General features: G+C 69.2%; 456 protein-coding genes, 3 tRNA genes, 2 rRNA genes, 1 pseudogene and 1 riboswitch (2 of these 463 cut by a window edge). Of the genes and pseudogenes, 208 read left to right on the forward strand and 254 right to left on the reverse strand.

The genetic code is table 11. The features are described from left to right. Positions 1–667: the final stretch of a CLIPPER-2 domain-containing protein gene (locus ACN6M5_RS12450; protein WP_434950259.1), read on the forward strand. The gene continues 2,912 nt to the left of window position 1, outside the view; 667 of the gene's 3,579 nt are visible here — the last part of the coding sequence; its start codon lies off the left edge, out of view; the stop codon is at positions 665–667. 71 nt (positions 668–738) lie between these two features. On the opposite strand, the gene ACN6M5_RS12455 is transcribed toward ACN6M5_RS12450, so the two are convergent. Both ACN6M5_RS12455 and ACN6M5_RS12460 read right to left on the reverse strand, forming a co-directional pair. Then, positions 739–1,878 carry a glycerate kinase gene (locus ACN6M5_RS12455; RefSeq protein WP_434950261.1) on the reverse strand — a complete coding sequence of 380 codons (1,140 nt, stop codon included), beginning with the start codon at positions 1,876–1,878 and terminating at the stop codon, positions 739–741. A gap of 35 nt (positions 1,879–1,913) precedes the next feature. After that, positions 1,914–2,816: an SDR family oxidoreductase gene (locus ACN6M5_RS12460; RefSeq protein WP_434950262.1), complete on the reverse strand. Its 903-nt coding sequence runs from the start codon at positions 2,814–2,816 to the stop codon at positions 1,914–1,916. 82 nt (positions 2,817–2,898) lie between these two features. On the opposite strand from ACN6M5_RS12460, the gene ACN6M5_RS12465 reads away from it, so the two are divergent. Continuing rightward, positions 2,899–3,504: a TetR/AcrR family transcriptional regulator gene (locus ACN6M5_RS12465; protein WP_434950264.1), complete on the forward strand. Its 606-nt coding sequence runs from the start codon at positions 2,899–2,901 to the stop codon at positions 3,502–3,504. Here ACN6M5_RS12465 and ACN6M5_RS12470 read toward each other — a convergent pair. The 3 genes from ACN6M5_RS12470 to ACN6M5_RS12480 all read right to left on the reverse strand — a co-directional run bounded on the left by ACN6M5_RS12470 (position 3,473) and on the right by ACN6M5_RS12480 (position 5,452). Continuing rightward, positions 3,473–4,249: an SDR family NAD(P)-dependent oxidoreductase gene (locus ACN6M5_RS12470; protein WP_434950266.1), complete on the reverse strand. Its 777-nt coding sequence runs from the start codon at positions 4,247–4,249 to the stop codon at positions 3,473–3,475. The genes ACN6M5_RS12465 and ACN6M5_RS12470 overlap by 32 nt on opposite strands. A gap of 48 nt (positions 4,250–4,297) precedes the next feature. Then, complete coding sequence (locus ACN6M5_RS12475; protein ID WP_434950269.1) at positions 4,298–5,152, reverse strand: alpha/beta hydrolase; 855 nt, start codon at positions 5,150–5,152, stop codon at positions 4,298–4,300. Between the two features lie 87 nt (positions 5,153–5,239). Next, positions 5,240–5,452 (reverse strand): three-helix bundle dimerization domain-containing protein, encoded by a 213-nt coding sequence (locus ACN6M5_RS12480; RefSeq protein WP_168690554.1) that lies wholly within the window; start codon positions 5,450–5,452, stop codon positions 5,240–5,242. Positions 5,453–5,512: 60 nt separating this feature from the next. Between ACN6M5_RS12480 and ACN6M5_RS12485 the strand changes: the two genes are divergently transcribed. Then, positions 5,513–6,016 (forward strand): 4'-phosphopantetheinyl transferase family protein, encoded by a 504-nt coding sequence (locus ACN6M5_RS12485; RefSeq protein ID WP_434950272.1) that lies wholly within the window; start codon positions 5,513–5,515, stop codon positions 6,014–6,016. Here ACN6M5_RS12485 and ACN6M5_RS12490 read toward each other — a convergent pair. The 3 genes from ACN6M5_RS12490 to ACN6M5_RS12500 all read right to left on the reverse strand — a co-directional run bounded on the left by ACN6M5_RS12490 (position 5,994) and on the right by ACN6M5_RS12500 (position 12,177). Beyond that, a complete protein-coding gene (locus ACN6M5_RS12490; protein ID WP_434950274.1) occupies positions 5,994–7,343 on the reverse strand; it encodes a M1 family metallopeptidase in 1,350 nt (449 codons plus the stop codon). The genes ACN6M5_RS12485 and ACN6M5_RS12490 overlap by 23 nt on opposite strands. Next, complete coding sequence (locus ACN6M5_RS12495) at positions 7,340–11,350, reverse strand: Pls/PosA family non-ribosomal peptide synthetase (RefSeq protein WP_434950276.1); 4,011 nt, start codon at positions 11,348–11,350, stop codon at positions 7,340–7,342. The genes ACN6M5_RS12490 and ACN6M5_RS12495 overlap by 4 nt, the downstream gene beginning before the upstream one ends. A gap of 113 nt (positions 11,351–11,463) precedes the next feature. Next, positions 11,464–12,177: a hypothetical protein gene (locus ACN6M5_RS12500; RefSeq protein WP_434950278.1), complete on the reverse strand. Its 714-nt coding sequence runs from the start codon at positions 12,175–12,177 to the stop codon at positions 11,464–11,466. Positions 12,178–12,318: 141 nt separating this feature from the next. Between ACN6M5_RS12500 and ACN6M5_RS12505 the strand changes: the two genes are divergently transcribed. Beyond that, positions 12,319–12,534 carry a hypothetical protein gene (locus ACN6M5_RS12505; protein ID WP_085368317.1) on the forward strand — a complete coding sequence of 72 codons (216 nt, stop codon included), beginning with the start codon at positions 12,319–12,321 and terminating at the stop codon, positions 12,532–12,534. 49 nt (positions 12,535–12,583) lie between these two features. Here the strand turns inward: ACN6M5_RS12505 and ACN6M5_RS12510 are convergent, their stop codons facing one another. From ACN6M5_RS12510 to ACN6M5_RS12530, 5 genes are all read right to left on the reverse strand, one after another. After that, positions 12,584–13,657, reverse strand: a complete 1,074-nt coding sequence (locus ACN6M5_RS12510; RefSeq protein ID WP_434950281.1) for an NAD(P)H-dependent flavin oxidoreductase — start codon at positions 13,655–13,657, stop codon at positions 12,584–12,586. A gap of 53 nt (positions 13,658–13,710) precedes the next feature. Next, positions 13,711–14,472, reverse strand: coding sequence for an SDR family NAD(P)-dependent oxidoreductase (locus ACN6M5_RS12515; RefSeq protein WP_434950283.1), 762 nt, complete (start codon positions 14,470–14,472; stop codon positions 13,711–13,713). A gap of 52 nt (positions 14,473–14,524) precedes the next feature. Continuing rightward, positions 14,525–16,717: an RNA polymerase recycling motor ATPase HelR gene (gene helR / locus ACN6M5_RS12520; RefSeq protein ID WP_434952387.1), complete on the reverse strand. Its 2,193-nt coding sequence runs from the start codon at positions 16,715–16,717 to the stop codon at positions 14,525–14,527. 107 nt (positions 16,718–16,824) lie between these two features. Beyond that, positions 16,825–17,346 carry an MBL fold metallo-hydrolase gene (locus ACN6M5_RS12525; RefSeq protein WP_434950286.1) on the reverse strand — a complete coding sequence of 174 codons (522 nt, stop codon included), beginning with the start codon at positions 17,344–17,346 and terminating at the stop codon, positions 16,825–16,827. A 192-nt stretch (positions 17,347–17,538) separates the two neighbouring features. Next, positions 17,539–18,480 (reverse strand): SDR family NAD(P)-dependent oxidoreductase, encoded by a 942-nt coding sequence (locus ACN6M5_RS12530; RefSeq protein ID WP_434950289.1) that lies wholly within the window; start codon positions 18,478–18,480, stop codon positions 17,539–17,541. A 94-nt stretch (positions 18,481–18,574) separates the two neighbouring features. Here ACN6M5_RS12530 and ACN6M5_RS12535 point away from each other — a divergent pair, with 94 nt between their 5' ends. After that, positions 18,575–19,132 carry a TetR/AcrR family transcriptional regulator gene (locus tag ACN6M5_RS12535; protein WP_434950291.1) on the forward strand — a complete coding sequence of 186 codons (558 nt, stop codon included), beginning with the start codon at positions 18,575–18,577 and terminating at the stop codon, positions 19,130–19,132. An 84-nt stretch (positions 19,133–19,216) separates the two neighbouring features. Here ACN6M5_RS12535 and ACN6M5_RS12540 read toward each other — a convergent pair whose 3' ends face one another. Together ACN6M5_RS12540 and ACN6M5_RS12545 are read right to left on the reverse strand one after the other, a co-directional pair. Continuing rightward, positions 19,217–19,561, reverse strand: a complete 345-nt coding sequence (locus ACN6M5_RS12540; RefSeq protein ID WP_434950295.1) for an ArsR/SmtB family transcription factor — start codon at positions 19,559–19,561, stop codon at positions 19,217–19,219. Positions 19,562–19,666: 105 nt separating this feature from the next. Continuing rightward, complete coding sequence (locus tag ACN6M5_RS12545) at positions 19,667–20,257, reverse strand: GNAT family N-acetyltransferase (protein ID WP_434950298.1); 591 nt, start codon at positions 20,255–20,257, stop codon at positions 19,667–19,669. Positions 20,258–20,290: 33 nt separating this feature from the next. On the opposite strand from ACN6M5_RS12545, the gene ACN6M5_RS12550 reads away from it, so the two are divergent. Continuing rightward, positions 20,291–20,800, forward strand: a complete 510-nt coding sequence (locus ACN6M5_RS12550) for a DUF1801 domain-containing protein (RefSeq protein ID WP_434950300.1) — start codon at positions 20,291–20,293, stop codon at positions 20,798–20,800. 64 nt (positions 20,801–20,864) lie between these two features. Here ACN6M5_RS12550 and ACN6M5_RS12555 read toward each other — a convergent pair whose 3' ends face one another. Then, positions 20,865–21,320: a MarR family transcriptional regulator gene (locus ACN6M5_RS12555; RefSeq protein WP_218775134.1), complete on the reverse strand. Its 456-nt coding sequence runs from the start codon at positions 21,318–21,320 to the stop codon at positions 20,865–20,867. Positions 21,321–21,446: 126 nt separating this feature from the next. Here ACN6M5_RS12555 and ACN6M5_RS12560 point away from each other — a divergent pair, with 126 nt between their 5' ends. Next, complete coding sequence (locus ACN6M5_RS12560; protein WP_434950303.1) at positions 21,447–22,142, forward strand: NAD(P)-dependent oxidoreductase; 696 nt, start codon at positions 21,447–21,449, stop codon at positions 22,140–22,142. A 13-nt stretch (positions 22,143–22,155) separates the two neighbouring features. Here the strand turns inward: ACN6M5_RS12560 and ACN6M5_RS12565 are convergent, their stop codons facing one another. Continuing rightward, positions 22,156–22,761, reverse strand: a complete 606-nt coding sequence (locus ACN6M5_RS12565) for a hypothetical protein (RefSeq protein ID WP_434950305.1) — start codon at positions 22,759–22,761, stop codon at positions 22,156–22,158. A gap of 137 nt (positions 22,762–22,898) precedes the next feature. Between ACN6M5_RS12565 and ACN6M5_RS12570 the strand changes: the two genes are divergently transcribed. The 3 genes from ACN6M5_RS12570 (at position 22,899) to ACN6M5_RS12580 (ending at position 26,789) form a co-directional block, all read left to right on the forward strand. Continuing rightward, complete coding sequence (locus ACN6M5_RS12570; RefSeq protein WP_085368326.1) at positions 22,899–23,507, forward strand: RNA polymerase sigma factor; 609 nt, start codon at positions 22,899–22,901, stop codon at positions 23,505–23,507. Further along, complete coding sequence (locus ACN6M5_RS12575; protein ID WP_434950308.1) at positions 23,504–24,010, forward strand: hypothetical protein; 507 nt, start codon at positions 23,504–23,506, stop codon at positions 24,008–24,010. The genes ACN6M5_RS12570 and ACN6M5_RS12575 overlap by 4 nt, the downstream gene beginning before the upstream one ends. 361 nt (positions 24,011–24,371) lie before the next feature. Continuing rightward, on the forward strand, positions 24,372–26,789 hold the full coding sequence (locus ACN6M5_RS12580) for a hypothetical protein (protein WP_434950311.1): 2,418 nt from the start codon (positions 24,372–24,374) through the stop codon (positions 26,787–26,789). Positions 26,790–26,842: 53 nt separating this feature from the next. Here the strand turns inward: ACN6M5_RS12580 and ACN6M5_RS12585 are convergent, their stop codons facing one another. Next, on the reverse strand, positions 26,843–27,463 hold the full coding sequence (locus tag ACN6M5_RS12585; RefSeq protein WP_434950313.1) for a response regulator: 621 nt from the start codon (positions 27,461–27,463) through the stop codon (positions 26,843–26,845). Beyond that, positions 27,460–28,647 (reverse strand): sensor histidine kinase, encoded by a 1,188-nt coding sequence (locus ACN6M5_RS12590; RefSeq protein ID WP_434950316.1) that lies wholly within the window; start codon positions 28,645–28,647, stop codon positions 27,460–27,462. Before ACN6M5_RS12590 ends, ACN6M5_RS12585 begins: the two co-directional genes overlap by 4 nt. Before the next feature lie 149 nt (positions 28,648–28,796). On the opposite strand from ACN6M5_RS12590, the gene ACN6M5_RS12595 reads away from it, so the two are divergent. Then, on the forward strand, positions 28,797–29,906 hold the full coding sequence (locus tag ACN6M5_RS12595; protein WP_434950319.1) for an ABC transporter permease: 1,110 nt from the start codon (positions 28,797–28,799) through the stop codon (positions 29,904–29,906). Continuing rightward, complete coding sequence (locus ACN6M5_RS12600) at positions 29,903–30,601, forward strand: ABC transporter ATP-binding protein (RefSeq protein ID WP_434950322.1); 699 nt, start codon at positions 29,903–29,905, stop codon at positions 30,599–30,601. Before ACN6M5_RS12595 ends, ACN6M5_RS12600 begins: the two co-directional genes overlap by 4 nt. Before the next feature lie 60 nt (positions 30,602–30,661). Here ACN6M5_RS12600 and ACN6M5_RS12605 read toward each other — a convergent pair whose 3' ends face one another. Beyond that, positions 30,662–31,231, reverse strand: a complete 570-nt coding sequence (locus tag ACN6M5_RS12605) for an NADPH-dependent F420 reductase (RefSeq protein ID WP_168690574.1) — start codon at positions 31,229–31,231, stop codon at positions 30,662–30,664. A 92-nt stretch (positions 31,232–31,323) separates the two neighbouring features. Between ACN6M5_RS12605 and ACN6M5_RS12610 the strand changes: the two genes are divergently transcribed. Continuing rightward, entirely contained in the window at positions 31,324–31,833 is a 510-nt protein-coding gene (locus tag ACN6M5_RS12610; RefSeq protein WP_168690575.1) for a MarR family winged helix-turn-helix transcriptional regulator, read from the forward strand. Positions 31,834–31,893: 60 nt separating this feature from the next. On the opposite strand, the gene ACN6M5_RS12615 is transcribed toward ACN6M5_RS12610, so the two are convergent. Both ACN6M5_RS12615 and ACN6M5_RS12620 read right to left on the reverse strand, forming a co-directional pair. Then, positions 31,894–34,149 carry a fibronectin type III domain-containing protein gene (locus ACN6M5_RS12615; RefSeq protein WP_434950327.1) on the reverse strand — a complete coding sequence of 752 codons (2,256 nt, stop codon included), beginning with the start codon at positions 34,147–34,149 and terminating at the stop codon, positions 31,894–31,896. Positions 34,150–34,275: 126 nt separating this feature from the next. Then, a complete protein-coding gene (locus ACN6M5_RS12620; protein WP_434950330.1) occupies positions 34,276–34,743 on the reverse strand; it encodes a PTH2-like family protein in 468 nt (155 codons plus the stop codon). Between the two features lie 96 nt (positions 34,744–34,839). On the opposite strand from ACN6M5_RS12620, the gene ACN6M5_RS12625 reads away from it, so the two are divergent. Beyond that, entirely contained in the window at positions 34,840–35,304 is a 465-nt protein-coding gene (locus ACN6M5_RS12625; protein ID WP_434950333.1) for an Lrp/AsnC family transcriptional regulator, read from the forward strand. Here the strand turns inward: ACN6M5_RS12625 and ACN6M5_RS12630 are convergent. The 12 genes from ACN6M5_RS12630 to ACN6M5_RS12685 form a co-directional block, all read right to left on the reverse strand. Further along, positions 35,288–37,621: a glycoside hydrolase family 31 protein gene (locus ACN6M5_RS12630; protein WP_434950336.1), complete on the reverse strand. Its 2,334-nt coding sequence runs from the start codon at positions 37,619–37,621 to the stop codon at positions 35,288–35,290. The genes ACN6M5_RS12625 and ACN6M5_RS12630 overlap by 17 nt on opposite strands. Next, on the reverse strand, positions 37,618–38,778 hold the full coding sequence (locus ACN6M5_RS12635) for a glycoside hydrolase family 15 protein (protein ID WP_434950339.1): 1,161 nt from the start codon (positions 38,776–38,778) through the stop codon (positions 37,618–37,620). The genes ACN6M5_RS12630 and ACN6M5_RS12635 overlap by 4 nt, the downstream gene beginning before the upstream one ends. Before the next feature lie 123 nt (positions 38,779–38,901). Then, a complete protein-coding gene (locus tag ACN6M5_RS12640; RefSeq protein ID WP_434950342.1) occupies positions 38,902–40,146 on the reverse strand; it encodes an ABC transporter substrate-binding protein in 1,245 nt (414 codons plus the stop codon). 69 nt (positions 40,147–40,215) lie between these two features. Continuing rightward, complete coding sequence (locus ACN6M5_RS12645; RefSeq protein ID WP_168690579.1) at positions 40,216–41,031, reverse strand: carbohydrate ABC transporter permease; 816 nt, start codon at positions 41,029–41,031, stop codon at positions 40,216–40,218. Further along, positions 41,024–42,034 carry a carbohydrate ABC transporter permease gene (locus ACN6M5_RS12650; RefSeq protein ID WP_434950346.1) on the reverse strand — a complete coding sequence of 337 codons (1,011 nt, stop codon included), beginning with the start codon at positions 42,032–42,034 and terminating at the stop codon, positions 41,024–41,026. Before ACN6M5_RS12650 ends, ACN6M5_RS12645 begins: the two co-directional genes overlap by 8 nt. Further along, positions 42,031–43,245, reverse strand: a complete 1,215-nt coding sequence (locus tag ACN6M5_RS12655) for an ROK family protein (protein WP_434950349.1) — start codon at positions 43,243–43,245, stop codon at positions 42,031–42,033. Before ACN6M5_RS12655 ends, ACN6M5_RS12650 begins: the two co-directional genes overlap by 4 nt. Positions 43,246–43,433: 188 nt before the next feature. Continuing rightward, on the reverse strand, positions 43,434–44,483 hold the full coding sequence (locus tag ACN6M5_RS12660) for a P1 family peptidase (protein ID WP_434950352.1): 1,050 nt from the start codon (positions 44,481–44,483) through the stop codon (positions 43,434–43,436). Further along, complete coding sequence (locus ACN6M5_RS12665; protein ID WP_434950354.1) at positions 44,480–46,024, reverse strand: serine hydrolase domain-containing protein; 1,545 nt, start codon at positions 46,022–46,024, stop codon at positions 44,480–44,482. The genes ACN6M5_RS12660 and ACN6M5_RS12665 overlap by 4 nt, the downstream gene beginning before the upstream one ends. Beyond that, positions 46,021–47,919: a membrane dipeptidase gene (locus tag ACN6M5_RS12670; RefSeq protein WP_434950356.1), complete on the reverse strand. Its 1,899-nt coding sequence runs from the start codon at positions 47,917–47,919 to the stop codon at positions 46,021–46,023. Before ACN6M5_RS12670 ends, ACN6M5_RS12665 begins: the two co-directional genes overlap by 4 nt. Next, the gene (locus ACN6M5_RS12675) at positions 47,916–48,806 is read right to left on the reverse strand and encodes an aminodeoxychorismate lyase (protein ID WP_434950358.1); all 891 of its coding nucleotides are present in this window, start codon (positions 48,804–48,806) and stop codon (positions 47,916–47,918) included. The genes ACN6M5_RS12670 and ACN6M5_RS12675 overlap by 4 nt, the downstream gene beginning before the upstream one ends. Positions 48,807–48,819: 13 nt before the next feature. Next, complete coding sequence (gene menC, locus ACN6M5_RS12680) at positions 48,820–49,944, reverse strand: o-succinylbenzoate synthase (protein WP_434950360.1); 1,125 nt, start codon at positions 49,942–49,944, stop codon at positions 48,820–48,822. Beyond that, positions 49,941–50,777, reverse strand: coding sequence for a GNAT family N-acetyltransferase (locus tag ACN6M5_RS12685; RefSeq protein ID WP_434950362.1), 837 nt, complete (start codon positions 50,775–50,777; stop codon positions 49,941–49,943). Before ACN6M5_RS12685 ends, menC begins: the two co-directional genes overlap by 4 nt. Before the next feature lie 110 nt (positions 50,778–50,887). On the opposite strand from ACN6M5_RS12685, the gene ACN6M5_RS12690 reads away from it, so the two are divergent. Further along, a complete protein-coding gene (locus ACN6M5_RS12690) occupies positions 50,888–52,048 on the forward strand; it encodes a M20/M25/M40 family metallo-hydrolase (protein ID WP_434950364.1) in 1,161 nt (386 codons plus the stop codon). Positions 52,049–52,062: 14 nt separating this feature from the next. On the opposite strand, the gene ACN6M5_RS12695 is transcribed toward ACN6M5_RS12690, so the two are convergent. Next, a complete protein-coding gene (locus tag ACN6M5_RS12695) occupies positions 52,063–53,214 on the reverse strand; it encodes a C39 family peptidase (protein WP_434950366.1) in 1,152 nt (383 codons plus the stop codon). Between the two features lie 320 nt (positions 53,215–53,534). Between ACN6M5_RS12695 and ACN6M5_RS12700 the strand changes: the two genes are divergently transcribed. The 8 genes from ACN6M5_RS12700 (at position 53,535) to ACN6M5_RS12735 (ending at position 62,408) form a co-directional block, all read left to right on the forward strand. Further along, positions 53,535–55,391 carry an ABC transporter substrate-binding protein gene (locus tag ACN6M5_RS12700; RefSeq protein WP_085368351.1) on the forward strand — a complete coding sequence of 619 codons (1,857 nt, stop codon included), beginning with the start codon at positions 53,535–53,537 and terminating at the stop codon, positions 55,389–55,391. Between the two features lie 70 nt (positions 55,392–55,461). Further along, complete coding sequence (locus ACN6M5_RS12705; RefSeq protein ID WP_085368352.1) at positions 55,462–56,502, forward strand: ABC transporter permease; 1,041 nt, start codon at positions 55,462–55,464, stop codon at positions 56,500–56,502. After that, positions 56,499–57,419, forward strand: a complete 921-nt coding sequence (locus tag ACN6M5_RS12710; protein ID WP_085368353.1) for an ABC transporter permease — start codon at positions 56,499–56,501, stop codon at positions 57,417–57,419. The genes ACN6M5_RS12705 and ACN6M5_RS12710 overlap by 4 nt, the downstream gene beginning before the upstream one ends. Continuing rightward, positions 57,419–59,071: an ATP-binding cassette domain-containing protein gene (locus ACN6M5_RS12715; protein ID WP_434950369.1), complete on the forward strand. Its 1,653-nt coding sequence runs from the start codon at positions 57,419–57,421 to the stop codon at positions 59,069–59,071. The genes ACN6M5_RS12710 and ACN6M5_RS12715 overlap by 1 nt, the downstream gene beginning before the upstream one ends. Then, complete coding sequence (locus ACN6M5_RS12720) at positions 59,068–60,036, forward strand: S66 peptidase family protein (protein WP_434950371.1); 969 nt, start codon at positions 59,068–59,070, stop codon at positions 60,034–60,036. Before ACN6M5_RS12715 ends, ACN6M5_RS12720 begins: the two co-directional genes overlap by 4 nt. Further along, positions 60,033–60,932, forward strand: coding sequence for a serine hydrolase (locus ACN6M5_RS12725; protein ID WP_434950373.1), 900 nt, complete (start codon positions 60,033–60,035; stop codon positions 60,930–60,932). Before ACN6M5_RS12720 ends, ACN6M5_RS12725 begins: the two co-directional genes overlap by 4 nt. Further along, positions 60,929–61,741 carry a serine hydrolase gene (locus ACN6M5_RS12730; RefSeq protein WP_085368356.1) on the forward strand — a complete coding sequence of 271 codons (813 nt, stop codon included), beginning with the start codon at positions 60,929–60,931 and terminating at the stop codon, positions 61,739–61,741. Before ACN6M5_RS12725 ends, ACN6M5_RS12730 begins: the two co-directional genes overlap by 4 nt. Positions 61,742–61,772: 31 nt before the next feature. Then, a complete protein-coding gene (locus tag ACN6M5_RS12735; RefSeq protein ID WP_247597198.1) occupies positions 61,773–62,408 on the forward strand; it encodes a MurR/RpiR family transcriptional regulator in 636 nt (211 codons plus the stop codon). Between the two features lie 86 nt (positions 62,409–62,494). Here ACN6M5_RS12735 and ACN6M5_RS12740 read toward each other — a convergent pair whose 3' ends face one another. Continuing rightward, complete coding sequence (locus ACN6M5_RS12740) at positions 62,495–62,899, reverse strand: hypothetical protein (protein WP_434950375.1); 405 nt, start codon at positions 62,897–62,899, stop codon at positions 62,495–62,497. An 87-nt stretch (positions 62,900–62,986) separates the two neighbouring features. Between ACN6M5_RS12740 and ACN6M5_RS12745 the strand changes: the two genes are divergently transcribed. After that, the gene (locus tag ACN6M5_RS12745) at positions 62,987–63,520 is read left to right on the forward strand and encodes an SRPBCC family protein (protein ID WP_434950377.1); all 534 of its coding nucleotides are present in this window, start codon (positions 62,987–62,989) and stop codon (positions 63,518–63,520) included. A 115-nt stretch (positions 63,521–63,635) separates the two neighbouring features. Next, the gene (locus tag ACN6M5_RS12750; RefSeq protein ID WP_434952389.1) at positions 63,636–64,550 is read left to right on the forward strand and encodes a 5'-3' exonuclease; all 915 of its coding nucleotides are present in this window, start codon (positions 63,636–63,638) and stop codon (positions 64,548–64,550) included. 6 nt (positions 64,551–64,556) lie between these two features. On the opposite strand, the gene ACN6M5_RS12755 is transcribed toward ACN6M5_RS12750, so the two are convergent. Beyond that, on the reverse strand, positions 64,557–64,790 hold the full coding sequence (locus ACN6M5_RS12755; RefSeq protein ID WP_434950379.1) for a hypothetical protein: 234 nt from the start codon (positions 64,788–64,790) through the stop codon (positions 64,557–64,559). 15 nt (positions 64,791–64,805) lie between these two features. Next, entirely contained in the window at positions 64,806–65,663 is an 858-nt protein-coding gene (locus tag ACN6M5_RS12760; protein ID WP_434950381.1) for a hypothetical protein, read from the reverse strand. A 461-nt stretch (positions 65,664–66,124) separates the two neighbouring features. Between ACN6M5_RS12760 and ACN6M5_RS12765 the strand changes: the two genes are divergently transcribed. Then, positions 66,125–66,334: a cold-shock protein gene (locus ACN6M5_RS12765; RefSeq protein WP_085368377.1), complete on the forward strand. Its 210-nt coding sequence runs from the start codon at positions 66,125–66,127 to the stop codon at positions 66,332–66,334. A 51-nt stretch (positions 66,335–66,385) separates the two neighbouring features. Here ACN6M5_RS12765 and ACN6M5_RS12770 read toward each other — a convergent pair whose 3' ends face one another. Together ACN6M5_RS12770 and ACN6M5_RS12775 are read right to left on the reverse strand one after the other, a co-directional pair. Further along, entirely contained in the window at positions 66,386–67,591 is a 1,206-nt protein-coding gene (locus ACN6M5_RS12770) for a hypothetical protein (RefSeq protein ID WP_434950383.1), read from the reverse strand. Positions 67,592–67,749: 158 nt separating this feature from the next. Continuing rightward, entirely contained in the window at positions 67,750–68,679 is a 930-nt protein-coding gene (locus tag ACN6M5_RS12775; RefSeq protein ID WP_434950385.1) for an aldo/keto reductase, read from the reverse strand. A gap of 130 nt (positions 68,680–68,809) precedes the next feature. Between ACN6M5_RS12775 and ACN6M5_RS12780 the strand changes: the two genes are divergently transcribed. After that, a complete protein-coding gene (locus ACN6M5_RS12780; protein WP_085368379.1) occupies positions 68,810–69,121 on the forward strand; it encodes a TetR family transcriptional regulator in 312 nt (103 codons plus the stop codon). Positions 69,122–69,131: 10 nt separating this feature from the next. On the opposite strand, the gene ACN6M5_RS12785 is transcribed toward ACN6M5_RS12780, so the two are convergent. Both ACN6M5_RS12785 and ACN6M5_RS12790 read right to left on the reverse strand, forming a co-directional pair. After that, on the reverse strand, positions 69,132–69,701 hold the full coding sequence (locus tag ACN6M5_RS12785; protein WP_434950388.1) for an RBBP9/YdeN family alpha/beta hydrolase: 570 nt from the start codon (positions 69,699–69,701) through the stop codon (positions 69,132–69,134). 106 nt (positions 69,702–69,807) lie between these two features. Continuing rightward, a complete protein-coding gene (locus tag ACN6M5_RS12790) occupies positions 69,808–70,461 on the reverse strand; it encodes a TOPRIM nucleotidyl transferase/hydrolase domain-containing protein (protein ID WP_434950390.1) in 654 nt (217 codons plus the stop codon). A gap of 84 nt (positions 70,462–70,545) precedes the next feature. Between ACN6M5_RS12790 and ACN6M5_RS12795 the strand changes: the two genes are divergently transcribed. Continuing rightward, complete coding sequence (locus tag ACN6M5_RS12795; RefSeq protein ID WP_434950392.1) at positions 70,546–70,845, forward strand: hypothetical protein; 300 nt, start codon at positions 70,546–70,548, stop codon at positions 70,843–70,845. A gap of 27 nt (positions 70,846–70,872) precedes the next feature. Here the strand turns inward: ACN6M5_RS12795 and ACN6M5_RS12800 are convergent, their stop codons facing one another. Both ACN6M5_RS12800 and ACN6M5_RS12805 read right to left on the reverse strand, forming a co-directional pair. Beyond that, positions 70,873–71,409 carry a hypothetical protein gene (locus ACN6M5_RS12800; RefSeq protein ID WP_434950394.1) on the reverse strand — a complete coding sequence of 179 codons (537 nt, stop codon included), beginning with the start codon at positions 71,407–71,409 and terminating at the stop codon, positions 70,873–70,875. Between the two features lie 45 nt (positions 71,410–71,454). Beyond that, positions 71,455–71,787 carry a YciI family protein gene (locus ACN6M5_RS12805; RefSeq protein WP_434950396.1) on the reverse strand — a complete coding sequence of 111 codons (333 nt, stop codon included), beginning with the start codon at positions 71,785–71,787 and terminating at the stop codon, positions 71,455–71,457. 97 nt (positions 71,788–71,884) lie between these two features. Between ACN6M5_RS12805 and ACN6M5_RS12810 the strand changes: the two genes are divergently transcribed. Then, positions 71,885–72,397: a tetratricopeptide repeat protein gene (locus ACN6M5_RS12810; protein WP_434950398.1), complete on the forward strand. Its 513-nt coding sequence runs from the start codon at positions 71,885–71,887 to the stop codon at positions 72,395–72,397. A 27-nt stretch (positions 72,398–72,424) separates the two neighbouring features. Here ACN6M5_RS12810 and ACN6M5_RS12815 read toward each other — a convergent pair whose 3' ends face one another. Further along, on the reverse strand, positions 72,425–73,345 hold the full coding sequence (locus ACN6M5_RS12815) for an AEC family transporter (protein ID WP_434950400.1): 921 nt from the start codon (positions 73,343–73,345) through the stop codon (positions 72,425–72,427). A gap of 98 nt (positions 73,346–73,443) precedes the next feature. Here ACN6M5_RS12815 and ACN6M5_RS12820 point away from each other — a divergent pair, with 98 nt between their 5' ends. Next, positions 73,444–74,865 (forward strand): basic amino acid/polyamine antiporter, encoded by a 1,422-nt coding sequence (locus ACN6M5_RS12820; RefSeq protein ID WP_434950402.1) that lies wholly within the window; start codon positions 73,444–73,446, stop codon positions 74,863–74,865. A gap of 6 nt (positions 74,866–74,871) precedes the next feature. On the opposite strand, the gene ACN6M5_RS12825 is transcribed toward ACN6M5_RS12820, so the two are convergent. Beyond that, positions 74,872–75,711, reverse strand: a complete 840-nt coding sequence (locus tag ACN6M5_RS12825; RefSeq protein ID WP_434950404.1) for a TspO/MBR family protein — start codon at positions 75,709–75,711, stop codon at positions 74,872–74,874. Between the two features lie 32 nt (positions 75,712–75,743). Further along, the gene (locus tag ACN6M5_RS12830; RefSeq protein WP_434950406.1) at positions 75,744–76,535 is read right to left on the reverse strand and encodes a putative protein N(5)-glutamine methyltransferase; all 792 of its coding nucleotides are present in this window, start codon (positions 76,533–76,535) and stop codon (positions 75,744–75,746) included. Between the two features lie 80 nt (positions 76,536–76,615). On the opposite strand from ACN6M5_RS12830, the gene ACN6M5_RS12835 reads away from it, so the two are divergent. From ACN6M5_RS12835 to ACN6M5_RS12850, 4 genes are all read left to right on the forward strand, one after another. After that, a complete protein-coding gene (locus ACN6M5_RS12835; RefSeq protein ID WP_434950408.1) occupies positions 76,616–76,948 on the forward strand; it encodes a hypothetical protein in 333 nt (110 codons plus the stop codon). Between the two features lie 103 nt (positions 76,949–77,051). Then, on the forward strand, positions 77,052–77,321 hold the full coding sequence (locus ACN6M5_RS12840) for a hypothetical protein (protein WP_085367301.1): 270 nt from the start codon (positions 77,052–77,054) through the stop codon (positions 77,319–77,321). 17 nt (positions 77,322–77,338) lie between these two features. After that, positions 77,339–78,850 (forward strand): FAD-dependent oxidoreductase, encoded by a 1,512-nt coding sequence (locus ACN6M5_RS12845; RefSeq protein ID WP_434950410.1) that lies wholly within the window; start codon positions 77,339–77,341, stop codon positions 78,848–78,850. Between the two features lie 33 nt (positions 78,851–78,883). Then, entirely contained in the window at positions 78,884–79,594 is a 711-nt protein-coding gene (locus tag ACN6M5_RS12850) for a hypothetical protein (protein WP_434950412.1), read from the forward strand. A 37-nt stretch (positions 79,595–79,631) separates the two neighbouring features. Here ACN6M5_RS12850 and ACN6M5_RS12855 read toward each other — a convergent pair whose 3' ends face one another. Then, positions 79,632–81,107, reverse strand: a complete 1,476-nt coding sequence (locus tag ACN6M5_RS12855) for an MFS transporter (protein ID WP_434950414.1) — start codon at positions 81,105–81,107, stop codon at positions 79,632–79,634. Positions 81,108–81,214: 107 nt separating this feature from the next. Between ACN6M5_RS12855 and ACN6M5_RS12860 the strand changes: the two genes are divergently transcribed. From ACN6M5_RS12860 to ACN6M5_RS12875, 4 genes are all read left to right on the forward strand, one after another. Next, positions 81,215–81,955, forward strand: a complete 741-nt coding sequence (locus ACN6M5_RS12860; protein ID WP_434950416.1) for a TetR/AcrR family transcriptional regulator — start codon at positions 81,215–81,217, stop codon at positions 81,953–81,955. Positions 81,956–82,054: 99 nt separating this feature from the next. Then, the gene (locus ACN6M5_RS12865) at positions 82,055–82,219 is read left to right on the forward strand and encodes a cytochrome c-type biogenesis protein (RefSeq protein ID WP_143465476.1); all 165 of its coding nucleotides are present in this window, start codon (positions 82,055–82,057) and stop codon (positions 82,217–82,219) included. Between the two features lie 130 nt (positions 82,220–82,349). Beyond that, positions 82,350–82,616, forward strand: coding sequence for a DUF7218 family protein (locus ACN6M5_RS12870; protein ID WP_168690627.1), 267 nt, complete (start codon positions 82,350–82,352; stop codon positions 82,614–82,616). A 32-nt stretch (positions 82,617–82,648) separates the two neighbouring features. After that, positions 82,649–83,488 carry a hypothetical protein gene (locus tag ACN6M5_RS12875; RefSeq protein WP_434950419.1) on the forward strand — a complete coding sequence of 280 codons (840 nt, stop codon included), beginning with the start codon at positions 82,649–82,651 and terminating at the stop codon, positions 83,486–83,488. 31 nt (positions 83,489–83,519) lie between these two features. Here ACN6M5_RS12875 and ACN6M5_RS12880 read toward each other — a convergent pair whose 3' ends face one another. After that, positions 83,520–83,837, reverse strand: a complete 318-nt coding sequence (locus ACN6M5_RS12880) for a DUF7882 family protein (RefSeq protein WP_085367319.1) — start codon at positions 83,835–83,837, stop codon at positions 83,520–83,522. Positions 83,838–83,979: 142 nt separating this feature from the next. On the opposite strand from ACN6M5_RS12880, the gene ACN6M5_RS12885 reads away from it, so the two are divergent. Next, positions 83,980–85,557: a stealth family protein gene (locus tag ACN6M5_RS12885; protein ID WP_085367320.1), complete on the forward strand. Its 1,578-nt coding sequence runs from the start codon at positions 83,980–83,982 to the stop codon at positions 85,555–85,557. 61 nt (positions 85,558–85,618) lie between these two features. Here the strand turns inward: ACN6M5_RS12885 and ACN6M5_RS12890 are convergent, their stop codons facing one another. Genes ACN6M5_RS12890 through ACN6M5_RS12905 form a run of 4 tightly spaced genes read right to left on the reverse strand, consistent with a single transcriptional unit; the run spans position 85,619 to position 90,906 of the window. Further along, the gene (locus ACN6M5_RS12890; RefSeq protein WP_434950421.1) at positions 85,619–87,649 is read right to left on the reverse strand and encodes a glycoside hydrolase family 2 protein; all 2,031 of its coding nucleotides are present in this window, start codon (positions 87,647–87,649) and stop codon (positions 85,619–85,621) included. A gap of 37 nt (positions 87,650–87,686) precedes the next feature. Then, entirely contained in the window at positions 87,687–88,556 is an 870-nt protein-coding gene (locus ACN6M5_RS12895; protein WP_434950423.1) for a carbohydrate ABC transporter permease, read from the reverse strand. A gap of 3 nt (positions 88,557–88,559) precedes the next feature. Beyond that, positions 88,560–89,489: a carbohydrate ABC transporter permease gene (locus ACN6M5_RS12900; protein ID WP_085367322.1), complete on the reverse strand. Its 930-nt coding sequence runs from the start codon at positions 89,487–89,489 to the stop codon at positions 88,560–88,562. A gap of 40 nt (positions 89,490–89,529) precedes the next feature. Further along, positions 89,530–90,906, reverse strand: coding sequence for an ABC transporter substrate-binding protein (locus tag ACN6M5_RS12905; protein WP_434950426.1), 1,377 nt, complete (start codon positions 90,904–90,906; stop codon positions 89,530–89,532). A gap of 93 nt (positions 90,907–90,999) precedes the next feature. Between ACN6M5_RS12905 and ACN6M5_RS12910 the strand changes: the two genes are divergently transcribed. Beyond that, positions 91,000–92,025, forward strand: a complete 1,026-nt coding sequence (locus tag ACN6M5_RS12910) for a LacI family DNA-binding transcriptional regulator (protein WP_434950428.1) — start codon at positions 91,000–91,002, stop codon at positions 92,023–92,025. 23 nt (positions 92,026–92,048) lie between these two features. Here the strand turns inward: ACN6M5_RS12910 and ACN6M5_RS12915 are convergent, their stop codons facing one another. After that, positions 92,049–92,990 carry a phosphodiesterase gene (locus ACN6M5_RS12915; RefSeq protein WP_434950430.1) on the reverse strand — a complete coding sequence of 314 codons (942 nt, stop codon included), beginning with the start codon at positions 92,988–92,990 and terminating at the stop codon, positions 92,049–92,051. 168 nt (positions 92,991–93,158) lie between these two features. Here ACN6M5_RS12915 and ACN6M5_RS12920 point away from each other — a divergent pair, with 168 nt between their 5' ends. From ACN6M5_RS12920 to ACN6M5_RS12945, 6 genes are all read left to right on the forward strand, one after another. Then, positions 93,159–94,166 (forward strand): Gfo/Idh/MocA family protein, encoded by a 1,008-nt coding sequence (locus ACN6M5_RS12920; protein ID WP_434950432.1) that lies wholly within the window; start codon positions 93,159–93,161, stop codon positions 94,164–94,166. 156 nt (positions 94,167–94,322) lie between these two features. Next, entirely contained in the window at positions 94,323–95,345 is a 1,023-nt protein-coding gene (locus ACN6M5_RS12925) for a Gfo/Idh/MocA family protein (RefSeq protein WP_434950434.1), read from the forward strand. 92 nt (positions 95,346–95,437) lie between these two features. Continuing rightward, positions 95,438–95,956 carry a GNAT family N-acetyltransferase gene (locus ACN6M5_RS12930; RefSeq protein WP_434950436.1) on the forward strand — a complete coding sequence of 173 codons (519 nt, stop codon included), beginning with the start codon at positions 95,438–95,440 and terminating at the stop codon, positions 95,954–95,956. 255 nt (positions 95,957–96,211) lie between these two features. Then, positions 96,212–96,757, forward strand: a complete 546-nt coding sequence (locus ACN6M5_RS12935) for an NUDIX hydrolase (protein WP_434950438.1) — start codon at positions 96,212–96,214, stop codon at positions 96,755–96,757. 111 nt (positions 96,758–96,868) lie between these two features. Continuing rightward, positions 96,869–97,519: an HAD family hydrolase gene (locus tag ACN6M5_RS12940; RefSeq protein WP_085367329.1), complete on the forward strand. Its 651-nt coding sequence runs from the start codon at positions 96,869–96,871 to the stop codon at positions 97,517–97,519. A gap of 4 nt (positions 97,520–97,523) precedes the next feature. After that, positions 97,524–98,252, forward strand: a complete 729-nt coding sequence (locus tag ACN6M5_RS12945; protein ID WP_434950441.1) for an SDR family NAD(P)-dependent oxidoreductase — start codon at positions 97,524–97,526, stop codon at positions 98,250–98,252. Between the two features lie 91 nt (positions 98,253–98,343). Here ACN6M5_RS12945 and ACN6M5_RS12950 read toward each other — a convergent pair whose 3' ends face one another. Next, positions 98,344–98,715 (reverse strand): cupin domain-containing protein, encoded by a 372-nt coding sequence (locus tag ACN6M5_RS12950; RefSeq protein WP_434950443.1) that lies wholly within the window; start codon positions 98,713–98,715, stop codon positions 98,344–98,346. Between the two features lie 96 nt (positions 98,716–98,811). On the opposite strand from ACN6M5_RS12950, the gene ACN6M5_RS12955 reads away from it, so the two are divergent. The 3 genes from ACN6M5_RS12955 (at position 98,812) to ACN6M5_RS12965 (ending at position 99,819) form a co-directional block, all read left to right on the forward strand. Further along, positions 98,812–99,111: a hypothetical protein gene (locus ACN6M5_RS12955; protein WP_085367332.1), complete on the forward strand. Its 300-nt coding sequence runs from the start codon at positions 98,812–98,814 to the stop codon at positions 99,109–99,111. Between the two features lie 82 nt (positions 99,112–99,193). Continuing rightward, on the forward strand, positions 99,194–99,394 hold the full coding sequence (locus tag ACN6M5_RS12960; RefSeq protein ID WP_085367333.1) for a hypothetical protein: 201 nt from the start codon (positions 99,194–99,196) through the stop codon (positions 99,392–99,394). A 182-nt stretch (positions 99,395–99,576) separates the two neighbouring features. Continuing rightward, a complete protein-coding gene (locus tag ACN6M5_RS12965) occupies positions 99,577–99,819 on the forward strand; it encodes a hypothetical protein (protein ID WP_434950445.1) in 243 nt (80 codons plus the stop codon). A 42-nt stretch (positions 99,820–99,861) separates the two neighbouring features. Here ACN6M5_RS12965 and ACN6M5_RS12970 read toward each other — a convergent pair whose 3' ends face one another. The 7 genes from ACN6M5_RS12970 to ACN6M5_RS13000 form a co-directional block, all read right to left on the reverse strand. Further along, positions 99,862–100,200 carry a hypothetical protein gene (locus ACN6M5_RS12970; protein WP_434950447.1) on the reverse strand — a complete coding sequence of 113 codons (339 nt, stop codon included), beginning with the start codon at positions 100,198–100,200 and terminating at the stop codon, positions 99,862–99,864. Between the two features lie 92 nt (positions 100,201–100,292). Then, on the reverse strand, positions 100,293–102,584 hold the full coding sequence (locus tag ACN6M5_RS12975) for a glycoside hydrolase family 3 C-terminal domain-containing protein (protein ID WP_434950449.1): 2,292 nt from the start codon (positions 102,582–102,584) through the stop codon (positions 100,293–100,295). A gap of 123 nt (positions 102,585–102,707) precedes the next feature. After that, a complete protein-coding gene (locus ACN6M5_RS12980) occupies positions 102,708–105,542 on the reverse strand; it encodes a hypothetical protein (RefSeq protein ID WP_434950451.1) in 2,835 nt (944 codons plus the stop codon). A gap of 68 nt (positions 105,543–105,610) precedes the next feature. Next, the gene (locus ACN6M5_RS12985; RefSeq protein ID WP_434950453.1) at positions 105,611–106,435 is read right to left on the reverse strand and encodes a carbohydrate ABC transporter permease; all 825 of its coding nucleotides are present in this window, start codon (positions 106,433–106,435) and stop codon (positions 105,611–105,613) included. Continuing rightward, complete coding sequence (locus ACN6M5_RS12990; protein ID WP_434950455.1) at positions 106,432–107,400, reverse strand: carbohydrate ABC transporter permease; 969 nt, start codon at positions 107,398–107,400, stop codon at positions 106,432–106,434. Before ACN6M5_RS12990 ends, ACN6M5_RS12985 begins: the two co-directional genes overlap by 4 nt. Beyond that, the gene (locus tag ACN6M5_RS12995) at positions 107,397–108,761 is read right to left on the reverse strand and encodes an extracellular solute-binding protein (protein ID WP_434950457.1); all 1,365 of its coding nucleotides are present in this window, start codon (positions 108,759–108,761) and stop codon (positions 107,397–107,399) included. The genes ACN6M5_RS12990 and ACN6M5_RS12995 overlap by 4 nt, the downstream gene beginning before the upstream one ends. Before the next feature lie 39 nt (positions 108,762–108,800). Continuing rightward, positions 108,801–109,772 (reverse strand): carbohydrate kinase family protein, encoded by a 972-nt coding sequence (locus ACN6M5_RS13000; protein WP_434950459.1) that lies wholly within the window; start codon positions 109,770–109,772, stop codon positions 108,801–108,803. Between the two features lie 213 nt (positions 109,773–109,985). Between ACN6M5_RS13000 and ACN6M5_RS13005 the strand changes: the two genes are divergently transcribed. Next, positions 109,986–110,762, forward strand: a complete 777-nt coding sequence (locus ACN6M5_RS13005) for a DeoR/GlpR family DNA-binding transcription regulator (protein ID WP_085367342.1) — start codon at positions 109,986–109,988, stop codon at positions 110,760–110,762. Continuing rightward, entirely contained in the window at positions 110,759–112,117 is a 1,359-nt protein-coding gene (locus tag ACN6M5_RS13010) for a 6-phospho-beta-glucosidase (RefSeq protein WP_434950462.1), read from the forward strand. The genes ACN6M5_RS13005 and ACN6M5_RS13010 overlap by 4 nt, the downstream gene beginning before the upstream one ends. On the opposite strand, the gene ACN6M5_RS13015 is transcribed toward ACN6M5_RS13010, so the two are convergent. The 10 genes from ACN6M5_RS13015 to ACN6M5_RS13060 form a co-directional block, all read right to left on the reverse strand. After that, the gene (locus ACN6M5_RS13015; protein ID WP_085367344.1) at positions 112,107–112,850 is read right to left on the reverse strand and encodes an HAD-IIB family hydrolase; all 744 of its coding nucleotides are present in this window, start codon (positions 112,848–112,850) and stop codon (positions 112,107–112,109) included. The two genes, ACN6M5_RS13010 and ACN6M5_RS13015, sit on opposite strands and share 11 nt — an antisense overlap. Further along, positions 112,850–113,953 (reverse strand): LacI family DNA-binding transcriptional regulator, encoded by a 1,104-nt coding sequence (locus tag ACN6M5_RS13020; protein WP_434950464.1) that lies wholly within the window; start codon positions 113,951–113,953, stop codon positions 112,850–112,852. The genes ACN6M5_RS13015 and ACN6M5_RS13020 overlap by 1 nt, the downstream gene beginning before the upstream one ends. Beyond that, a complete protein-coding gene (locus ACN6M5_RS13025) occupies positions 113,935–118,521 on the reverse strand; it encodes a polysaccharide lyase family 8 super-sandwich domain-containing protein (protein ID WP_434950466.1) in 4,587 nt (1,528 codons plus the stop codon). The genes ACN6M5_RS13020 and ACN6M5_RS13025 overlap by 19 nt, the downstream gene beginning before the upstream one ends. Before the next feature lie 39 nt (positions 118,522–118,560). Then, the gene (locus ACN6M5_RS13030) at positions 118,561–119,655 is read right to left on the reverse strand and encodes a glycoside hydrolase family 130 protein (RefSeq protein WP_085367347.1); all 1,095 of its coding nucleotides are present in this window, start codon (positions 119,653–119,655) and stop codon (positions 118,561–118,563) included. Between the two features lie 40 nt (positions 119,656–119,695). Then, positions 119,696–120,568 carry a carbohydrate ABC transporter permease gene (locus ACN6M5_RS13035; RefSeq protein ID WP_085367348.1) on the reverse strand — a complete coding sequence of 291 codons (873 nt, stop codon included), beginning with the start codon at positions 120,566–120,568 and terminating at the stop codon, positions 119,696–119,698. Further along, positions 120,568–121,479 (reverse strand): carbohydrate ABC transporter permease, encoded by a 912-nt coding sequence (locus ACN6M5_RS13040; RefSeq protein ID WP_434950469.1) that lies wholly within the window; start codon positions 121,477–121,479, stop codon positions 120,568–120,570. Before ACN6M5_RS13040 ends, ACN6M5_RS13035 begins: the two co-directional genes overlap by 1 nt. A gap of 61 nt (positions 121,480–121,540) precedes the next feature. Then, complete coding sequence (locus ACN6M5_RS13045; protein WP_085367350.1) at positions 121,541–122,872, reverse strand: ABC transporter substrate-binding protein; 1,332 nt, start codon at positions 122,870–122,872, stop codon at positions 121,541–121,543. Between the two features lie 191 nt (positions 122,873–123,063). Continuing rightward, the gene (locus tag ACN6M5_RS13050) at positions 123,064–124,089 is read right to left on the reverse strand and encodes a LacI family DNA-binding transcriptional regulator (protein WP_168690649.1); all 1,026 of its coding nucleotides are present in this window, start codon (positions 124,087–124,089) and stop codon (positions 123,064–123,066) included. 72 nt (positions 124,090–124,161) lie between these two features. Next, positions 124,162–125,055, reverse strand: coding sequence for an oxidoreductase (locus tag ACN6M5_RS13055; RefSeq protein ID WP_434952391.1), 894 nt, complete (start codon positions 125,053–125,055; stop codon positions 124,162–124,164). Continuing rightward, the gene (locus ACN6M5_RS13060; RefSeq protein ID WP_434950472.1) at positions 125,055–125,858 is read right to left on the reverse strand and encodes an AraC family transcriptional regulator; all 804 of its coding nucleotides are present in this window, start codon (positions 125,856–125,858) and stop codon (positions 125,055–125,057) included. The genes ACN6M5_RS13055 and ACN6M5_RS13060 overlap by 1 nt, the downstream gene beginning before the upstream one ends. 75 nt (positions 125,859–125,933) lie before the next feature. On the opposite strand from ACN6M5_RS13060, the gene ACN6M5_RS13065 reads away from it, so the two are divergent. Together ACN6M5_RS13065 and ACN6M5_RS13070 are read left to right on the forward strand one after the other, a co-directional pair. Next, positions 125,934–127,217, forward strand: coding sequence for a CynX/NimT family MFS transporter (locus ACN6M5_RS13065; RefSeq protein ID WP_434950474.1), 1,284 nt, complete (start codon positions 125,934–125,936; stop codon positions 127,215–127,217). Positions 127,218–127,355: 138 nt separating this feature from the next. Continuing rightward, positions 127,356–127,586, forward strand: a complete 231-nt coding sequence (locus ACN6M5_RS13070; protein WP_085367355.1) for a hypothetical protein — start codon at positions 127,356–127,358, stop codon at positions 127,584–127,586. 26 nt (positions 127,587–127,612) lie between these two features. On the opposite strand, the gene ACN6M5_RS13075 is transcribed toward ACN6M5_RS13070, so the two are convergent. Both ACN6M5_RS13075 and ACN6M5_RS13080 read right to left on the reverse strand, forming a co-directional pair. Next, positions 127,613–128,782: a sensor histidine kinase gene (locus ACN6M5_RS13075; protein ID WP_434950477.1), complete on the reverse strand. Its 1,170-nt coding sequence runs from the start codon at positions 128,780–128,782 to the stop codon at positions 127,613–127,615. A 13-nt stretch (positions 128,783–128,795) separates the two neighbouring features. Beyond that, on the reverse strand, positions 128,796–129,512 hold the full coding sequence (locus ACN6M5_RS13080) for a response regulator transcription factor (protein ID WP_085367356.1): 717 nt from the start codon (positions 129,510–129,512) through the stop codon (positions 128,796–128,798). 114 nt (positions 129,513–129,626) lie between these two features. Between ACN6M5_RS13080 and ACN6M5_RS13085 the strand changes: the two genes are divergently transcribed. Genes ACN6M5_RS13085 through ACN6M5_RS13095 form a run of 3 tightly spaced genes read left to right on the forward strand, consistent with a single transcriptional unit; the run spans position 129,627 to position 131,592 of the window. Beyond that, positions 129,627–130,289 (forward strand): glycosyltransferase family 2 protein, encoded by a 663-nt coding sequence (locus ACN6M5_RS13085; protein ID WP_434952393.1) that lies wholly within the window; start codon positions 129,627–129,629, stop codon positions 130,287–130,289. Then, entirely contained in the window at positions 130,286–130,921 is a 636-nt protein-coding gene (locus ACN6M5_RS13090; RefSeq protein ID WP_434950479.1) for a TIGR04282 family arsenosugar biosynthesis glycosyltransferase, read from the forward strand. Before ACN6M5_RS13085 ends, ACN6M5_RS13090 begins: the two co-directional genes overlap by 4 nt. Further along, on the forward strand, positions 130,918–131,592 hold the full coding sequence (locus ACN6M5_RS13095; RefSeq protein ID WP_434950481.1) for a class I SAM-dependent methyltransferase: 675 nt from the start codon (positions 130,918–130,920) through the stop codon (positions 131,590–131,592). Before ACN6M5_RS13090 ends, ACN6M5_RS13095 begins: the two co-directional genes overlap by 4 nt. Here ACN6M5_RS13095 and ACN6M5_RS13100 read toward each other — a convergent pair. The 3 genes from ACN6M5_RS13100 to ACN6M5_RS13110 are packed head-to-tail and all read right to left on the reverse strand — an operon-like array spanning position 131,543 to position 133,162. Continuing rightward, positions 131,543–131,986: a hypothetical protein gene (locus ACN6M5_RS13100; protein WP_434950483.1), complete on the reverse strand. Its 444-nt coding sequence runs from the start codon at positions 131,984–131,986 to the stop codon at positions 131,543–131,545. The genes ACN6M5_RS13095 and ACN6M5_RS13100 overlap by 50 nt on opposite strands. Continuing rightward, positions 131,983–132,594, reverse strand: a complete 612-nt coding sequence (locus ACN6M5_RS13105) for a molybdopterin-dependent oxidoreductase (protein ID WP_434950485.1) — start codon at positions 132,592–132,594, stop codon at positions 131,983–131,985. Before ACN6M5_RS13105 ends, ACN6M5_RS13100 begins: the two co-directional genes overlap by 4 nt. Continuing rightward, positions 132,584–133,162 (reverse strand): hypothetical protein, encoded by a 579-nt coding sequence (locus tag ACN6M5_RS13110; protein WP_434950487.1) that lies wholly within the window; start codon positions 133,160–133,162, stop codon positions 132,584–132,586. The genes ACN6M5_RS13105 and ACN6M5_RS13110 overlap by 11 nt, the downstream gene beginning before the upstream one ends. Positions 133,163–133,274: 112 nt before the next feature. On the opposite strand from ACN6M5_RS13110, the gene ACN6M5_RS13115 reads away from it, so the two are divergent. Genes ACN6M5_RS13115 through ACN6M5_RS13125 form a run of 3 tightly spaced genes read left to right on the forward strand, consistent with a single transcriptional unit; the run spans position 133,275 to position 136,638 of the window. After that, positions 133,275–134,720 (forward strand): glycosyltransferase 87 family protein, encoded by a 1,446-nt coding sequence (locus tag ACN6M5_RS13115; RefSeq protein WP_434950489.1) that lies wholly within the window; start codon positions 133,275–133,277, stop codon positions 134,718–134,720. After that, the gene (locus ACN6M5_RS13120; RefSeq protein ID WP_434950491.1) at positions 134,717–135,565 is read left to right on the forward strand and encodes an MTAP family purine nucleoside phosphorylase; all 849 of its coding nucleotides are present in this window, start codon (positions 134,717–134,719) and stop codon (positions 135,563–135,565) included. The genes ACN6M5_RS13115 and ACN6M5_RS13120 overlap by 4 nt, the downstream gene beginning before the upstream one ends. After that, a complete protein-coding gene (locus tag ACN6M5_RS13125; protein WP_434950493.1) occupies positions 135,562–136,638 on the forward strand; it encodes an NAD-dependent epimerase/dehydratase family protein in 1,077 nt (358 codons plus the stop codon). Before ACN6M5_RS13120 ends, ACN6M5_RS13125 begins: the two co-directional genes overlap by 4 nt. Before the next feature lie 4 nt (positions 136,639–136,642). Here ACN6M5_RS13125 and ACN6M5_RS13130 read toward each other — a convergent pair whose 3' ends face one another. Beyond that, on the reverse strand, positions 136,643–136,843 hold the full coding sequence (locus ACN6M5_RS13130) for a hypothetical protein (RefSeq protein WP_085367363.1): 201 nt from the start codon (positions 136,841–136,843) through the stop codon (positions 136,643–136,645). A gap of 35 nt (positions 136,844–136,878) precedes the next feature. Next, positions 136,879–137,511, reverse strand: coding sequence for a TMEM175 family protein (locus tag ACN6M5_RS13135; RefSeq protein WP_434950496.1), 633 nt, complete (start codon positions 137,509–137,511; stop codon positions 136,879–136,881). 38 nt (positions 137,512–137,549) lie between these two features. Here ACN6M5_RS13135 and mraY point away from each other — a divergent pair, with 38 nt between their 5' ends. Continuing rightward, positions 137,550–138,656 carry a phospho-N-acetylmuramoyl-pentapeptide-transferase gene (gene mraY, locus ACN6M5_RS13140; protein WP_434950498.1) on the forward strand — a complete coding sequence of 369 codons (1,107 nt, stop codon included), beginning with the start codon at positions 137,550–137,552 and terminating at the stop codon, positions 138,654–138,656. A gap of 24 nt (positions 138,657–138,680) precedes the next feature. On the opposite strand, the gene csrA is transcribed toward mraY, so the two are convergent. The 10 genes from csrA to ACN6M5_RS13190 form a co-directional block, all read right to left on the reverse strand. Next, the gene (csrA, locus tag ACN6M5_RS13145) at positions 138,681–138,920 is read right to left on the reverse strand and encodes a carbon storage regulator CsrA (RefSeq protein WP_085367366.1); all 240 of its coding nucleotides are present in this window, start codon (positions 138,918–138,920) and stop codon (positions 138,681–138,683) included. Positions 138,921–138,929: 9 nt separating this feature from the next. Further along, positions 138,930–139,697, reverse strand: a complete 768-nt coding sequence (locus ACN6M5_RS13150; protein ID WP_434950501.1) for a hypothetical protein — start codon at positions 139,695–139,697, stop codon at positions 138,930–138,932. A gap of 4 nt (positions 139,698–139,701) precedes the next feature. Continuing rightward, a complete protein-coding gene (locus ACN6M5_RS13155) occupies positions 139,702–141,750 on the reverse strand; it encodes a flagellar biosynthesis protein FlhA (protein ID WP_085367368.1) in 2,049 nt (682 codons plus the stop codon). After that, positions 141,750–142,838, reverse strand: coding sequence for an EscU/YscU/HrcU family type III secretion system export apparatus switch protein (locus tag ACN6M5_RS13160; protein ID WP_434950503.1), 1,089 nt, complete (start codon positions 142,836–142,838; stop codon positions 141,750–141,752). Before ACN6M5_RS13160 ends, ACN6M5_RS13155 begins: the two co-directional genes overlap by 1 nt. Next, positions 142,835–143,596: a flagellar biosynthetic protein FliR gene (locus ACN6M5_RS13165; protein WP_085367370.1), complete on the reverse strand. Its 762-nt coding sequence runs from the start codon at positions 143,594–143,596 to the stop codon at positions 142,835–142,837. The genes ACN6M5_RS13160 and ACN6M5_RS13165 overlap by 4 nt, the downstream gene beginning before the upstream one ends. Then, on the reverse strand, positions 143,596–143,871 hold the full coding sequence (locus ACN6M5_RS13170) for a flagellar biosynthetic protein FliQ (RefSeq protein ID WP_085367371.1): 276 nt from the start codon (positions 143,869–143,871) through the stop codon (positions 143,596–143,598). Before ACN6M5_RS13170 ends, ACN6M5_RS13165 begins: the two co-directional genes overlap by 1 nt. After that, complete coding sequence (gene fliP, locus ACN6M5_RS13175) at positions 143,868–144,641, reverse strand: flagellar type III secretion system pore protein FliP (RefSeq protein WP_168690999.1); 774 nt, start codon at positions 144,639–144,641, stop codon at positions 143,868–143,870. The genes ACN6M5_RS13170 and fliP overlap by 4 nt, the downstream gene beginning before the upstream one ends. Before the next feature lie 77 nt (positions 144,642–144,718). Beyond that, positions 144,719–145,291, reverse strand: coding sequence for a FliO/MopB family protein (locus ACN6M5_RS13180; RefSeq protein WP_434950506.1), 573 nt, complete (start codon positions 145,289–145,291; stop codon positions 144,719–144,721). A gap of 6 nt (positions 145,292–145,297) precedes the next feature. Then, entirely contained in the window at positions 145,298–146,020 is a 723-nt protein-coding gene (gene fliN / locus ACN6M5_RS13185; protein WP_143465480.1) for a flagellar motor switch protein FliN, read from the reverse strand. 6 nt (positions 146,021–146,026) lie between these two features. Then, entirely contained in the window at positions 146,027–146,908 is an 882-nt protein-coding gene (locus tag ACN6M5_RS13190; RefSeq protein ID WP_085367373.1) for a flagellar motor switch protein FliM, read from the reverse strand. Between the two features lie 167 nt (positions 146,909–147,075). On the opposite strand from ACN6M5_RS13190, the gene ACN6M5_RS13195 reads away from it, so the two are divergent. The 3 genes from ACN6M5_RS13195 to ACN6M5_RS13205 are packed head-to-tail and all read left to right on the forward strand — an operon-like array spanning position 147,076 to position 149,032. Further along, positions 147,076–147,414, forward strand: a complete 339-nt coding sequence (locus tag ACN6M5_RS13195) for a flagellar FlbD family protein (RefSeq protein WP_085367376.1) — start codon at positions 147,076–147,078, stop codon at positions 147,412–147,414. After that, positions 147,414–148,217, forward strand: a complete 804-nt coding sequence (locus ACN6M5_RS13200) for a motility protein A (RefSeq protein WP_434950509.1) — start codon at positions 147,414–147,416, stop codon at positions 148,215–148,217. The genes ACN6M5_RS13195 and ACN6M5_RS13200 overlap by 1 nt, the downstream gene beginning before the upstream one ends. Positions 148,218–148,219: 2 nt before the next feature. Further along, entirely contained in the window at positions 148,220–149,032 is an 813-nt protein-coding gene (locus tag ACN6M5_RS13205) for a flagellar motor protein MotB (protein WP_434950511.1), read from the forward strand. 9 nt (positions 149,033–149,041) lie between these two features. Here the strand turns inward: ACN6M5_RS13205 and ACN6M5_RS13210 are convergent, their stop codons facing one another. Next, complete coding sequence (locus ACN6M5_RS13210) at positions 149,042–149,791, reverse strand: ABC transporter permease (protein WP_434950513.1); 750 nt, start codon at positions 149,789–149,791, stop codon at positions 149,042–149,044. Positions 149,792–149,872: 81 nt separating this feature from the next. Here ACN6M5_RS13210 and ACN6M5_RS13215 point away from each other — a divergent pair, with 81 nt between their 5' ends. Together ACN6M5_RS13215 and ACN6M5_RS13220 are read left to right on the forward strand one after the other, a co-directional pair. Beyond that, complete coding sequence (locus ACN6M5_RS13215; RefSeq protein ID WP_434950515.1) at positions 149,873–150,304, forward strand: VOC family protein; 432 nt, start codon at positions 149,873–149,875, stop codon at positions 150,302–150,304. Positions 150,305–150,325: 21 nt separating this feature from the next. After that, positions 150,326–151,399, forward strand: coding sequence for a DNA glycosylase AlkZ-like family protein (locus ACN6M5_RS13220; protein ID WP_434950517.1), 1,074 nt, complete (start codon positions 150,326–150,328; stop codon positions 151,397–151,399). 82 nt (positions 151,400–151,481) lie between these two features. On the opposite strand, the gene ACN6M5_RS13225 is transcribed toward ACN6M5_RS13220, so the two are convergent. From ACN6M5_RS13225 to ACN6M5_RS13280, 12 genes are read right to left on the reverse strand one after another with little or no spacing between them, the layout of a single operon-like run. After that, positions 151,482–152,651: a flagellar hook protein FlgE gene (locus ACN6M5_RS13225; protein WP_085367382.1), complete on the reverse strand. Its 1,170-nt coding sequence runs from the start codon at positions 152,649–152,651 to the stop codon at positions 151,482–151,484. Between the two features lie 30 nt (positions 152,652–152,681). Next, positions 152,682–153,134, reverse strand: coding sequence for a flagellar hook assembly protein FlgD (locus ACN6M5_RS13230; protein ID WP_085367383.1), 453 nt, complete (start codon positions 153,132–153,134; stop codon positions 152,682–152,684). 50 nt (positions 153,135–153,184) lie between these two features. Further along, a complete protein-coding gene (locus ACN6M5_RS13235; RefSeq protein WP_434950520.1) occupies positions 153,185–154,759 on the reverse strand; it encodes a flagellar hook-length control protein FliK in 1,575 nt (524 codons plus the stop codon). Continuing rightward, the gene (locus ACN6M5_RS13240) at positions 154,756–155,574 is read right to left on the reverse strand and encodes a C40 family peptidase (protein WP_434950522.1); all 819 of its coding nucleotides are present in this window, start codon (positions 155,572–155,574) and stop codon (positions 154,756–154,758) included. The genes ACN6M5_RS13235 and ACN6M5_RS13240 overlap by 4 nt, the downstream gene beginning before the upstream one ends. Further along, the gene (locus tag ACN6M5_RS13245; protein WP_168690672.1) at positions 155,571–156,005 is read right to left on the reverse strand and encodes a flagellar FliJ family protein; all 435 of its coding nucleotides are present in this window, start codon (positions 156,003–156,005) and stop codon (positions 155,571–155,573) included. Before ACN6M5_RS13245 ends, ACN6M5_RS13240 begins: the two co-directional genes overlap by 4 nt. After that, positions 156,005–157,333, reverse strand: coding sequence for a FliI/YscN family ATPase (locus ACN6M5_RS13250; protein ID WP_434950524.1), 1,329 nt, complete (start codon positions 157,331–157,333; stop codon positions 156,005–156,007). The genes ACN6M5_RS13245 and ACN6M5_RS13250 overlap by 1 nt, the downstream gene beginning before the upstream one ends. Then, the gene (locus ACN6M5_RS13255; RefSeq protein WP_434950526.1) at positions 157,330–157,926 is read right to left on the reverse strand and encodes a FliH/SctL family protein; all 597 of its coding nucleotides are present in this window, start codon (positions 157,924–157,926) and stop codon (positions 157,330–157,332) included. Before ACN6M5_RS13255 ends, ACN6M5_RS13250 begins: the two co-directional genes overlap by 4 nt. Then, positions 157,916–158,935, reverse strand: coding sequence for a flagellar motor switch protein FliG (gene fliG, locus ACN6M5_RS13260; protein WP_434950528.1), 1,020 nt, complete (start codon positions 158,933–158,935; stop codon positions 157,916–157,918). The genes ACN6M5_RS13255 and fliG overlap by 11 nt, the downstream gene beginning before the upstream one ends. Continuing rightward, complete coding sequence (gene fliF, locus ACN6M5_RS13265; protein WP_434950530.1) at positions 158,932–160,527, reverse strand: flagellar basal-body MS-ring/collar protein FliF; 1,596 nt, start codon at positions 160,525–160,527, stop codon at positions 158,932–158,934. The genes fliG and fliF overlap by 4 nt, the downstream gene beginning before the upstream one ends. Further along, positions 160,527–160,841, reverse strand: coding sequence for a flagellar hook-basal body complex protein FliE (gene fliE / locus ACN6M5_RS13270; protein WP_085367390.1), 315 nt, complete (start codon positions 160,839–160,841; stop codon positions 160,527–160,529). Before fliE ends, fliF begins: the two co-directional genes overlap by 1 nt. Further along, entirely contained in the window at positions 160,841–161,233 is a 393-nt protein-coding gene (locus tag ACN6M5_RS13275; protein WP_055897381.1) for a flagellar basal body rod protein FlgC, read from the reverse strand. The genes fliE and ACN6M5_RS13275 overlap by 1 nt, the downstream gene beginning before the upstream one ends. Further along, positions 161,233–161,574, reverse strand: coding sequence for a flagellar basal body rod protein FlgB (locus ACN6M5_RS13280; RefSeq protein ID WP_085367391.1), 342 nt, complete (start codon positions 161,572–161,574; stop codon positions 161,233–161,235). The genes ACN6M5_RS13275 and ACN6M5_RS13280 overlap by 1 nt, the downstream gene beginning before the upstream one ends. Positions 161,575–162,069: 495 nt before the next feature. On the opposite strand from ACN6M5_RS13280, the gene ACN6M5_RS13285 reads away from it, so the two are divergent. The 3 genes from ACN6M5_RS13285 to ACN6M5_RS13295 are packed head-to-tail and all read left to right on the forward strand — an operon-like array spanning position 162,070 to position 163,813. Continuing rightward, positions 162,070–162,384 (forward strand): hypothetical protein, encoded by a 315-nt coding sequence (locus ACN6M5_RS13285; RefSeq protein WP_434950533.1) that lies wholly within the window; start codon positions 162,070–162,072, stop codon positions 162,382–162,384. A gap of 27 nt (positions 162,385–162,411) precedes the next feature. Further along, the gene (locus tag ACN6M5_RS13290; protein WP_434952396.1) at positions 162,412–163,011 is read left to right on the forward strand and encodes a vitamin K epoxide reductase family protein; all 600 of its coding nucleotides are present in this window, start codon (positions 162,412–162,414) and stop codon (positions 163,009–163,011) included. A 22-nt stretch (positions 163,012–163,033) separates the two neighbouring features. Continuing rightward, positions 163,034–163,813 (forward strand): DsbA family protein, encoded by a 780-nt coding sequence (locus ACN6M5_RS13295; RefSeq protein WP_434950535.1) that lies wholly within the window; start codon positions 163,034–163,036, stop codon positions 163,811–163,813. Here ACN6M5_RS13295 and ACN6M5_RS13300 read toward each other — a convergent pair. The 5 genes from ACN6M5_RS13300 to ACN6M5_RS13320 all read right to left on the reverse strand — a co-directional run bounded on the left by ACN6M5_RS13300 (position 163,810) and on the right by ACN6M5_RS13320 (position 167,792). Further along, complete coding sequence (locus ACN6M5_RS13300) at positions 163,810–164,136, reverse strand: hypothetical protein (protein ID WP_085367397.1); 327 nt, start codon at positions 164,134–164,136, stop codon at positions 163,810–163,812. The two genes, ACN6M5_RS13295 and ACN6M5_RS13300, sit on opposite strands and share 4 nt — an antisense overlap. Next, positions 164,123–164,539: a flagellar export chaperone FliS gene (locus ACN6M5_RS13305; RefSeq protein WP_085367398.1), complete on the reverse strand. Its 417-nt coding sequence runs from the start codon at positions 164,537–164,539 to the stop codon at positions 164,123–164,125. Before ACN6M5_RS13305 ends, ACN6M5_RS13300 begins: the two co-directional genes overlap by 14 nt. Continuing rightward, on the reverse strand, positions 164,536–165,921 hold the full coding sequence (gene fliD / locus ACN6M5_RS13310; RefSeq protein ID WP_434950538.1) for a flagellar filament capping protein FliD: 1,386 nt from the start codon (positions 165,919–165,921) through the stop codon (positions 164,536–164,538). Before fliD ends, ACN6M5_RS13305 begins: the two co-directional genes overlap by 4 nt. Positions 165,922–166,029: 108 nt before the next feature. Next, positions 166,030–166,863, reverse strand: coding sequence for a flagellin N-terminal helical domain-containing protein (locus tag ACN6M5_RS13315; protein WP_434950540.1), 834 nt, complete (start codon positions 166,861–166,863; stop codon positions 166,030–166,032). Positions 166,864–166,976: 113 nt separating this feature from the next. Continuing rightward, complete coding sequence (locus ACN6M5_RS13320) at positions 166,977–167,792, reverse strand: sigma-70 family RNA polymerase sigma factor (protein ID WP_085367401.1); 816 nt, start codon at positions 167,790–167,792, stop codon at positions 166,977–166,979. Positions 167,793–168,186: 394 nt separating this feature from the next. On the opposite strand from ACN6M5_RS13320, the gene flgN reads away from it, so the two are divergent. Genes flgN through ACN6M5_RS13340 form a run of 4 tightly spaced genes read left to right on the forward strand, consistent with a single transcriptional unit; the run spans position 168,187 to position 171,385 of the window. Continuing rightward, positions 168,187–168,681: a flagellar export chaperone FlgN gene (gene flgN, locus ACN6M5_RS13325; RefSeq protein WP_085367402.1), complete on the forward strand. Its 495-nt coding sequence runs from the start codon at positions 168,187–168,189 to the stop codon at positions 168,679–168,681. Between the two features lie 12 nt (positions 168,682–168,693). Beyond that, a complete protein-coding gene (flgK, locus tag ACN6M5_RS13330; RefSeq protein ID WP_434950543.1) occupies positions 168,694–170,118 on the forward strand; it encodes a flagellar hook-associated protein FlgK in 1,425 nt (474 codons plus the stop codon). A gap of 2 nt (positions 170,119–170,120) precedes the next feature. Then, a complete protein-coding gene (gene flgL / locus ACN6M5_RS13335; RefSeq protein WP_168690682.1) occupies positions 170,121–171,005 on the forward strand; it encodes a flagellar hook-associated protein FlgL in 885 nt (294 codons plus the stop codon). Next, positions 171,002–171,385 (forward strand): flagellar assembly protein FliW, encoded by a 384-nt coding sequence (locus tag ACN6M5_RS13340; protein ID WP_434950545.1) that lies wholly within the window; start codon positions 171,002–171,004, stop codon positions 171,383–171,385. The genes flgL and ACN6M5_RS13340 overlap by 4 nt, the downstream gene beginning before the upstream one ends. Positions 171,386–171,401: 16 nt before the next feature. On the opposite strand, the gene ACN6M5_RS13345 is transcribed toward ACN6M5_RS13340, so the two are convergent. Next, complete coding sequence (locus ACN6M5_RS13345; RefSeq protein WP_434950547.1) at positions 171,402–172,664, reverse strand: serine hydrolase domain-containing protein; 1,263 nt, start codon at positions 172,662–172,664, stop codon at positions 171,402–171,404. Between the two features lie 102 nt (positions 172,665–172,766). Next, complete coding sequence (locus ACN6M5_RS13350; RefSeq protein WP_434950549.1) at positions 172,767–175,526, reverse strand: helix-turn-helix transcriptional regulator; 2,760 nt, start codon at positions 175,524–175,526, stop codon at positions 172,767–172,769. A 122-nt stretch (positions 175,527–175,648) separates the two neighbouring features. On the opposite strand from ACN6M5_RS13350, the gene ACN6M5_RS13355 reads away from it, so the two are divergent. The 7 genes from ACN6M5_RS13355 (at position 175,649) to ACN6M5_RS13385 (ending at position 180,782) form a co-directional block, all read left to right on the forward strand. After that, positions 175,649–177,166 (forward strand): hypothetical protein, encoded by a 1,518-nt coding sequence (locus ACN6M5_RS13355; RefSeq protein WP_434950551.1) that lies wholly within the window; start codon positions 175,649–175,651, stop codon positions 177,164–177,166. Between the two features lie 10 nt (positions 177,167–177,176). Next, positions 177,177–177,791: a dihydrofolate reductase family protein gene (locus ACN6M5_RS13360; protein WP_434950553.1), complete on the forward strand. Its 615-nt coding sequence runs from the start codon at positions 177,177–177,179 to the stop codon at positions 177,789–177,791. Then, positions 177,788–178,618 (forward strand): DMT family transporter, encoded by an 831-nt coding sequence (locus tag ACN6M5_RS13365; RefSeq protein WP_434950555.1) that lies wholly within the window; start codon positions 177,788–177,790, stop codon positions 178,616–178,618. The genes ACN6M5_RS13360 and ACN6M5_RS13365 overlap by 4 nt, the downstream gene beginning before the upstream one ends. Before the next feature lie 35 nt (positions 178,619–178,653). Then, positions 178,654–178,953, forward strand: coding sequence for a DUF2470 domain-containing protein (locus ACN6M5_RS13370; RefSeq protein WP_434950557.1), 300 nt, complete (start codon positions 178,654–178,656; stop codon positions 178,951–178,953). Between the two features lie 82 nt (positions 178,954–179,035). Next, a complete protein-coding gene (locus ACN6M5_RS13375; RefSeq protein ID WP_085367407.1) occupies positions 179,036–179,449 on the forward strand; it encodes a DUF4383 domain-containing protein in 414 nt (137 codons plus the stop codon). Positions 179,450–179,480: 31 nt separating this feature from the next. Further along, positions 179,481–180,023: a hypothetical protein gene (locus ACN6M5_RS13380; protein WP_085367408.1), complete on the forward strand. Its 543-nt coding sequence runs from the start codon at positions 179,481–179,483 to the stop codon at positions 180,021–180,023. A gap of 114 nt (positions 180,024–180,137) precedes the next feature. After that, positions 180,138–180,782 carry a biliverdin-producing heme oxygenase gene (locus tag ACN6M5_RS13385; protein WP_434950559.1) on the forward strand — a complete coding sequence of 215 codons (645 nt, stop codon included), beginning with the start codon at positions 180,138–180,140 and terminating at the stop codon, positions 180,780–180,782. Here the strand turns inward: ACN6M5_RS13385 and ACN6M5_RS13390 are convergent. Then, on the reverse strand, positions 180,779–181,138 hold the full coding sequence (locus ACN6M5_RS13390) for an FHA domain-containing protein (RefSeq protein ID WP_085367410.1): 360 nt from the start codon (positions 181,136–181,138) through the stop codon (positions 180,779–180,781). The two genes, ACN6M5_RS13385 and ACN6M5_RS13390, sit on opposite strands and share 4 nt — an antisense overlap. Before the next feature lie 38 nt (positions 181,139–181,176). Then, on the reverse strand, positions 181,177–182,466 hold the full coding sequence (locus ACN6M5_RS13395; RefSeq protein ID WP_085367411.1) for an ATP-dependent DNA helicase: 1,290 nt from the start codon (positions 182,464–182,466) through the stop codon (positions 181,177–181,179). A gap of 91 nt (positions 182,467–182,557) precedes the next feature. On the opposite strand from ACN6M5_RS13395, the gene ACN6M5_RS13400 reads away from it, so the two are divergent. Then, on the forward strand, positions 182,558–183,628 hold the full coding sequence (locus tag ACN6M5_RS13400; protein ID WP_434950562.1) for a hypothetical protein: 1,071 nt from the start codon (positions 182,558–182,560) through the stop codon (positions 183,626–183,628). Positions 183,629–183,654: 26 nt separating this feature from the next. Here the strand turns inward: ACN6M5_RS13400 and ACN6M5_RS13405 are convergent, their stop codons facing one another. From ACN6M5_RS13405 to ACN6M5_RS13465, 13 genes are all read right to left on the reverse strand, one after another. Next, positions 183,655–185,565 (reverse strand): bifunctional copper resistance protein CopD/cytochrome c oxidase assembly protein, encoded by a 1,911-nt coding sequence (locus tag ACN6M5_RS13405; RefSeq protein WP_434952397.1) that lies wholly within the window; start codon positions 185,563–185,565, stop codon positions 183,655–183,657. 163 nt (positions 185,566–185,728) lie between these two features. Beyond that, positions 185,729–186,016: an HU family DNA-binding protein gene (locus ACN6M5_RS13410; RefSeq protein ID WP_085367412.1), complete on the reverse strand. Its 288-nt coding sequence runs from the start codon at positions 186,014–186,016 to the stop codon at positions 185,729–185,731. A 255-nt stretch (positions 186,017–186,271) separates the two neighbouring features. After that, positions 186,272–186,577 carry a 30S ribosomal protein S14 gene (rpsN, locus tag ACN6M5_RS13415; RefSeq protein ID WP_085367413.1) on the reverse strand — a complete coding sequence of 102 codons (306 nt, stop codon included), beginning with the start codon at positions 186,575–186,577 and terminating at the stop codon, positions 186,272–186,274. A 4-nt stretch (positions 186,578–186,581) separates the two neighbouring features. Further along, positions 186,582–186,749 (reverse strand): 50S ribosomal protein L33, encoded by a 168-nt coding sequence (gene rpmG / locus ACN6M5_RS13420; protein WP_085367414.1) that lies wholly within the window; start codon positions 186,747–186,749, stop codon positions 186,582–186,584. Further along, complete coding sequence (rpmB, locus tag ACN6M5_RS13425; protein WP_018188988.1) at positions 186,749–186,985, reverse strand: 50S ribosomal protein L28; 237 nt, start codon at positions 186,983–186,985, stop codon at positions 186,749–186,751. The genes rpmG and rpmB overlap by 1 nt, the downstream gene beginning before the upstream one ends. Positions 186,986–187,166: 181 nt before the next feature. Then, complete coding sequence (locus tag ACN6M5_RS13430; RefSeq protein WP_434950566.1) at positions 187,167–187,556, reverse strand: Fur family transcriptional regulator; 390 nt, start codon at positions 187,554–187,556, stop codon at positions 187,167–187,169. A gap of 6 nt (positions 187,557–187,562) precedes the next feature. Beyond that, the gene (locus ACN6M5_RS13435) at positions 187,563–188,444 is read right to left on the reverse strand and encodes a metal ABC transporter permease (protein ID WP_434950568.1); all 882 of its coding nucleotides are present in this window, start codon (positions 188,442–188,444) and stop codon (positions 187,563–187,565) included. After that, a complete protein-coding gene (locus ACN6M5_RS13440) occupies positions 188,441–189,313 on the reverse strand; it encodes a metal ABC transporter ATP-binding protein (RefSeq protein ID WP_434950570.1) in 873 nt (290 codons plus the stop codon). Before ACN6M5_RS13440 ends, ACN6M5_RS13435 begins: the two co-directional genes overlap by 4 nt. Beyond that, a complete protein-coding gene (locus ACN6M5_RS13445; protein WP_434950572.1) occupies positions 189,310–190,221 on the reverse strand; it encodes a metal ABC transporter solute-binding protein, Zn/Mn family in 912 nt (303 codons plus the stop codon). The genes ACN6M5_RS13440 and ACN6M5_RS13445 overlap by 4 nt, the downstream gene beginning before the upstream one ends. A 98-nt stretch (positions 190,222–190,319) precedes the next feature. After that, complete coding sequence (locus tag ACN6M5_RS13450) at positions 190,320–191,798, reverse strand: dihydrolipoamide acetyltransferase family protein (RefSeq protein WP_434950574.1); 1,479 nt, start codon at positions 191,796–191,798, stop codon at positions 190,320–190,322. Between the two features lie 62 nt (positions 191,799–191,860). Beyond that, positions 191,861–192,820 (reverse strand): alpha-ketoacid dehydrogenase subunit beta, encoded by a 960-nt coding sequence (locus ACN6M5_RS13455; protein ID WP_434952399.1) that lies wholly within the window; start codon positions 192,818–192,820, stop codon positions 191,861–191,863. A gap of 383 nt (positions 192,821–193,203) precedes the next feature. Beyond that, the gene (gene pdhA, locus ACN6M5_RS13460; RefSeq protein WP_085367420.1) at positions 193,204–194,343 is read right to left on the reverse strand and encodes a pyruvate dehydrogenase (acetyl-transferring) E1 component subunit alpha; all 1,140 of its coding nucleotides are present in this window, start codon (positions 194,341–194,343) and stop codon (positions 193,204–193,206) included. Positions 194,344–194,347: 4 nt separating this feature from the next. After that, positions 194,348–195,457, reverse strand: coding sequence for a pyridoxal phosphate-dependent aminotransferase (locus ACN6M5_RS13465; RefSeq protein ID WP_434950577.1), 1,110 nt, complete (start codon positions 195,455–195,457; stop codon positions 194,348–194,350). Positions 195,458–195,546: 89 nt separating this feature from the next. Between ACN6M5_RS13465 and ACN6M5_RS13470 the strand changes: the two genes are divergently transcribed. Then, the gene (locus tag ACN6M5_RS13470) at positions 195,547–195,933 is read left to right on the forward strand and encodes a phage holin family protein (protein ID WP_434950579.1); all 387 of its coding nucleotides are present in this window, start codon (positions 195,547–195,549) and stop codon (positions 195,931–195,933) included. 49 nt (positions 195,934–195,982) lie between these two features. Continuing rightward, positions 195,983–197,362, forward strand: a complete 1,380-nt coding sequence (gene purB, locus ACN6M5_RS13475; protein ID WP_085367423.1) for an adenylosuccinate lyase — start codon at positions 195,983–195,985, stop codon at positions 197,360–197,362. An 83-nt stretch (positions 197,363–197,445) separates the two neighbouring features. On the opposite strand, the gene ACN6M5_RS13480 is transcribed toward purB, so the two are convergent. Both ACN6M5_RS13480 and ACN6M5_RS13485 read right to left on the reverse strand, forming a co-directional pair. Continuing rightward, positions 197,446–197,757, reverse strand: a complete 312-nt coding sequence (locus ACN6M5_RS13480) for a hypothetical protein (RefSeq protein WP_434950581.1) — start codon at positions 197,755–197,757, stop codon at positions 197,446–197,448. Next, on the reverse strand, positions 197,754–198,341 hold the full coding sequence (locus tag ACN6M5_RS13485; RefSeq protein WP_434950583.1) for an HdeD family acid-resistance protein: 588 nt from the start codon (positions 198,339–198,341) through the stop codon (positions 197,754–197,756). Before ACN6M5_RS13485 ends, ACN6M5_RS13480 begins: the two co-directional genes overlap by 4 nt. Before the next feature lie 137 nt (positions 198,342–198,478). On the opposite strand from ACN6M5_RS13485, the gene ACN6M5_RS13490 reads away from it, so the two are divergent. After that, positions 198,479–199,180 carry a Pr6Pr family membrane protein gene (locus ACN6M5_RS13490; RefSeq protein ID WP_434950585.1) on the forward strand — a complete coding sequence of 234 codons (702 nt, stop codon included), beginning with the start codon at positions 198,479–198,481 and terminating at the stop codon, positions 199,178–199,180. Here ACN6M5_RS13490 and ACN6M5_RS13495 read toward each other — a convergent pair. The 10 genes from ACN6M5_RS13495 to ACN6M5_RS13540 all read right to left on the reverse strand — a co-directional run bounded on the left by ACN6M5_RS13495 (position 199,177) and on the right by ACN6M5_RS13540 (position 208,836). After that, complete coding sequence (locus ACN6M5_RS13495) at positions 199,177–199,677, reverse strand: hypothetical protein (RefSeq protein WP_434950587.1); 501 nt, start codon at positions 199,675–199,677, stop codon at positions 199,177–199,179. The genes ACN6M5_RS13490 and ACN6M5_RS13495 overlap by 4 nt on opposite strands. Before the next feature lie 77 nt (positions 199,678–199,754). Next, positions 199,755–201,341, reverse strand: a complete 1,587-nt coding sequence (locus ACN6M5_RS13500; protein ID WP_434950589.1) for an MFS transporter — start codon at positions 201,339–201,341, stop codon at positions 199,755–199,757. Positions 201,342–201,403: 62 nt separating this feature from the next. After that, entirely contained in the window at positions 201,404–202,444 is a 1,041-nt protein-coding gene (locus ACN6M5_RS13505; RefSeq protein ID WP_434950591.1) for a cupin domain-containing protein, read from the reverse strand. Between the two features lie 299 nt (positions 202,445–202,743). Then, positions 202,744–203,481, reverse strand: a complete 738-nt coding sequence (locus ACN6M5_RS13510) for a hypothetical protein (RefSeq protein ID WP_434950593.1) — start codon at positions 203,479–203,481, stop codon at positions 202,744–202,746. A 69-nt stretch (positions 203,482–203,550) separates the two neighbouring features. Then, complete coding sequence (gene dnaB, locus ACN6M5_RS13515) at positions 203,551–204,924, reverse strand: replicative DNA helicase (protein ID WP_085367431.1); 1,374 nt, start codon at positions 204,922–204,924, stop codon at positions 203,551–203,553. 511 nt (positions 204,925–205,435) lie between these two features. Further along, a complete protein-coding gene (gene rplI / locus ACN6M5_RS13520; protein ID WP_085367432.1) occupies positions 205,436–205,888 on the reverse strand; it encodes a 50S ribosomal protein L9 in 453 nt (150 codons plus the stop codon). A gap of 11 nt (positions 205,889–205,899) precedes the next feature. Beyond that, positions 205,900–206,163: a 30S ribosomal protein S18 gene (gene rpsR / locus ACN6M5_RS13525; RefSeq protein WP_055897232.1), complete on the reverse strand. Its 264-nt coding sequence runs from the start codon at positions 206,161–206,163 to the stop codon at positions 205,900–205,902. A gap of 60 nt (positions 206,164–206,223) precedes the next feature. Continuing rightward, positions 206,224–206,736: a single-stranded DNA-binding protein gene (locus ACN6M5_RS13530; RefSeq protein ID WP_085367433.1), complete on the reverse strand. Its 513-nt coding sequence runs from the start codon at positions 206,734–206,736 to the stop codon at positions 206,224–206,226. A gap of 4 nt (positions 206,737–206,740) precedes the next feature. Further along, positions 206,741–207,130, reverse strand: coding sequence for a 30S ribosomal protein S6 (gene rpsF / locus ACN6M5_RS13535; RefSeq protein ID WP_085367434.1), 390 nt, complete (start codon positions 207,128–207,130; stop codon positions 206,741–206,743). A 278-nt stretch (positions 207,131–207,408) separates the two neighbouring features. Beyond that, positions 207,409–208,836, reverse strand: coding sequence for a CCA tRNA nucleotidyltransferase (locus ACN6M5_RS13540; RefSeq protein ID WP_434950597.1), 1,428 nt, complete (start codon positions 208,834–208,836; stop codon positions 207,409–207,411). A gap of 111 nt (positions 208,837–208,947) precedes the next feature. Between ACN6M5_RS13540 and ACN6M5_RS13545 the strand changes: the two genes are divergently transcribed. The 6 genes from ACN6M5_RS13545 to ACN6M5_RS13570 all read left to right on the forward strand — a co-directional run bounded on the left by ACN6M5_RS13545 (position 208,948) and on the right by ACN6M5_RS13570 (position 216,742). Then, entirely contained in the window at positions 208,948–211,227 is a 2,280-nt protein-coding gene (locus tag ACN6M5_RS13545) for a DUF6049 family protein (protein ID WP_434950599.1), read from the forward strand. Beyond that, positions 211,220–212,836 (forward strand): murein biosynthesis integral membrane protein MurJ, encoded by a 1,617-nt coding sequence (gene murJ, locus ACN6M5_RS13550; RefSeq protein ID WP_434950601.1) that lies wholly within the window; start codon positions 211,220–211,222, stop codon positions 212,834–212,836. Before ACN6M5_RS13545 ends, murJ begins: the two co-directional genes overlap by 8 nt. Before the next feature lie 75 nt (positions 212,837–212,911). Then, positions 212,912–213,898, forward strand: coding sequence for a thioredoxin-disulfide reductase (gene trxB / locus ACN6M5_RS13555; protein ID WP_085367437.1), 987 nt, complete (start codon positions 212,912–212,914; stop codon positions 213,896–213,898). A gap of 12 nt (positions 213,899–213,910) precedes the next feature. Beyond that, the gene (trxA, locus tag ACN6M5_RS13560) at positions 213,911–214,237 is read left to right on the forward strand and encodes a thioredoxin (RefSeq protein WP_055897216.1); all 327 of its coding nucleotides are present in this window, start codon (positions 213,911–213,913) and stop codon (positions 214,235–214,237) included. Positions 214,238–214,372: 135 nt separating this feature from the next. After that, positions 214,373–215,695, forward strand: coding sequence for an aminotransferase-like domain-containing protein (locus tag ACN6M5_RS13565; protein WP_085367438.1), 1,323 nt, complete (start codon positions 214,373–214,375; stop codon positions 215,693–215,695). A gap of 90 nt (positions 215,696–215,785) precedes the next feature. Continuing rightward, positions 215,786–216,742, forward strand: coding sequence for a D-alanine--D-alanine ligase family protein (locus tag ACN6M5_RS13570; RefSeq protein ID WP_085367439.1), 957 nt, complete (start codon positions 215,786–215,788; stop codon positions 216,740–216,742). Between the two features lie 257 nt (positions 216,743–216,999). Here the strand turns inward: ACN6M5_RS13570 and ACN6M5_RS13575 are convergent, their stop codons facing one another. From ACN6M5_RS13575 to rpmH, 8 genes are all read right to left on the reverse strand, one after another. Continuing rightward, the gene (locus ACN6M5_RS13575; protein WP_085367440.1) at positions 217,000–217,953 is read right to left on the reverse strand and encodes a ParB/RepB/Spo0J family partition protein; all 954 of its coding nucleotides are present in this window, start codon (positions 217,951–217,953) and stop codon (positions 217,000–217,002) included. After that, the gene (locus ACN6M5_RS13580) at positions 217,953–218,870 is read right to left on the reverse strand and encodes a ParA family protein (protein ID WP_434950605.1); all 918 of its coding nucleotides are present in this window, start codon (positions 218,868–218,870) and stop codon (positions 217,953–217,955) included. The genes ACN6M5_RS13575 and ACN6M5_RS13580 overlap by 1 nt, the downstream gene beginning before the upstream one ends. A 1,859-nt stretch (positions 218,871–220,729) precedes the next feature. After that, positions 220,730–221,359 carry a 16S rRNA (guanine(527)-N(7))-methyltransferase RsmG gene (rsmG, locus tag ACN6M5_RS13585; protein WP_434950607.1) on the reverse strand — a complete coding sequence of 210 codons (630 nt, stop codon included), beginning with the start codon at positions 221,357–221,359 and terminating at the stop codon, positions 220,730–220,732. A gap of 30 nt (positions 221,360–221,389) precedes the next feature. Then, a complete protein-coding gene (locus tag ACN6M5_RS13590; protein ID WP_434950609.1) occupies positions 221,390–222,007 on the reverse strand; it encodes a Jag family protein in 618 nt (205 codons plus the stop codon). 12 nt (positions 222,008–222,019) lie between these two features. Beyond that, positions 222,020–222,982, reverse strand: coding sequence for a membrane protein insertase YidC (gene yidC, locus ACN6M5_RS13595; protein WP_085367444.1), 963 nt, complete (start codon positions 222,980–222,982; stop codon positions 222,020–222,022). Between the two features lie 7 nt (positions 222,983–222,989). Continuing rightward, the gene (yidD, locus tag ACN6M5_RS13600; protein WP_085367445.1) at positions 222,990–223,301 is read right to left on the reverse strand and encodes a membrane protein insertion efficiency factor YidD; all 312 of its coding nucleotides are present in this window, start codon (positions 223,299–223,301) and stop codon (positions 222,990–222,992) included. Further along, positions 223,298–223,651, reverse strand: a complete 354-nt coding sequence (rnpA, locus tag ACN6M5_RS13605) for a ribonuclease P protein component (RefSeq protein WP_085367446.1) — start codon at positions 223,649–223,651, stop codon at positions 223,298–223,300. The genes yidD and rnpA overlap by 4 nt, the downstream gene beginning before the upstream one ends. 9 nt (positions 223,652–223,660) lie before the next feature. Beyond that, positions 223,661–223,798, reverse strand: a complete 138-nt coding sequence (gene rpmH / locus ACN6M5_RS13610; protein WP_055897189.1) for a 50S ribosomal protein L34 — start codon at positions 223,796–223,798, stop codon at positions 223,661–223,663. A 445-nt stretch (positions 223,799–224,243) separates the two neighbouring features. On the opposite strand from rpmH, the gene dnaA reads away from it, so the two are divergent. From dnaA to ACN6M5_RS13660, 10 genes are all read left to right on the forward strand, one after another. Beyond that, positions 224,244–225,668, forward strand: a complete 1,425-nt coding sequence (gene dnaA, locus ACN6M5_RS13615; RefSeq protein ID WP_085367447.1) for a chromosomal replication initiator protein DnaA — start codon at positions 224,244–224,246, stop codon at positions 225,666–225,668. 432 nt (positions 225,669–226,100) lie between these two features. After that, complete coding sequence (dnaN, locus tag ACN6M5_RS13620) at positions 226,101–227,246, forward strand: DNA polymerase III subunit beta (protein WP_085367448.1); 1,146 nt, start codon at positions 226,101–226,103, stop codon at positions 227,244–227,246. A 35-nt stretch (positions 227,247–227,281) separates the two neighbouring features. Further along, entirely contained in the window at positions 227,282–228,169 is an 888-nt protein-coding gene (gene gnd / locus ACN6M5_RS13625; protein ID WP_168688232.1) for a phosphogluconate dehydrogenase (NAD(+)-dependent, decarboxylating), read from the forward strand. Between the two features lie 6 nt (positions 228,170–228,175). Then, entirely contained in the window at positions 228,176–229,378 is a 1,203-nt protein-coding gene (recF, locus tag ACN6M5_RS13630; RefSeq protein WP_434950614.1) for a DNA replication/repair protein RecF, read from the forward strand. After that, positions 229,371–229,886 (forward strand): DciA family protein, encoded by a 516-nt coding sequence (locus ACN6M5_RS13635; RefSeq protein ID WP_085367451.1) that lies wholly within the window; start codon positions 229,371–229,373, stop codon positions 229,884–229,886. The genes recF and ACN6M5_RS13635 overlap by 8 nt, the downstream gene beginning before the upstream one ends. 124 nt (positions 229,887–230,010) lie before the next feature. Next, positions 230,011–231,984 (forward strand): DNA topoisomerase (ATP-hydrolyzing) subunit B, encoded by a 1,974-nt coding sequence (gene gyrB / locus ACN6M5_RS13640; RefSeq protein ID WP_085367452.1) that lies wholly within the window; start codon positions 230,011–230,013, stop codon positions 231,982–231,984. 31 nt (positions 231,985–232,015) lie between these two features. After that, positions 232,016–234,553, forward strand: a complete 2,538-nt coding sequence (gene gyrA, locus ACN6M5_RS13645) for a DNA gyrase subunit A (protein ID WP_434952401.1) — start codon at positions 232,016–232,018, stop codon at positions 234,551–234,553. Beyond that, entirely contained in the window at positions 234,543–234,956 is a 414-nt protein-coding gene (locus ACN6M5_RS13650; RefSeq protein ID WP_085367453.1) for a DUF3566 domain-containing protein, read from the forward strand. Before gyrA ends, ACN6M5_RS13650 begins: the two co-directional genes overlap by 11 nt. Positions 234,957–235,015: 59 nt before the next feature. Next, positions 235,016–235,092, forward strand: a tRNA-Ile gene (locus ACN6M5_RS13655). A gap of 43 nt (positions 235,093–235,135) precedes the next feature. Further along, positions 235,136–235,208, forward strand: a tRNA-Ala gene (locus ACN6M5_RS13660). A 29-nt stretch (positions 235,209–235,237) separates the two neighbouring features. Here the strand turns inward: ACN6M5_RS13660 and ACN6M5_RS13665 are convergent. After that, positions 235,238–235,702, reverse strand: coding sequence for an Lrp/AsnC family transcriptional regulator (locus tag ACN6M5_RS13665; protein ID WP_085367455.1), 465 nt, complete (start codon positions 235,700–235,702; stop codon positions 235,238–235,240). 93 nt (positions 235,703–235,795) lie between these two features. On the opposite strand from ACN6M5_RS13665, the gene ACN6M5_RS13670 reads away from it, so the two are divergent. Continuing rightward, on the forward strand, positions 235,796–236,236 hold the full coding sequence (locus ACN6M5_RS13670; RefSeq protein ID WP_434950617.1) for a rhodanese-like domain-containing protein: 441 nt from the start codon (positions 235,796–235,798) through the stop codon (positions 236,234–236,236). 3 nt (positions 236,237–236,239) lie between these two features. On the opposite strand, the gene ACN6M5_RS13675 is transcribed toward ACN6M5_RS13670, so the two are convergent. Beyond that, positions 236,240–237,103 (reverse strand): Fpg/Nei family DNA glycosylase, encoded by an 864-nt coding sequence (locus ACN6M5_RS13675; protein WP_085367457.1) that lies wholly within the window; start codon positions 237,101–237,103, stop codon positions 236,240–236,242. Between the two features lie 47 nt (positions 237,104–237,150). On the opposite strand from ACN6M5_RS13675, the gene ACN6M5_RS13680 reads away from it, so the two are divergent. Continuing rightward, entirely contained in the window at positions 237,151–237,567 is a 417-nt protein-coding gene (locus tag ACN6M5_RS13680; protein WP_434950620.1) for an NUDIX hydrolase, read from the forward strand. On the opposite strand, the gene ACN6M5_RS13685 is transcribed toward ACN6M5_RS13680, so the two are convergent. Continuing rightward, positions 237,564–237,761 carry a PspC domain-containing protein gene (locus ACN6M5_RS13685; protein WP_434950622.1) on the reverse strand — a complete coding sequence of 66 codons (198 nt, stop codon included), beginning with the start codon at positions 237,759–237,761 and terminating at the stop codon, positions 237,564–237,566. The genes ACN6M5_RS13680 and ACN6M5_RS13685 overlap by 4 nt on opposite strands. A gap of 141 nt (positions 237,762–237,902) precedes the next feature. Continuing rightward, positions 237,903–238,448 carry a hypothetical protein gene (locus ACN6M5_RS13690; RefSeq protein WP_168688238.1) on the reverse strand — a complete coding sequence of 182 codons (546 nt, stop codon included), beginning with the start codon at positions 238,446–238,448 and terminating at the stop codon, positions 237,903–237,905. A 101-nt stretch (positions 238,449–238,549) separates the two neighbouring features. Here ACN6M5_RS13690 and ACN6M5_RS13695 point away from each other — a divergent pair, with 101 nt between their 5' ends. Together ACN6M5_RS13695 and ACN6M5_RS13700 are read left to right on the forward strand one after the other, a co-directional pair. After that, a complete protein-coding gene (locus ACN6M5_RS13695; RefSeq protein ID WP_085367460.1) occupies positions 238,550–239,089 on the forward strand; it encodes a peptidylprolyl isomerase in 540 nt (179 codons plus the stop codon). Between the two features lie 23 nt (positions 239,090–239,112). After that, on the forward strand, positions 239,113–239,949 hold the full coding sequence (locus ACN6M5_RS13700; RefSeq protein WP_434950625.1) for a rhomboid family intramembrane serine protease: 837 nt from the start codon (positions 239,113–239,115) through the stop codon (positions 239,947–239,949). A 225-nt stretch (positions 239,950–240,174) separates the two neighbouring features. Here ACN6M5_RS13700 and ACN6M5_RS13705 read toward each other — a convergent pair whose 3' ends face one another. Beyond that, on the reverse strand, positions 240,175–240,417 hold the full coding sequence (locus tag ACN6M5_RS13705) for a cell division protein CrgA (protein WP_055897136.1): 243 nt from the start codon (positions 240,415–240,417) through the stop codon (positions 240,175–240,177). 121 nt (positions 240,418–240,538) lie between these two features. Between ACN6M5_RS13705 and ACN6M5_RS13710 the strand changes: the two genes are divergently transcribed. From ACN6M5_RS13710 to ACN6M5_RS13720, 3 genes are read left to right on the forward strand one after another with little or no spacing between them, the layout of a single operon-like run. Then, positions 240,539–241,345, forward strand: a complete 807-nt coding sequence (locus ACN6M5_RS13710; RefSeq protein ID WP_434950627.1) for a class E sortase — start codon at positions 240,539–240,541, stop codon at positions 241,343–241,345. A gap of 5 nt (positions 241,346–241,350) precedes the next feature. Continuing rightward, positions 241,351–241,509, forward strand: a complete 159-nt coding sequence (locus tag ACN6M5_RS13715) for a DUF4175 domain-containing protein (RefSeq protein ID WP_143465528.1) — start codon at positions 241,351–241,353, stop codon at positions 241,507–241,509. Continuing rightward, positions 241,506–242,144, forward strand: coding sequence for an anthranilate synthase component II (locus ACN6M5_RS13720; RefSeq protein ID WP_434950629.1), 639 nt, complete (start codon positions 241,506–241,508; stop codon positions 242,142–242,144). Before ACN6M5_RS13715 ends, ACN6M5_RS13720 begins: the two co-directional genes overlap by 4 nt. Positions 242,145–242,167: 23 nt before the next feature. Here the strand turns inward: ACN6M5_RS13720 and pknB are convergent, their stop codons facing one another. The 7 genes from pknB to ACN6M5_RS13755 all read right to left on the reverse strand — a co-directional run bounded on the left by pknB (position 242,168) and on the right by ACN6M5_RS13755 (position 251,100). Continuing rightward, positions 242,168–243,859: a Stk1 family PASTA domain-containing Ser/Thr kinase gene (pknB, locus tag ACN6M5_RS13725; RefSeq protein ID WP_281727826.1), complete on the reverse strand. Its 1,692-nt coding sequence runs from the start codon at positions 243,857–243,859 to the stop codon at positions 242,168–242,170. 79 nt (positions 243,860–243,938) lie between these two features. Beyond that, complete coding sequence (locus ACN6M5_RS13730) at positions 243,939–245,684, reverse strand: serine/threonine-protein kinase (protein ID WP_085367465.1); 1,746 nt, start codon at positions 245,682–245,684, stop codon at positions 243,939–243,941. Further along, positions 245,681–247,135 carry a peptidoglycan D,D-transpeptidase FtsI family protein gene (locus ACN6M5_RS13735; RefSeq protein ID WP_434950632.1) on the reverse strand — a complete coding sequence of 485 codons (1,455 nt, stop codon included), beginning with the start codon at positions 247,133–247,135 and terminating at the stop codon, positions 245,681–245,683. The genes ACN6M5_RS13730 and ACN6M5_RS13735 overlap by 4 nt, the downstream gene beginning before the upstream one ends. Beyond that, entirely contained in the window at positions 247,136–248,533 is a 1,398-nt protein-coding gene (locus tag ACN6M5_RS13740; protein WP_085367467.1) for an FtsW/RodA/SpoVE family cell cycle protein, read from the reverse strand. Beyond that, positions 248,517–249,767 carry a PP2C family protein-serine/threonine phosphatase gene (locus ACN6M5_RS13745; RefSeq protein WP_085367468.1) on the reverse strand — a complete coding sequence of 417 codons (1,251 nt, stop codon included), beginning with the start codon at positions 249,765–249,767 and terminating at the stop codon, positions 248,517–248,519. Before ACN6M5_RS13745 ends, ACN6M5_RS13740 begins: the two co-directional genes overlap by 17 nt. 2 nt (positions 249,768–249,769) lie before the next feature. Next, positions 249,770–250,357 carry an FHA domain-containing protein FhaB/FipA gene (locus ACN6M5_RS13750; RefSeq protein ID WP_085367469.1) on the reverse strand — a complete coding sequence of 196 codons (588 nt, stop codon included), beginning with the start codon at positions 250,355–250,357 and terminating at the stop codon, positions 249,770–249,772. Continuing rightward, the gene (locus tag ACN6M5_RS13755; protein ID WP_168688246.1) at positions 250,354–251,100 is read right to left on the reverse strand and encodes an FHA domain-containing protein; all 747 of its coding nucleotides are present in this window, start codon (positions 251,098–251,100) and stop codon (positions 250,354–250,356) included. The genes ACN6M5_RS13750 and ACN6M5_RS13755 overlap by 4 nt, the downstream gene beginning before the upstream one ends. A gap of 116 nt (positions 251,101–251,216) precedes the next feature. On the opposite strand from ACN6M5_RS13755, the gene ACN6M5_RS13760 reads away from it, so the two are divergent. Next, positions 251,217–251,300 (forward strand) — tRNA-Leu (locus ACN6M5_RS13760). On the opposite strand, the gene ACN6M5_RS13765 is transcribed toward ACN6M5_RS13760, so the two are convergent. Both ACN6M5_RS13765 and ACN6M5_RS13770 read right to left on the reverse strand, forming a co-directional pair. Continuing rightward, entirely contained in the window at positions 251,282–253,738 is a 2,457-nt protein-coding gene (locus ACN6M5_RS13765) for an FUSC family protein (protein WP_434950635.1), read from the reverse strand. The genes ACN6M5_RS13760 and ACN6M5_RS13765 overlap by 19 nt on opposite strands. Positions 253,739–253,787: 49 nt before the next feature. Next, positions 253,788–254,816: a diacylglycerol/lipid kinase family protein gene (locus tag ACN6M5_RS13770; RefSeq protein ID WP_434950637.1), complete on the reverse strand. Its 1,029-nt coding sequence runs from the start codon at positions 254,814–254,816 to the stop codon at positions 253,788–253,790. Between the two features lie 121 nt (positions 254,817–254,937). On the opposite strand from ACN6M5_RS13770, the gene ACN6M5_RS13775 reads away from it, so the two are divergent. Then, complete coding sequence (locus ACN6M5_RS13775) at positions 254,938–255,945, forward strand: hypothetical protein (protein WP_434950639.1); 1,008 nt, start codon at positions 254,938–254,940, stop codon at positions 255,943–255,945. On the opposite strand, the gene ACN6M5_RS13780 is transcribed toward ACN6M5_RS13775, so the two are convergent. Genes ACN6M5_RS13780 through ACN6M5_RS13790 form a run of 3 tightly spaced genes read right to left on the reverse strand, consistent with a single transcriptional unit; the run spans position 255,920 to position 257,426 of the window. Continuing rightward, positions 255,920–256,276, reverse strand: a complete 357-nt coding sequence (locus ACN6M5_RS13780) for a hypothetical protein (protein ID WP_434950641.1) — start codon at positions 256,274–256,276, stop codon at positions 255,920–255,922. The genes ACN6M5_RS13775 and ACN6M5_RS13780 overlap by 26 nt on opposite strands. After that, positions 256,273–256,866, reverse strand: a complete 594-nt coding sequence (locus ACN6M5_RS13785; RefSeq protein ID WP_434950643.1) for a hypothetical protein — start codon at positions 256,864–256,866, stop codon at positions 256,273–256,275. Before ACN6M5_RS13785 ends, ACN6M5_RS13780 begins: the two co-directional genes overlap by 4 nt. After that, complete coding sequence (locus ACN6M5_RS13790; protein WP_085367477.1) at positions 256,863–257,426, reverse strand: RNA polymerase sigma factor; 564 nt, start codon at positions 257,424–257,426, stop codon at positions 256,863–256,865. The genes ACN6M5_RS13785 and ACN6M5_RS13790 overlap by 4 nt, the downstream gene beginning before the upstream one ends. 195 nt (positions 257,427–257,621) lie before the next feature. Between ACN6M5_RS13790 and ACN6M5_RS13795 the strand changes: the two genes are divergently transcribed. Genes ACN6M5_RS13795 through ACN6M5_RS13820 form a run of 6 tightly spaced genes read left to right on the forward strand, consistent with a single transcriptional unit; the run spans position 257,622 to position 259,970 of the window. Beyond that, positions 257,622–258,059 (forward strand): Asp23/Gls24 family envelope stress response protein, encoded by a 438-nt coding sequence (locus tag ACN6M5_RS13795; RefSeq protein WP_434950646.1) that lies wholly within the window; start codon positions 257,622–257,624, stop codon positions 258,057–258,059. Then, positions 258,056–258,247, forward strand: coding sequence for a hypothetical protein (locus tag ACN6M5_RS13800; protein ID WP_434950648.1), 192 nt, complete (start codon positions 258,056–258,058; stop codon positions 258,245–258,247). The genes ACN6M5_RS13795 and ACN6M5_RS13800 overlap by 4 nt, the downstream gene beginning before the upstream one ends. Next, positions 258,244–258,573 carry a hypothetical protein gene (locus tag ACN6M5_RS13805; protein WP_434950650.1) on the forward strand — a complete coding sequence of 110 codons (330 nt, stop codon included), beginning with the start codon at positions 258,244–258,246 and terminating at the stop codon, positions 258,571–258,573. The genes ACN6M5_RS13800 and ACN6M5_RS13805 overlap by 4 nt, the downstream gene beginning before the upstream one ends. Next, positions 258,570–259,142 (forward strand): DUF6286 domain-containing protein, encoded by a 573-nt coding sequence (locus tag ACN6M5_RS13810; RefSeq protein ID WP_434950652.1) that lies wholly within the window; start codon positions 258,570–258,572, stop codon positions 259,140–259,142. Before ACN6M5_RS13805 ends, ACN6M5_RS13810 begins: the two co-directional genes overlap by 4 nt. Next, a complete protein-coding gene (locus ACN6M5_RS13815; protein ID WP_434950654.1) occupies positions 259,139–259,768 on the forward strand; it encodes a hypothetical protein in 630 nt (209 codons plus the stop codon). The genes ACN6M5_RS13810 and ACN6M5_RS13815 overlap by 4 nt, the downstream gene beginning before the upstream one ends. A gap of 28 nt (positions 259,769–259,796) precedes the next feature. Further along, positions 259,797–259,970: a CsbD family protein gene (locus ACN6M5_RS13820; protein ID WP_434950656.1), complete on the forward strand. Its 174-nt coding sequence runs from the start codon at positions 259,797–259,799 to the stop codon at positions 259,968–259,970. A gap of 73 nt (positions 259,971–260,043) precedes the next feature. On the opposite strand, the gene ACN6M5_RS13825 is transcribed toward ACN6M5_RS13820, so the two are convergent. Beyond that, positions 260,044–261,048: a LacI family DNA-binding transcriptional regulator gene (locus tag ACN6M5_RS13825; protein ID WP_434950658.1), complete on the reverse strand. Its 1,005-nt coding sequence runs from the start codon at positions 261,046–261,048 to the stop codon at positions 260,044–260,046. Between the two features lie 173 nt (positions 261,049–261,221). Between ACN6M5_RS13825 and ACN6M5_RS13830 the strand changes: the two genes are divergently transcribed. From ACN6M5_RS13830 to ACN6M5_RS13850, 5 genes are read left to right on the forward strand one after another with little or no spacing between them, the layout of a single operon-like run. Further along, positions 261,222–262,574 (forward strand): ABC transporter substrate-binding protein, encoded by a 1,353-nt coding sequence (locus ACN6M5_RS13830; protein ID WP_085367485.1) that lies wholly within the window; start codon positions 261,222–261,224, stop codon positions 262,572–262,574. Positions 262,575–262,576: 2 nt separating this feature from the next. Next, the gene (locus ACN6M5_RS13835) at positions 262,577–263,569 is read left to right on the forward strand and encodes a carbohydrate ABC transporter permease (protein WP_247597220.1); all 993 of its coding nucleotides are present in this window, start codon (positions 262,577–262,579) and stop codon (positions 263,567–263,569) included. After that, positions 263,566–264,390, forward strand: coding sequence for a carbohydrate ABC transporter permease (locus ACN6M5_RS13840; protein WP_085367486.1), 825 nt, complete (start codon positions 263,566–263,568; stop codon positions 264,388–264,390). Before ACN6M5_RS13835 ends, ACN6M5_RS13840 begins: the two co-directional genes overlap by 4 nt. A 5-nt stretch (positions 264,391–264,395) precedes the next feature. Continuing rightward, positions 264,396–265,373 carry a glycoside hydrolase family protein gene (locus ACN6M5_RS13845; protein ID WP_434950661.1) on the forward strand — a complete coding sequence of 326 codons (978 nt, stop codon included), beginning with the start codon at positions 264,396–264,398 and terminating at the stop codon, positions 265,371–265,373. Next, a complete protein-coding gene (locus ACN6M5_RS13850) occupies positions 265,370–266,548 on the forward strand; it encodes a serine hydrolase domain-containing protein (protein ID WP_434950663.1) in 1,179 nt (392 codons plus the stop codon). The genes ACN6M5_RS13845 and ACN6M5_RS13850 overlap by 4 nt, the downstream gene beginning before the upstream one ends. Position 266,549: 1 nt before the next feature. Here ACN6M5_RS13850 and ACN6M5_RS13855 read toward each other — a convergent pair whose 3' ends face one another. Further along, complete coding sequence (locus ACN6M5_RS13855; RefSeq protein WP_434950665.1) at positions 266,550–268,484, reverse strand: PKD domain-containing protein; 1,935 nt, start codon at positions 268,482–268,484, stop codon at positions 266,550–266,552. A 191-nt stretch (positions 268,485–268,675) separates the two neighbouring features. Between ACN6M5_RS13855 and ACN6M5_RS13860 the strand changes: the two genes are divergently transcribed. After that, complete coding sequence (locus ACN6M5_RS13860; protein WP_168688262.1) at positions 268,676–269,239, forward strand: hypothetical protein; 564 nt, start codon at positions 268,676–268,678, stop codon at positions 269,237–269,239. Here the strand turns inward: ACN6M5_RS13860 and ACN6M5_RS13865 are convergent. Then, positions 269,226–269,789 carry a dihydrofolate reductase family protein gene (locus tag ACN6M5_RS13865; RefSeq protein ID WP_434950668.1) on the reverse strand — a complete coding sequence of 188 codons (564 nt, stop codon included), beginning with the start codon at positions 269,787–269,789 and terminating at the stop codon, positions 269,226–269,228. The two genes, ACN6M5_RS13860 and ACN6M5_RS13865, sit on opposite strands and share 14 nt — an antisense overlap. A 61-nt stretch (positions 269,790–269,850) precedes the next feature. Then, complete coding sequence (locus ACN6M5_RS13870) at positions 269,851–270,093, reverse strand: hypothetical protein (RefSeq protein WP_085367493.1); 243 nt, start codon at positions 270,091–270,093, stop codon at positions 269,851–269,853. A gap of 149 nt (positions 270,094–270,242) precedes the next feature. Here ACN6M5_RS13870 and ACN6M5_RS13875 point away from each other — a divergent pair, with 149 nt between their 5' ends. After that, positions 270,243–271,328 (forward strand): hypothetical protein, encoded by a 1,086-nt coding sequence (locus ACN6M5_RS13875; RefSeq protein WP_434950670.1) that lies wholly within the window; start codon positions 270,243–270,245, stop codon positions 271,326–271,328. 15 nt (positions 271,329–271,343) lie between these two features. On the opposite strand, the gene ACN6M5_RS13880 is transcribed toward ACN6M5_RS13875, so the two are convergent. From ACN6M5_RS13880 to ACN6M5_RS13895, 4 genes are read right to left on the reverse strand one after another with little or no spacing between them, the layout of a single operon-like run. Continuing rightward, positions 271,344–272,339 carry a glycoside hydrolase family 43 protein gene (locus tag ACN6M5_RS13880; protein ID WP_434950672.1) on the reverse strand — a complete coding sequence of 332 codons (996 nt, stop codon included), beginning with the start codon at positions 272,337–272,339 and terminating at the stop codon, positions 271,344–271,346. A gap of 4 nt (positions 272,340–272,343) precedes the next feature. After that, a complete protein-coding gene (locus ACN6M5_RS13885; RefSeq protein WP_434950674.1) occupies positions 272,344–273,258 on the reverse strand; it encodes a carbohydrate ABC transporter permease in 915 nt (304 codons plus the stop codon). Next, entirely contained in the window at positions 273,255–274,235 is a 981-nt protein-coding gene (locus tag ACN6M5_RS13890; protein WP_168688266.1) for a carbohydrate ABC transporter permease, read from the reverse strand. Before ACN6M5_RS13890 ends, ACN6M5_RS13885 begins: the two co-directional genes overlap by 4 nt. After that, positions 274,225–275,535, reverse strand: a complete 1,311-nt coding sequence (locus ACN6M5_RS13895; RefSeq protein WP_434950677.1) for an ABC transporter substrate-binding protein — start codon at positions 275,533–275,535, stop codon at positions 274,225–274,227. Before ACN6M5_RS13895 ends, ACN6M5_RS13890 begins: the two co-directional genes overlap by 11 nt. 155 nt (positions 275,536–275,690) lie before the next feature. Here ACN6M5_RS13895 and ACN6M5_RS13900 point away from each other — a divergent pair, with 155 nt between their 5' ends. After that, complete coding sequence (locus ACN6M5_RS13900; RefSeq protein ID WP_434950679.1) at positions 275,691–276,701, forward strand: LacI family DNA-binding transcriptional regulator; 1,011 nt, start codon at positions 275,691–275,693, stop codon at positions 276,699–276,701. A gap of 80 nt (positions 276,702–276,781) precedes the next feature. Then, positions 276,782–278,605: a glycoside hydrolase family 2 protein gene (locus ACN6M5_RS13905; protein WP_434950681.1), complete on the forward strand. Its 1,824-nt coding sequence runs from the start codon at positions 276,782–276,784 to the stop codon at positions 278,603–278,605. Positions 278,606–278,628: 23 nt separating this feature from the next. On the opposite strand, the gene ACN6M5_RS13910 is transcribed toward ACN6M5_RS13905, so the two are convergent. Further along, on the reverse strand, positions 278,629–278,997 hold the full coding sequence (locus ACN6M5_RS13910; RefSeq protein ID WP_085367498.1) for a MerR family transcriptional regulator: 369 nt from the start codon (positions 278,995–278,997) through the stop codon (positions 278,629–278,631). Between the two features lie 101 nt (positions 278,998–279,098). Here ACN6M5_RS13910 and ACN6M5_RS13915 point away from each other — a divergent pair, with 101 nt between their 5' ends. Further along, positions 279,099–279,308, forward strand: coding sequence for a hypothetical protein (locus ACN6M5_RS13915; RefSeq protein ID WP_055897053.1), 210 nt, complete (start codon positions 279,099–279,101; stop codon positions 279,306–279,308). 41 nt (positions 279,309–279,349) lie between these two features. Here ACN6M5_RS13915 and ACN6M5_RS13920 read toward each other — a convergent pair whose 3' ends face one another. The 6 genes from ACN6M5_RS13920 to ACN6M5_RS13945 form a co-directional block, all read right to left on the reverse strand. After that, on the reverse strand, positions 279,350–279,787 hold the full coding sequence (locus ACN6M5_RS13920) for a MarR family winged helix-turn-helix transcriptional regulator (protein ID WP_168688270.1): 438 nt from the start codon (positions 279,785–279,787) through the stop codon (positions 279,350–279,352). Between the two features lie 9 nt (positions 279,788–279,796). After that, positions 279,797–281,782 carry an MSCRAMM family protein gene (locus ACN6M5_RS13925; RefSeq protein ID WP_434950684.1) on the reverse strand — a complete coding sequence of 662 codons (1,986 nt, stop codon included), beginning with the start codon at positions 281,780–281,782 and terminating at the stop codon, positions 279,797–279,799. Between the two features lie 42 nt (positions 281,783–281,824). Next, entirely contained in the window at positions 281,825–282,076 is a 252-nt protein-coding gene (locus ACN6M5_RS13930; RefSeq protein WP_085367500.1) for a DUF6458 family protein, read from the reverse strand. Between the two features lie 65 nt (positions 282,077–282,141). Next, complete coding sequence (locus ACN6M5_RS13935; protein WP_434950687.1) at positions 282,142–282,957, reverse strand: shikimate 5-dehydrogenase; 816 nt, start codon at positions 282,955–282,957, stop codon at positions 282,142–282,144. A gap of 35 nt (positions 282,958–282,992) precedes the next feature. Then, on the reverse strand, positions 282,993–283,820 hold the full coding sequence (locus ACN6M5_RS13940) for an amidohydrolase family protein (RefSeq protein ID WP_434950689.1): 828 nt from the start codon (positions 283,818–283,820) through the stop codon (positions 282,993–282,995). A 2-nt stretch (positions 283,821–283,822) separates the two neighbouring features. Then, positions 283,823–285,166, reverse strand: a complete 1,344-nt coding sequence (locus tag ACN6M5_RS13945) for an alpha-L-fucosidase (protein ID WP_434952403.1) — start codon at positions 285,164–285,166, stop codon at positions 283,823–283,825. 103 nt (positions 285,167–285,269) lie between these two features. On the opposite strand from ACN6M5_RS13945, the gene ACN6M5_RS13950 reads away from it, so the two are divergent. The 8 genes from ACN6M5_RS13950 to ACN6M5_RS13985 all read left to right on the forward strand — a co-directional run bounded on the left by ACN6M5_RS13950 (position 285,270) and on the right by ACN6M5_RS13985 (position 294,417). After that, positions 285,270–286,634: an alpha-L-fucosidase gene (locus ACN6M5_RS13950; protein WP_434950691.1), complete on the forward strand. Its 1,365-nt coding sequence runs from the start codon at positions 285,270–285,272 to the stop codon at positions 286,632–286,634. 224 nt (positions 286,635–286,858) lie between these two features. Beyond that, complete coding sequence (locus tag ACN6M5_RS13955; protein ID WP_434950693.1) at positions 286,859–288,055, forward strand: ABC transporter substrate-binding protein; 1,197 nt, start codon at positions 286,859–286,861, stop codon at positions 288,053–288,055. A gap of 4 nt (positions 288,056–288,059) precedes the next feature. After that, positions 288,060–289,052: a carbohydrate ABC transporter permease gene (locus tag ACN6M5_RS13960; RefSeq protein ID WP_434950695.1), complete on the forward strand. Its 993-nt coding sequence runs from the start codon at positions 288,060–288,062 to the stop codon at positions 289,050–289,052. Beyond that, on the forward strand, positions 289,042–289,929 hold the full coding sequence (locus tag ACN6M5_RS13965; protein WP_434950697.1) for a carbohydrate ABC transporter permease: 888 nt from the start codon (positions 289,042–289,044) through the stop codon (positions 289,927–289,929). The genes ACN6M5_RS13960 and ACN6M5_RS13965 overlap by 11 nt, the downstream gene beginning before the upstream one ends. Continuing rightward, a complete protein-coding gene (locus tag ACN6M5_RS13970) occupies positions 289,929–291,128 on the forward strand; it encodes a mandelate racemase/muconate lactonizing enzyme family protein (RefSeq protein ID WP_434950699.1) in 1,200 nt (399 codons plus the stop codon). Before ACN6M5_RS13965 ends, ACN6M5_RS13970 begins: the two co-directional genes overlap by 1 nt. A gap of 5 nt (positions 291,129–291,133) precedes the next feature. Continuing rightward, positions 291,134–292,129 (forward strand): aldo/keto reductase, encoded by a 996-nt coding sequence (locus ACN6M5_RS13975; RefSeq protein ID WP_434950701.1) that lies wholly within the window; start codon positions 291,134–291,136, stop codon positions 292,127–292,129. A 55-nt stretch (positions 292,130–292,184) separates the two neighbouring features. Beyond that, positions 292,185–292,898, forward strand: coding sequence for a GntR family transcriptional regulator (locus ACN6M5_RS13980; protein ID WP_434950703.1), 714 nt, complete (start codon positions 292,185–292,187; stop codon positions 292,896–292,898). Between the two features lie 226 nt (positions 292,899–293,124). Continuing rightward, entirely contained in the window at positions 293,125–294,417 is a 1,293-nt protein-coding gene (locus ACN6M5_RS13985; protein ID WP_434950705.1) for an enolase C-terminal domain-like protein, read from the forward strand. 43 nt (positions 294,418–294,460) lie between these two features. Here the strand turns inward: ACN6M5_RS13985 and ACN6M5_RS13990 are convergent, their stop codons facing one another. Next, complete coding sequence (locus ACN6M5_RS13990) at positions 294,461–295,210, reverse strand: SDR family NAD(P)-dependent oxidoreductase (protein WP_434950707.1); 750 nt, start codon at positions 295,208–295,210, stop codon at positions 294,461–294,463. 17 nt (positions 295,211–295,227) lie between these two features. After that, positions 295,228–296,079: a fumarylacetoacetate hydrolase family protein gene (locus ACN6M5_RS13995; RefSeq protein ID WP_434952405.1), complete on the reverse strand. Its 852-nt coding sequence runs from the start codon at positions 296,077–296,079 to the stop codon at positions 295,228–295,230. Positions 296,080–296,184: 105 nt separating this feature from the next. On the opposite strand from ACN6M5_RS13995, the gene ACN6M5_RS14000 reads away from it, so the two are divergent. The 6 genes from ACN6M5_RS14000 (at position 296,185) to ACN6M5_RS14025 (ending at position 302,742) form a co-directional block, all read left to right on the forward strand. After that, positions 296,185–296,532: an L-rhamnose mutarotase gene (locus ACN6M5_RS14000; RefSeq protein WP_434950709.1), complete on the forward strand. Its 348-nt coding sequence runs from the start codon at positions 296,185–296,187 to the stop codon at positions 296,530–296,532. 83 nt (positions 296,533–296,615) lie between these two features. Next, positions 296,616–297,806: an ROK family transcriptional regulator gene (locus ACN6M5_RS14005; protein WP_434950711.1), complete on the forward strand. Its 1,191-nt coding sequence runs from the start codon at positions 296,616–296,618 to the stop codon at positions 297,804–297,806. Positions 297,807–297,946: 140 nt separating this feature from the next. Next, positions 297,947–299,494: a multiple monosaccharide ABC transporter ATP-binding protein gene (gene mmsA / locus ACN6M5_RS14010; protein ID WP_085367513.1), complete on the forward strand. Its 1,548-nt coding sequence runs from the start codon at positions 297,947–297,949 to the stop codon at positions 299,492–299,494. Continuing rightward, positions 299,494–300,834 (forward strand): multiple monosaccharide ABC transporter permease, encoded by a 1,341-nt coding sequence (gene mmsB / locus ACN6M5_RS14015; protein ID WP_168688279.1) that lies wholly within the window; start codon positions 299,494–299,496, stop codon positions 300,832–300,834. The genes mmsA and mmsB overlap by 1 nt, the downstream gene beginning before the upstream one ends. Before the next feature lie 71 nt (positions 300,835–300,905). After that, positions 300,906–301,997, forward strand: coding sequence for a substrate-binding domain-containing protein (locus tag ACN6M5_RS14020; RefSeq protein WP_085367515.1), 1,092 nt, complete (start codon positions 300,906–300,908; stop codon positions 301,995–301,997). A 109-nt stretch (positions 301,998–302,106) separates the two neighbouring features. Then, positions 302,107–302,742 (forward strand): hypothetical protein, encoded by a 636-nt coding sequence (locus ACN6M5_RS14025; RefSeq protein ID WP_434950714.1) that lies wholly within the window; start codon positions 302,107–302,109, stop codon positions 302,740–302,742. Between the two features lie 169 nt (positions 302,743–302,911). On the opposite strand, the gene ACN6M5_RS14030 is transcribed toward ACN6M5_RS14025, so the two are convergent. Beyond that, on the reverse strand, positions 302,912–303,568 hold the full coding sequence (locus ACN6M5_RS14030; RefSeq protein ID WP_434950716.1) for a GntR family transcriptional regulator: 657 nt from the start codon (positions 303,566–303,568) through the stop codon (positions 302,912–302,914). A 259-nt stretch (positions 303,569–303,827) separates the two neighbouring features. Here ACN6M5_RS14030 and ACN6M5_RS14035 point away from each other — a divergent pair, with 259 nt between their 5' ends. Next, positions 303,828–304,589: a GntR family transcriptional regulator gene (locus ACN6M5_RS14035; protein ID WP_434950718.1), complete on the forward strand. Its 762-nt coding sequence runs from the start codon at positions 303,828–303,830 to the stop codon at positions 304,587–304,589. On the opposite strand, the gene ACN6M5_RS14040 is transcribed toward ACN6M5_RS14035, so the two are convergent. The 5 genes from ACN6M5_RS14040 to ACN6M5_RS14060 all read right to left on the reverse strand — a co-directional run bounded on the left by ACN6M5_RS14040 (position 304,564) and on the right by ACN6M5_RS14060 (position 307,210). Then, positions 304,564–305,070 carry a DUF6328 family protein gene (locus tag ACN6M5_RS14040; RefSeq protein ID WP_434950720.1) on the reverse strand — a complete coding sequence of 169 codons (507 nt, stop codon included), beginning with the start codon at positions 305,068–305,070 and terminating at the stop codon, positions 304,564–304,566. The two genes, ACN6M5_RS14035 and ACN6M5_RS14040, sit on opposite strands and share 26 nt — an antisense overlap. Then, entirely contained in the window at positions 305,067–305,465 is a 399-nt protein-coding gene (locus ACN6M5_RS14045) for a hypothetical protein (RefSeq protein WP_168688282.1), read from the reverse strand. The genes ACN6M5_RS14040 and ACN6M5_RS14045 overlap by 4 nt, the downstream gene beginning before the upstream one ends. Positions 305,466–305,546: 81 nt before the next feature. Beyond that, positions 305,547–305,852: an AzlD domain-containing protein gene (locus ACN6M5_RS14050; protein WP_085367521.1), complete on the reverse strand. Its 306-nt coding sequence runs from the start codon at positions 305,850–305,852 to the stop codon at positions 305,547–305,549. Further along, positions 305,849–306,589: an AzlC family ABC transporter permease gene (locus tag ACN6M5_RS14055; protein ID WP_434950723.1), complete on the reverse strand. Its 741-nt coding sequence runs from the start codon at positions 306,587–306,589 to the stop codon at positions 305,849–305,851. The genes ACN6M5_RS14050 and ACN6M5_RS14055 overlap by 4 nt, the downstream gene beginning before the upstream one ends. Positions 306,590–306,655: 66 nt before the next feature. Beyond that, entirely contained in the window at positions 306,656–307,210 is a 555-nt protein-coding gene (locus ACN6M5_RS14060; protein ID WP_434950725.1) for a TetR/AcrR family transcriptional regulator, read from the reverse strand. Between the two features lie 89 nt (positions 307,211–307,299). Here ACN6M5_RS14060 and ACN6M5_RS14065 point away from each other — a divergent pair, with 89 nt between their 5' ends. After that, positions 307,300–308,556, forward strand: a complete 1,257-nt coding sequence (locus ACN6M5_RS14065) for an MFS transporter (RefSeq protein ID WP_085367663.1) — start codon at positions 307,300–307,302, stop codon at positions 308,554–308,556. Here ACN6M5_RS14065 and ACN6M5_RS14070 read toward each other — a convergent pair. Next, on the reverse strand, positions 308,540–309,559 hold the full coding sequence (locus ACN6M5_RS14070; RefSeq protein WP_434950727.1) for an NADPH:quinone reductase: 1,020 nt from the start codon (positions 309,557–309,559) through the stop codon (positions 308,540–308,542). The genes ACN6M5_RS14065 and ACN6M5_RS14070 overlap by 17 nt on opposite strands. Positions 309,560–309,630: 71 nt before the next feature. Beyond that, on the reverse strand, positions 309,631–310,818 hold the full coding sequence (locus tag ACN6M5_RS14075) for a MarP family serine protease (RefSeq protein WP_434950729.1): 1,188 nt from the start codon (positions 310,816–310,818) through the stop codon (positions 309,631–309,633). Positions 310,819–310,972: 154 nt separating this feature from the next. Here ACN6M5_RS14075 and ACN6M5_RS14080 point away from each other — a divergent pair, with 154 nt between their 5' ends. Further along, positions 310,973–311,143, forward strand: a complete 171-nt coding sequence (locus ACN6M5_RS14080; protein ID WP_168688287.1) for a hypothetical protein — start codon at positions 310,973–310,975, stop codon at positions 311,141–311,143. Positions 311,144–311,163: 20 nt separating this feature from the next. On the opposite strand, the gene ACN6M5_RS14085 is transcribed toward ACN6M5_RS14080, so the two are convergent. Further along, on the reverse strand, positions 311,164–311,292 hold the full coding sequence (locus ACN6M5_RS14085) for a hypothetical protein (RefSeq protein ID WP_256921822.1): 129 nt from the start codon (positions 311,290–311,292) through the stop codon (positions 311,164–311,166). Between the two features lie 77 nt (positions 311,293–311,369). On the opposite strand from ACN6M5_RS14085, the gene ACN6M5_RS14090 reads away from it, so the two are divergent. After that, entirely contained in the window at positions 311,370–312,263 is an 894-nt protein-coding gene (locus ACN6M5_RS14090; RefSeq protein ID WP_085367526.1) for an SDR family oxidoreductase, read from the forward strand. A gap of 87 nt (positions 312,264–312,350) precedes the next feature. On the opposite strand, the gene ACN6M5_RS14095 is transcribed toward ACN6M5_RS14090, so the two are convergent. From ACN6M5_RS14095 to ACN6M5_RS14105, 3 genes are all read right to left on the reverse strand, one after another. Beyond that, complete coding sequence (locus ACN6M5_RS14095) at positions 312,351–313,046, reverse strand: copper resistance protein CopC (RefSeq protein WP_434950732.1); 696 nt, start codon at positions 313,044–313,046, stop codon at positions 312,351–312,353. After that, entirely contained in the window at positions 313,043–313,768 is a 726-nt protein-coding gene (locus ACN6M5_RS14100; protein ID WP_434950734.1) for a YcnI family copper-binding membrane protein, read from the reverse strand. The genes ACN6M5_RS14095 and ACN6M5_RS14100 overlap by 4 nt, the downstream gene beginning before the upstream one ends. Before the next feature lie 87 nt (positions 313,769–313,855). Next, positions 313,856–314,509 carry a hypothetical protein gene (locus ACN6M5_RS14105; RefSeq protein ID WP_434950736.1) on the reverse strand — a complete coding sequence of 218 codons (654 nt, stop codon included), beginning with the start codon at positions 314,507–314,509 and terminating at the stop codon, positions 313,856–313,858. A gap of 188 nt (positions 314,510–314,697) precedes the next feature. Here ACN6M5_RS14105 and ACN6M5_RS14110 point away from each other — a divergent pair, with 188 nt between their 5' ends. The 10 genes from ACN6M5_RS14110 to gad all read left to right on the forward strand — a co-directional run bounded on the left by ACN6M5_RS14110 (position 314,698) and on the right by gad (position 328,240). Beyond that, complete coding sequence (locus tag ACN6M5_RS14110) at positions 314,698–315,939, forward strand: ROK family transcriptional regulator (protein ID WP_434950738.1); 1,242 nt, start codon at positions 314,698–314,700, stop codon at positions 315,937–315,939. A gap of 178 nt (positions 315,940–316,117) precedes the next feature. Further along, positions 316,118–317,467: an extracellular solute-binding protein gene (locus ACN6M5_RS14115; RefSeq protein ID WP_085367531.1), complete on the forward strand. Its 1,350-nt coding sequence runs from the start codon at positions 316,118–316,120 to the stop codon at positions 317,465–317,467. Positions 317,468–317,474: 7 nt separating this feature from the next. Next, on the forward strand, positions 317,475–318,434 hold the full coding sequence (locus ACN6M5_RS14120) for a carbohydrate ABC transporter permease (RefSeq protein ID WP_085367532.1): 960 nt from the start codon (positions 317,475–317,477) through the stop codon (positions 318,432–318,434). Beyond that, positions 318,434–319,270, forward strand: coding sequence for a carbohydrate ABC transporter permease (locus ACN6M5_RS14125; RefSeq protein ID WP_085367533.1), 837 nt, complete (start codon positions 318,434–318,436; stop codon positions 319,268–319,270). The genes ACN6M5_RS14120 and ACN6M5_RS14125 overlap by 1 nt, the downstream gene beginning before the upstream one ends. 27 nt (positions 319,271–319,297) lie before the next feature. Further along, positions 319,298–322,384, forward strand: a complete 3,087-nt coding sequence (locus tag ACN6M5_RS14130; RefSeq protein ID WP_434950741.1) for an alpha-mannosidase — start codon at positions 319,298–319,300, stop codon at positions 322,382–322,384. Between the two features lie 115 nt (positions 322,385–322,499). Continuing rightward, complete coding sequence (locus ACN6M5_RS14135) at positions 322,500–323,162, forward strand: response regulator transcription factor (RefSeq protein WP_168688306.1); 663 nt, start codon at positions 322,500–322,502, stop codon at positions 323,160–323,162. Positions 323,163–323,179: 17 nt separating this feature from the next. Further along, a complete protein-coding gene (locus tag ACN6M5_RS14140; RefSeq protein WP_434950743.1) occupies positions 323,180–324,913 on the forward strand; it encodes a sensor histidine kinase in 1,734 nt (577 codons plus the stop codon). Between the two features lie 286 nt (positions 324,914–325,199). Further along, positions 325,200–326,216 (forward strand): hypothetical protein, encoded by a 1,017-nt coding sequence (locus ACN6M5_RS14145; RefSeq protein ID WP_434950745.1) that lies wholly within the window; start codon positions 325,200–325,202, stop codon positions 326,214–326,216. A 102-nt stretch (positions 326,217–326,318) separates the two neighbouring features. Beyond that, entirely contained in the window at positions 326,319–326,762 is a 444-nt protein-coding gene (locus ACN6M5_RS14150) for a YdeI/OmpD-associated family protein (RefSeq protein ID WP_434950747.1), read from the forward strand. A 56-nt stretch (positions 326,763–326,818) separates the two neighbouring features. Next, the gene (gene gad, locus ACN6M5_RS14155) at positions 326,819–328,240 is read left to right on the forward strand and encodes a glutamate decarboxylase (protein ID WP_434950749.1); all 1,422 of its coding nucleotides are present in this window, start codon (positions 326,819–326,821) and stop codon (positions 328,238–328,240) included. Positions 328,241–328,246: 6 nt separating this feature from the next. Here the strand turns inward: gad and ACN6M5_RS14160 are convergent, their stop codons facing one another. The 4 genes from ACN6M5_RS14160 to ACN6M5_RS14175 are packed head-to-tail and all read right to left on the reverse strand — an operon-like array spanning position 328,247 to position 330,631. Beyond that, positions 328,247–328,906, reverse strand: a complete 660-nt coding sequence (locus ACN6M5_RS14160) for an NUDIX domain-containing protein (RefSeq protein ID WP_434950751.1) — start codon at positions 328,904–328,906, stop codon at positions 328,247–328,249. A gap of 9 nt (positions 328,907–328,915) precedes the next feature. Continuing rightward, entirely contained in the window at positions 328,916–329,968 is a 1,053-nt protein-coding gene (locus tag ACN6M5_RS14165; protein ID WP_434950753.1) for a YihY/virulence factor BrkB family protein, read from the reverse strand. Continuing rightward, positions 329,958–330,203 (reverse strand): DUF3618 domain-containing protein, encoded by a 246-nt coding sequence (locus ACN6M5_RS14170; protein ID WP_085367543.1) that lies wholly within the window; start codon positions 330,201–330,203, stop codon positions 329,958–329,960. The genes ACN6M5_RS14165 and ACN6M5_RS14170 overlap by 11 nt, the downstream gene beginning before the upstream one ends. Beyond that, positions 330,200–330,631, reverse strand: coding sequence for a phage holin family protein (locus tag ACN6M5_RS14175; protein ID WP_085367544.1), 432 nt, complete (start codon positions 330,629–330,631; stop codon positions 330,200–330,202). The genes ACN6M5_RS14170 and ACN6M5_RS14175 overlap by 4 nt, the downstream gene beginning before the upstream one ends. 104 nt (positions 330,632–330,735) lie before the next feature. Here ACN6M5_RS14175 and ACN6M5_RS14180 point away from each other — a divergent pair, with 104 nt between their 5' ends. From ACN6M5_RS14180 to crcB, 3 genes are all read left to right on the forward strand, one after another. Continuing rightward, entirely contained in the window at positions 330,736–331,260 is a 525-nt protein-coding gene (locus ACN6M5_RS14180) for a universal stress protein (RefSeq protein WP_434950756.1), read from the forward strand. A 31-nt stretch (positions 331,261–331,291) separates the two neighbouring features. Next, a riboswitch (Fluoride riboswitch) is annotated at positions 331,292–331,374 on the forward strand. Between the two features lie 21 nt (positions 331,375–331,395). Next, complete coding sequence (locus ACN6M5_RS14185; RefSeq protein WP_434950758.1) at positions 331,396–331,821, forward strand: fluoride efflux transporter FluC; 426 nt, start codon at positions 331,396–331,398, stop codon at positions 331,819–331,821. Further along, positions 331,818–332,192, forward strand: coding sequence for a fluoride efflux transporter CrcB (crcB, locus tag ACN6M5_RS14190; RefSeq protein ID WP_085367547.1), 375 nt, complete (start codon positions 331,818–331,820; stop codon positions 332,190–332,192). Before ACN6M5_RS14185 ends, crcB begins: the two co-directional genes overlap by 4 nt. 16 nt (positions 332,193–332,208) lie before the next feature. On the opposite strand, the gene ACN6M5_RS14195 is transcribed toward crcB, so the two are convergent. Further along, complete coding sequence (locus ACN6M5_RS14195; protein WP_434950760.1) at positions 332,209–332,571, reverse strand: nuclear transport factor 2 family protein; 363 nt, start codon at positions 332,569–332,571, stop codon at positions 332,209–332,211. 46 nt (positions 332,572–332,617) lie between these two features. Here ACN6M5_RS14195 and ACN6M5_RS14200 point away from each other — a divergent pair, with 46 nt between their 5' ends. Beyond that, entirely contained in the window at positions 332,618–333,115 is a 498-nt protein-coding gene (locus ACN6M5_RS14200) for a hypothetical protein (protein ID WP_085367549.1), read from the forward strand. 46 nt (positions 333,116–333,161) lie between these two features. On the opposite strand, the gene panD is transcribed toward ACN6M5_RS14200, so the two are convergent. Next, positions 333,162–333,575 (reverse strand): aspartate 1-decarboxylase, encoded by a 414-nt coding sequence (gene panD / locus ACN6M5_RS14205; protein ID WP_434950762.1) that lies wholly within the window; start codon positions 333,573–333,575, stop codon positions 333,162–333,164. An 80-nt stretch (positions 333,576–333,655) separates the two neighbouring features. Continuing rightward, on the reverse strand, positions 333,656–334,105 hold the full coding sequence (locus tag ACN6M5_RS14210) for a MarR family winged helix-turn-helix transcriptional regulator (protein ID WP_085367551.1): 450 nt from the start codon (positions 334,103–334,105) through the stop codon (positions 333,656–333,658). 118 nt (positions 334,106–334,223) lie between these two features. On the opposite strand from ACN6M5_RS14210, the gene ACN6M5_RS14215 reads away from it, so the two are divergent. The 3 genes from ACN6M5_RS14215 (at position 334,224) to ACN6M5_RS14225 (ending at position 338,363) form a co-directional block, all read left to right on the forward strand. After that, positions 334,224–335,456, forward strand: a complete 1,233-nt coding sequence (locus tag ACN6M5_RS14215) for an MFS transporter (protein WP_434950765.1) — start codon at positions 334,224–334,226, stop codon at positions 335,454–335,456. 40 nt (positions 335,457–335,496) lie between these two features. Then, the gene (locus ACN6M5_RS14220) at positions 335,497–336,543 is read left to right on the forward strand and encodes a hypothetical protein (protein WP_434950767.1); all 1,047 of its coding nucleotides are present in this window, start codon (positions 335,497–335,499) and stop codon (positions 336,541–336,543) included. An 83-nt stretch (positions 336,544–336,626) separates the two neighbouring features. After that, the gene (locus ACN6M5_RS14225) at positions 336,627–338,363 is read left to right on the forward strand and encodes a chaplin family protein (protein ID WP_434950769.1); all 1,737 of its coding nucleotides are present in this window, start codon (positions 336,627–336,629) and stop codon (positions 338,361–338,363) included. A 54-nt stretch (positions 338,364–338,417) separates the two neighbouring features. On the opposite strand, the gene ACN6M5_RS14230 is transcribed toward ACN6M5_RS14225, so the two are convergent. The 7 genes from ACN6M5_RS14230 to ACN6M5_RS14260 form a co-directional block, all read right to left on the reverse strand. Continuing rightward, positions 338,418–339,410, reverse strand: coding sequence for an ROK family protein (locus ACN6M5_RS14230; RefSeq protein WP_434950771.1), 993 nt, complete (start codon positions 339,408–339,410; stop codon positions 338,418–338,420). Then, positions 339,407–340,159 carry a copper homeostasis protein CutC gene (locus ACN6M5_RS14235; RefSeq protein ID WP_434950773.1) on the reverse strand — a complete coding sequence of 251 codons (753 nt, stop codon included), beginning with the start codon at positions 340,157–340,159 and terminating at the stop codon, positions 339,407–339,409. The genes ACN6M5_RS14230 and ACN6M5_RS14235 overlap by 4 nt, the downstream gene beginning before the upstream one ends. Next, positions 340,156–341,169 carry an asparaginase gene (locus tag ACN6M5_RS14240; RefSeq protein ID WP_434950775.1) on the reverse strand — a complete coding sequence of 338 codons (1,014 nt, stop codon included), beginning with the start codon at positions 341,167–341,169 and terminating at the stop codon, positions 340,156–340,158. The genes ACN6M5_RS14235 and ACN6M5_RS14240 overlap by 4 nt, the downstream gene beginning before the upstream one ends. Further along, a complete protein-coding gene (locus tag ACN6M5_RS14245) occupies positions 341,162–342,091 on the reverse strand; it encodes an amino acid ABC transporter permease (RefSeq protein ID WP_085367556.1) in 930 nt (309 codons plus the stop codon). The genes ACN6M5_RS14240 and ACN6M5_RS14245 overlap by 8 nt, the downstream gene beginning before the upstream one ends. Next, entirely contained in the window at positions 342,088–342,732 is a 645-nt protein-coding gene (locus ACN6M5_RS14250) for an amino acid ABC transporter permease (protein ID WP_168688318.1), read from the reverse strand. Before ACN6M5_RS14250 ends, ACN6M5_RS14245 begins: the two co-directional genes overlap by 4 nt. Before the next feature lie 120 nt (positions 342,733–342,852). Beyond that, positions 342,853–343,800, reverse strand: coding sequence for a glutamate ABC transporter substrate-binding protein (locus ACN6M5_RS14255; RefSeq protein ID WP_434950777.1), 948 nt, complete (start codon positions 343,798–343,800; stop codon positions 342,853–342,855). A gap of 69 nt (positions 343,801–343,869) precedes the next feature. Then, complete coding sequence (locus tag ACN6M5_RS14260; protein ID WP_179150697.1) at positions 343,870–344,598, reverse strand: amino acid ABC transporter ATP-binding protein; 729 nt, start codon at positions 344,596–344,598, stop codon at positions 343,870–343,872. Positions 344,599–344,802: 204 nt separating this feature from the next. On the opposite strand from ACN6M5_RS14260, the gene ACN6M5_RS14265 reads away from it, so the two are divergent. Both ACN6M5_RS14265 and ACN6M5_RS14270 read left to right on the forward strand, forming a co-directional pair. Beyond that, the gene (locus tag ACN6M5_RS14265) at positions 344,803–346,002 is read left to right on the forward strand and encodes an ROK family transcriptional regulator (RefSeq protein WP_085367560.1); all 1,200 of its coding nucleotides are present in this window, start codon (positions 344,803–344,805) and stop codon (positions 346,000–346,002) included. Beyond that, complete coding sequence (locus tag ACN6M5_RS14270) at positions 345,999–346,940, forward strand: Gfo/Idh/MocA family protein (RefSeq protein WP_434950779.1); 942 nt, start codon at positions 345,999–346,001, stop codon at positions 346,938–346,940. The genes ACN6M5_RS14265 and ACN6M5_RS14270 overlap by 4 nt, the downstream gene beginning before the upstream one ends. Before the next feature lie 28 nt (positions 346,941–346,968). Here ACN6M5_RS14270 and ACN6M5_RS14275 read toward each other — a convergent pair whose 3' ends face one another. From ACN6M5_RS14275 to ACN6M5_RS14300, 6 genes are all read right to left on the reverse strand, one after another. Next, complete coding sequence (locus ACN6M5_RS14275) at positions 346,969–348,078, reverse strand: hypothetical protein (protein WP_434950781.1); 1,110 nt, start codon at positions 348,076–348,078, stop codon at positions 346,969–346,971. Continuing rightward, positions 348,039–348,644 carry an ATP-binding cassette domain-containing protein gene (locus ACN6M5_RS14280; protein ID WP_434950783.1) on the reverse strand — a complete coding sequence of 202 codons (606 nt, stop codon included), beginning with the start codon at positions 348,642–348,644 and terminating at the stop codon, positions 348,039–348,041. Before ACN6M5_RS14280 ends, ACN6M5_RS14275 begins: the two co-directional genes overlap by 40 nt. Next, positions 348,635–349,630: a hypothetical protein gene (locus ACN6M5_RS14285; protein WP_434950785.1), complete on the reverse strand. Its 996-nt coding sequence runs from the start codon at positions 349,628–349,630 to the stop codon at positions 348,635–348,637. The genes ACN6M5_RS14280 and ACN6M5_RS14285 overlap by 10 nt, the downstream gene beginning before the upstream one ends. Positions 349,631–349,674: 44 nt before the next feature. Beyond that, positions 349,675–350,274, reverse strand: a complete 600-nt coding sequence (locus ACN6M5_RS14290; protein ID WP_434950787.1) for a hypothetical protein — start codon at positions 350,272–350,274, stop codon at positions 349,675–349,677. 67 nt (positions 350,275–350,341) lie between these two features. Continuing rightward, the gene (locus tag ACN6M5_RS14295) at positions 350,342–350,644 is read right to left on the reverse strand and encodes a hypothetical protein (protein WP_434950789.1); all 303 of its coding nucleotides are present in this window, start codon (positions 350,642–350,644) and stop codon (positions 350,342–350,344) included. 202 nt (positions 350,645–350,846) lie between these two features. Beyond that, positions 350,847–351,344, reverse strand: coding sequence for a pyridoxamine 5'-phosphate oxidase family protein (locus ACN6M5_RS14300; RefSeq protein ID WP_085367565.1), 498 nt, complete (start codon positions 351,342–351,344; stop codon positions 350,847–350,849). Positions 351,345–351,442: 98 nt separating this feature from the next. On the opposite strand from ACN6M5_RS14300, the gene ACN6M5_RS14305 reads away from it, so the two are divergent. Continuing rightward, positions 351,443–351,811 carry an META domain-containing protein gene (locus ACN6M5_RS14305; protein ID WP_434950791.1) on the forward strand — a complete coding sequence of 123 codons (369 nt, stop codon included), beginning with the start codon at positions 351,443–351,445 and terminating at the stop codon, positions 351,809–351,811. Here the strand turns inward: ACN6M5_RS14305 and ACN6M5_RS14310 are convergent. From ACN6M5_RS14310 to ACN6M5_RS14350, 9 genes are all read right to left on the reverse strand, one after another. After that, positions 351,808–352,140, reverse strand: a complete 333-nt coding sequence (locus ACN6M5_RS14310) for a ParB family protein (protein ID WP_434950793.1) — start codon at positions 352,138–352,140, stop codon at positions 351,808–351,810. The genes ACN6M5_RS14305 and ACN6M5_RS14310 overlap by 4 nt on opposite strands. Positions 352,141–352,205: 65 nt before the next feature. Further along, the gene (locus tag ACN6M5_RS14315; RefSeq protein WP_434950795.1) at positions 352,206–353,270 is read right to left on the reverse strand and encodes an NAD(P)/FAD-dependent oxidoreductase; all 1,065 of its coding nucleotides are present in this window, start codon (positions 353,268–353,270) and stop codon (positions 352,206–352,208) included. Next, positions 353,267–353,791 (reverse strand): isoprenylcysteine carboxyl methyltransferase family protein, encoded by a 525-nt coding sequence (locus ACN6M5_RS14320; RefSeq protein WP_168688323.1) that lies wholly within the window; start codon positions 353,789–353,791, stop codon positions 353,267–353,269. Before ACN6M5_RS14320 ends, ACN6M5_RS14315 begins: the two co-directional genes overlap by 4 nt. Further along, positions 353,788–354,894 carry a type III polyketide synthase gene (locus ACN6M5_RS14325; RefSeq protein WP_434950797.1) on the reverse strand — a complete coding sequence of 369 codons (1,107 nt, stop codon included), beginning with the start codon at positions 354,892–354,894 and terminating at the stop codon, positions 353,788–353,790. The genes ACN6M5_RS14320 and ACN6M5_RS14325 overlap by 4 nt, the downstream gene beginning before the upstream one ends. 67 nt (positions 354,895–354,961) lie before the next feature. Then, positions 354,962–355,771 (reverse strand): ABC transporter ATP-binding protein, encoded by an 810-nt coding sequence (locus tag ACN6M5_RS14330; RefSeq protein WP_434950799.1) that lies wholly within the window; start codon positions 355,769–355,771, stop codon positions 354,962–354,964. Positions 355,772–355,797: 26 nt separating this feature from the next. After that, positions 355,798–357,603: an SLC13 family permease gene (locus tag ACN6M5_RS14335; protein WP_434950801.1), complete on the reverse strand. Its 1,806-nt coding sequence runs from the start codon at positions 357,601–357,603 to the stop codon at positions 355,798–355,800. A gap of 94 nt (positions 357,604–357,697) precedes the next feature. Further along, the gene (locus tag ACN6M5_RS14340; protein WP_085367571.1) at positions 357,698–358,102 is read right to left on the reverse strand and encodes a RidA family protein; all 405 of its coding nucleotides are present in this window, start codon (positions 358,100–358,102) and stop codon (positions 357,698–357,700) included. After that, positions 358,095–358,898, reverse strand: coding sequence for an IclR family transcriptional regulator (locus ACN6M5_RS14345; RefSeq protein ID WP_434950804.1), 804 nt, complete (start codon positions 358,896–358,898; stop codon positions 358,095–358,097). The genes ACN6M5_RS14340 and ACN6M5_RS14345 overlap by 8 nt, the downstream gene beginning before the upstream one ends. Continuing rightward, entirely contained in the window at positions 358,895–359,923 is a 1,029-nt protein-coding gene (locus tag ACN6M5_RS14350; protein WP_434950806.1) for a sugar kinase, read from the reverse strand. The genes ACN6M5_RS14345 and ACN6M5_RS14350 overlap by 4 nt, the downstream gene beginning before the upstream one ends. Before the next feature lie 121 nt (positions 359,924–360,044). On the opposite strand from ACN6M5_RS14350, the gene ACN6M5_RS14355 reads away from it, so the two are divergent. From ACN6M5_RS14355 to ACN6M5_RS14390, 8 genes are all read left to right on the forward strand, one after another. Then, entirely contained in the window at positions 360,045–361,304 is a 1,260-nt protein-coding gene (locus ACN6M5_RS14355; protein WP_434950808.1) for an alanine racemase, read from the forward strand. A 47-nt stretch (positions 361,305–361,351) separates the two neighbouring features. Beyond that, positions 361,352–361,999 carry a bifunctional 4-hydroxy-2-oxoglutarate aldolase/2-dehydro-3-deoxy-phosphogluconate aldolase gene (locus ACN6M5_RS14360; protein WP_434950810.1) on the forward strand — a complete coding sequence of 216 codons (648 nt, stop codon included), beginning with the start codon at positions 361,352–361,354 and terminating at the stop codon, positions 361,997–361,999. Then, positions 361,996–363,639: an N-acyl-D-amino-acid deacylase family protein gene (locus ACN6M5_RS14365; protein WP_434950812.1), complete on the forward strand. Its 1,644-nt coding sequence runs from the start codon at positions 361,996–361,998 to the stop codon at positions 363,637–363,639. Before ACN6M5_RS14360 ends, ACN6M5_RS14365 begins: the two co-directional genes overlap by 4 nt. Positions 363,640–363,704: 65 nt before the next feature. Beyond that, positions 363,705–363,983, forward strand: coding sequence for a hypothetical protein (locus ACN6M5_RS14370; RefSeq protein ID WP_434950814.1), 279 nt, complete (start codon positions 363,705–363,707; stop codon positions 363,981–363,983). A 9-nt stretch (positions 363,984–363,992) separates the two neighbouring features. Beyond that, positions 363,993–364,613 (forward strand): hypothetical protein, encoded by a 621-nt coding sequence (locus tag ACN6M5_RS14375; protein WP_434950816.1) that lies wholly within the window; start codon positions 363,993–363,995, stop codon positions 364,611–364,613. A 2-nt stretch (positions 364,614–364,615) separates the two neighbouring features. Next, positions 364,616–365,734, forward strand: a complete 1,119-nt coding sequence (locus tag ACN6M5_RS14380; RefSeq protein WP_434950818.1) for a peptidoglycan-binding domain-containing protein — start codon at positions 364,616–364,618, stop codon at positions 365,732–365,734. Then, positions 365,725–366,324: an ATP-binding cassette domain-containing protein gene (locus ACN6M5_RS14385; RefSeq protein WP_434950820.1), complete on the forward strand. Its 600-nt coding sequence runs from the start codon at positions 365,725–365,727 to the stop codon at positions 366,322–366,324. The genes ACN6M5_RS14380 and ACN6M5_RS14385 overlap by 10 nt, the downstream gene beginning before the upstream one ends. Beyond that, entirely contained in the window at positions 366,324–367,394 is a 1,071-nt protein-coding gene (locus ACN6M5_RS14390; RefSeq protein ID WP_434950822.1) for a hypothetical protein, read from the forward strand. Before ACN6M5_RS14385 ends, ACN6M5_RS14390 begins: the two co-directional genes overlap by 1 nt. Before the next feature lie 46 nt (positions 367,395–367,440). On the opposite strand, the gene ACN6M5_RS14395 is transcribed toward ACN6M5_RS14390, so the two are convergent. The 6 genes from ACN6M5_RS14395 to ACN6M5_RS14420 all read right to left on the reverse strand — a co-directional run bounded on the left by ACN6M5_RS14395 (position 367,441) and on the right by ACN6M5_RS14420 (position 373,020). Next, positions 367,441–368,601, reverse strand: coding sequence for a mannitol-1-phosphate 5-dehydrogenase (locus ACN6M5_RS14395; RefSeq protein WP_434950824.1), 1,161 nt, complete (start codon positions 368,599–368,601; stop codon positions 367,441–367,443). 16 nt (positions 368,602–368,617) lie between these two features. Then, on the reverse strand, positions 368,618–369,055 hold the full coding sequence (locus ACN6M5_RS14400) for a PTS mannitol transporter subunit IIA (protein ID WP_085367580.1): 438 nt from the start codon (positions 369,053–369,055) through the stop codon (positions 368,618–368,620). Continuing rightward, positions 369,052–370,665 (reverse strand): PTS mannitol transporter subunit IIBC, encoded by a 1,614-nt coding sequence (locus ACN6M5_RS14405; protein ID WP_434950826.1) that lies wholly within the window; start codon positions 370,663–370,665, stop codon positions 369,052–369,054. The genes ACN6M5_RS14400 and ACN6M5_RS14405 overlap by 4 nt, the downstream gene beginning before the upstream one ends. A 25-nt stretch (positions 370,666–370,690) precedes the next feature. Continuing rightward, positions 370,691–372,376 carry a phosphoenolpyruvate--protein phosphotransferase gene (gene ptsP, locus ACN6M5_RS14410; protein WP_434950828.1) on the reverse strand — a complete coding sequence of 562 codons (1,686 nt, stop codon included), beginning with the start codon at positions 372,374–372,376 and terminating at the stop codon, positions 370,691–370,693. A gap of 2 nt (positions 372,377–372,378) precedes the next feature. Then, on the reverse strand, positions 372,379–372,645 hold the full coding sequence (locus tag ACN6M5_RS14415; protein WP_085367583.1) for an HPr family phosphocarrier protein: 267 nt from the start codon (positions 372,643–372,645) through the stop codon (positions 372,379–372,381). Positions 372,646–372,711: 66 nt separating this feature from the next. Continuing rightward, positions 372,712–373,020 carry a PTS sugar transporter subunit IIB gene (locus ACN6M5_RS14420; RefSeq protein ID WP_434950831.1) on the reverse strand — a complete coding sequence of 103 codons (309 nt, stop codon included), beginning with the start codon at positions 373,018–373,020 and terminating at the stop codon, positions 372,712–372,714. Between the two features lie 164 nt (positions 373,021–373,184). Here ACN6M5_RS14420 and ACN6M5_RS14425 point away from each other — a divergent pair, with 164 nt between their 5' ends. Then, positions 373,185–375,095 (forward strand): BglG family transcription antiterminator, encoded by a 1,911-nt coding sequence (locus tag ACN6M5_RS14425; protein WP_434950833.1) that lies wholly within the window; start codon positions 373,185–373,187, stop codon positions 375,093–375,095. Positions 375,096–375,187: 92 nt separating this feature from the next. Here ACN6M5_RS14425 and ACN6M5_RS14430 read toward each other — a convergent pair whose 3' ends face one another. The 4 genes from ACN6M5_RS14430 to nucS form a co-directional block, all read right to left on the reverse strand. Further along, positions 375,188–375,598, reverse strand: coding sequence for a hypothetical protein (locus tag ACN6M5_RS14430; RefSeq protein ID WP_085367585.1), 411 nt, complete (start codon positions 375,596–375,598; stop codon positions 375,188–375,190). Positions 375,599–375,696: 98 nt separating this feature from the next. Beyond that, complete coding sequence (locus ACN6M5_RS14435; protein ID WP_085367586.1) at positions 375,697–376,377, reverse strand: HAD hydrolase-like protein; 681 nt, start codon at positions 376,375–376,377, stop codon at positions 375,697–375,699. 37 nt (positions 376,378–376,414) lie between these two features. Further along, on the reverse strand, positions 376,415–376,834 hold the full coding sequence (locus ACN6M5_RS14440; protein WP_085367587.1) for an SseB family protein: 420 nt from the start codon (positions 376,832–376,834) through the stop codon (positions 376,415–376,417). Continuing rightward, on the reverse strand, positions 376,834–377,529 hold the full coding sequence (nucS, locus tag ACN6M5_RS14445; protein WP_168688336.1) for an endonuclease NucS: 696 nt from the start codon (positions 377,527–377,529) through the stop codon (positions 376,834–376,836). Before nucS ends, ACN6M5_RS14440 begins: the two co-directional genes overlap by 1 nt. A gap of 33 nt (positions 377,530–377,562) precedes the next feature. Here nucS and ACN6M5_RS14450 point away from each other — a divergent pair, with 33 nt between their 5' ends. Next, positions 377,563–378,612 (forward strand): lactonase family protein, encoded by a 1,050-nt coding sequence (locus tag ACN6M5_RS14450; RefSeq protein WP_434950836.1) that lies wholly within the window; start codon positions 377,563–377,565, stop codon positions 378,610–378,612. Positions 378,613–378,688: 76 nt separating this feature from the next. On the opposite strand, the gene ACN6M5_RS14455 is transcribed toward ACN6M5_RS14450, so the two are convergent. After that, complete coding sequence (locus ACN6M5_RS14455) at positions 378,689–379,948, reverse strand: MFS transporter (protein WP_434950838.1); 1,260 nt, start codon at positions 379,946–379,948, stop codon at positions 378,689–378,691. Between the two features lie 78 nt (positions 379,949–380,026). On the opposite strand from ACN6M5_RS14455, the gene ACN6M5_RS14460 reads away from it, so the two are divergent. Then, positions 380,027–381,112, forward strand: a complete 1,086-nt coding sequence (locus ACN6M5_RS14460) for a LacI family DNA-binding transcriptional regulator (RefSeq protein WP_434950841.1) — start codon at positions 380,027–380,029, stop codon at positions 381,110–381,112. A gap of 81 nt (positions 381,113–381,193) precedes the next feature. Then, positions 381,194–382,402 (forward strand): amidohydrolase, encoded by a 1,209-nt coding sequence (locus ACN6M5_RS14465; protein ID WP_434950843.1) that lies wholly within the window; start codon positions 381,194–381,196, stop codon positions 382,400–382,402. Between the two features lie 21 nt (positions 382,403–382,423). On the opposite strand, the gene ACN6M5_RS14470 is transcribed toward ACN6M5_RS14465, so the two are convergent. Beyond that, positions 382,424–383,716, reverse strand: coding sequence for an MATE family efflux transporter (locus ACN6M5_RS14470; protein WP_434950845.1), 1,293 nt, complete (start codon positions 383,714–383,716; stop codon positions 382,424–382,426). Between the two features lie 59 nt (positions 383,717–383,775). Further along, the gene (locus ACN6M5_RS14475) at positions 383,776–384,441 is read right to left on the reverse strand and encodes an SDR family oxidoreductase (protein ID WP_434950847.1); all 666 of its coding nucleotides are present in this window, start codon (positions 384,439–384,441) and stop codon (positions 383,776–383,778) included. An 88-nt stretch (positions 384,442–384,529) separates the two neighbouring features. Here ACN6M5_RS14475 and ACN6M5_RS14480 point away from each other — a divergent pair, with 88 nt between their 5' ends. The 7 genes from ACN6M5_RS14480 to ACN6M5_RS14510 all read left to right on the forward strand — a co-directional run bounded on the left by ACN6M5_RS14480 (position 384,530) and on the right by ACN6M5_RS14510 (position 391,734). Next, positions 384,530–385,453, forward strand: coding sequence for an ABC transporter ATP-binding protein (locus ACN6M5_RS14480; RefSeq protein WP_434950849.1), 924 nt, complete (start codon positions 384,530–384,532; stop codon positions 385,451–385,453). After that, positions 385,450–387,162, forward strand: coding sequence for an ABC transporter permease (locus ACN6M5_RS14485; protein WP_434950851.1), 1,713 nt, complete (start codon positions 385,450–385,452; stop codon positions 387,160–387,162). Before ACN6M5_RS14480 ends, ACN6M5_RS14485 begins: the two co-directional genes overlap by 4 nt. A gap of 44 nt (positions 387,163–387,206) precedes the next feature. Beyond that, positions 387,207–387,677 carry a GbsR/MarR family transcriptional regulator gene (locus tag ACN6M5_RS14490; protein ID WP_085367596.1) on the forward strand — a complete coding sequence of 157 codons (471 nt, stop codon included), beginning with the start codon at positions 387,207–387,209 and terminating at the stop codon, positions 387,675–387,677. A 234-nt stretch (positions 387,678–387,911) separates the two neighbouring features. After that, entirely contained in the window at positions 387,912–388,151 is a 240-nt protein-coding gene (locus tag ACN6M5_RS14495; protein ID WP_434950853.1) for a hypothetical protein, read from the forward strand. Between the two features lie 129 nt (positions 388,152–388,280). Then, positions 388,281–388,688 carry a hypothetical protein gene (locus ACN6M5_RS14500; protein ID WP_434950855.1) on the forward strand — a complete coding sequence of 136 codons (408 nt, stop codon included), beginning with the start codon at positions 388,281–388,283 and terminating at the stop codon, positions 388,686–388,688. Between the two features lie 9 nt (positions 388,689–388,697). Then, positions 388,698–390,668, forward strand: a complete 1,971-nt coding sequence (locus ACN6M5_RS14505) for a M13 family metallopeptidase (protein WP_434950857.1) — start codon at positions 388,698–388,700, stop codon at positions 390,666–390,668. A 157-nt stretch (positions 390,669–390,825) separates the two neighbouring features. After that, positions 390,826–391,734 (forward strand): serine hydrolase, encoded by a 909-nt coding sequence (locus tag ACN6M5_RS14510; protein ID WP_434950859.1) that lies wholly within the window; start codon positions 390,826–390,828, stop codon positions 391,732–391,734. On the opposite strand, the gene ACN6M5_RS14515 is transcribed toward ACN6M5_RS14510, so the two are convergent. The 6 genes from ACN6M5_RS14515 to ACN6M5_RS14540 all read right to left on the reverse strand — a co-directional run bounded on the left by ACN6M5_RS14515 (position 391,731) and on the right by ACN6M5_RS14540 (position 400,191). Continuing rightward, entirely contained in the window at positions 391,731–392,792 is a 1,062-nt protein-coding gene (locus ACN6M5_RS14515) for an NAD-dependent epimerase/dehydratase family protein (protein ID WP_434950861.1), read from the reverse strand. The genes ACN6M5_RS14510 and ACN6M5_RS14515 overlap by 4 nt on opposite strands. A gap of 14 nt (positions 392,793–392,806) precedes the next feature. After that, on the reverse strand, positions 392,807–395,377 hold the full coding sequence (locus tag ACN6M5_RS14520) for an MprF family protein (protein ID WP_434950863.1): 2,571 nt from the start codon (positions 395,375–395,377) through the stop codon (positions 392,807–392,809). 19 nt (positions 395,378–395,396) lie between these two features. Continuing rightward, positions 395,397–396,683 (reverse strand): alpha/beta hydrolase, encoded by a 1,287-nt coding sequence (locus ACN6M5_RS14525; protein WP_434950865.1) that lies wholly within the window; start codon positions 396,681–396,683, stop codon positions 395,397–395,399. 91 nt (positions 396,684–396,774) lie between these two features. Then, positions 396,775–398,163 carry a glycine--tRNA ligase gene (locus ACN6M5_RS14530; RefSeq protein ID WP_085367604.1) on the reverse strand — a complete coding sequence of 463 codons (1,389 nt, stop codon included), beginning with the start codon at positions 398,161–398,163 and terminating at the stop codon, positions 396,775–396,777. Between the two features lie 96 nt (positions 398,164–398,259). Further along, the gene (locus tag ACN6M5_RS14535; protein WP_434950867.1) at positions 398,260–398,868 is read right to left on the reverse strand and encodes a GNAT family N-acetyltransferase; all 609 of its coding nucleotides are present in this window, start codon (positions 398,866–398,868) and stop codon (positions 398,260–398,262) included. Between the two features lie 21 nt (positions 398,869–398,889). Continuing rightward, positions 398,890–400,191 (reverse strand): glutamyl-tRNA reductase, encoded by a 1,302-nt coding sequence (locus ACN6M5_RS14540; RefSeq protein WP_434950869.1) that lies wholly within the window; start codon positions 400,189–400,191, stop codon positions 398,890–398,892. A 50-nt stretch (positions 400,192–400,241) separates the two neighbouring features. Between ACN6M5_RS14540 and hemE the strand changes: the two genes are divergently transcribed. The 11 genes from hemE to hemL all read left to right on the forward strand — a co-directional run bounded on the left by hemE (position 400,242) and on the right by hemL (position 410,162). Continuing rightward, positions 400,242–401,411, forward strand: coding sequence for a uroporphyrinogen decarboxylase (gene hemE, locus ACN6M5_RS14545; RefSeq protein WP_434950871.1), 1,170 nt, complete (start codon positions 400,242–400,244; stop codon positions 401,409–401,411). Continuing rightward, on the forward strand, positions 401,408–402,988 hold the full coding sequence (locus ACN6M5_RS14550; RefSeq protein WP_434950873.1) for a protoporphyrinogen/coproporphyrinogen oxidase: 1,581 nt from the start codon (positions 401,408–401,410) through the stop codon (positions 402,986–402,988). The genes hemE and ACN6M5_RS14550 overlap by 4 nt, the downstream gene beginning before the upstream one ends. Before the next feature lie 15 nt (positions 402,989–403,003). Beyond that, a complete protein-coding gene (locus tag ACN6M5_RS14555; protein WP_434950875.1) occupies positions 403,004–403,330 on the forward strand; it encodes a hypothetical protein in 327 nt (108 codons plus the stop codon). A gap of 25 nt (positions 403,331–403,355) precedes the next feature. Then, entirely contained in the window at positions 403,356–403,766 is a 411-nt protein-coding gene (locus ACN6M5_RS14560) for a phage holin family protein (protein ID WP_168688349.1), read from the forward strand. Then, positions 403,756–403,971, forward strand: coding sequence for a DUF3618 domain-containing protein (locus ACN6M5_RS14565; RefSeq protein WP_085367610.1), 216 nt, complete (start codon positions 403,756–403,758; stop codon positions 403,969–403,971). Before ACN6M5_RS14560 ends, ACN6M5_RS14565 begins: the two co-directional genes overlap by 11 nt. A 91-nt stretch (positions 403,972–404,062) precedes the next feature. Continuing rightward, the gene (hemQ, locus tag ACN6M5_RS14570; protein ID WP_085367611.1) at positions 404,063–404,818 is read left to right on the forward strand and encodes a hydrogen peroxide-dependent heme synthase; all 756 of its coding nucleotides are present in this window, start codon (positions 404,063–404,065) and stop codon (positions 404,816–404,818) included. After that, complete coding sequence (locus ACN6M5_RS14575; RefSeq protein ID WP_434950878.1) at positions 404,815–405,996, forward strand: ferrochelatase; 1,182 nt, start codon at positions 404,815–404,817, stop codon at positions 405,994–405,996. The genes hemQ and ACN6M5_RS14575 overlap by 4 nt, the downstream gene beginning before the upstream one ends. Then, entirely contained in the window at positions 405,993–406,994 is a 1,002-nt protein-coding gene (gene hemC, locus ACN6M5_RS14580; protein WP_085367673.1) for a hydroxymethylbilane synthase, read from the forward strand. The genes ACN6M5_RS14575 and hemC overlap by 4 nt, the downstream gene beginning before the upstream one ends. Further along, positions 406,991–407,773, forward strand: coding sequence for a uroporphyrinogen-III synthase (locus ACN6M5_RS14585; protein WP_085367613.1), 783 nt, complete (start codon positions 406,991–406,993; stop codon positions 407,771–407,773). The genes hemC and ACN6M5_RS14585 overlap by 4 nt, the downstream gene beginning before the upstream one ends. A 77-nt stretch (positions 407,774–407,850) precedes the next feature. Continuing rightward, positions 407,851–408,825: a porphobilinogen synthase gene (gene hemB / locus ACN6M5_RS14590; RefSeq protein WP_434952407.1), complete on the forward strand. Its 975-nt coding sequence runs from the start codon at positions 407,851–407,853 to the stop codon at positions 408,823–408,825. Further along, the gene (hemL, locus tag ACN6M5_RS14595; RefSeq protein WP_434950881.1) at positions 408,822–410,162 is read left to right on the forward strand and encodes a glutamate-1-semialdehyde 2,1-aminomutase; all 1,341 of its coding nucleotides are present in this window, start codon (positions 408,822–408,824) and stop codon (positions 410,160–410,162) included. Before hemB ends, hemL begins: the two co-directional genes overlap by 4 nt. Positions 410,163–410,224: 62 nt before the next feature. Here the strand turns inward: hemL and ACN6M5_RS14600 are convergent, their stop codons facing one another. The 6 genes from ACN6M5_RS14600 to ACN6M5_RS14625 all read right to left on the reverse strand — a co-directional run bounded on the left by ACN6M5_RS14600 (position 410,225) and on the right by ACN6M5_RS14625 (position 416,002). Continuing rightward, positions 410,225–411,016 carry an alpha/beta fold hydrolase gene (locus ACN6M5_RS14600; RefSeq protein ID WP_434950883.1) on the reverse strand — a complete coding sequence of 264 codons (792 nt, stop codon included), beginning with the start codon at positions 411,014–411,016 and terminating at the stop codon, positions 410,225–410,227. A 37-nt stretch (positions 411,017–411,053) separates the two neighbouring features. Beyond that, positions 411,054–411,290 (reverse strand): hypothetical protein, encoded by a 237-nt coding sequence (locus tag ACN6M5_RS14605; RefSeq protein ID WP_085367616.1) that lies wholly within the window; start codon positions 411,288–411,290, stop codon positions 411,054–411,056. A gap of 43 nt (positions 411,291–411,333) precedes the next feature. After that, positions 411,334–412,584, reverse strand: coding sequence for a sugar ABC transporter permease (locus ACN6M5_RS14610; RefSeq protein WP_085367617.1), 1,251 nt, complete (start codon positions 412,582–412,584; stop codon positions 411,334–411,336). After that, a complete protein-coding gene (locus ACN6M5_RS14615; protein WP_085367618.1) occupies positions 412,581–413,414 on the reverse strand; it encodes an ATP-binding cassette domain-containing protein in 834 nt (277 codons plus the stop codon). Before ACN6M5_RS14615 ends, ACN6M5_RS14610 begins: the two co-directional genes overlap by 4 nt. 143 nt (positions 413,415–413,557) lie before the next feature. Beyond that, the gene (locus ACN6M5_RS14620) at positions 413,558–414,670 is read right to left on the reverse strand and encodes an ABC transporter substrate-binding protein (protein WP_434950886.1); all 1,113 of its coding nucleotides are present in this window, start codon (positions 414,668–414,670) and stop codon (positions 413,558–413,560) included. Positions 414,671–414,820: 150 nt separating this feature from the next. After that, positions 414,821–416,002, reverse strand: coding sequence for an ROK family transcriptional regulator (locus ACN6M5_RS14625; protein WP_434950888.1), 1,182 nt, complete (start codon positions 416,000–416,002; stop codon positions 414,821–414,823). A gap of 123 nt (positions 416,003–416,125) precedes the next feature. On the opposite strand from ACN6M5_RS14625, the gene ACN6M5_RS14630 reads away from it, so the two are divergent. Further along, positions 416,126–416,512 (forward strand): hypothetical protein, encoded by a 387-nt coding sequence (locus ACN6M5_RS14630; RefSeq protein ID WP_085367621.1) that lies wholly within the window; start codon positions 416,126–416,128, stop codon positions 416,510–416,512. A 31-nt stretch (positions 416,513–416,543) separates the two neighbouring features. Here ACN6M5_RS14630 and ACN6M5_RS14635 read toward each other — a convergent pair whose 3' ends face one another. Beyond that, entirely contained in the window at positions 416,544–416,924 is a 381-nt protein-coding gene (locus tag ACN6M5_RS14635) for a DUF1304 domain-containing protein (protein ID WP_434950891.1), read from the reverse strand. 24 nt (positions 416,925–416,948) lie between these two features. On the opposite strand from ACN6M5_RS14635, the gene ACN6M5_RS14640 reads away from it, so the two are divergent. Further along, positions 416,949–418,169, forward strand: coding sequence for an FAD-dependent oxidoreductase (locus ACN6M5_RS14640; RefSeq protein ID WP_434950893.1), 1,221 nt, complete (start codon positions 416,949–416,951; stop codon positions 418,167–418,169). A gap of 26 nt (positions 418,170–418,195) precedes the next feature. Here ACN6M5_RS14640 and ACN6M5_RS14645 read toward each other — a convergent pair whose 3' ends face one another. From ACN6M5_RS14645 to ACN6M5_RS14655, 3 genes are all read right to left on the reverse strand, one after another. Next, the gene (locus ACN6M5_RS14645) at positions 418,196–418,576 is read right to left on the reverse strand and encodes a DUF1304 domain-containing protein (protein WP_085367623.1); all 381 of its coding nucleotides are present in this window, start codon (positions 418,574–418,576) and stop codon (positions 418,196–418,198) included. 49 nt (positions 418,577–418,625) lie between these two features. Beyond that, on the reverse strand, positions 418,626–419,648 hold the full coding sequence (locus ACN6M5_RS14650) for an MDR family oxidoreductase (RefSeq protein WP_434950895.1): 1,023 nt from the start codon (positions 419,646–419,648) through the stop codon (positions 418,626–418,628). A gap of 118 nt (positions 419,649–419,766) precedes the next feature. Beyond that, entirely contained in the window at positions 419,767–420,543 is a 777-nt protein-coding gene (locus ACN6M5_RS14655) for an isocitrate lyase/PEP mutase family protein (RefSeq protein WP_434950897.1), read from the reverse strand. A gap of 45 nt (positions 420,544–420,588) precedes the next feature. Here ACN6M5_RS14655 and ACN6M5_RS14660 point away from each other — a divergent pair, with 45 nt between their 5' ends. Continuing rightward, positions 420,589–421,965: an LssY C-terminal domain-containing protein gene (locus ACN6M5_RS14660; protein ID WP_434950899.1), complete on the forward strand. Its 1,377-nt coding sequence runs from the start codon at positions 420,589–420,591 to the stop codon at positions 421,963–421,965. A 25-nt stretch (positions 421,966–421,990) separates the two neighbouring features. Here ACN6M5_RS14660 and ACN6M5_RS14665 read toward each other — a convergent pair whose 3' ends face one another. The 3 genes from ACN6M5_RS14665 to trhO all read right to left on the reverse strand — a co-directional run bounded on the left by ACN6M5_RS14665 (position 421,991) and on the right by trhO (position 424,836). Further along, positions 421,991–422,200: a hypothetical protein gene (locus tag ACN6M5_RS14665; RefSeq protein ID WP_434950901.1), complete on the reverse strand. Its 210-nt coding sequence runs from the start codon at positions 422,198–422,200 to the stop codon at positions 421,991–421,993. A 77-nt stretch (positions 422,201–422,277) separates the two neighbouring features. Next, positions 422,278–423,858 (reverse strand): Na+/H+ antiporter, encoded by a 1,581-nt coding sequence (locus tag ACN6M5_RS14670; protein ID WP_247597241.1) that lies wholly within the window; start codon positions 423,856–423,858, stop codon positions 422,278–422,280. 69 nt (positions 423,859–423,927) lie between these two features. After that, entirely contained in the window at positions 423,928–424,836 is a 909-nt protein-coding gene (trhO, locus tag ACN6M5_RS14675) for an oxygen-dependent tRNA uridine(34) hydroxylase TrhO (protein ID WP_085367628.1), read from the reverse strand. Between the two features lie 106 nt (positions 424,837–424,942). Between trhO and ACN6M5_RS14680 the strand changes: the two genes are divergently transcribed. Together ACN6M5_RS14680 and ACN6M5_RS14685 are read left to right on the forward strand one after the other, a co-directional pair. Beyond that, a complete protein-coding gene (locus ACN6M5_RS14680; RefSeq protein ID WP_434950903.1) occupies positions 424,943–425,773 on the forward strand; it encodes a polyprenol monophosphomannose synthase in 831 nt (276 codons plus the stop codon). Between the two features lie 19 nt (positions 425,774–425,792). After that, positions 425,793–426,326 (forward strand): YbhB/YbcL family Raf kinase inhibitor-like protein, encoded by a 534-nt coding sequence (locus tag ACN6M5_RS14685; RefSeq protein ID WP_434950905.1) that lies wholly within the window; start codon positions 425,793–425,795, stop codon positions 426,324–426,326. Positions 426,327–426,360: 34 nt separating this feature from the next. Here the strand turns inward: ACN6M5_RS14685 and ACN6M5_RS14690 are convergent, their stop codons facing one another. Continuing rightward, complete coding sequence (locus ACN6M5_RS14690) at positions 426,361–426,999, reverse strand: LysE family translocator (RefSeq protein ID WP_434950907.1); 639 nt, start codon at positions 426,997–426,999, stop codon at positions 426,361–426,363. 36 nt (positions 427,000–427,035) lie between these two features. Between ACN6M5_RS14690 and ACN6M5_RS14695 the strand changes: the two genes are divergently transcribed. Genes ACN6M5_RS14695 through ACN6M5_RS14705 form a run of 3 tightly spaced genes read left to right on the forward strand, consistent with a single transcriptional unit; the run spans position 427,036 to position 430,664 of the window. After that, positions 427,036–428,601: an MmgE/PrpD family protein gene (locus ACN6M5_RS14695; protein WP_434950909.1), complete on the forward strand. Its 1,566-nt coding sequence runs from the start codon at positions 427,036–427,038 to the stop codon at positions 428,599–428,601. Beyond that, complete coding sequence (prpB, locus tag ACN6M5_RS14700; RefSeq protein ID WP_085367633.1) at positions 428,601–429,500, forward strand: methylisocitrate lyase; 900 nt, start codon at positions 428,601–428,603, stop codon at positions 429,498–429,500. Before ACN6M5_RS14695 ends, prpB begins: the two co-directional genes overlap by 1 nt. Before the next feature lie 33 nt (positions 429,501–429,533). Continuing rightward, positions 429,534–430,664 carry a bifunctional 2-methylcitrate synthase/citrate synthase gene (locus ACN6M5_RS14705; protein ID WP_168688362.1) on the forward strand — a complete coding sequence of 377 codons (1,131 nt, stop codon included), beginning with the start codon at positions 429,534–429,536 and terminating at the stop codon, positions 430,662–430,664. Positions 430,665–430,768: 104 nt separating this feature from the next. On the opposite strand, the gene ACN6M5_RS14710 is transcribed toward ACN6M5_RS14705, so the two are convergent. Continuing rightward, positions 430,769–431,956, reverse strand: a complete 1,188-nt coding sequence (locus tag ACN6M5_RS14710; RefSeq protein ID WP_434950912.1) for an acetyl-CoA C-acetyltransferase — start codon at positions 431,954–431,956, stop codon at positions 430,769–430,771. 188 nt (positions 431,957–432,144) lie between these two features. Here ACN6M5_RS14710 and ACN6M5_RS14715 point away from each other — a divergent pair, with 188 nt between their 5' ends. Further along, positions 432,145–432,897 (forward strand): JAB domain-containing protein, encoded by a 753-nt coding sequence (locus tag ACN6M5_RS14715; protein ID WP_434950914.1) that lies wholly within the window; start codon positions 432,145–432,147, stop codon positions 432,895–432,897. On the opposite strand, the gene aspS is transcribed toward ACN6M5_RS14715, so the two are convergent. Next, on the reverse strand, positions 432,827–434,140 hold the full coding sequence (gene aspS, locus ACN6M5_RS14720; protein ID WP_434952410.1) for an aspartate--tRNA(Asn) ligase: 1,314 nt from the start codon (positions 434,138–434,140) through the stop codon (positions 432,827–432,829). The genes ACN6M5_RS14715 and aspS overlap by 71 nt on opposite strands. A 121-nt stretch (positions 434,141–434,261) precedes the next feature. On the opposite strand from aspS, the pseudogene ACN6M5_RS14725 reads away from it, so the two are divergent. The 7 genes and pseudogenes from ACN6M5_RS14725 to ACN6M5_RS14755 form a co-directional block, all read left to right on the forward strand. Continuing rightward, positions 434,262–434,825 (forward strand): annotated as a pseudogene (locus ACN6M5_RS14725) (histidine phosphatase family protein); the annotation flags it as partial. Positions 434,826–435,040: 215 nt separating this feature from the next. Beyond that, a complete protein-coding gene (locus ACN6M5_RS14730; protein ID WP_434950916.1) occupies positions 435,041–435,649 on the forward strand; it encodes a TlpA family protein disulfide reductase in 609 nt (202 codons plus the stop codon). A gap of 1 nt (position 435,650) precedes the next feature. Next, positions 435,651–436,391: a cytochrome c biogenesis CcdA family protein gene (locus tag ACN6M5_RS14735; RefSeq protein WP_085367639.1), complete on the forward strand. Its 741-nt coding sequence runs from the start codon at positions 435,651–435,653 to the stop codon at positions 436,389–436,391. Then, entirely contained in the window at positions 436,375–438,000 is a 1,626-nt protein-coding gene (gene resB, locus ACN6M5_RS14740; protein ID WP_434950918.1) for a cytochrome c biogenesis protein ResB, read from the forward strand. The genes ACN6M5_RS14735 and resB overlap by 17 nt, the downstream gene beginning before the upstream one ends. Before the next feature lie 6 nt (positions 438,001–438,006). After that, positions 438,007–439,080 (forward strand): c-type cytochrome biogenesis protein CcsB, encoded by a 1,074-nt coding sequence (ccsB, locus tag ACN6M5_RS14745; protein ID WP_434952412.1) that lies wholly within the window; start codon positions 438,007–438,009, stop codon positions 439,078–439,080. A gap of 668 nt (positions 439,081–439,748) precedes the next feature. Next, positions 439,749–441,272: ribosomal RNA gene (locus ACN6M5_RS14750) — 16S ribosomal RNA — on the forward strand. Between the two features lie 452 nt (positions 441,273–441,724). Beyond that, positions 441,725–443,240, forward strand: a 23S ribosomal RNA gene (locus tag ACN6M5_RS14755); it runs 1,601 nt beyond the window's last position. Together the 16S and 23S rRNA genes form the textbook arrangement of a ribosomal RNA operon.

Genomic DNA, 443,240 nt, shown 5'->3' on the forward strand with positions numbered 1-443,240 from the left:
GTACACGCTCACCCAGGCAGACATCGACGCCGGTGAGGTGACCAACACGGCGACGGCCTCGGGATCCGCGCCTGACGCGAGCACGGTGACCTCCAACGAGTCCGGCACGATCATCCCGGCCGACCCGGCGCCCGCCCTCACGCTCGTGAAGGCAGCGGACCTGACGGAGGTGACGGACGCCGGCCAGACCGTGAACTACACGTACACACTGACCAACGCCGGCAACGTCACCCTCACCGCCTTCACGGTGACCGAGACGATCTTCACCGGGGTCGGGACACCTCCCGCGCCGACCTGCCCGGCCGACCCTGCCAGCCTGGCACCGGGGCAGAGCGTCGTCTGCACGGCGACGTACGAGGTGGATGCGGCAGACCTCACCGGGCAGCCGATCGTCAACACCGCGACGGCCACCGCCGACCCGCCCGGCGGACAGAGCGTGACCACGCCGCCGTCGAGTGCGTCGGTGGACACGGTGGTTCCCACGACGCCGACGCCGACTCCGACGCCGCCTGGCCCGGGGCCGGGGCCGTCGGGTGGAGGGTCGGGCCCGCTGGCCGGGACAGGGTCCGTGCTGCCGATCGCGGGGATCGTGATCGGGGCGCTGCTGGTGGCGGCCGGAGCGGTGCTGCTGGTGGTGCGGTGGCGGCGGAGGGCCGCGCGGCGGTAGCAGTGGTTGGCTTCGGCGGTGCGCGGCGTCGCTGGGGTGAGGCGGGGTGAGGTGAGGTGAGGTGAGCCGTGCTACCCGATCCGCCGGGCCAGCACGGCACCCGCTTCTCGCGCCCAGCGTTGCGGGTCGGCGATGGCGGCGTCTGCGCTTCCCGCGAGTTCGGTGAGGGACACGGCGGCCGCGAACGCGTCGGTGGGCGCCTGGATCGCGCCCGCGGCGAGCAGGGCCGGGGCACCCGCATCCCGTGCCAGGTGCGACACGTAGGCGGGAACCTTGCCCGCGGCCGACTGGCTGTCGAAGCGGCCCTCGCCGGTGATCACGACGTCGGCGGTCGCCACCAGGGCGGGGAGCCCGAGGGCGTCGCCCACCGCCGCGGATCCGGGAGCGAGTGAGGCGCCCCAGGCCAGTAGGCCGTAGCCGGTGCCGCCCGCCGCGCCCGCGCCCGGGGTGGTGGCCCGGAGCTGCCTGCCGCCACGCTCAGCACCCGGCGCCGCCGCCCGCACCCGGCCGCCGCCGAGCACGCGCGCCAGCCGCGCGAGCCCCGACTCCATCCCGGCCGCCTGCTCCGGGGTCGCGCCCTTCTGCGGGCCGAACACCGCCGCGGCGCCCGTCGGGCCGAGCAGCGGGTTGGTGACGTCGCTCAGGATGCGCACCCCGCCGGGCGGCAGCGGCGGCAGTCCACTGAGGTCGGCCTTGGCGAGCGAGCCGAGGCCGCGGTTGCCCAGGCGGATGGGGCGGCCCGTCGGGTCGGTGAAGTGTGCGCCGAGGGCGGCGAGGGCTCCGACGCCGCCGTCCGTGGAGGAGCTGCCGCCGATCGCCAGGAGGAGTCCGGTCGCGCCGGAGGCCAGGGCTGCCGCGATCGCCTGTCCGAAACCGTAGGTGTGCGCGTCGAGCGGGGCGAGCGTCGGCATCAGGGCGAGGCCGCTCGTCTCGGCGAGTTCGACGACCGCCGTGCCGTCCGGCAGGGACAGCCAGGACGCATCCACGTCGGCGCCCGCCGGACCGAGCACCGTGATGGGGTGCCTGACCGAGCCGGGGACGGCGACCTCGAACGCGTCGAGGGTGCCCTCGCCGCCGTCGGCCATCGGGGCGAGGACGAGCCTGTCGTCGGTGCGCACCGAGGACCAGCCGGATGCGAGGGCCTCGGCGACGGCGTTGGCGGTCGCCGAGCCCTTGAACGAGTCCGGCGCGACGACGACGGTGTACGGCATCCCCCTACAGTGGCACGCCGACGCCCTCGATCAGCTCAGGCGGCCGAACGGAAGTAGTACCCGGCGGCGAGATCGTCCAGCAGTCCAGGATGCGTCGGCGTCCAGCCGAGGAGTTCCTGCGTCAGCGCACTCGACGCGGGGACGTCGGCGCCGAAGAACTGTCCGAGCCAGCCGAAGTGCTCCGGCGCGTCCTCCGCCGGGATGGAGACGACGGGCAGGCCGAGTCCCTGCCCGATGGCCGTCGCGATGTCACGGGTCGGCACGCCCTCCTGGGCGACCGCGTGCACGACGCTGCCCGCCGGGGCGCCGTCGAGCGCGAGGCGCACCAGGTGGGCGGCGTCGAGCCGGTGGACGGCGGGCCAGCGGTTGGCGCCGTCGCCGATGTAGGCGGCGACGCCGGTGCGGCGGGCGATGTCGACGAGCGCCGCCGTGAAGCCGTGGTCGCCGTCGCCGTGGACGGTCGGCGCGAAGCGCAGGCTGACCGGGCGCACGCCGCGCTCCGCGTAACCGAAGGCGAGCGGCTCTGCTCCGCCGCGCGGGGCGTCCGGCCCGCTGTACGGCGACACGTCGCGCTCGGTCGCCAGGCGGCCGGGTGCGAGCAGGGCGACGCCGGAGGCGAACAGGAACGGACGGTCGGAACCTTCGAGTTCGCCGGCGAGGGTCTCGATGGCGGCGCGCTCCGTGCGCCCAGCGCCCTGGTAGTCGGAGAAGTCGTGCTTGAACGCCAGGTGGATGACCCCATCCGACTCCGCTGCGCCCGCCTTCAGCGACGCCAGGTCGTCGAGGCTGCCGCGGTGGGCCTGGGCGCCGACCGCTTCGAGCGCGGCGGCCGATGCGTCGGACCGGGCGAGGCCGACGACCGTGTGGCCGGCGGAGAGGAGTTCTGGGACGACGGCGGAGCCGATCCAGCCGGATGCTCCCGTGACGAATACGCGCATGTGACGCCTACTTCCTTTGATGTCAGTAACTGTCATCAGGCTAGCACTACATGACAGTGACTGTCATCAGTAGAATCATCTCGTGGCACGATGGGAACCGGATGCGCGCGGCCGCCTCGCCGTCGCCGCGCTCGAGCTGTACGCGGAGCGCGGCTACGACCGAACGACGGTCGCGGACATCGCCGAGCGCGCCGGTGTGACGGAGCGCACCTTCTTCCGCCACTTCGCCGACAAGCGCGAGGTGCTGTTCGACGGCTCCAACGCGCTCCAGAACGCCACGGTCGCTGGGATCGCGGACGCACCCGCCGACGCCGCCCCGCTCGAGATCGCGGGCGAAGCGCTCGCACTGGCCTCGCGCATCCTGGAGGATCGCCGGCCGTTCGCGCTGTTGCGCGCGCAGGTCATCGCCGCGAACACGAGCCTGCTGGAGCGCGAGCTGCTCAAGATGTGGGCGCTCGGGGCCGCCGCGGCGGACGCGCTCCGCGCCCGCGGGGTGCCGGCCGCGGAGGCGAACCTGGCCGCCGAGTCTGCGGTGACGGTGTTCCGCGCCGCGTTCGCGCGCTGGATCGCGGCAGAGCCCGGCACCACCATTGACGAATACGTACGCGCCGCCCTCGCCGACCTCAAGGCCCTCACCGCCACCGCAGACACCGCCGCTACATCGTCGGACGCATCCCGCCGTCGATGACCACATCGGCCCCGGTCAGGTTGCCGAGCCGCGGGCTGGACAGCATGATGGCCAGGTCGGCCACCTCCTCCGGCCGGGTGAACCTGCCGGTCGCCATCTGGCTCTCCGCCCCCGCCCGCACCGCGGCCGGGTCGATGTTCTGCGCCTTCGAGACTGTCGCTGCCACGCCGCTGTCGCCGAGCCAGAGCGCCGTCTCGACCGGTCCCGGACTGATCGAGTTCACCCGGAACCCTCGCGGCCCGAGCTCCTTCGACAGCGACTTCGTCACGCTCAGCAGGGCGGCCTTCGCCGCGCTGTAGTCGAGCACCTGCGGGTCGGCGAGGATCGCGTTCTCCGACACGATGTTCAGGATGCTCCCCCGCTCGGCCAGCCGCGGGAGCGCCGACCGGCAGGCGCGCACCGCCGCGAGCAGGTTGAGCCCGATGGTCTGCGCCCACGTCTCGTCGTCGATCGACGAGAAGCCGCCCGGCCGCACGGGAGCCGACCCGACGTTGTTCACGAGCACGTCGATCTGGCCGGGGAACGCATCCACCATCGCCGCCGGCCCTGCCGGGTCGGAGAGGTCGACGCCGAAGAACGAGAACCGGTCGTCGGCATCCACCAGCGCCGTCGTCTCGTCCGTCGCGCGGCGGGAGGCGCCGACCACCGTCGCGCCCTCCGCGAGGAACGCGCGCACGATCGCCAGCCCGATCCCCCGCCCTGCGCCGGTGACGAGCACCCGCTTTCCGTCGAGTCCGAGGTCCATGTCAGCCCTTCCTGCTCCGGATGCGCGGCCCGGCCACGTCGGCGCCGGTCATGACTCGACCGGCGCGAACTCCTGGACGAACTCGAGCGCGATGTCCGCGACCTCGCGCCAGCCGCTGTCGATCGTGAGCGAGTGGCCGCGGTTGGGCACCGTGGCGAGCCTGGTCACTCCCTCGTTGCGGGACTGGATCTTGTAGCTGGCCTCGACGATCGACGCTGGCACCGTGTTGTCGCCCTCGCCCGAGATGAGCAGCAGCGGCCCGCGCTCCGGGTTCTTCGTGTCGACCTTGGTCTCGGCGAACGGGTTGAAGTTGGCCGTCGCCGCCTGGAACAGCGGCACCCCGGAGGTGGGCACGTGGTACGTCTCGTACAGTTCGCGCGCTTCCGCCTCGTCGACGTGGTTGGCCCAGCCGTAGCGGAACTGCTCGAACGTGAGCGACACCGCCTTGCCGATGTTGGTCGGGTTGGTGAGCACCGGCGCCGCCGACTTGAGCGACGACGCGGGAAGCTGGAGCACGCCCTGGAACGGCGCGTTGTCGATCGACACCGTGGCCGCCGCGACGCCCTCCCCCGCGATCTTCTGTGCGATCAGCCCGCCGAACGAGTGACCGATCACTGCCGGCTCGTGCTCGAGGGCGTCGATCGCTTCGAGGTAGTGCTCTGTGACCTGCTTGACCATCTTCTTGGCGAAGACCTCCGGATCACGCCGCGCCTCTTCGACGCTGCCCGGGTCGTCCGGCCAGCCCGGCGCGATGGTGGCATAGCCCTGGTCTTCGAAGAGCGCCCGCCATTTGTCCCAGCTGCTCGACAGCAGCCACAGCCCGTGGACGAACACCACCGGCCGCCTGCCGCTCTCATTCGCTTTCGCGACTTCGTCCTGTTCCCATTGCGTCAAAGTGCCCATCGCCACACCCCTGCTCTCGGGTCAGCGCCCGACGGCGCGGACTGGTCTGAGCGTAGCGAGCGGGGACGCCGCCGGATAGGGCCGGAACTACTTCTTCTTGCGCTTCTCGTCCTGGAGCGCCGACTTCGCCCCGTGCTCCACGAGCACGGCGATGTAGTCGCGCAGCCTGGCGTTCTTGAAGGAGTCGTAGTTCTCCTCGACGAGCTTCTCGATGTGCTTGCCGGAGGCTTCCGGATACTTCTTCTTCAGACGCGTGATCACGTCGTCGATCGCTGCCCGCTCGCTCTTCTTCTCCGCCATGCTCGAAGCGTGCCGTGGTCAGGTGACGAAAACCTGTGAATCCCGTGGCACACTGAGCGCGTGCGCACCGGCGACCTCCTCCTCCGACGCGGCACAGCGGTCGACGGCCGCGCCATGCTGCGCGAGCTCGTGGCCGAGCTGGCCGCCGTGCCGGCCGATGACGTGCGCATCGCGGCGCGCTGCCCGGACTGCGGCGGCGAGCACGGGCGTCCCGTGGTGATGGCACCGGATGCGGCGACAGGGGTTCGCGTGTCCCTCGCGCACGCGGGCGATGTCACGGTGGCGGCGGCGCTGGCGGGCGGCTCGGTCGGAGTGGATGCGGAGCCCAGCACCGCGCCCGAGACCCCGACCACGGCCGCGGCCACCGACCTGCGCCAGTGGACGAGGATCGAGGCCGTCCTCAAGGCCGACGGCCGCGGCCTGCGGGTCGACCCGGCGGCCGTGGCCTTCGAGCGCACCGGAGACCTGCTCATCGCGTCGGTCCCCGGCGATCCGCGCCGCTACGAGGTGCGGGATGCGCGCCTCGGCGACGACCTGTACGTCACCGTCGCGATCGAACGGTGACGCCCGTCGCGGGCAGCGCGGGCAGCGGCAGGTCGTCCAGCCAGGAATCGAAGAGCGCATCCAGGTCGGCGCCCGTCGTCTCGGCGGCGAACGAGCGGAAGTCGTCGGTGGTGACGGTCGCGAAGCGGTACGACGCGGTCCACGCGCGCAGCAGCGCGAAGAACCGCTCGTCGCCGACTGTGAGTCGTAGCGCGTGCAGGGCGAGCGCTCCCCGCTTGTACACGCGGTCGTCGAACATGCTCGCCGCGCCCGGGTCGCTGAGCAGGATGTCCTGGGGCAGCCTCGCGAGTGCGGCGTGATACCTCCTGGCGAGGGTGTCCGCGTGCTCCTTGCCCGCCGCCTCCGACCACAGCCACTCCGCGTAGCAGGCGAAGCCCTCGTTGAGCCAGATGTGCTTCCAGGCCGCCAGGCCGACGCTGTTGCCGAACCACTGGTGGGCGAGCTCGTGCGCGATCAGTCGCTCGGAGCCGCCCTCCCCGTCGACGTGGTTCGCGCCGAAAATCGCGGACGCCTGCGCTTCGAGCGGGATCTCGAGGTCGTCGGCGGTGACGACCACCGTGTACCGGTCGAACGGGTACGGCCCGTACGCCTCGGAGAAGTATCCGACCATGTCGGGCAGCCGCGCGAAGTCGGCGGAGAGCCGCTGCTCCAGCTCGGCCGGGTACGCGAAGCCGATCGCGGCGTCTGCGGCCTGCTGATCGGCCACCGCGTACCGGCCGATCTGCACGGTCGCCAGATAAGTGGCAGTGGGAACATCGCACTCGTACGTCCACGTCGCGCGCCCGGACGACACGGTCCGGTCGACCAGCTCACCCGTCGCCACCACCGTGTACGGCTGCTCGGCCGAGACCCGGATGCGGTACCTCGCCCGGTCGGACGGGTGGTCGTTGCAGGGGAACCAGGTGGGCGCCCCGGACGGCTGCGCCGCCACGATGACGCCGTCGGTCAGCTCCTCCCAGCCGACCAGCCCCCAGGCACTGCGTCGCGGAGCGGGCGAGCCCGCATAGTCCACGGCGACCGTGAACGTCGCTCCGGCCGGGATCGGCTGCTCCGGCGTGACGACGAGCTTCGACGCCGCCTGCCGGAAACGGGTGCGGCGGCCGCCGTCCACGGACACCGTGCTCACCTTCAACCGCACCAGGTCGAGACTGAACGACGAGAGCTCCTGGGTGGCTGTCGCGGTGATGACGGCCCGCGCATCCAGGCGGTTGGTGGCCACGCGGTAGCGCAGGTCGAGATCGTACGCGTCGACGCCGTATCCACCGTTGCCGGAGTGCGGGAGGTAGTCGTCGCCGACGCCGCGGGAACCCGCGGACGCCGAGGTCATGAGACCGTCGCGTGGTAGTCGGCGACCTTGACCTCGCGCCACGGCCCGATCGGGTTGCCGCTCCACCTGCTGCGGTCGGGGACGAGCTCCCCGCGCATCACGAGCGACGCCGGTCCGACCGTCGCGTGCGCCCCGATCCTGGCGGCGGGGAGGATGACGCTGTGCGGCCCGAGGGTGCCGCCGGTCTCCAAAGTCACCGTGTCCATGCTCATGATTCGATCATGGAACAGGTGCGTTTGCACGACGCAGCCGCGATTCACAGTGGATGCGTCGCCCAGCCTCACCAGGTCGGCCTCCGGCAGCCAGTAGCTCTCGCACCACACGCCGCGCCCGATCCGCGCGCCGAGGCTGCGCAGCCACCACACCAGGGCAGGCGTGCCGGAGGCGGCCTGCGCGAACCACGGCGCCGCCACCATCTCGACGAACGCGTCGGACACCTCGCTGCGCCACACGAACGACGACCACAGTGGATGCTCCGCCACCCGGATGCGCTGCACCAGCGCCCACTTCGCCACCGTGCTCACGGCCGCGGCGACCGCTCCGAACGCGAGCATCACCACGCCGCTGAGCAGCACGGCCGCCCACGGCCCCCAGGCTTCGGCGAGCGCCGTCAGCGTGAACAGCACCCCGAGCCCGATGGCGCAGGTGACGAACACGGGCACGATCCGGCACAGCTCCCAGAGCGCGCGGGCCACGCGGAGTACCGCCGATGGGCTGTACGTGCGGCTGAGGTCGCCGCTCGCCGCGGTGCGCCGGAGTCGCACAGGGGGCGAGCCGAGCCACGACGATCCCGGCTTGGACTTGCGCGGTGCGGCGGACAGCACGGCGACGAGCCCGTCCTTCGGCACGCGGTGCCCGGGCGCCGCCATGCCGGAGTTGCCGAGGAACGCGCGCGCTCCGATGTCGGAGCGGGCCACCCTGACCCGCCCGCCGCCCAGTTCGTACGACGCGACCAGGGTGTCGTCCGCGAGGAAGGCGCCATCCCTCACCCGTGTCATCGCCGGGATGAGGAGCACCGTGGACGCCTCGACGTCCCTGCCGATGTCCGCCCCGAGCATCCGGAGCCAGACGGGGGTGAACAGGGAGGCGTAGAGCGGGAACAGCAGGGTGCGGGCGAGGTCGAGCACGCGCTCGGTCGCCCAGACCCCCCAGCCGACCGCGCTGCGAACCGGGTAGATGCCCTCGCGGAGCCCGAGGCCGAGCAGCCGCACGATCACGACCACGAGCCCGGCGAGCACGAACCCGGAGACCAGGGTGGCGGGGATCAGGGCCGCTGCGGCGCGCAGTGCAGCCTCGCCGATGGACGCCGACCCCGCCATCCCGAACGCGACGATCACGCCGCCGGCGGCGAACGCGACGATCGGCAGCAACGCCACCACCACGCCACCGACGGCGTATGCGGCCAGCCAGCGTTTGCGCAGCGGGGGCCGCTCCGCGTCCCACCACGGCTCGCTCGGGCCCACCCGCACGGCGGGGGATCCGGCCCAGCGCTCGCCCGAACGCACGCGGCCGAAGACGGACGACCCTGGATCGATCTGCGCGTTCTTGCCGATGCGCGTTCCCGGCAGCAGGGTGCTCCGCGCGCCGACGGTGCTGTTCGCGCCGATCCGCACGGCGCCGATGCGCAGCAGGTCGCCATCGATCCAGTATCCGGAGAGGTCCACCTCCGGTTCGATGGCCGCGCCGTCGCCGATCCGGAGCATCCCGGTGACGGGCGGCAACGCGTGCAGGTCGACGTTCGGGCCGATGCGGGCGCCGAGCGCCCGGGCGTAATAGGAGATCCAGGGCGCCCCGGCGAGGCTGACCGCGCCCACCTGGTGGGCAACCTGCTCGGCGAGCCACAACCGCAAGTGCACGCCGCCGCCGCGCGGGTAGTCTCCTGCGCGCACCCCGGAGAGCAGCAGCCTGGCGCAGACGACCGAGATGGCCATCCGGCCGAACGGCGTCGCGAACACGAGCAGGCCGACGATCAGCAGCCAGGCCGGCGTCGCCGGCAGGAAGCCGAAGCCGTCGAAGAGCCGCAGGATCGCGGACGCCGTGAGGGCGTAGAGCAGCCAGCGCACACCGCTGAGGACGAACAGCGGCACACCGAGCACGGTCTGCAACCACTGCATCCTGGCCGGGGTGGGCGGCACGGCGTGGGTGGATGCCGTCGCCTCGCGTGCACCGGATGCGCGGGAGGCGAGCTCGGCCGCCATCGCCCCGAGCCGGGGATGCGCGTAGATGTCGGCCACCGTGAATTCCGGATCGCGCTGCCGGATGCGCGTGACCAGCTGCGCGGCAGAGAGCGAGCCGCCGCCGAGGTCGAAGAAATTGTCTCCGTCGCCGGAGACAGGGAGGCCGAGCACCGCCTGCCAGTCTGCGGCGAGGGCGCTGAGCACCGGGTCGGCGTCGAGACCGGTGTCGGCGTCCGGGCCGTCGCCTGCGCCGCTGCCGGAAGCGCTGCGTGCCTGACCGGCCGGAAGCGGCCACGGCAACGCGGCCTTGTCCACCTTGCCGGAGGTGCGGGTCGGCAGTTCGCCGAGCACCGCGAGCAGGGGGACGAGCGCGGCGGGAAGCTCCTCGCGCAGCCGGGCGAGGGCGGCCGCCCTGTCGAACGCGCCGGGATCCACGGCGGACAGGTAGCCGACGAGCACCTGGTTGCCCGACTCCGTCGTCCGCACGGCGACCGCGGCGGCGGAGACGCCGGGCAGCTGTTGCAGTGCGGACTCGATCTCCCCCAGCTCGATGCGCCTGCCGCCGACCTTCACCTGGTCGTCCGCCCTGCCCTGGAACAGCAGGCCGGCCGGGTCGAAGCGCACGAGGTCGCCGCTGCGGTACGCCCGCTCCCAGCCGAGCGTCGGCAACGGAGCGTACTTCTCCGCATCCTTCGCCGGGTCGAGATAGCGGGCCAGCCCGACGCCGCCGATGATCAGCTCGCCCACCTCGCCGTCGCCCACCGGCATCCCGTCGGCGTCGACCACCGCCAGGTCCCAGCCGTCGAGCGGCAGACCGATCCGCACCGGCTCACCCGGCCGGAGGAGGGAACCGCAGGCCACCACCGTCGCCTCGGTCGGGCCGTAGGTGTTCCAGACCTCCCTCCCGTCGACGGCGAGCCTGTCCACCAGCTCTGGCGGGCACGCCTCCCCGCCGAAGATCAGCAGCCGCACGTTCTCCAGCGACTCGGCGGGCCACAGCGCGGCGAGCGTCGGGACCGTCGAGACGATGGTGATGCCACGCGTGGTCAACCACGGACCGAGATCCATCCCGCTGCGCACCAGCGACCGCGGAGCGGGCACGAGGCACGCACCGTGCCGCCAGGCCAGCCACATCTCCTCGCACGACGCGTCGAACGCGACGGACAGCCCGGCGAGCACCCGGTCGCTCTGACCGATCGGCTCGTCCTGCAGGAACAGCCTGGCCTCCGCATCCACGAACGCCGCGGCGGATCGGTGACTGACGGCGACGCCCTTCGGCGTGCCGGTGGAGCCGGAGGTGAAGATGATCCACGCGTCGTCGTCGGGGGTCGGCGCGGAGATTATCGGCGTGGTGGCGGTGCTGGGATGCGCCGGGGCGCCCTCGAAGAGCTGCGACGACGCATCCACCGGCGCGGCATCGAGCGCGTCGGCGGGGTCGGTGGGCACGTACTCGGCGTCACCGGTGATGATGCCGCGCACGGCCGCCTCGCCGAAGACGAGCTCCGCCCGCTCCTCCGGGTCGTCCGCATCCACAGGAACGTACGCGGCCCCCGCCGCGATCACGGCGAGGATCGAGATGTACAACTCGCGCGTTCCCGACGCCAGGCGGATGCCCACCCTGTCCCCGCGCCGCACCCCCGCCAGCGTCAGCCGAGCGGCCACCCGCACGACCGCCGCCATCAACTCGCGGTAGCTGAGCGCGCCGCGCCCGTCCTCCAGGGCGGACGCATCCGGATGTGCGGCCGCTGTGGCGCGCAGCACATCCAGCAGCGTGCGTGGCTCAGCGGCGAACGCGCCGCGGTCCAGGATGCCCGTGCGAGCTTCGGTCACGTGTCACTCCATCCGAACGGCGAGGAAACGAACCTATGGGGCCACAGTAGCCAGCAGGTGAACGACCGGCTACTGCGACCCGCCCGACGCGTGGGTGCGGTGGCGCGCTGCGGTCAACTTGTGGCGGACAGAGCCTCCACGAGACGCGCTTTGGTCATCGACGAATAGCCGACGACACTGCGGCTGCGCGCCCTGCGCCGCAGCTCCACGACAGTGAGTTCGGCCAGTACCTCGCTGGCGGGGACTGGGGTGACGACCGGGGTGGAGGTGGTGGTGGAGCGCTTGGCGGGGGTGGGGCGTTTGGCGGGGGACTTCGGAGCGGTGGCTTTGGTGGGGGTGGCTTTCGCGGCGGTAGCTGCGGGCGCGCTAGCTTTTGGCGCACTGGCTTTCGCGACGGTGGATTTGGGTGCGCTGGCCTTCGCGGTCGTGGCTTTGGGCGCGCTGGCTTTCGGCGCAGTGACCTTCGGGGCGGCGACCGTCCGCGCGGTGGCTTTGGGCGCGGCGGCCTTTGCTGCGGTGGCTTTGGCTGCCGCCTTGGTCGCCGGTGGCTTCGCCGCCTTCCCCGCGTCCTTCTTCCCGCTCGTCTTCGCCACGCTCGTCTTCGTCACGGGCGTCTTCGTCACGGGCGTCTTCGTCACGGGCGTCTTCGCGGCGGGCTTCCCCGCCGACTTCTTCCGCAGTCGGTCGAACTCGCTTGCGAGCTCCTCGACCTTCTTCCTGGCCTTCTTGTCGACCTTCTTCGCCGCGCGTTTCGCGTCGGCGAGCGCCTCTTCCGCCTTCGCGAGGGCGTCGGCGGCGGACTTCTGGAGCTTGGACTGTTTCGGCATTGCGGGCCTCCTCGGCGGATTTCCTGCGCGGCACGGCCAGTTTTGCACCATCCGCTCGCGCCGTCGACGAAATGTCGCCGGTTCTTTGCCTGTTGGTCACACTCCGCGCGTAGCGTGCGGTCCACCGACCAGGAGGTGGACATGACATATACCGAAGCTTTCGACGTGGTGGATGCCGGCGAAGGGCGCTGGGACATCCAACTCCGCGAGACCCTGCTCGTCGCAGGGCAGGTGTGGCGCACGGCCGCCGGTTTCCTGCTCTGGGACTGGGCGGACCGCCAGCTCGGCACCTTCCCCAGCCTCGCCGAAGCGCTCCGCACGCTCTGGGCGACGCAGTCCCGCGAGCGCCTCGTCTAGCGGCGCATCCGCCGCGCCAGCGCAGCCACCGCACCGCCGCGCGCGTCTCCTACGCCGACGCGGCCAGCCCCGCTGCCAGCTCGGCGAACACGTCAGCGGCATCGGCGGACCGCACCAACGGTGCCGCCTGCCCGAGCCACAGCGACTGCAGGTCGCCGATGCCGCGGCGCGAGGCCTCGGCACGGAAGCGGCCGGTGAGCCAGTTCTGCACCGGGAACGGGGCCACCGCTCCCGCCGCTTCGATGGTGCGCACCGCCCTGTTCGCCGCGCCGCGCGCCAGCCGTCCGCTCATCGAGCGGGTCAGCACCGTGCGGTCGGCCGGCGTCTCCCTGATGGCCCTGCGGTGCGCTTCCGTCGCCGCCGACTGGTTCGTGGCCAGGAACGCCGTGCCCACCTGCACTCCGGATGCGCCGAGCGCGAGCGCAGCACGCACGCCCCGCCGGTCCGCGATGCCGCCGGCCGCGATGACGGGCACGTCCACCGCATCCACCACCTGCGGGATGAGCGCGAACGTGCCGATCAGTGACTCCTCGGCCGGCCGGAGGAACGAGACGCGATGCCCGGCCGCTTCCATCCCGGTGGCGACGATGGCGTCGACGCCGACGTCCCGCAGCGCGACCGCCTCCGCGACCGTCGTGGCGGTGCCGACCACCGCGATCTCGCGGGCGTGGGCGGCCTCGACCGCCTCGGGCGACGGCACGCCGAACACGAAACTGATGGCGGCAGGGGATGCGGCGAGCGTCGCCTCGTACTGCTCCTCGAACGTCGGGAGGTAGCGGTCGGGGCGGGTGGGGAGTTCGAGGCCGAGCTCGTCGAAGATCGGGCGGAGCGCGTCCACAGCCGCGGCGAACTCGGCGTCGGTCACGTCAGCCTCGCCCTGCTCAACGTGCGGAAGCCACAGGTTGAACGCGAACGGGCGCTCGGTACCGGCGCGGAGTTCGGCGGCGGTCTGCTCGATGCGCGCCGCGTCATAGCCGTAGAGGCCGTAGCCGCCGAGCCCGCCGAGGTCGCTGACGGTGGCGGTCAGCTCCACCGAGGAGAGTCCGCCGAACGGCCCGAGCAGGATCGGGGTGTCGATCCCGAGCAGCGTGGTGAGTTCGGCGCTGCGCCTGTCTGTGCTCATCGGCATCCCTTCCTCGATCGTTCCGTGCCCATGATCCTCCGTCTCCGCGATCCTCAGCGCGCGGTCCAGCCGCCGTCCACGTGCAGGGTCTCCCCGCTGATCAGCGATGCGCCGTCCGAGGCCAGGAACACCACGGCGTCCGCGACCTCGCGCGGCTCTCCGATGCGGTGCAGTGCCGCGATCCGGTCGATCACGTCGGCCTCGAACGCGGGATCGGCCAGCATCTCCTCCGTGCCGTCCGTGCGCACGAAGGTGGGCGCGACGCAGTTCACCCGCACCCCGTGCACGCCCCACTCCACGGCGAAGCTCTTCGTCAGGTGCGCGACGGCCGCCTTGCTCAGGCAGTAGACCGCTTCGCCCGGCAGGGCGACCGAGCCGGCCTGCGAGCCGATGTTCACGATCGAGCCGCCGCCGTTGGCGATGAAGTGGGCGCCGACGTACTGACTGAGGAAGAAGGTCGACTTCACGTTGAGGTCGATGAGAGAGTCGAAGACGTCGACCGTGTACTCCTCGATCGGACGGTCCGGCACGCCGCCTCCCGCGTTGTTGACGAGCACATCCAGCCCGCCGAACTCCTCGATCGCGCGGTCGACGGCCGCGTAACTCTGCGGCAGGTCGGTCACATCCATCCGCACGGGAAGCGCGCGCCTGCCCAGCGCCGCGATCTCGGCGACCAGTCCGGAGACCGCCGTCTCGTCGCGCACACCGAGCGCCACATCCGCTCCAGCAGCAGCGCTCGCCACGGCGATCGCCCTGCCCAGTCCGCGCGCCGCACCCGTCACCAGGACGCGACGGCCCTCCAGTTGATCGCTCATGCTCTTGCTTCCTCCGACACGTTGACCCCGAGGTTGACCCCCGACGAGTCAATCATCTCCCGGCGCCGCTCCCCTCGGGCGTGGTGAGCACGACCAGCTGCTGCGTCGCGCGCGTCATCGCCACATAGTGGTCGACCGCGCCCTCGATCCCCGTCCCGAACGTCTCCGGATCGAGCAGCACGACGAGGTCGAACTCGAGGCCCTTCGACAATTCGGGCGTCAGATACCGGATGCGCGGGGACGCCGCGAACAGGCCGGCGCCGTCGCGGCCCGCCCCGATCACGCAGGCGATGCCCTCGCCCTCCTCGTGGTCGGCGAGCCACGCATCCAGGATCGGCTGCAGCTCTGTCGCCGGCGCGTGGGTCACCGGCAGGCCGCTGCTCCGGATGGAGGTGGGCACGTTCGCGTCGGGCAGCACCGCCCGGATGACCGGCTCGGCCTCCGCCATGACCTCCTCCGGGGTGCGGTAGTTGATGGTCAGCGAGGCCAGCTCGGCGTGCGGCAGGCCGATCCTGTCGAGGCGTTCCTGCCAGGTCTCCGTGAAGCCGTGCCTGGCCTGGGCGCGGTCGCCGACGATCGTGAAGCTGCGGGACGGGCAGCGGAGGAGCAGCATCCCCCATTCGGCGTCGGACAGCTCCTGCGCCTCGTCGACGATGATGTGCGCGAACGGCCCCGCCAGCAGGTCGGGGTCGACGCTCGGCAGCGCCGCCTCGTCGATGAGACTGTTCTGCGCATCCGGTCTGCGCAGCATCGACATCACCAGCATCTCGGAGTCGTCTGCGGCGATCAGGTCGTCGATGACTTTCGCCATCTGCTCCCGCTCCGCCGCGAGGGTGGCGGCGCGGCGGCGGGCGCGCTTGGACGCCTCCGGGTCGCCGATGCGCCGCCGGGCCGCATCCAGGTAGGGGAGGTCGGAGACGGTCCAGGCCCGCGCATCCTGCCGGTGCAGCAGCTCCGCCTGCTCCGGCGTCAGCCAGGGCGCGCACACCCGCAGGTATGCGGGCACCGACCAGAGGTCGCCGACGACGCCGACCGGGTCGAGCACGGGCCACGCGTGCGCGAACGTGCGGGTCAGCTCCTCGTTCTGCAACAGCGCCCTGCGCACCTGATGCGGGGGGACCTCCTCGTCGTCGAACCCGTCGGTGAGGATGTCGAGCAGTGCCTCCCAGACCTGGTCGCGCGCCTCGTTGTGCGGCGTGCCGGGGTCGGGCGCGTCGAACGCCTCCGCCCACTCCGCTGGGCTCAGCCGAAGGTCCGTCCATGGCGTCTCGACCGTCAGGGCTGTGGATGGGGGGACCTCGTAGTACCGGACGGCCGCCTCCACTGCATCCAGCAGGGCTCCGGACGACTTCAGCGCAGCCACCCGCCGGTCGGCCTCCTCCTGCGCGTCTGCGCCTTCGGCGACGAGGTCGCGGAGGGTGCAGATCTGCACGCTCTCCTCGCCGAGACCGGGCAGCACGTCGTCGACGTATGCGAGGTAGCCCTGGCTCGGCCCGACGAACAGCACGCCGTCGTCGCCGCGCGAGATGCGCGGGTCGGAGTAGAGCAGGTAGGCGGCACGGTGCAGCGCGACGACGGTCTTGCCCGTTCCCGGCCCGCCGTCGACCACCAGCGGGCCCCGCGAACCCGCCCGGATGATCGCATCCTGGTCGGACTGGATGGTGCTCAGCACGTCGCGCATCCTGGGCGAGCGGCTGCTGCCGAGGCTGGCGATGAACGCGGACTGGTCGTCGAGCGCCGCCGCGTCCTGCAGGCCGTCCTCGGTGAAGACCTCGTCCCAGTAGTCACTGACCCTGCCGCGTGTCCACCGGTAGCGCCGACGGCTGACGAGCCCCTGGGGATGCGCGTGCGTCGCCGCGAAGAACGGCTCGGCCGCCGGCGCCCTCCAGTCGATCAGCAGCCGCTTGCCGTCGCGATCGGACAGGCTGAGGCGCCCGATGTAGACGGGTTCCGAGCCGTCGTCGGCGACGATCCTGCCGAGGCACAGGTCCAGGGTGAAGCGGCGCAGCACACGCAGCCGAGCGGTCAGCCGGTGCACCTCGATGTCGCGGTCGAGGGCGGCCTGCCCTTCGCCGACGGGCGCCAGCCGCTCCTCGGCGAGCCGCCGTTCCAGCTCGGCGATCTGCTCGTCGAGGCTCGTGGCGATGGCGGCGAACTGTTCCTCGTCGCGGGCGATGAGGTGGGCGTCCCGCTTGGCAGCGAGTCGCTCGGGCAGGGCGAAGGCAGAGGGGAAGAGAGTCACGATGGACGATTCTCCGCCCGACAGGGGGTCTTGCGGCAAGCCCCCTGGTGTGCTATATATTAGAAGTGGCGGAGGGAGTTTTCCCTCCGTTTTCGTTTGTTAAGGGGCGACTAGTCGGCCGGTCGCCACGGCTCGTCCGCGTGAGCCAGCCACACCTCCCGCGGGTGCAGGGACAGGATGAGCCGCTGCCCCTCGGTGCTGGGTTCGTCGAGTTCCCCGAACCACACGGCGGTGTCGCCGGCGATCACGATCGGCCTCTCGCCCGTATCGATCACGACGATCTGGGATCCGCGGGTGTGGCCGGGAGCGGGCAGCAGCCGGACTCCCGCCACCAGCTCGTGCTCGCCGTCCACGGCCGTGTACTGCACGCCGGGGGCGTCCACCCAGTCCGGGATCGTGTAATCGTCCAGCGTGCGGGCATCCTCGAGCTCCTGCCGCTGCACGTAGATCGGCCGACCGGCGAACAGGTGGTTGCCTCCGCAGTGGTCGAAATGCAGGTGAGTGTTGACCACCGCGGTGATGCTCTCGAGGTCCAGCTCGTCGTGCCGGTCGAGAGCATCGAGGCGCGGGTCCATGTCGGCCACCGCGGGGTGCAGCTGCGTCAGCCCCGGTGTCGACCAGGATCCGCCCATCCGGATGGTCGATGAGGTGCACGTAGACCGGCAGCCGCTCGTCCTCCCCGACGAGGAGACTAGCGACGCGGATGGGCGTGACGGCGACCGAATCGTGAGACATGCGGACACTGTACACAGCGGTGGCGGGCGGCAGGGACGCGGGCGACGCGTGCGCGGCATCGGCCATCGCTCGCGCCGCGCCTTCGGCGGTCAGCCGTGGATGCCGGAGAGTTCGAGGGAGAGGTCCCAGAGCCGGCGGGCGTTGCCCGCGTCGAGTGCGTAGTCGGCGACGCCGCGCCGGACACCGGGCGCAAAGGGCTCGGCTTCCTGACAGTCCTCGAAATAGACACCGGTGACTCCTGCCACAAGGGGGGATCCGGCGAGCAGGGCAGAGGTGGCCGCGCCTTGGGCGATGCTCTTCTCTGAGACACCTGTCGCACCCGCGGGATCGAAGCTCGGCGGGGGTGCGTCGATGTGGCGGCCGAGGTTCGTCTCCCAGATGCGTCCGGGGTTGAGTGCGTTGACGATGATGCCATCGCTTGCCCAGCGGCTGGCGGCCTCGACGGCGAAGAGGATGTTCGCAGTCTTGGACTGCGCGTAGGCGAGCCACGGGTCGTAGGGTTCGGCGCGGAAGTCGAGATCGTCAAAGCGGACCGGGCCGTTCACGTGACCGACCGAGCTGACCACGACCACGCGCGCGTCCGGAGCGGCGGCGAGCGCGTCGTGCAGGCCGAGAGCGAGGGCGAAATGGCCGAGGTGGTTGGTGGCGAACTGAAGCTCACGACCCTCCGGAGTGCGCTGCTCGGGGGTTGCCATGATGCCGGCGTTGTTCACCAGGATGTGCAGCGGGCCGCTCCAATCCGCGACGAACCGGGAGATTGAGCCGAGGTCCGCGAGGTCGAGCGGGGCCGCATGGACATGGTGATTCGAGGTGACATCGGCGATCTCCCTGGCCGCGTCGGCGGCCGGATCCATCCGGCGCGCCGCGATCGTGACTTCCGCTCCTGCTGCTGCGAGAGCGCGGGCGGTCTCGCGCCCCAATCCGCTGGCGGCGCCTGTGACGATCGCACGGCGTCCGGTGAGGTCGATGCCCGCGAGCACCTCGTCAGCGGTGGACTGAGCACCGAATGGTGTTGTGAAGCGTTCAGACATGGCAGCCTCCTCGGGTCTCCCGGTATAGTAAGCGGAGTGGCATCCGCTTACAGCTCGATCATAAGTGGATGCGGCTCCGTTTGCAAGGAGGACCATGCCCCGCTCGCTGCGCGCAGACGCACAGGCCAACCAGGAGCGCCTGCTGGATGTCGCCGCGCGGGTCTTCGCCCGCGAGGGGGCGGACACCTCGCTCAAGGCGATCGCCGCCGAGGCCGAGGTCGGCATCGGCACCCTGTATCGCCGCTTTCCTACACGGGAGGATCTGATCGAGGCGACGTACCGCAGCCAGACGGATCAGCTCTGCGCCGCCGCCTCGGCGCTGCTCGACGAGTCCGATCCGGTCGACGCGCTCCGCGAGTGGCTGGAGCGATTCGTCGACTACATGCTGACCAAGCAGGGCATGGCCGATGCACTGCCGGCGATCCTGGCGGCCCGCGACGGACTTCGCCTTCACAGCCGGGAAGCGCTCCTAGACGCGGTGACCACGCTCGTCGCAGCGGGAGTCGCGGCAGGACGGCTGCGCCCTGACGCGTCGCCCTCCGACGCCCTGATGGCGATCGGCGGTGTCACCATGATCAGCGGGTACGAGCATCAGCGCGACCTCGCTTCGCGGCTCATCCGCCTCCTGCTCGACGGACTGGTCGTCAGCTGATCCCTACGTCCGTCAGGCCTCGGCAGCCGTCAGGCCCGCCGCGGGGCGAAGTCCAAAGCCAGATGCCCCCGCCCTGGATGGCGCTCACGCGCAACTGCACTCCTCCCCCTCGCAGCAACCGGGTTCGACGAACAACGTCACCCTCAGCAGCTCGTCGAGCGCGGGGGCGATGTGGCCGTCGGCGAGTCGATACCAGGTGCGCCGACCTTCGGGGATCGCTTCGACCAGTCCGCAGCCGCGCAAGCAAGCGAGTTGATTCGACATCACCTGGCGCGAGACGCCAAGAGCATCGGCGAGGTCCGCGGGGAACGCGGGCGCTTCACGCAACGACAGAAGAATGCCGACGCGCGTCGGATCGGACAGAGCATGGCCGAACCGCGCAAGGGCTGCGATGTGAGTGACGGTGGCGGCGGGAGCGATGCTCGTCATGCCGTCGATAGTACAGCGATCGCTGTACTCAAAACCAGCACCTGCGAACAGTAGCTTCGCGCGGTCTCACGATCCACGGAAACCAGCCCACCCATCGGAACCGCCCTAGGCGTAGGCAAGGAAAGCGCCGGACTGCCCGGGTAGCTGCACCCGGAACACGGGGCGGAGACCGACCCGCTCGAGCAGGGCGACCTGCTGGGTAACCTCCTCGTTCGTCATGGTGACCAGGTCGTGGAGACCCCAGTCGTCCGCGATCCAGCGGAGCACAGCGGCGAGCAGGCGCCGGTCGAGCCCGTCGTCCAGCCGCGAGCTGCGCACCCAGAAGCTCACCGTGCCCCGGACCCGGTCCCATTGGTTGCCGGCCAGAGGCGTGATCTCCGCAGTCGTGTACGAGCGCGCATCACCAGGCATGAAATAGACACACCCGAGACACTCGGACTCGTCCGGCGTCAGCACCGTGAAGGTGAAACGCCGCCCGTCGCGGTGCCCGCGCTCCAGCCCTTCGACATCGGCGAGGTCATCCTGAAGCGTGAAGTCGTCGGCCGGCCAGCCCGTCTGCTCCCACGGCCTCAACTGTTCCCGGCTCGCCATCACGGCCTCGTAGTCCAGCTCGACATCGGCGGCGACGAGCGGACGGAGCACGAACTCCGGCGTCGTCAACCGCTCCGGCACGGAGACCAGATCGGCAAAGTCCATGCGGTGATGCTAACCCCAACTCCGAGCGGCAACATGGCGATCGACGCGCTGCTGCGTGGTGACTCTAGAATCACGCTCATGACAACCGGCGCGAGTGACGAACCCGGCGACCAGCGCGCATGGACTCCGCCGGACGACATGACCACGGGCACGGCGAGCCCTGCGAAGGCGGCCGTTGGTGACCGGCCCGTCTTCGCGTACATCGCCAGTCTTCCGCAACCGCAACGCCGCATCGCCGAACGAGTGGATGAGCTGGCGGCCGAAACCCTTCCCGGGCTACGCCGTTCAGTGAAGTGGGGCATGTCCTACTACGGAGTCGGGGACGGATGGTGCTTCAGCTGCGGAGCCTTCGCCGGCCACGTCAAACTCATGTTCATCAACGGCGCGACGCTCGACCCGGTTCCGCCCGTCACACCACTCGGGATGGGCAAGGCAACACGAGGCGTGGAGATCGAGTCCGTCGACGACATCGACGATCATCAGCTTGCCGATTGGATGAGACAGGTCACCTCCCGGCCCGGACTCGGCGGCCCGAAGCGCTAGCAACGCAACAGAACTCTCGCGACCAGCATTCTGGACGCCGAGTAGCGGCGCCGGGCGCCGCGCGTCAGTCGCTCTCGCCGAACTTCTCCGTCGCTTCGCGCCCGGCAGACGTCGCCCGCTGCAGGAAACCGGCGATGGTCTCCAGCTGCTCCGTGTCGTAGCCGGCGCAGAGGTCGTCCATCCGGGTGTTCATGTCGGCGTAGAGGCGGAACATGTCCCTGCTGCGTTCGGGCAGTGCCCGGAGGAGGACCGAGCGACGGTCGGCAGGGTCGCGGTCGCGGGCGATCCAGCCGCCCTTCTCGAGCCGGTCCAGGATGCCCGTGAGCGTCGCCGGGTGGAGGCCGGTCAGCCGCGCGAGGGTGCTCGGACTGATGGGGCCGTTGGCGGAGACGATGTCGAGGCAGTCGAGGTCGATGTCGCGGAGTTCGGCGGCCATCCCGACCTGGTGGTTGAGCACGGACAGTTGCACCCGGAGGTCGCGGAGGGACTGCTTGACGGATGCGGCGGCGCGGCGCTGCATCCGCTGATTCGGGCGCTGATTCGGGCGCTGATTCGGGCGCTGATTCGGGCGCTCAGATGATCCTGAAGTCATATGGTATCGTTTCCGTATTATATGGTTTCCTAACCCAAGAGTAGCGGAGACAGCATGGACATCGTCGTATTCGGGGCCAACGGCCCGACCGGCCGACTCCTGGTCGGGCAGGCACTCGCGGCGGGCCACAGCGTGACCGCCGTCACCCGCGATCCGGACGGCTTCCCCCTGAGTGATGCATCCCTCCGGGTGGTCGAAGCCGACGTGCACGACGCGGCGGCGGTCGCCTCCGTGGTCCGCGGGGCGGACGCGGTGCTCTCCGCCCTCGGCGTTCCGTACGGACGGCAGCCGATCACGGTCTACTCCGACGGTGCGACCAACATCCTGAACGGGATGCGCGCGGCCGGCGTGCGCCGCTTCGCCTGCGTGAGCTCCAGCGCCATCGACCCAGCCGCAGGACCGCACGGCGGCTTCTTCTTCGAGCGGGTGCTGCAACCCGTGATCGTCAACCTGTTCGGCAAGCAGCTCTACGCCGACATGCGCAGGATGGAGACGATCGTCACCGCGAGCGACCTCGACTGGACCATCGTGCGGCCCTCCGGCCTGTTCGACGCATCCGGAGTGAGCCAATACGACTACGCGGAGCGCTACACGCCGGGCGCGTTCACCTCCCGCGCCGACCTCGCCGATGCGCTCCTCCGGCAGGCGACGGAACCCGAATACGTGCGCAAGATCGTCGCGGTGTCGACCTCGGCGGGCGCCCCCACCGTGCGCGAGCTGATCGCGCGGGAGGCGCTGGGCAAGAAGTGACGCCGCCGCCCGGCTACCTCACGGTGACGGAGTTGGCCTTGTCGTTCATCGAGCCGAGGTTCGCCGCGTTGCCGCTGTATCCGTATGAGGCGCCGGTGTAGTTCGTGCCCTGCCACAGCTTGGTGGTGCAGTTCGAGAAGCTCTTGAACGAGCTGACCCTGCCGGACCAGCCGACGTTGCCGAGCGGTCCGAAGTACCAGACAGTACTGCCGTTGCAGGCGCTCGAGTTGGTGATCTGGAAGAACGATCCGCCGTATCCCGCGTCGTCGAACAGCTGCGCTTGGACGAACGTGGCCTTCGCGCTCGCCAGGGCGGCGAGGGCTGCCGGGGCGGCGAGCGCATCCACGGTGGCCCCACGCGCTCCGCTCGGGGCGACGACGAGGAGGTGCTGCTGCTCCAGGACCGCCTCGTTCAGGTCGTCTCCGTCGTCCACGCACACCAGGGATCCGGTGCCGAGGTCGTATGAGCAGGACTGCACCGGAGACGAGGGAGCGCCGGGCGCCTCCGCGATGGCCGCGTTCGCCGCGCCGCCGACGGACAGGAACCCGGCCGACAGGGCGGCGACGCTGAGTGCCGAAGCGAGAAAACGGCGCGATCGAGCCGTGGTTGTGATTGCCATTGCGACTTCTCCCCCGAAGTGAAAACACGCCCGACCGATACCGGGCAGCCTCATTCTGTCTCTGGCTCGCCGGTGGCACAAGAAATCAGTTCCGAGTCCGGTTGAGAGGATTCGGCGTGGAGGCACATTTCTTAGGTATGAGCGATTTGGCCGAGGTGAGGCCGGCGGGGGACGCGACGGGACGGTCCGAGTCCACGGACCGGGCCCTCCTGCGCGCGCTCTCCGGCGGTAGCACGACCGCGCTCAGCGCTCTCTACGATCGGCACAGCCGTGTGGTCTACGCGTACACCGCCGCGCGACTGGATGCCCGCGAAGACGTCGAAGAGGTCAGCCAGGACGTCTTCGTGACGCTCTGGCGCAAACGCGCCACCATCGAACTCGCCGGGGAGTCTGCACTGCCCTGGCTCCTCGTGACCAGCCGCAACCTGATCGCCAACCGTCGACGCTCCCTCCACGTCCACCAGAAACGACGAACAGACGACCCTGTCGACGGGTCGGTGCCGGACCCGCGCCCTGGGCCGGATGTGCTCGCCGAGCAGCAGCAACTGCTCGCATACGTCGAAAGCGTCGTCGCCGCGCTTCCCGAGCCGGACCGCACGGTGTTCGAGCTGTGCATCCGCGGCAGCCACAGCTACGACGAGGCCGCCGCGCAGGTCGGCATCACCCCCGGCGCGGTCCGCAACAGGCTGTCCCGACTGCGCGGACGCCTCAGAAGCGAACTCGAAACCCTCAGGGGGATGCCATGACCAACCCCACTTTCCTGCCCACCGACGATCGCTTCGACGAGCTCAAGCAGTCGATGTTCGCCGAGATCACCCGCGCCGAACGGCGTCGCACCCGCAAGCACCGGATCGTCGCCCTCGGCATCGCAGGAACGATCGCCCTCGGCACCACGGCAGGAGCGATCGCCATCGCGGAAGCATCCCAGGGCCAGATCAACTACACCGCAGACTGCTACGCCGCCGCCGATCTGGGCGCCCGCCACGGAACCTCCCTCTACGGGCCGGGCGACCAGGATGCGACGACGCCGACACCGCTCAGCGAGCGCATCTCCCTGGCCGAGGAGATGTGCGCAGCGACCTGGCGGATCGGCACCTTCTCCCCCGGCGGCTCCACGAACACGAAAGAGTTCCCCGTCCCCGACCTGGAAACCTGCCAGCTGCCCGACGGGCGACTGGCGGTCTTCCCCTCCGACCTGGCCGCGAGCGAGCTCTGCCCGCAACTCGGCCTCGCAAGCCCGCACGAATGAACACGGGGAACCAGTTCGTGCGGAAAGGGACGGTGCCCGCCGCATCACATGCCTGGGGGTGGGCAGCGGCGGGCACCATCCGACCAGACGTCAACACGGAACGGACCGGATGCCCACAGCGCGGCACCGGAGACAGATAGAGGAGAACACATGTCCACTCACTACATCGACCCGGCCGCCATCGAGCTGCCACCGACCGAACCGATCGACATGACGGCGCTGCTGGAGCGGGTGTTGGCGGAGAGGGGGTAGGGCGGTCTCTGTGCTCTAGGCCGTAGGGCAGCCTTTCAGCCTTTTCGGAGAACATGTAAGCATACTGGCTCTACACATTACATTTCACGAAGAGGGTCAATTCGCCGCCATGCACATCCCGTCCCGCCTGTACGCGCTTCCCGCTGTTCTCGCCGCCGCGGCGCTCCTTCTTGCGGGGGCGAGTCCCGTCACGGCGGCCGAAGCGGCCCCGGCACCCGTGAGCACCCTCTCGGCGACCGATTCCGCGACGTCGGGCCGGGTTCCGTTCTACGGGGTGAACGCGAATGAGCGTCTGCACCGGCTCGCCGGAACGCCCGACCCTCGCTATGTGAAGGCTCTGCGGGTGATCACGGATCTCGGGGTGTCCGTGGTGCGCTCCTCGATCGTGTGCCCGACCGTGGAAGGTTCCGGCATCCGTCGCGATCTTCTGCCTGTGAGCAGCCAGAACGACTGTCAGGCATACAGCGACAGGAACGCGGTCGACGATGCGGTCGCGGCGGCCAAGTTCGCTGCCGACCTGTCGCCGGTGCAGGTGGCTCCGCTGGTGCAGATCAGCTACCCGGTCAACGACGGGTTGAGCGCGGCCGCCGATCTGGAATGGCGCGCGGAGTACTACGAACTCCTCGGCGAGCACCTCGGGCGCACCCTCGGAGACACGGCTCCGTATTTCGAACTCGGGAACGAACCCGACGACAAGTGCCTTCTGGAGGAAGACCGCCCCGCCGGCCTCGCCACCGGCGACTACGACGCGGCGTGCGTGTCGCGGGTGCGAGTGAGCGTTCTGGCGCTGCAGAAGGGAATCCGGTCCGTGGCCCCTGCCGCGAAGTTCGCGGTCGGCACCACGGGGATGCGCTGGGGCATCACCGATGCGCTCTGGCAGGGCATCGACCCTGCCACCGGGCAGGCGAGCGAACCGGCGGTGCGCTGGGACTACACGGTCGTGCACTGGTACTACCGCGACGGGTTCCACACCACACTCGCCGACGCCGACCCTGACGCCAACGCCGGCACGTTCGGGTTCCACAACCCCCGCGACATCAGTCAGAAGCAGTCGGCGGGCCCCTTGTCGAAGAATCCAGCGGCCGCGTTCCGGGACAAGTACCGCGTGCCGTTGCTGATCACCGAGTTCGGCGTGAACACCCACTACACCGACCTGTCGACGAAGACGATATATGAGTTTGCCAGCGCGCAGAACAGGGTCGGCTCCTTCCACCGAATCCTGAACGACCTGTACACGAACGCCGAGCAGTACGACATCGCCGGGCTGACCGCGTTCGCGCTCGCCGACGAACCGGCCTCCGCCACGGCCTCCGGTGAGTACGGGCTCACACGGTGGGACGCGGGAACGGCCGGCTACGCCACGGACGACACTCGCCCATATGCCGACTACCAGAAGTTCATCGCTGCACACCCGGCCCTCGATCACGCCAAGCTTCAGATCGCCTCGCCCGTGAACGGTCAGGTGCTGCCCGCGGAGTCAGGACCTGTGGTGCTCACGGGAACGGGCAACCCCGGCTGGAAGGTGACGGTGGCCGTGGCCGGGATCGATGACGCGGGATGCACCGTCGCCGTCTCGCCCGACGGCGCCTGGACCTGCCGGCTGGCCGCCGGACTCGGCACGGGAACCTTCCTTCTCACCACCACCCAGTCCAACCCAGACAGCACCTTCACCTCTGTGGGCATCGACGTCAACATCCACGTCGGCTCATACACGCCAGCGACCGTGACCAGCCCGACCACGACCAGCTTCGGCGTGGCGCCCCGACCGGTCTTCAGTGGCGCAGGACAGCCGGGGCTCACGGTGACCGTCACCGGCAACAGCGGCAGGCAGATCTGCGGCGGCATCGTCAGGACCGACGGAACCTGGACGTGCTCCCCAGACTTCGACATGGCCGCCAGCGACTACGTCTCGTACCTGAAACAGGCGGCCGACCCGTCGACGCGCATCGACTACCGCCTCGTCAGCGCCCGGCCGACGGTCCTGTCCTCCCCGGCGAACGATGGGCACGTCCCCACCGACGGACCGGGAACCACCTCCACCACCGCTCCGACCTTCAGCGGCACGGCCACTCCCGGCACCGCTGTGTCGGTCGCGGGCAACTCCGGCCGCGTGCTCTGCGCGACCACGAGCGCTCCCGCCGGGGACTGGTCATGCGTGTCCACCGTCCCACTCGCCCGCGGTCGCTACCTCGGCACCGTGACCCAGAACGCTCCTGGCGAGGCCCCTGCCGGCTTCGCGTTCACCGTCGTCACCCGGGCGGCTGTCACCGACCCGGCCGAGGGCGGACGGCTCGAGCGCGACCGCCTCACGTTCCGAGGAACCGCCGACCCGGCGACGACGGTCGAGATCCTCGGCAACAGCGGAAAACTCATCTGCGGCCCAACCGCCCCCGACGCCACGGGTTCGTGGGCGTGCACCTCCGAGCTCGACCTCGGCGTCGGCGACTACATCTCGTTCCTGCAGCAGAGCGTCGGTGGCGTCCCCGTCTCCGATGCAGTCCGGTTCACGTACACCGTCGGGAAGTAGCACGCCGCGTGAACTGGCGCGGTTGTGCCGTGCCTAGCCCGCCACCGCCCCGCTCAGCGCAGCACCCCGAGCGAGCGCGCCGTCGACACGGCGGCCGTGCGCGACGCGACGCCGAGTTTCGAGAACACGTGCACCAGGTGCGATTTCACCGTGGCGTCGGTGACGTAGAGACGGCGGGCGATCTCAGCGTTGGATGCGCCGTCGGCGACGAGTTGCAGCACCTCAATCTCGCGGGCGGAGAGGCTCACGCTGGGTGAGCGGAGTCGTTCCATCAGGCGGCCGGCGATGGCGGGGGCGAGCGCGCTCTCGCCGGCCGCCGCGCTGCGGATCGCCGCGATCAGGTCGCCGGGGGGCGCGTCTTTCAACAGGTAGCCGCTTGCGCCGGCCTCCACGGCGCCCAGGATGTCGCCGTCGGTGTCGTAGTTCGTGAGCACCAGCACGTACGGCGGCGCATCCAGGGCCCGGATACGCCTGGTCGCGTCCGCTCCGCTCTGGCCGTCGGCGAACTGCAGGTCCATGAGCACCAGCTCGGGGGCCGTCGACTCTGCGAGGGCGACGGCCTCGTCGGGGGTGGCGGCCTCGCCGATCACCTGCAGGTCGTCCTCGCCTTCCAGCAGCGCCCGGATCCCGGCGCGCACGACGGGATGGTCGTCGGCGATCACGATGCGGATCATCGCGCATCCACCGGGAACGTCACGGTCAGCGTGGTGCCTCGGCCGGGCGCGCTGTCGACGAGGAGGTCGCCGCCCAGCTGCTCGACCCGTTCGGCGATGGCGCGCAGCCCGAACGAGTCGGAACCGGCCGCGCGGGCGCCCACCAGTTCCGGGGCGAAGCTGAAACCGTCGCCGTCGTCCGAGACCGTGAGGGTCACCTCGGTTTCCGTCGCGTCGAGCACGACCCTGGCGACCGTGGCGTGCGCGTGCTGGCGCACGTTCGCGAGTGCACCTTGAGCGATGCGCAGCAGGGCGGTCTGCACGGTCATCGGGAGGTGTCCCGTCTGCGACGTCTCGACCTCGATGCGCAGGTCGCCGTCGGTGCCCGGCTGCTGTTCGCCGAGGCGGGCGAGTGCTTGCGCGAGCCCGTCGTCGAGCAGCGGCGACGCCAGTTCCCTGATGAACCTGCGCGTGTCCGCGAGCCCTTCCGCCGCCGTCTCCCGCGCGAGCCGGACGTGCTCGGCGCCGGGCCGGTCCCCGTCTGCGCGCTCGGCGGCGTGCAGCAGCAACTGGATGCTCGACAAGCCCTGCGCGACCGTGTCGTGGATCTCGCGGGCGAGGCGGGAACGCTCGGCGAGCATCCCCTGCTCTCGTTCACTCTCGGCCAGGCGGTCCCTGGTCGCGACGAGTTCGGCGAGCAGCGCCTCGCGCTCGGCGGCCTCGCGGGCGAGTGCGCGGTAGCCCAGGCCGATCAGCAGGGCGACGGCGGCACCGACCACCGGGCCGATCACGCCTCCGACGGTGAAGCCGCCGTGCATCCCGAGCGCGACGATGGCGACGCCGGTCGCGGCGACCACGGCTGCCGGGCCGAGAAGGCCGGGGAGCACGTGAAGGTAGAGGAAGAACATCGGGAACACGAGGTACGCCGCCTCCGGCACCAGCACGATCAGGCCGATCCAGATGACAGACAGCCCCACGATCCAGAGAGCGGCAGCCGCCTTCCTGCGTCGCTCCGGCACGAACCGCATGAACGCGACCAGTGCGTAGACGACGGCGAACGCCGCCGTGAGCGCCAGCGACGGACCGAGCGACGGGCCGCCCACCAGGAACACCCGCACCAGCACGAGCACGAGCAGGCCGACGACGAGCAGGTGGAGGCCCGTGCGCAGCCCGACGAAGACGGGGGTGAGGGTGTTGTGCGGCATGACGCTTCCAGCGTAAGGACTCGGCGCCGCCGGGGCATCCATCGAAAGTTCGAGCACAGCATCCACAGGCTTGGCGATGACCGGGATGCGCGCGGAAACGAGGCTGGAAGACGTGCCGGGACGACGCTCCCGGCCGGAAAGGAGTCCCCGTGTTCGTCGCATGGCGCGACCTGCGGTTCGCCAGAGGCCGCTTCATCCTGATCGGCGCCGTCGTCGCGCTCATCACCGTCCTCGTCGGGTTCCTGGCCGGACTGACCGGCGGGCTGGCGTTCCAGAACGTGTCCGCGGTGCTCGACCTGCCGGGAAACAGGCTGGTGCTGCAGCAGACGGACGGGAAGACGGCGGGCTTCTCCGAATCCGAACTGTCAGAGCGGACGGTGGAGGCGTGGCGGAGCGCGCCGGGGGTGCGGGAGGCGCTGCCGGTGAGCATCGTGCAGGGACGGGCGACGGCGGGCGGGACCGGCGGGACGACCGGCGTCGGCGGGACCACCGCCGGGGTGGCGCTGTTCGGGATGCCCGCCGACTCAGCGCAGCCGAAATCGGCACTGCGCAGCCTGGTCCCCGCGAACGACGACGAGGTCGGCCTGTCGACCGGCGCCGCCGCCGACCTGTCCGCCCGCGTGGGCGATCGGGTGAGCATCGCGGGGGCCGCATACCGGGTCGCGTCGATCGGCGGCGACCTCTGGTACAGCCACACCCCGGTGGTCGCACTGACGAGCAGCGCGGCGGCCGAGGCGGAGAAGCGGATGGGCGGGAGCGGCGCATCCACGGTCCTGGCGGTGACCGGCGACCCCGACTGGGATGCGGTGGGCCGCTCGACGGGGACGGTCGCGCTCGCGCCGCTCGCCAGCCTGACCGCGCTGGAGACCTTCAGGTCGGAGATCGGCTCGCTGGCGCTCATGGTGGTGATGCTGTTCGGCATCTCGGCCCTGGTGGTCGGCGCGTTCTTCACCGTGTGGACGATGCAGCGCTCCGGCGACATCGCCGTGCTCAAGGCCCTCGGCGCGACGACCGGCTCCCTGGTGCGCGACGCGCTCGGGCAGGCGCTGGTCGTGCTCGTGGCGGGGATCGGCATCGGACTCGCCGCCGTCGTCGGGCTCGGCGCCATCGCCGGCGGGGCGCTGCCGTTCCTGATCAGCCCGCTCACCACCCTCGTGCCCGCCGGGGCGATGGCCGTTCTCGGTCTCGCCGGCGCGGCCGTCGCCCTCCGGACCGTCACCTCGGCGGATCCCCTCACCGCACTCGGGAGCAACAGATGATCACCCTCGACAACGTCACCCTCACCTTCCCGGACGGCGCATCCCGCGTGACGGCAGTTGATGCGGTCACCCTGCACGGCCGCGCCGGCCGCGTCACCGGGATCACCGGCCCGTCGGGCTCCGGCAAGTCGAGCATCCTGGCCATCGCCGGCACGCTCATCCGGCCGGACTCCGGTCGCGTGCTGATCGACGGGGTGGATGCGGCCGGGCTGTCGCGCACGGAGGCGACGGCGCTGCGTCGCTCACGCATCGGCATCGTGTTCCAGCAGTCGAACCTGCTGCCGTCGCTCACCGCCCGCGAACAGCTGCAGGTGATGGGCGAGCTCGGCGACCGGCCGTCGCGCGGGCTGCAGCGTGCGGTGCGGGCGCGGGTGGACGACCTGCTCGACGCGGTGGGGCTGTCCGGCCAGGCCGACCGGCGCCCCGCTCAGCTGTCCGGCGGCCAGCGGCAGCGGGTCGCGATCGCGCGGGCGCTCGTGCGGGAGCCGCGGGTGCTGCTCGTGGACGAGCCGACCAGCGCGCTCGACCAGGAGCGCGGCGCGGCGATCATGGACCTCATCGGGCGCCTCAGCCGCGAACGGGACACGGCGACCCTGCTGGTCACGCACGACCTGGGGCACAGCGGGGAGCTGGACGAGCTGGTCACCGTGGTCGACGGCCGCGTGGTCGACGCGGCGGCCGCGAAACACCAGTAACTGTCGCGAAACGCCCGGGATGCGGCGCAGTTGCTGGTGTCTCGCGGCGCGGAGCGGCGGTTACGCCTGCAGGGCGAAGCCGCCCGTCCAGGCGATCTGCTCGCCGACGGCGAGCGTCAGCTGCAGGAAGCCGAGGGCTTCGAGCTCGCGGGCGCGCTTGAGCGAGCCGGCGTCGACGGCCTTCACGCCTCCGGCGGTGATGGCGGCGGCGAGCTCGGCCTTGGCCGCGTCGTCGTCTCCCGCGATGAGGACGGTGGTCTGCACGTCGCCGACCTTCTTGCTCGCGAGGGTGGCGGCGAACGTCGTGTTGAACGCCTTGACGACCTTCGAGCCGGGCAGCTTGGCGGCGATGACCGCGGCGGCCGAGCCGTCGGCGGGGACCACGAGGCCGTCGAAGGTGGCGAAGTCGAGCGGGTTGGTGATGTCGACGACCGTCTTGCCTGCGAGGGCGTCGCCGTACTGGGCGATCACGTTGTCGACCTCCGGATACGGCACGGCGAGGACGACGATGTCGCCGTTCACTGCACTGCCGGTGCGGCCGAGGTACTCGACCGTGCTTCCGCCGTCGGCGACGACGCCGCCGATCGCCTTGGCCATGTTGCCGTTTCCGATGATGCTCACCGAGGTCATGATGCTCCTTCCGGCCGAAGCCGATTTAGTTGATGCTTCAACTATTACTCGGATTTAGTTGAAGTGTCAACTAATTTGCTAGAGTGGTGGTCATGACAGACGCCGAGGCACTCGAGGGACGCGAGAAAGACGCGTGGCTCGGCCTCCTCGCGCTCGTCCAGCTCCTCCCCGGTGCGCTCGACACCCAGCTCAGCCGGGACTCCGCCGCGACGCACTACGAGTTCTTCGTGCTCTCCCGGCTGGCCGAGGCACCCAACCACCGGATGCGGTTGAGCGCGCTCGCGACGGCGACCAACGCATCCATGTCGCGGTTGAGCCACGTCGCCAGCCGCCTCGAAGCGCGCGGGCTGATCCGGCGCCAGCCGTGCGAGGAGGACGGTCGCGCGACGAACGCGGTCCTCACGCCCGCCGGCGAGGACTTCGTGCGGGATGCGTCCCCCGGCCACCTCGACACCGTCCGCTCGACGCTGCTCGGCGCACTGACGGCCGACCAGGTCGAGCAGCTGGCCGCGATCTCGACCACCTTGGTGACCGCGATCGACCCCTCCCGCCGCCCGAGCGACTCCTGCGCGAGCATCGTCGAGGCCGCGAAACACCAGTAACTGTCGCGAAACGCCCGGGATGCGCCACAGTTACTGGCATCTCGCGAGCGGCCGCGCGGGTCAGGTCAGCGAGCAGTCGTCGTAGACGATGCTGCCGGTGGCCGTGGTCTCGTTCGTCGAGTAGATCTGCGGGATCATCCGCTCGCCCGACTTCGCCGCGGCGAACGACACGGACACCTTCGTCCAGGCGGACGGCGACAGCGAAGCCACCGTGGTCAGCGTCGAGTGGATGTCGCTGGAGAAGTTCTGCGTGTACTCCAGGATCTCCATGCGCACCGACAGGCCGGGCGCGGTCGGCCGCACCCAACAGGATGCGGTGTACACCTTCCCAGCGACGCTCTGGCTGACCGCCGTGTTCTGGGTGAGCCCCACGAGGGTCGGCTTCGCACCCGTCGCCGCCACCTGGAGGGCGTGGCCTCCGCCGTGCGTCGGCGTCGTCACGCGCGTCAGCGCACCGACGACGAACGGCGCCCAGCCGCCGTTGCCCGACTCGAAGCCGGGGTCGGGCAGCAGCTCGCGCACCGTCGCGGCGTGCGGGGTGACCGCGTTCGACGGCGCGGACGGCGCGCTTCCTCCGATCCGGTTCACCGCCTGCACGGTGAAGGTGGCCGCGGCGCCGTTGGGAAGCGAGCGCACCACGATCGGGCTCGACGCGCCTGTCGCCTGCTGCCCTCCCGGGGAGGCGATGATGGCGTAGCCCGTGATCGGCGACCCTCCGTCGTTCGCCGGAGGGGTGAACGACACGGTCGCCGAGCCGTCTCCCGCGACCGCCGTGACGCCCGTCGGGGCCCCCGGCGCGGTGGGCGACGCGGTGCCAGGGATGGCGACGGCGGCCGGTGCACCGACGTTGCCCGTCGCATCCACCGGGAACACCACGGCCGTGTACCGCACGCCGGAGGCGAGCGGTGGAAGGGTCGCGGACGTCGCCGTCCCCGCCGCGAGCGGCATCCCGCTGGTGGCAAGCGCCGCCGTGCCGTCGCCTTCGACCAGCCGGGCGATCGTGGTGGTGACGTCGGTCGACGCCGACGCCGTCCAACGCACGACGCCCCCGGATGCACTCAGTCCCGTCACCGGGGACGGCGCGCTGCTGTCGCTGCGCACCTGCCACTGGAAGTGCCCGGTCATCGGGTGGCCGAGGTCGTCCGTGCACGCCTGGGTAAAGTCGACGTCCGCCTGCCCGACGGAGCCGTCGGCGCCGACCGAGAAGGTGTGGACGTTCTCCGAGCCGCGGTAGTCGCCGCAGCCGCGCCCGAACGCGTACACGGTCTCGCCGTAGTTCGTCTGCGTCGGGGAGGCGGTGGGGTGCGTTCCCGTCGGGATCACGTTGCCCGGCCCGGTGAACCAGGCCGTCGCTCCCTGCGGGTCGAGCGGGGCGTACGGCGTGTGCGTGAAGAACCGGTACGGGTCGCCGTGCACCTGGACGATGTCGGTGGGGCCGTTCGCGAAGACGTGCGACGTGCCCCCGTCGACGAAGTCGGACCCGGAGATGGTGAGCGCCGTGGTGCCGACGGGAGCCTCGCCGGACAGCGACACCGTCTGCGTCACACCGCCGACGCCGATCGTCAGGGCCGCGACGCGCGGCCCCGGCCCCTTCGGCGAGAAGCCGATCGTGAGCGAGCAGCTCGCGCCGGGCTGCAGGGTGTGACCGCTGCAGCCGTCCGCCGACACCCTGTAGTCGCCCGCGGCGGCCCCGGCGACCGCTGCCGTCCCGACGGCCTGCGCACTGCCGGAGACGTTGTGGATGTTCTCGGCGGCCACGATCGGCACCGAACCGACCGGGGTGCGCGGCCACGCGATGGTGCGCGCGGGGAGGATGGTCGACGCATCCTGGGGCTCGCCGTAGCGGATCTCGCCGAACAGTCCAGGATCGCCGGCATCGAGGGTGCCCCTGAGCACGATGTCGAACCGCGAGAAGGTGCCATCCGGGTTGCTGCCGAGGTCGAGCACATCCAGATCACCCGCGTATCCGGCGGACCCGAGGAACACCTGCGGCTCGTTCGCGTGCGTCTCGGCGGACGAGATCCACGGGTAGCGGCCCACCCGGATCCCGCTGCCGTCGAGTGGCGGCTGGATGGTGACGGACGCGCCCGTCGTGCTCGTGATGGTGATGCCGGTGGTCGGCGACGCGCCGGCCGCGAGCGTCGTGGTCGTGGTGTCCCCCGTGCGCGATCCGCTCAGCGGCGAGGTCGGCCAGTACGTCGAGTTGAGCTCGACGACGGGACTGACGGATGCGGCGACCGCACCGGAAGGAGGAGCGGCGACGCCGATCACGGTCGCAGCGACGACAAGGCACAGTGCTCCGGATGCGATTCTCATCTCAGCCTCTCCCGCAGGCCGGAGCGCATCCACGCGCCCAGCAGGCCCGGCGCTCCCGAAGCTAGACCGCCTGGTTCACCCGCACAAGTGGTTAATGAGAATTAATCAGTATCGGCACCGACCCGTTCACAGCAGCGGGATGCGCCCCACGATCTTGTCCACCCTGTTGCGCGGTCCGACGATACTGAGCGCGTAGTACTCCACGTCCTCCGAGCGGGTCTCCGCCAGTGTCTGGCGGTACTCGTCGTAGACGCGCGTCAGCTGGGCGGCGGCCGGCATGTCGGCGAGGTAGACGGTGTCGCTCGCCGCGGCGGCGCGTCCGCGGATCGCGGACAGCTCCGCAGCGGACGCCTGCAGGACGCTGCAGCCCGCCCACGGGAGACCGGGATGGACGGCGCCTGACGCATCGACCGCGTCCTCGCCGAGGAGCCCGGCGATCTGCGGAGCGGTCGCGGCGGCGGTGCAGACCGCTGCGTTCGCGGCCAGCCCGGTCGGCAGCGAGTCGTTCACCACGATCACCCACTTCAGCCGCGCAGCCCGAGTGGGCGCTGCGGTGTCGATCTCCTCATCGGTGAAACCTACGGTCGTTGGCATTGATCCCTCGCAGAAAGTCGGTGTCTTGCGCTCGAAGCTACATAAGACGCAGCTCTCGCGCTGAGAATCCGAACATCGTTCGGCGTCGCTACTACGATGGCGATCGTGGACGAACTTGATAAGGCGATCCTCCGCGAACTCCAAACGGATGCGCGGCGCACCAACCGCGACATCGCCGCCGCAGTGGGCGTCTCGCCGAGCACCGCCCTCGAGCGCACCAGGGCGCTGCGGGAGCGCGGGATCATCAAGCGGGCGGTGCTCGACGTCGAACTCAGCCGGATCGGGCGGCCGGTCCAGGCGCTCATCGCCGTGCGGATCCGGCCGCCCTCCCGTGCAGTGATCGAAGGCTTCCGCGACTGGGTGAGCTCACTGCCGGAGACGATCGGGCTCTTCGTCACGACCGGCAATGAAGACTTCATCATCCACGTGGCCGTGCGCGACAACGACTCCCTCTATGGCTTCGTCATCGACCGCCTCACCCAGCGGCGTGAGGTCGCCGACGTGCGCACCTCCGTCGTCTACGAGCACATCCAGAACCACCGCATCACGCCGGCGGACTGACGGCTAAGCTCGCAGCGCCGGCGGCGGCGAACACCGGCAGCATGCGCTCGGCGGCCTCCGAGCGCACGAACACCGGGATCGCGTCGAGCGGGGTGTCCACCGTGACAGTCGTGCCTCCCGCGAACCGCTCGCCCGTCCAGGCGTCCACCCACGAACCGTCAGGGAGGTAGACCGGCCAGCTGGTCGCGCCCTCGGACAGCACGGGGGCGACGAGGAGGTCGTCTCCGAGCATCCACTGCGGCTCCGTCGACCAGACGGCTGGGTCGGCCGGGTGGTCGAAGTAGAGCGGGCGCATCAGCGGGCGGGCGGTCGCGACCGTGATCGCCGCCTGCTCCGCCAGGTATGGCACGAGACGTTCGCGCAGCTTCGCGTACCGGCGGAACACCGGGATGACCCGGTCGTCGCCCGAACGCTCCTGGATGTTCCACGGCGTGCGGTCGCGCGACGGCGTGCGGTGGTGGTTGAACTCGGAGTGGTACTGCATGATCGGCACGAACGTCGCCGCGGCGACCGAGCGGAGGAACAGCTCGGAGGAGGGCACGTCGCCGGAGAAGCCGGCCAGGTCCCAGCCCCAGTAGACGATGCCGCTCGCGGCGGCGGAGAGTCCGGCGAGCATCGACCAGCGGAACGCCTCCCACGTCGAGTTCTCGTCGCCCGCCCAGAACGCGCCGTGCGCCTGCGAGCCGGTGAAGCCCGCGCGGCTGAACGTCACGGGCGCCTTGCCCGCCGAGCGGAGCAGGTCGCCGTACGCCGCGGCGTACGCGACGGGGAAGGTGTTGTTCTTCTCGTCGCCGCGCCTGCCGTCGAGGTAGACGAGGTCGCTGCCCCAGGCGTGCTCTCCGCCGTCCGTCTTGAAGCCGTCGATGCCGACCTCCTCCACGAGGTAGCGGCGCTTCTCCGTCCACCAGCGCGCTGCGCGCTCGTCGGTGAGGTCGGGCATCAGGCCGAGCGGGAACCACCAGCCGCGGTTGCGGTACGGACGCAGGCTGCCGTCCGGCGCCTCCTCCCGGATGAGCACGTTCTCCCTGATCGCCGCTGCGGCGTCCGCGGCGACCTGGTCGCGGGGGTGCGGGCGCATCTTGATGAGCGGGATCTGCCACAGGTGCAGCCGGATGTCCCTGGCGTGCAGTTCGTCCGTCATGCCCTTCGGGTCCGGCCACGCGCCGTCCTCGGGGAACTCGAAGTCGGCGAGGCGGTGCGGCGCGCCGTCCTCGGTGACGGCGGCGCGCGCATCCCGGAACGCCGTGAACGTGCTCTCGTCGCTCCACGCCTCGACCACCACGGAGCCGACGGGGATGTCGTGCTCCCGGTGCAGGTCGGCCTGGCGCATGACCTCGGCCTGCGTGTTCCACTCGTTGCCGCTCGCCCACAGCCGGAACACCCAGTCGGGCAGTTCGGCCGGGGTGCCGGCCTCGGCGAGGAAGCCGCGCAACACGTCGGTCGGCGATCCGTCGAAGAAGGCGACGGTGAGCAGGTCGCCGGAGGGACCGGATGCGTCGACCGGGGCGTCGAGCTCGGCCTCCACCCGCAGCTCGGAGGGGGTGGATGCGCCGACGTCGAACCAGACGCGACGGGACGTGCGGACGTGGAAACCCCATCCATCGCCGCCGACGATGTGCGCGAACGGCATGGGCAGGTAGGTCTTCCGCTCCGCGCCCTGGTTCTTGTACTGCTCGAACACCACGGAGTCAAGCTCTGCGCCGCGGTGGTCGAGCGCGTCGTAGCGCTCGCCGAAACCGGTGACGTGCTCGCCGTCGGCCAGCGGGAGCGCGAACCGGATGCGCGTCGCCCGCTCGCCGTCGTGCAGCACGGAGACCGAGCCGGGGACGATGCGGGATGCGCCGGGTGCACCGGATGCGCCGGTCGCGGCGGCCACCGCCCCCGCATCCACCGGCTGCCACTGCGCCGCGCGGAACGAGAACCAGCGCGTGCGCTCGGTGCGGCCGTCGGTGTGCGTGGCCGTGAAGCGGTAGCGGTATGCGCCGCCGAACCGGAGCTGCGGGGTCTCGACCTGCCAGCCGCCGACCGCGCGGGCGAGCCGGGCCTGGGCCGAGGCGAGGTGGCCGCCGTCCTCGGTGCGTCCGCGGGAGGAGCTGGCGACGCGGGCGAGCGGGAATACGAGCGAGTCGGGCGAGCCAGCATCCGCATCCACGCCCGCATCCGGCCGCCAGACGAATTCGACCGAGACCGCATCCACTGTCCCGCTGGCGCGCACGCCGAGCACGGCGGTCGAGCCGGCCTCGGGGATGACCGGCGAGCGCTGCTCGGTGTCGATCGAGTACGGGTGGCCGGAGCCGGACGGGCGGTGGCGGATCATCGGGTGGGTCCTTCCGGGAGCGATGTGAGCGAGGTGAGAGTCGGGTCGAGTTCGACGGCGAGACGGATGAGCATGGCGTGGCTCCACAGCAGCGGGGTGGCGACGGCGCCCCAGCGGTCGAGCCACTCCTGGCGCATGCCGGGGGCGATCAGGTGGCCGTCGACCTGCTCGGGGAGGTCGAGGTCGGCGGTGGCCGTGGATGCCGCCCAGGCGAGCAGTTCCGTCGCGCGCTCCCGCTCGCCCGCCGCGGCGTGCGCCAGGCCGAGGAAGCAGCTGAGGATGGGCCAGCGGCCTCCGCCGTAGAAGGTGTCCCCGAGGTAGCGGTGCACGCCGCCGTCGACCGTGAGCTGCCGCTCCAGGGCGTCGATGGTTCCCGCGGCGAGCGCCGAGCGCGCATCCAGCATCCCGAGCGGGGCGATGGCTGCTGCAAGGCTGCCGTCGACGGTGGCGACGCCGAGCCATTTGGTCAGGTGGCCGTCGCGCACGCCCCGCTCAGCGACGACCTCGACGATGGCCCCGGATGCGGCCGTCGCCTCCTCGGCGCGCGTGCCGCTCACCAGGCCGGCGCGCACCGCGGCGTCCAGCCCGGCCGAGACGCAGGCCAGCGTGGAGACGTGCACGGACTCGCTGTGCTCCTCCCACCAGTCGTAGCACGGGCGGTCCCAGGAGCTGGTGAGGTAGTCGACCGTCAGCTCGGCCGCTTCGCGCCAGCCGGACAGGTCGACGCCGTGCCGCTCGGCGTGGGCGACGAGCGCCCACAGCCAAGTGCCGTAGCCGTCGAGCTGGAAGTCCCACCACTCGTCCGTACCGTCCTGGCCGTCGTACGTGAACCGCGCGGGAAGCATGTGCTCCCCGGCCGGCGGTCGTCCCGCCCTGGTCTCGTCGACGATCCAGTGGATGTGGTCCGCCCGCGCCGTGAGCACCCGCGCGCACCAGTCGAAGAAGGCCGTCGCCGATACTTCGTCGCCGTAGGAGGAGACGCCGTCCGCGATGAACGACCCGTCGCGGAACCAGCAGTATCCGGCGTATGCGGAGAACGTGGGACTCGCCGGGTATGCGCCTTCCGGCGTCTGCAGCGCCGCGATCAGGCGGTGGCCGGAGCCGGCGAGGTCCGTGATCCCGGCGAGCGCGGTCTGCGGGGTGAAGGTGGTGGGCACGACGGCCTTTCTGGTGTGTCCGTGACTCGGTGTTCGTGGTCGGAGCTCGTGGTCGGTGGTTCCGCGATGGGCGGCCCGGCCGGGATGGGGGGTGCCCGGCCGGGCCGCTCTGGCGGTGCGCTGCTACTTGAGCAGCGCGTCGACCTGCTTCGCCGTCACCGGGATGGTGTCGGCGGTCTTCGACCTGCCCGCCGCGATCTCGCCGAGCGCGTTGGTCACGTCGTCCTGGATCTTCTGCGAGTTGGAGCCCAGGTTCGGTGCGGTGGCGATGTGCTCGAGCGAGTCGAACACGGCCTTGCGGTTCTCCGGGGTCCCGGCGGTGAGGTACGGCTTCAGCAGGGACTCGTCCGAGATGGCCGGGAGCTCCCAGCCCGCCTTGAGTCGCACATCCACCATCGTCTTCGAGCTGGACAGGTACGTCGCGAACTTCTGCGCTGCGTCCTTGTGCTTGGAGTCGTTGGAGACGGCGACAGCGTTGGAGAACGTGGCGCTGGCCTTCTGGGTGTCACCGGGCTCGACCGCGACGTCCCAGCCGAACGGCAGCTTCCCGAGGGTGCTGAACATCCAGATGCCGGTGTGCCACATCGCGAGCTTGCCGTCCTTGAACAGGTTGGAGTCGAAGTCCGGGGTGCCTGCTCCGTCGGCGGCGGACGGCATGGTCACGCCGCTCTTGCCGGCCAGCCAGTCCGCGGCCTTCGTGCCGGCGTCGGAGTCGAATGCCGACTTCTTGCCGTCCTTGGTCAGGAACGAGCCGCCCGCCTGCTGCACGGTCTTGTAGTACTCGTTGTACGTGATCGGCTGGTAGTCGCCCCAGACGCCCGCCGCCTTGTCGGTCAGCTTCTTGGCCGCCGCCTCCTCGTCCGCCCAGGTCCACGAGTCCGTCGGGTACTTCACGCCCGCCTTGTCGAAGAGGTCCTTGTTGTAGAAGAGCACCACGTTGGAGAACGAGGTGGGCAGGCCGTACTGCTTGCCGTCGGTCTTGTACGTGTCGAGCACGGAGGTGCGGTACGCCTTCGCATCCACACCGTCGAGCGGGGCGAGCACGCCGTCCGCCTGCAGGTTGCCATAGCTGCCGAGGTCAACGTCGAACACGTCGGACTGCGTGCCGGCCGAGAGGTCGGTCTGCAGCTTGGTGAAGTAGTTGGCGTAGTCGGTGGTCGACACCTTGACGGTGATGTCCGGGTTGGCCTTCTCGAACGCGCTCACGATGGTGGCGAGGTTCTTCTCGTTGCCGCCGTTGGAGATGAAGTTCGAGTATGTGATGGTCGTCTTCCCTCCGTCGGAGCCGGATGCGCTGCATCCACTCATCCCGACGGTGGCGAGGGCGGCGACCGCGAGTGCTGCGGTCGCGGCGAGTTTCTTGTTCATGTGTTTGCTATCTCCTTTGATACGGATGGTGCGGATGCTGCTGCTGTGGTGATGGAGGTGATGGCGCGGCTATTTCAGGCCGGTGCCGGCGACGCCCTGGACGATGTACTTCTGGGCGAAGAGGTAGAGCGCGAACATCGGGATGATGCTGACGACCGAGCCGGCCATGAGCACGTCCCACTGGGTGGAGTACTGCCCCTGCAGGCTCGACAGCGCCACGGGCAGCGTCTGCATCAGCGGGTCGCGCAGGATGATGAGCGGCCAGAGGAAGCTGTTCCAGGTGTTCAGGAAGCCGAACACCGCGAGCGTGGCGAGCGCCGGGCGCACCAGGGGGAGCACGATCTGGAAGAACACCCGGAAATGGCCGGCCCCATCCAGGGTCGCCGCCTGGTCGAGCTCGTACGGGACGGTGCTGATCGCCTGCCGCAGCAGGAACACCCCGAAGGCCGACGCGACGGTGGGCAGGATGGCGCCCGCATACGTGTTGATGAGGCCGAGCGACTTCATCTCCACGAACAGCGGCACGATGAGCACCTGGAACGGGATCATCATGGTCGCCAGGTAGAGCACGAAGATCGCGCCACGGCCGCGGAACGGCATCCGGGCGAACACGTACGCCGCCATCGAGCTGGTGACCAGCTGGAACAGCGTGCTCACCACGGCGATCACCAGGCTGTTGACGATGACCTGCCCGAACGGCACCCGCTGGAACAGCTCGGCGTACGGCGCGAACGACGGGTTGTCCGGGATGAGCTTGGGCGTGCTGGTGAGGCTCGCACCCGGGCTGATCGACGTGACGATCGTCCAGACGAACGGGAACACCATGATCAGCGCGCCCAGGATGACGGCCGTGTACAGCGACACTTTCGCGACGGGACTACGCATAGTTCACCCACTTCTTCTGGCCGAGGAACTGGATGAGCGTGACGATCAGGATCACGATGAACAGCAGCCAGGAGAGCGCGGACGCCATGCCGGCCTGCCCGTAGCGGAAGGTGAGGTCGTAGACCTCCTGCACCACGACGCGGCTCGAGTTGTTCGGTCCGCCGCCCGTCATCACGAACACCTGGTCGAAGACCTGGAAGCCGTTGATGAGGGAGAGCACGATGACGAAGAAGGTGGAGGGGGAGAGCATCGGGAGGGTGATGCTGAACAGCCGCCGCCACCATCCGGCACCGTCGATCTCCGCTGCTTCGTAGAGGTCGGGGTTGATGGTCTGCAGCCCGGCCAGCAGGATGACCATGACGAAGCCGAGGTCCTTCCAGGCCGAGGCCAGGATGATCGACGGCATCGACCAGGCGGGGTCCGCCCACCAGCCGGGCCCGTCGATCCCGATCAGCGACAGCGCCCAGTTCACGATGCCGACGCTGGGGTTGAGCAGCCAGCGCCAGACCAGCGCGACGACCACCCAGCTGGTGACCACCGGCAGGAAGTAGACGCCGCGGAGGAACGCGCGCCCCTTGATCCTGCTGTTGAGCGCGAGGGCCAGCCCGAGCCCTCCGACGTAGACCAGCGGCAGGTAGCCGACGATGTAGTAGAGCGTGTGCAGGAAGGCCTGCTGCGTGCCAGGGTCGCTGACGAGGGTGGCGTAGTTGTCGAAGCCGACCCACTTCATCGGGCCGATCAGGTTCCACTCGTGGAAGCTCGTCCACGCGGCGGCGATCATCGGGCCGATGGTGAAGGCCAGCAGCGGGATGAGGCTCGGCAGCAGGAAGATCGCGACGATGAGGAAGTAGGAGAGGCGCTTCCTGCCTGGCCTGCGACCGGGGCGGCTGCTGCTTCCGCGCCCGCCGGACGGGGTGCGCGCTGCCCGGCGGCCGTCTGCTCCGCTTCCAGCACCGGATGCGCTCGGCGGCGCCCCGACCGGGCTGATGCCCGAGACGGTCATGGCCGCACCCCCGCGCTCGACACCAGACGCTCGCGCATCAGGCGCCCCTGCTCTCCCGCCACCCCGTGCGTATCGAACGGGGTCGCGAGCACGAGCGCCGCCGCACCCTGCGCCCAGCGGTCGTCCTGCCAGGTCTCGACCGCCACCTCGACCCCGCGCTTGCCGGGGACGAGGGATGCGCGCAGCGCAGGCTCGAACGACGGCGACCAGTGGTCCCACGCCTCGACACCCTCGCCGAGGATCACGACGAGCTCGGGGTCGAGCATGTTCACCACACCGGCGAGCGTTCGCCCGAGCAACCGGCCGGCGTCGTCGAACACGCGCACGGCCGCGGCGTTCCCGGCGTCTGCTGCTTCGCGCACATTCCGGATGTCCGCGCCGTCGTTCACGGCGCCGTCCCGCACGGCGGTGGCGACCAGCGCACTCTCCCCCACGAACGCTTCGAGGCAGCCGTGGTTGCCGCACTGGCAGAGCGGGCCCCCCTCCGCGACGGGGATGTGGCCGATATCGCCTGCTCCGCCCGCCCTGCCGCGCAGGATCGAACCGCCGGACACGATGCCGGCCCCGACGCCGGTGCCGATGGTGACCACCAGGAAGTCGGCGCAGTCGCGCCCCTGCCCGAACAGCCGCTCCGCGACGCTGAGCGCGTTGACGTTGTTCTCGACGACGACGGGCAGGTCGAGCGCCCGGCGGAGGGAGGCGCCGAGCGGCACCTGGTTCCAGCGCAGCTGGGTGGAGTCCACGACGCCGATCCCCTGCTCATCCACGGTGCCGGGGATGCCGACGCCGATGCCGAGCAGCCGGTTGTCCCCTCCCGCCTCGATGAAGGCGCGGGCGAGTTCGATGAGCGCGGAGGTCGCGAGCGGCGACATCGCGTCGAACGGCTCGGTGGCCGAGCGGAGCACGGAGCCGTCGATGCCTACCTCCACGAACGCGACGTGATCGGCGACCACCTTGACCCCGATGGCGCAGGCGGTGCGGGCGACGACGCCGAGCATCCTGGCCGGGCGTCCCCCGCCCTGCGACGTGGAGGTGTCGAGCTCCTCGATGAGTCCCTCCGCGAGCAGGTCGCGGGTGAGCTGGGTGACGAGAGCAGGCGAGACGCCGAGCATCCGCGCCAGATCGGCGCGAGAGGCGGGCCCCTGGCCGCCGAGGTGGGCCAGGATCGCCGTGCGGTTCACGTCGGTGCGTGAGGGAGATGTGAGCGCCATTGCATCCTTTTCTTCAGAACTAAATAAACCATAAAAGATAGTTGTGAAGACGTCAAGAACGGGATGCGCGGAGCGCCGAGAAGAGAGGCCCGACGAGGGAGAAGAGGGAGGGGAGCCAGAGAGGCGGAGAGAAGAGCGGCGGGCTGCCGGCCGTTGTCGCCAGTCGCAGCCCGCCGATTATGAAGACTCTATACGTTCGAATCCATGACGCGGACAACGCCGGCCGCGGCGAGCCGCTCGCGCACCGCCGGCAGCGGGATGGCGTGAGCGATGTGGCCGTCGGCGTGGGACTGCGTGGTCGCGACGAGGAGGGAGTTCACCAGGGCCTCCTCGACCGCATCCATCGTCGCCTGGAACAGCGGAGAGAGCAGGGCGTCGTCGGGTGGCGCGGCCTGGCCGACGGAGAACGCGATGGCGTAGTCGCCGCTGCCCTGGGCGAAATCAGCTCCCACGCCCCGCATCGCGAAGACGGCACGCCGGGCGCAGCGAGCGAGCTGACGTGCGTCGAGCGGCGCGTCGGTCGCGACGACGATCATGCACGAGTTGCCGACGGTCTCCGCGGTCGGGCCGGGGACGAGTTCGGCGGACGGCATCGGGACGCCCGCGATCGAGAGTGTTCCGCTGAAGTTCGATTGCACGAGCGCGCCGACGGTGTGCCGGGCGTCTCCCACAGTCACCGTCCTGGACGAGGTGCCGATACCGCCCTTGAAACCGAGGGCGACGGTGCCCGACCCGGCGCCGACGCTGCCCTCGGCGACGGGACCGGAGGTGGCCGACGCGAGCGCCTCCTCGACGTGCTGCGTTCCGAGGGGACGGGAGCGGATGTCGGAGAGGAAGCCGTCGTTCGTCTCGCCGACGACGGGGTTGAGGGTCGTGGTCGTCTCGTAGCCGGGTCGCGACAGCATGTGCCCGAGGAGGGCGTCGGCGACCCGGTACGCCGAGAGCGTGCTGGTGAGCAGGATGGGCGTCTCGATGGCGCCGAGCTCCTGGAGCTGTGTCGCGCCGACGAGTTTGCCGTAGCCGTTCCCGACGGCCAGACCGGCGGGAATCCACCGCCGGTCAGCGCCGATGACCTCGGGGACGATCGCGGTCACACCGGTGTTCAGCCGGTCGGTGTGGATGGTGGAGTGGCCGACGAGGACGCCGGGCACATCGGTGATCGCGTTGTGCCGACCGCGGGGATGGGTGCCGAGGGTGACGCCGAGATCTGCGAGGCGGAGGCGGGGCTGCGCCGTCATCGCGCACCCTCCCGTTCGACCCGGTGGTGGTCGGTCACGCGCGGGGCCTCATCGCGCGGCTTGCGTCCGCCCTCCCCGGCCACCTGGATCGTGAACTCCTGCACGACGGGCTCACGCAGGCCGACGAGGTGTACGTCGCACACGAGGGCGCCGCGCTCGCACGGGACGACCCAGCGAAGCGCCGAACGATCGGCGGCTGCGACGATGCGGTCGGCGAACGGCGCCGCGTCCGCCCGGATGGGCCCGACCTCGGCGAGCGCGGCAGCGAGGCGTTCTGCGCGCACGCTCTCCGGCACATCCAGCAACACGTTGGAGGCGAGGATGCTCGCCGCGTCGGAGAGGGGACGGTCGGCGGCGACGAGCTCGTCGATCCGGCGGGCCGCATCCAGTGTCTCCGGCCAGGGGCGCACGACGGCGGCAGGCGCATCCACGCGGGTGAGCACGTCGGTGAGGACGTCGGTGGCGATGCGGCCGGCACCGAAGGCGTCCGAGTTGCCGAAGACGACCACGCCGATGCCGGTGGCCGGCTGCCAGCGCATGTGCGACGAGAATCCGGGGAGGCCCCCGGCGTGCTGCACGATGCGGCCGAAGCGCTTGTCGTGCTCGACCACCAAGCCGTAGCCGTATCCGAGGCCGTCGAGCTCGCGCCCGACCGACGGCGCTCCGATGGGGATCAGGGTGCGAGCCGTCTGCAGCTCCCGCCGGGAGGACGCACTCAGCACGGTGGTGCCGTCGGCGTCCGCGGTCTTGGCATCGAACGCCGAGCCGAGGAAGTCTGCCCACACCGCGATGTCCCGCACGGTGCTGAACAGGCTGCCGATGCAGGCGAGGGCGCCGGAGCCGACGTATGGTTCCGGCGCGAACGTCGCTCCGTCGTCGAAGGTGCGGAACCCGGCGGCGAGGTCGCTGCCGGCCGGATAGAGGTCGGCAGCGGCGCGGGTGTCGGTGAGTCCGAGCGGGTCGAGCATCCGGTCGCGCACCACCGCCTCGACCTCGCGCCCGGTGACGGCCTCGATGGCCCGGCCGATGAGCGAGATCCCGATGTTGGAGTACTGGTACTCGGTGCCCGGCTGGGTGGACGGCGTCAGCCCGGCGGCGACGACGGCCGCCAGTTCCGCTCGGGATGCGCCGAGCCGGCGGTCCCCCCACGCGTTGTCCTCGGCGAGGCCGGCCCGGTTCGACAGGAGCGCGTCGAGCGTGACCGGCGCATCCCCCGCGTGCGCAGCGGCGAGTTCGGGGATGTACTCGGTCGCCGGCGCGTGCAGGTCGAGCAGGCCGTCGTCGCGCAGCGCGAGGGCGGTGGCCCCGAGGAAGCTCTTCGACATCGACGCGATCCGGAAGACGGTGCTCTCCGCGGTCGCGGCACCGTCGCGGCGCGGCTGGCCGTGCGTGCTCACGGCGACGACGCGGCCCCGGTGCACGACAGCGGCAATAGATGCGGGTGCCCGCCGCAGCGTCGGCGCGTCGAGTCGCGCGGCGAGCGCGTCCCTGGCGTGAGAGGCGAGGTCGGCGAGCGCTGAGCCCGCAGCGTCGCCGGTCATCGGGCCGTCCGCTCCCGCGCGAAGCTGTGCACGTGGTCGGCGAAGCCGCTGACGAGTGCGTGACTGGCCTGCGTGTTCTCCTCGTCCACGCCACGCGCCTCCTCGATCAGCTCCGCCACGGGGCGGTCGCCCGGCGCCGGGGTGGTCGGCTCCTTCCAGCGCAGCAGGTCGTGAGCGCCGACCTCCGGGTGGAACTGCAGCCCGTAGACGCGCTCGCCCAGCCGGAACGCCTGAATGTCCACGGCGTCGCTCGACCCGAGCAGCACAGCGGCGGGCGGCAGCTCCGTGATCATGTCCTGGTGGTTCTCGATCATCGGCGCCGACGAGCCGAGTCCGCCGATGACGCGATCCGCGCGACCGGCGTCCGAGGTCGAAATGACCGTCGCCCCTCGCTCCTTCGGCCCGAATGCCGCGCGCACCTCCCCGCCGGCGACATGGGCGAGGATCTGACCGCCGAGACAGATGCCCAGTGTCGGCAGGTCGGCGTCGATAGCCTCGAGCGCGAGAGCGCGCTCCTGCGCAAGCCACGGAGCGCGCGCATCGTCGTCGGGCATCAGGCCACCACCGAGCATCACGAGCCCGGCGTACCCGTCGAGGCTCTCCGGCAGACCGTCGGTTCCGAGCACCGGCTCGACGACGATGCCCTGCTCCTCGAGCCACCGGCCGAGGCGGCGAGGAGCCGACTCCTTCGCGTTGACGACCACGAGCACCCGCGGGGCAGCATCCGGTTCGCCCGGTTGCTGCGCATCCCGAGCTGCCGCATCCCGCGCAGCCGCATCCCGCGCCGCTGCATCCACCGCCGTCGCTTCCCGCGCTGCCGCATCCACTGCCGGGGTCAGCGCGGCGGCCCGCGGGGGCGGCGCCGAACCGTCCAGGAAAGCGAGGTGGTCCGGATCGGACGCTCCGAGCACGCGCAGCACGTTCTCGTGCGCGAGCGCCGCGAGCTCTTGCTCCGACCAGCCGCGCGTGCGCAACTCGTCGAGAAGGTCCTGGTAGTGCGAGACGTCCCCGAGTCCGGCCGGCATGGAATCGGTGCCGTCGTAGTCCGCGCCGAGGCCGACCGCGTGGCCGCCCGCGATGTCGCGCACATGCTCGATGTGGTTGGCAACCTCCGCGATGCCCACCGGCGGCGCCTCCCCCTGCTCGCCGCCGCGCACCCACTCGGCGCGTGCCGGGGACAGGAACGACGGGACGAACGCCACCATCACCACACCGCCACCCGCGCCGATCGCAGCCAGCACGTCGTCCGGAACGTTGCGCGGATGGTCGCACAGCGCGAGCGCACAGGAATGGCTCACCATGACCGGGCGCGTGGAGATCGCCAGGACATCGCGCATGGTGGCTGGCGCGACGTGCGCGAGATCGACCACCACACCGATGCGGTTCATCTCGCGCACCACCTCGCGGCCGAAATTAGTCAGGCCGCCGTGGCGCGCCTCGTCGGTGGCGGAGTCCGCCCAGTCCGTCGTGCGCGACCACGTCAGCGTGACGTACCGTGCCCCGAGGCGGGCGAACTGCCGGAGAACCGCCAGCGAACCGTTGAACTGGTCGCCGCCCTCCACGCCGATCAGCGACGCGATGCGGCCATCGGCCATCGCCGCGCGCACGTCGTCCGCCGTGCGCGCGAACCGCAGCTGCTCCGGATAGGCCTGCACCAGCCGGTGGACGAAGTCGATCTGCTCCAATGTCGCGGTCACCTGCTCCGCCCCCTGCAGCACAGGGTCGACCCAGACCGACCAGAACTGGCCGCCGACCCCGCCGGCCGCGAGGCGTGGGAGGTCGGTGTGGAGGTCGGGGCAGGACGCATCCAGCCCGGCGACTGTGTATCCGTGGTGCTCGCGACGAGCCCAGGCAAGGTCGTTGTGGCCGTCGACGACGGGGATCTTCGCTGTCATGCCGTCCGCTCGTTCAGTGCGTCGTTCATCCGGTCGGTGGCGTTCGCGTCGACGGGCACCGGAGTGCCGTCGAGGGAGCGCACGGGGGCGGCGCCGCGCGTGCTGGAGCACAGCCAGACGGCGTCGGCCGCGCGGAGCTCTGCGACGTCGATGACGCGCGTCTCGACCGGATCGCCCCCGGACGACAGTGCAGAGAAGACGTCGGCCTGCGTGGTGCCCGGCAGCACCCCCAGCTCGGCGGGCGGCGTCACGTAGACACCTCCGATCCTGGCGATGACCGTGGAGTTCGGGCCTTCGAGAACGTAGCCGTCGCTGCTGACGAAGATCACATCCTGGGCTCCGCGGCGTCTGGCCTCGCGCAGGGCAGCCATGTTGACCGCATACGAGAGGGTCTTCGCGCCCTGCAGCAGCCACGGGGACGTCTGCGCGACGTCGTGTCGGTAGCCGCGGTCGAGCAGCACAACATCCACCTCCGGAGTCGTTCCTCCCGGGCGGCTGTCCGGGGCGAAACCGATGGCCCATCCGGTCGGCACCGGCACGGCGGCCTCCCCGGCCTCGTCGCCTCGCGACATCACGAACTTCACGGCCCCGCGCGCGGTGTGCTCGCGGAGCTCGTCGGCCGCCGCCAGGACGGCGAGTCTCCACAGGTCCCGACGCGGCGCAGGAAGGTCGAGCATGGCGGCCGACCGCTCGAAGCGGTCGAGGTGCGCGTCGAGCGCCTGCGGGACACCGTCGACCACGACCACCGTCTCGAAGACGCCGTCACCGCGGGTCGCCGAGAGGTCTGTGGCCGTCAGGAGGGCGGAGCGCGGGTCGATGCTGGTCAGGCAGTCCGCCGCCTGGGCCTCGGAACCGAGGTCCAGGCGGTGCAGAGTGAGCGTCTTCATCGTGTCCTCCTGATCAGCCGGCCGCGGCCGAGACGTCGAGCGTGCGGGACGCGTTCTGCATCACCCAGTCCACGTCCACCTCGTGGCCGATGCCCGACTCGGTCGGCACCTGCACGATTCCGGCCGTGGCGACGACGGGCGGCACGATCACGTCGCGCGCGTAGTACTTGTCGGATCCCGACACGTCCGAGGGCAGCGTGAAGTTCGGCAGCGAGGAGATGGCGACGTTCGCCGCCCGCCCCACCCCGAACTCGTGCATCCCGCCGCACCAGACGGGGATGCCCGCATCCCGGGCGACGTCGTGGGCGGTCCTGGCCGCCGCGAGCCCGCCCATCCTGGACACCTTGATGTTGAGCACCCGTCCCGCGTCGAGCGCGAGCATGGTGTGCAGATCGTCGATGGCGACGACCGACTCGTCGAGGCAGACCGGGGTGTCGATGACAGCCTGCAGGCGCGCGTGCGCGACGAAGTCCCGCGGGGCGAAAGGCTGCTCGATCATGGTCAGGCCGTAGCCGTCGAGAGCCAGCATCACCGCAGTGGACTCCTCCGACTCCCGGTACGCGCCGTTGGCGTCGACATGCAGATCGAGCCCGGGATGCGCGGCGCGGACCGCGCTGACGGGCTCGACGTCCCAGCCTGGCGCGATCTTGAGCTTCACGCGCTTGTACCCCGCATCCACCTGGCGGGCGACCTGCGCGAGGAGTTCGTCCACCGTCGGCTCGATGCCGAGCGAGACGCCGGCCTCCACCGCAGTGCGCGTCCCGCCGAGTTGCGACGAGAGCGAGCGGCCGGTCGAGCGCGCGTACAGGTCCCAGCCCGCGATGGAGAAGCCGGCCTTGGCGAACTCGTGACCCCGGATGCGCCCCCACGACGCCTCCAGTTCGTCGGGCGTCTCCCAGCTGGTCCCGAGCACGGCGGGCACGAGGTAGCGCTCCGCGATGCTCCACGCGGTGTGCGTGGTCTCCGACCCGTAGTACGGGTCGGAGGGGGTGGCGATCTCGCCCCAGCCGACCCGGCCATCCGCGTCCGTCGCCTCGACGAGAAGGTGGTTGAGCCCCGTCTTGCGGTGCGAGCTCGTCTCGAAGCTGTGGACGAGGGGAAGGGTCACATCGAACAGGCGCAATCGGTCGATTCTCATACGGAGGGCTCCTTGCCGGAATCGGGGTGGGACGGACGTTCGACGGCGAGATAGACGGCTGTGGACGGATCGACGCGCACGCAGGAGACGAGGACGGCTCCGCTGCCGATCAGAGTAGCGAGCGACTGACGCACGTTCGCGCGCAGCAGGTCATGTGATGCACGCTCCTCTCCGTCGTCGGAGACGGCGGGCGCCTGCGCGGGCACGGCGAGCCAGGCGGCCTCCTGGACGGAGCCGTCCCGGCGGGAGAGCGGCCCGTGGACGACGCGGCCCCAGTCGGCGCGGCCGAGAGCGGGCGGCTCGACACGGCGCAGGTCGTCGAACGGGTCGTCGTCACGCGTCAGCCGCCACTCGACCACCACGCGATCCGTGCCCGCCCTGCCGTAGTAGTCGGGCACGAACCCGACACCCTCCGCACCGAGCGAGGTGAAGTTGAAGTGGGCGTTCCTCGAGAGCACGGGATCGAACGTCCAGCGCATCGTGCGGTGCCCCCACCCGAGCGCCACATCGCGCTGACGCTCTTTGAGCATCCGGCCGACGCCTTCGCCCTGGTGCGCCGCATCCACCACGGCCGCCTGCGAATAGTGGAAGTCACGGCCCAGAGCGTCGCGCCCGGCGAAACCGTACGCGAATCCGATCAGCTCGTCGTCGGCCGTGCGCACGCCGACCGCGGACCCTCCGTTGCGCGCGAGGGCGCTGAGAAGATTGGGGTTGAGCGAGAACTCGGGACGCTCGTAGCCGAAAACGCGGGTGTACAGAGCCGCGGCCGCGCGGAACTCCTCGCCGGAACTCAGCGTCTCCGCGCGAAGCGAGGAAAGGGAAGCCTGGGGCACGATACGTTTCCTATGTTTGGTCGCACGAGGCGTGGACCGCCAGGTTATCGCTCCCATAGCGCCCGATCAAGCAAACGATATGATTCGTAAAACAAGCGACAGGAGTCGGCGTGACGCACGAGGTGAACGACGAAGCAGGTGAGACCCTCGCCCGGTTGGAGCGCCTCGCGCGGATCGAATCGCCCTCCTTCGACGCGGGCGCGAGCGAGCGCATGACGAGTCTCCTCGCCGAATGGTGGGATGCAGCGGGCGCCGACGTGCGCATCGAGACGTCGGAGGCCGGCGCCAACCTCGTCGCCGACCTCGAGGGCGTCGGCGAGCCCCTTCTGCTCGTCGGCCACTCGGACACGGTCTGGCCGCACGGCGCGATCGAGGATCAGGTGCCGTGGTCCGTGGACGGCGACACCGTGCGCGGCCCAGGCGTCTACGACATGAAGAGCGGGCTGCTCGTGATGCTCGCGGCCGCCGAGCGCCTGCGCGGACGCCCCCACCGGAGCGTGCGCGTCGTGATCGTGTGCGACGAGGAGGTCGGCTCGCCGACCACGCAGGCGCTGCTCCTGTCGTGCGCCGATGGCGTTTCCGGCGCCATCGGCTTCGAGTCCCCGCATCCGGACGGAGCGCTGAAGGTGGGGCGGCGCGGCAGCACCCGGGTGGGCCTGACGGTTCGCGGGCGTGCTTCCCATGCCGCGCTCGACCCGGACGGGGGCATCTCGGCCATCGACGAACTCGTCGACCAGCTGGTGGCGGTCAGGGGCATCGTGGCCGACGCGTCTCAGCACTCGGAGGTGCTCTGCAACGTCGGGACGATCGCGGGCGGCGGGCGGGCGAACGTCGTCCCCGCGGAGGCCGAGGCGGAGATCGGCCTGCGGTTCCTGGACGGCCAGACGGAACACGCCGTCCTCGAGGCACTGCGCACTCTCTCCCCGGTGCGGAGCGGCGCCGTGGTCGAGACGACGCCGCGCAGCCACCGTCCTGCGTGGAGCCCGTCTGCCGCAGACGGCGACCTGCTGTCGGCGATCGCGGCCGCGGGGGCGCGTGTCGGGCAGACGGTCACCGGCAGGCCGGCGAGCGGGGCAGGGGACACGAATCTGCTCGGGAGCCTGGGCATCCCGACGGTCGACGGCTTCGGCCCCCGGGGCGGCGGCGCTCACGCGGTCGACGAGCGGGTGTCGCTCCGTTCGCTCGGCGAACGGATCGACCTCCTCACGGCGGTGCTCGGCGGTCCGGAGCTCGCGGCCATCGCGCCCCGCGCGCCTCGCGCCGCGAACTGACCGCCGCGCTCCAATCACCACTCCCCCTCCGCACTCGGAGGGAGGTTGTGACCACGCGGCACGATCAGGTAGACGGTGCGGCGACTGTGCGACCAGGCATCGTCGAACGCACGGCGGGGATAGGTGCGCAGCCCGGCATCTCCGCCGGGGTTCGACGGGTCGGCCACCAGCACATCCCCGTCGGCGTCGAAGCCGCGGATCACGAGCAGGTGACCCGGGGTGTCGTAATCGGCCCCCGGCAGCTCGCCGGGCGCGAACGAAATCGACGCCACGAGCGGAATCCCCGCATCCGTCAGCATGCGGGCCGAGCGCAGGGACGACAGCCTCGTCACCAGGGCATCGAAGCCGAGCGCTCCGGCGAGAGCGACGTTGAACGACCAGTTGCCCGTCCCGTCGTATGCCGCGTCGTACACGGCCCGCGCCACCCACGGGACGCGCGGGTCGGCTCCGGCCGGAACGTCAGCCGATCCAGCGGCCGGGATCCGGGCACCCCAGGCGCCCGCGATCATGGTGAGCGAGGTCGGAGAACACCACGCGGGACCTCCACCGCCGAGGTCGGCGCGGGCGGGGTACGCCCGCTGGGACAGCGGCTGCACGGCCGAAGCGGCGCCGACCATTCCTGCCTCGGCCGGGCCGGGAGTCGCGTCCCGTGCCGTCGCGGACGCCGACGCCGAGGCTGGCGCGCCACGACCCGGCGCACTGAAGCTCACCGCGGCCAGGCGCAACGCATCCCTGGATGCGTCGCGCTCGCCCTCCCGGCCTTCGCCCTGGCCTTCGTGGCCGAGCGTGATGCGCAGCTGCACCGCGTCGAACGAGCCGGCGCTCCCTGCCGTCAGAACGTCGGTCTCCATCGTCGGCGCCCCGGACGCAGCGCCGGCTGCGCCTCCCGGAGCCGCACTACTGCGCCGGCCGATGTCGCCCCACAGTGCGACGGTCTGCCAGGGATGCCAGCGTTCGCCGGCCGTGCGCGCACGGATCTCGACGACAGCGGTCGCGTCCGGGTCGAGGTTCCACGAGGCGACGGCCTGGTCGGCGCCCGCATCGCCCGCCCAAGCCGGCACGAGCACGTTCGACGTCCATTGCCGGCCCGTCCATCCCTCGTCCGTTTCGGCGCGCACCAGGCTGGTGCGCCACTCCGATGGGTCGGCCTCCGGTGTTCCTGGCATCGCTCCTCCTCGCCCGAATGGATTATCCGGTACGCATCATCCTCCACCAGCAACCGATATGGACGAATATCGGTTTCAGCGTGAACGGGCAATTTGCACACGATTTGCGCGCCGAGAGGCACCTCGATGGGCACTTTGCGGTGCTCGGGAATGCGATTGTGCACATTATCGGCAAACCCACCCTTAACCGCGCCACCCGCATGGCGTTACGAATTCATTAACATCTGTCACGAATACGTTGACCAGGACGTGCTCCATGCTGTTCCATTACTGCAACCCTCGTGGTCCTGCTCTGGACCTCGGCCGATGGAAGGACTCCCATGCGCACCAGGCACCGCAAACATCTGATCCGAGCGCTGTCATTCGTTGCAGCAGCAGCGATCATCGCCGCGCCCGCCGGCGCAGCGAACGCGGCGGAGCCGCACAGCGTCCAGGCCGCCGACCCCACCTCGTCCCCGACGTCCGGCAAAGATGCCAAGACGATGAGGATCGCGACCTCCGGGTTCGTCGACAGCTTCAACCCCTGGACCTCGATCTATCTGCTCCCGACCAACCTCTTCCGCTACATGTACGAGAACCTGGTGCAGAACAGCGACGTCGACGGCTCGCCGACGAAGGGCCTCGCCGACCACTGGAAGGTCGAAGAGGGCGGCAAGAAGTGGGTGTACACCCTGCAGGACGGTCTCACCTGGTCCGACGGGAAGGCCATCACCTCGGCCGACGTGAAGTACACCTTCGATCAGATGATGACCAACCCCGACCTCGCCGTCGCCAACGGCAACTTCCTCGCCAACTTCTCCGACGTGAAGGCGCCGGACGCCAAGACCGTCGTCATCGATCTCAAGGCGCCGCAGGCTCCGAACCCCGGCATCGAGGTCCCGATCCTCCCCAAGCACGTCTGGGAGAAGATCTCCGACCCCGCCACGTACGCGAACGACAAGGACGTCGTCGGCTCCGGACCGTTCCTGCTGGAGAGCTACAAGGCCAACCAGTTCATCACCATGAAGGCCAACCCGAAGTTCTGGAAGGGCGCCCCGAAGATCGACACCATCCAGTACGTGTACTACACGAACTCGGATGCGCAGGTTCAGGCCCTCCGCTCCGGCGACGTCGACTTCGTGACCGGCCTCACCCCCACCCAGTACCAGGCGCTGAAGGGCGCGGAGGGGATCACCGAGCACTCGGGGATCGGCCGCCGGTTCTCGTCGTTCAGCTTCAACTCCGGCGTCAAGACCGTCGACGGCCAGCCGTTCGGAAACGGGAACCCGGCCCTGCAGGACGTGAACGTGCGTCAGGCCATCCGGATGGGCACCGACACCAAGACCCTGCTGTCGAAGGTGCTCAACGGCCTCGGCAACCCCGGCACGAGCTTCATCCCGTCGTCGTACCCGCAGTGGACGCTGCCCACGGACGACTCGGCCGTGAAGGCACTCGCATACAGCCCGGACAAGGCCAAGGCCAAGCTCGACGCCGCCGGCTGGAAGGTCGGAGCGGACGGCATCCGCGTCAAGGACGGCCAGCGCCTCTCGCTCCGCCTCTTCGTGGACTCGACGGACCCGCAGGAGCAGACGGTCGCGCAGTACTTCCAGCCGTGGATGAAGACGATCGGCATCGACATCCAGCCGATCTCGACGGACTCCGACACGATCAACGCCGACACGCTGAAGGGCAACTACGACATCTACTTCAGCGGCTGGAGCGTCGGACCCGACCCGGACTACCAGCTCAGCATCAACACCTGCTCGAGCCTGCCGACCAAGACGGACGGCACCGGCGCGACCTCGCAGGACGGCTGGTGCAACCCGGAGTACGACAAGCTCTACAAGGAGCAGCAGACCGAGACGGACGCCAAGAAGCGTGAAGCCATCGTCCAGAAGATGCTGCAGCTCAACTTCACGGACACCGCGCAGATCGTGTACTGGTATGCCAACGGGCTCGAGGCCTACCGCTCCGACCGGTTCACCGACTTCCGGATGATGCCGGCGAAGGGCGGGATCATCGCCAACCAGTCCGGCTACTGGGGCTTCATGGACGTCGCACCCGTCGGAGACGGCGCGAGCAGCGACTCCGGCCCCAATGTCGGCCTCCTCGTCACGGGTGGGGTGATCGTCCTCATCGTGATCGGTGCGATCATCTTCTTCGTGGTGCGCCGACGCTCGAGCGCCGACGTCGAATAGTCGACCGGGTGGCCGCGGCGGACTCCCGTCGCGGCCACCGCTCTCCCCGTCGCGTCAGAAGAGAAGGCATATGAGCAACGCAACCCCCGTCACAGAGGCGGTGATCCTCGAGGAAAAAGGCGAGGCGACCGTCCGCAGCGCCCCAGCGCTGAAATACGCGCTGAACAAGATCGGCGGAGCGGCGATCAGCCTCGTGATGGTGATCATCCTCGGGTTCTTCGCCTTCAAGATCCTGCCGGGCGACCCGGTCGCCGCGATGGCGCGCGAGCACCCGATGACGTCCGAGCAGATGGCGCAGCTGCGCGAGCAGCTCGGCCTCGACAAGCCGCTCTGGCAGCAGTTCGGCGAGTACATCGGCAACGTCGTCACGCTCAACTTCGGCCAGAGCTACGTCTACAAGCAGAGCGTCGCATCGCTCATCGGCGAATACTTCTGGAACACCATCCTGCTCACCGGAACCTCGGCGATCCTGGCCATCGCCCTCGGGCTCTGGCTCGGCCAGAAGGCGGGCTGGCGACCTGGTTCGATGTTCGACAAGGTCACCACCGGCACCTCACTGGTGCTGTGGTCCGTGCCGACGTTCTGGCTCGCGCTGATCCTGCTCATGGTGTTCGGCGGAACCCTGCACTGGTTCCCGACCGGCGGCATGACGTCGCCGAACCCTCCGGACGATCCGCTCGGCATGGTTCTCGACGTGGCGTCGCACATGGTGCTGCCGGTGATCACGATGGTCGCCGTCGTCTACGCCCAGTACGTGATGGTGATGCGCGCGTCCGTGATGGAGGAGAAGAGCGCGGACTACCTGGTCACCGCTCGCGCCAAAGGGCTGAAGGATGACGACCTCCGCCGTCGCCACGCCGTCCCGAACGCGCTGCTGCCGACCGTGACGCTGGTCTTCATGCACATCGGCGGCCTGATCGCCGGCGCCGTCACCGTCGAGACCGTCTTCTCCTGGCCCGGACTCGGCAAGCTCACCTACCAGGCGATCCAGGGACCGGATCTTCCGCTCCTGCAGGGAACGTTCGTGGTCTTCTCGGCCATCATCATCGTCATGAACCTCGTCGCGGACTTCGTGTACCGTCGGCTCGACCCGAGAGTGAGGCGCGGATGAGCGGCACCACCACCGCAACCGCACGGCGTTCGCCCCGCAGCATGGCGTGGGCCAGGCGAAGGGACGCGTTCGGCAGCTTCTGCCGGGAGTTCTCGCACAGCCGCGCCGGAATGGCCGGGCTGATCTTCCTCGTCGTCGTGATCCTGCTCGCGCTCCTCGCCCCGGTGCTCGCGCCGTCGTGGATGCTCGACGTCACCAAGCTCCTCGACCAGCCGCGGTTCGCGCCGCCGTCGATCGCGCATCCACTGGGCACCGACGACCAGGGGCGCGAACTGTGGGTGCGGATGATCTGGGGCGCGCGGGTCTCGCTGCTCGTCGGCTTCGCCGCCACCGCCGTGTCGATGATCATCGGCACCATCGTCGGCATCGCGGCCGGCCACTTCACCGGCTGGACCGGCGGCCTGCTGATGCGCATCATCGACTTCTTCCTCGTGCTGCCGTCGCTCATCCTCGCGATCGTCCTCTCGTCCGTGCTCTCGCGCGGCGTCTGGACGATCGTGATCGCCATCGGGCTCACCTCGTGGGCGGGGACCGCGCGCGTGGTGAGGGCGCAGACCCTCTCCGTGGAGTCGCGCGACTACATCGAGCGGGCCAGGGTGCTCGGCGCCGGGCACTGGCACATCATCGTGAAGCATCTGCTCCCCGCCGTGCTGCCGCTCGTGCTGGCGAACACGACCCTCACCGTCGGGTCGGCGATCATCGCGGAGTCCACCCTGTCGTTCCTCGGGCTCGGCGACACCACTCTCCAGTCGTGGGGTTCGGTCCTGAAGAACTCGATGGATGTGTCGGCCGCGACGGCGGGCTACTGGTGGTACATCCTCGTGCCCGGCATCGCGATCGTCCTGGTCGTCCTCGCCTTCACCCTCATCGGCCGCGCCGTCGAGACCATCGTGAACCCGACGCTGAGGAGCCGCTGATGCCCGACCTGACCTTCGACGACGTCAGCATCACCTACCGCACGGCGGGACGCAACGACGAGGGCGAGATCGCCGCGGTCAAGAGCGTGTCCCTGCAGTTGCCCGCCGGCGGCACCCTCGGGATCGCCGGCGAGTCTGGATCGGGCAAGTCGACCCTCGCCATGAGCGTGCTGCGACTCCTGCCCGCGAACGCCAGGATGGACGGCCGCGTGCTGATCGGCGACACCGACATCGCCGACCTGCGGTTCGGCGAGCTGAGGGCCCTGCGCTGGGCGGAAGCATCCATCGTCTTCCAGGGCGCGATGCACTCCCTCAACCCCGTGCGCACGGTCGGGCAGCAGATCGTCGAGGCGCTCGAACTGCACGTCTCCGAGGCCTGGCGCACCGACAAGGCGCGCAAGGCACGCGCGCTCGAACTGCTGTACGCGGTCGACCTGGCACCCGCGAAAGCGGAGGCCTACCCGCACGAATTGTCCGGCGGCCAGAAGCAGCGCGTCATGATCGCGATGGCGCTCGCCTGCGAGCCGGACATCATCATCGCCGACGAACCGACGACGGCCCTCGATGTGATCGTGCAGAAGCAGATCCTGGACATGATCAGCGCCCTGGTCTCCGAGCGCGGCATCTCGATGCTGATGATCAGCCACGACCTCTCCGTGCTCGCCACCGCCTGCGAGCGGATCGCGATCATGCGCGACGGCGAGCTCGTCGAAATGGGCGACGGATACGAGGTGTGCACGAATCCGCAGCACCCGTACACGCGTCAGCTGGCCGAGGCGTTCCCGACCATCGGCGACCCCGCGTCCAGGCTCAATCCGGTGACCCGCCGCGCGGACGCGGTCACGGTCACCGACAGATCGCGCGTCCTCTCGGACGAGGTGGTGCTGGAAGCGCGCGGGGTCACCGTCACGTATCACGGGCGCGGCAAGCCGCTCGCGGCCGTCAAAGACGTGAGCCTGAGCCTCCGGCGCGGCGAGATCCTCGCGCTGGTCGGGCAGTCGGGGTCGGGCAAGACCACCCTGGCCCGCACGATCGTCGGGTTGCAGCGCGCGGACGACGGCTCCACCATCCGGTTCCGTGGCAAAGACATCCCGCACCGGGGACGCGCGCTGCGCGAGTTCCGCAGCGAGGTGCAGATGGTCCTGCAAGACCCGTCGGCAGCACTGAACCCCAAGATCAGCGTCTACGAGTCCGTCGCCGAGGGCCTGCGCGTGCAGCGCTTCCAGGGCGACGAGCAGGAGCGCGTCGCGCAGAGCCTCGCCGATGCCGAACTGCTCCCGCCGGAGCGTTTCTTCCGCGCCATCCCGCAGGAGCTGTCCGGCGGCCAGCGCCAGCGCGCGGTGATCGCCGGTGCGCTGGCGGTCGGTCCGCAGCTGCTGGTCGCCGACGAACCGGTCGCGTCGCTGGACGCCTCGGTGCGTGGCGAGATCCTGGCACTGCTGCTCTCGTTGCGCGACAGGCTGGATCTGAGCGCACTGGTCATCACGCACGACCTCGGGCTGGCGTGGAACATCGCAGACACCGTCGCCGTCATGTACGAGGGCGCCCTCGTGGAGTACGGACCGACGGAGCAGGTGCTCCTCGATCCGCAACACCCGTACACGCGCAGGCTGCTCGCTGCCGCGCCGAGCATCGAGCGGAGGCTCGCATGAGCACGCCGACCCTCGCGGTGGACAGGTCCGCGTACCTCGACACGGCGCCACTGAAGCCGGGCGACCGCGTGCGGTTCGTGTCGCCGTCCGGACTGGGGAGCGCAGAGAGCCTCGAGCGCGCGGTCGGTTACTACCGCGACTGGGGGCTCGACGTGGTGGTCGGCGAGCACGTGCTCGACCCGCATCCCCACGCGAGCTACCTCGCCGGGCCGGACGACGGGCGCCGCCAGGACCTGGTGGATGCGTGGATGGACCCCGACGCGGACGCCGTGGTGTGCATCCGGGGCGGCTACGGGGCGATGAGGCTGCTCGACGGTCTCGACTGGGAGCAGCTGCGGGATGCGGCTCTGCGGCGCGACGGACGGCCGAAGCTCCTCACGGGCTCCTCCGACATCACCGCCCTGCACGAAGCTTTCCGGGTGAACCTGGATGTGCCGACGCTGTTCTGCCCGATGGTCGGAAACGACGTGTTCCGCGACTCCGAATTCGTGCGTGACGACGTGCGCAGCTGGTTGTTCGAGTCGTGGCGGGGACGCGAGATCGTCGGGCCGAAGACGTCGGTGCTCGTGCCCGGTGTCGCCGAAGGGCGGTTCACGGGAGGCAACCTGAGTCTGCTGGCCGGTGCGATGGGAGCGCGGGAGTCGCTCGACCGGCCGGGCGGCATCCTGTTCCTCGAAGACGTGGACGAGCAGAAGTACCGGATCGACGGATTCCTCGTGCAGCTCGGTCGCGCGGGACGACTGGCGGACGCATCCGGGATCGTGCTCGGATCGTGGGACAACTGCGGCGACCTGGACGCCATCCGGGAGCTCGTGGACGAGCTGCTGCCCGGCCTCGGCGTGCCCGTGCTGTGGGAGCAGGGCTTCGGGCACGACCCCAACGCGCTTAGCATCCCGCTCAACGTGGACGGTGCGCTGGTCGCGCAGCCGGACGCGATCCGGCTGACGGTGGGGGCGTCGCTGTGACGGCGGTTGCGCTGCCCGAGCTCGATGCGCGGGTGCGCTGGTCGATCTGCGTCGTCGACGCTGGCAGCGGCAGCGGCAGCGGCAGCGACGGCAGCGGCAGCGACGGCAGCGGCAGCGACGGCAGCGGCAGCGACGGCAGCGGCGGCGTCCTCGCGGCGCACGAGCCGCACGTCGTCTGCGAGACGGCGAGCGTCGGCAAGGTGTTCCTGCTGATCGAGGTGGCGCGCAGGCTGGAGGCCGGGGAGCTCGACCCCGGCCAGCGCATCCAGATCCCCGAGGAGCATCGCGTCGCCGACTCCGGACTGCTGTACCGGATGCGCGACCAGCGTGTGACCGTGGAGGACGCCGCGCTGCTCGTCGGCGCGGTCAGCGACAACCTCGCCACCAACGCGCTCCTGTGGCTGTGCGGCTTGGACACCGTGCGTGCGGTGGCGCCGTCGCTCGGCTTCACCGACACGTCGCTGCACGACTTCATCCGCAACGAGCGAACGCCCGACCTGCCGTGGACACCGTCGTACGGCACGGGGGCAGAGCTCGCGGAGCTCATGCGTCGCCTCGGCTCCGGCGACATCGTCTCGCCCGCCGTGAGTGCGCGCGTGCTGGACTGGCTGGCCGCCGACGTCGACACATCCATGGTCGCCGATGCGCTCCTCCTCGACCCTCTCGCACACGTCGATGACGAGTATCAGGGCATGATCCTGCGCCACAAGACGGGGAGCACGTCGTTCGCCCGCATCGACATCGGACACCTCTCCGGCCCGGCCGCCACCGTCGCCTACGCGGTCGCGGCGAACTGGAAGGACGCGGCAGACGATCTACGCGCGCCCGTCCTCGCGGCCATGCACGCCATCGGCGAGCAGCTGCGCGCACACGTCACCGGGATCCCTGCCTCGTGAGCGTGCCGTTCGCCGAGCTGGAGCAGGAGCTGCCCGGCCTCCGGTTCTCCGCGCTCGCCGTCGACATCGACTCGGGCGAGACGCTGTTCCGTCACCGGCCGGACGTCGTGCTCGACACCGCCAGCGTCGGGAAGGTGTTCCTGCTGCACCGGCTGCTCACCGAAGTGGATGCGGGCACCCGCTCCCTCGACGAGCGCGTCACCCGGCGTCCCTCCGAATGGATGGACAACTCCGGGCTCTGGTATCTGCTGCAGGCCGACACGCTGTCCCTCTACGACGTGGCCGCGCTGATCGGAGCCGTCAGCGACAACGCGGCGACGAACACGCTCTGCCGGGTGATCGGCCTCCCCACAGTGCAGGAGCACACCCGCGCCATCGGCTACGAGCACTCCGGTCTCGATGACATCGTCCGCTGGCCGCTGCCTCCCGGCGCCCCGCGCACGCTCTCGCACGCGAACGCCGACGAGCTCGTGCGCTTCGTCACCCGCACCGCGCAGGCCGCCGACCTCAGCCCCGCCTCCTCTGACACGCTGCAACGCTGGCTGGGCGCCGGGATGGACCTGTCGATGGTGGCGTCCGCGTTCGGCCTCGACCCGCTCGCGCACTACCTCTTCGATCGCGGCGTGTGGCTGTGGAACAAGACGGGCACCATCTCCACGGTGCGTGCAGACACCGGCCTGGTGATGACCCCCGATCGACGCGTCGCGTACGCGGTGCTCGCCAATTGGCAGCGCGGCTCCGACGTGCGCGACCGGGTGCTCTCCGTCATGCGCACCGCCGGGGATGAACTGCGGAGGAATCTCCTGTGATACTGCTCCTATGTCGTCAGAAGGGCGCGATGTGAATCCCGGAGAACTCAACAGCCCGCACGAGCGCTACGACGCCCGCGTGCAGCGCAGATCGGCCCTCGTCCTCAAACGCCGTGTGGTCGAACAGGAGCGCGAGCAGCTCGCTCACGCACTCGACTGGGCCAAGGACGATCCGGCGTTCGAACTGATCGCCGGGATGATCGTCGCCGCGCGCCGCCGGTTCGTGCTCGGCGCGGCGAAGTCGTTCACGTACGCATCCCTGCTGGCGATGGACCTCAGCGCCGGGCTCGCGAACGTCACCCTCATCGATGGCACGATCGTGCGACCGCTCGACGTGCTCAGCGACGTGCGCACCAGTGACGTGCTCGTGGCCTTCTCGCTCGCTCGCTACCGCAAATACACGATCGACTTCGCCGAGCTGTTCAAGCAGGCGGGCGGAACGCTCGTCGTGATCACCGACGCGCCGGATGCGCCCCTCGTCGCCATCGCGGACGAATCCCTCGTGGTCGACACAGCCAGCGCATCCTTCGCCAACTCACCGACCTCGGTGGCGCTGGTCATCCACATCCTCACCACGCTGACCACGGCGAGCGCCAAGGGCGCCGGCCGCCGCCTCCTCGAACGGGACAGGCTCGGCGAACAGCTCGGCCTCTACGTCGAAGACTGACCCGACCGACGCCCGCGCGAGACGAGATGCCAGTAACTGCGGCGCATCCCGGGCGTTTCGCGACAGTTACTGGTGTTTCGCGACCGTCAGTAGCGGCGGCGCAGGTATGCGGACGCGGCGGGCGACCACATCATGATGCCGGCCGCGAGGGTGAGCGCGAGGAGCAGGATGCCCAGCAGGTCTCCGACGAACAGCGAGGGCAGCGAGGTGAGGATCGTCAGGGCGCCCAGGATGGTGAGGATGATGCGCGCCCAGCTGACGCCCTTCGCCAGGAAGACGGCGATGACGACGCGGAGGCCGGCACCGACGATCGCGCCGACGACCGTGCCGGACAGCACGGCGGTGGCGGCAGATCCGGATGCGCCGGCCTGCACGGACGCGACCACGCCGACGATCCCGGCCAGGAAGGAGACGGCAGCGCTGACGATCCACAGCCAGAAAGAGGCGCGGAGGATGCTGGGGGCTGCGGAGATCGGGCGGAGATCGGACACAGGTGGGCCTCTCGGTCTGGGCGGCGGTCATCTCACCCTATCGACACCGCCGCGCGGCGTGCGAGGATCGGCCGTGGAGGGGACACGATGAGCGACGACGGTGGCAGGGACAGCACGAGCGACGACCGCGACGGCGACGACACGGCCAGGGCGTTCACGGTGGCGCGGACGTTCGACGCCCCGCCCGAACGCGTGTTCGCGGCGTGGACGGAGCCGGAGCACCTCGGCTGGTTCTTCAGCGGCAACGGCGAGGTCACCGAGCCGATCGTCGCCGACGCGACCGTCGGTGGTGCGTGGCGCCAGCAGATGATCGTCGACGACGACACCAGCTACGTCACGGGCGGCATCTACCGCGAGCTCGTGCCCGGCGAGCGCCTCGTGTTCGACTGGGGTGCGGTCGGCGGCTGGCCCGAACTCCCGGTGGATGCGTCGACCCGCGACACCGTGGACGTCCCGCGCGTGACCATCACCCTCATCCCGCTGCCCGGCGACCGCACCGAGCTGCGCCTGCGCCAGGCACTCCCCGGCCACCTCACCGACGCGCAGCGCGCTGAGTGGGACGCCATCGACTGCTACGCGGGGTGGTCGCAGACGATCGACCGGCTTCCCGCGTCGCTGTGACGCGCATCCACGCGCGCACCTGTCCGCGCGCCTGTCCGCACACCGCCACGCGCATCCACCCCCTCGCGCCCACCCCGCCCGCCGTGGGAGGATCGGGGGCGTGACCGGGCGAACGATGCTTCTGGACAGTGCTTCCCTGTATTTCCGCGGGTTCTACGGGGTTCCTGACACAGTCCGCGCGCCGGACGGCACCCCCGTGAACGCCGTCCGCGGCTTCCTCGACATCATCGCCAAGCTGGTCACCGACTTCGGTCCGGACGAGCTGGTGGCGTGCTGGGACGACGACTGGCGTCCTCGCTGGCGGGTCGACCTCATCCCGAGCTACAAGGCCCACCGGGTGGCGCGCGAGGTTCCGGACGGCGTGGATGTGGAGGAGACGCCGGAGGCGCTGGTGACGCAGGTCCCGATCATCCGGGAGGTGCTGGACGCGCTCGGCATCCCCATCGTCGGCGCTGCGCAGCACGAGGCGGACGACGTGATCGGCACGCTCGCGACCGGCCAGGCGCATCCGGTGGATGTGGTCACCGGCGACCGCGACCTGTTCCAGCTCGTCGACGACGCCGCAGACGTCCGGGTCATCTACACGGCCCGCGGCATGAGCAACCTGGAGACGTTGACCGAGTCGGTTGTGGTCGGCAAGTACGGGATCCGGCCGCAGCAGTACGCGGACTTCGCGGTGATGCGCGGTGACAGCTCCGACGGCCTGCCCGGTGTCGCCGGCATCGGCGAGAAGACGGCGATGACCCTCCTCACCGAGTACGGCGACCTCGACGGCATCCTCGCGGCGGCAGCCGACCCGGCCAGCAGCATGAAGGCGCCGATGCGCGCCCGCTTCGAGGCGGCCGCCGACTACCTGAAGGTCGCACCCCGCGTGGTCGAAGTGGTGCGCGACCTCGACCTGCCGACCGTGGATGCGCGCATCCAGGCCCCCGACGACGAGCGGAGCGCCGCCCTCGAGCAGCTGTCCGAGAAGTGGGGCCTCGGCGGCTCGCTCGACCGCGTACGGCAGGCTCTCACCAAGGGGCGCTAGCCGCCCCTACCGCTGCCGCCGAATCCTCGCGGCCACAATGAATCGCGCAATCGCGAGGGCGACGATCACCGGGAAGGCGATCGCTCCTGTGACGATCCGCTGGTGCGTGTCGCCGAACACGGCGGCAACAGTCGCGATCATCGCCGCAGCGGTCAGGAGCCAGTAGATCCACGCGAACGCACCCGTCTTGACCGCGTTGCGGAACGGGTCCCCCGTCCGCTTCGATTCGTCGATGGGCATCGAATTCACCGTCCTCTAGGCGTAGCAGCGAAGGTACACATTGTGGAAGTTGTTCGGAAGCGGATAGCTCGCCCAGAGGGTTCCGAAGCACTGGCCGGTGTTCCGCGCGATGTTCGCCTGCGCCCACCCGCCGATCACCGCAGCAGTACACAGCACGACAGCCGGCCCGGTAACACCGCACACCACTCCCGCGTTCAGTGCGTTATCGGCTAACTGCGCCGTCTCGCGCTTGGTCAGTTCGAGCGTGCAGAAGAGTCCGCTGCACGCCACCCGAGGGTCCGCGACGACCGGGTATGCGGCCCCGCGGTGCTCCACCCGTTGGGTCAGAACGTCTCCGTTCACGCTGTACGAGGTTCGGAGCTGCCGACCGTAGGCGTCGACCGCCCACGCTGGAGAGAGCATGGTGACGACATCGCCTGCCGCGTCCTTCACCAATACCCGTCCTCCCACCAACTCCAGAATCGCCGGATGCCCGTTGGCCTCGAACTCGAAAGCATAGGAATCGGGCGCCGAGGCATCGTTGATGACGACATACCCGGCGTCCGCCGCCGTCGCTGTGCCCGTCAGAGCGACGCTGTGCGACCGAGACTCCGAATACACGAGGGCGCGTCCGCTCGGAGACAGCACCCCCTCGTGGTCGGAGTGTGGACGAAACGCCACTTCTCCTGCCCCGTCGCGCACGACGAGACCGCGCTCCGCATCCAGTGATCCGGAGGGAGTCGGCGCCTGATCGCTGCGCCCCATTCGCTGAGAAGCCAACAACCCCAAATCATCGAGTGCGTGTTCCGCTAACACGACATCGTCGGGGACGAACGAGGCCGCGGCAGGCGCCGAGAAGCCGACGCCGGTGACCAGAGCGAAGGCAACGGTCATGCCCACAGCCGACCGGCGCCATTGGCGGAATCGAGACGTCATATCAAGTCCCTCGTTCGCGGCCGGACGCTACGCTGCGCTGCTTCAAGCCGTGCCGTCTACATTAGTTCGATACGCCAGATTCATTACGTTAAATTTTAGAATCCTTTTTCCCCTCATGCCGGCCTCGGCGGCTCGCTCGACCGCGTACGGCAGGCTCTCACCAAGGGGCGCTAAGCTCTCAGGCAGCGTCCGGCGTTCTTCTGGCCGTTTCTTCGCAGCGATCCGCTGCCGAACGGACATTCACCGCACACTTCAGCCCACCAGCGCTCGCCCGGCATCGCCGCCGCCGACCGCATCCAGGGCAGCTCAGCTCGCGCGCACCGTCGATACGGTTCGCGCATCCACCGTCCGCGTCGTCACCGGCGCGGTCGACGGGTCGCATCGCGTGGCCCGCAACACGAATAAAAGGGAATGACGATATGGCCACCGGCACCGTCAAATGGTTCAACTCCGAAAAGGGATTCGGGTTCATCGCGCCCGATGACGGCACGAAGGATGTTTTCGCGCACCACAGCGCGATCGTCGGCGGCAACGCCGGACACCGCAACCTCGAAGAGAACCAGAAGGTCGAGTTCGACACCGCGAACGGCCCCAAGGGCCCGCAGGCGGAGAACATCCGCGCCCTCTAGGGTTTCGCGCTTCGGGCGCGGGCGGGACGGCTCAGCCGTCCTTCCCGTCGCCTACTGCTCGCCCGGCTCCCAGCGCCACAGCTCGCGCTGGGCGAGCAGTGCAAGCTCGCGGAGCACGTCGAGATCCGTCTCCGACTCCGCAGGGTCCCTCGCCGTCCGGCCGAAGACGCAGATCGCGCCGATGCGCGTCCCGTCCGGCGCCTCCACCGGATATCCGGCGTAGAAGCGCAGGTGCGCGGGCCCGGTCACCATGTCGTTCTCCGCGAACCGCGGATCCTCTTCCGCGTTCGGGATGACCATGCCGTCGTCGGTGGCGATCGTGTACACGCACACCGACTCCTCCAGCGGGAACTCGGTCAGTTGCGTGCCGCTCGACGCCAGATGCCACTGCTTCTCGTCGTCGAGCACCGAGAACAGCGCGATGTCCGACTGCAGGGTGCGGCGGGCGGTGCCGACGATCCCGTCGAGGCGCGCATCCGGGCCCCGCTCGTGGAGCCGCAGCCTCGCGATGGCGTCCACCCTGTCTTCCGCGGGCGCCGGCGGGATGGGGCTGATCACGTCGGCGACGTCCGGGGCGATCACGTCGGCGATCTGCCGCGCCCAGAACAGGTAGTCGGCCGGGGTGCGGTGGCGGGCGCTGTCGTTGTGCGGCGGTGCGGCCAGCGGGACGAACACGGCCAGGTCGGTGTCGGCGCACACCGCGGCCGCCCGCCTGTTCAGGTCGGTCGCCGACCGCTGCACGATGTCGCCGTACTCGTTGTCGTACGGCCGCACCGAACGGATCGGCTGACTCCCGAGCCACACCACGACACCCTGCGACCGCGACCGGATGTGGTCGAGCGCCGACCGCATCCTGCCCTCCCAGCGCACGGGGTCCGCCCGGTGCAGCGCGTCCGTCATGGTCACACTGACGACGATCGCCGCATACCGGGACAGGTCGGCGTCTGCGAGCGTCGACCGCAGCGTGCGCACGCCGATGTCCGCGCCGGCGAGCACGTCGACGACGACGCCCCGCCCGGTGGTCGCGGCCATCGCGCGGGCGAGGGCGCCCGGCAGCGCGAGGTCGTGACTGCCCACGCCCCAGCCGGCGGCCGGGCCGGAGCCGACGACGAGCATCCGGATGCTGTCGCGTCCAGAGGCGTACGCCTGCGGTGCATCCATCGGCCGGATGGTGCGCGACCGTGCGGAGGCGACGCGCCACAACCACAGCCGCGACGCGAGATCGCGCAGCGGCGCCGGAAGCGAATCGACCTGCACCCTCCGACGGTAGCCCGCGAATGCATGCGTTGCGAGTGGATGCCCCGCCGACACGCTGGCCTGCTCATGCGTGCGTGGCGAGTGGATGCGCGCCCGCCACGGCAGCCCGTCCGCTACGACCGGCCGACGCTGCGACCGGCCGGCGCTACGGTCGCCCGCTACGGCAGGATGTGCCCCGCCGTCGTGAACAGGCGGTACCACTCCTCGCGGGTGAGCGGCACGTCGCTTCCGGCCGCGGAGTCGAGCAGGTGGTGCACGTTCGTGGTGCCGAGCACGACCTGCATGTTGGCGGGGTGCCTGGTGATCCAGGCGACGGCGATGGCGGCGGGCTGCACGTCGTACTTCGCCGCGAGCCCGTCGATCACCTCGTTCAGTTCGGCGTAGTTCTCGCGGTCGCCGAGGAAGACGCCGTCGAAGAAGCCCTTCTGGAACGGGGACCAGGCCTGCAGGGTGATGTCGTTGAGGCGGCTGTAGTCGAGGATGCCGTTGTCGCGGTCGATGGACTGGTCGAGGGCGGCCATGTTGGCGGCGATGCCCTGGGCGATCAGCGGGGAGTGGGTGATGCTGAGCTGCACCTGGTTGACCACGATCGGCTGGCGCACAGAACGCTTGAGCAGTTCGATCTGGCCGGGGGTCTGGTTGGAGACGCCGAAGTTGCGGACCTTGCCGGACTCGAACAGCTCGTCGAAGGCGGCGGCGACCTCGTCCGGCTCGACCAGCGTGTCCGGGCGGTGCAGGAGCAGCAGGTCGAGGTAGTCGGTCTTGAGAGCGGAGAGGGACTCGTCGACGGTGGTCAGGATGTGCTCGCGGGAGAAGTCGAAGTAGCCGTCCCTGATGCCCACCTTCGACTGGATCTGCACCTGGTCGCGCTCCGACGCCGGAATGGCCCCCGCGTCCCCGAACCGCGTCTCGCAGCCGTGCCGCACATCGCCGTAGATGTCGGCGTGGTCGAACATGGTGATCCCCGCATCCCTGGCCGACCGCACCAGGCTGCGGATCTGCTCGTCGTCGAGCGGGGTGATCCGCATCAGGCCGAGGATGATGTTCGAGGTTTCGACGGTGGTGTTCGGAAGGGTGAAAGTCTTCATGGGCCTATTCTGCTCCCACCACCGGATGCGCGCTCCCGCCACCGGATGCATGAGTACGGTCCGCGCGCAACCCCTATACCCCCCGCGGGGAACGGCCTACCGTTCGTGATCCGACGTCGACGGAGGACCCATGACGATTTCCCACGCAGACCAACGCGCGTGCGACCGCTTCCGCGCGGAGACCCACCTCGAGGCGCGCCCGGCAGCCGCGCCCTGCTACATCGTGCACGCTCTCGGCCGCGACTTCCGCGTGAGCGACGAGATGGCGCGCATCTTCCTGCGCCAGGTCGAGCGCGTGCTCGAAACGGACAGCTCGGCACTCGTCGTGCTGCGCCACCAGCACGGCGTCGAGCTGCTGCTCGTGCGCGACGACAACGCGTTCTCGATCCGGCAGGAAAGCACGGTCGAGGCGACGAGGGAGGCGCACGCGCTGACCGCGTGACCTCTCCGGATCACGTGCTCGCCGACTCGGCGAGCCGGGATTCAAGGCGGTCGAGGGCGTCCTTGCCGGTCGCCCAGTCTCCGATCCCGCTGGCGGAGTTGATGTGCCCGATGCTGCCCGCCACAAGGAGACCACTCCCCCAGCCGTCCGCCAGCTCGTCAACCCTCCGGCGGTCGCAGTACGGGTCGTCCGCGCTCGCGACCACCACGCTCGCACACGGCAGCCGGTGCTCTCGGAGAGAGACGAAGGTCGGAGCATCCCGAGCAGGGAACGCCTCACCCGCCGGATCCGGCGGCGCAACGAAGAACGCCCCGATCGGCCGCTCGACGGGTGCATGGCGCAGCCACTCGGACACGGCCCAGCAGCCGAGGCTGTGCGCGACCAGCGCGATCCCGTCGACCCGCGGCTCGATGGCGCGCACGGCTCGCTCGATCGCGGTGACCCAGTCACCGAGCTCCGGATGCGACCACGACACCGGCTCGATGCGGACGGCATCAGCACCCCACTGCTGCTGCCACCGCGTCTGCCAGTGCGTTGCGTCGGAGCCCCCGATACCGGGAACGATCACGTGACCGATCACCTGCCACCCCGTCTTCCATCCGCCCCGACCGGCGATCGGAGTTCTCGTAACCCAGCATGATGGCAGATGACCCCGATGCAGGGCGTGCGTGGCGAGTGCGCCCGGGTCACTCGCGCGCGAGCAGCGCCTGCAGCGGCCCCGGCACCCGCTCCGCCGGGAGCGCCAGCACGAGGGCACGCCCGTAGTGCTCCTTGCGCCCGGACGTCGTGCCGAGGAACCGGTGCAGCTGCTGCTCCACCGGGCGGAGGCGTTGCGCGGGCTGCTGCTGGAACATCCGGAACAGCCGCAGATCGCCCTCGCCGGCCAGCACCTCCTCGACGCCGCGGACGCCGAGGGCGCCGATCAGCTCGCCCTCCAGATCGGGGTGGCAGACGTGGATGTCGGAGGCGCGCATCCCCGCCCAGTGGAAGAACCGCACCTCGCCGGCGTCGCACAGGCCGCGGAGCGCCACGCCCATCCCGTTCGGTCCGAGCATGGCCACGAACCTGCGGATGCTCATCGCACCGCCCATCGGAAGCACGGCCCAGCCCTCGCCCGGCAGCTCCCTGCCGTGCAGTTCGGCGAGCGCCTCGACCGCTGCCCGGTCACTCGCCCCCTCGACCAGGATGGCGGTGTCGATGCCGCCGCCGCCAACCGGAGGGGGCGCGACGGGAGGGGGCGCGACGCCTGCCGCCCACGCTGACACGGCGTGCTCGAACGCACGCACCTCTGCGGTGCGCGAGCCACCCTCCGAGGGCCGGACGCTCGACGGCTCCGTCACGCAGCCATTCTGGCACCGTGCCCCCTTCCCATCGACGGCGGGGCGCGTACGGTGCGTGGAACAACCACCACGGAGAGGACGACGATGAAGGTAATCATTTTCCTGGCAGGCGCGGCCGTTGGCTTCGTGCTCGGGTCCCGGTCAGGGCGCAAGACCTACGACACCATCAAGCGTCAGGTCAGCGGGTTCACGCACTCCGACCCTGTTCAGCAGGTGAAGGGCGACGTCCGCGACCTCGCAGGCAAGGCGGCGTCCGAACTCGGCGACCGCGCGAGCGACCTGGTCGACAAGGCCAGCGGCAAGCTCGACGACATCACCGGCAAGAGCAGCAGCTCCAGCACGGGCAGCACCAGCACGGGCAGCACGAGCACCAGCGGGGCGTAGTCGCGCGGCGCTCAGGCGCGCGGGCGCTCAGGCGCCCTGCGGCGGGTCCGTCAGCAGGCCGACCCGCTCGGCGAGATACCCGTCGAACGCGACGGCATCGGCATCCGGTGTCGTCGCGTTCCAGCGCACCAGGGCGCGTCCGTCGCGTACGAACACGGGGCCGGTGGATGCGCGCAGGCTCGCCGCATCCAGGTCGATGATCGCCGCGTCGTAGTTGACGGCCTCTCCGTCCGGGAAGTGCCCGCGTTGCGCCGCTGCCCGGTACGCGCGCCTCGTCTCGGCGGACTGCGACTGGTACGCGGGCCGCCCGGGCGCGGTGGCGCGGATGATCGCCCCTGTCGCGCGCAGCACGCCCTGCCTGTCGAGCAGCAGCACGCCCAGCCGCCACACCCGGCCCACCGGCCGCAGCACAGGCTCGCGGGTGATGAGCAGCTTCCGGTGCCTCGGCACGAACTCGGCCAGCGCCTCGTCGCGCGCGCCCGCCGCATCCAGTCGTCGCACCGCCTCGGCGAGCGTCGACCGGATGAGCGTCACCGCTGCGTCGTCCCCGCTCGTCTGCTCCACGCAACGAGAATACTCAGCAGGCCGAGAGTCCAGCCCGCCGAACGCTCAGTCCAGCGGCCAGAGCTCCCGCACCTCGATGCGGCCGAACCGCGCCATCGGATGCCGCGATGCCAGGTCGACGGCGGCGTCCATCGAGTCGCAGTCGATGACGTCGTAGCCCGCCACCCACTCCTTGGTCTCGGCGAACGGGCCGTCCGTCACGTAGAGCCTGCCGCCGCGCACGCGGACGGTCTTCGCCTCCTCGATGGGGCGCAGGCGGTCGCCCTCCGGCTCCCTGCCGCGCGCATCCACCTCGGCGATCCAGTCGGCGATGGTGTCCTCGCTCTCGCGGTACGGTTCGCCGTCGAGCGCGGTGGTGATCAGAAACAAGTAGCGCATTCCGTGCCTCCTGAAGGGTGACGTTACGGTACTGCGTCGAACGGGACGGCCGGATTTCGACGTATGGTGGCCTCACCCCGACAGGAACAGGAAGAGCATGGTCGCCCACGTCACCCCGCGCCTCGAACAGCAGCTGCGCGACATCTTCGACAAGCGGGACAGGCAGAACATGCAGCCGACCATCGACGCCTTCCTGGAGGTGCTCGCCGAGAACCCAGGCAACGCGTACGTGCTGTACGACGTCGGCGGCTCGTACGACACCGCCGGCGAGGAGGAGACGGCGCTCGGCTACTACGAGCAGGCGATGGATGCCGGGCTCACCGGGGACACGCTCCGCCGCTGCCTGCTGCAGTACGGCAGCACGCTGCGGAACCTGGGCAGGTTCGACGAGTCGCTCGCGGCCCTCGAGCAGGCGCTCGCGCTGTACCCGAAGTCCAAGTCTGTGCGGATGTGGCACGCGCTCTCTCTGCACGCGGCCGGGCGCAGCGACGCGGCGGTGGCCGAGCTGATGGAGCTGGCCGTCGACCACATCCGGACGGAGGACCTGCTGCGCTACGAGGCGGCGATCCGCGGCAACGCAGAGTACCTGCACTCGCTCGACCGCGGCTGACGGTGCGCGGAGCGCGCAGCGGCGCGGCTACGCCAGCAGCGCCGCGATCAGCAGCAGGGCGGGCACCGCGAACAGCGTCGTGAGCAGCACCACGTCCCGCGCCAGGGTCATCCCGCGCTCGTAGCGGGCGGCGAAGTTGTAGACGTTCTGGGCAGCGGGCAGTGCGGCGAGCGCGACGGCGGCGAACAGCGCGTGCCCGTGCATCCCGAACCCGAGCCAGGCGACCAGGAACGCGATCAGCGGCATGACCGCCGCCTTGATGACCGAGGCGGTGAGGATCTCGATCCTGCCGTGGTCGGCGTGCAGCGGGCGTGAGCCGTGCAGCGACATTCCGAACGCCATCAGCACCAGGGGCACGGCGGCCCCGCCGAGCAGCACGAACGGCTGGAACACCGCATCCGGCAACCGGAGGCCGCTGAGGTTGATCAGGATGCCGAGCACCGAGGCGATGATCATCGGGTTGCGGACCGGCTGCGTGAGGATGGAGCGCACGGACACCGACGAGCGCGAGGTGATGTCGAGCACGGTGAGGGCGATCGGCGCGAACACGATCAGCTGCAGCAGCAGCACCGGAGCGACGTATGTCGCACTGCCCAGCACGTAGACGGCCACGGGCAGGCCGATGTTGTTGGCGTTGACGTACCCGGCTCCGAGCGCGCCGATGGTGGTCTCAGCCGCCCCTCGCCGGAAGAAGAGGCGCGAGAGCAGCACGAACAATCCGGCGGCGGAGATGGCGGCGACCCCGGAGATGAGCAGCTGCGCGGAGAACACGACGTGCAGGTCTGCCCTGGCCAGGGTGACGAACAGCAGCGCGGGGTTGGTGACGAAGAAGGCGATCCTGTTGAGGACGAACGACGCCTGCGGCCCGCCGATGCCCAGCCGCCCTGCCAGGTAGCCGACGGCGATCACGAACGCGATGATCGCGAACCCGATCACCACTCCGCCCATCCCTCCACCATACGGCCGTTGCCGTCCGTTGCCTTTCGGCACGTGCTGGCGCGAGGGGCGGCAACGGCCGCCGCGAAAGAAACGTAAAATGTCTGCACGTGACTCAAACGCGCAAGCTTTCTGTGCTCGTCCTGGCCGGCATGGTCGTCGGCTCGATGGTCGGGGCCGGCGTGTTCTCGCTGCCTGGGACGTTCGCCGGGGCGACCGGCGCGATCGGCGCCATCGTCGCGTGGGCCATCGCCGGCGCCGGGATGCTCACGCTCGTGTTCGTCTTCCAGCGGCTGGCTGTGCGGAAGCCGGCGCTCGACTCCGGCATCTACGCGTACGCCAAGGCCGGGTTCGGCGACTACGTCGGGTTCTTCTCCGCGTTCGGCTACTGGGCGAGTGGATGCGCGGGGAACGTCACGTACTGGTTGCTCATCGGCTCGACCATCGGCGCCCTGTTCCCGGCGTTCGGGGCGGGGAACACCGTGCTTGCCGTCGCCGTGTCGACGGTGGGCGTGTGGGGGTTCTTCCTGCTGATCCGGCGCGGGGTGCCGCAGGCGGCGTTCATCAACACCATCGTGGCCGTCGCCAAGGTGGTCCCGCTGGTGATCTTCCTCGTGATCGTCGTGGCCATCGGCTTCAACTGGGACACCTTCACGCTCAACCTGTGGGGCACGGGAAGCCCGGATGCGTCGTCGCTGTTCGGGCAGATCCAGAAGACGATGCTGCTGACCGTCTTCGTGTTCCTCGGCGTCGAGGGCGCGTCCGTGTACTCCCGCTACGCGAAGAGCCGCCGCGACGTCGGCCGCGCCACGCTGCTCGGGTTCCTCAGCGTGCTGTGCCTGTTCGTGCTCATCACGGTGCTGTCGTTCGGTGTCGCTCCGCGGGCGGAGATCGGCGGGATGCGCGAGCCGTCCGTCGCGAGCGTGCTGCAGGTGATCGTCGGGCCGTGGGGGTACACGCTGATCAGCGTCGGTCTCGTGGTCTCGGTGCTCGGCGCATACCTGTCCTGGACGCTGATGGCGTCCGAGGTGCTGTTCACCTCGGCGAAGAACGAGGACGCTCCCCGCTTCCTGGCGGCGGTGAGCAGGCGCGGCGTCCCGGTGGCCGCGCTGGTGCTGACGACCCTGCTGGTTCAGGCGCTGCTGATCGTGACGCTGTTCTCGGAGAACGCCTTCCAGTTCATGCTGAGCCTGTGCAGCTCGCTCGCGCTCATCCCGTATGTGCTGACGGCCGGGTACGCGCTGAAGCTCGAGACGCGGGCCGGCGACGATCCGGGCGGTCGCAGCCGCCGCGGGCTGACGGTGGCGATCATCGCGACCGTCTACACGCTGTTCCTGATCGTCGCCGCCGGGCCGGGCTACCTGCTGCTGACGTTCATCATCTACGCCCCGGGCACGCTGCTGTTCGTCGCGGCGCGGCGGGAACGCGGCCTGCGGGTGTTCCGGCCGTTCGAGGCGGTGCTCTGCGTCCTGGCCGTGTTGCTGGCGGTCGCGGCGATCGTCTCGCTCGCGGCCGGCTGGATCACGATCTAGGGAGCGTCACCCGAGATCCACGGCCGAGCGGCCGCGCCCCGAGACCCGGACCGCGACGGCGATCATCAGCAGCACGACCGCCGCTGCGATGGCCGTGATGGCGACGGGCGCGGACTCCAGCGTGCCGGTGAGCCGGGACACGCCGATCCAGGCGAGGCCCCACGCGCTCGCGATGGCGGGCGTCAGCCTGCCGCGGTCCCAGATCGCCAGGGCGGGGCCGAGGATGGCGGCGACCACCACGAGCGCCATGCCCCAGGCGTGCGGGCTCCAGCCGAAGCCGTCGAAGCCGGCGGCGACGAGCAGGCTGGTGACGTTGGCGACCGTCGCGACCATCACCCAGCCGAGGTAGAGGCCGGTGGCGCCGTCGAACAGGATCGCGTCGGCCGTCGTTCCGCCCGGGATGCGCTGCAGCAGCACGAACGCCACGATCAGCACCACGAGCAGCGCGGCGATGAGCACCGCGGAGAGGGCGAGCATCCCGAACTGCACGCTCAGGATCCAGGCGGCGTTGAGGAGCAGCGAGGCGAGCATCCAGTATCCGATGCGGCGCTGGCGGGTCTTGGCGGCCTGCGACGGGAGCGCCTGCCAGATGGCGTAGCCGAGGAGGCCGAGGTAGATCACCGACCAGATCGAGAAGGCGGGGCCCGCCGGGGAGAGCATGGTGGCGTCTGCGCTGAGCGCTCCGCCCGCCGCCTTCTGGATGGGGGTGCCTCCCGCCGCTCCCGAGCCGACGAACGCGCCGATCACGGCGAGGACGGCGCCGACGACCACGGCGACCTGGCGCACCCGGTCGGCGGCGACAGGTCGGGTCGCGGTGGCGGCGTCGGTGACAGCGGTGGTCGACATGCCGGTCACGATATCCCTAGCCCGGCTAGATATCAACGGGACGACGTGGCCACCACGACGGTCGTGTCGTACTCGTCGGACGCGACCGTGCGCACCAGCAGCCCGGCCTCCTCGAACAGCGCGGCCGTCCGGGCCGCCTGCTCGCCGCTCGTCTCGATCAGCAGCGAACCGCCGGGAGCCAGCCACGCACCGGCCTCAGCCGCGACGCGACGCTGCACGGCTAGCCCGTCGGCGCCTCCGTCGAGCGCGACGGCCGGCTCGTACAGGCGAGCCTCCGGAGGCATCAACGCGATGGCCTCGGTCGGGACGTACGGCGCGTTCACCGCGAGCACATCCACCCGCCCGCGCAGGGAGACGGGGAGCGCGTCGAACAGGTCGCCCTCGTACACCGTGCCCCTCGGCTCGATGTTCTCCCGCGCACAGCGCACGGCCGCCGGCTCGATGTCGCAGGCGACCAGCTCGACGCCGTCTCCGACTCTGGATGCGATGGCAGCGCCGATCGCACCGGCGCCGCAGCAGAGGTCGAGCACCACCGCATCCGGGGCCGCGAGTGCCACCGCCTGCTCCACCAGGAACTCGGTGCGATGCCTGGGCACGAAGACACCGGGGGCCACCCGGATGCGCAGGCCGCAGAACTCCGCCCAGCCGATCAGCGGCTCCAGCGGAAGGCCGGAGACCCGCTTGGCGACCAGGTCTTCCAGCTGGTCGGCGTCCATGGCCGCCTCCGCGATGAGGCGCGCCTCGTCCTCGGCGAACACGCATCCCGCCGCGCGGAGACGGGCGACGATGGCGGGATCCGGATGGGGGTCTGTCACGCTCGTCATGCTAGCTCGCGCGACAGAATCCCGAACCGGGCGTCGGCACAAGACCTTGACCTGACCGGCTCAGGCGGTATGGATGGTCTATGAAACGCATCCACTATGCGAGCGGGTCCATGGTGACCGGTGACGCGATCGCCGACGTGATACTGCGTTACGCCGCGGCACTGGCGGAGCATCGGACGGCTGCGGAGCTGTCGGTGCCTGCTGTCGGAGAGGACGGGGCGGTCACCGAGGTGCTGCTCGTGCTCGGTCCGGCCAGCCAGATCCTCGCGGAGCACCTGCCGGGGGCAGACGAATTCGTGGACGAGGAGTTCGTGGACTCGTTCGAGAAGAAGGTGGCAGCGCTGGGCACCAAGGCCGGGTTCGTCACGAAGGGAACGGAAGAGTCGGACGACCTCGACTTGGACTATCTCTGATGCCGAGTTTCCTGGCAGCTTCCGAAAGTTCTCCCGATGCACTGGCGCATCCGGAAACGCCGCGTACTATCACGACGAGATAGCTAAGGACACGGGAGAGGGCATGCAGGTGTTCCACGTCTACATCGACGACCTCCGGTTCACCTTCGTCGACCGTGCTCCCGTGGAGGAGCTGAAGAGCAGTGTCGTCAAGGCGAGCCGATCCGATGGTGATTTCATTCAGATCACCCAATCGAGCAGGCCGCCCAGCGAGGTGTTCGTCACGGCGCAGACGAAAGTCAGGATTGAGACGGCCACCATCCCGCGCGATCCGGGAGACGGCGGGTCGGACGACGACGACGCCTTCTGGTTCGACTTCGACTCGCTGAACTGAGCGACACCGCACCCGACATGATCTCGCTCTGGCGCGACGTCGCCGCTCCCATCCCCACCGATCCCTTCGTGGAGGGCGGCGAGTACGACAGCGTGATCGTCGGCGCAGGACTCACCGGCCTCACCACCGCCCTGCTGCTGGCCAGGCACGGGATGCGCGTCGCCGTGCTCGAAGCGCGCACCGTCGGCGCTGTGACCACCGGCAACACCACCGGCAAGGTCAGCCTGCTGCAGGGCACGACGCTCTCGCAGATCCGCCGCCACACCACGGACAAGGTGCTCTGCGCGTACGTGGACGCCAACACCGCCGGTCAGGGCTGGCTGCTCGACTATCTGGACCAGCGGAGCATCCCGTACGACGTCCGCGACGCGTACACGTACGCGACGACACTGGATGGCCGCGACAAGCTCGACGCCGAACTCTCCGCCGCCCGCGTCGCCGGGCTGGCGGCGACGGAGGAGCGCGGCTGCGAGCTGCCCTTCGCCGTCGAGGCCGCACTGCGGCTGCCCGCGCAGGCGCAGGTGGACCCGATGGCACTGCTCGCGTCGCTCGCCGCCGACGTGCGGGCGCTCGGCGGCGTGATCGTCGAAGGGGAGCGGGTGACCGGCGTCTCGGCGAGCGAACCCGCGGTGGTGACCAGCACCTCCGGCACGACGCGCGCGGGCAACGTGGTGCTGGCCAGCGGAACGCCCATCCTGGATCGCGGGCTCTACTTCGCCAAGACGGAACCGTTGCGCTCGTACATCACGGCGTTCCGGGTGCCCGGCGAACTGCCGCGCGGGATGTACCTCTCGGCCGACGAGCCGACGAGGTCGCTGCGCACGGCGGGATCGCCCGACGGCGAACTGCTGTTGGTCGGCGGAAACGGGCACGTCGCCGGTCGCGCGGAGTCGCCGGCGGCTCTCGTCGCCGATCTGACGGCGTGGACGGAGACGACGTTCCCCGGAGCGGAGCGCACGCACTGGTGGGCGGCACAGGACTACCGCTCGGCCAACCAGGTGCCGTTCGTCGGCTGGCTGCCGCGCGGACGCGGGCGCGTGTTCCTCGCGACCGGATACAACAAGTGGGGCATGACGAACGGCGTCGCCGCCGCGCTCAGCCTCACCGCAGACCTCACGGGCGAGACCATCGAGTGGGCCCGCGTGCTGCACCACAGGGTCACGCACCCCATCGACATCGCGACCGGCGCCGTCTTCAACGCGGGGGTCGGCAAGGCGGCCGTCACCCAGTGGGCGGAAGCGGAGACGGGCGAACAGCTCCCGGTGGATGCTCCCCCTCCCGCCGAAGGGACGGGCGTGGTCGGCCGTCGGGGCGCTGCGCCCGTCGCCGTCTCGACGGTGGACGGCGTCACCTGCGCCCTCTCCGCCGTGTGCACCCACCTCGGCGGCGTCGTGCGCTGGAACGACGCCGAACTGTCCTGGGACTGCCCGCTGCACGGCTCCCGCTTCGCACCGGACGGCACCGTGCTCGAGGGTCCGGCCACGTCGGCCCTGAAACCCGTGGATGACGCCGAGCCCGCGGGAGAGTAGTCACAGCGGTCTGTCCGGCAGTAGGGTCGCGGCATGACTATTCCCAACGACGACAGCACGCCGGAACAGCCCACCGGCGGAAATGTTCCTCCTGCGCCGGACGCCGGAGGGGCTGTCCCGCCTGTTCCGCCCGCACCTCCCGCCTCCCCTGTTCCGCCGGCCGCGCCCGTCGAGCAGACGCCGCCGACCCAGGCTCCCGGGTATCCGTCCGCTGCAGCATCCGGTGGCTTCCCGGCATATTCGGCCGCGCCTTCCGCACCGGCTCCCGCCGCACCGACCGAGCCGCCGTCGCAGATCACCATCGCGTTCTGGCTGTACATCGCCGCGGCCGTGCTCAGCGTGATCAGCGGTATCGTCACGGCGATCTCCGTGTCGGCCAACCGCGACACGATCCTGCAGCAGATCACCGACAGCCTGGCGAAGTCGCAGACCAACGGAGCGAAGCTCGACCCGAACACCCTGACGGACGCCGCCATCACGTTCGGCATCGTCTGGGCGGTCGTCACCCTGATCTTCTGGGCGCTCGTCTTCGTGCTGTTCGCGGTCTTCATGCGCCGCGGCCGCAACTGGGCGCGCATCGTCCTGACCGTCCTCACCGTGATCTCGCTGCTGAACCTCGGCGGCCTGTACTTCATCGGCGGCGTGCAGGTGATCGCGGCGATCGTCGCCACGATCCTGATCTGGCTGAAGCCCGCATCGCAGTACTTCGCTGCGGTGAAGGCGTCCCGCGCCCCGCGCGCCTAGGTCCCATCGACCCGGAGACGGCGCCAGGCGACCTGCGTCAGGCGGCCGTCTCCGCGTCGGCGGGGGCGTGCTCGTCGACGGTGCGCGCGTTCGTCAGAGTGAGCGCGCCGATCCCCGCGATCAGGCCGACGGCGACCGCGAGGATGCCGAAGATGATCTGCTCGCCGTCGAAGTACGACGCGACCAGCTGGTGACTCCACGCACCGCTCGGCAGAGTGGTGGTGACGAGCACGGCGATGAGCGTTCCGACGACCGCGGTGCCGATGCTCGTGCCGACCTCCTGCGCTGCGTCGTTCATCGCAGCGCCCATCGACGTGCGGTTCTCGGGCATCGCCCCGACGAGGGCCACCGCGCAGATGGTCATCACGGTGCGGAGGCCGATCGTCATCACGATCATGGAGAGCGCGACGGCCACGTAGTTCTGCTGGACGCTCCACGCCATCATGCCGAGACCCACCGCCAGGAGCAGCGCACCCACGAAGCAGGCCATCCGGTGGCCGAGGCGACGCACCAGCAATTCGGTGAGCGGTGTCGCGAAGATCATCGTCAGGATGATCGGCAGGTTCGCCAGCCCCGCCATCAGGGGCGTCCACCCCCACGCGTACTGGAAGTGCAGCACCAGAGCGAACATGACGCCGGACATGGCGAGCGAGGTGCCGATCTGGGCGATGGCCGCCCCCCGGACGGTGCCGCCGCGGAAAAGCGACAGGTCGAGCATCGGCGCTGCCGCCCGGCGCTCGCGCACGATGAACAGGACGAGGGATGCGACCGCACCGAGCGCGACCGCGATCGTGGCCGGCGACAGCCACCCGTTCTGCACTCCGCTCGTGAGGGTGTAGCAGGCGAGGCCGATCGTCAGGATGCTGAGGACGGCCCCCGGCACGTCGAGCTTGTCCTTCGTGAGACCGTCTGCCGTGTCCGGCGCGACTCCGAAGTGCACGCCGAGACAGGCGATGAGAGCGATCGGCGCGTTCACGAGCAGCAGCCACTGCCAGGACAGGTGCGCGAGCACGGTGCCCGCCAGCAGCGGCCCGAGGACGAAGCCCGACATGCCGACGACCATCATCAGAGTGATCGCGCGCATCCGGAGCTTCTCGTCGTCGAACAGCCGGAACACGAGTGAGTTGGTGATGGGAGCCATCGCCGCCGCGGCGACGCCGAGCAGCGCACGCAGCGCGATGAGCTCACCGGTGCTCGTGACCAGCAGCACCCCGAGGCTCAGCAGACCGAACAACCCCAAGCCCACCTGCAGCACCCGGCGACGCCCGAAGCGGTCCGCGATCGACCCGGCGGTCAGCAGCAGTCCGCCGAAGGTCAGCGAGTACGCCCCCGTGATCCACTGCAGCGATGTCGTGTCGCCTCCGAGGCTGCGGGCGATCGTCGGGAGGGCGACCGACAGCAGGGTGTTGTCGACCATCTCGACGAAGAAGGCGAGGCAAAGCGCGGCGAGGGGGATCCAGGCCGCCTTCATGGACACGTAGCTGCGGGATGTGGTGATGGATTCGGTGCTCATAGCGACTCCAGTATCGAACGGTGTTCGAGTCTCGAACACCGTTCGATAGAATAGAACAGTGTTCGATAAACTGCAAGGGGCAGGTCGACTGTGATGGGATGGGTGGCATGAGCAGCACACAGCGAGACGCGGAGCCGCGCGCACGGCGCCACACGGCTTCGCAGCGTCCCCGTGCTTCGCTGTCCCTCGAGTCCGTGCTGACCGAAGCCGTGGCGATCCTGGACGAATCCGGCGCACAGGGGCTCACCATCCGCGCCCTCGCCTCCCGGCTCGGTGGCGGCCCGGCGAGCGTGTACTGGTACGTGTCAGGACGCGACGAACTCCTCGACCTCGCGGCCGACTCGGTTCTCGCCGGCGTGCTGGAAGACGTGGCCGACGTGTCCTCCGCAGATCCGATCGCCGAACTGCGCGCCGTCGCCCACGCGCTGTTCGACACCATCGCCGACCGCCCCTGGCTCGGCGCATACGCCATGCGCGACACCGGGCGCCAGGTCCACTCGCTGATGCTCTACGAGCGAATCGGCGAACAGGTCATGCGACTCGGCCTCACCGCGCGGCAGAGCTTCTACGCCGCATCCGCCGTCGTCGGTTTCGTGATCGGCACCGCCGCCGACATGGGCCAGGAACTGCCGGACGCCGTCATCTCAGGCGAACTCGACCAGCGGCAGTACCTGGCCGAGGCGACCGGACAATGGCGCGCGCTCGACCCCGCGGAGTATCCGTTCATCCACTACATCGTCGACGAGTTCGCCGTGCACGAAGACCGCGATCAGTTCCGCGCCGGCCTCGACTTGCTGCTGGCCGGGCTCGAACTCCAGGCGGGGCGCGGGGCAGGGTCGGCCGGCTAGGCGATCTCGCCCGAGGCACTCGACACCCTGCTTTCCGAGGTCTACCGTGGGCGCCGGTCGTCGTCATGGTCGACCGCAAAAGAAAGCAGGTAACGGAAAATGAACATTCTGCTCATCGTGATCGCGATCGTCGCGATCGTGCTCCTGTTCACCGGCGGATTCGTGCAGGCCCTCAACTGGCTGCTCTGGGTGGGAATCATCCTCCTGGTGTTCGCCATCATCGTGTGGCTGGTTCGCATGATCAGCGGTCGGCGTTCCGTCTAGAACCACCGAACGTCCAAGGGCTCCGGATGCACCCGCATCCGGAGCCCTTCGCCGTTCCAGGGCCATTGCCGGGGAGGCGGTGGCGGGGTAGCGTGCGCGGCGACAACGGATCAGACGGAAGGGGCGGTCGATGCCTGGGCGCAACGAACCGGAACTGAAAGACCAGAAGCTCTACGAAGAACTCCGCAAGGAGGGCAACTCGAAAGAGAAGTCGGCGCGCATCTCGAACGCCGCAGCGGCCCGCGGGCGCTCGTCCGTCGGCAAGAAAGGCGGAGAGTCCGGGTCGTACGACGACTGGACGGTGCCCGACCTCAAGAAGCGCGCCAAAGAGCTCGGCCTCAGCGGCTACTCGAAGAAGACCAAGAAGGAACTGATCAGCGCGCTCCGCAACCACTGACCGAGCGCCCGCCCGCGTCGTACACTCACGGCATGGACCTGCGCGAGGTGGCCGACGAGCTCTACGCGCTGCCCGCGGCCGAGTTCACCGCATCCCGCAACGCGGCGGCAGGGAAGGCGGGCACGCCGCTCGCCGCGGACATCCGCGGGCTGCGCAAGCCGTCGGCAGCCGCGGCCGCCGTCAACGCGCTGGTGCGCGAGCATCCGGATGTGGTCGACGCCATCCTCGACGTCGGCGACCGGATGCGCGAAGCATTCGCCGAACGCGACCGCACCGCCATCCGCGAACTCACCGGCGAGCGGCAACGGCTGCTGCAGAAGGCGACGAGCAGCGCCGGCACCGCAAGCCCCGCCGTGCTGCGCGAGGTGGAGGACACGCTGCAGGCCGCTGTCATCGACGCCGCGGCGGCCGCGGCGGTGCGCAGCGGGCTGCTGGTGCGGTCGCTGGAGTCGACCGGGGTGGACCAGGTCGACGTGTCGGACGCGGTGGCGCTGCCGGTGGACGTGGAGGCGGCGACCGTCGCCCACACCGCCCGGAAGACGACCCGCGCCGCCGCGAACGCACCCGCCCACGCCGAGCCGACGGAGACGCCGAGCGAACGCCGGGAACGGGAGCGGCGCATCCGGACGGCGGAGAAGGCGCTCGAACGGGCGCGCACCGATGCGGACGCCCTCGACGACGAGCTGGACGAGGAGGTCGACAGGCGCACCGACCTCGAAGCCGAACGGGATGCGCTCGCCCGGCGGCTGGAACGCACCCAGGACGAGCTCGCGGAGTCGCGGGCGGCCGAGCGGGAGCTGCGGAGGAGGATCACGCAGGCGCAGGCGGCGCTGCGGGAGGCGGAGAAAGCAGTGAGGGCCGCGCGGGACTGAGCGGGCGTGCGTGCGCGTGCCGGTGCCGGGGTCAGCCGGGGAGGTGCTGCCCGACCGTGTCCTCGCTCATGACCACCATGCCGCCGGTGCGCTGCGAGGTGTGCATGAGCGCTTCGAGCCACTGGGTGTTGATCGCGGGCGGGCGGCTGCCGCTGAACTGGAACGACAGCGGCACCTCACGGCTGATCCAGATCGAGACGCGGCCGGAGCCCTGCTCGACAGGCACGTCCCAGTTGAGGAGAAAGCTCTCGTGCCGACGAAGCTTCGCCACGATGGCGAGTTTGACGTGGCTCAACACGCGATCGTCGAGGTCGTACTCCTGCCCGGAGCCGTAGACCAGTTTTCCCATACAGGTATTCTCCACTATTCAACCCCGTGAAGACTGTCTGGCGCAGGGGGATTGACCCGGGTGCCGTATTCCGTTATGGACGGATGCGCGCTCCCGGTCGGGGGCTGGTACTTCGCTCTGGACGACATAGAGTGGGGCCCATATGGCAGATCACCCGTCTCCCGCCCTCTCCGACCACCCTGAGCCCGTCGTCGTCGTGGGCGACACCCACACGAGCAACCCGACCCTGCGGCGCGACGACGTCGTGCTGCGCAAAGGCGTGCTCACCCTCGTCTCCGGGCCGTTCACCCCGCGCGAATCGATGGTCGAAGACCTGCTGGCCGTGCGGGATGCACTGGATGCGGCCGGCATCGAGCACCTGCTGGTGCGCGGCGACGACGACAGGCGCGTCATCGCCGTCGATCGTCGACGCCGCAAGGAGATCACGGCGGCGCTCGCGACCGCGTTCGCGAACGAGCCGTTCTACGCCAGCCCGGTCGACGTGGACGGCGCGCCGACGCTGATCGCCGACGGCAGGCTGTCCAGGAGGAAGGCGCACGTCCTGCGCCTGTTCCGCCCGCGGCTGGAACCGATCGGACGGCTCCGCTACGGAGCGGAGACGGCCATGCAGCTGGAGTTCTGGCGGTTCGGCGACGAGGACATCGAAGCCCCGCGGCCGAACGCGCTGATGCGCACGCGCCTCCCGCGCAACGAGGCGATCGAGGAATCGGTGACCATCTACGGGCGCACCTGGCGCACGCTGGAGCACATGTTCGACCCGCTGGCGAGCGACATCGCCTTCGACATCGACATCGTGTTCTCCTGGGTGGACGGGTCGAGCGCGGAGTTCCAGCGGAAGCGCGCGGCGCAGCAGGCGGCGTACGTGGTCGGCGACGGCGACGACAACGAGGCCCGCTACCGCCAGATCGACGAGCTGAAGTACGCGATGCGGAGCGTGCACATGTTCGCGCCGTGGGTGCGCAACATCTACATCGCGACCGACTCCCCTCTGCCCTCCTGGCTCGCACCGCACCCGAACGTGCACATCATGCGCAGCGAGGACTTCTTCGTCGACACGTCGACGCTGCCGACGCACAACTCGCACGCGGTGGAGAGCCAGCTGCACCACATCCCGGGCATCGCGGAGCACTTCCTGTACTCGAACGACGACATGTTCATCGGGCGCCCGATCTCGCCGGACATCTTCTTCTCGCCCGGCGGCGTGACCAAGTTCGTGGAGGCGGGAACGAGGATCGGACTCGGCGAGAGCGACCCGGCGCGCAGCGGCTTCGAGAACGCGGCGCGCGTCAACCGCCGCCTGCTCTGGGAGCGCTTCGGCGCCGTCACCACCCGGCACCTCGAACACTGCGCCGCGCCGCTCAGGGTCAGCGTGCTCAACGAGATGGAGCGCGAGTTCCCCGACGACTTCGCCAGGACGGCGGCGAGCCCCTTCCGCTCGGCCACCGACATCTCGGTGACCAATTCGCTCTACCACTACTACTCGCTGATGACCGGGCGGGCCGTCGTGCAGACGCAGGCCCGCGTCCAGTACATCGAGACGACCTTGCACGAGGCCGAAGAGAAGATGCGCAGGCTGCTGAAGCGCCGCGACCAGGACATGTTCTGCCTCAACGACGGCTCCAAACCGGAGATCGGCGTGGAGGAGCGCACGAGGATCGTGACCGAGTTCCTGGAGAGGTACTTCCCGTTCCCCGCTCCGTGGGAGCGCGTGGAAGGGTAGACGGGCCGGGGACGGCGCGCGCCCGCGTTGGCAGGGAGGGCGCGCGCCGTTCGGCCGCCGCTCAGCCCTGACGGGCCCCGCGACGGTTCGGTCGCTCGATGACGGCCGCGTCCACGAAGGTGCGCGCGACGCACCGGCCGTCGGCCTCGAGCCACAGGTGCAGCCGTGCAGCGCCGGGCGGCGGCGGCACGGTGACGGTGACCGGCTCTGTCACCGCGAACGGTGCGGCGGAGACGTCCGCGCGCGCATCCGGTGCTTCATCGGCGGTGGGCAGCGGCGAACCGGCTGCCGACCAGGCGGCGTGCAGGATGCCGTCGACCGGGGTGTCCCCGTGGTGCGAGACCCGCACATCCACGCGCAGCGGGCTCGTGGGGATCGGGATGTCCGCCCCGGCCCTCTGCGGCACGATGTCGACGACGAGGACGGTCTCGGCGTTGCTGTCCGCCGGGTTCAGCCCTCCCCAGTCCTTCCTGCGCCGATCGGCGTCGAGCAGTCCTGCCATCTCGTGCTCCACATCCGTGAGCTCGGTGTACACGTAGCCGGCGAAACGGTCGTGGCGGCGGATCTCCTGCGTCTGCCAGCGCACGTGCCAGGCCCGCTCCAGACTGGTGAACCCCGCCCCGAACTCGCTGTTCAGGATGGGCACCCCCGTGCGCGGGAAGTCGGCGGAGCCGTAGAAGGACTTGTCGACGACGAAGTCGGGACCGAGCTTCACCTCGAACGACTCCTTCTCTCCGGAGGCGAGGGCAGCGACGTTCGCCGCCCACGCCGCAGGGTCCTCGTCGTAGTAGTGCCAGTCCACCAGGTCGCTGCGCACGTGCGCCCAGCCCGAGTTCTCGACGATGGGACGCGAGTCGTCCAGGGCGCGCATCGTGTCGTACGCGTGCACGGCGGCCTCCGCACGCTCCTGGCTGCCCGGGATGTCCCAGTCGAGCCCCCACTCCTCGTTGTAGAGACCCCAGACGACGATCGACGGGTGGTTGCCGTCGCGGCGCACCAGCTCGGGGAGCTGCTCCTCGAACGCGGCCGCGGCGTCCGGGGTGAACCGGCTGGGGCAGGCGGGCTCCGCCCAGACCAGCATCCCCATCCGGTCAGCCGCGTGCAACCAGCGCGGCTCCTCGAACTTGAGGTGCTTGCGCACCAGGTTGAAGCCCAGCTCCTCCGCGAGGTCGAGATCCCGGACCAGGGAGGCGTCATCCGGGGCGGTGAGGCCGGAATCCGGCCAGTAGCCCTGATCGAGAACGCCCCGGAGGTACAGCCGACGGCCGTTGAGGAACAGCTGCTCGCCGCGCACCTCCATGCTGCGCAGACCGGCCGTCGCCACGACGCGGTCGGCGGCCTCCCCGTCGCCCACGCGGAACTCGATGGCGTAGAGGTGCGGGTCGGCCGGACTCCACAGCCGGGGCGCATCCACAGTCACGGTGCCGTCGAACCGGCCGTCCGCGTCGGCCGCGATGGTCGTCTCGCGGCCGTCGACGGTCACGACGACCGCAGCGCCGGCCGGGGCGTCGCCGACCACCCGGCCGGAGACGGCGAATCCGGTGAGCGAGTCACCGCGAACCGCCGCGGACTCCACGTAGCTGCGGCCGCGCGCCTCCAGCCAGACCGACTGCCAGATGCCGGACGTCGGCGTGAAGGAGACCCCGTCGTAGTCGTCGCGCGGGATGGAGCGCTGCTTGCCGTGCGGGATCTCCCGCTTGTCGGCCGGCGCATCCACCTCCACCACCAGCTCGACGGGCTCCCCCGGCGTCACGAGCTCGGTCACGTCGAACTCGAACGAGGTGTATCCGCCGGTGTGGACCCCGACGACCACTCCGCCGAGCAGCACTCTGGCCACGTGGTGCACGGCGCCGAAGCTCAGGATCACCCGGCGGCCGTCCCACGCGGGCGGCACGGTGACGGAGCGGCGGTACACCGCGCGTTCCAGCCAGGTGCGGCGCACACCGGATGCTGCCGTCTCCCAGGCGAACGGCACGACGATCGTGGTGGGCTCCCCGCCCTCCGGCTCGAACCCCCAGTCGCCGTTGAGGGTGAGCCAGCGCTCTGACCTGTCGAAGTCGGGCCGCGGATACTCGGGCTTCGGGACGGACATGGATGTGATGCCTTTCGTTCGTTCGGCGCGCATGAGGTCAGCCTTTGACGCTGCCGGCGAGGATGCCGTTGATGAAGTGCTTCTGCAGCACGATGAACAGGATGAGCAAGGGGATGAGGGCGACGGAGCTGGCGGCCAGCAGCTCCCCCGTGACCGTCGCGTAGTCTGCGCCCACCTTGTTGCCGGAGATGTTCTGGGCGAGGGTGGACAGCACCACTTGCAGCGTGGCCATCTTGCTGGAGCTCGCGACAACGACCGGCCAGACGAAGTCGTTGTAGATGTTCATGATGGTGAGCACGGCGAGGCCCGCGAGACCGGGCCGGATGACCGGGACGACGATCCGCCAGAAGATGCCGAACTCACCGCAGCCGTCGACCCTGGCCGCGTCGAGCAGCTCGTCCGGCACGGCGGAGATGACCTGGCGCATCCAGAAGATGGCGAAGGCGTCGACGGAACCGGGGAGGATCAGCGCCTGGTAGGTGTTGACCCAGCCGAGCTCCTTCATCTCCAGCAGCAGCGGGATGATGAGCACGATGGTCGGCAGCATCAGCGTGAGCAGCACGGTCCCGAAGATGAGGTTCTTGCCCCGGAAGTCGTACTTGGCGAACGCATACCCGGCCAGCGGGGCGCAGAACAGGGTGATCGCCCCCTTGAACACCAGCACGATGCCGGTGTTCACGAATCCGGATGCGATCGGAACGTCCTGGAACATCCCGCGGAAGTTGTCGAGCGTGAACGTGGTCGGGTCGAAGCCCAACGGGTCGCGGATGATGTCGCCCGCCGGCTTGAACGCCGAGAGGACGGCCCAGACCACCGGCGAAAGGAACGCGACGGTGAGGATCATCAGGAACACGTTCGACCCGATGAGCGGCCGGCGATGGATGCGGGTCTCTGCTGTGGTGGTCACGGTTCAGTCCTTCGCCCGCAGGAGTCTCACGAACCCGAGCGACAGCGCCATGACGACGATGACGAGCAGGAACGAGTTGGCCGCGCCCGTGCCGAGGTCGGCGCGCGTGATGTGGTTGTAGAGGAACAGTCCCGCCGTGGTGGTGGAGCCGTACGGCCCTCCCTTGGTGACCACGAACGGCTCGGCGAACATCTGGAACACGGCGAGCGTCTGCAGCACGACGGCGAACATGATCGTGCGCCGCAGCAGCGGGACCGTGATGCTCCAGACCTGCCGCACCCGGCCGGCCCCGTCGATCGACGCGGCCTCGTAGATGTTCGCGTCGATCGACTGCAGGCCGGAGAGCAGGATGATGATGATGAACCCGCTGGTCTTCCAGAGGAAGAGCAGTGCCAGCGTCGGCTTGGCCCACTGGCTGGTCACCAGCCAGCCGACGTCCGGGAGCCCGATGAGGTTGAGCACCCCGTTGACCGCCCCGTAGTTCTGGTCGAAGAGCACGATCCAGATCTGCGCGACCGCGACGAGCGGGGTCACGAACGGGACGATGAACGCCACCCGGTAGAAGCCACGCAGCCGCAGCTTCGCGTTGTCCAGCAGCACGGCCACCACGACGCACAGCACGATCTGGATGGGCACGATCAGCAGCCAGAGGATGCCGGAGTTCGCCAGCGACGACCAGAAGGCGCTGCTGCCGAGGAGGTAGGCGTAGTTGCCGAGGCCGACCCATTCCGCCGCTCCCGCTCCGTGCCAGTTCGTGAAGCTCAGTCGCAACGTGAACACGAGCGGATAGATGCTGAACGCGAGGAAGATCGCGACGAACGGCAGCACGAACAGGTAGGGCGCGAACGCTCTGCGGAACGCGTATCCCCTGCTCCCCCTCGCCGCGCGGGGCGGAGAGGGGGGCGCGGTCTGCGCGGCGGTCGTTGTGGTCACGGGTGTTCCTCGGTTCGGCGGTCGGGTCGGCCTGGCAGCGCTACTGGCGGTCGATCAGGTTGGTCTGGATGTCCTTCGAGGACTGTTCGATGACCTGATCGGGCGTGAGCGAGCCGTCCAGCATCTTCTGGATGTCGTTGCCCAGGTAGTCGACGGCTCCGGCCCACCAGGTCGGCAACGGTGCGCCGCCCGGGATCTCCTTGCCTGCTTCGATCGCGGTCGACCAGAGATCCTGGTTGCCCATCGCCTCGATCGGCTTGAACAGCGGCTTGTCCGGGTTCGCGGCGGGCTGGTACGCGGGGATGGACGTGTTCAGGCCGCCAGGGTAGACGTCGTTCGGGCCGTAGACCGCGGTGTATCCGGCCTCGTCGTACATCAGGAACTTGTAGAAGAGCCAGGCCAGCTGCGAGTTCTTGCCCTCCTTCGGGAGCACGAACGACGATCCGCCCATCGCGCCGCTGCGTGCGCCGCCGTCCTTCCACGCCGGGAGCGGCATCGCGCGCCAGTCGCCCTTCGTGGCCGTGAGCTGCTGCTGCGGCGCGAAGTCGAACCAGATCGACCACGGGTAGAAGACCTCGTCACCGGAGTCGAGCGCTCCGATGTCGCTCGGGCTGAGGTATTCGGCGCGGGTGCCGACGCCCTGCTTCTGCACCTCGTCGAGCCAGCCGAGGATCTGCTTGTACTCCGGGGAGTCGAGCCGCAGCTTCCCGTCGGCGTCCGCCAGGCTCGTGCCCAGCTGGCTGGCGTACATCTCGAGCTGCAGCTGCCCGAGGAAGGCGCTCTGCTCGAGGTGGATGGGCTTGGACCCCGGCTTGTACGCCTGGTACTTCTTGCCGGCGGCGAGGAGGTCGTCGTAGGTCTTGATCGAGTCCGGGTCGATCCCGGCGGCGGCCACGGCCTTCGCGTTGTAGAACAGCAGCCCGGGATCGAGGTCGAACGGGACGCCGTAGATGCCGCCCTTGACCGTGTTGACGTCGACCTTCTGCTGCGCGATGTCCTTGGTGTACGGGGCGAGCACATCCTTGAGGTTCCAGAGGTACTCGGCGTAGCCGCCGACCTTCGCGTCGTCGAGGAAGACGCCGTCCGGCACGTCGGTGCCGGTGATGAGGGTGTTCTGCAGCTTGGCGTCGATGTCGACGGCCTCGTGCTTGACCGTGATGTCCGGGTAGACCTTGTTGAAGTCGGCGATGGCCGCATCGAAGACCTTGAACAGGTCGCCGGAGCGATCCCAGATGGTGATCTCGCCCTTCGGGGACTTGTCGGTCGGCGCTTTCAGCACCGTGCTCGATGTCGTGGGGTCGGCCGAGCCGATCTCCGGTCCGCAGCCGGACAGGCCGACGGCGATGAGACCGGCTGCTCCGATGGCGACGATCCGCGTGATCGCGGCCTTCCGCCGTCGCGGGGTTGTGAGCTTCATGACACTCCTTCGTGCGGTCGTTTGCCAACGTATGCAAAACCGTACCCGATGTTTGCTATCGTTGCAAACGTCGGTTGGTCGAGAGGAGAGAGCATGGCGGCAACGCTCCGGGATGTGGCAGAGCACGCGAACGTGTCCGTGCGCACCGTCTCCAACGTGGTGAGTGGATACGAGCACGTGAGCTCGAAGATGCGCGCGCGCGTCGAACAGGCCATCGACGAGCTCGGCTACCGGCCCAACCCCGTCGCCCGCACCCTGCGCACCGGCCGCACGGGCCTGCTCGCCCTGGTCGTCCCCGAGATCGACGTGCCGTACTTCAGCGAGCTCGCGCGCGATGTCATCACCGCGGCGGCCGAGGTCGGCTATCAGGTGATGATCGACCAGACCGGCCACGATCACGAGCGCGAACAGGACCTCCTCCGCGGAACAGACCGCAACATGCTCTTCGACGGGATGCTCTTCGCCCCGCTCGCCACGGAATCCGAGCTCAGCGGCGTCACCGAGTCCCAGACCATGCCGCTCGTGCTCCTGGGCGAGCACACCTTCGACGGCCGGTTCGATCACGTCGCCATCGACAACGTGCAGGCCGCAGCAGACGCGACCGACCACCTGATCGCCATCGGCCGCACCCGCATCGCCGCCATCGGCGCGCAGCCGAAAGAGCACTACACCACCCCGCTGCAGCGCACAGAGGGGTACACCACGGCCCTCGAACGCGCCGACCTCGGCCCGGAGCCGTCCCTCATCCGGTCGGCCGACCACTACAGCCGCGCCGACGGATACGCCGCGGCGTCGTCGCTGCTCACCGAGTCCCCTCGGCCGGATGCGATCTTCTGCTACTCCGACCTGCTCGCGATGGGCGCGGCCCGCGCCGTGTTCGACGCCGGACTGCAGGTGCCGGACGACGTCGCCATCATCGGCATCGACGACATCGAGGAGGGCCGGTACGCGCGCCCGTCCCTCAGCACCGTCTCACTGGACACGCCGTTCATCGCCGAACAGGCGATCGCACGCATCGCCGCCAGGATCGACGACCCCACCCTGCCTGCTCAGGAGATCGTCGCTCCGCACCTGTTGCTGCCGCGCGAGAGCACAGGGGCGGCGTCCGTCACGCCATGACGTCCGTCACGCCATGACGTCCGTCACGCCATGACCTGGATCGGGGTGGTGGGCGACGGGTCGTGCCTGCCGCCCGCATCCACTCGCCGGGGCGGGATGCGGATGCCGTCGGCGGCGAGGCGGCGGGCGCTCTCGTCCGGGTCGATGTAGTCGAGCGCCGGGGAGGCGCCGAGCGGCACCACGGAGTGCAGCACCGTCGTCGGGTACACGTGCACGAGGTTGAAGGCGCGGAAGCCGTCACGGCCGCGGGTACCTCCGACCGGCACGGTGAGGTCTTGCGTGTAGCAGCTGGCCGACGCGACAGAGACCGGGATGCCCGCGAAGGTCGCCATCGACGAGTAGTGCAGGTGACCGGCCAGGATGCTGCGGACGTCGCTGCCGTCGAGCACCTCGGCAAGGCCGGACTGGTCGCGCAGCTCGACGGACACGGCCAGGTCGAGCACGCTCGGGACCGGCGGGTGGTGCATGGCCAGGATCGTGCCCTCCGGTGCGGGCGAGGCGAGCTCGGCGGCGAGCCAGTCGAGCTGCGCATCCGTGACTTCGCCGTAGTGGTGGCCAGGCACGCTCGAGTCGAGGGCGATCACCCGGAGGCCGCCGAACCAGAACACGTCGTCGATCGGCTCGGCAGCGGGGAGCTCGTCGCGCAGCCCGAAGCGGAACGCGTCGCGCTCGTCGTGGTTGCCCATCACCCAGACCACGCGGGCGCCGAGGCGCTCCGCGACCGGGTCGACGATCGCGCGGACCTCCGCGTACGCATCCGGCTGTCCCCTGTCGGCGATGTCGCCCGTGAACACGATGGCCTCCGGCCTGCCGCCGGACGCTTCGAGGTCGGCCAGGAGGCTGCGGAGGTGGTGCGCGCTGTCGACGGAGCCGTAAAGCTTCTCACCTCCCGCCAGGAGGTGAGTGTCGCTGATGTGCACGAGGAAGTGGTCCGGCCGCGGGTATTCCGCGATTCGCGTCTTCACACGCCCATCCCACCACCGCAGTCTGAACGCTCCGTGAACGAACGCGGCGCGCCGCGACCCCCGCGCGACTTTCGCCCAGTGTGCGGCAAAAGTTGACGACCGCCGGGCGGAACTGGCTAGGCTGGATGCGTTCGCGCGCAACGAATACAGGCAGGGAGGCCTACTGCAATGCCCCAACCCCTCACCGTCGCCGCGATCGGCTTCTGGCATGTGCATGCCGGAGACTACGCGAAAGCCGCGCAACAGCATCCGGACACCAGACTCGTCGCCGTCTGGGACGACGACGAAGAACGCGGCCGCGCCGCAGCGGAAGCCTTCGGGGTGGAGTTCGTCCCCGACCTCGACGAGCTGCTCGCCCGCGACACTCTGGATGCGGTGACCATCACCACCTCCACCGACCAGCACCACGACGTGATCCTGCGCTCCATCGCTGCAGGCAAGCACGTCTTCACCGAGAAGGTGCTCGCGCCCACGGCCGACGAGGCGGAGGACATCGTCGCCGCAGCGGCGTCCGCTGGCGTGGCGCTCGTCGTCTCGCTGCCCCGCCTCTACGACGGGTACACGCAGGCGTTCCAGCAGTTCATCGACTCGGGCGCGCTCGGAACGCTGACGTACTCGCGCGTGCGGCTCGCGCACGACGGCTGGGTGGCCGGCTGGCTGCCCGACCGGTTCGGCAACCCGGAGGAGGCGATCGGCGGCGCGCTGACCGACCTCGGCTGCCACCCGGCCTACCTGACGCGGCTGTTCCACCGGGCCGAACCGCTCGCGGTCAGCGCTGTGTACGGCTCGGTCACCGGGCATCCGGTGGAGGACAACGCCGTCGTGACGGCGGAGTTCCCCGGCGGAGCACTCGGCGTGTTCGAGGCGAGCGTCGCCTCTGCACCCGGCCAGTTCACGATCGAACTGCGCGGCACGGAAGGCGTGGCCGTCTACGGCTTCGGCGGCCCGACGCTGCTGGTCGGCGGGGGCGAGCACGGCGACGAGTGGCGCGAGCTGCCGATCCCGGATGCGCTCGACGGCGCGTTCGCGGAATGGGTCGACCGCATCCACTCCGGCACGACGGCCGACGCGAACCTGGACCACGCGCTGGCGCTCACCAGGATGGTCGTCGCGGCGAACGCGTCGGCGGCGAGCGGCGTTGCGGTGCCGGTCGCGGCTGCGCGCGCGGTCGTGTAGCCGGGCCCGTTCCTTCGTCGGCGCGTCGGGCGCTGGCGCGTCGCGCGCTCACGCTGCGGGCGCTCGCGCTCCGGGCGCTCGCGCGTCGCGCATCCACTGGTCGCCGGGCAGTCCAGCGACCCCTTCTCCTTCGCTTCACTCACCAGAAAGACACTCATGACTTCCAGCAATGCATCCACCGTCCGCATCGGCCTGATCGGGGCGGGCGGCATCGCCGGCGCCCACGTCGCCGGGTACGCCCTCAACCCGGACACGATCACATTCTCCGCAGTCGCAGATCCCGTGCGCGCCTCCGCCGAGGCTCGCGCAGGCGACACCGGCGCCGTCATCTACGCCGACTACCGCGACATGCTCGCCGAGGCCGACATCGACGCCGTCGACATCTGCCTGCCGCACCACCTGCACAAGGGCGCGATCGTCGCGGCCGCCCGCGCCGGCAAGCACATCCTGTGCGAGAAGCCGCTCTGCCTCACGCCGGAGGAGGCCCGAGAGGTCTCCGCGGCCGTCGAAGAGGCGGGGGTGACGCTGATGTGCGCCCACAACCAGTTGTTCCTGCCCGCGGTGGCGGCGGCGAAGGAGCTGATCGAGTCCGGCACGCTCGGCACCGTCTACGAGGTGCGCACGACCGACAGCTTCTACAACGACTTCGACCCGTCCACGATGGGCTGGCGTGCCAACGCGGCCACGAGCGGCGGCGGCGAACTGATCGACACCGGATACCACCCCAGCTACCTGCTGCTGCACCTCGCGGGCGGCTCGCCGGTGGAGGTGACGGCGATGCTCGCCACCCACCGCCTCACCTTCATGGAGGGCGAGGACTCGGCCACGGTGGTGGTGCGGTTCGACAACGGCGTGATCGGCACGGTCGTGACCAGCTGGGCGTACGACGCCGCCGACAGTACGGAGCGCTTCTCGGCGGTCGGCTCGCTCGGCAGCCTGACCAGCGACGGCACCACCCTCAGCTACCGCCTGCGCGGCAGCGAGCCGGTGATCCTCGACCTGGAGCCCGTCGACCAGTTCGGCGAGGAGCTCGGGCACTTCGCGCGCAGCATCCTCGACGGCACCCGCCCCATCCACACCCAGAAGGAGGGCATCGAGGTGCTCGGCATCATCCTGGGCGCGTACGACTCCGCGCGCACCCGCGCGGTCGCCGCCGTCCCCAGCCTCGCCGCGGTGTAGGGCCGGCGTCGCTGGCGAGATGCCAGTAACTGCGGCGCATCCCGGGCGTTTCGCGACAGTTACTGGCATCTCGCCGTGGGTAGCGTGGGGGGATGGATGCGTTTCCGCGGCGGGTCGAGGCTGGGGCGAGCGGCGTGGTGCTGCGAAGGCTCGAGGCGGCGGACTGGCGGATCGAGCTGGAGCTGGCCCGGGTGCCGGATGTGCCCGTCTGGACGATGTACGCGGCCGACATGACGGAGGAGCAGGCGAAGGAGCGCGCCACGCGGAACGTGGCCAGCGCGGACGCGGGGTCGGGCATCCGGTACGTGGTCGAGGAGCGCGGGGTGCCGGTCGGCACCGCCGGCTTCGGCCGCGGCGAGGACGGGTTCGAGGTGTTCTACGCGCTCACGCCCGAAGGCCGGGGCCGCGGGGTGGTGACGGCCTCGGTGAACGCGCTGGTCGCGTGGCTCGACGCCCAGGGCGTGCCCGAGGTCCGGCTGAGCACCCTCGACGGCAATGCTGCAAGCGAGGCCGTCGCGACCCGCTGCGGTTTCGTGCCGACACGCTCTGGCACCCACGTCGACGGCCGCCCCCTCACGGTCTGGCGGCGTCTGGCCGCGAGACACCAGTAACTGCGGCGCATCCCGGGCGTTTCGCGACAGTTACTGGCATCTCGGGGTGGAGTCAACCCGGTGGTGGGGATGGGCGGGGTGCGTACTGTGCTCGGAGGCGTCGTCCGAACGCCGCACTCCGCCGCCCCGTGGCTTTCAAACCCCCGCCGCTTTGGGCGGCGGAGCTGTGTCCGCCGGGCGCGCAGTGCGCTATCCGCCGCGTGCTCGGAGCGCTACCCTCGAAGGAACCGAGACCCGCCGCCACCGAGGAGGACCGTGGACCGCGAGACCGCCAGCGAGTTCTTCACCACAGCGCCGCAGTGGTTCGGGCGGCCGGAGCGGACCCTGTTCGCGTCGGTGGCCGAACGCATCCACGGGGGCGAGGAGCTGCTGTTCAAGGGCGGCCCGGCGCACGTCACGGCGAGCTGCGTCGTGTTCGATCCCGAGCGGACGCGGGTGCTGCTCGCGTTCCACCGCAAAGGGCGGTTCTGGGTGCAGTTCGGCGGGCACCTCGAACCGGGCGACGCGGACATGGCCGCGGCGGCGGCGCGCGAGGTGACGGAGGAGAGCGGGCTCGAGTCGTTCCGGATGCTGTCCACCGACGCCATCGACCTGCAGGCGCAGCAGCTGGGCGAACGGTTCGGCGGCTGCGACATCCACCTCGACCTGCTGTTCGCCGCAGAGGCGCCACGGGATGCGGTGCCCAGCGCCAACGAGGAGAGCGACGCGGTCGAGTGGTTCGACCTCGACGCGCTGCCCGCCGACGCCGTTCCGGGGCTGTCGAAACGGCTGCGCACCGCCAGGGAGCGTCTGGCCGCCTGACGCCACAGCCCGGCTTCACGGCCTGGCCGCACCGCCCGACGGCACCACCCACCGCCCGGCGCTCCGAGCCGCGCCCCTTGCCTCCCCGCGCTCAGCGAGTAGACAGGAAGCATGACGGTCACCGCTGTGCTCTTCGACGTCGACGGAACGCTCGTCGACTCCAACTTCCTGCACGTCGACGCCTGGCAGCGCGCGCTCGCCGAGCTGGGCTCCCCGACCGACGCGTGGCGCATCCACCGTGCGATCGGACAGGACTCCGACCGGCTGCTGCGCGCGGTCGCCGGCGACCACGACGACGAGTGGATGAGCAGAGCCTCCGACCTGCACTCCCGCTACTACCGCGAGCTCGCGCCGCGGCTGCGCGCCTTCGACCAGGTGCCCGAGCTGCTGCGCGCCATCGCGTCCCGCGGCATCGCCGTGGTGCTGGCCACCTCGGCACCGGACGACGAGCTCGACCTGCTGCTCGACGCCATCGACGCTCCGGATGCGATCCACGCCACCACCTCCGCCGACGACGTCGAGACGGCCAAGCCGGACCCCGGCATCCTGAATGTGGCGCTCGAACGGGCGGGCGCGACGCCGTCCGACGCGATCATGGTCGGCGACTCCGTCTGGGATCTGAAGGCGGCGGCGCGGGCGCACCTGCGCTCGGTCGGGGTGCTCAGCGGCGGTGTCGGCGAGCGCGAGCTGACCGACGCCGGGGCGTTTGCGGTGTTCGAGGATCCGGCGCAGCTGCTGAAGAACCTGGACGCCATAGTCTGAGGTCATGCCTCTCACCATCGTCACAGGTGCAGGCCGCGGCATCGGGGCGGCGATCAGCCGCCGTCTCGCCGCGGACGGTCACGACATCGTCGTCTGCTATCGCACAGACGTGGAATCCGCGGAAGCGGTCGCGGCCGATGTGCGCGCAGCGGGCAGGCTCGCGATCGTCTGCGCCGTCGACACCACCGACGAAGCCCAGGTCGAGGCCGTGTTCGCGGCGGCGTCCGAACTGGGCACGGTGACGGGACTGGTCAACAATGCGGGGTCGGCCAGCGCATTCGGCCTGCTCGCCGACGCGGACATCGCGGCCGTGCGCCGCGACATCGACGTCGACCTGGTGGGCGTGCTGATCTGCGCGAAGCACGCCGTGCGCGCGATGAGCGCTCCCGGCGCGAGCGGCGGCGGAATCGTCAACATCTCCTCCGCGTCCGCCTACCTCGGCAGCCCCGGCCGCTACGTGCACTACGCGGCGGCGAAGGCGGCAGTGGATGCGGTCACCGTCGGCCTCTCGAAGGAGGTCGCCGCGCTCGGCATCCGCGTCAACGGCGTCGCCCCCGGCACGATCTGGACCGACTTCCATCCCGAGCCCGACCGTCCGGACATCGTGGCGCCGACGGTCCCGCTCGGTCGCGGAGGGCAGCCGGAAGAGATCGCCGGCGCCGTGGCCTGGCTGCTGTCGCCGGATGCGTCCTACGCGACCGGCACGACCATCCGGGTGACCGGCGGCCTCTAGCCGCGCGCGGCCCGGGCTGCGCATCCGGCGGCAGCGCATCCGGCGTCTACGCATCCGGCGTCTGCGCATCCGGCGTCTGCGCATCCGGCGTCTACGCGTCCGGCAGTTCGCGTAGCTGGCTCGTCCGCTCGCCGCCCACATTCCCGGTGTTGACCGTGCCCTTCGGCTCGAACAGCACGGCCCGCACCTCCTCCTCGGCGAGCGGGCAGTGCTCGACCCCGCGCGGCACGACGAACACGTCGTTCGGGCCGAGGTGCACATCCCCGTCGCGTAGCTGGATGGTGAGGCGCCCGGACAGCACCAGGAACAGCTCGTCGGTCTCCGGATGCGTGTGCCAGACGAACTCTCCGAGCAGCTTCACGACCTTGACGTCGTAGTCGTTGACGCTCGTCAGGCGGTGCGGTTGCCAGTGCTCGGCGATGGATGCGATGGCGTCGTCGAGGTTGTGCACGGAGTCGCTCATGGGTCCAACCTAGGTCCGCGGCAGGAAAATGGTTGCGCAGAGGGCCGTGCGGGCGTTGGATGCTGCCTAACGAGCATCCGACGAGAGGGGCACGCTATGTCCGCCAGCGAACTCGAAATGTCCAGTGTGCGATTCCCGTATCGCAGCCGCATCTTCCACGTCGAGAAGCAGGCCCCCGGCCGCTGGGTGGTGCTGGACGAGTCCCACGCCGAGCTGGGCGTGCTGGTGCGGGTCGCCAGGGAGGGCGAGGAGCACGAGCCGGTGTTCGGCGCCATTCCGCCCGGGCACGTCGAGACGCTGCACGAGGGGTCCGACTGGAAGATGCTGGTCGCGTCGCTCATCAACGAGGCGCTGGAGCCGGCGCCGGGCGCCACCGGCAACCAGGGCGAGGCCTGATCCGCCGCTCCTCCCGCTCATCCCCAGCGACCGGATGCGCGCGCCCCGGCCCTGCGGAGCAGTCCTGGCTTACGATACGAGCGTGAAGGCGACGTTGCGCACGACCCTCGGCTGGCTCGCCGCGGTGCTCATCAACGTCGGCGTCGTCGCGTTCGCCCTCGGCCTGCTGCTTCCGCGCGTCGGCGGCACAGCGCCCGTGCTGGTCACCGGGATCGCCCTCCTCATCGTCGGCGTGGCCGTCGGCGCCGCGTGGATGTTCGTGTCCCGCCAGCCCCCTCGCTGAGTTTTTCGCACGTCTCGCGTCAGGATTCCGGCAGTTCGCCGTCTCCTCTCGTGAGAGACATCCCATCGCGCGAGGTGCTCGCCTCTGCGGTCTCTCGGACGCCCGAACCGGGTGACGGCGTCCCCCGTGGGTGGGGCCGGTCGGGCCCCACCCACGACTGCGACCACTGAGGGAGGCCGACCGTGACCGACCGCGGAATGCGTTTCCGCGCACGAAGCGATGCGCTGACGGGCTATCTCGCCAGCTCCCTGCTCGTGCTGTTCTCCGCTGCGTTCGTCGTTGCGGCCTCACGCGGCACGTTCGCCGCCGACACCGGGCTGAGCCGGACCGCGGTGGGGCTGCTCGTCGCCGGTGCCGTCTGTGCCGCTGCGCTCGGTGTGGCCGGTGCGGTGTGCATCCACCGCTGGACACGACTGCCCCGCTGACCCTGTCGGGGGCCAGCGGGGCTTCCACGTCGATCGGGACGGCTAGTCAGGAGCCTCCGTGGTGTCGACGAGGTCGGGGTTGGACGGATTCTGCGCCGGGTCGAGCTCGGCGGGCGGCGGCTCCGCACCCTCCGCGCCGGTGGAGGCGGCGTCGCCCGTGGTCAGGTCCGGCTCGGCCTGAGCGCCGGTGTCCGCATCCGGTGCGTCGGCGCCCTGCGCGTCTGCATCCTGCGCGTCCGCATCCGGTGTGTCGGCGGTCTCCGCAGGCTCGGCCGACTGCGCGTCGCGATCTGCACCGTCACCGCCCTCGAAACGCGTCGGGTCGTCCTCTGCAGGCACGCCCTCGCTCGTGGTGTTCGGCAGTCCGCTGGTGTCGCTCATCCGATGCTCCTCTCGCTCCGGTTCAGCCCCAGCAAACGCCGAACCCCCTCGCTCTCGCAAGGGGGTTCAGGCCGGTCCGGCAGCGGTGTACGTTACGCGGGCACGCCCGCCGGGGCGTTCGCTGCGGCCGCCGTCGCCGCGTTCGCGGCCGCCACCAGCTGGTGGATCTGCTCGGCCGTGACCGGGCTGCCGGGGAACGCCGCCACCCGGTTCAGCGGCATCGACTCCGCCATGCGGCGCAGGCTGGGGTCATCGAGCATTCCCGCGACGGCTCCGCCCCCCGACTGCGCGAGCGCGCCCATCAGGATCTGCCCGCCGACCGGATGCGCCAGCCACTCTCCCAGCGTCGAGTCGAAGGCCAGCAGCGGCAGCCCGGCGTCTCCCGCCAGTGCCACCGTCGCGCTGCCGCGCAGGTCGCGCGACGACGCACCGACCGTCACCTCGTATTCGCCGCCCTCGACCACCCAGCGCTCCTGCGCCGTGTCGTAGACGGCCAGATCCTCGCTCGGGATGCGCACGCTCACGCGCTCGGACGCGCCCGCCGCCACCGCCACGTTCGCGAAGCCCTTGAGCTCGCGCACCGGGCGCTGCACCGACGAGCTCGGCACGGACACGTAGACCTGCACGATCTCGCGACCGTCCCGCTCCCCCGTGTTCGCGACGTCCAGCGATACCTCGATGCCGTCGGCGTCGCCGGAGACGGCGAGACCGGAGAACGCGAACTCCGTGTACGAGAGGCCGTGGCCGAACGGGAAGCTGACCTCCGCATCCCGCGCGTCGAAGTCGCGGTAGCCGACGAACAGGCCCTCGCCGTAGCGGACGTGCCCCTTCTCGCCGGGGAAGTTGAGGTACGAGGCCGTGTCCTCCAGCCGCAGCGGGATGCTCTCCGCCAGACGCCCGGACGGGTTGACCACGCCGAACAGCACGTCGGCGATGGCACCGCCGCCCGCCTGTCCGAGCAGCCAGCCCTCGACGATCGCCGCCACCCTGTCCGCCCATCCGGAGACGCGGACGACGCCACCGTTGGAGAGGACCACCGTGACGCGCGCGCCGGTCGCGATGACCGCATCCAGGAGGGCGGTCTGCGCTGCCGGAAGTTCGATGTGCTCGCGGTCGAAGCCCTCCGACTCGTCCTCGTCCGGCAGACCGAGGAAGACCAGCACGTCGTCTGCCGCCTGTGCGGCGGCGACGGCCTCGGCGGTGAGAGCAGCGGCATCGGTGTCGGCACCAGCGTTGCCGAGCGTGTAACCGGCTGAGAAGGTCACGGCGCTCTGGCCCGCCAGCGCGCGGATCTCGTCGAGTGCGTTGTCGAGCCTGGTGGGCACGATCTGCGACGAACCGGCGCCCTGGTAGCGCGGGGTGCGCGCGAACTCGCCGATCACGGCGATGCTGCGACCGGATGCGGCTGCGAGCGGGAGCACCCCGTCGTTCTTCAGGAGCACCACGCTGCGGGCGGCCACCTCGCGGGCGAGCGCGTGGTGCGCATCCCGGTCGTACGTCGCGGACGCGTCGGCGTTGTCGACCGCCTTCTGCACGAGGTCGATCACGCGGTCGGCGGCGGTGTCGAGCACCGACTCCTCCAGGGAGCCGTCCCGCACGGCGGCGACGAGTTGCGCGTCTGTGACGCCGTCGCTCGACGGCATCTCCAGGTCGAGGCCGGCGACCAGCGCATCCACCCGGTTGTTGACGGCGCCCCAGTCGGAGACGACGACGCCGTCGAAGCCCCACTCGTCGCGGAGCACGCGGGTGAGTAGCCACGGGTCCTCGCTGGCGTAGACGCCGTTGATGCGGTTGTAGGAACACATCACGGTCCACGGGGCCGCGTGCTGCACGACGTGCTGGAAGCCGCGGAGGTAGATCTCGCGCAGCGGGCGCTCGTCCACGTCGGCGCTCACGCGCAGCCGGTCGGTCTCCTGGTTGTTGGCGGCGAAGTGCTTCAGCGAGGCGCCGACACCCTGCGACTGCAGCCCGCGGACCAGGGATGCGCCGAGCCGCCCGCTCAGGATGGGGTCTTCCGACAGGTATTCGAAGTTGCGGCCGCAGAGCGGAGACCGCTTGATGTTGATGCCGGGGCCGAGCAGCACGCCGACACCCTCCGCCTTCGCTTCTTCGCCGAGGGCGGCGCCGACGCGTTCGAGCAGCTCGGCGTCCCACGACGAGCCGAGGGCGACGGCGGGCGGGAAGCAGGTGGCCGGGACACTGTCGCCGATGCCGAGGTGGTCCCCTCCCTGGGCCTGCTTGCGCACACCGTGCGGACCGTCGGTGAGGTAGATCGACGGGATGCCCACCCGGTCGATGCCCTCGGTCTCCCAGAAACTCGCGCCGCTCGTCAGCGCAGCCTTCTCTTCGGTGTTCAACTCGGACGCGCGTGTCAGCCGACCCATGATTCTCCTTCGAACGTGATCTGTCTGCGTGCAAATACCTTACACCGCTCGGTTTCCTGAAAATCGAGTCCGAAGTTGTTCACGGGTGGATGCGGTGTGTCGCGTGAATAACTTCGGACTCGATTATTTGCGGGGGTGGGAGAGGAGGGTGATCATGCGGGTGAGGTTGGCGGTGTATTGAGGGGTGGACTGGTAGTCGGGGTGGGTGGCGACCTTGACGAGGTAGCGCGGGGGACCGAACTCGTCCGCACCGCCGTCGACGGGGTTGGCGCGGTGGCTGAAGACGGGGAAGCCGAGGTAGTCGGTGCGCCGCCAGAGGTTGAACCAGGCGATCTCGCCGTTCGGCTGGGTGAGAAGGCCGACGAGGGTCGGGTCGGCGGTGTCGGAGGGCGGAGGAGGGACATCGGTGCCGCCGTGGTCGGCCTGCACCTGCGTGAACCACGGGTCCGCGCGGCGCAGGGACGGCGTGAGCTGGGTCGGCGTCCCGAGCGGTCCCGGTCCGAACAGTTCGGGGAAGAAGCGGCCGAAGTACGTGCGGAGCTGCGTGCCGTATGTGAGCAGGCCCACGTTGCGGAGCTGGTCCTGCTGGGAGGGCCGCAACGTGAACAGGCACGAGACCGCGAGTACGGCTCCGAGACTGTGCGCGGTCAGGATCACGCTGAACGGCCGCTCGTGGCTGAGCGCGTCCTCCTCCTGCTGCTCCTTCCACGCCAGCTGCTCCGCGATGCTCAGACCGGGCGGCGGCTTCAGATCGTGGGTGAGCCAGTCGACGACGCGGTCTCGCAGCTCCGGCACGACCCGCTCGGCGTAGCAGGGCGGCCCGAACGGATGCCCTGCGCGCGGGAGGAAGCACATCAGGTCCCACATCACCCCGATGGGCCGCTCCTTGGTGGTGATCGCGTTCTCGGCGATGAGCACGACGGCGCTCACCGCGATCAGCCCGAGCGCCGGGGCGACGAAGCCGTCGATCCACGCGAAGAACTGGGTCTTCGACACGGCGAGCGCCGCCACGAACCCCACAGCGAACAGCCCGGCGAGCACGCCGAGGATCGGCTCGCCGCGGTGGAAGAGGGCGGCGAACCGTCGGGCGCGCAGCATCCGCATGGCGAGCCGGTCCGTCGTCCGTCCGCGCTCGATGACGCCGTCCTTGTACTCCTCCACCGGCTCGAGCAGCGGGCGGGAGCCTCCCGGAGTCGGCGGGGTGGTCAGCTTGGGCACCCACAGCATCCTGAGCACCACGATGCCGGCGACGAAGAGCAGCAGCAACACCGCGATCAGCGGCACCACGTCGCCGAAGTTGCTGAACGCGATCGGGGCGTCGAGCGCGCGGCCGACCGGGGCGGCGCAGCCACAAGCCGGCGTGCCACTGCCGAGCCAGCTCTGCACGCCGAGGACGAGCAGCGTGGACAGCAGCATCGCCGCCCCGAGCGACAGCAGCATCCACACCCCTGGCCCCATCCCGGCCCAGCCTTCCGTGCGGTACCGCTCTCTGGTGCCGTGGATGCGCGGCCACACCCCCACGAGCACGAGCTGCGCCGCCAGGAACAGCCCGGCCACGAGGTAGTACACCCACTGGAACGCGCCGGGCTGGCCGCCGAGCCGCGCCGGGTTCATCGACACCCCGATGAGGAAGGTGAGCCCGGAGACCGTCATCAGCGCGATGGAGAGCACGTGCGGAACGCCGCGGCGCCACCCGAGCGCCGAGATGCAGATGGCGACCAGCACGCCCAGGATGATCGACGGCGCGGAGACCAGGCCGAGGAACGCGAACGACGGAGACCGGTGGTACGCGCCGTTGACGAACAGCGCGACCAGCACGAGCACGTAGAGGACCACCGAGGCGGCGAGGGTGATCGCGGCCACCGTCTCGCGGCGGCGCTGCTCGTCGCGGAGGAACGCGGCGAGCCGTTCCCCGGAATGGTTGACCGTGTCGGACGAGCGGACGATGCGGACCACGATCCACACGATGCCCGCCGCGGCGACGACGCCCGCCGCCGTGAAGTACCAGAGACCTCCGCCCGGGCCGAGAAGGCGGGCGACGCATCCACTCGGCCCGAACGACTGCAGCTCGCCGCAGCCGGGCGCACCGGCGAAGACCCGGTCCCAGACCAGCAGCAGCGCGATGAGACAGAACGCGCCGGACAGGTGCAGCCACTCCGTCGGCGATCCGACGCGGGACTGCTGCCAGAAGCCCTCGACGCTGAGCGGGCGCCGCTCGGTGGCGCGCTTCGGGGTGTCGGCGTTCCGCATCCGGCGCACGGTGTTGAAGATGCCGGCCTCGTAGCGGGTGCGCGCGCTGTGCGAGACGAGGTAGAGCACGATCACCCCGCCGATCGGCACCAGCGACAGCACCGCCAGCTGACGACCGCGCTCGGCCAGGAAACCGGAGGTGAGGAAGTCGAGCACGCCGGAGGGCAGGGCGGGGCAGCCGGCTCCGCCGAGACACTGGGTGCCGATCAGGTCGAGACTCACCGAGCCGAGGGCGCAGACATAGAGCAGGGTCAGCCCCAGCGCGAACACTCGCAGCGAGGTCACCCCCACGCCGCCCCGCCACTCGCCGCCCGCATTCTGATTCGGGATGCGCCTGGTCCAGTACGCGCTGTTCGTCAGGCCGAACGGCAGCAGCAGAAGCCACGCGATCTGCACGAAGAACTGCCCGATGACGACGAGGGCGCCGCCGCCGTATCGCGCCATCGCGCCCCACGAGTACGCCTCGCGGCGCACATCCGGCGGAGGGACGGCCGGGTTCGGGGTGTCGTCGTCAGGGTCGGGCTCCGGCAGGCGCGTCGCCAGCCAGAAGCCGCCGTTCTCGTCGCCCTGGTACTGCCGCAGATCGGACTTGTCGACGCCCAGCATCTCCGCCGGCGGCGTGTTCTTGATCCCGTGGATGCGCAGTTCGAGGATGTGGTTCGGCTTCGGCTTCCCGTCGGCGCCGCCGGCCGTCGCGCTGTCCGTCATGGTGCCCACCCCATCGTTGGTGACGGGCGAACACTACTCCGGGTGAGGTTTTGTCGTCTATAGCGGCGTCATTTCGCGGAGATGCCGCCGAGCATCCCGGAGATGAAATGCTTCTGGAGGAAGAAGTACAGGACGACGATGGGGATGGCGACGATGATGCCCGCCGCGCTCAGGAGCGAGTAGTCGGTGAGATGCTCGCCCTTGAAGAATGCGAGGCCGAGCGGCGCCGTCCTGCGGTCCTCGCTGGTGATGAGGACGAGGGGCATCAGGAACTCGTTCCAGGTCCACATGGCGACCAGCACGCACATCGTCATGATGGGGGCGAGCGACGGCGGCACGATCACCTGCCAGAGCACGCGCAGGTCGCGGGCGCCGTCGATGCGGGCCGCCTCGATGATCTCGCCGGGGAAGGCGCGGAACTGGTTGCGCATCCAGAAGATGCCGAACGCGAGCGACTGCGCGGTCTGCGGCAGGATGAGGCTCTGGTACGAGTCGGTGAGGCCGACGCTGCGCAGGTTGAAGTACAGCGGGATGATGAACGCCTCTGCGGGCAGCATGAGCCCGGCGAGCATCACGAAGAAGATGATGCCGGAGCCGGCGAAGTCGAGGCGGGCGAAGGCGAACCCGGCGAGCACGGACAGCACGGTGGTGAGGACGATCACCCCGAGCGTGACCACGATGCTCGAGAACATGTACGTGGCGAAGTGCCCTTCGGTCCACGCCGTGGCGAAGTTGCCGAGGTCGATCTTCGTCGGAAGGGCGAAGCCGCCCTGGTTGTCCGCCGACGGCGTGACCGCGGAGAACAGCACCCCGACCAGCGGGATGACGGCGAACAGGGCGAAGAGGGAGAGGACGATGTAGTCGACGATCTTCTCGCGGCGGGTGAGCCTCATTGCACGTCCTTCGGCTGGATCCGGCTGATCAGGGCGGTGACGACCATGATCACGAGGGTCAGGGCGATGGCCACGGCGGCGGCCGAGCCGACCTGTCCCGTGTTGAACGCCCGGTTGTACGCCTCGTACGCCGGCACGGTGGTCGAGGTGCCAGGACCGCCTCCCGTCGTCACGTAGACGAGGTCGAAGGTCTTCAGCGCCGAGACGATGGTGAGCGTGAGCGCCACGGCGATCTGGCCACGCAGCGCGGGGAGCGTGATGGAGAAGAACTCGCGCGCCGCCCCCGCTCCGTCGAGCCGCGCCGCCTCGAACAGTTCCGGCTGGATGTTGCCGACGCCGGAGAGGAACAGCACGACGCACAGCCCGATGTTGAGCCAGGTGCCGACGAACCCGATCGCGGGGAGCGCGAACGCGTAGTCGCCGAGCCAGACCCTGGCGAGCCCGTCGAGGCCGAGGAACCGCAGGGTCTCGTTGACCAGGCCGTCCTGCGAGTAGATCGAGACCCAGATGGTCGCGACGACGACCGAGGCGATCACCTGCGGGAGGAACAGGACGGTGCGGAAGGCGCTCATCCCCCTCAAGGCGTTTGCGCGGGAGATGAGGGCCGTGAGGAACAGCGCCAGCACCACGGGGATCACGGCGTAGAACACCATCAGGATGAGCGCGTGCCCGAACGCGCCGCGCAGCGCCGTATCCGTGAACACCGAGACGTAGTTCGCGAACCCGGCCCAGGTGGCGGGCGACAGGCCGTCCCAGTCGTAGAACGAGTACTGGACGGTCTGGATGAACGGCCAGCCGAGGAAGACCGCGAACACGAGGAACGCGGGCAGCACATAGAGGTAGGCGACCAGGCTGCGCTTCCTGCGTCGCCCCGCCCGGCCGGAGCGCACTGCTCCGGCCGGGCGGACAGCCGGTCGGACGGCGGGGGCGACCGCCTGTCCGTCCTTGTGTGCGGTCACGGTCATCCGTTCTTCTTCGTGAAGGCGGCGTAGTCGTCCTGCAGCGTCTGCGTGAACTGCTCCGGCGTCGCCTTCTCGGCGATCAGATCCTGAGCGGCCGCGGTGATGGTGTCGTAGAACGTCGGCGTCGCGTAGTCGAGGTACGGGGTGATGCCGTTCGACTTCGAGATGGTGATGTAGTTCGCGGTGACGTCGCCGGTGACCGTGCCGGTGGCCTTCTCGGACCCGCTCGGCACGACCGTGGGCAGGTTGCCCGTCTTCACGAGCACCTCGGACGCGTTCTTGTCGGTGACGAAGTCGATGTACGCGGCCGCCGCGTTCGCGTTCTTCGACTTGGAGGTGATCGCCCAGGCGAGGCCCTCTCCACCCATCGTGACGGGCGTGTCCGATCCGGCGGGCTTCAGCGCAGTGAAGCCGATGTCCTTGGATGCGGTTGCCTCGGCGAGCGTCGCCAGGTACCAGGTGCCGGTGATGAGGAACGCCGCGTCGCCGTTGCCGAACGAGGCGACCGCCGCATCCCGGGAGACGCCGTTGGCGCCGGGGGTGATGTACCCGGACTTCTGCCAGCCCTGCACGACGTCGGCCGCCTTCACCTCGTCGGCGCCCGTCCACGAACCGCTGGAGCCGTTGACGAGGTCGTTGACCTTCTGCGATCCGGCCAGCGCCGACAGCGCGAACCCGTACAGGTGGATGCCGGGGCTCTTCTCCACGTCGCCGTACGCCAGCGGCAGCGAACCGGCGGCCTTCACCTTGGCCATGTCCGCGGTGAGCTCGTCGAGCGAGGTCGGGGCCTCGCTGATGCCCGCCTTCTGCAGCACGGCCTTGTTGTAGTAGAGGCCGACGAGCTCGCCGGTCTGGGAGACGCCGTAGAGGTCGTCGCCCTGCCACTTCTTGCCGTCGGACGAGAACGAGTTGAGCTTGAGCAGGCTCGACGGGTAGTAGTCGTTCCACTTGTAGAGGTCGGCGTAGTCGTCGACGGGCCGGAGCAGCCCGGCCTTCACGAACGCGCCCATGTCCGGGTAGCCCTGATTGGCCTGGACCACATCCGGCGGGTTGTCGCCGGAGAGCGCGAGCTTGAGCGTGGTCTTCAGGTCGGAGAACGACCGGGAGACCCGCTTGATGGTCACGTTGGGGTACTTCTTGGTGAAGGCGGCGTTCAGCTGCTTCTGCGCGTCGTCGATGCCGCCGTCGGTGTTCTGATCCCACACGGTCAGCGTGACCTTGCTGCTGCCGAAGTCTTTGGAGACCGGTCCGAGGCTCTGCGTCCCGGATGGCGCCGAGCCGCCCGGCGCGCACGCGGTGAGTCCGAGAGCGATCGCGGTGAGGGCGCCGGCGAGCAGCGCCACCTTGCTGGTGTGTCTCTTCATTGCAGTGTCCGTTCGGTTGGGGTGCGAGGGATCGATGGGTCAGTGCGAGCCGGTGGGCACGCGCATGCGGTCGAGGAACGACCAATCGCCCGCCGGGTTGCGACGGTCGACGAAGTCGATGAGGTCCTGCGGTCGCGGCGCGCTGGCCGCGCCGCCGAGACCGGTGACGGAGATGGTCGCGCTGAGCGACGCGAAGCGGAGGCGGGTGCGCAGGTCCCAGTCGTGGCCGAGCGCTGCCATGAACGTGGCGACGAAGACGTCGCCCGCTCCTGTCGGGTCGACGGCCGCGACGGGCACGGCCTCCACCTCGACGATCTCCCCCGCCGCGGAGTCGACGGCGACGACGCCGCGCGGTCCCCTGGTGACGACGGCGAGCGGAACGTGCTCCGCCAGTGCTTTGGCCGCCGCAACCGCGTCGTCGGTGCGCGTGTACTGCATCGCCTCCGCGTCGTTGGGTACGAACACGTCCACTTCGGAGAGGCGGCGAAGCACGTCGCCCGACCAGTCCCCCGAGGCGTCCCAGCCGACGCCGCCGACCACCGTTGTGCCCGCTGCGCGCATCCGGCCGACCCAGGCGGGCAGTTCGTGGGCGACGCCGACGTGGGTCGCGCCGATGGGACCGAGGTCGTCAGGAACATCCTGGTGCCCGAGCTCCACCTGGTAGGTGATGAAGGAGCGGTCCTCCGGGGTGGTGAGCGACACGGTGACAGGGCTCTGGTGTCCGGGGATGCGTTCGAGCAGGCGGGTGTCGAGTCCGGGCTCGTCGTCCAGCATCCGGTGGATGTGCTCGCCGAGCGGGTCGTCGCCGAGGCGCGACAGCAGCAGAGTGGATGCGCCGGCCCGCGCAGCAGCGACCGCCCGGTTCGCAACGCCTCCCGCCGTGATGGTGAAGGCGTCCGCGTAGACCTCTGCTCCCACGGCGGGGACGTCGACGCCGGCGAAGACGACATCGCAGAAGATCTCGCCGGCGAACAGGAGCTCGGCTCCCTGGTGCAGCGGTCGTTCGATCACGGGCTCTCCTCTTCGTTGCGGATCCGCGGGGTTCGACACTCGATGCTCGACTTTGCGTGACTATGCGACGGAACCGCTGATATTCAGCAAGCTTGAGCAGCGAGTGTTTCGATTACATTACCTGCGTGACGCACTTTTGTTAAGTTTGCGTATGTGAGTATTTTCTCTGCTCGTGTTTGCGCGACTCTGCTCATCTGTGAGTAGAGTGTCACCATGATTCTTCGCGAACGGCAGAACCGCATCCTGTCTGCGCTGCGGACGGACGGCTCCGCCTCCGTGCGCGAGCTGGCCGAAGCACTGGCCGTCAGCGAGTCGACCATCCGCAGAGACCTGGAGCTGCTCGACCGCAACGGCGAGCTGACCCGCACCTACGGCGGGGCGGTCCTCACGCCCGGCGCCACCGTGGAGGACCACGGCCGCAGCGCGGAGGAGGGCACCTTCGACGAGACGACGGACGCCGACCTCAAGCGCCGCATGGCGGAGGCGGCGGCCGCGATGGTCACCGACGGCAGCGTCATCATCCTGGACATCGGCACGACCACCCCGCTGGTCGCTCGCCTCCTGCGCGGCAGGGACATCACCGTCATCACCTCCAGCCTCGCCGTCTTCGACGAGTTGCGCGACGACGACGCCGTGCGCCTGGTGCTGCTCGGCGGCGTCGTCCGCCGCAACTACCGCACCCTGGTCGGCTCGCTCGCCGAGCTCGCCCTCAGCCAGGTGAGCGCCGACATCGTGTTCCTCTCCTGCACGGGCGTGCGGGCTAACGGACACGTCGTGGACAACATGGCCGTCGAGGCGCCGATCAAGCAGTCGATGATCGCCGCCTCCGACCGTGTGGTGCTGCTCGCCTCCGAAGCCAAGTTCCCCGGGACAGGAGCCCTGCGGCTCTGCTCCCTCACCGAAGTGGATGCGCTGGTCACCACGACCGGCGCTCCGGAAGAAACGCTCGCACTGTGCCGGAACGCCGGCGGAGAGGTCACTGTCGTATGAAGCTCTGCATCCTCGGAGGCGGCGGATTCCGCACGCCGTACGTCTACCAGGCCCTCCTGCGGGACACCGGTTCACCGCGCGTCGAAGAGGTGGCCCTCTACGACGTGGACGAGAACCGCCTGCACACGATGGTCGCCATCCTCACCGAGCTGGCCGCCGGGTTCCCCGACGCGCCGCGCCTCGTGCCGACCACCGACCTGCACCGCGCCGTCGAGGGCAGCGACTTCATCTTCGCCGCCCTCCGCGTCGGCGGCCTGGAGGGACGCCGCTGCGACGAGCACGTCGCCCTCGACCTCAACGTCCTCGGCCAGGAGACCACCGGCCCTGGCGGACTCGCATACGCCATCCGCACCGTGCCCGTGATGGTCGAGGCGGCGAAGGCGATCAAGGACCTCGCCCCCAACGCGTACGTGATGAACTTCACCAACCCGGCCGGCATCATCACCGAGGCCATGCAGTCGGTGCTCGGCGACCGCGTGCTCGGCATCTGCGACACCCCGTCCGGCCTCGGCCGTCGTGTCGCGGGCCTGCTCGGCCTCGACCACACGCGCGTGCAGATGGACTACGTCGGCCTCAACCACCTGGGCTGGATGCGCCGCCTCCTCTACGACGGCCGCGACGTGCTCCCCGAGCTGCTGGCCGACGACGCCCTGCTCGGCGCGCTCGAGGAGGGCCACGTGTTCGGGGCGGACTGGATCCGCAACCTCGGCTCCGTGCCCAACGAGTACCTGTACTACTACTACTTCAACCGCGACGCCGTGCAGACCATCCGGGAGTCCGGCAAGACCCGCGGCGACTTCCTCGCCGACTCGCAGAGCGCCTTCTACACGAAGGCGGCCGACGCCGGCCAGGGGGTCGCCGAACTGTGGCGCACCACCGTCGAGCGTCGCAGCGCCTCGTACATGGCCGAAGCGAAGGGCGGCACCCAGGATGCGCCGACCCACGTCAAGGAGCGCGAGCAGGACCCGTCGCACCAGGGATACGCGGGCGTCGCCCTCGGCGTGATGGCCGCGATCAGCCGCAACGAGCGTCAGACGATGATCCTCAACGTGCGCAACAACGGCACCATCCACGGGCTGCCGGACGACGCCGTCGTCGAGGTGCCCACGCTGGTGGACGCGAACGGCGTGCATCCGCTGACCACTGACCAGCCCGACCTGCACCAGGTGGGCCTGATGTCGCTGGTGAAGTCGGTGGAACGGCACACCATCGCCGCGGCGCTCACCGGCTCGAAGGAAGAGGCGGTGGCGGCGTTCGCCCTGCATCCCCTGGTCGACAGCGTGACCGTCGCCCGCTCGCTCGTCGCCGGCTACATCGAGCGCATCCCGGAGGTGGCGGCGGTCCTCACGAAGTGACGAGCAGTCCTTCGACGATGGCCGCCGTCTCCGACGGGTCGGACACCGACCTGGTGGGGATTCCGAGCGCGATCACGGGATAGTCGTTGCCGTCCGGGTCCAGCCTGTCTCCGATGAAGAGCATGTCGGAGAAGGGGATCCCGGTCAGCGACGAGAGCTTGGTCATCCCGTACGCCTTGTCCACGCCGTGGCGGGTGATGTCGATGCTCGTCGAGCCTCCTGCGCGCACCTCCAAGCCGGGAAGCCGGGACTGGACGGCGGCGCGGAGCAGGTTCCTCCGCGTCCCGTCGCGGTCCCAGGCGGCCTTCTTGTCGATGGGCGCCAGCTGACCGAGCCCGGAGAACGTGATCTGCGACCCGCGATCCTCCAGCACGGGACCCCAGGTGTCCTTCTCCCAGAGCCCGAGGCGGGACGCCTCTTCCTGGACCGTCGCGAGCGTTTGCGTCCGCTCCGTGTCGGTCAGGTTCTCGGCGTACTGCAGTCTCCATCCCGCGCCGTCCCAGCGGTAATAGCGCGTGCCGCAGGTGGGCATGAGGTGGAGCCGGTCGAGCCGTGCCGACCCTGGCAGCTGGGAGAGCAGCTGGTCGCGGAACTGCTCGAACCTCCCTCCCGAGATCACGCACACCTCGGAGACGTCGAGCAGGCTGGTGAGCAGCTCGATCATCCGGGGAGCGGCGGGCGACTTGGACGGGGCGAGGGTGTCGTCGAGATCGAAGGCGACAAGGCGGGGCATCAGCGGGACCTTTCGTGGGTGGTGGTGGATGGTGGCGCCGTGCTGGCGCGCACGACGAGTTCTGCGGGCGGGAGCTCGGCCTCGGCGACGGGATCCCCGCCCAGCAGAGCGACCAGACGGAGGCCGCATTCCCGACCCCAGGCGTATGCGTCGCGTCGCACGCTGGTGATGGCGGGCTCTGTCACGAGCGCGAACGAGCTGTCGTCGAGGCTGATGACGGAGAGGCTCTCCGGCACCCGCATCCCCCGGCGCCCGATCACGCCCATCCCGGCCGAAGCCAGGAGTCCGGTGTCGTAGAGGATCCCGGTGGGCGGGGCCTTGAACCCGAGCAGCCGGTCGGTGGCCGCCCGCGCAGAGGCCGGCGACGGGTCGGGGAGGCCGATCACGCGCGCCGACAGCCCGAGCGCACGCGATTCGTCGGCGAACGCCTTCTGCCGTCGAGCCGACCGCAACGTTCCGGTCTCGGCGACGATGGCGATGCGCTCGTGCCCGGCCGCGGCCAGGTGGCGCACGGCCTGGGCTGTGCCCTCCCACTCGTCCGCGTTCGCCACCACGTGCTCCGCGACGAGGAACGGGAGACCGAGGACGGTCAGAGCGGCCGGACGGTCGTCGGAGGTACGCAGATCGACGATCAGGATGCCGTCGACCTGCGACTCGCGCACGAACCGGTCGTACGCACCCGTCTCCTCCGCAGCCGATGAGACCACCCGGACCACGAGGGCGGTGTCCGTCGCAGCGAGCGCCGTGCCGACCCCGTCGATGAACCCGGCGAGGTCGGAGCAGGCGCCAGGGCTGACCCCGTGCCGTCCGACCACCAGGCCGACGCTCCGCGGGCGGTCCAGGGAGAGCGCCCGCGCTCGCGCGTTCGGCTTCCAGCCGAGGTCGTCCGCCGCCCGGAGGATGCGCTCCGTCGTCGCCTCGCTGAGGCCGCGGCGTCCGTTGAAGACGAACGACACGGCGCTCTTGGAGACCCGTGCTCGCGCTGCGACGTCCGAGATGGTGACGCGGCTCCTGCCCGCCTCCTGGACGACCCGCTGGGCGGGAACCGGACCCGAACCGGTTCCCGCCTGAAGGCCGGCGCCTGCTATCCGGCGACGGCCCATGGGCCGTTCGCGGAGCCAGGAGCCTGGTTGCGGGAGTACCACTTGGCGACGTAGACGACGCCCTTGTAGCTCGCCTTCTCCCCGGCGTTGAAGATGCGCGACGGAGTCCACAGCGCCGTGCCGTCCGGCGCGGTGGCGATCTCCTGCCACGGGCCGGTCGCCCCACCCGGCACGTCCGAGCGGCTGTACCAGGAGGCCAGGTACGTCTTGCCCTGATAGACGACCGTTTCCCCGCCGTTGAAGACCCGGGATGCCGTCCACGCCGTCGCGCCGTCCTCGGTCAGCGCGAGCTCCTGCCAGGCGCCGGTGTTGCTTGCGCCGGGCTGCTCGCCCTTGGTCGACCATCCCGCCGTGTACACCGACCCGCGATAGCTGACGATGTCCCCGGTCTTGTACGTCGTGGTCTTGCTCCAGGCGGCCGGGAGGGTGACCGTGACGACGACGGTCGTGCTTGCGCCCTCCACCGTGTCGCTGCCGGAGTACGTCGCCGTCAGCGTGTGGTCGCCTGCCGCAAGGCCAGAGGGGAGGGTGAACGTGGCGACGCCGTCACGCAGCGGCGCGACGCCTCGATCCTTCGACCCCTCCGTCAGCGTCACCTGACCGCTGACCGGGAGGGGGGACGACACCGTGACGGTGACGGTCGCGGCGGTTCCCCATTTCGCGGTGACGGCCGGCGCACTGATGCTCGCCGTGGCGCGGAGCCCGTCGATCGCGGCCTTCAGCGCTGCGGCGCGGCCGTCGATCGCGGCCTGGGTGGCATCGGCGGCCTTGAGCGTCGCCTTCGCGGCTTCCAGGGCGGGCAGAACGGGCGCCCAGGTCGCGGCGGCGTACTGCGTGCTGTCGAGGCCGGCGGCGCGGTCGACCAATGCCTGCAGCGCACTCCGGTCGACCGCCACCGTGACGGGGCACCGGACGAACTCGTCGCCAGCGCCGTGCACCAGCACGATGGAGGTGCTTCCCGGCGCCCCTGTCGTGAGGGCGACAGCGATGGTCCCGTCCGCAGCGGGCTGCGGCGCGGCCGAGACCGCCGCGACCGACGGGTCGAGCGAGTACGCCGTGAAGGAGTCCCCCGCGTCGAGCGGGCTGATCTTCGCCGTCATCGTGGCCGTGCTCTCGCGGTCCGCCGTCACAGGAGCCTGGCAGGTCAGGCTGTAGCCGCCGTAGACCTCGAACTCCCAGATGTTGAGCCCGTACTTGGTCGCCGGCGAGCCGATCACGCGGACGTAGCGCGCCTCCGCCGTCGGGAAGTCCGTCGTGTCACGACGGTGATCCGCGGTGCCGGAGTTCTGCACGTGGGCGAGCTGGGTCCAGTCGGTGCCGTTCACCGAGCCCTCGAGCTGGTAGTCGGTCGAGTTGCCCGATTCCCATTCCACCACCGCTTGAGACACCGGCCGCACAGCGCCGAGGTCCACCTGCAGCCAGTTGCGGTTGGTGTACGGAGCAGTGCCGGTCGGCCGCGCCGACGACCACTTGGTGGTCTTCGAGCCGTCGGTGGCGGCGGTGGGCTGGACGTTCGCCAGGTTGTTGTAGACGCTGTCCGCCGTGGTCGGCGTTCCCGCGGCCAGGTTCACCCGCCCGCCGGCGGTCGGTGCCGCGGTGATGGCACCGTCCCCGAACACCTCGAACTCCCACAGCGAGACCCCGTATGCGGTGACGGCACGCTTGACCGTCTGCATCCGGACGTACCTGCCTGTCGCATTCAGCGCCACGAGGTCCGTGCCGCCGTCGCTCCCCGCTGCCGGGGTGGCGTATGCGTCGCGCCAGGTGCGGCCGTCGTCCGAGACCTGGATCTTGTACTGGCTGGCGTACGACGCCTCCCAGAACAACCGTGCTGCACCGATCTTCTGCACGCTGCCGAGGTCGACCTGCAGCCAGGACGCATCCGGTGAGCCCGTCCTGTCGGCGATCCACCTGGTGGTCGCGTTCCCGTCCGTCGCGCTCGCCGGACTCGTTCCGTCGGACGCCGTGGTGGGGGCCCCGAGGGCGAGGTTGACGCGGGAGAGAGCGGAGAACTCCCCGACCGAGTACGCGCCGCCGCCCGGCCCGTCCAGGGGCAGGATGCGGACGAAGTTCGCCGCGGTGGCCGGGAAGTCGACGTGCTGGTGTCCACCCGTCCCGTTCTGGACGAGCTTCTGATCGGTCCAGGTCGTGCCGTCCAGGGAAGTCTGGACGAGGAACCGGGTGGCGTAGTCGCTTCCCCAGTCGACGTCGGCGCCCATGGCGTACGAGCCGGCGGTCAGCCGCTGGCGGAGCCACGGTGCTGCGCCGGACGACTGCCATGTCGTCGCGGTGTCCCCATCGCCTGTCAGCGACGGGCCGTGACCGGCGACCGACCCGCTCGCGGTGTACGGCGAGCCGGCCGAGTCGTCCGCGGCGAGCGGCTCCGTGACGGTCTTGCCCAGGTTCGCCCCTGTGCCGAGCACGAAGGAACCGTGGGACGCCGACGCACCGCCGCTCAGGGTCACATCCACGAGGATCCCGGGCTGGCTGGGGTTCGACAGGCTCACCACCGGGGTCCCGGAGGACTCGTCGAGCATCACGATGCTCGGCTGGCTCACCGAAAGGGTGCGGCCGTCGCTGAGGTCGAGCGAACCGGCCCGATAGAAGGTTGCCATCGTCCGCTTGAGACCGGCGTGCTGGACCGCCTGCACCGACGAGTCGTTGCGGAGGATCTTCACGGCGGGGTTCGCCGCGTACGCCTGGGTCTGCGCGGCCGACTTGGCGGGGAGCACGATGTACTCGTATCCGGCGTTGCTCGGCTTCACCCCGTGGTCGAAGTACAGGGAGAACGCGTCGTGGCTCTCCGGCTGGTCGCCGTAGTAGCTGCCGGTCTGTGTCTTGTCGGAGACGGTCACCGCCTGGTCGGACGGGAACACGTAGCCGACCTTGTCGTTGTACGCCCACGACGGGTCGCCGACGACTCTGCCGTCCGTGCCGGACTCGACCTTCTGCCCGTCCACCGACGCGTTGCCCTTCGCGGCGACCTGGTTGACCGTGGTGTGGATGGGCGCAGCCGACGTCGACTGGATGCCGGCGCCGAGCGCCACCATCTCGTCGTCGAAGTAGTAGTAGCTCTTCTGCGCCTGGGTGCCGACCCTGTCCAGGCTCTCCACCGTCGCGCCGTACATGCCGTCCGAGACGCCGCCGGTGAACGCCCCGCCGTTGGCCGAGCGGCCGTCCTTGCCGAGGGTGGTCTCCTTCACGTACGGCACGGTGGTGCCGGGGTAGTGGAACCAGTCGAATGCCGGACCGAGGTCGGTGTACTCCTTGTTGGTCACCTGGATGGCCGTGGTGCCTGTGCGATTCCAGACGACCTCGTTGCCGACGTCCTTGCGGATGGTGGACCGGTACTCGCTGCCCACGGTGCGGCTGGAGTTCAGACCGGTCACGATGCCGTAGTCCGCCCGCTGGTGCGACGAGAACTCCGACCGCCAGAAGTATGTGTCGCCGATCGCGCCGTTCCCGGCGGTCTTGCCCCGGATGTTGTCCGCCATCTGGCGGTACGCGGTCGCATAGAGCGGGTCGGTGCGCGCCATCCTGTCCAGTGGATCCAGGAAGACGGCCGCGTAGCTCGTCACGCCGTCGACGGTCGTGGCCGGGCGGTAGAGGAGGTACAGCATCTCGATCTCGCCGCGGATCAGCCAGCGGGTGCCGTCGACGATGTAGAACGCGATGGTGTCCAGCTGGTCGCGGGTGAAGGCCAGGCTCGTGCCGCGGGCGGAGTCCGCCCACATCGCCACCATCGTGAACAGCGCCATGCCGTAGCCCTCGCTGTAGAGCTGCGCGCCGTGCGCCCAGAACGTCGCATCCGGTTGCACGGCCTCCTGCACGGTGCCGGAGTCGTCCACCGCCACCGTCTGCACCATCGTGGCGAAGCCCGCGGTGATCGCGGCGGCATCCCGGGTGGCGAGCGCCTTGTAGAGGTAGTCGGAGGTGCGCCAGGCGCCGTTCGCGCCCGCCGGATCGAGCTTGCCCTGGTTGTGCTTGATCGCCAGCGCCGCCGCATCCGGGGTCAGCGCGTCACCGACGAAGATGGAGATGCGGCCCATGGCGATGGACTCGCCGATCTCGGTCTCCCACCAGTTGGTGTTCCCCGGATTCACCGCATCCCAGTACGCGAGCGCCCGCTGCTCCGCGTCGATCAGCTTCGCGTCTCCGTGGCCCTTCGCCGATGGGTCGCGGTACGCCTGAGCGATCGCGACCATGCGGTAGAGCGCCTTGTACGCATCCCAGGTCTTGCCGTTCGCCGAGCTCGTGGTGTCCTGGTAGTTCACGTCCGACCAGGAGCCGTCCGCGTTCTGCGATGCGACGTAGTCGAGCGCGTTCGAGGTCTGCGCGAGATAGATGCCGTTGGCGATCTGCACCTCGTCGCCCTGGCTCAGGTAGTAGTCCTGCAAGCGGTTGACGATCGTGGAGACGTCCGTCTCCAGATCCGCCGCCTGTGCGGGCGCGGCCAGGCCGGCGATGCTCAGCAGGGCGACGACGAGGGATGCGACCAGCGCCGACAGGCGCGAGCGGCGGACGAGCGAGAGACGTGGAGCGTTCGGGTCTTCAGGATGACGCATCATTGCGCAGGACTCCTTGTTCGCTGAGGTGGGGGTTGGGGGTCAGGGGGTGCGGACCAGGCGTGCGACCGAGATCCGGGTGTCGGCCGCACCGTAGAAGACGAAGTGCTCCCCGCCGATCTTCTCGATCGCGGTGGGGAAGAGTACGTTCGCCACCGTGCCAGCGGTCTCGTCCGCTGTCTCGGGGGTCATCAGGGGCTCGCTGGTCCTGGCGAGGACCCGCGACGGGTCGTCGGCGTCGAGCAGCATGGCGCCGACGACGTAGCGCACGGTGAACGCCTGCGGCACGAATGAGCCGCCCGGCAGGTCGCCGGTGACGCCGTGGTGCAGCAGCAGCCAGCCCTCCGGCACGCGGAGCGGAGCGGGGCCTGCACCGATCTTCAGCGCCTCCCAGTCGTACTCCGGGCCGGCGACGAACCGGTGACCGGCCGGCCTGGTCAGCGCGGTCAGGTCGCGAACGGCCTCGTCGACCGGGATGTACGAGATCCAGATGCTGGCGCGCGCGTCCGTCACGCCGGCAGGGAGCGGTGGCTGCTCCTCGGGGCGCACGAAGCCGAAGTCCCACATCGGCCGGTGCAGCATCGCGAAGCTGGGGCGGCCATCCGGGTCGGAGACGATCTCGGGGAAGAAGACGACGTCCTTGTTCGGGAACAGGTTGAGGTCGGTGTCGAGCGCGTCGTCGTAGGCGAACTGGATCGGGCCGAGCCTGCGCCAGGTCACACCGTCGGTCGACACGGCGAGCGCCGGTTTCGGGCCGAGCGGGCCGAACGCCACGTACGACATCACGTGGATGCCGAGATCCTTCAGCGGGGTGATGCGCGGGTCCTCGACGCCGCCGTGACCCGTGCCGTGCTCCCAGCCGCGGTCCGCCTCCAGCGCGACCTCCAGCCCGTCGACCGCGGTCGGCACGCCGTCGGTCACCACGACCCTGGCGCGGCCGATGCTGGACACGTTGTGCTCGGCCACCAGGCGGGGGAAGAGGTGCACGGTCCCATCCGGGTCCTGCACCGTCGCGGGGTTGAGCACGCCGTCGACCTGGCGCGGATCTGCCGGGTCCGGCTCCATGACGACGCCGGCGCGCTCGAGGACATACGGGACGGTGACAGCGGTGCTGACGGCGGGGACGGTGGTGGACAACAGGACCTCTCTTGCTGGGTAGGTGGTGCGGGGAACGGGGTCAGCCCTTGACGGCGCCGACGACGCCGTTGACCAGGTAGCGCTGAATGAAGATGTAACCGACGATCAACGGAGCGGCGACGATGAACGTGGCCGCCGCGAGGAGCGGCCACTGGTTGCCGTACGTGCCCTTGAACGCGTAGAGCCCGACGGTCACCGGGAACTTGGTGGGGTCGGCGAGCAGGACGGTCGCGAGGATGATCTCGTTCCAGATCCACACCGCCTGCAGGATGAACACGGTCACCAGGGCGGGGCGGGCCAGCGGCAGGATGAACGTGAAGAGGTAGCGCCAGTAGCCCACCCCATCCATCGCGGCGGCCTCGTCGAGCTCGCGCGGGATCGACTTCACGAACCCGCTCAGCAGCAGCGGGCCGACTCCGACGCCGACGCCGACCAGCAGGATGTAGCCGAGTTGGGTGTCGTACAGCCCGAGCCGCAGGAGCAGCTGGAACTGGGTGATCAGGGCGTTCGGCAGGAACAGCACGAGCACGAACACGATGGACCAGTACTTGGCGCCGCGCACGTAGCCGCGGGCGACTGGAAATGCCAGCACCAGCGTGAGCAGGGTGCCGATCGCCGATCCCGCTGCGGTGTAGATCACGCTGTTCAGGATGTACGCGCCGAAGTCTCCTTTCTCCCACGCGGTAGCGAAGTTGCTCCACTGCGGGTCGGAGACCAGGCCGACGGGGTTCGCCACGAACTCCGCCTGCGATTTCAGCGCGGTGTTGAGCAGGTAGAGCAGCGGGAACAGGAACACGATCATCAGGATGAGCGCGCAGATGTACGCGCCGACCGGGATGCGCCGCCGACGGCGCACTGTCGTCTCGCTGGAGCGTTCCCTCGTCGCCGGCAGCGATTCGGTGGACGTGGTCATCACAGTTTCGCCTCTCGTCGGCGCAGAATCGTCAGGGCGATGATCGAGACGACGGCCACCAGCACGAACTGGACCATCGAGACCGCCGCCGCGTAGCCCTGCGACTGCGACAGCGTCGTACCGGATGCTCCGCCGAAGCCCTGCACGTAGACCAGGAGCGAGAGCACCTGGGTGGAGCGGTTGTTCGGACCGCTGAGCACGTAGATCAGCTGGTAGCTCTGCAGGGCGTTGACGATGCCGAGGAGCACGTTCGCCGTGATCGACGGAGCGAGCAGGGGCACCGTGACGCTCCGGAAACGCTGCCAGCCGTTCGCGCCGTCGATCTCGGCCGCTTCGTTCAGCTCCTCCGGAACCGCCTGGAGCCCGGAGAGGAAGATGATGACGGAGACGCCGAGCACCATCCACACCTGCACGACGATCACGAGCGTCAGCGCGAGGCGCGGGTCGCCGAAGAACGCCGACTTGCCGCCGAAGAGGTCGAGCACCGACGCGGCGGGTCCGCCGCTCACGTTGAAGATCAGGGACCAGACGAGGCCGGTCACGGTCACGCCCAGGATGGTGGGCATGAACACCACGGCACGGTAGAAGTTGCGGCCCCTGAGCCGGCGGTTCAGCAGCACGGCGATCGCCAGGGCGACGACGATCTGCACCACGGTGCTCGCGACGGCGAAGATGATGGTGTTCCTCAGCGCGTTCGCGCTGTCCGCCCATTTGGCCGGCGAGAAGAAGTCGACGTAGTTCTGCAGGCCGACGAAGTTGATCGGGAGGCCGGGCAGACCACGGAGGTCGGTGAAGGATGCGACGAGCACGCCGATCGCCGGCACGAAGCCGAAGATGCCGAGCAACAGCATCCCGAGCCCGAAGGTGACCCGGACCGGCGTGCGGCGGGGGAAGGGGAATGATTCAGTCATGGTGTCTCTCGACGTCCGGGGCGAGTGGCCGGCACTGCTGCCGGCCACCCTCCCGGCAGCGTCATCCGGCCGCCGACCACGCCTTCTGAGCAGCCTCGGCGGCTTGCTCAGGCGTCGCGGAACCGAGCGGGCTCAGGGCGGGGTAGTTGAACGGGAAGACCGCATCCTGACCGGCCTTGTTGTTGGCGAACCAGACCTGGTCCCACGCCGGCTCGTACGACTTCGTGTACTCGCCGATCGACTGGAGGAACGCACTGGTGGATGCGTCCGGCTGAGCCGATGAGAAGCCCGACTTGCTGAGGAACAGCTCGTAGTTGGTCTTGTCGGAGAAGAACTTCAGCCAGGCGAGCGCCGCCGTCTTGTTCTTGGCGGAGGTCGGGACGGCGAGCTGGAGCTCCGTCTTCCCGTTCAGCAGCGCGTTGTCCGACGCCTTGTCCGATCCGGGGAAGGGGAAGTACCCGTAGTCGAACGACTTCGCGACCGCCGCGTCGAGCGTCGGCTGATCCCAGGTTCCGTCGACCGTCATCGCGAAGTCGCCCGCCGCGAACCCGGCAGGGATGGAGGCGTAGTCGGCTCCCGCCGCGCCCTGCTGCGAGTTCTGCAGCACGAACTCGGTCTGCTGCAGCACCTTGACCTCTGTCGGGTCGGTCAGCTTGGCCTTATTCGTCCAGAGTTCCTTCGCCAGCTGCTGCTTGTCGGCGACCGTCGGGTAGAGCGACGCGACCGAGGCGAGCATCGGAAGACCGGCCGGCCAGCTGTCCTTGCCGCCCATCCCGAACGGGGTGACGCCCTTGGCCTTGAGCGCGTCGACGACGGCCGTGAACTCGCTCCAGGTGGTGGGGACCTTCAGCCCGTTGTCCGCGAAGATCTTCTTGTTGTAGAAGACGCCCGTGTAGTAGCTGACGCCGGTCGGCACCGCGTACTGCTTGCCGCCGATGGCCTGCGCGTCGAGCAGGCTCGGCGTGTACTTCTTCAGGAACGCCTCGTCGGTGAGGTCGACGAGGGCGCCGGCCTTGGCCAGTCGCGCGTCGTCCGTCGCGGCGTCCTTGGCGTACGAGGGCGTCTCCATGAGGCCCTTCACCACGAACAGGTCGAGGTTGCCCGCGGTGAGGCGGGACGACTTGGTGGCCGGATAGTTGTCGTTGGAGACGGTGGAGAAGACCACGTCCACCTTCGGGTACTTCTTCTCGAATGCGTCGTTGACCGCGCGGAAGCCGGCGTCGGTGGCGTCGCTGCTCGAGACGAGGAGCTGGAGCTTGCCGCTCGGCTCACCGCCGTTCGTGTCTCCGGTGCCGCTGGAGCAGGCCGCCAGCCCGCCGATCGTGGCCGCCGCAACGACGCCGGCGATGATCCGCCGGCCGAGTGTCGTGCTGCGCAACCTCTTCGTCGCCATGTGATGTCTCCTCATCGAGTTCGGGTCGGTGCAGGTGCAGGTGCAGGTGCAGTGCTTCGGGTGTGTCCAAAACGTTTCGGATCGCACACCGTGCGTTTACCGAAACGTTTCGGTAGCTCATGCTGTCATGCTTGAGTGCGCGAAGACAACCCCCATTCGGGGGTCATGCGATGGGAGCTCTGCCGAGGGGGTCAGCGCCCGGCGGGAGCCGGCCCGGTGGAGTCCCTGGCGATGAAGGCCGCATCCGAGATGCGCACGTCGTCGACCGCGCCGTCGGCGATCAGGTCGATGAGCATCCTGCCGGACTCCCTGCCGAGCTCCCGCGGGCTGGTGTGCACGGTCGTCAGCGACGGCCGCACGTATGTGCCGAGACGGATGTCGTCGAATCCGGCGACCGACAGCTCCCCCGGCACGTCGACGCCCAGGTGCTGCGCCTGGGCGATGAGCCCGATGGCGGACAGGTCGTTGGCGCACACCACGGCCGTCGGCGGCTCAGCGAGTTCGAGGAGTGCGGACGCGGCGGAGGCGCCGGCGAGGTAGGTGAAGTCGCCGGGGACGACGGGGCCGGGCGTCAGCCCGAACTCGCGCATCGCGGTCAGCCACGCGCCCTCGCGCTGAGCGGAGTGGATCATGTCCTGACGGCCGCCGACGTACGCGACACGGCGATGACCACGTTCCACGAGGTGCTCCACCGTGGCCCGGATGCCCGCATCCGGGTCCTGTCTGACCGCCGGGATGGGGAAGTCGGCTCCCGGATTGATCGCGACCGCCGGCAGGCCGAGCTTTTCGATGAGCGCGATGCGCGGGTCGTCGATTTCGAGGTCGTTGACCAGGACGCCGTCGACCCGGCGGTCGGCCGCGAACTTCTCGTAGCGCTGCAGCACCTGGTCGGACTCCGCGGTGATCTGCAGCACCAGCGCGTATCCGCGGGGGTCGATGGCGTCTTCGATCCCGCCGATGAAGCCGCCGAAGAACGGGTCGAGCTCCAGCACATCCGGATCCCGGTGCAGCACGAGGCCGACGGTGTACGCGCGGCGGCCGGACAGGCTCTTGCCCCGGAGCGACGGCACGAATCCGAGCTCGGCGGCGATCCGGACGATCCGGTCGCGGGTGACGTCCGACACCCCAGGACGTCCGTTGAGCGCGCTCGAGACGGAGCTGATCGCCACACCGGCCTTGTTCGCCACGTCGACGATGGTCACACGCTCATCTGCCACCAGTGCACCCCATTTCCGCGCTCGCCGAGCGACGGACATCCTATGCCGAAACCGGCACGCGAGGATTGCGTGTCAGCCGGGGCCGTCGCTCGTCGCGGCCAGAAGCGGGACCAGCACGTCGCTGATCGGGGTGTCGATTCCGAGAGCACGACCGCGCCGCTGGACGATGCCGTTCCTGACGTCCCATTCGAGCGGCTGATGCGCTTCGCGGTCGGCGAGGATCGACGTGCCGAGGTCGGCGGGGAACGCCCGGAACTTGTCGAGGAGGCGGAGGGGTTCGTCGTCGTCGAGCCTCGCTCCCTCGGCCTGAGCGACCGCGAGACACTCCCGGAGGTAGGCGATCGACAGCGCGGCGATGTCGTCGCGAGCGAACATCCCGGCGCGGCGTCCCGTCAGCGCCATCAGACCGGCGACGGCGTTCTGCAGCAGCTTCCTCCAGGCGAGCGTCGTGAAGTCGCCGGAGACCTCGACCGCGCACATCGTGCCGTCGAACAGGCGCTGCACGGTGTCCGCTCCCGCGCTGTCCGGAAGGGTGAGCCTGGCCTCTCCGCGGAGCTCGACCGAGCCGTCGGGGTGGCGTTGAGCGGGGAACCAGACGATGGCAGGCAGCACGACGCTCTCCGGAGCCAGGGGCCCGACCGTCTCCACCTGTTCGACGCCGTTCTGCAGCACGCACACGATCGTCCGCGGCCCGCACAGGACGTCGAGCCAGGGTGCAGCAGCGGCGATCTGGGTGGCCTTGACAGCCAGGAGCACGATATCCACGGGGCCAGGCGCACGGGCGGGATCGGTGAGGACCGGTCCGGGCACGACCACGGTGCAACGGTCGGTGCGGAGCCTCACCTCCGCGCGCGGAGAGCGGCCGACGATCGTGAGCTGCTGTCCGCGTTCGTGGAGCGCCGCGGCGACGGTCGTGCCGATCGCGCCGGGTCCGATGACCGCCACCGTCTGCCCATCCGGATCCATCACGCAGACAATCTACCTCCCGTGGATGGCGTGGCGGGTCGGAGCGAACTGCGGTACTGGCCGGGGGTCATCCCGACCAGCGGCGAGAACTGCGCGATGAACTGGCTCGTGCTCGCCCACCCGCAGGCCGCCGCCGCGCCGGTGACCGTTGTGCCGCCGGCGAGGAGCACGAGGGCGCGATGCACCCGGAGCTGGAGGCGCCACTGCCGGTATCCCATGCCCGTCTCTTCGCGGAAGAGCCTGCTGAGCGTGCGCGCGCCCACTCCGGTGTGCTCCGCGATGCTCACCAGCGAATGCGGAGACGCGAGATCCCGTTCGACCTCGCGCGCGACGGCGCGCAATCGCGGATCCCGCGGTTCCGGGAGGTGAAGGGGCTGCTCGGGGGTGGTCGCCGCCTCGTCGACGATCACGCTCCTGAGCCGGGCGAGCGCGGACTCCGACCGCGGCAGGCCCGAGGTGATCGCCAGAGCGGCCTCCCGCGCCAGGGCGGACACCACGAGCACGGCGGGCCGGTGAGGCAGGGATTCCGCGGCCGCGTCATCGAGATAGACGACCCGCATGTCCGTCCGCCCGTGGGCGCGGTGCGAGTGCTCGATGCCCGCCGGCACCCAGGCGAATCGATTGGATGGGGCGATCCACGTGCCGTCGTCCGTCACGAGCGACAGCACGCCGGAGGCCGCGTGAACCAGGTGCCCGAGAGGGTGCGAATGGCGCGGCGAGGTGTCTGCGTGGGCGACGAGGTACGCGCCCTCCGTCGTGAGATCGCCGCCGGCGGTCTCGAGGCGGAGATCATCCAGAGCCACTGCTTGGCGAGAAACCGACACAATCTGGAAGTTTAGGTGTTTCGCGTGCCGGGTGACAGGTGCTGAACTGCCGGAATGACAACGATCAGTGAGCCACCGGACACCGCTTCGACCCCCGCCTTCTCCCGGCGCCCCGCTCGCGGAGCGGCGTTCTTCAGCGCCTATGTGGCCGCCGGGCTGTTGCTCATCGCGTTCAATCTGCGCATCGGGGTCGCGTCGGTCGGCCCCGTGCTCTCCTCCATCGAGAGCGGTCTGGGCGTGTCGCCTGCGACCGCGAGCCTGCTCACGACCATCCCGGTCTTCGCCTTCGGGGCGTTCGCGTTCCTCACCCCGGCTCTCACCCGCCGCGTGGGGCTGCACCGGCTTCTCGGGATCACGATGGCCGCGGTCGCGATCGGCATCGGCGTCCGGTTGATCCCGTCGCCGATCGCCCTCTTCGGCGGCACGGTGCTCGTGGGCGCCGCCATCGCCGTCGCGAACGTGTGCATGCCCGCCGCCGTCAAGCAGGATTTCGGGCACCGGGTCGGGCTCATGATGGGGCTCTACTCGACCTCCCTGTTCATCGGCGCGGCCGTCGCCGCCGGTCTCACGGTGCCGCTCATGTCCGCGTTCGGCGGGTCGTGGAGGGAGGCGCTCGGGTTCTGGGTCGTCCCCGCCGTCCTGGCGCTCGTCGTCTGGATTCCGCGCGCGCTCAGGAGGCCGGGTCGGCCGCCGGTCGCCGACGCGCCGGTCGCCGACGCCATCACCGAGCCGCTCGACGAGCCGCGTTTCGCGCACCTGTTCCGCGATCCCGTCGCCTGGGCGGTCACCGCGTTCATGGGCCTGCAGAGCCTCAGCTACTACGCGGCCCTGACCTGGATCCCGTCCATCCTGCACGACGCGGGAACCACCCAGCACGACGCGGGACTCCTGCTGGCGTACTCGAGCATCCCTGGCATCCTCGCCGCGCTGACCGTGCCGGCGGCGATCGGCAGGCTGCGGCCGGCCTGGCTTCCTGTCGCAGGCTCCGCGGTGCTCTGTGCCATCGCCTTCGCCGGGCTGCTCCTCGCGCCCTCCGGTGCGTTGCCCTGGGTCTGGATGACGGCCCTCGGCCTCGGGCAGGGCGCCGCCATCGCGCTGTCGCTGACCTACATCGTCCTGCGTTCGCCCGACGCCAGGCACACCGCACACGTCTCGACGATGGCGCAGGGGATCGGGTACCTGCTGGCCGGATTCGGGCCGCTCGCGCTGGGCGCCCTCCACTCCGTCACGGGCGGCTGGGCGGTGCCGATCATCGCCCTGATCGTGCTGCTCATCCCGCAGCTCCTGACCGGCGCGGCGGCGAGCCGCGAGCGTCATGTGCTGAGCGGCGGTCGCTGATCGCCGAGCCTCGTGGATGCTGCACGAACGTGCGCCGCGCATCTCTAGCCGCGCCCCGGCCGCGGGCGTAGGCTCACCTCACGACAGCGTGCCGACGGTGAGCGAGGTCTGCTCAGCCTGTCGGCGGAAGGAGCCAGGATGAGCACGAACGAGCCAGACCGCGAGCCGGTGGACCGCGACGACCTCGAAGGCAGCTACACCGAGGTGGACGGCGAGGCCCCGATGGAGCGCACCGTGCACGGCCAGTACACCGAGGAGGAGGGCGTCGGCCCCGACCCTGCGGTCAAGGGCAGCTACACCGACACCGACGAGGCCGCCGAGGTCCCCGCGGAGGAGGAGCAGGGCGACTACACCGAGCGCGACCGCTAAGCCTCAGCGCTCAGCGATCCCGGTCGTCACGACGGGACCGTCGCCGCTCCGGCTTGGCCGACGCGGCTAAACCGCGGAAGCGAGACGTCGAAGCGGCAGCCGCGTGCGGTGTTCTCGACAGAGACGTCTCCGTCGTGCGCGGCGACGATGCCGTGCACAATGGCGAGGCCGAGGCCTGCTCCGCCCGAGCCGACGCCGGCGCGCGGCGTTCGCGCCGTCGTGCCGCGCCACCCGGCGTCGAAGACCTTGCCCAGATGCTCCTCCGGGATGCCCCCACCCTCGTCGATGACGCTCAGCACGACCGTCGACGCCGACGCCTCACGGACGGCGACGTGGATGCTCGTGCCCGCCGGCGAGTGCTCGATCGCGTTCACGAGCAGGTTGTGGACCACGCGGGAGAGCTCGCGCGCGTCGCCGAGCACCGTCAGGTCGCCGTCCTGCGACTCGTTGAGCGTCACGGAGTGCAGTGCGGCGAGCGGGGAAAGGTCGGCGACGGCGTCGCTGACGAGGTCGTAGAGCGAGAGCGGGCCGAGTTCGAGCTGGAGCGACGACGACTGGATCTTGGACAGCTCGAACAGGTCTTCCACCAGGTGGCTGAGCGTGTCGCACTGGCTGCGCAGCTGGCGGTAGTAGCGCTGCGGGTCCTCCGCGATGCCGTCTTCGAGCGCCTCGGCCATCGCGCGGAGGGCGGCGAGCGGCGTCCGGAGGTCGTGCGAGATCCAGGCGACCAGCTCGCGGCGGGACTCGTCGAGCATCCTCACCTCCTCCCGGGATTCGGCCAGGCGTCGCGAGATGTCGGCGAGTTCCTGTCCGAGCGCGCTGAACTCCCCGCTGTCCTGCGGGGTCGCGGCGACCACGTGCCCGTCGCCGACGGCGCGCGTCGCGTTCCGCAGGGTGCGGCTCGTGCGCACCAACCCCATCCCGAGCACAGCGGCGACGCCGAGGCTGACCACGGCTGCCACGCCGATCACCCAGGCCAGCACCACGAAATCGTGGCCGGAGATGTACATCGCCTGCGCAATGGCGATGGTGCCGCCGACGATGGATGCGATGGCCGCAGCGACCACGATCCCCAGCCTCAGCAGAATGGATGCGCGCCGCAGCGCCCGGAGTACGAGCACCGCGACGCCGGAGATGACGGCGGCCACCACCAGCGTGGTCCCGACGATGGCGGCGAGGTCTGCTGGAGCGATCACCTTCACCCCTCCTTCACGCGTTCATCCGGTAGCCGACGGCCCAGACTGTGGTCAGGAACTTCGGTTTGGTCGGGTCGTCCTCGATCTTCTCCCGCACCCGCCGCACGTGCACCGTCACCGTGGAGAGGTCGCCGAAGTCCCATTGCCACACCTCTTTGAGGAGTTGCTCGCGGCTGAAGACCTGGTCGGGATGCTTGAGGAAGAACGCGAGCAGGTCGAACTCGCGGGCGGCGAGCGTCAGCGGGCGCCCGCCTCTCGACACCGTGCGGTTGGACGGGTCGATGGAGAACTCGCCCAGGTCGAACGGCGCCTCCCTGGTCAGCTCCGTGACGCTGCGACGGAGGATCGACTGCACCCGCAGCACCAGCTCGCGCGGCGAGAACGGTTTGGCGAGGTAGTCGTCCGCGCCCGCTTCGAGACCTTCGATGCGATCGTCGGTCGAGCCGAGAGCGGTGAGCATGATGATGGGCGCGGCGTTCAGCCGCCGCAGCCGGCGGGCCACCTCGATGCCGTCGATGCCGGGCAGCATCCGGTCGAGGACGACGAGGTCCGGTGGCGTGCGTTCGGCGAGCGCGAGCGCCGCGAAGCCGTCGACCGCCTCGTCGACGATGAGCCCGACGGAACGGAGGTAGCCGCTGGCCACCTCGCGCACGGTCGGATCGTCCTCGACGACCATCACGCGACGGTCGCGGATGTCGCGGACCGGTCGCGCAGGGAGCGGTGACGTCATTGACTCAGGATAGGTCGGTCGACCAGCACTCGCGACGGCGGGATCCGACCGTCCGCGTTTCGTAAGATTCTGGCTGCCCGGCGGCCGGGGGCGCTGCGTAGCGTCGGGTCCGTGATGGATCGAATCGACGTCGTGTTCCCCTGCCTCGACGAGGCGGAGGCCCTCCCCGCGCTGCTCGCCGCGCTCCCTCCCGGGTACGGCGCCATCGTCGTGGACAACGGATCCACCGACGGCAGCGCAGCTGTCGCCATGGCCGCCGGTGCGCAGGTCGTCTGCGAACCGCGCCGCGGCTACGGTGCCGCCGTTCATGCCGGACTGCTGGCCTCGAACGCCGACATCGTGATCGTGAGCGATGCGGACGGCACGATCAGCCCCGCGCAGTTCCCCTCGCTCGTCGCCCCTGTCGCCGCCGGGACGGCGGACCTGACCATCGGGCGGAGACGACCGGCCTCGCCGCGAGCCTGGCCTCTCGTCTCCCGCGCGGCCAACGGGGTGCTCGCCCGGATGCTCAGCGCCAAGACCGCTGCGAGCATCCGGGATCTCGGTCCCGTGCGGGCCGCGTACCGTGCCCCGCTGCTCGCCCTCGGCGTGGAGGATCGCCGCAGCGGCTACCCGGTGGAGCTGGTGCTCCGCGCCGACCGGGCCGGCTGGCGGGTGCGGCAGGTGGACGTCGACTATCTGCCCCGCATCGGGAGGTCCAAGGTGACCGGCACGGTCGGCGGTGCGTTCACGGCCGTCGTCGACATGCGCCGCAGGCTCGCGGCGAACGCGCGATGACCGCGCTGGCCGTGATCGCCAAGGAGTGCATCCCCGGCCGTGTGAAGACGCGATTGCAGCCGGAGTTCAGCGCCGAGGAGGCCGCCTGGATCGCCGCCGCGGCGCTCGCGGACACGCTGCGGGCGGTGGAGGCGCTCCCCTCGACCAGGCGCATCCTCTACTTCGACGGCGTCGCCGCCCCAGAGGGCGCGGCCGGCTGGGAGCTCCTGCCCCAGGCCGGCGGCTCCCTCGACGAGCGGATCGCCTGGCTGTTCGACGCGGTCGACGAGCCGCTCCTGCTGCTCGGGATGGACACACCGCACGTCGACGTCCGCTGGTTCGACCCGGTGTTCTCGGGGTGGAGCGAGCGGAACGGCGACGCGGACGCCTGGTTCGGCCCGGCCACCGACGGCGGCTTCTGGGCCCTCGGGATGCGCGAACCGGCCGGCGCTCTCGTGCGCGGGGTTCCGATGTCCACCGACCACACCGGCGCCAGGCAACTGGAACGCCTGACCGGGGCCGGGATGCGCGTTCGGCTGCTCCCGCCGCTGACCGACATCGACACGGCGGCGGACGTTCCCGCCGCTGCCCGGCGCTCGCCCGCGCTGGCACAGCTGCTCCGGTCGCTCGGCACCCGAGAGTTCGCGTCGTGAGTGCCGTCGGGTCGCTCACCAGGGACAGGACGGCCGCGTTCGGCCGCGGTGGAGCGGAGCCGTACGACCTCGCGCTCCGCGGTGGAGGCGGTCGGCTGGACGTCGTCGTGGACGGCAGGGCCGCGACGCCGCTCGACGTCTCGCTCTTCCTCTCCGACGCGACGGAGCACGAGCGGCAGCTGCTCGGCCTGACCTCCGGCCCTGTGCTCGACATCGGCTGCGGGCCCGGCAGGATCGTGCGCGCGGCCATCGAGGCCGGGCGGCTCGCCCTCGGCATCGATATCTCCTCGGCGGCCGTCTCGCACGCCAGGGCGCTCGGGCTGCCCGTGCTGCGTCGCTCGGTCTTCGACCGGCTTCCCGCCGAGGGCGCGTGGGGCGCCGCTGTGCTGCTCGACGGCAACATCGGGATCGGCGGCGACCCGCGGCTCCTGCTCGCGCGCGCGTCTGCCATGCTCGGTCCCGGCGGCCGGATGCTCGTGGAGACGCACGCCGAACCGTCCAGGTTCGCCAGTTTCGACGCTCAGCTCGTGCATCCCTCCGGCGGGCGGAGCGCCTGGTTCCCGTGGGCGGAGGTCGGTGCGGACGCTGCCGGCGCGTTCGCTACAGAGCTCGGGATGAACGTCAGGACCGTCGAGACCGGCGGGCGGACCTTCGTGCTCGCCAGCCGATGACCGCAGAGGCGAGCGCGACCAGCACGACGATCGCCACCCAGAGCACGGCGAGCCTCTGGCCGTAGTCGCCGGGCACGACCGTCGGGTTTCTCGGCCCGCGCGCCTGCGCGATCACCTCAGGAACGACCATCGCCGTCAGCAGGGCGCCGACCGCGAGCCCGAGCTCGACGACCATCACGACCGCGGACGGCAGCCGCCGACCGGCACGGCGCAGCACAGCATCCACGGCTGTCACCACGGGCACCAGCACCGCGTCGTGGATGATCACCGCGCCGGCGAGCCAGACGACCACTCCGGCGATCTCCCCGATGGTCAGGTCGATGGCGAAGAAGACGACCCCGCATCCGATCAGCGCGATGCCGACCGCCGCCACGAGGCGTCGCGCCCCCGTCACGGCAGCACCTCGATGGAACTCAGCCACTTGGTCTGCAGCACGCCCGGCCTGCCCGGCGCGATTACCCTGGCCGGATAGCCGTGGTCGAGGTCGAGCGGCTCGCCGTTGAGGCGGAGCGCGACCAGAGTCGTGGGGTCCTGGGCGAACTCGGGTCCCATCGTCGTCACCCGGTACGGGCCGCGCTGCTGCAGGCTGGCGATCCGGATGCTCGCGTCCGCCGGCGCGCCGACCAGGCGCAGGAGGTCGCGCATCCGCACGCCGCCCCAGTCGGCCGTGGTGCTCCACCCCTCCACGCACGCGATCGGCAGCGTGGCAGCAGCGGCGGGAATCCCGTGCAGGTCGGCGAGCGTGAGGCGCCGGATGCTGGCGCCGTTCGCGACGGTCAGCCGCCAGTCGTCCGCTCCCGCCGTCGTGACCACCCCTGCAGCCTTCGCCGTCACGTTCACGGGGAGCGCCTGCGGACCGAGGCGCTGGACGCGCGGGGCGAAGAGGTTGAGCGGTGCGAGCCAGCCGAACGACTGTCCGGCCGTGAGCGCCACCGCGGTCACGGCGGACGCTGCGATGGTGCCGAGCACCGCGCGGCGGGTGATGCCGTCGTCAGCCGCCATCGGTGACGCTCCGATCCTCTGCCCGGCTCCTGCGGCGCCAGTACCGCGCGATCGTCGGGAGCTTGACGGCGATGTGCACGGCGATCGAGCCGACGAGCACCCACGCCAGTGCGTAGTGCGTCTGACGGAAGGGGAACGGGAAGGGATACCACTGGTACGTGTTGATCAGCCCGATCACCGGCTCCACCAACGCGCTCGACACGAGGAGCGCGATCGAGCCCCGTTCGACGGCCTCGCGCACCGACCGGATGGGCGGCCAGACGAACAGCCGGGGGTAGACCGTCCACAGCTTGCCGAGCAGCAGTGGGAAGATCGCGACGCCCACGGTGATGTGCAGCCCCTGCGTGAAAGCGTAGAAGTCCGGCCAGGTGGGGAACCGCATCCCGGGCAGCGGCTCTTGCAGCAGGTGGCTGTAGACGCCGGTGACGAAGCAGATCACGAACGCGATGGCGAGCAGCCGGCCGATCACCACAGTGGCTCGTGCCGTGCGGGCGGGCGCGGCGAGCACCGCCTGGGCGCGCGTCATCCGCTGGGCGATGACGCCCGAAAGCCGCTCGGTGACCGACATGCTCTCGATTGTGATCCGGACCGGCTGCTCGCGGCGGCGGCAAATCTTACGATCCCCGAACGAGGTGCCCGAGCGGCGGTCAGCGGCAGCGCGGAGCGGTGAGACTTTCGGTGTGAAGGTCACCGTCCTGCCCGTGCTGGCCGTCTCCGTGCTGCTCGCGGCGCTGGTGACGGTCACCGCTGTGTCGACGGCGACCGTCGACGGTTTCGCGCCGGGCGGCGGAGCGACGCTCGGCGTCACGACCGGTGTGGCCTGGGCGCTCGCGGTGGCGGCCTTCCTCCTGCTGCTGCTGGTCCGCGGTCGCGCCGCGCTCATCCTGGTGCTCGCCGGCTCGGCAGCGCTCGGCGTCGCCGCCCTGGCCGGTCCGCCCAACCTCAGCACGGACTCCGCGCGCTACGCCTGGGACGGCATCGTGCAGAACCACGGCGTCTCCCCGTACGCGCACGTGCCGGCGTCCGACGCACTGGAGCAGTACCGGGTGCCGTGGCTGTTCCCCGCCCCGGCCGACGGCGCGGACGGAGGGGAGCGCTGCGCCGGCTCGCGGACCGAGCAGACCACGAGCATCCCGAGCGGTGGGACGCTCTGCACCGCTCTGAACCGCCCCCACGTGCCGACCATCTACCCGCCGGTCGCCGAGGGCTTCTTCGCCGCGGTGCGTGCGGTGGTTCCCGACGACGCCGAGTATCTTCCGCTGCAGATCGCCGGTCTGCTGCTGAGTTCTGCCACCACCGTGCTGCTCGTGCTCGGGATGCGCAGACGCGGCCTCGACGTCCGCTGGGCCGCCGTCTGGGGCTGGTCGCCGTTCGTCGCGGCCGAGGCGGTGACCAACTCCCACGTGGATGCGCTCGGCGTCTTCCTCATCGTGGCCGCCACGTTCGCAGCGGCGCCGGTCTCCGGCAGCGCGCGCAACGGTCTGAGCCGTGGGCGCGCCGTGCTGGCCGGTGTGGGGATCGGGCTGGCGATGGCGACCAAGTTCGTGCCGGTCATCGCGGCCCCACCCCTCGCCCGGCGACGCCCGGTCGGGGTCGGCGCCTCGGCCGTGCTCACGTTCGCGCTCACCTACGTGCCATACGTCGCGATCACGGGCTGGTCAGTCCTCGGCTACCTCCCCGGGTACCTGAGCGAGGAGGGCTACGACAGCGGCTCCCGCTTCGCGCTGCTGTCCGGCGTGCTGCCGGGCGCCGCGGCGACGGTCGTGGCCGCCGCGCTCATCCTGGCCGTACTGATCGCCTCGTGGTGGTTCGCCGACCCGGCGCAGCCGTGGGTCGCGCAGGTCGTCTCCGTCGGCGCCGTCCTGCTCATCGCGAGCCCGGCCTACCCCTGGTACGCGCTGGTCCTCGTGCCGTTCATCGCCCTCAGCCGCCGCTGGGAATGGCTCGTGGTGCCGTTGGCGCTCAGCGTGCGCACGCTCGTGCCCGGCGGGGCGGGGGCGACGCTCGTCATCCTCGCCGCCGCCGTCTTCGCGGGCGGCGCCACGGTCGTCCGCTGGCGACGGCGACCCACCAGACCCCCGGCGACGACGCTGGAACCCGCATCCCTGACGAAGGAGACACCATGACAACAGCAGCGATCGGAGTGATCGGCGGCTCCGGCCTGTACCGGCTGTTCGAGCGCGGAGACGCCGAGACCATCGCCGTCGACACGCCGTACGGGTCACCGGCGGGTCCGGTGACCATCGGTGAGCTCGGCGGTCGCCGGGTGGCGTTCATCGCCCGCCACGGCGAGGGCCACTCGCTGCCGCCGCACCGGGTGCCGTACCGTGCGAACGTCTGGGCGCTCGCCTCGCTCGGCGTGCGCGCCATCGTGACGTCGTCCGCCGTCGGCGGCATCTCGGCGCGCGCGACGCCCGGCGCCTTCCTCGTTCCCGACCAGCTCATCGATCGCACCCACGGCAGGCCGGACACGTTCTTCGACCGGACGGATGTGCAGCATCTGCCCGCCGCGGACCCGTTCGACCCCGCCATGCACGAGATCGCGGTCGGAGCCCTGCGCGCGCTCGGCGAGCGGGTGATCCCGGATGGGACGAGCGTGGTCATCCAGGGGCCGCGGTTCTCGACCAGGGCGGAATCCGCCTGGTTCCGTGCGGCCGGGGCCGACATCGTCAACATGACCCAGTATCCGGAGGCCGTGCTCGCCGCGGAACTGAACATCGGCCTGGCGACCATCTCGTTCATCACCGACACGGATGCGGGCACCGCAGACGGCGACACGGCGGAGTCGGCGGACGCCGCCCTGGTGCTCGAGCGGATGGCGAACGCCGGGCCGCGCATCCGGGCCGCCATCGCGGCGACCGTGGCGGCCGTGCCGGACGGATACCGCGCCCGGCGGCTGATGCCGGAGGCAGCGGTCGAGCGGGTGCTCTCCGCGCCCGTGCGACGGGATGCGCTGGAGGACGCCCGATGACGCACCTGCTCGTCACCGGCGGGCTCGGCTTCATCGGCTCGCACATCGTCGAACGCGCCGTCGACCGCGGCTGGCGGGTGACGGTCGTCGACTCCCTGCGGCCGGATGTGCACGCCGATGCCGCCGTTCCGGAGTGGTTCGACGGGTTGCGTGGCGACGTCGACCTGGTCGTCGGGGACGCGGGCGACACCTCCGTCGGGCTACTGCGCTCCGTGGATGCCGTCTGCCATCAGGCCGCGAAGGTCGGGCTGGGCGTCGACTTCTCCGACGCGCCGGACTACGTCACGTCGAACGTCGGTGTCACCGCGAGGCTGCTCGCGGCGATGGCGGATGCCGGGCTGCGCCGCCTCGTGCTCGCCTCGTCGATGGTCGTCTACGGCGAGGGCCTCTACTACGACGGCGGAGTCGTGCGACAGCCCCCGGAACGGTCGGTCGCCGATCTCGATGCGGGCCGTTTCGACCCCCTGGACGCGGACGGCCGGCCTCTGGAGCCCCTGCTCATCGCGGAGGACGACCCCGTCGATCCGCGCAACGTGTACGCCGCCAGCAAGCTGGCGCAGGAACACCTCGCCCGCTCGTGGGCCCGGTCGACGGACGGTCGCGTCGTGGCTTTGCGCTACCACAACGTCTTCGGCACCCGGATGCCCATCGGCACGCCGTACGCGGGGGTCGCCTCGATCTTCCGCACGAGTCTCGCGGCCGGGCATCCGCCGCGCGTGTTCGAGGACGGCGGCCAGCGCAGAGACTTCGTGGACGTGCGCGATGTCGCCGATGCCAATCTGCGTGCGGTCGAGCGACTGGGAGACCGGCCGGACGGCACCGCCCGCGCGTACAACGTCGGCAGCGGCGTTGTACGCACGATCGGAGACTTCGCCCGCGCGCTCTCGGAGGCGACGGGAGGCCCGGCGCCGATCGTCACCGGCGAGTACCGGCTCGGGGATGTGCGTCACATCACCGCATCGTCCGGGCGCATAGCGACCGAACTCTCCTGGCGGGCCGAGCGTCCGTGGCCCGAATCGATCGAGGCGTTCGCCGCCGGTCCCACCCGGCAGCGCGCCGCGGCCGTCGGCTGAGCGCCTAGCGGAGCTTCTTGGCGGCCAGCTTGCGCGCCTTCTCGGCGTTCTTCTTGGCCTCCGAGCGCGCCTTCTTCACGTTGGGGTCGTTCCAGAACGACGTGGCCGCCGAGGTGATCTGGTCGTAGCGCTCACGTCCGGCGCGCGCGCCGAGGACGTAGGCGATGCCCGCGATCACGAGGATGAGCAAAAACTTGGGACGCATCGGTTCTCCTGACTGTGTCGCCCCGACGGTAGCCCTCAGGCCGTTCCCTGTGAACCCCGTCGCCGGAACAGCAGCTGCAGGAGCAGGTGCAGCGGCCTGCCGAGGAACAGGACGAGCAGCCAGAACAGGCCCACCGAGGGGAAGAGCACCGCGAGCACCAGGGCGACAGCCAGCAGGATGGTCGGGGACAGGCTGCGCAGCAGGTCGATGCGCTCGAGCGCGCCCTCCCTCAGCAGGTCGGGATGCCGCACCAGGTGCAGCTCGATGAACCACATGGCGAGGCTCGCGACCACCATGTTGCCGATGTAGACCGCATCCACGTCGCCGCGGTCGCCCCCGATGGCGGAGACGAGGTTGGTGGCGAACGGGATGAAGACGATCGAGGCCAGCCAGAGGAAATTGAGCCAGATCATCGTGATCGAGTAGTCGCGGACCCGTTCGAAGACCTGGTGGTGGATGATCCAGAACCGGCCGATCACCACGAACGAGATGCCGAAGCCGAGCAGTTCGCCCTGATGGTCGCCGATGAACGCGCCGACCGACTGGTGCTCGATGTCCACCGCCACGTCGACGAGCGGCAGGATCAGCAGGGTGATCGCGATGGCGACCGCCGCGTCGGAGAAGTTGACGAGCCTGTCGAGGCCGCGCTCGGTCCTAAGGACTGTCATGCCAGTATTCTGCCGGGTCGACTGCCAGACTTGCAGCCGTGGGGACTCTTCTTCTGGCCGGCGCGCTCGCGCTCGCCTTCTCGCTCTTTCTGACACCGCTCTTCGTCCGGCTGTTCACGCGGCTCGAACTCGGCCAGTTCATCAGGGACGACGGCCCGCAATCGCACCACTCCAAACGGGGCACGCCGACGATGGGCGGCATCGTCATCCTGCTGGCGACGCTGTTCGGGTTCTTCGTCGCCGCACTCGTCAACGGTGGAGACGGCATCTCGCCGTCGTCGCTCCTGGTGCTACTCATGTTCGTCGGGATGGCGGCGGTGGGGTTCGTCGACGACTTCCTCAAGGTGCACAACCAGCGCAGCCTGGGGCTCGGCGGCTGGGCCAAGATCGGCGGCCAAGCGGTCGTCGCGACCGTGTTCGGCGTGCTCGCCCTGCAGTTCCCGGATGTCTCAGGGCACACCCCCGCGTCCACGGCGATCTCCGCTGTGCGTGACATCCCCGCACTCGACCTGGCGCGCATCGCGACGGCGGTGCCGGTGGTCGGGATCGTGCTCTACCTGATCTGGGTGAACGTCCTCGCCTCGGCGACCACGAACGGCGTGAACCTCGCCGACGGGCTCGACGGCCTCGCGACCGGCGCATCCATCCTCGCCATCGGCTCGTACGTGCTCATCGGTTTCTGGCAGTTCAACCAGTCCTGCTCCAACGCGAACATCCGGCCGGAGAACCTGGCCAGGTGCTACCCGACGAGCGATCCGCTCTCCCTCGCCGTGGTGGCCGCAGCCATCTGCGGCGCACTCATCGGCTTCCTGTGGTGGAACACCAACCCGGCGAAGATCATCATGGGCGACACGGGATCCCTCGGCCTCGGCGGTGCGCTGTGCGCCCTGGCGATCGAGTCCCACACCGAGCTCCTCCTCATCCTGATCGGCGGCCTGTTCGTCATCGAGGCGGGCTCGGTCATCGTCCAGCGGGCGTACTTCAAGGCGACGCACGGCAGGCGCCTGTTCCCGATGACGCCGATCCACCACAGTTTCGAGCTGATGGGATGGGCAGAGGTGACCATCGTCGTCCGGTTCTGGATCATCGCCGGCGTGCTCATCGCGGTCGGCGTCGGGACGTTCTACTTCGAGTGGCTGAGCTGACGCCCACGCCGAAACGACGGCCGGTCAGTCGAGGCCGAGCGACTTCTTGATGACGGCCTCCGGGTCGACCGTGGTCGCCGCGGATTCTGTCGCCTGCTGGTTGGCCTCGGTGATCGCGCGGATGACCTCGTCGCGCTGGATGCGGACCCCGCGCGGTGCGTCGATGCCGATCCGGATGCCGTCGCCGCGCGCATCCAGGATCGTCACGACGATGTCGTCGCCGATGAGCACCCGCTCCCCGACCTTGCGCGTCAATACCAGCATTGCTTCAGCCTAGCGGGGCGCGTCGTCCAGCCACAGGACGGGAAAGCCCAGCGCGTCCACCGACTCCGGCGTGCTGGTGAAGGCGGCGCCGGATGCGGCGATCCCGTCGACCGCGAGCACCGCATCCACTGCGGCCACCCAGGCGGCGGTGTCCTCGGCTTTGCGGGACGCGTCGACGGCCACCCAGACCTGATCGGGCGCGATCCCCGCGAGCGATTCGGCGAGCGCGGGCACGTCGTCCGCGCCGTGCTCCAGGCCGTATGCGGCGATCACCGAGCGCTCCCTGCGCACGCCGTCCGCCCGGGCGCGGAGTGCGCCGCGGCGGTCGTCGACGCGCGGGGCGGCGGCGCGGGAGCAGCCGCCCGGGCGCACCTCGGCGTCGTCGACGGACGCGGAGAAGACACGGGATGCGGAGACGGCGTCCGCGCCGAGGCCGACGACGAGCGTGAGGTCGCCGCGTCCGCGCAGGCGGGCGGGCGGGGCGGACGCGCGCGGGGGCGAGGCGGGCGGTGCGGGCGCGGGCGGTGCGGGCGGTGAGACCGGAACGGCCTCCGCGGCCTCCTGCCGGGCTACGAGCGCGGCCTGCAACCGCTCATCCAGCTCCGGCGACGCGGTCCTCTCCGGCGCCTCCTGCGTCTCCGGCGCCAGGGCACCGGACTCCGTCTCCCCCACCACGCGCACGAGATCGTCGAGGATCGCCGCGAACGCCGCCGACGAGGTGGACACCGCGGGCAGCACCTCCTCCTCGGGGTCGCCGCCGTACTCCGCGGCGTCCACCCACTCAGGCCGCGATCGGCTCCACAACGCGCACCACCCCCACCGTCTCGATCTGCGCAGGCACGGACGTGACCTCCTGGTACGACAGCACCGCAAGGCCGCTCAGCTGCCCGGCCACCAGCCGCCGGATCGCCGGTCGCAGAGCGGGGGCGCAGACCAGGATCGCCGAGACGCCCTGGTCGTCCAGCTGCGCGGCCGTCTGCCGCAGCGAGCTGAGCACCGCTTCGAGCCGCACGGGGTCGAGCACGATCTGCGTGCCGAACTCCGAGGGCCGCAGACCTTCGAGCATGGCCTGTTCGAGGCCGGGGTCGATCATGATGACCCGCAGCGTCGACCCGTCCAGGTGCGGTGCGACGACCGCAGGGCCGAGGGCGGACCGCGCAGCCTCGACCAGCCCCTCCGGGTCGTTCGAGGTCTTCGCCCGCAGCGCGAGAGCCTCCAGGATGCGCGGCAGGTCGTTGATCGCGACCTGCTCGATCAGCAGCCCCTGCAGCACCCGCTGCACCTCGGCGAGGGTCAGCAGGTTCGGGATGAGCTCGTCCACAGCGGACGGGCTCACCTGCTTGACGCCCTCGGTGAGCTGGCGCACGTCCTCGCGGGTGAGCAGCCTGGCCGCGTTCGCGGTGATGATCGACGACAGGTGCGTGATGAGCACGGAGACGCGGTCGATCACGGTCGCTCCGCCGAGCTCGGCGCTGTGCCGCATCTCGCTCGGGATCCACTTCGCGCCCAGCCCGAAGACCGGCTCGACCGTCGGGGTGCCGGGCAGCGCATCCAGTGCGTCGCCGAGTGCGAGCACCCGCCCGCTCGGCGCCTGACCGCGCCCGGCCTCCACGCCGGCGATCTTGATGACGTAGGTGGACGGCGGCAGGTCCGCGCTGTCCCTGGTGCGCACCGGCGGCACGATGATGCCCAGTTCGAGCGCGATCTTGCGGCGCAGGGCGCGCACCCGGGCGAGCAGGTCGTCCGATGCCCCGCTGACGATGTCGACCAGGTCGGGCGCGAGGGTGATCTCGAGGGCGTGGACGCGCATCTGCTCCAGCAGGTCGTCCGTGGTCTCCCCCTTGCCCGCGTTCGCGACGGCGGCCTGCGCCGCCTGCGCCTTCTTCGCGGCGGCCTGCGAGTTCTTGAGCCGCTGCGCCGCGAGGATCAGGAACGCGCCGACCAGCACGAACGGGATGGGCGGCATCCCGGGGATGAGCGCCATCACGATGGCTGCGCATCCGGCGATGGTCAGGGCGTTGCGCGACTGGCTGAGCTGTCCGCTCGCCGTCGTGCCGATGTCGGCCTCCGCGTTGGAGCGGGTGACGATCATGCCAGTGGAGACCGCCATCAGAAGCGCGGGGATCTGCGTGACCAGGCCGTCACCGATGGTCAGCAGCGTGTACGAGTTGACCGCGTCGCCGATCTCCATGCCGCGCTGGATCATGCCGATGGCGATGCCGCCGACCACGTTGATGACGATGATCAGGATGCCCGCGATGGCGTCGCCCTTGACGAACTTGGATGCGCCGTCCATCGCCCCGTAGAAGTCCGCCTCCGCCGACACCTCTGCGCGGCGGGTGCGGGCCTGCTCCTCGGTGATGAGCCCGGCGTTGAGGTCGGCGTCGATCGCCATCTGCTTGCCGGGCATGGCGTCGAGGGTGAAGCGGGCGCCCACCTCCGCGACGCGCTCGGCACCCTTCGTGACCACGATGAACTGGATGACGATCAGGATGAGGAAGACCACCGCGCCGATGATGATGGAGCCGCCCACCGCCACATGCCCGAACGCCTGGATGACCTGGCCGGCGTATCCGTCGCCGAGCACCAGGCGGGTGGATGCGACGTTGAGGCCCAGCCGGAACAGGGTCGCCACCAGCAGCAGCGACGGGAAGACCGAGAAGTCGAGCGGCTTCTTGACGAACATCGTGGTGAGCAGGATGACCAGCGCCAGCATGATGTTGACGATGATGAGCGTGTCCAGCAGCCAGGCGGGCACAGGGACCACGAGCAGCATGATGATGCCGACGACCCCGATGGGCACGGCGACTTTGGTGGTGGTCGATCTCATCAGATGCCTCCCAGGATCGGGGTCATGGTGTGGGTTCCGTATGCGGAGCCGCGGGCCTTCAGCGACATGACGAACGCGAGCACCCTCGCCACCTGGTTGTAGAGGTCGACGGGGATCTCGTCGCCCAGCTGGCATCCGGCGTGCAGCGCGCGGGCGAGCGGGATGTCCTTCACGATCGGCACGCGCTCCTCCTCCGCCTTCTCGCGGATGCGCTGCGCGACCGTGCCGGAGCCCTTCGCGACCACGCGCGGGGCCGACTTGCCGGGCTCGTACTTGATGGCGATGGCGATGTGCGTCGGGTTGACGAGCACCACATCCGACATCGCGATGGCGGCGATCATCCTGTTGCGGCTCATCGCGAGCTGGCGGGAGCGGCGCTGCGACCGGATCAGCGGGTCGCCGTCGCTGTTCTTCTGCTCGTCGCGCACCTCGCGCTTGGTCATGCGGGTCTGCTTGCGGTTGCGGCGCATCACGACGAGCACGTCGAGCCCCGCGAGCACCAGGCCGGCGCCGACCGCGGCCTGCAGCAGGCCGGTCGCCCCGCTGGTCGCGGCGGCGAGCAGGGAGTTCAGCGACAGGCTGCCCGCGGTCAGCAGCACGGGCATGAGCCCCTGCACCACGAGGTAGAGGCCGACGGCGACGACCGCGGACTTGAGCAGGGTCTTCGCGCCCTCCCAGAGCGCGCGCATCCCGAACACCCTGGCGACGCCCTTGACGATGTTGAACTGCTCGTACTTGCCCTCGAGCTTCTTGAGGTGCACGCCGCCCTGGGCGGCCGCCGCGCCGATGATCGCGATGGCGGCGACAGCCAGCAGCGGGCCGATGGTGCCCAGGATGCTGCCGAGCCCGTCCCCGAGGGCCTGCAACGCTGCCGCGGGGTCCGGGTTCTCGATGATGGAGCGCACGGTGAACAGCTGGTCGACGCCCGCGCTGCTGCCGAGCCCGATGGTGAACGGCAGCATCACGGCCGCCGCCCCGACGCCCACCCACGCGGTGAGGTCCATCGACTTGCCGAGGCGGCCCTTCTCGCGGGCCTCCTTCATCCGCTTGTCGGTCGCCTGTTCTGTGCGTTCCTGCGCGTCGCTCATCGGCCCACCCCCAGCATCGTCTTGACAGCAGTACCGGTCAGGCCCTCGACGACCCCCGGCAACGCAACGAACAGCACCGCGGAGAGCACGACCGTGAGCATGATCTTCAGCGGGAAACCGAGCGAGAACGCGTTGAGCGCCGGTGCCACGCGCGTGAGCAGGCCGAGGCCGACGTCGGCCAGGAACAGCACCACGATCAGCGGCCCGGCGATCTGCACGGCGGCCACGAACATCTGCGTCACCCCGGTGACCATCTGCTTGGCGGGGTCGGAGAGGTCGATGCCCGCCGCCAGCGGGATGGCGTCGTACGAGCGGATCAGCCCGCCGATGATCAACTGGTACGCACCGGATGCGAACAGCAGCGCCAGCGCCGTCATCTGGAACAGCCGGGTGAACTGGGCCCCGTTGATCATCGACTGCGGGTCGAACGCCTGCGCAAGCTGGAAGCCGCCGAACAGGTCCACCAGGCTGCCGGCCGACTGCACGGCGGCGAACACCAGGTAGACGAGGAAGCCGAGCGTCGCGCCGACCGCGAGCTCCCGCAGCAGGTCGACGAGGAACATCCCGATGTCGGCGGAGTGGTACCCGGCGGCGACCCGCGGGGCGACGGCCACGGCGAGGCCGATGGCGAGCATCCCTTTGATCTGGGCGGGGATGCCGTTGTAGGAGAACGGCGGCGCGATCACCAGGAACGCGACCATGCGCAGCGACGCCAGCGCGATGGCCTCGATGGTGGACAGGTCGATGGGGATGTACATCAGCCGCCGCCCAGCAGAGACGGGATCTTCTCGAAGAGCACGTTCGTGAAGGTGATCAGCTCGGAGATCATCCAGTGCCCGCAGACGATGAGGGCCACGCCGACAGCCGCAGCCTTCGGCACGAACGAGAGCGTCACCTCCTGGATCTGGGTGATCGACTGCACCAGGGAGATGGCGAAGCCGACCACGAGCGCCGTGACCACGATCGGGGCGGCCAGCTTGGCGGTGATCATCAGGCCCTGCATGGCGATGTCGAGGACCGCGTTCGCGTTCATCCGCCACCCCGATAGCTCGTGATGAGGCTCGTGATGACGAGACCCCAGCCATCCACCAGCACGAACAGCAGGATCTTGAACGGCAGCGAGATCATCACCGGCGGGAGCATCATCATGCCCATCGACATCAGCGCGGCGGAGACGACCATGTCGATCACCAGGAACGGCACGAAGATCACGAAGCCGATGATGAACGCGGCCCGCAGCTCCGAGATCATGAACGCCGGGATGAGGGTGAGCATCGGGACGGCGGACGGGCTCGCCGGGTTCGGGCGCCCGGCCGCACGCGTCATCAGCGCGATGTCCTCCTCGCGGACGTGCGCCAGCATGAAGCCCCGCAACGGCCCCTCGGCCAGATGCACCGCCGCGGTGAAGTCGATGTGGCCGTTCAGGTACGGCTGAACGGCCGTGTTGTTGATGTCGATCAGCACCGGGCTCATGATGAACAGGCTGAGGAACAGGGCGAGGCCGGCGAGCACCTGGTTCGGCGGGATCGACGGCAGCGCGAGGGCGTTCCTGGTGAGAGCCAGGACGACGAAGATCTTGGTGAACGACGACATCATCAGCAGCAGTGCGGGCGCGACGGACAGCAGGGTGATGCCCAGCAGGGTCAGGATGGCCGCGGACGGTGTCCCGTTCGGTCCGTTGATGTCGATGGTGACCCCGCCGGTGCCTCCGCCGGGACCGGCCGGACCGGTCGGGGTGGGGACCGGCTCAGGGACCATCGGCAGCGGGGCTGCGTGCGCGACGTTCGCCGTGAGCAGCACCATCGCGACCGCCGAGATGACGGCGAGCACGATCGCGATCACGAACCGTGGGGAGCGGATCAGCCGCCCGGCCGCGGCGATCACTTCTTGGGCCGCACCGCCGAGCTCGCCTGCCTCCACGTTGCCGGTGACAGGATCGAGCCCTTGAGGGCCTCGTCGAATACGGAGGCGCGTCCCTGCGCCGTCAGGTAATCGGCATCCTGCCTGGTGTTCTTCGCGGGCTTCACGGCGCCCACCTGCCGTCCTGCTGCTGCGGACGGGAGCGCATCCTGCGCGTCGTCCTGGGTGGTCACGGGGTGGTCTTCGATGGGGGTCTGGTGGTCGAGCTGGCTCTGCGGGTTGAGAGGTTTGGCGAACGTCTGCCGCACGCGGGCGATCGGGGTGACCTCCGCCTCCAGGTCGACCGGGCGGTCACCGGAGGCCAGCACGTTGACGTTCCGCTCCGTGACGCCGAGCACGAACCGGGTGCCGTCCACATCCACCACGACGACCGACGCCTTCGAGCCGACGCCCTGGCGGCCGACCACGGTCACGGCGTTGCCGCGGCGCACACCGCGCTTGCCCTTGGTGACGCGCCGTTGCACGTACCAGAGCAGGGCGACGATCACGCCGAGAACGACGAGAACGCGCAAGGCGACGAACAGGGTGTCCACGAAAAGTCAGTCCAGGTCTTCCGAAGCGTCGAGGATCTTGGTGATGCGCACCGCGTAGTCCTGGTCGACGACCACGATCTCGCCGTGCGCGATCAGACGGCCGTTGAGCAGCACGTCCGCGGGAGACCCGGCGGAGCGGTCCAGTTCGATGACCGCGCCGGGCTCCATCGCGAGCACGTCGCGCACGGGCATCCTGGTGCGGCCGATCTCCACGGTCAACGCCATCTCGACGTTGCTGATGCGGCCCAGCTTCCCCGCGATCGACCCCGAGCCGAGGTCGCGCTCGTTCGCGCTCGCACGTCCCCGGATGGCGAACCAGCCGACGATCCCGGATGCGCCGGCCAGCTCGAACACGACGGTTCCAGCGTCCTCGAACAGCTGGGTCGCGTCCTCGACCCGCGCGTCGTCGAGCACCCCGGCGCCGAGCGTGTCGCTGGCCGCCTCGATGGCCGGCTGCAGCACATCCTGGATGGCGACGACGGGCGAACCGTCCGCCGCGTCGTCGACGATACTCGGCGCATCCAGCAGCACGACGGCCAGATCGGCGGACACGGCGCCGACGAAGCTGGCGACCACGGCGCTGCCGGTCGCCCCGGCGAACGCGCCGAGCGTGTGCAGGCGCGGGGTCAGCGGCGTGCCCGTCGGCAGGACGCCGACGAGGGCGTTCGCCGCGGCGAGCGCATCGGATGCGCTCAGGGCGGACGCCGTACCGGTGGTGGTCATGCTCATGGTCTGTCAGTCCTCTGTGTTCACGATCACGCACGCCAGGCGCGAGCCGCTGGAGCCCAGCGCTGCACCGGCGACGGGGTGGCCCCCGACGGCGAGATCGAACGGTCGGTGTTGCGGATGCGGGATCGGGAGCAGGTCGCCGACGGCGAGCCCGAGCACGACGCTCGGCTTGACCCGCGCGGGGGTGAGCCGCAGGGAGACGTCGACGGGCACGTGGGCGAGCTGCGCATCCAGAAGCTCGCGTGCGTCGTCGGCACTGCTGGTCGGGTTGGTCTCCCCCAGTTGAGGGAGCAGGACGATGGCGGGAAGGGCGAGTGTCGCCGGTGCGACGTTCTCCCCCACCCGCAGCTCGAAGGTGGCGACGATCATCAGCTCCGCGGTGGCCGCCGCCTGCGCGAACTGCGAGTTGTACTGGATGGCGTCGACGCCGATCGGCGTGACCAGCAGGGCGCCCAGCGAATACCGCAGGTCTTCGAGCGCGTCGTCCATCAGGCGCCGAACGAGCGCGTGCTCGATCTGCGTGAAGGTGCGCTCGGCATCCACCGGGTTGCCCGTTCCGCCCAGCATCGCGTTCACCCAGGACAGGGCGGCGACGGTCGGGAACTGGATGACGCCCTTCGGCGCGATGCCGTCGAGCTCGCAGAGCACCATCGCGGTGGTCGCGGGCAGCGATGCGGCGTACTCGTCGTACGTCTGCATGGCGACGGACTCGCACTCCACCTGGCTGAGCACCCGCACCTTGGCGGTCAACTGCGTCGCCCACTGCCGCGCGAACGTCTCGAACGCGAGCTCGAGCACCCGCGAGTGCTCGCGCGCCAGCGTCGTCGGACGCCGGAAGTCGTACACCGGCGCCTCAGGCGCAGTCTCAGGAGCGTGCAGGGTGGTCACGGTGCCGACTATCGGCGGGGAGGGGGGATGCGTTAGGGACCGAGGCGAACGCGCCAAGAAATCCTCCGACCCGCGGCTTCAGGCTGCACGCGCCTTACGTCCTGCCCCCTCCGGCCGATAGTGACCCTGTGACGGCTCACCCGGAGCCGAGACCAGGATTCGCCCTCATGATCGTCGTCACCCGACTGAACGACAGCCAGTTCGCGGTCAACCCCGACCTCATCGAGCGCATCCACGCGAGCCCGGACACCACGCTCGTGATGGTCGACGGCGCGAAGTTCATCGTGACGGAGAGCATGTCCGAGGTCATCGAGAAGATCGCCGCATACCGGGCGCGGGTCATCGCGCTCGCCCACGATCTGCCCACCGCGAACACGCGCCCCTCCGGCGCCCCGCAGCTCGGCCTGGTTCCCCCCGCGGACACCGGCCGTGACGACGAGGCCCCGGATGCGCACCGCGAGCATCCCGAAGCTCGGACCGTTCCCCTCCGCGCAAGGAAGAAGTAATGGATCCCGCAACCATAATCGGCATCGTCCTGGCGTTCGGCGCCGTCGTCGCCATGGTGACGATGGAGGGCGCGCACCTCAGCGCCCTCGTGCTTCCCGCTCCGATGGTGCTCGTCTTCGGCGCCACGTTCGCCGTCGGCATCGCCAGTGGGACGCTCAAAGACTTCATGGTGGCCATGAAGTCCATCCCGCGTGCACTGCGGGGCAAGATCGAGCCGCCGCAGCAGGTCATCGACCAGGTCGTCGACCTCGCGGAGAAGGCCCGCGCCAACGGCCTGCTCGCAATGGAGCAGGAAGCGGACACCATCGACGACCCGTTCCTCAAGCGCGCGCTGCAGAACATCGCTGACGGCACGGACGGGGACGAGCTCCGCGTGCTGCTGGAGGACGAGATCGCCACCAAGTCGAAGAAGGACAGGGTCGCGGCCAAGTTCTTCAGCGGCATGGGCGGCTACGCGCCGACGATCGGCATCATCGGAACGGTCGTCTCGCTCACCCACGTGCTCGAGAACCTGGCGGAGCCCGGCGAGCTCGGGCCGATGATCGCGAGCGCGTTCGTGGCGACCCTGTGGGGTCTGCTGTCCGCCAACTTCCTCTGGCTGCCGCTCGGCGCCCGCCTCCGCAGGCTGTCCGAACTGGATGTGGAGCGCATGACCCTGCTGATGGAGGGCGTGCTCGCCGTGCAGTCCGGCAGCCAGCCGCGCCTCCTCGGCGAGCGCCTGCGCGCGATGGTCCCGGATGCCGGCAGCAGCAAGAAGGACGCCAAAGAACCCAAGCCCGAGAAGCTCAAGGAAGCCGCGTAGCGATGTCCGCACGCCGCCGTCGCAAGCACGAGCCAGAGGAGGAGCACGAGAACGAGGAGCGCTGGATGGCCTCCTACATGGACATGGTCACCGTGCTCATGTGCATGTTCATCGTGCTGTTCGCGATGTCGACGGTGGACCAGAAGAAGTTCGCCGAGCTGAAAGACTCGCTGGCGACCGGGTTCGGGCAGGTGAAGTCGCAGAAGATCGACACGGCCACCGGCGTGATCGTGCCGCCGTCCCAGGTGGACGACAAGGGCAAGAACACCGACCTGGCCCTCGCCCAGCAGGAGGCGCAGAACCTCAAAGACCTGAAGGACCGCATCCTGGCCGCGCTGACCAAGGACGGACTGCAGGATGCCGTCCAGCTGCGCATCGACGCACGCGGCCTCACGATCGGGCTGGTGGGGAACGAGACGTTCTTCGCCTCCAACCGTGCGGAGCTGAGCGTGCAGGCGACGCAGGTGCTCAACGACATCGGCCCCGTGCTCACGCCGACGCCGTACCAGGTGTCCGTGGAAGGCCACGCCGACCTGCGGCAGCCTGGCGCCCCGTACCCGACCAACTGGGAGCTGTCCGCCGGGCGCGCGACGAGCGTGCTGCGTCACCTGGTGGAGACGGACGGCTTCCCCCAGGAACGCATCGTCGCCCTCAGCTACGGTTCGGCCCGGCCGCTCGCCAGCGCCACCGGAACGACCGACGCCGATCTCGCCCTCAACCGCCGAGTGGATGTGGTGGTCCTGTCGAACCAGGAGGACGCCATCCGGAAACTCATCCCGCAGGTGCTCGGGTCGACGACCACGGCATCCGGGTAGCTTCCGCGCTCAGTCCAGCACGACCGGCCGCGTCCGCACCGGCGCCAGCCAGGCGGACACGATGACCGCCGTGATCGACCCCGCCGCCATGATCGCCGCGAGGACCACCACCTGGAACCGTCCGGCTTCGAGCGGTGACACCCCGCCGAAGATGGCGCCGACGAACGCGCCGGGCAACGTCACGAGGCCGGTCGTCTTGGTCTGGTCGACCGACGGGATGAGCGCGGAGTAGACGGCGCCGCGCGCCAGTTCGAGGGTGGACCGCCTGGGGGTGGCGCCGACCGCGAGCCAGCCTTCGACCTCATCCCAGTGGTCGATGGTCGCCTCGGTGAAGCGGCGTCCGGTGAGTGTCGCGATACTCATGGCGTTCCCGATCACGATGCCGCCGATCGCGAGCGCGTACCGGGCGGAGAACTCGATGGCCCCGGTGAGGAACACGACGGCGAGCGTCACGACGATGCCGGTCGCCATAGCGACGCCCATCATGGTCGCGTGGTCGACCGACCAGCCGACCCGTCTCGTCGCGGTCGCGGCGGCCACGGAGAACATGACGAGCAGGGCGAGCGCCACCCACACCGGACTGGTGATGACCCCCGCCAGGATCAGGCTGATGACCGCCAGCTGCAGCGCCCCGCGCAGAATCGCCAGCAGCGGAGCCCACCGGCGGGGCACCCGGTACACCGTGAGCACGACGGTGGCCAGCGCGGCGAGCAGCAGCACGCCCAGGATGGTCGGGCCGAGCTCGCGGATGATGGGCACGGGACGAGCATACGGTCGGCGGGCGGCCCTCAACGCCTCCGACGCCTTCTCGCCGGGCTGCGGAGGTCATACCCTCTACTCATGACCGCGCGCATCGCCAACGTCACCATCCACGCGGAGGACCCTGCGGCCCTCGCCCGCTTCTGGAGCGCGGCCATGGGCTATCCGGAGCCGACAGGATGGTCGGACGACGAGCTCGCCATGCTGAAGGCCAACGGGCTGGACGACGACGCGATCGCCTCCCGCGCCGTCGCCTGGGACGGGGACCGCAGCCACCAGCGCTTCTACTTCACCCGCTACCGCCACGAGCGCAGGCAACGCAACCGGATGCACATCGACATCACGCCGTTCGACGACCGTCAAGCATCCCGCGACGAGCTGGAGGCCGAACGCGACCGGCTCGTGTCCCTCGGCGCGACGGTCGAGAAGCCGCTCATCGGTTCGTGGGGCCCGTTCGAGGAGTTCGCGATCATGATGCGCGACCCCGAGGGCAACGAGTTCTGCCTGCAGTGAGGAGAGAGCGGGGACTCCGTGATGCACCGGCTCACCCGAGACCAGGCCCGCCGCATCGCCGTGCAGGCGCAGCTGCTGGACGCCGATCGCCCTGACGATGTCGTCGGGATCGCCGAGCAGCTCGGTGCCATCAAGATCGACCCGACGGCCACCATCGCGCCGGCGGAGCACACCATCCTCTGGTCGCGGATCGGCTCCGCGTACGACGGAGGCCAGCTTGCGAAGGCCGTCGAATCGGATCGGCTACTGTTCGAGTTCGACGGAGCCTTCCGTCCGGTGAGCCTGCTTCCGCTGATGCTGCCGGCCATGCGGCGCTGGCCGCGCAGGGAGAGCAGCCGCCAGTGGCTGGAGGCCAACGACCGTTTCCGGACCGACGTCCTCGCGCGATTGCGGGCCGAAGGTCCGCTGCTGGCCAGCGAGATCCCGGACACCGCCGACGTCGCCCGTCCGCCCGACGGCTGGTCGGGGTCCAACCAGGTCGTGCACATGCTCGACTTCCTTCAGCGGCAGGGCGAGGTCGCCGTTGCGGGACGGAAGGGTCGCCATCGACGCTGGGATCTGGCCGAACGCGTCTACCCGTCCGATCTGCCGGAGTTCGACGACGATGAGGCCGAACGGCTACTGAACGAGCGCAGGCTCCAGGCGGCCGGCATCGCCAAGCAGCGATCCCCCTGGACCCCCGTCGGGGAGGCCGGCGAGCCGGCGATGATCGACGGGATGCGCCAGAAATGGCGCGTCGACCCCGAGGCGCTCGCAGCGCTCGAGGATGACGAAGGCGGCCGCGCCGCGTTCCTCAGCCCGTACGACGGCATGCTCTTCGATCGCCCCCGGCTGCGCGAGATTTTCGAGTTCGACTACGTGCTCGAACAGTTCAAGCCGAAGCCGCAGCGAAAGTACGGATACTTCGCCCACCCGATCCTGTTGGGCGACCGGTTCGTGGGAATGCTCGACGCCGAAATCGACCCCGAGCACGACGAACTGAGAGTCACAGCCGTTCACGAGTTCGAGCCATTCGACGAAGACGAACACGCCGCTGTCCACTCAGAGATCGCTGACCTGGGGAGGTGGCTGGGCGTCGACGTGCCGGAATGGTGACGCCCGCTGCCCGGACAAGCCAGAAGGGCCCCGGCGTGTCGCCGGAGGCCCTCTGGCGTGAGACGCTGCGCGTCCCGACGCACTACCGCTTCAGGTTGGTGAGCTCCTGGAGCACCTCGTCCGAGGTGGTGATGATGCGGGCGTTCGCCTGGAAGCCGCGCTGGGCGACGATCAGGTTGGTGAACTCCTGGGACAGGTCGACGTTGGACATTTCGAGGGAGCCGCCCTGGATGGAGCCGAGGCCGGCGTCGCCGGGGCCGCCGAGCTGCGGGTTGCCGGAGTTGACGGAGGCGCGGTAGCCGGAGCCGCCCGCCTTCTCGAGGCCGCCCGGGTTGACGAAGGTGGCCAGGGCGATGCGGCCGACCGCCTGCTTGTCGCCGTTGGAGAACAGGCCGATGAGGGTGCCGTCCTGGGAGAGGCTGAACGATTCGAGCGTTCCGGCCTGGCGGCCGTTCTGCTCCTTGAACGCCACCGTGGTGAGGTCGGCATATCCGGTGACGGCGCTGAGGTCGACCGCGACGCCGCCGACCGTGATGCTGCCCGGGCCGGTGAGCACGCCGTTGTTGAAGGCGAGCGTGCTGGTGCCGGTGGCCGTGCCGTCGGTGCCTGCCACGTTCCAGCCTGCGCCGGTCTTGGTGAAGGTGAGCGACAGGGTGCGGGCGACGCCGGTGGAGTCGTAGACCTTCACGTCGCGGACGAGCTGGTCGCCGAGCGCTGCGCCGGACGGCAGGTTGCCGGTGACGGTGCCCGTCGTGGTGGCGGAGGCGGGGGCGACGGCCTTCAGGGGGATGGTTACGTCGCCGAGCGCGCCGCCCTGCTGGATGACGCCGTTGACCGCGTTCCAGCCCTGCAGGATCGCGCCGCCCGGGCCGACCAGGCGACCCTGCGCATCCGGGTCGAACGAGCCTGCGCGGGTGTAGAGGGTCTCGCCGCCGACCTTGGTGACGAAGAAGCCGTCGCCGTTGATCATCATGTCGGTGGCGCGGCCGGTCGCCTGCGCAGCGCCCTGGGTGAAGTTGGTGGAGATGCCGGCGACGAGCACACCGAGGCCGATCTGGGCCGGGTTGGTGCCGCCGGCCGCGCCCTGGCCGCCGCCGGCGCCGCGCACCAGCTGGGAGAGGGTGTCCTCGAACTGCACGGCGGACGCCTTGAAGCCCGTGGTGTTGACGTTGGCGATGTTGTTGCCGGTCACATCCAGCATGGTCTGGTGCGAGCGGAGGCCGGAGATTCCGGAGTAGAGGGAACGGAGCACGATGCTGCCTTTCTGTGAGGTTCGGTGATGTCAGGCGGTCGGCGCGGGGTCAGGGGTGGGGGTGACCACACCGGAGATCGCGTCGAGGTTGATCTTCTGGTCGCCGACCGTGACGACAGGGACGGACCCCGCGTACGAGACGGACGAGGCGACGCCGGTCTTGGTGGCGCCGTCCTTGTCGAGGTAGCTGACGGTGTGCCCGACGAGGGCGGCCGCCGCTGTGCGCATCTGCAGGGCGAAGCCCTCCTGGCTGGTGGTGTCCAGGTTGGTGAGCTTCTCCATCGTCGCGAGCTGCGTGGTCTGGGAGATCATCTGGTTGGTGTCCATCGGCGAGCTCGGGTCCTGGTTGCGCAACTGGGTGACCAGCAGCTGCATGAACGCCTCACTGTCGAGAGACTGCTTGGGCTGCCTGGTGGGCAGCGTGGAGTAGATGCCGCCTGTGGCGGCGGTGTCGTTCGCTCCGGTGACGGGGTCGACGGCCACGGTGGCTCCCTTCTGTTGTGAGGCTGGTTGGGTCGGTCGGTCGGTGGGTGTCAGACGACGAGGTCGATGGTGTGACCTGCGCCGCCGTAACGTGCAGTCCGCTGCTGCTCGGGGGTCCTGTCTGCGGCGGTGCCGGCTTGCTCCGCCCGGGATGCGGTGAGGGCGTTCCCCTGCCGGTCCGCCGCTCCGCCGCGCTGGTCCTCGGTCTGTGGCTGGTTCTGGCTGGACAGGTCGAGGCTGCCGGAGAGCCCTGCTCCGCTGAGGTCGCGCCGCAGGTCGGGCAGGATGGCGCGCAGTGCGTCACGGCCGCCATCGGTCGGGGCGAACAACTCGACGCGCACACCCTCCGCACCGACGTGAGCCCGGACCGTGACAGGCCCGAGCGTGTCCGGCGTAACGTGCACGGTCATCACGTGGTCGCCCCGGCCCGCGGACGCGAGGGTGAAGATCGGACGCGAGAGCTGCTGCGGGAGCGCAGGGGGTGCTGCGGGTGCGGAGGTGGGGGTGGAGGTGGGTGCTGAGGCGGAGGTGGCGACGGGAGCAGCGGTGGCGGCGGGCGCGGCCAGTGCTGTGGGGGCGGCGACGGCGGTGGATGCAGTCGGTGCGGCGGGCGCGGACGGTGCGTCGTCGGCGGTGCGGGGTGAGGGGGTCGCGGTGGCAGCGGTGAGGGTAGCGGCCGTTGCGGTGACCGCTGTGGTTGCGGAGGCCGTGGTTGCGGCAGTCGCGGAGGCGGCGGCCATCGCGGAGGCGGCCGTTGGGGCGGTGGCCGTTGCGGTGGCCGTTGCGGCGGCGGCTGCGGTCGCGGTCGCGGCGGGGACGGCTGGCGCGGGCGCGGCAGTGGCAGCAGCATCGGCATCGGCGGAAGCGGCGGACGCTGCCGAAGCAGTGCCGGAGAGTGCTGTGCCCGAACCTGCGTCAACGGCCACCGCGCCCACAGCTGCACCGACCGCTGTCGACGCCGAGCTCGTGGCGGTGGCAGCGCCAGCCGCCGGAGCAGCCGGACCGGAAACTGTGCCCGCCGCGACACCTGTTGCCGACGAAGGCACGCCAGCAGCGGCGCCGGTGACATTCGGCGTTGTCGGAATGCGGGAGTCGGTGGTGTTCTTGCCCCTCCCGCCAGAGTTCCCCGACGCCGCGGCGGCGGCAAGCGCCTCCGGTGTCCCGGCTGTCGCCGTCGCAGCAGTAGCGTCGGCTGCGGCGACGAGCGCATCGGCGACGGCATCGCCTGCAACGCTCGCTCCGGCGGTTGCAGCAGACTGCTGAGAACCGGCACCCCCAGCGGCAGCGGTGGCTGCAGCAGAGCCGGGCGCGGAACCGGCGGCACTGGAAACGCCCACATCCCCACGCGCTACAGGAGCTGCCGCGTCCACCGGCTTCGCCGAAGCACCCGCATCCGCACCCGCGGCCTTCTCTGCGCCGCTCTTGACCGCCTTGCGGGGCCGCGCGTCGGACGACGACGGCTCGTCGCGCGATGCCGGGCGCGCATCCCGTGCATCCCGTGGGTTGGTGTTCGTGGGAGCAGCACCGGCGAGGAACTGCTGGAACGCGTCTCCTCCCGTACCGGGCTTGCGCGCGGCGGCCGGGGCGGACGGTGACGTGGTCACCGGAGCGATGGTCGGGCTCATTCTGCGCCTCCGCCGAGCATCGAGGAGATGCGCGCCTGCAGCTGGGCCGCCTGCGCCGCGGCAGACGGAACGGAGGAGGACTGCCCTGCCAGCCCGGAGACGCCGGAAAGGGCGGAGAGCCCGGAAAGTCCAGACAACCCGGAAAGACCAGACAACCCAGAAAGACCAGACAACCCGGAAAGACCAGACAGCCCAGAAAGACCGCCGACCCCGCCCATCCCGCTCGCGTTGAACATCGCGGGCGCGCTCGCCAGCGCCGTGCTCGCCTCGGGCACCACGCGGCGGATGGTCACGATGTCGGAGTCGTCCATCCAGTTGTCGACCAGGCTCACGTTGCGGCCTTCGCTCGGTGCGTGGATGACTTTGCCGTCTCCCGCGTAGATGACGATGTGGTCGCCGCCGTTGGTCACGATCAGGTCGCCCGGCTTGGCCTGGGCGAGCGACGGCACCTCCGTGCCGAGCGTCGACTGGCCGGAGACCAGGCGGGGGACGTCGATGCCGAGGTCTTTGAACACGCGCTGCACCAGGCCGGAGCAGTCGAGGCCGCTCGACGTCGTCCCGCCGAAGACGTACGGGACGCCGAGATACTTCTTGGCGTCGGCCACCACGTCGGCGCCGGTCACGGACCCTCCGCCGGCCGTCCCGCCCACGGCGGACGTCTCGCCCACCGCTCCGGCGAGCGCGTTGGCGAAGTCGGTCGCCGATGCTGCGGAGGCTGCGGACGCCTTGCCCGTCGAGGTCGCCGTCGGCTGGTCGATCTGCACCAGGGTCGCCTGGATCTGGGCGATCCTCGCGAGTGCGTCGGTGACTGTCATGCGTCGTTCCCTTCCCGTTCGCGCACCCAGGCGCCGGTGGCGATCTCGTCGATGGCTGCCTGTTCTGCGCTGAGTTCTCCGGCGAGCACGCTCGCGTTGTGCCGTGCTTCGAGCTTTTCCAGACCGACCGCGCGTGCTTTCGCCTCGCCGAACGCCGTCTGCGCCTCCGCGACCTCTGCGTCGGCCTGGTCGGCGAGCGCTGCGAGGTCGGCGAGCATACTGCGACTGGATGCGCGGGCGGCGGCCATCGCGAACAGCGTGCTCGCATCCGTCGCCTCGACGGGCACGGCGTGAAGGGCGGCGATGGCTCGGGCCTGCCGCTCCCCCGCATCCCGCCGGAAGGCGTTGGCCGCTGCGAGGTCGCTCGCCGCGTGGTCTTTCTCGATCTGCCGCAGCCGCAGCAGTCCGGCCAGTTGGAACGCCCGTGCCATCAGACACCTCCGAGCTGGTTCACCAGGATGCCGAGGCGCTGCCAGGCTTCGGCGGGGTCGGCGCTTTCGCCGAGGTTCTGGCGCAGGAAGGCGTTGATGGCGTCTTCGTGCGCGACGGCCGCATCCACTCGGGGGTTGGTGCCCGTCTTGTACGCGCCGACGTCGAGGAGGTCCTGGGCCGCGACCTTGGCGGCGAGGATGCTGCGCAGTGCGACGGCGGCTGCGCGCTGCTCCGGCGTCGTGACGCGGGAGGCGAGGCGAGAGATGGAGCCGAGAACGTCGACGGAGGGGAAGTGGCCGACGACGGCGAGGCGGCGGTCCATCACGACGTGTCCGTCGAGGATCGAGCGGGCGGCGTCTGCGATGGGCTCGTTGTGGTCGTCTCCGTCGACGAGCACGGTGTAAAGCCCGGTGATCGAGCCGACCTCGCCGGTGCCTGCGCGTTCGAGGAGCTGGGCCAGCAGGGAGAACGTCGACGGCGGGTATCCGCGGGTGGCGGGCGGTTCGCCCACCGAGAGGCCGATCTCGCGCTGCGCCATCGCGACACGGGTCAGCGAGTCCATCATCAGCACCACGTGTGCGCCTGCGTCGCGGAACGACTCGGCGATGCGGGTCGCGGTGAACGCCGCGCGGAGGCGCATGACGGCGGGCTCGTCGGAGGTCGCGACCACGACGATCGAGCGGGCGAGCCCCTCCGGCCCGAGGTCGTCTTCGAGGAACTCGCGCACCTCACGGCCGCGCTCCCCCACCAGCGCGATCACCGAGATCTCCGCCTCCGTGCCGCGCGCGATCATCGACAGCAGCGACGACTTCCCCACACCGGATCCGGCGAACAGGCCGAGCCGCTGCCCGCGCCCGACCGTGACGAGCGTGTCCAGCACGCGCACCCCCAGGCCGAGCGGGCTCTGGATGCGCGCCCTGCGCATGGCCTCCGGCGCACGGTTGTCGATGGGGACGAACCCGTCCGGCTCGATCGGGCCCTTGCCGTCCACAGGGCGGCCGAGGGAGTCGATGACGCGGCCGAGCATCCCGCGCCCGGTCGGCACGAGCAGCGGAGCGCCGAGCGCACGGACGGGAGCACCAGCCCCGATGCCGGTCAGCCTGCCGAACGGCATCACCCGGATGCGTTCGGCCGAGGTCGCGACGACCTCCGCGTGAACGCCGGGCCGCTCCCCCACCACGACGACGTCGCCGATAGCGGCGGGAACGCCTTCCACCTCTGCGCCGAGGCCGACGATGCCGACGACGCGGCCCACCTTCTCGACGCGCGCGGCGCGCACGGCGTCGGCGATGCGCGGAAGGGTCGCGGTGTCCGGGGCTGCGCTCATCCCAGCGCCTCCCGTGCACGGTCGAGCGCCGAGTGGATGCGCGCATCCAGCCAGCCGTCGGGCAGCTCGCCCACCGCATCCCCCGGCGCCAGTGCCGGATCGGCCACGAGCCGCACGGCGTCGCCGGCGGCCCCTGCGCCGATGGCGGCCAGGTCGTCCGGGTTCAGCCGTACGACGGCGACCGCCCCTGCGACGTCTCCGCCGAGCACGCGCGCCACGGCGGCGCGCGCTGCGGCCGTGCGGTCGGTCAACGCATCCCCCACCACGGCCTCAGCCAGGTGGAAAGCGGCGTTGACCAGGGATTCCTCTGCTTCGGCGAGCACGGGCACCGTGGCCTCGCGCAGCTCGATCGCCGCATTCCGCAGTGCGGAAGCAAGCACCGCGAGCCGTTCCGCCGCCGCCGCATCGTCCGCCGCACGCTCGGCGTCGGCCGCCGCGCGCCACGCCCGCTGTTCCTCCGCCGCCGCCCGCAGGCCGTCCGCGTACCCGGCGGCGTACCCGCGCGAGCGAGCGACGCCGGCCTGTGCGACGGCTTCGGCGGTCTCCGCGATCACAGGGATGGCGACGGGGGCGAACACGGCGTCATTCGACATACGCGTCCTCGTCGTTCCGCTGCACGGTGATCGCGCCCGTGGCCTCCAGGTCGCGGATCGCGCGCACGATCTCGGCGCGGGCGTCCTCCACCTGCGAGAGGCGCACAGGGCCGAGCACGCGGATCTCGTCCGCGAGGATCTCCCTGTTGCGCTCGGACAGGTTGGTCGTGATGGTCTCGATGACCTGCTCGGTCGCGCCCTTCATCGCCACGGCCAGCATGGCTGCATCGATGCCGCGCAGCACCTGCTGCACGTCGCGGTCCTCCAGCTTGACGATGTCGGCGAAGGTGAGCATCCGGGAGCGGACCTCTTCCGCCAGCTCGGGGTTGCGGCGTTCGAGGGCTTCGAGCAGCGCCTTCTCCGTGCTCGCGTCCGCACGGTTGATGATGTCGACGAGCGGCTGCACTCCCCCGACCACGTCGGACGAGTCGCGCGAGCCGACGACGGCCCCCGCGCGCTGCTTGAGCGTGTCTGCGACGACGCGGACCGCATCCGGGCTGGCGCTGCCCATCGTGGCGATGGCGTGCGCGACATCCGCGCGAGCCGTCTCGTCGAGTCCCGCGAGGATGCGGGATGCGTGGTCGGGGCGCAGGTGGGCCAGCACCAGCGCGCTGGTCTGCGGGAGTTCGCCGTTGAGCAGCATCTGCACCTGGCCGGGCTCGACGGCATCCAGGAACTCGAACTGCTTGCCGGCCATGCTCGACGCGACGCGGTTGAGCACGCCGGTGGCCTTCTCGGCGCCGAACGACGCTTCGAGGAGCCCGACCGCGATGTCCCTGCCGCCGCGGGTGCTCATCCCGCCGCGCACGGTGAGGTCGTGGAACTCGCTGATCGCCTTCTCGGCGATGGCGGGGTCGACCCTGCGCAGACGCAGGATCTCCGCGGTGATCTCGTCTGCCTCCTCCTCGGAGAACTGCTTCATCACCTGCGCCGCACGCTGCTGATCCATGTTCATCAGCACGATGGCGGCTTTCTGCGCCCCGCTCAGCGGCGCCTTGAGCTCGTTCATACGCCCTGCCGTTCATCCATCAGGCTGCGCAGGAACTCGGCCGTCTTCTGCGGGTCGCGTTCGGCGAGCGCCTCGATCTCGGCGCGGCGGCGCTCGGCCTCCAGCTCGGGAGCGGTCGGGTCCGGCACGGGGTCGAGCTGCATGGGAACGGTGGGCGGCGCCTGTTCGAGGGCGATCGGGAACGCGGCGGCGTCCAGCTCGACGGTGTCGGTGCCCTCGATGGATGCGTTCTCCTCCGCGCGTTTGCGGCTGCGGCGGAAGAGCGCGAACGCGATGATGATCGCTGCGACGATGGCGGCGCCGATGATCGACGAGCGGATGATGCCGGTGAGCTGGTCCGCTGCGGCTGCGTCCTTCGCCTCCTGGATCGCCTTGGCGGCCTCGGTGGCGCTCGCCTTGCTGAAGTTGACCATCTCCACGCTCACCGAGTCGCCGCGGGCCACGTCGATCCCCGCTGCGGCGTTGACGAGGTTGCGGATCTCGTTCGTACTCACGTCGCCGCCGACCGCATCCTTGTTGAGGGCGACGGAGACGGTCTGCTTGTTCACGGCTCCTGCCGGGATGGTGCGCTGCTCGGTGACCTTGTCGACCGCGTTGTCCTTGGTGCTCGACTGCGAGTTGAACGTGCCGTTGCCGTTGGCCCCGTTGGGCACGGCGATGTTGTCCGGGCCGAGCACGCCCGCCGCTCCTCCCCCGGAACCGGTGTACGTCTCGGACTGCGTGGTCTCACTGAGCGACGGGGCGTTCGTCGGAGTCGTGTACGTCTCCTCCGTGCGCTGCGCGGACTCCGTACTCACGTCCGCTGCGACGGCGACCGTGGCGTTGCCCGGGCCGACGACCTTGTCCAGCATCGCCTGCACGGCCGTCTTCACGCGGGTCTCGTAGTCGCTGGCCTGCTTGTCCGCTCCCCCGACCGCACCGGTGCCGACCGCACTGAGCACGGTCCCGGATGCGTCGATGACGGCCACATCGGTCGGCTGCATGCCGGTGATGGCCGCGCTGGTGAGGTGCACGATCGCCTGCACCTGGTCGGCGGAGAGCGTCACGCCGTTCTGGGTCTCCACGAAGACGGAGGCCGTCGGGTCCTTCTTCTCGGACACGAACACCGTGTCCTCGGGGATCGCCAGGCGGACGGATGCGGTCTTGACGCCCTTCATGGCGCTGATCGTCGAGCCGAGCTCGCCTTCCATCGCGCGCTTGTACGTGACGGACTGCTGGAACTCCGACGAGGTCACGCCCATCTTGTCGAGCAGCGAGTATCCGCCGGTCGTCGCCGTCGGCAGTCCGGCGGACGCGGCCTTGAGGCGCTCGTCGTAGACCTTCTGCTGCGGCACGAGGATCGTGCCTCCACCGTCGGTGAGCTGGTATGGGACGCCGTCGGTGCGGAGCTGGTCGACGATGCTGGACGCATCCGTCGCCTGCAGCCCGGAGAACAGCGGGGTGTACGCGGGCTGGGACGCCCACATCGCCAGCCCGGTGACGCCGAGCGCGACCACGGCGACGCCGATGATGGCGATGACGCGCTGCGCGATCGAGAACCCGCGGATCGTGTCGCCGATCCGCCGGAAGAAGCTCGTGACCTGCTGGGGCATCAGGCCTGCATCCGCATGATCTCGTTGAACGCATCCACGGCCTTGTTGCGGACGCCGGCGACGAGTTCGAGGGTGACCTGGGCACGCGACGACGCGATGGTGGCGTCGTGGATGTCGGTGAGGTCGCCGGTGACGGCCTTGATGGCGAGGTTGTCGCTGGTGCCCTGCAGCTGCTGCAGGTTGTCGATGGCGCCGGTGAGCGAGTTCCCGAACGCCGCTCCCCCGGTGCCGGTGGCTCCGGATGCGGCGGACAACGCACTGGTGGCGCCGGTGGTGTCGATGGCGCTGACGGCGCCGATGGCGGGAATGGGCATCAGTTGCGTCCGATCTCGAGGGCTGCCTGGTACGACTCTTTGGCGCGGTCGACGACGGCCGCGTTGGCCTGGTAGCCGCGCTGCGCCATGATGAGGGCGCCCATCTGCGACGACAGGTCGATGTCCGGGTATCGCACGTAGCCGTTCTCGTCGGCGACGGGGTTGTCCGGTTCGTAGACCATCCGCCCCTCGGCGCTGCCGTATGCGGCACCCGCGACGTACACGCCGGTGGTGCCTTCGCCCTCCTGGGCGACCACGTAGCGCGCTTGGAAGGCGGCCCCGTCGGTCGGTTTCGCCGTGTTGATGTTGGCGAGGTTGTCGGAGATGGCGTCGAGCCACTTGCGGTGCAGGGTCAGTCCCGTGCCCGCGATGCCGATCGCGTCGAATGTCATCAGCTGGTCCTCAGTGCCGCTCGGATGGACGAGAACTGGCCGCCGGCCGCCTGCGAGGCGAACTGGAAGCGCAGCACGGTGTCCACGTTGGACAGGGTCTCTGTGTCGAGGTTGACGTTGTTGCCGTCTGTCCTGGTCGGCTCGAGCGAGCGGGCGACAGTGGATGCGGCGTGCCCGTCCCCGTGCGCGACGGACCGCGCGAGGGCATCCTCGAACGACACGCGCTCAGCGGTGTATCCGGGCGTGTTGACGTTGGCGATGTTGTTGGCGATAGCGCGCTGGCGGGCGGCGAGGCCGTCGAGGGCACTCGCGAGCGCGGCACTGGTCACGGATTCGAGCACAGCTGCATCCCATCGGAGATTCGTCTGGTGTGGCGGCCGATCCGTGGCCTGATCTACGAGCTGTCCGTGCTCACTCTCTGCTATCGGCAGGGCTCTCGCGAACGTTAGCTGCTTTGTGAAAATCGGCCTGTGGAAAGGGCTCTGTAACCGTCTTCGTGCACAGGTTCATCCACAGCTCTGCACAGAGGTGGAATTACACGGTGGTAGTTTCGAAGTCCTGTTCGAAACTGAGTGATGGCGTTCAGAAAGCCTGATCAGAAGCGATTTTGAACCTTGAGAACCTCTGAGAGTCCACACATCTCGCGCGTGTCCTCCACACGTTTCCGTACCTCATCCACCTGTTTTGCACAGAGTTATCCACAGGCTTTCAACCAGGCACGCATCGCGCGTCGATTGGGATACCAATCTCGAGTTCAGCGTCGATTAATATATTTAATATACGTGATGTTACGTTCTCCCTGCTGGGCGGAGTTGCTCAGCAGAAAGAGATGTAAAATGAATAATCTGACGCGTAGATTCGTGACATTGGTCGGTTCACTGGCGGTCCTCGGCGGACTTGCCGTGGCTGCCGCACCTGCCGCGAGCGCTGCACCGTCGTGCAGCGGGGTGAATTACAACGGCAGCATCGCCTCAACGAGTTGCAGCGGAAGCGGCGAATTCCGTCTGGGCGTCACCTGCTACGCGGCGTGGCCGTGGGAGTCGACGTGGACGAAATACAGCGGATGGATGAAGGCCCCGCTCAGCGGCGCCCTCGCCGCTTCGTGCAACCTCACGACCAACAACGCGAAGTGGTTCGTCGAACGCCGCTAACCACCGATCAACGACAAGGAGCGCATCATCAGCAAGCAATCGCACACATACGGTGGTGCGCTCTTCGTCGTACTCGGGCTTGTGGGCTTGGCCGCGTCCTTCGCGCTCGTGCTCGAGAAGCTCAAGCATCTTGAATCGCCGACCGCACAACTCACCTGCAGCGTGAACCCCTTCATCACCTGCGCGCCGGCGATGGACTCGTGGCAGGGGGCACTGCTCGGCTTCCCCAACCCGCTCATCGGCGTGGTGTGTTTCGTGGCGCCGATCGTGGTCGGCGTCAGCCTTGTGAGCGGAGCCCGGTTCCCACGATGGTTCGTTCTCGCGTTCTTCGTCGGCGTGTGCCTGGGGATGGGATTCATCGTGTGGTTGATGGTGCAGACGGTGTCGTCCATCGGCGCGCTGTGCCCGTACTGCCTCGTGGTCTGGGCCGCGATGATTCCACTGACACTCGCGGCAGCGTCGTGGGCTGCCTCCAGCGGCGCCCTCGGCGGCGCGGCAGTCCGGTCCGCCGGCGGAGCAGTGCTGCGGGTATGGCTGTGGCCCATCGCTCTCCTCTGCTATTCGGTCGTCTTCCTCGTGTTGCTCGCGAACTTCCCGCTTCTCTGGCCCTTCCTCACCAGCCTGTGACAGACATAACGAAGGAAACACGATGACAGACCTTCACCCGAGAATTCCGAAGCGGGATCGACGCGATGCGGCTCGGATCGCTGCGCGCGCTCTCCGTGAAGAGGAACGTCGCCGCTCCAAGCGGAGGCGGCTGTTCGCAATCGGCGGGGGAGCGGTCGGCATCGTTGCCATTGGGCTCGCAGTCACGATGGGGATCATGGCGGCCATCCAACCTCCACCTGCACCGCGGAACACTCAATCGGGAGCGATCGTCATCGGCGACACCACGAGCGGTGCGCCGCGTGTTGCGATCTACCAGGACTACCTCTGCCCCCACTGCGGCACCTTCGAGTCCACGAACGGACAGCAGCTGGCCTCCCGCGTCGCTGCAGGAACGGCGACGCTCGAAGTCCACCCGTTGGCCATTCTCACGACCATGTCCTCAGGCACTAAGTACTCCCTCCGGGCAGCGAACGCAGCGGCATGCGTGGCCGACCACGCGCCCGCGTCCTTCCTGGACTTCAACCAAGCTCTCTTCGCGCATCAACCGGCAGAGAACACCCCGGGACTCACCGACGCGGAGATCAAAGGCCTGCTTCCTGCGTCCATCACCGGGTCCGGCGTCGTGAACTGCATCGACGACGGCACGTTCAACAGGTGGGTACAGTCCGAAACCAATCGCGCCACGACATCACCCGTTCCTGGAACGGATCTCAAGCGCATTGTGTCCACCCCGACGGTCCTCATCGACGGCACGCTCTTCAGCGGTGACATCAGTGACCCCGCAGCACTCGCCGCGCACTTCGGAGACGCGGACCGCTAGCCGATCAAATCGAAGTACACCGGATGCGGCCCCACCTCGGCCGACGGCACCGAGCGCACCGCGGCCAGGTGCTTCGCCGTCGTCTGGCGCACGTCTTCCAGGTAGCGGATGGTGTGCATCTGCGCTTCCAGGATGCGCGCCGCGCGTTCCATCAGTTCCGGCGGGATCGGGCCGAGGGCGATGGGTGGGCGCCAGGGCACCGGGTCGATCGTGGCGAGTGCGCCTTGGAGGTCGTGCTCCATCTGGGTGAGCGCGTCCTCCCAGCCGGTGGGGGAGTGGGCGTCGTCTTCTTCCCACTGGGCGAAGTCGTCAGGCTGTGCCAAGGGTGCCGCCCGTCTCCGAGGGGAGGAGTGCCGCGGCTTCGTGCCAGGTCTGGCGGAGCGGCTCGATGAGGTCGATGGCTTCGCGGATCTTGTCCGGGTCGCGTTCGATGTTGCCGAAGACGATCAGGTCGGCCACGTAGGTGTAGAGCTGCAGGAGGCCGTCTGCGCCGTCCCAGGCGTCGAGGCGGAGAGAGGAGGCGAGTTCGGCGACGATCTGGTCGGCGTGGCGCAGGTTCTCCCAGGCCACCGGCCAGTTGCCGTCGCGCTGTGCGGTCTCCGCGCGGGTCAGGTCGAGGACCAGCCGGTCGTAGAGCATCGTCAGGAGGCGGACGGGGGAGGCGGAGAGGATCGCATCCCTGTTGTACGCGTTGAGTTTGGCGGCCGTGCCGCTCAGGAGGCTCACGAGGAACTCGATGAGAGCGAGGCGAGCTGGCCGGTCAGCCATGATGATTGCGATTGCAGCTGCTGCAACTGCACTTCGAGGTTCGCGTAGGTCTTCTCCAGGGTCGAGCGGCGGTCGGCCAGCCTGGAATCCCAGTCGGTGATCTGGTCGTTGAGGCCCTTCACCGTTTTCTGTTCGCCGGCGATCTTGGTGGTGATCGTGCCGTCGTACTTGTCGCTGGTGGCCGTTGCGGCGTCGGCGACGCGGCCGGCGATCGTCTGGACGACCGCCTTCACCTTCTCCGGGTCGGCCGCGAGCGCGGCGCCGAAGACGTCCTTATCGAAGGTGAGGGTGCCGTCACGGGTGATGTTGATGCCGTATTTGGAGGGCGAGACGCCGTCGATGGGGGCGGATGCGGCGGTCAGCAGTTTCTGGTTCGCATCCCGGACCGTCGAGTCGCCGGTGAACGCTCCCGCCGTGACGACCGTGCCGCCCGTCGCGTTGGTGGTGGTGGACACCGCCTGCTTCGAGCTGACGTAGCCGAAGATGTCGTTCAGGCTGCTGACCAGGGTGTTCGCCAGGTCGGTGATCGACTTGTCGTCGCGGGCGACGGTCAGCGTGACGGGGGTGGTGGATGCTGCGCTCACGGTGATCGAGACGCCGGGGAGCACGTCGGCGAACGAGTTGGTGCTGGAGGTGACGACCTGCGCGGCGCCGGTGCCGCTCCACAGGGTCAGCTGCGCATCCTGGGCTGCACGCACCTGGGCCGCGCCCGGCTCCGTGAGCAGGTTGGTGGCGGTTCCCGCCGTGACGTCGGCCGGGGTTCCGCGATAGGCGGTGAACGCTCCGGTGGAGCCGGTGGCGGTGGAGCTGAGCTGCAGGCGGTACGTCTGCGCGCCGCTGACCGGATCGAGGCCGGCGGAGACGCGGGTGGCACTGACGCCGACGCCCGCCTTGTTGATCGCTGCTGCGACATCGGCGAGGGATGAGCTCGCCGCGGTGACCTGCTTGGTCGTGCCGTCTGCTGCGACGAAGGTGAGCACGGGCGGCTCGTCCGGCCACTGGGTGAGGGGGCCGGTGACGATCACCTGGGACTGGGCGACCTTGTCCACCGTGAAGTCGATGGTGCCGTCGACGGCGCCGACTCCGGCGGTGACGGTGACGGCTGTGGAACTGCTTGTCGCGATGTGCAGGTCTGTTCCTGCCGGCTTCGACGCCTTCGTCGCGGCGTCCGCGAGCGCGGCGACCTTGGTGTTGAGCGCCTGCATCGCGGTGATGTAGCTGGTGGAGTCGCTGACCTTGTTCTTCAGCAGGGTCTGCGGGATGGCTTCCGCCTGCATCAGCTGGTCGATGAGGTCGGTGGTCTTCAGACCACTGATCAGCCCGTCGATGGCCAAGCCCATGAGCGTCTCCCTTCGTGTCTTCTCGCTGACCTGCCCGCGTGCGGGAAGGCTCAGCCGGTGGTGCGGCCGGGATGCGCTTTGGGGTTGCGCATCCCGGCCGCGGCCCTACTAGCGGAGCAGCTGCAGAACGCCCTGGCCGGACTGGTTGGCCTGCGCGAGCATCGCGGTGCCGGCCTGCGACAGGATGTTGGAGCGGGTGTACTTCACCATCTCCTCCGCCATGTCGGTGTCGGTGATACGCGAGTTCGCGGCCGACAGGTTCTCCTTGGAGACGTTGAGGCTGCGGATGGTGCTCTCGAAGCGGTTCTGGACCGCACCGAGGTTGGCGCGAGCGGTCGACACGTTCGTGATCTGGGTGTCCAGAGCAGCGATCGAGGTCAGCGCGTTCGCGGCGGTGTCGAAGGTGAGCGCGCCGACGGCGGTGGCCACCGTGGAGACGTTCGCACCGGACAGGTCGACATCGATCTGGTCGTTGGCGGCAACGGAACCGGCACCGACCTGGAAGGTCAGCGTGGCGTTGGAGCCGTCGAGCAGCTTGATGCCGTTGAAGTTCGCGTCGCCCGAGATGCGGGTGAGCTCCTTCGTGAGCTGGTCGACCTCGGTCTTGATAGCGGCGCGCGAGTCGGAGTTGTTCGAGTCGTTACCGGCCTGGACTGCCAGGTCGCGCACGCGCTGCAGGATCGAGTGGACCTCGGTCAGCTGACCTTCAGCGGTCTGCACGACGCTGATGCCGTCCTGAGCGTTGCGGGCGGCGACCGTGAGGCCTCCGACCTGCGACTTCAGGCCCTGCGAGATCGCCAGGCCTGCCGCGTCGTCCGCCGCACGGTTGATGCGGAGGCCGCTGGACAGCTTCTCGAGCGACTTCGAGAGGTCGCTCTGCGTGTTGTTCAGGTTGCGGTAGGCGTTGAGTGCCGACACGTTGGTGTTGATCTGCATACCCATGATTGCTATTCCTCCATGATTGGGTTTGTGCGGCCCGTCCGTGGGCTGCAACATCTTCTATCGGCCGTCGCGCGCATCCCGTTAGCGATGAGCTGCGACGATCTGCGACGAGTTCAGGATGCGCGTGCCGAGGTGGACGACGGCGGCGGCGAGAGCCGCGCGACGTTCGCCACCGCGTGCTGCGCGAGGCGGGCGAGGTATGCGCTGCGGCGGGCCTGCGAGGTCTTCGCCTCGATGACCTCCGGGTCTCCCTCGTCCGCGTAGTGCGTGGCCATGCCCTCGCGCATGAGGCGGATCGCCTCCGAGCGCTGCTGCGACACGGCCGAGTGGGTGATGCCGAGCTCTTCCGCGACCTCCGTCACGGTGCGGTCGTCGAAGTAGATGGCCTCGACCACGTAGCGCATCCGGTCGGGGAGGGCGGAGACGGCGGCGCGCACGTACGCGGTCTGCTCTCCGGCCAGCAGCGAGTCCTCGGGGGAGACGGCGTCGGAGACGAGGATCGTCTCGACGGTCTCGTCGATGGTGGTGACGGTCCTGGATGCGTCGGACAGCGCAGCGGCCGCCGTCTCGCGGTCGACGCCCAGCGCGTTGGCGATCTCTTCGACGCTGGGTGTGCGGCCGAGGCCGGCGGTGAGGCTCTCCTGCACCGCCATCGTCTCTTTGATGCGCTTGCGGGCCGAGCGGGTGGCCCAATCGCTCGCGCGCATCTCGTCGGCGAACGCGCCGACGATGCGGGTGCGGGCGTATGCCCCGAACGGGATGCCCAGTGTCGGGTCGAACGCTCCGGCGGCCTGCACGAGGGCGAGGGCGCCGGCGGAGGCCAGGTCGTCGCGCGACAGGTGCGTCGCTCGTGAACACAGGTCGGAGACGAGGTAGCCGACGAGCGGCAGATTCTCGACGACGAGCGTGTTGCGTTCTGTGCGGTTCACGCGGGCGACCCCTGTCCTGGTTTGCCGAGCGCCCGCGTCCGTCCGGCGTTCGCCGGTGGTTTCGGTGCGGGTGGTGCTCGGGCGGTTCTGTGGAATGTCCGGACTTACTTCGGGTGCCGAACAGGCGCTAGGGGTCTTGCTCGTGTTCACGGTAACAATTGCAAGTAACTCCGCGCGGGGGTGTCGCGCCCCCACTATGGGGCAGTACCTACCCCCAGTACGGGGAATACTGACATTCATGTGAAAAGCGCTAGGCGTCCCAGCCAACTCACTGGCCGCCGCCCCTAACATCGAGGCCAAACCTGCCGATGGTCCCTGGTGACGGCGCAGACCGGCGCCGCGGACACAAGGGGACCATGTGCGCACGACGACTCACGAGGAGGTTGGTAGCGACATGGCGGCGAGTGAACTCTCTGCGCAGCTCTGGAAGGAACGCGAGCTGCTCGAGCTGCTGCTCTTCAAGCTCGAGGAGGAGCAACTACTGCTCACCGCGGGCAAGTCGCGCTGGATCTCCCACGCGACCCGCGAGGTCGAGCAGGTGATGGAGCGCATGCGCTCCGTCGGGCTCGCCCGCACCGTCGAGGTCGCCTCGCTCGCAGAGGAGTGGGGAATCAGCCCCGATTCCAGCCTCCGCGAACTCGCCACGGCCGCCCCCGACGGCATCTGGTCCGACATCTTCGCCTCGCACCTGGCCGCCATGATCGAGCTCACCGCCCAGATCGCCGAGGTGCGGGACACCAACGAGCGCCTGCTGCGCGAAGCGGCCCGCTCCACCCAGGAGACCATCAACGGCCTCGCCGGCGGCGGGGGAGACCCCGGGGTGTACGGCGCGGGCGGCGAGAGTCGGCCCGGCGCATCCACTGCCAGGCTCTTCGACACGGAAGCGTAGGACAGCGACAGGATGAGCACCTTCAGCGGACTCAACACCGCGTACACCGGACTGGTCGCCGCCAAGGCGGGCCTGGATGTGGTCGGCCAGAACCTGGTCAACGCCAACACGCAGGGATACACCAGGCAGCGCATCCAGACGTCCGGCGTGCCGGCGCTGAACCAGGCCGGGCTCTTCGTCGGCGGCGTCCGTCCGGGTCAGGGTGTGAGCGTCGACGGCATCCAGCGTCTCGACGATGCAGCACTGGATGCGCGGGTGCGCACCACCACGGCGCTCTCCGGATACTCGAACACCAGGGCGTCCGCCCTCTCCACGCTCGAAGCCTCGCTCAACGAGCCGGGCACGAACGGCATCTCGGCGCAGCTGCAGAAGTTCTGGTCAGCCTGGTCGGACGTGTCCAACCAGGCGGGGGAGCAGGCGCCAGCCGGCGTGCTGCTCGGCCAGGCGGGCAGCCTGGTCACCCAGATCTCGCAGGGCTACGCGTCCGTCGACAACCAGTGGAGCGCTCTGCGCACCAACGTGGACGGCATGGTCACCGACCTCAACCAGGCCGCGAGCCAGGTCGCAGAGCTCAACGGCCGCATCCGGTCGACGCTGGCCTCCGGGGGCTCGGCGAACGAGCTGATGGACCGCCGCGACGTGCTCACCACGCAGATCGCCAACCTCGCCGGCGGCGTCGTGCGTCCGCGCGACGACGGAACGGTGGATGTGCTGATCGGCGGCAACGCGATCGTCTCCGAGACCTCGTTCAACGCCGTGCAGGCCGCAGGCGCCCGGCTGATGGGGGATGCGACAGGCGATCCCGTCCGCCTCGAGTGGGCGAGCCGTCCGGGCTCCGCCATCGCGATGGAGGGCGGCGCCATCTCCGGCGCGATCTCCACGCTCGCGCCGGCAGACGCATCCGGCACCGGGGGAGTACTGGCGGAGGCAGCGGCCGGATACAACGCCTTCGCGGTCACGCTCGCCCAGCGGGTGAACGACCTGCACCGCACGGGAGCGACCCCGAGCGGTGCGACCGGCCTCGACTTCTTCGCGATCGACGCCACCAAGCCCGCCGCGCTCGGCCTGTCCGTCGTGCCGACCACCGTCGGCCAGATCGCGACGGGGACGCCGGGTGCCGGTGGAAGCGACGGCAGCCTCGCGGGGGCCATCGCCCAGCTCGGCACCGGCCCGAATGCGGTCGACAAGCAGTGGACGGCGTTCGTCGTGCGCATCGGCGTGGCGAGCAAGTCGGAGCAGCAGCAGTCCGCGCTGGCCGACCTCGCCTCCAAGGGCGCGGTGAACGCGCAGCTCTCCAACTCGTCCGTCGACCTCGACGAAGAGAACATGAACATGCTGGCGTTCCAGCATGCCTACCAGGGTGCCGCCCGCGTGATGACCGCGGTCGACGAAGCGCTCGACGTGCTCATCAACCACACCGGATTGGTCGGGAGGTAACCGTGTTCACCCGTGTGACGAACGCGACCCAGACGCTCAACGCGCAGAACAACCTGCAGGCCAGCCTGCAGCGGCAGACCGCGCTCTACGATCAGGCGACGAGCAGGCGCCTCCTGAACCGGCCGTCGGACGACCCGACCGCCACGGCGAGCGCCCTCGGCGTCCGCTCCGACCAGGCGGCCAACGCACAGTATGCGCGCAATGCGGACAACGGGGACGCCTGGCTCACCACCGCCGACTCCACGCTCACCTCCGTCGAGGCGATCATGAACAGGGTCCGCGACCTCACCGTGCAGGGCTCCAACGACGGCGCTCTGTCTCCCGAGGCGAAGGAGGCCGTGGCCACCGAGCTCGACGGCCTCAAGAAGAGCCTGCTCTCGCTCGCGAACACCACCTACCTCGGCCGAACGGTCTTCGCGGGCAACTCGAACGCCGGCGTCGCGTTCCAGCCCGACTACACGTTCACCGGCGTCGCCGGGAGTACAGTCGACCGCAGAGTCGGTCCAGACTCGACCGTGCGCGTCGACTCCGACGGCGCAGCGGTGTTCGGCACGGGGGCGAGCTCGGTGTTCGCGCTCATCGACAACACCGTGAGCGATCTGCGCTCCGGGGTGAACACGGGACCTCGCCTCGGCGAGATCGACAACCGGATGAAGGCCATCGTGGGAGAGCACGCGGAGATCGGCGGGCGCCAGACCCGCATCGACAAGGCGAAGGACACGCTCGCGGTCAACTCGAACTCGCTCGAGGGCCAGCGCGCGAGCCTCGAGGACGTCGACCTCAGCAAGGTCCTCCTCGACCTGAAGACCCAGGATGTGAACTACCAGACCGCGATCGCCGTCACGGCGAAGGTGCTCCAGCCGACGCTGATGGACTTCCTCCGATGAGCGCCGTCAGCTTCCTCGCGCCGCCTCCCGGCCTGGAGCCGCTGGTCGACTTCGAGCTCACCGCCGTCGCCGGCGCGGAGGGCCTGTACACGCTGCAGGCCGCCGAGCGCCCGGAGATCCGCCTGTTCACGATCGACGCGGCCAGGCACCTGCCCGGCTACTCGCCGGAACTCCCGGACGACAAGGCCGCCGACCTCGGCGTCAGCACGGCGGACGAGGTGCTGGCGCTCGTCGTCGTCACCCCGTCGCGCGAGGGCAGCACGGTCAACCTCGCCGCTCCCGTTCTCGTCAACAGGGCGACCGGCGCTGGACTCCAGCTGGTGCTCGACGACGACGTGTTCCCCGTGCAGGCGCAACTCGCAGCCCTCGCGGGCGCCTGAATTCAGACCCCGCGCACTATTTGGCGGGAGGGCACGGCACGGTCTTGCCGATGGCCTCCGTCATCTGCGCCTCCGACCACGGAAGCCCGGCGACGACCTTTGCGCCCTTCACCTTCGCCGGCACCTTGGAGACGATGGAGGCGAGCCGCTGCGCGAGGTACTGCGCGAACGCGGGCCCCGGCGTCGAGTTGTTGAGGGCGACCACGATGGTCAGGCCGGACGACGGGTCGCTGTACAACGCGGACAGATAGCCGGGCATCGCTCCCGCGCTACCGCGCAGCGGGCCGAGGATCTGCACGCCGAGCCCGTACTTCTGCCAATCCGACCCGTTCGGGATGCCGGTGGCCTGCGCCTTCGCCGACTTCTCCGACACCAGCGAACCGCTGGCGAGGGCCTGCACGTACGCCTTGAGGTCCGGGACGTTCGAGACCACACCGGATGCGGTCCAGCCCATCGACGGCGACAGCTGCGTCACATCCCGCATCGGCTCGCAGACCACGGCGCCCGCAGGGTCGATGCCCACCGAGTATCCGGCAGGATGCGGGCCGGGCACGGTGAGCTGCGACGGACCAGGGAACGAGCTCGACGTCATCCCGAGCTTGTCGAAGATGTAGTGAGAGTAGAGGTCCTGCCAGGACTTGCCTGCCGCGTTCTCGAGCGCCATGCCGAGCAGGACGAAGTTCGTCATCGACACCCCGAGCTTTTCGCCCGGCTTGCCGAACGGCTGCGTGGCGAGGCCGTCGCTGGCGAGTTCGAGCGCCGGCCACTGCCTGGTGGGGTTGTTGAGGAAGATGTGGTTCAGCTGGCCCTGGAAGTCGCCGATGCCCGAGGTGTTCTGGCACAGCTCCCGCAGAGTGACGCCGTCGACGCCGACCAGCCCCGGCAGCCATTTGGTGAGCGGGTCGTCGAGCTCGACCGTGCCGTCGTCCACCAGGCCGAGCAGCACGGTGCACGTCATCGGCATGGTGTTCTGCGCGATCCGGAAGGTCATCCCGGCGGTGACCGGCTTCGATCCCTTGAGGGTCGTGGTGCCGATGCCGTCGGTCCAGCTGCCCGCCCACGGCGCCCACACGCCGACCATCGCTCCGGATGCGCCTGCCTGCTTCATCGCGTCCGTCACCGCGGTCTTCAGCTTGCCCGTGACCTCGGAGGAGAAGCCGCCGGCGACCTGCTTCGGCAGCGTGGAGCTCGCGCCGGCATTCGGGGTGCACGCGGCCAGAACCAGGGCGAGGACGCTCGCCAGGGCGACGGCGGTGATCCGTCTCGCTCGTCGTCGCATTGCCATCCCCCGATGGGTTCGGTGTCCCTGGTCAAAGGATTCTAACCGCTCACGGGGGACGCACCGTGCAGCGCACCGGTATCCCGGCCGCCCGATGTGCGCTCACTTTTCTGCGGTTCCCTGCTCCTGCGTGGATGCGCGAGCGGCCAGCTCGGTACGATTCGCGACGCCGAGCTTGGAGTAGATGTGACTCAGGTGCGTCTTCACGGTGCTCCGGCTCATCGACAGGCGCGCCCCGACGTCAGGGTTCGACAACCCCTCCGCGACCGTCGTCGCCACCTGCACCTCGGTCGGAGTGAGGCTCGCCCAGCCGGTCGTCGGGCGAGAACGCGGCCCGTGAGCTCGTCGGGCGTACGCGACAGCCTCCTGAAGGTCCCACGCAGCGCCCGCCGACGCTGCGTTCTCCCCGTCCGCCGAGTCCCGGACGGCCTGAAGAGCCGAGAGTGCCTGATCGTAGGACGCCTGCTGTGTTGGCGTGCGCGGAAGTCCCAGGCGGGCACGCGCCGCCGACGCGGCAGCGAGGAGCCGCACGGCGTCCACGGAGGGCCTTGCGAGCGCACTCACGCGCGCCAACGCCTCCACGCTCTCGATCTGAGCGGGGACCAAGCCGTGGTGCACGCGGATCGCCAGAGCTTCGTGCTGCAGTTCGGCGGCCCGGCCCAGCGTCTCCGGGGTGTTCGCCGCCAGCTCCGCTTGGCCGCAGAGCGCTTGAGCCAGAGACCCGGGAAGGCCGAGGCGCCGGCAGGCGTCGACCGCCCGGGCGAACACCTCTGCCGCCTCGTCCACACGGCCGAGAGCGGCCAGGGCGGCACCCAGCTGCGGCAGCGCGCGAGCCGAGATCCACGTCTGGGCACCGCGCTCTGTCGCAGCGGCGGGGCGCTCGAGCCAGGCGACCGCTGACGCCGCGTCCCCCCGCTGTGTCGCGAGCGACGCCAGCGCCTCGTTGAGGCCGGGAATGAACACGTCGTCGCGTTCGGCGAACTGCGCGAAAGGAACGAGGAGGTCGGCTGCCGGCTCCGGATGCCCGCGCCCCGCGACGATCCGGGCGAGGGTCGAGCGAGCGAGCCCCAGCCGAAGGTAGTCGTTCAGCGGCTCTGCCAGCAGGACCGCCTGCTCGGCCAGCTCCTGCGCGCGCGGGAGGTCGCCGGTCGCGAAGGCGCCGTCGGCCTGGTACGCGAGCAACGTCGAGCGAATCCCCGGATGGTGGGGCAGTTCCTTCTGCAGACCCTCGGCCACAGCCTGAGCCTCCGCGTGCTCGTCTCGCAGGTGCAGGATCATCGCCTGCAGGGCACCAGACGCTCCCTCCACGAACGAGCTGCCGGTCGTGAGAGCCGATTCGCGGGCCTTCTCGCACAGCGCCCACGATTCGCCGAAGTCGGTGTAGAACGAGCCGACGGCCGACAGCAGAAGACACTGCGCGCGCTCGGCTGTCGCCCCGATCTCCTCCGCCAACGCGAGGGCGTGCGCAGCCGCCTCGTACTCCACGTCGAGGGGTCCCGCCGTGTCTGCGACGAAGGCCAGGCCGGTCAGAAGCCGCACCTGGAGCAGGGTCCGATCCTGGGTTCCCCGTTCGATCGCAGCCCGGAGGAACGTCATTCCCTCCCGGCCGCGCTGGTCGAAATGCCAGTACCAGGCCAGGCTGGCGGCGAGTTGTCGGCCCTGTTGCGGATCGGACGCTGCGAGCCCGTACTGCAGGCCGGCCACGAGATTGTCGTATTCGCGGGCGATCTCATCCCGCCAGGTGAGGGGGTTCGACACCCGATCCCGGTCGGCGTCCTCCGCGACGGCGACGCACCAGCCGAGGTGGCGAGCACGGCTGACCTCCTGCTCGCCCGCCTGTGCTGCCCGTGCCGTCGCGTACGCACGGATGGTCTCGAGCATCCGGTAGCGTGCGCGGCCGTCGCGTGTCTCCGTCACGAGGAGCGACTTGTCGACGAGTCGACGGATCGCCAGCAGGACATCGGACGATGTGACGTCCTCCCCCTCGGCGCACACCACCTGGGCGGCTGTCGACGTGAAGGAACCGGCGAACACGAAGAGGCGGCGGAAGATGACGCGATCGGCGTCATCGAGCAAGGCATAGCTCCAGTCGATGGATCCCCGCAGGGTCAGCTGGCGCCGCGGGGCACCTCGAGGGCCACGGACCAGCAGCGAGAACCGATCCTCGAGGCCCGCTTCGACCTGCTCAGGGGTGAGAACGCGCATCCACGCGGCGGCGAGCTCCAACGCCAGGGGGACGCCATCCAGGTGGGCCGCGATGGAGAGCACCGCCCGGAGACTCGACTCGTTCACCGCGAACTCCTGCTGCACCGACCGGGCGCGATCGACGAACAGGTCGACAGCGTCGGCGTCCTTCAGCGGAGGAACCAGCAAGACCGTCTCGCCGGGAAGGGACAGTGGCTCCCGGCTGGTCACCAGGACGACGACATCCGGGCAGGACCGGAGCACCGCCTCGACCAGCTCGGCGACGCCCGCGAGAACGTGCTCAGCGTTGTCGAGGCAGAGAAGCGCACGCCGCGCTGCCAGGTGATCGCGAAGGGACCGGAGCCGAGTCCCGAGGGGCGGCGCGCCGACAGCGGCGGCCGCGGCCTCTGCGACCGACTCGTCGTCGGACAGCAGGGTCAGATCGACCCAGAACACGCCATCCGGAAAGTCGGCCACCCTCCGGTGCGCGACCTCCGCCGCCAGGCGCGTCTTACCCGCTCCGCCGGGCCCCGTGAGGGTGATCAGGCGTCGGGTCGAGAGGAGACCGGACACCGTCGCGAGCTCGTCGTCTCGGCCGATGAAGGCGGTGAGCGGCGTCGGAACATCTGCCACGGACGCGGAGGCCTCCGAATAGTCGGCGTCCTCCGCTGCGCTCATGCGCTCCACCCTGCCACGCAATGCCGCCAGACCGCACGATATCGGCCAGGTGGCCGATGTTCGGCTCGGAGGATCAGGACAGGCTCAGGAGCACGACGTTCGACACGAATCGGAGCACGAGCATGGTTTCCTCACCCTCGACGATCACAGCGGCGGGACCGCTGGTGGTCTCCGACCGCAACCCCCGCTATTTCACACCCGGCTCCGGCCCTGACACCGGAAAAGCGGTCTACCTCACCGGGTCCCACATCTGGAACAACCTCCAGGACGGCATGGGCCCCGGGCCGGACGCACCGGATGCTCCCGAGCAGCTGGACTTCGACGCCTACCTCGATTTCCTCACCGCTCGCGGGCACAACTTCATCCGGCTGTGGCGGTGGGAGCAGTTCCGCTCCCAGGCGGCCGGAGGTAACTTCCACCTCGACATGAGCCCGCAGCCGTGGAGTCGCACCGGACCCGGAACGGCCAAAGACGGCAAGCCGCGCTTCGATCTGGATCAGCTGGACGACGACTACTTCGCACGCCTCCGCGATCGGGTCGTCGCAGCGGGCAGCGCCGGCATCTACGTCGGGGTCATGCTGTTCGACGGCTGGGCACTCCACCTCAGCCCGGCGCCGGACCACATCGAGGGCCACCCGTTCCACGCCGGCAACAACGTCAACGGTGTCGCCGCCGAATCCATCCTGGACCTGCAGGTCCTCCCACTGGACGAGCGCGTGCAGGAGATTCAGGACCGGTACATCCGCCGGGTGATCGACACCCTCCACGACCTGCCCAACGTGCTCTGGGAGGTGGCGAACGAGTCCTCCGGCGGCGGCACGGTGAGCGACGAGTTCGCGGGCTTCATCGGCCTCACGACCGCCCCGGACTGGGGCGACACGACCCAGTGGCAGTACCGGGTCATCGATCTCGTGAAGGACCACGAGGAGAAGAGCGGGTACGACACGCACCCCATCGGGATGACGATGCAGTTCCCGGTCGCGAACCAGACCGCCGTCAACCGGCCTCTGCTCGCCAGCGACGCGGAGTGGATCTCACCGGGCTACGACGACGAGATGTTCGCCGACGGCGGTCACCCGATGGCCCCCGGCGCACCCCCGTCGCGCTGGTACGCCGACCCTCCGGTCGCCGACGGCGGGAAAGTGATCATCAGCGATTCCGATCACTACGCTCCCGGACAGGGCGACGCGCTGTGGGTCTGGAAGACCTTCCTGCGCGGCCATCACCCCATCCTCATGGACTACGGCATCATCGCCGGGTTCGAACCGACGGACGAGAGCTCGGCCACCAGCGGCATCCCGCCGTTCGAGTCGTACGAGCCCGCGCGGTGGGCGATGGGCGACACGCGCCGCTACGCGGAGCGGATGGATCTCGTCGAGATGACGCCGCGAGACGACATCGCGTCCTCGGGGTACAGCCTCGTGCACGCCGGCGCCGAATACCTCGTGCTGCAACCGGATGCCGACCGTGAGCTCCAGGTGCACCTGGAGGCGGGAGAGTACCGCGTGGAGTGGTTCGACATCGACGAGCGGACGACGCAGTCGGGCGATCCCGTCGTGGTGGATGAGGCGCGGGAGGTCTCCTTCCGAGCACCGTTCCCCCATCCCTCCGCGCTCTATCTGTCCCGGGTCGACCGGTAGGAGGCCGACGATGAGCACAGTGATCGCCGACATCTCCATCTCCCTCGACGGGTACGTCACCGGCCCGGACCCGTCTCCGACCCAGGGCCTCGGCCGGGGAGGCGAAGGCATCCACGGCTGGGTTCTCCAGCACCCTCGCTCGCCCATCGACGAGGACATCCTGGCCACCTCGTACGAGAACACCGGCGCCGTCGTCCTCGGTCGCAACCTCTTCGACATCGTCGACGGACCGGACGGGTGGAACGACGACATCGGGTACGGGCACGACCAGGACCAGACGATCGCCCCACCGTGCTTCGTCGTCACCCATCAGCGCCCGGACCACGTCCGCCTCCGCTCCCGTTTTCAGTTCGTGACCGCGGGTGTCGGCGAAGCCGTCCGGCTCGCCCGGATCGCAGCGGGGAGCAAGGATGTCGTGGTGATGGGAGGCGCGAACGTGATCGACCAATCGATCGCCGCCGGACTGGTGGATCGCCTGCACATCCATGTCTCCCCGCTGCTTGTCGGCTCGGGCGTACGCTTGTTCACCTCTGCGGGGACTGCGAGCTTGAGACAGAGGAGCATCGTGAGTTCTCCGCGCGCGGTTCACATCCTGTACGACGTGATCGGTGAAGGGGATCGATGACCGGAACGGTGCTCGCGATCCTGGCGGCGCTGGCCTTCGGCGTCGGAGACTTCGCCGCGGGGATCGCCTCGCGCAGGATCCATTTCCTGTTCGTGACCCTGGTCATCGAGGCCATCGGCGTCATCCTCGTCGGCGCGGCGCTCCTCCTCACGGGGCCGCCGCCACCGGAGTTCAGCTCTCTCGCCTGGGGAGCGGTCAGCGGGATCGGCTCGGCCATCGGCACTCTGGCCCTCTACCGTGGCCTCTCGCGTGGCCAGATGTCCGTGGCCGCGCCGCTGTCGGCCGTCGGCGCCGCCGCCATCCCCGTCGTCGTCGGGTTCCTCCTCGGTGACCGGCTCTCCGCCGTCGCCATCGCCGGCGTCGTCCTGGCCTTCCCCGGGATCTGGCTGGTGGCGAAGTCATCGGCGAAGACCACGCGGACAGGCACCGCGGACGGGCTCGTCGCCGGCGTGGGGTTCGCGCTCTTGTTCGTCGCGCTCCACCAGGCCGGCGACACGCTCTGGCCGGTCGCGGTCGGTCAGCTCACCGCGCTGGTCACCGTCGCGATCGCGACGGCTCTGTACCGGCCGCCCCGACCCGGCCGACGGGATGCGATCCGCGACCGGTGGTGGATCCTCGCGGCCGGCGTCCTCTCGATCAGCGCGACGATCGCGTATTTCTACGCCAGCCACGTGGGGCTGCTCACCATCGCAGCGGTCCTCGCCTCGATCTATCCCGCCTTCACGATCGTGCTCGCCGTCCTGATCCTCCACGAGCGGCCCACGCGTGCACAGCTCGCCGGTCTGATCGCCTGCGGAGTCGCCGTCACCGCGATCACGGTCGCATAGCCCGGACGGACCGCCGCCCAGCATACGATCGTGGCATGCAGAGCTTCCCTCCCGAGATCGTCGACGCCGTCCTCCGCCACATGAACAGCGACCACACGGACGACAACCTCGTGATCGTGCGCGCCAACGGAGTGCCGGACGCCGCGCAGGCGACGATGACGGCTCTGGATGCGCAGGGCGGCACGTGGCGCGTCGTCACCGCCGGCGACCACGCGACGGACGTACGCATCCCGTGGACGATCCCGGTCGCCGAGCGCGCGGACATCCGCAAAGCCGTCGTGCTGCTCTACCGTTCGGCGTGCCGGACGCTGGGCATCGAGCCGCGCACCGAATAGGCGACCAATCCGTTCCCGCCCATCCTCCGAACCAGGAGATGAGGCGCAGCGCCAGCCGCGCCGCACACTAGGAGGGAACATCATGCGCACATCACCGAACCGTCTGGTCGCCACCATCTTCGGCGCCGTCTATCTCGTCGTCGGGCTTCTCGGCTTCGCTTACACCGGCGGCGTCGGCTTCGTCGCCACCAAGGGCGGGCTCATCCTCGGCATCTTCGAGGTCAACCCGCTGCACAACATCGCCCACCTGCTGATCGGCGCTGCGCTGCTCATCGCCGGGCTCACCAGGGTGGCCGCCGCCAAGGCCGTGAACACCACCGTCGGCGCCGTCTACCTGCTGCTCGGCATCGTCGGGTTCTTCCTGGTCGGCACGGGCGCGAACATCCTGGCACTGAACACGCCCGACCACTTCCTTCACCTGGTGAGCGCTATCGTGCTCCTCGGCGTCGGCCTCGGCGCCGAGAAGACCGTCCGCCGCACGTCGGCCGTCGCCTGATCCGGCTGAGAGACGAGTCACGGTGAGCACCATGACCAGGGCAGTTCAGGGGGAGGCTGTAGGCGTGGCCGTCTCGGCGGCCACCCGCGCCTGGCTCGCCGTGGCTGCGCTGGGAGCAGGGCTGCTTCACGCGGCCCTCGCCGCCAGCGCACCCCTCCCGGCCGCGATCGTCCTCGTGGCGTTCGCGGCAGGGGAGCTCGGGTGGGCGGTCGCGGCTTTCGTCCGCGACCGTCCGCCTTTCTTCCGGGCGGCACTCGTCGCCGCGCTGGTGCCCGTCGGTGCCTGGGCGGTCGTCGCGACCGTGGGAGCGACGTCGGAGGCCGGGACCGTCCTGGCACTGCCGCCGTTGCCGCTCGCGGTCGCCGCCCTGCTCGACGTCGCGGTCGCTGCGACCATCGCCGTAGTGCTGCGCCGCGGGAAGGCGGCCAACCCGGATGCGGGCGCCCTGCGCTTCGTGCTGGCGCTCCTGCTGAGTGCAGCAGCGGTCAGCGCGGTCACCATCCCGGCGCTCGGTGTCACGGACGCGGGTGTGGCGGCAGTGGATGTGCACCTGCAGCACTCCGGGCACCACTGAGCCGCGCTTCGTCGGACCGGCTTTCAACACCCTGGCGTTTCCCAGCCTCGCTGCTACACTTAGGGCACCCTTCCTTAGGTAACCCTAACTAGCAAGCAGAACGGCTGGAGCATCGTGGCAGCAATCATCCCCTTCTCCCAAGCCCTTCGTGAGCGGACCCGAACCGATCACGGGTCCAGCGAGGATGCCGGCTTCATGCAGGACCTGATGACCGGGAAGGGCTGCCGCGAGGACTACATCGCCCTGGTGGCCCAGCACTACTTCATCTACGAGGCCCTGGAGGCGGTCGCCGGCCGGATGAGCGACGACCCGGTGGCCGCCGCCTTCATCACCCCGAAGCTGACCCGCCTTCCCGCGATCGAGGCCGATCTGGCGTTCCTGCTCGGCGCGGACTGGCGCGACCGCATCGCCCCCGTCCCCACGACGGTCCGCTACGTCGACCGCATCCACGAGGTCACCGACTGGCCGGGCGGCTTCATCGCCCACCACTACACGCGCTACCTCGGCGACCTGTCCGGCGGCCAGATCATCCGCACCCTCATGCAGCGCCAGTTCGGATTCGAGACGAACGGCGTCGGCTTCTACCTGTTCGCGGAGATCGCGAAGCCGCGCGAGTTCAAGGACGTCTACCGCGCCCAGCTGGACGCCGTCGACTGGGACGACGGGGAGCGCGAGCGCGTCATCGACGAGGTCATCGTCGCCTACGCGTTCAACACGTCGCTGTTCGAAGACCTGGCCGCGGCCAAAGCCGCCGCCTAGACGCCCGCGCGCCGCAGCACGAACGATCCGTTCCCGAACCGCACTGTCGACCCTGGATCGACCTCGTGCCGGGTGTTCGGGTCGCACGCGTATGCGCCGTCGCCCGGATACACGATCGTGGTGCCGTTCGCCGACCCGAGGTCGAGCACCCAGAAGATCCCGTCGTACTGCCCGAACGCCAGGTGCGCCCGCGAGATGGACTTGGCGTCGTCCGCCACCGTGATCAGCTCGGCGTGGGCCGGATCGTCCAGCTCGGTCCCCGGCGTGTGCGCGGCCGGGTTGCGCCCGATCACGCCGTTCCCGCTCGTCTCCACGTGCTGCCCGTCACTGAAGTCGAGCACGAAGGTCACCGCCATCTGAGTCTCCTGTCGCGTGTGTTCGGCGTGTGCGCGCCTCAGCCCTCGCGGGGCCGGGTGCGCATGAATCGTTCGACGTCCGCATCCACCATGATGTCGCTCGGCCGCAGGGGGCGGGACAGGTAGAGCCCGTCGAGCGAGGTGATCCGGCTCAGGGCCACGTAGGTCTGGCCGGGGCTGAACGCCCGCTGGCCGAGGTCGACGACCGCGGAGTCGTACGTCTTGCCCTGGGACTTGTGGATGGTGACCGCCCACGCCAGCCGCAGCGGGAACTGGGTGAACTCGGCGACGACGTCTTTGGTGAGCTTCTTGGTGGCGGGGGAGTACGAGTACTTGAACTTCTCCCAGATGGCCGGCTCGACCTCGTGGATCTCGCCGTCCACGTCCACGTAGACGTTGGAGTCGATGCGGGTGACCGTGCCGATGGTGCCGTTGACCCAGCGCGGACCCTCGCCGCCCTGGCCGACGTCGTTGCGCAGGAACATGACCTGCGCCCCCACCTTGAGCTCGAGCGTCTCGTCTGCCGGGTACGTGCGGCCGCCGAAGTCGCCGCTGACCTCCGCCTTGGCGGTGAGCGCGCGGCCGGGCAGGCGGCGCAGCGCCTCCGCGTTGATGCGGTTGACGGAGTCATTGCGGGTCGCCAGCGTGATCGTGCCGTCATCCGGTGCCGGGCGGGCACCCATCTCGTTGAGCCGGTCGGCGATCTCCTTGGTGACCTGGCCGTGCCGCACCGCATTGAGCATGTATTTGAAGTCGGACTCGTGCTGGCGGTGCACCTCGACGAGTTCCACGATCTTGAGGTCGGCCTCCTGCCACACCTTGGCGTCGAAGAACCACATCGACCGATACGTGTCGCCGAAGTACGCCCGCTCCTCCGGGTCGCCCGGCACGGGAGCCAGCTGGTACGGGTCGCCGAACAGCACCACCTGCACGCCGCCGAACGGCTCCTTGTTGCGCTGCCTGGCCTGACGCAGGCTGCGGTCGACCGCATCCATCAGGTCGGCGTTGACCATCGAGACCTCGTCGATCACGAGGGTGTCGATACTGTTGAGCAGCTTGCGCAGCTCGGCGCTCTGCTCGATGTCGTGGTCGGCGATGACCCCGATCGGCAGCCGGAACAGCGAGTGGATGGTCTGGCCGCCGACGTTCAGCGCCGCAACCCCGGTGGGCGCGGAGATGACGAGCGACTTCTCCGTGTTCCAGGAGAGATGGTTGAGCAGGGTGGATTTTCCTGTGCCGGCGCGACCGGTGACGAACACATGCTCGCGGGTGTGCTCGATCAGCTCGAACACCCGCTGTTGTTCGGGCGTGAGGGAGAGTCGGCCCATCCGATTCCCTTCCGTCGCGCGACCTGCCGAACTACTCTAACGCGGCGCCGGGCTCGGGCGGCGGTTCTCCACAGGCCCATAGGATGGCGGCATGAGTGGGGACGAGTCGGAGGGTGCACCCGCGCATCCGCTCGCCGCTCTCAGCCCCCGCACGCGCGTCCTGCTGATCTGGTCCGGCGTGGCCGTGCTGCTCGTCCTGGCGTTCGTCGCCGCGGTCGGCGCCGTGCAGCGCGCGTTCTACAGCCCGGCCGGTTTCGCCACCTCCTACGTGGACGCGCTGGCCGCCAGGGACGTGCGCGCCGCGATGGCGATGCCGGGCGCAGACCCGACCCCCGCATCCCTGTCGGCGCAGGGCCTGCCTGAGAAGCCGTCACGCGAACTGCTCCGACCGGATGTGCTCCCTCACCTCACCGGCATCCGGGTGGTCAGCGACGACCAGCTGGCGTCCGGCTCGCACCTGGTGGAGGTCGTAGCCCGCGCGGACGGGCATCCGGTGACGGCGAAGTTCACCGTGCGGCAGACCGGTTCGGTGCTCGGGGTCCTCCCGCTGTGGGAGTTCGCGAAGACGCCGCTGACGGTCGCGCACATCCAGGTGCAGCACGCGGACACGTTCACGATCGCCGGCCACACCCTCGAACCCCGCGCGGCGGAGAAGCAGCCGGCCGACGCGTTCTCCGTCGCGGCCGACTACCTCATGTTCGCCCCCGCCCGGTATTCGCTCGGGCACCACTCCCGCTATCTCACGGCCGACACGGTCGCCTTCCCCGCCGCGGCAGGGCAGCGGGTGCCGGTGGCAGTGGATGCGCAGCCGACCAACGCGTTCGTCTCCGTCGTGCAGACGCAGCTCCACGACTTCCTCGACGACTGCGCCAAGCAAGAGGTGCTGCAACCGGCGGGCTGCCCGTTCGGGGCGGTCATCGACGACAGGGTGCAAGGACTGCCGGCCTGGTCGATCGTGCGCTACCCGCCGGTGACGATCGAGGCCGGGGAGACCGGATGGGTGATGCCGCGCTCCGAGGGCGCCGCCCACCTGTCCGTGACGGTGCAATCGCTGTTCGACGGGTCGGTGTCGCAGCGCGAGACCGACGAGCCGTTCGCGATGTCCGTGTCGAAGATCACCCTCCGCGACGACGGCGGGATTGACCTGGTGGTGGCGGACTAGGGCTGCTCGGCGCTACCGGCTCACCCCTACCGCCGCGCCCCATCCCGCGACGCCAGCTTCTGCAGCCGCTCGTTGTACGCGTTCAGCTCCGCCTCGCCCGTGCGGTCGGCGTTGCGGTCGCGGCGCTTGGTCTCGCGGTCGTCGCTGCGGCTCCACTGGATGGCCACCACGATCGCCAGGATGACGGTGGGGATCTCGCCGACGCTCCAGGCGATGCCGCCTCCCGTCTGCTGGTCGACGAGCGGGCTGTCGCCCCAGGTGCGGCCCATCGAGCCGAACCAGTCGGCGAGGAGCAGTCCGGTGCTCTGCATGATCGAGAGGCCGAAGAAGGCGTGGAAGGCCATCGTCCCGAGCAGGAGCAGCAGCCGGAACGCGTACGGCAGGCGGTACTTCACGGGGTCGATGCCGATCAGCGACTGCACGAAGAGGTAGCCGGTGATGAGGAAGTGGATGATCATCCACTCGTGCCCGATGTGGTCGGTGGTGGCCCAGCGGAACAGCGGCGTGTAGTAGAACGCCCAGAGCGACCCGGCGAACAGCACGGCGGCCACCACCGGGTTCGAGATGACGTTCGCGAAGCGGGAGTGCACCGCCAGCAGGATCCACTCCCGGCCGCCGCGGGAACCGTCCGTACGCTTCCTGATCGACCGCAGCGCCAGGGTGACGGGCGCTCCGGGGACGAGCAGCAGCGGCACCATCATCGTCAGCACCATGTGGGCGAGCATGTGGGTGGAGAAGAGGTACTTCTCGTACACGTTGACACCGCCGGAGGTGATGTAGAACAGCAGCACGATGCCGAGGATCCAGAACACCGTGCGGTGGATGGGCCAGGCGTCTCCGCGCTTGCGCAGCCGCCAGACGCCCGCGAGGTAGAAGAAGATCGCGAAGCCGCACGCGAGCACCCAGAGCAGGTCGAAGTTCCAGCTCGTGAACAGCCGGCCCCAGGTGAGTTCGGGTGGCAGCTTCTCTCCGGTGAGGATCTGGGCGGGCGTCGGAGACTGTCCGAGCTTCTCCGCCACGGGCGTCGCAGTGCGGGCGAGCGCGGCGGCGACACCGGATGCGATCCCCATGAACGCGAGTTCGGCCGTGACGATCCACCAGAAGGTGCTGCGCTTGCCGCCCGCCTTGAGCCTGCCGATCAGGATGCGCCGCTGCATCACGCCGAAGACGCCGAGCGCTCCGAGTGCCGCCACCTTGACCAGCACCAGGATGCCGTACGGCGTGGCCAGCTGCGCCAGGGTGCCCACGCGCAGCTCGGCGTTCACGTAGCCGGAGGCCGCGACGACGATGAAGGCGATCAGGGCGAGCGACGAATACCGTTCAAGCACGGGAACGAGGCGGCCGCTGTCGAGCGTGCGCCTGGCGACGATGAGGGTGACCAGACCGCCCAGCCAGATCGCGGCGAAGAGCACGTGCAGGCCGAACGAGGTGACCGCGGCGTCGTGACCGGCGGCATCTGCACTGTGGCCCTGCTGCGCCATCGGGACGATCGACGCGATGGCGAGAGCGGTGACGAAGATGAGGGCCGTGTGGTTGCGGACCGCGAAGCAGAGCACCGTGACGGCGGCGGCGATGAGCGTGATGCCCAGCCAGGCCTGCCCGATGGAGACGCTGGTGACGAACGAGCTGAGGCCGTTGCTGAACGCCTCGTCGAACGACCACGGCACGTTCGAGACGCTCACGAACGTGAACAGGCCGGTGGCAGCGCTCGCGACCGTCATCACCGCGGCGGAGCCTGCGGCGAAGTCGAGGGACTTGCCGAACTCGTCCTTCTCCGGGCTGAACGCGAAGCAGGCGAGCACCAGCGCGCCGATCGTGCCCGCGGCGCTCAGGTTCACGATGAGGGTCGCCGTCGGGAGACCCCACCGCACGAGCGCCCCCGGGTCGGCCAGGAGGGGTGCCGCAGCGCCTCCGCCGAACGCGAGGGCCGCGATCATGGAGACGATCGCGACGATCAGCAGGACGGCAGGACCGATGATGCGGACGAGTCGGGGCACCGGACAAGCCTACGTCTCACGCGCTGAGAGCCCGCACACAGGTGCGGACAGACGACGAGGGCGGCACCGCCGTGCGGTGCCGCCCTCGATCAAGCCGGTGAGACTACTTGACGGCAGCCTTGAGCTTCGAGCCGGCGGTCAGCTTGACGCGGTGACCGGCCGGGATGGCGATCTCGGCGCCGGTCTGCGGGTTGCGGCCGGTGCGGGCAGCGGTCTCGGTGCGCTCTGCAGCGAGCCATCCCGGGATGGTGACCTTGCCACCGTTGGCGACGGTCTCCGCGATGGTGGCGAAGAATGCGTCGAGCACGCCACCGACGGCAGCCTGGCTCTGACCCGACGACGCGGCGACGGCGGCAACGAGCTCGGTCTTGTTCAGCGACTTGTCAGCCATTGAGTGTCCTCCTCGGACCTTGTGCTGGATATACAGCTTTTATGTGGAACGGTTGAGGCCAAACTGGCCGTTACGTTTGGTCGGTTGACCGCCTCGAATGTATCAGAAACCCGCGAAAACACGCGGATTCTCGGCGTTTTTCACAAAGTAGGGAGCATTTGGGCAGGCGCGGGGACCGCATCCACCTCCCGGCGGGAACGACGAAGGGGTGCCCGGCCGAAGCCGGACACCCCTTCGAGGATGCTGTCTCGCTGTTTACCAGCTGGACTTGGTGATACCGGGCAGCTCGCCACGGTGCGCCATGTCGCGGAAGCGAACGCGCGAGATGCCGAACTTGCTGAGGTTTCCGCGGGGACGGCCGTCGACGGCGTCGCGGTTGCGAACGCGGATCGGGGAGGCGTCGCGCGGGATCTTCTGCAGGCCCTGGCGAGCCGCTTCGCGCGACTCGTCGGTGCCGTTGGGGTCGATCAGGGCCTTCTTGAGCTCGAGACGACGTGCCGCATAGCGGTCAACGATCACCTTGCGCTGCTCGTTCTTGGCGATCTTGGACTTCTTAGCCATGTGTTTAGCGCTCCTCTCGGAAGTCGACGTGCTTACGCACTACGGGGTCGTACTTCTTGAGCACGAGACGGTCGGGGTTGTTGCGACGGTTCTTCTTGGTCACGTAGGTGTAACCGGTTCCAGCCGTCGAACGAAGCTTGATGATCGGACGAACGTCCTGCTGCTTTGCCATTAGATCTTCTCCCCACGGGCCAGGAGGTCCTTGACCACGGACTCGATGCCACGGGCGTCGATGACCTTGATGCCCTTGGCGCTCAGGGTCAGGGTGACATTACGGCGAAGCGACGGCACGTAGTACGTCTTCTTCTGAATGTTCGGGTCGAAACGACGCTTGGTGCGTCGGTGCGAGTGCGAGATGTTGTGTCCGAAGCCGGGAACGGCTCCAGTCACCTGGCACACTGCTGCCATTGTCTTTTCTCCAATACCGCGGAGCCGGATGCTCCGCCCAAGGTCACTTGTCGGCACGGTTCACCCCAGAAATCCGGAGATGTTGGGGTTCACGTACGATCTGAGCAGGAGAGGCCCACTCAGCCAAACATCAATAGTACGTCACATCCGCGCATCCCGCCAATCGCCCGGGATGCGCTGCTCACGTCAGGCGGGAGCAGGAGGCGCACAGACCGAAGATGTCGACCACGTGCTGGGGCTGCGTGAAGCCGTGCGCCGCCGCAGCGGCCTGGGCCCACTGTTCGACGGCGTCCGCCTCGATCTCGACCGTGAGGCCGCAGTTGCGGCAGATCAGGTGGTGGTGGTGGCCGGTGGTGCACGCCCGGTAGAGGGCTTCACCCTCCGGCGACTGCAGCGAATCGGCCTCGCCCTCCGAGGCGAGGTCGGCGAGCGCCCTGTACACCGTGGCGAGCCCGATGGGCGATCCCGTCTCGTGCAGGCTGAGGTGAAGTCCCTGCGCGCTGATGAAGCCCTCCGTGGAGGTCAATGCCTCTCGGACGGCTTCGCGCTGCCAGGTGTTCCGCTTCACCACGCCAGGTTATCCGTTCTGCCTCACGAGTCGCCGTGAACCCTGGCGTCCGCCGACCAGGCGGCAGACCACGTAGATGACGAACGAGATGGTGGTGACGTACGGGCTGATCGGCAGGGCGCTGCCGATCGCGAGCATGATGCCTCCGACGACGGAGACGAGCGCGAAGCCGACGCTGAGCAGGGGAACGACGAGCGGCGACGACGAGACGCGCATCGCGGCGGCGGCCGGGGTCACCAGCAGCGACAGCACGAGCAGCGCTCCGACGATCTGCACGGACACGGCCACGGCCAGCCCGAGGAGCACCATGAACGCCAGGGCGACGAACCGCACGGGCACCCCGCGGGAGGCGGCGACATCCGCATCCAGACTGTCGAAGGTGAGGGGGCGCCAGATCACCAGGAGGCCGATCAGCACCACGGCGCCGATCCCGAGCAGCCAGCCGAGCTGGGGGTCGTCGACGGAGACGATCTGCCCGGTGAGCAGACCGAACTTGTTGGCGCTCCTCCCCGGATACAGCGCGAGGAACAGGATGCCGAGGCCGAGCCCGAAAGGCATCAGCACCGCGATGATCGAGTTCCTGTCTCTCGCTTTCGCGCCGAGCAGGCCGATCAGCACGGCCGCGATGAGCGACCCTGCCACCGAGCCGACCACGACGTTCGCCCCGAACAGCAGGGCGGCGGCCGCGCCGGCGAAGGAGAGCTCGCTGATCCCGTGCACGGCGAACGCCATGTCCCTCTGCATCACGAACACGCCGATCAGTCCGCCGACGACGCCGAGCACGGCTCCCGCGAAGATCGAGTTCTTCACCAGCGCGAGCAGTTCTCCGTAGTTGGCGAAGTCGAACAGCTGCGACCACAGGTCGGTGCTGGTTGCCAGGTGCGCGATCATGCCGCAGGCTCCGGATGCGCGGTGTGCCCGTGATGGTGGTGGTCGTGGGTCTCCGAGTCCGGGATCCCGACCACCACGATGCGCCCACGGCTGCGGATCACGTCGATCGGCGTGCCGTACAGCTCGGTGAGCACGTCGCTGCGCAGTACATCGTCCGGGGTGCCCTCGCGGAACCGGCCGCCGGCCAGGTAGAGCACCTTGTCGACCATCCCGAGCACGGGGTTCACGTCGTGGGTGACGAAGACGACGGCGCTGTCGTGGTCGCGCCTGCGCTTGTCGATCAGTTCGCTGACGCCGCGCTGGTGCTGCAGGTCGAGGGAGAGGAGCGGCTCGTCGCAGAGCAGCAGCGACGGGTCTCCTGCGAGCGCCTGGGCGACGCGGAGCCGCTGCTGCTCGCCGCCGGAGAGGCTGCCGACGGGCACGTTGGCGTATCGGCGTGCTCCGACGGAGTCGATCAGCTGCTCCACCTGCGCTTTGTCGGCCTTGGTGGGGATGGGCAGCCCCCAGCGGTGCCCGTTGACGCCGAGTGCGACGAGGTCGCGAGCGCGCATCGGGGTGCCGGAGGCGATGATCTTCTGCTGCGGGATGTACCCGATCCGCCTGTCGCCGCGACGCACGTCGTGGCCGTCGAACTGGATGGTGCCGGAGTCGAGCTGCTGCTGGCCGAGGATCGTCTTCAGCAGGCTGGTCTTGCCGGAGCCGTTCGGACCGAGCACGGCGACGAACTCGCCGGCGTGCACATCCAGGTCGAGGCCGCTCCACAGGGTGCGGTCGCCGAAGCCGAGGTTCGCATCCCTGAGCCGCAGCACCACGGGCCGCTGGTCGGGGGATGGGACGCGCTCCAGCGGCTCGGCCGCTTCGGCGGTCATTCGCCGAGGGCCTTGGCCACGGCGTCGACGTTGCTCGTCATCCAGCTGATGTAGTCCTTGCCTGCCGGCAGGGTCTCCGTCACGGGGACGACGGGAACGTCTGCGCTCTTCGCCGCCGCGAGGACCTTCTCGGTCTCCGGGCCGCTGGTCTGCTCATTGTATGCAAAGACCTTCACGGCGTTGTCGCTGAACAAGTGCAGCATCTCGTTGAGCACGGAGGGCGACACGTCGGTGCCCTCCTCGATGGCCGAGCTGAACGCCTCCGGGGTCTTGTTGACGAGTCCGATGGCGTCGAGGAGGTAGAGGGGAACGGGCTCGGTGATGGCGGCGCCCTCGCCCGCGTACTTCTTCTTGAGGTCGGCGGTGCGCTGTTCGAGCTCGCCGAGGTCTGCGGTGAAGGCTGCGGCGTTCTTGGTGAAGGTCGACGCCTGCGACGGGTCGGCCTTCGTCAGCGCATCCACCAGCTTCCCGGTGAACTTCTGGATGGTGGGGAAGTCGTACCAGACGTGCTCGTTGAGGTGGTCGCCCGCCGTCGCCTTCTTGCCGGAGATGTCGACGACGTTGAGCACGGCGGCCGTGTCGCCCGCCGACTTCCGCAGCGCGTCCATGAAGTCGTCGTAGCCTCCGCCGTTCTCGATGATGATGTCGGCTTTGGAGACGGCGAGCTGGTTCTGGGCGCTGGCCTCGAACGAGTGCGGGTCCTGGGCCGGGTTGTCCATCAGGGAGGTGACCTGGACGGCGTCGCCCGCGATGGTCTTGGCGATGTCGCCGTACACGTTGGTGCTGGCGACGACGGAGACGGTCTTGTCGGAGTCCGCTGCTCCGGATGCGCCGGCCGAGCATCCCGTGAGGGCGAGGGCGGCGGCGAGCGGAAGGGTGAGAAGTGTGGCGATGGAGCGCGACTTCATGTGGGGGGCCTGTCTAATTCGGCTGGTCGATGGATGCGCGCCGGTGAGCGGCACCCCCACACACTAATCCTTATTGATAATGATTGTCAAAACCATCATCAGTCGAGAAGCAGCGCGGGCTCCTCGATGATCGAGGCCACATCCGCCAGGAACCGGGATGCGACGTCGCCGTCCACCACGCGGTGGTCGAACGACGCGCCCAGTGTCGTGACGAACCGCGGCCGCACCTCGCCGTCGACGACCCACGGCTTCTGCTTGATCGTGCCGAGGGCGACGATGCCGACCTCACCCGGGTTCAGGATGGGCGTACCGGTGTCCATCCCGAACACGCCGATGTTGGTGATCGTGATGGTGCCGCCGGACATGTCGGCCGGGGTGGTCTTGCCGTCGCGGGCGGTGAGGGTGAGCTGTTCGAGCGCCGTGGCGAGCTCGAGCAGGGACATCTCCTGCGCCTCTTTGATGTTCGGCACGATGAGGCCGCGCGGGGTCGCCGCCGCGATGCCGAGGTTCACGTAGTGGCGCACGATGATCTCCTCGTCGGTCCACGACGAGTTCACGGTGGGGTTGCGGCGCACGGCCCAGATGATCGCCTTCGCCATGATGAGCAGCGGCGAGACCTTCACACCGATGAAGTCCGGCGAGTTCTTGAGGCGCTTGACGAACTCCATCGTGCGGGTCGCATCCACGTCGACGAACAGGCTGACGTGCGGAGCGCTGAACGCACTGGACACCATCGCGTTCGCGATCGTCTTGCGCACGCCCTTGACCGGGATGCGGTCCTCGCGGTCGTTCGGCCACTCCGGCGTCTGGATGTTGCGGAACACGCTCGCCTGGGTAGCCTCGCGCAGCACGTCCTCACGGGTGACCTCGCCGATCGGACCGGTGGGGGTCACCAGCGTCAGGTCGACGCCGAGGTCTTTGGCGAGCTTCCGGATGGGCGGCTTGGCGATCACCGGGATGGTCGGGGTCACGTGCACCTCGGAGCGCACGGTGAGCGACGGTGCGGCGGGGGCGGGTTGCGTCGCCGCCGTGGCCGGGGCGGCGGCCGCCTGGCTCGCTGTGGCCGCCGGTGCTGCCGCTGCAGCGGCAGCGGGCGCGGGCGCGGCTGCGCCGCTCGTCGCGACCGGGATCGCCGACGTGCCGGGATGGGTGACCCTGCGACGCCTGCTGGCGCCGTGTCCGGCCGCGCCGTAGCCGACGAGCACTGCTCCCGGCTTCTCGGCGGGCGCATCCACTTCGTGGGAGACGCTGGCTGCGGTGTCGGCGGCGGCCTCGGCCACCTCGCTCTGCGGTTCTGCCTCCTGCGGTTCGCCGGCGTCGGCCGAGCCTGCTCCCGAGTCGCTGGACACCGTGATGATGGGCGTGCCCACATCCACTGTCTGTCCTTCGGACACCAGCAGCTCGCCGACGACGCCCTCGAACGGCGACGGCAGCTCGACGAGCGACTTGGCCGTCTCGATCTCGACGATCACCTGGTTGACCGCCACCGGGTCGCCGGGCGCGACCTTCCAGGCGACGATCTCGGCCTCGGTCAGACCCTCGCCGACATCGGGAAGAAGGAACTTCGATTCGCTCATGTGTGCGACTTCTTTCGGTAAGCGGGATCAGGTGACGACGCGGGCGCGCTGCGGCGGCCGGATCAGTACGCGAGCGCCCTGTCGACGGCTTCGAGGATGCGGTCGGCGTCGGGGAGGTAGATGTCCTCGAGCTTCGCGGGAGGGAACGGGGTGTCGAATCCAGCAACCCGCAGCACGGGGGACTCGAGGGAGTAGAACGCCTTCTCGGTGACGGTCGCGGCGATCTCCGAGCCGACGCTGACGTTGCCGGGCGCCTCCTGGGCGACCACGAGCCTGCCGGTCTTCCGCACGGACTCCACGATCGGCGTGTAGTCGATCGGCGAGAGCGAGCGCACATCGATGACCTCGATGCTGCGGCCCTCCTCGGCGGCGAGCTCTGCTGCGCGCAACGCGACACTGACCATCCCGGCCCACGCCACGACGGTGGCGTCCGTGCCGGTGCGGACGACGCGGCTGGCGTGCAGCGGCGTCTCGTTCTCGACCAGGTCGACCTCGCCCTTGGGCCAGTAGCGGCTCATCGGCTCGAAGAAGAGCACGGGGTCGTTCGACTGGATGGCCTCCTGGATCATCCAGTACGCGTCGTGCGGGGTCGACGGTGCGACGATGCGCAGGCCGGCCGTGTGCGCGAAGTACGCCTCGGGGGCTTCCTGGTGGTGCTCGACGGCGCCGATGTGACCGCCGTGCGGCACCCGGATGACGATCGGCATGCTGATCTTGCCGTCGTGCCGGTTGGTGAGCTTGGCCAGCTGGGTGGTGATCTGGTCGAAGCCGGGGAAGATGAAGCCGTTGAACTGGATCTCCAGCACGGGACGGTACCCGCGCATGGCGAGACCGATGGCCGTTCCGACGATGCCGGCCTCCGCGAGGGGCGTGTCGATGACGCGCTGCGGACCGAACTCCTTCTGCAGGCCCTCCGTCACGCGGAAGACACCGCCGAGCGGGCCGACGTCCTCGCCCAGGATGAGCACGCGATCGTCGTCGGCGAGCGCCTTCCTCAGCCCGGCGTTGAGCGCCTTGACCATCGGCAGCGACTGGATGCGCGGCTCCGGCTCGGCGGGCGCGGCAGGCTGAGCGGCCTCTGCGGCTTCGGACGACTCCGACGACTCTGCGGCTTCGGACGACTCTGCGGCCTCGGCCTGCTCGCCATCCTCGGCGTGCGCCTCCTGTGCCGTCTCCGTACCCGTGGGGGTGGGAGCCGCGTCCTCGATCGTGAACTCGCGCGACCACTCCTGCTCGGCGACGTGCTCCTCGAGCACGATGGAGCCCGGCTCGCTCTCGATGATCTCGACCACGTCGATGGCCTGGGTGTCCTCGCCGACCGGTGCGTCGGAGTGCTCCGGCGTCTCCACCAGTTCAGCCTCGACAATCTCGCCCTCCGTCTCGGGCGCTTCGCTTCTCACGTCGCTCATGCGTCACCTCCGAACGATGCTTCGTAATCGGTGAGCCACTGCTTCTGCTCGTCCATCAGCGGGTGCGGCTCACTGTAGACGTTGTCGAACATCGACGCGATGGGCGGCACCTCCAGTTCGAGGGTGCGCCTGCGGACGTCGGCGGCCAGGTCGGCCCCCTCCTCGTCCGCGCTGTCGAAGAACGCCTGGCCGACGCCCTGCTGTTCGAGGAACGTCCTGAACCGCACGATCGGGTCGCGCTCGCCCCAGTACGCCGTCTCTTCGTCCGTGCGGTACTTGCTCGGGTCGTCGCTGGAGGTGTGGGCGCCCATCCGGTACGTGAGGGCTTCGATCATGCTCGGGCCTTCGCCGTTGCGCGCGTCGTCGAGGTGCTTGGCGGTGACCGCGTACGAGGCGAGCACGTCGTTTCCGTCGATCTGAACGCCCGGGATGCCGAACCCGCTGGATCGCAGGTAGAGCGGCGACCGCGACTGGGTGGTGACGGGCACCGAGATGGCCCACTGGTTGTTCTGCAGGAAGAAGACCTGCGGGGTCTGGTAGCTGGCGGCGAAGACGAACGCCTCGCTCACGTCGCCCTGGCTGGTGGCGCCGTCGCCGAAGTAGACGATGGCGGCCTCGTCGGTCTCGGGGTTGCCCGTGCCGACCTTGCCGTCGAACTTGATGCCCATCGCGTATCCGGTGGCGTGCAGCGTGTGCGAGCCGATCACCAGCGTGTAGAGGTGGAAGTTCTGCACAGCGGGGTCCGTCGGGTCCCAGCCGCCGTGCGTCGTGCCGCGGAGGAGCCCCATGATGCCGACGGGGTCGATGCCGCGGATCATGCCGACGACGTGCTCGCGGTACGAGGGGAAGAGGTGGTCCTGCGGGCGGGCGGCGTGGGCGGAACCCACCTGCGCGCCCTCCTGGCCCATGCTCGGCACCCAGAGCCCGAGCTGGCCCTGGCGCTGCAGGTTCGCGGCTTCGTGGTCGAAGGCGCGGACCTTGACCATGTCGCGGTACAGCCGCCGGTAGTCGTCCTCGTCCAGTCGTTCGAGGTAGGGCAGGTATTCCGCTGCGAGTTCGCTGGGCTGGAAACGGCCGTCTGCTGTCAGCAGCTGGACCGTGTTCGCCGGGCGCGGGGTATCGTTCGTGGCAACCACCTGTCTAACCTAACCGCTTGGCGGGGTGCCCATTTGGTAGGTTCCGCACAATATCCGCGGCCACCTCAAGGAGTTTGTCCACAGACTCCTGCTCCCCGACACTGATCCGGATGCCCTCGGGCACGAACGCGCGGACGGTCAGTCCCGCGTCGAAGAACGCGTCGTTCGCCTCGGCGGTCTGGTCGCCGGTGGCGAGCCAGACGAAGTTGCCCTGCGCCTCCGGCACCACCCAGCCCTGCGCGATCAGGGCGTCGCGCAGCTGGTCGCGGCGCATCGCGATGCGGGCGACGCGCTCCATCAGCTCGTCCTCCGCCTCGATGGAGGCGAGCGCGGCGATGCGGGCGGCGTCCGTGACGGACAGCGGGATCGCCGCAGAGCGAGCGGCGTCGAGCACGTGCGCAGGACCGACCGCGTATCCGATCCGCAGCGCGGCCAGGCCGTACGCCTTGGAGAAGGTGCGCAGCACCACGAGGTTCGGGTACCGGCCGAGCAGGGGGATGCCGTCGACCGAGGCGTCGTCGGTGACGAACTCGTAGTACGCCTCGTCGAGGAGCACCAGCAGGTCGGAGGGCACGGCGCCCATGAAGCGCTCGAAGTCCGCCGCCGTGACGATCGTGCCCGTCGGGTTGTTCGGGGTGCAGACGATGACGGCGCGGGTGCGGTCGGTGATCGCCGCGGCCAGCGCATCCAGGTCGTGGCTGCCGTCCGCGCGGTTCGGGACCTGCACGCTGGTCGCGCCGGCGACCGTCACGAGCCCGGGGTACGCCTCGAACGAGCGCCACGAATAGACGACCTCGTCGCCGACGCCCGCCGCGGCGGAGATGAGCTGCGAGAGCAGCGAGACGGAGCCGTTCCCGAGGTGCACCTGCTCGACGTCGACGCCGTGCCGGTCGGCGAGACGCTGCCGAAGGTCGCCGCCGCCCGCGTTCGGGTAGCGGTTGAGGTCGCTGAGGACGCGGGTGACCGCATCCACCACCGACGGAAGGGGAGGGAACGGGTTCTCGTTGCTGGACAGCTTGAAGCCGTCGGCCGGGGCCGGCCTTCCCTGCTTGTATGCGGGGACAGCCACGATCTCGGGGCGCAGCCTCACGCCACGGGTGTGTTCGGTACTCACGCCCCTAACTTACCCGCGGCCGCATACCGCCGCGGGAATTCTCGCTCCACCCCTCGCTTCCTGGATGCGCCACCTGGGATCATGGACGCATGAGATTCCTCGTCAAGCTCATCATCAACGCTCTCGCACTCTGGTTCACGACCCTCATCGTGTCCGGCGTCGCCGTCCGCCCGTACGCAGAGGGCACGCTGCCGACGATCCTCACCTATCTGCTGATCGCGCTGATCTTCGGTGTGGTCAACGCGATCGTCGGCACCGCCATCCGGATCGTCGCGTTCCCGATCTACATCCTGACGCTCGGGCTCATCTCGTTCATCGTGAACGGGCTGCTCCTGCTGCTCGTGGCGTGGATCAGCGGACTGATGGGCTTCGGGCTCTACATCGCGGGCTTCTGGTGGGGTGTGCTCGGCGCCCTGGTGCTCGCGCTCATCGCCTGGCTCATGGGCCTGATCCTGCGCCCGCTCACGCGACGCTGACAGCGTGGATGCGGGAGAATAGGTCAGACCCCACCACGCAAGGAGACCCATGACCGCGCTGCCTCCCCAGCCGCTGAGCCCACTCGACGGCCGTTACCGCTCGGCGGTGCTCGGCCTCGGCGACCACCTCTCGGAGGCCGGCCTCAACCGGGCCCGCGTCCAGGTCGAGGTCGAATGGCTCATCTACCTGACGAGCCACCGGATGTTCGGGTCCACCCCGCTCACGGAGGAGCAGGTGCGCTCGCTGCGCGCGCTCGTCGACGACTTCGGCCAGCCGGAGATCGACAGGCTCGCGGAGCTCGAAGCCACCACCAAGCACGACGTGAAGGCCGTGGAGTACCTGGTGCGCGAGCGCCTGCACGCTCTCGGGCTCGACAGCATCGCCGAGCTGACCCACTTCGCGGCCACCAGCGAGGACATCAACAACCTCTCCTATGCGCTCACGGTGAGCGCGGCCGTCAACGAGGTGTGGCTGCCCAAGCTGCGCGCCGTGATCGGCGAGCTGCGCGCACAGGCGTTCGAGTACCGCGACGACGCCATGCTGGCGCGCACGCACGGTCAGCCGGCGACGCCGACGACGATGGGCAAAGAGCTCGCCGTCTTCGTCTACCGCCTCGAGCGCATCGCGAAGCAGATCGACCACAACGAATACCTCGGCAAGTTCAGCGGCGCGACCGGCACCTTCGCCGCGCACCTCGTGGCGGATGCGGATGCCGACTGGCCGCGCATCTCGGAGGAGTTCGTCACCAGCCTCGGGCTCGACTGGAACCCGCTGACCACGCAGATCGAGTCGCACGACTGGCAGGCGGAGCTGTACGCGAAGATCTCGCACGCCAACCGGGTGCTGCACAACCTGGCGACGGACATCTGGACGTACATCTCGCTCGGCTACTTCCGGCAGACGCCGGAGCCCGGCGCGACCGGCTCGTCGACGATGCCGCACAAGGTCAACCCGATCCGGTTCGAGAACGCCGAGGCCAACCTCGAACTGAGCTCGGCCGTGCTCGACTCGCTCGCTGCGACGCTGGTGACCAGCCGCCTGCAGCGCGACCTCACCGACTCCACCACACAGCGCAACATCGGCGTGGGCCTCGGTCACTCCCTGCTGGCCCTGGACAACATCCAGCGCGGCCTCGGTCAGATCGCCCTCGACCGCGACCTGCTCGCTGCCGACCTCGACGCCAACTGGGAGGTGCTCGCGGAGGCGATCCAGACGGTCATCCGCGCCGAGGTCACGGCGGGTCGGTCGCAGATCACCGACCCGTACGCGATGCTCAAGGAGCTCACCCGCGGCAAGCGCGTGGACCACCAGGGCCTCACCGACTTCGTCAACACCCTCGACATCGGCCAGGCCGCCAAGAACCGCCTGCTCGCCCTCACGCCGCACACCTACACGGGCCTCGCCTCGGCTCTCGTCGACCGGCTCTAACCCGCAAAACAATCGAGTCCGGACTTATGCACGCGACACGCCGAGCGTGACCGTGCATAAGTCCGGACTCGATTTTTTGGGAGCTAGTGGGTGGGGGGCTTGGGGGAGTCGGGGGACTCGCCGTTCTGCTCCTGGAGGTCGTGGACCTCGGCGGCGTTGGGCTTGAAGGCGAGCGCGAAGAGCGCCATCAGGACGACCGCGACAATGAACGCGATGCCGAAGCTCACGCCGGCGAGCAGGAACTCGCGGGTCGCGATCAGCACGATCAGGCCGACGAACACGGCGAGCGCCGCCGAGATGCCGAGCAGTTCCGCCGGCAGGAACCGGTCTTTGCGGGTGGGCTGGAGTTTCGAGTCGGAGGTCACGCTCTGGTCTTTCTTGTCACGCTTGGTCACGATCCGTTCCCCGCGTTCTGCTCGGCGGCGACGGCACGGGATGCGCTCCTCAGCGAAACGGCGCCGATCCCCTGGAAGACGCCCACGATCACGGCCCACGCCCCGAACAGACCGATCGAGAGAAGCGCATCCACCGGGATGAGCAGGAAGGCGATGGCGAGCACGGCGGTCAGCGCGCCGGTGATGAGCCAGTCGCGGGCGGCCGCATCCCTGCCCCGGTTGCGGATCCCGTTGTAGAGCTCGAGGAAGCCGGTGAGCGCAGCCCACACGGTCACGAGATAGAGGTAGAGGCCGAGGCCGCTGGTCATCAGCGTGAGGGCGAGAATACCGGCGATGACGCCGATGGCGCCCTGCACGATGAAGAGGGTGCGCGTGTTGCCGCGGAGGCCGCTGGTGGCGGTGAGGACCGCCGTGGCGAGTCCGTCGAGGATGGCGAACACCCCGAAGACGATCAGTCCGAACTCGGCGGTGTGCGCATCCCTGGTGAAGGTGATGACGGCGGTCGCCGCGAGCGCGACGACGGCGCGGACAGCGGGGACCACCCAGTACCGGTTGGACTTCGGGGCAGGAACAGCGGGTGCCACTCGGCGACCTCTCTCGTACGGGTTTCCCCGCTAGTTTAGTCGCGGTGCGCCTGCGCGTTTGCCGCGTGCGCACGCGGGCGCTCGGTATGCTCGGGCTGTCTCCTGTCCGAGCACCACCCGACCACGAAGGGCTCCGGATGCGGATCGGTTTCGGAATCGTCCGAGCGGCGATGTGCCTGCTCACCATCGTGGCGATCGTCGCCCAGTTCGCGACGAGTGTGAACTTCATCTCGGGCAAGGGCGGCAACATCGCCGGCTACGTTGTGAACTTCTTCAGCTTCTTCACGATCGACTCGAACATCGGCTACGTCGTGGTGCTGGGCATCGGCGCCGTCTTCCTCTTCACCCGCACCGGCGACGACCCCGGCTGGTTCACCGGGCTGCGGGCTGCGGTGACGACATACATGGTCACGACCGGCGTGGTCTACAACCTGCTGCTGCGCAACATCCCGCTGCCGCAGGGGCAGACGGTGGAATGGTCGAACGAGGTGCTGCACGTCGTCGGCCCCGTCTACCTGCTGATCGACTGGCTGTTCGCGCCGGGACGTGCTGCGCTGCGCAACTCGGTCCTGTGGTGGATCGTCGGGTTCCCGATCGTCTGGGCGGTCTACACGCTCATCCGGGCGCCGTTCGGAGCCGACCCGGTGACGGGGAAGCAGCCGTGGTATCCCTACCCGTTCCTCAACCCGCACACCTCGCTGAACGGATACCTGTCTGTCTCGTTCTACGTGCTGCTGATCGCCGCGGTGATCCTGTGCGTCGGGTTCGGGGTGGTGTGGGTGTCGCGGCGATGGGCGCGCGACGCGCCAACCCGTGGAGGTGTGGCGAGGCCCTCCTAGGCCCGCGCCATCCTGTCCACGCTGTTCGACCAGAAGACCACCCCGGCGACCGCCGTCAGGGCGAGCAGGAACGCACCGGTCGGCGTGATGGTGTCTGCGATCCTGTGCTGCGCGCAGAGGGCGGAGGCGATGCCGGCGCCGAGGCCGCTGACCGAGACGACCGCGAACGAGTACGAGATGACCCTGGCTGCCCCGTCGAGCAGCATCCCGCGCACGATCAGCGCGATGGCGGCGATCACCCAGGTGGCCCCGAGCGGGAACGAGATCAGCAGCGCGAGCTCATCGCGCAGCAGCAGCCCGGGCACCAGGTAGAGCAGGGCGGCGGAGGCGAGCATGGCGAGCCCCAGCCCGACGAACCCGAGGAGCCGGATGCGCTCGGACCGGAACGCCTGGATGGTGCCGACCACCGACGGCCAGGTGAGTGCGAACGAGAACGCCACGACGGCCAGCGCGACCGCGCCGGCGCCCTGGACGAGCGGAAGCAGGTTGACGTTCATACCGATATTCAACGCCGATGGGGATGCGTTCGCATCATTCCGGAGAATGACTCTTTCGCCGCTGCGATAGCACCCGGTCAGGCGGCGAAGTAGTGCCGTTCGGTGGCAGGGCCGTCGCAGTAGCGGAGAGCGTCCGCCAGCAGCTCGCGGTCCCTCCCCGTGAGCCGCTGCGACTGCTGCCGCCGGAACTCGCCCCACGACGGCACGACGAACGCCTCCAGCATCGTGTTCTCGTCCTCCCCGCTGCGGTAGAGCCTCCACCGCGATGCACCTGTCCGGCGGCGCGAGTCCTCGACGTGCTCCATCGCCGCGCGGAACTCCGACGTCTCGCCGGCCCGCACCGGGTACGTGACCTCGATGAGCACCGGCCCGTCCGTCGGATCCGGCTCGAACACCAGCATCGGCGTCGCCCAGGTGAGGGAGATGGTGCGGTCGATCTCTCCGGTCCCCGGCAGGAGCGGCAGCAGCCGCACGCTCGCGGCGACGAGCAGGAGCAGCAGCGCGGCGAGTGCGAGCGCGTTCGTGGTGCCGAAGAGCTGCGCGATCAGTCCCCAGAGGAACGATCCGATCGCCATCGTGCCCATGAAGACCAGGATGTAGACAGCGGCGCCTCGTGAGCGCACCCACTGCGGCAGGGTCAGCTGCAGGGCGGCGTTCAGGACCGTGAGGGTCCCGATCCAGGCAAGCCCGGCGAGCACGAGGAGGAGGAGCGTCGGGATGTACGGCAGGTAGGCGGCCGCGACGGTCCCGACGGCGAACAGCACGGCGCTGACCGCCACCACCACGTTGTCCGAGAACCGTTTGCGCACCACGGGCAGGGCGAAGATCCCGAGCACAGCGCCCACCCCGAGCGCGCCGAGGAGCAGGCCGTAGCCGCTGGAGTCGAGTTCGAGTCGTTTCGCCGTGACGGGCAGGAGCGCCCACAGCGCACTGGCCGGCGCCGCGAACAGGGCCGACCGCAACAGGATGCGTCGCACCAGGTGGGCGGACGCGACGTACCGCACACCCGCCCGCAGCGCCGGGCCGAACCGCTCCCTGTCGTCGAGTCCGTCCTGCGTCGGCCGCTTCCACCAGACCAGCGCTGCGGCGGCGGCGATGAAACTCAGCGCGTTGATGCCGAACACGACGGGCGCGCCCGTCAGCGACAGGATCGCTCCGGCGAGCGCCGGCCCGACCGCCCTCGCCCCGTTCACCGTCACGCCGCCGAGGGCCGACGACGCCCCGATCTGCTCGCGCGGGACGAGTTCGGGCTGGATGGCCTGCCAGGCGGGCGAGGTGAGCGTGGAAGTGACGCCCAGCAGGAACGTGAAGGCCAGCAGGCTGAGCGGGGTCAGATCGTTCAGCAGCGCGACCACGGTGAGCGCGGCCGCGATGACGGCGCTCGCGACCATCCCCCAGATCAGCAGTTTGCGCCGGTCGAGCGAGTCGGCCAGCACCCCCGCGGGAAGCGAGAACAGCATCGCGGGGGCAAGGCTCGCGGTCTGCACGAGGGCGATCACGGTCGCGCCGGCCGCTGCATCCACCAGGAACCACTGGGCGCCGACGGTCTGCATCCAGGTGCCGATGTTGCTGCCGAGCTGCGCGAACCACAGCACGCGGAAGGCCGGGATGGCCATCGGCGCCCACGCGGAGACGATGGAGGGGGCGGCAGTGGTCTTCGACATGCTTGCATTATGCGGCGAGCGCGTTACGGCCGTGTGTCCGAAGCATCCCGGACGTCGCCCGCTCAGGCCACAGGGTCGAGCGGGTTGTTGCGTGACACGATCAGCGGATCGACCGGCGTCGGCGGGAACTGCGGCAGCTGCCGCTCCGGCACCCCGAAGGAGGCCGCCAGCACCTCCCGCGAGAACGCGGACGCCGTGGCCCGGTAACCGACATCGCCGGGCGTCGGCTGGTCGAAGAAGATCAGGAAGTGGATGCCCTCCTCGCCGAGCGCCTCGATGTGGTGCGGGTATGCGCGCGGGATGAAGTACGCGTGCCCCGGCTCCAGCTCGTAGGTGTCGAGGCTGCCGTCCGGGTCGAGCACGGTCATCCGCGCGTGGCCGCTCTGCACGTAACCGAGTTCGGCGGTGACCGGGTGCCAGTGCGGTTCGCGCATCCCGGTGCTCGCGACGTTCAGCGAGTACATCGACAGGTCGTCGAGGGCGGCCCAGAACTGCTTGCGACCCAGCCTCGCCGAGCCGTAGCTGTACGACAGCGGCGGGTTCTGCGCTTCGATGTCGAACAGGTGCGCGTTGGGCAGCCCCGCCGAGTCCGGGATGCGCGCCGCGCCTTCGCGCCGCACGATCTGCGCAGCGTCCTGCCGTCCGAACACCTCGAACGCGGAGGCGGGAAGGTCGTAGGTGTTGCCGAGCACCGCATCCGACATGGCGTTGAAGCTGTTCTGCAGTGAGAAGTGCGCCGGCCGGTCGGAGCGCAGCGAGGCGATGATCTCGGCGGTCCCCTCCCCGACATTCTCAATGTGATAGACCGCGCCGGAGGCGACGTGGTACATCTGCCCCGGCTTAACGACGAAGGTCGAGAACTCGTCACCGTCCCCCAGCATCGACACGAGCACCGTGCCGGCCACCACGTATGCGATCTGGTTGGCGTTGACGTTCCACTGCGGCTCCCGGATGGCACCAGGCTCGAGCACGATGCGCTTGAGCGACATGCCACTCAGGATGGGGAAGTCCTCCGCGGTCAGCTCGGAGATGCTGCCGAGCTCGGTGCGGTAGGTGGCGCCGGCCCCGATAAGGGATGCGACGTGGCGGGATTCGGTGGCCATGCTGGGTCTCCTTCTCGTCTCGGAACCGCGAGAGGCAGCCCGCGGCCGGGAGGCCGGGGCGCATCCGGGTCACGGTCGCGAGGCTACCGACGCGGGATGGGGCGGGGCAAGGACTTTGCAGGGGTGGGGCGTGCACGTGGGCGTTCTATCGGCGTCCCACGGCTCGCAGCGATGCGATGTCTTCGCTCGGTGACGCTCCGAATTCTCGGCGATATTCCCCGGCACAGCACGCACCACCTGAGAGCGGTTCGCGTCGTCGTGCTGTTCCCGACACCGCCCCACGCGACCCTAGTCGGGCGTCAGGTGCGCTTCAGGCCCCGGAGAAGCGCGCCGGCAAGCGCGTGGTCCGCCACTGCGGCGGCGATCGCCTCCCAGACTTCCTCCCACGTCGCCCGGGCCCAGAGCGCCTCGGCCTGGTCCTGGAGAGCGCGCTCGGTCAGGAGGTCAGTGTCGCGGTCCGTGATGGCGCCTTTGAAGCGCGACATCGGCCGCGCGCTGTCCGCCTCCAGGCCCAGCCACACGAACCGCACGCGTGGAGCGTTGAGGTCCGGGTGCACGCAGCCGTTCGGATAGCAGATGATTTGATTCGAGTATGAGGCGTGCTCTGGAACCGAGCAGTACTTGCGCTTCCCATTCACCGAAGCAGCGAACTTGGCTTCGATTGCAACAATGGGCTCTCGGCCCGGCTTATCGGTGTCGACGACGACGAGGTCGACTTCGCGGGCGTTCACGCCGCGGGTGTCCTGTCGGAACTCCCGGCCGGAGATCACGCGAAACGACGGCTGGTATCCCACGCCGGCACGGGTGCAGACCAAACCCACGAATGCTGCCTCAGCCATCCCACTGAGGAACGACAGCAACCGCGTGGCGTGTGGCTCGGTGGCGGGCTCGAGACCGAGCAGCCGCTGCTCCAGCTCATGGACCTGCCGTGCCGAGAGCTGATCGTACATGGCCGCGTGCAGGAGGTCCGCCGTGTAGAGCTCGGCCACCGTCGGCGCCAGCTCTGTCCAGTGGATCGTCTCGAAGGGTGAACTCACAGTCCGATCCTCACAGCAGCCAAAGGTCGACCGCGACCCCAGTAGGGGAGCGACGGTCGATAGGGACGCCTACACCGGCGCCATGTCCGTGAACCGGGAGAAGTGGCCCTGGAAGGCGACTGTCACGGTGCGGGTGGGGCCGTTTCGGTGCTTGGCGACGATGAGGTCGGCCTCTCCGGCGCGGGGGTTGTCCTTCTCGTAGGCGGATTCGCGGTGGAGGAGGATGACCATGTCGGCGTCCTGCTCGATCGAGCCGGACTCGCGGAGGTCGCTCAGGGCGGGGAGCTTGTCTGCTCGCTGCTCCGGGCCACGGTTCAGCTGGGAGAGGGCGATCACGGGCACCTGGAGCTCTTTGGCGAGCAGCTTGAGGGCTCGGGAGAACTCGCTGACCTCCTGCTGGCGGCTTTCGACGCGCTTGCCGCTCGTCATCAGCTGCAGGTAGTCGATGATGACCATCTTGAGGCCGACGCGCTGCTTGAGGCGGCGGCACTTGGCCCGGATCTCGACGAGGGTCATGTTGGGGCTGTCGTCGATGTAGAGGGGGGCGTCGTTGATGCGGCCCCGAGTGGATGCGAGGGTCGTCCAGTCGCGGCTCTCCACCATTCCCTTGCGCATGCTCTGCAGCGGGATGGACGCCTCGGCGGAGAGGAGACGCATCGCGATCTCGCTCCTGCCCATTTCGAGGGAGAAGAAGATGGTGGCCATGTCGTGCTTGATGGCGGCGGCCCTGGCGAAGTCGAGGGCGAGCGTCGACTTTCCGAGGGCGGGTCGGGCGGCGACGATGATCATCTGGCCGGGGTGGAGGCCGTTGGTGAGTTCGTCCAGCTCGGCGAAGCCGGTCGGAACGCCCGTCATCGAGCCGTCCTTGTGCTTCGCGGCCTCGATCTCGTCGATGGCGACGGTGACGGCGTCGGAGAGGGGGACGTAGTCCTCGGTCTCCTGCGAACCGGTGACGGAGTAGATCTCGGCCTGCGCGTTGTTGACGAGGTCGAGGACTTCGCCCTCAGCCTTGTAGCCCATCTGCGTGATGCGCGTGCCGGCCTCGACCAGGCGGCGCAGCAGAGCCTTCTCGGCGACGATGTTCGCGTAGTACCCGGCGTTCGCCGCCGTCGGCACGAGGCTGGTGAGCGTGTGCAGGTATTCGGCGCCGCCCGCGCGGGAGAGCTCGCCGACCTTGGTGAGTTCGTCGGTGACGGTGATGACGTCGGTCGGCTCTCCGTGCGAGTAGAGGGAGAGGATCGCGTCGTAGATGATCTCGTGCTTGGGGATGTAGAAGTCAGGGCCGCGGACGACCTCGACGACATCGGCGACCGCATCCTTGCTGAGCAGCATTCCGCCGAGGGCGCTCTGCTCGGCCAGGAGGTCGTGCGGCGGCGTCCGTTCCGAGGTGCGCGCTTCGCCCGGTTCGCGTTGGTCTGCGAGACCCAGGTGGGCGATCGACACGTTTTCTCCTCTTTCGTTCCGTCACGTCTGTCCGGGCAGGGCGACCGGCGCGGGCGTTTCACGGCGCGCATCCCGAGCAGCCTGAATACCAGTGAAACTCGCTCACGCCACACTGCGTGGCACGGCTCGCTGACTATCAGGATCTTGCGGGTGACCACCGACATCGCCGGTTCCCTGCGACCGGCTTCCGCCGACCTCGCTCCACCCTATGGAGCACATCCACAGGCCACAACTCGCCCTGTGGATAACGTTGGGGAGAATCTGCGCGAAACGCCGCGCTGCTTGTGCACAACCTGTGTGGAAAGGTGTGGACTAAAAATGAATCTCGCGAGTTATTTTACGCTTGACCGGGGATTTTTCTTTCCACACCCTGTGTGTAGAAAACAGTTTCATTCTTGTGGTGAAACCCGCATGCGGGGCGGTCCGACCTGTGTACAAAGCTGCGGATATTGCCCGTTAACAGGTGTAGCGGCGGGCCTCAGCCCGCCGCTACAATCACTGCTTATCGTGCCTACTTGGCAGCGACCACCTGAAGGGTGATCACGGCGGACAGGTCGTCGTGAAGACGAACCGTGGCCTCGTGGTCACCGACGACCTTGATGGGCGACGTGATCTCGATCTTGCGCTTGTCCAGCTCGCCGATCCCAGCAGCCTTGACGGCGTCCGCGATGTCGGAGGTCTTGACCGAACCGAAGAGACGACCCTCGCGGCCCGCCTTCACGGTGAGCTTGACCTTGGTGGCCTGAAGCTTCGCCTTCAGGTCCTGCGCCTGCTCGATGGTGTGGAGCTCACGAGCGGTGCGAGCCGCCTTGATCTGCTCCACCTGCTTCTCACCACCGCGGGTCCACGCGATAGCGAAGCCCTGCGGGATGAGGTAGTTGCGTGCATAGCCGTTCTTGACGTCGACGACGTCTCCGGCCGAGCCGAGGCCGGTGACCTCGTGCGTCAGAATGAGTTTCGACATATCCGTATCTCCTAACGGCCCGAGCCGGCGTAGGGGAGGAGTGCCATCTCGCGTGCGTTCTTGACGGCACGTGCGATCAGGCGCTGCTCCTGCACGGAGACACCGGTGATGCGGCGGGCGCGGATCTTTCCACGCTCCGAGATGAACTTCCGCAGGGTCGCGACGTCCTTGTAGTCAATGACGCCGACGCGAATCGACTTCGCCGGAGCGGCGTTCTTGCCGTCCTTGCCCTTGCGGATCGGCTTGCGGCGGTCGCCGCTCGACTTTCCAGCCATGATTTCCTTTGCTTTCCGCCCTCATCGAAGCCCGATGGGGCTGGTGAATGTTGGTGACCCTTAGAAGGGAGTCTCGTCGCTGTAGTTGCCCGGCGTGTTCCAGACGTCCGCTCCCGAAGAGGAGGAGGCGTCTGCAGGCGCCGATGCTGCCCACGGCTCTTCGACGGCGCCGCCACCGGAGGAGAACCCTCCAGGGCCACGGCCAGACGACTGCGCGCGCGTGATCGAAGCGGTGGCGTAGCGCAGCGACGGGCCGATCTCATCGATCTCGAGCTCGATCGAGGTGCGCTTCTCACCTTCCTTCGTCTCGTAGGAACGCTGCTTCAGACGGCCCTGCGCGATGACGCGCGAACCCTTCGTCAGCGATCCGGCGACGTGCTCGGCGAATTCACGCCAGACGCTCGCGCGCAGGAAGAGAGCCTCACCGTCCTTCCACTCGTTCGCCTGACGGTCGAACGTGCGGGGTGTGGATGCGATGGTGAAGTTGGCAACCGCGAGCCCGTTCTGCGTGTAACGCAGCTCCGGGTCGCTGGTGAGGTTGCCCACCACGGTGATGACGGTCTCGCCGGCCATGGGACTAGGCGCCAGCCTTGTCGGCGGCGGCTGCCTTGGCGGGAGCGGCAGCCTTGCGGGCGGCCTTCTCGTCGGCGAGCTTCGTTGCGGCGGCGACCTGAGCGATCGCCTCTTCCGCACGGAGGACCTTGGTGCGCATGACGGCCTCGCTCAGCTTCAGCTGGCGGTCGAGCTCCTTGGTGGTCTCACCGTTCGAGGTCAGCTGAACGACGGCGTAGATGCCCTCGGTCTTCTTGTTGATCTCGTAGGCGAGGCGGCGGCGGCCCCAGATGTCGACGTTGTCGACGGATCCACCTGCGTCGCGGACGACGTTGAGGAACTTGTCAAGGCTGGGAGCTACGGTGCGCTCGTCGATCTCTGGATCGAGGATGACCATCAACTCGTACTGATGCATGACTAACCCACCTCCTTTGGACTTGGCGGCTACAGACGGTCTGTAGCAGGAGGGTTCTACATCTGTCGTGCGGGCATACGTCTGCCCAGACAACCTGTCCAGCGTAACGGATGCGGGCGTGTCGCGCCAGTCGGCGGTGGCCAGGGGAGCGGCGGCGGTGGCTTCGAGGAGTGCGTTGGTCATGCATCCACCCTCGCGGGGAGGGGCGCATCCGGGAACAGGCGGTCAGTGATCGGTGGATAACCCGGCGGGCGCGCATCCCTGTGGAGAACCCGGCGTCAGTGCTGCGCTTCCCACCACTCCAGCAGCCGCCTGGTCGCCTCCTCCTCGCCGAGCGGGCCGTCGTCCAGCCGCAGCTCCAGCAGGAACTTCATCGCCTGACCCACCTCCCTGCTCGGCTTGAGGCCCAGGATGCGCATGACCTGCTCCCCGTCGAGGTCGGGACGCACCGCATCCAGTTCCTCCCGCTCCTTGAGCTCGGCGATCCGCGCTTCCAGATCGTCGTAGGCGAAGCCGAGCCTGTCGGCCTTGCGGCGGTTGCGGGTGGTGACGTCGGCACGCGTGAGCATGTGCAGGCGCTCGAGCTCGGGCCCGGCATCCCGGATGTACCTGCGCACGGCGGAGTCCGTCCAGTGCGCGTCCGCATACCCGAAGAACCGCAGGTGCAGCTCGATCAGACGGGAGACGGACTCGATGGTCGCCTTATCGAACCGCAGGGCGGTGAGCCGCTTCTTCGCGAGCTTCGCGCCGACCACGTCGTGGTGATAGAAGCTGACGACGCCGCCGGGCTCCAGCCTGCGCGTCGCGGGCTTTCCGATGTCGTGCAGGATCGCCGCCAGCCGCAGCACGAGGTCGGGCGCCTCGCCGGGGTGCCGCTCCTTCTCGTAGCCGATCGCCTGGTCGAGCACCGTGAGGCTGTGCTGGTAGACGTCTTTGTGGTGGTGGTGCTCGTCGATTTCCAGCCGCAGCGCCGGGATCTCCGGGATGACCTGGGCGGCGAGGCCGGTGGCGACCAGCAGCTCGATGCCCGGCCGAGGGTTGTCCGTGCAGAGCAGCTTGCTGAGCTCGTCGCGCACTCTCTCCGCGCTCACGATCTCGATGCGCCCGGCGAGTTCCGCCATCGCATCCTTCGTCTCGTCGTCGACGGTGAAGCCGAGCTGCGACGTGAACCGGGCGGCGCGCATCATGCGCAGCGGGTCGTCGCCGAACGAGACGGCGGGGGTGCTCGGCGTCGTGAGCGTGCGGCTCAGCAGGTGCTCGACACCACCGGACGGGTCGACCAGCTTCACCTCCGGGATGCGCAGGGCGAGCGCGTTCACGGTGAAGTCGCGGCGGAGGAGGTCGCCTTCGAGCGTGTCGCCGAACTCCACATCCGGCTTCCTCGTCTCGCCGTCGTAGCTGTCTGTGCGGTATGTGGTGATCTCGACCGTGTCGTCGCCGAACCGCGCGCCGATCGTGCCGAACTGGCGGCCGATGTCCCAGACGGCGTCGGCGAGCGGGGACACGACACGCAGGATGTCGTCCGGCCGCGCGTCGGTCGTGAAGTCGAGGTCGTGCACCGGCCGGTCGAGCAGAGCATCCCGGACAGGACCCCCGACCAGCGCCAGCTCGTAGCCCGCTCCGGAGAACGCGGAGGCCAGCGTTGCGACGGTCGCCGAACGGGCGAGGTCGCCGAGGCGGGCGAGGGAATCGGCGACGCTGTGCATGGTGCCTCAGTTTAATAGGGGCGCTCCACCGGGCGCGCTCGTCGGGGTCTCACAGCGGGCGGCCTCTAGAATCGTCGACATGGAGGCCGAGTCGGGATCGTGCATCGACGCATGAGCGCACCCCGATTCACCCTTCGGCAGGGGGTGAGGAGCCTCGCCGCGCTCGTCTGCGCCGCGCTGGCCGTCGCTGTCGTGCCGGCGGCAGCATCCGGTGCCACGGCCTCCGGGGCGGTGTCTGCGGCGTCAGTCAGTGCCGCATCCAGCGTCTCCGCGTCCTCCCTCACCGCCGTCACGACCGACGACATCTCCGCCTCCCTCTCCGCGGACAACGGCGGCGTGCTCACACCGACGCAAGACCTCACGGTCTCCGTCACGGTCACCAACCCCACCGACAGCGCGTATCCGGCCGGCTCCGTCTCGCTCTGGCTCGACCCGTCCCCGCAGAAGTCGCGTGCCTCCCTCAACTCCTGGCTCACCTCCACGACGGCCGTGTCGAACAGGGTCACCATCGGCGACGGCCCCGTCACCGTCCTTGAGCCGGGCACCAGCACGGTCGTCCGGATCACGGTCCCGGCCGCCGCCGTCCCGTTCGGCACCAACTCTTCCGGCGCCGTGTACGGCATCGGCGCGACCGCCAGCGTCGGCGGCAAGACAGTGGATGCGCGGGGCAGCGTCGTCTGGAACCCCGGCGTCGCGAGTACGCGCTCCTCGGTCAGCGTCATCATGCCGATCGTCAGCCCGTCGACCTCCGACGGACTCATCTCGGCGGCCGACCTCGCGACGTACACGTCCCCGAACGGCGTCCTCACCCGCGACCTCGACGGCCTGATCGGCCACAGCACGGTCACAGTCGGCATCGATCCGATGATCGTCGCCTCCGTCCGCGCCCTCGGGAACGCGGCGCCCGCGAGCGCGACCGACTGGCTGAACCGCCTCGCCGGACTGCCCAACGACACCTTCTCCCTCGGGTTCGGCGACGCTGACGTGACCGGTCAGGTGCAGGCGGGCATCGCGACCCCGCTGGCGCCCACCTCGCTCGCGTACGCGCTCGACCCGAAGAACTTCACGCCGTCGCCCACGCCGGTCGGTGAGCCGTCCACCGCGACGCCCACGCCGCCCGCAGAGACGCCGTCGCCGACGCCCACCTCCGGAACCGACGTCACCCTGCCGACCCTCGACGAGCTGGTGGCTTGGAAATACTCGCTGACCGGCATCGGCTGGCCGGGGGACAATACGGTGCGCACGGCGGACCTCGCGCCGCTGGCCGCCGCCGGCCTGCGCACCGTGATCGCCTCCGGGTCCAACACCAACCAGAGCACGCTCGAGAGCACCCCCAACGCGACGCTTCCCTTCGACGGCGGCAAGCTCGTGATCTCCGACGAGGCGCTCTCCACCGCGATCCGGCAGGCGGCCTCCGCGCCGAGCGACGTCGCATGGAACACGGCCATGTCCAAGGTCAACGCGCAGCTCGAACTGATCAGCGCGGAGGGCACCCAGAGCAAGCAGCTGCTCATCTCCTTCGACCGCTCCTGGCCGTCCAGCGGCACCCAGCTGCGCCGCACCCTCGAGACCCTGTTCTCCTCCCCGTGGACGACGCCGGCCACCTTCCCGTCGACGGCGTCCGCGGCCGCGAGCTCCGGCCTCTCGCTCAGCGACGCCCCGGAGTCGCAGACCCGCATCGACGCCTTCAAAGCGCTGGTGCAGGACGAGCAGTCGCTCGACGCCTTCGCGACGGTGCTCGACAAGCCGGAGACGATGACGGGACGCACCAGGGCCGAGCTGCTGACCCTGTTCGCCGTGTCGTGGCAGAACCCGCGCACCGACTGGTCTGCAGCGGTCGCCGCCTCCCGGAAGGGGACGGTCGACACCCTTCACTCGATCAAGATCCTGCCGACCGAGAACGTCAACCTGGTGAGCGCCCAGGGATCCATCCCGTTCACGGTCAGCAACGAGCTGAAGGACGAGGCGGCGAACCTCGTGCTGACGGCGGCGCCATCCAACAGCCGGCTGGAGATCGACCAGAACGCGACCAAGCGCATCCCGCAGGACTCCCGCGCGACCATGCTGGTTCCGGTGAAGGCGAAGCTCGGCAACGGGCAGGTGGTGCTGTCGCTGCGGCTCTACAGCCCCGCCGGCGTGCCGATCGGCGACCCGAGCGCTGTGACAGTGGATGTGCACGCCGACTGGGAGGGCATCGGCGCGCTGATCTTCGGCATCCTGCTGGTGCTGCTGTTCGGCTTCGGCATCGTGCGCAACATCCTGCGCCGCCGCGATCAGCGGAGGAAGCGGCTGGCGGGGGAGAGCGGCGAGGGCGAGGGCGAGGCCGACGTAGCCGACCCCGCCGACGCGGCCGAGCCCACCACCCCGCCCGAGGGGGACGCCCGTGGCTAGCATCGGCCGCGCGAGCGCCGTGCTCGCCTCCGGCACGCTCGTCTCCCGCCTGCTCGGCTTCGCGAAGGCGTGGCTGCTGCTGCAGGCGATCGGTGCCGTGGCGTTCGCCTCCAACGCGTACGCCACCGCCACCATCGTCCCGAACAGCATCTACGCGATCATCGCCCAGGGCATCCTGAACGCCATCCTGGTGCCGCAGATCGTGCGCGCCTCCGTCAACGCGGACGGCGGCAAGGCATACATCAACAAGCTGGTCACGCTCGGAATCGTCGTGTTCGCGGCTGTCGCGCTCGTCGCGACGCTGCTCTCGCCCGTGCTGATCACGCTGTTCGGTCTGCGCGGCGCGAAGGCCGACCTCGCGACGGCGTTCGCGTACTGGTCGCTCCCTCAGATCTTCTTCCTCGGCCTCTACACTCTGCTCGGCGAAGTGCTCAACGCGCGCAAGTCGTTCGGGCCGTTTACCTGGGCGCCCGTCGTCAACAACGTCATCGCGATCGGGATGCTCATCGCCTTCATCGCGATGTTCGGCGCAGACCCGGCCGGAACGCGCAGCCACGAATGGTCGGGCGGGATGGTCGCCCTGCTGGCGGGTGGCGCGACGCTCGGGGTCGCCGTTCAGGCGTTCCTGCTGTTCTTCTTCTGGCGGCGCATCGGCCTCCGCTTCCGCTTCGACTTCGGCTGGCGCGGCGTCAATCTCGGCCACGCAGGCAAGGCGGCCGGCTGGACGCTCGCCATGCTCATCGCCACCCAGGTCGCCGGGTTGGTCGAGACCAACGTCGCCAACTCCGCCGGAACGGGCAACGCGGGAACGTTCGTGATGAACAACGCCTGGCTGATCTTCATGCTGCCGCACGGCATCATCGCCGTCTCGATCGTGACCAGCTTCTACACCAGGATGGCCGAGCACGCGCACCTCAGGGACACCGCGGGCTTCCGCGACGACTTCTCGTCGGCCACACGCTCGATCATGCTGCTGATCACGTTCTCCTCCGCTGCGCTGATCGTCGTCGCGTTCCCCGTCGCGCGCGTGTTCACCGTCGACTACCAGGCGATGGGCTGGGTGCTGATCGCGTATCTGGTCGGTCTCGTGCCATTCTCGCTCGTCTTCATGGCCCAGCGCGCCTTCTACTCACTGGGCAATACACGCACGCCGTTCTTCTTCACGCTCGCCCAGGTGATCCTGATCGTGGTGGGCGTGCTCGTGTGCTTCGCGGTCCCCGCGCCCGCGAGGGCCGCATCCGTCGCCCTCGTCGTCTCGATCGCGAGCGTCGCGCAGGCCGCGCTCGCGTTCGCCCTTCTGCGCCGCCAGACCGGGGGAGTGGACGGGCGACGCATTCTGAGGGGTCTGTGGCGGTTCGCGGTGGCCGCGCTGGCCGCGATGATCGCCGGCGGCGGCTTCCTGGTGATCATGGGCGGCGTGGACGAAGGTGCGTTCCCGGTGAGCGGGATCATCGGCGCCGTGGTGTCGTCCGCGGTGGTCGGTGTGGTCATGCTCGTGGTGTATCTGGGCATCCTGACACTGCTGCGTTCACGCGATCTGCAGGCCGGTCTGGCACCGGTTCTGAACCGGTTGGGCGTCCGCTCCGAACTCACACGTGAAACGGAATAGCATCCGCCTAGGATGTGTTCTACACCTCAGCGGTCCGGTTCCGGGCCGTTACAGATAGTGCAAGGAGCTCCCGCCGTGCGGCAGATCATCATCATCGGTTCCGGCCCCGCCGGTTACACCGCAGCGATTTACGCTGCGCGTGCCAACCTCCGGCCGCTGCTGATCGCTTCCTCCGTCGAAGCAGGCGGAGAACTCATGAACACGACCGAGGTGGAGAACTTCCCCGGTTTCCCCGAGGGGATCATGGGTCCTGACCTCATGTTCAAGATGCAGGCGCAGGCCGAGAGGTTCGGCACGGAGGTCGTCCTCGACGACGTCGTGTCCGTCGACCTCACCGGCGACGTGAAGAGCGTCACCCTGGGCTCCGGTGCCAAGCACGAAGCCCTCTCGGTGATCTTCGCCACCGGTTCCGCCTACCGCAAGCTCGGTCTCCACGACGAGGAGCGCCTGTCCGGACACGGTGTGTCCTGGTGCGCCACCTGCGACGGGTTCTTCTTCCGTGAGCGCACGATTGCTGTCGTCGGCGGAGGCGACTCGGCGATGGAGGAGGCCAACTTCCTCACCCGCTTCGCGGACAAGGTCTACGTGATCCACCGCAAGGAGGAGCTGCGTGCCTCCAAGATCATGCAGGAGCGCGCTTTCGCGAACGAGAAGATCGAGTTCGTGTGGAACTCCGAAGTCGTCGCCATCAACGGCGAAGAGACCGTGGAGAGCGTCACCCTGCGGGATGTGAACAGCGGCGCCGAGAGCCAGCTCGCCCTCAACGGCCTGTTCATCGCGATCGGCAACGACCCGCGCGTCCACCTGGTGCACGGTCAGCTCGACCTCACGCCGGAGGGCACCATCGCGGTCGCCGGTCGGTCGTCCAAGACCAAGGTCGCCGGTGTGTTCGCCGCCGGTGATGTGATCGACCCGACGTATCGTCAGGCCATCACGGCAGCCGCATCCGGAACGGTCGCGGCTCTCGACGCGGAGCACTACCTCACGACCCTCCCCAAAGACCTGCTGGACCAGACCGTCGAGGTCGAGTCCAGCGATCTCGAACTCACAACCACCGCATAAGGAGATATAAGAATGTCTGCAGCACGTTCGGTCACGGACGCCTCTTTCGAGAGCGATGTCCTCAACAGCGAGAAGACGATCCTCGTCGACTTCTGGGCAGAGTGGTGCGGCCCGTGTCGCGCCGTCGGCCCGATCCTCGACCAGATCGCCGCTGAGCACTCCGACAAGATCGAGATCGTGAAGCTCAACGTGGACGAGAACCCGCAGACCGCTGCGAAGTACCAGATCACCTCCATCCCCGCGATGAAGGTGTACCAGGGTGGCGAGGTCGTCAAGACCGTCATCGGCGCCAAGCCGAAGCCTGCCCTCGAAGCCGACCTGGCCGCCTACCTCGCGTAGCCGACCAGTTCTTCACAGACCCGCCCGGCGAATACGCCGGGCGGGTCTTTTTTTGTATCACCGCGCATCCCTCGATTTCGGGCACGGCGCACCACACAAATAGCATTGGCAAACGGCGTAAGAAACGGAAGACAAGTGACTGAACAGGGCAGCCCGCTTTCACGCGGCAACAATCTGGACCCGTGGTACAACCACTACGCACAGCGCACGAGCGGCCTCGCCGCCAGTGAGGTCCGAGCCCTGTTCGCCGTCGCCAGCAGGCCAGAGGTGGTCTCCCTGGCCGGCGGCATGCCGTACGTCGCGGCGCTTCCGGAGGATCTGGTCGTCGGTGCGATGGACCGGGTGATGCGCGAGCAGGGCCCGGTGGCGCTGCAGTACGGCTCCGGTCAGGGCGTTCCTGCGCTCCGCGAGCAGATCCTGGATGTGATGGCTCTGGAAGGCATCAAGGCCAGCGCGGACGACGTGGTCGTGACGACCGGTTCGCAGCACGCGCTCGAGCTGTTCAGCAAGCTGTTCATCGACCCGGGGGATGTGGTGCTCGCCGAGGGGCCGAGTTACGTCACCGCGATGGTGATCTTCCGCTCGTACCAAGCCGAGGTCGACCACGTGCCGATGGATGAGCACGGTCTGATCCCCGAGGCCCTCCGCGAGCACATCGCCCGGCTGAAGACCGCCGGCCGCAAGGTGAAGTTCTTGTATACGGTGCCGACGTTCCACAATCCGGCCGGTGTGACCCTCAGCTGGGAGCGCCGCCTGGAGATTCTGGAGATCTGCAAGGCCAACGACATCCTGGTGCTCGAAGACAACCCGTACGGTCTGCTGTATTTCGGTGAGCGGCCGCCGGAGGCGATGCGTTCCGTCGAGCAGGACGGTGTGGTCTATCTGGGCACGTTCTCCAAGACGCTCGCGCCCGGTTTCCGGGTCGGGTGGGCGCTGGCGCCGCACGCGATCCGCGAGAAGCTGATCCTCGCCAACGAGGCGGCCGTGCTGAGCCCGAGTTCGTTCAGCCAGCTGGTCATCTCGGAGTATCTGCGCGACGCCGACTGGAAGGGCCAGATCGACACCTTCCGCGGCGTGTACCGGGAGCGCAAGGAGACGATGATCGCCGCGCTCGAGGAGTACCTGCCCGAGCTGAGCTGGACGAACCCCAACGGCGGTTTCTACGTCTGGCTGACGCTCCCGCCGCACCTCGACTCGAAGGCGATGCTTCCGCGAGCGGTCACCGAACTGGTCGCGTACACGCCCGGGACGGCGTTCTTCGCGGACGGTTCAGGCGCCCAGAACATCCGGCTGTCGTTCTGTTATCCGACGCCGGAGAGCATCCGGGTGGGTGTTCGCCGGCTGGCGAACGTCCTCAATGGCGAGCAGGATCTGCTGGACACGTTCGCCGGCACCGGCCCGCTGTTCTCCGCGCGCCGCGAGCGCAACAGTCCCAACCCGCCCACCGACCTGCGCTGAGCAGCCCCGGTGTCCGGCTTGCTCGATCCCATCCTGCAGCAGGCCACCGCGCACTCATCACCCGACAGAGTTTGAAGAAAAGAGCTGATCATGGCAGAAAACGCCGCTCTCAACATCGTCGTGCTTGCCGGTGGCATCTCGCACGAACGCGACATCTCCCTCCGCAGCGGCCGCCGCGTCGCGGACGCGCTGAACTCGCTGGGTCACCAGGTGACGTTCCGCGACCCGGATGCGTCCCTGCTCGGCTTCCTCGCCGAGAACCGACCGGATGTGGTCTGGCCGGCCCTGCACGGCGCGAGCGGTGAGGACGGCGCTCTGCGTGCCCTGCTGGAGCAGACGGGTATCCCGTTCGTCGGCTCCCGCACGGACGCGTCCCGGCTGGCGTGGTCGAAGCCGACCGCGAAGACCATCGTGGAGCGCGCCGGGGTCGCGACGCCCCCGTCGGTGGCCCTCCCGAAGGAGACCTTCCGAGAGCTGGGCGCCAACAGCGTCCTGGCGACGGTGCTCGACGGTCTCGGCACGCCGCTCGTCGTGAAGCCGGCGCAGGGTGGCTCTGCGCAGGGCGTGACGATCGTGGAGCAGGCCGACGAGCTGCCGCGCGCGATGGTCGACGCGTACACCTACGCCGACGTCGCGCTGATCGAGCGCAAGGTCACGGGCGTGGAGGTGTCGGTGGCGGTCATCGACACAGGAGACGGGCCGGAAGCGCTGCCCGCCGTGGAGATCGAGCCGGTGTCCGGTGCGTACACGTTCGACGCGCGGTACAACGCGGGGGAGACGCGGTTCTACGTGCCGGCGCGGCTGGATGATGAGGCCGCCGCTGCGGTGGCATCGGCTGCGACGACGGCGCACGTCGCGCTCGGCCTCCGCCACCTGTCCCGCATCGATCTGATCGTGGACGAAGCCGGGGTGCCGTGGTTCCTGGAGGCGAACGTGCTTCCCGGGCTGACGGAGACGTCGATCATGCCGCAGGCGATCGCGGCGTCGGGGCGCGACCTCGGGGATGTGTACGCGGCGCTGGCGCTGGCGGCTATCGCTGAGGCGTGACGGGGTTGCGCCTGTCACGCCCATGATCGACCGTTAGTCGGGCCGCGGGGTCAACTGACTCGCGGCCCTAGCGGACTCGCGGCCCTAGCGGACTCGCGGCCCTAGCGGACTCGCGGGGTCAACTACTCGCGGCCCTAGCGGACTCGCGGCCCTAGCGGACTCGCGGGGTTAGCGGACTCGCGGGGGGGGTCAGCGTACCCGCGGCGTCAGGGGACCCGCTGCGTCAGTGCACCCGCGGAGTCAGCTGAGCATCGACGTCAGCTGAAGGTCGGCCTGGTGTAGCTCGGCTGTCCGATTTCATCCAGGATGCGGTTGAGGTCCTGAATCGTGGCAAAATCAACCACGATCTGGCCTTTTCTCGCGCCGAGTGAGATTTTGACTCGCGTATTCAGGCGGTCCCCGAGCTTCTCGGCGATCTCATCCAGGTGCCCGCGGTGCTTGCCCGCCGTCGCTTTCGACCGCACCGGCTTCGGGCTCTTGCTCGCCGCAGCCTCGGCCGCGCGCACCGAGAGCTCTTCGTTGACGATCTTGTCCGCGAGTCGCGCCATGGCCTCTTCGTCATCGCCGACGGACAGGATCGCCCGCGCGTGACCCGCGCTCAGAACGCCGGCCGCGACGCGGCTCTGCACACTGGACGGCAGCTTGAGAAGACGCAGGGTGTTGGTGATCTGCGGGCGCGAGCGTCCGATCCGGGTAGCAAGCTCCTCCTGGGTGATCCCGAAGTCCGCGAGAAGCTGCTGGTAGGCCGATGCCTCTTCAAGCGGGTTGAGCTGCGAGCGGTGCAGGTTCTCGAGCAGCGCATCCCGGAGCATGTCCTCGTCGGCGGTCTCCTTGACGACCGCCGGGATGGAGTCGAGTCCGAGCTCTTTCGTCGCGCGCAGGCGACGCTCACCCATGATCAGCTCGAACTTGTCCGGCTGCCCAGCGATCGGCCGCACGACAACCGGCTGCAGCACGCCCACTTCCCGGATGCTCGCCACAAGCTCGTCCAGCGCCTCGCGGTCGAACTCGGTGCGCGGCTGCACAGCGTTCGGCACGATGTCAGCGGGGGAGAGGTTGGCAAGCCGTGCACCCGGAACGGCGACCAGCCCATCCGATGCGGCGTTTGCGGAGGAGTCGGGGAAGAAGACGTCGACGGGACGCGCCGACTGGTCGGTGGTGGGGATGAGCGCGCCGATTCCTCGGCCCAATCCTGTGCGCTTCGCTGCCATTAGCGGGGTGCTCCTCTGCGTGCGATCTCGGCGGCGGCTTCCAGATAGGAGAGCGAGCCGGACGAATTCGTGTCGTAACTGATAACGCTCTGCCCGTAGCTCGGTGCTTCCGAGATGCGGACCGAACGCGGAATGATGGTCTTCAGGACTTCCTTGGGGAAGTGATCCCGCACATCCTCGGCGACCTGATGGGCCAGATTGGTGCGGGAGTCGTACATGGTCAGCAGGATCGTGGACACCTGAAGCTTGGGGTTGAGGTGTCGTTCGATCAGCTGGATGTTCTTGAGCAGCTGGCTCAGGCCCTCCAACGCGTAGTACTCGCACTGAATGGGGATGAGCACCTCGGTCGCGGCCACGAAAGCGTTGATCGTGAGCAATCCGAGCGATGGGGGGCAGTCGATCAGGACATAGTCGAAGTCGTATTCGTCGAGGAACCTCGTCAGAGCGCGCCCGAGGCGCTGCTCGCGCGCGACCATCGAGACTAGCTCGATTTCTGCGCCAGCCAGGTCGATTGTCGCCGGGACCACGAACAGTCCATCGAACTCCGGAGACTTCTGAATCACCTCGTCGAGCTCTTTGTCGTTGACGATCACGTCGTAGACGCTCGGGGTGCCTTCGCGGTGCTCGACACTGAGAGCAGTGGATGCGTTTCCCTGCGGATCCAGGTCGATCACCAGCACCCGAGCACCCGACTTCGCGAGTGCAGCGGAGAGATTCACGACGGTGGTGGTCTTCCCGACCCCGCCCTTTTGATTGGAGATGGTGAAAATGCGAGTCCGCGACGGTAGGGGGAGCGTTTCGGAGGCGATAGCCTCCCGCCTCCGGGTCAGTTCGTGGATTTCTTGCGCCAGGGGAGTGGATGCGTCGAAGCCCGCGGGGCTCGATCCGACCTGGGCATCCTGGTCCGGTTGTTTCACGTGAAACCTTGTCGCTCGATCATGGTGCACGGCACCGGGTGTCTGAGTACGGGGTCGCATGCGCTCTGCGGCCATCAGTCAACTCTATCTTGGATGCTGCGCTCGCCTTTCCGATTCGCGGCACGCTGTGGATAGTTGGAGGCTGTGGAAAGCGTGGGGGAGTGGTCGTGGCCCGGGGTTGATCAACTAGGGCACTTCGGGATCGCGAGCGCAACAGATTCAGGGTGGTGACACACGCTCCCGCACCAGGTGGGACAGTTGGTTCCTTGCGTTGACGCCTAGACACTCGAGTAGACGGCGGCATCAACGTCGCGTTGCAGGGACGTCCATACCGACAGTTTCACGTGAAACACCCTCGTTGCTCTGGTGAGCGGGCGCGCGGGGAGATTCGTTCCGTATCGGGCAGGGGCACTCACGCGGCGAGGTGCCGCGGTCCAGGAGGTAGTGCGCAAGCGATACATCTAGCGGTCCCGACAGTTGCACGGCCGACGAGGGGATGGGATACCACCCGGAGCAACGGAATCAGAAGCAATAGCCGGCCCCGATCCAACGACCAATTCACGAACAACCCTGTAAGGCCAATACGGTGCTCGGCCTGCCGAGCCGCGCGCGCCGCGTCAGCCACCCCCGGCGGACCATGATCTACCGCTAGTCCTCCGGCACAATCGAGCGATCCTCTGGCTAGTCAGCAAGGACCGTGTATCCCGCTAGTCAGAAAGGGACCTTATGTCCCGCTAGCCAGTACGGGACCGTACGTCAGCGACGGTGGTGGTGCGCTCTAACGCCTTCATACCAAGCTGCCCTGGCACGTGATGAACTCATTCAGCCGCAGCTCACGCCCGCGCAGGCCCTGTAGTTCCGTAGTTCCGTGGTTCCGCAGCCTGCGGTTCCGCAATTGTGAGCTTGACTATCATTTCGTGTTCAGTCAACAGGCCGCCGCGGCTCTTTCGATGGGCTCAGTCATTTCGCTGAGAATGCCGTACATCCCGCTCGCGGAAAAGGGACAGTCACTCGAGCCTGTCGGAAGCGCACATCTCTTCAGGGATCCGCGCGGGTCACAAGAAGGAGCGGTCGCGGACATCTATGCGGCTTCGCGCAGACGGGGGGACTCCCGCAGCAGCAACGTGGCCGACTCGGTCGCCAGCCCGATCTAATACCGTTTCACGTGAAACGCCACGGCCGTGTTCACTGGTCTCACCTGCTGAGCGAGTCCATCACCACGGTCCTGGGGACGGCCACTGACACCATCTAGTCAGGCTTGCTGGTCAGCACCTCCTGAAGACCGCGGGGAGGCCAACCACATCCTGTCCTCGCCTCGGCGCGCGCTTCGCTATTCGATCCATTGGGCATGGCGGAATGCCGCAGAACCAACGACGCCAACACCAGGAAGCGGGTCATCTTTCGACGAACACGAAGCGACCGGCCGACCGCTCGCGGGCGCCCATAGGCATCGTCTCAACCGAGCATGACGAGAGCCCGGCATAGACGGCACCTTGGCGTTCGGCCTCTCAGGCGCGACCCCACTGGCGCCACTGCCCAATCACCAAACTGGAAGCACTAGGTTCTGCGAGTGGTGATCACTCGGGCCAAATCAGTCCGCAAGCACTGCAAAGCGGGTAGCGATTCGCTGGGACGAAGCGGCGATGCAGTGTGAGCTCCTTGCGGCCGAGCAGTGTCCGCAATAGCGGAATCGGCTCGAGCAGGCAGGAGCCCATCCTCGATCACCCGGGATGCACTCAAACGCGACTCTCAGAAACCCAGTACGCAAGAAACGCACGAAACAGCACCCACAATCAGGGCATAAACCCCCGAAATTGCACCCGCTTCAGCGTCACAGGAGCGATCCTAAGCGCCTCTTGCTACCTCACAGTCGCGCGGATTACCCTCGTAACCTCATCCAGGACGTCCTGACCAAGGGTCAAAACCTCGATTTCGTGCACTTTGTACTTGCGGATCTCTTTCGTCGCCGCATCCACTTCGGCCTGGGCGCCGGCGCCCTTCATCAGGACCAGCTCGCCGCCATCGCGAAGAAGGGGAGCGGTGAGGGGGAGGAGCTTACGGAAGGCGCTGACTGCTCGCGCGGTCACCTGCTCGAGCGGCGCATCCAGGCGGACGTCTTCGGCTCGGGCGCGGACCACATCCACGTTGGTGAGGCCGAGCTCGGCGACCTGCTCGTTGAGCCAGGCGACGCGTCGCTCCATCGGCTCGATGAGCACAAAAGAAACGTCGGGCCGCGCGATGGCGAGGACGAGCCCGGGCAGTCCCGCGCCGCTTCCAATATCACCGACGCGGCCGGGGCGGAGCAGGGGAGCGACGATGACGCTGTTCAGGATGTGGCGCGACCAGAGACGGGGGAGTTCGAGCGGGCCGATCAGTCCACGTTCCTCACCCTGCGAGGCGAGGTTCGTCGTGAACTGTCGAGCCACCTCGATTCGCGGGCCGAAGAGAAGAGCGGCAGCGGCAGGCTCAGCCTCGAGGACGTCGTTCATTGCTTCGGATCCCCGTTCCACGTGAAACAACTAGGACTTGGTGATGACCGTGTGACGGTCGCGACCCTCGCCCTGCGAGTTCGAAACGAAGCCGCGCTCCGAGACGATGTCGTGCACCAGCTTGCGCTCGTACGAGGACATCGCGGGAAGTGCTGCCTGCTCCGCACCCTCTTCGATGCGGGCGATCGCGCGCTCGACGAGCGTCGCGAGCTCGGCCTGGCGGGCGTCGCGCGAGCCGGCGATGTCCAGGATCAGGCGGGAGAACGAGCCGGTCTTGTTCTGCACAGCCAGGCGGGTGAGTTCCTGCAGAGCCGTCACGGTGTCCGGCTTCGAGAGCAGGCGCAGATTCGCGTTCTCGTCGGCGTTGACCGAGATGTAGGAGCGGCCGTTGCGGGCGTCGATGTCGATATCGCCGTCGATGTCTGCGATGTCGAGCAGCTCCTCGATGTAATCGGCGGCGATGTCGCCTTCCTGATCGAGCTGGTCGGCGGTCGGCTGCTCGTAGTCACCGGACTCCGACGACACGGGAGCTGACGACTCAGCGCCCGACTCGGCGAACTCGACGTCGACGTCCACGTCGACCTCGGCCGACGGAACCTCAGCCGAGGTGGGCTCGGCTACGGACTCGGACTGCTGCACATCGGTCATTGGGAATCCCTACTACTTTCCGGCCTGCTTCTTCGCGCGGTTCTTGCTCACGGGCTGAACGCGCTGAGTGGTCTTCTTCGTTTCCTCTTCGACCGTCAGCACGACGGCGCCGTCCTCCTGGACGAGCTTGCCCTTGCGTGCCAGCCGCGCCTCGCGCGCCTTCGCGGCGTCCGAACCCGGGGTCGGCATGTTGCGGATGACGAGGAACTGCTGGCCCATGGTCCAGAGGTTCGAGGTCAGCCAGTAGAACATGACGCCGAGCGGGAAGGCGAAGCCCGAGAAGAGGAAGACGAAGGGGAGGAGGTACAACAGGATGCGCTGCTGCTTGAATTGGGGGCTCGCCTTGGTCTCCGGCGACATGTTCTTGGAGACGATCTGCAGCTGAGTGAGGAACTGCGAACCGGTCATCAGCACGACCATCACGGCCGCGATGATCATCACGGCGACCTGCTGCGGGTGGGCGTTCATCGCACCCTGGAAGCTCTGGTGCAGGGGAGCGACACCGAACAGGGTGGCACCACCGAACTGCTTGGCCAGCTCCGAGTTGAGGGGGCCGACGCCGGCGTGGCCGCCCTGGGCGCCGTTCAGCACCTGGAAGAGGCTGAAGAACACCGGCATCTGCAGCAACAGTGGGAGGCACGAACTCAGCGGGTTCGTGCCGGTCTTCTTGTAGAGGTCCATCGTCTCGCGGGACATCGCCTCACGCGAGAACTGATCCTTCTTGCCCTTGTACTTCTCCTGGATCTTCTTCAGCTGCGGAGCGATTTCGAGCATCCGCCGCTGGTTCTTGATCTGGCGGACGAAGATCGGGATGAGGGCGGCACGGACGACGACCGTCAGTCCGACGATCGAAAGCACCCAGGTGAGGCCGGCGGCCGGGTCGAGGCCGATCTGCGAGAACAGCCAGTGGAACGCAACGAGGATGAGCTCCACGACCCATTTGATGGGCCACAGAATCGTTCCGATGATGTCCATGTGGTTGCTAGGCCTTTCCCTGGCTTGTGGCGACGACGAATCCGAACGGTGTCACCCGATAGCGGCGCTTCTTCTTGAGGGGGACATCATCGACCCCGCCCGCGGCCCACGGGTGGCAACGAGCGATTCGGCGAACGCCGAGCACGGTCCCGATAGCGAGTCCGTGCTCCTGGATGGCCTGCAACGCATAAGCGGAACAGGACGGGTAGTACCGGCAGACGTCTCCATACAGAGGTGAGATGACCGCTCGGTATGCGCGAAGCACCAACACGGCACAGTTCCGCGGAAGAAGGAGCACTGCAGTGAATGCGGTGTTCATCGACGGACGTTGCCTCTACTGGTGAATCGGCTGATTGCTGCGGAGATCTCTTCGTGCAGGGTAGCCCACTCCGCTTGAGCGGACGCTGGCAATGCCCTGATCACGATGTCGGTGCCCGGCGACATCCGCGGAAGCAGTTCGTGGGCCGCAGCCTTCAGGCGACGACGCACGAGATTCCGCCGGACGGCGACACCGACGGTCTTGCCCACGATAAAGCCGAATCGCACCACATCCGGGTCCGGACTGGGACGGATGTACGTCACGGTGTTCGCTCCAGTGAAGCGAGCGCCGCGGCGCACAGTCGCCTTGTAGTCCGCCCCCCGCGTGATGCGATTGGCTTTGGCGAGCACCGGTGAAGGCTAGGCCGAGAGCTTCGTGCGGCCCTTGCTGCGGCGCGCAGCGAGGATCGCGCGACCCGCACGGGTGCGCATACGCAGACGGAAGCCGTGGGTCTTCGCCCGCTTGCGGTTGTTCGGCTGGAAGGTTCGCTTGCTCATATCTCAATCTCCGTGTGGTCTCTTAACAGGCCGGTGCTGATGCAAAGTCCAGCACGGGGAGGCCGTGAAAAGTTTTTGGGCAGCCTCAACGGCTGAAGTCAACTGATTAAAACTACGACCTGTGGCGGACGAGGTCAAACCAGACGAGACAAATCCAATGATTATGCACAGGAATGGGAAGAACCTGAGGAGCGACGCGCCGCCGTATGCCCGCAAACGAATTTGATCCACAACCTGTGGACAAGTTACCGTGAGGACCAAAGTTATCCCCAGCCCATCCCAAAATCGGCAGGAGATCGCTACGGTATTGGACACACAGCGGTGGATAACCCTGTGAATACCTTTCCGGCCGCGTACGCGCAGCCGAACCGATGAACGCATCGACGAAGGAGTCGGGGTACTTCGCCGGTCGAAGGCATCCACACGAGACGAATTACGGGGAACGATGGCAGGCGGCGAAGAGTCCATTTCTGCGGCATGGCAGAGCGTGCTCGACTCACTGGAGTCGGACGACCGCATCACACCGCAGCTGCACGGATTCCTCAGCCTGGTCGAGCCCAAAGGCATCATGGCCGGCACCTTCTATCTCGAGGTGCCCAACGAGTTCACCCGCGGGATGATCGAGCAACGCAGCCGCGTCCCCCTCCTCAACGCCATCGGCGGCCTCGACGAATCGCTCGCGGTCAACACCTTCGCCATCGTGGTCAACCCGGAGATCCAGCAGGAGACGATGGCCGGGCCCACCGAGCCGGCCGACGCCGCATACATCGAGGCTCCTGCGCAGATGATCGCGCCGCCCACCGAGATCACCGCGCCGCCGCGCAACAACGACACGCGCCTCAACCCGAAGTACAGCTTCGACAACTTCGTCATCGGCCAGTCCAACCGCTTCGCCCACGCCGCAGCGGTCGCCGTGGCCGAAGCGCCGGCGAAGGCGTACAACCCGCTCTTCATCTACGGCGACTCCGGACTCGGCAAGACCCACCTCCTGCACGCCATCGGCCACTACGCGATGAGCCTCTACCCGGGCATCCGGGTGCGGTACGTCAGTAGTGAGGAGTTCACGAACGACTTCATCAACTCGATCGCGAACAACCGCGGCTCGTCGTTCCAGGCGCGCTACCGCAACATCGACATCCTGCTGATCGACGACATCCAGTTCCTGCAGCGAGCGGTGGAGACCCAGGAAGCCTTCTTCCACACCTTCAACACCCTGCACGACCACAACAAGCAGGTGGTCATCACCAGCGACCTGCCGCCGAAGCACCTCACCGGGTTCGAAGACCGGATGCGGTCCCGCTTCGAGTGGGGCCTGATCACAGACGTCCAGGTGCCTGACCTCGAGACGCGCATCGCGATCCTCCGCAAGAAGGCGCAGAGCGAGAAGATCCAGGTACCGGACGACATCCTGGAATTCATGGCGTCGAAGGTATCGAGCAACATCCGTGAGCTCGAGGGCACGCTCATCCGGGTCACCGCGTTCGCCAGCCTCAACCGCACGCCTGTGGACATGCCGCTCGTCCAGACCGTGCTCAAAGACCTCATCACGCTCGACGACGACAACGTGATCGCGCCGACCGACATCATCACGAACACGGCTGACTACTTCAAGCTCACCGTCGACGACCTCTACGGGTCGAGTAGGTCACAGGCGGTCGCCACCGCCCGACAGATCGCGATGTACCTCTGCCGCGAACTCACGAACCTCTCCCTGCCCAAGATCGGCCAGCTCTTCGGCAACCGCGACCACACCACGGTGATGTACGCGAACAAGAAGATCAGCGAGCTCATGAAGGAGCGTCGCTCGATCTACAACCAGGTGACAGAGCTCACGAGCCGCATCAAGCAGAACCACCGCTACAGCAAGTAGCGCGCCCGCGACACGCGCTTCGCGCACATCCATTCGGTCGAGTTATCCACAAATCTGTCCCCAGAGTGGGGACAGTCGATTATTAACACCTGTGGATAACTTGTGGAGAATCTCCGGAAAGTCGGCCCGTTAACGGGGACGAATCATGGATGCCTGTGAATTGAGGCCTCTCGGGTCGCAGCTCGGGTTCCCTGTAAACAACAGGAATCCCCAGGTCATCAACAAGTCACAGACGTGTAGTTCCCAGTGGTTGACTGGCATCGACAGAGTTATCCACAGTTTCCACAGCGGTTAACACCATTAATCATTAAGTCTTCTGAATAGGGCGGCCGACAACCTGAACCCCGATCGCTCGAATCACAATTTCTCGCGCCGAGGGCAGGCGCTAGGATTTGTCACGATCCATTTCCCGCCGACGACAGAGGTGACTTCGTGAAGTTCCAAGCCAACCGGGATGTATTCAGTGAAGCCGTCTCCTTCGCCGTGAAGCTCCTTCCCCAGAGGACGACGCTCCCCATCCTGAGTGGTGTGCTGATCGAGACGACCGAGACGGGACTGCAGCTTTCCTCGTTCGACTACGAAGTCTCCGCACAGACCGAGATCGCGGCCGAGGTCGAAGAACCCGGTCGTGTGCTCGTCTCCGGGCGCCTCCTAGCCGAGATCGCATCGAAGCTTCCGAATGCTCCCGTGCAGTTCTCGACAGAGGACTCCAAGATCGTCGTCCGCGCCGGATCGGCCAACTTCACCCTGCTCTCCATGCCGGTCGAGGAATATCCGAGCATCCCGCAGGTGAGCGGGGATGCAGGGCTCGTCCCGGCCGAAGAGTTCGCAGAGGCGGTCGCTCAGGTCGGGGTCGCAGCATCCAGGGACGACGTCACCCCGGTCATCACCGGCGTGCAGCTCGAAGTCGGCGACAACACGCTCGGTCTCGTGGCCACGGACCGCTACCGCGTGGCCGTCCGGGAGATCAACTGGGACAACGGCACCACCTCGGGCGAGCCCGTCACCGCGCTGGTTCCCGCACGCACCCTCACCGAGATCGGTAAGACGCTCGGCCACAGCGGCACCATCGCCGTCTCGATCACGAACAGGGACGACCGCGAGCTGATCGCGTTCACGGCAGACAAGAAGACCGTCACCTCCCTGCTGATCAAGGGCAACTTCCCGCCCGTGCGCCGGCTCTTCCCCGAGCAGGTCGACAACTACGCGGTCATCAACACCGCCGAGCTCATCGAGGCGACCAGGCGTGTCTCCCTCGTGCTCGAGCGCGAGGCCGCCCTCCGTTACACCTTCTCCGCCGACGGGCTGACGCTCGAAGCCATCGGTTCGGAGCAGGCTCAAGCATCCGAGAGCATCGACGCTCTCCTCACTGGCCAGGAAACGGTGGTTTCGTTGAAGCCGCAGTTCCTGCTCGATGGTCTCGGTGCCGTGCACTCGGAATTCGTGCGCATTTCCTTCACCAAGACCGAAAACCCCAACAAGCCCGGTCCTGTGCTGATCACGAGCCAGACGTCAAAGGACCAGGCAGGCGCGGACAACTACAAGTACCTCCTGCAGCCCAACCTGCTGCTCAGGTAACCCGCCGTCCGCTCGAACAGAGAAGAAGGACAATCATGCACATCGGCCTCGTCGGTCTCGGAAAAATGGGCAACAACATGCGCGCCCGCCTCGAGAAGAACGGCATCGAGGTGACCGGCTACGACACGAACCCCGAGGTCTCGGACGTCGCCACCCTCGCCGACCTCGTCGCAGCGCTCCCCGCACCGCGCACGGTGTGGGTCATGGTCCCGGCCGGGAAGATCACGGACGCGGTCATCACCGATCTCGAACCGCTCCTCGAAAAGGGCGACCTCGTGATCGACGGCGGCAACTCGCGCTTCACCGAAGACTTCAAGCACTCCGAGCAGCTGGCGCCGAAGGGCATCGACTTCATGGATGCCGGCGTCTCCGGCGGAGTCTGGGGCCTCGACAACGGCTACGGCCTGATGGTCGGAGGCAGCAAGGACCAGGTCGAGCGCGTCATGCCCGTCTTCGACGCACTCCGTCCGGAGGGGCCGCGCGACGAGGGCTTCGTCCACGTGGGCGAGGTCGGCGCTGGGCACTACGCCAAGATGGTGCACAACGGCATCGAGTACGCGCTGATGCAGGCATACGCCGAGGGGTATGAACTCCTCGACACCCGCAAGGACATCGTCAAGGACGTCACCGGCACGTTCAAGGCGTGGCAGCGGGGAACCGTCGTCCGCTCCTGGCTGCTCGACCTGCTGGTGCGCGCGCTGGAGCAGGACCCCGAGTTCGAGCACATCGAGGGATACGTGCAGGACTCCGGCGAGGGTCGCTGGACCGTCGAGGAGGCACTCGCCAACGCGGTGCCCGTCCCCACGATCAGCGCGTCGATCTTCGCGCGGTTCGTCTCGCGCCAGGAGGACTCCCCGGCGATGAAGGCCGTGGCCGCCCTGCGCAACCAGTTCGGCGGTCACGCCGTGAAGGCCGTGGACTAACCCTCTTTGAGAGTTACACATCTTTCCCTGACCGACTTCCGCAACTACCGCACGGCGGAAGTGCCGCTTGCGGCCGGCGCGAACCTTTTCGTCGGCCGCAACGGCCAGGGCAAGACGAATCTGGTCGAGTCGCTCGGCTACCTGAGCACCCTCGGGTCCCATCGGGTGTCGAGCGACCAGGCCATGATCCGGCAGGGTGCGGAGTCCGCGATCGTGCGCACCCGCATCCAGCACGATGGCAGGGAGCTGCTGGTCGAGCTGCAGTTGAACCGCGGCTCGGCCAACCGGGCGCAGGTGAACAGGTCGGCGATCAAGACCCGCGAGCTTCCCCGGTACTTCTCCAGCGTGCTGTTCGCCCCGGAAGACCTGGCGCTGGTGCGAGGCGAGCCGAGCATCCGGCGTCGTTTCGTCGACCAGCTGCTGGTGCAGCGGAACCCGCGGTTCGCCGGGGTGCTGTCCGACTACGAGCGGGTGCTCAAGCAGCGGAACACGCTGCTCAAGTCGGCGCGCGCATCCGGAGTCAAGGAGAACCAGCTCGGAACCCTCGAGATCTGGGACGAGCGGCTGGTCGCACTGGGCTCCGAACTGGTGGATGCGCGGCTCGACCTGATCGCGCGCCTCACCGATCCGCTCACCACCGCCTACCGCTCGGTGGCCGGCGACGATCACCACCCGCGGCTCATCCCGCTGCTGACCGTCCGCGGCGCAGAGGTGGAGGACGCCGACGACGGGGGACCGGCCGACGCTGTAACCGACTCATCCGGTGTCGCCACGGTCGATGCGTTCCGTCAGGCCCTCGCCGCCGTGCGACGCAAGGAGCTCGACCGCGGGCTCACCCTCATCGGCCCGCACCGCGACGATGTGCTGTTCGAGCTCAACGGACTTCCGGCCAAGGGCTACGCCAGCCATGGCGAGTCCTGGTCGTTCGCGCTCGCGCTCAAGCTCGCATCCGCCGAGCTGCTGAGGCGCGAGTCGAACACCGGCGACCCTGTGCTGATCCTCGACGATGTGTTCGCCGAGCTGGACCAGGCTCGACGTAGGATGCTTGCAACCGCCGTAGAGGGTTACGAGCAGGTGCTCATCACGGCGGCCGTGTTCGACGACGTTCCCGACGGCCTGACCGCGCACACCGTGCGGATCGAAGCGGGAGCCGTCGTGGACGGAACACCGGAGAACGCAGAGAAGGAGAAGGGAGAGACCGATGGCTGAGCAGAGGGCATCGCTCGACCCGGCTCCGCTCTCGGATGCGTCCGCCACCTATCTCAGGATGCGCGAGCTCTTCGGCGGTGCGCCCACCACCCGCAGCCGTCGTGTCAAGAAGAAGGACGTCGACCCGTCGGCGAGCCAGCCGTTCGGGAAGGGCCGCGACCCCCGCGGACTCGGAGACGTGGTAGATGCGCTCGCCGTGCAGCTCGGCTGGGTCTCGCCTCTGGCCCAGTCCGACCTCCTCGAGGGGTGGCTCGAACTGGCCGGCGAGGAGACCGCGAAGCACGCGACTCCGGAGGGCATCACCGACGGCGTCCTCACCGTGCGCTGCGAATCGACGGCGTGGGCGACGCAGCTGCGGATCATGCGCTCCGACCTGCTCGCGAGGATCGCGGATCGGTTCCCGGATGCGGACATCCAGTCGATCCGTTTTCAAGGCCCAGACGCCCCCTCCTGGAAAAGAGGCCCCAGGTCGATTCCAGGGCGTGGCCCGCGCGATACTTACGGTTGAGTGCACAAAAGAGGTCAATAGGCGGAAAACAACGCGTCAGACGGGCGATTTCGGCCATATCGGCGCGCCGTGCTTGGTAGAATGAATAGGTCACTACTGAGTGCGGTCAGGAGCCTAATTTCATATGACGATGGAACCGAGCAAGGCTGAGTCGGAACACGACTACGGCGCGAATGAGATCCAGGTTCTCGAAGGTCTCGAAGCCGTACGCAAGCGACCCGGAATGTACATCGGTTCGACCGGTCCCCGTGGACTCCACCACCTCGTGCAGGAGATCGTCGACAACTCCGTCGACGAGGCACTGGCCGGTCACGCCGACAACATCGATGTGACGATCCTCGCCGACGGTGGCGTGCGCGTCATCGACAACGGTCGCGGCATCCCGGTCGACATCCACCCCGTCGAGGGCAAGTCGACCGTCGAGGTCGTTCTCACGATCCTGCACGCCGGCGGAAAGTTCGGAGGCGGCGGATACGCGGTCTCCGGTGGTCTGCACGGCGTCGGCAGCTCCGTGGTGAACGCACTGTCCTCCCGCCTTGACGTCGAGGTCAGCCGCCAGGGCAACGTCTACCGCCAGAGCTACCGCAACGGTGTTCCGCAGGCTCCGCTCGAGATGGGCGAGGAGACGGATGCGACAGGCACGACCATCACGTTCTGGCCGAGCCCCGACACGTTCGAGTCGATCGTCTTCGACTACGACACCCTGCGCACCCGTTTCCAGCAGATGGCGTTCCTCAACAAGGGGCTCCGCATCGCGCTGACGGACGAGCGCCTCGAAGAGGGGCAGGAGGAGCCGCGCTCCGAGGTCTTCCTCTACGAGCAGGGCCTGATCGACTACGTCCACTACCTCAACTCCGCCAAGAAGGCCGAGGTCGTGCACGACGAGATCATCGCGTTCGAGTCGGAGGACACCGAGCGCAAGATCGCGCTCGAGGTCGCGATGCAGTGGACGACGAGCTACAACGAGAGCGTCTTCACGTACGCGAACACGATCAACACGCACGAGGGCGGAACGCACGAAGAGGGTTTCCGTGCCGCACTCACCACGCTGGTGAACCGGTATGCGCGTGAGAAGAACATCCTGAAGGAGAAGGACGACAACCTCTCCGGCGACGACGTGCGCGAGGGTCTCACCGCCGTCATCTCCGTGAAGCTGTCCGAGCCGCAGTTCGAGGGTCAGACGAAGACCAAGCTCGGCAACACCGAGGCGAAGGCGTTCGTGCAGAAGGTCGTCGGCGACCAGCTCGGCGACTGGTTCGATCGCAACCCCAACCAGGCCAAGGAGATCATCCGCAAGGCGCTGCAGGCTGCGACCGCCAGGCTCGCCGCCCGCAAGGCCCGCGAGACCGCACGCCGCAAGGGGCTGCTCGAGGGCGGCGGGATGCCCGGCAAGCTCAAGGACTGCCAGTCCAAGGATCCGTCGATCTCCGAGATCTTCATCGTCGAGGGAGACTCGGCAGGCGGCTCGGCCGTGCAGGGCCGCAACCCGGAGACGCAGGCGATCCTCCCGCTCCGCGGCAAGATCCTGAACGTCGAGAAGGCGCGACTCGATCGCGCCCTCGCCAACAACGAGGTCCAGGCCATGATCACGGCGTTCGGCGCCGGCATCGGCGAGGACTTCAACCCCGAGAAGGCGCGCTATCACAAGATCGTGCTGATGGCGGATGCCGATGTCGACGGCCAGCACATCACGACGCTGCTGCTGACGCTCCTCTTCCGCTACATGCGCCCGCTGATCGAGCTCGGCTACGTCTACCTCGCGCAGCCGCCGCTCTACCGGCTCAAGTGGACGAACGCCGAGCACGAGTACGTCTACTCCGACCGGGAGCGCGACGCGTTCCTGGCCGAGGGGATCGCGGCGGGCAAGCGCATCCCGAAGGACAACGGCGTGCAGCGCTACAAGGGTCTCGGCGAGATGGACTACAAGGAGCTGTGGGAGACCACGATGAGCCCCGAGACCCGCACGCTGCTGCAGGTCACCCTCGACGACGCGGCCGCCGCAGACGAGATCTTCGCCACGCTGATGGGCGAAGACGTCGAATCGCGCCGTAATTTCATCCAGAAGAACGCGAAGGACGTGCGTTTCCTTGACATCTGACAACATCGACGGCATTCCCGGAGACGACATCGTGACCGACGACACCGCAGGGGCCGGATTCGGCGTCCACGGCAGGATCGACCAGGTCGATCTGCAGTCCGAGATGCAGCGCTCCTACCTCGACTACGCCATGAGCGTCATCATCGGGCGCGCGCTGCCCGAGGTGCGTGACGGTCTCAAGCCGGTGCACCGCCGCGTCATCTACGCGATGTTCGACGGTGGATACCGTCCGGACAAGGCGTTCTCGAAGTGCGCCCGCGTGGTCGGCGACGTGATGGGTCAGTTCCACCCGCACGGCGACTCGGCCATCTACGACGCGCTCGTCCGTCTGGTGCAGCCGTGGAGTCTCCGCTACCCGCTCGCGCTCGGCCAGGGCAACTTCGGTTCCCCCGGCAACGACGGAGCTGCTGCTCCGCGATACACCGAGACCAAAATGGCCCCGCTCGCCATGGAGATGGTCCGCGACATCGACGAGGAGACCGTCGACTTCCAGGACAACTACGACGGTCGCACCCAGGAGCCGGCTGTCCTCCCCGCCCGCTTCCCGAACCTGCTGGTCAACGGCTCGGTCGGCATCGCGGTCGGCATGGCCACGAACATCCCGCCGCACAACCTCCGCGAGGTCGCGGACGGTGCGCTGTGGTACCTGGCCAACCCGGATGCGCCGCGCGAGGAACTCCTCGAAGAGCTGATCAAGCGCATCAAGGGACCGGACTTCCCGACCGGCGCGCAGATCCTGGGCGTCAAGGGCATCCAGGACACCTACCGCACCGGCCGCGGCTCGATCACGATGCGTGCCGTCGTGGCCATCGAGGAGATCCAAGGTCGCATCTGCCTGGTGGTCACCGAGCTGCCGTACCAGGTGAACCCGGACAACCTGGCGATCAAGATCGCCGACCTGGTCAAGGATGGCAAGATCGGCGGCATCGCCGACATCCGCGACGAGACCTCCGGCCGCACCGGTCAGCGCCTCGTGATCGTGCTGAAGCGGGATGCTGTCGCCAAGGTCGTGCTGAACAACCTGTACAAGCACACGCAGCTGCAGGAGAACTTCGGCGCGAACATGCTCGCGATCGTGGACAACGTGCCCCGCACGCTCGCCCTCGACGGCTTCATCACCGCGTGGGTCGACCACCAGATCGAGGTCATCGTCCGGCGCACGCGCTACCGTCTGCGCAAGGCGGAGGAGCGGGCGCACATCCTGCGCGGCTACCTCAAGGCACTGGATGCGCTCGACGAGGTCATCGCGCTCATCCGCCGGTCGCCCACGGTGGACGACGCCCGCACCGGCCTGAAAGACCTCCTCGACGTCGACGACATCCAGGCGGACGCCATCCTCGCGATGCAGCTGCGCCGCCTGGCCGCCCTCGAACGTCAGAAGATCATCGACGAGCACGACGCGATCGAGCGTGAGATCGCCGACTTCCAGGCCATCCTCGCCGACCCGGTGCGCCAGCGCACGATCGTCAGCGACGAGCTCACCGAGATCGTCGACCGCTTCGGCGACGACCGCCGCACCGAGATCATGTTCGGCTTCGACGGCGACATGAGCATGGAAGACCTCATCCCCGAAGAGGAGATGGTGGTCACGGTCACCCGCGGCGGCTACATCAAGCGCACCCGCAGCGACAATTACCGCTCCCAGCACCGCGGCGGCAAGGGCGTCAAGGGCGCCCAGCTGCGCGGCGAGGACGTGGTCGACCACTTCTTCGTCACCACCACGCACCACTGGCTGCTGTTCTTCTCGACCAAGGGCCGCGTCTACCGCGCCAAGGCGTACGAACTGCAGGAGGCCGGGCGCGACGCCAAGGGCCAGCACGTCGCCAACCTGCTCGCCATGCAGCCGGATGAGGAGATCGCCGAGATCCTCGACATCCCCGACTACGAGGCGGCGAAGTACCTGGTGCTCGCCACCCGCGACGGCCTGATCAAGAAGACGGCGCTCAGCGAGTACGACACCAACCGCTCCGGCGGCATCATCGCGATCAAGCTGCGCGAGGAGGACGAACTCGTCTCCGCACTGCTCGTGGACGAGGACTCCGACCTGCTCCTCGTCTCCCGCAAGGGCATGTCGATCCGGTTCACCGCGACCGACGAGGCGCTGCGCCCGATGGGCCGGTCCACCTCCGGTGTGATCGGGATGCACTTCCGCGGCGACGACACCCTGCTCGACGTCTCTGTCGTCTCCGACAACGGATACGTGTTCGTGGTGACAGAGGGCGGGTACGCGAAGCGCACCTCCGTCGACCAGTACCGCCTGCAGAACCGCGGCGGTCTGGGCATCAAGGTCGCGAAACTGAGCGACGACAGGGGCGACCTGGTCGGCGCGCTGATCGTGGATGACGACGACGAGGTCCTTGTGGTTCTTGCCAGCGGCAAGGTGGTACGCTCCTCCGTGGCCGAGGTACCCGCCAAGGGCCGCGACACGATGGGTGTCGTCTTTGCACGTTTTGCCGAGTCCGACAAGATCATCGCTCTGGCCAAGAACACCGAACGAAACCTTGATTCTCAGGAAGATGACGAAGAATCTGGTGACGTCGGGAAGGAAGAAACCGTAGATGAGCAGTAGTGTTGCCGAAAAGCTCGCCAAGAAGTCATCCCGGAGGCCCGTGTCCGCTAAGCAGGTGCGACTCAAGCTGGTGTACATCGACTTCTGGTCGACCGTGAAGCTGTCGTTCCTGGCCGGGATCTGCCTGGCGATCATCGCGATCGTCGGAACGTTCCTGGTGTGGACGGTCCTCGACCGCACGGGGATCTTCGACCAGATCAACAGCCTGTTCAAGGACATCTCGGGCGCAGGAGGAAGCGACCTCAAGTCGATCCTCGGCCTCGGCCAGGTGATGGGTTTCTCGCTCGTTGTCGGGATCCTCGACATCATCGTGATCACCGCGCTCGGCGCTGTCTTCGCCCTGCTGTACAACCTCTCTGTGAAGATCACCGGCGGCCTGCTCGTCGGCTTCACGAACAACTAGCAGCACCCGCCGATTTCGCATTGGCCGGGCAGATCAGGTAGTCTCTAATCTGCCCAATCGGGGATATAGCTCAGGCGGTTAGAGCGCTTCGCTGATAACGAAGAGGTCCGAGGTTCAAGTCCTCGTATCCCCACCACTGTGATTCGGAAGACGATGTTCTTCCGGAATCGCAGCCCCTCGGGGCCTTAGCTCAGTTGGTAGAGCGCCTGCTTTGCAAGCAGGATGTCAGGAGTTCGAATCTCCTAGGCTCCACAGTTTTTCCCCTGCTTCTCCTCCCGCGTTCATCCCGCCGGCGGCACGATCGGCCGCGTCGGGAACGGGCTCGAATACGAGACGCTCGTCGTCACGCTGCCGAGGGTTCCGATCTTTCCGCTCACTTGTTCGAGGTGCCGCATCGAGGTGGCCACCACCTTCAGGATGAAGCAGTCGTCTCCGGTGACGTGGTGCGCCTCCACGACCTCCGGCGTGTCCGCGAGCAGGTCGTGCAGCGGCGTGTACACGCTGCTCGGGTAGCGCAGACGCAGGAACGCGAGGATGCCGTAGCCGAGGCGTTCCGGGTCGATCAGCGCCCGGTAGCCGCCGATCACTCCGGCCTCCTCCAGGCGGCGGACCCGTTCGGCCACCGCGGAGTTCGACATGTGTACCCGCCGCGCCAGCTCGGCGATGGACTGGCGGCCGTCGCGCTGCAACTCGGCGAGCAGGGCGTCGTCGACCGAATCGGTCACGTATGGGGGATTCGCGGTCATGCGCCGATTCTGCCATCAGATCCCCGGCGGTGAGCGCCGAATGCCGGTGATCGTCTCTTCAAACCGGCCACGCGCATCCCTAATCTGTTGCTCATGACCGTTTCAGCCGCAGATGCCGCCCGCCACTTCGCCGCGAAGCTCGACTTCGAGACCGACCCGTCCGACGTGAAGGCTGCACGGGATGCGGGGGAGCGGTTCGTGCTCGTCGACTCCCGAGGGCACGCTGCGTGGTCGCAGGCGCGCATCCCGGGCGCTGTGCACCTGCCGACGGCGGACATCCGGGAGCGGGCGGCAGCGCTCATCCCGGAGGGCACTCCGGTGGTCGTGTACTGCTGGGGTCCGGGATGCAACGGCTCCACCCGAGCCGCGCTCGCGCTCAGCCTGCTCGGCTACCCGGTGAAGGAGATGATCGGCGGGTTCGAGTACTGGGCACGCGAAGGGCTCGGCATCGAGAACGACCTCGGCCCCGTGGAGCGGCCCACCGACGAGCTGACGGCCCCCCTGGCGGTGGATGCGATCAGCTGCGACTGCTGACCGTCACTTGAGCAGCCGGGACAGCACGCGGTCGGCCAGCGGCTTGCCCCCGGTCTGGCAGGTGGGGCAGTACTGCAGCGTGGAGTCGGCGAAGATCACCTGGCGCACCGTGTCGCCGCAGACCGGACAGGGCTGACCCGTGCGGCCGTGCACCTGCATCCCGAGCTTCTTCTCGCCCTTGAGCTCGGAGGCGGCGAGGCCGTCGGCGCGGGCGAGCGCATCCCGGAGCGTGCTCTGCATGGCGGCGTAGAGGCGGGAGACCTCCTCCGGAGACATCGAGGCCGGCTTGAACGGCGACATGCGTGCCGTGTGCAGGATCTCGTCCGAGTACGCATTGCCGATTCCCGCGATGATCGACTGGCTGCGCAGCACGCCCTTGATCTGGGCGCGGCCGGCGCCGGCCAGGATGCCGGCGAAGACCTCCTCCGTGAACTCCGGCGCCAGGGGGTCGGGGCCGAGATTGGCCACGCCGGGCACATCGGCCGGATCGTGGACGACGGAGATCGACAGGCTCTTCTTGGTGCCGGCCTCCGTGATGTCGAGCCCGGTGCCGTCGTCGAGGACGAGACGCGCGGCCAGCGGGCCCTTCCCGGGGCGACCGGTGGGCGGTGGAGGCGGCGCATCCCGCCAGCGGACCCAGCCCGCCCTGGCCAGGTGCATCACGATGTGCAGGTCGCCGGCCGAGATGTCCAGGAACTTGCCGTGCCTCGTCACGCCGCCGATGGTGAGACCGCTGACCGCGGAGACCGGCGGATCGAACGTCTTGAGTGCCGCGAACGCGACGATGCGCAGCGAGTCGATGACACGGCCGCGGAGGCGCGCGTCGAGGTCGGCTGCGAGGGCCGTGACTTCGGGGAGTTCAGGCACGCATCCAGTCTGCCGCGTGCGGCCGACAAGCGCAGTAGGGTAACGGAATGGATATCAGGGTCGCTGCCTACGGGGTCATCGTCGACGACGGCAAGATCCTGCTTGCGCACTGGAACGAGGGTGGTCGCTCCGGCTGGACGCTGCCCGGCGGCGGCATCGACCCCGGCGAAGACCCGGTGGATGCGGTGGTCCGCGAGATCGCGGAGGAGACGGGCTACGAGGCGGTCGCCGGCGAGCTGCTCGGCATCGACTCGCACATCGTGCCCGCCGAAGCGCGGTTCGTGGCCGACGCCGGACCGCTGCACGCGCTCAGGATCGTCTACCGCGCATCCGTGGTGGGTGGCACGCTCGCGAACGAGCTGGACGGCACAACGGACGAGGCGCGCTGGTTCCCGCTGCACAGCATCCCGTCGCGGAGGGTCGAACTCGTCAACGTGGCGCTCGGGATGGCCGGGCTGGCCTAAGCCTGGCGGGGCTTGAGCTCCGACGGGATGATGATCCACATCGCGAGGTACGCGATGAACTGCGGGCCGGGGAGCAGGCAGGAGAGCAGGAACAGCACGCGCACCGTGGTGGGGTTCCACCCGAAGCGCTGAGCGAGTCCTGCGCAGACCCCGCCGAGCACGCGGCCGGAGGTTGGACGGTAGAGAGTGTTCATGCCTCGATTCTGGCCGTGCGCCGACGGACCCGGTATCGGGGAATCCCCCCAATCGACCCTGAGGAAAGCACCAGGTCGCGGACGCGCGACGGCACGCGAAAGGGGTGGCGCCCTCCGGCACCACCCCTCTCGTCGTCGCTGCTACTCGGCTGCGGGAGCCGTGGGCTCTTCGTCGGCGACCCAGAGCTCGTCGTCTGCGCGGAAGGTCTGCCACACGGCGTAGAGCAGTCCGACGGCGGCGATGGCGCCGAGGACGACCGCGATGACCGTGCCCGCACCCGGGCCGGACGAGTCGTTGGTGGCGGCCTTGACCTTCTTCGACACGTCTTTGCCCGCCTTCTTCACGTCGCCGATGAAGGCGCGTGCGCGTGCATCCCGAGCGTGGTCGACCACGGACATCGCCGTGCCGACGACGGTTCCCACAGCGGGGATCACGTCGGTGACCAGGCGCTCGCGTGCCACGCCGGCGACACGGCCGGCGGTCTGCGTGGCCGGGCGCACGTAGTGCTCGTACCCGTCGCGCACTCGCGGAGCGATCTCCTCGCGTGTGTAGTAAGCAGCCTGCTTGCGGGCCTCTGCGGCAACCGCGTTGGCATTCGCCAGCACGTCCTGCTGCTGACCCCAAAGCTCCTCGGCGCTACTGCGCAGTCGCTTGAGTTCCTTCTTCCGCTTCCGTGTCAGGTTCATCTGGACCTCCATTGCGTCGTGTAGCGAACTCACTCCATCTTGCCACCTAAAGGCCTGTGGATGGCCCGAGAGCCGAGAAGCCCTGTGCAAGAATTGGTGCCATGTCTAAGCACACCGCTGTCGCCACTCTCCACACTAACTACGGGGACATCAAGGTCAACCTCTTCGGCAACCACGCACCGAAGACGGTCAGGAACTTCGTCGGCCTGGCGACCGGTGAAATCGAGTGGACGCACCCGGGCACGGGCGTGAAGAGCACCGACCCGCTGTACGACGGTGTCGTCTTCCACCGCATCATCCCCGGCTTCATGATCCAGGGCGGCGACCCGCTCGGCCAGGGCATCGGCGGACCGGGCTACCAGTTCGACGACGAGATCAACCCCGAGCTCGACTTCACGCAGCCGTACATCCTCGCCATGGCCAACGCCGGCATCCAGGGCGGCCACGGCACCAACGGCTCGCAGTTCTTCATCACCGTCGCACCCACCACGTGGCTGCAGGGCAAGCACTCCATCTTCGGCGCCGTCGAAGACGAGGCGTCCCGCAAGGTCGTCGACAAGCTCGCCGAGCTGCCGACGGATGCACGCGACCGGCCGCTCGACGACGTCGTCATCGAGTCGGTCACCGTCGAGCAGGTCTAGCAGCGGCGGGGGCGGGTCGAACGATGTCTCAGCCCGTCGACGCGAGGGCGACTTTTTGCTATCGGCACCCCGACCGGCAGAGCTATGTGCTCTGCCAGCGGTGCGGTCGCACGATCTGCCCCGAATGCCAGACGCCCGCCGCTGTCGGCGTGATCTGCCCGGAGTGCATGGCCCAGCAGCGGGCTGAGGCTCCGCGCACCAAGCCGGCCTGGGTCACCAGGATGACCGGCAGCGGCGCGCCCGTCGTCACGTACGCGATCATCGCGCTCTGCGTGGTCGTGTTCATCCTGCAGCAGCTTCCGGTGCTCGGTTCGACGGTCACGGGTGCCCTGCAGTACGCGGGCGTCTACTCGACGCCGATCGCGTTCGAGCCGTGGCGGATGCTCACCACGGTGTTCACGCACGGCAGCATCCTGCACATCGCGCTCAACATGTACACGCTGTGGATCTTCGGCATGATGCTGGAGCCGCTGCTCGGCCGAGCCAGGTTTGCCGCACTGTTCCTCATCAGCGGCTTCGCCGGCTCGGTGGGTGTGCTGCTGATCGCCAATCCGCTGCAGCCGGTGGTCGGCGCATCCGGTGCCATCTTCGGGATGCTCGGAGCGTTCTTCATCATCCAGCGGCGCCTCGGCGGCAACGCGACCCAGTTGCTGGTGCTGGTCGGCATCAACCTGGTGATCGGGTTCATCCCGCAGTTCGGGATCGCGTGGCAGGCGCACATCGGTGGCCTCATCGGCGGCGCGCTGGTCGGGCTGATCTACGTCGAGACGCGCAGCATCGCGCGCCGTCGCTGGCAGCTGCCGCTCCTGATCGTGCTGTGCGTGCTGCTCGTCGCGCTGAGCCTGATCCGATTCCTGTAATTCCTCCCCAACGCGTGGATAAGTTATCCACAGGCTTATTAACAATGGGGATAATTACACCCGTGTAACTCTCCACAGGCTTATTAACGCTGGGGAGAACCACACCAGTGTGATTGTCCTCACTGTGGAGGACACCTGTGAATAACTCGGTCGTCATGGCCGCCGGGGCATGAAAAAACCCGGGACCGGCTGCTGCCGATCCCGGGTGGAGAATATGCCGAAGGCTCAGCGCCAGCGGGTGGTCATGAGGAAGCCGATGAAGGCGATGCCGAAGCCGACGAGGATGTTCCACGCGCCGAGAGCCGGGATGGGATACATGTTCTGGCTCACGTAGAAGACGATGATCCACACCAGCCCGAGAAGCATGAAGCCGAACATCACCGGCTTGAACCAGACAGGGTTGGGGGCGTCCTCGCCCGACTGGGCGACAGTGCGCTCGGGCTTGGTCTTCGACTTGGTGCGTGCCATAGCTCCATAGTGTAGCGGGAGAGGCTGTGGGACTCCGCTGTCAGCTTCCCCACGCTTTCAGGGGACTTTCCGAGGGATGCGCGGTGCCATTACACAGGCGGAGTCTCCTAGAATCACACATATGACCGACCCGAACCTCCCGCAGGACGCCACTGCGTCCCCCGGACGGGTCCGGCGACGTCGACGCCCGCGTCAACGCGTCACCTTCTTCGGCGTGCTGGGCGAGCTGCTCATCACGGCCGGCGTGCTCGTGCTCCTCTTCCTCGGCTGGCAGATCTGGTGGAACAGCCTCGTGCTGGCCGGCCAGCAGACCGGCGCAGCGCAGGCGCAGAGCCAGCGCTGGCTGGATGAGGCGGCGAAGTCCCCCACCCCGACGCCGACACCGACGGACACCGCGCAGCCTCCCGCACCCCCCGTGCAGGCCGAGCCCGCGGACTACGAGCCGTTCGCCGTCATCTACATCCCGCGGCTCGGTGCGGACTGGAAGCGCACCATCCGGGAGACCGTCGACACCGAGCGGGTGCTCAACAGCTACGACGCCGGCGTCGGTCACTACAAGGGAACGGCCATGCCCGGCCAGGTCGGCAACTTCGCGGTCGCCGGGCACGACAGTGGATGGGGCAACACCTTCATCGACCTGTCCAAGCTGCACATCGGCGACCGCATCTACGTGCAGACCAAAGACGGCTGGTACACGTACACGTTCCGCAACTTCGAGTACGTGCAGCCGAGCGCCGTCGAGGTGATCCTGCCCGTGCCGCGGCAACCGGATGCGACGCCGATCGACCGCCTGATGACGATCACCACCTGCAACCCGCCGTTCCACGCGGGAGAGCGGCTGATCGCCTACACCGTGTTCCAGGACTACGCACCGACGCAGCAGGTGCCCAGCGAGATCGCGGCCGCCGTTGCGGCCAACGGAGGGTGACGACGATGTACGGCGCACTGTGGCGCATCCTGCCTGGACCGGTGTGGGTGCGCATCCTGATTCTGATCGTGCTGTTCGTGGCGGTGCTCGCTGCGCTCGTCACCTGGGTGTTCCCTTGGGTTGATTCGCTCTTGGGCCCCCAGGAAGGTACCGTGGGGCCGTGACCCGCGTACTCGTCATCGACAACTACGACAGCTTCGTCTACACGCTGAACGGCTACCTCCATGAGCTGGGGGCGCAGACCGAGGTGGTCCGCAACGACGACATCGCCGAAGCCGACCTGCCGGCACGCCTCGCCGAATACGACGCCGTGCTGGTGTCGCCGGGCCCTGGCAAGCCCGCGGACGCCGGGGTCTCCATCCCGATCGTGAAGCTCGCACTGCAGACCGGGATGCCGCTGCTCGGCGTCTGCCTCGGTCACCAGGCCATCGCCGAGGCGTTCGGCGGCGTCGTCACCAACGCCGAAGAGCTCATGCACGGCAAGACCTCCGAGGTCAACCACGACGACAGCCCGTTCTTCGACGGCGTCGGTCAGCCCTTCACCGCCACGAGGTACCACTCGCTCGCGGTCGTCGACGGCACGATGCCGGACGACCTGATCGTCACCGCGCGCACGCCCGGCGGCGTGATCATGGCGCTTCGGCACCGCGAGGCCCCGATCTACGGTGTGCAGTTCCACCCGGAGTCCGTGCTCACCGAGGGCGGCTACCGGATGCTCGGCAACTGGCTCGAGGTGGCGGGACTGCACGGCGCTGCCGACGCATCCCGGGCGCTGAACCCGCTCGTGAAGCTGGTCTAGACCCCTGGTCTAGCCGGGCTGACTTAGCCCGAGCAGTAGGTCAGGTCGACCGCTGAGCCCTGCGGCACGTCGCCCACCTGCGACTGGGTGTGCACCAGGGGCGCTCCCTTGTCTTGCGGGCAGGTCGCATCCGGTTTCGGGTTCACCGTGAGGCCGAGATCCGACAGGATGCCCGTCGCCGCCTGCAGAGACTGACCGGTGAGATCGGTGACCGTGACCTTGCCGCTCGACACCGTGAGCGCGATGGCGTCGCCCTCGTGCGCGTTGGCGTTGGGGGCAGGGTCGGTGGTGATGACGACGTTGGCCGGGACCGTCGACGAGTTCGTCGTGGTGACGGGGCCGACGGAGAGGCCGACAGCGGCGAGGGCCGCCTTGGCCGCATCCGTGGTCATGTTGTGCACGTCGGGCACGCTGACTGTCTTCTTGCCGGTCGAGACGTAGACGGTGATGGTGTCACCGGTGGCGACGACGATGCCTGCGCCAGGATCGGTGCGGATGACCTCGCCCTGCGGGTACGTCGAACTCGCCTCGGACGCCTGCGTCCACTTGAGCTTCATGTCCTGCAGCTGCGCGGTGGCCTTGTCGAGAGTCTGGCCGGACAGGTTCGGCACCTCGCGCGAGGTCTCCGGCATCGTGGTGCTCGGCGCGAGCCGCAGCACCCAGGCCAGCACGGCGACGATGACGACGGCCATGATCGCGACACCGGCCCAGATCCAGATGACAGGTGGGCGACGCTGTGTGCGGACCATCGTCTGGTCTTCCGCGAGCTGGCGGAACGCGGCCTCCGGGCCCGAGACGACGCTCGGCGGGGCGCCGAAGAGGGTCTCGCCCAGCGCATCCGGGGTCTTGTGGACGGGCACCTTGCCGGAGGCGGCCAATTCGAGGTCGTCGCGGAACTCGGTGACCGTCTGGTAGCGCTCGAAACGGTCCTTGGTGAGCGCGCGGGCGACGACGACGTCCATCGCCGGGGAGATCTTGTGGTTGATGGAGCTCGGCTTGACCGGCGCCTCGCTGACGTGCTGGTACGCGACGGCGACCGGGGTGTCCCCACGGAACGGCGGGCGGCCGGTGAGCATCTCGAAGAGGACGACGCCGGTGGAGTAGAGGTCGGTGCGCGCATCCACGGACTCGCCCTTGGCCTGCTCCGGAGAGAAGTAGCTGGCGGTGCCGAGGATGGCGGTGGTCTGCGCCACCGTGGCCGAGGAGTCGCTGATCGCGCGCGCGATCCCGAAGTCCATCACCTTGACCTGGCCGGACTTGGTGATCATGACGTTGCCCGGCTTGATGTCGCGGTGCACGACGCCGGCGCGGTGCGAGTACTCGAGCGCAGTGAGGATGCCCTCGGTGATGCGCACGGCCTCGGAGACCTCGAGCGGCCCCTTCTTGATCAGGTCTTTGAGGAGCACGCCGTCGACGTACTCCATGACGATGAAGGGCAGCTGCGCCTCGTGACCGTTCGGCTCGCGGACGGTCTCCTCGCCGGCGTCGAAGACGCGGACGATCGTGGGATGCGCCATGCGGGCCGCGGCCTGCGCCTCCTGGCGGAAACGCGTGCGGAACGCCGGGTCTGTCGCCAGAGACGGCTTGAGCAGCTTGATCGCGACCGTGCGGCCGAGGCGGGTGTCTTTGCCTCGGTGCACATCGGACATGCCGCCCCGCCCGATGAGTTCGCCCACCTGATATCGGCCTGCGAGCAGGCGGCTATCTGGGCTCAATGCGGACTCCTTCTGGGTGGTGGCTCCGGCTAGTGTAGCGGTCTCAGTCTGGGTATATCCCCGTGATGAAGACGCGCGATCAGCCGCCGTTCGTCCCCGTCCCTGTTCCTCCATTGTTGTTCCCCCCGGTGGATGCGCTGGCCTTGACCACGTACGGAACCGCGGGCGACTGCGCCGACTCGATCGACTCCCCACAGAAGATCGTGTACGAGAGCTGGTAGGTGCCGACGGCGTTCGGGGTCCACGTCGTGGACGTGGCGTTCACCGGTGTCTGCTGCGTGCCGTTGACGTAGAGCGCGCGGCCCTTGAGGTCCTGTCCGGCCGGGCAGGTGGCCGATCCGAAGGTGACCGTGACCTTGGGCATGTTGTTCGGGTCGAAGTTGTCGACCTCGCTCGGGTTGGCCGTGACCTCGTCCGTCGGCGTCGGGATCGGGGTCACCGGTCCGAACACCTTGACCGTGATCGTGGCGCCCTTCTGCACGGGTCCGGTGGGGTTCACGGAGTAAACCGTGTTCACCTGGGCCTGCGCGGTGGCGGCGTTGCCGGTCTGCACGTCGGCGACCATCCCGAGGCCCTGCAGCTTGGCGCGCGCGGCGTCGGCGGTCAGCCCGTCGAAGTCGGCCTCCGTGATCTGCACGGTGTTGCTCGTCGGGGTCGGGCTCGGCGTCGTCGGCTTGGGAGCCGGCGGCTGGCTCGTCGTGGTCTTGGTCTGGGTGGGCGCCGGCGTGTTCGGCTGTGCGACCAGGGCGATGATCGTTCCGATGAGCACGAGCGCCAGCAGCGCGATCAGCGCGATCAGCGGCCAGGTCCACGGGCTGCGCTTCTTCGTCGTGGTCGACGGCTCGGCTTCCTGCACCTCGGTCTGCATGGTCCTCGCGCCCGCGGACGGGAGCACGGTGGTCGCCTCGGTGGCGCCGGCGTTCGCCGACGGCATGAGCATCGTGGTCGCGCCGCCGAGAGCAGCACCGCCGAGGACGGCGGGCACGGAGGCGGCGGCCGCCTGGACGTCGCCGCGGCGGAGGGCCTGAGCTGCACGCGCCAGGTGCGCTGCCGATGCCGGACGGTCGGCCGGGTTCTTCGCGATGCACGCGAAGACCAGGTTGCGAACCGGCTCGGCGACGGTGGCGGGGAGCTCGGGCGGAGCCTCGTTGATCTGCGCCATCGCGATGGCGACCTGCGACTCGCCCGTGAATGGGCGGCGGCCGGCGAGGCACTCGTACGCGACGATGCCGAGTGAGTAGATGTCGGTGGTCGGAGACGCCGGGTGGCCGGACGCCTGCTCCGGCGAGAGGTACTGGACGGTTCCCATGACCTGGCCGGTGGCCGTCAGCGGAACCTGGTCGGCGATGCGCGCGATGCCGAAGTCGGTGATCTTGACGCGGCCGTCCGGCGTGATCAGCAGGTTGCCCGGCTTGATGTCGCGGTGGACGAGCCCGGCGGCGTGGGCGGCGTGCAGCGCGGCGGCGGTCTGCGCGACGATGTCGAGCGTCTTGTCCGTGCTGAGCACGTGTTCGCGCTCCAGGATGGTCGACAGCGCCTCGCCGGGGACGAGCTCCATCACCAGGAAGGCGCTGCCCTCCTCCTCGCCGTAGTCGAAGACGTTCGCGATGCCCTCGTGGTTCACCAGGGCGGCGTGGCGGGCCTCGGCACGGAAGCGCTCGAGGAAGCCCGGGTCACCCAGGTATTCGTCCTTGAGGATCTTGATGGCGACGGTGCGTCCGATGACGAGGTCTGTCGCTTGCCAGACCTCGCCCATTCCGCCGATCGCGATACGCGACTGCAGCTCGTAACGTCCCCCGAAGGTGAGCCCTGCTGTGGGTCTCATTTATTCAGCACCGCCTCTAGTACTTTCTTCGCGATCGGAGCGGCGATGGAGTTACCCGTGCCGTTCTGACCTTGTCCACCGCCATTTTCAACAACAACCGCCACAGCGAACTGAGGATCGTTCGCCGGCGCGAAACCTGTGAACCAGAGCGTGAACGGGTCGTTGTCCCCGTTCTGCGCCGTTCCGGTCTTACCGCCGACCTCGACCCCGTCTATTCTTGCATTGCTCGCCACGCCGTGATCGACGCCGTCGACCATCATCTGCTTGATCGTGTCGGCGTTCTGCTGGCTGAGCGCCTGGCTGAACTCTTTCGCCTGGAAGCTCTCGAGGGTCTGCAGGTCGGCCGAGCGGATCGAGTCGACCAGGTTCGGATACATCAGCTTGCCGCCGTTCGCGATCGCCGCAGACACCATCGCCATCTGCAGCGGAGTCGCCTTGTCGTTGTACTGACCGAACGAGCCGAGCGCGCGCTTCGCGTCGTCGACGTAGAGCGGGTACACGCTCTTCTCCACCGGGATCGGGATCTTCAGCGACTGGTTGAAGCCGAACTTCTCGGCCTGCGTGTGGATCGTCTGCGGGTCCAGCTGCATCCCGAGCTCGGCGAACGGGATGTTGCAGCTCAGGATCTGCGCGGTCGCGATCGAGACGGTGGCGCCGGGGCCGCAGGTGGAGAAGTTGTCGTTCTTGACGACGGTGGGCGATCCGGGCAGCGGCAGGGACGACAGGTTGGGCAGCTGGCTGTCCTTGGTGAACTTGCCCGACTCGAACGCCGACGCGCTCATCACGGGCTTGAAGGTGGAGCCCGGCGGGTTGAGGTCGCCGCCGATGGTGCGGTTCGTCAGGGGGCTGCCCTGCGCATCCAGGAGGGCCCGATAGTTGGCGTTGACCGTGTCGCCGTCGTGGCCGGCCAGGGTGTTCGGGTCGAAATCGGGCTTGGAGACCATCGCCAGGATGCGGCCGGTCTTCGGCTCCAGGAGCACCACGGCGCCCTGGTAGCTGCCGAGCGCGTCGTACGCCGCCTGCTGAGCGACGGGGTCGATGGTGGTCTCGACGGAGGCGCCCTGCGGGTTCTTGCCCGTGAGGATCGCGTTGACGCGGTCGAAGAACTGCGAGTTCGACGATCCGGAGAGCTTGTCGTCCAGGGCGCCCTCCAGGCCCGTCGGCTCTCCGTTGACCGGGAAGAAGCCCGTGACGGAGGAGTAGAGCGGGCCGTTGCTGTACACGCGCTGGAACTTGTACACGTCGTTCGACGGAACGGACTGCGCGACCGGTTGTCCGGCGACCAGGATGGCGCCGCGCTGCTGCGCGTAGCTGTCGTTGCGCGCCCGGCTGTTGCGCGCATCCGCCGTCAGGGCGTCCGCCTGGAACACGGCGAGGATCGACGTCGACACCAGCAGGGCGACGAACATCAGCAGCACGATCGTGCTGATCCGCTTGATCTCGCGATTCACTCAGCTCACCACCAGACGGGGTTGGTTGCGGACGGTGTCCGACAGCCGGAGCAGCAGAGCGACGATGATCCAGTTGGCGACGAGCGACGAACCGCCCGCCGCGAGGAACGGCGTGGTCAGACCGGTCAGCGGGATGACCCTGGTCACGCCGCCGATGACGATGAAGCATTGCAGTGCCACGGTGAACGCGAGGCCGACGGCCAACAGCTTGCCGAAGTCGTCCTGACCGGCGAACCCGATGCGCAGACCGCGCGCGACGAACAGCAGATACAGCGCGAAGATCGCGAACAGGCCGGCCAGGCCGAGCTCCTCGCCGATGCTCGCGATGATGTAGTCGCTCTGCGAGACCGGCGTCACCCACGGCTGACCCTGGCCGAGGCCGGTGCCGATGAGCCCGCCGTGCGCGAGCCCGAACAGGCCCTGCACCAGCTGGAAGCTGCCGCCGTCCGCGTCGTAGACCTTCTGCGCGAACGGGTTGAGCCAGTTCTCGAACCGGTCGTGCACGTAGACGAGCACCTGGCTGGCCACGACGGCGCCGCCCACGATCAGCAGCAGACCCAGGATGACCCAGCTGATCCTGGCCGTCGCGACGTACAGCATCACGAGGAACAGGCCGAAGATCAGGAGACCGGTGCCGAGGTCGCGCTGGAACACGATGACCGCCATCGACATCAGCCAGACGATCAGGATGGGGCCGAGGTCTCTGGCACGCGGGAACCGCATCCCGAGGAACTTCTTGCCGACCATCGAGAGCGAGTCGCGGTGCTGCACGAGGTAGCCGGCGAAGAAGATCGCGAGGCAGAGCTTGGCGATCTCGCCGGGCTGGAAGCTGAACGGGCCGATGCCGATCCAGACGCGAGCGCCGTAGATCTCCTTGCCGATGCCGGGGAGCATCGGCAGCAGGAGCAGGACGAGCGCCGCGAACCCGAAGATGTAGGTGTACCGCTGCAGGACGCGGTGGTTGCGGATGACGATGATGACCGCCAGTGCGCAGATGATCGCGATGGCGCTCCACACGATCTGGCGCACGCCGGCGCTGTTCCAGCCGGTGTCCTGGTAGTGGATGTCGATGCGGTAGATCTCGGCGATGCCGATGCCGTTGAGCACGGTGGCGATGGGCAGCAGGAACGGGTCGGCCTGGGGGGCGACGTAGCGGAGCGCGATGTGCATCCCGAACACCAGGACGGAGAGGCCGACGCCGAGGTAGAGCAGCGTGAGGTCCACGTGGCCGAGGGCGCCGAGCTGTACGAGAACGACGGCGACCGCGTTGATGGCGCAGGCGACGATGAGCAGCGCCAGCTCCAGGTTGCGGAGCTTGGCGGGCAGGCGCAGTCGTTTGACCCTGCCGGTGGCCGGCGCGGGCTGGTCGAGCGTCGCAGCGTTACTGTTTGACGGCATCGGACAGTTGATTCACGATCGCTTTGGCCGACTCGAGGCTGTCGGCGTTGATGGTCTGCTCCACGAGCTGCTTGTCGTACGCGGGGAGCTCGTCGACGTTCACGCTCGACTCCTCGTAGACGTGCGAGAGGGAGATCGGGCCCAGATTCTGCTGGACCCCCTGGAAGATGGCCACGTTTCCGGATGGTGCCGCACCGACGAAGTACCTGGACTGCGTCCACTGGTAGCCGAATAGGGCGGCGAGGGCGATGGCGAGCACGAGGACGATCACGCCGACGAGCCACGTGACGCGGCGACGGCGGACCCGGCGCTGATCCTCCTCGATCAGCTCGTCCAGATAGTCCTCGGACTGCGGCTCGAAGTGCGTCGGTCCGGTGGCCGGACGGATGGGGTGCAACCGCAGCGACGGCAGGCGCGTGGTGCGGGTGGTCGGCTTGGCCTCGGTGTCGAAGGACAGCGGGGAGGCGGCGGAGCCGACCGTGACCGGGTCTTTCATGGTCTCGCCGCGGGCCGTGTCCGCGATGTCGAGGATGACGACCGTGACGTTGTCCGGGGCTCCGGCGTCGAGGCTCTGACGCACGAGCTTCTCGGCGACCTGCTTCGGCGCATCCCTCGACGACAGGGCCGCGACCATGTCGTCGTGCTTGACCACGCCGCTCAGGCCGTCCGAACAGATCAGCCAGCGGTCTCCCGGCCGGGTGTCCAGGATCCAGGTGTCGATCTCGGGGGACGCGTCCACGTCGCCGAGCACGCGCATCAGCACGGACCGGCGAGGGTGGACCATCGCTTCCTCCTCGGTGATGCGGCCGCTGTCGACGAGCCGCTGCACGAAGGTGTGGTCGATGGAGACCTGCTTGAGCTCTCCATCGCGGAACAGGTAGATGCGGGAGTCGCCGATGTGGGCGAGCGCGAGCTGGTCGCCGACCCGCACGATGGCGCTCACGGTCGTGCCCATGCCGGTGAGCTCCGGATGCTCGAACACGGTCTCGGCGAGCAGCGAGTTGGCGGCGATCAGCGCGGACTGCAGAGCGAACTCGGCCTCGGTGGCCGTCGCGTACTCCTTGTCGGCCTCGCGGATGCGGTTGACGGCGATGGCGGAGGCGACGTCGCCGCCCGCGTGGCCGCCCATCCCGTCTGCGACGACGAACAGGTCATGCCCGGCATAGCCGGAGTCCTGATTGTTGGAGCGGATCTTCCCGACGTGAGAGACGGCCGCTGCCCGATTCGCCGCCACGTCTACCGTCGCAGCTCGAACGTCGTCGTGCCGATCTTGATCGGGGTGTCGAGCGGGATCTGGGTGGGGACGGTGACCCGGCGGCCGTCGAGGAAGGTGCCGTTCGTGGAGTCGAGGTCCTGGACCATCCACTCGTCGTTCCAGAGGAGCAGACGGGCGTGGTGGGTGGAGGTGTAGTCGTCGCGGATGACCAGCCCGGACTCGCTCGACCGGCCGATGGTGATCGGGTCGCGGCCGAGGGCCAGCTCGGTGCCCTGGCGCGGGCCGGAGGTGATGACCAGGCGGCCGGCGGACTGCGTGGTCGCCTTCGGGCGGCCGGTGGCGGTGTTCGCGCCGGACGGGAGGCTGGAGACGGGAGGGGCCTGCATGGGGCGGCCGGCTGCCGCTGCGCCCGCTGCCGCACCCGCCGGTGCCGCGCCGCCGGGGGCCGCGACGAACGGAGATGCGGCTTGCTGCGCATCCGGAAGTTTGCGGACCCGCTGCCCGAACAGGTCGGTGCGCAGCGCGTAGACGATGCCGAACACGAACAGCCACAGCAGCAGGAGGAAGCCGAACCGCAGCACGAGCAGCGTCAGCTCACTGGGGTTCACGATTCGCTCCAGAAATTCCCGATGTCGTTGCGCCGCGTCACGTCGTCGGCGAAGCCCTGACCGGCGGACGGGGCTGGCGCCGCCTGCGGCAGCACCCGGAACACAATACGGGTACGACCGATGGTGATGACGGATTCCGGCTCGAGAATCGCCTTCCGCACCGGCTGGCCGTTCAACTGGGAGCCGTTCGTGGAGCCGAGATCCTGCACCTGGGCGCGCTGCCCATCCCAGATGATCTGCACGTGCTTGCGGGAGATGCCGGTGTCGTCGACGGTGATGTCCGCGTCGCTTCCGCGCCCGATGACAGTGGTGGACCGGGTGAGCGGGTACCGCTTGCCGCCGATGTCGAGCACGGGCGTCCACGCGACGGCGCCCTTCACGTTCTCCGAGTCGACCTGCAGCATGCCCTCGGTGATGGAGGAGTCCTCGACGAGGTCGATGGAGATGCCGCCCGCGAACTGGTAGTGCTGGGTGGTCGCGTGCTGCTGCACGAACGAGACGAGCTCATCGGTGAGCGCCGCCCCCATCCCGCGCATCCGCTTGTAGTCGGCGGGCGACATGCGCAGGGCGAACCGGTTGGGAGCCAGGATGCGGTCCCGCGTGACGACGGCGGCCTTGGTGTCCAGCTCCCGCCTCAGCGCGCTGGTGAGCTCGACCGGTTGCAGCCCCGACCGAAAGGTCTTGGCGAACGCGCCATTGACAGCACGTTCGAGACCCCTCTCGAAGTTGTCCAGAATGCCCACAGGTCTCCCGCTCCCGGCTCGTCGACTATGAGCATGTTAGTCGGAACGGGTGAGAAGGCACCGAAGGGGCCCTGATTCGAAATGGATGCGGAGGTCGTGTTAGTCTCTCCTAGTTCGCGCGAGTGGCGGAATTGGCAGACGCGCTGGCTTCAGGTGCCAGTGCTCGAAAGGGCGTGGGGGTTCAAGTCCCCCCTCGCGCACGGACGTAACGTACGAGGGCCGATCTGATGGAAATCAGGTCGGCCCTTCGTCGTTCCCGGGGGGTGTGCGCTGGGGCGTGTCGCGGGCCGTGGCCTCGGAGAAGGTGATGAGTGCCTGGAGGCGGCGGACCACATCGAGGTAGTCGGCTGTCCAGATGAGGCGGACGGTGGTGGCTGCGCTTGGGGGTGGTGGCGGGGGCATCGGCGGCACCCGCATTGAGGTCGGGCGTGATCGCCTCGGCGAGGCTGCGCTCGGCGGCGGGGTCGCGGTGGAGGGGGAGTGGTGGCGTGGAGTGGGTGACGAGGGCTGTGCCGAGTTGGTCATACCAGGTGGTGAGGCGGGTTGCCAGGTGCTGGAGGGGGTGGCGGGCTGCCGTGACGTCGGCGGGGACGGGGAGTTGGCCCTGCCAGACGTCGACGATCGAGTCGGCGGCGAGGCGGACGCCGGCCACGCCCGTGACCAGGGCGGTCACCTGGGCGAGGGGGAGGTGTTTGGTGCCGCGCTCGGCCAGGTAGGTTCGGAACGTGTCGTCGAGGCGGCGGGAGGAGGCTGCGGCTCTCGTCGATTGCGGGGTGGGGCGGGGGAGGGCGTCTGCCGACTGGGCGCAGCGGCCGAGGCCGTATGCGACGGCGGCGGAGAGGTAGCGGAGGCCGTCGGCGTATGCCTCGGCGAGGGCCTGGCGGAGGGCGGCGGATGCTCCCCTGGGCCAGAAGAGCACGCCGACCAGGAGGCTGACGCCGCAGCCGATGGCGATGTCCTCGATGCGGAGCAGGCCGACGGTCCAGCCTGTTGGCGCGATGATGTTGAAGAGCAGCACGAGGGTGATCGTGAACGCGGCCTGGCCAGCGGCGAACGAGATGGCGGCGGGGGCGATTCCGGCGAAGAGGACCGCGATGGGGAGGAGCACCCACAGGGCTACCGTATTCGTGCCGATCGCCAGGAGAAGGATCGCTCCGGCCACGACGCCGAGCGAGGTGCCGAGCACGCCGCGGAGGGCGGTCTGGCCGGTGCTGAGCGCGTTGGAGCGGAGTACGGAGAGGGTGCCGAGCACCACCCAGAACGAGTGCTGCACGCCCGTGAGGTCCGCCAGCAGCACCGCGAGCGCGAGGGCGGCTGCACCCCGGATGCTGTTCCTCAGCCAGACGGAATGCCAGGTGAAGTAGCCGCTCGCACGCTCCTCGGCGGCCGCTAGCGGGCCGGGCACGTCGCCGGGCTGCTTGCCGAGGACGCGCTGCCACCAGGTGCGGCGCTCCGCCCGGGCGGTGAGTGCGATGTTCCGGGCGGCCTGGTCGACGGCGTGGCTGAGCTCCTGGGCGCGGAAGCCGGGGTCGAGCGCGGAGACGAGCGGGCTAGGGGTGGAAGTCGTGAGGGATGCGCCACCCGGGATGGATGCGCCGCCCGGCAGCGCGGGCATCGACATGGCGGCCGCGTACACGGCGGCGCGGGCCTGCCGGAGGTCCGCCAGGGCGGACTCGAGGGGGGCGGGGTCTCCGCCGGATGTCAGCAGCAGCCGGCCTCCCGCATCCAGTGCTGCTGCCGCGGCGAGCTTCGACTGCAGGGCCGTCTCGCGGAGCGGGGAGGCCGGGGTGGAACCGAGGGGAGGGGACAACGCCGACTGGGAGATCTGGATGTTGAGCCAGGTGAGCTCGTCGACCAGGCGCACGATGGTTCGGGCGGACGTGCTGAGGCCGGTGGGGCGGTAGGGCGACGCGAGGAAGACGGTCTGCAGGGCGTCGACCGCGGTGTCTGCGGCTGTGACGGCCGTGGTGCGTGCCGAGGACAGGGCCGGGTCGCCGTCGCCGTGCAGATAGGCGACGTCGGCGCGGAGGCGGGCGGCCAGCGCGCGGCACGCCGCGGCGGCCGGGGCTCGGAGGGGTTCCCTGGTTGGCGCCGGCCAGAGGACCGCGATGGCCACCAGGCCGACGACCGCCGCCAAACCCCAGCCGAGGAGGCGCGGTGGGATGTCGGCGACCGTCCCTGGAAGAGTGACGGGCAGGATGAAGGCCAGCAGCAGGGAGGTGCTCGCCGATGCGAGCACCGAGCTGACCGTCCCGGCGAACAGCACCGCGAACGCCACCACCGCCATCGCGGCGACGGCCAGCCAGATCGGGGAGGACGCGAGGGTTCCCAGGCAGACGAACACAGCGCCGGTGATCGCGAGGCCGAGCTGAGCCTGGAGGCGTTCGCGCATCGGGCCGGCGAAATCCACCAGCATCAGCATGGCGAACGAGCCGAAGGCGGCGAAGGTGCCCACCTGGGCGTCGCCGAGCACGACGCTGCTGAAGGCGAACAGCACCGGCATGACGATCGCCGTGCGGGTGGCGCGGCGGAGGGCTGCCTGGCCGGGGTCGTGGCGCGTGTACCAGGCCGATAGGCGCGCGAGGGTCCGCGACGGTGTGGCGTCGGTGGCCCGCGGCGGGGAAGACCCAGCGTGCATGGCGGCAGTGTATCCCCCGCGCTGGGCAGCGCGACCGGAGCAGCCGCCGTTACGACGCCAGCGCGGGAGCGGCGCGGCGGCGCTGCGCCGCCCGCTGCGGGTCCACCCGCACCGTCAGCGCGTGCGGCTGCACCGTGAGGGTCGCCCCGACCACCACGCCGTTCGGGTCGCCGTCGAGCTGGATCTCTTGCGGCTCGTCGAACCGGACACGCATCGTCTTCGCCTGCGCGTAGCGGATCGCTCGCGGCGTGGGGCTGTACCGCGACACGAAGCGGCCGAAGCCGGTGCGGTGCAGCATCCGGTTGAAGGTGAGGCGGTAGCCGATGTTCGTCCAGCCGCCGCCTCCGCGGGGGCGGAGGACGACAGCGTCGAGCAGGCCGTCGTCGATGGTCGCGGAGGGGATCAGGAGCAGGCCGGCGGTGAGGCTGCCCGAGTTGCCGACGATCACCGTGTGCGCCCGGAGGGCCACCTCCGGTTCGTCGTCGAGCGCGTAGTGGAGGTCGAACTGCTTGTTGCCCAGGATGCTGCGCGCGATCGGGTCCGAGTACGCCAGCCAGCCGATGCGCTTCTTGAGGCGCTGGTTCGTGTGCCCGGCCATGTGCGCATCCAGTCCGATCCCGGCCATCACGAGGAAGGCGCGCCTGGTCTGCGTGCCGTCCGGCCGGTCGAGCACGGCGAGACCGAGGTCGGCGTTCGCATCCACCCCGGTGAACGCGGTGGTCACCGCGGCCTTGACGTTGGAGACGGGGAGGCGCAGTTCGCGGGCGAACAGGTTCCCGGTGCCCGCCGGGACCAGTCCGAGCGGGATGCCCGTCCCGGCGAGGACCTCCGCCGACGCACGCAGAGTCCCGTCGCCTCCGACGATCACCGCTAGCTCCGGATGCTCGGCCAGAGCGCTCTGCGCGGCCACCCGGCCGTCGTCGGCCGCGCTCGTCTCGAACCAGAGCGACTCCGCCCAGCCGCCTCCTGCTTCTTCGCGCGCGACGAGAGCACGGAGCGTGCCCACATCCACCTTGGTCGGGTTGTAGACGATCGCCGCACGGCGGGGCGGCGCCGGGTCCTTCGCGTCAGCGTTCACCGGTCAAGAATAGGTCGCGGCGAAGTGAGAAATCGTCAGATCGATCTTGTAATGCCGCGCATCGCGGCGTTTGATGCGAAGGGCCGCTGTGTCGCGGTCAGCCTCGCGAAAGGGCATCGCTGTGAAGGTTCTGGCTTTCATCCTCTCCACCGTTCTCGGCACCGCGCTGGTGGCCGGGGGCGTGCTGCTGATCGTCACCCAGTCGTCCAGGCACTCCGCCGGACTCGACCTCCTGGCGATCTTCGCCCTGACGATCCTGATCTACGGGCCGCTGGTCCTCGGTTCGCTGACGTCGTACTGGGATGTGCGCGGGTCGCAGGGCAGCCGGTCCTTCTTCCTCCGCTACCTGTGGGTCGTGGTCGGCCTCGAAGTGCTCGCGGCTGTCGCGATCGTGCTGTTCGCCGTGCTGGCCGGGGCGCCGGTGTGGCTGCCGATCCTGTTCATCGTGGGGGGAGCGGTGCTCACGCCGCTGGCGCTCGCCGTCGGCGGGCTGCTTCAGCGGCACGAGCGGGCGCATCCACGGGCCGACGACGAGTGGATGCCCGTCGGCCGCCGGGAGATCCAGCGGAAGGTGCTGATCGTGGCAGGCATCTTCGTGGCGGCGTACGCGGTGGGGGTCGTCGCGTTCGGTGCGCTCCTGTCACCCGACATCGGCGGGGCGCTGGTCATCGCCCTCCAGTTCGCCGCGCTCGCCGCCGGTGTGGCCTGCATCGCGTTCACGGTGCCGCTCAACCGGCGGCTGCGGAGCACGGTGGGCGGTGATCTCGGGACGGTCAGAAAGGTCGGGAGGGTCGTCCTCAGTAAGAAGGACCTGGCCCTGGACCCCGCAGAGCGCGTCGCAGCAGCGAAATACGCGGCGATCGTCCCCACGGTGCTCGGCTTCACCCTGGGCTGGACGACGCTGCTCTACCTCAGCATCGCCGTGCAGCAGGTGCGCTCCATCGTGGACGGCCGGAACGCGCCGTTCTCGGTCGGGCTCGCGGTGCTGCTGGTCGCGATGCTGGTGTTCCTCGTGCCGTACTACGCGGTGCGGATCGGCCGCGCCCAGCGCTACGCGCGCAAGCACGCGGCGGAGCTCACGGCTGAGCCGGGCGAGGACCCCGTCAGTCCCCGATGGTCGCCGCGGTGACGTCGACGACGCATCCGGTGCGGCCCGTCCTGTCCGCCCACGCCCGGACGACCGCGTACACCGTGCGGCACACCTCACCGGCCGGCTCGACGCCGTCCACACCGATGCGCACCCGGATGCGGTCGTCGCTCACCGCGATGTCCACCCGGTCTGCGATGCCCTCGCGGTCCGCGTCTGCCGGCGTGAGCGCAGCGCCGATCGCGGAGACCACCTGGGCGACCGGCGAAGCCGCCGGGTAGACGGTGGAGACGCCCGGCACGCCGAGGATGTGGTCGGAGAGGTCGCTCAGCGTTTCCGCCGGTGTCTCGTCGGAGGCGTGCGTCGCGCTCATCCCTGCTCCTTGCCCGCGCGAGGCTCGCGCACGTCCGTGACCACCACATCCACTGAGGCGACCGTCAGCTCGGCGTGCTTGACGAGCTCCGCCGCCACGGCGTTGCGCACCGCGGCGGCCGTGCCGTCCAGGGGGAGGCCGAAACGCACCGAGATCTCGAGGTGCACGGCGATCGGGGACCCAGGGGTCTCGATGTCGCCGTCGAGTCTGCAGCGGCCGACGATCACGCCGTCGACGTCGTCGCCGACGCTGCGCACGAGGGCGCGGACCGCCCCCTCGGTCAGCGAGAGGTCCGCGGCGGGGTCGTCGTGCACGATCGGGACGCGCCTGCCCGCCTGCACATCCAGGCGGATGCCCGTGAGGATGCGGGAGACCCAGGTGTCGTCCGCCGGGGTGGCGGCGGCCTCGGCTTCGAGGAGCTGCGTGGTGGCGCGGCCGAGACGGTCCAGCGCGGCGAGGGCCGCCTGGCATTCCGGGGAGTCGTCGATGGCCGGGTTGGCCGGACGGCGGCCGTTCGCGAGGTAGTCGCTCAGCTCGTCGAGCGTATGGCCGTCGATGAGTTCGTCCTCGGGCAGGAGCGGGTCTGTCATCGCCAGTCCTCCATCGCCTCGAGCAGATTCTTGCGAGCTCGCGCCAGCTGGCCGCGCACCGTGGATGCGGGGATGCCGAGCTCGGTCGCTATGTCGTCGTAACTGTACTGTCCCACTTCGCGCAGCACCCAGCACCTCCGCTGCAGTTCGGGCAGACCGTCGAGCGCCCTGCCGAGTGCGGCAGAGGCCGTCCTGACCTCGGCGAGATGGCCGGGATCGTCCTTCTGCTGCGTCGGCACGTCCAGCTCGGTGACGTCGTCGTGCTCGTGCCGCGCCCGGATGCGGTCGATGCACCGTCTGCTCAGGATGCGGATCAGCCAGCTCTTCACCGCCGCGCCGTTCTCCAGCTCGCCGAGACGTCGCCACGCGGTCACGAAGGTCTCCTGCACGACGTCGTCGGACTCGTAGGTCGAGCCGAGCATCCGGGCGGCGTATGCGCGCATCAGCGGTCCGTGGCGGCGCACGAGCACTTCGAACGCGACGGTGTCTCCGTCCGCTGCGCGACCGACGAGGGTGTCGTCCGCCGCATCCAGCAGGTCGGCCAGGGTGGACTTCCGCACGGCACCCCCTCCCGATCCGCATCCTTGAGCGCTGACCAACATCATGTTAGACAGTCGAATAGCAAGCCAAGCGAGCTTCTTCTGAAGATTTTCGAAATAGGACGTGACGAATCCCGGACTCGGCTCGTCTGAGAAGCACAGGTCACAACGGTGACCGAGGCGGGAGACCCCCGCCACGAGACGGAAGGAAAGCGCATGGCAACCACACCCACTGCCCCCGCAACCACAGGAATCGCGACCACGACCGCCGCATCCGGCACGCAGGGCAAGACCGTCATCAGCGACGCGGTCGTCGCGAAGGTGGCGGGGATCGCCGCCCGCGAGGTTCCCGGCGTCTACGCGCTCGGCGGCGGGGCGGCCCGCGCACTCGGAGCCATCCGGGATGCGATGAACGCCTCCGACCTCGGCCAGGGCATCAGCGTGGAGGTCGGCGAGACCCAGGTCGCCGCCGACGTGACCATCGTGGCCGAGTACCCCGTGCCGCTGCAGAAGGTCGCAGCGGATGTGCGCGCCTCCATCTCGCAGGCGATCGAGCACATCATCGGCCTGGAGGTCACCGAGGTCAACGTCACGGTCAACGACGTGCACGTCCCGTCCGACGACGCGGACGAGCAGGAGGCGCGAGTCCAGTGACCACCGCCAGATTCGGCCTGCTCGTCGGCGCCGTGCTCGCCGTCGTCTGGGCTGCCCTCGGATTCTGGGCGTTCGTGGGCGTCGCCGTCGCGATGCTGGTCGGATGGCTCGTCGGGCGCCTGGTGAGCGGAGACATCGACGGAGCCCGGCTGATCGACACGCTCCGCGGCCGCCGCTCGTCATCGTGACCGGCGGACGCGACCGCTTCGCCCCCCGGGCGCTGGAGCACCTGGTGCAGGCGATCGCGGCGGACGCGCTCGGTGTCGCTCCCCGCGACCCGGCGGTGCGCATCAGCGACGCGGCGGGAGCGCTCGCCGTGACCGTGCGGTCGCCCGTGGCGATGCCGCCCCTCGGCGACGGCGGCGCTGACGCCGACGGCCAGGATCTGATCCAGCGCCTGGCGGCAGCCGCCGCAGACACCAGGGCGAGGTTCGCCGAACTGACCGGCCTGGATGTGGCCCGCGTCGACATGCGGGCCACGAAAGCAATCATCACGGAGAGGAGGGTGCGATGAACGGGGTGGAGACACGCGTCGTCCGCCGCGAGACGCACTCGCCGCGGTCGACGTCCGCCATCGTCGTGGCGACGGTACTCGGGCTCCTGATCGTGCTGCTCGCGACCGAGGGCATCCTGCACCTGCTCGGGATGCGGCCCCTGGTGGCCGACCCGCGCGGCACGCTTCTCGCCGTCCTCACCTTCCCGGACGCCCCGGCCGCGCTGCGCATCGGCGTCGCGGTCGTCGCCGCTGTGGTCGGACTCGTCCTGCTCGGGCTGGCCGTGTTCCCCGGACGGCGGGCGCGCCGACCGCTGACGGCGAACCGTGTTGCCGTCGTCGCCGACGACGGGATGCTGGCGTCCGCCCTCGCGCGGGCCGCGGCGAGGGCTGCGCGGGTCGATCCGGACGCCGTGCGCGTCTCTCTCGGCCGGCGCAGCGCTGCGGTGCAGATCGTCCCCGTGTCCGGGCACCGCGTCGACCAGGCGGCGGTACGGCGCGCGGTCGAGGAGGAGTTCGCGGCCGCCGGTGCCGATAAGGCCGTGCGCGTGTCCGTGACCATCGCACAGACGGGGAGGGTCGGATCGTGAACAGCACCAACCGGGCTCTCAACCGCGGGCTCCTCGTGGTTCTCGGACTCGCATCCATCGCCGTCGCCGTGGCCATCGCCTGGACTCTCGTGGCCCCGTCGGCCGCGCGAGCCTGGCTGGACGCCGGACGCTCCGCGAGGACGTGGACGGACAGCGTGTTCGGCACGCCGCTCTGGGCGGGCACGACGGTCAGCGTGGCCGCAGTCGTCGCGATCGCGGGTGCCGTCGTGCTCCTGGTGCTGCTGATCGTCTTCATCGTGCGGCAGGGACATGGGGCGGCGTCCACGGTGCTGAGCGCGCGGACAGGGGACGGCGACCTCGATGTCGACGTGTCCGTCGCTGCCGCTCTCATCGAGCAGCGCCTCTCGACCGTTCCCGGCGTGGCGAGGGTGGCCGTCAGCGCATACCGCGTTCGGAAGGTCGTGGCGCTCAAGATCGCCGTCGACTGCCGACGAGGAGCCGCGCCGCGCACCATCGTCGACGCCATCGACGACACCGTCCGCCTGCTGGGCGAGGCACTCGGATCGCAGCCGACGGTCTACGCCCAGCTGACGGGCGGATTCCGGTCCCGCCTCCGCTCAGCGGTGCGGGTCAACACCACGACGAGGGCCGTCCGGCCGTCGTGACACCAGAAGAAGAAAGAAGGAGAAGCAGATGAGTGCAGAAGACAAGATCAAGAACGCCGCGCAGGACCTGAAGGGCAAGGCCGAGGAGGTCATCGGCAAGATCACCAACGACGACAGCAAGGTCGCGGAGGGCAAGGCCGATCAGACGGCGGCGAAGGCCAAGGGGACGGTCGAAGACGTGAAGGACGCGTTCAAGAAGTAGTCGTCCTCGGAGGGAACGGCGCGACCGGCACGGCTGGTCGCGCCGTTCCGTGTCTCCGGGTCGTGCAGCCCGGTCACCTGCTCAGGACGGAGTCCCGGTGCACGACCTCCATCGGGATGAGGGCCTCGCGCACCGGGTCGTCGTTCAGCAGCATCTCCACCGCCCTGGCGCCCATCGCCTCGTGGGGGAGCGCGACGGTGGTGAGCCCCGGTCGCAGGTAGGCGGCCAGTTCGTCGTTGTCGAAGGAGACGATCGAGAGGTCGTCCGGGATGCTGAGCCCGGCTTCGAGCGCCGCCTGGTACGCACCGAACGCGAGGCGGTCGTTCATGCTCAGGATGGCGGAGGGGCGCACCTTCCTGGCGAGCAGCTTCTTCGTCGCCTCGTATCCTTCGTCCGGTTCCCAGAGCCACGACGACGACTCGGAGGCGAACGTCAGACCGTTCTCGGCCATCGCATCCCTGATTCCCGCGACGCGCTGCGCCACCGTCGCGGAGCGGAACAGCCCGCGCTCCTTCTCGTCGCTCTGGCCGAGGAGTGCGATGCCGTCGCGGAAGCCGGCGTCGGTCAGGACGGCGACGGCGGAGCGGCCGCCGCCGTACTCGTCCGGCAGCACGGCGTGCGGGAACCGGGCGTTGGTCGCGTTGAGCATGACCACGGGCGTCTCGATCGCCATCTCCGGCAGGAACAGTTCGCGGGCGCGCATGGTGGCGAAGACGATCCCGTCGACCTGGCGGTCGAGGACGGCGCCGATGGCCTCGGTCTCGCGCTTCGGCTCTCCGCCGGTCTCGAGCACCATCATGACGTGACCGGCCTTCTCGGCCGCGGTCAGCGCCCCCTTGATCAGGCCGGACGCGAAGCGGGTGGTGGCGACCACGTCGGAGATGAAGGCGATGGTGTGGGTCTTGTCGGTCTTCAGCCCGCGTGCTGCGACGTTCGGGCGGTAGCCGAGCTCGCTCGCGGCGGCGTGGACGCGGTCGTGCGCATCCTGGGACAGCCGCGTATCCGGGCGGCCGTTCAGGATCATGGACGCGGCAGACACCGACAATCCGGCCTTCCTGGCCACGTCTGCCAAAGTCACGCGCTTACTCAACATCGAGCGGTCCTCCTCCTTGCGGGATGTTAGCCGCTCACGTGGCCAATCGAGAGACCTAGTTGACAATCTGTGCGACGTCACTCAGTATAGGGCCTGCTGAAAGCATTTAGCAGAGGGTTTCGGGCAACGAATCCCGCCCTTCGACAAAGGAGTCCTGTATGTCCCCCACCTCGCGCAGGCGACGGCTCCGCGGCGCAGCAGCCGCCGGCCTCATCGCCTCGATCACCGCCGTCGTCTTCACCGGATGCGCTCCGGGGTCGAGCACCCCCGGCGCCACGACGGCCACCGACGTCAGCACCACCCTCACCAAAGACAAGGTGCAGCTGACCATCGCCGACGAGACCGGCTTCCCGCTCACCGACGACCTGGCCAAAGAGTTCACCAAGCAGCACCCCAACATCACCTTCAAGATCACGAGGGACACTTTCCAGAACCTCACGGCCAACGCGCCCAAGCTGCTCGCCAGCTCGACGCCGCCCGACCTCATCCGGTTGCCGACGCTCGGCGACACGGTCAAGGACGGCCTGGTCGCCAACCTCGACCCGTACTTCAAGGCATACGGCTGGGACAAGTGGTCGGCCGCGCAGCTCGCACCGCTGCGCATGACGGACGAGGGCGTCCGCGGAAGCGGCTCGCTCTACCAGCTCGGTCTCGGCTACAGCGTGACCGGCATCTACATGAACACGAAGCTGGCCGCTCAGGCGGGCATCACCTCCACGCCGGAGACGCTGGACGAGCTGCAGGCCGACTTCGCGAAAGCCAAGGCGGCCGGGATCGCCCCGCTGGTCGAGGGCGACAAGGACGGCGTGGTCAACTTCACCGTCCAGGCCGCGATGAACCAGTATGCGGACAAGACCGAGTTCCTCGACTGGATGTTCAACAAGCCGGGCGCGACGTACAACCAGCCGGGCATCGTGAAAGGTGCAGACCTCATCCGGAAGTGGGCGGACGCCGGCTACTTCCCTTCCGACATCAACGCTGTCGACTACTTCACCTTCGTGAGCAACTTCCAGGACGGCAAGGGCGTCTTCACCTTCAACGGCAACTGGGAGGCGGCCAACTACGCCAAGAAGCTGGGCAAGGACGTGTCGTTCTTCCTCGTTCCCCCGGCCAAGAAGGGCGGAGACCACGTGGCGATGGGCGCGGCCAACTCGTTCTCCGCTGCAGCCAAGTCGAAGAACCTCAACGAGGTCGCGTACTTCCTCAACTGGATCCACACCAACGACAAGGCGCGTCAGATCGTCGTCGACGTGACCGGTGCTGCCCCCGGCGGCGACCCGTCGCAAGCGCAGCCGAAGGTCGAGAAGGGCTCCCTCACCGAGAAGGTCCTGGAGTCGGCAGCGCAGATCGCCAAGGAGGACGGCCAGGTCGACTTCATGGCCAACACCACCGCCGGCATCTACGCCGGGGCGATCATCCCCGAATCCCAGCTCCTGGTGACCAGCAAGATCACCGGCCAGGAGTTCGTGGACAAGGTGCAGGCGTTCTACCAGCAGGAAGTGAAGAAGTAACGATGAGCACAGTGCGGCCCCGGATCAGCGACGACACCGTCGGCAGTGCCCCTGCTGTGCGGCGGGCGGATGGCGCAACCGCATCCGGGGCCGCACCTCGGCCTGCCCGTACCCGCGCTCGGGCGCGCGGGTACGGCAGCAGGATCGGCTGGGTGCTCGTGGCGCCCGCCGTCCTCTTCTATGCGGCCTTCGTGCTGTGGCCGCTCATCCAGGGTGTGCAGTTCTCGTTCTACGACTGGAACGGGATCGGCGCATCCACCTGGGTGGGACTGCAGAACTACCTGACCGTGTTCACCGACCCCGACCTGCTCGGGGCGATCAGGAACGCGTTCATCCTGATCGCGTTCTTCACGGTGATCCCGGTGATCGCCGGCCTGGTGCTGGCCACCCTCATCCGGTCGATCAAGGCCGGGTTCTTCTCCAGCTTCTCGCAGACCGTGCTCTTCCTCCCGCAGATCATCCCGCTGGCCGCGGCCGGTATCGCCTGGTCGTGGATGTACGCCCAGACCGGCGCGGTCAACCAGATCCTCGGCTGGGTCGGGCTGGGCGGGCTCGCCCGTCCGTGGCTCGGCGACTACCAGACCGCGCTGCCCGCCGTCGGCCTGATCGGCTCGTGGACGCTGACCGGGCTCTGCACCGTGCTGCTGCTCACCGGGATCGGCAAGATCGACGCATCCCTCTACGAGGCCGTGCGCCTCGACGGCGCCGGGTGGTGGCGGGAGTTCTTCACCATCACGATCCCCGGCCTCCGCCAGGAGCTCGCGGTGCTCATCACCATCACGATCATCGCGGCGCTCAGCAGCTTCGACATCATCTACACGACCACGCTCGGCGGGCCGGGCCGGGCGACCCTGGTGCCGGGCATCTCGATCTATCGGATCGGGTTCACCCAGAGCGAGGTCGGGCTGGCATCCGCGTTCGGCATCGTGCTGATGGTCCTCGTCCTCATCGTCGTCCTCCCGATTCAGCGTCTCTCGAAAGTGCGTGACTCATGATCGTCCATCCCGTCGAGAAGTGGACGGGGCGTGTGCTGCTCTCCGTCGTCCTCGTGCTCACCGTCATCCCGCTGGTGAGCATGCTCTCCGCCGCCCTGCAGCCCGCCGACCTCAACCCGACCGGCCTCACCTGGCCGAGCGACCCGCAGTGGGTGAACTTCGGCGAAGCCTTCGTCACCGGGCACGTCTGGGAGCTGCTCGGCTCCAGCGGCCTGATCGTGCTCGGGGTGGTCCCGGTCAGCCTGGTCATCTCGAGCCTGGCGGGATACGCGCTCGGCAGCCTGAAGATCCGGGGCGGTCGCGCCCTGCTGATCCTCTTCATCCTGGGGCTGACCATCCCGTTCGAGGCGCTGATCATCCCGCTGTACTACGAGATGCAGTCGCTGAACGTCCTGAACACGCAGTGGGCGATCATCCTGCCGCTGATCGGGCTGTTCATGCCGTTCAGCGTGTTCTGGATGCGCGCGCACTTCGTCGGCGTGCCCGCCGAGCTCTCCGAGGCCGCGCGGGTGGACGGCGCGACGATGTGGCAGGAGCTGCGGCACATCCACCTGCCGCTCGCCCGGCCTGCGCTGTCCGCGCTGGCGATCCTGCTGTTCCTCTGGACCTGGAACCAGTTCCTGCTGCCCGTGGTGTTGATCGCCGACCCGCTGCAGCGCACCGTCGCCGGGGCGCTGACCTTCTTCCAGGGGCAGTACAGCCTGAGCATCCCGCTGCTGAACGCGGGCGCCCTCATCATCATCCTTCCCACCATCCTGGTCTTCGTGATCTTCCAGCGTCAGTTCATCAAGGCGCTGATCCAGGGTGCGGTCAAGGGCTGACGGGCATGGTGTTCAGCAAACGGGATCACTGGGTCTGGGACTTCTGGCTCGCCGACGACGGCGAAACGCATCACCTCTTCTACCTGCACGCGCCCACCTCGCTCGGTGACCCTGATCTGCGCCACAGGAACGCGTCGATCGGGCACGCGACGTCGACCGACCTGACCGACTGGGAGGACCACGGGCCGGTGCTCACGGCCGGGCCTCCCGGCGACCTGGACAGCTCGGCCACCTGGACCGGGAGCGTCGTGCGCGGCGACGACGAACGCTGGCGGATGTTCTACACCGGCTCCGTCTTCCTCTCCCCGCACGAGATCGCGAACGTCGAGTCGATCGGCGTCGCCACCTCCGACGATCTCTTCACCTGGACGAAGGAACCGCGGCTCAACCTGCAGGCCGACCCGCGCTGGTACGAACTCCTCACCGACCGGACGTGGCACGAGGAAGCGTGGCGCGACCCGTGGGTGTTCCGCGATCCGGCCGGTGAGGGATGGCACATGCTGATCACGGCCCGCTCCCGCGACGGCGGCGACGTGCGCGACCGGGGAGTGATCGGACACGCCAGGTCGGCCGACCTGGACGAGTGGATAGTCCAGCCGCCGGTGAGTGCGCCGGGAAGCGGCTTCGCCCACGTGGAGGTTCCGCAGTTCGTGCGGGTCGACGGCCGCGACATCCTGCTCTTCTCCTGCGACGCGGCACACCTCGCCGGGCGGCGAAGCGGGGACACCGGCGGCGTCTGGTTCACGGCGGCCCCGGCTGCCGCCGGGCCGTTCGACCTCGCCTCCGCTACGCTCCTGACGCCGGAGTCGCTGTACGCCGGCAGGGTGACCACCGACCGCAGCGGCGCCTCCGTCTTCCTCGCGTTCGAGAACGTGGATGCGGCGGGCGGCTTCGGCGGGAGGGTCAGCGACCCGTACGACATCGGTTTGGACGACGCGCGCCTCACGCTCCGCGCGCGCGAACGAGAAGGAGAACGTGCATGACGGTCGACATCGCAGGAACGGTCGAGCCAGGGTACGAGCGGGTCGCGGACGCCTTCGAGCGCGCGTTCGACGGACGCCCGACGATGGGAGCCGGGCTCACCATCCGGGTCGGCGGCAGGAGGGTGGTGCACCTGTGGGGCGGCCTGGCCGACGAGCGGTCGCGCTCGCCGTGGCGGGAGGACACCGCCTCTGTGGTGTTCTCGTGCACCAAAGGGCTGATGTCCATCCTGGTCGCCCGGCTGGTGCAGGATGGGCTGCTCGACTACGAGGCCCCTGTCGCGCGGTACTGGCCCGACTTCGCGGCGGCGGGCAAGGGGGACGTCACGGTCGCCCAGCTCCTGTCCCACCGCGCCGGGCTGTCCGCGTTGCGCGAGCCGCTCACCATCGACCAGCTGGTCGACTGGGATCACGTCACGTCGCTGCTCGCCGCCGAGGAGCCACTGTGGCAGCCGGGGACGGGATACGCGTACCACGCGGTCACGCACGGCTGGCTGGCCGGTGAGCTGGTGCGCCGCGCCACCGGTCAGAGTGCAGGGCAGTACTTCGCCGCGCTCGCGGGCGACCACACCTCCGGCGCGTGGATCGGCTTGCCGGACGCCGCAGCATCCCGGGTCGCGCACCTCCAGGCGTCCGACTCGCAGGTCGAGGCCGGCGAAGAACTCGGCGAGGCGCCGTCGCCCTGGACGGCGCTCGCGATGACGCTGGGTGGCGCGCTTCCTGCGCAGCTGGTCACGCCCGACGGCGGCTTCAACGACCCGCGCATCCGGGCGGCCGAGATCCCGGGCGCCGGCGGGATCGCCACGGCGGACGCACTCTCGGCGATCTGGTCGGCCACCGTCACGGAGACCGACGGGCGCACCCTGCTCGACGACGCGACACTGGATGCGGCACTCATCCCCATGAGCGAGGGCGAGCCGGTCTTCCCCAGCCCCGCCCCGTGGCCGCGCTGGGCGCGCGGCTTCCAGCTCGACTCCGAGGCCCGTCGCTACCTCGGCGACGCGAGCTTCGGCCACGACGGCGCCGGAGGCCAGGTGGCCTTCGCCGACCGGGACGCCAAAGCCGGGTTCGCGTTCGTGACGAACTGGATGGAGGCGGGCGGAGACGATCGCGCGACGCGGATCGTGGACGCGTTCCGGGCGGTGCTGCGGGACGGCGAGGCCCAGCCGGCGGCCTGAGCTACGGCGTCACCGCCACCAGGTCGTCCACCCCCATCACCACAGGCGCGTTGGCCACGCCGCCGGACAGATACCCGGTGATCGCCAGCCCGCCCGGCGCCTGCAGTCCGGCCGTCGTGTCTGTGATGGATCGCTGCCAGGTGGTCGGTTCCGTCGTGCCGTCCGGCCAGGCCCTGGCTTGGATGAGCGTGGGACTCGTGCCCGTGACGCGCAGCCGCACGGCCAGTTTCGTCCCTGCCGCGTATGTGGCGGGGAGTGCGACAGACGATTGCAGCACCACCTCCGCACCGCCGTTCGGGTCGACCCGCACCAGTTGCAGCGTCACCTTGCCCACCGACGAGACGATCACTTTGGCCTGGTAGGAGCCCGTCGTCACCACGCGGCGACCGGAGATGGAGATGTAGACGTTGCCGGAGGACGGCAGCTTGTCGGCGGACACGTTGAGGCGCAGGTCGGTGTTGGCGGAGCTCACGCCGGTGAGCCTGGTCGTGCCTCCCGAACCGGCAGGCAGCTGGATCAGGCCGGTGCTCGCCCCGACCGAGTAGAGGGATGCGCTGCCGGCGACCGTCCACGCGCCGCCGGTCGGCGCCGTTCCCCAGCCGTTCGAGATGACGCGGTCGAACCCGTCCGTCGCCAGCGAGCCGGTGGGTGGCGGCGGTGCGGTGACCGCGATCGTCTTCGTGGTCGACCCGCTCGCCCCTCCGTTGTCGGTCACGGTGAGTCTCGCGGTGTACGTGCCCGCTGCCGGATAGGTGTGGCTGACCGTGCCGCCCGTCCCGGTCGCGCCGTCGCCGAAGTCCCAGGCGAACGTGCTGATCGTGCCGTCCGGATCCGTCGACGCGCCGCCGTCGAAGGTGCAGGCCAGGTCGGTGCAGGATGACGTGAAGCTCGCCGTCGGCGGCTGGTTGCCCCCGCCCCCGGCGGGCGCGATGGTGAACGAGTCCGCGAAGTTGCTGCCCGCCGCACGCGCGAACGACCCGCTGAGCTGCGTCGCCGTGGCCGTCACATCCACCGACCCGTACGTCGGCGTCTGGTTGGCACCGGATGCCGCACCGAAGTAGTTGGCCTCCGGATCCGCGGCGTTGACGTTGTAGAGGCCGTTGCCTCCCGTGCCCGCCGTCACGAACACCGTGCCGGCGCCCTTCACCATCGAAGCGTCGCTGTCGGCGACGCAACTGGCCGAGAACGTTCCGGGCAGGATCGCCGTGCACGCGCCTCCGGTGGCGAGCTGGTTCGTGCGCTGGTAGAGGTGCTCGTGGCCGGTCAGCACGAGGTCGACGCGCTTGCCGACGAGCAGGTTCGTCAGGTCGGCGCCCGCCTCGCACCCGTACTGGCCCAGCGAGAGGCAGGGCTTGTGCATCCCGACCACCACCCACGGGATGTTCGCGGCGCGTGCGCCGTCGATGGCCGCCGCCGTCCAGTTGTAGTGCGAGGTGCCCGCGTTGTATGTCCAGGTGCCGTCCGCAAACGGCAGGCCGGGGGAGATCATCACGAAGCGGACGAGCGGGGCGCCCTGCGGGACGTCCACGTAGTACTGCCGCCCGTATGTGCCGACCGCGCCGGGGAGCTGGTTGGGCAGGCAGGCGCCGAAGTCGTTGATGTTGCCGTTCTGTCCGCTGCTCTCGTGGTTGCCCGAGACGAGCTCGAACGGGAACCCGGCTCCGACCGCCTGGGTCACGCTGTCGCACCACGACTGCTCGTCGCCGACAGCGCCGTAGGAGAGGTCGCCGACCGCGAGGTGGAGGTCGGGATGCAGTGCGCCGATGCCCGTGAGCACGGCCTGCGCGTTGGCGGAGGTGCCGTAGTCGCCGGAGGCGGTGAAGTGGACGCTGGTGGCGTTCGGCGCGATCCCGAGCGCTCCGCCGGGAGCGGTGAGCGCGAGCGCGGCGACGGTGAGGCCGACGATCGCGGCGGTGAGGGTTCGACGAGCAGGCATTGGAGCGCTCCTTCGCAGCTCACGTCTGTGCTCTGCTGCCACGGGGCGCATGCCCCCGCAGAGGCAGAGGCCCTGGAGGGGCCTGGCCTCAGGGTAGCCCTGAGCGGGGGTGGGGCGGAAGGGAAAGTGAGAAAATCTCGTGGGCTGATCCCCGCATCCACCGGCCCGGTCCCGACGCCTAGACTCGTGCTGTGCCCGACGACATCCCCGTACTGAGCGACGCTCTGTTCGAGACGTTCGGGAGCGGAAGCTGGGCGTTCCTGCCCGCCACGACGCCCGAGGCGCTCGCCGCTGCACTGGATGCGCGGATCACCGACGACCGGTTCCGCCTCGCCGAGAACCCCAGCATCGGCGACGGTCCCGGCCTGCTCGTGCTCACCGCGCCGGTCAACGGCTGGGTGATGCTGCTCGGCGCCAGCGAGACGGTCGGCGCGGCAGCCGCGGTTCTCAGCGAGGGCATCGGCGTGTTCCAGGCGATGATCGACGTGCGCCTGCCCGCGATGAGCTGGTCCCACCTCGAGGGCGGGGCGCCGACGCGGACGGTGTCCGTGGAACTGGGCGACGACGGCGACCTGGTCACCAGGACCGCGGGAGACCCGCTGCCGTTCGAAGGCGACGGCCTGGTCCTGCCGACCTCGCAGCACGGCTACGACCCGTTCTTCTACCCGGTGGCGATCCTCGCGGAGCACGGGGTGACGCTCGACGTGCTGGCCGAGGCGTTGCGGCGACCGAGCGTGACGCTCACCCTCGGCTGACGAGGTAGCGCAGGAACACGCTTCCGTTCGCGAAGCGGCGCTCCTCCTGCAGGTCCAGTGCCAGCATCAGGTCGAGCGGGAAGGCCGGTGTCCCGCCTCCGACGGCCACCGGCACCAGGATCAGCTGCACCTCGTCCACGAGCCCGGCCCTCAGTGCTGCCGCCGCGATGGTCGGGCCGCCGATGCCGACGTCGCCCGGAGCGTCTGCGACCAGGGCGCGCACCGCATCCGGATCGAACTCGCGCTGGATGGTCGTACGCGGCGTGACCGGTTCGGCGAGCGTCGACGAGTACACGACCTTGTCGGCGTTCCGCCAGATCCCGGCGAAGTCGACGACCTCCGGCTCATCGTCCGGGTCGTCGCCGAACGTCTGCCAGACCTGCATGGTCTCGTACATGCGCCTGCCGTACAGATAGGTGGAGACGTCGCGTTCCAGGTCGTTGACGAAGGCGTGCACCTCCGCATCCGGGGCCGCCCAGTCGAAGCCTCCCGACGTGTCGGCGGTGTAGCCGTCGACGGAAGCGATGGCGAAATAGACGAGACGTGGCATCGGTGGAACCTCCCGCACCGACTCTAAGCAGTCGGTGCGGGATGCGCCAGTGCCGTCCCGGTCAGCCCACCTGCGGGAACAGCGCCCCCAGCGCGCGGAGCTCGCCTCCGAAGAACACCGGCACGACGATGTCGAGCACGAATGCGATTCCGAAGGCGAGCGCCACGGCACCGGCCGCGATGACGACGAGCACGGAGAACAGCCGCAGATAGGCGTTCTCCGCAACGGCCGCGAGCACCCCTCGAGCTCGCGGAACCTGCGGAACCGACCCCGTGAACGGGAGTTGGTGGTTCAGCGTCGTCATGGTTTCCCCCTTGGTGTGGCCGATGTATCCAGTCAACCGGGATGCGCGGCGCGCGGCATCAGCCGTGGGTCGTGTGTGGGTCATCCGCCGGTATGATTCCCGGGGCGGGACGATCGGCCGACAGCGGGCGGCCACGGGGGAGAGTTGTGATGGCGAAGGCGCGCAGGTCGCTGTGGATCGTGGTGGTTGCCGTCGGTACGGCCCTCGCCCTCGGCGTGGGGATCACGGCACTCGTGCTGGTGATCGGGGCTCGCGCCGCAGCCACCCCGCAGGCGGTGGTGTCCACCTACCTCGCGGACGTGAAGCGCGGCGACGTGGAGGCGGCGACGAAGCTTGAAGGCCGTCAGCACCGGGCAGTGGATGTGCTGCTCACCAACAAGGCGTACAAGAACGCGACGGACAGGGTGACGGGCTACCGCATCCTGGGCGTTCGGTCGCACGGACGCGACGCGACGGTCACCGCGGAGGTGACGGGCGGCGGTAAGACCACCACGCGCGACTTCGCGGTGCGTCGGGACGCGTGGACACCGGCGTCGATGGTCGGCGTCGACGGGTGGAAACTCGCGCCGGTCACGCTCGGCACGGTCACCGTGACCATCGGAGCACCTGGGCGAGTGGATGCGACGCTTGCGGGTGTGCCGCTCGGCTGGAAGGGCGCGACCCTCCGCCTGAACGCCTTCCCTGGCACGTACACGCTCACCGCCGGGGCGAGCACCGACTGGTTCACGCTCGCCGGGGCGAAGGCGACGGTGGCCGGTTTCGGCGCAGACGCGCAACTGCGGGATGCGGCCGTGCTCACGCCGAAGGGGCTCGACGCGGCGAAGGCCGCCGCCCAGGGCTGGCTCGACGGCTGCGCGGCATCGCCGGACGCGCAGCCGGCGGGATGCTCGTTCGGGCTCACCAGCGGAGCGGAGGCCGGCGAGGTGTGGACGAACGCCGCGTGGACCATCCAGAGCCGCCCGGAGCTGACGGTGGGGCCGTGGGACTTCGGCTGCCACCTTCCCGACCAGGCCGACGTGAGCGCCGGCGGCTGCTGGCCGGTGAAGACGGCGACCCCCGGCACGGTGACGTTCCACGCCGACTTCTCGTTCCCGGCGACGGGCGACTCCGGCACGATCACCTCGACGGCTCCGATCGAGGCGGACGTGGAAGGCTCCGTCTCGTCGTTCGGCGACGCGGGCGCCTTCTTCCAGTCGGTCACCTGGGGCCCCGGCAGCTCCTCCGAGGGCAGCTGACCCGGAGGCCGGGCGTCAGCCGAGGTGCGGGGTCGCGCCGTCCCAGGTGAGGGGACGGACGAGCATCCCACGGTAGGCGTACGAGTCGTCCCAGCTGTGGAAGACGAGCCAGTCGTGGCCGCCGAACGTGACGACGTTCTGGCCGCCGGGACCGTGGAACGTGCCGAGCTTCGACGCGGAGGTGAGGAACGGCTTCTCCTGTGACGTGAACGGTTGCGTCAGCGACGTGCCCGTTGCGGTGCCGATCGCGTAGTCGTCTCCTCCGTAGTCGTTGGCGGAGAAGAACAGCACGTAGACGCCGTCACGTTTCACCAGGTCGGGCGCCTCCACCAGCGCGCCCTCCCAGGCGCGGTCCTGCTTCAAGAGCTTCACCGGCGGCCCGGTCAGGGTGAGGCCGTCCGCCGAGAGCGGCGCCGTCTCGATCCAGGTGTCGAGGCTGCAGCAGTTGCCGTCCGTCTTCCAGAGCAGGTGGAGGCTGCCGTCGTCGCGGAAGGTGGCGGCGTCGATGGCGCCACCCGCCTCCACCGGGCAGACGAGCGGCGTGTCCGAGGCGGGGGTGAACGGGCCGCCCGGTGTCGCGGAGGTGGCGGTGCCGATGCACTGGCGACCGGATGCCGCATCCTGGGCCGTCAGGTACATCACGAACGCGCCGGGGGAGACCTCCGCCACCTCGGGAGCCCAGGTGCGGCCGGGCTGCGCCCAGCCGGGGAGGGCGCTGAGGGCGTCCTTCTGCGACACCGTCCAGTCCCTCATATTCGTGGAGGTCGCTGACCGCACGAGGAAGCCGGGGGTGTTCGTGGCGAAGGCGTACGCGGTGCCGTCGACGACGAGCACATCGGGGTCGGCGAAGTCCTGGTCGATCGCGAAGGCCGGGCCGGCGCTCGCCGACGGTGAGCCCGAGGCGGGGTCCGACGACGAGCCTGCTCCGGATGCGCATCCGGAGAGTGCCGCGAGTGCCGCGAGGGCGGCGGCAGCGGCCACCGTCGCCGCCGCGACCCCGGCGGACCTCACGGCCTCACCCCTTCACGCCCGAGCTGGCGACGCTGTCCACGATGTGGCGCTGCGCGAACGAGAACAGGATCAGCACCGGGATGGATGCGATGACCGCGCCCGCCATGACGATGGCGAAGTGGGTCGAGTACGCGCCCTGCAACTGGGCGAGGCCGGGTTGCAGCGTGAGGTTCTCCGGGCTGAGCAGCACGTAGACCGGCCAGAGGAAGTCGTTCCAGTTGGCGAGGAAGCTCAGCACGGCGAGCGTCGCCAGCGCCGGGCGCGCCAGCGGCACGACGATCTGCAGGAAGATCCGGATGTCGCCCGCGCCGTCGATGCGCGCGGCCTCCTCGATCTCCACCGGCAGCCCGATGAAGAACTGGCGGAGGAAGAACACGCCGAACGCGCTCGCAGCTCCCGGGATGGAGATGGCCCAGATGGTGTCGAGCCAGCCCAGGTTCTGCACGATCAGGTAGTTCGGGATGAGGAAGATGACCGGTGGCACCAGCAGCGTGGCGACGATGGCGCCGAACACGAGCTTCTTGCCCCAGAACTCGAGGCGGGCCAGCGCGTACGCGGCGGCGGAGGCGGTGACGAGGATGATCGCCGTCTGCAGCGTCGCGGCGAGCAGGCTGTTGAGGAACCAGCGGAAGATCGGCTGCTGGCCGCTCGACAGGGTGACGTACGCGTCAATCGACCACGGCGTCGGGAACACCGAGAACGGGTTCTGGATGGCGTCGCTGTCCGTCTTGAACGAGGTGAGCACGATCCACACCAGCGGCAGCACGATCAGCAGCGTGACCAGGGACAGCACGACGTAGAGCACGACCTGCCCGGCGGTGCGGCGAGGCGACGTGCGCCGGGGTGCCCTGGCGAGCTGACGCTCGCCGCCCTCGGCATCCGGCGTCGGCTTCTGCTTCGAAGAGGTGACGGCGGTCATCGGGGTGCCCTTTCCGTGCGCTCCCGCTGCAGGCGGAAGTTGACGATGCTGATGATCGCGAGGAACACGAACAGCACATAGCTCATGGCCGACGCTGCGGCCATGTTGTTCTGCGAGAGACCCTGATCGGAGATGTACATGATCGCCGTGCGGGTCTGGTTGCCCGGACCGCCCTTGGTGATGATGTACGACTGACCGAACATGTTCGCCGAGGCGAGGATGGTCACGGTGACGACGAACGTCATCACCTGGCGCAGGCCGGGCAGCGTGACGCTGAAGAACTTCCGGATGGGCCCGGCTCCGTCGAGCGCGGCCGCCTCGTACAGGTCGTTGTTGATGCCCTTGAGCCCGGCCAGGATGATCACGGTGTTGAAGCCGAGGGTCCACCAGACGGTGACGCCGACCAGGGAGACCCAGACCCAGGGCACGTTGACGGTCCAGGGGATGTCGGAGGGGAGGCCGAGCATCCCGAGCACGTGGTTGACGATGCCGGACTGGGTGTCGAGCAGGTACTTCCAGATGACCCCGATGACCGCGACGCCGAGCACGTACGGCGCGAAGAACACGGCGCGGAAGACGGTGCCGCCGCGGATCCTGCGGTTGAGCAGCTGGGCGATCAGCAGCGGGATGACCAGCAGGAACGGCACGCTGGCGACCGTGAAGATGCCGGTGGCGCCCATCGACTGCCAGAAGTCGCCGGAGGTCGCGGAGTCCGGGGTGAAGAGGTCGATGTAGTTCTTGAGCCCGATGAACTGCTGGGTGTCGCGGAACGGGCTCCAGTTGGTGAGGCTGATCCAGAGGCCGAAGACCGCGGGGCCCGCCACGAAGACGAGGAAGAGGACGAGGAACGGCGCCAGGAACAGGTAGGCCGTCTTCGTACGGCGCGGCGCAGCCAGATTCGAGCTGCGCCGGGCGCGCCGAGGCGGCACCACGGCGTTACGCCGTGATGCCGCCTCTACTGCGAGCTCATTCGCCATACGTCTGCTTGTTCTGCTTCAGCAGCGTGTTCGCCTTCTCAACCGCGTCGTCGAGAGCCTGCTTCGGCGACTTCTTGCCGGTGATGGCCTCGTTGACGGCCGTGGTCACGGTAGCCGTGACGTTGGTGATGCCGGGGGCGGAGGTCTCGTAGTGCGCGTACGGGAGCTCGTCCAGGAACGGCTTGAGGTTCGGGTACTTCTGCACCAGAGCCGGGTCGTTGCGGACGCTGTTGCTCGCGGGCAGCTCACCGGTGTCCGGCCAGCTGGCCGAGTTGTCGTTCATCCACTTCACGAACGTGGCCGCGGCCGACGTCTTGTTCTTGTCCTGACCCTTGTTGGCCATGAACATCCAGTGCGTGGACGAGGACCAGACGGCCTTCTCCGTGCCGATCTGAGGCACGGCGACGGCCGACCAGTCGAGCTTGTCGAACGCGGTGTTGGTGGTCTGCCAGACGCCGTTCCAGTTGAAGGCCGTCTTTCCGGCGATCAGGGCGTTGATGTTCCCGTCCTGCGCGACGTTCGCCGGGCTGTATCCCTGCTTGATGAGGTCGGTCATGTGGGTGAGCGCCTGCACGCCGGCGTCGGAGTTGAAGGTGGCCTTCGTGACGTCGTCGTTGAAGAGGTCGCCGCCGAACTGCCAGAGCAGCGACTGGAACTCGAACGTGCCGGTGAAGACGTAGCCGTCGACCCACTCGCCCTGGATGCCCGCCGTCTTGAGCTTGGCCAGCGCATCCATGTACGAGGTCTTGTCAGCGGGGATGGTCGTGGGGTCGATGCCCGCCTGCTTGAGCACGTCCTTGTTCACGTAGAGACCGAGCGGGGTGACGCTCCACGGGATGCCGTACTGGGCTCCCTTGTACTCGCCGGCCTTCATCAGGCCCTCGGGGAAGTCGCCGGCGCTGTACCCGAGCGACTTCACGATCGAGTCGCTCTTGAGCAGCAGGCCCTGGGCCGCGTACGTGGCGACGTCGTCGCCGTGCGCGACCGCCACATCCGGGCCCTTGCCCGCCTTGACGGCGAGCGGCATCTTCTTGGCGAGATCGGCCCACTCCATCGGGACGTTCTTCACGACGATGTTCTTGTGCTCGGAGTTGAACTTGTCGACGAGCTTCGGGACCAGGACGGGTGCTGCCCCGCCGGTCCAGCCGTTCCAGAACGTGACGGTGACCTTGGGGCCCGAGTAGTCCCCGGACGCCACCTCTCCGCCCGAGCCGCCGGAGCTGCCGCAGGCGGTCAGTGCGAGGCCGAAGCCCACGGCCACCGCGGCGGCCAGGACCCGCACGGCAGATCGCTTCTTCATGTGATTTCTCTCCCTTGAGTGACAGGCACGAGTGCGCAGCCCGGGCCGCGCTCTTCGAAATTACAGCGCTAGAAATTTGCTGTCAAGCGGTGAGCGATGGTGGACTGGCGGGAGCAGCGACGCAAAGTAGAGTTCTCACGACGGAAGGAGACGCTGTGGCCGGTGTGCGCTTGCAGGATGTCGCGGAGTTGGCCGGGGTGTCGATGAAGACCGTCTCCAACGTGGTCCACGACTACCCGCACGTCAGCGACCGGATGCGCGAACGCGTGCAGAAGGCGATCGACGAGCTCGGCTACCGGCCCAACCTGCTCGGCCGCAGGCTGGCCACCGGGCGCACGGGCCTGATCGCGCTGGCGTTCGCGGATGTCACCCTGCCGTACTTCGCCGAGCTGGCCCGCCGTGTGTCCGACGTGGCGGAGGAGCAGGGATACCGCGTGCTGCTCGAACAGACCGACTCGACCATCGAGGGGGAGCGCGCCGCCGTCTCCGGGATCGAGGCCGGCATGGTCGACGGGATCATCTTCCAGCCCAGCGTGATGAGTTCATCCGAGCTGGCGCAGACCAGGAGCTCCCTCCCCATGGTGATCCTGGGCGAGGGGGCTGCTCCGCTCAGCATCGACCGGGTGATGATCGACAACGTCGCCGCCGCCCGCGAGGCCACGACGCACCTGCTCGCGCTCGGCCGCCGCCGCATCGCGTTCGCCGGTCACGAGCCGGAGCGCATCTCGCGCACCTCTGAGCTCCGCATCGCCGGGTACCAGGCCGCGCTCGAGGGCGCCGGGGTGACGCCGGACCCCGGGCTGCTCATCCCGAGCAACGCGATCTCACCGGTGGACGGCGCATCGGCGATCGGCGCCGCACTGGATGCGGGCCTGCGGTTCGACGCGATCATGTGCCGCGACGACCTCGCCGCCATCGGCGCACTGCGCGCCCTGCAGGAGCGCGGCCTCCGGGTTCCGGACGACGTCGCCATCTCCGGATGGGACAACACGCTGATGACCTCGGTCACCTTCCCGAGCATCACCACCATCGCGCCCGACCTCACGGCGCTCGCGACGCGGGCCATCACGATGCTCTGCGAGCGGATCGACGGGCTGACCTCGATGGGCAGGCACGAGCTGGTCGGGTATCGGCTGGTCACCAGGGAGAGCGCGCCGACGCTCTGAGTCGCCCGCTCCGCCCGCTCGGCTCGCCGTGTTCGCAATGTCGTTTTACAGCGCTGCATTTCTGGTGCACCATAGTGACCATGACTTTTCCAGCCGCACGCACGCTCGATGGAACATACCCGCGCCCCCAGCTCGTGCGGGAGCACTGGTGCGACCTGGGCGGCACGTGGGCGTTCGCGTACGACGACGCAGACGCCGGCGAGGCGCAGGGCTGGTACTCGGATGCAGAGGCTGCACGCTTCGGCCGCTCCATCGTCGTGCCGTTCCCGCCGGAGTCACCCGCATCCGGCATCGGCGACACCGGCTTCCACCCGGTGGTCTGGTACCGGCGCACCATCGGCGCCGCCGAGCTCGAGACCATCGGCGCGAGCGACGACGCACCGCGCGTGGTCCTCAACTTCGGAGCGGTGGACTACCGTGCCCGCGTGTGGGTCGGCGGCCGGTTCGCTGGCGAGCACGAGGGCGGGGGGTCGCCGTTCTCGTTCGACGTGACCGACCTGCTCGCGGCGGGTGGCGCATCCGGTGGAGCGGACGTGTCGATCGTCGTGCGCGCGGAGGACGACCCCGCCGACCTCTCCCAGCCGAGGGGCAAGCAGGACTGGCACCGCGAGCCGCACTCGATCTGGTACCACCGCACCACGGGCATCTGGCAGCCGGTGTGGCTCGAAGCGGTGCCGGCGGTGGCGATCGAGCGCATCCACTGGACCCCCGACCTGATCTCGGGAACGGTGGCGGCGCGCATCCGGCTGAACCGTCCGGCCCGCGACGGGGAGACGCTGGCCATCTCTCTGAGCCACGACGGGCGAGCGCTCGGCTCGGTGACGGTGCCGGCGGTCGGGCGCACCATCGAGGCGACGGTGCCGCTGCCGCAGCAGCGCAACGGGCAGGCGTACGAGGAGCTGCTCTGGTCGCCCGAGCACCCGCGACTGGTGGATGCGGTGGTCACCGTCGGCGCAGACACCGTCCGCTCCTACCTCGGGCTGCGTTCGGCGGCGGTCGCCGGCGGGCGGTTCCTGCTGAACGACCGGCCGTACTACGTGCGCTCTGTGCTGAACCAGGGCTACTGGCCGGAGTCGCACCTCGCCGCACCGTCGGTCGACGGCCTGCGCGCGGAGGCGCAGCTCATCAAAGACCTCGGCTTCAACGCAGCGCGGCTGCACCAGAAGTACGAGGACCCGCGCTTCCTGTTCTTCGCAGACTCGCTCGGCCTGCTGATCTGGGGCGAGTCTCCCGCGGCATACGAGTTCACGCCGACCGCGATCACCCGCACCACCAAGGAGTGGGCGGACATCGTCGACCGCGACTATTCGCATCCCTCCATCGTCACCTGGGTGCCGACCAACGAGAGCTGGGGGGTGCAGCACCTCGCCCACGACGGCCGGATGCGCGACTACGCCGCGGCGCTCGTCTCGCTGACCAAGGCGCTCGACCCAACCCGTCCCGTCATCTCGAACGACGGCTGGGAGCACGTCGACTCCGACATCCTCTCCGTGCACGACTACGAGGCGTCCGGAGAGGTCGTCGCCGCGCGCTATGGAACGCCGGAGGCGGTCGACGCGCTGTTCGACGGACTCGGACCGGCCGGGCGCCGGATGCTCGTGCGCGGCGAACGCGACCGGCAGGCGCCGGTGATGCTGACCGAGTTCGGCGGCGTCTCGTTCGTGGATCGCGCGCACGAGGTGGACGGCGCGTGGGGATACTCGGCCGCCTCCAGCCCGGAGGACTTCGCCGAGCGCGTCGGCGCCCTGCTGGAGGCGACGCTGGCCAGTTCGGTGCTCGCCGGGTTCTGCTACACCCAGCTTGCAGACACCGGCCAGGAGACCAACGGCCTGGTGACGGACGACCGCCGCCCGAAGGTCGCGATCGAGCGCATCCGGGAGATGGTGCAGGGGCGGCACGCCTGACGCGTGCCTTCCGCTCGGCCGGGTCAGTCCTGGGCTGAGCCCCGGGAGGCGCTCGCGTCGAGCCGGTGCGCGAGGGTCTCGCGGCGGCGGGTGAGGGCGGCGATGGTCCTGTCGAGGTCGGCGATGCTGTCCCGGTATGCGTCGACGGACGCCGGGCACTCGTCGCTGTACGCGTGTCCGGTGCCGAGGCAGTCGATGAACGGCGACGCCTTGCTGGGGGAGATGCCGGAGTCGGCGAGTTCGCGGATCTCGGCGACGGCCCGCAGCTGGTCGTCGGTGTAGTCGCGGTAGCCGTTGGGCAGGCGGTCGGGGAGCACGAGGCCCAGGCTCTCGTAGTAGCGCACGGCTTTCACCGTGACCCCGGCGCGTTCGGCGAGTTCGCTGATCTGCATGGTGTTCCTCCGCGTTCCTCCGCCCACAGCGTAAACCCTGACCCGCGGGTCAAGGTCAATCGGGCGTACACTAGTTAGTGCACTAACGAATTGAGGAGATCATGTCCGGAAGCTTCATGCGCTGGTACACGCGGATGAACGAGAAGTTGATCAGCGTCGCCGGCCCAGCGCAGCTCGGCGCAGGTCACCCGGAAGGTCCAGATCACCGCTCCGCCGCGTCGCCCTGCCCCATCTGCGGCCGACCGATGACCGAGCACACCGTGCTCCGGCCAGAAGGCCAGCGCGACGCCACGCGGCTCGTCTGCCCGTAATTCGGCCGGCACGGACGCGGCTGGCGCCGACGCGCCTCGCGCTACGCCGTGCGCAGCGCCGCCGCGATGATCGCGTGCAGCCCCTCGCGCAAGTGCTCCAGCTCGCTGACCGGCAGGCCCAGCTTCGCCACGATCTGCCCCGGGATCTTCTCCGCCTCCGACCGCAACGCCCTGCCGGTCTCGGTGAGTGTCACCTCGAGCGTTCGCTCGTCGGTCGTGCTGCGCTTGCGCTCCACGTAGCCGGTGGCTTCGAGCCGCTTCAGCAGCGGCGACAGCGTCGCGGGTTCCAGCTGGATGGCCTCGCTCAGTTCTTTCACAGACCGCGGGTCCCGCTCCCACAGCGCGAGCATCACCAGGTACTGCGGATGCGTCAGCGACAGCGGTTCGAGCACGGGACGGTACAGCGCGATCACGCTGCGAGCGGCGACCGCCAGGCCGAAGCAGACCTGGTTCTCCAGGGCGAGCAGGTCATCGGACACGCTTCGAGTCTACGTCCGGCGGCGGCGCGTCAGTCCCACGGCCACGACGGCCGCGCCGGCGAGCAGCAACCCGCCCCCGGCCAGGAGCAGGGGTGCGGGGTCGACCGTCGATCCCGTCGCTGCGAGGTCGGCCGAGCCGGTGCCGGCGGTCGTGCCGGGGTCGGGCGATGACGAGGTCGGCGGGGTGACGGGCGGCGTCGTGACGGGCGGCGTGGGCGGCGCGACCACCGCATCCAGTGTGAAGTTCACCGCACCGAACGTCTCCCCGTCCGCCGTGATGGTCACGTCGGCCGTGAGCGGGCCCGTGCTCGTGTAGCCGTCCGGGAGGTCGAGCGTGATCGTGTAGTCGCCCGGCAGCAGATCCGTCGCGCCGAACGCGCCGCTCGCATCCGTGGTCACCGTGCTGCTCGTCGGCCCGTCGATGGTGATGGTCGCTCCGGGGATCGGTGCGCCGTCGGCGTCCAGCACGGTGCCTCCGATGTCGCCCGTCTTGCTGAGCGCGAAGTCGATGCCTGTCACGTCCGCGGTGCTCACCGTCACCGGCAGGCTCCCCGCTCCGTCGACCACCAGGCCGTCCGGCGGGGTGACCGTCACCGTGTACGCCCCGGCCGGGATGCGCGGGAAGCGGTAGCTCCCGTCCGCGGCCGTCACCGTGCTGACCGGTCCGCCCGGTCCGTCCGCGGTCACCGTCACACCACCCACGCCGGCACCTCCCGCACCGGATGCGCTGACCGTGCCGCTCAGGGTCGGGTTCGCCGTGACGACGAAGTCCTGATCGGTGACGGGCGTCTGCGAGCCGACGGGGATCGTGAACGGCGGCGGCGCGGTGGTGAGCGCATACCCCGCAGGGACCGTGAGCACCGCCTGGTGCTGCCCGACCGGGATGGTGTCGAACAGGTAGCTGCCGTCCGGCCCGGTGGTCGCCGTGGCCGCGCCGATGGTCACGGTGGCGCCGGCGATGGGCTGGCCCGCCGCATCCAGGACGGTGCCGCTGACCGCGACGGGGACGATGTCGCGCACGGCGAAGTCGACCACCGCATCCGTCGTCGACAGGTCCGCGGGCGCACGGGATGCCGTCACCGCGATCTTCCCGAGCGGCGGCGCGATCGACACCGTGTATCCGCTGGTGGCGAGGAACCCGGGGAACGCGTAGTGGCCGCCTCCGCTGGTGGTCGCGGTGCCGACGACGGCGCCCGTCGCGTCCGTGAGCGTCACCGCCACGCCGTCCAGGGGGCCGGTGTTCGCGTCGGTGACCGTCCCGCCGATGTCGCGCGCGATGGAGGCGAACCAGGTCTGGAAGACGGGCAGCCCTGTCACCCGCGTGTACGTGAAGGTGAGGGAGGCGATGGGCGCGTTGGGCTCGAACCACGCCGACGCCCCCGCCGTGTCGAGCGAGCGTGGGTTGACGACGGGGTCACCGCTGAGGGTCGCGGTCGTCGCGTTCCAGAGCGGGACGTCTGCGGGCGTCTGCGTGGGGGTGCAGACGCCGGGGACGCAGTAGTTGAAGCTGCTGCGGTAGCCGAGCTGCGCGGCGGTGAGGGGGACCCCATCCGGACCTACCGCGTGGATCTGCACCTTGTCGGCGTCGATGTCTCCGAGCACGAACGTCCATCCGGACGTCGGGGTGGGCGTGCGGAACGTGTACGTGGTGGTGGACGGCGAGGTGGCGTTGTCAGCGCGGGCGCGGAGGTTCAGATACGGCTTGCCCTGGCTCGACCCGTACTTCGCGCCGACCGGGGTGGAGGCGGCCAGCCAGGTGGATGCGCCGGAGATGACGCCCACCGAACCGGCGCGCGAGTCACTGGTCACATCCGCGACGAGGGGAGGGTTGCTCGCGACGGTGACCGAGGTCGTGTAGTCGTTCGCGGTGCCGGTGAGGGGCGCCCAGCCGGCCCAGGAGGTGGTGGTCGCGGCCGACGCCGACGACCCCAGTATCAACGGCGCCGCGAGTGCTGCGAGCAGGACGGGGGCGGCGATGCGGGGTCGGAGGCGCATGCCTGCACCCTAATCCCGCGCTGCGAGAAAGGAAATGGCGGCTCAGAAGTCGTCGGAGCGCGTGCGCTGCTCCTGGATGCGCTCGCCCGTCGCCGGGTCGACGCCACCGCGCCGGATGGTCGTGGTCTGCCGTCTGCGCAGCATGAAGATGAGGGACAGGATGAACACCACCACACCGGCGCCCATCAGGATGTAGCCGACGAGCTGCACGTCGATCCACGACACCTGCACGTTCAGCGCGAACGCGAGGATGGCGCCGACCACCACCAAGAAGATGCCACTGCCGATGCCCATGAGCGCTTCCCTTCGGTCGACGTGCGGCTCACGTTACTCCGGTCGGCTCCGCGGGGCGACGTCGGCTATTCAGCGCGGGAGAACTCCGACGCCCTGGCCACCTGGTCGGCCGTGAGGGTGACGCCCGTGTACCGCTCGAACTGGCGCGCGGCCTGCAGTGCGATCACCTCGGCGCCGGTGATGACCTTCGCACCGGATGCGCGTCCGGCCACGATCAGCGGCGTCTCCGACGGGAACGCCACCACGTCGAACACCGTGGAGGCCGCGGCGATGTGGTCGTCGCTGAATGCGGTCACGTTCTCGCTCTCTCCGCGCATCCCGAGCGGGGTGACGTTGACGATCACGTCGAAGCCGGGCTCCGGGTCGGTGGCCACCCAGGCGTAGTCGTACTTCTCGGCGAGCGAGGAGCCCGCCACCTCGTTGCGGGCGACGATGGTCAGGTCGTCGAAGCCGGCGCCGCGGAACGCCGCGACGACCGCCTTCGCCATGCCGCCGGAGCCGCGCAGCAGCACGCGCTGCGCCGGGTCGACCTCGTGCTCGGCGAGCAGAGCGGCGACGGCCTCGTAGTCGGTGTTGGACGCGGTCAGCACACCGTCGTCGTTGACCACGGTGTTCACCGACTCGATCGCGAGGGCGGACGGCTCCATCACGTCGACCAGCGGGATGATGGCCTCCTTGAACGGCATCGACACCGAGCAGCCCCGGATGCCGAGCGCCCGGATGCCGCGCACGGCGCCCTCGAGGTCGGTGGTGGTGAACGCCTTGTAGATGAAGTTCAGGCCGAGCTCGTCGTAGAGATAGTTGTGGAACCGGGTTCCGATGTTGCTCGGCCGGGCTGCGAGCGACATGCAGACCTGCATGTCCTTGTTCAGGATGGGCATGAGGCAATTCTCTCAGGCCCGGCCCGGCCAGGCGGTCAGCCCAGGCGGTACGCCCGGCGTGCGGCCCCGCCGAACACGTCGGAGCGCTCCTGCTCGCTCAGCCCCGCGGTGAGTGCGCAGGCGACCGCGGTGGTCTCCGCATACGTTCCGGCCAGGGTGGAGACCGGCCAGTCGCCGCCGAACAGCACCCGGGATGCGCCGAACGCGCCGAGTGCGTGGTCGGCGTACGGCTGGAGGTCGTCCCCGATGGTGGTGAGGCCGGAGAGCTTGGTGGAGACGTTGGGGTGCGCGGCCAGCGCGGTCATCAGGGACGCCCACGGCTCCCTCTCTGCCGCCGAACTCGCCGAGCCGGCCGGAGGGGTGCCGAGGTGGTCGATGACGATGCGCAGTTCCGGCTGCTCCTCCGCGAGCGAGACGGCGAGCTCCAGGTGGCGCGGAAGTACGCCGATCACGTCGAAGGCGATGCCGTGGGCGGCGACGACGGCGAGGGAGCGGCGGACCGCATCCCGTGCCAGCCAGTCGGCGTCCGGCTCGTCGTGGATGAGGTGGCGCACCCCCACGAACCCGGGATGCGCCGACCACGTCTCTAGCTGGGCGGCGGTCGCGGCAGGGTCGAGCAGGTCGACCCAGGCGACGACGCCCGCGACCAACGGCGAGGATGCGGCGACGGCGAACATCGCCTCGGAGTCCTCCACCGAGTTCGCCGCCTGCACGAGCACGGCGCCGTCGACGCCCTCTGCACGCAGCTGGGGCTCGACCTCGGCGAACGCGAACGTGCGGTTGATCGGCGCCAGCGCGTCGGTGAGCCACGGGTACGCGACCCTCTCGAGATCCCAGAGGTGCAGGTGGGCGTCGACGGTCATGCTCAGGCCGCCAGGTCGAAGCGGATGAGCGTCGGGCCGGCGATGGATGCGTCCGGCAGGGTCACCGCGAGCGTGTCGCCGTCGCGCGTCACGGCGACGGGGGTTCCGTCGGCGAGGCGGGCGGAGGCCGCGTCGACCGCGGGCGAGACCCCGCCGATGGTGACAGCGCCGGATGCGTCGACGAACGCGTTCGCGATGTCGCCGCTGCGCGTCCAGCGCACCCACGGGTCGGAGCCCGCCGCCGCGATCGACGTGTCCAGGGTGGTCGAGCCGAACACCGCATCCCCGTTGACGGCGTTCCACGCTGCCAGGTGCTCCAGGGTGCGTCGCTGCAGGTCCGGGACCGTCCCCCGGGCGGTGAGGCCGACGTTGAGGAGCAGGTTGCCGCCGCGCGAGACGATGTCGACGAACGTCTTCACCGCATCCGGGCCGCTCAGCAGGTGGGTCTCGTCTTCGAGCGTGTTGTGGCCGAACGAGTACCCGATGCCGCGGCAGTTCTCCCAGCCGCCGTCGCCCTCCACGCTGAGTCCCTGCTGGTATTCGCTGGTGCGGAAGTCCCAGTGGGTGGTGCCCCAGCGGTCGTTCGCGACGCCGTCCGGGGTGGTGGCGTAGAACTTCTCGAACAGGTTCTCCATCGAGAACGGCCCGGAGGGCTTGCCGGCGTCCGGCCACTCGATGTCACCCCACAGCACGTCGGGGGAGTACCGCTCGATCAGGTCTTCAACGTGCTTGTACGCGTACTCGGCGTATGCGGCGTCGACGGGGCGGCCGAACTCCTGGCCTTCGTCGGTGATCGGCGGCAGCTGCGAGAAGTGCCAGTCGAGCCCGCCGGAGTAGTAGACGCCGAAGCGGAGGCCCGCATCCCTGGTGGCCTTCTCGAACGCGCCGATCAGGTCGCGCTTCGGGCCGCGGGCGACCGTGTTGCGGCCGTCGGTGCCGGGAGCATCCCACAGGGTGACGCCGTCGTGGTGCTTGGTGGTGGGGACGAAGTAGCCTGCTCCCGTGCTCTTGACGAGGGCGATGAACGCCTCCGGGTCGAACTCGTCGGGGTTCCAGGCGTCGAGGAAGTCGTCGTACGGAGCGCCGCCGAACGCGTCCTTCTGGTGCTGGGCAGCCGGGCTGCCCTCGATGCGGATCGTGTTGAAGTACCACTCTGCGTAAGGATTGTGGGCGAACCAGTACTGCTTCTCGATGGTGCCGAGTTCGCCGATCGGCTCTGCCCAGGCCGGAACGGAGTATGGGCCCCAGTGAACGAAGATGCCGAGCTTGGCGTCGCTGAACCAGGACGGGAGTTCGTGCTGGAACCGCTGGTAGTTCTCGGGGCGGACGGGGTCGTCAGTGAACATGGCCACGCTGAGATTCTCCTTCTTCGTTGAATGGATTGTGGGACGCATCCCAAGTCCATATCCTATAGGCAATAGCATCCCTACTCAAAGGAGAGTTCTCCCCGTGGATTCGACCCTCACCGCTCTACCCGACTCGTTCGTGCGTCCCGCCGACTTCCAGCTGCCAGGCGGGGAGTGGTTCATCGGCGCAGGATTCGGCCTGTTCGTGCACTGGGACCACGCCAGCCAGCAGGGCATCGAGATCTCCTGGCCGCTGGTCGGCCGGTCCATCATCCCCGGCTCCGACGCGGTCGAGGACACCGTCAGCGTCGAGCAGTACCAGTCGACGGCGCCCACCTTCAACCCGGTCGACTGGGATGCGGTCGCCCTCGCCCGCCTGGCCAAGCGCGCCGGCGCCCGCTACGTCGTGTTCACCGCCCGCCACCACGCCGGATACTCGATGTTCCACACCGCGCACTCCGACTTCGGCATCGAGCACTCGCCGTTCGGTCGCGACATCACCCGCGAGTTCGTCGAGGCGATCCGCGCCGAGGGCATCCGGGTGGGCATCTACTACAGCCTCCCCGACTGGAACCACGCAGACTACCCGGCCTTCCAGGACAGCGACCGCCCGTACCCGCTCGAGCACTGGCCCGCCGCGGGAGACCCGGCCAACGCCGGCACCCCTGTCGCGGAGGACAAGCACCGCCGGCCGACGCCGGAGGCCTGGGCGCGCTACCAGGACTACCTGCGCGGGCAGCTCACCGAACTGCTCACCGGCTACGGCACCATCGACCTGCTCTGGTTCGACGGAGAGTGGGAGCGCTCGGAGCAGGAATGGGACAGCGCGGGGCTGCGCGCCCTCATCAAATCGCTGCAACCGGATGTGGTCATCAACGACCGCCTGCTCGGCCAGGGCGACTACAAGACGCCGGAGCAGGGCTTCCCTGTCACGGCGCCGACCGGTCCGTGGGAGCTGTGCCTGACCATCGGCCAGATGTGGGCGTGGCGGCCGGGAGACACCAAGAGCAAGTCCACCACCTCGCTCGTGACCACACTGATCGAGGTGGCGAGCCGCGGAGGCAACCTGCTGCTCAACATCGGCCCCAAGGGCGACGGCAGCCTCAACGAGTCGCAGGTGCAGACGCTGGACGAGATCGGCCAGTGGATGGATGCGCACGCCGAGAGCGTCGTCGGCGTCTCGCCCACCGTCGGCGTCGACTACTACGGCCCGTCCACCGCCCGGCCCGGGACGATCTACCTGCACCTGGTGATGCGGCCGATCGAGCAGGTGATCGTGCGGGGCATCCCGGTGGGCCGGGTCACGGGCATCCGGTTGCTGGCGACGGGCGAGCAGCTGCCGTACGAGGTCAACTACGAGGTACACGAGCAGGCGTCGCGGGATGCCGAGCCGCTGGGTGAGCTGCTGATCCCCGCGCCCGCCGCATCCGGTGCCGTCGTGGACGTGATCGCGATCGACTTCGCCTGACCGGCACAGACCGGGTCGACTACTTGACCGGCCGGGGCGCAGCAGCTTATGCTCCCCATAACCTATATCAAAGACCCTATAGGATCGCGGATCCGCCCCTCGGAGCGAGACCGCGGAACAGCAGGCTCAGTAGGCGATCACATTTGATGAATCCAATGGAGGAGGCACAGCAAGTGACACCACGAACCACGCGCGCGGCGGGACGTATCGGAACCGCAATCGTATTGGCAGGAGCCCTCACGGCGCTCGCAGGATGTGCGGCCGGAGGCGGGGGCAACGCCTCCGGCGGACCCATCTCGATGTACACCTGGGTCAGCAGTCAGAGCGACCGCGACCAGTGGGAAGGCTTCATCGACCTCGGCAAGAAGGTCGACCCGAAGCTCGATGTGACCATCGACGGCCCGAGCTTCAACGACTACTGGACGAAGGTCAAGACCCGCCTCAGCGGCTCCAACCCGCCCTGCCTGCTCACCACGCAGGCCGCGCGGGCCCAGGAGCTCGGCGGGCTGCTCATGCCGCTCGACGACCTGATCAAGAAGTACAAGCTCGACACCTCGGCGTTCGACGCGTCCATGCTCAAGGGCATGACGGTCGACGGCACGATCCGCGCCATCCCGTACGACGCAGAGCCGATCGTCCTCTACTACAACGTGGATGCGTTCAAGAAGGCCGGCCTGGAGCTGCCGAGCACGACGTACTCGCGCGAGCAGTTCCTGTCCGATGCGAAGAAGCTCACCACGGGCGACCACAAGGCGCTCGCGATCGAGCCTGGCTTCTTCATCCCGAACGCCTGGGCCATCGCCGACGGCGCAGAGGCTGTGAAGGGCGGGAAGCTCGACCTGACCAACTCCAAGCTGGTCGACCAGGTGCAGTCGTACTTCGACCTGGTCAGCAAGGAGGGCATCGCGGCGGCGCCGAACGCGGCGGACGGCTCCGATGTGGCGCAGGCCGCGTTCACCGGCGGCTCGACCGACATGCTGATCGAGGGACCGTGGATGTACGGCACCTTCGCCTCGGCGGCCAAGTTCCAGATGGGCGTGACCATCGTGCCGAGCACCTCGGGCGACGCGCACGGCATGACGGCCGGCTCCGGCTTCGGCATCGCGAAGAACTGCAAGGACCCGGATGGCGCGTTCAAGGCCATCCAGGCGATGACGGACACGAGCGTGCTCAAGGGCCAGGCGGAGAAGCGCGGCATCGTCCCGTCCAGGGCTGACGCACAGTCCGCCTGGGCGGAGGGCAAGACGCCGGAGGCCGCTGCCGCCGTGCAGGCGCTGCTCGGCAACGCCACCGCGCAGCTCACCACCCCCACCTGGAACCAGGTGGAGACCCTGTTCACCCAGTACGGCGTCGAAGGGTACCGCGGTGACAAGACGGCCAAGGACGTGATGAACACGATCCAGAACTCGGTGGGGCAGTAGCCGCATGGCTTCCCCGCTGATCTCGGGCGCCGTCGTCTCGAAGGAGACGGCGGCGTCCGCCGCGCCCGAATCGACGGAGACGCGCCCGTTCGGCGTGCCCCACCCCACCCCGCCGCGGGGCACCAGGAAGCGGAAGGGCGACGGCCTCGTCGCCCTCGCATACCTGTGGCCCGGCCTCGCGGGGTTCACGTTCTTCATCCTGGTGCCGCTGCTCGGCTCGCTGGTGATCAGCCTGTTCGAGTGGCCGCTGTTCGGTTCGCCGACGTTCGTCGGGTTCGCCAACTACCAGAAGCTGTTCTCCGACCCCACGTTCTACACGGTCCTGATCAACACGGTGATCTTCGCGTTCGTCTACACAGCGCTCAACCTGGTGCTCGCACTGGCCGTCTCGCTGTGGCTGAACACGAGGATCAAGTTCTCCGGCTTCTGGCGCGTGATCTTCTTCCTCCCCGCCATCACGCCGATGGTGGCGAACGCCCTGGTGTGGCGGTTACTGCTGAGCGACAACGGCCTCGTGAACTCGGCTCTCGCATCCATCGGCATCCAGGGCCCCAGCTGGCTGTCGGATGCGTCGTTCGCCCTGTTCTCGGTGATCGCGATGTCGGTCTGGCAGTCGTTCGGCTACAACGTGATCGTGCTCTCCGCCGGTCTCGGCAGCATCCCGAAGGAGATCCTCGAGGCGTCCAGGATGGACGGCACGAGCGCCTGGCAGCGGCTGCGGTCGATCATCCTGCCGATGATCTCCCCGTCGCTGTTCTTCACCATGACGATGACCATGATCGGCGCGTTCCAGGTGTTCGTGCAGCCGCAGATCCTGACCCAGGGCGGTCCGGGGGAGTCGACGAACACGTTCGTGCTCTACCTGTACCGCAACGGTTTCGTCTTCGACAGGCTCGGCTACGCGTCGGCGCTGGCGTGGATCCTGTTCATCGTCGTGATGCTGATCACCGCCCTGCAGTTCGCCGGGCAGAAGAAGTGGGTGAACTATGACAAGTGAGACGCTGTCAAGTGAGACGCTGACCCGCAAGCCTCGCCTGCGCCGCGCCCAGAAGGTCACGGCCGCCAAGACCTGGCTGAACACCCTGGTGATGGCCGTCGTGGCGCTGGTGTTCACCTTCCCGTTCATCTGGATGTTCTTCTCTGCCCTCAAGCCGGAGTCCGAGGTGTTCTCGGCGAAGCCGTCGTTCATCGGCTCCGAGGTGAAGTGGTCCAACTTCGCGGATGCGTGGACCCTGGTGCCGTTCGGGCGCTTCATCTTCAACGGCTTCTTCGTGGCGATCATGGGCGCACTGCTGTCGGTGATCGTCGCTGTGCTGTCCGCCTACGCGTTCTCCCGGCTGCGCTTCAAGTACCGCGACCGCTTGTTCCTGCTCTACGTGCTCACGCTCGTGCTGCCGCAGGAGGTGCTGGTCGTTCCGCTGTTCATCATGATGAACCAGCTGGGCCTGGTCGACACGTATGCGGCGCTGATCATCCCGTTCGCGTTCACCGCGTTCGGCACGTTCCTGCTCCGGCAGTTCTTCCTGACCATCCCGATCGAGTTCGAGGAGGCCGCGCTGATCGACGGCGCCTCCCGGTTCCGCACGCTCTGGTCGGTGCTGCTGCCGCAGCTCACGGCACCGCTGTCCGTGCTCGGCGTGTTCTCGTTCGTCGGCTACTACAACTCCTACCTGTGGCCGCTGATCATCATCAACAGCCAGGAGCTCGCGACCGTGCCCCTCGGCCTGTCGATGTTCACCGGCGAGCACGGCACCCAGTGGAGCCTGATGATGGCCGCATCCACCCTGGCGATCATCCCGTCGCTGATCATCGTGGCCGTGCTGCAGCGCCAGCTCATCAAGGGCGTCGCGCTCGGCGGCTTCGGCGGCCGGTGATGGCCGTCGTCGCGCGCACCGGCTCCGCCCGCACCGGCCCCTCCGGCACCCACCCCACCCCGAAAGCAGAGCAGATGACCTTCGCACCGCCCATCGACCGCATCGCCGTGGACGGCACCATCGTCTTCGCGGAGGCCTGGCTGAGCGACCTCGAAGTGGAGACCGTCCGCACAGACGCTGTGCAGTCGTTCGTGAAGCAGGAGACGATCTTCGTGCGCATCCGGACAGCGGGCGGCGTGGAGGGGATCGGCTACAGCTATACGATCGGCACCGGAGGCGGCGCCGTGCTCAGCCTGCTGCGGTCCGGGCTGCTCGACGTTCTGCTCGGGATGGACGCCAACCGTCCGGAGGCGGTGTGGCACGCGCTCTTCTCGTCCACCCGCGCCACCACGGTCGGCGCGATCACATCGCTCGCGCTCGCCGCCGTCGACACCGCCGTCTGGGATGCGCGCTGCGTCGCCGCCGGCCTGCCGCTGTGGGTGGCGGCGGGTGGAGCGCGGCCGAGCATCCCGTTGTACGACACCGAGGGCGGCTGGCTGCATTTCAGCACGGAGGAGCTGGTGGCGCAGGCCGTCGAGTCGAAGGCGCGCGGGATGCACGGGGTGAAGATCAAGGTCGGCAAGCCGCGCGGGCACGAGGACTTCGAGCGCCTCGCCGCCGTGCGGGATGCCGTCGGCCCCGGCATGGACATCATGGTCGACGCCAACCAGTCGATGACGGCCGCCGAGGCCATCCGGCGCGCGGCCCTGTTCGAGAAGCTCGACATCTTCTGGTTCGAGGAGCCGCTGCCCGCCGAAGACGTCGCAGGGCACCGCAGGCTCGCGGAGGCGACCAGCCTGCCGGTGGCGGTGGGGGAGTCGATCTACTCGGTCGGGCACTTCCGCGAGTATCTGCAGTCCGGCGCAGCGTCGATCGTGCAGGTGGATGTGGCCAGGGTCGGCGGGGTCACGCCGTGGCTGAAGGTCGCGCACCTCGCCGAGGCGTTCAACGTCGCGGTCGCCCCGCACTTCCTGATGGAGCTGCACGTCTCGCTGTGCTGCGCCATCCCGAACGCGCTCTACCTGGAGCACATCCCGCAGCTGCGCGCCGTGACGCGCAGCGAGATGACCGTCAGCGACGGCGCGGGCGTCGCGCCGACCACGCCGGGCCTCGGCATCGAGTGGGACCTCGACGCGATCGACGATCTGAGGGTGAGCTGACCAGAATGGAGACTGTGAACACCGCCACCGCATCCCGTGCTTTCGGCCGGGGCGGCCTGACCGTCGGACCGATCGGCTACGGCGTCGCGGCCCTCGGCAACCTCTACCGGCCGCTCGCCGAGGACGTGTGGCCCGGCATCGTGCCCGCGGCGTGGGAGGCGGGCATCCGGTACTTCGACACGGCCCCGCACTACGGCCTCGGCCTCGCGGAGAAGCGGCTGGCCGCCGGTCTGCAGGAGTACCCGAGGGATGCGTTCGTGCTGTCGACCAAGGTCGGTCGCGTGCTGGAGCCCAACCCGGGCTATCGCGAGGGGGACACCGACCTCGGAAACCTGTTCGCGGTGCCGTCGACCCTGCGCCGCCGGCTGGACTATTCACGCGACGGCGTGCTGCGGTCCGTCGAGGACTCGCTGACCAGGCTCGGCCTCGACCGCATCGACGTGGTGTTCGTGCACGATCCGGATGAGCACGAGCGGGAGGCGCTGGACGGCGCGTTCCCCGCGCTGGACGAGCTGCGCGCCCAGGGCGTCATCCGGTCGTACGGCGCCGGCATGAACCAGTCGGCGATGCTGACGAGGTTCGTGCGGGAGACCGACCTGGACATCGTGATGTGCGCAGGCCGGTACACGCTGCTCGACCCGTCGGCCGAGCAGGATCTGCTGCCCGCCGCCGCGGAGCGCGGGGTGTCCGTGGCCGTCGCCGCGGTGTTCAACTCGGGCATCCTGGCCACCGACCGTCCGGTGGCGGGCGCGACGTACGACTACGGCGCTGCCCCGGATGCGCTGCTCGCGCGCGTCTCCCGCATCGCCGACATCGCCGCTCCGTACGGCGTGACCGTGCCGCAGCTGGCCGTGCAGTTCCCGCTGCGCCACCCGGCCGTCGCCACGGTCGTGCTCGGCGCGGACTCGGCAGCGCAGATCACCAGGAACGCCGGATTGGCCGCTGTTTCCGTGCCGGACGCGCTCTGGGCGGAGCTCTCCGAGGCGGGACTTCTGCCGTGAGAATCCTGCATCCTCTATCCTCTCTTTCCCTCCGACGAAGCCATACGATGTCTGCATGAGCACCGAATCAGCACCAGGCGCGCACTTCCTCCCCGCGAGGAGGGCGCTCGCCGACGACGTGTACGACGCCGTCCTCGGCCTGCTCATGGACCAGATCATCGAGCCGGGCAGCCGGGCCAGCATCGACGGCATCGCCCGCCAGCTCAACGTCTCGCCGACCCCGGTCCGCGAGGCCCTCGCGCGCCTCGAATCGGAGGGCCTGGTGGTCAAGCAGGCGCTCAAGGGGTACACCGCCGCGCCGCTGCTCGACAGCGAGGGTCTGCGTCAGCTCTTCGAGATGCGGCGCCTGATGGAGCCGTACGCCACCCGCAAGGCGGTGGGCGAGCTCACCACGGAGACGCTCGCCGAACTGGAAGAGCTCTGCGACGCCATGCACGCCAGCGGCGAGGCGGCACAGAGCGGAGACGACCGGTTCCGCGACTACCGCGACTTCGCCGACCAGGATGCGGCCTTCCACCGCATCATCGCCGAGCACTCCGGCAACGCGCTGCTCTCCGACGCCATCGCCCGGCTGAGGTCGCACATGCACCAGTACCGCGTCTACTTCAAGCACGGCGTGGTCGAGGAGACCTCCGGCGAGCACGAGGCCGTCCTCGAAGCACTGCGCGCCGGCGACGCCGAGGCCGCCGAGAGGGCGATGCTCGACCACATCACCAAGTCGTACACGCGCATCTCCGCCAGCCTGGCGGACGCCGACCAGCACAGCTGACCCGCGCCCCGCATCCCCATCCCGGATCTCCGTCCAAGCGGAGTTCCTGCCGGTCGCGCCCGAAAACTCCGCTCGAACGGAGGACACGCCGGGCCTGCGCGCGCGTTCTCCGCGCGAAGCCACCACATCCAGCGATGGCAAATTCGCGCATATCCACCTATATCCAATAGGATGTTGTCTATCAGTCGACGCGATGGTGCTCGGCGATGGATGGGAAGGGATGCGCGTGAGCATCGTCACAGGATTCGAAACACTGGACGTCCGGTTCGAGACGTCGGCCATGCTCGACGGCTCCGACGCGATGAACTCGGACCCGGACTACTCGGCCGCCTACCTGCGGGTCACCACCGACGCCCCGGACGGCCACGAGGGCCACGCGTTCGTGTTCACGATCGGTCGTGGAAACGACGTGCAGGTCGCGGCCATCGACGCCGTCGCCCACCGGGTGATCGGGCGGGACGTCGAGGCGATCCTCGACGACCTCGGCGGGTTCTGGCGCGAGTTCGTCTACGACTCGCAGCTGCGCTGGCTCGGCCCGGAGAAGGGCGTCATGCACATGGCCATCGGCGCCGTCGTGAACGCGTTCTGGGACATCAAGGCCAAGCGCGCCGGCCTCCCGCTCTGGCAGCTCCTCTCCCGTATGACGCCGGAGCAGATCGCCGACCTGGTCGACTTCCGCTACCTGAGCGACGCGCTCACCCGCGACGAGGCCATCGAGATCCTCCGGGTTGCGCTCCCCGGCCGCGCAGAGCGCGAGGCCGACCTGCTCGCCGTCGGCTATCCCGCGTACACGACCACGCCCGGCTGGCTCGGCTACTCCGACGACAAGCTGCGCCGGCTGGCGCGCGAGGCCGTCGACGAGGGCTTCGAGCAGATCAAGCTCAAGGTGGGCGACAACCTGGACGACGACATCCGGCGCCTCGGCATCGCGCGCGAGACCGTCGGCCAGGACATCCGGATCGCCATCGACGCCAACCAGCGCTGGGACCGCGACCAGGCCATCGAGTGGATCCACGCCCTCGAACCGTTCGGCCTCGCCTGGGTGGAGGAGCCGACCAACCCCGACGACATCCTCGCCCACGCCGCCATCGCCGCCGCCATCGCCCCGGTGCCGGTCGCGACGGGGGAGCACGGGATGAGCAGGGTGCTGTTCAAGCAGCTCCTTCAGGCGCAAGCAGCCTCCATCGTGCAGATCGACTCCACGCGCGTCGCCGGCGTCAACGAGAACATCGCGATCCTGCTGCTCGCCGCCAAGTTCGGCGTGCCGGTCTGCCCACACGCGGGCGGCGTCGGCCTCTGCGAGGCCGTGCAGCACTTCTCGATGTTCGACTTCGTGGCGGTCTCCGGCAGCCAGGACGGCCGGATGATCGAGTACACCAAGCACCTGCACGAGCACTTCGTCTCGCCGGTCGACGTCACGGGAGGCCGCTACCGCGCCCCGCTCACCCCCGGCATCGGGATGGAGATGCACGAGGCCTCCCTCACCGCCCACACCTTCGCCGTCCCGGCCGCCGTCTAGCCTTCGGGCGGCCGGGCGGCCGGGCGGCCGGGCGGCGCAGCCGCTAGCGCCGCGGGCGCAGGGAGTACATGCCGCCGTCGACCGCCAGGATGACGCCGTTCGTCGACGCCGAAGTCGGCGACGCGAGGTACGCGACCGCCTCCGCGACCTCCTGCGGCTGCACGAGGCGGCCGTTCGGCTGGCGGGCGGCGAGGGCTGCGCGCTCCGCATCCGGATCGGTGGCTGCGTCGAGCAGACGGCCCACCCACGGGGTGTCGGCCGTGCCGGGGGCGACCGCGTTGACGCGGATGCCGAGCGGCAGGCAGTCGGCGGCGATGGCGAGCGTCATCGCAGAGACCGCGCCTTTCGACGCCGAGTACAGCACGCGCTGGGGGAGCCCGGCCCACGCCGCGATCGAGCTGGTCAGCACCACGGCGGCGGACGGTGACTGCTGCAGGTGCGGCAGCGCGTGGCGGATCGTGCGGGCCGAGCCGATCACGTTCACGTTGAGCACGCGCATCCACTCGTCGTCGTCGTTGGCGAGCACGTCGCCCTGCGCTCCGATGCCCGCGTTGGCGACCACCACGTCCAGTCGCCCCGCCTCGGCCACCACGGCGGCCATCGCGTCGCGCACGCTGGCGTCGTCGCCGATGTCGCACCGGATGCCCGTGTGCGGCGCCGAGACGGCCGCGGCGTCGAGGTCGAGGCAGAACACCCGCGCCCCCCGGGATGCGAGCTCGTCGGCGATCGCCCTGCCGAGCCCGGATGCGCCTCCCGTGACCGCGGCCACGAGTCCTGCGAAGTTCTGCGACACCGTCGTCTCTCCCTGCGTCAGTCGGTCGCGCGCACGGTCGTGCGCTGCTGTCCGAGTCCGTCGATGCCCAGCTCGACCACGTCGCCGGGCGCGAGGTACGGGAAGCGGCCGGACAGTCCGACGCCTTCCGGGGTCCCCGTGTTGATGAGGTCGCCCGGTTCCAGCACCGTGAACTGGCTGAGCCGGTAGACGATCTCGGCCACGCTGAAGATCAGGTCGCTCGTGGTCGACTTCTGGCGCTGCTCGCCGTTGACCGTCGACCAGATGCCGAGTCCCGAGCCGTCGCCGATGGATGCGGTCGGCACCAGCCACGGACCGAGCGGGTTGAACGTCGCGAAGCTCTTGCCCTTGCTCCACTGCCCGAGCGAGCGCTGCAGCTGGTACTCGCGCTCGGACACGTCGTTGGCGACGGTGAAGCCCGCCACGTGGTCGAGCGCCTCGGCCGGCGACGAGAGGTAGCTGGCGCGCTTCCCGATCACCGCGGCGAGCTCCACCTCCCAGTCGGTGGTGGTCGATCCCGGCGGCATGATGACGGCATCGTCCGGTCCGACGACCGTGTTGGGGTGCTTGTAGAACACGACGATGTCGCTGGGCGGCTCCGAGCCGGATTCGCGCGCGTGCGCCGCGTAGTTCATCCCGATGCAGATGACGGCCGTCGGCCGGGCGATCGGCGCGCCGACGCGCATCCCGGTGGGGTCGACCGTCGGAAGGTCGCCCGCGCCGGCCGCTTCCGCCGCACGCGCGAGGCCGTCTGCGTCGAGGAAGGCGCCGTCGATGTCGGCCGTGAGCCGGCGCAGATCCCAGGTGGTGGTCCCGTCGCTCACGACGGGGATCTCCGCTCCTGGCTGGCCGAGTCTCTGGAATCGCATCGTCGGGGTCGGCAGAGTGGGCATCGAGGGTCCTTTCGCTCGTCCATGAACCCTATTACTATTTCCTATAGTATTCCAACACTGCAGGAGAACACGGAGAACACTATGCGCGTCGCCCTCCACTCCGTCGTCCGCGACGGCCACGAATCCGGCTACGAGGAGGCGCACGCCACGATCCCGGACGACCTGGTCGCGTCGTTCGCGCGGGTCGGAATCCACGACTGGACCATCTGGCGCAGCGGCAGGGACCTCTTCCACCTGGTCGACTGCGACGACTTCGCCGCGGCGATGGATGCGCTCGACAACGACGAGGCGAACGCCCGGTGGCAGGCGTTCATCGGCCCGTACGTCGACCACTTCGTGACCACCGGCGATGGCCCGGCCGGGATGGTCGTCGGCGAGGTCTGGAGCCTGGCAGCGCAACGGGAGGCATCCGGCGCGCCCACCCCCTGAGAAACCTGAAGTCACGTTGTGCCCCAACCGTGGGGTTACGTTCACAACTTGACTACAACACTCCTCTCCTGCACCCTTGTCGCATGACCGCCACTTCGGGCTCTCTCGTACGTGGCGCACGCAACCCCGGGTCGCAAGGCGCACTGAGGCACTTGAACCAGGAGCGACTCTTCGAGTTCCTCCTCGCCAACGGCCCTTCGACCCAGGCGGAGCTTGCCCGCGGAACGGGACTGTCGACCGCCACCGTCTCGAACATCGTCAGGGACATGGCGGCCAAAGGCGTGGTCGCCACTTCCCCGGTGAACAGCGGCGGCCGTCGCGCCCTGCTGGTGCAGCTGACCGACACCGGCGACATCGCCGTCGGCGTCGACTTCGGCCGCAGGCACGTCAGGATCGTGCTCACGACGCTCGGCTACGAGGTGCTGGCCGAGGAGGCCATCGCCCTCCCGCTCGGCTACGACGTGGACGAGAGCCTGCAGGCCGCCTCCGACCTCATCGACAGGATGCTCGCCGCCAACGGCTGGGAGCGCGAGTCGGTCCTGTCCGTCGGGGTCGGCATCCCCGGCCCGATCGACCGCAGGACGGGCACCGTGCTGCAGGGCGCGATCCTGCCGGAGTGGGTCGGCGTCAACCTGCGCGACCTCGAGAACGCCTTCCGCTTCCCCGTCGTCGTGGACAACGACGCCAATCTCGGAGCGCTCGCCGAGGTGGCCTGGGGCGCCAACCGCGGCGTGCGGAACCTCATCTTCGTGAAGATCGGCTCCGGCATCGGTGCAGGGCTGATCCTCAACGGCCAGCCGTATTACGGCTACCTCGGGATCACCGGAGAGCTCGGGCACACACCGGTCACCGAGCACGGCGTGATCTGCCGTTGCGGCAACCGCGGCTGCCTCGAAACGGTCGCATCCACCACGGTGATGCTCGAATCCCTCGGCCGCGGATCCGAGACACCGGTGACCACCGAGGACATCCTCCGCAAGGGCCTCCAGCGCGATCCGGCCACCCTGCGCGTCGTCGGCGACGCCGGTTCGGCGATCGGCCAGGCCATCGCCAACATCGCCAACGTGATCAACCCGGAGCTGGTGCTGATCGGCGGCCCGCTCGCCGGGCTCGGGGATGCGCTGCTCGACCCCATCCGGCACGGGATCCTGCAGAACGCCATCCCGGTGATCGGCGAGACCACCACCGTCCGGATGTCGTCTCTCGGCGACAGGGCGGAGTCGCTGGGGGCTGCCGCGCTGGTGATCCAGGCCTCGCTCGCCGGGCGAGACTGACGCGCGACCGACGCAGACCGCGCCGCAAACATCCAGACCGTTATTTACTTGTTGTGTTCACTGTTTGACGCCAAGCCCGAACTTAGCGTTTACTACTTAGGCAGATGGTTCGCAGTTAGCAACAACCCGAAGGAGCGACGATGCCGTCGAACGCAGTCATCCTGGAGATGCGCGCGATCACCAAGGAGTTCCCTGGTGTGAAGGCACTCGAGGATGTCTCCCTCACCGTCAAGGCCGATGAGATCCACGCGATCTGCGGCGAGAACGGTGCAGGAAAGTCCACGCTGATGAAGGTCCTCTCCGGCGTGTACCCGTATGGGACGTACACCGGGGACATCGTCTACAACGGCCAGGAGATGCGCTTCAAGGACATCCGGTCCAGCGAGCACGAGGGCATCGTCATCATCCACCAGGAGCTGGCGCTCATCCCGGAGCTGTCGATCACCGAGAACATCTTCCTCGGCAACGAGCCCGGCCGCGGCGGCGTCATCAACTGGCAGGAAGCCAAGACCCGCGCCACCGAGCTGCTCGCGCGCGTCGGCCTGAGCGACGACCCTGACACCCCGATCAAGAACATCGGCGTCGGCAAGCAGCAGCTGGTCGAGATCGCCAAGGCCCTCAACAAGTCGGTCAAGCTCCTCATCCTCGACGAGCCGACCGCCGCGCTCAACGAGGCGGAGTCCGCCCACCTGCTCGACCTCATCCTGGGGCTGAAGAGCAAGGGCATCAGCTCGATCATGATCAGCCACAAGCTCAACGAGATCGAGCGCGTCGCCGACGAGATCACGATCATCCGCGACGGCCGCACCATCGAGACCCTCAGCGTGAAGGCGGACGGCGTCGACGAGGACCGCATCATCCGAGGGATGGTCGGCCGCACGCTCGAGAGCCGCTTCCCCGAGCACACGCCCAACATCGGCGAGAAGTTCTTCGAGGTGAAGAACTGGGTCGTGCAGCACCCGCAGGTCGCAGAGCGCCTGGTGGTCAAGGACTCGTCGTTCTTCGTCCGCCGCGGCGAGATCGTCGGCTTCGCCGGGCTGATGGGCGCAGGGCGCACCGAGCTCGCGATGAGCATCTTCGGCCGCTCGTACGGCAACTTCATCTCCGGTGAGCTCTACAAGGACGGTCAGCAGATCCAGGTCCGCAACGTCAGCGACGCCATCGACAACGGGATGGCGTACGTGAGCGAGGACCGCAAGGTGCTCGGCCTCAACCTCCTCGACGACATCAAGGAGTCGATCGTCTCCGCCAAGCTCAAGAAGATCTCGCGCTTCAACGTGGTCAACGACCAGCAGGAGTTCGCGATCGCGGAGGAGTACCGCAAGAGCCTGCGCATCAAGACCCCGGATGTCGAACGCGGCGTCAGCACGCTGTCCGGCGGCAACCAGCAGAAGGTCGTCCTGGCAAAGTGGATGTTCACCGACCCCGACCTGCTCATCCTCGACGAGCCCACCCGCGGCATCGACGTCGGCGCCAAGTTCGAGATCTACGGCATCATCCAGCAGCTCGCAGCGCAGGGGAAGGGCGTCATCGTCATCTCCTCCGAACTGCCGGAGCTGCTCGGCATCTCGGACCGCATCTACACGATCTTCGAGGGCCAGATCACCAATGAGCTTCCGATCGCGGAGGCCACCCCAGAAACGCTCCTGAAAAGCATGACATCCGCCAAGAAGAGGGTTGCCCGATAATGACCACACAGATTCCCGAAAAGAAGAAGTCCGGGGGTATCCGCGACCTCGGCAAGATGTTCGGCAGCGGCCAGTCGACCGGACGCCAGTTCGGCATCCTCGGCGCCCTCGTCGTCATCATCATCCTGTTCGAGATCCTGACCGGCGGTAAGACGCTCGAGCCGGTGAACCTGATCAACCTGGTCAACCAGAACGCATACGTGCTCGTCCTGGCGATCGGCATGGTCATGGTGATCATCGCCGGCCACATCGACCTGTCGGTCGGTTCCGTGGCCGCCGTGGTGGGCATCGTGGTCGCCAAGTCGATGACCGACTGGCACGTCCCGTGGCCGCTCGCGATCATTCTGGGCCTCCTGATCGGTGTCGCGATCGGCGCATGGCAGGGCTGGTGGGTCGCGTACGTCGGCGTTCCCGCGTTCATCGTGACCCTGGCCGGCATGCTCATCTTCCGTGGCCTCAACCAGCTGATCGGAAACGCGAACACCATCCCGGTCCCCGACGGCTTCACCTTCATCGGCGGCGGCTTCCTGCCCGACTGGGGACCCGACTTCGGCTACAACAACTCGACGCTGCTGCTCGGCCTCATCATCGCGATCGTGATCGCCGTGATGGAGTGGCGCACCCGCCGCAACCAGACCAAGATGGGCTCCGAGAAGGCGCCGCTCTGGGTCAGCGTCTTCAAGGTGCTCGTGCTCGACGCCGTCGTCATCTACGCCGCGTTCCTCTTCGCCGGTGGCCGCATCGGCACAAGCTTCCCCGTCTCCGGCATCATCCTGGGCATCCTGGTGATCGTCTACTCGTTCGTGACCCGCAGCACGATCTTCGGCCGTCACATCTACGCGGTCGGCGGCAACTGGCACGCTGCCGAGCTGTCCGGCGTCAAGATCAAGCGGATCAACTTCTTCGTGATGATGAACATGTCGGTGCTCGCAGCGCTGGCCGGCATGATCTCGGTCGCCCGCTCGATCTCGTCCGGACCGCAGGACGGCCTCGGCTGGGAGCTCGACGCCATCGCCGCTGTGTTCATCGGTGGTGCAGCGGTCTCCGGTGGTATCGGAACCGTCGCAGGCTCCATCGTCGGTGGTCTCGTCATCGCCGTCCTCAACAACGGCCTGCAGCTGCTCGGCGTCACCTCCGACAAGGTGCAGATCATCAAGGGTCTCGTGCTCCTCATCGCCGTCGGCATCGACGTCTACTCGAAGCGCCGAGGGGGTCCGTCGTTGATCGGCAGACTCACGCAGCGTCGCGAGAAGAGCGTGGACGCCGCCGGAGCCGACCAGCCGGCCGTCGTGCCGGACGCCGACTCCGCCGAAGCGAGCTCGCGCTCGCTGACCAACTGATCCACTCCCCAAAGACTTACCCGTCTGTTCCATCCCTGCACCACCTCAACAAGAGAAAGCGAAATACACAGATGCGCAAAATCGCACTCGCGACAGTGGCTGTCGCTGCTGCCGCCGCGCTGGCCCTCTCGGGCTGCTCGAGCCGTGGCTCGTCGGGCGACTCCACCGGAGCCGCCGGCTTCGACAAGGGCGCCACGATCGGCGTCGCCCTCCCGACTAAGACGTCGGAGAACTGGGTTCTCGCCGGTGACCTGTTCACCAACGGGCTCAAGGACGCCGGCTTCAAGGGCGACGTCCAGTACGCCGGTGGCTCTGGCGTCTCCGACCAGCAGTCGCAGATCCAGTCGATGATCACCAACGGCGCCAAGGTCGTCATCATCGGCGCCGTCGACGGTGGCCAGCTCGCCGCGCAGGCCAAGGCTGCGCACGACGCCGGCGCGACCGTCATCGCGTACGACCGCCTCATCCTCAACTCGCCGAACGTCGACTACTACGTCGCGTACGACAACGAGAAGGTCGGCGAGCTCCAGGGCCAGGCCCTGCTCGACGGCATGAAGGCCAAGTACCCGGACAAGACGAAGTACAACATCGAGCTGTTCTCCGGTTCGCCGGACGACGCGAACTCGAAGGTGTTCTTCGACGGCGCCATGAAGATCCTCAAGCCGAAGATCGACGACGGAACGCTGACGGTCGTCTCCAAGCAGACCGACATCAAGCAGACCTCGACCCAGGGCTGGCTGCCGGCGAACGCGCAGACCCGCATGGACACGCTGCTCGCCGCGAACTACGGTTCGACCGAGCTCGACGGCGTCCTCTCGCCGAACGACACCCTGGCCCGCGCCATCATCACCTCGGTGCAGGGCGCAGGCAAGCCGGTCCCGATCGTCACCGGTCAGGACTCCGAGGCCGAGTCGGTCAAGTCGATCATGGCCGGCGTGCAGTACTCGACCATCAACAAGGACACCCGCGCGCTGGTCAAGCAGGCCATCGCGATGGTCTCCGACCTGCAGCAGGGCAAGAAGCCTGAGACGAACGACGACAAGTCGTACGACAACGGCGTGAAGGTCGTCCCGGCCTACCTGCTCACCCCGGTCGTCGTCACCAAGGAGAACGCGGCGAAGGCGTACGCCAACGACCCGACCCTCGAGCCGCTGACCAAGTAGTCACCAGCAGCGAAACACACGAGGCCGGACCCCGATCGGGGTCCGGCCTTCGTGCTGTCCGCCGTGGGCGGTGCGTGCGAGGATGGGGACGAGTGGAAGGGGGCTGGACGTGCTCGCGAGAACCGCATCCCGTCGTGCTGCATCCCGGGTCGTGGCGGCGTGCGCCGGGGCCGTCGCCGTCGCCGTGCTGCTGGCAGGCTGCGTCCCCGGAATGGCCGGGCGCCCCGCGTCCCTCACCTTCGCGGACGGCTCGGCCCTCAGCAAGGCCGACGCCGGCGCGATCTCCTTCTACACCGACCTCGACCGCGTCTCCGGATGGGCGGTCGAGCCGGGCGGGGACGCCGAGTACATCGAATACCGGCAGCGCGGCACCGGCTGCCTGGTCAGCCTCGACCGCTTCGACGTCGCCGACGAGACGTACGTGATCGACGGGGACGACGCCCGCTCCTCCGCCGCCCTCGTGGACGCCACCAGCGACCTGCACGAGAACCGGGCTCTGCGCGCCCGCTCCGTCGTCGCGCTCAACGACACCGCAGCATCCGGTGCTGGCAGGACGATGGATGTGCTGCGCATCGTCTTCGCGCCGGTCGACTCCGGCGTCACCCGGCACGACGCAGCGCTGGTGCGCGTCTTCGCTGGTGCGGGAGTGGGCCTCGTCGCGCAGGCGAGCTGCGGAACGGACAGGGCGTTGCGGAACGCGATGACCGTGCTCCGGCGTCACGTGGCGTTCGTGGTCGAGCGCTGACAGACGAAGATCGAGGCCGGTGCGGTTCTCCGCTCCGACCTCGATCTCTGGTTCCCCCCGGATGTTCGCCCCCGGTCGAACGTCTGACGCCAGGTTATTCGGGGCCGTGCAGCCGAGGCATCGGGGCTGGCACGGATCTTCCCGACCGTGCCAGCCCCGGATGCGCCCGTCAGCTGTTCAGGGTGCCGAGCACGCCGCCGATGCGGGCGATGTACGCACTGACCTGAGCGGCGGCCGCCTGGCCGTCTCCGGCCCTGGTCGCGATGCTCAGGCCGCCGACGAACTCGCGGACGGCCTCCGTGTTCACCTGGTTGTTGAGCTTGCGGGCGATGCGGCGCACCTGCGGCATCACGTTGGAGAGCGTGCGCAGCCGCACCGGGTTGCCCTCGACGCGCACGTAGAGCGACGCCAGGTGCTCGAAGGCGCGCACGTAGCGACTGGTGTCGTCGTCTTCCGCCGCCTCGATGAGGGAGTCCCCGATGTCGCCGAGCAGCTGCAGGTCGTCCTCCGACCAGTGCCCGTGGCCGCGGAGGGCGGCGCCGGCCCAGAGATCGCCGGCCACCTCGATGGCGGAGCGCACGCCGTCGACGTCGAAGGCGGCGACCCTGGTGTACCTGTTGCGCTCCATCTCCACGAGGCCCTGTTCGAGCAGGCGGTCGAGCGCGTGCCGGATGGGGGTGCGCGAGATTCCCAGCCACTGCACGAGCTCGGGATCGCGGAGCCGCTCGCCGGGCTCCAGGGTGCCGTCCATGATCGCCGCCTCGATGCGGGTGTACGCCTCGTCGGAGAGGGAGACGCGGGCGACATGGTCTGTCGGCATCGGCATGGGAGCTCCTTGGTTCAATAAGAGGTTGTGAAGCTTAGATGCTCAATGATAAACTATAAATATGACGGGGCGATAGCTCGTCACCCGCAGACTCTGGCCGTGATTCGGGTATCCGGCCAGTGCGCAGCCGTGATTCCCCCCTCGCGGCTGCTGTGGGCCCCGGCCGTTACCGGCCGGGGCCCAATTCAAAACCAGAGAACCCGACGCTCTGACCGCAGTCTCTCCTCTGTATCCGTGAACAGGAAGAATCAACCAACCCATGACAATCGACGAGGTCTCGACCTTCCCGACCGGTATGCCGGCCCTCACCGCCGACCGCAGGCTGTTGCGCAACGACGTTTTCGAGGTGCTGCTCACGCGCATCCTGAACGGCGGTTTCGTCCCGGGGGAACGGCTCAAGGACGCCGAGCTCACCTCGTGGCTGCGGGTCTCGCGCACCCCCGTGCGCGAAGCGCTCAGCCGTCTCGTGACGCTGGGCCTGGTCAAGACGGCGCCCAACCGGTTCACCTGCGTCGCTCCGCTGGTCAGCGCGGAGATCGCCGGCGCCGTCATGGTGCTGAGGAGGCTCTACCCGGATGCGATCGCCGAGGCCCTGAGACTGCGCACGGACGGCGACGAGCTGGAGCTGCGCCTGGTGGCCGGGCGGTTGGAGCGCGACGAGGGTGTCTCGCCGATCGAGACGTTCCAGCGCGTGCTGCTGATCGCGCTGGCGTCGATCGACAATCAGGTGCTGGCCGAGGCCATCGAGACGGTGCACCTGCGCGTGCTGCGCTACCTCTATCTCACCCCGGGCGCGCAGCACATCCTCTGCCGCGAGCGGGTGCTCGACTTCGCGCGTGCCGTGGCGTCGGGCGACGATGCCGCCGTGCGCACGGTCGAGACGGTGCTCGACGACGTGGCCGCGGTGATCGGTGACGTGACGCCCGCGGCTTCCCCGGGGGCCGCTGCGGCTGCCGCCGCCGCGGTCGCCCCGGTCGGAGCCGTGGTCAGGGGCGTCACTCCGATGGCTGCCGCGGGCTGACCCGGCGGAGCACTGCCCGCGGGAACACGTAGAGCAGCACGACGAGCACGGCGAGCACGATGCCGCCCGCCACGATCCCGGCCGTCGGGCCGACCGTCACGTCGAACACGAAGAACACCACACCGCTCGTGAGCAGCGCGACCAGGGCGAGTGTCGTCCGCAGCAGCCGGTTCGCGATCGCGACGGTCTGCACCTTCTCGTGATGGCGGAACAGCTGGCGGTGCAGCGCGACCGGCGCCAGGCCGAGCGCCGTGCAGGCCGCAGAGAGCACCACGAGCACCAGGTAGAAGCTCACCTGAAAGCCGTCGAGTTCGCTGAAACGCTGCTGGAACACGATCGTCAGCAGGAAGCCGCTGATGATCTGCGTGCCGGTCTGCGTCACGCGCAGCTCCTGCAGGATCTCCACCCAGTTGCGGTCTGCACGCTGGGGTGCGCTCTCGGTTCTGCCGTCGGCCGGGTCGACGTCGTCGGGTTCGCTCATGTCCGCCTTCCGGATGGTGTGCGGTCCATCGTGCTCCCGCTCGGCCGACGTCGCAATGCCGCGCGATAGAACCTGACCAGTTCCGAAGCCGGAGGACGCTGGCGGGCCATCGACGCCGCATCCACCCGCTTCGCCGCCAGGTGGTGGCGCCACGACTCCTCGGCGCAGCGGAAGTCCCATCCCGCCGCGGCCGCCGCCTCGAGCGTGCGGCACCAGCCGATCAGCTCGCGACCCTCCGAGGTCGGCGCCCAGGTGACCACCCGGAACCACACGTCCGGCCGGTTCGGGTCGCCGAACGCGAACCGGCGCACCACCGCGTACGGGCCGCCGAGCGTCCCCTGCCGCAGGAGCCACTCGCTCGCCTGAGCGTTCGTCACCGGGTGCCACGCGCCCACTGCTCTCCTTCTCGGGTCCGCAGCCCGGCCCGCTGCGTCCTGAGCATACGAACCGCCGCCGACACCGCGGGCGCGATGGGGTCAGGTGAGCAGGCGGATGAGTGCCGCGACGACCGCGGCGGCGGGGACGACGACGATGAACGGCACGCGGAGGGCGTAGAGGCCGGCGGCGATGGCGACGGCCGGGAGGCGCGCATCCAGTTGGAGGGCCTGGCCTGCACCGAACGTCTGCACGCAGATCAGGGCGGCGAGGAGTGCCGCCGTCAGAAGGTCGCTGACGCGGGCGACCGTCGGGTGGTCGAGCGCCTTCGGCGGGACCAGCCAGCCCACCGCCTTGAGGGCGAGGACCGCGATCGACGCAAGCAGGATGATGTTCCACGTGGTCACGGCTCCACCTCCCTCTCCATCGGGATGGCCTCGGGATGCGGTGGGTCCGAGCGCCGCCCGAACACGTTGAGGACGCCGGCCAGGATGGCCACCGCGGCGGCGGCCAGCACGGGAAGACCCGGCATCAAGAAGGGCGTGAGCAGGGTGGCGACGAACCCGGCCGCGACGGCGACGGCCTGCGTCTGGCGGGCCTTGAGCCGCGGCCAGAGCAGGCCGAGGAACGCGGCGGCCGCAGCAGCATCCAGCCCGTACGCCTTGACGTCGCCGATCAGGTTGCCGAGCAGGGCGCCCGCGAGGGTGGTCAGGTTCCAGCCGATGTAGACGACGAGGCCGGTGGTCCAGAAGCCGATGCGCTGTGCCCGCGGTTCCTGGTGCGCGGTCGCGACGGCGGTGGACTCGTCGATGGTCAGCGGGGTCGCCGCCGCCCTCCGCCAGAAGCCCGGCCCGATGATGCGGGAGAGACGCAGCGCGTAGAAGGAGTTGCGTACGCCGAGCAGCGCGGCCCCGGCGATGGCAGACCCTCCCGCCGCGACACCACCGGAGGCGAGTACGCCGATCAGCGCGAACTGCGAGCCCCCGCTGAACATCAGCAGACTGAGCACGCACGCCTGCCAGACGTCGAGCCCGGATGCGGTCGCCAGTGCCCCGAACGAGACCCCGTACGCCGCCGTCGCGATGCCGACGGCCCAGCCGGAGCGCGCAGCGGCGCGCTCGTCCTGGCTGCGTTCCCGACTCACCCTCCCGACCCTAGCCCGTGCGGTGCCGGAGGTTCAGGGCGCGTGGTGATTCAGGTGCGTGGCGGTTCAGGCCGCGTGGCGGAACAACCGGGCGACGAGCTCGCCGGCCGTGTCGTCGTCGAGCCGCCAGGGCTGGAAGATGGCGCGATAGACGATGGGCGCGACGACGCCGTCCACGATGTCGTCGGCCGAGAGGCCTTCCTCCGCTGCGCGTCCGACGAACATGGTCGCCTCCTCGCGCCGGTTGCGGAGGCAGTCGGAGGTGCGCTCGCCCGCCGCGCCCGCCCCGCCGCGGAGGAGGGCGGCGTTCACCGGCTTGCGGTAGTGGGCGACCAGTTCGCTCGCCCAGGCGGTGAGGTCGTCGCGCAGGCTGCCGCTGGCGGGCAGCGGACGCTCAGGGTCGAGCCGGTAGGTGGCGATGTCGTTGATGAGGGTGGGCAGGTCTCCCCAGCGGCGGTAGATGCTCGTGGGGTTGACGCCGGCGCGCTCGGCGATCATCGGAACGGTCACGCGGTCCTGGCCGCGCTCTTTGACGAGCTCTTCCACGGCCGTCCTGACGCTGTGGATGACCGCGGCGCTGCGTCCGCCCGTCCGCCTCGACGGTGTGGTCGTTGTTTCCATACGGAATAGCTTAAAGCAAAAACTGTTGCTTTTGAAGTGCGGGTGGGGCTAGCATCCCTAAAGCAATCAGATTTGCTTTTGGAGGAATGATGACGACAGCCGAAGAGACGCGCACCATCCCGGTCGCAGCGATCCCCGCCACCCGCGCCTCCCGGCGCGGCCTGGGCCCCATGCCCGCCTTCGTCGGCACGTCCCTGGCGTTCGTCGCCGTGGCCCTCGCTGTCGGCGCCCCCAGCCCGCTCTTCGTGCTCTACCAGCACGAGTGGGGCTTCGCCCCGTGGCTGCTCACCGTCGCCTTCGCGATCTACGCGATCACCCTCCTCGTGACCCTGCTGGTCGCCGGTTCGCTCTCCGACCACATCGGCCGGCGACCCGTGCTGATCGGGGCGCTCGCGCTGCAGGTGGTCGCGATGCTGATGTTCCTGTTCGCGCAGGACATCGGCTGGATCATCGCCGCCCGCTCCGTGCAAGGCGTCGCGACCGGCGCGGCGATGAGCACCTTCACCGCCGCGATCGTCGAGCTGGCACCCGAGCGCCACAAGAAGCTCGGCGCGACCATCGGCAGCACCGCCCCGGTCGGCGGCATCGCCCTCGGAGCGTTCTTCACCGGGCTCGCCGTGCAGTTCGTGCCGCAGCCGACCACGCTCGTCTTCGTCAGCCTCGTCGTGCTGTTCGTGGCCGGACTCCTCGTGGTGATCGGCTCCCGCGAGACGGTGACGCGGCGGCCGGGAGCGGTGAACTCGCTCATCCCGCGGCTCGTCGTGCCCCGGGCCGCCCGCGCGGAGTTCGTCGGCGCCATCCCGCTGTTCGTGGCCACGTGGATGCTCGCGGGGCTGTTCATCGGGCTCTCACCGTCCATCCTGAGCGGCGTCTTCCACCTCGACAGCGGTCTGCTCAACGGCGCCATCGTGGCCGTGCCGCCCGCCGTCGGAGCGACGGCGGGGCTGTTGCTCACCCGGGCGCCCGCCCGCACCACGGCCATCGTCTCGATGGGCGCGATCATCGTCGGCATCGCGGTCGCCGCGGCCGGCATCGGGTTCGCGGTGCTCTGGCTGCTGTTCGCCGGAGCGGTGATCGCGGGCGCCGGGTTCGGCGCCGGGTTCTCCTCGATGCTCAGGATGCTCGCCCCGCTCGCCCCGAACAACCAGCGCGCAGAACTGTTCGCCGGGATCTTCCTGGTCAGCTACATCGCGTACGGCGTGCCAGCGCTCGTCGCCGGTGAGCTGATCAGCGTGGTCGGCCTGCTGCCGACAGCGCTCGGCTACACGGTGGCGATCGCGCTCGCCGCGGTGATCGCCCTGGTGGTTCAGGTCGGGCGGGCCCGCGCGGTCACTCCACGTCGATGAGCACCTTGCCCACGATGCCGTCCTCGACGGCGTCGTGGGCAGCGGCCGTCTCGCTGAGCGGGAACCGCGTCAGCGGCAGCCCGTGCTCCGCGCCGACCGGCAGCGCTCCGTCGGCGACGGCAGCGGACACGGCACGCACGGCGGCGTCCTTGGACTCCGCCGTCGTCGTGTACGTGAGGACGAACTGGAAGCGCAGGTTCTTGCCCATGCTCGGGCGCACCGGGATGGTGACGGCCGGCTCGCCGGGGCTGTCCGCGTAGATGGCGATGGAGGCGTTGGGGGCCGCGATCCGCGCATCAAGTTCGGCGTTGGCGGTGGCGTTCACCTCGACCACGATGTCCACGCCGCGCGGGGCGAGCGCTCCGATGGCCTGGGCGGTGTCGCCGTCGCGGTAGTTGACGACGTGGTGCGCGCCGGCCGCCCTGGCCAGCTCGGCCTTCTCGTGGCTGCTGACGGTGGCGATGACCGTGGCGTCCGCCCAGACCGCCAGCTGGATGGCCGCGTGCCCGACCGCTCCCGCACCCCCGGCGACCAGCACGGTGCGACCGGTGAGCGCGCCGGGCGAGAGCTCCGACGGGCCGCCCTCGTGCACGGTGAGCGCCCGGTGCGCGGTGAGTGCCGGGATCCCGAGGGAGGCGCCGACATCGAAGGACGCGCCATCCGGAAGTGGAACCACCTGGCGCGCGGGAAGCACCGCGAACTCCTGCGCCGTGCCGTCGGGACGCTGGTAGGCCGCATCCCAGACCCAGACCCTGTCGCCCACGGCGAACCCGGTGACGCCGTCGCCGACCTCGTCCACGGTGCCCGCGCCATCCTGGTTCGGCACCTGCGGGCGCGGCAGCTGATCGTCGCCACTGCCGCGACGCGCCTTCCAGTCGGTGGGGTTCACCCCCGACACCCGGATGCGCACGCGCACCTCGCCCGGTCCGGCGTGCGACTCTTCGCGCTCGCCGTAGTGCAGAACGTCCGATGATCCGGTGGAGCTATAGGTGACAGCCTTCATGTGACCAGCAAACCACCCGTCGCCCGAATCTCTTCCACGAATATCGTTCGCGGTCGCCGACTCGTCGCGCGTCAGCCGGTGGAGCAGGCGCCCGAGCTGATCGGCGCGGCGCTCACCGACGAGAGCACGGGACGCAGCTCCGCGAGCGTCAGCGCGTATCCGGTGTCCGGGTCGACAGTCGAGCGCGCGAACACCACGCCGACCACATCCCCCGACGTGTCGAGCAGCGGGCCGCCCGAGTTGCCGGGCCGCACGCTGCCGCGCAGCGAGTAGATGTCTCGCTCGACCGAACCGCTCTGGTAGATGTCGGTGCCGCGCGCCATGATGCGGTCGCGCACGCGCTCCGGGCTGATCGTGAACGGTCCGTTGCCCGGGTAGCCGGCGGCGTAGGTCTGCGCTCCGGCGGTGACGTCTTTGCCGATGTCGAGCGGCGGCGCCATGATGTCCGTCACGTCGAGCACAGCGAGATCGCGCTCTGGATCGAACGCGACGAGCGTGGCGCGCTCCGCCCTGTCGTCGCCCGGCTCCCGCACCACGATGCTGGATGCGCCGGCGACGACGTGCGCGTTCGTCACCACGCGTCCGCTCTGCACCACCCACCCGCTGCCCTCCGAGTCGACGCCGCAGGCGGGCTTCGACGCGAGGACCGTGACCACGGAGGCCTGGGACGCTGCCACGGCGGCCGGGACGGACGGGTCGGGCGCCTGGATGGTCTTGATCGGCTCCCCGCCCTCGAAGACCTGGGGCAGTCCGGCGCCCGCGAGGGCGTCGTCGACAGCGCCGAGCACCGTGCTGGCGGGGAAGGGGGCCATGCTGTCGAGGGCCGCGACCACGCGCGACGAGCTCGCGGCCTGCACGACCGTGGCGAGGCTGGTCGCCATCGCGAACCCGGCGATGAGCCAGACCACCACGGCCCAGGTGAGCAGCCCGAGCACGGCGCCGACGAGCGAGTCGAGCCAGCGGATCGGTCCGTGCCGCACCAGCTTGCCGATCACGGAGGCGATGCCGGCGGCGATGGCGTACGCGGCGCCCGCGCAGACCAGGATGACGATGGCGGCGACGATGGAGCGTTCGGTGACGCTGCCCCATCCGGCGTCTGCCAGCCAGGTGACGACGACAGGGGCGAGGGTCAGTCCGCCCCAGAGACCGAGGCCGAGACCGACGAGCGAACCGGCAGCGCGGATCGCGCCGTTGCTCCAGCCGGCGGCGATCGCCACGATGGCGAGCACCACGAGCACCACGTCGACAACGATCTCCACCCGCCCACCATGCCCCACCAGGCTGTGCGCGGGCTCAACCCCACGTGTGTGTCCTCCGCACCATCCCGTCGCCCCCTTCCACCGGGTGGATGCGAGGGCTACCGTCCGTTGCCAGAGGGACGCAGCCGCGTCCAGACGACGAAAGGATCACCGGATGAGCGACCAGCAGAACCGCCCAGACCTAGACGACGGCGAGCGGGAGATGACGAACGACGACTTCACCGCGTCCGATCCTGACCACGGCAAGGAGTCCGAGCCGTCGCAGCAGCAGCACCACAACGCGGAGACCGAAGAGGACACCGCGTCGGGCGGCGCTCCCGACTGAGCGGGTGCGCCGGCCGGGCGTCAGGCGCGCCCGTCCTCCTCGTCCCCGTCGTCGACGGCGGCAGGGTCGGGGAGCGGGGCGGGCACGATGTCCGGGTCCATCTGCTCGGTGGGGACCGCGGCCGGCTGATTCTGGGCGTCTTTGTCCATGCGGCGACGTTACGCCCCCTGCCAGGCGGCCGTAAACCCCCTTCGGAACGCCGGCGGGCACGCGTACCGTCCCCGGCATGACCGATCAACTGACTTTCCAGAATCCCGTCGACCGCTTCGATCCGGTCGACGCGCCCAAGCAGGACCAGGATGCGCCCGGTCTGGATGCCGACCTCGCTCCGCACGCCGACCATGGCGAGAAGTCGTACAGGGGCACAGGCAGGCTGACCGGCCGCAAGGCGCTGGTCACCGGGGGAGACTCCGGCATCGGCGCCGCCGTGGCCATCGCGTTCGCCAGGGAGGGCGCCGATGTCGCCATCGCCTACCTTCCCGACGAGGAGGAGGACGCCCGCCGCGTCGCCGCCGTGCTCGAGGACAGCGGCTCGACCGTCGCGACGCTCGCGTACGACATCACCACCGCCGAGGCCTGCCGCACCCTCGTCGCCGACGCGGTCGAGGCGCTCGGTGGCCTCGACATCCTGGTCAACAACGCGGGCAAGCAGCAGTTCTGCGAGCGGCTGGAAGACCTGAGCGACGAGCAGTTCGATGAGACGTTCCGCACGAACGTGTACGCGATGTTCTGGATCACCAAGGCCGCCCTTCCGCACCTGGCTCCCGGGTCGAGCATCATCAACACAACGTCCATCCAGGCGTACGCGCCGAGCGAGATCCTGGTCGACTACGCCACCACGAAGGCGTCGATCAACACGTTCACCAAGGCGCTCGCCGCGCAGCTCGCGCCGCGCGGCATCCGGGTGAACGCGGTGGCGCCCGGCCCGATCTGGACGCCGCTGCAGGTGTCAGGCGGCCAGCCGAAGGATGCGCTTCCCGACTTCGGAGAGCAGACGCCGATGGGCCGCGCCGGCCAGCCCACCGAGCTCGCGCCCGCCTACGTCTTCCTGGCCTCCCCGGAGTCCAGCTACGTCACCGGCGACACCCTCAACGTCAACGGCGGCATGCCCACCCCCTGACCCCAGCCATCGAGCCGGGACTTGTGTACGCGACACGCCGGGCGATGGCGTACACAAATCCCGGCTCGATAGCGCCGTTAGCCGGGGTCAGTCCGACTTCGGCTCGGAGTCGGAGTCGGAGTCGGACTTGGGCTTCGGCTTGCGGCGGGCGGTGAGGATGACGATGACCACCGCGATCAGCGCGAGGACCACGATGCCGATCGCGATGCCGATGACCAGGCCCACGTCGGTCGTGGATGCGGCTGCGGTCGGTTTCGGGGACCCTGCGGTCTCCGTCGGCTGGGCGCCGGCGGGTTGCGTCGCCTGCGTGGTCGGCCCGGTGGTCGACTCTCCGCCGGGCGCTGCGGTGCTCGCGCCGCACGCCGTCTTCTCCGTGCCCTCCGCCGCCGCCGTGCCCGCCGGCGGCTGGTAGGTGAACGCGTACTGGTCGGACACCGTGTGGCCGTCGGCCGAGACGACCTGATAGCTCACCGTGTACTTCCCGGCAGCGCCGAGGGCGACCGGGACCGACACCACCGTGTCGGCGACCGTCGTGCATCCGGTCTCGAAGTGGCGGGTTGCCGTATCCGGGCCGGTGACCGTCACCAGGTTGTTGCCGCCGTAGTCGAGCACGCGGTCGTTGAAGGTGAGCGAGACCGTCTGCAGCGGGGTGGTCACGGTCGCGTCTTTCGCCGGGTCCGTGCTGATGATGTAGTCGTGGGCGGAGGCGCTCGCCACGGGCAGCAGTGCCAGCCCGACGGCGGCGAGCAGCCCGATGGATGCGGTGCGCAGACGGTGCGTCATGCCTCCACCTTCCCACGCCCGCGGCGGGTGGCCGCGAAGACCGCGACCACGAGCGCGATGGCGCCGAGGGCGAGACCGCCGATGCCGAGGCCGATCGAGAGCGCGTCCGCCGCCATCCCGGACGACGCTGCCGCCGGGGCGGGCGTCGAGTCGACGACGAGCGGGCCGCCGCCCTCCGTCGGAGCGGGGTCCGTGACGTACACGGTGGGCGCCGGGTGCTCGGGCTCCGCGCCGGATGCCGGGGTCTTCTCGCTCCAGTCGACCACGCTGCCGTCGCTGTAGTACTGGTGGGTGGGGAGCAGGATCTGGCCGGTCTTCGGCACGGCGCCCGCCGAGATCGTGAACTCCTGGAACTGGCCGGGAGCCACCTGCACGCCGCTGTCGGCCGTCCAGGTCACGCGCACGGGAGCCTGGGTGATGGTGCCGTCGTCGGTCTTGACCGGCTTCGCCAGCTTCTCGGTGTCGACCGTGGTGGTCCAGCCGGGGAGCGGAAGGTAGCTGACCGAGGTGAACGGGTCGGCCGTCGGCAGGTCGACCACGAGCTTGACGGTGCCCGCGGTCGCGGACTCGGTCGGCACCTTGAAGGTGAGCGTTGCGTAGCTGCCCGGCTCGGCCTGGTCGGGGGTGACGTGCACGTGCGCGCTCGCGGCGAGCGGTGCGGACAGCAGCAGGATGGCGGTGGATGCGGCCGCGATGGACGCGGCGATGGTGCGTTTCTTCATGGGAGTTCTTCGTCCTTGTTCGGAAGCGTTCGATGAGTGCTGGTGCGCGCAGACGGACGGCGCCACGCAGACTCGTGGAACGCTCCGTCAGAACGCGGCGGCGAGCGGCGGACCGCGGTGACGCAGCCGGAGAAGGGGGACGCCGAGATCGAGTAGGCGCACCGGTTCCCGGGAGAACGCGCTGGCGGCGGAGGCAGCAGCGGAGTGCGCGAGCGTCGTGGGGAGGACGGCGAGGCTGCTCAGGATGCGGCGGTCGGCGAACCGGGCCACGTGCATCCTGGCGGTGTCGAACAGTCCCCAGAAGGCTTGCTCACCGAAGCGCAGCGCGATCACAGTGACCAGCACGGCGGTGAGGTGGGCTCCCCACATCCCGAGGCTGAACTCGTCGTGCGCGGCGGGCATGGCGGTCGGCATCGAGCCGGACATGCTCATGGTGAGGTGCGACCCCGCGTGCAGGTGGGTGGTGCCGGGCGGCGCGGTGAACGTCGCGGTGCCCGTGCCGAGACCGAACAGCAGGTGGAACAGGAACTGACTGGCGCCGACAGCGACGGTCAGCCGCCAGAGCGACAGCGACCGGCCGGTGAGGGCGATGGATGCGATGGTCGAGAACGCGAGGCTCAGCGCGAGCGGGAGGACTCCCGGCGCCGCGCCGCCGCCGGCCACGTGAAACAGGGCGGCGACGAAGATGGCGACACCGGATGCGAGCAACCCGCGCGCGACGCGAGCCCACCTCGATCCCATGCTGTGTCCCTCCGTCGTCCGTGGTTCGGAGCAAGTCTACGGAACGGATGGGCGCCGGGCGCCGCAGTGCCGAGCCGGTGGTGCCGCCCTGGTGCCGCGCTGGTGCCGAGCTGGTGCCGAGCCGCCCGGCCGAGTGCGGCTCGGTATGTATCCTACGAAGGCGACCCGGCGCACACTGAAGGAGGCGTATGCCCAGAGGAGCGAACCTCCCCGCGATCGCCGCATTCAACGACACGGTCGTGCTGGACGCCGTGCGCCGTTCCTCCGGTGGTCTCAGCAGGGTGGAACTCGCCGGGGAGACCGGCCTGTCCGCGCAGACGGTGTCGAACGTGAGCAGGCGGCTGATCGAGCAGGGCCTCATCCGCGAGGCGGGCAAACGCATCGACGGCCCAGGCAAGCCGCGCACCATCCTGCAGCTGGAGCCGACAGGCTCGTACGCGGTCGGGGTGCACCTCGACCCGACCGTGATCACCTGCGTGCTGCTCGACCTGGAGGGCGAAGTGGTCGCCGACGTGCGCCGCCACTCCCCGGTCTCCGGCGACGCGATGCAGACGCTGGACATCGTGGTCGAGGCGATCGACACGGTCCTGGCGGACTCCGGCGTCGAGCGCGCCAAGGTCAGCGGCGTCGGCGTCGCTGCGCCCGGCCCGATCGACACGGACACCGGCGTCGTGGTGCGCCCTCCGCTCATCCCGGGCTGGAACGACTTCCACCTGCGCGACGAGCTGACGGCGGCGACGGGCCTCTCCGCCCTCGTGGCCAAGGACGTGACGGCGGCGGCGGTCGCCGAACGCTGGCACGATCCGGCGGGCGCGAGCCGCGACTACGTGTTCGTCTACTACGGCACGGGCGTCGGCGTCGGGATGGTCCTCGACGGCGATGTCTACACCGGCGCCTCCCACAACGCCGGCGATGTCGGCCACGCGATCGTCGACCCGGGCGGCGCCCTCTGCGCCTGCGGCCGCCGCGGGTGCTACGGCGAATCCGTGCGCCCGTACCGCCTGGTGATGCAGGCCATCTGGGCAGGAGTCCTCACCGCCCCGGGAGGCGAGAAGGTGCCGGACGGCGTCGACCTCGGCCTCGACGTGGAGACGATCGACGACCTGTTCACCGAACTGACGTCCGCGGCGACCGCCGGCGACGAGACGGCCACCCGCATCCTCGACCGCTCCATCCGCAACACGGCCTACTACCTCTCCAACCTCTCCGCCCTCCTCGACATCGACCGCGTCGTCTTCGGAGGCCCATCCTGGGCCCGCGTCGAACCCTTCTACGCGGACCGCCTCCGCGGCTGGCTGCGCGAGTTCGACATGGAGATCCTCACCCACCCGGTGCTCACGGAATCGAGCGCGGTGGGCGAAGACGTGGCGGCCGTCGGCGCCGCCTGCCTGGTGCTCGACGCGACGTTCTCGCCGCGCGGCGGGGTGTAGCGGGCGGTCGCTCGCGCCCGCTCGACAGCCCCATGCCGGTCGACCCCCGCACGGGTCTCATCAGCCATTTTCCTTGCAAGCATTGCCAAATAAATCAAATTGATTTATAAATTACCCAAGGTCCGGCACCGCAGGGGCATGAAAGGCGCCCACCGGACGTCGAAGCAAGGGAGCATCGATGAAACGCAGCAGAGTTCTGGCCGCCGTGGTGGCCGCATCCACTCTCGTCGCACTGGCCGGATGTTCGTCGTCCGGGTCCAATGACGGCAAGACCATCAAGGTCGCCTACCAGGATTTCGGCACCGACCTCATGGCCAAGTTCATGGCCAAGGCGAAGGCCGGGTTCGAGAAGGCCAATCCGGGGGAGAAGGTCACACTCGTCCCCATCAAGGCGGCCGAGAACGACTACTACACCAAGCTTTCGCTGATGAACCGCAGCGCGAGCACCGCACCGGATGTGCTCTACGAGGACACCTTCCTCATCCGCTCGGACGCGCAGGCCGGCTACCTCGAACCGCTCGACCCGTACGTGAAGAAGTGGGATGAGTGGTCGCAGTTCTACGACAACGCCAAGGACGCGGGCAAGGGAGACGACGGCAAGATCTACGGCGTCTCGATGGGCACGGACACCCGCGCCCTCTGGTACAACAAGGACATCTTCGCCAAGGCCGGGCTGCCAGCCGACTGGAAGCCGAAGGACTGGAACGACGTCCTGGATGCGGCCAAGACCATCAAGGACAAGGTTCCCGGCGTCACGCCCATCAACATCTTCTCCGGCAAGGCCGGCGGTGAGGCCAGCTCGATGCAGGGCTTCGAGATGCTGCTCTACGGCGCGAGCAAGGACGGGCTCTACGACGCCTCCTCCGGCAAGTGGATCACCGGGTCCAAGGCGTTCACCGACTCGCTGGATGTGCTGAAAGAGGTCTACCAGGGCGGCCTCGGCCCGTCGCAGGAGATCACCAGCGACACCAACTACCAGAACATTGTCACCAGCCAGCTCATCCCGCAGGGCAAGCTCGCTATCAACCTCGACGGCTCGTGGGTCGCAGGCACCTGGCAGTCCACCGGCGACACCAACTGGCCGGAGTGGGACAAGACGATGGGCGTCGCACCGATGCCCACCCAGAACGGGCAGGAGCCGGGCAGCGTGAGCATGTCGGGCGGCTGGACCCTCTCGATGGGGTCGAAGAGCAAGGCCAAGGACGAGGCGTGGAAGTTCATCTCCTACGCGCTCAACAAGGCCAACTCGCTCGACTTCGACATCTCGCTCAGCCAGATCCCGGTGCGCAAGGATGTCGCGGCCGACCCGTCGTACGCCAAGTCGAACCCCACCTCCACGTTCTTCGCCTCGCTCGTGGATGTGACCAAGTTCCGACCTGCCACACCCGACTACTCCAAGATCTCCAACGGCATCCAGGTGGCGATGGAGTCGGTGATGACCGGGCAGCAGTCGCCCGCAGAAGCCGCCAAGGCCTACGACGACACGGTTGTCGGCATCGTCGGCAAGGACAAGACGAAGTCGGAGTAACGAGACAGTGACGTCGACAGTCGACGCCGTCGCCGAGGGCGTGCGCGGCCGGGGAACCCCCCGGCCGCCGCGCCCGGAGCGCACGGCACGTTCGCGCAGAGTGCGCCGTTCCGTTGCACGGACCGTCCCGCTCATCCCGGCCATCGGCCTTCTGGTCGTGTTCCTGGTCGGTCCGATCCTCTCCTCCTTCTACGGGTCGTTCACCAACTCGTCGCTCACCGGCGCAGCCGCGGCGTCGAGCGAATGGGTGGGCCTGAAGAACTACATCGACCTCTTCAACAGCCCGGACTTCCCCGTCGCGGTCGTCCTCACCCTGGTCTTCCTGATCGGCTCCGCCGTGATCGGGCAGAACATCGTCGGGATGGTCCTGGCCCTGCTCATGCGGGCAGGCGGGCGTGTCGTCGGCGCGATCGTGTCGACGTTCGTCGTCGGCGCGTGGGTGCTGCCGGAGATCGTGGCGGCGTTCGCGTCGTACGCGTTCTTCAGCCAGAAGGGCACGCTCAACGCCATGCTCGGCGCCATCGGGATCACCGGGCCGTCGTGGCTGTTCGCGTTCCCGATGCTTGCCGTGATCCTCGCCAACACCTGGCGGGGTGCCGCCTTCTCGATGCTCGTCTACTCGGCGGCGCTGCAGGAGGTGCCGCCGGAGATCACCGAGGCGGCGGAGGTCGACGGCGCCAACGGCGTCAAACGGTTCTTCCTGGTGACGCTGCCGATGATCCGCCGCAGCATCTCCACGAACCTGATGCTGATCACCCTGCAGACCCTCTCGGTCTTCACCCTCATCTACGTGATGACGGGAGGCGGGCCAGGCAACAAGTCCATGACCCTCCCCGTGCTCGCCTACCAGGAGGCCTTCAAGTTCTCCGAGCTGGGCTACGGCACCGCCATCGCGACCATCCTGCTGCTCGTGGGCGCGGTGTTCGCCATCGTCTACGTGCGCGCCCTCAAGACGGAGGTGGACTGATGCGCCTGTCATCGCCGAGCGGTCTGGCCCTCAAATGGACCGCCAACATCCTGCTGCTGCTCATCGGACTGATCTTCGTGCTGCCGATGGTGTGGGTGGTTTTCGCGTCGTTCGACGGGTCTGCCACGCTCGCCGTCAGCTGGCCGAAGCAGTGGACGCTGGAGAACTTCCAGAAGGTGCTCACGCCCGACCTGGCGTTCCTCCCGCTGTGGAACAGCCTGCTGCTGTCGGCCGGATGCGCGTTCATCACGGTGATCGTCGCCATCCTGGCCGCGTACCCGCTGTCCCGCTACCGCAACCGGTTCAACAAGCCGTTCCTCTACGCGATCCTGTTCGGGACCTGCCTGCCGATCACCGCCATGATGGTGCCGGTCTACAGCCTGTTCGTGTCGCTGAACCTGATCGACTCGATCGGTGGGACGATCCTGTTCATGGCGGCGTCGTCGCTTCCGATGGCGATCTGGATGACGAAGAACTTCGTCGACTCGGTGCCGCTCTCCCTGGAGGAGGCGGCGTGGGTCGACGGCGCATCCAGCATGAAGACGCTGTGGACGGTGGTGGTCCCGCTGGTCCGCCCCGGCATCGCGGTGGTGTTCATCTTCGTGTTCGTGCAGGCGTGGGGCAACTTCTTCGTCCCGTTCGTGCTGCTGCTCAGCCCGGAGAACCAGCCGGCCGCCGTCAGCATCTTCACCTTCTTCGGGCAGTACGGCGCGGTCGCATACGGCCAGCTGGCGGCGTACTCGCTCATCTACTCCGTGCCCGTGATCGCCCTCTACGTCCTCGTCTCCCGGGTGCTCGGCGGTTCGTCCGCCCTCGCCGGGGCCGTCAAGGGCTAACCCGTTCCTCTTATATAAGGAGTCTCGTTGTATCAGCAGAACCAGCTCGTCGAGATGCGCGTCGACCGTTTCGTGCGCGAGCGTCTCGCACCCGCCCTGGAGCTCGCATCGGCGCCCGTGACGATCGAGGCGTGGGAGGTGCCGGATGAGCCTGTGCCGTTCGCGCAAGCCGTCACGAACACGTTCGCGCCGTTCGAGATCGGGCAGGCGTGGGGACGGCCGTGGGGGACCGTCTGGTTCCGCGTGACGGGAACAGTGCCCGCCGACTGGGATGCCGCCCCGGACGACGTCGAGCTGGTGGTCGACCTCGGCTTCACCGCCGGTCAGGTCGGCTTCCAGGCGGAGGGCCTTGTCTGGGCGACGGACGGCACGATCATCAAGGCGATCGAACCGCTCAACGGCTACGTGCGGCTCCGGCTGGCGCCGGGTCAGCCGTTCGAGCTGTACATCGAGGCCGCGGCCAACCCGGATGTGGGCAGCGAGTTCGTCGACTTCGTTCCCACCAAGCTGGGCCGCAAGTCCACGGCGCCGCAGCATCCCATCTACGCGCTGCGCCGCCTGGCCGTCGTGCACCGCGACCGCGAGGTGTGGGAGCTGGTGCAGGACGTGTGGACGGCGCGGGGCCTCGCCGCCGTGCTGCCCGAGCAGTCGCCGCGGCGCGCATCCCTGTTCGCGGCACTGGATGCGGTGGTGGACGCCGTCGACCCGACCGATGTGCACGGCACGGCGGCGGACGGTCGCGCGGCGCTCGCCGAGGTGCTCGCCTCCCCGGCGGCGGCGACGGCGCACAAGGTGTTCGCCGTCGGGCACGCGCACATCGACTCTGCCTGGCTGTGGCCGGTGCGCGAGACGATCCGCAAGTGCGCCCGCACGTTCTCGAACGTGCTCGACCTGATGGACCAGGACCCGGACTTCGTGTTCGCGTGCTCGTCGGCGCAGCAGTTCGCCTGGATGAAGCAGTACTACCCCGAGCTGTTCGAGCGCATCCGGGTGCGGGTGGCCGAGGGACGGTTCGTGCCGGTCGGCGGCATGTGGGTGGAGTCGGACACGAACATGCCGGGGTCGGAGGCGATGGCCAGGCAGTTCGTGGAGGGCAAGCGGTTCTTCCTCGAGGAGTTCGGCTTCGAGCCGAAAGAAGTGTGGCTGCCCGACTCGTTCGGATACTCCGGCGCGCTCCCGCAGATCGCGCGCGCGGCGGGCGCCGACTACTTCCTCACGCAGAAGATCTCCTGGAACGAGGTCAACAAGTTCCCGCACCACTCCTTCGAGTGGGAGGGCATCGACGGCACCAGGATCTTCACCCACTTCCCACCGGTCGACACGTACAACTCCGTGCTGTCCGGGGCCGAGCTGGCGCACGCCGAGCAGAACTTCGCCGACAAGGGCAGCGCGAACACCTCGCTCGTGCCGTTCGGGTTCGGCGACGGAGGGGGAGGCCCGACCAGGGAGATGGTCGCGGCGGCCAAGCGCACCGCCGACCTGGAGGGCTCGCCGATCGTGCGCGTCGCCACCCCGGCCGCGTTTTTCGAGGCCGCCTCGGCCGAGTTCTCACCCGCTCCGGTGTGGGCGGGCGAGCTGTACCTCGAGTTCCACCGCGGCACGTACACGTCGCAGGCGCGCACCAAGCACGGCAACCGCCGCAGCGAGCACCTGCTGCACGAGGCAGAGCTGTGGGCGACCACGGCCGCCGTGCGCGCGGGGGCGGAGTATCCGGTAGAGGACCTGCGCGCTGCGTGGCAGACGGTGCTGCTGCAGCAGTTCCACGACATCCTGCCCGGCTCGTCGATCGGCTGGGTGCACGACCAGGCCGTGGAGAACTATGCGGCGGTGGCCGAGGCGCTGGAGAGCGTGATCGCGCGCTCGGTGGCGGCGCTGGGCGACGCATCCGGGGGCGCATCCGGAGGCGACGTGGTGTTCAACGCCTCGCCGTTCCCGGTGGACGGCGTGCCGGCGTTCGGCGCAGGGGCAGCATCCCGGGCGGGGGATGCGCGGATCGAGCGCTCCGGAGACGGCTACGTGCTCGCCAACGCGCTGCTCACCGTGACGGTCGACGGGGACGGCCTGGTGACCTCCATCGTCGATGCGGCGTCCGGCCGCGAGGTGCTGCCTCCCGGAACGCGGGCCAACCTGCTGCAGCTGTTCCGCGATGCTCCGACGCAGTGGGACGCCTGGGACGTGGACGTGGAGTACCGGCGGTTCGGCGAAGACCTCACCGCGCTCGACAGCCTCGAGGTGGTCGCTGACGGCGGGAGCAACGGCGGAGACAGCGTCGGGCTGCGGATCGTGCGCAGCTTCGGGTCGTCGGTGGTCACCCAGACCGTCACGCTCGACGCCGGTTCGGCCGCGCTCGACATCGTCACGCACGTCGACTGGCACGAGAAGCAGCGGATGCTGAAGCTCGCGGTCCCCGTGGACGTGCACACCGCATCCGCCCGGTCGGAGATCCAGTTCGGCCACATCGACCGGCCGACGCACACGAACACCAGCTGGGACACCGCCCGTTTCGAGACGCCCGCCCACCGCTGGGTGCACGTCGCCGAGGCCGGTTTCGGGGTCGGCGTCGCGAACGACGCGACGTACGGTCACGACATCACCCGCCACGCCCGCGACGGGGGAGGAACGTACTCGCTCGTGCGGCAGACGCTGCTGCGGGCGCCGATGTTCCCCGATCCGGATGCGGACCAGGGCGAGCACACGCTGCGCACCTCGATCGTCGTCGGCGGTCTGGATGCGGCGATCGAGGCCGGCTACCGGCTCAACCTCCCCGTGCGCGCCGGGCAGGCGCCAGCGGTCGAGCCGCTGGTGTCGTCGTCGAGCCCCGCCGCGGTGATCGAGACGGTCAAGCTGGCGGAGGACGGCTCCGGCGACGTGGTCGTGCGACTGTACGAGGCGCACGGCAGCCGCACCACGGCGAGCATCGGCGTGCACTTCCCGCACGCCGGGGTGACCGAGACCGACCTCCTTGAACGCGAGACGGCCAGGGATGCGGTGGTCGGCACGACCGGCGACGGCTCCGATGGCTCGGGTGACTCGGGCCACGGCGCCGGTCACGGCCGGGTCGAGCTGACCCTCCGGCCCTTCCAGCTGGTCACCCTCCGCTTCGCGGGGGGGTGACCCCAGACTGTCCGCCCCGGGCCGCGCGAACCCCGGGGCGGGCATCCTCACGTCCCCGAACTGGGGTGCACTGGGCGGTCCGAAGCCCCCTCCGTGCCCGGTTATCCTGTCGGAAATGACGATCAACGGGTGGAGACGCAGAGCGCTGGTGGTCGAGGACCACGCGCTGATGCGTTCCCTCGTCGCCGAGGCGCTCGAACGGCGCGGGTTCGACGTCACGCCCGCCGCGTCCGCCGCCGAAGCGCTGCGCCTGGCCGACACGGCTGACCCCGATCTACTGGTCACCGACATCGACCTGGGGGAGCGGCCGAACGGCCTGGAGCTGGCGACCATCCTCCGCGAGCGCGCGCCGCACATCGCCATCGTGTTCCTCAGCAACCTGTCGAGGGAGGCGGCCGTCGCACGTGCGCGGGAGACGGTGAGCGGCGCGTCGTTCGTGAACAAGGGCGCCATCGAGGACATCGACGAACTGGTCGCCGCCGCCGAGGCGGCGCTGGCCGAGCGTCCGCTCTCTCGGGAGGCGCCGGAGGGCGACGGCCGGGCCGCCATGCTGCGGCTGAGCGAAGCGCAGCTGGAGACCACGCGGCTGCTCGCCGCGGGCTTCTCGAACGCCGAGATCGCGCGCCGCCGCGGGGTGACCGTGCGCGCCGTCGAGAAGAGCGTCGAGCGGATCTTCAGTGCGCTCGGCGTCTCCGGCGACGACCGCGTGACCCCGAGGGTCGCGGCGGCGACGCTCTACACCGCCACGTTCGGCGACCCGCGCACAGGCCTCGGCTGAGGGCGGGTGAGCGTCCGATGAACCTCGTCTCCACCCGTCGCCTGCTCGCCAGGGCGACCGGACGCAACGCCATCACCTGGTGGACCTGGATCATCACGTTCCCGTTCGCCATGACGGTCATGTCCGGCCTGCAGTACGTCGACGGCGGCCGGTCGCTCGGGCGCGCCGCCGCCGTCGCGGGCATCGAGCACATCGGCATCGGCGTGCTCCTGGCGGCGGCGTACGGCGTCCTGCAGCTGACGCCCGACCGGATGCGCGCCGTCGTCGCGCTGCTGCTGTTCGCAGCGGTCGGCGCCGCCCGGCCGTTCGTGTTCCTCGGGTCGGCCGCGCTGCTCGGCATTCCGGTGACGGTCGGGGAGCTCGGCGTCCGCGTCGCCATCAACGTCGTCACCTGCCTGTCGGTGTTCTCCCTCATCGCCATCGGCGTCGACCTGGTGCGCGACCACCGCGGCGTGTTCCGGCGTCTCAACGCCGTGCGGCAGGCGGCGGAGGCCGACGAGCTGGCCGCTCTGGGCCGCATCCGGAACCTGCGGGCAGTGTCGGTGGATGCGGTACTCGCGCGGATCGAGGACGCCGCAGCCCCCGCGATGCTCGCCGGCATCGAACCGGCGGACGCCTCCCGGCTGCTGCGCTCGCTGGCGAACGACATCGTCCGTCCGGCGAGCCACGAGCTGTACGTCGCCGAGGAGGCGCAGCCCGCGCGCCAGGAAGCTCGTGCGGAGTCGCGCGCGGAGGCTGCGGCTGAGCCGCCGGCGCCGGGACGGATCGGCTGGCTGCGCTCGGTGGTCAGCGGCATCCGCCCGGCTCCCGCGCTGCCGACCGCCGTGCTGTTCGTCGGGATGGTCGCGCCGTTCGCCGTCGGGGAGTACGGGATCGGGGTGGCTCTCGGGCAGACGCCCGCCTCCCTGATCATCCTGCTGCTGGGAAACATTGCCGTGGCCAAACTCTCCTCGCGGGTGAAGCGTGCGGGAGCCCGGGTTGCAACCGTGCTGACCGGTTACATCGCGGTGGGCGTGCTGCTGACGGTCGAGAGCGCCCTGTTCCTTCGCGCGGCCGGGTACTCGACCACGCTGATCGCGTTCCAGGCCTTCGTCTACCCCGTCGTCGCGGCAGCGGTCGCCCTGGTGTCGTCGCTCTCCGTACGCGTGCGCGCCGACCAGAGCGCCATCGAGGAGTCGATGCAGGCCGCGGTCGACGCGGCGGCTCGGGCGCGGGCCGAATACGACCACGAGCGCGAAGGCATCGCCCGGCTGCTCCACTCCGGCGTGCAGTCCGAGCTGATCGCCAGCGCCCTCGCGGTCGGGATGAGTGGCGGCACCCCCGCGGACGCGTCCGCCGCCGTGCGCGATGCCGTCGACCGCATCCGGAGCGAACTGCGGGGCTCGCGGCCGAGGACAGACGCGCGCACCCGCATCCGGATGCTCGCTGACAGCTGGCGTTCGGCGATGACCCTCGACGTGCGCATCGACGACGAGGTCTGGGATCGTCTCGACGGCGACGACCGCCGCTGCGAGGCGGTGGTGGATGCGATGTCCGAGGGCCTCGCCAACGCGGTGCGGCACGGCGACGGATCCCCGGTGACCCTGGAGCTCGACCGCGGCGAGGACGACGGCGTACTGGTGCTCGTGACCTCCGGCGGCGAACTCGCCTCACCGGGCGCGGGCATCGGGCTGAAAGACCTCGCGGGCCGCGCAGAGGTCGCGCTGCGCGAACGCGCGGGCGGCGTCGAGCTGGCCGTCGCGATCCGCTGACACCGGTCGCGATCAGGGGTGTTCATGCACCCCTGTCGTAACAGCCGTACCCCACCGGTCCTCCAAAACGCGGACACCGTAGATTTGGATATATCGACACGGAGCGATCCGTGCTGAAACCCCCGGTCAGGGGCCCATTCCTGCGTGACCCGAACGCGCGGGACGGGCCCCTGCGGCCGGGGAATCCATGCATGTTGATGGAACCTTCAGGCGAAATCGGGTAAAACTAGTCAGTACGCGTTTGCGCCAGGCCCGGCGCATTACCCCCGCTCAGAAAGCCTACGGTTTGCCCCAGTCCAGTGCCCCGTCGCGGTCTCGCCGCACCTATCGGGCTCCGGTCGTCGTCGACGTCCAGGAGCCGGCGGAGCTCTCGGCAGACCCCGGACAGGTGTTCGTGAGCCGTCGGGCACGCGTCGAGCACGAGCGTCAGCGGCCCGCGAAGCGCGAGCGCATCGTGGTCAAGCCGACCAGGCGATCCGCTGCCGCCGCGCGCGCTGCCGCACAGCCGGGACCCGCCGCCGCTCCCACGCGGGGCATCTTCCGCACGGTGCACGTCACGCACCGCAAGCGGTTCGGCTTCCACGCCGCCGTGCTCCTCGCGCTGACCGCCTTCTTCGGCACCGCCGCCCTGCCCGCATACGCGAGCACCAACGAGGCGTCGCCGATGGGCAACGCCCGCACCGCCCTCGCCGTGCAGACGCTCACCAGCGGAGACGTCACCGCACAGGTCGTCTCCCGCGACGGGCTGCAGATCGCCGAGTCGCCGCAGATGCTCGACTCGACCATGAACACCTCGGTGTCGCCGAGCGTCGAAGCGCTGGCCGTTCAGCTCATGGGTGCTGTCGCATCCGGTCGGCTCGTCGGCTCGACCCCCAACCACATCCCGGAGATCGCGGACCTCGCCGAAGGCAACGCCGTTCCGGGATGCGGTGTGGACTACCGCGTGCTGCAGAGCATCTCCGTGGCACTGCAGCACTTCTCGCAGGTGGGCGTCAGCGACATCAACCGCCGCTGCACCGGCCAGATCGAGGGCGCCGGGACCGAGTCGTCCCACTACGCCAACGGCGGCGGCCACGCCGTCGACTTCTACCTCCTCGACGGCGCCCCGCTCACCGGCGGCGACTCGCGCTCTCTCGAACTCATCCGCCTGCTCGACCCGCTGGTGCCGAACGGCTCCGGCCTCGGCCAGATCAACTGCCGGTCGTCGATCAGCGTCGAGAACTTCAAGCCCTTCGACGACACCTGCAACCACCTGCACATCGACTTCGGCAACGCCACAGGGCCCACGCTCGCCGGAGGCTGATCGCCGCCGCCGATCGCCGCCGATCGCGCCCTCGCCTCACCGCGCGCCGTCCTCTACGCTGGCCGTAGCCGGCACGGCACCGGCATCAGCGAGAGGACACCCGTGGTCAGCTTCCGAACAACCCTGTCGGCCGGCGGCGGGAACAACGTCGGCATCGTCGTGCCGGAAGAGGTCGTGCTCGGCTTCGACCGGGGCAAGCGCGTCCCGGTCGTGGTGACCATCGACGGCGGGTACAGCTACCGGAACACCATCGCGTCGATGGGCGGCCGCTACCTGATCTCGTTCAACTCCGAGACCAGGGCGGCGACGGGCCGCGGAGCGGGCGACGAGGTCGAGGTCACCCTCGAGGTCGACGACGCACCGCGCACGGTCGAGGTGCCGGCCGACCTCGCCGCAGCGTTCGAGGCCGACCCGGCGGCGGCGCAGGCATGGGCAGCCCTGTCGTACAGCAAGCAGCGTGCGCACGCGCTCTCCGTCGACGGTGCCAAGAGCGCGGACACCAGGGCCAGGCGCGTGCAGGGCGTCATCGACGCGCTCCACGCGTAGCGGAGAGACCCCCCGGGGCTCTGGTGCTCGCCGCGCGACGGGCCTAGCGTTGCCCCATGACCACTTCGGCGTCCGGCACGCCGCGCGAGACGCATCACGCGCACACCGGAATCAGCGACCAGGACCAGCTCAATCCGGTGTTCGCGCGGGCGGGGGAGGCGACCGACTTCCCGCTGAACAACTTCCCGCCCAGCGAGTCCCTTCCGGAGACGGCGTACCAGATCGTGCACGACGAAGCGATGCTCGACGGCAACTCGCGGCTCAACCTGGCGACCTTCGTCGGCACCTGGATGGACGAGCAGGCCGACAGGATCTACGCCGAGTCCGCCGACAAGAACATGATCGACAAAGACGAGTACCCGCAGACCGCCGCGATCGAGAAACGCTGTTGGACGATGCTCGCCGGACTGTGGAACGCGCCGGACCAGGACAAAGCGATCGGCACCTCCACCATCGGGTCGTCCGAGGCGTGCATGCTCGGCGGTCTCGCGCTGAAGCGACGCTGGCAGCACGCCCGGCGCGCGGCGGGCGCCTCCACCGACAAGCCGAACTTGGTGCTGTCGAGTGCGGTGCAGGTGTGCTGGGAGAAGTTCTGCAACTATTGGGATGTGGAGCCGCGGTTCGTTCCCATCAGCGACGAGCACCGCGTGCTCGACGGGTTCGAGTTGGAGAAGTACGTCGACGAGAACACCATCGGCGTCGTCGCGATCATGGGCGTCACGTACACCGGGATGTACGAGCCCGTCGCCGCCATCGCCGAAGCCCTCGACCGCATCCAGGAGCAGACGGGGCTCGACATCCCGATCCACGTCGACGGCGCATCCGGTGGCATGATCGCGCCGTTCCTTCAGCCCGACCTGGCGTGGGACTTCCGGGTGGAGCGCGTCGCGTCGATCAGCACCTCAGCGCACAAGTACGGCTTGGTGTACCCGGGGCTCGGCTGGGTGATCTGGCGGTCGGTGGACGACCTGCCGAAGGACCTGGTGTTCGACGTCACCTACCTCGGCGGCCACATGCCGACATTCGCGCTCAACTTCTCCCGTCCCGGCGCGCAGGTGCTGCTGCAGTATTACCTGTTCCTCCGGCTGGGCTGGGACGGCTACTACCGGGTGCAGAAGACCTGCCAGGACGTGGCCGTCTACCTGTCCGGCGAGATCGCGGCGATGGATGCGTTCACCCTCTGGAACGACGGAACGGACATCCCGGTGTTCGCCTGGCAGATCACCCCCGGCCACACGGACAAGTGGAACCTCTACCACCTGTCGGAGCGGCTGCGTCTGAAAGGCTGGCTGATCCCGGCGTACCCGATGCCGGACGACCTCTCCGACCTGGTGGTGCAGCGCATCGTCGTGCGCAACGGCCTGAGCCGCAACCTCGCCGAGAGCCTGGTGATCGACATCCGGGAGGCCACGGACTACCTGGATGCGCTCGAAGCCCCCATGCCCACCGAGGGCCAGGTGTCGAGCTTCACGCACTGACCGGCGTCACGCGCCGAAAAGGGTGAGCGCCGCCCACTGCAGCAGGATGACGGTCTTTCCGTCCACGATGGTGCCGTCGGCGATCCGGTCGAGCGCTTCGTCGTAGCCGATGGTCACCGGCTCGATCTCCTCGCCCTCCTCCTCGACGCCGCCGCCACCGCGCACCTCGCCCGCCGAGTACGGTGCGGCGAAGAAGTGCACGCGCTCGGTGACGGAACCGGGACTCATGTAGAGGTCGAACAGGTGCGTCAACTCGCCCACGGTCACGCCGAGCTCCTCCGCGGCCTCGCGCCGGATGGCCTCCTCGGCCGAGTCGTCGTCGAGCAGACCGGCGGCGGCCTCCACGAGCATCCCGTCGTCGTGGCCGTTCACGTAAGCCGGGAAGCGGAACTGCCTGGTGAGCAGCAGGGTGCGCGCATCCGGATCGTAGAGCAGGATGGTGGCGCCGTTGCCGCGGTCGTACGTCTCGCGCGCCTGGGTGGTCCACGCGCCGTCGCGGCCGCGGTAGTCGAAGGTGGTGCGGCGCAGCACGTGCCAGCCGTCGGAGGTGACCTCCACGCTCCGGATGCGCACATCCGGGTTGCGGTCGAGGTCGGCGCCCACCCGGTGCAACCCCGTCCGCCCGCGGGAGTCCGGGATGCTCGTGCCTGGTCGTTGCTCGCTCATGGCGCGAGCCTAACGGTAGCGCTTGCGGATCTCCCTGGCGGCGAGGATGTCGGTGGACTCCGCATCCCGTGCCTTCACGATGGCTTTGTCCGACTTGAGCGGCAGGCGCAGCACAGTGTCCGCCTCGATGCCGCTGACCAGCTGGCGGGCGCGCTCGATCTCGGAGTCGAGCTCCGCGCCGAGGAGGAGGGCGACGTTTGCGATCCAGATCCACAGCAGGAACACGATGATGCCGGCGAGCGCGCCGTACGTCTTGTCGTAGCTGCCGAAGTTGGCGACGTAGAACGCGAACAGCGCCGACGCGATCCCGAGCACGATGATCGCGGCGAACGATCCGGTGGTGAGCCAGCGGAACCTCGCCTGCTTGACGTTGGGCGTCGCCGAGTAGAGCAGGGCGACCAGCAGCACGATGGCGAAGATCATGATGGGCCACTTCACGATCGACCACACCACCTCCACCGTCGTGCCGACGCCGATGGCGTTCCCGATGGCGGTGGCGACCGGGCCGGACACCACGAGCATCACGGCCATCAGCGCGATCAGCACCAGGGCAGCGACGGTGACGCCGAGCTGCACAGGTCGCAGCGTGAAGACCGTGCGGCCCTCACGCACTCCGTAGACCCGGTTCAGCGCTCGCCCGAAACCGCCGACGTATCCGGACGCCGACCAGATGGCGCCCACGATGCCGACCACAAGCCCCCACCCGCTCGCCGGGGAGGCGGCCAGGTTCTCGATCGGGCCCTTGACCGCATCCAGGGTGCCGGGCGCCAGTTCCTCGACCACCTTGAAGAGCGCGTCGATCCCCGCCTGACTCTGACCGATCAGGCCCAGGATGCTCACCAGGGCGATCATCGCCGGGAACAGCGACAGCACGGCGAAGTAGGTCAGGCCGGCGGCGAGGTCGGTGCAGGCGTCGAGCGAGAAGCTGCGGAACGTGCGCTTGAGGATGAACCCCCACGGCAGACGGAACCACGAGACGTGGTGCATCCGCTCGATCCGGCCCACCGCCTCCGCGCGCGACGAACCGACGCCGACCCCGACAGCGCCGCGCTCAGCGGCCACGCGACCGGCCTCGCGTCAGCAGGGCGATGGCACCGGCCGCGGCGGCGACGGCGCCGAGGAACAGGCCGGCGAACAGCACGGGATGCGACCGGATCTGCACGCCGGGGTTGAACGTCGCGAACAGGTCGTCGAGGGTCGACGCCAGTTCGTCCCTGGTCTGCTCCAGGTCGAGCTTGATCGTGGGGATGCCTGCGCCCTGGGGGAGCGGCGGCCGCTCGGGTCGGCGGTCGGTCACGGTCGCTCTCCCTTCAGGGCGCGCAGGTCGTCGCCCAGTTCCTGCTTGAGGTCGTCCGGCACGGGCGGGACGCCGCGCTTCAGGCTCGCCCGTCCGATCAGGGCGGCGATGATGCCGAGCACGAGCAGGATGCCGGCCACGATCAGGGCGGCGAGCCAGGCCGGCACGATCAGCGCGAACGCGAGAACGGCCGTCGTGACCAGCGCGCAGAGCGCGAAGAAGACGAACATCAGCGCGGCGACGAGCAGCCCGGCGCCGACACCGGCCGCCTTCGCCTTCGCCGCCATCTCCGACTTGAACAGGGCGAGCTCGCTCGCCACCAGTCTCCGCAGCTGCGCGACGAGGTCCTTCGTCAGCTCGGGCAGAGGCCGCAAGCCTTTCGTGGTCCTGCGTCGCTCGCGGGGAAGCGGCGGCTTGTCGAAACTCATCAGGCTCCCGTTCTCTCTGCACGGCGATCGGTACGGCCGCGTTACCGCGACGGTACCCCAGCATCCTGCAGCCGTCGAGGGCAGGCGTGGTGCACACTAGGGACATGAGCGGCAATGACAGCACTCTGCGCGGAGGAATCCTCGTCGCGGTCGTCCCCGGCCAGCCGGTGACGGTCCTGCAGCACGCACTCACCCTCGCCGACGATCTCGACGTTCCCCTGATCTGCGCGAACGTCGACCCGAACCGCTACCTGGTGTCCAGTTACGTGGACGGCACCGTGGTCGCGCTGCCGTACGACCCCGACCTCCCGGAGGTCGAAGACGAGACCTTCGACCCCGAGCTGGAGGAGCGCATCCGGTCGGTGCTGAACGGGACGGGCGTGCCGTACCAGCTGAAGCAGCTGGCCGGCGACCCGTCGTGGGCGCTCACCCGGCTGGCCGACGAGGTGGATGCGCGCTACATCGTGGTCGGGACGCGCGAGGCCGGGCTGCGGGGCAGCATCCGGGAGTTCTTCAACGGCTCCGTGGCGGTGCACCTGGCGCACCGGCAGCACCGCCCGGTGATCGTGGTGCCGCTCGCGCCGGTGGCCGGGCAGGGCGCGCTGCCGTGGGAGGACCCGCCGGTATAGCCCGCCGGTCCGGTATTGGCCGCCGGTATAGTGGGCGAACGGCGATGGATCTCGCCGGGGCCGCGACCGTTTCGCGCCCGAACCGCGTCGTCCGCTGATAGTTCCTACGCTTCCTGACCGAAGGGTGGATACCGCATGGCCGCGACCGGACAAGCTCCCGTGCACCTGCGCTGGCAGTACCTCGGGCTGGTCTTCGTCGGCGGGGCGCTCGGCACGACCGCCCGGTACCTGATCTCGGCGGCGATCCCCCCGCTCGCCGGGCTGCCGGTGGCGACGTTCGGGATCAACGTGGTCGGCGCGTTCCTGCTCGGCTGGCTGCTCGAAACGCTCGCCAGGCACGGACCGGACCACGGGATGCGCCGCAGCGTTCGCCTGTTCGCCGGGACGGGCATCCTGGGCGGCTTCACCACGTACAGTGCGTTCGCGGTGGATGCGGACGGCCTGATCGCGGCACAGAACCTCGGCGGCAGCATCCTCTACGCCATCGCGACGATCGTGGTCGGCGCGGTGGCGTCGGTGGCCGGGATCGCGCTCGGCGCGCGCATCGGGCGGACGCGGTGACGCCGCTGCTGGTGGTCGGGGTGGCCGTCGCGGGCGGCCTCGGCGCCGTCGCACGTCTCGTGCTCGACGGGGTGCTGCGCAGCCGGATCGCGGTCGCCTTCCCGCTCGGCACCACCGTGATCAACGTGACGGGCTCGTTCCTCCTCGGCCTGGTCACCGGACTCGCCATCGCCAACGGGTTGCCGCCGGAATGGCGCGCGATCATCGGCACGGGCTTCCTCGGCGGATACACCACCTTCAGCACGGCCAGCTACGAGACCGTCCGCCTCGCCCAGCAGCGCCGCTACCGGGCGGCCGCCTTCAACGCGTTCGGCATGATGCTGCTCGCGCTCGCCGCAGCGGGCCTCGGCCTCTGGCTCGGCGCGCTCTAGGCCGCGCTGGTGCCGCTCAGCCCTGCGCGGGCTCCTGCTCCATCCACCACTCGGTAAACTCTTCCGCTCGGCCGTCCGGGGCGAGCTTCACCACCCAGAGGTTGCTGTAGATGGGGCCGTCGCGGTAGTCGGTGACGCCCTCGACGAAGTAGGTGTGCTGGTCGCGGCCGGCCACGCGCCACTCGAAGGTGGCTGCTCCCGGATCGTCCTGCGCATCCAGCCAGCCCTCGACGATCTCGAGGTGGCCGTCCCACGGCTCGGCGAACGGCTCGGTGCGGTAGCTGGCCTCTTCGGTGAACAGCGCCCGGATGTCGTCCGGATCGTTGGACTCCCAGGCCCGCCGATAGAGTTCCACCCACTGCTCGATCGGTTCGCTCATGGCCTCTTTATACGCCCCCGGCGCGTCCCCTGGCTAGCATGTGGGCATGGATGCGCAGCTCGAGCCGTGGGCGGAGTTCAACGTGGCCATCGCCGGGGCGGGTGCCGCCCTCGGCGGGCTGCTGATCGTGGCGCTGTCCGTCAACATCAAGCAGATCGCCGAATCGCGCGGCCTCGCCGCGCGGGCGGGTGCCGCCGTCGCTGCGCTGATCCTCGGCATCGTGCTGGCGTGCGTGGCCCTCATCCCCGGTCAGGCGCTGTGGGGGTACGGGATCGTGACGCTGGTCGGCACGGCGATCGGGGTGGTGATCGCGGTGATGGCGTCGCGGGCGATCGTCCACGATCCAGGGGGAGCTGAGTACCACCGGTACGACGTGCAGCACATCGTGTCGTTCGTGCTGCCGCTGGTGATCTTCGCGGTCGGAGGCGTGCTTGGGGTGCTGTCGCTGCCCGCCGCGCTCTACCTCGTGGCGATCGGGACGATCGTGGCGCTGCTGGGCGCTGCGCTGTTCAGCTGGATCGCGCTGGTGGAGATTTTGCGCTGACGGCGGGTGCTGGGGATGGTGGCTGACGCGCGGCCCAGTGCCCGGCTCAGCGCACCGCGAACGGCGGGGTCTCGACGCCGGGGGTGATCGCAGAGGCCGGGTCGGAGTTGACCGCGACGATGCTGTTCTGCGCATCCACGTGGACGACCGTCGGCTCGAACGCGCGGGCCTCCTCGTCCGTCAGCTGGGCGTAGGAGATGACGATCACCAGATGGCCGACCTCGGCCAGGTGGGCTGCCGCGCCGTTCACGCCGATGACGCCGCTGCCGCGCTCTCCGGCGATGAGGTAGGTCTCGAAGCGGTTGCCGTTGGCGATGTCGACCACGCTCACCTGTTCGCCGGGGAGGAGGTCGGCCGCGTCGAGCAGGTCGAGGTCGACGGTGAGGGAGCCGACGTAGTGCAGGTCGGAGTGCGTGATGGTCGCGCGGTGGATCTTGGACTTGAACATGGTGCGGAGCATCGGAGGGTCTTTCGTCGAAAGGGGGTTCGGGGCGGCGGGTGCCGCGAGGGTCAGTGCACCAGCGGTCAGTGCACCAGCGGTCAGTGCACCAGTGCGAGCTGCGGCAGCGCCGAGATCAGCCCGGCCAGCTCGGGCACGTCGTGCGCCTCGGCGAGCGCGCGTTCGAGGGCGGCGTCGTGGATGGGCCTGGCCGCGTCGAGCAGGTGGTGGCCGGCGGCCGTGAGCTCGGTGTAGATGCCGCGGCGGTCGTCGTCGCAGAGCACGCGGGTGAGGAGGCTGCGCTCTTCGAGCCGGTTGACGAGGCGGGTGGTCGCGCTCGGGCTGAGGGCGCTCGCGCGGGCGAGCTGCTGCATGCGCATGTGCCAGCCGTCCTGGCGGCTGAGGGCGTCGAGCACCGTGTACTCGACCACGGAGAGCTGCACCTCTTTGGTGAGCGCGCGTTCGAGTTCGCTCTCGATGAAGTTGTGCAGCGCTGCGAGGGTGCGCCAGCCCTGGGCGCGCACCTCGACGGCGTCGTCGGTGATTCCCATCGGCGGACCTCCCTGTTCTGTGGTGCGGCGCGCGCATCCACGGGTTGCAGAAAGTAATTGCATGTGCAACTATTTATAACGCGCCTGCAACTATCAGACTACCAGCACAGGAGTTCTCATGCCCATCGGCCTCATCGCCCTCGCCCTCGGCGGCTTCGGCATCGGCCTCACCGAGTTCGTCATCGCCGGTCTGCTGCCGGAGGTGGCGGCCGACTTCCGCGTGAACGAAGCGGCGGCGGGCTGGGTCATCTCCGGATACGCGCTCGGCGTGGTGGTCGGCGCCCTGTTCCTCACCGCCGCGATCAACCGGCTGCCCAGGAAGGCGGCGCTGCTCGGCCTGATGGTGCTCTTCATCGTGGGCAACACCGCCTCCGCCCTCGCGCCGACCTACGCGTTCATGCTCTCCGGCCGGGTGCTCGCCGCGCTCGCGCACGGCGCCTTCTTCGGCATCGGCTCCGTGGTCGCGGCCGGGATGGTCGCCCCGGACAAGAAGGCGCGCGCCATCGCGATCATGTTCACCGGGCTCACCGCCGCGAACGTGCTCGGCGTCCCGTTCGGCACCCTGCTCGGGCAGGCGCTCGGCTGGCGCTCCACGTTCTGGGCCATCGCGGTGATCGGGGTGGTCGCGACCATCGGCGTCGCCGTTCTCGTGCCGTCCGGGACGGGTGTTCGCGCCCCGTCCGACGGCGCAGCACCCAGCCTCCGCAGCGAACTGCGGGCGTTCCGCTCCGGGCAGGTCTGGCTCTCGATCGTCGTGACCATCCTCGGATTCGGCGGGATGTTCGGGGCGTTCACCTACATGGCGTTCACCCTCACGGAGGTCAGCGGATTCGCATCCGGTGCCGTGCCGTGGTTGCTGATCCTGTTCGGCGTCGGCCTGTTCGCCGGAAACGCGCTCGGCGGCCGCTTCGCCGACCGCGCGCTCGACCTCACCCTCACCGTGGAGCTCGCCGGGCTGGCGGTGATCCTCGCGGTGTTCGCGCTGGTCGCAGGCAACCCGGTCGCTGCGGTGATCGCACTGGTGCTGATGGGTGCGTTCGGGTTCGCGACCGTGCCAGGGCTGCAGATGCGGGTGATGAACTACGCCCCGGATGCTCCGACCCTCGCGTCCGGCGCGAACATCGCCGCGTTCAACGTCGGAAACGCGCTCGGCGCCTGGATCGGCGGGGTGACGATCACGGCCGGTCTCGGCTACACATCCCCGCTCTGGGCGGGGGCGGCGATCACGCTGGGAGCCGTGGTGGTGATGGTGTTCGCCGGGCTGGCGGCGCGGCGTTCGCGCACCGATGCCCTGGATGCGGCCGGAGTCCCCGCGAAAGAATCCTCGACAGAAACTCTTCCGATCGGGTAGACGGGGGAGTACAGTCCCGATTGTCTCGAACGGTCAGGGGGTGATCGGGTTGGTACACACGGCTGAACAGCCCACCGCCTTCTCCCCTGCCCGCATCCTGATCGGGTCTCTGATCGGCGGTGCCGGTCTCGCGATCCTCGGCTTCTTCCTCGGCTCGTCGCAGGCATCCGCCGCCGAGCCTGCACCTCCGCAGCCCGTGCACTCGGTGCTCGGAGCGGTCGGCGGCCTCGTCTCCGGCGTCGACGAGTCGGTCGGCGCGGTGGTCGGCGGCGTGACGGACACGGCGGCGTCGGTGACCCAGGCGGTCGCCCCCGCGGTTCCCGCCCCCGTGCAGGATGTGGTCGCAACCGTGACGACGCCGGTGGCGGACACCCTCGACAGCATCGCGGACCAGGCGCCCGTGACGTCCACGGTCACGCCGGTCGTCGGCGTCGTGGACGACGTGCTCAACTCCGTCCCGCTCACCAACGATCTTCTCGGCGACGACCCGGTCGCCACCGTCGTCACGCCGGTCACGAAGACCGTCGACGACACGGTCACCGCGGTGGTCGACGGCACCACGAAGGCGGTCGACCCGGTGGTCGGGACGCCCATCGTGCTGCCGCCGGGATTCCCCGGCACGCCCGGAGGACCCGGCCTGCCCGGCGGTCCTGGCGTGCCCGGTGCCGGCGGTCCGGGGGAGCACGGTCTTCCGGGCGTTCCCGGTGTGGATGCCGGTGGTCGGCCGGTCGGGGTTCCGGTCGGCGCTGCCGCCCTCGGTGACGCCGCTGGGTTCGGAGCGTTCGCTGCGGGACGCGGGGGCGCGCATCCACTGGTCGTGGCGTTCGCGAGCGCCGGCTCTGCGACGCTTCCCGACGGTGCGCCGGCCGCACCTGCCGACCCGCACGGGCCGGCTCCTGCCGCGCCTCCCGCGCCGTCTTCGGGCAGCGGGGCGGGCGCATCCGGAGCAGGCGGTGCCGCACCCGGTGCCGCCATCCCCGAGAGCTTCATCGCACCCCTGGCCGCCGTCGGCGGTCCGCTGGGTGCCAACGGCGACGACCGTCTTCCGGCGTCGCCCGTCGCCGACCACGACATCAGCCCCGACTGAGTGGGTCGCCTCTGCCCTTCTGCGGCAGAACGCGACCGAAGTCTCCCGTGTGGGAGCACACCACTCAATCGAAAGGCAAGACCATGAACAAGTACGTGTCGAGGGGGCTGTGGTTCACCCTCTTCCTCGGCGGGTTGTCACTGGCGGGTGTCGGTGTCGCGAACGCGGCCGAGACCAGCGGATCTGACGGCACCGCCTCCGGGACCCAGGCCGTCGTCGGCCTGACGGTCCCCGTCACGATCAGCGGAAACGGGATCAGCGTGCTCGGCGACTCGAGCAGCGCGGACGCGGCGACCGCCGCACCCGCCGCCGCACCGGCACCGTCGGCCACGGTCGACACGTCCGGAGTGGGCGGCGTGCTCTCGGGCACGCAGGCGCTCCTGGACGTGAACGTGCCGGTGACGGTCACCGGCAACGCGATCAGCGCGGTCGGGGACACGGCCAGCGCCGACTCGACGACCGCTGCTCCGGCAGCCGCCGCTCCCGAGGCCGCAGCGCCGACCGGCGCGACGACCTCCGGCTCGGACGGCATCGCCTCCGGTGCGCAGGTGCCGGTGGATGCTGCTGTGCCGGTGACGGTGGGCGGGAACGCGATCAGCGTGCTCGGTGACTCGTCCAGCTCGGGTGCGGCTGTGGCCGCTCCTGCTGCCGGTGCCGGTGGTGCCGGCTCCGCGCCGACCACGACGGGTGCCGATGGCATCGCTTCCGGTGCGCAGGTGCCGGTGGATGCTGCTGTCCCTGTGACGGTCGGCGGGAACGCGATCAGCGTGCTCGGTGACTCGTCCAGCTCGGGCTCCACGGCGACCGCTCCTGCGGCGGGCACGAGCAGCGGTTCGGCGCCGACCACGACCGGTGCCGACGGCATCGCCTCCGGCATCCAGGCGCCCATCGACGCCGCACTGCCGGTGACCGCCGGTGGCAACGCGATCAGCGTGCTCGGTGACTCCACCACCTCCGGTTCGAAGACGACCGCTCCTGCGGCCGGCTCGGCCGGCTCGGGCAGCGGTTCAGCGCCGGCCACCACGGGTTCTGACGGCATCGCCTCGGGCATCCAGGCGCCGATCGGCGCCGCTGTTCCTGTGACCGCCGGCGGCAACGCCGTCAGCGTGCTCGGTGACTCCACCAGCTCCAGCTCCACCGCGACCGCTCCGGCCGCTGGCAGCAGCGGAGGCGGCGCAGCACCGACCACCACGGGCGCGAACGGGGTGCTCTCCGGCATCCAGCTCCCCATCGGCGCAGGCGTGCCGGTGACCGCTGGCGGCAACGCGATCAGCGTGGCCGGTGACAGCAGCTCCACGGGTGCAACCACCACCGGCGGAACCGGCTCGACCGGCGGGACCGGCGGCTCGACGACCACCGGAGACGGGGGACTGCTCGGCGGCATCCAGCTGCCGGTGGATCTCGGGATCCCGGTGACCCTCGGCGGCAACGCGATCAGCGTGATCGGCGACACCAGCACCACCGGCGCCACCACCACGCCGACCGGCCCGACCACCCCGACCGGACCGACCACGCCGACCGGACCCACCGGCCCGACCGACCCCGGCACCCCGGTGACGCCCACCGGCCCGGGAACGCCCGGAACGACCCCGTCGACCGGTAACGGCAACGGGACCACCGTCACCGCAGGCGTCGGCCCGGCGACGGCCCTGGCCGGCACCGCATCGACCGCCGCCGGGATGCTCGCATCCACCGGCTCCGACGTGTCGGGGCTGGGCGGGCTCGGTGCACTGGCCGCGCTGCTCGCGCTGGCCGGAGTCGTGCTGTTGTTCGCCCGCCGCAACCGTGAGGCTGCTGCGCACCACCACCGCATCCACTGAGGCTGCGGAGCACCACCGCCGCATCCCTGAGGCCGACGGGGTTTGGGAGGCCGCCTAGTCCGACAGGACGGGCTGCTTCTCGAACCTCTCGGCCCAGGATGCCGGCAGGTCGCTGCGACCTGCCGCGCGGAACGCGAGGATGGCGGCGCCGGTCCGTCCGGCGTCGCCTCCCAGCTCGCTGCGCACCACACGGGGCCGGGAACGCCAGGCGAGCCCGGCGCTCATCCGCTCCGTGAGGGGCACCATCAGGGCGTCGCCGGCGCGGGAGAACCCGCCGCCGAGGACGATCACAGCAGGGTCGAGCAGGAGGGTCATGATGTTGAGGCCTTGAGCGAGCACGTCGACGGCTTCCGACCAGACGCGGTCGGCGGTCGGGTCCGTGCCCAGCCGCGCGACGATCTCGCGCGAGCTGAGGTCGTCCCCGCCTGCCGCCGCGTATCGGCGCGCCAGCCCGGCGCCGGACACGTACACCTCCAGGCAGCCGCGCTGGCCGCAGGTGCACTCCTCGCCGCCGGGGATGACCGGGATGTGGCCGAACTCGCCCGCGGCGCCCGTCGCCCCGGTGACCGTTCCGCCGCGGGTGATCAACGCGGCGGCGACACCCGTGCCGATGGGCACGAGGACGAAGTCGTCCGAGCCGCGCGCAGCACCGATCAGGCGCTCGGCGATCCCGGCGGCGCGCACGTCGTGCCCGAGGGCGACCGGGACGTCGAGTTCGGCGCGGAGGGTGTCGAGGAGGGGGACGTCGCGCCAGTCCAGGTTGGAGGCGTAGAGCACGACGCCGCGCTCCTCGTCCACGATGCCGGGGGTGGCGACTCCGGCGCCGATCACCGTGCATCCGGCGTCGTCCGCGAGGGAGCGCAGGGCGTGGAACAGGGCGACCAGCGCGTCGACCACGTCGGCGGCGGGGGTGGGGATGGTCAGCTCGGCGATGGCGTCACCGTTCGCCGTGACGACGGCGCCCTTCATCGCGGTGCCGCCGAGGTCGACGGCGAGCACGGCCTCGACGGGGCCGCCCTCGGCCTGCGCGGCAGTGGATGCGCTCATGCCGCCACCCGCTCCAGCTCGGCCACCACGGCGGAGACCACGGCGGAGGACGTGACCATCCGGAATCCGGAGTCGTACACGGTCGCAGCACCACCCGCGGCCCGGGATGCGCTGGGCCTGGCCTCGCTCGCCCGCAGGTGCACCTCGGGAACGCCGGTGCGGCGGACCAGCTCGGCAACGTTCGCCGGGCGCACACCGCCGCCCGCGAGGATGGTCACCCGTCCGCGCGCGCGCACCACGAGTTCGGCCAGCTTCTCCGCGCCGTCGGCGGCGGTCGCCACCCCGCCGGAGGTGAGCACTCTGTCGACACGGAGGCCGATCAGCTCGTCCAGCGAGGCCGGCAGGTCCGGGGTCTGGTCGAACGCCTTGTGGAAGGTGACGGGCGCGTCGCCGCAGGCCTCGCGCATCCTGGCCGTCGCCGCGACGTCGATGGTGCCGTCCGGCCGGAGCGCGCCGATGACGAACCCGAGCGGAACACCGGACGGGTTGGGCAGACCGCGCATGGCGACGATGTCGTCGACCATCGCGGACACCTCGGCCTCGCTGAAGACGAAGTCGCCCCCGCGCTGCCGCACGAGCACGTTGATCCCCATGCTCGTCACCTGGCGCAGCGCTGCCGCGACCGCGCCGAGCGACGGCGTGATGCCGCCCTCGCTGAGTGCGGAGCACAGTTCGATGCGGTCGGCTCCGCCGCGTTCGGCCGCCGCGACGCCGTCGAGGTCGTCGAGGCAGATCTCGACCAGGGTCACGCGACGCGCTCCAGCGCTGCCGCGAGGTCGCTGCCGACGCCGATGGCGCCGACCGGCACTCCGCCGCCGAGCACCGGCAGCGCGGTGAGCGCGGTGGCCCCCGAGATATCCGTGCCGAGCGCTTCGAGCACGCGCAGGGCGAGCAGGGTGGTGGCGCGCGGGCTGCCGTCGACGATCTTCATCGAGACGGCCGTGCCGTCCGCGGCCGCGACGCCGATGACGCCCTCGGCTCCGCCCTTGGCGAGGGCGCCGGGCACCGTCTCCATCAGGGTCGAGTTCTGGTGGCCGGAGCCTCCGACGTAGAACGGGTGCTCGCGCATCGTGGCGGCGACCTGCGCGGCCGGGGTCCCCTCCTCGGCCTGCACCAGGGCGCGGAACGACTGCGCGACGCCGCGCACCGTGGTGCCGAAGAGCGGGGCGCCGCATCCGTCGATCGCGTCGTGGGAGACAGGAACCCCGGTGAGCTCGGCCATCGTGGCCCGCACGTGCTGCTGCAGGGGATGCGCGGTGTCCAGGTAGTCGTGGGTCGACCAGCCGTTCACGGCGCAGGCCAGCAGCATCGCGGCGTGCTTGCCGGAGCAGTTCATCCGCACGCGGGCGCGCGGCTCGCCGGCGCGGACCAGGCGCTCGAACGTCGCCTCGTCCTCCGGGCGGTCGACGGGGCAGCCGAGAGCGGAGTCGTCGAGTCCTGCACGGTCGAGGATCGCACGCACCACCCGCACGTGCTCGTCCTCGCCGGTGTGGCTGCCGGCTGCGATGGCCAGCTCAGGTCCGGACAGCGGCGCGCCCGCGGTGAGGCAGGCGAGCGCCTGCAGCGGCTTGACCGTGGAGCGGGGCAGGATCGCCGCATCCGGGGTGCCGAGTTCGAGAACCGTCGCGCCGGACGGATCGATGGCGACCAGGCTGCCGAAGTGGCGGCTCTCGATCAGGCCGGAGCGGGTGACGGTCGCCAGCTCGGCGAGCGAACCGACGGAGGGGGCGGTGGGGACGGCGGTGGGTGACTCAGACATTCGCGGCTTTCGTATCGATTGCGGGCAGGCCGGGCAGCGCCGGCTGTGTCGAAGGGCGTCGGCGAGAGCCGCGTTGCAGACGCGACGCCAGGGCGGAGAGGCTGCCGTTGACCACCAGGTAGATGAACGTCACGGCGATGTACGTCGGGATGAGGAGGTGCAGGAAGGAGGCGAGCACCTGCCCACGGTAGAGCAGCTCCGTGAACGCCACGATGTAGCCGAGCGACGTGTCCTTGAGGAGGCTGACCAGCTGGGTGATCAGCGACGGCGCCACGTTGCGGAACGCCTGGGGGAGGACGACGAACCGCATGGCCTGCGCCCCGCGCATCCCGAGGCTGAGCGCTGCCTCGCGCTGGCCGCGGGGAAGGCTGCCGACGCCGGCGCGGACGATCTCGGCGAAGACGGCCGAGTTGGCGATGGTGAGCGGCACGACCAGCTTCCACAGGGTCGGCAGGTTGATGCCGATCTGGGGCAGGCCGAACAGCATCAGGTAGATCATCAGCAACACCGGGATGGTGCGCGCGATCTCGATGTATGCGGAGCAGAGCCAGCGCAGCCAGCGCTGGTGGCTCATCCGGCCGAGACCGAGCAGCACGCCGAGCGCCCCGCCGAGCACGGCGACGATGGCCGCGGCCTGGAGCGTCCCGAGGAGGCCGACGAGCAGGTACTGCCAGATCGCCCAGTCGGTGAACGGCTGCCAGCGCGCGGGGTCGAGCTGACCGTGCGCCGCGAACTGCCAGAGTCCGGCGCCGATGATCAGCGCGAAGACCACACTGCTGACGATCGAGCCGATCAGGATGTTCCTGCGGCCGCGGGGGCCGGGCTGGTCGTAGATGAAGGAGGCGGCGTACGTGCGCTTCTTCGCGCGCTTCGCCTTCGCCGGACGCGCAGCCGGACGGTCGGGGATGAGCTGAGCGGTCATCGGACGATCGCCACCTTTCGTTCGACCCAGCCGGCCGCGAGGCCGATCGCCAGGGCGATGGCCATGTAGATGATGCCTGCGCCGGAGAAGATCAGGATGGGCTGCGCGGCGATGAGGTTGATCTTGTTGACCTCGGCGGTCAGCTCGACGACGCCGACGGCCGCCGCGAGCGCCGTGTTCATCGCGAGGGCGATCATCACGTTGCCGATGGGCTGCACGACGGCGCGGAGCGCCTGGGGGATGACGACGAACCGCAGCGACTGGCTCAGCGTGAAGCCGAGGGCTCTGGACGCTTCGACCTGGCCGACCGAGACGGTGTTGACGCCCGAGCGCACGGCTTCGGCGACGTACGCGGCCTCATAGACGGTGAGCACGATGATCGCCGTCGGCGTCAGGGGGAGGAGGAGGCCCGCATCCGGCAGCGCGAACACGGCGAGCAGCAGCAGGGCGAGCAGCGGGACGTTGATGAAGAACTGCACGTACAGGAACGCAGCGGCGCGCAGGATCGGGATGGGGCTGACCCGCGCGACCGTCACGAGGACGCCGAGCACGATCGAGCAGACACCGGCGATGAGCGCCATCATCAGCGTCGTGCCGAGCGCTTGGACGATCGCTCCGAGGTTGTCGATCAGGGGATTCATTGCTCACTCACTGCGGGGAGACGGGGATGGTGGGTCGGGATGCGCGCGGGCGTGTGTGGTCGCACCGCGCGCATCCCGAGCTGAGGGAGTCCCCGAGCCGGGGGAACCCGGGGGCTCCGGTCAGGAGCCGGGGACGGAACCGATCTCCGGCGGGGTCGGGATGGCCGAGTCGGTCACGGTGCCGAGCGTGGTCTTCCACGCCTTGCCCCACTGGCCGCCCTTCTGGATGGTCTTCAGCCAGTCGTTGATGAACGACTTGAAGTCCGAGTCTCCGTGCTGCAGGCCGATGCCGTACGGCTCCTTCGTGAAGGGCTCGCCGACGACCTTGATCTGCTTCTCGCTGGCCGCGTCGCTGGCGAGGAGCGTGTAGTCCTGCAGGTACGCCTCTCCTCGGCCCTGGATGAGGGCCTGGACGGCGGCCGGGTCGGTGGCGAACGCGGTCACCTTGGCCTTCGGGGCGACCTTGGGCACCTCGGTGACGGCGGGGGTGTTCGCGCCGACGATGACGTTCTTGCCGTCGATGTCCTTGACGGACTTGATCGAGGTGTTGTCGCTCTTCACGGCGACGGCCAAGCCGGACTCGAAGTACGGTCCGGCGAAGTCGATCTGCGTCGCGCGCTCCTCGGTGATCGTGTACGTGTTGAAGACCACGTCGACGGTGCCGTTCTGCAGCATCGCCTCACGCGTCTCGGACGCCGGCGGGACGATCTCGACGTTCGGCTTGCCCAGGATGTACGTGGCGAGCAGCTTGGCGAGGTCGGCGTCGAAGCCGGTCACCTGGTCGGGGTTCGTCGGGTCCTGCTGCGAGAGCAGCGGGGCGTCGAGCGCCTCTGCGACGATCAGCTTGCCGCGCTTCTTGATCTTCTCCATCGTGGAGCCCGGGAGGATGAGGTCGGCCTTCGCGACGGGGGCGTCGGCGAAGGGCGAGTCTGCGCTGGACGAGCTGCTGCTCGAGCTGCTGCCGGGGAGGCTGGTGGTGCCGGATGAGCAGCCGGTGACGGCGAGCGTCACAGCTGCCAGCAGGACTCCGGCGGCCGTTGCCTTCCTGCGGGTAATGCTGCGGATCATGTGGTGCGTCCTTTCCAATGGGTTCGATCGGGATGCGATCGGGTGGTGCAGGGCGAAGCCTTCCGTTCGCTAGTGCGAGAGGACGGAAGCGAGGAACGACTTGGCGCGCTCGGAGCGCGGCGAGTCGAAGAATTCGGCGGGTGCGGCTTGCTCGACGATCTGCCCGCGGTCCATGAAGACGACGCGGTCGGCTGCGCGGCGGGCGAAGCCCATCTCGTGGGTGACGACGATCATCGTCATGCCCTCCTTGGCGAGCGAGGTCATCACATCCAGGACCTCGCCGACCATCTCGGGATCGAGGGCGCTGGTCGGCTCGTCGAAGAGCATGACCTTGGGGTGCATGGCGAGCGCCCGGGCGATGGCGGCGCGCTGCTGCTGGCCGCCGGAGAGCTGGGCGGGGTGGCTGTGCGCCTTGTCTGCGATGCCGACGCGGTCGAGGAGGACCATCGCCTCCTTCTCCGCCTCCGCCTTCTTCGTGCCGCGCACCTTGATCGGGGCGAGGGTCACGTTGTCCAGGATGGTGCGGTGGGCGAACAGGTTGAACGACTGGAAGACCATGCCGACGTCGGCGCGGAGGCGGGCGAGCCCCGCACCCTCGACGGGGAGCAGTTCGCCGTCGACGCGGATCTCGCCGGAGTCGATGGTCTCGAGGCGGTTGATCGAGCGGCACAGGGTGGACTTGCCGGAGCCGGAGGGACCGACGACCACGACGACTTCGCGCTTCTGCACGTCGAGGTCGATGTTCTGCAGCACGTGCAGCTCGCCGAAGTGCTTGTCGACGGCACGCAGGCTCACCATGAGCTGCTGTTCGGGTGCTGCTGTCATGCGGGTTCCTCGCGTCGTCATTGATGGGGCCTGGTCGAGTGGCCTGGCGGTCGGGTTGCGGAAAGCGTACTAAGTAATCCTGCTTTTACGCAATATTGGAATTACTTAATCCAAATTCGGAGAAAGTCGGTACAGTATCCTCAACTCACACGTCTTCAGAGGAGAACGATCGGCGCCATGAGCAGAATCACTGACGCGACGAGCACGATCGACGCACAGCCCGGCCACGGCTCGAACGCGGGCGTCATCCTCGACCTGATCCGCTCCGGCCACTCCCGCTCCCGGGCCGAGATCGCGCGCAGCACGGGACTGTCCCCGTCCACGGTCGCCCAGCGCATTGACGCCCTGATCGCCTCCGGATACATCCGGGAGGCGGGGGAGGGCGTCTCGCAGGGCGGCCGCCGCCCTCGCACCCTCGAAGTCGACCCGAGCAGCGGCGTCGTCTGCTCGGTCGACCTCGGTTCACACCACGCCACCTTCGGCCTGATCGACCTCTCCGGCCGCCTCATCGCGGTGCGCAACGAGAACATGGACATCGGCCAGGGGCCCCAGCGCATCCTCACCTGGATCATGGCCGTGGCTGACGAACTCGTCGCAGAGCACGCCGAACCCGGCCAGCGCCTCCGCGGCTACGGCATCGGCCTCCCCGGGCCCGTCGACTCGACCACCGGCCGCATGGTCTCCCCGTCCAGGATGCCCGGCTGGAACGGCGTCGACGTCGCCGCAGCCATGACCGAGCTGAGCGGCCTCCCCTCCGCCACGGACAACGACGCCAACCTGATGGCCCTCGGCGAGCACGACAGCCTCGGCGACGACGTGCAGCACCTCGTCTTCGTCAAGGCCGGATCCAGCATCGGCTGCGGCGTGATCGCGCTCGGCGGCCTGTACCACGGCTACCACGGCATGGCCGGCGACATCAGCCACGTCAGCGTGCCCGGCGCTCCGCCCGTGCTGTGCTCCTGCGGCCGCACCGGCTGCCTGGATGCGGTGGCCGGTGGCGCCGCGATCGTCCAGGCCCTGCGCGACGCGGGGGTGGAGGTCGCCGACACGAGCGAGGTGCTGGCGCTGGCGCGGGACGCGCATCCACTGGCCACCCAGATGCTGCGCGAGGCCGGCAGCCGGGTCGGCGGGGTGCTCGCCACGATCATGAACTTCTTCAACCCGCAGCGGCTGGTGCTCGGCGGGATCCTGGGCGAGGCGGAGGCGTTCGTCGCCGGCGTGCGCTCGACCATCTACTTCGAGTGCCTGCCGATGGTCACGGACGACCTCGACATCGCGGTGTCGGTGGCGAAGGACAGGGCGGGCATCCGGGGCGCAGGACGCCTGGTGCTCGACAAGCTGTTCGACGCCGCCGAGATCAACCGCGTGGTGCGGTGACCGGCGCGGTGGTGACCGGCGCGGTGGCGACCGGCGCGGTGGCGCACGGCGTCGCGATCGTCGGCGCCGGGCGGATGGCCGAGGCGCACGCCCGCGCCTGGTCCGTGCTCGGCATCCCGGTGCTCTCCGTGGTGTCGCCCCGCCGCCGCCCGTCGCTCGCCGCAGCTCCGGATGCACGCTGGGCGACCACGCTCGACGACGCACTGGCCGATCCCGCCGTCACGATCGTGTCGGTCTGCACCCCGACGCCGACGCACGCCGACCTCGCCATCCGCGCGCTCGCAGCCGGTCGCAACGTGCTGCTCGAGAAGCCGATCGCGCTGACCCTGGACGACGCGCTGGCCGTGCAGGAGGCCGCGTCCCGCGCATCCGGTGTGCTGATGGTCGCCCACGTCGTGCGGTTCTTCCCCGCATACGCCGCGCTGGCCGGGCGGGTCGCCGCCGGAGGGGTCGGCACCGTGCGCGCCCTGCGGGCGACGCGGATGACGTCGTCGCCGCACCGGCCGGAGTGGATGGCCGACGAGGAGCGGTCCGGCGGCCTGGTGGTCGACCTCGCCATCCACGACTTCGACCAGGCCAACCTCCACCTCGGCACCCCGCTGGCCGTGACGGCCGTGCGTTCGCCCGGCGGCTACGGCGCCCCCGTCTCCACCACGATCGAGTACGCCGGCGGCGGCCTCGCCACCGTCCTCACCGTCGGCGACCTGCCGGAGGGCTTCGCGTTCAGCACCAGCCTCGATGTCGTCGGCACAGACGGGGTGGATGCGCTGCTCCCCGCCGACGGCGAACCGTTCGTCGCGCAGGCGGCGTACTTCCTCGACTGCGTGCGCGCGGGAGTCGCCCCGGACCGCAGCCCCACGAGCGCAGCGGTGGACGCGCTCCGGGTCGCGCTGGCCGCGCGGGAGTCGCTGCGCGCATCCACCAGGGTCGTGCTCTAGAGTTCGACCGTCTTGTTCTCGCCGATGTCTACCGGTTCGTGAAATAGCGGTAGAACTGGCGCTCCCGCACAAACGCGACGCCGATCACGGTTCCTGCCAAGCCGCCGATCAGTCCCGCGATGGGAATGCGGACAAGGTTTGCGAACACTGCAGGGACATCCGCCGTGTTCAGGTCCGACACGCACCACACAAGGGCCTGAGTTGTGAGGACGACTGCAACAAGCCCACACAGAAGATACTCGATCACGAGCATCAGCGTCTGCGCGGTGGCGCCCATGCCGAGGTGCCTGGCAGAGGTCAGCGAGAGCCTTCGCAGTCTGATCGCACCGACTCCGAGAAGGAGCGCACCGATTGCGGCAGCGATATCGGAGAACCGCGACGGCCGCTCCTGGTAGTCGTCGCCCCCGTCGAAGCGAACCCCGCCCGTCGAATTCAGCTGGGAGAGCGTCGGAGGTTCGCTGTCGGTCGTCGGCGTCAAGGCGACGAGCGACAATAGCGAGGCGATCGACCCGTCTTGTGGCCAGACTGACACCCAGCATTCGTCGTATCCGCCGGAAGGCACGGATGGAAAGAGCACTGAGTACTGATACCCACTCCGGCGTCCATCGTCCGGATGGGTGAACGTGCCGGCCACCGGGATGTCGCCTTTCGTCGACGGCAACGTGTCTCCGACATAGAGCGCCAGTTCGTCGGACACCTGCGACGACACGTACACACCCATTCGCCCCGCGGTCGGTTCCGCATTCAGAACGCGAAGGAACCCCGTCGTCACCTCGAACGTGGGGATGCCTGACGATGGCAACGCTCGCGCGACGACCTTGGAGTTCCTGGCCCGTGTGGCACCTGCGGCCTGAACGTTGCTGAGGGAGGAGAGATTGTCGCATCGCCGGCCATCAATGCCGTTCTTCGAGTTGAGAACGAGCGTCGAGCCCCCTGAGGCGACGAATGCGGTGGCCCTCTCGAGCGCGTTCCGGGCGATGAGGCCGTCGAAGCATGCGAGGGACACGCAGAGCGCGCTCAACATCAAGGCCAGCAGGAAGGTTCGCGCGGTCCCGGTGGCGACATTGCGCAGAGCCTCGCCGACGATGTCACCGAGCCTCATCGCGTTGACCGCATCAGTTCGATCGAGTCCGTGCACGCTCGGACCGTGCGCTCGTCGTGGGTTGCGACGACAACGATTGCGCCCCTGCTCACGAGCCTGCCCAATGCGCCGATCACGGTCTCCGCTGTCTGTGAGTCGAGTTGAGCGGTCGGCTCATCGACGAGGAGCAGGTCCGGCTGTGCGGAGATCGCCCGCGCGAGCATGAGTCTCTGCGCTTGTCCGCCGGAGAGCGTCGAGAAGCGACTCATCGCGTGCTCAGCCAGGCCGAACTCATCGAGCAGCGTCGCAGCGGCGATCCTCGCGTCCCTTCGGGGCATCCCAAGCGACAGGAGCGGAAGGCACACCAGATCCAGCACTGATCGTCGTGGATCGCCGAACGGGTTCTGGAACACCCACTGCACACGACTGACGCCGATCCGGCGGACCCATCCGACCGCCGGGCTCACGTGTCCGGAAACGATGCTGAGCAGCGTGCTCTTGCCGGACCCGGACGGTCCGGTCAGGGCATAGAGGCGATCCGGATGCAAAGACAGAGAAAGGTCGCGGAACAACCACGCTGAACGATTGAAGCGATGTCCGACATGCTCCAGTTCTACGTGCATGTCCACGATGCTTCGGGCTGTACGCGGACCGAGCGGAGTCGCTCTGGCGCCGCTGGAACCACCATCGTCTTTCCCAGCTCAGACCCCACGATGCGGACTTTCACCTGCCTGTCGCCCGAAATCACGCAGCCGGCTGTGCCGGCCGCAAGGATCACGGAGCTCGGGGGGACAACAAGCACGTCAAGCGGCTCAGCGAGCCGATACTCGCCGTGAACCGTGCGCGAGGGCGAGTCGGGACCGCCTGCTGCAGTGTCTCGAACGCGGTTGAGGGCGGGATCTGTCGCAAGCCGCGCCGGATCTGCGAGCGTTCCGTCTTTGTCGAGGTCGAAGACCTGCCCGTCGACCTCGACGACATACCGACGCTCCGCCAGCCCGCCGGGGAGTCGCGTCACCCGCGCTGACTCGACCGCTGGCACGAATTCGGCGATCACATCGCCCGCTTGGAGGTGCGTTCCGACGGTCACCGGGCAGGAAGCGACAGCAACCGCCGAGCCGAGCCAGACAATCGATTCGTGACTCACACCGGACACGCGACCGGGAGCGTTGATGGACGCCAACCTGTTGTTCAGGGCTTTCACGAGCATCGTTGTCACCGGACCGTGTTCATCCAGATCGTCCCCGAGCGCCCGGAGGCCCGCACGCAGCGAATCCACGTCCGCTCCTGCCTCCCCCAGTTCAAGGTCGCGCCACAACGGTAGCGGCATCACCAGGTTGAGCAGCGGCTCGCCCTCGATTGAGAATGCGTTGACGCCCGACTCGAGCGCCGAGCCCGATCGGCAATCGGCTCGGGAAAGCACTCCTGCTCGCGGGATGCGTGCATCGCCGGACGCAGATGTCGTGACTTCGATCTCGACAGGTGCGGAATCCAGAAACTCCTCGGAGGTCACATCGATGTGGTCGTGCGGGCTGGGGCTTGCGAGCGTGGCCGGGCGTTGTTGCGGTGTGAGTGCGACGCCGACTGTCGCGCCGATAGCGATTGCGCCCACCCCCGCGAGGGAGAGGAGGGTTGCGCTGCGTCTCAGCCGACTCATCAGTGAGGAGCTTGTGGATTCAAACCCAACGGATCCACGTTGCACTTCTTGAACGCTTCATCCGTCGGTGAGAATGGGAAGGTGTCCGACTCGAAATCGCTCTGATAGTCGCGGGCACTGTACGTCGATTCGACCAGTTTCTTGGACACGAGGCACGAGGCGATGAGCTCGTAAATATCGCGATTGTCCGGGTTGCTCCTCACCTGGTAGAAGAGCTGGCTGATGGGACCGGTTGTTTCCGACTCGCATTTCGTCACCGACTCGGTCATCTCTGTACTCGAGTCGGCGTTGTTCTTCGGGGCGACGCGGAAGCCACCGTCGGAGTCCCACGTGACGGTCGCGCCCAAGCCGTCCATGCAGGAAGCGAATCGGTCTTGCACTTCCTGGTTTTCGCGTTCCGAGATCTTTTCATCGCTGAGGATGGCGCGCTGGAGCTGGTTACTCGAGTTCGACCAAGCGTCCGCAAAGGCCGCCGACCACGGCCCAGTGAACGTGGGCGCCCCGTCAACACTCGGGGCAGGATGAGCAGGCTCGGTCGAACAGCCGTTCAGGCACAGGAGGCCGATACTCGCCACGACCAATGCGCGCGCCTTTCGCATGGGATTATCCTCATCTTCCGTCGTTGTGCCGAGACGCTTCACGCCCCGGCACAACGAAATACAGGTGCTAGATTCCGTAGCCGGTCAGGCCGCCGTCGCCGTTCACCTGGAAGCTCGTCTTATTGGCACCGATGTAGCAGCGCGAAGCCGTGGACGTGGCGCCCTTGGAAACCCAGGCGTGGTAGTAGTAACCGTCGTTCTTGACGTAGTTGACGTGGCGAATCGTTTTGGAGCAACTGACGTTCTTCGCTGACCATGTCGCCAGGCTGATCTTGCCGCAGGGCGGCGAGTAGTCTGCCGCTGAAGCGGGGGCAGCGGCCGCGACACTGCCCGCGCCCAATCCCACGGCCATCGTTACCGCGGCAACCATGCGAGCGCGTGTAAGCCTCTGGTGTTTCATCGTTCTTCCGATCGTTCCTCTTGTGTGTGGAGCAGATCAATCGAGCGGAACAAGCGGTGCGCCCGATCGTCTTCGCTCGTCGATCTCGAACGACCGTAGCATTAAGAATCGAAAGATGTAATTTCAGATGTTTATAAGCAAAATGGGCCAGTGGGACGGCCAGGGTCGAACTCTAGAGCTCGACCGTCTTGTTCTCGCCGATGTCCGGGCGGGTGCGGGTGACGGTCGCCTTGGCGATCTTGAACACCTTCACGATGCCCGGCTCGTGCGACGCCCAGAACTCGGCGGACTCGGCACTCACGTGCAGCAGCGCGACCGACGGGTCGTCTTTGCCGTCGGGGAACCAGGCGTCCATCGCCGGGGTCCACAGCTCGTCGACCTTGTCCCTGTCGTGCACGAGCTCTGCCGTGCCGGCCAGCGACAGGTAGCCCTTGCCGGTGTCGTACGACACGTTCACCTGGGGATGCGCGTGGATGTCGGCCACCTTCGGGCTCGGATCCTGCGTGAAGAACCACAGGTCGCCGTCGAATTCTGCCTTCTGGGTGGCGAGTGGGCGGGAGTGCAATGCCCCGGATGCGGTCTGCGTGGTCAGCAGCGCCACCCGCGACGCCGAGATGAGTTCGGCGATGGTGGCGAGGTCGTCTTCGTGCGTGCTCTGGTCGTCTGTCATTGCCGTCACGCTACCCCCGCAGCGGCGCGACGCAATCGGTACGGAAACGAGAGTGCGCAAGCATTCCGCTGGAAGCTCACCACCACTAGGTTTTAGCCATGAAGACCGTCAGGTTCGTCCGCCCCGCCATCGCCGTCGCCGCCGCACTGGTGCTGGCCGCCCTCGCAGGATGCTCGTCGTCCGGCTCATCGTTCACCGGCTCGTGGGGAGAGGACACGGCGGGCAAGCCGTCCCTGACGATCGAGTCAGACGGCACGTTCCACGGGAACGACGGGTGCAACGACATGAGCGGCAAGGGCACCATCTCGGGCGACACGTTCACGTTCGGGCCGTTCGCCTCCACGCTGAAGGCCTGCGAGGGCGTCACGCCGTGGCTGAACCTCGCGCACACCGCGAAGGTGGACGGAGACACGCTCACCGTCTACAAGAACGGCGGAGACAAGCTGGGAACGCTCGACAAGCGTTAGAACCCGATCGGGCGGCCGGGAGTGAGCGGTTCGTCGCTTCCGGCGAACTCCGTGCCGTCGTTGTACGCGGCTTCGCGGCGCTCGATCTCGGCCACCAGCGCCTTGTTGAGCATCTCGGACCAGCTGCTGTCCTTCTCCTCGAACGAGGTGGCCCGGTAGGCCGACCTCGCGCGGTTGCGCAGACCTTCGGTGAGGTAGAACGTGATCGTGGTGCGGCGCGACAGCCCGGTCACCCCGGCGACCGTGGTGGGCTGGAGCCGGAACTCGGAGATGATGTCGGGCACCCTGTCGTTCGTCGCGTCCCCCTCGGGCTGGACTGCATCGACCATCGTGCACCTCGCAAAATACCGCATCTGACTAGCGACCGTGTCACATACTATACGGAGCGCCGTCGTCAGCGCGAAAGCCGCTCCACGATCGACCCGAAGAGGCGGGGGCGCGTCGCTGCAGTCGGCACGATGCGCCCGCGGAGCGGGGAGCGGGCGGCGGTGACGAGCGCGGAGGTGAGCATCCGGAAGTCCCTGGTGGTCGTGCGCCAGGCCCTCTCGTACTGCGACGGGTCTGCCGCGAGCACGGCGCCGACGGCGGCGCGCGCCTGGGCGAAGCCGACGCGCATCCCCTCGCCGGTGAGCGCATCCACGTACCCGGAGGCGTCTCCCACCAGCATCAGGCGGCCGGAGGTGCGTCTCGTGGTGCGCTGCAGGAGCGGGCCTGCCCCGCGGACCGAGCTGACCGCATCCACCCCCGCCAGCCGGTCGGCCAGCTGCGGGATGCTCGCGAGGGCCGCATCCTGGTCGAGCGGCCGGGGGCCGAGCACTGCGACGCCCACGAGGTTGTCGTCGACCGGCGTCACGTACACCTCGACGTCGTCGGCCCAGTGCACCTCGACCAGGTCGGTCCACGGCGGGATCGCGTAGTGGCGGCGCACGCCGAAGCGGCGGCGCGCATCCGGTTGCTGCCTGCCCTCCAGGCCGGCCAGGCGGCGAAGCGGGGAATGCAGCCCGTCCGCGGCGATCAGCCACGGGGCCGTGCGGGTGCCGCCGGCCGGGTGCGCCGCATCGCTCGCGATGGTCACGGTGGCGGCGTCCGTGCCGTTGTCCACCCCGACGACGCGGGCCCGTTCGACGGTCGCGCCCAGCTCGACGGCGCGGGTGGCGAGCGCCTGCTGCAGCACGGTCCTGCGCACGCCGCGGCCCTTCCGCTGGGCGAACGCGTGCTCGACCCTGCGCGACCCGTCCAGGTATGCGATCCCGGACAGCGGATGGCCGGCGGGGTCGACCCCCATCAGGTGCAGCGCGGCCAGCGCTCCCGGCATCAGACCCTCGCCGCACGCCTTGTCGATCGGGTCGTCCCTCGCCTCGATCACCAGCACCTCGATGCCTGCCAGCCGCGCCTCGATCGCACACGCCAGCCCGACAGGGCCCGCCCCGACGACGATCAGGCCGGGTCGGTCACTCATGCCCGCGCCGGCTCCACAGAGGCCAGTGCCTTGTTCTCGCACGGGATGCGCACGGCCAGCAGCAGCACGGCGTTCAGCACGGTGAAGGCGATGGCCGTGATCCACGCCGTGTGCACGAGGGGGAGCGCGAAGCCCTCGACCACCACGGCGACGTAGTTGGGGTGTTTCAGCCAGCGGTACGGCCCACGCGTCACCAGTGGAAGGTCGCGCACGATGATGACCCGCGTGTTCCAGCGCGGCCCGAGCGCGGCGATGCACCACCAACGCAGCGCCTGGCTGGCGAGCACGAGCACCAGCATCGGCCAGCCCAGCCACGGGATGAACGGACGGTCGCCGAACCACACCTCGGCCAGGCAGGCCAGCAGCAGCCCGGTGTGCAGCGCCACCATCGGCGGGAAGTGCCCTCGGCCGAACTCGACCCCTCCGCGCGCGAACGACCAGGCGGCATTGCGAGAGGAGACGATCAACTCGGCGATGCGCTCGCCGCCGGTGGCGAGCACCAGGATCGTGTAGAGGATCACGCCGCCGCGCCGATCGCCGGGGCGGCAGGCACGGCGTCGTCCGACCAGCGCAGCAGCACCAGCTCGGCGGTGACGCCGGGGCCGAGCGCGAAGAGCAGGCCGTTCGTGCCCGGCGCGTGGTGCGCATCCATCAGCTCGGCCAGCACGTGCAGGACCGCGGCGGACGACAGGTTGCCGACGCGCGCCAGCGACCGCCAGCTGGCGTCGAGCGCGCCGTCCGGCAGGTCGAGCGCCCGCGAGAACGCTTCGAGCACCTTCGGGCCGCCCGGATGCGCCGCCCAGGCCCCGACGTCGCCGATGGTCAGGTCGTGCGCGGCCAGCAGGCCCTCGGCATCCGAGGCGAAGTTGCGGTCGATCACCTCGGGAACACCGGCGCTGAGGACGATGCGGAACCCGGTGCCTCCGATGTCCCAGCCGATCACGTCCGCGGTGTCCGGGTAGATGCGGCTGCGGGTGTCGACGACCTCCGGGCCGGGCAGTCCCAGCTGCTTCGCGCGCTGGTCGCCCACCATGATCACGGCGGCGGCCCCGTCGCCGAACAGGCCGCTGGCGACGATGTTCGCCATCGAGTCGTCGCTGGCCTGCACCGTGAGCGAGCAGAGCTCGACGGACAGCAGCACGGCCACCTCGTTCGGATGGCCGACCAGATAGTCGTTGACCCGCGCGATCCCGGCCGCGCCGGCCACACACCCGAGCCCGAAGCTCGGCAGCCGTTTGACGTCGCTGCGGAGCCCGAGTCTCTGCACGAGCTGCGCGTCGATCGACGGTGCCGCGATGCCGGTGACCGAGGTGAAGAGCAGGAAGTCGACGTCCGTCGGCTGCAGCCCGGCCGCGGCGAGGGCCCCGGTGAGCGCGCGCTCGGCGAGCGTCGTGCCCTCGGCGATGAAGAAGTCGTTCGACTCCTGGAACGATGCGATCGAACTGTACCGTTCGAGCGGCATCACGAGGTTCCGCGTCTCCACCCCACTGGATGCGTGGATGCGGCGCATGACCGCTTGGCGCCCTGGATCGGCGGTGATCATCGCGAGCAGAGCCGCGGTGATCTCGCCCTGGCTGTAACTCCGGTCGGGCACGACCGGAGCCACCGACACGATGCGGCTCACAAGCGCAACGTACCACCGCGTGGAGGCCGCGAGACCGGGTTGCGGACTATTCCCATTTTGGCTGCGGTCAGCCGGTGATCACGGCCCGTCGCGCCGCGGTGCGCACCGCCCACCGGCCGTCGGTCCTGGTGAGCGAGAGCGGGTAGTCGAGGGTCTCCGAGATGAGCTCGCTGGTGAGCACGTCGCCGGCGGCGCCCTGCGCGACGATGCGGCCGTCGCGCAGCAGCATCGCGTGGGTCGTGGTCGCCGGAAGCTCCTCGAGGTGGTGCGTGACGAGCACGCTCGCCAGGTCGGGATGCTCGGCGCGCAGCCCGTCGATTCTGTCGAGCAGGTGCTCCCTCGCCGCGATGTCGAGTCCGGTGCTCGGTTCGTCGAGCAGCAGCAGGTGCGGGTCGGGCAGGAGGGCGCGGGCGATCAGGGCGCGACCGCGCTCTCCCTGCGACAGCACCGGCCAGACGGCGTCGGCGAGGTCGCGCATCCCGAGCAGCTGGATGAGGTCGTCCGCTCTGCGCTCCTGCTCGGTGGTCGGCTCCCAGCGCATCATGCGTTCGGTGGTGCCCGTCGCTCCGGTGAGCACGACGTCGCGCACGGTGAGCGGCGAGCGCACCTCGTGGCGCGGGTTGACGTGCCCGATCAGGCCGCGCAGCTCGCGCAGGTCGACGCGTCCGAGGCGCCGGCCGAGCACCTCCACGGTGCCGCGGGTGGGGTGCACGACCGCGCCGAGCATGCTCAGGATGGTGCTCTTGCCCGCGCCGTTCGAACCGATCAGCGCCCAGTGCTCTCCGGCGTGCACGCGCATCCCGATGTCGTCGAGGATCGTCCTGCCCCCGCGCACGAAGCCGACACCCTCCACCTGCAACACGACTCGCTCTTCCACGCCTCCATCGTGGCAGCAATCGCGGGCTAGAACGGCCAGATGAGCGGGACGAGGAAGACGGCGGCGGCGAGGAAGAGGGCGACGAGGGCGAGGCCGTAGCGCCAGTAGTCGCCGAAGCGCAGGCCGGCCGGTCCCATGATCATGAAGTTGGCCGGGGTCGCGACCGGGGTGAGGAACGCGGCGGCGCAGACCACGGCGACGGCCATCAGGAAGGGGAGGGGGGAGACGCCGAGCTCGCCGGCGACGGAGACGGCGATCGGAGCGATGATGAGCGCCGTGGCCGTGTTGCTGATCAGCTGGCCGAAGATGAGCGCCACCACGCACAGCGACGCCAGCACCAGAAGGGGGCCGTACCTCCCGACCGCGGAGACCAGCCCGTTGGCGATCAGCTCGGCCGCGCCCGTCTTGGTGATGGCCGTGGACATCGGGATCATGCCGCCCACCAGGAGCAGGGTGGTCCACGAGATGGAGCGGTGCGCGCGCTCGACGGTGACGACGCGGGTGAGCACCATCGCGGCGGCGGCGAGGAGGCCGACGACGGCGGGCGGCATGACGCCCGTGGCGAGCGCCGCCACCATCAGCACGAGCACGGCCAGCGCGATCCAGGCGCGGGCGCCGAGCGGGGCGGCCTGCCTGCGCAGCTGGTCCGGTTCGTCGACGACGAGCACTCCCGGGTCGGCGAGGTTGATGTCGAGCTTGTCCCAGCGGCCCTGAACCAGGAGGGTGTCGCCCGATTCGAGCACGATGGTCTGCGCGTCGATCGGCTCGCCGGAGCGCTGAACGGCCAGGATGACGAGGTCGCCGCTCTCGGTGACCATCCCCGGGAACACGGTCTCGCCCACCATGCTCGACCGCGGGGCGACCACCACTTCCGCCACGCCGTACGTGGAGTCGATGAGCGCATCCGTGCGCCCGACCGCGCCGTTGACACCCAGCCCGGTCAGCTTGTTGTCGTGCTTCAGGATGCGGATGCTCGCGGTGTCTCCGCGGAGCAGCAGGCGGTCGCCGGAGCGCACGACGTCCCCGGCCGGGCGGCGGTCCGTGCCCTGCACGGCGATCAGCTGCACGGCCGACTGGTCGCCGAGGCTGAGTTTCGCCGTCGGGCGGCCGATGAGGGGTGAGCCGCCGCGCACGCGCACCCTGGCGAACGGCTGCGGGGAGGCGTACTCCCCGAGCAGCGTCCTGGCGTGGTCGCTCAGGTCGCGTGGCATGGTTGCCGGGCGGCGCTCCGGGATGAGCCAGCGGCCGAACAGCACGGTGATGAGCACCGTGCCGACCACCAGGACGGCGCCGATGGCGGTGAAATCGAAGAAGCCGAACGCTCCGTGGCCGGTGGTCGCGGCCAGTTCGGAGATGATGACGTTGACCGGGCTGCCGGTGAGGGTCAGCAGCGAACCGGCGTGGGCGCCGAACGCGAGCGGCAGCAGCAGGCGAGACGGCGCGACGGAGATCCGGGAGGCGACGACCACCACGACGGGCAGCAGCGCGGCGACCGCGCCGTTCACGCTGATCAGGGCGGACAGCACGGCTACCACGAGCATCACGAGCACGGTCAGCACCGCCGTCTTGGTGCCGCCGCGGGCGACGAGCTGCTGCCCGGCCCATCCGGTGAGTCCGGAGGCGTCGAGGCCTTCGGCGACCACGAACAGCGCGGCGATCAGCACGACGGCTGGATCGGCGAATCCGGCGAACGCCTCGTGCAGGTCGAGGATGCCCGTGGCCAGGAGCGCGAGTGCCGCGCCGACCGCCACGAGCCCCTTCGGAACCTTGCCGCTCACGAACGCGACCACGGTGACACCGAGGATCACCATCGTCACCGCGATGTCGTTCACACCCCGACCATACTGCCCGCCCCCGCCCCCGCAAATGCATGCATTTCAGCCGGGCGGGCACGAGCCGGAGGCGGGCGGGTCAGATCATGTCAGCTCAGGCGAGGACGGCGAGCGCGTCGATCTCGACGAGCATCTCGGCGCGGGGGAGCCCGGTGAAGACGGTGGTGCGGGCCGGGAGGACGCCGGAGGCGACGCGCGGGGCGATGAACGCGCCGAATGCGTCGTTCATCGCGGCGAAGTCGTCGCGGGTGGTGAGGTAGACGCGCAGCATCATCACGTCGTCGAAGGTCGCGCCGCCCGCCGCCAGGATCGCCTCGACGTTCTGCAGCGTGCGGGTGGTCTGCGCTGCCACGTCGCCGGGGAAAAGGTATTCGTTCGTCGCAGGGTCGACGGGACCCTGGCCGGAGACCTGCACGAACGGGCCGCGCTTCACCCCCTGCGAGAAGGTGTGCGCCGGGGCGGGGGCGTCGGTGGTGGAGATCGCGGTGCGGTCAGTCATCGGTGTCCTTTCGAGACGGTCGGGATGGGGTGGTCGGAGGAAGGAAAGGGGAATTGCCGGTGAAGCCGAGCTCCGCCGAGATGCGGGCGGTCGCGTCGTGCAGCGCAGGAAGCAGGCCGAGGACGCCCTCGTACGGCAGCACCACGTTCGGCACGGAGACGGACACGGCGGCCGCGATGCGCCCGTCCGCGCCGAACACCGGGGCGCCGACGCAGTTCATGAACGTCTCGTGCTCCTCGTGGTCCTGTGCCCAGCCGCGTTCTGCGCTGCGGCGCACCTCCTCGATCAGCTCGGCGGGCGACCCGATGGTGTTGCCGGTGAAGCGCTCGAAGTCGACAGTGGATGCGACGCGCGCCAGCTCGGCATCGTCCAGCCCGCCGAGCAGCACCTTGGCCACCGCCGTGGCGTGCAGCGCGGCCGGCAGCCCCACCCGCGAGTACATCCGCAGCGGCTGCCGGGATTCGACCTTGTCGATGTAGGTCACCGTCCCGCCGTCGTATGCGGCGAGGTGCACGGTCTGGCCGGTGGCGGCGCCGAGCGCGCGCAGCACCGGGGAGGCCACGCCCCGCACATCCCGGGTGTCGAGCGCGGTCTGCGCCAGCGTGAACACCGTCGAGCCGACGTGGTATCGGTACTCGGAGTCGCGGGTGACGTACCCGTGCTCTTCGAGCGTCCTGAGCAGCCGGAGCACCGTGGTCTTGTGCACGCCGACAGCCTCGGCGAGGGCGTCGAGCGTCCGGGTGCCGTTCGAGACGAGGTCGAGCAGGTCGAGCGCGCGGGAGAGGGACTGGCTCACGACGCCGTCCGCCAGGGGATGTCGCCGGGATGCACGTGCCACGCCGACCAGGTGGCGTCCGGCGCGTCCGCGAGCAGGTCGCGCTCGCGCGCATCCGGGACCGTCAGCGGGCGGTCGCCGTGCCCGATCAGCGTCAGCGCCGCGAGGGCGTGGCCGAGCCGCAGGCACGCCGCGGCCGTCCTGCCCTCGGAGAGCCCGGCGAGGTAGCCGGCGGCGAAGGCGTCGCCGGCCCCGACCGGCTCGACCACCTCGACCGTGAGGCAGGCGACGTGGGTCTCCTCCCCCTCCCGCAGGTAGCTGGATGCGCGGCGAGAGTCGTCTTTGAGCACCACCCGTTCGAGCAGTGGATGCGCGTCGAACAGCCGCTGCGGGTCGCTGTGCCCGAAGTATGCCTCCGCCTCGTCCGCGCCGACGAACAGCGTCCCGGCCTGACCGACGAGCGCGTCGAGCGGCGCCGTGTCCCTGCCGTGCCAGAGCCGCGGCCGGTGGTTGAGGTCGACGCTGATGGTGGTGGTCGGTCCCGTCGCCTCGCGGAGGGTCGCGACCGCCTGTGCCGCGCTGTCCGAGATGGCGGCGGTGATGCCGCTGGTGTGCACGATGGCGGCGTCGCGCAGGATGCTCGCCGCCGGGTCCGCTGCGAGGGTGCCTGGCCCGATGGCGGACGCGGCGGACCCGCTGCGGTAGTAGTGCATCCTGGTGCCTGCGCCGTGCGGGCCGCTGGTGGTCTCTTTGACGTAGATGCCGGTCGGGCGGCTGTCGTCCGTCTCGACCGCGGACAGGTCGAGGCCGGCGTCCGTCGCGGCGGCGCGGATGCGTTCGCCGAAGCCGTCGTCGCCGAGGCGCGAGATCCACGCGGTGGGGAGGCCCATCCTGGCGAGCGAGGTGGCGACGTTGAACTCGGCCCCGCCGACGTCGGAGCCGAACGTCTCCGCCTCGGCGAGCGGCCGGTGCACGTCCGGGTAGAGGACGACCATGGCCTCTCCGATGGTCACCAGTCTGCCCACGCGCACCTCGTCTCGTGTCATCCCGTGCCGTCTGGGATGGTCGGCGCTGCGCCGGGGTTTCGCCGGGGATGGTCGTCATGCTAGAACAGGGAGAACAGTTTATGCAATCTACGTTGCGCCCTGTGCAACGCAAAGGAGTCGTGTGCTCGCCAGCAAGGCCATGCCGCTCGCATCCACAGCGGACGAGGTCGCCGCTCTCGGCGAGCGCCGCCCGCCGCTGACCGACTTCCCCACGCCGCTCGTCACGGTGAGCGAGGCCGCCGTGCAGCACAACCTCGACACGATGGCCGCCTGGTGCGCGGCGGCCGGAGTGGGCATCGCGCCGCACGGCAAGACGACGATGAACCGCGAACTCTGGCAGCGCCAGCTCGACGCCGGCGCCTGGGGCATCACGGTCGCGACCCCCTGGCAGCTGTCGGTCGCCCTGGAGTGGGACATCCCGCGGGTGATGCTCGCCAACGCCCTGGTGCAACCGGATGCGCTGCGTTTCGTGGCCCCGCACGCCGAACGCGTGCTGGTGTGGGTGGACTCGGTGCGCGCGGTGGAGATCATGGATGCCGTGCTGGCGACGGCGGACGACCGAACCTCGCCGCTCGGCGTGCTGGTCGAGCTCGGCGCTCCGGGAGGGCGCACCGGGGCGCGCAGCGTGGAGGACGCGCTGGCCGTGGCCGAGGCGGTCGCCGCATCCACCGGCCTGCGGCTGGCCGGGGTGGCCGGGTACGAGGGCGCTCTCGCGCACGACGGCACGGACGCCGCGCTCGGGGTCGTGCGTTCCTACCTGCAGCGGATGCTCGCCCTGCACGACGCGATCGAGGCCGCCGGGCTCTACCCGGACGACTCGGACGACGCCCCGACGATCCTCACCGCGGGCGGCAGCGCATACTTCGACGTGGTCGCCGAGGTGCTCGCGCCCCGCCGCGACCTGGCCGGCGAGCGCGGACGGGCGGTCGACGTGCTGCTGCGCTCCGGTGCGTACATCACCCACGACGACGGCTTCTACAGCGGCATCACCCCGCTCCGGCGCGGTCCGGGGGGTGAGTTCCGCTCGGCGATCCACGGCTGGGCGACCGTCGTCTCCCGTCCGGAACCCGGCCTGGTGCTGGTGGATGCGGGCAAGCGCGACTTCCCGTACGACGAGGGACTGCCGGTGCCGCAGGCGCTGAGGCGGTTCGGCGAGCGCGCCGTGACCCCGTTCCCCGACGCCGTCGCCACCGCGATGAACGACCAGCACACGTTCGTGCGCGTGCCGGAGTCTGCGGTGGTCGAGGTGGGCGACGTGATCCGCTTCGGCCTGTCTCACCCGTGCACCACCTTCGACAAGTGGCGGGCGCTGCCTGTGGTGGACGACGTCACGGCGGAGACGTCGCTTGTCATCGGCTTGCTGGAGACAGCGTTCGGCTGACCCCGCCGCACCCCCCCCCGACCACCGACCACCCAGCGCAGGAGCCCATGAGCCACACCGACCCCACCCTCCTCGACACCCTCCGTGCCGACCGCGCCATCACCGTCGTCCGCGCCCCGCGCATCGACGACCCCTCCGCGCTCTGCGCCGCCCTGGCCTCCGGCGGCATCCGCGCGGTCGAGTTCACCTTCACCACCCCCGGCGTCGAGCGGATCGTCGCCGAGGCGGCAGCAGCCGCGTCCGAGCACGGAGCGCTGGTGGGCGCCGGGACCGTCACCGACGAGGTCAAGGCCGAGGCCGCCATCGCCGCCGGAGCCCGCTTCATCGTGACCCCCGGGCTGCACGACGGGGTCGCGGCGATCTGCCGCGAGGCGGGCATCCCGTTCCTGCTGGGGGCGCTGACCCCCACCGAGGTGATGCGTGCCGTGGAGGCCGGAGCCGCCGCGGTGAAGATCTTCCCGGCGACGCTCGTCGGCCCCGGCTACCTGAAAGACCTCGGCGGCCCGTTCCCCGGCGTCGAATTCGTGCCGTCCGGCGGCCTGCGTGCCGACAACGCGGCCGCGTGGGTGCAGGCGGGAGCGCTCGCCGTCACCGCAGGGTCGAGCGTGGTGTCCGCCGCGACTATCGAGGCGGCCGACTGGGACGCGATCACCGAGCGGGCGGCGGAGTTCCGGGCGGCGGCCCTCCGGCCGTGAGCGGGGAAGCGGCGCCGCTCGCATCCACTCGCAGCGGCGCATCCACTCTCCTCCGCGGCGGCCTGGTGCTCGACGGGTCCGGCAGCCCCGGCCGGGTGGCCGACGTGCTGCTGCACGGCGACAGGATCGCGGAGGTCGGCCGGCACCTCGATGCTCCCGGCGCCCGCATCATCGACGCATCCGGGCTGGCCGTCGCGCCCGGCTTCATCGACATGCACGCGCACTCCGACCTCGCCGTGCTCACCGACAGTGCTCACCTCGCCAAGGTCTCGCAGGGCGTCACGACCGAGGTTCTCGGCCAGGACGGCCTCTCCTACGTCCCGGCGACTGACGAGACGATGCCGATCCTGCGCGAGCAGCTGGCTGGCTGGAACGGCGTCCCGGACGGCCTCGACTTCTCCTGGCGCAGTGTCGCGGACTACCTCGCGGCCGTGGATGCACGCGGCACCGCCGCGAACGTCGCGTACCTCATCCCGCAGGGCTCGGTCCGCATGGCCGTCGTCGGCACCGAGAACCGCCGGGCCACCCCCGCCGAGCTGGACGGCATGCGCGCCATCGTCGCCGCCGGGATGCGCGACGGAGCGTTCGGCCTGTCCTCCGGCCTCACTTATGTGCCTGGGATGTTCGCCGACACCGCCGAGCTCGCCGCCCTCTGCGCCGTCGTCGCCGAGCACGGCGGCTTCTACGCGCCGCACCAGCGCTCGTACGGCGCGGGAGCGCTCGACGCCTACGCCGAGATGGTCGCCATCGCCCGCGACACGGGATGCGCGCTCCATCTCACCCACGCGACGATGAACTTCGGCGTGAACCGGGGGAGGGCCGCCGACCTGGTCGACCTGATCGACGGCGCCATCGCCGACGGCGTCGACCTCACCATCGACACCTATCCATACCTCGCGGGCTCCACCACCCTCTCCGCGCTGCTGCCCAGCTGGTCGGCGGTCGGCGGTCCGGAGGCGACCATCGCCCGCCTCGCCGACCCGGCCGTGCGGGCCAGTGTCGCCCACGAACTGGACGTGCTCGGCACCGACGGCTGCCACGGGGTGCCCGTCGACTGGGCCACCATCGAAATCTCCGGGGTGCGCGACCCCGCCCTCTCCGCGGCGGTCGGCCGCACCATCGCCGCCATCGCCGCCGACCAGGGCGTCCCGCCCACCGAGGCGTACTTCGACCTGCTCGTCGCCGACCGGCTGGGCACGAGCATCCTGCAGCACGTCGGGGACGAGCAGAACGTCCGAACGATGATGCGCCACCCCCGGCACACCGGAGGAAGCGACGGCATCCTGGTCGGCGCGCAGCCGCATCCACGGTCGTGGGGCACGTTCCCGCGCTACCTCGGCCACTACGTGCGGGAGGTGGGCGTGCTCACCCTCGAAGACGCGATCGTGCACCTCTCCGCCCGCCCGGCCGCGCGGTTGGGGCTGACCGACCGCGGGCGGATCGCGCCAGGGATGGTCGCCGACCTTGTGCTGTTCGACCCGGCCACCGTGACCGACCGCGCGACCTACGACGATCCGAGGCGGCAGGCGGAGGGCATCCCGTGGGTGTTCGTCGCCGGGCGGCCGGTGATCGCGGACGGGAGGCGCACCGACGAGACGCCGGGGCGAGCGCTGCGAAAGGCCTGGATTACAAACATTTGAGGCTTTACATGTTAATGCTACTTTCCTAGGAAGTGTTACAGCAGACACGACGGAAGGAAACTGCAATGAAGCACGGAATCACTAAAAAGATCGCAGGGATCGCTGTCGCCGCCGGGATCATGGGCGGGGCAGGCCTGGCCTTCGCAGCGCCCGCGCAGGCCGCGACCTATCACGTCGGTCTCTCCACCTGGCAGGCATACAACTACCCCGACTCCGCTGGAAAGATCCGTCATTTCAATAGCACCACCAGCGGGGTCAAGTACGCGGCATGGGCGGCGAAGGGTGGCACGTCGAAGCAGAACGTGTGCTGGGCCGGCATGACCGGGTACGGGTTCCAGATCTAGGTGCCCGGCGTGCGCAAGCTGAGCGTGCGGGCTACGGTCGTCTGGTTGGGGGCCTGCACAGCTCTCTTCCTACTCGGCGGCTGCGCTACGGCCTCGGAGAGTGTGCCGAAAGCATCGGGTGCGTCCTCCGAGGAGGTGCCGACATTCACTGGCCCCTGGGCTGCCGAGTTCGCCGAGAACTACCGACAGACCGACGACGAGACGGCACGGACCATCCTCGCCAAGGAATCAATCACCGACGCCGACTACTCCGAGATCAGTGACACGTTCGTGGCCTGTATGGCCGCCAAGAACTTCACCGTGACGATCGACGACGAATATGGCGCGTTCACCGTCACGAACAGCTTCGACGGGGAGGACCCCGTACTGAAGGCTGCGTACACGGCCTGCACGTCTGGCTTCAATGCTGTCAGCGGTCTGCGAGCGCAAATGCTTCGAAACCCTGAACGATTGGACGAGAACACGATCGTCGCAGCGTGTCTGGTCAAGAAGGGCCTGGTTGATCCGGGGTACACCGCGAAGGACTATGCGCGCGACCTGGAGGATTGGAGCTTTCCGTTCGGCCACGACTCGATGAAGGCCGGTGAGTGCTTCAGCGACCCTCTTGAACTCAACAACCGGGCGGGCTGACGGTGGCGTTCCGCCGCCGCTCGCCGGGCACCGCCCGCCGCCGCATCCCCGGCCGTGTCTCGCTGCTGGTGGCGGTGGGTGCCGCCACCCTCAGCGTCGGCCTGTCGATCGGGGTCGCCATCGCTCCGGCGAGCACCCCGGCCGACATCGCGCGCGCCACGGGCACCGGCACCGTGCCCGTCTCCTCGCAGCAGTTCCCAGACGGGCGGCAGCTGAGCCTCGCGGTCGCCCCTGGTGCTCAGCGCACTCTCGCGTTCCCGCGGGAGGGGCGTGTGACCGCGATGACCTGCGTGGCCGGCGGTGAGCTGGCGTCCGGGAGCTCTGCCGTGTCCGTCAACGACGAAGCGCTCATACTGCTCGCTACCGGGCAGCCGTTGTGGCGCGACCTTTCGGTCGGAGACAAGGGTCCGGATGTGTCTGCCCTGCAGGCCGAGCTGGCTCGGCTCGGTCACGACATCGTCGTGGACGGCACCCTCGGCCGCGGGTCGCTCTCTGCCGTGCGCGTGCTGGCCAAGGGGCTCGGTCATCAGTCGGCGGAGTGGCAGACCGTGCCGGCCGACCTGTTCGTGTGGTTGCCTGCTCCGGCGGTCACCGCCGTGTCCTGTGACGCGCAGGTGGGCGACCAGGTCACCGTCGGCGATCCTCTGGCCACGCTGACGCGTGCTGTCGCGTCCGCGTCTGTGCAGGGCATCCCGGCCGAAGCGGTTCCCGGGGAGCGCGTCATCGCCGTCGATGACGCGACCATCCCGGTGGATGCGAACGGTGCCGTCGTCGCGGAGGAGTCGCTGCGCATCCTGGCCGACACCCCGTCCTATCGCTCCGCGCTCGGCGGCGGGCAGGGGCAGGCACACGGGCAGGGACAGCAGGACGCCGGAGGTCAGGACGGCGCCGTGACGGTGTCCGTGGAGTTCCGGCTGGCCGAGCCGGTCGCGACGCTCGTGGTCCCTCCCGCGGCCCTGTACGCGATCGAGCGGGATGACGCGTGCATCCTGAGCGGTGGCACGCCGCACGCGGTGCGGCTGATCGGCTCGCAGCTCGGCAAGACGTTCGTCCAGCTCGCCGCCCCGGCGACAGTGACGCGCGTCGACCTCGGCGTGCGGGGTGCACCGGCGTGCAGGTAGCGGCCACCGGGCTCACGCACCGCTTCGGCGACGCCGCGCCCCTGTTCGCCGACGTGAGCTTCAGCCTCCTGCCGAACAACGTCTACGCCCTCACCGGACCGTCCGGCTCCGGCAAGAGCACGCTGCTCAGCATCCTCGCCGGATGGACTGAGCCGACAGGCGGGACCGTGGATCGCGACGGCATCCAATCCACCGCCTGGGTGTTCCAGAATCCGCACGGCGTTCCCGGGAGAACGGCCGAGGATCACCTCGCCCTTCCGCTCCTCGCCCGCGGGATGCTTCACGCTGAGGCCCGCGCCGAAGCCCGGAGGAGGCTCGCGCGAGTCGGGCTGACGGCGGTGGCCTCCGCGCCGTTCCACCAGCTCTCCGGAGGCGAGGCGCAACGGCTCATGCTGGCACGCGGGATGGCGGCGGTGCCTGACCTCCTGCTGGTCGACGAACCGACGGCGCAGCTCGACGCGACATCGTCCGACGCGGTCAACCAGGCGCTGTCGACGCTCGCGGAGGACGGGACCATCGTCGTCGTCGCGACCCACGACGCCCGCACCCGGGATGCGTGCACGGCCGCCATCGACCTGGCAGCTCACTGATGCGCCCGCTCGCGATCCTCACCGAGGCGCTGCTCAACCTCCGCTCCGGCACGACCAAGGGCGGGATCTTCGGGGCCGTGCTCTGCGTGATCCTGGTGGCCCTCGCTGCGGTGGAGGTGAGCACGGTCGCCGCGCTGCAGGATGAGGGGCGCCGCTATCGCGCATCCGGCGCCGCGACCATCGTCTACGTTGCCGACGGGCGCATCGACGGCGCGGTCTGCGAGAGCCTGGCCGACGTCGACGGGGTGCGCGCCGCCGGCGCGATCCGGGCAGCGGACAAGGTGACCGTCGACCGGCTGCCTGGATCGCGCATCCCGGCGTTCGCGGTGAGTCCGGGATTCGGCGGGTTCGAGTCGCTGGGCAGCGCGCGGCCGGGAGCAGGCGTGCTGGTGTCCGCCGAGGTCGCGGAGACGCTGGGGTCCCGGGTCGGCGACCCGCTGACGATGCGGGAGGGCACGACGGTGGTCGGCGGCGTGTACGACTACGCCGCCGACGGCCGGATGCCCGGCCTGGGCTACGCCATCCTGATGCCGACGAGCGACGACCGTGCGTTCGATCAGTGCTGGCTGGAAGTCTGGCCCCAGTCGGCCGCCGTGGAGAGGCTGCTGCCGACGACGGTTCACTCGGATACCGGCACGAGCGATTCACGAGCGCCGCAACTGCAGCAGCTCAACTCGACGCTCGGCGTCCGGTTCGATGGGGCAGAGCGGTTCGACGTCCGGGTCACCCGGTTCGCACCGGCGGCTGCCGCTGTCGTCGCCGCCGCGCTCGCGTTCATGGCCGCGTGGCGGAGACGGCTGGAGTTCGCTGCGGCCAGGCACAGCGGCGTGCGTGGGGGAGACCTGGCCGTGCAGGTCGTCATCGAGACGACGTTCTGGGCAGTTCTCGCCGGGCTCTGGGCATCCGGGGCCACGGCGGTCATCGTCGCGGAAGCGGGCGACCCCGCGGCGCTCACCGAGCTCGCCGCCCGGGTGATCGTCTCCGGGGCCGCCGCGACCCTGGTCGGCGCCGTCGCCGCGGTGCAGCTCGCGCGCGAGAAGCAGCTCTTCGTCTACTTCAAACGGCGCTGACGGCAAACCTCGCCGCCAGCGCCGTCGTCACACACGGTCGCAGGACCTACCGACCAGACTCCTGCACACCGCGCACCGTCGCGACCAGCGGCGCGAACAGACGCTCGTCGTCCGTGATCCCGGTGATCTCGCGCACGATGTCCTCCGCGGTCGCCTCGCGCAGCAGCTGCTGCAGCTCGACGCTCTGGGTGTCCTCCGGCACGTCGAAGCGCAGGGCGGCGCCGACGGCCGTGAGCAGCGCATCCGGGATCCCTCCCGTGTACTGCACGTAGTCGGCGGCCGGGCCGATGAAGCGGTCGTCGCGGCCGAGCTTGCGCAGCGGCTCGCGGCCGACGCGGGTCACCTCGTCGACCAGGTACGGGTTCGTGAACCTGTCCAGGATCTTCGCCCGGTACGCTGCCAGGTCGGCTGCGTCGAGGCCGTGTTTGGCCGCCAGCGCCGCCGACGTCTCCTCCAGTGCCGCCTCGGCCGCGGAGCGCACGGCGGGGATCGCGATGGCCTCGCTGATCGTCGTCGCTCCCGCCAGGAAGCCGGTGTACGCCACGGTCGCGTGCCCGGTGTTCACTGTGAACAGCTTGCGCTCGATGTACGGCGCGAGCGAGTCGACGAAGTGCGCGCCGGGGATGCTCGGCTCCGCCCCCGCGAACGGGCTGCGGTCGACCACCCACTCGTAGAACGCCTCGACCGTCACGTCGATCCCGGCATCGGGCGCCTGGGCGGGCACGATGCGGTCGACGGCGGTGTTGGCGAAGATCGCCTTCGCGGCCAGCGCATCCCGGGTCTCGTCGTCCGGCAGGCCGTCGAACAGCTCGGCGGCGAGCAGGTCGGTCGCGCCGATCGCGTTCTCGCACGCCATCACGGCGAGCCGCGGGGCGTCGTCTGCGCGGGCGGCGAGTCCGGCGGCGATCACCGGCGCGACGAAGCGCAGGATGCGCGGGCCCACCGCCGTGGTGACGATGTCGGCCGACGCGATCTCCGCGACCAGTGCCGCCTCGTCCGTCGCGCTGTTGATCGCACGGAAGCCGTCCACCACGGTGGTCTTCGACTGCTCGCCGACCTCGTGGACGCTGTACGAGTCCGCCGCGGCGAGGGCGTCGATCAGCTCGGCGTTGACATCCGCGAACACCACCTCGTACCCGGCTTCGTGGAGCAGGAGCCCCACGAAGCCGCGGCCGATGTTGCCCGCACCGAAGTGGACGGCTTTCATGCGTTCCTCACCCGTCCTATTCGTTCACGTCGCCGAGGAGCGCGAACAGGGCGTCCGCATCCGGTGCGTCGAGCAGTTTCTGCACGTCGTCCTCCTCCGAGAAGAGGATCGCGATCTTGGACAGGATCTCCAGGTGCTCGTTGTTCTGCCCGGCGATGCCGACGACGAACCGCACCTCCTCGCCGCCCCAGTCGAGGGGGGAGGAGTACCGGATGAACGACAGCGCGGACCGCTTGATCTCGTCCTTGGACTCGTTGGTGCCGTGCGGGATCGCGAGGCCGTTGCCCATGAAGGTCGAGACGGTGTTCTCGCGGTCCTGCATCGAGTCGACGTACGCGGGCTCCACCGCTCCGGCGGCCACCAGCAGGGCGCCGGCCTCGCGGATGGCGTCCTCCCTGGTGGATGCGGTCCCCGCCGCCACCACGTTGGCCCTGTCGAGAATTGTGTCTGTCATCGGTTCGCGTCCTCCGGAGTGTTCTGCTGCGCCTTCACGAGGTCGACCACCTCGTCGTAGCGCGGGCTGTTCATGAAGTTGTCCACCGAGACGTGCTGCGACGCGGGGGACTGGCCCTTCGCGCGGTCGGTCAGCTCGCGCTGGGTGATCACGAGGTCGGCGGTGCCGTCGAGGTTGCTGATGGCCTGGTTCGTCACCGTCACCCCTTCGATGCCCGCCTTCTTGATCTTGTTGCGGAGGACGGAGGCGCCCATCGCGCTCGACCCCATCCCAGCGTCGCACGCGAACACGATGTTGCGCACGAGCCGCGACGTCGCGTCGCCCTGGGCGTCACCGGTGTCGTGCTCTCCCTCGTTGACGAGGCTCTGCAGCACGCTCGACTCCTTGCCCTTGTTGGCCTGGGTCGCGGCGACGGCCGCCGTCATGTCACCGGCGTTGCCCGCAGCAAGGTCGCGCTTGCGGCTCGCACGCAGGATGACGGAGCAGACGATGAACGACACGGCGGCCGCTCCGATCACCGAGAGCACCACGCCGACGAGGCTCGGGCCAGGGGTCTGCAGCAGCACGGCGATGATCGAGCCGGGGGAGGCCGGAGCGCGGAGGCCGGTCTGGAACGCGGCGTTGATCGCGACACCGGTCATACCGCCGGCGATGGCGCCGATGATCAGGATCGGCTTCATCAGCACGTACGGGAAGTAGATCTCGTGGATGCCACCGAAGAACTGGATGATGATCGCGCCGGGTGCGCTCGCCCGGGCGACGCCGAGGCCGAAGAACGAGTACGCGGCCAGGATGCCGAGACCGGGGCCGGGGTTCGCCTCGAGGAGGAACAGGATCGACTTGCCGGTCTGCTGCGCCTGCTCGATGCCGAGCGGGGTGAGCACGCCGTGGTTGATCGCGTTGTTGAGGAACAGCACCTTGCCCGGCTCGATCAGGATGCTCGCGAGCGGCAGCAGGTGCAGGGACACCAGCCAGTTCACCGCACCGCCCAGCACGCTGCTCAGCCACTCGACGATCGGTGCGATGCCGAAGAACGCGCCGATCGACAACAGCATGCCGACGATGCCTGCCGAGAAGTTGTTCACCAGCATCTCGAAGCCGGCCTTGATCTTGCCGTCCCAGATGCGGTCCACCTGCTTGATCACGTATGCACCGAGCGGGCCCATGATCATCGCGCCGATGAACATCGGGATGTTGCTGCCGACGATCACACCCATCGTGGCGATGGAGCCGACCACGCCGCCGCGCACGCCGTAGACCATGCGGCCACCGGTGTTCGCGATCAGCAGGGGCAGCAGGTAGGTGATCATCGGGCCGACGAGGCCCACGTACTGGTTGAAGGTGTGACCACTCGGGTCCTGCGCCAGCACGGTGGCGGCGCCTTCCCAGCCGATCTTCGCCTGGTCCCCGAAACCGCCGAGGATGCCGCTGATCGCCCAGTTGGTGCTCTGCAGCCAGCCGGTCGCGATGAAGAGTGCCGTGATGAACCCCCAGGCGATGAACGCAGGGATGTTCGGCATGACCATGTTCGAGAGGAAGGTTCCGAAGCGTTGCACGTGAACGCGCGCGCCGTTCGGCTTCCGTGTCGTCGTCTCTGACGCCGTGGACATTGTGGTGCCTCGTTTCTTGTCGGGGTTACTGTGGGGGGCGCCCGGAGATGGCGGCGCGAACCGCATCCCGGGCCTCTGCCGCGCCATCGGCGGCCAGTGCGATCCCGGCCAGGCTCTTCGCCTGGTCGAGGGTGAAGCGCTTGATGGACATGCGCACGTCGGCGATCGCCGCCGGCGACATCGAGAGGGTCGTCGCACCGAGGCCGACGAGCACGACGGCGAGCAGCGGGTCGGCCGCGGCCTCACCGCAGATGCCGACCGGCTTGCCGAGCTCGGTTCCCGCCTTACCGACCTCGCCGATCAGGCGGAGGACGGCCGGGTGCCACGGGTCCTGGAACCCGGCGACGGAGCCGAGCAGGCGGTCGGCGGCGAGCGTGTACTGGGTGAGGTCGTTGGTGCCGATGGAGGCGAACGCCGCCTCGCGCAGGATGCGGTCTGCCGTCAGCGCTGCCGACGGGATCTCCACCATCACGCCGACGGTCTTCAGCCCGAACTCGGACGCCAGCTGCACGAAGTAGCGGGTCTCCTCGACCGTCGCGACCATCGGCGCCATCACCCAGAGGTCGGCGTCCGTGGCGGCGTCGGCTTCGGCGAGGGCCGTCAGCTGCTCGCGCAGCAGGTCCTCGTTCGCGCGGAGCGCGCGCAGGCCGCGCAGGCCGAGCGCCGGGTTGTCCTCGTGCGCGTCGTTCAGGAACTCGAGCGGCTTGTCCGCGCCCGCGTCCAGCACGCGCGCGACCACCTTCTGGCCGGGGAACGCCGACAGCAGCCGGATGTACTCCGCCCGCTGCTGCTCGACGGTCGGGGCCATGCGCTGGTCGAGGAAGAGGAACTCGGTGCGGAACAGGCCGACGCCCTCGGCACCCGCATCCACTGCCTTCTGTGCGCCGTCTGCCGAACCGAGGTTGGCGAGCAGCGGGATGGCGGTGCCGTCGGCGAGCGTGCCTGGCTCGGTTCCCCCGCTGAGGGCGGCCTCGCGGTCGGCGATGCGGCGCTCTGCATCGGCGCGGAGTTCGGCGTCCGGTGCGACCGTGACGGTTCCGGATGCGGCGTCCACCACGATCTCGGTGCCGTCGGCGATGGCGTCCGCCCCTGCCACGCCGACGATGGCGACGATGGCCTTCTCGCGCGCCAGGATCGCGGTGTGCGACGTCGGTCCGCCCTCGCGAGTGACCAGGCCGAGAACCTTGGTCAGGTCGAGCAGAGCGGTATCGGCCGGCGCGAGGTCGTGCGCGACCAGGATGTACGGGGTGTCGGACTGCGGCACGCCGGGTGCCGGGCGGCCGGACAGCGCCGAGATGACGCGCTGCGCGACATCGTCCAGGTCGGTCGCGCGCTCTCCCATGTATCCGCCGAGGCCGATCAGCATGTCGCGGAAGACGGCGAAACCCTCGAACACGGCGCGTTCCGCGGTCTTGCCGGAATCGATGCGGTCGGAGACGTCGGAGGCGAGGGTGGAGTCCTCCGCCATCATCGACTGGGCTTCGAGCACGTCGGCCGCGGTGCCGTCCACCTTCGCGGCGCGGGCGCGCAGGTCGTCTGCGACGGCGGCGACCGCGGAGGCGAAGCGTGCGCGCTCCTCGTCGGGGGTGCTGGTGCTGGGGGTGTCTGCCGGCTCGGGAAGCGGGTCGGACATCCGGAGCACGCGGCCGATGGCGATGCCCTGGCCGATGCCTGCCCCGGTGAGGATGTCGGTGGCGGTGGTGTCGGACATGATCAGGCGTCGTGATCCGTCGCGAGGATCTCGGCCAGGTCGTCGAGAACGGCCTCACCGCCCGGTGCGTCCGTGGTGAGAACGATCTTGTCCCCGTGGTCGATGCCCAGGGAGATGACGCCCAGGATGCTTCCCGCGTCGACGGTCTTGCCGCCCTCCTTGGTCAGCTTCACCTGCGCGCCGGACTTGCCGACGGCCTCGACGAACAGCTTCGCCGGGCGCGCGTGCAGCCCGTGGGTCGATCCGACGGTGATGATCCGCTCAGCCATGATTCTGTGCTCCTTCGGTGTCGCTCGGGAACGTTTCCCGGCTTCCCATATTCATAGTCTCGCTGCTCACAGGGCCGCAGCTTTTGCGTCGAGAGCCAGGTTGAGGGCCGCGGATCCGTCGATGGCAGCGGGGGAGACGGCGGGCAGCACGGCGACGGCGGCGCCGGACGATGCCGCCAGTTCCTGCAGGGCGGGGAGCTGCGGCGAGAGGTGCGCACCGACGAGGACGACGTCGACGCCCGCGTACGACTCGAGCTGGCTGGCGCTCCCTGCGACGACGTTCGCCTCGACACCACGAGCGGCAGCTGCTGTGCGCAGCTTCAGGGCGACGAACGTGCTTGACGCGCCGGCGCCACAGACGACCAGGATCTTCATTGACCTGCCTTGCCTTTCGAGATGGTGCGGATGGAGCCTCTTCGATGCTTGTCCGCATCCACCGGTCGTGCCAGCAGCGTTTCTTCCTCCTGTGCGGAAAGATCGTCGGGGAGCGGCCTCCGTGCGGTCAGGAGGTGGTTGACTCGGGGAGAAAGGTGGTCGCGGTGGCCCTCTCGGCGAAGCAGACGAGAATGCTGGACATTCTCGCGCGCCGTGCTGCCTGGGTGACGGCCGCCGACCTCGCGAGTGAACTCGGTGTGACCACCCGCAGCATCCGCAGTTACACCGCCGCGCTCAAGGAGTTGGTCGAGTCCGGTGCAAGCGGCTACCGGCTGGACCGGGAGGCGTACGACGCCTTCCTCGCCGACGCGGCAGCGGGAGCGGGCAGCGGCGACACAGCGGACTCCCCGCAGGAGCGGCTCGTCTTCCTCGTGCGCCGCCTGCTCGACGAGCCGGACGGCATCGACGTGTTCGAGACGGCGGAGAGCCTGTTCGTCAGCGACTCCACCATGGAGTCCGACCTGACCAGGATGCGCGGCCTCCTCGCGGACACCGAGCTCACGCTCACGCGCAGAGGCCCCGTCGTGCAGCTGGCCGGCCCGGAGATCGCCCGGCGCAAGCTGCTGAGCCGCCTGTTCCGCGACGAGATGCGCCAGGGCGTCGTCGACATCGCACGCATCCAGGAGGCGTTCGCGTCCGAGGGGCTGGCGAGCTTCAAGTCCGACCTGGTCGAGATGCTGGATGCCCGCGGCTTCTTCGTCAACGAGTACGGCATCAACGACGTGCTGCTGCACATGGCGGTCGCGCTCGACCGCGTCGCCAAGAACCGCGTGCTCCCCGCCGCGGCCGACCCGGAGGTGAGCGAGACCATCCGCACGCTCGCCGACGACCTCGGCACCCTCGTCACCACGCACTTCGACGTCGTGCTCGACCCGACCGAGCTGCGCTACCTGGCGATCCTGCTGCGCACCAGGGTGATCGCGCCCGGGGCGGGGTCCGACACCGTCGCCGAGTTCGTGAGCGACGACGACTTGGAGGTGGTGCGCGGGATCGTGGCACGCGCATCCACCGAGTACCTGGTGGACCTGCGGGACGAGAACTTCATCGTGCGCCTCACTCTGCACGTGCAGAACCTGGTGGCGCGCGCCCACGAGAAGACGTACTCGCGCAACCCGCTGACCCGCTCGATCAAGAGCTCGTACCCGATGATCTACGAGCTGGCCGTCTACATCGCGAGCCGGTTGCAGGCCGCGGAGGACATCGTGGTCAACGACGACGAGATCGCATACATCGCGATGCACGTCGGCGCATACCTGGAGCAGCAGTCACGCCGGAGGGATGCGGTCACCTGCGCGGTCATCTGCCCCAACTACTACGACATGCACATCCTGCTCAGGGAGCGGCTGGAGAGCGCGCTCGGCGACGAACTGGACGTGACGAGCGTGATCACCTCGACGGAGGCCGACTGGGATGCGATCGACGCCGACCTCGTGCTGAGCACGATCGAGCCGCGCGGGCGCAGGGAGAACACGGTGATCGTGCAGCCGTTCCTGACCGAGGCGGACATCGAGCACACGCGGCAGGCCATCGCGCGCATCCGGCGTCAGCGTCGCCGGGCGCGGATCAAGAACGACCTGCTCGAATACTTCGACGAGCGGCTCTTCCTGCGGAACTTCTACGCCCGCGACCCTGACTCGATGATCAGGGCGCTGGGCGACAGGATGATCGCGGCCGGCGCGATCGACCAGGACTACGTCGACCAGACCATCGAGCGCGAGCACATGTCGTCGACGGCGTTCACCGACTCGCTGGCGGTGCCGCACGCGATGACGATGAGCGCCAAGCGCACGGCCATCGCCATCGTGGTCAACGACACCGCGATGGACTGGGGGGATGCGCGGGTCAACGTCATCGCATACATCGCGTTCGACGCGGGCGGCCGGGCATCCTTCCAGACGGTCTTCGACCAGTTCGTCGAGGTCTTCTCCGACCGCGAGACGGTGCTCTCCCTCATCCGCCGCACCGCCGCGTTCCCCACCTTCATCGACGAGCTCGTCCGCATCATCGACTCGTGAGCGCCGCCCCGCCGCGCAAAAGAATCGAGTCCGAACCTGTTCACGCGACGCGCCGAGCGCGCCCGTGAACAAGTCCGGACTCGATGGTGTCGCTAGTTGGCGGTGACCGCGTAGGTCACCGAGACGCCGGGGGTGCCGACGGCGACGGTGTACTTGTCGTTGGTGAAGACGGCCTTCGAGTCGGTTGCGCCGGACTGGATGGTGTATCCGGCCTTCTCGAGGGCGGACTTCGCGTCGGCGAAGCCTGTCGTGTTCTTCGGCTGGACCGTGACCGACCAGCCGTTGGCCTCGTCGCCGCGGGCGACGAGCAGGATCCCGTCGACGAGCGGGACGTCCTTCTTCGGGAAGCTCGCGGGGAGCGTGGCCGAAGCTGCGGCGGTCTCGGAAGCCGATGGGCTGGATGACGTGTCGTTCCCGCTGCCGCTGGCGCAGCCTGCGAGGGAACCGATGGTGAGGGCCGCCGCGATGACGGCCGGAACGAGCATTTTCTTACGTGACTGCATGTTTGTTTCCTAGTGCTGTATGTGTGTCCGGAATTGCAAACATTCAGCTTACTCGCGAGGGCTGACAGCTGGTCTGCCCACAGCAGAAGGAAACGGGATCAGCCGAGCAGCAGCGCGCTCAGCTGGTCGCTGGAGTGCACGACCGCGATGGCGCCGGCGGCCTCGGCGGGGGAGCCGTATCCCCACTCCACCAGGATGGTCGGCAGCCCGTTCTCGCCTGCGCCCTCCACGTCGAACGACCGGTCGCCCACCATCACGGTGTGCGCCAGGTCCACGCCCTGAGCGGTCAGGCGGCGCAGCGCCTCGGCGACGACGTCGGCCTTCGCGCTCAGCGTCTCGTCCTCCGAAGCGCCGGTGATCACGTCGAAGTACTGCGCGAGGTCGAAGTGCTCCAGGATGCGCTTGGCCTGCAGCTCGGGCTTGCTCGTCGCGACGGCCAGCGGGATGCCCGCGGCCTGCAGCCGGGTGAGCAGCCCCCGGATGCCCGGGAAGACTGCAGAGTCGAACGCGCCGTTCTCGTGGTAGTCGGCGCGGTAGACCGTGAGGGCGTCACGCGCTTCCTGCTCGGTCATCCCGGCGAACTCCTGCAGGGATTCGAGGAGGGGAGGGCCGACGTACTCGACGAGCTTGGCGGGGGATGGCACGGGCAGGCCGAGGGTCTCGAAGGTGGTGACGAGAGAGGAGGTGATGCCGGGTGCGGAGTCTGTGAGGGTGCCGTCGAGGTCGAACAGGACGCAGGTCCAGGTGCGGGTGACGGTGGTGGGGGTCGGGTTGGTCATAGCTGTCCTATGGTATGTGAGGTGTTTCAGAAACGTCTCAGTGCTCGCTGAGAGCTGACTCGATGTGGGAGCGGGCGACGACCATCGTCTGCTCGGTGCCCGGGTTGAACTGCACGGCAACGAACTCGGCCGACCGGATGAAGCCCAGCGCCTCGGTGGCCGGCACGATCACGGCCTGCACCTGCGTGCCCGCGCCCTCCTCCGTGGCGCCCACCGCATCCCGCAGCGCCTTCATCGACGTGAACAGCGGCAGCACGGGCTCGCCGTTCGTAGACGTGAGCGTGCGCAGGCGGGTGTCCTGCGGGGTGGAGCCGGTGACGTCGACGACCAGGCCGCCCTTCACCGCGGCGGCGAGCAGCGCATCCAGATTCTCGAGGGTCGGCTCTGCCGCGATGGCGGCCAGCGCCGTGCGGACGGCGACGTTCTCGTAGCTCTGCGGAAAGCGGGGCTGCTTCATCAGAACAGCCTGCTGTCGCTGTCGTCGAGGCCGCGCATGGCGTCGTAGTCGAGCACCAGGCACCGGATGCCGCGGTCCTCCGCGAGGGTGCGTGCCTGCGGTTTGATCTCCTGCGCGGCGAACACGCCCTGCACGGGGGCGAGGTGCGGATCGCGGTTCATCAGCTCCAGGTAGCGGGTGAGCTGCTCGACGCCGTCGATGTCTCCCCGGCGCTTCAGCTCGACGGCGACGGAGCCGCCCGCCGCATCCCTGGCCAGGATGTCGACGGGGCCGATCGCCGTCATGTACTCGCGGCGCACGAGGGTGTGCCCGTCGCCGAGGAGGTGGATCTGCTCGGCCAGCAGCTTCTGCAGGTGGGCTTCGACGCCGTCCTTCTGCAGGCCGGGGTCGACGCCGAGGTCGTGCGCGGAGTCGTGCAGCACCTCGTGGATGGAGACGACGAGCATGTCCGCCGTCTTCGCCTGGGTGACCTTCCAGACCTCGGTGACACCGGCATCCCGTTGCGCGTCGTCCGGCTCGATGACGCTGAGGGTGCAGGGCGGGCTCATCCAGTTGAGCGGCTTATAGGAGCCGCCGTCGGAGTGGACGAGCAGGCTGCCGTCGGATTTGAGCATGAGGAGCCGGTTCGCGAGCGGCAGGTGAGCGCTCAAGCGACCGGCGTAATCGACGGAGCAATGGGCAATGACGAGACGCACCGGATCATCCTACGGCGCTGGCAGGATGGGCACATGACCCGCCAACTCCTCATCGGCACGTATACCGAAATCCTCCCGCACGTCTCTGGGAGCGCCCGCGGCATCCTGCAGGCGGACTTCGACGGGACCACGGTGCGGGATGCGCGGCTCGTCGGCGAGTGCACGAACCCGTCCTGGGTCACGGCGTCCACCGACGGCACGCGCGTGTACGCGGTGCGGGAGACGGAGCCGGATGGCGCGGTCGAGGCCTTCGCGCGCGGAGCTGACGGCGCGCTGACGCTGCTCTCGTCCGCGTCGTCGGGAGGGGCGACGCCCGCCCACCTCGCGCTGCACCCGTCCGGCCGTTACCTGGTGGCCGGGACGTACGGCGGCGGCTCCGTGTCGGTGTTCGCGCTCGCCGCCGACGGGTCGCTCGGCGCCCGCACCGCCTTCGTGCAGCACGAGGGCAACGGGCCGGACGCCTCCCGTCAGGAGGGCCCGCACGTGCACCAGCTGAGCTTCGACCCGGTGACCGGCGACCTCGTGGTGGTCGACCTCGGGCTGGGCGACGTGCGCTGGTACGCGTTCGGCGACGACGGCACGCTGACCCTGCGCGCGGACGCGACCATTGTGCTCGGCTCGTCGGGGCCGCGGCACCTGGCGTTCGCACCGGATGCGCGGCACGCGTTCGTGGTGAACGAGCTCGACAGCACCGTGGCCGTGCTGCGTCGCGCCGGCGACCGGTTCGCGGTGGCGTCGTCCGCATCCACTCGGCCGGACGGCGCATCCGGAGACAACAGCCCGGCGGCCGTGCGCGTGGCGGAGGACGGCCGGACGGTGTTCGTCAGCAACCGCGGAGACGACACGATCGCGGTCCTGGCCTTCGACGAGCAGGCGGCGACCCTCACCCTGGTGGATGCGGTCCCCACCGCTGGCCGCGCCCCGCGCGACCTCGTGGTCGCCCCCGGCGGGTCGCGCATCCTGGTCGCCAACCAGGACAGCAGCGATGTCTCCGTCTTCGCCTACGCCCCGGACTCCCGGACCCTCACGCACCTCTCGACCGCGCCCGTCCCCACCCCCGTCTCCCTCCACGTCCTCCCCTAATAAATCGAGTCCGAAGTTATTCACGCGACACGCCGGGCGCACCCGTGAACAACTTCGGACTCGATTGTTCTGGAGGTCAGGACGCGGGGTCGGGGGCGGCGGCAGGGGAGGTGCTCGTGGAGGGGCGCACGGCGCCCGCGGCGACGAACGCCGCCACGAGCAGCACCAGCACCAGGTAGAGCGCGTTGAGCAGGCCGAACTCCTTGCCGAGGAAGCCGATCACCGGCGGCCCGACCAGGAACGCGCAGTAGCCGATGATCGCCACGGCGGAGACGCGGGCGGCCGGGTTGGCCGCGCCGTCCGCCGCGGCGGACATCCCGAGCGGGAAGCCGAGCGAGACGCCGAAGCCCCACAGCACCGTGCCGATCACGACCAGCCAGAGCGGCCCGCCGAGGATGAAGATGAGCAGACCCGCCGCGCCCAGGCCCGCGGTGATGCGGATGGCGAGAACGCGGCCGATGCGGTCGACGATCGGGCCGCCGAGCACGCGGCCGAGCGTCATCGCCGCCACGAAGAACCCGAAGACGAGGGCGCCGGTTGAGTTGCTCTGGTCGTGTCCGTCGACCACGGCGAGCGAGATCCAGTCGTTGGCCGATCCTTCGCCGAAGGCCATGCCGAGCATCACGACGCCGATCAGGATGAGCCGCCAGTCCGCCCACACGGCGAGTCCGTCGCGCATCCGCTGACGGAACGGCACGGCGGGCTTCTCCGCCACCTCGTCGCCGAGGTCGGCCTCGCGCGGCACGTAGCGCACGGCGATCACGATGGACACGGCGACCACCACGGCGATGACGGCGAGGTGCCAGGACACGTCGATGCCGAGCGCGGCGGCCGCGGCTCCCACGCCGGCGCCGATGACCGTGCCGAGGCTGAAGCAGGCGTGCATCAGCGGCATCAGCGTCTTGCCGATCTCGCGCTCGACGGCCGTGCCTTCGACGTTCATCATCACGTCGACCATCCCGTTGCCGAAGCCGAGCAGGATCAGCCCGATGGCCACCACGGGCACCGAGTGGGCGACGGATGCGCCGACGCCGACGAGCACGAGTCCCACCGAGACGATGAACAGGCCGGCCACCATGCCCTTGTGCGGGCCGAAGCGGATCAGGATGGGCGACGACGCGGCGAGGCCGACGATCGCGCCGATGGACATCCCGAGGATGAGCAGCCCGACCGCCGAGGGGTCCTTGCCGAGTTCGAGGCCGTCGCGCACTCCCGGGATGCGGGCGACCCAGCTGGCCAGCGACAGGCCGCTGAGGATGAAGATCACGAACACCGCATTGCGCCAGGCGAGCAGTTCGCGGCGGCTTCTGGTGCTGGTCGGGGTCGTCTGCGACATCGGCTTATCCTGCGGGTGAGAGGGGCGAAATGGTGCTCGAATCGTTTCGATCGAAACGATTCGACTAAGCTACCACACGTGAACGACACGAGCACGACCCCCGAAGCAGGAGCGGCCGGCAGCGTCCGTCCGACGCTCGCCGCCGTCGCCAGGCTGGCCGGCGTCTCCAACTCGACGGCCTCCCTCGCCTTCAGCGGCACCGGCCCGGTCTCCGATGCCACCAGAGAGCGCGTCCTCTCCGCCGCCAAAGAGCTCAACTACGCGGGTCCAGACCCGCGCGCCCGCTCCTTGCGGCGGGGCCGCTCCGGCATCGTCGGCGTGGTGATGGAGGAGCGTGTCGGCGACGCCTTCCGCGACCCGATCAAGATCGCGCTCCTCGACGGCATCTCCGACGAGATCGCCGCCATCGACGCCGGACTCCTCATTCTCACCGACGCCGGCGAGGCCGCCCAGCGCATCGAGGACGCCCCGATGGATGCCGTGGTCCTCATCGGTTGCAGCCCCCGCCTCGACGAGTCGGTCGCCATGCTCCGCCAGCGCGGCATCCCGCTGGTCGCGATCGAGGGCGACCCGGCCGACGACGTCCTCACCATCGCCCAGGACAACCGGGAGGCCACCCGCGTGGCCGCACAGCACCTCGCCGACCTCGGCCACACCGACGTCTCCGTCGTCACCCTCTCGCTCACCCGCGACCGCGCCCGCGGCCCGCTCACCGACGAGCGTCTCGCCGCCGGAAGCTCGAACACCACCCTGGAGCGCCTGTCCGGCGTCCGCGACGTGTTCCCGGATGCGGGCGGCTACGTCACCCGCGGCTCCTTCGTGGAGGAGGGCCGCATCGCCGGGCACGCACTGCTCGACGACCCGGCCGGCCGTCCGACCGCGATCATCGCCCAGAGCGACCTGCTCGCCGCCGGGGTGATCCGCGCGGCGGAGGAGGTCGGGCTGGCCGTGCCTGCCGACCTCAGCGTGGTCGGCTTCGACGGCGTCCGCGTCGACGGGCTCTGGCCGTACGACCTGACCACCCTCGTCCAGCCGGCCATCGACAAAGGCAGGGCGGCGGGGGCGGCGATCGTGGAGATGCTGGAGGGCGGCGTCGCGCACCCCGCCACGTTCACGAGCGTCTTCCACCTGGGCAACACCACGGCGGGTCCGCGCGCGCACTGATGGGCGCGCATCCCGAACCGGGCGCACCCATCGCGCGTCGAACCTCCTGCGCACCCGCCCTCCCCGCCTAGGCTGAGCCTCATGGATCTCGAAGCCCTGTACCGCGACCTGCACAGCCACCCTGAGCTCTCCTTCGCCGAGCACCGCACCTCCGGTGTCGTCGCCGACGCGCTCACCGACCTGGGGGTCGAGGTGGTCACCGGCATCGGCGTCACCGGCGTTGCCGGGGTGTTCCGCAACGGCGACGGCCCCACCGTGCTGCTGCGCGCCGACATGGATGCGCTGCCCGTGCTGGAGGACACCGGCCTCGAGTGGGCGTCCACCCAGACCGGCGTGGACCACACCGGCGCGACCGTCCCCGTCATGCACGCGTGCGGCCACGACATCCACATCACCTGTCTTCTCGGAGCGGTCGAGCGCCTGGTCGCCGACCGCGCGGACTGGTCGGGAACGCTCGTCGCCGTCTTCCAGCCGGCCGAGGAGCACGGCGGCGGCGCGCAGGTGATGGTCGAGGGCGGCCTCTACGACAAGGTCCCGACGCCCGACATCGTGCTCGGTCAGCACGTCACCCCTCTTCCCGCCGGGATGCTCGGAGCCCACTCCGGCCCGGCGATGGCGGCGGTCGACACGATGCAGGTCGTCCTGCACGGCCGCGGCGGCCACGGCTCGCGCCCGGAGACCACCATCGACCCGGTCGTCATGGCCGCGGCGACCGTGATGCGCTTGCAGACGGTGGTGTCGCGCGAGGTCGCCGCCCAGGACACCTCGGTGGTCACGGTCGGCTCGCTGCACGCAGGCACGGCGAACAACATCATCGCCGCCGAGGCCGCCCTCGGCATCAGCATCCGCAGCTTCAGCGAGGAGGTGCGCGGCCGCGTGCTCTCGTCGGTGGAGCGCATCATCAGGGCGGAGGCCACCGCATCCGGTGCCGACGTGCCGCCTGACATCGAGTACGGGGAGCGCTATCCGGTCACCGTGAACGACCCGGAGGCGACCGCGCGCACCAACGGCGCGTTCGCGGCGGAGTTCGGCGAGGACCGCATCTTCGACCCCGGCGCGATCTCCGGTAGCGAGGACGTCGGCAACCTCGCGACCGCGGTCGGCGTCCCGCTGGTCTACTGGATGCTCGGCGGCGGCGACCCCCAGAAGGTCGCGGCGGCGATGGCGGCGGGCACGGCGGAGACGGACATCCCGTCCAACCACTCCCCGCACTTCGCGCCGCTCGCCCAGCCGACCATCGACACCGGCGTGCGTGCCCTGGTCGTGGCGGCGCGGGAGTGGCTGGCGTAGCAGCGGACGGAGCGGCCTCCGCTACACCACCGCCCCGGCGCGCATCCATCGGGTGGTGCGCGCCCTGAGCCCGAGGGTCACGGCGCGCGCCCCGATGTACCCGAACGCGAACGCCGCCGTGAGCCACGCCAGCCCGGCGGCGTCGTGGCTTCCCCAGACGACCACGGCCACCGCGAGCGGCGCCAGGTAGCGCGCGTCGCCCGCGCCGATCAGCACGCCGTCGAGCACGAACACGTACCCGCCGAGCGGTGCGCCGACGCCCACGATCGCGAGCGCGGGCGGCAGCAGCGCGGCGACCGTCGCGTCGCCGGTGAAGAGCCCGGCCGCGACCGGGCTGGTGAGCAGCACCACGGCGCCGAGCACCATCCCTGCCCCGATACCCCACTGGATGCACCGCCGCAGCACCGCGTCGAGGTCACCGGCGCCGAGCCCCTTGCCGACCAGGGCCTGCGCGGCGATGGCGAGCGCATCCAGGGCGAACGCCAGGGTCGCGAACACGGTCATCGCCACCTGGAACGCCGCGAGCTCGTCCGGCCCGAGCCTGGTGGCCGCGAACACCGCGAGCAGCATCGCCGCGCGCAGGCTGGCCGTGCGCAGCAGCAGCCAGCCGCCGGAGCGGGCGGTGCTCGTGAGTCCGGTGTGATGGGGGAGCAGCGGTGCTCCGACCCTCCGCGCGTTGACGGCGACGATCACCAGGTACACGGACGCCATCGCCCACTGCGCCGCGACTGTGCCCACCGCGGACCCCGCGATGCCGAGCCCGGCCACGTAGATGAAGAGGTAGTTGAGCACGATGTTCACCGCGAACCCGGCCACCGCGACCACGAGCGGGGTCTTCGTGTCCTGCAGCCCGCGCAGCAGACCGGTCGCCGCGAACACCAGCAGCATCGCCGGCAGCCCGAGCATCGAGATCTCCAGGTAGCGGGTGGCCGCCTCCGACACCGCAGTGGATGCGCCGAACAGGCCGACCAGCGCCGGTGACGCGAACCAGCCGCCCACCGCGAGCACGATGCCGAGCCCGAGCGCCAGCCAGCATCCGTCGACCCCGGATGCGACGGCCCCGCGCAGGTCACCGGCCCCGAGCCGCCGGGCGACGGCGGGGGTGGTGCTGTACGCGAGGAACACCATCAGCCCGACGATCGTCTGCAGGATCGCGCTCGCGATCCCGAGCCCGGCGAGCGGCGCCACCCCGAGGTGACCCACCATCGCGGAGTCGGCCAGCAGGAAGACGGGCTCGGCGACGAGCGCGCCGAGCGCGGGCACAGCGAGGCGGAGGATGTCCCGGTCGACCGGGCGGAGGGAGGATGACGTCACGACGCCCCAACGCTACCGAACCGCACCGGCTGCCACCCAGCCACCGTTCCGTCTCCCGTTCAGAACCGGGCGGAGAACCCGCCGTCGGTGTGCAGGAGCTGCCCGGAGACCCACCGTCCTTCGTCGGAGACGAGGAAGGACACGACGGCGGCGATGTCGGCCGGCGTGCCTAGGCGGCCGAGTGGATGCATGGGGGTAAGGGTCGCCCGGACCTCGTCGTTCATCCACCCCGTGTCGATCGGCCCCGGATTGACGGCGTTGGCGGAGATGCCGAGCGGGCCGAGCTCGCGCGCCGCCGAGATGACGATGCGGTCGAGCGCCCCTTTGGATGCGCCGTACGGCAGGTTGCCCGTGGTGTGGTCGCTGGTCAGCGCGACGATGGCGCCGCCGCCCGGCGCGACCTGGCGCGCGAACGCCGCGATCAGCAGGAGGCTCGCCCTGGTGTTGATCGCCACGTGCCTGTCGAAGCTCTCGGCCGTGGTGTCGAGGATGCCGGACTCGACGTCGTGGGCGTGGCTCAGGATGAGCGCCTCGATCGGACCGCGCTCCGCCGTGACGGCGGCGATCAGCTCGCCCGGTCCCGCGGCGGTCGACAGATCGCACGGGTAGTCGACGTCGGCGAGATCGCTGGTGACGACCTCCCAGCCGTCGCTGCGCAGCCGCGGCACGATCCCGGCAGCGATGCTGTCGGCCCGCGCCGCTCCGGTGACGAGAGCGAGAGGCACGCACCGACCATATGGCACAGGCGCCTCCCCGTAAAGATTCTGTTAGGAATATTCAGAAATTACTGAAACAAGCGTAAAGTCATCGCTCATGGACACAGTCATTGAGGCCGTCGGCCTCGAAAAACGGTTCGGCCGGGTGCGCGCACTCGACGGTCTCGACCTCTCCGTCTCCGCGGGCGAGGTGCACGGTTTCCTCGGGCCGAACGGCGCGGGGAAGTCCACCACGATCCGCATCCTGCTCGGTCTGGCCAAGGCCAGCGGCGGTCGCGCCACCCTGTTCGGCCGGGAGCCGTGGAAGGACGCCGTCGACCTGCACCGGCGCATCGCATACGTCCCTGGCGACGTGAGCCTCTGGCCCAACCTGTCCGGAGGAGAGGCCATCGACCTGCTCGCCCGGCTTCGCGGAGGCACCGCGGACAAGGCCGTGTACGCCGAGCGTAAGAAGCGCCTGATCGACGTCTTCCAGCTCGACCCCACCAAGAAGGGCCGCGCGTACTCCAAGGGCAACCGGCAGAAGGTCGCGCTCGTCGCGGCGTTCGCCACCCCGGCAGACCTCTACATCCTGGACGAGCCGACCAGCGGCCTCGACCCGCTGATGGAGGCCACCTTCAACAGCGAGATCGCGCGGGTGGCCGGCGACGGCGCCACGGTGCTGCTGTCGAGCCACATCCTCTCCGAGGTGGAGCAGCTCTGCGACAGGGTCAGCATCATCCGGGCGGGCAAAACCGTGGAGTCCGGCACGCTCTCCGAACTGCGGCACCTGACCCGCACCGAGGTCTCCTTCGTGGCGGACGGGATCACGGATGCGCAACTCGCGCGCATCCCGAACGCCCACGACCTGCACGCCTCCGATGGGCGGGTGCGCTTCACCGCGGACTCCGACAAGCTCTCCGGCGTGCTCTCCGCGCTCGCCGAGCTGGACACCCAGGGCCTCACCGTCGCCCCTCCGTCGCTGGAGGAGCTGTTCCTGCGCCACTACGGCGACGAGCTCGCGGGGGCGAACGAACGATGACCACCGCAACGCAGTCCACGGGTCGTCCAGCCGGGCCGGCGACGCACCGAGACTCGGCCGCCCGCCGCGACCAGAGCACGGGCCGCACGCTCGCCGTGCTGCTGCGGCAGCGCATCCGGCGCGACCGCTGGCAGCTGGTCATCTGGATTCTCGGCATCGCGCTCCTTGCGCTGTTCTCCGCCGCGAGCATCAGCAACACGTACGGGGATGCGAAGAGCCGCGCGGAGCTGATGCAACTCGCCATCGCCAACCCGGCCGTCCTGATGCTGCGCGGGCTCCCGCAGGGCACAGGGCTCGCCGCCGTGACGTTCTTCGAGATCTTCACCTTCCTCGCGCTGCTCGCCGGCCTGATGTCGACCTTCCTCGCCGTGCGGCATTCTCGGGCGGAGGAGGAATCGGGCAGAGCCGAGCTGATCGCGTCGACTCCCGCTGCGCGCGTCCTGCCGACGGTCGCCACGCTCATCCACGGCGTGCTCGCGAACGTGCTGCTCGCCGTCGCGACCGGTCTCGGGTTCATCGCGGCCGGGCTGCCGGCCTCCGGATCGTTCGCCGCCGGAGCAGCGGTCGGCGGCGCAGGGATCGCGTTCCTCGCGGTCGGCCTGCTGCTCGCGCAGCTGATGATGACCTCGCGTGGCGCCAACGGCTTCGCCTCCGCGGTGGTGGTGCTCGCGTACCTGCTGCGCGGCATCGGCGACGCCTCCGGCACGATCACCGGGGACGGCAGCCATCTGGTGAGCGCCTGGCCCACCTGGCTCAGCCCAATCGGCTGGGGGGAGCAGTTCGACCCGTACGGAGCGAACGACTGGCGTCCGCTGCTGCTGCAACTCGGTCTCGCTGTGGTGCTCATGGCGGTGGTGTTCGCGCTGCAGTCCGTGCGCGACAGCGGTGCCGGCCTCATCCCGGAGCGGGCGGGACGACGGGATGCGCGGGCGACGCTCGCCGGACCGCTCGGCCTCGCCTGGCGCCTGCAGTGGCCGACCATCCTCGGCTGGACCGTCGGCGGCCTGTTCACCGGGCTGCTCGCCGGTGCTCTCGGCAGCGTGGTCAGCACGTCGATCGCCAACGACCCGAGCCTCGGCAACATCCGCAAGGCCGTCGGCCAGATCGGCGCGGGAGGCTCGGGGACGATGACCCAGATCTTCATCTCGGCGATCTTCTCCATCGTCGGAGTGCTCGCAGCGGCCTGTGCCACCCAGGCGGTTATCCGCCTGCGGCAGGAGGAGGCGGGAGGAGCGGCCGAGGTGCTGATGTCGACGCCGCTGTCTCGGGTGCGCTGGCTCCTGCAGTTCCTGCTGGTGGGGGTGATCGCGATCGTGCTGGTGCTGCTCGCCGCGGCCATCGCATCCGGTCTCGCCGCCGTCTCCGCGGGCGAGGACGCCTCGACCGTCAACAGCTCGTTCGCCGCAGCGGCCGCCCAGCTGCCGGTCGCGCTCGTCTACCTCGGTGTGCTCGCGCTGGTGTTCGTGGTGCTGCCCTCCTGGACCATCCCGCTCGGCTGGACGCTGCTCGGCCTCGGAGCGTTCATCGGCATCTTCGGCGGCCTGATCGGCCTGCCGACCTGGGTGCACGACCTGTCGCCGTTCGCCCACTCGCCCGTGGTGGTCGGCACCCCGGACTGGACGGGCGGCTACTGGATGCTCGGAATCGCGGTGGTCGCGACGGCCGCCGCCGCCGTGCTCATCCGTCGCCGGGATTTCGCGATCGGGTGATGCGGCGCGGGTGATGCGGCGCACGGAAATGAAAGGATAGGCGGGTGGCGAGAGACGAGCGGGCCCTCAACGATGTGCTCGAGCACGCCGCCTCCGTGCTCACCGCCGCCGGATTCCCGAAGATGCCCGCGCGCGTCCTGATGGCTCTCACCGTCACCGAGCAGCAGGGGATGACCGCCTCCGAACTCGCCGAACGCCTGTCCGCGAGCCCGGCAGGCATCTCCGGGGCGGTCAGGTATCTGCAGACCATCGGCATCATCCGCCGTGTCTCGCAGACCGGCAGCCGCCGCGACCGCTACGAGCTGCCGAGCGACTGGTACGCGTCGATGGTGCGGCAGTCGCCGGTCTATGCGGTGCTCGCCAGCCAGGCCGACGCCGGCATCGCCGCCGTCGACGATCCTGACTCCCTGGCCACCGAGCGCCTCCGCGACATGGCGGGCTTCTACCGCTTCCTGGAGGGCCGCCTGCCCGAGCTCATCGACGAGTGGGAACAGGTCCGCGCGTCCCGTTCCTGAGTGCCTCCCCGCACGGTTTCCCACCGGATCGGCTACACTGGATGCGGAACACACCGTTTCGGTCGGCTTGACGCTCCTCTCATCGTCGCCCCGAAGACGCGCCGTTCCCACCGCGGACCACCTGTCCGCCACCGCCCCATCGCGAGGCAGCTCATCCCGAGCGCCGGTCGCGGACGTCACGCGTCGACGCGTGACGGAGGCGGGTCACCCACACGCTTTGAAAGAAGTACAGCTATGTCAACGACAACCACTCTCGGAATCCGTTTCGATTCCCACGACCCCATCGCCGAAGCCTGGACTCCGTCCGACCTCGACTCCCTGCCCGCCGGCAGCCGCATCCTCGCCCCGTACCCGGAGCAGGACGGCCGCGGCGACATCCTCGTCCGCCACAACGACGGCCTCTGGCACCGCGACCTGTTCGCGCCCATCCCGTCCAGCGCGCTGACCGCCTTCCCCATCCGCGTCCTCGGCTGAGCCGCGCGCCGCGAGACGCCAGTATCTGCGCCGCCGCGCGGCGTGTCGGCAACAGATACTGGCATCTCGCCGGGGGCCACGCGCGTCGCGGGGCGGCGCGGCGTGGCCGGGTGGGATGCTGGCTGGACCATGCGTTTCACCACACCCGTGCAGAAGACCGTCGTCGTGGTCGTGTTGCTCGCGATCAACGCGGTGCTGGCGCTCGCCCTCAACGCGCTGCGCTGGGAGCCCGGCTCCATCGCCCTGTCGATCCTGCAGCTCATCGGGTGGTATCTCGTCAGCCGCGTCTTCCGCGGGCCGGGCGAGCCGGTGGCCGCCGCGCGCCCGTGGTGGCGCATGACGGCGCGCCCGCTGCTCAGCGGTGTGCTCGGCGCAGGCTACCTGCTGGTCGCCCTCGTCAACCTCGTGCTGTCGATGGTCGGCTTCGGCAGCGCATCCGGCACCGTGTCCGTGCTGGTCGAGCTCGTACTCGCCGCGCTGTTCCTCACCACGTTCGTCCGGCTCAGGGCTCTCGGCACCGCGCCGCGAACCCCGTAGGCTGGCGGAATGACCCTGACTTCCGGCATCGAAACCTCTGAACTCGATCCCGCCGTCCGGCCGCAGGACGACCTGTTCCGGCACGTGAACGGCAAATGGATCTCCCGCACCGAGATCCCAGCGGACAAGGCGCGCTGGGGCTCCTTCATGATCCTGGCGGAGGAGGCCGAATCGGCCGTCCGCGAGATCATCGAAGCGGCCCAGGATGCGCAGGAGGGCACGGAGGAGCGCAAATTCGGCGACCTCTTCGCCAGCTTCATGGATGAGGACCGCATCGAAGCCCTCGGCACGAAGCCGATCGAGAGCCAGCTGGCGCTCGCGAGCGACGTGGACAGCATCCCGAGCCTGCTGGAGACCATCGGCAAACTGGAGCGTCACGGCCTCGCCGGCTTCTACCAGCTGTTCGTCGACAACGATCCGGGCAACCCGGAGCGCTACCTCGTGTTCGTCGAGCAGGCCGGCATCTCGCTGCCGGACGAGTCGTACTTCCGTGAAGACACCTTCGCGCCGATCAGGGAGGCGTTCGTCTCCCACATCCAGCGCATGTTCGAGCTCGCCGGGTTCCAGGATGCGCCGGAGCGTGCGCAGCGCGTGTTCGACCTGGAGAAGGAGATCGCCGCGCAGCACTGGGACAACGTGAAGTCGCGCGACTCGGAGAAGACGTACAACCTGTACGACTGGGCGGACGCCGCCTCCCTCTTCGCCGGGGACGCCGCGGACGGCGCCGACCTCAGCATCTGGGAGAAGGCGCTCGGCGCGCCGGAGGGCGCCCTCGCGGAGGTCGTGCTGCGGCAGCCGTCGTTCACCGCGGGCCTCGCCGGGCTCCTCACCGAGGAGCGCCTCGAGTCGTGGAAGGACTGGCTGGCCTGGCAGATCATCCACGGAGCCGCCCCGTACCTGTCCGGCGATTTCGTCGAGGCGAACTTCGACTTCTACGGCCGCACCCTCACCGGCACCCCGCAGATGCGTGCGCGCTGGAAGCGCGGCGTCTCGCTCGTCGAGGGTGCGATGGGGGAGGCCGTCGGCCGCATCTACGTCGACAAGCACTTCCCGCCGACCGCCAAGCAGGCGATGGATGCGCTGGTCGCCAACCTCATCGAGGCGTACCGCCAGAGCATCCGGACCCTCGAGTGGATGGGCGAGGAGACCCGCGACCGCGCGCTCGACAAGCTGGAGAAGTTCACGCCGAAGATCGGCTACCCGGTGAAGTGGCGAGACTACTCCGCGCTGACGGTCGACCCGACCGACCTGGTCGCCAACGTGCGCGCTGCGAGCCTGTTCGAGTTCAACCGCGAGCTGAGCAAGATCGGCAAGCCGCTGGACCGCGACGAGTGGTTCATGACGCCGCAGACCATCAACGCCTACTACAACCCCGGCTTCAACGAGATCGTGTTCCCGGCGGCCATCCTGCAGTTCCCGTTCTTCGACGAGACGCGGGATGCTGCGGCCAACTACGGCGCGATCGGCGCGGTCATCGGGCACGAGATCGGCCACGGCTTCGACGACCAGGGCTCCAAGTTCGACGGAGACGGCCGCCTGCAGGACTGGTGGACGGCGGCGGACCGCGCGGCCTTCGAGGAACGCACCAGCAGCCTGATCGAGCAGTACAACGCGCTCGCTCCCGCGCAGGTGCCCGACCATCACGTGAACGGCGCACTCACCATCGGCGAGAACATCGGCGACCTGGGCGGTCTCGGCATCGCCTGGAAGGCCTACCTGCTGTCGCTGAACGGCGAGGAGCCTCCCGTGGTCGACGGCCTGACCGGCGCTGAGCGGTTCTTCCTCAGCTGGGCGCAGGCCTGGCAGCAGAAGGGCCGCGACGAGGAGGTCATCCGTCTGCTGGCGATCGACCCGCACTCGCCGAACGAGTTCCGCTGCAACCAGATCGTCCGCAACATCGACGACTTCTACGAGGCGTTCGGCGTGTCGGAGGGCGACGCCCTGTGGCTCGCGCCGGAGGAGCGCGTCACCATCTGGTAGCCCGTCTCGATACCCCGCGAAGAGGGTGAGCGCCGCCCCCTCTTCGCGGGGTAACATCGAGCGTGTTGTGCCGGGGGAACCCGCCCGGGCGCACGTACGCGGATCCGGGGGGACCGCACCCGAAAGACCAGACTCGGACGAAGGACCACCCATCCCCGTGACGATCCAGACCCAGGATTCCGAACGCCGCAGCAGGCATGCATCGCCTCGGCGCGGCCGGCATCGGGGGGCGGTGGCGCCGGAGGATTTCAGCCGAGGATTCTCCTCCCTGGGTCAGCTGGCGCTCAGCGGCGTGCAGGTGTCCGCGCGCGCGACCGACCTGACCACCGGCGCCGTGCTGTTCTCCGTCGACGACCACGTCGTCATGCCGACCGCGAGCATCGGCAAGGTGCTGCTGCTGGTCGAGGTGGCGGCCCGCCTGCAGTCCGGCGAGCTGAGCCCGCTCGCCCTGCTCGACCGCTCCCCCCAGGATGCGGTGGGCAACTCCGGCATCTGGCAGCACCTCGCGGCGCCCGCGCTTCCGGTGGCCGACCTGGCCGCGCTCGTCGGCGCCACCAGCGACAACCTGGCCACGAACGTCCTGCTGCGCCGTGTCGGCCTGGAGGCCGTGAGCGCCCGCACCGAGGCGCTCGGCCTCACCCGCACCGCCCTGCTCGACCTGGTCCGCGACCACCGGGGCCCGGACGACGCGCCTCAGCTCTCCGTCGGCAGCGCGAACGAGCTCACCTGGCTGTTCTCCTCCCTCGCCCGCGGCGAGATCGTCGACGCCCCCACCAGCCAGCGCGTCATCTCCTGGCTGTCGCTGAACAGCGACTTCTCGCTGGTGTCGAGCGCGTTCGGTCTCGACCCGCACGCCCACCGCACCTCCGAGCACGGCATCCTGCTCGTCAACAAGACCGGAGTGGACCACGGCGTCCGCAGCGAGGTCGGCGTGCTCCGCGGGCCCCGCGCCGGCGTCACGTACGCGGTGTCGATGTACTTCGACGACGCGAGCCTCGCCTCCCGCCTCTCGGTCATCGACGGGATGCGCACCGTCGGCGCCGACCTGCTGGAGTACGTCTTCTAGCGTCCGCCGAGGAACGCATCCTCCGCCGCGTAGTCGAACCACCCGTCGGCCGCTGCCCGGTCCGCGAGCGCGGGGAACACCGCCTCCCAGCTCTCGTCACGGCGCTCCGCCGCGTGCGCCTCGCGCACGGCCCAGTCGATCGCCGCGCGCACCGACTCCGCATAGGTCACCGGAGCGCGGTAGCCCAGCTCGACCGTCGCCAGTGCCATGCTCAGGACCAGTGGATGCGCGACCGTCCACGGCGTCGAGCCCAGCCCGTCCACCGGCGGTCCGGGGAAGGTGACGATCTCGACCTCCCTGTCGAGCGCGGCGAACACGGTCTGCGCGATCTCCGCGACACTCAGGTTGTCGTCGTCGACCGCGTTCAGGATGCGGTGACCCGGCTGTTCGGCGCACAGCGCGACGAGCTCGGCGATGTTCACGGTCGACGACGTGCTGAACCGGTTGGCGCCGTCGTCTGACAGCACAACGCGCGCGCGGCGATCGAGAGCGCGCTTGACGAAGAACCACTCGCGGAGCGCCGGGCTGAACGGGCCGTGGATGGCTCCCGGCCGCAGGATGCTCACCGGCAGGTCGTCCGCGGCGAGCAGCCGCCGCTCCATCGCCGCCTTGAGCGGCGAGTACGTGCGCTTCCGGTTGTCGACGGTCGCGTCGTCCTCGCGCAGCGGGATCGGGTAGTCGGGGAAGTCCTCCGGCCCCGTGACGATGTCCAGGTACCCCCCGTTCCTGCCGGTGTACACCGAACCGGTCGAGATGACGACGAGCGAGCCGATGTCGCCGGCCAGCCGCACGAGCTGGTCGGCGTGCCGCGGTTCGTACGCCACCGTGTCGAGCACCAGGTCGTGGCCGCGCGCCTTGGCGAGCAGCGCATCCGTGTCGTCGCGGTCGAGGCGGATGGTGGTGACGTCGAGGTCGGCGAGGGCTGCGTCGCCCGGATGGCTGCCGCGATGGGCGACGAGGACGGACCAGCCGTCGGCGGCGAGACGCCGGGCGGCGGCAGCGCCGATCTGCCCTGTGCCTCCGATGATCATGGCGGTGCGGGTGGTGTCGGCCTGCATGGCACCAACCTACGTCACTTCATCAGCGTCCTGGCGAGCGCCAGGTATTCGCGGGCGTGCGCATCCGGGAGGTACGCCTTCCCGATGGCGCTCCCGATCGCCGGCAGAGCCACCGGGTCCGGGTACGCCATGTAGATCGTCTCGTAGGTCGGGTTGAACTTGCTCTTGAACTTGAACAGCGACGCGAACCCGTATGCCGGTTCGAGCGTGCGGCCGAGGAAGCCGAGCAGCCGGTCCATCGTGGTCGGGTCCGCCGGAGCCTCTCCGTCGACGACGGGCTTCGTCGCGAGGGGAGCACCGGACAGGCTCAGCACCTCGATGCCCTCTCCCTGCATCCTGAGCGCCGCCGACGCGATGATGAACTCCATGATCCCCGGGATGGATGCGTCTCCGCGCCGCATGAAGTCGATGGTGTATCCGACCACCCGGCCGTCCCGGTAGCTGGGCAGCCAGCTGGTGATGGCCTGCAGCCCGCCGTCCGGGTCGAGCGCGAGGTAGAGCGCGACGTCCGGGTCTTTCAGCTCCTCGAGCGCTCCGAGGGTGAAGCCCATCTCCGGGAGTTCCTTCTCGGAGACCCACTGCTCGCTCATCGCCGTGATCTGGGTGGCGAGGATGGGCGGAAGCTCATCCCACGTGGTCCACAGGGTGGTGATGTTCTCTTTGATGCCGCGATTGTGCGCCTGCCGCACCTTCTGCCACGGCTTGCCGGCCATGTCGAAGGTCTGCGGGTGCATCAGGGTCTCCTCGCCGACCGACATGTACTGCCAGCCCAGCGCGTCGAACACCGGCAGGTACTCGCCGTGCACGCTGTAGAACACCGGCACCCAGCTGTTGGCGTCGCAGAACGAGACGAACTCGGCGATGGTGCGCTCTGCGCGCTCCGGGGCGCAGACGGGGTCGGAGAGGGTGATCGCGATGCCGTTGATGACCCGGTACGCGACGGCGGCCTCCCTGTCCTCGCTGAACCAGTAGACGTTGCCGGGCCAGGTGCCCATGAAGCCGAGGGTTCCTCCGCCTCCGCGCTTGAGCAGCTCGCGGAAGCGCACCTCGTCTCCGACCGTGCGCCCGGTCGCCGTCGCCCGGTACAGCTGCAGCGTCGCGAGCACGAACACCGCCCAGAACACCGGCCCCACCCACTGGTACAGGATGCTGACGAACGCCGACGTCGGAACGATCACGGTGCCGGTGATCGACTCGAACCCGGCCGGGACGAACCGGCGCAGCGCCGACGCGAACACCTCCCCGATGGTCGCGTCCGGCACGAACTCGGTGAGCGACGCCAGGCCGGCGATCAGGTACGAGATCGCGAGGATCACGAACGCGCTGACGATGATGATCGCAAACCGCACGATGGCGGCTCGCGGCGCCCGGATCTGGAACTGCCTGCGGGTGACGATCAGCAGGATGATCGACGCGACGGGCACGATGAACGCCGCGGCCACCCAGAACAGCAGTTCGATGGCCGGTGCGAGGTCTTCGATGTCGTTGGCGTCGATGCTGAGGTTTCCGGCGGGCAGGGCGGTGAACGGCAGCACGATCATGGCCGCGTTGACCACGAAGCCGAGGATCAGTGCGAACCGCCGTCCGCGCCGCAGCCCGATGGCGGTGACGATCAGCAGCACCAGGGGCAGCAGGCTGAGCAGGAGAGGGCCGATCCCGTCGACGGAGACGAGCGCGAGGTCGAGGCGGCAGTTGGCCGTGAAGTCCTTGTCGCACTGGGCGAGGACGGTCTGCGCATCCACCTGCTTGTGCTCGAACAGTGCGCTCACGAACGAGAGCGGCCCGAACCCGCCGGGCGGCAGCAGCGCCACCAGAGGACCGATGGCGGTGATCGCGACGAGGGCGGCGATCAGGTTGCGTGTCTCAGCGTGGGAGCTGCGCCGGATGCGCTTGACCGTGCCCGGCCGCAGCAGCGTTCCGAGGCCCAGGCCGAGCAGGGCAGCGATCAGGCGGAAGACGTTGTTCTGGTCGCCGTTGTAGAGCACGAACATCAGCACGACGGCGAACGTCAGCAACCGGATGCGCCTCCGCCACAGTGCCGAGGCGAACGCGCTCGCCGTGATGAGCGCACCGATGATGCCGACGGTCGGGTCGAGCGTGAAGTCGAACTCGGTGGTCGTCGCCCAGATCTCGCCGAACGAGGCGGCCGACCACTGCAGCAGCACGCCGAGTGTGATCCCGACCACGCCGGTGGCGAGGAAGGCGATGCTCGCCCTCAGCGTCCCGATGAGTCGCTCGGCCGTCGCCAGGAGGGTGAGCGCGAGCACGACGACGATCACCAGCTGCGCCGGATCCTCCGGCACGAACAGCGCCGTCACCGGCGTCCACCAGTATCCGGAGTCGATGGTCGGGCCGACGCCTGCCGCCCACAGCATCGTCTGGTCTCCGCCGGTGGCCGGACTCCACATCGTGCCGGTGACGATCGAGGTGACGATGACGATCAGGGTGAGCGCGATGCTCGCCGGGGCCACCCCGGCGTAGCGGATGACCGCCTGCCAGAACGGCGCGGGCGGTCTGCGGCCCTTCCTGCTGCGTGCATCCGGCGCATCCGGGGCTGTCGTGGTCTGTGTGTCGGTGGTGCTCATGGTCTCCTCCGTCACGATCTCACTGTCGGCTCAATCCGAGAAGCGGGTAGAGGATCTCGAAGTCCTTGGTCAGGCCGCCATCGAGCGCGTCGACCACATGGCCGGCGCCCGGGACGACGTAGTAGGTCGTGCGCATCCCGGCGGCCTCGGCGGCCTGGGCGTTGCGTTCGACGCCGGGGATGAAGGTCGGGTCGTTGCCGCCGACCGTGAACACCGCCGTCAGGTTCGCGTACCGTCCGGGGTTCGCCGCGAGGATCGAGGTCGGCTTGGCCGCGTCGAACGCCGCGGTGCTCCCGCCGAACACCTGGTCGATGGTCTGCCGCTGGATCTCGACGCCGGGGTACTCGTCGCCCGAGACCACCAGCAGGTTGCCGTACTGGTCCGGATGCTCGGCAGCGTACTTGAACGCGCACGCCCCTCCGTTGGAGTACCCGCCGATGGTCCACGCCGCCGGCGAGTGGAGCACGTTGAGGTGCGTCCGGATCCAGGCCGGGACGTCCTTGGTGATGTACGTCTCCGCCGCGCCGAAGGTGCTCGAGTCCTCGCACGCCGGGTCGCCCTTCGTGCCGATCTGGTCGGCCACGACTGCGATCGGAGCGAGCCCCTGGTGCTCGGCGGCGTACGTGTCGAGCACGCCGCCGATGTACTCCGGGTCCGGGTTGCCCGGGTAGCCCATCATGAAGATCACCACGGGCAGCCGCGGCGGGTTCTTCACCAGGGCGGCGGGTGGCAGGTAGATGCCAGCCGGCCTGGCGTCGAAGCCGCTGGACGGGATGACCTGACTGCCCTGCTGACCGGTCTTCGGCATGTCCGCCGGCGGCTTCCACGTCTCGTACAGCGGCTGCGTGGGGTCGGGCGCCGACGTGTTCACCGGCTGGTCGATGTCGATCTTCCCGGCCGTGCTGATGCCGAACAGCGAGCCGAGCGTCGGGTCGAGGCCGTAGTACGCGTTCACGCCGAGGGTTCCGGTGATGGCGAAGATCACGATCCCGATCAGCGCGAGCACCTTGCGCCACCAGTGCAACGCCCACAGGTTCACCAGCGCCAGCCCGAGCGCGGCGAACGTGCCCATCAGCCAGAAGGCCACCTGCCGGGGCAGCGGGGTCCCGAACACGTCGAGCGCGTTGACGAGGAAGAACAAGGCGACCGCGACCACCGCGCCCCCGAGCATCCCGAGCAGTGCGGTGACGATCCAGCGCGGCGTCGGCTTCCGGATGAGGAGGTACAGCACGAAGGCGGCGCTCGCCACCAGAAAGGTCGCGTAGACCGGTCCGTCGATGATGCGGATGCCCCAGAGGACGTCCATCGCCCCTCTCCCGATCTCCTCGCGGTTCGTGGCACCACCCTAGTGGTGCCACGAACGGCTCGGCTATCGGTGGGCGCCGGGCGTGGCGCGCCTAGATCTCCTTGAGGCGCTTCGCCAGGTATTCGTCGAGCTGGTCGATCGGGATGCGCTCCTGCTGCATCGTGTCGCGGTCGCGGACCGTGACGGCGTTGTCTTCGAGCGAGTCGAAGTCGACCGTGACGCAGAGCGGCGTGCCGATCTCGTCCTGTCGGCGGTAGCGGCGGCCGATCGCTCCGGAGTCGTCGAAGTCGACGTTGCGGCGCTTGCGCAGGTGGTCGGCGAGCGACCGGGCCAGCGGTGAGAGCGCCTCGTTGCGGGAGAGCGGGAGCACGGCGACCTTCACCGGCGCGAGGCGCGGGTCGAGGTGCAGGACCGTGCGCTTGTCGGTCTTGCCCTTGGCGTTCGGCACCTCCTCCTCGTCGTACGCGTCGACCAGGAACGCCATGAGCGCGCGGGTGAGACCGAACGACGGCTCGATCACATACGGGACGTAGCGCTCGTTCTTGTTCTGGTCGAAGTAGCTCAGGTCTTTGCCCGAGTTCTCGATGTGCGTCTTGAGGTCGTAGTCGGTGCGGTTGGCGACACCCATCAGCTCGCCCCACTCGTTACCGGTGAAGTTGAACTTGTACTCGATGTCGACGGTGCGCTTCGAGTAGTGCGCCAGCTTGTCCTTGGGGTGCTCGAACCAACGGATGTTCTCCGGGGTCATGCCGAGCTCGATGAACCAGTTCCAGCAGAGGTCCATCCAGGTCTGCTGCCACTCCTCGTCCGTGCCGGGCTCGACGAAGAACTCGATCTCCATCTGCTCGAACTCGCGGGTGCGGAAGATGAAGTTCCCCGGCGTGATCTCGTTGCGGAACGCCTTGCCGATCTGGCCGATGCCGAACGGCGGCTTCTTGCGCGCCGTCTGCAGCACGGCGGCGAAGTCGGTGAAGATGCCCTGCGCCGTCTCCGGGCGGAGGTAGTGCACGCCGGACTCGTCGTCGACGACGCCGAGGTAGGTCTTCATCAGACCGGAGAACTGGCGGATCTCCGTCCACTGGCCCACCTTGTCCGGGTGGTCGGGGTCCGGGATGTCTGCGAGGCCGTTCTCCGGCGGGTGGCCGTGCTTCGCCTCGTACGCCTCGAACAGGTGGTCCGCGCGGTAGCGCTTGTGGGTGATGAGCGACTCGGTGAGGGGGTCGCTGAACACCTTGACGTGTCCGGACGCCTCCCACACGGCGGTCGGCAGGATGATCGCGGAGTCGAGGCCGACCATGTCGCCGCGGCCGCGCACGAACGCGTTCCACCACTCGCGCTTGATGTTCTCTTTGAGCTCGACGCCGAGGGGGCCGTAGTCCCAGGCGGAGCGCGTTCCGCCGTAGATGTCGCCGGAGGGGAACACGAAGCCGCGGTGCTGCGCCAGCGTGATTACCGAATCGAGTCGTGACTGTTCAGCCAATGGTGCTCCCTGTGTCCTGCGAGTTGTGGGGTGTTCCGGGACGCGGCCCGCCCGACAATCCTATCGACCATGCCCGGGATGCACGGGGCGCGGTGGTCAGCGGGAGCGGTACTCCGAGTCCAGCAGCCCGTAGATCGCGGTGTCTCCCCACTCGCCCTTGAAGATCTCGTTCTGGCGCAGGAGTGCCTCCTGGCGCATCCCGAGCCGTTCGCAGAGCCGCGCGGACGCCTCGTTGCGGGGGTCGAGCTGGGCGAAGACGCGGTGGGCGCCGAGCGTGCCGAAACAGATCTCGAGCACGCGCTCCGCCGCCTCCGTCGCGTAGCCGCGGCCGTGCACGGCCGGATGGAACACCCAGCCGATCTCGACCTGTCCGTGCTCCTTGCTCTTGAGGAAGATGCTCATGTCGCCGACCACCCGGCCGTGCCCGCCCTCCGGGTCGGGGAGCTCGACGGCGTAGACCAGGCCGTCGCCGTCTTCCGAGAGCTGGTTCATCGCGAGCCGCTTCTTCAGGTGCTTGGCCGACTCCTCGTGGTCGTGCACCTCCCAGTAGAGGTAGCGGACGACGTCTTTGCGCTTCTGGTACTCGTGCACGTCGTCGAGGTCGCCGGTGTTGAGCGGGCGCAGCAGCAGCCGTTCGGTGCGCAGCTCCTCCGCGGAGTACGGCAGCCCTGTCGCGCCGTGGGGGTCGTCAGCCGCTTCGCTCACGGTTCCTCCTCGTGGTTGTGGTCAGGATGCGGCGCTCTCGTCGCCGACCGCGCGCAGGCGGCGCTCGGCGACGTCGCCGATGTCGAGCCCGTAGAGCGCGTTTGCGGCGTCGACGAACGACTGCGCCTGGCCATCGCGGGCCAGTTCGCGGGCGCGGACGGACGGGGTGTGCAGGAGGACTCCGGCCAGGTGCCGCAGTGCGGCCTCCGTCTGCTCGCTCGAGTCCCCTCGTCCGCGGGCCCGCTCGATCTCCGCATCCAGGATGTCGAAGATGTGGCCGCGCAGAGCGATGAGGGCGGGGGTGACGGCCTGCTCGGCGGACTGGGCGGCGAACTCGGCGGCGGCTGCCCCGACGATGCTGCGCGCATCCTCTGCGGCGTTCAGCTCTTCGAGCGGTGCGTGCCTGCTGATGGTCTCCAGGTCGAGCAGTTCGGCGCCGTGCAGCTCCGCGACGGCGGCGTCGACGTTGCGGGGGAGACCGAGGTCGATGATGAGGCGGCGCTCGACGGCCTCCGGGCGCAGCAGCGCCTGGGCGAGCTGCGGCTTGGTGAGGATGGGGTCCGTCGCGATGCTGCAGGTGACGACGAGGTCGCTGGTGGCGAGCGCATCCATCAGGTAGCCGGGCTCCACCGGCTCGATGGCGTGCGACACGGCGAACTTGGCCGCGCGACCCGACGGCGAGAACACGCGCACGTCCGTCACGCCGCGGTCGCGCAGGGCGGCGAGGCTGGCTCCCGCGTACGCGCCGGTGCCGACCAGCAGCACGCGGGTCGCCGACCAGTCGGTCACGCGACTCTCCGCGAGGTCGAGCGCCAGGCGCACCATCGAACGGCCTGCCGTGGTGATCCCGGTGCGGTTCTTCACGCCCCTGGAGGTGCGGGATGCGCCCTGGAACAGTCGTTCGAGCTCGCTGGTGACCGTGCCGGATGCGCGGGCGGCCTCGAGCGAACGCCGCACCTGCCCGGCGATCTCGCCCTCGCCGACCACGACGGATTCGAGCCCGGAGGAGACGGCGAACAGGTGCTCGGCGACGCCGTGGTCGCAGATCACGGTGCTCGACGCGCGCAGTTCGTCCGCGTCGATCCCGGATGCGGCGCTCACGGCCTCGATGACCGTCTCCGCGGACACGGCGCGGGCGGCGGGCAGAGGCTCGTCGATGTCGAGGTACGCCTCGAAGCGGTTGCAGGTGGCCAGGACGACCGACCCGCTGATCACCTCGCTGTGCTCCGCGAGTGCGGCGGTCACGGCCGGAGCGTTTCGCTCAAGCCGTTCCAGGAGGTCGAAGTTCGCAGTGCGATGACTCGACGAGAAGCACAGAAGCACGCCAGAGAGCCTACGCTCGCCCGGGCAGAACCTCGAATCGGAAGCCGCTCATGCCGCGCGCTCAGGTTCGATTCCCTGCACTTTGGCAGAATCGGGGGGTGAACACCCTCGACCCGACCCATCCACTCGCCGCCGGACGCACCGCATCCAGTCGCCTCGTCCGCGCATACCAAGGGGAACGGCAGGCGGTGACACCCGTCTGGTTCATGCGCCAGGCAGGTCGATCGCTCCCCGAGTACCGCGAGCTGCGGGTCGGCACCCGGATGCTCGACGCCTGCCTCGACCCTGCGCTCGCCAGCGAGATCACGCTGCAGCCCGTTCGTCGTCACGGCGTCGACGCCGGCATCTTCTTCAGCGACATCGTCATCCCGCTGCGCCTCGCCGGCGTGGATGTGGACATCGTCCCCGGCAAGGGACCCGTGCTCGGCAGCCCGGTCCGCACGGCGGACGACGTGGACAGGCTCACCGCCGTCGACCCCGCCTCCCTCGACGCCGAGGTGTTCGCCCCGATCGCCGAGGCCGTGCGCATCACCATCGCCGAGCTGGGGGACACCCCGCTGATCGGCTTCGCGGGAGCCCCGTTCACGCTCGCCGCCTACCTGGTCGAGGGCGGCCCGTCGAAGGACCACATCCGGGCTCGCACGCTGATGCACGCCGATCCGGCAGCGTGGGCGAAGCTCATGGCCTGGACGGCGGACATCACCGGCGCCTTCCTCCGCGCGCAGGTGCTTGCCGGTGCGAGCGCCGCGCAGCTGTTCGACTCGTGGGCAGGCTCGCTGTCGCTGCAGGACTACACGGAGCACGTCGCCCCCGCGTCCACCAGGGCGCTGTCGCACGTGCGCGACCTGACGTACGACGTGCCTGCCGCCGACGGGGCGGAGGGCGCGCAGACCCGCAACGTCCCGATCGTCCACTTCGGTGTCGGCACGGGCGAGTTGCTGAAGGCGATGCACGAGGTCGGGGCCGACGTGGTCGGCGTCGACTACCGCATCCCGCTGGACGAGGCGAGCCGTCGTCTGGGCCACGTCGTCCCCATCCAGGGCAACATCGACCCCGCCGTGCTCGACGCACCGTGGGAGGTGCTCGAAGCCCACGTCGTTGACGTGCTGGAGCGGGGAGTGGATGCGCCGTCGCACGTCCTCAACCTCGGCCACGGCGTGCCGCCGGAGACCGACCCCGCCGTGCTCACCCGCCTGGTCGAGTTCGTCCACAGCCGATGAACGCCGCGCAGGGCGACGACCTGGGCGACGACCTCCGCAGCGTCGTCGAGGCTCCACCGACCCGCATCGTGGTGATCGGCGGCGGCATGGCCGGCCTGGTCGTTGCGCGGGACTGCGCGCGGCCGGGCTTCTCCGTCACCCTGCTGGAGGCGTCTGACGCGTTCGGCGGCTCCGTCGCCGCTCTCGACGTCGGCGGCATCACGGTCGACGCGGGCGCGGAGAGCTTCGCCACCCGCGGAGGACACGTCGCCGCGCTGATCGAGGAGCTCGGCCTGTCCGACGATGTCGTCCAGCCCAACCCGGCCGGCGCGTGGGTGCGCTACGGGTCGCGCACCGTGCCGCTGCCCAAGGCCGGGCTGCTCGGCATCCCTAGCTCGCCTCTCGCCAGCGACGTCGTCGCCGCGATCGGCTGGGGCGGCGCGCTCCGCGCATACCTCGACCGGCTGATGCCGGTGCTCACCATCGGCAAGGAGAAGCGCCTCGGCACGCTCGTGCGCAAGCGCATGGGCGCGAAGGTGCTCGACCGCCTCGTCGCCCCGGTGGCGACCGGCGTGTACTCGGCCCGGCCGGACGACCTCGACGTGGATGTGGTCGCTCCCGGACTCAACAACGCCCTCACCCGGCTCGGCTCTCTCTCCGGAGCGGTCGGTGAGCTGCGCGCGAACGCGAAGGCGGGCAGCGCCGTCGGCGGCATCGACGGCGGGATGTGGCGCCTTCCCGCCGCGCTGGCCTCCGCCATCGCGGAGCACGGCGGCGTGCTGCGGACAGGAGCGCAGGTGGTCTCCGTCGAGCCGTGGGTGGCCCCGGACCCGGAGTCCGCGGAGACGGACGAGACGACCCGGCAGGGCGCAGACCCGGCCCAGACCGACGCTGCCGCCGAAGCAGCCGACGCCCTCCCCGCTCGCTGGACCGTCCGCCTCGCCGACGGCGAGGAGCTGCCGGCCGACGCGGTGATCCTCGCGACCCCGGCGCCCGCGGCCCTCGCCCTGCTGGCGACGGCGTCGCCCGAGCTTGCGCGGCTCTCCGAGCTCGACTGGCCGTCCGCATCCAGTGTCGAACTGGTGACGCTCGTCCTCACCGACCAACGCCTCTCCTCCGCCCCGCGCGGCACGGGAGTCCTCGTCTCCGACGCCGAGCGCTCCGACGTGTCCGCGAAGGCCATGACGCACTCGACGGCGAAGTGGGCCTGGCTCGCCGAAGCGGTCGGCGCAGGACGGCACGTCGTGCGCCTCTCCTACGGGCGGGCGGGCACGTCGTCGGAGACCGCTGGACTCGACGACGCGGCTTTGCGCGCGCTCGCCGTGTCCGACGCATCCACTCTGCTGGACATTCCGCTCACGGAATCCGAGGTCGCCGCCTTCGCCCGCACCCGCTGGACGAACGCGCTCCCGTACGCCGCCCTCGGCGAGGGCGCGCGCATCGCAGCGGTCCGCGAAGCCGCGGATGCCGTCGAGGGGCTGGAGGTGACCGGCTCGTGGCTGACCGGCACCGGGCTCGCCTCCGTGGTCCCGGATGCGCGCCATTCGGCCGAGCGCGCCAGGGGGCTACGCTGGAAGGCACTGACCGAGAACCTTTGACGAACGGGGTGCGCAATGCGCGGAAAGCTTCTCTTCATCGCGGGCGCTGGCGTGGGCTACGTCCTCGGCACGCGTGCCGGACGTAAGCGCTACGAGCAGATCAAGGCGGCCGCCGCCAAGGTCTGGGAGTCCGACGGCATCCAGAAGCAGGTGCACGCGGTCGAGGATTTCGTGGCCGCGAAGGCCGGTGAGGTTCCCGGCGCGGTGATCGACAGCGCGAAGAAGCTCATCGTGCAGGCCAACCAGCGCCGCCAGGAGTCGAAAGCGCCCGTTCCCGCACCGGCCGCGGAGGCCGCACTGAAGGCGGCGGACGGCTCAGCACCGGATACCGATCGGGTTTGAGCGAAGCAGGAGTACGGTGACCGATATGACTGACGACGAACGCGCACGCTCGCGATCGCTGTTCGCGCTGATCGCCGACCTCCCGCGGCTGCTCATCGAGCTGCTGAAGGCCGAACTCGCCCATCTGAAGGCGGAGTTCGCCGAGAAGGCGAAATATGCCGGTGTCGGCATAGGCCTGATGGTCGTGGCGGCCGGGTTCGGCTTCTTCGCACTCGGCACCCTCGTGGCCGCCGCCGTCCTGGGCCTGGCCGTCGTGCTGCCCGGCTGGCTGGCCGCTCTGATCGTGTTCGTGGCGCTGCTGCTGCTGGCGGGCATCCTGGTGCTGATCGGGGTGCAGTCGTTCAAGAAGATGAACGGTGTCGCTCCGAGCCAGACGATCGACAGCATCAAGGAGGACACCGAGGCGTTCAAGGGGATGGGCAAGTATGACAACTGACACCAGCGACGTGCAGCGGGCCCGCAACGAACTCGCGGCCACCCTCGACGCGATCGAATACAAGCTCAACGTCCCCAAGCGCACGGCCGAGCGCATCGAGCGGCTGCGCACGGACAACCCCCTCGCGCTGGTCGGCATCGCCGTGGCCGCCGCAGCGGCGGTCGCAGGGGTGGTCTGGCTGATCGTCCGCTCCGTCACGAAGTGACGCGACGAGGCGCATCCGGCTCCCGCAGGGGCGTTCCGGCTCTCACAGGGCTGTTTTGGCTCTCACAGGTTTGGGAGGGAGACTGTGAGGTATGACTAACCCGGCTGCCGCACCGGCAGATTCGAGCACCCCCAACGAAACACCGGCAACACACGAAGACGCTGACGCCGTCACCCCCAGCGGCTACACGCTCTGGGCCGTCCTGCGTCGCGACCCGTCCCGCCCGGACGACCTCGACGGCACAGACGTGCCCCGGGCGGTCCGAGAGCTCGAGGGCGTGATCGCCGACCTCGAACTGCAGAACGTGACCACCCGCGGTCTCTACGACGTCTCCGGCCTCCGCGCCGACGCCGATGTCATGATCTGGATCCACGGCCCGGAGGCGCACACCCTGCAGTGGGCGCTCCGCCAGCTGCGCCGCACGCAGCTCCTCAAAGCCCTCCTCCCCACCTGGAACGCCATGGGCGTGCACCGGGATGCGGAGTTCAACAAGTCGCACGTCCCCGGCTTCCTCCGCGGCAAGGAGCCGAAGGAGTGGCTGACGGTCTACCCGTTCGTGCGCAGCTACGAGTGGTACCTGCTGCCCGACGAGGAGCGCGGCCGGATGCTCTCCGAGCACGGACGCAAGGGTGCGGCGTTCCGCTCCGTCCTCGCCAACACCGTGGCGTCGTTCGCCCTCGGAGACTACGAGTGGATCCTGCCGCTCGAGTCCGACGAGCTGACCGACCTCGTCGACCTCATGCGCGACCTGCGCCAGACGGATGCGCGCCTGCACGTCCGCGAAGAGGTCCCGTTCTTCACCGGCCGCCGCGTGCAGCCCGCCGAACTCGTGGAGGTGCTCCAGTGACCGACGTCGACACCACCTCCCGCGTCCTCGGTGCGACGCCGGCAGCGGCCTCCGGCCCCGAGCACGTGACCGAGCCCGTCGCATACGACGCGATCCTGCTCGCCGGCTTCGGCGGCCCGGAGGGACAGGACGACGTCATCCCGTTCCTCCGCAACGTCACGCGTGGCCGCGGCATCCCGGAGGAGCGCCTCGAAGAGGTCGCCCACCACTACCGCCACTTCGGCGGCGTGAGCCCGATCAATGACCAGAACCGCGAACTCAAGGCGGCGCTGGAAGCCGAGCTGGCATCCCGCGGCATCGACCTGCCCGTGCTGTGGGGCAACCGCAACTGGGACCCGTACCTCAAGGACGCCCTCACCGAGGCGAACGAGCGCGGGCTGACGAAGATCATCGCCATCGCCACCAGCGCGTACTCGTCGTATTCGAGCTGCCGCCAGTACCGCGAGGACTTCGCGATGGCGCTCGAGGAGACCGGCCTCGAAGGCGTCATCGAGATCGACAAGGTGCGCCAGTTCTTCGACCACCCCGGTTTCGTCGAGCCGTTCATCGAGGGCGTGCGCAACGGCCTGGCCGAGATCGAGCAGAAGGTGCCGGGCATCGACCCGGCCACCGAGGTGGAGATCCTGTTCTCGACCCACTCCATCCCCTCGGTGGATGCGGCCAAGTCCGGCCCTGCCTCCCGCGGGTTCGGCGAGGGCGGCGCGTACGCGGCGCAGCACCTGGCCGTGGCGGAGGTCGTCGCCCAGGCGGCGACCGACGGCGTGGTGAAGTGGCAGCTGGTCTACCAGTCGCGCTCCGGCCCTCCGTCGATGCCGTGGCTGGAGCCGGACATCAACGACGCCATCGCCGAACTCCCGGCCAAGGGCATCCGTGCGGTCATCATCGTGCCCCTCGGGTTCGTCAGCGACCACATGGAGGTCCTCTGGGACCTCGACAACGAGGCGATGGAGTCCAGCGAGGAGAACGGCCTCGTCGCCGTCCGCGTCCCGACCCCCGGCACCCATCACACGTACGTCTCCGGTCTCGTCGACCTGGTGCTCGAACGCCGGGACGGCGTGCCCGTCGACCAGCGTCCGGCCATGACCTCGATCGGTCCCTGGTACGACGTCTGCCGTCCAGGGTGCTGCGAGAACGCCAGGCTCGGCTTCAAGCCGGCCGCCGCGGGGCTCGCGCCGTGACCGGCACGGTGAGCCGCGCATCCGGAGCTGTCGAGCGGCGTGACGGTGTGCTCCGCGTCGGCACCCGCGGCAGCGCTCTCGCCGTGGCGCAGACCACGGTCGTCGCGAACGCCATCGCCAAGGCGACCGGCCGCGACGTGGAGTTGATCACTGTGACCACCCACGGAGACACCTCCAGGGACTCGCTCTCGGAGCTGGGCGGCACCGGCGTGTTCGCCAGTGCACTCCGGGATGCGCTGCTCGCCGACGAGTGCGACCTCATCGTCCACTCGCTCAAAGACCTCCCGACCTCGCCCGTCGCCGGCCTCGTCATCGGCGCTGTGCCCAAGCGGGCAGACGCGCGCGACACCCTGTGCGCCCGCGACGGCCTCACGCTCGAGACGCTTCCCGACGGCGCCCGCGTCGGCACGGGTTCGCCGCGCCGCGTCGCCCAGTTGAAGGCCAGGCGCCCGGACCTCGACGTCGTGGACATCCGCGGCAACGTCGACACCAGGCTGGGCCGCGTCGCCGACGGTGACCTCGACGCCGTCGTGCTCGCCGCCGCCGGTCTCGCCCGGCTCGGCCGCTCCGAGGCCGTCACCGACTTCTTCGCACTGTCGACCGTTCCGACGGCGCCCGGACAGGGCGCTCTCGCCATCGAGGTCCGCGCGGGAGACGAGAAGGCCCAGGGCCCGATCGCCAAGGCCCTCTCCGCCGTCGACCACGTCACGACGCGCGCCTGCGTGACCGCGGAGCGACACGTCCTCGCCGGACTCGAGGCAGGATGCGCCGCACCGATCGGCGCGACCGCTATCGTGGACGACGGATTGCTCTTCCTCACCGCCACGGTCTACCGGCCGGACGGCTCGGAGCAGCTGACCGCATCCCATGCCGCCACCCCGGAATCGATGAGCGCACGCCACCTCGACGAGGCGGCACGCGACGTCGGCCAACGGGTGGTGGACGAACTGCTCGGCGCGGGGGCCGCCGACCTTGCACCGCTCGGGAGCACGCGATGACCACCCCTTCCGCTTCACCCAAACCGCTCGCCGGCTGGCGCGTCCTCGTGCCGCGCGGCGGGCCGTGGGGTGACTCGGTGGCCGCTGATCTGCGGTCCAAGGGTGCGTCCCCGATCGTCGCGGCCATGATCAACTTCGCGCCGACCGCCGATGCGCCCGCTCTCGAAGCGGCGCTCGCCCGGCTGGCGGCCGGCGAGTTCGACTGGATGACGGTCACCAGCGCCACGACGGTGGATGTGCTCAGCGCGCAGCGCGCCGTCGTCCCGCCGTCGACCAGGGTCGCCGCCGTCGGAGAGACCACGGCGGCCGCTCTCGCCGCCGCCGGCTACAAGGTCGACCTCGTCCCCTCCGAGGACAACTCGGCCCGCGGTCTGCTCGAGGAGTGGGAGGCTGCCACCGCCGGCATCGTCCCGCTCCGCGTGCTGACGCTGCGCTCCGAGATCGCGAAGCCGCTCCTCACCGAGGGTCTGAAGCGCATCGGGCACGATGTCGAATCCGTGGTCGCATACCGAACCATCGGCGTCCCGGTGCCGGAGAACGTGGTGCGGGATGTGGCCGACGGGCTCGTGCAGGCCATCCTCGTCACCTCCGGGTCGGTCGCAGAGCAGGTGCAGCAGCAGCTCGGCCCCATCCCCGAATCGACCCTGGTGGCCGCGATCGGCCCGCAGACCGCCCGCGACGCCCGCGCCTTCGGCCTCCGCGTCGACGTGATCGCCGCCGAGCGCACTGCCACCTCCCTCATCGAGTCCCTCGTCGACGCCGCCCACGCCTCCGAATAACTTCTGCGCTCTGGCACGCCCTCCGAAAGCTGGGAGGGGGCTCAGACGCGGGCGCGTAGGCTTGTGACGTGAGTGACGTGACGCATCCAGTTGTCCGGCCACGACGCCTCCGGCAGTCTCCTGCCCTGCGCCGTCTGACCTCCGAGACCCGGCTCCATCCCGGCGAACTCATCCTTCCGATGTTCGTACGCGAGGGGATCGGCGAGGCTCTGCCCATCCAGTCGATGCCCGGCGTCGTGCAGCACAGCATCGACTCCCTCAAGCGTGCAGCCGCCGAGGCGGCCGAGGCAGGCGTCGGCGGCGTGATGCTCTTCGGAGTGCCGGAGACGAGGGATGCGACCGGCTCGGCCGCGACCGACCCGAACGGCATCCTCAACGTCGCCACCACCGCGCTGGCTGCCGAGGTGGGAGACGCACTGGTCGTGCAGACCGACCTCTGCCTCGACGAGTTCACCGACCATGGCCACTGCGGCGTCCTGGATGCACAGGGCCGCGTCGACAACGACGCCACCCTCCTCCGCTACCGCGACATGGCCGTCGCGCAGGCCGACGCCGGCTCGCAGCTGCTCGGCCTCAGCGGCATGATGGACGGCCAGGTCGCCGCCGTGCGCGACGCGCTCGACGGGGCGGGGCACACCGACACCGTCATCCTCGCCTACGCGGCCAAGTACGCCTCCGCCTTCTACGGCCCGTTCCGCGAGGCCGTCGACTCCCAGCTGTCCGGCGACCGCCGCGCATACCAGCAGGACCCGGCCAACCGCCGCGAGGGCCTGCGCGAGGCGCGCCTCGACCTGGAGGAGGGCGCGGACATCCTGATGGTGAAGCCGGCTCTCAGCTACCTCGACGTCCTGAGCGACGTCGCCGCGATCAGCGACGTCCCCGTGTGGGCGTACCAGGTGTCCGGCGAGTACGCGATGGTCGAGGCCGCCGCGGCGAACGGCTGGGTCGACCGCCGCCGCATCGTCGAGGAGACGCTGATCGGCGCCCGCCGGGCCGGAGCAGATGCCGTCATGACCTACTGGGCCACCGAGGTCGCGAGGTGGCTGCGATGAGCGACCTGGATGCTCTGGCGGACGGCGCAGCCATCGGCGACGTGAACCTGGCGCAGTTCGAGCGCGCCCAGCGGGTGATCCCCGGCGGCGTGAACTCGCCGGTGCGTGCCTTCCGCTCTGTCGGCGGCACTCCGCGGTTCATGGTGTCGGCGAGCGGTCCGTACATCACGGATGCGGAGGGCCGCGAGTACGTGGACCTCGTCGCGTCGTGGGGTCCCGCGATCCTGGGGCACGCGCATCCCGAGGTGGTCGCCGCTGTGCAGGCCGCCGCTGCGCGTGGGCTGTCGTTCGGTGCATCCACTCCGGCGGAGACCGAGCTGGCGGAGGCGGTGCTCGCCCGCGTGCCGTTCGTGGAGAAGCTGCGGCTCGTCTCGACCGGCACGGAAGCGACCATGACCGCCATCCGGCTCGCCCGCGGCTTCACCGGCCGCCCGCTGCTGATCAAGTTCGCCGGGCACTACCACGGCCACTCGGACAGCCTGCTCGCCGAGGCCGGCTCCGGCCTGGCGACCCTGGCGCTGCCCGGCTCGGCCGGTGTCACCGAGGCGACGGCGGCTCAGACGCTCGTGTTGCCGTACAACGACCTGGATGCCGTCCGCGCCGTCTTCGAGACGCACGGCCCGGACATCGCCGCCGTCATCACGGAGGCCGCCGCGGCCAACATGGGCGTCGTGCCGCCGGACGCAGGCTTCAACGCAGCACTCGCCGACATCGCCCACGAGTTCGGTGCGCTGCTGATCCTGGATGAGGTGCTCACCGGCTTCCGCGTGAGCGACGCCGGATTCTGGGGACTGGACCGCGGGTACACGCCCGACCTGGTCACGTTCGGCAAGGTCATCGGCGGCGGGATGCCGCTGGCGGCTCTCGGCGGCCGCGCGGAGCTGATGGACTTCCTCGCGCCGACCGGCCCGGTCTATCAGGCGGGAACGCTGTCGGGGAACCCGGTCGCGGTCGCCGCCGGGCTCACCACGCTGGCGCTCGCCGACGAGGCGGTCTACGACCGGCTCGACCGCGTGGCGGACACGGTGTCGTCCGCGGTGTCCGACGCGCTGAGCACGGCGGGCGTCGCCCACCGGGTGCAGCGGGCGGGCAACCTGTTCAGCTTCGTCTTCGGCGACTTCGCCGAGGCGCCGCGGACTTACGCCGAGGTGCAGCGCCAGGAGGCGTTCCGCTACCGCGACTTCTTCCACGCGATGCTCGACGCCGGCGTCTCCCTGCCGCCAAGCGTTTTCGAGGCCTGGTTCGTCACGGCCGCGCACGACGACGCGGCCGTCGACCGCATCCTCGCCGCGCTCCCGCGCGCCGCGGCTGCCGCCGCCTCCGCCCGCCCCGCCTGACCGCGCCAGCACACCTGGCGAGATGCCAGTAACTGTCGCGAAACGCCCGGGATGCGCGACAGTTACTGGAGTCTCGGCGCCAGGAACCGGCGCACGGGAGCCGCGACGGCATCCGGGGCGAAGCTGTGGGTCTGGTCTTCGACCACCTCGAAGGCCGCGCCGGGGATCGCCGCGGCGAGTTCGCGCGCGCCGTACTGCAGGAACGCCGGGCTCGCCCCGCCCGCCAGCGTCAGCACCGGGATGCGCACCCGCTGCACGACATCGTCGGGCACCGCACTGTCTCCCATCGCCGCGTCGTCGTACGCCAGCGTGGGGGCGATGGCCTCCATGCCCGGCCACGCGGGGGAGTGGCGCATCCCGTCGATCGCCTGTTCCGGCATCCCGACCCTGGCGAGGAACAACGCGACGGCGTCGCCGCCGCGCCCGTCCGCCAGAGTTGCGGCGAGGTCGGCGGTGTACTGCCTGGCACCGTCGAGCGCCGCATCCGGCATCAGCGGAGGCTCGTAGAGGACGACGGCCGAGATCCGCTCCGGACCGAGTGCGGCAGCCGCCCGCAGCAGCAGCATCGCGCCGGACGACATTCCGAACGCGACCGCGGGGGCTCCGACGGCCTCGATCAGCGCGTCGATGTCCTCGATCTCCCTGTCCACCGAGAACGGCAGCGTGTCCCCGCTCCCGCCGCGCCCGCGCCTGTCGTACGCGACGGTCGTGAACGCATCGGAGAGCTCGGGGGCGAGCTGGCTCGCCGAGCCTCCCCTGGATGACATCGCGCCCTCGACCAGGATCAGTGTCGGCCCGTTGCCGACGGCCTCGTAGCCGATGGTGGTGCCATCGGCGGAACTCGCAGTGCTCATGTGCCTTCCCTCCGCATCGCTTCCTCGCAACCGGCCATCACACGTCCGCGTCGGCCGCCGCCCTCTGCACAGACTCCACGAAGGAGTATGTCGCCTCGTTCGGCCAGCCGTCCGCATCCACCAGGGCGAACACGTCGAATGTCAGCTGGCCGCCGCCGCCCGCCGGTCGCCGCAGCGTGCGCGGCGGGGCGTCGGAGGCCGCGCGGACCGTGACGGTCTGCGGGGGAGCATCCCGTCGCAGCAGCCGGGCGCGGAAGGTGGTCGTGCGGGTCACACGACCACCATCTCACATGCCTCGCCGCCGTGCGCGGCCGGAGTTACGCCTGCCCGTGCGACGCGCGGGAGCGGCGGGACAGCGAGTCGATGATGACCGCGAGCAGCAGCACGGCGCCGGTGATCATGAAGCGGATCGACGAGTCGAGGTTGAGCAGCGTCAGGCCGCTGGAGATCGACTGGATGACCAGGATGCCCAGCAGGGCCGACCAGGCGCTTCCGCGTCCGCCGAAGAGGCTCGTTCCACCGATGACGGCGGCGGCGATCGCGTTCAGGTTGGTGTCCGTCCCGCCGCTGGCCGCGCTCACCGATGCGAGTCTGGCCGCAGCGAGCAGGCCGCCGACCGCCGCGAACGTCGAACACAGGATGAACACCGAGATGTAGACCCGGTTGACCTTGATACCGGCGCGACGCGCGGCCTCGACGGAGCCGCCGACGGCGAACACCGACCGGCCCCAGCGGGTGCGGGTGAGGAAGAAGTTCATCACGACGACCAGGATCACGAACAGCAGGAACATCGCGCCCGTGCCGCGGTCGGTCGAGAGGTACCAGACGCTCACCCCGAGGGCCAGCAGCAGGAGCACCGACTTCACCAGCATCACCGTCATCGACCCCTGCGAGAGGCCGGCCTTGCGGCGGCGCTCCGACCGGCGCCAGTCGGAGAGGAACATCGCGACCGCGGCGATCACGGCCAGCGCGTACGCTGCCCACGGCGGGAGGAAGGTCTGCTGCGCGAACTGCACGATCCACGAGTCGAACGGGATGTTGATCGAGCTGTTCGGGCCGAGCACCCACAGCTGCAGCCCGAGGAAGCCGAGCAGGCCGGCGAGGGTGATGACGAAGGACGGCACCCCGAACCGGGTGAACAGCAACCCGTACAGGTAGCCGACGGCGACACCGGCGATGATCGCGGCGATCACCGCGACGATGAGCGGCCAGTGCAGTTGTGTGAGGCCGACGCCCATGATCGCGGCGGCCAGACCGCTGACCGACCCGACCGACAGGTCGATCTGGCCGAGCAGCAGCACGAGCACGATGCCGATCGAGATCGTACCGACCGCGGCGCACTGCAGCGTGAGGTTGACGAGGTTGTTCGCGGACAGGAAGTTCGGGTTGAGGATCTGGAACACGGCCCAGATCACCACGAGGCCGACCACGACGGGCAGCGAGCCCAGGTCGCCACCGCGCACGCGCATCCCGAACGACTTGACGGCGCCGCTGAGCCCTTCGGAGCGGATCAGGCGTTCGTCCTGGAGGTCGGCGGCGACCTCCGCGGGCGTCTCGGTCTTGGTCATGCGTCCGCACTCCGTTCGGTGAGCTGCTCTACTTCTTCGCTGAGGCGCTCGGCCCTGCGCGTGACGACGTTGTCGGTCGCGCCGGTGATGGCCGAGATGATCTCCTCGTAGCTGACGTCCGGCACGCGGAAGGTGCCGTTGTTGCGGCCGAGTCGCAGCACGGCGACGCGGTCGGCGACGGCCTGCACGTCGGCCATGTTGTGGCTGATGAGCACCACGCCGAGGCCGCGCTCGCGCAGGCGCTCGATCAGGTTGAGCACCTCGGCGGTCTGCGCGACGCCGAGGGCGGCGGTCGGCTCGTCGAGGATGACGACGCGCGGCTCGCCGATCAGCGAGCGGGCGATGGCCACGGTCTGGCGCTGGCCTCCGGAGAGCGACGCCACGGCGATCCGCACCGACGGGATGCGCGCGGAGAGCTGACGGAGCAGGCTCCACGACCGCTTCTCCATCTCCTCCTCGTCGAGCGTTCCCCTGGCGATCTCGCGTCCGAGGAAGAGGTTGGAGACCACATCCAGGTTGTCGCAGAGCGCGAGGTCCTGGAACACGGTCGCGATGCCGAGCTCGCGGGACGCGGACGGCGACGGGATGCTCACCCTGTCGCCGTCGAACGTCACCGTTCCCGCGTCCTGCGGGTGGACGCCCGCCAGGATCTTGACGAGGGTCGACTTGCCTGCGCCGTTGTCGCCGACGATGGCGACGACCTCTCCCGGGTAGACATCGAGGTCGATGTCGGTGAGGGCCTGGACAGCGCCGAAGCCCTTCGAGATCCCTCGGAGGGAGAGGACGGGCTGGCGCGTCGACCGTTCGGGTTCTGCGACGGCGGATTCCATCGTCACGGTGTTCTCCTTTGGACTGAAAGGGCGGAGCGGGTGGTGCTCGGTGCTGGCAATGCGGGTATTGCGCGGTTCCAGGGTAGGCCGGAATCGGCCCGGCCGGGGGTGCGCTTCCGCATCCCCGGCCGGGTCTTCGATGGCTACTTGACGCCGTACTTGTCGCAGTCGGCCTTGTAGTCTGCGGTGCAGATCTTGGCGGCGGAGTCGGAACCGTAGAACTCGTCCTTGACGACCGTGCTCTCGATGTTGTCCGTCGTCACAGCGACCGGGGTCAGCAGGAACGACTGGATGGCAGCGCCACCCGCCGTGTTGACCGTCGTGTCACCCTTCGGCTTCTTGCCGTTGGCCAGGTCGACGGCAAGTTCTGCCGCCTTCTCCGCCTCGGGCTTGAGCGCCTTGTAGACCGTCATGTACTGGTCGCCGGCGAGGATGCGCTGGATGCCCGCGAGCTCGGCGTCCTGTCCGGTGACCGGCGGGATCGGGCTGACGTTGGCGGCCTTCAGCGAGGCGATCGCGCCACCGCCGGTTCCGTCGTTCGCCGCGTAGATGCCCTTGATCTGGCTACCGAACTGCGTGATCTGGCCTGCCACCCAGTCCTGGGCCTTCGCGGGGTCCCATCCTGGTGTGTCGAACTCGGCGAGCACCTTGTATCCGCTCGAGTCGATCACGCTGTGCGCGCCCTTCTTGAACAGGGTCGCGTTGTTGTCCGTCGGCGAGCCGTTGACCATCAGGATGCCGGCGCCGGAGGCGACGTTGTCCTTCTTGAGCTTGTCGACGAGCGCCGTGGCCTGCAGCTGCCCGACCTTCTCGTTGTCGAACGAGATGTAGTAGTTGCTGTCCGGGCTGTTGATCAGGCGGTCGTAGGAGATGACCGGGACGTTCTTGGCTTTGGCCTCTCCGACGATGGATGCGGCGGCCTCGCCGTCGAACGGGTCGAGGACCAGGACCTTGACGCCCTGGGTCAGCATCGACTCCGCCTGCTGCTGCTGCTTGCTGGCGTCGCCGTCTGCGTTCGAGTAGAGGACCTTGCAGTCGGGGCAGAGGTCTTTGATCTTGGCTTCGAAGAACGGCTTGTCCGCCGATTCGTACCTGGCGGTGACGGAGTCGGGGAGGAGGAGGCCGATCTGGGCTTTGCTGGCTCCGGCGGTGGAGCTGGATCCGCTCCCTGAGCCGTTGGAACAGGCTGTGAGTGTTGCGGCTGTGAGCAGGATCGCGGCCGACGCGATGACCGCTCTCGTGGTGGCGATCTTCATTGAAAAACCTCCGATTCGAGACCGCCATCGTTGGCGGCTGCGTTGAGTGTTGCAGGTGGTGGGGTTGTCGTCAAGAGTTGAAGCCAACGGATTCGATAACGAATAGACACGCATTCAGGGGGTGCGGCGGGGCGGGTGGTGCGCGCCGGGTCAGGAGGGGGAGTCGGTCGGCGTGATGTTCACGCAGTCCACGGCATATGCGACCGCGCCGAGCGTCGCCGCGCGCGTCCCGAGCTGCCCCTGGACGATGTCGGGCATGAGGTCTTCGTTGACGATGATCGACCGCTCCACAGCGTGCCGCATCGGCCCGAGCAGCAGCTCGCCCGCCCTGGCCAGCTCGCCGCCGACGACCACTCGCTCCGGATCGATCAGGTTGCACAGGTTGGCCGTCGCGATACCGATGTGCTTGCCCGCGTCGGCGATGGCCCTGATGCACCGTGCATCCCCTGCCATCGCCTGGATGACCACATCGCCCAGTTTGAGGCTGCCCAGGTGGTCGCGCAGCTCGTCGAGGATCGCCGGACCGCCCGCGATGGCTTCGAGGCAGCCGCGGTTGCCGCACCGGCAGAGCGGGCCGTTCTCCCGGATGGTGGTGTGCCCGAACTCCCCGGCGACGCCGTGGAACCCGCGATAGACCTGCCCGTTGAGGATGAGCCCTGCGCCGATCCCGTCCCCGAGTTCGAGCGTGATCGTGTTGCGTTTGCCGCGCCCCGCGCCGAGCCTGGACTCCGCCAGCGCGGTGAGATTCGCGGCGTTGTCGATGAACACCGGGCGCTTCAGCCTGCGCTCCATCACCTCGGCGACGTCCACGCCGTCCCAGCCGCGCATGATGCCGCTGCGGGCGATGGTGCCGCTCGCCCTGTCCAGCGGGGCGGGGAGCGCGATGCCGACGGCGAGCACCTCGTCGCGGCCCGCATCCACGGATTCGAGCATGTCGGTGAGCAGCAGCGAGACCTTGTCGAGCTCGTTGTCCGCCCGGTGGTCTTTGGCGAGCGGCATGTGGTTCTCGGCGACCACCGTGTGCGCGACGTCCGCGAGCGCGATCCGCATGTGCCTGGTGGAGAAGTGCACGCCGACCACGAGCCCGAGCGCGTGCGCCAGCGTGACGTGCTGGGCGCGCCTGCCGCTCCGGATGCTCTGAGCGGTATGCAGGACCCCGGAGGTCGACAGCTCCTTCACGATGTTGGACACCGTGGCGGGGGAGAGGCCGGTGGCGCCGGCGAGCTCGACCTGCGTCAGCCCGCCGTGCTTCTTGATGGCGTCGACAATCCGCGCCCGGTTGGCTTCACGAAGTGAAGTCTGCGAACCCGGGGTTCGCCGCTGCGTTGCCACGATCAGCAGGATACATGCCCCGCGGTCGAGGGGGTGGGGAGTGTGGGAAACCGTCGGCCGAAGGGTTATCTCTTTGTGAGGAACGGACCCGCACGACGCCGCGCTCGCTGGCAGGATAGAAGCATGGCCGACATGCACGTTCACCCGGACCGACTTGAGATCCACCTCACGCCGGCGGAGAAGGTGCTCGCTCTGAAGCGCGACGACCTCATCGTGCCGAGGGAGAGCATCCGGTCCGTGGCGATCACCGAGGACCCGTGGATCTGGATCCGCGGCATCCGCGCGCCAGGAGCCGCCGTGCCGTTGACGCTCTCCGTCGGAACCTGGAAGTTCCACGGCGGCAAAGACTTCCTGCTCATCAAGGGCAAGCAGCGCGCGGCCGTGGTGATCGACCTGGAGGGTGAGGAGTACTCGCGCATCATCGTCTCGACGCCGCACGCGACCAAGCTCATCGAGGCGCTCCGGGTGGATGCGGCCGGCACCCCGGCGCAGGGCGAGACCTCGCTGTAGCGGACGCCGCCACCCAGCCGCCGCCCGCTCGTCAGCCGAGGACCAGCAGCACCAGTCCCACCAGCGGCAGCGCGCCCTGCAGCAGCGTGGCGCGCAGGAACGCCCGGCCCGTCGTGATCAGCACCACCGCCGCGAGCACCATGCACACGGCGGAGAAGAACACGATCCCGAACCCCACATCCCGGAGCGTCGTCCAGTAGAGCACCAGCCCGACCGCCGCGCCCCCGGCGAGGAACAGGTTGTAGAACCCCTGGTTGTACGCCATCGCCCTGATCGTGTCCGCGTCGCGCTGGCTGGCGACCCCGAACCTGCGCCACACGCCGGGTGACGACCAGAACACGCTCTCCATCGCGAAGAACGCCAGGTGCACGACGGCGGCCGCGGCGATCAGGATGGAACCGATGATGGCCATGCGTGTGAGCATACGCTGGGCACTATGCACACTGTGGAGACTTCGTGCGTGATCGCCGGGGGCGGTCCCGCCGGCATGATGCTCGGCCTGATCCTGGCGAGGGCGGGGCTGGACGTGGTGGTGCTGGAGAAGCACGCCGACTTCTTCCGCGACTTCCGCGGCGACACCATCCACCCGTCCACCATCACCGTGCTCGGCGAGCTCGGGCTGCGCGACCGGTTCCTCGGGATGCCGCACACGAGCATCCGGACACTGGATGCGGTGGTCAACGGCACCAGGCTGCACCCGATCGACTTCGGGATGCTCCCACCGCCCGACGATTTCCTGGTCATGGCGCCGCAGTGGGATTTCCTTTCCTTCCTTGCGCAGGAGGCTGCGGCGTTCCCTGGCTTCCACCTGCTGATGGAGACCGACGCCGTCGGGCTCATCCAGGAGGGCGGTGCGGTGCGCGGCGTGACGGCGCACGGGCCGGACGGGGAGCTGGAGGTGCGCGCATCCCTGACGGTCGCTGCCGACGGGCGCGATTCGACGCTCCGGGATGCTGCCGGCCTGCGCCCTCGCCGGTTCGGCGTCCCGATCGACGTGCTCTGGTTCCGCGTTCCCAAGCCCGACCGCGTGCCGCCGAGCACGCTCGCTTACGTCGACCAGCACTCGATGGTGATCACGATCGACCGCGGTGACTACTTCCAGACCGGGGTGATCATCGAGAAGGGCGGCTTCGACACCCTGCGCGCGGCCGGGCTGCCGCACTTCCACCGGATGCTCGGCGAGGTCGCACCCGTGCTGGCGCCGGTGGTGGACGCGATCGCCTCCTGGGACGACGTCAAGCTCCTCTCGGTCCAGATCAACCGTCTCGACCGCTGGTTCCGCTCCGGTTTCCTCGCGATCGGCGACGCCGCCCACGCGATGTCGCCCGCGTTCGGCGTCGGCGTCAATTACGCGGTGCAGGATGCGGTTGCGACGGCCAACGCGGTCGCCGCCCCGCTGCGTTCCGGCCCGGTCGACCTCCGGGTGCTGGAGGCGGTGCAGCACCGCCGCCTGCCTCCCGTCGCCAGGATGCAGGGCCTCCAGCTCGCGGCGCACGAGTTCATCGCGCGCCCGGGAGGCGCCGCCCGACTGCCCAACCCGCTGCCCGCTCCGCTCCGGGCGCTCCTCACCGCTGCCATGCCGGTGGCGCGCCGTGCGTCAGCGCGGATCGTCGGCCGCGGCTTCCTCCCGGAGCACATCGCGCCCGAGCTGCGCTGACGGCCGCTGACGGCTTGGCTCTGCTGTCAGGACAGCAGCATGAGGATGAATCCGATCAACGGAAGGATCCCCTGGATGAGCGCCGGCCGGACGTACCCGCGCCCGGTGGTGATGAGCACGACGGACGCGGCGAACATGCTCGCGGTGCTGAACAGGATCAGCGCGAGCCCGGCATCGTGCATCCCGACCCCGAACAGGATGAGCCCGACGATCGCCCCGATGGCGAGGAACAGGTTGTAGAACCCCTGGTTGTACGCCATCGGCCGCGTGGTGTCCGCGGCCTCCTGCGACGCCACCCCGAACCGCTTCCACACCGCCGGCCGCGTCCAGCCGACGCTCTCCATGACGAAGATGGCGATGTGCAGGGCTGCGGCAAGGGTGACGACCACGGTCGCGAGGACGATCATGCGGTCAGCATACGGCGACACGCCGCCCGCGGGCGGCAGGCGCGCACGGTCAGGCGCGCACCTCCACCACCGTCCGCCCGCGCAGCTTCCCGGCCAGCAGTTCCTCCGCAGCCGCGATCGTCTCGGCCAGCGGGATGAACGCCGTCATCGCCGCAAGCGATTCAGTGTCCAGGTCGACCGCCAGCCGCCGCCACGCCGTCTCGCGCAGCGCGATGGGCGCCTCGACCGAGTTGATCCCGGCCAGGGTGACCCCGCGCAGGATGAACGGCATCACCGTCGCGGGCAGATCCGGACCTTGCGCCAGCCCGCACGCAGCCACCGTCCCGCCGTACGTCGTCTGCGCGAGCGCGTTCGCGAGCGTGTGGCTGCCGACGGCGTCCACCACCCCCGCCCAGCGCTGACGCTGCAGCGGCTTGCCGGGATCGCTGAGTTCCGCCCGGTCGATGATCGCCGTCGCGCCGAGGTCGGTCAGGTAGTCCGCCTGCTCCTCCGGCCGCCCCGTGGATGCGGTAACCGGGTAACCCAGTTTCGCCAACACCGCCACGGCCACCGACCCGACACCCCCTGCCGCTCCCGTCACAAGCACGCTCGACCCGGCATCCGCGACCACCTGTGGATCCAGCCCGTTCCGTTCCAGCGCGAGCACCGACAGCATCGCGGTGAATCCCGCGGTCCCGACCGCCGCCGCCTGCGCACTGCTCAGCACCTCCGGCACCCGCACCAGCGCATCCCCGCGCACGCGGGCCCGTTCCGCCAGCCCGCCGTGATGCGACTCGCCGATCCCGTCGCCGTTCAGCACCACCCGGTCCCCGGGAACCCATCGCACGTCTGCGGACTCCTCGACCACGCCCACCAGGTCGATCCCCGGAATCAGCGGCGACGTCCGCGCCACCCCCGGCCGCCCGGCGATGGCGAGCGCATCCTTGAAGTTGAGGTCGGAGTACTCGACGGCAATGGTCACATCCCCTGGCATCAGGAACGCATCCGTCACCCGCCGCACCTCGGCGGTATGCGCCACGATCCGCCCCGCCTCAGCCTCCTGCTCGATCACGATGGCCCGAAAGTCAGTCATGGCTTTCACCATACGCCGACCCGTGGATGCGCCACCCGGCCCGGCGCCGCCTGGACCGCCGCGCCTCGCCAGCTCACCACCGCGCCCGCCACTGCCGCCGCCGTGCCCCACATCACGCCTAGTTCAACACCCGCACCCCACTCGGCAGCACCCCGCCCGCGTACAGCGCGCGCGCCGCATCCTGCAGCGCGGTCAATGCCAGCCGTTGCGTCCACGGACCGTACGACACCCGCGCCACCCCGAGCTCCTCCAGCCGCGCTGGCGCCACGGACCCCCGCACTCCGATCACGCTGAGTTTCCGCATCCCGAGCCCTCCCACGAGCAGTTCGATCACCGTCTCGTCGAGCAGCCCGGGCACGAACACGCAGGTCGCCCCTTCGTCGAGGAACGCCCGCCCGCGCTGGACCGCCTCGCGCGCCTTCTCCTCGGTGGGCCGCTGGTCGTCATGCAGGAACACGTCGGTGCGCGCGTTGAGTGCGAACGGCACTCCTTCCGCCTCCGCCCCGGCGATGGCGGCCCGCACGGCGGCGACCGCCTCCTCGAACGAGCGCGTCCCGTCTTCGAGGTTCGCTCCGACCGCCCCGACGCCGATCGCGCGCCGGATCGTCTCGCCCGGGTCGCCGTATCCCGCTTCGAGGTCGGCGCTGACTGGCAGATCAGTCGCATCCACAATCCGCCCGATGGCCGCGAGCATCAGGTCGAGCGGGATGCGCTCGCCGTCCTCGTAGCCGTGGGATGCGGCGATCGAGTGGCTCGCCGTCGCGATGGCGCGGGTGTCGGGGAGTGCGGCGATCGCGCGCGTGCTGATCGCATCCCACACGTTCACCACCTGAAGCAGCTCGGGGGCGTCGTGCAGGCGGCGCAGCTCGGCGCCGAGTTCGTTGTTCGCGTTCACGAAGTCACCATACGACCCCGCGCCGGGCGGCTCTAGGATGAGCGCATGGCCGAGACGGCGGTGACCAAGACCCGGTCGGCGACTGGCCGGCGCCGGTCGACCAACGTCGTCGTCGACAACCTCTTCTTCGTCTTCGGCGGCGCCGCCGTGGTTTGGCTGGCTTGGATCGTCCTCACCGAGAGTTTTTCGTGGGGCTGGTTCCTCGTCGCGTTCTTCGTGCTGTTCTGGGTGGTGGTCGCCTATCTGGTCCTGCCGCGCCTGCACCGCATCCTGACCTCGATCTACGTCCCGGACTACTTCATCGGCAGGGCCCGCACCAGCGACGGCCTGCTCGGCGACCCGATCAACCTGGCGGTCCTCGGCACCGAGGCCCAGCTGGACAAGGCGATGACGGAGGCCGGCTGGACCAGGGCGGACGACGTGACGTTGCGCACCAGCTGGCGGATCGTCGCATCCACTCTGTTGCGCCGCAGCTACGACGAGGCCCCCGTGAGCCCGCTGTTCTTGTTCGGCCATCAGCAGGATGTCGCCTACCAGCAGGAGGTCCGCGGCAACCCGTCGAAGCGCCACCATGTGCGCTTCTGGCGGTGCCCGGAGGGCTGGCTCCTCCCCGGCGGTCACAACGCGGACTGGCTGGCGGCCGGCACGTTCGACCGTTCCGTCGGCTTCTCGCTGTTCACGTTGCAGATCACCCACAAGATCGACGCGAACACCGACGTCGAGCGCGACCACATCGTCTCCACCCTGATGGATGCGCGGATCGGCGTCGGCGTCGAGGTCATCGAGGACTTCTCCACCGGCTATCACTCCCGCAACGGCGGCGGCGACAGTATCGAGACCGACGGCAACCTCCCCGTGATCGACGTGCGCGCCGTTCCGGTGGATGCGGCTGCGATCGCGGTCGCGGATCAGGCGGATGCGAGACGCGCGGCGAGGGCGGAGGACCGGCCGATCCCCACGTCACTCGGCTTCCTGTTGATGCTGCTGCGAACGGTCGCGGGTGCGGTCTTCGTCGCGCTGACCGTGATCGACTGGCGCCAGTTCGTCCAGGCCCAGATGGACGACCCGGCCGCGGCGCTCACCGCTGACGAGAAGCCGATCGTGCAGCTCGTCCTCGTCGTGGTGATGGCCCTGTTCACGGTCGGCCTGCTCTTCTACCTGCTGCTGGCGATCCTGGTCTTCCGTGGCAGCAACTGGGCCCGCATCGCCTCGATGTCCTACAGTTCGCTGCTCATCATCATCTCCGCCATCGACTTCTTCAACGGCGGCCCCCAGGTCACCCTCCACAACAACGTCCTCGGCCTCCCGCTCGACATCCTGGTCGTCCTGGCCCTCTCCTCCCAGCGCTCCCGCCTCTGGGCCCGCCGCCCGCGTCCGCGCGGGTCGCGGCAGGCGATCGCGGCGTCTACGGGCGCGAGCTAGTCGCTGCGTCGAGCTTCCGCAGAAGTCACGCGAGGTCGCGCGGATGCGGTCGTTCCGTCCGCCGACTTCGGCGAACCGCGATGGAGCAGAAGACGGCCAGGCCCACAGCCAGGGAGACGCCGGCAGCAACGGCGATCGTGAAGTTGCCGTTCACCCACATCATGGCAACGAATAATGCGACAGCCACGCTGAGCCCAAGCGACGATGCCAGTATGTTTCGCTTCAGTGTGTACATTTATCCAGCTTAGCCCTGGCCTTCGACCGGGTTCTGCAAACCTCCGGTGGTGGCACACCGCAGCCAAGCCCCTACCCTTACATAAGCCCCTTCCGCGGCCCCGACGACTTCAACGCGGACTCCTCCGCATCCAGGAACGCCAGCACCGAACGCACCGCCAGCTCCTGATACCGCCCCTCGGCCCGCGCATCCAGCACCGCCTTCCGCTCGGCCTTGATCATCGACCGCCGCAGCTTCTGGTATTCCACCGGTACGTTCTCGTCTTCGTTCGGTGACGGGTTCTCGAGCGCGTCGGAGAGGAAGACCGCGTTGATCCGCAGCCGTTCCAGCACCCGTTCGTCTTCGTCGCCCGTCACCTGGGAGTCGAGATGCTCCAGCCCGGCCGTCTGGGCCTCGGCGAGCAGCCGCTGCATCTCGCTCGCCTCCTGGGCGAAGTCGGGCGGCGGGAGTTTCAGCCGGCGGATGACCCAGGGGAGCGCGAGCCCTTCGAGCAGCGTTCCGACGACCACGACGAACGCGAGGAACTGCAGGAACTCCTTGTGCGGTGTCGCGTCCGGCAGCAGGAACACGGCGGCGAGCGTCACCACCCCGCGGATGCCGGCGAACGACACCGCGATCCCCGTCGGCCAGTTCCACCCGCGCTCGCGCAGCCGTTTCGGCCCGTGGCGGTAGAGCGTCGTGGTCAGCACCATCCAGACGAACCGGGCCGCCGAGATCGCGAGCAGCACCACGATGCTGATCACCACCGTCTGGCCGACCGTGATCCCCGACCGGAACGCGCCGCTCAGGATGCTGGACAGTTCCAGCCCGATGAACAGGAACACCGCGTTCTCGAGCAGGAACTGGATCGTGCGCCAGTTGATCGATTCCGCGATGCGCGCCTCCGCCGTCTGGATGGTCGGCGACCGGTAGCCGAGGTACAGCCCGGACACGACCACCGCCAGGATGCCGGACCCGTGCAGGAACTGCGCCGGGATGAACGCCAGGTACGGAGTGATCAACCCCAGCGAGGTGTCCAGCACCGGAGCCCGCAGCTGCTTCCGGATGATCGCGAGCACCCAGCCGACCCCGAGCCCGACCGCCACTCCGACCACCACCGCAAGCGCGAAGTCTCCCGCGATCGCCCACGGGTTCACCACGCTCACGATCGCGGCGATGGTCGCGTTCAGCGCCACCAGGGCTGTCGCGTCGTTGAGCAGGCTCTCGCCTTCGAGCACAGTCACGAGTCGGCGGGGGAGGTGCAATCGCCCGGCGATCGCCGTCACCGCCACCGTGTCCGTCGGCGCCACCACCGCCCCGAACGCGAACGCGGCCGCCAGCGTGAGCGACGGCACCACCCACCAGGTGGCGAACCCCACCACGATCACGGTGAACACCACCAGCCCCACCGAGAGCAGCAGGATGCCGTCTCGCCTGGCCCGCACATCCACGAAGGACGTCTGGATGGACGCGGCGAACAGCAGCGGCGGAAGCAGCCCGAACAGCACGAGCTCCGGCTCGAGCTCGATATGCGGGACCCCGGGGATGAACGACACCACCGCCCCCACGACCACCAGCACCACCGGCGCCGACCACCCGACACGGCGCGACAAACCCGTGACGGTGACCGTGACGAGAACGAACGACACGATCCAGACAATGGTTGCGACCGGATCCATGCTGTTCATGATGGCCGCAACGCGCGCAGGGTGCCAATGGTTCCCGGGAGGCTGTGGAGAACTCGTCCGCTAGGAGCGAAGTGCAGGGATCGGGCCTCCGTGGGCCGCGCAGAACACCGCGTCCTCCGCCTCGCACACCACCAGCTGCTCGCGGCACGACGCGTCCGCGCAGTTCCGCATCCGCTCGGTCTCGCCGTCGCACACGACGCAGCGCCCGATCACGGCCGTGTGGTCGCTGAACCGGACGGACTGCCGCTGGTCGAACACGTACAGCGAGCCCTCCCACAGTCCGTCGTCGCCGAACGTCTCGCCGTAGCGCACGACACCGCCGTCGAGCTGGTACACCTCGCCGAAGCCGCGCGACCGCATCAGTCCGGACAGCACCTCGCAGCGCACCCCGCCTGTGCAGTAGGTCACGACCGGCTTGCCCTTGAGGTGGTCGTACTTCCCGCTGTCCAGCTCGGCGACGAACTCCCGCGTCGTGGACACATCCGGCACCACGGCGTCCTTGAAGCGCCCGATCTCGGCCTCGAAGCGGTTGCGGCCGTCGAAGAACACCACGTCGTCCCGTGCCTCCACCAGCGCGTGCAGCCCGGCGGGGTCGAGCCGCTCGCCTCCACCGACGACGCCGGATCCGTCCACGACCAGCTCGGCAGGCGCCCCGAAACTCACGATCTCGTCGCGCACCTTTACCGACAGCCGTGGGAAGTCGAGGCTCATCCCGTCGTCGTCGAACCCGGTCCCTTCGCTCCACTTCACGTCGAGGTCCTTGAACGCCGGGTAGTCCTTCGTCTTGCGCAGGTACTTCTTCAATGCGCCGAGCTCACCGCCGAGCGTCCCGTTCATCCCGTCGCCCGACAGCAGGATGCGTCCGCGCAGGCCGAGCGATTCGCAGAGGTCGCGCTGCCACAGCCGCACGGCGTCCGGGTCGGCGAGCGGCGTGAAGACGTAGTAGAGGAGGACTTTCGGCACGGGCACCGCACCATGCTAGGCCGCCCCGGCTGTGCGCTCTCTCAGCGACCCCGGCGCCGTTACCCAGGCGCTCGGTTTCCTTTCATTCACCAACATCGGCGATGCTTGTGGGGTGAGCACCCTGGTCATCATCCCGACCTACGACGAGCGGGAGAATGTCGAATCGATCGTCGGACGCGTCCGCGCGGCCACCCCCGACGTGGATGTGCTCGTGGTCGACGACAACTCCCCGGACGGAACGGGGGCGCTCGCCGACGCGCTCGCCGCGGCCGACCAGCGCATCCACGTGATGCACCGCGCCGGAAAAGAGGGCCTCGGCGCCGCATACCGCGACGGGATGCGCTGGGCTCTGGATGCGGGATACGACCGCATCGTCGAGATGGATGCGGACGGCTCGCACCGCCCGGAGGAACTGCACCGCCTGCTGGCTGCGCTCCGCGAGCCGGGCACGAGGGAGACCGGCGCACCCGCAGCGTCCACCAACGCACCCACCAACACGCCCGTCCCCACCCCCGGCGCCGACGTCGTCCTCGGTTCCCGCTGGGTCCCCGGCGGTGGCGTCGTCAACTGGCCGGCCCGTCGCCGCCTCCTCTCCCGCGGCGGCAGCGCGTACTCGCGCATCGCCCTCGGCATCCCGGCCAAAGACGTCACGGGCGGCTACCGCGCCTTCACCGCCGAGGCGCTCCGTAGCATCCACTTCGCCGATGTGGAGAGCCAGGGGTATTGCTTCCAGATCGACATGCTCCGCCGCGCATACCGCGCTGGCCTCTCGGTCGCCGAGGTGCCGATCACGTTCGTGGAGCGTGAGCACGGCGCGTCCAAGATGAGCGGCGGCATCGTCCGCGAGGCCATGTGGCGCGTGACCGTCTGGGGTGTCTCCGGCCTCCCGCAGCGGTTCCGCCGCACCAGGGTTCCTGTTCCGGTCAAGACGCACGTCGGCTGACGGGTCTACCGTTTACTTCATGACCGTCAAAGATCCTCTGGAGCGTTTCGGCGCCGTCCCTCAGTTCACCGTCACCAGCGACGACGTCGCAGACGGCCGTCCGCTCGCGCAGGCGCAGTGGGGCGCAGGCGGTGGCGGCGGCGACATCTCGCCGCAGCTGTCCTGGTCCGGCTTCCCCGCGGAGACGAAGAGCTTCGCCGTCACCATCCACGACCCGGATGCGCCGACCGGCTCCGGCTTCTGGCACTGGGCCGTCTTCAATATCCCGGCTGACGTCACCTCGCTCGACGCGAACGCGGGCGCTGAGGGCGGCGCCAACCTCCCGCAGGGCGCGGCGATGCTCTCGAACGAGCTGCGCTCGAGGAGCTTCACCGGCGCGGGCCCGCCTCCCGGAACCGGCACGCACCACTACAACCTGATCGTGCACGCCCTCGACGTCGACCACCTCGACCTCGACCCGGAGTCGACCCCTGCCGTCCTCGGCTTCAACGCGCACTTCCACACGTTGGCCCGCGCCGTCGTCACCCCGATCGCGACCGCGGGAGACATCTAGCACGACGCGGCAGGGCAGAACGCTGCCAGCACCCTCAGTGCTTGTTCCCCGTCAGCGCCAGCACCCCGCCGAGCCCGATCATCATCACGCCCCCGGCGGCACCCAGCCGCTCGACGCGTTTCGGCGACCGCCCGAACCAGTTTCGGGCGGTCCCTGCCGCGAGCGCCCACACGCTGTCGCAGGCCAGGGCGAGCACCAGGAACACCGTCCCCAGCTCGAACATCTGCAGCGGGATGCTCCCCGCCCGGTAGTCGACGAACTGCGGGAGCACCGCCACGAAGAACACCAGCGTCTTCGGGTTGGTCAGCCCGACCACGAACCCTTCCGACAGGATGCGCACCCGCGAGCGCGCGGGCGGCGTCGCCTCGTGCGTCACCGCCGTGTGCCTCCGGTGCCTGATCGCCTGAATACCGAGATACACGAGGTACGTCGCTCCCGCGAACTTGATGATCGTGAACACCACCACGGATTGCGCGACGACCGCCCCGATCCCGAGGGAGACGGCGATCACCAGGGGCAGCATCCCGAGCGCGTTGCCGAGCACGCTCAGCAGGCCGCCGACCCGTCCGAGCGACAGCGACCGGCCGATCACGAAGAGCACGCTCGGGCCCGGGATCACGATCAGGGCGATGGATGCGATCGCGAACGCCAGCAGCGATGGGCCAGGAACCATGCGCACAGCGTAGCCGCCCCGAGGTAGGTTCGATACGTGAAGCTCCACAACGTTCGTGTGCACAGAAGCGAAGAGAATCTCGCCCGTCAGGATCAGCTCGCGTGGCAGATCGCCGAGGTCGCGGCCGACCCCGTCGAGGTCACGTCGGAGGTGACCGAGATGGTGATCAACCGCGTCATCGACAACGCCGCCGTCGCGGCAGCGTCTCTCACCAGGCGCCCGGTGGTGTCCGCGCGGTCGCAGGCTCTTGCGCATCCACTGCCGACGGCGCAGTTGGAGGAGCTGACTGACGAACGCCGGCAGGACGGCTCGACCGTGTTCGGCGAGCCGGCTGCCACCCGCGTCAGCCCGGAGTGGGCCGCGTGGGCGAACGGGGTCGCCGTGCGCGAGCTCGACTACCACGACACCTTCCTGGCCGCCGAGTACTCGCATCCCGGCGACAACATCCCGCCGATCACCGCCGTCGCCCAGCACGCCGGTCGTGCGTTCGGCCTGTCCGGGCGCGACCTGGTCCGCGGCATCGCCACCGGGTACGAGATCCAGATCGACCTCGCGAAGGCGATCAGCCTGCATGCGCACAAGATCGACCACGTCGCCCACCTCGGCCCGTCCGCCGCTGCCGGCATCGGCACGCTTCTCGGCCTGCCGCAGGAGGTCATCTTCCAGGCCATCGGCCAGGCGCTGCACACCACCACCGCCACGCGGCAGTCGCGCAAGGGGGAGATCTCCAGCTGGAAGGCGCACGCACCGGCCTTCGCGGGCAAGATGGCCGTCGAGGCGATCGACAGGGCGATGCGCGGCGAGACCAGCCCCACCCCGATCTACGAGGGCGAGGACGGCGTGATCGCCTGGCTGCTCGACGGGCCGGATGCGCGTTACGAGGTTCCGCTGCCCGAGCGCGGCGAGGCCAAGCGCGCCATCCTCGACTCGTACACCAAGGAGCACTCGGCCGAGTACCAGGCGCAGGCCTGGATCGACCTCGCCCGCAAGCTGCACCGCGAGCATCCGGAGGCCGCAGACCCGTCGCGGGTGGAGAGCATCGTCATCCACACCTCGCACCACACGCATTTCGTGATCGGCTCCGGCGCGAACGACCCGCAGAAGTACGACCCCACCGCCTCGCGCGAGACGCTGGACCACTCCATCCCGTACATCTTCACCGTCGCCCTGCAGGACGGCGGCTGGCATCACGTCGACTCCTACCTGCCTTCGCGCGCCCAGCGTCCGGAGACGGTGGAGTTGTGGGGCAAGGTCACCACCACGGAAGACCCGGAGTGGACGCGCCGCTACCACTCCATCGACGCCGCCGAGAAGGCGTTCGGAGGCCGGGTGGAGATCCGCCTGGCCGACGGCAGCGTCATCACCGACGAGATCGCCGTCGCGGACGCGCATCCACTGGGCGCACGCCCGTTCGAGCGCGCCGACTACATCGCCAAGTTCCGGATGCTCGCCGCCGACGTTCTCGAGGAGGCCGAGATCGAGCGCTTCCTCGGCGTCGCAGAACGTCTCCCGTCTCTCACCGCCGACGAGCTCGGCGGCCTCACCATCACGGCCAAGCCGGGCCTGCTCGCGAGCATCCCCGCCCCGAAGGGACTCTTCTGATGCTGTACTCCTCCGTCCCGGCGCATGAGAAGCGCGCCGCTTTCCGCGCCAGGCTCGCGTCCGGCGAACTGGTCAGGATGCCCGGCGCGTTCAACCCGCTCAGCGCCCGGCTGATCGAGCGCAAGGGCTTCGAGGGCGTCTACATCTCCGGCGCGGTGCTCAGCGCGGAGCTCGGCCTGCCGGACATCGGCCTCACAACGCTCACCGAGGTGGCGGGTCGTTCCGCCCAGATCGCCAGGATGACCGACCTCCCCGCGCTGGTCGACGCCGACACCGGCTTCGGCGAGCCGATGAACGTCGCGCGCACGGTGCAGACCCTCGAGGACGCCGGTGTCGCCGGGCTGCACATCGAGGATCAGGTGAACCCCAAGCGCTGCGGCCACCTCGACGGCAAGCAGGTCGTCGACGAGAACACCGCGCTCAAGCGCATCCGGGCGGCCGCCGACGCCCGCCGCGACCCCAACCTCCTCATCATGGCGCGCACCGACATCCGCGCCGTCGACGGGCTGGATGCGGCGATCGACCGTGCGAAGGCCCTCGTGGATGCGGGTGCAGACGCGATCTTCCCCGAGGCGATGCGCGACCTCGGCGAGTTCGAGGCCGTCCGCAACGCCATCGACGTTCCGATGCTCGCGAACATGACCGAGTTCGGCAAGAGCGACCTGTTCACGGTCGACCAGCTGCGCGACGTCGGCGTGAACATCGTGATCTGGCCGGTCTCGTTGCTCCGTCTGGCGATGGGCGCAGCAGAGCGCGGCCTCGACCAGCTGCTCGACACCGGCACGCTGGAGCCCAAACTCGGCGAAATGCAGCATCGCGCCGACCTCTACGAACTGATTGACTACGAGGGCTACAACGCGTTCGACACGTCCGTGTTCAATTTCGAGGTCAAGCGCTAAAAGCGCCGGACCCGCCGCAGCGAAGGAGCAGCAATGACCGACCCCGAGATCCACAAGGGCCTCGCCGGTGTCGTGGTCGACACCACCGCCATTTCGAGCGTCAACCCCGAGACGAATTCGCTGCTCTACCGGGGATATCCCGTGCAGGAGCTCGCCGCGAACTGCTCGTTCGAGGAGGTCGCCTTCCTGCTCTGGCACGGCGAACTGCCGACGGATGCCGAGCTGGCCGAGTTCGCGACGCTCGAACGCTCGCTGCGTGCACTGGACGAGCGCACCAAGCGCGCCATCGACGACATCCCGGTCGCTGCCCACCCGATGGATGTGGTGCGCACGGCGGTCAGCCACCTCGGCAGCCTCGACGACACCCTCGGCCAGACGGACGGCATCCTCGACCCCGACCTGAACCTCGGCCGCGCCGTCTACCTGCTGGCGCAGCTGCCGACCATCGTCGCGTACGACCAGCGCCGCCGCCGCGGCCTCGAACCGGTCGAGCCGCGCGACGACCTCGACTATTCGAGCAACTTCCTCTGGATGACGTTCGGCGAGGTGCCGGACGACGTGGTGGTGGATGCGTTCCGCGTCTCGCTGGTGCTGTACGCCGAGCACTCGTTCAACGCGTCGACGTTCACCGCCCGCGTTGTCGCCTCCACGCTCTCCGACGTGTACTCGGCGGTCACCGCGGCGGTCGGCGCCCTCAAGGGCCCGTTGCACGGTGGAGCGAACGAGGCCGTCATGCACGCCTTCGACGAGATCGAGGTCGCGGAGCGCGCCGAGGCGTGGCTCGACGAGTCGCTCGCCGCCAAGCGCAAGATCATGGGCTTCGGGCACCGGGTGTACAAGAACGGGGACTCCCGCGTTCCCACCATGAAGGCCGCGCTGGAGAAGCTGGCGGAGCATTACGACCGCGCAGACATGCTCGACCTCTACAACGCCCTCGAGAAGGCGATGAACGACCGCAAGAACATCAAGCCGAACCTCGATTACCCGTCCGGCCCGGCCTACAACCTGATGGGCTTCGACACCGCCACGTTCACGCCGCTCTTCGCGGCCGCCCGCGTCACCGGCTGGACGGCGCACGTCTTCGAGCAGTACGCCTCCAACTCGCTCATCCGCCCGCTCTCCCTCTACAACGGGGCCGAGGAGCGCCACCTCCCGAACGGCTAGCTCTCCGTTCACGCGGAGAATCCAGCCCCCAAGCCCGGATTCTCCGCTCAAGCGGACTTCCGCGCGGCGTGTCCGCCCACCTCTCCGCAGTTACGCGCGCCCGCTTAGCGCCACAGCAGCAGCGCTTCGCCCTGCCCGCCGCCTCCGCACAGCGCCACGGCCGCCTTGCCGCTGCCGCGCCGTGCCAGTTCGTGCGCCGCCGTCCCGGCCAGCCGGGCTCCGGATGCGCCGATCGGGTGCCCGAGGGCGATCGCGCCGCCGTGGATGTTGACGCGTTCCGCATCCAGTGCCAGATCGGTCATCGACTGCAGCGCCACGGCGGCGAATGCCTCGTTGATCTCCACGAAGTCCAGGTCTCCGACGCTCCATCCCGCGCGCCCGAGCGCCGCCGAGATGGCGTTCGACGGCTGCGAGTGCAGCGAGTTGTCCGGCCCGGCGACCTGCCCGGACGCCCCGACCACCGCGAGCCACTCCAGCCCGAGCCGTTCCGCGTTCTCGCGGCTGGTCAGCACCAGTGCCGCCGCCCCGTCGCTCAGCGGCGAGGAGTTCCCGGCGGTCAGCGTCCCGCCGTCCGCGAAGCTCGGCCGCAACCCGGCGAGGGTCTCGGCGGTCGAATCCGGGCGGACTCCCTCGTCCGCGCTGACGACGACGGGGTCGCCCTTCCGCTGCGGGATGCTCACCGGCGCGATCTCGTCCGCGAACACTCCGGATGCTGCCGCAGCCCCCGCGCGCTGGTGGGAGGCCGCCGCGAACGCATCCTGAGCCTCCCTGGTCAGCCCGAGCTGGGACGTGTACCCCTCCGTGGATGCGCCCATCGAGATCCCGTCGAACGCATCGGTCAGCCCGTCGTGCGCAGCGGAGTCGAGCGCGTCGATCGACCCGTATGTCCAGCCCTTCCTGGATCCGGGGAGCACGTGAGGAGCGTTGGTCATCGACTCCTGCCCTCCGGCCACCACCACGGTCGCCTCACCGGCGCGGATCAGCCGCGCGGCGTCGATCACCGCCGCAAGCCCGGAGAGGCACACTTTGTTGATCGTGACCGCCGGCACGTTCCAGCCGATCCCGGCGGCGATGGCGGTCTGCCTCGCCGGGTTCTGGCCGGCGCCCGCCTGCAGCACCTGCCCGAACATCACAGCGTCCACAGCGTCGGCGCCGACGCCGGACTGCTCGATCGCCTTCCTCAGCGCGACCGCCCCCAGCTGCACGGCGGTCTGCGAGGCCAGAGCCCCGAGGATCTTGCCCTGCGGTGTGCGGGCTGCTGACAGGATGACGACGTCCTGAGGACTGGTCATGGCGACTCCTTCGTTGCCTTCGTTGCCGTGGTGCGGCTTGTCTGCTCTGGTTCGGCTTGTGGCCGGGCTCCCTCCCATTCTCACACCGGCGCGCCGACGCGTGCGCGGCGCTTCATCCACATCCTGCGGTTATCCACAGATTTCGGATCGCTGGCTTCCGATACCGTCGGCGCTTCTAGCTTGGGCTCATGTCCGACCAGGAAGAAGAGGAGCCATTAGCGAATGTTCCCCACCACGACAGACCACGCGAACGGATGCGGCGCATCGGCGTCGGGTCCCTCACCGACGACGAAGTGCTCGCCCTGGTGCTCGGCTCCGGCCAGTCCGGGAGGAGCGTTCTCGGGCTCTCCCGCTCGATCCTGGGGCGCACCGGAGGGTTCCCCGGCCTCGCCACGATGGACTTCGCCCGTCTCGAGAACCTCCCGGGCGTCGGCCCGGCAACAGCGGGGAGGCTCGTCGCCATCACCGAGATCTGGCGGAGGGCCGGCGCTTCGTCGTCCTGGACCAGGCTGGTCGACCACGAGGCCGTCGCTCGCATCGTCCGGCCCGAGCTGTTGCACAGGGACGGCGAGCGGTTCGTCGTGGTGGTCGCCGACCGGGCCTCTCGCCCGCTCGAGCTCGTGCTGGTGCGCGACGGCGGGGTCGACGACGTGTCCGTCCAGCCGGCAGACGTGCTGCAGGCCGTTCTCACCCGAGGAGGCAGGTCGTTCGCCGTCGCCCACAACCATCCGGGCGGCACGCTCGACCCGAGCGTCGCCGACCTCATGCTCACGCGCCGCCTCGATCAGGCGGCAGCGACCATCGGCTTGCGTTTCCTCGGGCACATCCTCGTCGCCGGCGACCAGTGGATGGCCATGCCGGCGGCGAACGCTACGGCAGCAGGCGCGTCGGGCCGCGGAAGAGGTAGGTCGTCTCGCGCAGGTTCGACAGGTGAAGCATGAGCATCAGCACGCGGGCCAGGCCCATGCCGAATCCGCCGTGCGGGGGAACGCCGTACCGGAAGAAGTCGAGGTAGAAGCCGAGCTCCTCCGGGTCGAGCCCCTTGTCGCGCGCCTGCTCCTCGAGCACCTCGATGCGGTGCTCGCGCTGTGCGCCCGTCGAGATCTCCACACCGTTGAAGATGAGGTCGTAGCTGTTCGTCAGCGTCACATCGTCCGCGTGGCGCATGTGGTAGAACGGCCGGATGCTCGAGGCGTAGTCCGTCAGGAACACGAACTCGTGTCCGTAGGTCTCCTTCACGTACGCCGAGATCTGGCGCTCGCCCTCCGGGTCCATGTCGTCGTCGTGACGGGGCACCTCGTAGCCGCGCTCGGCGACGATCCGCTTCGCCTCCGCCAACGGGATGCGCGGGAACGGCGTGCTGGGAACCGTCACCTCCACGTCGAACAGCTCCTTGATCTGCTCGCCGTGCTTCTCCTTCACCGCCGTGAATCCGGCCACGATGAGGTTCTCGTGCAGCTGCATCACGTCTTCGTGGCTGTCGATCCAGCTCACCTCGGCGTCCACGCTGGTGAACTCCGTGGCGTGGCGGCTGGTGAAGCTGGGGTCGGCACGGAACGCCGGGCCGATCTCGAACACCTTGCCGAAGCCGGCGGACTGCGCCATCTGCTTGAAGAACTGCGGGCTCTGCGAGAGGTAGGCCGTGGTGTCGAAGTACTCGACCTCGAAGAGCTCTGCGCGCGATTCGCTCGGGCTGGCCATGAGCTTCGGGGTGTGGATCTCGACGAAGTCGTTGTTCACCCAGTACTCGCGCAGCGCGTGCTCGAACGTGGTCTGGATGCGGAAGATCAGGTTGTTCTTCGGCTCGCGCAGGTCGAGGAAGCGCCAGTCCATGCGCTTGTCGATGCCGCTGTCCGCGGCGATTGGGGTCTCGGGAATGGCCGCCGTCTCGACCTCGAGGGTCGACAGCTTGATCTCGATGCCGCCGAGCTTCACGCGCTCGTCGTGCTTGAGCTCGCCGGTGGCGCGCACGAACGAGCCCTGAGACAGGCCGGAGATCGTGGTGGCCGGCTCGTCGGCGATCACCGCGCCATCCGCATCGACGTTGCGCGGGTTCACGAGCTGAACGGCGCCGGTCTCGTCGCGGAGCACGACGAACTGCACCTTCTTCTGGTCGCGAACGGTCTCCACCCAGCCGGCTACGCTCACGGGGCCGTCGGGGGAGGCGGCAAGGTCCTTGATCAATACTCGTGCGGTCACGAGCCACAAGCCTACCGTCCGCCACTACAGCCCGGGCGGCCTGTCCGAAAGCCTCCCGTGCCAGCGCTCAGTGAATTCAAGGGAAACGCCTCCGTAGACTGGTCGCGTGGTAGCAAGCCAGGTTCACCTCGTCCGTCACGGAGAGGTGTTCAACCCCGACGGCATCCTGTACGGCAGGCTGCCGGGCTTCGGCCTCTCCAAACTCGGTCACCGGATGGCCGCTGCGGCAGCGGACGAACTCCTCGGGCGCGAACGCCCGATCTCCGCGCTTCTGGCGTCCCCTCTGCAGCGCACGCGCGAGTCCGCGGCGCCGATCGCAGCAGCCTTCGCTCTGGATGTGCAGATCGAGGAACGCATCATCGAGCCGACCAACCACTTCGAGGGCACCGTGATGTCCCGGGCGCTCAAGAAGCCCGTCAACTGGCCGTTCCTCATCAACCCGGCGCGTCCGAGCTGGGGCGAGGCGTACTCGCACATCGAGAAGCGGATGCTCGCGGCGATCGACGACGCGTTCGACTCCGTCGAGTCCGGAGACGTGATCCTGGTCAGCCACCAACTGCCCATCTGGGTCACCCATCTGTCCGTCGCGGGAGCCCGCTTCTGGCACGACCCGCGCAAGCGCCGCTGCGCTCTGTCCAGCATCACGACGTTCGAGCGCACCCTGGTCGAGCCGGCAACCGAGGCCACCAGCGGAGCCACCTCCGCGCCCACCCCCGGGGCCGACGCGGCGACCACCCCGGACCCCTCCATCGAGGTCGAGGCCGGCACGCAGCCTCCCTCTTCCGAGCATCCCGAGAACGGAGCGCCCGTCGTGCGCATCATCGAGGTCGGCTACGTCGAACCCGCTGCCGAACTGAACGCAGCAGCCACCGATGTGGGGGCCGTGTGAACCGCCGCTCCCGTTTCCTGGTCCCGCTCGCGGCCGTCGCCGCGTCCGCAGCACTCGTCCTCAGTGGATGCACGTCCTCCGACGGCCTCGCCAGCCAGTACCGCGCCGGCACCGGCCAGAACTACATCGCGGGCGACGGCACCGTCACCGAGTTCGCAGCGGGCAGCCGCGGTGCGGCCGTCGACTTCAACGGGAAACTCGCGGACGGCACCCCCGTCTCGTCGAAGGACTACGCGGGCGACGTGCTCGTCGTCAACTTCTGGTACGCGGGATGCCCGCCGTGCCGCGTCGAAGCCCCCTTCCTCGAATCGCTCTACCAGAAGTACAAGGGTGACGGCGTCGACTTCCTCGGCGTGAACCTCTACGACACCGAGAGCACCGCTGCCAGTTTCGAGAAGGACAAGGGCGTCACATACCCGTCGGTCCTCGACCGGGATACCGGCTCCGTCCTCCTCGCGTTCAGCAAGACCGTGCCGCCGAAGGCGACGCCCACGACTCTGGTGATCGACAAGAAGGGACGCGTCGCAGCGCGCATCCTGGGTGCGCTCCCCGACGCGAGCACCCTCAACTCGCTCATCTCCGACGCCGTCGCCGAGACCAACTGACGTGGGCGGAGTCGGAGAGATCGTCTTCAGCGGCCAGCTGCTCCTGGCGCTGCCCGTCGCCGTCCTCGCCGGTCTCGTCTCGTTCGCGTCTCCGTGCGTGCTCCCGCTGGTCCCCGGCTACCTCGCATACGTCGGCGGGTTCACCGACTTGGGCGCCAAGCGCGACCGCTCGCGGCTGCTCACCGGCGTCGCCCTGTTCATCCTGGGCTTCGCCATCGTCTTCATCGCATACGGTGCGGCGTTCGGCGCGCTCGGGCTCTGGCTCGTCCGCTGGCAGGAAGTCGTCATCCGGATCCTCGGGGTCCTGGTCATCGCGATGGGCCTCGTCTTCATCGGCCAGTTCTCCTTCCTGCAGCGCACCATCAAGCCCACCTGGCGCCCGGCGACCGGCCTCATCGGCGCCCCGCTGCTCGGGATCGTCTTCGGCCTCGGCTGGACGCCGTGCATCGGCCCGACCCTCGCGGCCATCAGCGCGCTCAGCGTCGGCAGCGGGTCGCCGTGGCGCGGAGCGCTGCTCGGCCTCTTCTACTGCATCGGCCTCGGCATCCCGTTCCTCCTCGTCGCCCTCGGCTTCGACTGGGTGGCAGGGTCCGTCGCCTTCCTCAAGCGGCACATCCGTGCCATCAACATCATCGGCGGCGTTCTGCTCGTCATCATCGGCATCCTCATGGCGTCCGGCATCTGGAGCCAGCTCATGTCCCAATTCCTGGCGGTGATTCAAGGTTTTGAGCCGGCCCTCTGACCACATCGACTCCGCGCCCCCGCGCCATCAGCCGGAGGTCGAGCAACCCAAGCTCGGCTTCGTCGGCTGGCTGCGCTGGTTCTGGCGGCAGCTCACGAGCATGCGCACGGCGCTCTTCCTGCTGCTCCTGCTCGCGATCGCGGCGGTGCCAGGTTCGCTCGTCCCGCAGCGCAGCTCCGACCCGAACGGTGTGACGAAGTACTTCACCGATCACCCGGACATCGCGCCGTTCCTCGACAAGCTGCAGGCCTTCGACGTCTACACCTCCGTCTGGTTCTCGGCGATCTACCTCCTGCTGTTCGCCTCCCTCATCGGCTGCATCATCCCGCGCACCAAGCACCACTTCACGGCGCTGCGCGCGAAGCCGCCGAAGACGCCCGTGCGCCTCACGCGCATGGCGGGCTTCCAGGCGCGCATCCTCCCCGCCGAACTGCGCGAGGGCGGCCCTGAGCCGATCGCCGCTGCGCGCGACCTCCTGCGCAAGTCCGGCTACCGCGTCGCCATGTACCAGGATGCGCGGTCCACGTCGGTCTCGGCCGAGCGCGGATACCTGCGCGAGACAGGCAACCTCGTCTTCCACACGGCGCTCGTCGGCGTGCTCCTCGCGATCGGTCTCGGCGGCGGCTTCGGCTTCACCGGCCAGAAGGTCGTCGTCGAGGGCCAGAGCTTCGTCAACAGCCTGCCGTCGTACAACTCGTTCAACCCCGGCCGCTTCTTCAGCGACTCGTCTCTGCAGCCGTTCTCCATCAAGGTCGACAAGCTCGTCGTCGACTACGAGACCAAGAACGTCAACGCCCTCGGCCAGCCGCTCGACTACACCGCCCACGTGACCACAACCGGCCCAGGCGACACCTCGAGCACGACCACGATCAAGGTGAACGAGCCTCTCGCCATCGGCGGCACGAACGTCTATCTCCTCGGCAACGGCTACGCGCCGACCATCACGGTGCGCGACCCGAGCGGCAAGGTCGCCTTCACCGACACCATCCCGTTCCTGCCCCAGGATGCGCGGCTCACCTCCCTCGGCTTCGTGAAAGTCCCCGACGGTCTCAAGGAGCAGCTCGGGATGATCGGTTTCTTCTACCCGACGGTCGGCGACAGCGACACGGCCAAGGGCGCGCTCACCTCGACCTTCCCCGGCCTCAGGGATCCGCTGCTCAGCCTGAACGTCTACGCCGGCGACCTCGGCGTCGACAGCGGAGTGCCGCAGTCCGTCTACAGCCTCAACACCGACTCGCTCAAGCAGCTGGCCGGCCCGCCGACGAAGACCGAGGCGCTGAAGATCCGGCCGGGCGAGACGGTCGACCTGCCGAACGGCCTCGGCACGGTGACGCTCGACAACGTGAAGCGCTACGCATCCCTGGATGTGCACCACGACCCCGCGCAGGGCTGGGTCCTCACGTTCGCCGTCCTGATCTTCGCCGGTCTGCTCGTGGCCCTGTTCGTCCCGCGCCGCCGGCTGTGGGTGAAAGCCATCGAGAACCCGGATGGTTCGCTCACGCTCGAGTACGCCGGTCTGGCCAGAGGCGAGGACCCGAACCTCGCCGCCGCCGTCCAATCCATCGCCGACGATCACGCCGACGCCCTCACCCGCCCCCGAAACACTTAGGCTTGCATTGTGACCGAAACCCTGGCTCAGCTATCGACCGTGTTCATTTACGCGGCCATGGGAATCTACGCGGCCGCGTTCATCGCGTTCGCACTCGACCTCTCGCGGCGAGGAGCACGAGCGACCGCCGTTGAGGCCGCCGCCGTGCCGAGCGCGGTCGCCCGTCGAACCGAGGTCGCACAGCCCGCGCGCTCCACCACGGCGACCATCACCGCCGAAGGCTCAGGCGGCGCAAACGGACGAGCGGGCACATCGACCCTGGGCAGGATCTCCGCGAAGATCAGCAACAGGGTCGAGGACGACCTGCTCTACGGGTCGGAGTCGTCGACGTCGATCCGGTGGGCGTTCGTGCTCACCATCATCGGTTTCGCCTTGCACCTGGTGGCGACCGTTCTCCGCGGCATCGCCGCCGACCGGGTGCCGTGGGCCAACATGTGGGAGTTCTCGATGACGGGGACCCTCGTCATCGTCGGAGTGTTCCTGGCGGTCAACCTCAAGTGGGACATCAAGTACCTGGGCACCTTCGTCATGGGTCTCGTGCTCGTGCTGCAGGGCATCGCTCTCTTGCGGTACTACGTCCCGGTCGTCCCGCTGCAGCCGGCGCTCCAGTCGTACTGGCTGGTGATCCACATCATCGTGGCCGTGCTCGGCACGGCGTTCTTCGCCCTGGGCTTCGCGTTGTCCGGTCTGCAACTGCTGCAGGTCAGGCGGGAACGGCAGGTCGCAGAATCCCAGCCGCAGCAGTTCAAGTTCCTGGCGACTCTTCCCACATCGACAGCACTCGAGAACCTCGCATACCGGGTGAACATCGTCGGGTTCATCGCCTGGACCTTCACCCTCATCGCCGGAGCCATCTGGGCCGAGAAGGCGTGGGGCCGTTACTGGGGCTGGGACACCAAGGAAGTCTGGACCTTCATCATCTGGGTGATCTATGCCGGCTACATCCACGCGCGCGCCACTCGTGGCTGGCGCGGTTCGCGGTCGGCCTGGCTCGCCATCATCGGCTTTGCCGCCGTCCTGTTCAACTTCGGTATCGTCAACGTCTTCTTCAAGGGACTCCACGCGTACTCAGGGCTGTAGGCCCCAGCGCACTTCTCTGCACCGCGGTCGATTCCCGCTCGAACGCAGACAACCGGCCGATCGGCTGGCGCACCCCGGTGCCCCAGCTGGTCGGCCGTTTCGCATTCCCAAGCGCGACACGCCCGAGTTGCAGGCGCGATTTGCGAGGCCGTCACGAGGTCCGTAAAGTACTTACTTGTCACCCCAAAGGTGCGGGAGAGCGGAACCGCTCCCCGGCCTCAAGCGGGACCAACTCCTAAAACTTAGCAGTCGCTTGAACTTGTTCAAGCATGCCTGTTCGGCTTAGGATGGTAACCCCTCACTCTTCGAGCTGGTTTTGTTGCTCGGCTCGTGTGATTCGGTTGCACCTTCGTGGTGCGCTGAGGATCGCGAAACGGCCGAGTTGACATTCAGATTGAAAGTGGTAAGGTTGACAGGTTGCCCCATTTTGACCGTGTGATGCGGGATGGTGGGAGCGTCCGATCCTTGAGAACTCAACAGCGTGCACAATGTCAAATGCCAAAAACCTCGTGTTTAGCTTCGGCTAGGCAAGAGATTCCTTTGGATTAGATACAGAATGTCAGTAGATATTCGAAACTAGTCAGATCAACTCGCGGGGAGAACAGACCTTTTTCCGGTCCGCTTCTCGCACAATGTTTCCCGGTCGCTTGCGATTGTGGAGCTAAACATTTACGGAGAGTTTGATCCTGGCTCAGGACGAACGCTGGCGGCGTGCTTAACACATGCAAGTCGAACGATGAACCTGGAGCTTGCTCTGGGGGATTAGTGGCGAACGGGTGAGTAACACGTGAGTAACCTGCCCTTGACTCTGGGATAACCTCCGGAAACGGAAGCTAATACCGGATATGACGTACGGAGGCATCTCCTGTGCGTGGAAAGAATTTCGGTCAAGGATGGACTCGCGGCCTATCAGGTAGTTGGTGAGGTAACGGCTCACCAAGCCTACGACGGGTAGCCGGCCTGAGAGGGTGACCGGCCACACTGGGACTGAGACACGGCCCAGACTCCTACGGGAGGCAGCAGTGGGGAATATTGCACAATGGGCGCAAGCCTGATGCAGCAACGCCGCGTGAGGGACGACGGCCTTCGGGTTGTAAACCTCTTTTAGTAGGGAAGAAGCGAAAGTGACGGTACCTGCAGAAAAAGCACCGGCTAACTACGTGCCAGCAGCCGCGGTAATACGTAGGGTGCAAGCGTTGTCCGGAATTATTGGGCGTAAAGAGCTCGTAGGCGGTTTGTCGCGTCTGCTGTGAAAACCCGAGGCTCAACCTCGGGCCTGCAGTGGGTACGGGCAGACTAGAGTGCGGTAGGGGAGAATGGAATTCCTGGTGTAGCGGTGGAATGCGCAGATATCAGGAGGAACACCGATGGCGAAGGCAGTTCTCTGGGCCGTAACTGACGCTGAGGAGCGAAAGCGTGGGGAGCGAACAGGATTAGATACCCTGGTAGTCCACGCCGTAAACGTTGGGCGCTAGATGTGGGGACCATTCCACGGTTTCCGTGTCGCAGCTAACGCATTAAGCGCCCCGCCTGGGGAGTACGGCCGCAAGGCTAAAACTCAAAGGAATTGACGGGGGCCCGCACAAGCGGCGGAGCATGCGGATTAATTCGATGCAACGCGAAGAACCTTACCAAGGCTTGACATATACGAGAACGGGCCAGAAATGGTCAACTCTTTGGACACTCGTAAACAGGTGGTGCATGGTTGTCGTCAGCTCGTGTCGTGAGATGTTGGGTTAAGTCCCGCAACGAGCGCAACCCTCGTTCTATGTTGCCAGCACGTAATGGTGGGAACTCATAGGAGACTGCCGGGGTCAACTCGGAGGAAGGTGGGGATGACGTCAAATCATCATGCCCCTTATGTCTTGGGCTTCACGCATGCTACAATGGCCGGTACAAAGGGCTGCAATACCGTAAGGTGGAGCGAATCCCAAAAAGCCGGTCTCAGTTCGGATTGAGGTCTGCAACTCGACCTCATGAAGTCGGAGTCGCTAGTAATCGCAGATCAGCAACGCTGCGGTGAATACGTTCCCGGGCCTTGTACACACCGCCCGTCAAGTCATGAAAGTCGGTAACACCCGAAGCCGGTGGCCTAACCCTTGTGGAAGGAGCCGTCGAAGGTGGGATCGGTGATTAGGACTAAGTCGTAACAAGGTAGCCGTACCGGAAGGTGCGGCTGGATCACCTCCTTTCTAAGGAGCATCTGGCATCCCGGTGTTGAAAGACGCTGGTGGTGTCCAGGCGCCAGATCGAGACGAATGTTCTCGCTGGTAGCTCATGGGTGGAACATTGACATTGGTGCGGAGCTGATCGGCTCGGACTCAGTACGCTTCCTTCGGGGAGTTGGAACGGTTCGGACCTGGATGTTCCGCATATGCACGCTGTTGGGTCCTGAGGGACCGGGCCTCATCCCGTCAGGGGGTGGGAAACGAACCTCTGGACCTTTTCTTGTTGGCCATGATGTGGCTGGCGGAAAGGGTACCGCCCGTACTTTGAGAACTACACAGTGGACGCGAGCATCTTAGATTCGAGACTTTCGAGTCTCGGATCACAAGATCAAATCGACACTCTTTTGGAGTGTTGGTAGATCATTGGTCAATCTGCTCACCTTTTGGTGGGCCGATCGATTCATAAACTCATGTGATTTCAAGTTTCTAAGAGCAAACGGTGGATGCCTTGGCATCTGGAGCCGAAGAAGGACGTAGTAATCTGCGATAAGCCTCGGGGAGTTGATAAACGAACTTTGATCCGAGGATTTCCGAATGGGGAAACCCCGCTGGGCCCGTAAGGTGACCCAGTGACTCCCGCCTGAATATATAGGGCGGGTAGAGGGAACGTGGGGAAGTGAAACATCTCAGTACCCACAGGAAGAGAAAGCAAAAGCGATTCCGTTAGTAGTGGCGAGCGAAACCGGATCAGGCTAAACCGATCATGTGTGATAGCCGGCAGGCGTTGCATGGTCGGGGTTGTGGGACTTTTCTGCTGCTTCTGCCGAACAGCGAACGTTACAGAGGAATATAGGCGAATGGTTTTGAAAGGCCAGTCATAGAGGGTGCCAACCCCGTAGCCGAAATGTTCTGATGGCGTGAAGAGTATCCCAAGTAGCACGGGGCCCGAGAAATCCCGTGTGAATCTGTCAGGACCACCTGATAAGCCTAAATACTCCCAGATGACCGATAGCGGACAAGTACCGTGAGGGAAAGGTGAAAAGTACCCCGGGAGGGGAGTGAAATAGTACCTGAAACCGTTTGCTTACAAACCGTTGGAGCCTCCTTGTAGGGGTGACAGCGTGCCTTTTGAAGAATGAGCCTGCGAGTTAGCGATATGTGGCGAGGTTAACCCGTGAGGGGTAGCCGTAGCGAAAGCGAGTCTGAATAGGGCGATTCAGTCGCATGTCCTAGACCCGAAGCGAAGTGATCTATCCATGGCCAGGTTGAAGCGACGGTAAGACGTCGTGGAGGACCGAACCCACTTAGGTTGAAAACTGAGGGGATGAGCTGTGGATAGGGGTGAAAGGCCAATCAAACTTCGTGATAGCTGGTTCTCTCCGAAATGCATTTAGGTGCAGCGTTGCGTGTTTCTTGCCGGAGGTAGAGCTACTGGATGGCCGATGGGCCCCAAAAGGTTACTGACGTCAGCCAAACTCCGAATGCCGGTAAGTGAGAGCGCAGCAGTGAGACGGTGGGGGATAAGCTTCATCGTCGAGAGGGAAACAACCCAGACCACCAACTAAGGTCCCTAAGCGCGTGCTAAGTGGGAAAGGATGTGGAGTTGCACAGACAACCAGGAGGTTGGCTTAGAAGCAGCCACCCTTGAAAGAGTGCGTAATAGCTCACTGGTCAAGTGATTCCGCGCCGACAATGTAACGGGGCTCAAGCACGCCACCGAAGTTGTGGCATTGACATTAGTGGTAGGCCTTCGTGGTCCAGCCGTGTTGATGGGTAGGAGAGCGTCGTGTGGCGAGTGAAGCGGCGGTGTGAACCAGCCGTGGACGCTACACGAGTGAGAATGCAGGCATGAGTAGCGAAAGACGGGTGAGAAACCCGTCCTCCGAAAGACCAAGGGTTCCAGGGCCAGGCTAATCCGCCCTGGGTAAGTCGGGACCTAAGGCGAGGCCGACAGGCGTAGTCGATGGACAACGGGTTGATATTCCCGTACCG

The sequence above is a fragment of the Leifsonia araucanica genome (genome assembly GCF_051161895.1).
GTDB lineage: Bacteria > Actinomycetota > Actinomycetes > Actinomycetales > Microbacteriaceae > Leifsonia.

What these genes read in the sequence shown, in the direction of transcription:
- ACN6M5_RS13110 (WP_434950487.1), bottom strand. Translation starts at nt 133,162, where the DNA reads ATGTCGGTCACCGAGCGGCTTTCGGGCGTCATCGCCCAGCGGATGACG.
- ACN6M5_RS13365 (WP_434950555.1), top strand. Translation starts at nt 177,788, where the DNA reads ATGACCGGAACGGTGCTCGCGATCCTGGCGGCGCTGGCCTTCGGCGTC.
- ACN6M5_RS14660 (WP_434950899.1), top strand. Translation starts at nt 420,589, where the DNA reads ATGGCCGAGACGGCGGTGACCAAGACCCGGTCGGCGACTGGCCGGCGC.
- ACN6M5_RS12990 (WP_434950455.1), bottom strand. Translation starts at nt 107,400, where the DNA reads ATGACCGTGACCGCACACAAGGACGGACAGGCGGTCGCCCCCGCCGTC.
- csrA (WP_085367366.1), bottom strand. Translation starts at nt 138,920, where the DNA reads ATGCTGGTATTGACGCGCAAGGTCGGGGAGCGGGTGCTCATCGGCGAC.
- menC (WP_434950360.1), bottom strand. Translation starts at nt 49,944, where the DNA reads ATGAGAATCGACCGATTGCGCCTGTTCGATGTGACCCTTCCCCTCGTC.
- ACN6M5_RS12850 (WP_434950412.1), top strand. Translation starts at nt 78,884, where the DNA reads ATGACTATTCCCAACGACGACAGCACGCCGGAACAGCCCACCGGCGGA.
- ACN6M5_RS12945 (WP_434950441.1), top strand. Translation starts at nt 97,524, where the DNA reads ATGCCTCTCACCATCGTCACAGGTGCAGGCCGCGGCATCGGGGCGGCG.
- ACN6M5_RS13545 (WP_434950599.1), top strand. Translation starts at nt 208,948, where the DNA reads ATGAGCGCACCCCGATTCACCCTTCGGCAGGGGGTGAGGAGCCTCGCC.
- ACN6M5_RS12980 (WP_434950451.1), bottom strand. Translation starts at nt 105,542, where the DNA reads ATGACGGACAGCGCGACGGCCGGCGGCGCCGACGGGAAGCCGAAGCCG.
- ACN6M5_RS12640 (WP_434950342.1), bottom strand. Translation starts at nt 40,146, where the DNA reads ATGAACAAGAAACTCGCCGCGACCGCAGCACTCGCGGTCGCCGCCCTC.
- ACN6M5_RS14395 (WP_434950824.1), bottom strand. Translation starts at nt 368,601, where the DNA reads ATGAAAGCCGTCCACTTCGGTGCGGGCAACATCGGCCGCGGCTTCGTG.
- ACN6M5_RS12855 (WP_434950414.1), bottom strand. Translation starts at nt 81,107, where the DNA reads ATGAGCACCGAATCCATCACCACATCCCGCAGCTACGTGTCCATGAAG.
- ACN6M5_RS13380 (WP_085367408.1), top strand. Translation starts at nt 179,481, where the DNA reads ATGACCAGGGCAGTTCAGGGGGAGGCTGTAGGCGTGGCCGTCTCGGCG.
- ACN6M5_RS14420 (WP_434950831.1), bottom strand. Translation starts at nt 373,020, where the DNA reads ATGAAGATCCTGGTCGTCTGTGGCGCCGGCGCGTCAAGCACGTTCGTC.
- ACN6M5_RS12570 (WP_085368326.1), top strand. Translation starts at nt 22,899, where the DNA reads ATGAGCGATTTGGCCGAGGTGAGGCCGGCGGGGGACGCGACGGGACGG.
- ACN6M5_RS14525 (WP_434950865.1), bottom strand. Translation starts at nt 396,683, where the DNA reads ATGGACGTCCTCTGGGGCATCCGCATCATCGACGGACCGGTCTACGCG.
- ACN6M5_RS14030 (WP_434950716.1), bottom strand. Translation starts at nt 303,568, where the DNA reads ATGCCGATGCCGACAGACCATGTCGCCCGCGTCTCCCTCTCCGACGAG.
- ACN6M5_RS14495 (WP_434950853.1), top strand. Translation starts at nt 387,912, where the DNA reads ATGTCAACGACAACCACTCTCGGAATCCGTTTCGATTCCCACGACCCC.
- flgK (WP_434950543.1), top strand. Translation starts at nt 168,694, where the DNA reads ATGAGCACCTTCAGCGGACTCAACACCGCGTACACCGGACTGGTCGCC.
- ACN6M5_RS14180 (WP_434950756.1), top strand. Translation starts at nt 330,736, where the DNA reads ATGAGCGGCAATGACAGCACTCTGCGCGGAGGAATCCTCGTCGCGGTC.
- ACN6M5_RS14615 (WP_085367618.1), bottom strand. Translation starts at nt 413,414, where the DNA reads ATGGAATCCGCCGTCGCAGAACCCGAACGGTCGACGCGCCAGCCCGTC.
- ACN6M5_RS14060 (WP_434950725.1), bottom strand. Translation starts at nt 307,210, where the DNA reads ATGGAAACAACGACCACACCGTCGAGGCGGACGGGCGGACGCAGCGCC.
- ACN6M5_RS12910 (WP_434950428.1), top strand. Translation starts at nt 91,000, where the DNA reads ATGGCGGCAACGCTCCGGGATGTGGCAGAGCACGCGAACGTGTCCGTG.
- ACN6M5_RS12530 (WP_434950289.1), bottom strand. Translation starts at nt 18,480, where the DNA reads ATGTCTGAACGCTTCACAACACCATTCGGTGCTCAGTCCACCGCTGAC.
- ACN6M5_RS12455 (WP_434950261.1), bottom strand. Translation starts at nt 1,878, where the DNA reads ATGCCGTACACCGTCGTCGTCGCGCCGGACTCGTTCAAGGGCTCGGCG.
- ACN6M5_RS14600 (WP_434950883.1), bottom strand. Translation starts at nt 411,016, where the DNA reads ATGAGCACTGCGAGTTCCGCCGATGGCACCACCATCGGCTACGAGGCC.
- purB (WP_085367423.1), top strand. Translation starts at nt 195,983, where the DNA reads ATGACCGCGCTGCCTCCCCAGCCGCTGAGCCCACTCGACGGCCGTTAC.
- ACN6M5_RS13345 (WP_434950547.1), bottom strand. Translation starts at nt 172,664, where the DNA reads ATGCGACGACGAGCGAGACGGATCACCGCCGTCGCCCTGGCGAGCGTC.
- ACN6M5_RS13215 (WP_434950515.1), top strand. Translation starts at nt 149,873, where the DNA reads ATGACCGCGCGCATCGCCAACGTCACCATCCACGCGGAGGACCCTGCG.
- ACN6M5_RS12575 (WP_434950308.1), top strand. Translation starts at nt 23,504, where the DNA reads ATGACCAACCCCACTTTCCTGCCCACCGACGATCGCTTCGACGAGCTC.
- ACN6M5_RS12550 (WP_434950300.1), top strand. Translation starts at nt 20,291, where the DNA reads ATGGCGATCGACGCGCTGCTGCGTGGTGACTCTAGAATCACGCTCATG.
- ACN6M5_RS12835 (WP_434950408.1), top strand. Translation starts at nt 76,616, where the DNA reads ATGAAACGCATCCACTATGCGAGCGGGTCCATGGTGACCGGTGACGCG.
- ACN6M5_RS14390 (WP_434950822.1), top strand. Translation starts at nt 366,324, where the DNA reads ATGCGCCCGCTCGCGATCCTCACCGAGGCGCTGCTCAACCTCCGCTCC.
- ACN6M5_RS13015 (WP_085367344.1), bottom strand. Translation starts at nt 112,850, where the DNA reads ATGCCCCGCCTTGTCGCCTTCGATCTCGACGACACCCTCGCCCCGTCC.
- ACN6M5_RS12475 (WP_434950269.1), bottom strand. Translation starts at nt 5,152, where the DNA reads ATGGGCACTTTGACGCAATGGGAACAGGACGAAGTCGCGAAAGCGAAT.
- ACN6M5_RS14505 (WP_434950857.1), top strand. Translation starts at nt 388,698, where the DNA reads ATGACCCTGACTTCCGGCATCGAAACCTCTGAACTCGATCCCGCCGTC.
- ACN6M5_RS13355 (WP_434950551.1), top strand. Translation starts at nt 175,649, where the DNA reads ATGGTTTCCTCACCCTCGACGATCACAGCGGCGGGACCGCTGGTGGTC.
- ACN6M5_RS12605 (WP_168690574.1), bottom strand. Translation starts at nt 31,231, where the DNA reads ATGACCTCGGTGAGCATCATCGGAAACGGCAACATGGCCAAGGCGATC.
- ACN6M5_RS12840 (WP_085367301.1), top strand. Translation starts at nt 77,052, where the DNA reads ATGCAGGTGTTCCACGTCTACATCGACGACCTCCGGTTCACCTTCGTC.
- ACN6M5_RS14450 (WP_434950836.1), top strand. Translation starts at nt 377,563, where the DNA reads ATGACCCGCCAACTCCTCATCGGCACGTATACCGAAATCCTCCCGCAC.
- ACN6M5_RS14465 (WP_434950843.1), top strand. Translation starts at nt 381,194, where the DNA reads ATGGATCTCGAAGCCCTGTACCGCGACCTGCACAGCCACCCTGAGCTC.
- ACN6M5_RS13440 (WP_434950570.1), bottom strand. Translation starts at nt 189,313, where the DNA reads ATGACCGCCGAAGCGGCCGAGCCGCTGGAGCGCGTCCCATCCCCCGAC.
- ACN6M5_RS12805 (WP_434950396.1), bottom strand. Translation starts at nt 71,787, where the DNA reads ATGCGCTACTTGTTTCTGATCACCACCGCGCTCGACGGCGAACCGTAC.
- ACN6M5_RS12845 (WP_434950410.1), top strand. Translation starts at nt 77,339, where the DNA reads ATGATCTCGCTCTGGCGCGACGTCGCCGCTCCCATCCCCACCGATCCC.
- ACN6M5_RS13370 (WP_434950557.1), top strand. Translation starts at nt 178,654, where the DNA reads ATGCAGAGCTTCCCTCCCGAGATCGTCGACGCCGTCCTCCGCCACATG.
- rplI (WP_085367432.1), bottom strand. Translation starts at nt 205,888, where the DNA reads ATGTCGAAACTCATTCTGACGCACGAGGTCACCGGCCTCGGCTCGGCC.
- ACN6M5_RS14440 (WP_085367587.1), bottom strand. Translation starts at nt 376,834, where the DNA reads ATGAAGCAGCCCCGCTTTCCGCAGAGCTACGAGAACGTCGCCGTCCGC.
- rpsN (WP_085367413.1), bottom strand. Translation starts at nt 186,577, where the DNA reads ATGGCTAAGAAGTCCAAGATCGCCAAGAACGAGCAGCGCAAGGTGATC.
- ACN6M5_RS14315 (WP_434950795.1), bottom strand. Translation starts at nt 353,270, where the DNA reads ATGAGTGACCGACCCGGCCTGATCGTCGTCGGGGCGGGCCCTGTCGGG.
- ACN6M5_RS14430 (WP_085367585.1), bottom strand. Translation starts at nt 375,598, where the DNA reads ATGCAGTCACGTAAGAAAATGCTCGTTCCGGCCGTCATCGCGGCGGCC.
- ACN6M5_RS12905 (WP_434950426.1), bottom strand. Translation starts at nt 90,906, where the DNA reads ATGAAGCTCACAACCCCGCGACGGCGGAAGGCCGCGATCACGCGGATC.
- ACN6M5_RS12565 (WP_434950305.1), bottom strand. Translation starts at nt 22,761, where the DNA reads ATGGCAATCACAACCACGGCTCGATCGCGCCGTTTTCTCGCTTCGGCA.
- ACN6M5_RS13945 (WP_434952403.1), bottom strand. Translation starts at nt 285,166, where the DNA reads ATGTTCACTGACGACCCCGTCCGCCCCGAGAACTACCAGCGGTTCCAG.
- ACN6M5_RS12590 (WP_434950316.1), bottom strand. Translation starts at nt 28,647, where the DNA reads ATGCCGCACAACACCCTCACCCCCGTCTTCGTCGGGCTGCGCACGGGC.
- ACN6M5_RS12660 (WP_434950352.1), bottom strand. Translation starts at nt 44,483, where the DNA reads ATGACGGCGCAGCCCCGCCTCCGCCTCGCAGATCTCGGCGTCACCCTC.
- ACN6M5_RS12755 (WP_434950379.1), bottom strand. Translation starts at nt 64,790, where the DNA reads ATGCCCATCGACGAATCGAAGCGGACGGGGGACCCGTTCCGCAACGCG.
- ACN6M5_RS12815 (WP_434950400.1), bottom strand. Translation starts at nt 73,345, where the DNA reads ATGGGCGGAGTGGTGATCGGGTTCGCGATCATCGCGTTCGTGATCGCC.
- ACN6M5_RS12460 (WP_434950262.1), bottom strand. Translation starts at nt 2,816, where the DNA reads ATGCGCGTATTCGTCACGGGAGCATCCGGCTGGATCGGCTCCGCCGTC.
- ACN6M5_RS12810 (WP_434950398.1), top strand. Translation starts at nt 71,885, where the DNA reads ATGGTCGCCCACGTCACCCCGCGCCTCGAACAGCAGCTGCGCGACATC.
- ACN6M5_RS14080 (WP_168688287.1), top strand. Translation starts at nt 310,973, where the DNA reads ATGAGCGACCAGCAGAACCGCCCAGACCTAGACGACGGCGAGCGGGAG.
- ACN6M5_RS14640 (WP_434950893.1), top strand. Translation starts at nt 416,949, where the DNA reads ATGCACACTGTGGAGACTTCGTGCGTGATCGCCGGGGGCGGTCCCGCC.
- ACN6M5_RS14255 (WP_434950777.1), bottom strand. Translation starts at nt 343,800, where the DNA reads ATGATCCGCAGCATTACCCGCAGGAAGGCAACGGCCGCCGGAGTCCTG.
- ACN6M5_RS14225 (WP_434950769.1), top strand. Translation starts at nt 336,627, where the DNA reads ATGAACAAGTACGTGTCGAGGGGGCTGTGGTTCACCCTCTTCCTCGGC.
- ACN6M5_RS13375 (WP_085367407.1), top strand. Translation starts at nt 179,036, where the DNA reads ATGCGCACATCACCGAACCGTCTGGTCGCCACCATCTTCGGCGCCGTC.
- ACN6M5_RS14185 (WP_434950758.1), top strand. Translation starts at nt 331,396, where the DNA reads ATGGCCGCGACCGGACAAGCTCCCGTGCACCTGCGCTGGCAGTACCTC.
- ACN6M5_RS14265 (WP_085367560.1), top strand. Translation starts at nt 344,803, where the DNA reads ATGAGCAGAATCACTGACGCGACGAGCACGATCGACGCACAGCCCGGC.
- ACN6M5_RS13870 (WP_085367493.1), bottom strand. Translation starts at nt 270,093, where the DNA reads ATGACGACGCTGAACCACCAACTCCCGTTCACGGGGTCGGTTCCGCAG.
- ACN6M5_RS14670 (WP_247597241.1), bottom strand. Translation starts at nt 423,858, where the DNA reads ATGGATCCGGTCGCAACCATTGTCTGGATCGTGTCGTTCGTTCTCGTC.
- rpsR (WP_055897232.1), bottom strand. Translation starts at nt 206,163, where the DNA reads ATGGCTGGAAAGTCGAGCGGCGACCGCCGCAAGCCGATCCGCAAGGGC.
- ACN6M5_RS13865 (WP_434950668.1), bottom strand. Translation starts at nt 269,789, where the DNA reads ATGCCACGTCTCGTCTATTTCGCCATCGCTTCCGTCGACGGCTACACC.
- trxA (WP_055897216.1), top strand. Translation starts at nt 213,911, where the DNA reads ATGTCTGCAGCACGTTCGGTCACGGACGCCTCTTTCGAGAGCGATGTC.
- ACN6M5_RS14095 (WP_434950732.1), bottom strand. Translation starts at nt 313,046, where the DNA reads ATGACGCACCGTCTGCGCACCGCATCCATCGGGCTGCTCGCCGCCGTC.
- ACN6M5_RS12620 (WP_434950330.1), bottom strand. Translation starts at nt 34,743, where the DNA reads ATGCCAACGACCGTAGGTTTCACCGATGAGGAGATCGACACCGCAGCG.
- ACN6M5_RS13495 (WP_434950587.1), bottom strand. Translation starts at nt 199,677, where the DNA reads ATGAACGTCAACCTGCTTCCGCTCGTCCAGGGCGCCGGCGCGGTCGCG.
- flgN (WP_085367402.1), top strand. Translation starts at nt 168,187, where the DNA reads ATGGCGGCGAGTGAACTCTCTGCGCAGCTCTGGAAGGAACGCGAGCTG.
- ACN6M5_RS13045 (WP_085367350.1), bottom strand. Translation starts at nt 122,872, where the DNA reads ATGGCGACGAAGAGGTTGCGCAGCACGACACTCGGCCGGCGGATCATC.
- ACN6M5_RS13005 (WP_085367342.1), top strand. Translation starts at nt 109,986, where the DNA reads ATGATTCTTCGCGAACGGCAGAACCGCATCCTGTCTGCGCTGCGGACG.
- ACN6M5_RS13295 (WP_434950535.1), top strand. Translation starts at nt 163,034, where the DNA reads ATGACAGACCTTCACCCGAGAATTCCGAAGCGGGATCGACGCGATGCG.
- ACN6M5_RS14295 (WP_434950789.1), bottom strand. Translation starts at nt 350,644, where the DNA reads ATGGTTGCCGCGGTAACGATGGCCGTGGGATTGGGCGCGGGCAGTGTC.
- ACN6M5_RS13200 (WP_434950509.1), top strand. Translation starts at nt 147,414, where the DNA reads ATGGATCCCGCAACCATAATCGGCATCGTCCTGGCGTTCGGCGCCGTC.
- ACN6M5_RS13240 (WP_434950522.1), bottom strand. Translation starts at nt 155,574, where the DNA reads ATGACAGTCACCGACGCACTCGCGAGGATCGCCCAGATCCAGGCGACC.
- ACN6M5_RS13470 (WP_434950579.1), top strand. Translation starts at nt 195,547, where the DNA reads ATGAGATTCCTCGTCAAGCTCATCATCAACGCTCTCGCACTCTGGTTC.
- ACN6M5_RS14245 (WP_085367556.1), bottom strand. Translation starts at nt 342,091, where the DNA reads ATGACCGCTCAGCTCATCCCCGACCGTCCGGCTGCGCGTCCGGCGAAG.
- ACN6M5_RS14065 (WP_085367663.1), top strand. Translation starts at nt 307,300, where the DNA reads ATGACGACAGCCGAAGAGACGCGCACCATCCCGGTCGCAGCGATCCCC.
- ACN6M5_RS13285 (WP_434950533.1), top strand. Translation starts at nt 162,070, where the DNA reads ATGAATAATCTGACGCGTAGATTCGTGACATTGGTCGGTTCACTGGCG.
- ACN6M5_RS14360 (WP_434950810.1), top strand. Translation starts at nt 361,352, where the DNA reads ATGAGCCACACCGACCCCACCCTCCTCGACACCCTCCGTGCCGACCGC.
- ACN6M5_RS13055 (WP_434952391.1), bottom strand. Translation starts at nt 125,055, where the DNA reads ATGGATCCGGATGGGCAGACGGTGGCGGTCATCGGACCCGGCGCGATC.
- ACN6M5_RS12860 (WP_434950416.1), top strand. Translation starts at nt 81,215, where the DNA reads ATGAGCAGCACACAGCGAGACGCGGAGCCGCGCGCACGGCGCCACACG.
- ACN6M5_RS14610 (WP_085367617.1), bottom strand. Translation starts at nt 412,584, where the DNA reads ATGACCAAGACCGAGACGCCCGCGGAGGTCGCCGCCGACCTCCAGGAC.
- ACN6M5_RS13665 (WP_085367455.1), bottom strand. Translation starts at nt 235,702, where the DNA reads ATGACCGCGAATCCCCCATACGTGACCGATTCGGTCGACGACGCCCTG.
- rpsF (WP_085367434.1), bottom strand. Translation starts at nt 207,130, where the DNA reads ATGCATCAGTACGAGTTGATGGTCATCCTCGATCCAGAGATCGACGAG.
- ACN6M5_RS12480 (WP_168690554.1), bottom strand. Translation starts at nt 5,452, where the DNA reads ATGGCGGAGAAGAAGAGCGAGCGGGCAGCGATCGACGACGTGATCACG.
- ACN6M5_RS14230 (WP_434950771.1), bottom strand. Translation starts at nt 339,410, where the DNA reads ATGAGCGCATCCACTGCCGCGCAGGCCGAGGGCGGCCCCGTCGAGGCC.
- ACN6M5_RS13895 (WP_434950677.1), bottom strand. Translation starts at nt 275,535, where the DNA reads ATGAAGAAGCGATCTGCCGTGCGGGTCCTGGCCGCCGCGGTGGCCGTG.
- ACN6M5_RS13700 (WP_434950625.1), top strand. Translation starts at nt 239,113, where the DNA reads ATGTCTCAGCCCGTCGACGCGAGGGCGACTTTTTGCTATCGGCACCCC.
- ACN6M5_RS12870 (WP_168690627.1), top strand. Translation starts at nt 82,350, where the DNA reads ATGCCTGGGCGCAACGAACCGGAACTGAAAGACCAGAAGCTCTACGAA.
- ACN6M5_RS12510 (WP_434950281.1), bottom strand. Translation starts at nt 13,657, where the DNA reads ATGAGCACAGACAGGCGCAGCGCCGAACTCACCACGCTGCTCGGGATC.
- ACN6M5_RS14710 (WP_434950912.1), bottom strand. Translation starts at nt 431,956, where the DNA reads ATGACCAGTCCTCAGGACGTCGTCATCCTGTCAGCAGCCCGCACACCG.
- ACN6M5_RS14645 (WP_085367623.1), bottom strand. Translation starts at nt 418,576, where the DNA reads ATGATCGTCCTCGCGACCGTGGTCGTCACCCTTGCCGCAGCCCTGCAC.
- ACN6M5_RS14620 (WP_434950886.1), bottom strand. Translation starts at nt 414,670, where the DNA reads ATGAAGATCGCCACCACGAGAGCGGTCATCGCGTCGGCCGCGATCCTG.
- ACN6M5_RS13970 (WP_434950699.1), top strand. Translation starts at nt 289,929, where the DNA reads ATGGCCGTCGTCGCGCGCACCGGCTCCGCCCGCACCGGCCCCTCCGGC.
- ACN6M5_RS13540 (WP_434950597.1), bottom strand. Translation starts at nt 208,836, where the DNA reads ATGCACAGCGTCGCCGATTCCCTCGCCCGCCTCGGCGACCTCGCCCGT.
- ACN6M5_RS14305 (WP_434950791.1), top strand. Translation starts at nt 351,443, where the DNA reads ATGAAGACCGTCAGGTTCGTCCGCCCCGCCATCGCCGTCGCCGCCGCA.
- ACN6M5_RS14250 (WP_168688318.1), bottom strand. Translation starts at nt 342,732, where the DNA reads ATGAATCCCCTGATCGACAACCTCGGAGCGATCGTCCAAGCGCTCGGC.
- ACN6M5_RS14070 (WP_434950727.1), bottom strand. Translation starts at nt 309,559, where the DNA reads ATGAAGGCTGTCACCTATAGCTCCACCGGATCATCGGACGTTCTGCAC.
- ACN6M5_RS13490 (WP_434950585.1), top strand. Translation starts at nt 198,479, where the DNA reads ATGCGGATCGGTTTCGGAATCGTCCGAGCGGCGATGTGCCTGCTCACC.
- ACN6M5_RS12975 (WP_434950449.1), bottom strand. Translation starts at nt 102,584, where the DNA reads ATGGGTCGGCTGACACGCGCGTCCGAGTTGAACACCGAAGAGAAGGCT.
- ACN6M5_RS13025 (WP_434950466.1), bottom strand. Translation starts at nt 118,521, where the DNA reads ATGATGCGTCATCCTGAAGACCCGAACGCTCCACGTCTCTCGCTCGTC.
- ACN6M5_RS12645 (WP_168690579.1), bottom strand. Translation starts at nt 41,031, where the DNA reads ATGCGTAGTCCCGTCGCGAAAGTGTCGCTGTACACGGCCGTCATCCTG.
- ACN6M5_RS13940 (WP_434950689.1), bottom strand. Translation starts at nt 283,820, where the DNA reads ATGACCGTCGACGCCCACCTGCACCTCTGGGATCTCGAGAGGGTCGCG.
- ACN6M5_RS14455 (WP_434950838.1), bottom strand. Translation starts at nt 379,948, where the DNA reads ATGTCGCAGACGACCCCGACCAGCACCAGAAGCCGCCGCGAACTGCTC.
- hemQ (WP_085367611.1), top strand. Translation starts at nt 404,063, where the DNA reads ATGACTAACCCGGCTGCCGCACCGGCAGATTCGAGCACCCCCAACGAA.
- ACN6M5_RS13570 (WP_085367439.1), top strand. Translation starts at nt 215,786, where the DNA reads ATGGCAGAAAACGCCGCTCTCAACATCGTCGTGCTTGCCGGTGGCATC.
- ACN6M5_RS13965 (WP_434950697.1), top strand. Translation starts at nt 289,042, where the DNA reads ATGACAAGTGAGACGCTGTCAAGTGAGACGCTGACCCGCAAGCCTCGC.
- ACN6M5_RS12925 (WP_434950434.1), top strand. Translation starts at nt 94,323, where the DNA reads ATGACTTCCAGCAATGCATCCACCGTCCGCATCGGCCTGATCGGGGCG.
- ACN6M5_RS12930 (WP_434950436.1), top strand. Translation starts at nt 95,438, where the DNA reads ATGGATGCGTTTCCGCGGCGGGTCGAGGCTGGGGCGAGCGGCGTGGTG.
- ACN6M5_RS13635 (WP_085367451.1), top strand. Translation starts at nt 229,371, where the DNA reads ATGGCTGAGCAGAGGGCATCGCTCGACCCGGCTCCGCTCTCGGATGCG.
- ACN6M5_RS13165 (WP_085367370.1), bottom strand. Translation starts at nt 143,596, where the DNA reads ATGTACATCCCCATCGACCTGTCCACCATCGAGGCCATCGCGCTGGCG.
- ACN6M5_RS12560 (WP_434950303.1), top strand. Translation starts at nt 21,447, where the DNA reads ATGGACATCGTCGTATTCGGGGCCAACGGCCCGACCGGCCGACTCCTG.
- ACN6M5_RS14690 (WP_434950907.1), bottom strand. Translation starts at nt 426,999, where the DNA reads ATGGTTCCTGGCCCATCGCTGCTGGCGTTCGCGATCGCATCCATCGCC.
- ACN6M5_RS12580 (WP_434950311.1), top strand. Translation starts at nt 24,372, where the DNA reads ATGCACATCCCGTCCCGCCTGTACGCGCTTCCCGCTGTTCTCGCCGCC.
- gad (WP_434950749.1), top strand. Translation starts at nt 326,819, where the DNA reads ATGACCACTTCGGCGTCCGGCACGCCGCGCGAGACGCATCACGCGCAC.
- ACN6M5_RS14405 (WP_434950826.1), bottom strand. Translation starts at nt 370,665, where the DNA reads ATGTCCACGGCGTCAGAGACGACGACACGGAAGCCGAACGGCGCGCGC.
- ACN6M5_RS13975 (WP_434950701.1), top strand. Translation starts at nt 291,134, where the DNA reads ATGGAGACTGTGAACACCGCCACCGCATCCCGTGCTTTCGGCCGGGGC.
- ACN6M5_RS12880 (WP_085367319.1), bottom strand. Translation starts at nt 83,837, where the DNA reads ATGGGAAAACTGGTCTACGGCTCCGGGCAGGAGTACGACCTCGACGAT.
- ACN6M5_RS12775 (WP_434950385.1), bottom strand. Translation starts at nt 68,679, where the DNA reads ATGAAGACTTTCACCCTTCCGAACACCACCGTCGAAACCTCGAACATC.
- ACN6M5_RS14160 (WP_434950751.1), bottom strand. Translation starts at nt 328,906, where the DNA reads ATGAGCGAGCAACGACCAGGCACGAGCATCCCGGACTCCCGCGGGCGG.
- ACN6M5_RS13400 (WP_434950562.1), top strand. Translation starts at nt 182,558, where the DNA reads ATGAGTGGGGACGAGTCGGAGGGTGCACCCGCGCATCCGCTCGCCGCT.
- ACN6M5_RS13090 (WP_434950479.1), top strand. Translation starts at nt 130,286, where the DNA reads ATGACCGCGCTGGCCGTGATCGCCAAGGAGTGCATCCCCGGCCGTGTG.
- ACN6M5_RS13235 (WP_434950520.1), bottom strand. Translation starts at nt 154,759, where the DNA reads ATGAGCCCGACCATCGCTCCGGTGACCACGTCACCGTCCGCCCCGGCC.
- ACN6M5_RS12555 (WP_218775134.1), bottom strand. Translation starts at nt 21,320, where the DNA reads ATGCAGCGCCGCGCCGCCGCATCCGTCAAGCAGTCCCTCCGCGACCTC.
- ACN6M5_RS12655 (WP_434950349.1), bottom strand. Translation starts at nt 43,245, where the DNA reads ATGGCGCTCACATCTCCCTCACGCACCGACGTGAACCGCACGGCGATC.
- ACN6M5_RS13855 (WP_434950665.1), bottom strand. Translation starts at nt 268,484, where the DNA reads ATGCCTGCTCGTCGAACCCTCACCGCCGCGATCGTCGGCCTCACCGTC.
- ACN6M5_RS13670 (WP_434950617.1), top strand. Translation starts at nt 235,796, where the DNA reads ATGACCGTTTCAGCCGCAGATGCCGCCCGCCACTTCGCCGCGAAGCTC.
- ACN6M5_RS14565 (WP_085367610.1), top strand. Translation starts at nt 403,756, where the DNA reads ATGACAACTGACACCAGCGACGTGCAGCGGGCCCGCAACGAACTCGCG.
- ACN6M5_RS12630 (WP_434950336.1), bottom strand. Translation starts at nt 37,621, where the DNA reads ATGATCCGCCACCGCCCGTCCGGCTCCGGCCACCCGTACTCGATCGAC.
- ACN6M5_RS12715 (WP_434950369.1), top strand. Translation starts at nt 57,419, where the DNA reads ATGCCCGACCTGACCTTCGACGACGTCAGCATCACCTACCGCACGGCG.
- ACN6M5_RS12985 (WP_434950453.1), bottom strand. Translation starts at nt 106,435, where the DNA reads ATGAGGCTCACCCGCCGCGAGAAGATCGTCGACTACATCGTCCTCTCC.
- ACN6M5_RS12720 (WP_434950371.1), top strand. Translation starts at nt 59,068, where the DNA reads ATGAGCACGCCGACCCTCGCGGTGGACAGGTCCGCGTACCTCGACACG.
- ACN6M5_RS14035 (WP_434950718.1), top strand. Translation starts at nt 303,828, where the DNA reads ATGACAATCGACGAGGTCTCGACCTTCCCGACCGGTATGCCGGCCCTC.
- ACN6M5_RS14020 (WP_085367515.1), top strand. Translation starts at nt 300,906, where the DNA reads ATGCGCAAAATCGCACTCGCGACAGTGGCTGTCGCTGCTGCCGCCGCG.
- rpmB (WP_018188988.1), bottom strand. Translation starts at nt 186,985, where the DNA reads ATGGCAGCAGTGTGCCAGGTGACTGGAGCCGTTCCCGGCTTCGGACAC.
- ACN6M5_RS13205 (WP_434950511.1), top strand. Translation starts at nt 148,220, where the DNA reads ATGTCCGCACGCCGCCGTCGCAAGCACGAGCCAGAGGAGGAGCACGAG.
- ACN6M5_RS13220 (WP_434950517.1), top strand. Translation starts at nt 150,326, where the DNA reads ATGCACCGGCTCACCCGAGACCAGGCCCGCCGCATCGCCGTGCAGGCG.
- ACN6M5_RS14005 (WP_434950711.1), top strand. Translation starts at nt 296,616, where the DNA reads ATGACCGCCACTTCGGGCTCTCTCGTACGTGGCGCACGCAACCCCGGG.
- ACN6M5_RS13455 (WP_434952399.1), bottom strand. Translation starts at nt 192,820, where the DNA reads ATGGTCAAGGCGCTCAACGCCGGGCTGAGGAAGGCGCTCGCCGACGAC.
- ACN6M5_RS13810 (WP_434950652.1), top strand. Translation starts at nt 258,570, where the DNA reads ATGAACGGGGTGGAGACACGCGTCGTCCGCCGCGAGACGCACTCGCCG.
- fliG (WP_434950528.1), bottom strand. Translation starts at nt 158,935, where the DNA reads ATGAACGAGCTCAAGGCGCCGCTGAGCGGGGCGCAGAAAGCCGCCATC.
- ACN6M5_RS14500 (WP_434950855.1), top strand. Translation starts at nt 388,281, where the DNA reads ATGCGTTTCACCACACCCGTGCAGAAGACCGTCGTCGTGGTCGTGTTG.
- ACN6M5_RS13435 (WP_434950568.1), bottom strand. Translation starts at nt 188,444, where the DNA reads ATGATCGCGCACCTGGCAACCAGCACCGACCTGTGGTCGCAGCTGTTC.
- ACN6M5_RS13530 (WP_085367433.1), bottom strand. Translation starts at nt 206,736, where the DNA reads ATGGCCGGCGAGACCGTCATCACCGTGGTGGGCAACCTCACCAGCGAC.
- ACN6M5_RS12760 (WP_434950381.1), bottom strand. Translation starts at nt 65,663, where the DNA reads ATGACCGTTGCCTTCGCTCTGGTCACCGGCGTCGGCTTCTCGGCGCCT.
- ACN6M5_RS14715 (WP_434950914.1), top strand. Translation starts at nt 432,145, where the DNA reads ATGTCCGACCAGGAAGAAGAGGAGCCATTAGCGAATGTTCCCCACCAC.
- ACN6M5_RS14135 (WP_168688306.1), top strand. Translation starts at nt 322,500, where the DNA reads ATGACGATCAACGGGTGGAGACGCAGAGCGCTGGTGGTCGAGGACCAC.
- ACN6M5_RS13445 (WP_434950572.1), bottom strand. Translation starts at nt 190,221, where the DNA reads ATGAAGTCGCGCTCCATCGCCACACTTCTCACCCTTCCGCTCGCCGCC.
- ACN6M5_RS13035 (WP_085367348.1), bottom strand. Translation starts at nt 120,568, where the DNA reads ATGACCACGTCCACCGAATCGCTGCCGGCGACGAGGGAACGCTCCAGC.
- ACN6M5_RS13125 (WP_434950493.1), top strand. Translation starts at nt 135,562, where the DNA reads ATGACGCACCTGCTCGTCACCGGCGGGCTCGGCTTCATCGGCTCGCAC.
- ACN6M5_RS14370 (WP_434950814.1), top strand. Translation starts at nt 363,705, where the DNA reads ATGAAGCACGGAATCACTAAAAAGATCGCAGGGATCGCTGTCGCCGCC.
- ACN6M5_RS14350 (WP_434950806.1), bottom strand. Translation starts at nt 359,923, where the DNA reads ATGACACGAGACGAGGTGCGCGTGGGCAGACTGGTGACCATCGGAGAG.
- ACN6M5_RS14650 (WP_434950895.1), bottom strand. Translation starts at nt 419,648, where the DNA reads ATGACTGACTTTCGGGCCATCGTGATCGAGCAGGAGGCTGAGGCGGGG.
- ACN6M5_RS13740 (WP_085367467.1), bottom strand. Translation starts at nt 248,533, where the DNA reads ATGCCGTCAAACAGTAACGCTGCGACGCTCGACCAGCCCGCGCCGGCC.
- ACN6M5_RS12625 (WP_434950333.1), top strand. Translation starts at nt 34,840, where the DNA reads ATGGCGATCGTGGACGAACTTGATAAGGCGATCCTCCGCGAACTCCAA.
- ACN6M5_RS14300 (WP_085367565.1), bottom strand. Translation starts at nt 351,344, where the DNA reads ATGACAGACGACCAGAGCACGCACGAAGACGACCTCGCCACCATCGCC.
- ACN6M5_RS13890 (WP_168688266.1), bottom strand. Translation starts at nt 274,235, where the DNA reads ATGGCGAATGAGCTCGCAGTAGAGGCGGCATCACGGCGTAACGCCGTG.
- prpB (WP_085367633.1), top strand. Translation starts at nt 428,601, where the DNA reads ATGCTGTACTCCTCCGTCCCGGCGCATGAGAAGCGCGCCGCTTTCCGC.
- ACN6M5_RS12920 (WP_434950432.1), top strand. Translation starts at nt 93,159, where the DNA reads ATGCCCCAACCCCTCACCGTCGCCGCGATCGGCTTCTGGCATGTGCAT.
- hemL (WP_434950881.1), top strand. Translation starts at nt 408,822, where the DNA reads ATGAGCGACCTGGATGCTCTGGCGGACGGCGCAGCCATCGGCGACGTG.
- dnaA (WP_085367447.1), top strand. Translation starts at nt 224,244, where the DNA reads ATGGCAGGCGGCGAAGAGTCCATTTCTGCGGCATGGCAGAGCGTGCTC.
- ACN6M5_RS14085 (WP_256921822.1), bottom strand. Translation starts at nt 311,292, where the DNA reads ATGGACAAAGACGCCCAGAATCAGCCGGCCGCGGTCCCCACCGAGCAG.
- ACN6M5_RS13155 (WP_085367368.1), bottom strand. Translation starts at nt 141,750, where the DNA reads ATGAGATCGACCACCACCAAAGTCGCCGTGCCCATCGGGGTCGTCGGC.
- ACN6M5_RS12825 (WP_434950404.1), bottom strand. Translation starts at nt 75,711, where the DNA reads ATGTCGACCACCGCTGTCACCGACGCCGCCACCGCGACCCGACCTGTC.
- ACN6M5_RS12525 (WP_434950286.1), bottom strand. Translation starts at nt 17,346, where the DNA reads ATGGGCGGATCCTGGTCGACACCGGGGCTGACGCAGCTGCACCCCGCG.
- gnd (WP_168688232.1), top strand. Translation starts at nt 227,282, where the DNA reads ATGCACATCGGCCTCGTCGGTCTCGGAAAAATGGGCAACAACATGCGC.
- ACN6M5_RS12830 (WP_434950406.1), bottom strand. Translation starts at nt 76,535, where the DNA reads ATGACGAGCGTGACAGACCCCCATCCGGATCCCGCCATCGTCGCCCGT.
- ACN6M5_RS13910 (WP_085367498.1), bottom strand. Translation starts at nt 278,997, where the DNA reads ATGCAGATCAGCGAACTCGCCGAACGCGCCGGGGTCACGGTGAAAGCC.
- ACN6M5_RS14200 (WP_085367549.1), top strand. Translation starts at nt 332,618, where the DNA reads ATGGATGCGCAGCTCGAGCCGTGGGCGGAGTTCAACGTGGCCATCGCC.
- ACN6M5_RS12780 (WP_085368379.1), top strand. Translation starts at nt 68,810, where the DNA reads ATGACGATTTCCCACGCAGACCAACGCGCGTGCGACCGCTTCCGCGCG.
- ACN6M5_RS12875 (WP_434950419.1), top strand. Translation starts at nt 82,649, where the DNA reads ATGGACCTGCGCGAGGTGGCCGACGAGCTCTACGCGCTGCCCGCGGCC.
- fliE (WP_085367390.1), bottom strand. Translation starts at nt 160,841, where the DNA reads ATGCCCATTCCCGCCATCGGCGCCGTCAGCGCCATCGACACCACCGGC.
- ACN6M5_RS13680 (WP_434950620.1), top strand. Translation starts at nt 237,151, where the DNA reads ATGGATATCAGGGTCGCTGCCTACGGGGTCATCGTCGACGACGGCAAG.
- ACN6M5_RS13925 (WP_434950684.1), bottom strand. Translation starts at nt 281,782, where the DNA reads ATGCGCCTCCGACCCCGCATCGCCGCCCCCGTCCTGCTCGCAGCACTC.
- ACN6M5_RS14090 (WP_085367526.1), top strand. Translation starts at nt 311,370, where the DNA reads ATGACCGATCAACTGACTTTCCAGAATCCCGTCGACCGCTTCGATCCG.
- ACN6M5_RS13835 (WP_247597220.1), top strand. Translation starts at nt 262,577, where the DNA reads ATGAGCACAGTGCGGCCCCGGATCAGCGACGACACCGTCGGCAGTGCC.
- ACN6M5_RS14210 (WP_085367551.1), bottom strand. Translation starts at nt 334,105, where the DNA reads ATGGGAATCACCGACGACGCCGTCGAGGTGCGCGCCCAGGGCTGGCGC.
- ACN6M5_RS13575 (WP_085367440.1), bottom strand. Translation starts at nt 217,953, where the DNA reads ATGGCAGCGAAGCGCACAGGATTGGGCCGAGGAATCGGCGCGCTCATC.
- ACN6M5_RS14585 (WP_085367613.1), top strand. Translation starts at nt 406,991, where the DNA reads ATGACCACCCCTTCCGCTTCACCCAAACCGCTCGCCGGCTGGCGCGTC.
- ACN6M5_RS14240 (WP_434950775.1), bottom strand. Translation starts at nt 341,169, where the DNA reads ATGTCTGAGTCACCCACCGCCGTCCCCACCGCCCCCTCCGTCGGTTCG.
- fliF (WP_434950530.1), bottom strand. Translation starts at nt 160,527, where the DNA reads ATGCCCCAGCAGGTCACGAGCTTCTTCCGGCGGATCGGCGACACGATC.
- ACN6M5_RS13250 (WP_434950524.1), bottom strand. Translation starts at nt 157,333, where the DNA reads ATGAGCGCAGCCCCGGACACCGCGACCCTTCCGCGCATCGCCGACGCC.
- ptsP (WP_434950828.1), bottom strand. Translation starts at nt 372,376, where the DNA reads ATGTCCGACACCACCGCCACCGACATCCTCACCGGGGCAGGCATCGGC.
- ACN6M5_RS14560 (WP_168688349.1), top strand. Translation starts at nt 403,356, where the DNA reads ATGACTGACGACGAACGCGCACGCTCGCGATCGCTGTTCGCGCTGATC.
- ACN6M5_RS13780 (WP_434950641.1), bottom strand. Translation starts at nt 256,276, where the DNA reads ATGAGCGCGACGCACGCCTCCGACGAGACACCGGCGGAAACGCTGAGC.
- ACN6M5_RS14400 (WP_085367580.1), bottom strand. Translation starts at nt 369,055, where the DNA reads ATGACAGACACAATTCTCGACAGGGCCAACGTGGTGGCGGCGGGGACC.
- ACN6M5_RS13690 (WP_168688238.1), bottom strand. Translation starts at nt 238,448, where the DNA reads ATGAACCTGACACGGAAGCGGAAGAAGGAACTCAAGCGACTGCGCAGT.
- ACN6M5_RS14280 (WP_434950783.1), bottom strand. Translation starts at nt 348,644, where the DNA reads ATGCACGTAGAACTGGAGCATGTCGGACATCGCTTCAATCGTTCAGCG.
- ACN6M5_RS13340 (WP_434950545.1), top strand. Translation starts at nt 171,002, where the DNA reads ATGAGCGCCGTCAGCTTCCTCGCGCCGCCTCCCGGCCTGGAGCCGCTG.
- ACN6M5_RS12515 (WP_434950283.1), bottom strand. Translation starts at nt 14,472, where the DNA reads ATGAGCGATCAACTGGAGGGCCGTCGCGTCCTGGTGACGGGTGCGGCG.
- ACN6M5_RS14550 (WP_434950873.1), top strand. Translation starts at nt 401,408, where the DNA reads ATGAACGCCGCGCAGGGCGACGACCTGGGCGACGACCTCCGCAGCGTC.
- ACN6M5_RS14485 (WP_434950851.1), top strand. Translation starts at nt 385,450, where the DNA reads ATGACCACCGCAACGCAGTCCACGGGTCGTCCAGCCGGGCCGGCGACG.
- ACN6M5_RS12500 (WP_434950278.1), bottom strand. Translation starts at nt 12,177, where the DNA reads ATGCCGAAACAGTCCAAGCTCCAGAAGTCCGCCGCCGACGCCCTCGCG.
- ACN6M5_RS14555 (WP_434950875.1), top strand. Translation starts at nt 403,004, where the DNA reads ATGCGCGGAAAGCTTCTCTTCATCGCGGGCGCTGGCGTGGGCTACGTC.
- ACN6M5_RS13875 (WP_434950670.1), top strand. Translation starts at nt 270,243, where the DNA reads ATGGCGAAGGCGCGCAGGTCGCTGTGGATCGTGGTGGTTGCCGTCGGT.
- ACN6M5_RS13845 (WP_434950661.1), top strand. Translation starts at nt 264,396, where the DNA reads ATGGTGTTCAGCAAACGGGATCACTGGGTCTGGGACTTCTGGCTCGCC.
- ACN6M5_RS13505 (WP_434950591.1), bottom strand. Translation starts at nt 202,444, where the DNA reads ATGGCCACCGAATCCCGCCACGTCGCATCCCTTATCGGGGCCGGCGCC.
- ACN6M5_RS13590 (WP_434950609.1), bottom strand. Translation starts at nt 222,007, where the DNA reads ATGACCGATGTGCAGCAGTCCGAGTCCGTAGCCGAGCCCACCTCGGCT.
- ACN6M5_RS13360 (WP_434950553.1), top strand. Translation starts at nt 177,177, where the DNA reads ATGAGCACAGTGATCGCCGACATCTCCATCTCCCTCGACGGGTACGTC.
- ACN6M5_RS14110 (WP_434950738.1), top strand. Translation starts at nt 314,698, where the DNA reads ATGCCCAGAGGAGCGAACCTCCCCGCGATCGCCGCATTCAACGACACG.
- ACN6M5_RS14635 (WP_434950891.1), bottom strand. Translation starts at nt 416,924, where the DNA reads ATGGCCATCATCGGTTCCATCCTGATCGCCGCGGCCGCCGTCGTGCAC.
- ACN6M5_RS12955 (WP_085367332.1), top strand. Translation starts at nt 98,812, where the DNA reads ATGTCCGCCAGCGAACTCGAAATGTCCAGTGTGCGATTCCCGTATCGC.
- ACN6M5_RS14435 (WP_085367586.1), bottom strand. Translation starts at nt 376,377, where the DNA reads ATGACCAACCCGACCCCCACCACCGTCACCCGCACCTGGACCTGCGTC.
- ACN6M5_RS12540 (WP_434950295.1), bottom strand. Translation starts at nt 19,561, where the DNA reads ATGACGAGCATCGCTCCCGCCGCCACCGTCACTCACATCGCAGCCCTT.
- ACN6M5_RS14630 (WP_085367621.1), top strand. Translation starts at nt 416,126, where the DNA reads ATGGCCGACATGCACGTTCACCCGGACCGACTTGAGATCCACCTCACG.
- ACN6M5_RS13930 (WP_085367500.1), bottom strand. Translation starts at nt 282,076, where the DNA reads ATGGGCATCGGCAGTGGCATCTTCTTGGTGGTGGTCGGCGCCATCCTC.
- ACN6M5_RS12795 (WP_434950392.1), top strand. Translation starts at nt 70,546, where the DNA reads ATGAAGGTAATCATTTTCCTGGCAGGCGCGGCCGTTGGCTTCGTGCTC.
- ACN6M5_RS13685 (WP_434950622.1), bottom strand. Translation starts at nt 237,761, where the DNA reads ATGAACACTCTCTACCGTCCAACCTCCGGCCGCGTGCTCGGCGGGGTC.
- ACN6M5_RS12865 (WP_143465476.1), top strand. Translation starts at nt 82,055, where the DNA reads ATGAACATTCTGCTCATCGTGATCGCGATCGTCGCGATCGTGCTCCTG.
- ACN6M5_RS14480 (WP_434950849.1), top strand. Translation starts at nt 384,530, where the DNA reads ATGGACACAGTCATTGAGGCCGTCGGCCTCGAAAAACGGTTCGGCCGG.
- ACN6M5_RS14260 (WP_179150697.1), bottom strand. Translation starts at nt 344,598, where the DNA reads ATGGTGAGCCTGCGTGCCGTCGACAAGCACTTCGGCGAGCTGCACGTG.
- ACN6M5_RS13245 (WP_168690672.1), bottom strand. Translation starts at nt 156,005, where the DNA reads ATGGCACGGGCGTTCCAACTGGCCGGACTGCTGCGGCTGCGGCAGATC.
- ACN6M5_RS14105 (WP_434950736.1), bottom strand. Translation starts at nt 314,509, where the DNA reads ATGGGATCGAGGTGGGCTCGCGTCGCGCGCGGGTTGCTCGCATCCGGT.
- ACN6M5_RS13275 (WP_055897381.1), bottom strand. Translation starts at nt 161,233, where the DNA reads ATGACATTCGACGCGATCGGCATCGCGGGCACGGGACTGACCCTGCAC.
- rsmG (WP_434950607.1), bottom strand. Translation starts at nt 221,359, where the DNA reads ATGAACGACGTCCTCGAGGCTGAGCCTGCCGCTGCCGCTCTTCTCTTC.
- ACN6M5_RS13765 (WP_434950635.1), bottom strand. Translation starts at nt 253,738, where the DNA reads ATGCACGCTGGGTCTTCCCCGCCGCGGGCCACCGACGCCACACCGTCG.
- ACN6M5_RS13715 (WP_143465528.1), top strand. Translation starts at nt 241,351, where the DNA reads ATGTACGGCGCACTGTGGCGCATCCTGCCTGGACCGGTGTGGGTGCGC.
- ACN6M5_RS12535 (WP_434950291.1), top strand. Translation starts at nt 18,575, where the DNA reads ATGCCCCGCTCGCTGCGCGCAGACGCACAGGCCAACCAGGAGCGCCTG.
- ACN6M5_RS13105 (WP_434950485.1), bottom strand. Translation starts at nt 132,594, where the DNA reads ATGGCGGCTGACGACGGCATCACCCGCCGCGCGGTGCTCGGCACCATC.
- ACN6M5_RS13905 (WP_434950681.1), top strand. Translation starts at nt 276,782, where the DNA reads ATGACTTTTCCAGCCGCACGCACGCTCGATGGAACATACCCGCGCCCC.
- ACN6M5_RS14040 (WP_434950720.1), bottom strand. Translation starts at nt 305,070, where the DNA reads ATGAGCGAACCCGACGACGTCGACCCGGCCGACGGCAGAACCGAGAGC.
- mmsB (WP_168688279.1), top strand. Translation starts at nt 299,494, where the DNA reads ATGACCACACAGATTCCCGAAAAGAAGAAGTCCGGGGGTATCCGCGAC.
- ACN6M5_RS13960 (WP_434950695.1), top strand. Translation starts at nt 288,060, where the DNA reads ATGGCTTCCCCGCTGATCTCGGGCGCCGTCGTCTCGAAGGAGACGGCG.
- ACN6M5_RS13995 (WP_434952405.1), bottom strand. Translation starts at nt 296,079, where the DNA reads ATGCGATTCCAGAGACTCGGCCAGCCAGGAGCGGAGATCCCCGTCGTG.
- ACN6M5_RS13500 (WP_434950589.1), bottom strand. Translation starts at nt 201,341, where the DNA reads ATGTCGAAGACCACTGCCGCCCCCTCCATCGTCTCCGCGTGGGCGCCG.
- ACN6M5_RS14115 (WP_085367531.1), top strand. Translation starts at nt 316,118, where the DNA reads ATGAAACGCAGCAGAGTTCTGGCCGCCGTGGTGGCCGCATCCACTCTC.
- ACN6M5_RS13020 (WP_434950464.1), bottom strand. Translation starts at nt 113,953, where the DNA reads ATGGGCCGTCGCCGGATAGCAGGCGCCGGCCTTCAGGCGGGAACCGGT.
- ACN6M5_RS13350 (WP_434950549.1), bottom strand. Translation starts at nt 175,526, where the DNA reads ATGAGCGCAGCGGAGGACGCCGACTATTCGGAGGCCTCCGCGTCCGTG.
- ACN6M5_RS13085 (WP_434952393.1), top strand. Translation starts at nt 129,627, where the DNA reads ATGGATCGAATCGACGTCGTGTTCCCCTGCCTCGACGAGGCGGAGGCC.
- ACN6M5_RS13795 (WP_434950646.1), top strand. Translation starts at nt 257,622, where the DNA reads ATGGCAACCACACCCACTGCCCCCGCAACCACAGGAATCGCGACCACG.
- ACN6M5_RS12745 (WP_434950377.1), top strand. Translation starts at nt 62,987, where the DNA reads ATGAGCGACGACGGTGGCAGGGACAGCACGAGCGACGACCGCGACGGC.
- ACN6M5_RS12940 (WP_085367329.1), top strand. Translation starts at nt 96,869, where the DNA reads ATGACGGTCACCGCTGTGCTCTTCGACGTCGACGGAACGCTCGTCGAC.
- ACN6M5_RS13935 (WP_434950687.1), bottom strand. Translation starts at nt 282,957, where the DNA reads ATGCCCATCCTGAACAAGGACATGCAGGTCTGCATGTCGCTCGCAGCC.
- hemE (WP_434950871.1), top strand. Translation starts at nt 400,242, where the DNA reads ATGCCGCGCGCTCAGGTTCGATTCCCTGCACTTTGGCAGAATCGGGGG.
- ACN6M5_RS12765 (WP_085368377.1), top strand. Translation starts at nt 66,125, where the DNA reads ATGGCCACCGGCACCGTCAAATGGTTCAACTCCGAAAAGGGATTCGGG.
- ACN6M5_RS13040 (WP_434950469.1), bottom strand. Translation starts at nt 121,479, where the DNA reads ATGACTGAATCATTCCCCTTCCCCCGCCGCACGCCGGTCCGGGTCACC.
- ACN6M5_RS13840 (WP_085367486.1), top strand. Translation starts at nt 263,566, where the DNA reads ATGATCGTCCATCCCGTCGAGAAGTGGACGGGGCGTGTGCTGCTCTCC.
- ACN6M5_RS12885 (WP_085367320.1), top strand. Translation starts at nt 83,980, where the DNA reads ATGGCAGATCACCCGTCTCCCGCCCTCTCCGACCACCCTGAGCCCGTC.
- fliN (WP_143465480.1), bottom strand. Translation starts at nt 146,020, where the DNA reads ATGAGCATGACCACCACCGGTACGGCGTCCGCCCTGAGCGCATCCGAT.
- ACN6M5_RS13010 (WP_434950462.1), top strand. Translation starts at nt 110,759, where the DNA reads ATGAAGCTCTGCATCCTCGGAGGCGGCGGATTCCGCACGCCGTACGTC.
- ACN6M5_RS12650 (WP_434950346.1), bottom strand. Translation starts at nt 42,034, where the DNA reads ATGACCGTCTCGGGCATCAGCCCGGTCGGGGCGCCGCCGAGCGCATCC.
- ACN6M5_RS12750 (WP_434952389.1), top strand. Translation starts at nt 63,636, where the DNA reads ATGCTTCTGGACAGTGCTTCCCTGTATTTCCGCGGGTTCTACGGGGTT.
- ACN6M5_RS13080 (WP_085367356.1), bottom strand. Translation starts at nt 129,512, where the DNA reads ATGACGTCACCGCTCCCTGCGCGACCGGTCCGCGACATCCGCGACCGT.
- ACN6M5_RS12995 (WP_434950457.1), bottom strand. Translation starts at nt 108,761, where the DNA reads ATGAAGAGACACACCAGCAAGGTGGCGCTGCTCGCCGGCGCCCTCACC.
- ACN6M5_RS14520 (WP_434950863.1), bottom strand. Translation starts at nt 395,377, where the DNA reads ATGAGCACCACCGACACACAGACCACGACAGCCCCGGATGCGCCGGAT.
- ACN6M5_RS13830 (WP_085367485.1), top strand. Translation starts at nt 261,222, where the DNA reads ATGTCCCCCACCTCGCGCAGGCGACGGCTCCGCGGCGCAGCAGCCGCC.
- ACN6M5_RS13170 (WP_085367371.1), bottom strand. Translation starts at nt 143,871, where the DNA reads ATGAACGCGAACGCGGTCCTCGACATCGCCATGCAGGGCCTGATGATC.
- ACN6M5_RS12695 (WP_434950366.1), bottom strand. Translation starts at nt 53,214, where the DNA reads ATGCCAGGAACACCGGAGGCCGACCCATCGGAGTGGCGCACCAGCCTG.
- ACN6M5_RS14685 (WP_434950905.1), top strand. Translation starts at nt 425,793, where the DNA reads ATGACCGTCAAAGATCCTCTGGAGCGTTTCGGCGCCGTCCCTCAGTTC.
- yidD (WP_085367445.1), bottom strand. Translation starts at nt 223,301, where the DNA reads ATGAACACCGCATTCACTGCAGTGCTCCTTCTTCCGCGGAACTGTGCC.
- fliD (WP_434950538.1), bottom strand. Translation starts at nt 165,921, where the DNA reads ATGGGCTTGGCCATCGACGGGCTGATCAGTGGTCTGAAGACCACCGAC.
- ACN6M5_RS13785 (WP_434950643.1), bottom strand. Translation starts at nt 256,866, where the DNA reads ATGACAGACCCGCTCCTGCCCGAGGACGAACTCATCGACGGCCATACG.
- ACN6M5_RS13730 (WP_085367465.1), bottom strand. Translation starts at nt 245,684, where the DNA reads ATGAGACCCACAGCAGGGCTCACCTTCGGGGGACGTTACGAGCTGCAG.
- ACN6M5_RS12545 (WP_434950298.1), bottom strand. Translation starts at nt 20,257, where the DNA reads ATGGACTTTGCCGATCTGGTCTCCGTGCCGGAGCGGTTGACGACGCCG.
- ACN6M5_RS14125 (WP_085367533.1), top strand. Translation starts at nt 318,434, where the DNA reads ATGCGCCTGTCATCGCCGAGCGGTCTGGCCCTCAAATGGACCGCCAAC.
- ACN6M5_RS12675 (WP_434950358.1), bottom strand. Translation starts at nt 48,806, where the DNA reads ATGAAGACGCTCACTCTGCACCGCCTGGACCTCGGTTCCGAGGCCCAG.
- ACN6M5_RS13135 (WP_434950496.1), bottom strand. Translation starts at nt 137,511, where the DNA reads ATGACAGTCCTTAGGACCGAGCGCGGCCTCGACAGGCTCGTCAACTTC.
- ACN6M5_RS14195 (WP_434950760.1), bottom strand. Translation starts at nt 332,571, where the DNA reads ATGAGCGAACCGATCGAGCAGTGGGTGGAACTCTATCGGCGGGCCTGG.
- rpmH (WP_055897189.1), bottom strand. Translation starts at nt 223,798, where the DNA reads ATGAGCAAGCGAACCTTCCAGCCGAACAACCGCAAGCGGGCGAAGACC.
- ACN6M5_RS12585 (WP_434950313.1), bottom strand. Translation starts at nt 27,463, where the DNA reads ATGATCCGCATCGTGATCGCCGACGACCATCCCGTCGTGCGCGCCGGG.
- ACN6M5_RS13450 (WP_434950574.1), bottom strand. Translation starts at nt 191,798, where the DNA reads ATGAGCGAATCGAAGTTCCTTCTTCCCGATGTCGGCGAGGGTCTGACC.
- ACN6M5_RS13695 (WP_085367460.1), top strand. Translation starts at nt 238,550, where the DNA reads ATGTCTAAGCACACCGCTGTCGCCACTCTCCACACTAACTACGGGGAC.
- ACN6M5_RS13650 (WP_085367453.1), top strand. Translation starts at nt 234,543, where the DNA reads ATGAGCAGTAGTGTTGCCGAAAAGCTCGCCAAGAAGTCATCCCGGAGG.
- ACN6M5_RS13195 (WP_085367376.1), top strand. Translation starts at nt 147,076, where the DNA reads ATGATCGTCGTCACCCGACTGAACGACAGCCAGTTCGCGGTCAACCCC.
- ACN6M5_RS14140 (WP_434950743.1), top strand. Translation starts at nt 323,180, where the DNA reads ATGAACCTCGTCTCCACCCGTCGCCTGCTCGCCAGGGCGACCGGACGC.
- yidC (WP_085367444.1), bottom strand. Translation starts at nt 222,982, where the DNA reads ATGGACATCATCGGAACGATTCTGTGGCCCATCAAATGGGTCGTGGAG.
- ACN6M5_RS12610 (WP_168690575.1), top strand. Translation starts at nt 31,324, where the DNA reads ATGACAGACGCCGAGGCACTCGAGGGACGCGAGAAAGACGCGTGGCTC.
- ACN6M5_RS14000 (WP_434950709.1), top strand. Translation starts at nt 296,185, where the DNA reads ATGCGCGTCGCCCTCCACTCCGTCGTCCGCGACGGCCACGAATCCGGC.
- ACN6M5_RS14215 (WP_434950765.1), top strand. Translation starts at nt 334,224, where the DNA reads ATGCCCATCGGCCTCATCGCCCTCGCCCTCGGCGGCTTCGGCATCGGC.
- ACN6M5_RS14340 (WP_085367571.1), bottom strand. Translation starts at nt 358,102, where the DNA reads ATGACTGACCGCACCGCGATCTCCACCACCGACGCCCCCGCCCCGGCG.
- ACN6M5_RS13120 (WP_434950491.1), top strand. Translation starts at nt 134,717, where the DNA reads ATGACAACAGCAGCGATCGGAGTGATCGGCGGCTCCGGCCTGTACCGG.
- ACN6M5_RS12950 (WP_434950443.1), bottom strand. Translation starts at nt 98,715, where the DNA reads ATGAGCGACTCCGTGCACAACCTCGACGACGCCATCGCATCCATCGCC.
- ACN6M5_RS13410 (WP_085367412.1), bottom strand. Translation starts at nt 186,016, where the DNA reads ATGGCTGACAAGTCGCTGAACAAGACCGAGCTCGTTGCCGCCGTCGCC.
- ACN6M5_RS14665 (WP_434950901.1), bottom strand. Translation starts at nt 422,200, where the DNA reads ATGTACACACTGAAGCGAAACATACTGGCATCGTCGCTTGGGCTCAGC.
- ACN6M5_RS13315 (WP_434950540.1), bottom strand. Translation starts at nt 166,863, where the DNA reads ATGGGTATGCAGATCAACACCAACGTGTCGGCACTCAACGCCTACCGC.
- panD (WP_434950762.1), bottom strand. Translation starts at nt 333,575, where the DNA reads ATGCTCCGCACCATGTTCAAGTCCAAGATCCACCGCGCGACCATCACG.
- ACN6M5_RS13710 (WP_434950627.1), top strand. Translation starts at nt 240,539, where the DNA reads ATGACCGACCCGAACCTCCCGCAGGACGCCACTGCGTCCCCCGGACGG.
- ACN6M5_RS12600 (WP_434950322.1), top strand. Translation starts at nt 29,903, where the DNA reads ATGATCACCCTCGACAACGTCACCCTCACCTTCCCGGACGGCGCATCC.
- ACN6M5_RS13395 (WP_085367411.1), bottom strand. Translation starts at nt 182,466, where the DNA reads ATGGGCCGACTCTCCCTCACGCCCGAACAACAGCGGGTGTTCGAGCTG.
- rpmG (WP_085367414.1), bottom strand. Translation starts at nt 186,749, where the DNA reads ATGGCAAAGCAGCAGGACGTTCGTCCGATCATCAAGCTTCGTTCGACG.
- ACN6M5_RS12705 (WP_085368352.1), top strand. Translation starts at nt 55,462, where the DNA reads ATGAGCAACGCAACCCCCGTCACAGAGGCGGTGATCCTCGAGGAAAAA.
- ACN6M5_RS13980 (WP_434950703.1), top strand. Translation starts at nt 292,185, where the DNA reads ATGAGCACCGAATCAGCACCAGGCGCGCACTTCCTCCCCGCGAGGAGG.
- gyrB (WP_085367452.1), top strand. Translation starts at nt 230,011, where the DNA reads ATGACGATGGAACCGAGCAAGGCTGAGTCGGAACACGACTACGGCGCG.
- ACN6M5_RS13705 (WP_055897136.1), bottom strand. Translation starts at nt 240,417, where the DNA reads ATGGCACGCACCAAGTCGAAGACCAAGCCCGAGCGCACTGTCGCCCAG.
- ACN6M5_RS13160 (WP_434950503.1), bottom strand. Translation starts at nt 142,838, where the DNA reads ATGAGCGACGCGCAGGAACGCACAGAACAGGCGACCGACAAGCGGATG.
- ACN6M5_RS14705 (WP_168688362.1), top strand. Translation starts at nt 429,534, where the DNA reads ATGACCGACCCCGAGATCCACAAGGGCCTCGCCGGTGTCGTGGTCGAC.
- ACN6M5_RS13255 (WP_434950526.1), bottom strand. Translation starts at nt 157,926, where the DNA reads ATGTCGAATGACGCCGTGTTCGCCCCCGTCGCCATCCCTGTGATCGCG.
- ACN6M5_RS12470 (WP_434950266.1), bottom strand. Translation starts at nt 4,249, where the DNA reads ATGGACCTCGGACTCGACGGAAAGCGGGTGCTCGTCACCGGCGCAGGG.
- ACN6M5_RS12665 (WP_434950354.1), bottom strand. Translation starts at nt 46,024, where the DNA reads ATGACCGGCGACGCTGCGGGCTCAGCGCTCGCCGACCTCGCCTCTCAC.
- ACN6M5_RS14310 (WP_434950793.1), bottom strand. Translation starts at nt 352,140, where the DNA reads ATGGTCGATGCAGTCCAGCCCGAGGGGGACGCGACGAACGACAGGGTG.
- ACN6M5_RS12710 (WP_085368353.1), top strand. Translation starts at nt 56,499, where the DNA reads ATGAGCGGCACCACCACCGCAACCGCACGGCGTTCGCCCCGCAGCATG.
- ACN6M5_RS13065 (WP_434950474.1), top strand. Translation starts at nt 125,934, where the DNA reads ATGACAACGATCAGTGAGCCACCGGACACCGCTTCGACCCCCGCCTTC.
- ACN6M5_RS13070 (WP_085367355.1), top strand. Translation starts at nt 127,356, where the DNA reads ATGAGCACGAACGAGCCAGACCGCGAGCCGGTGGACCGCGACGACCTC.
- ACN6M5_RS13885 (WP_434950674.1), bottom strand. Translation starts at nt 273,258, where the DNA reads ATGACCGCCGTCACCTCTTCGAAGCAGAAGCCGACGCCGGATGCCGAG.
- ACN6M5_RS13850 (WP_434950663.1), top strand. Translation starts at nt 265,370, where the DNA reads ATGACGGTCGACATCGCAGGAACGGTCGAGCCAGGGTACGAGCGGGTC.
- mmsA (WP_085367513.1), top strand. Translation starts at nt 297,947, where the DNA reads ATGCCGTCGAACGCAGTCATCCTGGAGATGCGCGCGATCACCAAGGAG.
- ACN6M5_RS14415 (WP_085367583.1), bottom strand. Translation starts at nt 372,645, where the DNA reads ATGGCTGAGCGGATCATCACCGTCGGATCGACCCACGGGCTGCACGCG.
- ACN6M5_RS14100 (WP_434950734.1), bottom strand. Translation starts at nt 313,768, where the DNA reads ATGAAGAAACGCACCATCGCCGCGTCCATCGCGGCCGCATCCACCGCC.
- ACN6M5_RS12490 (WP_434950274.1), bottom strand. Translation starts at nt 7,343, where the DNA reads ATGACCTCGGCGTCCGCGGGTTCCCGCGGCGTCGGCGACGACTACCTC.
- ACN6M5_RS13820 (WP_434950656.1), top strand. Translation starts at nt 259,797, where the DNA reads ATGAGTGCAGAAGACAAGATCAAGAACGCCGCGCAGGACCTGAAGGGC.
- ACN6M5_RS13915 (WP_055897053.1), top strand. Translation starts at nt 279,099, where the DNA reads ATGTCCGGAAGCTTCATGCGCTGGTACACGCGGATGAACGAGAAGTTG.
- ACN6M5_RS12890 (WP_434950421.1), bottom strand. Translation starts at nt 87,649, where the DNA reads ATGTCCGTCCCGAAGCCCGAGTATCCGCGGCCCGACTTCGACAGGTCA.
- ACN6M5_RS14175 (WP_085367544.1), bottom strand. Translation starts at nt 330,631, where the DNA reads ATGAGTTTCGACAAGCCGCCGCTTCCCCGCGAGCGACGCAGGACCACG.
- ACN6M5_RS12700 (WP_085368351.1), top strand. Translation starts at nt 53,535, where the DNA reads ATGCGCACCAGGCACCGCAAACATCTGATCCGAGCGCTGTCATTCGTT.
- ACN6M5_RS14515 (WP_434950861.1), bottom strand. Translation starts at nt 392,792, where the DNA reads ATGCAGGCCGACACCACCCGCACCGCCATGATCATCGGAGGCACAGGG.
- ACN6M5_RS12615 (WP_434950327.1), bottom strand. Translation starts at nt 34,149, where the DNA reads ATGAGAATCGCATCCGGAGCACTGTGCCTTGTCGTCGCTGCGACCGTG.
- ACN6M5_RS12970 (WP_434950447.1), bottom strand. Translation starts at nt 100,200, where the DNA reads ATGAGCGACACCAGCGGACTGCCGAACACCACGAGCGAGGGCGTGCCT.
- ACN6M5_RS14290 (WP_434950787.1), bottom strand. Translation starts at nt 350,274, where the DNA reads ATGCGAAAGGCGCGCGCATTGGTCGTGGCGAGTATCGGCCTCCTGTGC.
- ACN6M5_RS13390 (WP_085367410.1), bottom strand. Translation starts at nt 181,138, where the DNA reads ATGGCGGTGACCTTCGTGCTCGACTTCAGTGACGGGCAGCACGTGGAG.
- ACN6M5_RS12505 (WP_085368317.1), top strand. Translation starts at nt 12,319, where the DNA reads ATGACATATACCGAAGCTTTCGACGTGGTGGATGCCGGCGAAGGGCGC.
- ACN6M5_RS13405 (WP_434952397.1), bottom strand. Translation starts at nt 185,565, where the DNA reads ATGATCGCGGCCCTCGCGTTCGGCGGAGGCGCTGCGGCACCCCTCCTG.
- fliP (WP_168690999.1), bottom strand. Translation starts at nt 144,641, where the DNA reads ATGGTGCTGCTCACGGCGAACGTCGCGCACGCAGCCCCGCTGCCGATG.
- ACN6M5_RS13130 (WP_085367363.1), bottom strand. Translation starts at nt 136,843, where the DNA reads ATGCGTCCCAAGTTTTTGCTCATCCTCGTGATCGCGGGCATCGCCTAC.
- ACN6M5_RS12670 (WP_434950356.1), bottom strand. Translation starts at nt 47,919, where the DNA reads ATGACAGCGAAGATCCCCGTCGTCGACGGCCACAACGACCTTGCCTGG.